The following is a 352305-nucleotide window of genomic DNA, read 5'->3' as shown; positions in this document are numbered from 1 at the left end:
GGCATGTCCATCGAGATGCGTGACACCGACGAGGACGTCTTCCGCGCCGCGGAAGAGCTCGGCATCGATCTGTCCCGGCGTGAGCCGAGCAGCGTGGAAGAAGTCTGAGGGGGAGATCGCACAAAATGCTAGACGTCAACTTCTTCGACGAGCTCAGGATCGGCCTCGCGACGGCCGACGACATCCGTCAGTGGTCGCACGGCGAGGTGAAGAAGCCAGAGACCATCAACTACCGCACCCTCAAGCCGGAAAAGGACGGGCTCTTCTGCGAGAAGATCTTCGGTCCGACCCGCGACTGGGAGTGCTACTGCGGCAAGTACAAGCGCGTCCGGTTCAAGGGCATCATCTGTGAGCGCTGTGGCGTCGAGGTGACTCGCGCCAAGGTGCGTCGTGAGCGGATGGGCCACATCGAGCTGGCCGCGCCCGTCACGCACATCTGGTACTTCAAGGGCGTCCCGTCGCGCCTTGGCTACCTGCTCGACCTCGCCCCGAAGGACCTGGAGAAGGTCATCTACTTCGCGGCGTACATGATCACGCATGTCGACACCGAGATGCGTGAGCGTGACCTGCCCTCGCTGGAGGCGAAGATCTCCGTCGAGCGGCAGCACATCGAGCAGCGCCGTGACGCCGACGTCGAGGCCAGGCAGAAGAAGCTCGAAGGCGACCTGGGCGAGCTTGAGGCCGCGGGCGCCAAGGGCGACCAGCGCCGCAAGGTTCGTGAGGGCGCCGAGCGCGAGATGCGTCAGCTTCGCGACCGGGCCCAGCGCGAGCTGGACCGGCTCGACGAGGTCTGGAGCCGCTTCAAGAACCTCAAGGTCCAGGACCTTGAGGGCGACGAGCTGCTCTACCGCGAGATGCGCGACCGCTTCGGCCGCTACTTCAAGGGCGGCATGGGCGCGCAGGCGATCCAGGACCGTCTGATCAGCTTCGACCTCGACGTCGAGTCTGAGAACCTGCGCGAGACGATCCGCAGCGGCAAGGGTCAGAAGAAGGCCCGCGCGCTCAAGCGGCTCAAGGTCGTGTCGGCGTTCCTCAACACCACCAACTCGCCGCGCGGCATGGTGCTCGACTGCATTCCGGTCATCCCGCCGGACCTGCGCCCGATGGTGCAGCTCGACGGTGGCCGGTTCGCGACCTCCGACCTGAACGACCTGTACCGCCGGGTCATCAACCGGAACAACCGCCTCAAGCGTCTGCTCGACCTCGGTGCCCCCGAGATCATCGTGAACAACGAGAAGCGGATGCTCCAGGAGGCCGTCGACGCGCTGTTCGACAACGGCCGTCGCGGTCGCCCGGTCACCGGTCCCGGTAACCGTCCGCTCAAGTCCCTCAGCGACATGCTGAAGGGCAAGCAGGGCCGCTTCCGCCAGAACCTGCTGGGCAAGCGAGTCGACTACTCCGGCCGTTCGGTCATCGTCGTCGGCCCGCAGCTCAAGCTGCACCAGTGCGGTCTGCCCAAGCAGATGGCGCTGGAGCTGTTCAAGCCGTTCGTGATGAAGAGGCTGGTCGATCTCAACCACGCCCAGAACATCAAGTCGGCCAAGCGGATGGTCGAGCGGGCGCGTCCGGTCGTGTGGGACGTGCTCGAAGAGGTCATCACCGAGCACCCCGTGCTGCTCAACCGCGCTCCGACGCTCCACCGCCTGGGCATCCAGGCGTTCGAGCCGCAGCTGGTCGAGGGCAAGGCCATCCAGATTCACCCGCTCGTCTGCACCGCGTTCAACGCGGACTTCGACGGCGACCAGATGGCCGTGCACCTGCCGCTGTCGGCTGAGGCCCAGGCCGAGGCACGCATCCTGATGCTCTCGACCAACAACATCCTCAAGCCGGCCGACGGCAAGCCCGTGACGATGCCCACCCAGGACATGGTCATCGGCCTCTACTGGCTGACCACCCACAAGGACGGCGCCAACGGTGAGGGCCGGGTCTTCGGCTCAATCGCCGAGGCCCAGATGGCCTTCGACCGCCACGAACTGGACATTCAGGCGAAGATCCAGATCAGGCTCAAGGACGTCCTGCCGCCCCGTGAGTGGGTCGCGCCGGAGGGCTGGGAGCAGGGTGACCCGATCCGCCTGGAGACGACGTTCGGCCGGTGCCTGTTCAACCAGACGCTCCCGGCGAGCTACCCGTTCGTCAACTTCCAGGTCGGCAAGAAGCAGCTGTCCACGATCGTGAACGAGCTGGCCGAGACCTACCCCAAGGTCGACGTGGCCAACTCGCTCGACGCGCTCAAGGACGCCGGCTTCCGCTGGGCGACCCGTTCCGGCGTCACGATCTCGATCGACGACGTCGTCGCGCCGCCGAACAAGGCCGACATCATGGAGAACTACGAGCGCCGGGCCGACAAGGTCCAGCGCGAGTACGAGCGCGGCCTGATCACCGACGAGGAGCGCCGTCAGGAGCTCATCGAGATCTGGACGCACGCCACGGCCGACGTCGAGACCGACATGGTCAACGCCTTCCCGGCGACCAACCCGGTCTGGATGATGGTCAACTCCGGTGCCCGAGGCAACAAGATGCAGGTGCGTCAGATCGCCGGCATCCGTGGCCTGGTGTCCAACACCAAGGGTGAGACGATCCCGCGTCCGATCAAGGCCTCGTTCCGCGAGGGCCTGTCGGTGCTGGAGTACTTCATCTCCACCCACGGACAGCGGAAGGGTCTGGCCGACACTGCCCTGCGTACCGCCGACTCGGGTTACCTGACCCGTCGTCTGGTGGACGTCGCGCAGGACGTCATCGTGCGTGAGATCGACTGCGGCACCGACCGCGCGGTCCCGCTGCACGTCGGCGAGCGGGACTCCTCGGGCAACCTGGTCAAGGCGGAGAACGCCGAGTCCAACGTGCACGGCCGCATCCTGGCCGAGGACGTCGAGGTCGACGGCAAGGTCATCGTGGCGGCGGGTGTCGACATCAACGACAACCACGTCACCGCGCTGGTCGAGGCCGGCATCGAGACCGTCCGCACGCGGAGCGCGCTCGTCTGCGAGGCCAAGATCGGTGTCTGCGCGACCTGCTACGGCCGCTCGCTGGCGACCGGCAAGCTCGTCGACGTCGGCGAGGCGGTCGGCATCATCGCCGCCCAGTCGATCGGTGAGCCGGGCACGCAGCTGACGATGCGTACCTTCCACACCGGTGGTGTGGCGGGCGCGGACATCACCCACGGTCTGCCCCGTGTCCAGGAGCTCTTCGAGGCGCGCATCCCCAAGGGTGTCGCCCCGATCTCCGAGGCCGAGGGCAGGGTCCGCATCGACGAGACCGACAAGTCCCGCAAGCTCGTCATCACTCCGGACGACGGCTCGGAGGAGATCGCCTACCCGGTCTCGATGCGTTCGCGCCTGCTCGTCTCCGACGGCGTGCGCGTGACGGTCGGCCAGCAGCTGGTCGCCGGTGCGGTCAACCCCAACGAGGTGCTGCGCATCCTCGGCCCGCGGGCCGTGCAGCTGCACCTGGTGGCGGAGGTCCAGCAGGTCTACCGCTCGCAGGGTGTGTCGATCCACGACAAGCACATCGAGATCATCGTGCGGCAGATGCTCAAGCGCGTGAACGTGCTGGAGTCCGGCGAGACCGACCTGCTGCCCGGCGAGCTCGTCGAGCGTCCGCGCTTCGAGCAGATGAACCGCGAGACGGTGGCGGAGGGCGGCTCTCCGGCCGCCGGTCGTCCGGTGCTCATGGGCATCACGAAGGCGTCGCTCGCCACCGAGTCGTGGCTGTCGGCGGCCTCCTTCCAGGAGACGACCAGGGTCCTGACGGACGCGGCGATCCACGCCAAGTCCGACTCGCTCCTGGGCCTGAAGGAGAACGTCATCATCGGTAAGCTCATCCCGGCCGGTACGGGCATGCCCCAGTACCGCAACATCCGGGTCGAGCCGACCGAAGAGGCCAAGGCGGCCATGTACACCGTTGGTGGATACGACGGTTCCGCGGCCGACTACACCTTCGGCACCGGTAGCGGCGAGGCCGTTCCGCTGGAGGAGTACGACTTCGGTCAGTACAACCGCTAGTCGCTCTTTGAAGCACCGCGCCCGGATCTCCGCGATCCGGGCGCGGTGCTTTTTGTCGGCAGGGTGGCTGTGCGCCGCTATATGCGCCCTCTGGGCCGTCCGGGTGGTCGGAGGGTGCGCGAGGGCCGCCACGCCGGTCCAGGCGCCCGGTGTGCCGGTGCAGCGCCGCGCGCGGCATCCTGGCGAAGCGCGACCAAATACTCCGCAGGCCGGATACAATAGGCGCGGAGCAGTAGCCGGGCATGCATCGAAGAGGCCCAGCGACCAGCAGTAGTGGCAGAAGCGAGTCCGCTTTGTCGCGCTGCTTTGACGTGTCGCGTGGGCCTGGGTAGTCTAGAGCATCGTGCCCGTCGTTAGCGGGCTCTCGGCTGTGCGCTCATATTTGGGAGCGCCGGACGGCTTCCTGGCTCGAAGTCCCCTCGGATGTGTCTGTGCGAAGTGCGCGACACGCCCGAGCGCGGGGGCGCCGAGACGGGGAAAACCAGCAGGTCATGACACCGGCAGAACCTGCGAATGAACAACAGACGTATTACCGGCCAAGGCACGAAACGGAGTGGCAGTGCCCACTATTCAGCAGTTGGTCCGCAAGGGCCGGCAGGACAAGGTCGCCAAGACCAAGACTCCTGCCCTAAGGGCGAATCCGCAGCGGCGAGGTGTTTGCCAGCGCGTTTACACCACGACCCCCAAGAAGCCCAACTCGGCACTGCGCAAGGTGGCCCGTGTGCGGCTCACCAACGGCATCGAGGTCACGGCGTACATCCCGGGTGTGGGCCACAACCTGCAGGAGCACTCCATCGTGCTCGTGCGCGGCGGTCGTGTGAAGGACCTGCCGGGTGTCCGCTACAAGATCATTCGCGGTTCGCTGGACACCCAGGGTGTCCGCAACCGTAAGCAGGCTCGCAGCAAGTACGGCGCGAAGAGGGAGAAGAGCTAACTATGCCTCGCAAGGGTTCTCCCGGCCGCCGTCAGCTCATGTCTGACCCGGTTTACAGCTCGCCCCTGGTCACCGCTCTGATCAACAAGGTGCTCCTGGACGGCAAGCGTTCCATCGCGCAGTCGATCGTGTACGGCGCCCTTGAGGGCTGCAGGGACAAGACGGGCAACGACCCGGTCGTCACCCTGAAGCGCGCGCTTGACAACGTCAAGCCGACCCTCGAGGTCCGCAGCCGTCGCGTTGGTGGCGCGACCTACCAGGTGCCGGTCGAGGTGCGCGCCGCGCGCAGCACGACCCTGGCCCTGCGCTGGCTGGTGCAGTACTCCCGCGCCCGCCGCGAGAAGACCATGACCGAGCGCCTCATGAACGAGCTCCTCGACGCCAGCAACGGCCTCGGGGCGAGCGTCAAGAAGCGCGAGGACACCCACAAGATGGCCGAGTCCAACAAGGCCTTCGCCCACTACCGCTGGTAACCCCGGCGGGTTCGACGAGACGACGAGGACGCGAGAGAAGTGGCCGCAACGACCGCCCTTGACCTGGCGAAGGTCCGAAACATCGGGATCATCGCCCATATTGACGCGGGTAAGACCACCACGACTGAGCGCATCCTGTTCTACACCGGCATCAACTACAAGATCGGTGAAGTCCACGACGGCGCAGCCACCATGGACTGGATGGAGCAGGAGCAGGAGCGTGGCATCACGATCACGTCTGCCGCGACGACCTGCGAGTGGGCCGGTCACACGATCAACCTGATCGACACCCCGGGCCACGTCGACTTCACCATCGAGGTCGAGCGCAACCTTCGTGTCCTCGACGGTGCGGTCACCGTGTTCGACGGTGTCGCGGGCGTCGAGCCGCAGTCAGAGACGGTGTGGCGTCAGGCCGACCGCTACAACGTCCCCCGCATCTGCTTCGTGAACAAGATGGACCGGGTCGGCGCGGAGTTCCACCGCTGCGTCGACATGATGGTCACCCGTCTTGCCGCGACTCCCGCGGTCATCCAGCTTCCCTGGGGCGTCGAGGCCGGCTTCCGCGGCGTCATCGACCTGGTGAAGATGAAGGGCCTGCTCTGGAGCGAGGACGCGGCCAAGGGCGAGATGTACGACGTCGTCGACATCCCGGCCGACCACGCCGAAGCAGCTCGCGAGTGGCGTGACAAGCTCGTCGAGACCGTCGCCGAGAACGACGACGAGATGATGGAGCTCTTCCTCGAGGCCATCGAGCCCACCGAGGAGCAGCTGGTCGCGGCCATCCGCCGCGCGACGCTGTCCAGCGCCATCAACCCGGTTCTCACCGGCACCGCGTTCAAGAACAAGGGCGTTCAGCCCCTGCTCGACGCGGTGGTCGCCTACCTCCCCGCGCCGACCGACATCCCGGCCTTCGAGGGCCACGCGGTCGGCAACGAGGAGAAGGTCGTCGTACGTCACGCGGACCCGGCCGAGCCGTTCTCCGCTCTCGCCTTCAAGATCGCGAGCGACCCGCACCTGGGCAAGATCACCTACATCCGCATCTACTCCGGCACGCTCGAGGCGGGTTCACAGGTCGTGAACTCGGTGAAGGGCAAGAAGGAGCGGATCGGCAAGATCTACCAGATGCACGCGAACAAGCGTGAAGAGCGCCCGGTTGCCTCCGCCGGTCAGATCGTCGCCGTCATGGGTCTCAAGGACACCACGACCGGCGACACCCTGTCCGACCCGGCCAACCAGGTCGTGCTCGAGTCGATGACGTTCCCGGCTCCGGTCATCAACGTCGCGATCGAGCCCAAGACCAAGGGCGACCAGGAGAAGCTGTCGACCGCGATCCAGCGGCTGGCCGAGGAGGACCCGTCCTTCCAGGTCCGTCGTGACGAGGAGACCGGCCAGACGGTCATCTGGGGCATGGGCGAGCTTCACCTGGAGATCCTCGTCGACCGTATGCGTCGCGAGTTCAAGGTCGAGGCCAACGTTGGCCGTCCGCAGGTGGCCTATCGCGAGACCATCCGCCGCACGGTGGACAAGGTCGACTACACCCACAAGAAGCAGACGGGTGGGTCCGGCCAGTTCGCGCGGGTCATCATCAAGCTCGAGCCGCTGGGCGAAGGCAACGACGGCTACGAGTTCGAGAACAAGGTCACCGGTGGCCGTGTCCCGAGGGAGTACATCCCCTCGGTCGACGCGGGTGCTCAGGAGGCCGCCGAGTTCGGCGTGCTGGCCGGCTATCCGATGGTGGGCGTGAAGGTGACGCTCATCGACGGTGCCGCGCACGACGTCGACTCCTCGGAAATGGCCTTCAAGATCGCCGGCTCGATGGCCTTCAAGGAGGCCGCTCGCAAGGCCGATGCTGTACTCCTCGAGCCGATGATGGCCGTCGAGGTCACCACGCCCGAGGACTACATGGGTGACGTCATCGGTGACCTCAACGGTCGCCGCGGACAGATCCAGGCGATGGACGAGCGGGCAGGCGCCCGTGTCGTCTCGGCGCTCGTACCGCTTTCTGAGATGTTCGGCTACGTGGGCGACCTGCGTAGCAAGACGCAGGGGCGCGCGAGCTACAGCATGCAGTTCGACTCCTACTCGGAGGTGCCCCCGGGCATCGCCAAGGAGATCGTCGCGAAGGCCCGGGGCGAATAGTCCCGGGACCCCCGGCTGGGCCTCGCCCAGCCGTCAAGGGGCTTCGGCCTCTGGTGGGGCGGTGCGAGCCGCCTCACCGCTTAGGGGTTCGGGATCACCCGGGCCCGAGTGTGTAGACGAAAGTCAGACAGATTCTCAAGGAGAGAACCAGTGGGCAAGGCCAAGTTCGAGCGGAACAAGCCGCACATGAACATCGGCACCATTGGGCACATCGACCACGGTAAGACCACGCTCACCGCGGCGATCACCAAGGTGCTTCACGACCGTTTCCCCGAGCTGAACAAGGCGACGCCGTTCGACAAGATCGACAAGGCGCCCGAGGAGAAGGCCCGCGGAATTACGATCTCCATCGCGCACGTCGAATACCAGACCGAGAAGCGCCACTACGCCCACGTGGACTGCCCCGGTCACGCCGACTACGTGAAGAACATGATCACCGGTGCCGCGCAGATGGACGGTGCGATCCTCGTGGTCGCCGCCACTGACGGCCCGATGCCGCAGACGAAGGAGCACGTCCTCCTGGCCCGCCAGGTCGGCGTCCCCTACATCGTCGTGGCGCTCAACAAGTCCGACATGGTCGACGACGAGGAGATCCTGGAGCTCGTCGAGCTCGAGGTCCGTGAGCTCCTGTCCGCTCAGGAGTTCCCCGGCGACGACCTGCCGGTCATCCGCGTCTCCGCGCTCAAGGCTCTTGAGGGCGACCAGAAGTGGGCCGACAGCATCATCGAGCTGATGGACGCGGTCGACGAGAACGTGCCCGAGCCGCCCCGTGAGACGGACAAGCCGTTCCTCATGCCGGTCGAGGACGTCTTCTCGATCACCGGTCGTGGCACGGTCGTCACCGGCCGTATCGAGCGCGGTGTCGTCAAGATCAACGAGCAGGTCGACATCATCGGCATCAAGACCGAGAAGACGACCACCACCGTCACCAGCATCGAGATGTTCAACAAGATGCTCGACGAGGGTCACGCGGGCGACAACGCCGCGCTGCTGCTCCGTGGTATCAAGCGCGACGACGTCGAGCGCGGCCAGTGCATCATCAAGCCGGGCACGACCACCCCGCACACCGAGTTCGACGGCCAGGTCTACATCCTGTCGAAGGACGAGGGCGGCCGCCACACGCCGTTCTTCAACAACTACCGCCCGCAGTTCTACTTCCGTACGACTGACGTGACCGGTGTCGTGCACCTCCCCGAGGGCACCGAGATGGTCATGCCGGGCGACAACACCGAAATGCGCGTTGAGCTGATCCAGCCCATCGCCATGGAGGACGGTCTGAAGTTCGCGATCCGTGAGGGTGGCCGCACCGTCGGCGCCGGCCGGGTCGTCAAGATCATCAAGTAGTACGATCGCGGGGCGGCGGTCGGCCCTCGGAAGAAGGCCGACCGCCGCGCCACGAGGGCAGGAGTCCCTACGGCTTCCGCCCTCAGGCTCCACGGGAAAGCCGTGATCTCGCAGTGGCTTCGGAGTGACCGAAGTAACTGCCGGATCACGGAAGAAAACGGCAGATCGACAACGTCTGTCACGTGGGGCCGTGCGGGTTCGACCCGCACGAACAGCGGCAACAGGCCGCACGATACTTTTTCAGACGACAGCGAAGGACACCGAGGCCACTATGGCGGGACAAAAGATCCGCATCCGGCTTAAGGCCTATGACCACGAGGTCATCGACAGCTCGGCCAAGAAGATCGTCGAGACGGTGACGCGGACTGGCGCGAAGGTCGCGGGCCCGGTGCCGCTGCCGACCGAGAAGAACGTGTACTGCGTCATCCGCTCGCCGCACAAGTACAAGGACAGCCGCGAGCACTTTGAGATGCGCACGCACAAGCGGCTGATTGACATCATCGACCCGACGCCCAAGACCGTCGACTCGCTCATGCGGCTCGACCTCCCCGCGGGCGTCGACATTTCGATCAAGCTCTGAGGGAACGCACTGACATGGCTAAGACGATCAAGGGCGTCCTGGGCAAGAAGCTCGGCATGACCCAGGTCTTCGACGCGGACAACCGGATGGTTCCGGTGACCGTGGTGGAGGCCGGTCCGTGCGTGGTGACCAGGGTCCGCACCGCCGACAAGGATGGCTATTCCGCCGTTCAGCTCGGCTTCGGACAGGTCGACCCGCGGAAGGTCAACAAGCCGCTCGGCGACTACCTGCGTAAGCACGACATCACCCCGCGCCGTTACTTCGCGGAGATCCGCACCGACGACGCGAGCGACTACACCCTGGGCCAGGAGCTGCTGGCCGACACCTTCGAGGCCGGCCAGTTCGTCGATGTGACGGGCAAGAGCAAGGGCAAGGGCTTCGCGGGCGTCATGAAGCGGCACGGCTTCAAGGGTCTGGGCGCGTCGCACGGTACGCAGCGCAAGCACCGCTCGCCGGGTTCCATCGGTGGCTGCGCCACCCCGGGCCGCGTATTCAAGGGTCTGCGCATGGCTGGCCGGATGGGTAACGTCCGCACCACCGTGCAGAGCCTCAAGGTTCACGCCATCGACGTCGAGAACGGTCTCATCCTGATCAAGGGTGCGATCCCCGGCGCCAACGGCAGCCTGGTCCTCGTCCGTACCGCTGCAAAGAAGGGGGCTGCCAAGTGACCAGCATTGACGTCCTCGACGCCAGCGGTAGCAAGGCCGGCACCGTCGACCTGCCCGAAGACATCTTCGGCGCCAAGGTCAACATTCCGCTGATCCACCAGGTGGTCGTGGCCCAGCTCGCCGCTCGCCGGCAGGGCACCCACAAGGCCAAGACCCGTGGTGAGGTCAGGGGCGGCGGCAAGAAGCCGTACCGCCAGAAGGGCACCGGTCGCGCCCGTCAGGGCTCGACCCGCGCGCCGCAGTTCACCGGTGGTGGCGTCGTCCACGGCCCAGTGCCGCGCGACTACTCGCAGCGGACGCCCAAGAAGATGAAGGTCGCCGCCCTGCGTGGCGCTCTGTCTGACCGGGCCGGCGGCGGTCGTGTGCACGTGGTGAGCGGCCTGGTCACCGGCGAGACGCCGAAGACCAAGGCGGCTCTCGAGGCCCTGCGTAAGATCACCCAGTCCAGGACCGTCCTCCTCGTCGTCGACGAGGCTGACGAGCTGACCTGGCTGAGCCTGCGCAACGCTCCCGAGGTCCACCTGCTGGACTCCGGGCAGCTCAACACCTACGACGTGCTCTGCCACGACGACGTGGTCTTCACCCAGGAGGCGTACGACCAGGTCGTGGCGCGTTTGTCGGCAGGGTCGGCCAATTCGAGTGAAGGGGCAGACGCCTGATGGAGAAGATCGCCGACCCGCGCGACGTCATCATCAAGCCGGTCGTCTCTGAGAAGAGCTACGGCCTGATCGATGAGAACAACAAGTACACGTTCCTGGTGAAGAAGACCGCGAACAAGACCCAGGTCAAGATCGCCGTTGAGCAGATCTTCGGGGTCAAGGTCACCAGCGTGAACACGATCAACCGGCAGGGCAAGCGCAAGCGCACCCGCACCGGTTTCGGCAAGCGTCCCGACACCAAGCGCGCGATTGTGAGCCTGGTCGAGGGCGATCGGATCGACATCTTCGGTCAGATCGGCTAGCAGCCATAGAAGTAGGCGGGCCGTACGGCTTGCCAGGGGTCGAGACCGTCGCACGCCCGTGCGGCGGGCTCACCCATGTAACCGACGAAGGATGAACGAAAAAGATGGGCATCCGTAAGTACAAGCCGACGACTCCGGGTCGCCGCGGCTCGAGTGTCTCGGACTTCTCCGAGATCACCCGCAGCACGCCCGAGAAGTCGTTGCTTGCGCCCCTTCATGGCAAGGGCGGCCGCAACGTACACGGCCGGGTCACCGCGCGCCACCAAGGCGGCGGTCACAAGCGCGCCTACCGGATCATTGACTTCCGTAGGCATGACAAGGACGGCATCCCGGCGAAGGTCGCTCACATCGAGTACGACCCCAACCGCACCGCCAACATCGCTCTGCTGCACTACGCCGACGGCGAGAAGCGCTACATCATCGCGCCGACCGGCCTCAAGCAGGGCGACCGCATCGAGAACGGCGCCGGGGCCGACATCAAGCCGGGCAACTGCCTGCCGCTGCGCAACATCCCGACGGGTACCTTCATCCACGCGGTGGAGCTCCGTCCGGGCGGCGGCGCCAAGCTCGGTCGCTCCGCGGGCGCTCAGATCCAGCTGCTCGCCAAGGAAGGCCAGTACGCCACGCTGCGTATGCCGTCCGGCGAAATGCGCATGGTCGACGTGCGCTGCCGGGCGTCGGTGGGTCAGGTCGGCAACGCCGAGCAGGCCAACATCAACTGGGGCAAGGCCGGCCGTATGCGGTGGAAGGGCAAGCGCCCGACCGTCCGTGGTGTCGCCATGAACCCCGTTGACCACCCGCATGGTGGTGGTGAGGGTAAGACCTCCGGTGGTCGCCACCCGGTGAACCCGAAGGGCAAGCCCGAGGGCCGCACCCGCCAGGCCAACAAGTCCAGCGACCGGCTGATCATCCGCCGCCGGAGCAAGAGGAAGAAGCGGTAGGAGCAGCCGATATGCCACGTAGCCTTAAGAAGGGTCCCTTCGTGGACGGCCACCTCGCCAAGAAGGTGGACGCCCAGAACGAGAAGGGCACCAAGACCGTTATCAAGACGTGGTCGCGGCGCTCCATGATCGTGCCTGACATGCTCGGGCACACGATCGCCGTACACGACGGCCGCAAGCACGTCCCGGTGTTCGTCACCGAGTCGATGATCGGCCACAAGCTGGGAGAGTTCGCCCCGACGCGCACCTTCCGCAGCCACGTCAAGGAAGATCGCCGCAGCCGGCGATAGACGCCTTCAGAAGCAGTTAAGAGGAGTAAGCGATGGAAGCCAGGGCTCAGGCGCGGTTCGTCCGCGTCACGCCCCTCAAGGCCCGCCGCGTGGTGGACCTTATTCGCGGGCTGCCCGCTTCGGAGGCGCAGGCCGTGCTGCAGTTCGCTCCCCAGTCGGCGAGCGAGCCGATCTACAAGGTGCTCTCGAGCGCCATGGCAAATGCAGAGCACAACTTCGATCTCGACCCCCAGACGCTCTTCGTGAGCCGGGCGTGGGTCGACGAGGGCCCGACGCTGAAGCGGTTCCGTCCGCGTGCCCAGGGTCGTGCCTATCGGATCAACAAGCGGACGAGCCACATCACCGTGATCGTGGAGTCCCGCGAGCCGAAGGGAAGGACCCGATAGTGGGCCAGAAGGTTAACCCGCACGGGTTCCGCCTCGGCATCACGACCGACTTCAAGAGCCGGTGGTACGCCGACAAGCTGTACAAGTCGTACGTCGCCGAGGACGTGTCGATCCGTCGCATGCTGCAGAAGGGCATGGAGCGGGCTGGCATCTCCAAGGTGGAGATCGAGCGCACGACCGACCGCGTCCAGGTCGACATCCACACCGCCCGGCCGGGCATCGTCATCGGCCGTCGCGGCGCGGAGGCCGACCGGATCCGTGGCGACCTGGAGAAGCTGACCAAGAAGCAGGTTCAGCTCAACATCCTTGAGGTGAAGAACCCCGAGATCGACGCCCAGCTCGTCGCGCAGGGTGTCGCCGAGCAGCTCTCCAGCCGTGTCTCGTTCCGCCGCGCCATGCGCAAGGCGATGCAGTCGGCCATGAAGAGCGGCGCCAAGGGCATCCGGGTGCAGTGCTCCGGTCGTCTTGGCGGCGCCGAGATGTCGAGGTCGGAGTTCTACCGCGAGGGCCGCGTGCCGCTGCACACGCTCCGCGCGGACATCGACTACGGCTTCTACGAGGCCCGCACCACCTTCGGCCGCATCGGCGTGAAGGTGTGGATCTACAAGGGCGAGGCGCCCACGAGCCGCGCCGAGCGCGAGGCGGCGGCTGCCGGCGCACGTGCCGGCCAGCGTCGCGAGCGTGACGACCGTCGCGGTGGCGGCGGTGGCGGCGGCGGCGACCGTCCGCGCCGTGGCGGCGCCGGTGGCGCCCGTCGCGGTGGCGGTCGTGGCGACCGTGCCCCCAGGACTGAGGCGGCCTCACAGGCTGCCCCCGAGACCGGCCCGGCTGCGCAGCCGGGTGCTGAAGGGAGCTGACCATGCTGATCCCGCGCAGGGTCAAGCACCGCAAGCAGCACCGGCCCGACCGCAGTGGCGCCGCCAAGGGTGGCACCAGGGTCGTGTTCGGCGAGTTCGGCATCCAGGCTGTTGAGCACTCCTACGTGACCAACCGCCAGATCGAGTCGGCTCGTATTGCGATGACCCGTCACATCAAGCGTGGTGGAAAGGTGTGGATCAACATCTACCCCGACCGCCCGCTGACCAAGAAGCCGGCTGAGACCCGCATGGGTTCCGGTAAGGGTTCGCCCGAGTGGTGGATCGCCAACGTCAAGCCGGGTCGCGTCATGTTCGAGCTTTCCGGTGTCGCCGAGTCGGTTGCCCGCGAGGCGCTCACTCGCGCGATCCACAAGCTGCCCATGAAGTGCAAGATCGTTAAGCGTGAAGTTGGTGAGGCGTGATGGCTAAGGGCCTGACCGCCGGCGAGCTGCGAGTCGAGGACGAGGACACCCTGGTCCAGAAGCTCAAGGAAGCCAAGGAGGAGCTGTTCAACCTCCGCTTCCAGGCAGCGACCGGACAGTTGGAGAGCCACGGGCGGCTGCGCGCCGTCCGCCGCGAGATCGCCCGTATCTACACCGTGATGCGCGAGCGCGAGCTTGGCATCATCACGGTCGAGAAGGAGACGAGCGATGGCTGAGACCGAGACCACAGAGACCACCGAGACGAACGACGACTCGCGGAACTTCCGCAAGGTCCGTGAGGGCCTGGTCGTCAGCGACAAGATGGACAAGACCGTCGTCGTCGCCGTCGAGGACCGGGTCAAGCACCGGCTGTACGGCAAGGTCATCCGCCGTACGACCAAGTACAAGGCGCACGACGAGGCCAACGCCTGTGGCGTCGGCGACCGCGTGCTGCTGATGGAGACCCGCCCCCTCTCCGCCACCAAGCGGTGGAGGGTCGTGGAGATCCTCGAGAAGGCCAAGTAATCTAACGGCTTCTCGGATATAACGCGCCTCGTGGGGGCCGCCAAGCCCCCATGACGGTGTCCAAGGACGCGAGGCTCCGGCCTCGCGTCGCCTGCGGTGCGGCTCCAGGGCCTCCGGGTTTTTCTTCGGGGGGTACTTGGGGGGCGGAGCCCCCCGAGGGGCTGTGGCCGGAGGAAAAAGACCATAGAAGTTCCGCCAGGCTCGGCAACGACGAGAACCGGCGCGACTAATCAGGAGAAAACAGTGATCCAGCAGGAGTCGCGGCTCAAGGTCGCCGACAACACGGGTGCCAAGGAGATTCTTTGCATCCGCGTTCTCGGTGGCTCGGGCCGACGCTACGCCGGTATCGGCGACGTCATCGTCGCCACCGTCAAGGATGCCCTGCCCGGTAGCACCGGCGTCAAGAAGGGCGACGTGGTCAAGGCCGTCATCGTCCGCACGGCCAAGGAGCGCCGCCGGCCGGACGGCTCCTACATCCGCTTCGACGAGAACGCCGCCGTCATCATCAAGGACAGCGGTGACCCTCGTGGCACCCGTATCTTCGGCCCGGTGGGCCGTGAGCTGCGCGACAAGAAGTTCATGCGCATCATCTCGCTCGCGCCGGAGGTGCTGTAATGCCGAAGCTGCATGTGAAGAAGGGTGACCTCGTCCAGGTCATCACCGGCAAGGACAAGGGTGCCAAGGGTCATGTCATCGCCACCCTCCCGCGGGAAGACCGCGTGGTGGTCGAGGGCGTCAACATGATCAAGAAGCACACCAAGGAGACCCACCAGGGCCCGCGTGGCGCCAAGACCGGCGGCGTGCAGACCATGGAGGCTCCCATCCACGTGAGCAACGTGAAGAAGCTCAAGGACGAGAAGCGCGAGGACAAGCCCGCCGACAAGAAGGCCGAGGACAAGGCCGACGAGACGGGTGAGGACAGCTGATGACTGCCACGACCACTGAGACCGAGCGTCCGACGCCGCGCCTCAAGACGAAGTACCGCGAGGAGATCGCGGCCAAGCTTCGCGAGGACTTCGGCATCGAGAACGTCATGCAGATCCCCGGCCTGGTGAAGATCAAGGTCAACATGGGTGTCGGCGAGGCGGCTCGCGACTCGAAGCTCATCGAGGGCGCTGTGCGCGACCTCACCGTGATCACCGGCCAGAAGCCGGCCGTCGTCCGGGCGCGCAAGTCCATCGCCCAGTTCAAGCTGCGCGAGGGCATGCCGATCGGCGCGCACGTCACGCTCCGCGGCGACCGGATGTGGGAGTTCCTCGACAGGCTGCTGTCGCTGGCGCTGCCCCGCATCAGGGACTTCCGTGGCCTGTCGCCCAAGCAGTTCGACGGCAACGGCAACTACACGTTCGGTCTGACCGAGCAGGTCATGTTCCACGAGGTCGACCAGGACAAGGTCGACCGGCCGCGGGGCATGGACATCACGGTCGTGACCACCGCGAAGACCGACGACCAGGGCCGGGCGCTGCTGAAGCTCCTCGGGTTCCCCTTCAAGGAGGCCTGATCATGGCGAAGAAGTCGCTGATCGCCAAGGCAGGGCGTAAGCAGAAGTTCGAAGTCCGGGCGTACACCCGTTGCACGCGTTGTGGCCGGCCCCGCGCCGTCTACCGCAAGTTCGGGCTCTGCCGTGTGTGCTTCCGTGAGATGGCGCACCGGGGCGAGCTGCCCGGCATCACCAAGTCCAGCTGGTAGTTACCCTAGGGGGCGGCCACGTGTCGCCCCCGTGGGGGCTGCTCGCCGTACATATGTAGAACCTGTCAAACCGGGTGCTCTCCTAGAGAGCGCCCATGACCGCGCCGAAGGTCCACCGGTAGAGCTCCGCTTCACCGACTGGAAACCGCGGCGAGGAAGGCCACTGGCCATGACGATGACCGACCCGATCGCAGACATGCTGACGCGTCTGCGTAATGCGAACTCGGCGTATCACGACAGCGTGACCATGCCGTATTCGAAGATCAAGGCGCACATCGCCGAGATCCTCCAGCAGGAGGGTTACATCCAGGCTTGGACCGTCGAAGACGCCAAGGTTGGCAAGAACCTCGTGGTGGAGCTCAAGTTCGGGCCTACCCGTGAGCGGTCGCTCGCGGGGCTGCGCCGGGTGTCGAAGCCCGGTCTGCGGGTGTATGCGAAGAAGGACAACCTGCCTCGCGTTCTGGGAGGGCTGGGTGTCGCGATCATCTCGACGTCCGCCGGTCTCATGACCGACAAGCAGGCCGGCAAGCGTGGCGTGGGCGGGGAAGTCCTCGCCTACGTCTGGTAGAGGGGAGGAACACAGCATGTCGAGAATCGGACGGCTGCCCATCCCTGTGCCGAGCGGCGTTGACATCGCGATCAGCGGCCAGGATGTCCAGGTCAAGGGCCCGAAGGGCACGCTTTCTCATACAGTCGCGGATCCCATCAAGGTGGGTCGCGATGACGACGGCGCTATCGCCGTCACCCGGCCCAACGACGAGAACAAGGTCCGTGCGCTGCACGGCCTGTCGCGGACGCTGATCGCCAACATGGTGCAGGGCGTCACGCAGGGCTACTCCAAGACCTTGGAGATCGTCGGCGTCGGTTACCGCGTTCAGGCCAAGGGCCCGGCGCAGCTGGAGTTCGCACTGGGCTTCAGTCACCCGGTCATCGTCGACGCCCCCGAGGGTGTCACCTTCCGCGTCGAGAAGCCGACCCTGTTCCACGTGGACGGCATCGACAAGCAGAAGGTCGGCGAGGTCGCGGCCAACATCCGCAAGTTGCGCAAGCCTGACCCGTACAAGGGCAAGGGCGTGCGTTACCAGGGCGAACAGATCCGCCGCAAGGTCGGAAAGGCTGGTAAGTAGGCATGGCTCCGAAGACTGCGTTCGGCAAGCACACGGCTGCCCGCACCGTCTCGCGGGCCCGCCGTCACCGCCGCGTCCGCAAGAACGTCGTCGGTACGGCCGCGCGTCCGCGCTTGGTCGTCAACCGTTCGACTCGTCACCTGTTCGTGCAGATCGTGGACGACTCCGTCGGCCACACGCTGGTGAGCGCGTCCACCATGGACTCCGCGCTGCGCACGCTCGAGGCTGACAAGACCGAGAAGGCCAAGAAGGTCGGCGAGCTCCTCGCTCAGCGGGCCAAGGAAGCCGGGATCACGGCGGTCGTGTTCGACCGCGGTGGCAACCGCTACGCCGGGCGCATCGCCGCTCTGGCGGACAGCGCCCGCGAAGGTGGGCTCGAGTTCTGATATGGCAACTGAGATGAGGAACCACTGATGGCTGCAGCTCCGCGTCGCGGTGGCGGCACCGGTGGCGAGCGGCGGGACCGTCGTGACGATCGCCGCGGTGGCGCCGCCGACAAGGGCGTCTCGTACATCGAGCGCGTAGTGAAGATCAACCGAGTGGCCAAGGTCGTGAAGGGTGGTCGTCGCTTCAGCTTCACCGCCCTCGTCGTCGTCGGTGACGGCAACGGCCTGGTCGGCGTCGGCTATGGCAAGGCCAAGGAAGTCCCCGCGGCCATCGCCAAGGGCGTCGAAGAGGCCAAGAAGCACTTCTTCAAGGTCCCGAGGATCCAGGGCACCATCCCGCACACCGTGCAGGGTGAGGAGGCGGCCGGTGTCGTCTTCCTGCGTCCGGCTTCCGCCGGTACCGGCGTCATCGCCGGTGGCCCGGTGCGCGCCGTTCTGGAGTGCGCCGGCATCCACGACGTCCTGTCCAAGTCGCTCGGCTCGGACAACCCCATCAACATCGTGCACGCCACGGTGGCGGCTCTGAAGGGTCTTTCCCGGCCTGAGGAGATCGCCGCCCGCCGCGGTCTGCCGATCGAGGACGTCGCTCCGGCCCGGATGCTGAAGGCTCAGCGCGAAGGCATCGCCGAAGCGGCGGCCGCCAAGGCGGTGAGCTAGTCATGGCACGCCTGAAGATCACTCAGGTTCGCTCGAAGATCGGTGGCAAGCAGAACCAGCGTGACTCGCTGCGTTCGCTTGGCCTGAAGCGAATCGGCGATGTCGTCGTCAAGGAGGACCGGCCCGAGATTCGCGGCATGGTCTCCGTGGTGACGCACCTCGTCGAGGTGGAAGAGGTCGACTAGTCATGACTGACAAGGCTCCGCTCAAGATTCACGACCTGCGTCCGGCCCCCGGCGCCAACAAGGCCAAGATCCGCAAGGGTCGCGGCGAGGCGTCCAAGGGTAAGACGGCCGGTCGCGGCACTAAGGGCAGCCACGCCCGTACGACGGTCCCCCTCGGTTTCGAGGGTGGCCAGGTGCCGCTGCAGAGGCGTCTGCCGAAGCTCAAGGGCTTCTCCAACGCGCTGTTCAAGACGACCTACCAGGTCGTCAACCTGGACAAGCTCGGCGAGCTGTTCCCCGAGGGTGGCGAGGTCACCGTCGAGACGCTGGTCGCCAAGGGCGCTGTCCGCAAGAACCAGCTGGTGAAGGTGCTCGGCACCGGCGAGATCTCGGTCGCGGTGAACGTGCGGGCGCATGCCTTCTCGTCCGCCGCGAAGGAGAAAATCGCCGCTGCTGGGGGTTCCGTTACCGAGCTGTAAGAGCTATTACGAGGCGTGGGGGCTCTGACCATGGGCCCCCACGCCCGTAGTGCGTTAGAGTTCGCGAGACGGCAGGATTCTGTCCGGCTCGTTTTGACATGAGACTTCTGATGGCAGATCCCCGCACCATCGCATACTCACACCGCCTTATAGGCGCGCAGGAGGGACCGTGCTGACCGCGTTTACCCGGGCGTTCCGGACGCCGGATCTGCGCAAGAAGTTGCTCTTCACTCTGGGCATCATCGCGCTGTTCCGACTCGGCTCGGTTCTTCCGACTCCGGGAGTTCACGTCCAGAACCTTGCGTCCTGTTTTGATCAGGTCCGCAACGGTGAAAACGGCAATATCTACGGGATGGTGCAGCTGTTCAGCGGCGGCGCGCTCCTGAAGCTGTCGGTGTTCGCTCTGGGCATCATGCCGTACATCACCGCCAGCATCATTCTCCAACTTCTCGTCGTCGTGATCCCACGCCTTGAAGCCCTCAAGAAGGAGGGGCAGGCCGGTCAGACGAAGATCACACAATATACGCGTTATCTGACGATCGGTCTGGGCATCCTGCAGTCGACGGCGTTCATCGCGCTGGCGCGCTCCGGGCAGCTCTTCCAGGGCTGTGACAAGGACGTCCTGCTCGACCCCGACAACATCTTCATGATCGTCACGATGGTCGTCATCATGACGGCCGGCACCTCGGTCATCATGTGGCTGGGCGAGCTCATCACCGACCGTGGTGTGGGCAACGGCATGTCGATCCTCATCTTCACGCAGGTCGTCGCGGTCTTCCCGTCCGAGCTGGCCAGCATCTTCCAGGCCAACAAGTTCACCTTCGCCGTCGTCATGGTGGTAGGCGTCTTCATGATCGCCGCCGTGGTATTCGTCGAGCAGGCGCAGCGCCGCATTCCGGTGCAGTACGCCAAGCGGATGGTCGGCCGCAGGATGTACGGCGGCACGTCCACCTACATCCCGCTGAAGGTCAACCAGGCCGGCATCATCCCGGTCATCTTCGCGTCCTCGCTGCTCTATCTGCCGCAGCTGCTGACCTCGCTGTTCGCCAACGCGGAGAACCCCAACGCGGTCGTGCAGTGGATCTCCGCGAACCTCACCAAGGGCGACACGCCCATCTACATGATCACGTTCTTCGTCCTGATCGTGTTCTTCACCTACTTCTACGTGTCCATCACCTTCAACCCCACTGAAGTGGCTGACAACATGAAGAAGTACGGTGGGTTCATTCCGGGCATCCGCCCGGGACGGCCGACGGCTGGTTACCTGAGTTTTGTGCTCACCCGTCTGACCGCCCCCGGCGCGCTCTATCTGGGTCTGATCGCCATGATCCCGATCGTCGCGCTCGCGGTGGCCGGAGCGAGCCAGAACTTCCCGTTCGGAGGGACGAGCATTCTGATCATGGTTGGCGTCGGCCTGGACACGGTCAAGCAGATCGAGAGCCAGTTGCAGCAGCGTAATTACGAAGGCTTCCTGCGGTAGTGCGTCTCGTTCTGGTCGGGCCCCCCGGAGCGGGTAAGGGGACACAGGCCCAGTACATCGCGTCGAACCTGTCCATCCCGAAGATCTCGACAGGTGACATCTTCCGTGCCAACGTCTCCGGGGGCACGGAACTCGGCAAGCTCGCCAAGACGTTCATGGATCGCGGCGACCTGGTGCCCGACAAGGTCACCATCGCCATGGTCCGCGACCGTCTCGCCGAGGACGACGCGCAGGACGGCTTCCTGCTCGACGGCTTCCCCAGGAACGTGGCTCAGGCCGAGATCCTGCGCGACATGCTGAAGGAGTGGGGCCAGGCGCTCGACCTGGTCCTGGAGCTGGTAGTTGACGACGACGAGGTGGTCAGGCGGCTGGCCGGCCGCCGCACCTGCAGCCAGTGCGGTCGCATCTGGCACGTCGAGTTCGATGACAAGAAGGACGACCGGTGCGACGCCTGCGGCGGCACGCTGTTCCAGCGTGACGACGACAAAGAGGAGACGGTCAGGCATCGCCTGGAGGTCTACCAGGAGCAGACGGCGCCGCTGGTGTCCTACTACGCGGACGAGGGCATCCTCGTGGGTGTCGACGCGACCGGTCCGGTCGAGGAGGTCACCCAGCGGGCCATGGAGGCCATCCGCCCTTTCATGGGGTAAGCCCGATGGCCGACTGCGGAGGTGGCACGGATTTCCGTGCCACCTCGCGGCTATTGTGAGGGAATTGGGCTCCCACATCTGCCCGTTGAGACCCCGGGGGGTGCCACACGTGTTCAAGAAGAACCGGCATGGAATCCAGATCAAGACGCCCGAGCAGCTCGACAAGATGCGGGCGGCCGGTCTGGTGGTCGGGCGAACGCTCGATCTGTTGAAGCGCTCCGTCGAGCCGGGGATGACACCCCTGGACCTTGACGCCATCGCCGAGAAGGCGATCAGGGATGAGGGCGCCATCCCGTCGTTCAAGGGCTATCAGGGGTTTCCCGCCACGATCTGCGCCTCGGTCAACGAGGAAGTGGTCCACGGCATCCCTACGAGCGCCCGCGCGCTGCGCGAAGGCGACGTCATCTCCATCGACTGCGGCGCCATCCTCGACGGCTGGCACGGCGACTCGGCGGTCACGGTGCCGGTGGGGGAGGTGGACCCGAAGCTCACCGAGCTCATGCGGATCACCGAGGAGTCGATGTGGCGCGGCATCGCCGCGCTGACCGTCGGCCGCCACCTGTCGGACATCGGGTACGAGGTGGAGCGCTACATCAAGTCGCAGGGCCGCTTCGGCATCCCTCCCGAGTACGGCGGCCACGGCATCGGCACCGAGATGCACATGGACCCGTGGATCGCCAACCACGGCCGCCCCGGCAGGGGACCCGTGCTGGAGGCCGGGATGTGCCTGGCCATCGAGCCCATGGTCAACCTGGGCACGGAGCGCACGCGCGTACTGGCCGACGATTGGACCGTCGTGACGATCGACGGGAAGCAGTCCGCACACTTCGAACACAGCGTCGCGGTGACACATAATGGTCCTTGGGTGCTAACCGCCCTCGATGGGGGCGAAGAGCGCTTGGCGCAGCCGTAGACGAGCCGGGAGTGGTGGGTATGGCGCAGAGCCCCGAGATGCGTGCCTCGGACGTCGACAGAGATCGGGTGGCCGGCGTGCTCCGGGAGCACACCGCGCAGGGCCGCATCACGATGGACGAGTTCAACGAGCGGCTCGAACAGCTCTACCAGAGCAAGACCTACGGCGAGCTGGCCCGGTTGACCGCGGACCTGCCGGACGTGGACCTGCGCAACCCGCCCGCCAAGCTGACCGAGCCCGCCCCGGCGCCCAAGAGCGGCATGCACTCGGGGATGCGCGCGGCCTGGAGCGCGTGGGCCGCGGCGAGCTCGATCAACTGGGTGATCTGGCTGATCGTGAGCGTCACCTCCGGGCACATGATCTACCCCTGGCCGCTGTGGGTGATGGGTCCCTGGGGTGCGATTCTGCTGATCAGCACCATCTTCGGGGGCGGTCAGAAGCGTCAGTGAGTGTGTAGTACTGCACTGTGTGTATTCGTCCGCAGAAGGCGGCGAATGTCATTCCTAACGTAAGCGGTGCCGGACAACAGAGGGGCTCACCCGAGCAGTCCCGGTCCGGTACGGGGAACCGTCTTACAGGAGGACACAGTGGGTATTCGTCACCTTCTCGCGGGCACCGCTCTCGCCGGCTCGATGGTCGCCGGTGCACTGGCCATCGCTCCCACGGCCCAGGCCGACGCCGCGACCGCCACCCAGGCGCAGAGCGCCCAGGCCGGCCCGAGGCACTTCTTCGGCCCGTACTTCTCCAACGGCTCCGAGAATGGCGGCCACGAGTCGTACTTCAAGGGCTACTGGCAGAAGCGCGGGGGCAACTACTACTTCTACGGCGACCTGTACGACCGTCACCACAACGACGGCGACTACAGCTACGTGTGGTTCAAGTACTACGACCGGCACGGCGACTTCCACCGCAACTGGTACCGGTCCGACGACCGCCGTCACTTCGACAGCATCCGCTTCAAGAGGGACTTCAAGATCCAGGTGTGTGAGGGCGGCTCGCGCAACAGCGGCTGCGGCAGCTGGCACGACGTCTTCTAAGCACATCAGCGTCTTCAAGGCACATCAGGGGGGAGTCGTCCCAGGGGGTGTGCTGACTCGCAAGGGCCCGCCGGTTCGCCGGTGGGCCTTTTGCTGTGCCGCCCGACTCGCTGTGCCGCCCGACTCGCTGTGCCGCTCGAATCGCTGTGCCGCTCGGCCCATACGGGTTCGCGGGTGGGGTAAGCTGACTCGTGGTTGTGTCAGGACACCTGACACGCGTTTCGCGTTTTTGTCTCAGGTGTCGTACACTCCTTACTCGGCTCACTATGACTATCACGCGTCGGCGCCCGTTGCCGGTCGCCGCTCTCTTCGAAGCGTGAGGTCGCGGCTGCTTAGTGAACCGGAGCCTCAGACGATCGATCAGTGAAACGCGAGGAATTTTGGCCAAAAAAGACGGCGCCATCGAGATCGAGGGCACTGTGGTCGAGTCGCTCCCGAACGCTATGTTCCGGGTGCAGCTTGACAACGGCCATAAGGTCCTGGCCCACATCAGCGGACGGATGCGGATGCACTACATCCGGATCCTGCCCGACGACCGGGTAGTCGTGGAACTGAGCCCCTACGACCTGAGTCGTGGGCGGATCGTCTACCGATACAAGTAAGACGTCTGAGGAACACGAAGGACAATGAAGGTAAAGCCGAGCGTCAAGAAGATCTGCGACAAGTGCAAGGTGATCCGCCGGCACGGTCGCGTCATGGTGATCTGCGACAACCTGCGCCACAAGCAGCGTCAGGGTTAGTCGCCGTAAGGCTTCTCCGAGTCCGCCCCAGTCAGGGAGCGGGCTCGACGTATGAGAAGCCTGAGACAGTAATCGCGCGTCACACCTGAGCAGGCGGCCTGATTTCTGGGCCGTACCACCCAGGAGACCCTCGGTCGGAGGCCGAGGCCCTCACCCCGGGCATGGGGAGGGGACGTGAGGCGCAAGACCTCCGCCACAACGAAGGAGAATGCCCGACCATGGCTCGCCTGGTTGGCGTCGACCTCCCCCGCGAAAAGCGGCTGGAGATCGCTCTCACCTACATTTACGGAATCGGCCGCACCCGTGCGCTGGAGGTCCTCGAGGCCACCGGTGTCAGCGGCGACACCCGCGTGCACCAGCTCACCGACGCTGAGCTCGTCCCGATGCGTGACTACATCGAGGCGAACTTCAAGATCGAGGGTGACCTGCGCCGTGAGGTTCAGGCCGACATTCGCCGCAAGATCGAGATTGGGTGCTACCAGGGCATTCGGCACCGCAAGGGCCTGCCTGTCCACGGTCAGCGCACGCAGACCAACGCGCGCACCCGCAAGGGCAAGAAGAAGACCGTGGCCGGCAAGAAGAAGCCCGGTAAGAAGTAGTCCACGCAGCCGCGGGACCGAACACCTCAGGAGTGAAGGCAAAGGATGCCTCCTAAGAGCCGTCAGGGTGCGCCCAAGAAGGTGCGCCGCAAGGAAAAGAAGAACGTCGCTCATGGGCACGCCCACATCAAGAGCACGTTCAACAACACGATCGTTTCGATCACCGACCCCAACGGGAACGTGATCTCCTGGGCCAGCGCCGGCCACGTGGGTTTCAAGGGCTCCCGTAAGTCCACCCCGTTCGCCGCTCAGATGGCCGCCGAGAACGCCGCCCGCCGCGCCATGGAGCACGGCATGCGCAAGGTTGACGTCTTCGTCAAGGGTCCCGGCTCCGGCCGTGAGACCGCGATCCGTTCCCTTCAGGCCACCGGCCTCGAAGTGGGTTCGATCCAGGACGTCACCCCGGTTCCGCACAACGGCTGCCGTCCGCCGAAGCGCCGCCGCGTCTGACACCCAGGAGAATCTGAGAAATGGCTCGTTACACGGGTGCGGACTGCAAGCTCTGCCGCCGCGAGAAGACCAAGCTCTTCCTCAAGGGCAGCAAGTGCGAGTCCGCGAAGTGCCCCATCGAGATCCGTCCTTACCCGCCGGGTGAGCACGGCCGCGGACGTCCCAAGGAGTCCGAGTACCAGCTTCAGCTTCGTGAGAAGCAGAAGACCCGCCGCATTTACGGCGTCCTCGAGAAGCAGTTCCACAACTACTACGAGGAAGCCACCCGCAAGAGCGGCAAGACCGGTGAGGCGCTGCTCCAGATCCTGGAGAGCCGTCTCGACAACGTGGTCTACCGCGCCGGGTTCGCCCAGTCGCGCGACGCCGCTCGCCAGCAGGTCCGTCACGGACACTTCCTGGTCAACGGCAAGAAGGTCGACATCCCCTCGTACCGCGTGCGTGAGCACGACATCATCGAGGTCCGTGAGACCAAGCGCAACCTGCTCCCGTACGAGGTGGCTCGCGCCACCGCCGGTGACCGCTCGGTCCCGGCGTGGCTCGGCGTCGTGCCGGACAAGATCCGCGTCCTGATCCATCAGCTGCCGGTCCGTCAGCAGATCGACACCCAGGTTCAGGAACAGCTGATCGTCGAGTACTACTCGAAGTAAGTAGTGGTTGAGGTGCGGTTCGCCGCACCTCAACTAGGCTTGTATCGGAGTGGCGTCATATAGCGGGCGCCACACGAAAAGGGGAGACCCAACATGCTGATCGCTCAGCGCCCGACTCTTCTCGAAGAGTCGATCGACGACACCCGATCCCGATTCGTCATCGAGCCGCTGGAGCCGGGTTTCGGCTACACCATCGGCAACTCGGTCCGCCGCACGCTGCTGTCGTCCATTCCGGGCGCGGCCGTGACGAGCATCCGGATCGAGGGCGTGCTGCACGAGTTCTCGACGGTTCCCGGGGTCAAGGAAGATGTCACCGACATCATCCTCAACCTCAAGGAGCTTGTCGTCTCCTCCGAGCACGACGAGCCGGTCGTGATGTACCTGCGCAAGCAGGGCCCGGGTGAGGTCACCGCCGCCGACATCGCGCCGCCGGCCGGTGTCGAGGTGCACAACCCCGAGCTGCGCATCGCCACGCTCAACGGCAAGGCGAAGCTGGAGATGGAGCTGACCGTCGAGCGCGGTCGCGGCTACGTCTCCGCCGCGCAGAACAAGCAGCCGGGTCAGGAGATCGGCCGCATTCCGATCGACTCGATCTACTCCCCGGTGCTCAAGGTCACCTACAAGGTCGAGGCGACCCGAGTCGAGCAGCGTACCGACTTCGACCGTCTGATCCTCGACGTCGAGACCAAGCCGGCCATGAAGCCCCGCGACGCGGTGGCCTCCGCCGGTAAGACCCTCGTCGAGCTCTTCGGCCTGGCCCGTGAGCTCAACGTCGAGGCCGAGGGCATCGACATCGGCCCGTCGCCGACCGACGCCGCCCTGGCCGCCGACCTGGCGCTGCCGATCGAGGAGCTGAACCTCACCGTTCGCTCCTACAACTGTCTCAAGCGCGAGGGCATCCACACCGTGGGTGAGCTCGTCGCCCGCAGCGAGCAGGACCTGCTCGACATAAGGAATTTCGGCGCCAAGTCGATCGAAGAGGTCAAGCAGAAGCTGCACGAGATGACGCTGGCGCTCAAGGACTCCCCGCCCGGGTTCGACCCGAGCGCGGTGGCCGGCGCCGGTTACGACGACGACGACAGCGCGTACGTCGAGACCGAGCAGTACTAAGCCATCGCGAGGGCTCTGCCTCGCGACTCCCCGCGCCGAACGGTTCCCGCTCGGCGCGGGCGACGGTAACGGCTCGCATCGCCCCTAGAGCGACTGCGACCGGCCCGACTCCGGTACCTGGTACGGCCGGGGCGGGTTAACTCACAAGGAGAACGCAATGCCCAAGCCCACCAAGGGTGCACGTCTTGGCGGCAGCCCGGCGCACGAGCGGCTGATCCTGGCGAACCTCGCCACGGATCTGTTCCGCCACGGCAAGATCCGCACCACGGTTGCCAAGGCCAAGCGCGTCCGTCCGCTGGCGGAGCGCCTGATCACCAAGGCGAAGAAGGGCGACATCCACAACCGTCGCCAGGTGCTCACGGTCGTCAAGGACAAGGGCGTCGTCCACCACCTGTTCACGGACATCGCGGTGACGTTCGCCGAGCGTCCCGGCGGTTACACCCGCATCACCAAGGTGGGCGCCCGTAAGGGTGACAACGCCCCCATGGCGGTGATCGAGCTGGTGACCGAGCCGCTGAACCCGGTTCGCGTGTCGCGCACGGAGGCTCCGGCCGCCGCTGCCGCTCCTGCTCCCGCCGCTGAGGCCGAGACCGAGGCGCCGGCTGCCGCGGAGACCGCCGCGTCGGACGAGGCCGCCACGGCTGAGGCCGCTGACTCGGGTTCGGCCGAGGCTGAGGCCGGCGAGGCGAAGAAGGACGAGGCCTGATCCGTCAGGCCAGCTGAATCGGGCCCAGACCCCCTTTATGCGGGGATTCCGGGCCCAGTTGAATCGGGCTCGAGCCCCTCTCGCGGGGGTTCGGGCCTGTTCGCGTTTTGGGGAGGGCGATGGTGGTACGGCTTCGGCTTGATCTCGGCTATGACGGGACCGACTTCTCCGGGTGGGCCAGGCAGCCGGGGCTGCGTACGGTCCAGGGGGAGATCGAGCAGGCGCTCGGTAGGATCCTGCGGCTGGCCGAACCACCGGCGTTGACCGTCGCCGGGCGTACGGATGCCGGGGTGCACGCGCGTGGGCAGGCGGCGCATGTCGATCTTCCCGTGGAGGCGTTCTCCGCCCTCGACCGCAACCACCGGAGATCCGCCGAGCATGAGCCTGCGGCCGTCTCCGCGGCGGGCTTTTCGGCTGTCGGCTCCATGGGGGGCGGCGCGGTGTTGCCGCTGGACGTGGATGAGCGGCTCGCTACACTCCTGCGGCGGCTGGCCGGGGTGCTGGAGTCAGATGTACGCGTTCATCGGGTCTCCGTGGCTTCTGAGGGCTTTGACGCGCGGTTCTCCGCTCTGTCACGGCGGTACGCGTACCGGGTCAGTGACGCGGCCGGTGGGGTGGATCCGTTGCGGCGCCGGGAGGTGGTCTGGCACAACCGGCCGCTGGACCTGGACGCGCTGAACGCGGCGGCCACGCACCTGCTCGGCGAGCACGACTTCGCCGCCTTCTGCAAGAAGCGCGAGGGAGCCACCACGATCCGGCGGCTGCAACGGCTCGACTGGGTGCGGGAGGGCGACCGGGTGCTGGTCGCCACCGTGGTCGCCGACGCGTTCTGCCACTCGATGGTGCGGTCGCTGGTCGGCTCCCTCCTGTCGGCCGCCGATGGGCGCCGGCCCGTCGAGTGGCCCGGGCAGGTGCTGGGGCGGGCCGTACGGGACTCCGGGGTGCATGTGGCGCCCGCGCACGGCCTGTGCCTGGAAGAGGTGACCTACCCGCCGGACGCGGAACTCGCCGCGCGCGCCCTCGCGACCCGGCGCGTCCGCACGCTGGGGGATGATCCGCCCGCCGTCGACGCGCAGTAACCCGGCCTGTCCGTACGTCGGGCGGTGATCCGCCTGCGGTCGACGCGCCGTAACCCGGCGCGTTCGTACAGTGGCCGGTGACCCACTTGCGGTCGGCGAGCCGTGTCCCGGCGCGTCGATCCGCCTGTTGCCAGCGAGCCGTAGCCCCGTGCCGAGCGGGTTTTCAGTCGTTGGTGAGGCGGCGTTCCAGGGCCTGGGAGGTCTGGTCGCGGAAGGCGCCGCTGACCTTGCCGAGTGTCTTCTCCTTGGTGCCGGGTGTGTGGCCGTCGGCGTACGTGGCGTAGCTGAAGACGATGTAGCGGCCCCAGACCAGCCCCGCGGCGTAGCCGCCCGCGATCTCCACGCGTTCGCCGCCCGTGCCCGACGCCGCGGGCAGGCCGCGGAACCAGACGTTGCGGCCGAGGTTCTTGGCCTTGTCGGCGCTCATGGCGGCCTCTTTGGTGGGCAGTACGGCGATGCCGGTCGTCACGGCGTAGCGGCGCTTGGTGTCCACGTACGTCGCTCGTACGATCCGGCTGCACTTCTGCTCGCGCAGCGCGTCGGCGAAGGGACCGGAGGCGGCCTTCTCGCAGCTCCCCGTCATGTCGGTCTTGACCTTGGAGAACACGGCTCCCTCCGCCTCGATCTTCTTCTTCGGGAACGCCTCGGAGAGCGACATCTTGCGCGGGTCGGTCTGCTCGGAGTTGAGGATCGAGGTGGCGGGGACGACCGGGGTCGTGGAGGCATCGGGGCTGACGATGGCCGGGGGTGCCGTCGTCGGCGGTTCCTTGGCGGCCGTCGTGGCGGCGGGTGGTGGCGGGGCGCTCACCGACTTGTAGGCGAAGAAGCCGCCCGTGGCGACGCCTGCCAGGGCGAGCACGCCCAGGGTGATGAAGAGGGTTTTCCGGCCCGCCGGCTTGCCGGGCTGGCCGGTGGCGGGCGGTGTCGCCTGGAACGGCGACTGCTTGAACGGCCCCTGCCCATAGGCCGCGGGCGGTGTGGAGCGGTCCTGCGAGGCCGGGACGGGCAGGGCGGCGGTGGGTTTCTGGCCCCATACCTCGAACGGGAGGTCGGGGACGTTGCCCTTCTGCTCGATGCCGCCAGGGGGGATCGGCGGCCAGACCGGGACGTCGCTCGGCTCGACCGGGTGTCCGGCGGCGTTCGGGTCGAAGGCGGGCGGCGGGGTGCCTGGGTCGAAGGCGGTTGGTGGGGTGCTGGCGTCGAACGCGTCCGGGCGGGCGTTGGGGTTGAAGGCGTGGGGGGCCGTCGCGTCGGACGCGGGCGTAGTGAGGTTCGCGTCGAAGGTGGGATCGGTGGCGTTCGGGTCGAAGGCCGGTGGGGCCACCTCATTGGCGGCGAAGGGGCGGGCGGACGCGCCCCTCGCGTCGAAGGGGGCGGTCAGGTTCGGGTCGGTCAGGTTCGGGTCGGTCTGGTAGTCCTCGGCGTCCTCTGAGGGGTCGGCCTCTTCGTGGTCGGCCGCGGGTTGCCCGAACGCGGGGCCCTTGGTCGTCGGCCCGCCGTACACGGAGCTCTTGGGCGCGGGGTCGCTGTCGTCGGACGCGGGGACTCCGGGCGGGATGATGCCCCCCGGGCGGGTGGGGGAGTCGTCCGGGGGCGAGCTGTCCGATGGGACGTTCCAGGGCGATGTCGGGCCGGACATGTCGTCGGACTCCGGCTCCACGGCGAGCTCGCCCGTGGCGGCGGGCCAGGGCGGCATGGCGGGCGGGTCAGCCACGGGGGCGGGCCATACCTGCATGCCCGCGGCCGCGGCGGTGAAGGCCGGGGGCGGCTCCCACGACGGCGCACCGGGCACTACGGGGTCGACCGCCCAGGTGGCGGGCTCCTCGGGGGCCCAGGTAGCGGGCTCCTCCGGGATGGGTGCGGGCCAGGCGCCGGACGCTGGAGACCATCCGGCGCCGGGCTGGCCGGGGGCCGGGGCGCCCGGCCCACCGGCGTGTGACGGAGGCTGAGTGCCTAGCGCCGGGCTGTGCGACGGAAGCTGGGCGCCCGGTCCCGGAGTGGTGGGCGGCCGTGGGGGTGCGGAGCCGGCGGGCGGAGGGCCCGCGGCGGGAGGTCGCGGAGACGGGGACGGGGTGCCGGGCTGGGCGCCGAGGTTGCGGGGCAGGCGGCCGCGCATGGGGCGGGGCGGGCCCTGGGGGTCGGCGAACCAGTCGTACGGCGCGGCGTCGTCGCCCGCCACCTCCCACGGCTGCGCGCCGGGAAAGGCCGGCAGCCCGGGAAGGTCGGACTGGTCCTCGGCCGACGCCGGGTCCGACGGCTGTGGTTCGAACGGTTGCCACTCGGACGGCGAGTCGAAGGCCGATGCCCCGGTCACCGTCTGCTCAGCATCCGATGGCGTGCCCGGGAAAGCGGGCAGCATGTCATGACCGGCATCGTCATTATCGGCACTCCCGTAACCGGCGCTGTCAGAGCCGGAGTCAGCGCCCGCGCCGGGCTCCGGTGGCGATGCTGGAGTAGCTCCGGGCGCCTCGTGAGACGCCCGTGACTCGGGATATTGAAGGGGCTGGCCGAAGCTCGGCGGAGGCGTCGCCGGTGCGGCCGAGCCGTCAGATTCCCTACGATCGTTGTCAGACCCAGGTTCCTGGCCACGCATAAGGGGGAGCCTAGCGAGAGTCGCGAGATCGTTATGCCGGTATGGGCGTTCCCGACTGGATCATCGATGCCGTTTGGGTACCTATGAAAAGGTTTGAGGCTTTCAGGTGCCCGGGTGGCCGGTCAGCGTGCGGGAGTCAAGGGCCTTGAAGACGGTGGCCTTGGTGATGTCGTCGACCGCCTGGAAGAGCTTCTTCTGCCCCTTCTTGTCGGGCTTGCTGCCGTCCTTGTTCTGGAACCAGATCATGACGGCGTAGTGGCCGTGCATCCACATCTGGGTGCCGCCGCTCCCGGTGCCGAGGCTCTTGGTGAGTGAGTCCTTGCCGGCCAGCGGCTTGACGTAGTCGGTCTTGCTGCCGACCGACTGCACCTTGGTCGCGGTCTTGCTGGACTTGAGGTTGGCCACGCCGACCGTGCCCATCAGCTTGCCGGCCTTGTCGCGGAAGCTCGCGCGGATGATCTGCGTACACTTGCCGGCCTTGAGGGCCTTCTGCAGCTTGTCGCCGACGGCTCCGTCGGAGCACTTCTTGACCTTGCTGGTGACGGTCATCGTGTACGAGCGGCCGGCGACGGCGATCTTCTTGGTCGCGAACAGCTCCTTGACCGTGAGCGGCTCGGGGTCGGTCTTGCGATCGGTCGCGTAGCTGTACTTGCCGGGAGGCGAGGACGGCAGCGGCGCGGAGGTGCGGCGGGCCGCCTGGGTCTCGGCCTGGTCGGAGCCGCCTGACTTGAACATCACCACGAGGCCCGCGACGAACAGGCCGAGCACCGCGACGCCGCCGAGCGTGAACCAGAGCGGCCCACGCGAGCGTTTGCCCTCGTCGTAGGGGCTCCACGTCGTGCTGCGGCGCGCCGGTTCGGCGACCGTCTCGGCCGCGGCCGGTTCCTTGGCCCTGCGACCGGTGGCAGCCCCGATCGGTTCGAAGGGGTTGCGGGAGCCGCCGGGTTCGGCCGTGTCACGGGCCCTGCGAGAACGGCGGGGGGTGCTCTCCGTGCTGGTGTCACGTTCGTCGGGAAAACCCATGCGGCGACATTACCGTGAAGGTGGTCATGAGTAACCGAAGTCCTGCGTCCACCACGGCCCGCCGGCCCCCGCCACCACGCCGACTCCGATGGACTCGATGCGGCAGTTGAGGATGTTCTGGCGGTGGTCCTTGCTGTCGAGCCAGCCGCGGACCGCCTCTTCGGGAGAGGTGTAGCCGCGGCCGATGTTCTCGGCGGCGCCCGCGCGGTATCCGGCGCGCTCCATCCGGTCCCACGGCGACGAGCCGTCGGGGGAGTCGTGGGTGAAGCGGCCGCTGCTCGCCATCTCAAGGGAGTGCGCGCGGGCCGAGCGGGTCAGCCTCGCGTCGGTCCGGAGGCGGCCGCAGCCGCGCTTGAGCCTGGCGGCGTTGGTGAGGTTGACGACCTTGGCCGCCATCGCCGGCGACATCTCGGCGGTCTGCTCGCCGAGCACCCGCGTGGGATCTTCGGCGGTGAAGCCGGGCACCGTGTTGCCGTCCGGGCTTTTGGTGGGCTTGGCCCTGACGTTGCCGCGCGGGACCCCGGCGGTGCTCTCCCTGGGGATGCGGCCTACGTACGGCTGCGCCTTCTTGGCCGTGGGCGTGACCGTGGGCTTGGCCTTGGCCGCGGCGGCGGGCGGGGCTGTCTCGTTGAGGTAGATGTGGCCGGTTTCTTCGACGTTGTCCGTCAACCGCCCGATCAGCACACCCGTGAACAGAACCGCCATAAGACAGGCGAGCACCCCCAGATGGTTCCGGCGCCGTGCGCTCCGCTGGGTGTGCCGGGTGAGAGAGGTGTGCCACATGCCACACCCAACGATAGAGATGTCTGGTCCTGGGAAAGAAGGGATCCCAGGGAACCGAAATCGAACCGTTCTGTGTCAGGTAGACTGATCGCAGGTTACCGGTCTTTTGACCAGCACCCTTAAATGCGGGTAGCCTAATCAATCGTTGTGTGCATAGGTCCAGCGCGACCGATGCGCGGCGCGTCCGGCGTCATCTCCCATCATCAGCCCATCGGGCCAGGGAGACGGAAGGTCCGGGCTGCCGTGTGCCCGCACCGACCGACCCTAGAGCTGTCGCTTCCCGACAGCGCCGAAGACGCGAGCATAAAGAAGGCTACGACCGTGCGCACGTACTCACCGAAGCCCGCCGACGTTCAGCGTCAGTGGTACGTCATCGACGCGACCGATGTCGTGCTGGGCCGGCTGGCCAGCCACGTCGCGATCCTGCTCCGCGGCAAGCACAAGCCGATCTTCGCCAACCACGTCGACACCGGCGACTTCGTCGTCATCATCAACGCGGACAAGATCGCGCTCACCGGCAACAAGCGTGAGCAGAAGAAGGCCTACCGCCACTCGGGTTACCCGGGCGGTCTGCGTTCCGTCAGTTATGGCGAGCTCATGGACAAGCGGCCGGACAAGGCCGTCGAAAAGGCCGTCAAGGGCATGCTGCCGAAGAACTCCCTCGGCCGGAAGATGGCCAAGAAGCTCAAGGTCTACGCGGGGTCCGAGCACCCGCACCAGGCCCAGCAGCCGGTGCCGTTCGAGATCACCCAGATCGCCCAGTAGTAGTCCGAAAGATTTAGAGGAGAACCGTGGCTGAGCCCACCGGTGTCGAGACGGCCGTCGAGGCCGAGGTGGAAGAATTCTCCGGCGAGGAGTTCCCTTCCGAGTACACCACCGAGTCCACCGCCAGCGCTGACGCTCCCGTGCGCAAGCCCGTCACCACGGGCAACTCGTACGGCACCGGTCGCCGTAAGGAGGCGATCGCCCGCGTGCGCATCGTCCCCGGCACCGGCAAGTGGACGATCAACGGTCGTTCGCTGGACGTCTACTTCCCCAACAAGGTCCACCAGCAGATCGTCAACGAGCCCTTCGTGGTGCTCGGCGCCGAGGAGGCGTTCGACGTCATCGCGCGTATCGACGGTGGCGGCGTGACCGGCCAGGCCGGCGCGCTGCGCATGGGCCTGTCCCGCGCGCTGGCGATCCTTGATGTCGAGACCAACCGAGCGCCTCTGAAGAAGGCCGGCTTCCTCACCCGTGACGCCCGCGCCACGGAGCGGAAGAAGTACGGCCTCAAGAAGGCCCGTAAGGCTCCGCAGTACAGCAAGCGCTAAATTGGCGCGTCTTTTCGGCACCGACGGGGTTCGTGGGGTCGCTGGTCGCGACCTCACGGCGGAGCTCGCCATGGACCTCTCGGTCGCGGCGGCTCACGTCCTCGGCGATGCGGGCGCGTTCACGGCCACAGGACGTCGTCCTGTGGCCGTCGTAGGCCGGGACCCGCGTGCCTCGGGGGAGTTCCTCGAGGCCGCAGTGGTCGCCGGCCTTGCGTCGTCCGGAGTGGATGTGCTGCGCCTCGGCGTGCTGCCCACCCCGGCCGTCGCCTACCTCACCGCCGCGCTCGGCGCCGACATCGGCGTCATGCTGTCGGCGTCGCACAACGCGGCACCGGACAACGGCATCAAGTTCCTGGCCCGGGGCGGCTTCAAGCTGTCCGACGCGGTCGAGGACGAGATCGAGCGGCGGCTCGGCGAGGACTGGACCTTTCCCGTCGGCTCCGCCGTGGGCCGGGTGCGTGACGCCTACGGTGAGGCCGACCGCTACATCTCCCATGTGCTGACCACGGTCAGTGGCCGGCTCGACGGTCTCGACATCGTCGTCGACTGCGCCCATGGCGCCGCCCACATGGTCGCCCCCGAGGCGCTGGTGCGATCTGGCGCCAGGGTGGAGGCCATTGGCGCGCGGCCCGACGGCCTCAACATCAACGCCGGCTACGGCTCTACCCACCTGCCCAAGCTGCAGCAGGTCGTCGTCTCGCGCGGCGCCGACCTCGGCATCGCCTACGACGGCGACGCCGACCGCTGCCTGGCGGTCGACCACACCGGCGCGATCATCGACGGCGATCAGATCATGGCGATCCTCGCCGCCGACATGCACGCCGAGGGCACGCTGGCCAAGGACACCGTGGTCGCGACCGTGATGTCCAACCTGGGCTTCAAGCTGGCCATGCGCGAGGCGGGCATCCACGTCGTGGAGACCGCGGTGGGCGACCGCTACGTGCTGGAGCGCATGAAGTCCGACGGCTACAACCTGGGTGGTGAGCAGTCGGGGCACGTCATCATGCTCGACCACGCCACCACCGGAGACGGCCTGCTCACCTCACTGCACCTGCTCTCGGTCGTGGCCAGGTCGGGCAAGTCGCTGCGCGAGCTGGCCGCGGTGATGACGCCGCTGCCGCAGATCCTGATCAACGTCAAGGACGTGGACCGGGGCAAGGCGTCGGTGCCCGAGCTCACCGAGGCCGTGGCGCTGGCGGAGAAGGAGCTGGGTGAGACGGGCCGGGTGCTGATCAGGCCCAGCGGCACCGAGCCGATGATCCGCGTGATGGTCGAGGCCTCGTCCGAGGAGCACGCCTCCGAGGTCGCCGGCCGGCTGGCCGACGTGGTCCGGGCCGCCTGCGTCTGAGGCTTTTCCAGTGAGGGGCACGGCGGCGCCGTGCCCCTCACGCGTATCCTGCGGCTGGTGAGCGTGACTGTGCTGATCACCGGTGGGCGGGCGCCCGTGGCGCTGGACCTGGCCAGGAAGTTCGCCAGGTCGGGTGCGCGGGTCGTGGTGGCCGAGAGCTCGCGGGCGCAGCTCTGCGCGCGGTCCTCGGCTGTGGCGGTCAGCTATCGGGTGCCGCCGCCCAACCGGGCGCCCGAGGCGTTCGCCGACGCGCTGGCCGACATCGTCAAGCTGGAGGGCGTGCGGCTGGTCGTGCCCACGTGCGAGGAGATCTTCTGGGTGGCCCGAGGGCGGAAGCGGCTGCCCTGTGAGGTGCTGGCCGAGCCGCTCGGGACGCTGCGGGCGTTGCACAGCAAGTGGGAGTTCGTCCAGCTGGCGAAGGGGTTCGGGCTGCCGGTGCCCGAGACGGCGCTGGTGACGTCGCAGGCTGACCTGGCCGGGATCCGGCGCCCGTTCATCCTGAAGCCTGTTTTTTCGCGTTTTGGTACGAAAGTGCGGGTTGTACGGGGAAATATCGCGTTAAGGGCGGGCGAGGGGCCCTGGGTGGCTCAGGAACTGCTCGGCGGGCAGCAGATCTGCACCTACTCCGTGGCGGTGAAGGGGCGATTGGTGGCTCATGCCGCCTATGCGGTGGAGTTCACGGCTTCTGGGGCTTGTGTCAGCTTCGAGCCGGTGGAGCATGCCGAGGTGGACGCCTGGGTTACGGAGTTCGTGGCGCGGGCTGGATTCAGCGGGCAGATCGCCTTCGACTTCATGGCCGGCGACCGGGTGTTGCCGATGGAGTGCAATCCACGGGCCACCAGCGGGGTGCATCTGCTGGGCGACGAGCTGGCCGGGGTGCTACTCGGTGACGTACCCGACCGGCCGCTGCGGCCCGCGCCGGGCACGCGGGCGATGATCGGGCTGGCGATGCTGGGCTTCGGCCTGGCGGGAGTACGCTCCTGGCCGGAGCTGCGCCGGTGGGCGAGTGTGGTGTCGGCCGCTGACGACGTGATCGCGGTGGAAGGGGACCGGGGGCCGTTCCTGGCGCAGTTCGGGGTGCTGTGGGAGAACTGGATCCGCTCGCTGTGGACGCGGCGGTCACTGATCGAGTGCTCGACGTACGACATCGAGTGGGATGGCCGGTGAAGGCCGAGCTGTTCATGAAGGACACCCTCGGCGAGCTGCCCTGGCCCGACACCGAGGACGGCTCCTACGCGCGTGACTACCTGGTGCCGCTGGTCGAGCACGGGACCGAGGCGTTCGTCGCCAATGTGGCCACGACCTACGGGGTGCTGCTCGTGGACGGGCGCATTGTCCTGCCGGTGTCGGTCAATGATGGTGAGCAGGGGAACGCGTGGGTGTGCTCGCCGTACACGCACTATGTGACCTATGCCGGTGAGGAGCTGCGCGTGCTCGGCAGCGGGGTGCTGCGCGCGGTGCTGGCGGCGGCGCTGGCCGCGCTGGGCGCGCTGTGCCGGTGGGCGGAGCTGGACCGGGTGGTGCTGGTCAACAACTGGCTGCTGTCCACGAACCTCTATCCGGCCATCGAGCCCGCCCATGAGCAGGCCGCCATCCGCTTCCTGCGGGAGCGGTTCCCCGGCCATGCAGTCGGGTTCTGCTCGGTGAACCGGCGGATCGACGGCTGCGTGATGGTGCCGGGGCGGCGGATCTACCTGGTTCGGCCGGGGGAGCAGGAGGCCCGGCATCGCAAGCGGTGGCGGCGCGATCTGCGGCTGGTCGGGCGCAGGGGGTATGAGGTGGTGCGGCCGGGCGAGGGTGACGCGGCTCGGGTGGTCGAGCTTTATGACCTGCTTTATCTGGATAAGTACTCACGGAACAATCCGCAGTTCACCGAGCGGTTCGTGCGCGAGACCATGCGGGCGGGGACGATCACCTACTGGGCGCTGGCCAGGGATGGGCGGATCGACGGGGTGCTCGGCTACTTCCACCGCGACGGGACGCTGACCACGCCGATCTTCGGCTACGACACCGCGCTGCCGCAGGGGATCGGGCTGTATCGGATGCTGAGCGCGCTGGTCTACCAGATCGCTGTGGACGAGGGGCTGTCGGTCAACGACAGTGCGGGTGCGGGGGAGTTCAAGCGGCTGCGTGGGGCGGTGCCGGAGATCGAGTACCGGGCTGTGTACGTCGGGCATCTGCCGTGGCGGCGGCGTACGGGGTGGGTGGCGCTGGCCTGGCTGCTCGACCGGGTCGCGGTGCCGGTCATGCGGCGTTACGAGCTTTGAGGGCCTTTGAGGGAGTGGGATGCGGAGTGATCTGCTGGCTCAGGTGTTCGCCGCGTGCGAGCGTACGCCCCGGGCGACGGCGATCGTGGGGGCGCGCGGGCGGGAGCTGACGTTCGGCGGGTTGCGCGAGCGGGCGCTGCGCATCCGCGACCGGCTGGTGGCGGAGGGGCTCGGGCGCGGCGATGGCGTCCTGTACGCCGTCGAGCCCTCGCCGGACGCGATCGCCGTGGCGCTGGGCGTGGTCGCCGCGGGCGGGGTGCTGGTGCTGGCCGATCCCGGCCTCGCGCCGGAGATCCTGCGGGCCCGGCTCCGGCTGGCCCGGCCGCGCTGGGTGGTGGCGGGGTCGCTGCTGTACGCGGTCACGTCGTTCGCGCCGCTGCGCGCGCTGGCCAGGCGGCGGGGCGTGCTCCTGCCCGGCCTTCGCGATCCGCTGCCGGAGCTGGAACTGCGCCACGCCTACACCGGCCGGTGGCTGCCCGGCGTGCCGAGAGCGGCGGTACGGTTACGCGGCCTGGACGGCCCGCCGCCCCACACCAGCCCCGGCCCCGGTCCGGGTCTGGGCGCGGATGCGGCCGACGCGACCGGTGCGAGTCGGGGTGAGGTGGATGATCCGGCAGCGGTGATCTTCACTTCCGGCACCACCGCTCACCCCAGGGCCGTCGTCCACACCCGCGCGTCCCTTGCCGCCGGGCTGGAGATCTTCAGGGACCGCTTCCCTGTCGAGCCCGGCGACGTCGTCCACACCGACGGCCTCATGCTCGGCCTGCCCGCGCTCATCGGCGGCGCCACCTGGTCGATGCCCGGCCCGGCCAAGCTGATCTTCGAGCGCCGGGTGACCCACCTGTACTGCGTGCCCGTGGAGCTGGCCGGGCTCGTCGCCCGGGTGGAACGGCTGCCGGACAGCCTGCGCCACCTGCTGCTCGGCTCGGCTCCCGCGCCCCCGGCCGTACTGCGGAAGGCGATCGCCGCCGCGCCCGGCGCGGAGGTGCTGAGCGTGTACGCGATGACGGAGGCGCTGCCGATCGCGCTGGCGAGCGCGGCCGAGAAGCTGGCCTGCGCCGAGGGAGACCTGCTCGGCGCGGCGCTGCCGGGAGTCGGCGTGCGGTTCACCGAGGACCAGGAGCTGGTCGTCAGCGGCCCGCACGTGGCGCGCGGCTACCTGGGTGAGCCGCCGCACGACGAGGTGGCCACCGGCGACCTGGTCCGCCTGGATGGACAGGGCCGTCTCGTCCTGCTCGGCCGGAAGAAGGACATGATCCTTCGCGATGGGTTCAACATCTACCCGAGCCTGTACGAACCGGCCATCGCCGCGCTGCCCGGCGTAGCCGACGCGGCCATCGTCGGCCTGGCCGATCCGGTCACCGGGGACGAGGAGGTCGTACTGGCGCTGGTGCCCGGCGACGGCTTCCAGGAGGCGGCGGTACGCGCCCGGCTGCCCGCGCTGGTCGACGCGGGCGCGCTGCCCGACCGGATCGCGGTGCTCCCGGACTTCCCGCGATCCAGCAGGCGCAAGCTCGACCGGGCGGCGCTGCGCGCGGCCCTTGGCCGCCCGTGAGCTGTTCGTCACCTGTAAGCGCCGCCCGTGAGCGAGGAGCTATTCGTCGCCCGTCAGCGTGAAGACCCGCAGCCGCTGTCCCGCCCAGAGCACCGCGCCCAGCGTTACGATGATCAGCGCTGGTACGGCGAAGCCGAGCGTCACGTTGGCCGTCAGGAACGGCGTGTCGGAGATCTGGTCGGCGATCGACTTGGCCCACTGCTGGATGGAGAACTTCTGCGCCCCCGGTACGAACGTGCCGACCAGCGTCTCCCACAGCAGCGCGTAGATGATCCCGATCGTGACCGCGTGCCGGGTGATGATGCCGAGCAGCAGGAACACCGCGGCGTAGGCGATGCCCGCGACCAGCGCGCCGAGCGCGAAGCCGGCCGCGAGACCGTCCTCGTTGCCCACCAGCAGCCAGGCCGAGATGTACGTCGGGACCGCCGAGAACACCGCCAGGAGCGAGGCCGCCACCAGGAACTTCGTCTGGGCGATGACGGGCCGCGAGATCGGCTTGGACATCAGGTGGATGATCGTGCCATCGTCGATCTCCGGGGCGATCACCCCGGTGCCCGCGATGAGGCCGAGCAGCGGGAGCATCGTGCCGATGGCGAACTTGTCCATCAGCAGCGCGGCCGAGCGCGGGTCGTTGCCGACGAACACCCGCAGCATGACCGCCAACCCGATCAGCGCCAGCGGCAGCAGGAGCAGAAGGAAGATCCTGCGCCTGCCCAGCAGAGCCCGGTAGGTAATACCTGCGACGACTGTATTCATTGCCTCACTCCGTTCGGCGCCTCAGTCGCCTGGATCAGGTGCTCCGGTTGATCAGGTAGGCGAAGACGCTCTCCAGGTCCTCGTCGGCGGGGGAGACCTCGTGCAGGCGGATCCCTTCGGTGCGGGCGACGCGCGGCAGCAGCCACGCGAAGCGCCGGAACTCGACCGCCTGGACCTCCAGCCCGCCCGCGCCGAGCGAGACGCCGCCCGCCGAGTTGTCGAGCATCAGGGCGGCGGCGAGCTTTCTGTCGTCGCTCGACCGGATTCTGAACAGGTGCGGCCGGTCGGTCATCAGCCGACGGATCTCTCGGAAGTTGCCCGAGGCGGCGTGCCGGCCCGCGACCAGTACTTCGATCTGCTGGGCGACCCGCTCGACCTCCTCCAGGATGTGCGAGCTGAACAGGATCGTCTTGCCCGCCGTGCCCATCGAGCGGATCAGGTCCATCAGGTGCAGCCGCTGGCGCGGGTCCATGCCGTTGAACGGCTCGTCGAGCAGCAGCACCGGCGGGTCGTGGACGAGCGCGGCGGCGACCTTCACCCGCTGGCGCATGCCCTTGGAGTAGGTCTCGACGCGGCGGTCCTTGGGCTCCTCCATCTCGACCGTGGCCAGCGCCTTGCGGGCGGCCTCGATCGGATCGGGAAGTCCGTGGAGCCGGGCGGCGGACAGGACGAACTGCCAGCCGGTGAGGAACCCGTAGACACCCTCCCGTTCAGGAACCAGGCCGATGTTCTTATAGATGTGGTGATTTTTCCAGATCTGGGTGCCGTCCATCGTCACCGTGCCGCCCGAGGGGGCCAGGAACCCGGCCATCAGGTGCAGCAGCGTCGACTTGCCCGCGCCGTTGGGGCCGAGCAGGCCGGTGACGCCGGGACCGATCGTCATCGTGACGTCGTTGACCGCAACCACGTTGCCGTACCAGCGAGAGACCTGTGCGAGCTCGATGTTCATCGGGCGGCCGCCTTCCGATAGCGCGCCGCGAGCGCCGCCAGGCCGATCCCGATGAGCACGACCACGAGGATCGCCGGGACGGGCCCCGGCGGGTAGGTGCCGTCCGGAACGTTGGCCGTGGTGCTGAACAGCCATACCTGTACGGCGTCGATCAGCCAGAACGGGTTGATCAGCCAGGCCCAGCCGGCCGCCGTATCGTTGCCCGACGAGTACAGCGTGGCGAAGATGACCGTGGCGGAGGCCGAGGTCAGCAGGTAGAGGGCGATGACGGAGGCGACGCCGAGCCCGCGCCTGGGCGTCAGCGCGGCGATGGCCAGGCCGAACGACGACAGCAGGAGCGCGAGCACCAGCGCCATGGCCAGGGCCCCGAGGTACTCCTTGGTCTGCGGCGGCCCGTCCATGTCGATGAGCAGCTCGCCCACGTAGATCAGCGTGAGTGGCACGGCGAGCAGCAGGAACAGCGCCGCGGTCATGGCGATGACCTTGGCGGCCACGTACTCGGCGATCGTGACCGGACGTGACAGGTACAGCGGCAGCACCCGGAAACGCAGGTCGGGCGCGACGACAGTCGGCGCCTGCGCGGCCAGGAAGATCGCCACGACCGTCTGCATGTAGACCGCGAAGCCGCTGTAGGCCATACCGCGCTGCTTCAACAGGGCCATCATCGCGATCGACACGACCGCGGGCAGCAGCATGATGACGCCCAGGGCGAACGGAATGATCTTGCTGCGCGCCGTACGCCCGAGGCCGAAGACGCCGCGCAGGCTGTGGACGGTGAGCGCGCGCGTCGAGTAGCCGCGGCCGAGTCGCGGACCGTCGTAATGGCGGTAACCGATGTCATAGATCTCAGACACCCGCGTCGACCTCCTCCCTGAAGACGTCCTCGATGCGGTGGCGGCCCTGTTCCAGCCGGATCAGGCAGAGGTCGAGATCGACGGCCGCGTCGCGGATCGCGTCGAACGTCTCCGGGCCCGCCACCTTGACCAGCAGCAGGCGGCCGTGCTGGACGGCGCTGTGGCCGAGCTCGGACAGCCGCTCGGCGAGCGGCTGCGTGCCCTCCTCGACCTCGACCGTGACGGTCTGCGTGGCCTGGGTGAACTCGGCGATCGCGGAGGAGCGCAGCAGCCGGCCCGCGTCGATGACGATCACGTGGTCGCAGATCCGCTCCAGCTCGCCGAGCAGGTGCGAGGTGACGAGCACGCTGATGCCGAAGTCGGTGCCGATGCGCCTGATCAGCGCCAGCATCTCGTCCCGGCCGCGCGGGTCGAGCCCATTGGTCGGCTCGTCGAGGAATACCAGCTTGGGGTCGTGCACGAGCGCCTGGGCCAGCTTGACCCGCTGCTTCATGCCGGTGGAGTAGCCGCCGATGGCGCGGTAGCGCTCCTCGGCCAGGCCGACGTGGCGCAGCACGTCGGCGGCGCGCTCGCGGGCGGCCGTACGCGGCAACCCGGACATCTGGGCAAGGTGGACGACCAGCTCGGTGGCGGACACGTCAGGGGGAAGACAGTCGTGCTCGGGCATGTAGCCCACGAACCTGCGGATCTCGGCGCCCTGCGTGGTCACGTCGAGGTCGAGAACCCGCGCGCCGCCCACGGTCGGGGGCAGCAGGCCCAGCAGGATCTTGATCAGCGTCGACTTGCCCGCGCCGTTCGCCCCGACCAGGCCGGTGACACCGGACCCGACGGTGACCGTCAGCTGGTCGAGTGCCGTGACGGTCGGGAAGCGTTTGGTCAGCCCCTCGGTAGCGAGGATGTGCATGGTCCGGACCCTACCGGCCGGGCATGGGGTGTGGCCTCGTTCACACGGATGAACGATGTCCTACTTGAGGCCAGAATTTCCGCTGGATGGCCAGGCTGACGGTGCCCGAGATGAGCATGCCGGCGATGTTCAGCGCGAGTTGCGCGACGGACCCGCTGACCTCGGCCCAATCGCTGAGCGCCAGCGCTACGGCCACGTAGCCGGCGGCGGGGACCGTGGTGACCGAGATGAAGACGCCGATGAGGGCCGACGACTTGCCCGCCGTGATCGACAGCACCCCGGCGGCACCCGCCAGCAGCGCCACGATGAACGACCAGCGGTCGGGCTTGACGATGAACTGGACCTCCTGGTTCACGCGCAGGTTGCTCAGGTCGATCCAGCCCATCCAGCGCGAGACCAGCGCGCAGGCGAACGTGATCGCGATCGCCACCGCGAACCCGACGACCAGGGTCTTGAGTGAGGTGATGATCAGCCGGCCCCGGCCACGGAGCAGGCCGAAGCAGATGGCCGCGATGGCGCCGAACTCGGGGCCGAGCACCATCGCGCCGACGATCAGGATGGGTGAGTTCTGCAGGACGCCGATGCCCGCGAGCTGCGTGGCGATCGCGAGGAACGCCAGGTACGCCCATGTGATGCGCGACTCGGCCTGCACCCTCTGGGCGAGCTCCGCCCAGATGACCGCGTCGTCGGGGTCGCCGGGAGCCTCCTCGACGGCGTCCGCGGCGGCCTTGGACAGGGCCAGATGCACCTGCTCGACGGCGATCGAACCCTCGTCCTGCACCCATTTGAGCCGGTCGATCACCTCGTTGGCCGCTTCGCGCGCGACGTCGCAGAGGATCAGATCGCCCTTCGGCTCGCGGGCCGCGCCGGGCAGCACGGCGACATTGGTGACGCCCGTGCACTCGTCGAGCACGGCCGTCACCTCCTCCGTACGGGTGGACGGAGTGATCAATCGCAGATGTAGCACTGGGTCATTCTTGTCCATTGGATGTTGATGGGGCGTTGACTACCGTACGCGAGGGTCTCTCACATGAGGCAGACGTTCAGGTGTCACGAGGACGGCGAGGACTGCTGGTTCGCCGACATAGACGATCAGGGGTGCTCGGGCAGGTTCGCGACCTACCTGTTCGAGGAGGTGTTCAGGTACGGCGAAGCCGTACCCGCCTGACAGAGTGGTCGGCGCCCTTCTGCATGACCAGGCCGGCGCGGCCACGGGTGGGGGCGATGTTCTCGATCAGGTTGCGCTCGTTGATGTCGCGCCAGACGTTGACCGCGAACTCCGTCGCCTCCTCGTAGGAGAGGTCGGCGATGTACTTGAAGTATGACTTGGGGTCCTCGAAGGCGGTGCGGCGGAGCTTGTGGAAGCGGTCGACGTACCAGGCCCGGATGTCTTCCACCTTGGCGTCGACGTAGATCGAGAAGTCGAAGTAGTCGTTGACCGCCAGGGACGTGGGCGGAGCGGGCTGCAGCACGTTCAACCCCTCAATGATCAAGATATCCGGATTTTTCACTACCTGTTTGGCGCCGGGGACGATGTCGTATTCGAGGTGGCTGTAGACCGGGGCCTGCACCTCCGGCAGCCCGGCCTTGACCTCGGCGACGAACCTGACCAGCGCCCTGCGGTCATAGCTCTCGGGGAAGCCCTTGCGATGCATGATCCCCTCGGACTCCAGCACCGCGTTGGGATAGAGGAAGCTGTCGGTGGTGAGCAGCTCCACGTGCGGATGCTCGGGCCAGCGGGCCAGCAGCGTGTGCAGCAGCCGTGCCGTCGTCGACTTCCCGACCGCGACACTGCCCGCGATGCCCAGGATGTACGGCACGTGCTGCCCGGGATGCCCGAGAAAAGCGCTCAGCACGCTACTGCGTTGTTTGGACCCGGTGTAGTGGAGGTTCAGCAGCCGGGTCAGGGGGAGGTAGATGTCGGTGACCTCGGCGAGGTCGATGGGGTCGTCGACGCCACGCAGCTCTTCCAGCTCTTCCTCGGTGAGAGTCAAGGGCGTGTTCTTGCGGAGTTCGCTCCACTGCTCCCTGCTCAGTTCAACGTAGCCGTTGTTCACCTTGGCAGCGTATCGACGGGCGACAAACGCGCTCTCGACCGGGTGGCACTCTCTATCCACAGCCTGTGGATAAATACATGGGATTACTTATGACCAGTTTGGGGTAAGGCGGTGGCCCGCGCCCGGGGATCTCACCAAACCGGGCATGCGGCGATTTGTCAGCGGCTACTGTTCGGAGACCTGACCTTCGGGAGGGCTTGTGGACCGTCGTCGCTTTCTGACCAGAGCAGGGCTGGCCGCCGCGGCCAGCATCACCGGGCCGTTCGCCGGGGTGGCCTGCGCGGGCGCCAGGGGCGGGGTCACGCGGGCGACCGGCTACGGGCCGCTGAAGGCGGTGCGCGACGCGCGTGACGGGAAGGTCAGGCTGCACCTGCCCGACGGGTTCAAATACCGCTCCTTCAGCCCGGCGGGCAGCAAATACTCCGACGGCTCCATCGTGCCGGGCAGGCACGACGGGATGGCCGCGTTCCGCGGGCCGCGCGACACCGCGATCCTGGTGCGCAACCACGAGGTCAGTGGAGCGGTCGGCGCCTTCGGCGACAAGGCCAAGGCCTACGACCCCGCGGCCGGCGGCGGTACCTCGACCCTCCACGTCACCCGCTACGGCGAGGTGCTCAAGAGCGCCCCGTCGCTCAACGGCACCATGATGAACTGCTCGGGCGGCCCGATGCCCTGGAACGCCTGGGTGAGCTGCGAGGAGACCGTCAACGGCCCCGACGTGGCCAACGACTTCTCCGGCGGCGACAACGGCAAGCTGACCCGCAAGCACGGCTACATCTTCGAGGTGCCGGTGTCGGGCACCTCCAACGCCAAGCCGATCAAGGCCGCCGGCCGGTTCGCGCACGAGTCGGCCGCGTTCGACCCGCAGGCGGGGGCGCTCTATCTGACCGAGGACTGCTTCTCCTTCGCCTCCGGCTTCTACCGCTACACGCCGCCGAAGCATCCGCTCAAGGCCGGGCGGCTGCTGGACGGCGGCCGGCTGCAGATGCTCGCGATCAAGGGCTCGCCGCGCAAGGACCTGTCCAAGGGGCAGCGGCCCGGCGCGACGTACAACACGGTCTGGGTGACCATCGACGACCCCGACCCCACCTTCACCGGCAAGCCGTCCAACGACGAGGCCGTCCAGGCCGTCGGCAAGCAGGGGCGGGCCGAGGGCGCGGCGATCTTCGCCAGGCTCGAAGGGGCCATCTACCACCAGGGCACCGTGTACTTCTGCTCCACCCAGGGCGGCGCCACCGCCGAGGGTGACACGCCGCCGTCCGGGTTCGGCCAGGGGCGCGGGCAGGTGTGGGCGTACGAGACGTGGACCGGGCGGCTCCGGCTGGTGTACGAGTCGCCGCGTTCGTCGGTGCTGGACCTGCCCGACAACGTGACGGCCAGCACCCGCGGCACGCTGGTGCTCTGCGAGGACGGCGACGGCGACAACTTCCTGCGCGGCCTCACCAAGCAGGGCCAGATCTTCGACTTCTGCCGCCTGGAGCCGGTGGCGGGCGACCCTGGCGCGGAGTTCGCGGGCTCCACCTTCGGCCCCGGCGGTCACACCCTGTACGTCAACGTCCAGTCCAAAGAGGGCACCTCGTTCGCCATCTGGGGGCCCTGGCAGCGGGGCTCGTTCTAGCCGGCCAGCTCCGCGACCGCGGCGGCCACCTGGTCCACCTCCTCGTCGGTGTTGTAGTAGTGCGGTGACAGGCGCAGGCACCAGTCGACGTTCTTGTCACCGAAGTCGAACTGGGCGAACTCCCGGAAGCTGAGCGCCGAGTTGATCCCCTTCGCGTCCATGGCCGCCTTGAACGGCTCCGGCCGCCACCCCTCGATGGTGAAGGTGACGATGGCGCCCAGCTCGTGGCCCTTTTCGAGTACACGTACCCCTGGAACGGCGTCGAGCAGGACGCGCAGCCGGGCGGCCAGCGCGGGCGAGCGGCGCGCGATGGCCTCGACGCCGACCTCGCGGGCGTAGCGGGCGGCTGCCGCGCAGCCCAGCACGGTCGCGTAGGGGAACTCCCACTCCTCGAACCGCGCGGCGGACTCGGCGGGCTGGTAGTGGCCCGGCCCGGTCCAGCGGGCGCCGTGCATGTCGATGAACAGCGGCTCGTACCCGGCCTTCAGCACCCCGTCCGACACATAGAGGAAGCCGGAGCCACGCGGGCCGCGCAGGAACTTCCGGCAGGTGGCGGTGAGCAGGTCGCAGCCGATCGCGGCCACGTCGATGGGGTACTGGCCGACCGACTGGCACGCGTCGACCATGTACAGCAGGTCCAGCTCGCGGCAGTGGCGGCCGATCTCGGCGACCGGCTGGACCAGCCCGGAGTTGGTGGGAATGTGGGTGGCGCTCACCAGCCGGGGCCGGTGCTCCCGCATGAGCGCGGCCATCGCCGCCACGTCCACGCCGCCCTCCGGCGCGTCCGGCGCGTGCACGACGCGCACGCCGAAGCGCTGGCGCAGGGACAGGAACGCGATCTGGTTGGAGATGAAGTCGTTGCGCGTGGTCAGGATGACGTCGCCGGTCTCGAACGGGATCGAGGACAGGGCGGTGGCGAAGGCGTGGGTGGCGCTACCGGCGAACGCGATGTTCCGGGGAGCGCAGTTGATCAGGGCGGCGAGCTCCGCGTAGAACTCGCGGACCTGGACGGCACGGGCCGCCGACGCCTCATAGCCACCGATCTGGGCTTCCAGTCGCAGATGGTCGAGCATCGTGGCCAGCACCGGAGCGGCCAGCAGCCCGCATCCGGCGTTGTTGAAGTGCACGACCTGCGCGCACCCGGGAGTGTCGGCCCGCAGGCTCTCGACGTCGAGTAGCGATCCCGAGTTGGGAGCGAAAGCGCTATTATCCAGTCTCATGTCGGATAGTAGCAGTTCGGCCGAACTGGCAGTGCGGCTGCGTGCCCTGCTGTCCGGGATGGCCCCGGGCGACCGTCTGCCCAGCAGCCGTGACCTGGTCCAGCGCTACCGGGTGGGTCCCGTCACCGTGTCGCAGGCCATCGCCGCGCTGGCCGCCGAGGGCGCGGTGATCACTCGCCCGGGCAGCGGCACGTTCGTGGCGCCGCGCGCCAGGGCGGGCGCCGAGGTCGCCGACACCGCCTGGCAGACGGTCGCGCTCACCGACCGGGCAGTGGACACCCGCTCGCTGACCGACGCGCTCGGCCCGCCGCCCGCCGGGACGATCATGCTGGATGGCGGCTACCTGCATCGATCGCTGCAGCCGACGCGGGCCCTGACCGCGGCGCTGGGCCGGGCGGCCCGCCGTCCCGACGCCTGGGACCGGGCGCCCGCGATCGGCCTGTCACCGCTGCGCGCCGTCTTCGCCACCATGGCCGGCGGCGGTGTCACACCGGAGGACGTACTGATCACCGCGGGCGGGCAGAGCTCGCTGTCGATGGCGTTCCGGGCCATCGCGGGACCCGGCAACCCGGTCCTGGTGGAGTCGCCCACCTATCCAGGCGCCATGGCCGCCGCCCGCGCGGCCGGGCTCAGCCCGGTGCCGGTGCCCATGGACGCCGACGGGTTGCGGCCGGACCTGCTGGCCGAGGCGTTCGAGCTGACCCGCGCGCGGGTGCTGTACTGCCAGCCGGTCCACCACAATCCGACCGGCGCGGTGCTGGCGCCCGAACGTCGCCGCCAGGTCGTCGAGGTCGCCAGGGCGGCGGGCGCGTTCGTGATCGAGGACGACTTCGCCCGGCACCTGGGCCACGGCGGGCCCATGCCGCCGCCGCTGGTGGCCGGCGACCGGGACGGCACCGTCGTCTACCTGACCTCGCTTACCAAGCCGGCCGCGCCGAGCCTGCGCATCGGGGCGCTGGTGGCGCGCGGTCCGGTGATGGCGCGGCTGCGGGCCGTCCGCCTGGTAGACGACTTCTTCGTCACCCGCCCGCTCCAGGAGGCCGCGTTGGAGCTGGTCAGCTCGCCGTCCTGGGAGCGGCACCTGCGTACGCTGGCCACGGCCCTGCGCGAGCGGCGCGCGGAACTGGCCGCCGCCCTCGCGCGCGAGCTGCCCGGCTGGAGCGTCGCGCGGCAGCCCGCCGGCGGCCTGCACCTGTGGGCGCGGCTCCCCGATGGGCTGAGCGACACGGCGGTGGCCGCCGCCGCCCGGCAACTCGGGGTAGCGGTCAGTGCGGGCAGCCGCTACTTCGCCACCGAGGTGCCCGCCACGTGGCTGCGCCTCGGATTCGCCGCCACGGCGGACACCGCCGAGCTGGTCGAGGGCGTACGGCGGCTGGCCCGCGTCTGAGACCGACCCTACGCAGGCTGAGACCGACCCCGCGTACGGCGGAGATCCGTTGGCTGAGACCCCCTGATTGAAGCTGGCCAGGAGGTTGTTGATACTCGAAGAGGACACTCGCGACAGGAGGGCTCCCCGTGCTGTACATCTTCGGCTTCGACCGGATCGGCGTAGCCGTGAGCGATCTCTACTTCGTCGACCCCAAACCGATGAAGGGCCAGGAGGGCGCCGAGCACGGCGTCCGCCTCGAAGTACGGATGCTCGAACCAGGGCAGCTGAAGGGTTCCATCTATTCGGCGCGGCCCATCAACCTCGACCGGCCCATCTGGCGCGTTGACCTCCTGGAATCGGTCGACGGCAGTCCAGGCAGCTTCGACCGCACCCACCACCATCCGGCCTTCACCGGATGGGACCCGGGCCCGCGCGTCTTCGACAGGGAGCTGTCGAGCGATCCCCTGCAGTGGCTGGCGGGCAAGCTGGCGGACCTGGACGCCGTGCTGGAAAGGGCGGGGGTGGAGCGCGACGAGTCGATCGCCGCGGACGTGGCCGAGCTGCGCCTGTGCGTCCCCGAGATCGTCGAGAGCGTCAGCCGCCTGCTCACCAGGGTGGCGAAGGGTGAGCTCGGCAGGGCGCCCGGTGACGGGCCGACCGACAGCGTGCGGGCCAGCTGGCTGTAGGAGCGCGCCCGGTTAACCTGAGGGGATGATCCTGGGCATCGGCGTGGACGTGGTCGACATCGCGCGGTTCGAGTCGGCGCTGGAACGCACGCCGGGGCTGCGCGAGCGGCTGTTCACCGAGGTCGAACGGCCGCTCGCCGTACACTCGCTGGCCGCCAGGTTCGCCGCCAAGGAGGCCGTCGCCAAGGCGCTCGGCGCGCCGAAGGGGCTCGGGCACCTGGAGGCCGAGGTGCGCTGCGACGAGAGCGGCAAGCCCGAGCTGCGCGTCACCGGCAAGGCCGCCGAGGTGGCTTACGGCCTGGGCGTCAAGCGCTGGCACATCTCGCTCAGCCATGACGCCGGTGTGGCGATGGCCTACGTGATCGCGGAGGGATAGCTTCAGATCATGCGTACCGCCTACACCGCCGACCAGATCAGGACCGCCGAGCGCGCGCTGATGGCGCGGCTGCCCGGCGGCACGCTCATGGACCGCGCCGCCGCCGGGCTCGCCGCCGTCTGCGTCGGCCTCCTCGGCAAGGTGTACGGCACGCGCGTGCTGCTGCTCATCGGCAGCGGCGACAACGGCGGCGACGCCCTGTACGCCGGGGCCCGCCTGGCCGGGCGTGGCGCCCGGGTTGAGGCCGTCCTGGCGGGCTCCAAGACCCATGAGGCAGGGCTGGAGGCGTTCCGCCGGGCGGGCGGCACGATCGTGGGGCCGGACGCCGTCGACCGGGCCGAGCTGATCGTCGACGGGCTGGTGGGGATCGGGGCGACCGGGGCGTTGCGGGAGCCGTACGCGGGGCTGGCCGAGGCGGCCAACGCCGCGCCCGGCCTGGTCGTCGCGGTGGACGTGCCCAGCGGCGTCGACGCGAGCACCGGTCAGGTGGACGGGGCGGCCATCGCGGCGCAGGTGACTGTGACCATGGGCGCGCCCAAGACCGGGCTGCTCGTCGATCCGGGCGCGGGCAACGTGGGCAAGATCGAGCTGATCGACATCGGGCTCGGCCCCTACCTGCCCGACCCCGACGTCGTGGCGTTCACCCACCGCGACGTCGACGGCCGGTTGAAGCAGCCGATGGGCGAGTCCGACAAATACCGCAGGGGCGTCCTGGGCGTCGCGGCGGGCAGCGACCGCTACACGGGCGCCGCCGTGCTCGCCGTGGGCGGCGCGCTGCGCGCGGGCGCGGGGATGGTGCGTTACGTGGGGCCGAGTGAGCCGGTGGCCCAGGTACGCACCCACTGGCCCGAGGCGGTCATCACCGAGCTGAGCGAGCCGTCGATCGACGAGGTCGGCCGGGTGCAGGCATGGGTGCTGGGGCCCGGTCTCGGCACCGGCGACTGGGCGCACGAGCTGGCCGCCAGAGTGCTCGCCAGTGACGTGCCCGTCCTGGTCGACGCCGACGCCCTGACTCTGGTCGCCCGTGACCGGGCGCTGCTCCGGCGTACCGCCCCGGTGCTGATCACGCCGCACGCGGGCGAGCTGTCGCGGCTGCTCGAGGTGGACCGCGAGGCGATCGAGGCGGGCCGGCTCCGGTACGCCCGCCAGGCGGCGGCGGAGCTGGGCGCGACCGTCCTGCTCAAGGGCTCGACCACGGTCGTGGCCGAGCGGGGCCGGCCGGTACGGGTCAACCCGACCGGCACGGCCTGGCTGGCCACGGGCGGCACGGGGGATGTGCTGTCCGGGGTGGCCGGCGCGCTGCTCGCCCAGGGGCTCGATTGCTTCGACGCGGGCTCGTGCGGGGCGTACCTGCACGGGCTGGCCGGCCGGATCGCGGCCGAGGACGCCCCCCTGACGGCCGCGGACGTGGCCTCGGCGGTTCCGGCGGCGATCCGGGCGCTGCGCGACTCTTCCAGGTAAAGCCGGAGTCCGCACGTCGCGCGGCTTTTCCCGCCGAGGGGGCGAATCCCGTTCGGTCGGCTGACCTCAACAGGGGCGATTCGCGCTCGACCACGTGGGCGAGCTGCCAGACTGGAGGGATGACATCCCCGATGGCGACGCCCGCGGAGGCGCGGGTCGATCTGGCCGCGATCAGGCACAACGTGGCGCTGCTCAAGGAGCGCGCGGGCGGCGCCGAAGTGCTGGGAGCCGTCAAGGCCGACGCCTACGGGCACGGGCTCGTACCGACCTCCGAGGCCGTGCTGGGGGGTGGCGCGAGCAGGCTCGGCACCGCCTTCATCCGTGAGGCGCTCGCGCTGCGCGCCGGTGGCATCACCGCGCCGCTGCTGGCGTGGATCATCACGCCCGGAGAGCCGCTGGACGAGGCGCTCGAAGCCGAGATCGAGCTGTCGGCGGCCGACGTGCCGGTGCTCGACGAGATCGCCGCCGCGGCGCGGCGCACCGGGCGTACCGCCAAGACGCACTTGGAGGCCGACACCGGCATGAGCAGGGGCGGCGCACCGCTCGCCGCCTGGCCGGAGCTGCTGACCAGGGCGCTCGCCCTCCAGTCCGAGGGCGCGATCGAGATCATCGGCCTGTGGTCCCACTTCGCCTGCGCGGACGTGCCGGGGCATGGCTCGATCGACCGGCAGATCGAGGCGTTCGAGGCGGCGCTCAAGCAGGCCGAGCAGGCCGGCGCCGCCGGGTCCCACGTCATCAGGCACCTGGCCAACTCCGCCGCGATCCTGACGCTGCCGCGCACCCACTACGACATGGTCCGGCCCGGCATCGCCATGTACGGGCTCAGCCCGGTCCCCGAGCTGGGCGACTTCGGGCTGCGACCGGCGATGACGCTCGTGGCGCGGATCGCTCTGGCCAAGCGGGTGCCGGAGGGCTCGGGAGTGTCCTATGGGCACCTTTATGTCACGAGTTCCGAGACCACGCTTGGCCTGGTGCCGCTCGGGTACGCCGACGGGATCCTCCGGCACGCGACGGGGCGGGCAGAGGTTCTGGCGGGTGGTCGCCGAAGGGCGATAGCCGGCCGGGTGTGCATGGACCAGTTCATGATCGACATGGGCGACGAGCCGCTCGCCGCAGGCGACGAGGTCATCCTGTTCGGGCCTGGTGGGAGGGGTGAGCCGACCGCTCAGGAGTGGGCGGATAACCTCGGCACGATAACGCATGAGATCGTGACCAGGATCGGTTCGCGGGTGCCGCGGGTGTATAGGGGATCAGGGACATGACGACGACAACACGGCGGAAGGTCGGGATCGCCGGCGCCATCGTCGGTGCCGCTTCGGCCGGTGTGGCGGCGGCGGCGCTGGCCAAGCGCTATGCGGTGGGCCGCATGAGGCTGCGCCCCGACGCCGAGGCGAGCGAGCCGTTCGGCGAGCTGCGCGGCAGGGACCTCACGCTGGTCACCTCCGACAACACGGCGCTGCACGTCGAGATCGACGGGCCCGAGGACGCGCCGCTGACCATCGTGTTCTGCCACGGCTACTGTCTCAGCCTGGAGTCGTGGCACTACCAGCGCCGCGACCTGCGCGACAATCACCGCATGGTGCTGTGGGACCAGCGCTCACACGGCCGCTCGCAGCGCGCCACCGCCGAGGACTGCACGATCGACCGGCTGGGCGACGACCTGGCCGAGGTGATCGAACGCTTCGTGCCCGGCCCGTGCGTGCTGGTCGGCCACTCCATGGGCGGCATGACGATCATGGCGCTGGCCGACCGCCATCCCGAGCTGTTCGGTGACAAGATCCGCGCGGTGTCCCTCATCGCCACCTCGGCGGGCAAGCTGGCCGAGCTCACGCTGGGCCTGCCGGCGCTGCTGTCCAAGGCCGTGCACAAGGTCGCCCCGTCGACGATCTCGCTGCTGGGCCGGCGGGGCTCGTTCGTCGACAAGACGCGCAGCGCGGGCAGCGACATCGCGTTCCTGATGACCCGCTACATGGGCTTCGGCGACTCCAAGAACGTCAGCCCCACCCTGGTCGACTTCGCTGAGACGATGATCAGGGCGACGCCGACCGAGGTGTTCGCCAACTTCTACCCCGCGCTGATGAACCACGACAAACTGGCCGCCCTGGACGTGCTCGACCCGGTCCCGACCGCGATCCTGGTCGGCGACAAGGACTGGCTCACCCCGCCCGAGCACAGCAAGGCGATCGCCGCCGCGCTGCCCAACGCCCAGCTCACCGAGGTGCCCGACACTTCGCACCTGATCCAGCTGGAGCGCCCGGGCGTGGTCAACGACGCGCTGCGCGACCTGATCAAGCGAGTGGAGCTGTAGTGGCCGAAAGGCTTCCGACCGCCGAGGACATGCGCGCCTACGGCGCCCGGCTGGCCGCCGGGCTGCGGGCGGGCGACCTGCTGATCCTGTCCGGCCCGCTCGGCGCGGGCAAGACCACGCTCGTACAGGGCATCGCCGAAGGGCTCAAGGTGCGCGGCCCGATCACCTCGCCCACGTTCGTGATCGCCAGAGTGCACCCGTCGCTGCGCCAGGGCCCTCCGCTCGTCCACGCCGATGCCTACCGGCTGGGCGGTGACCTGGAGGTCGACGACCTCGACCTCGACGCCTCGCTGGAGGAGTCGGTGACGGTCGTGGAGTGGGGCGAGGGACTGGTCGAGGGGTTGTCCGACGACCGCCTGGAGATCCACATCGACCGTGAGAGCGGGGACGACGCCCGCCTGGTGACGCTGCGCGGCGTCGGCGCGCGGTGGGCCGACACGCCGTCCGAACCTGCGGAAAAGTAAAATCCGCCCTGTCTTCCGGCAAAGCTGCCACCCTTGACGTACCTCACCATCGATAGAAAACATGATCATTGGTAAGGGATTCGCCCAGAAATTCTGGGTATCAGGAGGGGCGGCGTCCACTTTTTTGGTGGATGCTTGGTGCAGGACGGCGCGGAGTGGGGTGCGGCGGTGCTCAGGGTCAGGCGAGTCGCGTACGCGGGAGCAATCGTCATGATCGGTGCGGTCGGCTGCTCGGCCTCCGCGCAGACCTCATCTACTCCCACACCCTCGGCCTCGGCCACCGGCTCGGTCAGCGCCACGCCGACCGCCACCGTGACCAGGAAACCCATCCTGGTCGAGCTCAGCCCCGCCAAGGTCACCGCGGGTGAGACCTCGAAGGTGTGGATCTTAGCCAATTGCCCCGTCCCCAGCGGCGGCCCCGCGCACACCGGCACCGCCACGTCCAAGGCGTTCATCAACGGCGTGTCGCTGACCACCGCGCCGACGTCCTCGACGGCCACGCCCGCCCCGACCGGCACCGCGGCCGGCAACCCGTGGGTACGCGGCGAGGCGCAGGTGTCGGGCACGGTCAAGCGCGGCAACTACCCGGTCGAGGTCAAGTGCGACGGCACCAACGACACCGGCAAGGCCACCCTGCGCGTCGTCAGCGCGACCGCTGACACCTCCGACGACAGCTCCACCAAGGCGCCCACGAAGGCGCCCAGAGCGGGCGGCGGCGGCACCTTCGGCAAGGACGTGGACGAGGGTTCGGGGATGCCGGTCGGCGGCGTACTGGTCGGCGCGGCCGTGCTGGCGGCGGCCGGGCTGCTGATCAAGCGCCGCGTCCGGGGCTAGTCGATGGCCCGCCCTGGACGGGTGGTCATCGCGGGCGCCGTCACCGGCCTGGTGCTGGTCGCGTTCGGCAGGTCCTATCAGGCGACCACCAAGTCGGCCGGCTCCGTCGTGCCCGAGAGCATCGACATCCCGTCGATCGAGGTCGAGGCGCCGCTGATGAAGCTCGGCCTGAGCAAGGACGGCGAGGTCGAGCTGCCGCCGTACGAGAAGCCCAAGATGGCCGGCTGGTACACCGGCAGCGCGGTGCCCGGCGACAAGGGCGCCTCGGTCATCATCGGCCACGTCGACACCAAGACGGCCCCGGCGGTGTTCTTCAAGCTCAGGCAGGTACGCAAGGGCGAGATCGTCAAGGTCGAGCGGAGTGACGGCAAGGTCGTCAAGTACAAGGTCGACTCGGTCGAGCAGGTGTCGAAGGACCACTTCCCCGCCAAGCGGGTGTACATCGAGGACGGCCTCAAGCTGGTGACCTGCGGCGGCAAGTTCGACTACGCCAAGGGCGAATACGTCGACAACATCATCGTCTACGCTTCCAGAGCGTGAGCGAGGAGACCGATCCGCCCGCGTCGGGCACGCGCGTTCCCTGGCCGGAGGTGCATCCTGCGGCCCGCGCGGCCGTCGAGGAGTTCCTCGGCGCGCCCGTGACCGAGGCCGTGACGCAGACGGGCGGGTTCTCGCCCGCGGCGGCCGTACGACTGCGCGCCGCGAACGGCCGGCGCGTCTTCGTCAAGGCCGTCGGCCCAGAGCCGAACCCTGACAGCGTCCGCCTCTACCAGGCCGAACGCAGAATCGCCGCCGCCCTTCCCGCGACCGTGCCCGCGCCTCGGCTGCTGACCTCCTTCAAGATCGAGGGCTGGGTGGTGCTCGTCTTCGAGGACGTCGAGGGCCGCCACCCCGAGCTGCCCTGGCGCCGCGCCGAGCTCGACCGGGTGATGGCGGCCGTGCGGCGCATGTCGGCCGCGCTCACGCCCGCCCCGATCGAGGCGCCGCCGGTCGCGGAGGTGTTCGGCGAGGCGTTCCGGGGCTGGCGCAAGCTGCTCGGGGAGGACACCACCGGTCTCGATCCGTGGGCGCTGCGCCACCTCGGCGCGCTGGTCGAGCTGGAGTCCGGCTGGGCCGCGGCCGCCGCCGGCGACACGCTGCTCCACGCCGACCTGCGGGCCGACAACCTGCTGCTCACCGAGGAGCGCGTCTACGTGGTCGACTGGCCGTGGGCCTGCGTCGGCGCGGCCTGGTTCGACTCCCTGGCCATGCTGCCCTCGGTCGCCATGCAGGGCGGCCCGCCACCGCAGGAGCTCTTCCCCGACCCCGATCCCGCCGCCACGGCGGTGATCGCCGCGTTCACCGGCTACCTGGTACGGCAGGGCCGGCAGCCGCCGCCACCCGGCCTGCCCACGCTCAGGGCGTTCCAGCGGGCGCAGGGCGTCGTGTCGCTCGACTGGCTGAAACAGCGCACCGGCTGGGCGTGACCCGGCGGGCGGGTAGGCTAAACAGTCGTGCTGGTCCTGGCCTTTGATACCGCGACGCCCGCCGTCACGGCCGCGCTCCACGACGGGCGGCGTGTCCTCGCCGAGTCGACGACGATCGACGCCCGGCGACACGGTGAGCTGCTCATCCCCACCATCGAGACCGTGCTGCGCGAGGCGGGTGCCGCCCTGTCCGAGGTCACCGCCGTCGTGGCGGGCAGCGGACCGGGCCCCTACACCGGGCTGCGCGTCGGGCTGATGACCGCGCAGGGGCTCGCCACCACGCTGGCCGTCCCCGCGTACGGCATCTGCACCCTCGACGCCGTCGCCTACGGCAGCGGGCTCGCCGAGCCGTTCCTGGTCGCCACCGACGCGCGGCGCAAGGAGGTGTTCTGGGCCCGCTACTCCGACGCGCGCACCCGGCTCGACGGGCCGTTCGTCGACCGGCCCGCCGAGGTGCCGGTGGAGGGTCTGCCCGTGGTGGGTGCCGGTGCCGGGCTCTACCCCGACATCCTGGGGCAATCCGACGCGCCGCCGTACCCCTATGCCGGATTCCTGGCCGCCCTGGCGGCCGAGCGCATCGCGGCCGGGGAGCCGCTCGGCCCGCCGCGCCCGATCTACCTGCGGCGGCCCGACGCGGTGGTGCCCGGCGCCCCCAAGAGGGTGACGGCGTGAAACCCCGGCAGGTGGACGTGCGGCTCCGGCAGATGACCGAGGCCGACCTGCCGGCGGTCATGGCGATCGAGCGCGACACCTTTCCGCTCGACGCGTGGAGCGAGGCCATGCTCCGCGGCGAGCTGGCCGACCAGCCGCGGACCAGGCACTACGTGGTGGCCCTCGTCGGCCAGGAGATCGTCGGCTACGCGGGCCTGGCCGCCGCGGCCGACCAGGCCGACGTCCAGACCATCGCGGTCGTCCAACCGCACCAGGGCACCGGCATCGGCGGCGCGATGCTGGCGGAGCTGCTGGCCGAGGCCGGTCGGCGCGCGGTGCGGGAGATCTTCCTGGAAGTACGGGCCGACAACCCGCAGGCGCGGGGCGTCTACGAGCACTTCGAGTTCGAGGTGATCGGCCGGCGCCGCCGCTACTACGACGACGGCACCGACGCGATCATGATGAGAAGGAAGCTGGATGGCTGACGCACCGCTGGTTCTGGGCATTGAGACGTCCTGCGACGAGACCGGCATCGGCATCGTCAGGGGTCACACGCTGCTGGCCAACACCATCGCCTCCAGCATGGAAGAGCACGCGAGGTTCGGCGGCGTCGTGCCGGAGGTCGCCTCGCGCGCCCACCTGGAGGCGATGACGCCGACGGTGGAGGCCGCGCTGGCGCAGGCCGGACTGAAGTTCTCCGACATCGACGCGATAGCCGTCACCGCCGGTCCCGGGCTGGCCGGGGCGCTGCTCGTCGGCGTCGCCGCGGCCAAGTCCTACTCGCTCGGCCTCGGCGTGCCCCTCTACGGCGTCAACCACCTGGCCGCCCACGTCGCCGTCGACCAGCTCGAACACGGCCCGCTGCCCAAACCGTGCATCGCCCTGCTGGTCTCGGGCGGCCACTCGTCGCTGCTGCTCGTGCCCGATGTGGCCGAAGACGTGATCTCGCTCGGCTCCACCGTCGACGACGCGGCCGGGGAGGCGTTCGACAAGGTGGCGCGGGTGCTCGGCCTGCCGTTCCCCGGTGGCCCGCACATCGACAAGGCCGCCACCTCCGGGTCGGGCACGGCCGTCGCCTTCCCCCGGGGCAAGATCGACGACGGCACGCTCGACTTCTCCTTCTCCGGGCTGAAGACCGCCGTGGCGCGCTGGGTGGAGGCCCGCGAGTCGGCCGGTGAGTCCATTCACGTACCCGACGTGGCGGCCTCCTTCCAGGAGGCCGTGGTCGACGTGCTGACCCGCAAGGCACTCCAGGCCTGCCGCAAGTACGAGGTGCGTGACCTGCTGATCGGCGGGGGCGTCGCGGCCAACTCCCGGCTGCGCGCCCTGGCCCAGGAGCGGTGCGACGCGGCGGGCGTACGCCTGCGCGTGCCCCGGCCCGGACTGTGCACCGACAACGGCGCCATGGTCGCCGCCCTGGGCTCCGACCTGGTCGCAGCGGGCATCACCCCGTCGACGCTGGACATCCCCGCCGACTCGTCGATGCCGATCACGACCGTTCACGTTTGAGTCCCGCGCGATAGGTGGGGTAGGCGGGGGTCCAGCCGAGTTCCTGTTTCGCGCGGTCGCTGGAGAGCCGGATGCGTACGCCGGTCATGAAGGCGTGGATGTACGGCGTCGGCCGCAGCAGCCAGCCGGGCACCCGAAGCGGTGCGGGCGCGTTCGCCGCCTCGGCCAGCGCCCGGACATATGCGTCGAAGCTCACCGGCTCGTCGTCCGCGATGTTGTACGCCCGCCCGGCCCCGCCCCGGTCCAGCGCGGCGACGGCGGCCGAGGCGGCGTCATGGACGTGCACGAGCGAGATGACGCTGGCCGGGTGGACCTCCGGCAGCATTCGCCGCCGCGCCATGGCCATCATCTTCCGCGTCGTCACCTCGGGGCCGTAGAACAGGCCGTAGCGCAGGGAGACGCCGTCGATGCCCGGCGTGTTGAACACCTGCTCCTCGTTGGCCCGAATCGTCCTCATGTGCACGCCGAAAGGGCCCCTGGCGGGCTCGGCGAACGGCCGGTCCTCGGTCACCGGCTCCGGGCCGTGGTCGCGGTAGCCGTACCCGAGGAAGAACGACTGCGTGACGAAGCGGCGCGCGCCGACCTCCTTGGCGGCCGCGATCAGGTTGGCCGTGCCCCGGTCGCGCAGCGCGCCCGTCGGATACAGCTGGCGGTGGAACAGCGGCAGGCCGGTGATCGCCGTGGCCTGGTGCATCACCGCGTCGGCCTGGTGGCCCTTCACCGCGGCGAGCAGGGCGTCGCGGTCCATCATGTCCGCGACCAGGCCCGTCGAGCCCGCCTCCGCCAGTTTGGCGGCGCCCCGCTCGGAACGGGTGAGGCCGAGCACCTCATGGCCGGCGGCGAGCAACTGGGGGATCAGCTCGGTGCCGACGGTGCCGGTGGCTCCTGCCAGAAGTACCTTCATGCCTGCTCCCTTGTCGTGTGGTGGTGTCCTCGTGCAACGGATGCGTGGCGGGGTGCCGGATGTGACATGCCGAGCTGCCATGTGGCCCACCGGCCCTTACGCATGTGGCCCAGGTGCCCGTTGCGCGTCTGGTCCACGTGCCCGTTACGGTGGGCCGAAACCGTCCCTCGGAGATCGCCGGGGGACCTGGAGGGACCGTGGCCGATGCTGAGGCGGTGTTCGGGGAGCACCGGAGCCTGCTGTTCACGCTGGCCTACGACATGCTCGGCAGCGTGGCGGACGCCGAGGACGTCGTGCAGGACACCTGGCTGCGCTGGGCCGGTGTCGACCTGGCCCAGGTGGGCAATCCGCGGGCCTACCTGATCCGCATCGCCGTCCGGCTGTCCCTGGAGCGGCTGCGCGGCCTGCGCGCCGCCAGAGAGGACTACACCGGCCCGTGGCTGCCCGAGCCGCTGGTGACCGCCGACTACCCGGTGACGGCCGCTGAGAACGTCACCACGGGCCTGCTGGTCGTACTGGAGACGCTGTCGCCTCTGGAACGGGCGGCGTTCGTGCTGCGGGAGGCGTTCGGGTTCGAGCACGCCGAGATCGCCCGCATCCTCGACCGCACACCGGCGGCGGCGCGCCAGCTCGCCCGCCGGGCCCGCGAACACGTCCGCTCCCGCCGCCCGCGCTACCCTGCCGACCCCCGGGTGGCGCGCGAGGTGGCGGAGCGCTTCGTCGCGGCGATGGCGGGCGGCAGCCTCGCCGACCTGCTGGCGGTGCTGTCTCCGGACGTCACCATGTGGAACGACGGCGGTGGCCGCGTGCACGCGTCCCTACGCCCGATTCACGGCTCGGACCGGGTGTCCCGCGTACTCATGGGCATCGGGCCCAGGTACGTGGACCTGGACCTCCTCTGGACGGCTGGGCCGACGTTCCTGCTGCTGGCCGGGGGCCAGGTCCGGGTCGCGCTCACCGTGGAACCGGACGAGACGGGCACTCGGGTGGGCGGGCTGTATGCGCTGGTCAACCCGGACAAACTTGCACATGTGCGTCGACCTGCTCGCGTTGGGTCGCGCGCCATGGCTGTGTCGGACGGGTAGATCAGTCTTTTCGCGTAGGGCGAAGGAGGGCCTCGGCGAGGGCGAGCATGGTCTCCTCCAGAGCGCCCAGACGCCTGGTGAGGTCGGTGGTGGCGGGTTCGACGATGTCGGTCACCGTCTGGGTGAGCTCGGTGCGGTCGGGGCGCGCCGCGACCAGCTCCGTGAGCACCGCTGCGGCGGCGGCCAGGCGCTCGCCCTGGTGGGTGGTCTGGGAGTCGAGGAGTTCGCCCACCCGCTCGCCGATGCTGAGCGTCGCGGGCAGCTGACCGATGCGCTGGTTGACGGCCTCGATCCGGTCGTCGACGGCTTCGAGGTGCTCGCCGGCCTGCTCGGCGCGCTGGGCGAGGCCGGTCAGGTGGGTCTCCACACCGTTGAGCTGGGTGCCGAGACCATCGAAGCGGGTGGTCACCCGCTCCTCCACCTCGCCCAGGCGTTCGTCGAGCGTGTCCATGCCGTTGTCGAGCTGGTTGAAGCGGCCCTCGTTGCGGGTGGCGGAGTCGATGAGGTGGCGGTCGGCGGCGGCCAGGCGTTCGTCGAGCCGGATGAAGTGGCCGTCGACGCGGCCGTCGAGCGTGTCGAAGCGGTTGTCGTGGCGGGACAGGTGGCCGTTCACGGTGGTCAGATGGCCGCTGACCGTGGTCAGGTGCTCGTCGACGCCGCCGAGCCGGCTGTCGAGGGCGCTGTGGACGTCGAGGAGCTTGCCGTCGACGCCGTCTAGGCGCCCGGCCACGCGCTGCTCGCTCTCGTCGAGGCGGCCCGCCACGCGCTGCTCGCTCTCGTCGAGGCGGCCCGCCAGGCGCTGCTCGGTCTGGTCGAGGCGGCTTGCCGCGCTCTGCCGGGTGTCGTCCAGGTGTTCGGTCAGGGTCTGCCCTGTTTCGTGGAGCCGGGCGGTCAGCGCCTGCTCGGCCTCGTCGAGGCGGTCGGCCAGGCCCTGCTCGGACTCGCCCAGACGGGCGGTGAGCCCCTTTTCGGCCCGGTCGAGGTGCGTGGTCAGGCTCTGCTCGGTCCTGTCCAGGCGGCCGGTGAGCCGCTGGTCCAGGTCGGTCAGTAGGTCCTCGGTCTCGCCCAGGCGTACGGAGAGGCGCTGCTCGGTGCCGTCCACCTGGGCGACGAGCCGGTCCGTGGCCGCGGTGAGCTTGCCGCCGAGCTGGTGGGCGGCTGCGGTGAGCCTGCTGTCGAGCTGGTCGGTGGCCGCGTCGAGCTTGCCGTCCAGCTGTTCGGTCATCTGCTCGGCGGTGGCGGTGAGCTTGCCGTCGAGCTGCTCGGCGTTGGCGGCGAGCTTGCCGTCGAAGCTGTCGGGCAGCTCCAGCAGCGCGCCTTCGATGCGGTCCGTACGGGCGGTCAGCTCGGCGAGCGACTTGTCGATGCGGCTGAAGCGGCCGGCGGCGGCCTCCATGCCCGTGTTGAGGTGACCCAGCCTGACGCCCAGGTCGCTCATCCGCTTGGTGATGCCCTCCGTGAAGTCGAGGACCGCCTGCAGCTTCTTGAGCACCTCGTCCACGTTGTCACCGACGGTGCCGACCTCGGCCCAGAGCCCTGGCAACTCCGCCACCGGGGCGACCCGCTGGTGAACCGACTCCACATGCGCGTCAACGGTGCCCACCTGCTCGCCGACGGCGTCAACGTGGTCGCGTACCGCCTCGACATGCTGGGCCAGACCCTCCGCCCACATCGGCGGCTTGGCCGCGATGTCGTCAAGCCGTCCGCTCACCGTCTCGAGCGTGCCGCTCAGACCCCCCAGCTCCCGCTCGCGAACCTCCCGGAGCAGCCACTCCATACCCTCAAGGCGCTGGCGGATCTCGTCGAGGACGGCACCCTGGGTCCGCTGCTCGTAGACGTGGTCCTGGGACGCACGCGCGAGCAGGTCCCGCATCCTTTCGGAGATGGCGGAATCGCCGCCTGCCTGTAGAAGGGTGGTGTGGTTGGCGTGATCCACCGAAAGGCTCCTTCGCTCGCCGACGGTCTGCCGCGCAGCGGTGGGACAGGTCCGGTTTGCAGATGAAACGAGAACGCGGCTAACCGCCAAAGGGGGAGGACTCCCGCGTGCTCACCTTAGCCGCTCGATCAAGATCCGTCAGGAGCGAAGTAAAAGATCGGGGTTGGCCCGATAATGCCCTAGTTTGCCATTTGTGCAGGTGGAGATGGGTGGCAAATCAGGACGGAAGGCTTATCCATGATGCGGGTAAGTATGATTACCGCAGATTTGTCACCCGAAAGTCGCAGGTCATTTCTGAGCCGTTCGATGTCGACCGCCGAGGCTCGCTTCTTGATGACGACATTTCCGACTTGCCGCTCGCGAAGGGTGGCGCGGAGGCGCTTCAGAGAGAAAGGCAGCACTTCTTCCACCGTGTAACGCGCGGCCCATGGGGTGTCCAGCGGTTCGTCGCCGGTGATGTAGGCGATCATCGGGTCGGGGAGACGGCCGCCGACCATCTCGGCGACCTCCCCGACGAGGTGCGCGCGGATCGCGGCCCCGTCGGGTTCGTACACGAAGCGACCGACGGGGCCGGTCGGCGCCTCGGCCCCGCGGGCGACGAGCGTCTCGCCGCCGGGCAGCAACGTCGCCCGCCGCACCGGCCCCTCGCCTCGCACCGGCCCCTCGCCTCGCACCGGCCCCTCGCCTCGCACCGGCCCCTCGCCTCGCACCGGCCCCTCGCCTCGCACCGGCCCCTCGGCTCGCGTCGGCTCTTCGGCTTGCGCCGGCCTCTCGGTGGGGCCGGTCCAGAGGGCTGCCTCCTTCACCTCGCCCTTGTACGACACCCACTCGGCTTCGGCTTCGCCCGGGATGAACTCGTACGGGATGCCCGGAGCCACCTTCAAGCAGGCCCGCCGAGCCCTGGCGACCAGGTCGAGCACGACCGGCCACGGCGGCGAGTAGGCCATGGGGTCGAACGTCCTGCCCCGGCTCGTCCGGCGGGCGGGGTCGGCGAACAGCCAGTCGTAGTCCTCCGGCGAGACCGTCGCGGCGTCCGCCTGGCGTACGGTGACCCGATCCGCGAGCCCGAGCGCCTCCGCGTTGGCTCGGGCGACGGCGACGGTCAGCGGGTCGAGGTCCACGGCGTCCACGACGCAACCGGCGCGGGCCAGGGCGAGGAAGTCGCCGCCGATGCCGCAGCAGACGTCCACGACCCGCGTCCCGCCGGCGGGTCCGGCCAGGCGGTGAGCCCGGTGGGCGCCGACCTCGGCTCGGGTGGCCTGCTCCAGACCGTGCGGAGTGAAGTACATGTGGGCCGCGTCGGCGCCGAACTTCGCCTTGGCGCGCTCGCGCAGCGCCGCCTGGGTGAGGGCGGCCGAAGTGAGGTCGGCGTCGTACGACCTGCGGAGCCTCGTCGCCGCGATCACCGGATCGGCGCCCACCACCTCGACGGCCTCGTCGAGTGCGCGCTGCCCGCGCGGGGTGAGCAACTCGGTGAAGGCGTCGAGATCCACGTCACCCGACGTTAGCGTCTCCCCGCCGCACTCCAGCCTGCCGGTGTGCGCGTACGGTGGCAGGTGGACGGGCACGTCTGCCCTGCGCCAACAGTGCGTGTCACCCCAATTACCCTCAACCTTGGGCAAGCTCTTGGGCCTTATCGCTCTGAGCAGACGCGTTCGTGTTGACTGTCAAGCCCCTCTTGCATATGTTTCCTGTTGGCACTCTCCCCTTGAGAGTGCCAACGTGCGACGAGGCAGGTCTGACACCCGCGACGGCAGGCCCCGCTGGTCGCCTCTTCTAGATCATTCAAATCTGAAGGGGAGGTCCGATCGTGACGACCGCCACCAAGGTTCCCGTTAAGCCGCTCGGCGACCGCATCGTGGTTCAGCCGCTTGAGGCCGAGCAGACGACCGCTTCCGGCCTGGTCATTCCTGACACCGCCAAGGAGAAGCCGCAAGAGGGCAAGGTCCTCGCGGTGGGCCCGGGCAACTGGGATGAGGACGGCGACAAGCGTATTCCGCTCGACGTCGCTGAGGGCGACATCGTCCTCTACAGCAAGTACGGCGGCACTGAGGTCAAGTACGGCGGCGAGGAGTACCTCGTGCTCTCCGCCCGCGACGTTCTCGCGATCATCGAGAAGTAAGCCGGATGCGTCAGGCCCCGGGCGCGCGTCTCCTCTGAGCGCGTGCGGCCGGGGCTTTCGACGCTAGGAGAGGACTTTCAGCATGGCGAAGATCCTAGCGTTCGACGAGGACGCACGCCGCGCGCTTGAGCGTGGCGTCAACGCCCTCGCGGACGCCGTGAAGGTAACCCTCGGCCCCCGTGGCCGCAACGTCGTCATCGACAAGAAGTTCGGTGCTCCGACGATCACGAACGACGGCGTGACCATCGCTCGTGAGATCGAGCTGGAGGAGCGCTACGAGAACCTCGGCGCCCAGCTCGCCAAGGAAGTCGCCACCAAGACCAACGACGTCGCTGGTGACGGCACCACCACCGCGACCGTCCTGGCTCAGGCGATGGTCCGCGAGGGCCTGCGCAACGTGGCCGCCGGCGCCTCGCCGCTGTCGCTGAAGCGCGGCATCGACAAGGCCGCCAAGGCGATCAGCGACAAGCTGCTGGCCAGCGCGCGCCCGGTCGAGGACAAGAAGGAGATCGCGAACGTCGCGACCATCTCCGCTCAGGACGCCAAGATCGGCGACCTGATCGCCGAGGCGTTCGACAAGGTGGGCAAGGACGGTGTTCTCACCGTCGAAGAGTCCAACGCCATGGGCATGGAGCTCGAGTTCACCGAGGGCATGCAGTTCGACAAGGGCTACCTGTCGGCCTACATGGTGACCGACCCCGAGCGCATGGAGGCCGTCCTCGAAGACGCCTACATCCTGCTCACCCAGGGCAAGATCTCCTCGATCTCCGACTTCCTGCCGCTGCTCGAGCAGATCGCGCAGACCAAGAAGCCGCTGCTCGTGGTCGCCGAGGACGTCGAGGGCGAAGCCCTGGCCGTCCTGGTCACCAACAAGATCCGCGGCACGTTCACCTCGGTCGCCGTCAAGGCTCCGGGCTTCGGCGACCGCCGCAAGGCCATGCTGCAGGACATCGCCATCCTCACCGGTGGCCAGGTCGTGAGCGAGGAGGTCGGCCTCAAGCTCGAGAACGTCGGCCTTGAGGTGCTCGGCAACGCCCGCCGCATCGTCGTGACGAAGGACAACACGACCATCGTCGACGGCGGCGGCGACCAGCAGGCGATCGAGGACCGGGTCAAGGAGATCAAGATTGCCATCGAGCAGTCTGACTCCGACTGGGACCGCGAGAAGCTGCAGGAGCGCCTTGCGAAGCTGGCCGGCGGCGTGTGCGTGCTGCGCGTCGGCGCCGCCACCGAGGTGGAGCTCAAGGAGAAGAAGCACCGCCTCGAGGACGCGATCTCCGCTACGCGCGCCGCGATCGAGGAGGGCATCGTCTCCGGCGGTGGCTCCGCGCTGATCCACGTCGCCAAGGACCTCGACGACCTGGGCCTGACGGGCGACGAGGCGACCGGTGTCGCCATCGTCCGCCGCTCACTGGTCGAGCCGACGCGCTGGATCGCCGAGAACGCCGGTCTCGAGGGCTACGTGGTCACCCACAAGGTCTCGGAGCTGTCGGCGGGCAACGGCCTCAACGCCGCCACGGGCGAGTACGGCAACCTGCTGGACCAGGGCGTCATCGACCCGGTCAAGGTCACCCGTTCGGCCGTCCAGAACGCCGCGTCGATCGCCGGCATGCTCCTCACCACCGAGGCGCTCGTCGTCGAGAAGCCGGAGGAGGAGCCGGCCGCCGCCGGCCAGGGCCACGGTCACGGCCACGGCCACTGAGCCGTTCCGTCCTCACCCGACCCGCGCCTGATTCCAGGTGCGGGTCGTGTGCTTTCTCCGGTGTACCCCTGGCCTCGTACCCCCGCAAAGCCATGTATGGCATATGACATACGGGCAATCTAGGCGAAGCTCCTGAGAGAGTGAGCGAAGGGTGATGAACCGGGAAAGTGGTTTATTCGGGTAAACCGGATGTGTGGCTTAAGCGTCTAGGCGTCTGGCAATTTCTGCACATTTGGGGTTATGGGATGAAATATTCTTCCGCAATAAAGGCTTAGTGTTGCCGGTCGATTACTGCCCGTTATCGCCGCGTCAATGTGACCAATCCGTAGCCGTTCGCGATGACGACAGGCCCGATCAGTGCGGGCATCATGCCTAACGTGAGCGAGGGAAGCGTCGCCGACGCCAAAATTGGGGTAAGGCTCGCGTCGAGACTTCCGGCACGGACGGATGACTCCGACCTAAGGGAACTGACGAGCCTCGCCGTACAGGGAGATCGCAGTGCGATCGAATCCCTGCTCGGCGAGTTGCGTCCGATGGTGGTGCGCTATTGCCGCGCCAGGCTGGGCAGGGTTTCAGGGCAATATCACATTGCCGATGACGTAGCCCAGGAGGTGTGCATCGCGGTCCTGTCCGCGCTGCCGCGATACCGCGACATGGGACGGCCTTTCGCCTCCTTCGTCTTCGGTATCGCCTCGCACAAGGTGGCCGACGCGTTGCGGAGTTCGGTCCGCTCGGCCGTACCGACTCAGGATCTACCGGATGGGCCGGACGACGGACCGGGGCCCGAGGAGACGGTGGTCCGCTACATCGAGGTGGAGTACGCCCGCAGGCTGCTCGCCAGACTTCCCGACAACCAGCGCGAGTTGCTGTTGTTGCGGGTGGTGTCGGGACTGTCGGCGGAGGAGACCGGTAATGTACTCGGTATGTCACCAGGTGCGGTCCGTGTTGCCCAGCATCGAGCGCTGGCGAGGCTGCGGCAGATGGCCGAACTGGAGTCGGCTTGACGCCGGAGGAGCAGACTGACGCGCTCCTCGACGTGCTGGCCCGCGGCGAGTTGCCAGATTCACGCGATCCGGCCGCGCGGCTGCTCGCCGCGCTGCTGGACGACGTGGATCAGCGGCGCTCCTCGGTGTCGATGACACCGTCGACGTAGCCTCTGGCGTATTCCCAGGTCACGTAGTCGGCAGGGTCAGGATGAAAGGCCGGCTCGTGCATCTGGGGCTGGCCTTTGTCGATCATCTGGCGCAGATTGCCGCGCAGCAGCTCCCAGTCGAAGAAGTGCTGCTCGCCGCATTCCGGGCAGTCGAGCACCAGGCCCAGCACTCCCTGCTGCTCTAACAAGGAGCGGAAGACCTCGACGTCGGCCAGGTCGGTAATGGCCTCGTCGCGCTCGGAGGCGGTCAGCGGTTCGGCGTCGTCGAGCTCGCCCATCGCTGAGGAAGGGTCGTTCGGGTCGTCCGCGAACGGGTCGCGGGGGACGTCTTCCAGCACCTTCCCACCATATGACCGATGCGGCCACCGCGGTGGTGATTAGCTCAGCCATCCACGCCGGGCGGCCTCCACACCTGCGTGAAAGCGTGATTGCGCGCCAAGCTGAACCATGGCGTCGGCAAACCTGGCCCGTACCGTGCGCACGGAGACACCGAGCTGGCGGGCTATCGAGTCGTCGCACATGCCCTGCGCCGCGAGCCGCAGCACCTGCACCACGCCCTCGCCCCGGCGACCCCAGGGCAGGGGTACGGCCCGGCCCCACAGCTCCTCGAAGAGCGACCGGAGCATGCCCACGACGATCGGCGTCCGTACCAGGTAGAAGTTGTAGGCGTGGTCGGGCAGGTTGCCGCCCCACAGCGCGGGCAGGCCGGCGGCGTCGGGCCCGGCGGTCATGAACCAGCTCGGCACCCGGTCCAGCGTGCGTACGGTCCCTCCGGCCGCCAGCAGTCTGGTCAGCTGGTCGCGTACGCCGGGCAGGGTCAGTGTGGAGACCGGGATGACGGCCCGCACGTTCAGGAGTTTCCGCTGCTGTGCATCGATCCAAGGATCGGCAAATTTTCGGACGAAGTCCGCCATCGTCCGCTCGTCGGGAATGGCGGTGAGTAAGTGCATCGGCGGGGACTGGGACTGCACCGCCATGCCAACCACGCTCTCGTAGAGCACGTCGGCCCCGCTCACCATCTCAACCCGGAACGCGCCGTTCTGGTAGTCATGCCCCACGTCGTAGTCGCGGATCAGCCCTCGGATCGAGCCGAGGGCGGAGTCGATGCGCCTGCTCTCCTCGGCCAGCCGGTCGAGGCGCTCGGCGATCAGCCGGCCGAGCGCGGCGGCGGGGTGCCGGGCGAGGTATTCGCCCGATTGCTCGTCGATCACCCCGAGCCTGACGAGATCGTCGAGCTGTCTGCTCACCTTGTCGACGGAACCGTCCATGGCCTCGGCCAGTTCGGTACGCGTGGCCCTGTGCAGGCGTAGCACCGCCGTGTAAAGCGCGGTCTGGGCCGGGTCGAGGCCCAGCGTCGCGAGGGGAGCGTCCGCGAGAGGGTCGGACAGGGCGTGGGACTCGCTACGCATATAAGGGGCTCCGTAGGGGGGACACGGGCGTGTCGTGAGAATAACTCGGCGATACGTCCTTGTCCGCTCCTTGCGTGGACTCCTTGGCCACATGTGCAGCTTCGTGCAATTGCACGTTTTCACATTGCGGTGTGCCGATGAGTAACGCAGGCTTAACCCAGCGTCGGCATCCACTTGAGCTGGCAGCGCTTGCCATCAGGACGCGGAGGGGGGTTCGGTGGCGCTTTATGCGCTTCCGCCCGGATGTCGGTGGCCGGAGGATGGGGCGGATCACCGACCGCCCCATCCTCCGGCTCTTTGGGATGCCGGGGGTACGACGGGCCGTGGGGGTCATCGTGCTCCCGGCCTCGGGACGTTTTGCATCTAGGCCCTAGACTTGCCTCATCAGCATCGGCAGGAGGGGCCGCAGCATGTCCAAGTTCACCGAGACGGGTCTGACCTTCGACGACGTGTTGCTCGTCCCAAGCTATTCAGACCTGCAACCTGGTGACGCGGACACAGGTTCACGCCTGTCGCGCGGCATCAACCTGTCGATCCCGCTGGTCTCCGCCGCGATGGACACGGTCACCGAGGCTCGCATGGCAGTCGCCATGGCCCGCCAGGGCGGCATCGGCATCCTGCACCGCAACCTGTCGGTGGAGGAGCAGGCCCAGCAGGTCGACCTGGTCAAACGGTCCGAGGCCGGGATGGTCACCAACCCGGTCACCTGCACTCCCGACGACACCCTGGCCGACGTGGAGCGGCTGTGCGCGACATACCGGATCTCCGGGGTGCCCGTCACCGACCTGTCCGGCGTGCTCGTCGGCATCGTGACCAACCGCGACATGCGCTTCGAGACCGACCAGTCGCGGCCGGTGCGTGAGGTCATGACCCCGATGCCGCTGGTCACCGCCCCGGTGGGGGTGTCGCGTGACGGCGCGTTCGAGCTGCTGCGGCACAACAAGATCGAGAAGCTGCCCCTGGTCGATCCCGACGGCCGGCTGCGCGGTCTGATCACGGTTAAAGACTTCACCAAGAGCGAGCAATATCCGCTGGCCACTAAGGACGCGGACGGCCGCTTGGTCGTCGGCGCCGCCGTGGGCGTCGGCGGTGACGCGGAGCTGCGGGCCAAGGCGCTGATCGAGGCGGGCGTCGACGTGGTCGTGGTCGACGTCGCGCACGGCCACTCCAAGGGCCTGGCCGACATGGTCGCCAAGCTCAAGGCCAACAGCAAGGTCGACGTCATCGGCGGCAACATCGCGACCAGGGCGGGCGCCCAGATGCTCGTCGACGCGGGCGCCGACGCGGTCAAGGTCGGCGTGGGCCCCGGCTCCATCTGCACCACCCGCGTCGTGGCCGGCGTGGGCGCGCCGCAGGTCACCGCCATCTACCAGGCGTCGCTGGCGTGCGGGCCGGCCGGTGTGCCGGTCATCGGCGACGGCGGCCTGCAATACTCCGGCGACATCGTCAAGGCCATCGCCGCCGGCGCCGACACGGTCATGCTCGGCTCGCTGCTGGCCGGCTGCGAGGAGTCGCCCGGTGAGCTGATCTTCATCAACGGCAAGCAGTTCAAGTCGTACCGGGGGATGGGCTCGCTCGGCGCGGTCCGCAACCGCGAGCGCGGCGGCATGTCCTTCAGCAAGGACCGCTACGCGCAGGCCGACATCGGCGGCGAGGACAAATACATCCCCGAGGGCATCGAAGGCCAGGTCCCCTTCCGGGGACCGGTCGCGGCGGTCGCCCACCAGCTCGTCGGCGGCCTGCGCCAGGGCATGTGGTACGCCGGCTGCCGCACGATCACGCAGATGCACACCGACTGTGAGCTCATGCCGATCACGGCGGCGGGACTCACGGAGAGCCATCCCCACGACATTCAGATGACCGTGGAAGCCCCGAACTATCACAGAAGGTAAGACATGACTCAGCAGGTGGAGATCGGCCGGGGCAAGACCGGTCGCCGGGCCTACGCGCTCGACGAGATCGGCCTCGTACCCTCCCGGCGCACTCGTGACCCGGAGGAGGTCTCGATCGCCTGGCAGATTGACGCTTACCGGTTCGAACTACCCGTGGTCGTCGCCCCCATGGACAGCGTGGTCTCGCCCGCCACCGCGATCGAGATCGGCCGCCTCGGCGGCCTGGCGCCCCTCGACCTCGAAGGGCTCTGGACCCGCTACGACGACCCGTCGCCGCTGCTGGAGGAGTGCGCCTCGCTCGACGCCGAGGCCGCGACCAAGCGGCTGCAGGAGATCTACACGGCGCCGATCAAGGAAGAGCTGATCGGCCGCCGGATCGCGGAGATCCGGGAGTCCGGCGTGACCACGGCGGTCCGCCTGTCTCCGCAGCGTACGGTGCAGTATCACAAGGCCGTCATCGACGCGGGCGTGGACATCTTCGTCATCCGCGGCACCACGGTCTCGGCCGAGCACGTCTCGGGCCGGGCCGAGCCGCTGAACCTCAAGCAGTTCATCTACGAGCTCGACGTGCCGGTCATCGTGGGCGGCTGCGCCACCTATACGGCCGCCCTGCACCTCATGCGCACCGGCGCGGCGGGCGTCCTGGTCGGCTTCGGCGGCGGCGCCTCCCACACCACCCGCAACGTGCTGGGCGTGGCCGTACCGATGGCCACCGCGATCTCCGACGTCGCCGCCGCCCGCCGCGACTACATGGACGAATCAGGCGGCCGCTACGTCCACGTGATCGCCGACGGCGGCATGGGCACCTCGGGCGACATCGCCAAGGCCATCGCCTGCGGCGCCGACGCGGTCATGGTCGGCTCCCCGCTCGCCCGCGCGACGGAGGCCCCCGGCCATGGCTTCCACTGGGGCTCGGAGGCACACCACCCGGACCTGCCCCGGGGCCGGCGGGTGGCATTCGACACGGTGGGCAGCCTGGAGCAGATCCTGCACGGGCCGTCCAGCGTGGCCGACGGGTCCATGAACCTGATGGGGGCGTTGAAGCGGACGATGGCTTCGACGGGCTACTCGGACATCAAGGAGTTCCAGCGCGTCGAGGTAGTCGTCGCGCCTACCCAGCGCTGACCATTTAGCGCCCACCCGCTTATTAGCCTTTGCCCGGCCACTTCGGGCACAAAGGGCTTCGCGGGTGGGCGCTTCGCGCTTCGGGGGCAGACGTTGCTCCCAGTCGGGCCGAGGGCCCGACCCCTGAAGGGCCTCGCTCCGCTCGGACGCCCTTCTAGGGCACGGCTCCGCCGCACGCTTCGCCCACGGCATACCGATGGCCCCCAAGCTACCCATGATCGGACGGCCGGTAGCGTCTCGGTGATCGCTGTGGTGACCCGGTACAGTCGGCCGCCCCCATCTTCATCTATGGCGCGGCCCCGGAAGTGATGTATTGATCAGGCGGTAAGTCGGTAGCCACCTGGTGGTAGGGCTGCGGCCCCGGGGTTCGACACACCCGCAGCCTCCATCTGGGTCTCAGTTGTCAGCTACGTGATCAGATTCGTGGGAAGGACTTTCGGTTGGCGCCGCGGCGGGCGTCGGCAAGGGCGAGGCGATCCGGTTGGCGGCGGCTGACAGGATCGCGCATGCCACGGCTGCGGCGGCGGCCATGCCGAAGGCGGTGGTGCCGGTGTCGTGAGGGCCGGTGAGCTGGCCGGCGACGGCGGTGCCCAGGCCGTAGCCGGTCCAGGTGAAGGTGTTGAGCCAGGCGAAGACCTCGGTGCGGTAGTGGGTGGGGGCGTGGTCGGCGAGAAGGGCTGGTACGACGGCGTCGCGCGGCCCGGTCACGAGCCCGACCAAAGTGATCAGTATGGCGAGCGTCACGAAGCCGGGTGCCCAGCCCCCGCCGAGCAGGATGGCGGCCTCTGCGAGCGAGAGTGGGACGAGCAGGCGCCCGCCGGTGATGGGCCAGGCCCGCGCGCCGTACCCGAGGGTGCCGAGGAGGGCGCCGGCCGACAGCAGGCCCATCAGGACGCCGGCGGAGGAGGCCGAGGCGAAGGTGGTGGCCGAGGCGACCGTGGCGATGCGCAGGCACCCGAAGGTGAAGGTGCCGAAGGCGGCGATAGTCAGTAGCAGGAGGGTAGGCCGGTGGGTGAGCGGCCCGGCCAGGCTGAATCTGACCGGCGGGGTGGGGGCCGCCTGCCGTATCGCAGGGGAGGCCAGGAGCAGCGCGGTGCCGAGAAGGATGGCGGCGCCGGCGGCTGCCACCACGCCGTGGGCCGGAACGGCCAGGGTCAGGACCGGCACGAGCAGGGGGCCGACGATGAACGTCAGCTCGTTGACAGCGTTGTCGACCGCGTAGGCGGCGGGCAGCGAGGTGGCGGGGACGAGGCGTGGCCAGGCGCCTCTGACGACTGATCCGGCGGGCGGGGTGGTGGCGCCGAGCAGTACGGCGGCGCCGATCATCAGGGCAGGCGGGGCGAGCAGGAGGAGAGTGTAGGCCAGGGCGTGGGCGGCCAGATAGCCGGTCAGGGCCGTGCGCGGGCCATACCGGTCGGCGATGCGCCCGCCGAGCGGCGCGCACATGGCCAGGGCCAGCGCGTGGCCGGTGAGCACGAGCCCGGCGGTGGCGTAGGAGCCGAGCCGGTCGACGGCGGCCAGCAGCAGGGCGAGGCTCAGCACGGGCGTGCCCAGTTTGACGATGAGCCCGGCGACGAGCAGGTGGGGGACGCCTGGATGGGCGAGCAGGCGGCGGTAGTGCGCGAGCATGGCGACTCCGTTACCATCTAACCGAATTTTGCCTATGACACACGGAAAGGGAGTTACTGGTCAAGTGGAAATAGCCTGTAACGTAACCCGGCAGGCTCCGCTGATCGCCGAGCTGGTCAATCTGGCCACGGCGCGCTGGCGAGGCGGCGCCTCGGTGCAGCCACTGACAGGTGAGGACCTTGCGACGACGTTCGCCGCTCAGTTCGGTGACCGTACGGGCGTGGCCCTGCGCGCGGTGCCAGACTCGGGGCGGCACCTGGCCGAGCTGGCCATCGAGCTGCGGCAGGTACTGCTGGCTGAGCGTCCAGCGGACCAGGCCGCCGGCATCAACGCCATGATCCGCAGGTACGGCGCGCAGCCGTATCTGGTCGAGGATGTCGGTCAGCCGTTCCATCTGCACTTCCACGGTTCGGACGGCACCGAGGTGGAGGCCCTGGGCGGCGAGTTCGCCACGGCGCTGGCCCTCATCGTGGATGGCTACGGCCCTGACCGCTTCGGACAGTGCGCGGCACGCCAGTGCGATGCGGTCTACATCGACCTGACCCGCAACGCCTCGCGCCGTTTCTGCAGCGCGGCATGTACGGCTCGCGCCAAGACCGCCGCCTACCGCAGCCGCCGCCAAATCTGATCAAGCATTGTCGTACCGCGGATGAGACGGGTCGCTCACGCCAGTTGCCGGACCGGGTCGGCGGGCGCGCTGAGTGACCATCGCTACTTTTTGTGGTCACAAGGTGGTAGCTCAGTGTCGAGTAACGGCGCGCGGGCGTCGACCGCAACAACATCCATCTGGACAAAGCCAGTGGCGCTGTGCCCCGTCGGCCAAAGAAGACCCAGGGTAGGGCGTCGTCGGGACGGGGTCGGAGTTTTGTTTGTCGTGGTCGGCCTACCGGCCCCGGGGCTTGGGTGGCCGGGGTGATCTGGTCGGCGCAGGCCCGGTATGGGTGTCGGCCAGGTTGTCCGACCCGGCCCGCGGGAGGCCGGCCAGGTGGTCGGCCACCGGCATTGCGGGCTGGAGGACCATCGTGACGTCCGTCCGCTTAGCCGGGGTCGACACAGAGTTGGGAGGTCAAGGCGGTGCGGGCCCACTCTTCCCACGTGTCCGGTGACCAGTCGCGGTCGCGGACGAAGATCAGGTAGAGCTGTGGGCTGAGCAGGCCGAACAGCAGGTCCGCCGCCATCTCGATGGACAGGCCGGGACGGGTGTCGGGCTTGCGGGCCAGGGCTTCGGCCGCTGCGTACTGCACGATGTAACGCGGGTCGGGGCCGTCCGGCCACTGTGCGGCGATCTCAGGGTCGGTGGCCGCGGCAGCCGCGATCAGCGGCATGATCGGGGCGACCCGGCCCAGGATCTCGCGGGTGCCGTGGACGTGCGCGCGCAATTGCCCGGCTGCGGTGGGCTCGGCGCACGCGGCGCGAAACCACTCACGATCCATGGTGGCGACCGGCTCGGTATCCCCGGCGATGGATGTGTCGACGACGTCCTTGAACAGCGTGCGCTTGTTGCGGAAGACGAAATAGACCGTCTGGACGGCCACGCCCGCCTGGTCCGCGACTTCCTGCAGGCTCGTCGCCCCGTAACCCTGCGCGACGAACAGCTCGCGAGCCGCCTCGACGACCTTTTCCCGGGTGCGGCGTGAGCGCTCGGCTCGCTTGTCCGGCCGCTTGACTTTGTCCATATTGCGAGTATATCTCTAGAGTACATCACTAGAGTTCAACTCTATATTCTTGGAGGAGACGATGGACCAGCCCAACGCCATCCAGAAGCCGGAACCGGACCTGGCCTCAACGCAGCGAGACCCGGAGGAGGAGTCCGTACACCGCGCACTGGAGGGCTACTACCGCACCGGCAAGCCACCGTGGGACACCGGCGTGACGCCGCCCGAGCTGGTCGCCCTGGTAGAGGGGCACGGCGCGCTGCCGCCCGGCCGCGCCCTCGAACTCGGCTGCGGCACGGGGACCAACGCCACCTACCTCGCACGGCACGGCTGGGAGGTGGCGGCCGTCGACCTGATCGACCGCGCCGTCGACCAGGCCAGGGAGAAAGCCGCGGAGGCGGGAGTGGCGGTACGGCTGCTGCACGGAGACGCCACCCGCCTCGACGAGCTGGACGTGCCGGGCCCCTTCGACCTGTTCTTCGACCTGAGCTGCTACTGCGGGATCCCGCTGCACCGCCGCGACGCCTACGCCGCCGGGCTCACTCACCGCGCCGCTCCTGGAGCACGGTTGCTGATGTTCGGGTACGGCCCCGAGCCGCTCGGCAATCCGACCCCCGAGGTCACCTCGTGGGCGGCGGGCGTCACAGCCGACGAACTCCGCGCCAGGTTCCCCGGCTGGGAACTGCTCGACGTCACGCCGGGCACCAACTCGGTGCCGACCTTCTGGTTCACGCTGCGCCGCGACGCCTAGCGATCTCCGGTCGCGGGTTTCTGTCAGTGCTCGACCTGGCAGCGGCGGCTGGTATGTTATTGGTCGATTACTAACCTAGGAGTCGATATGACAGCCGAGCAAGACCACGCCAGCCGCCGCGCCGCTGCCCAGCACACCGTGGCCGAGCACCTGCGCCTTACCGCCGCAGGACGCACCGACGAATGGGTGGCGCTGTTCGCCCCGGACGGGGTGCTCGAGTTCCCGTTCGCGCCGGTCGGCGTGCCTCAACGGGTGACGGGGCGAGACGCACTGCTGGCGCACATGAGCAACTTTCCCGAGACCTTCGACGTAGAGTTCGTCGACCTGGTGTTCCACCCGACAGTCGATCCGAGCCTCGTGATCGCCGAATTCCGCTCGACGGGCACCGCACTGCCGACCGGCAAGCCGTACGAGCAGAGGTGCGTCTCCGTCGTCCGGACCGATGACGACGCGCGCATCACCCACTACCTGGACTACTGGAACCCGCTGGTGGCGATCGAGGCACTCACGCCCCACGATGTGCCGTCCGACCCTGAGCTCAGCGTGACGTTCGGAGGTTGAGGGTTCATGCCCGCCGCCGGCACCAGCACGAAGAGCGACGAACGACGTCGAGCCATCGTGGCCGCCGCGATGGATTGCTTCGCGCAGAAGGGTTTCTACGGTACGACGACGCACGAGTTGGCTGAGCGGGTCGGCATCTCTCAGCCGTATCTCTATCGCCTGTACCCGAACAAGGAAGCGCTGTTCGCGGCGGTGGTCGACCACGTGTCCGTCGTGATGACCGAAACCTTGGTCGCGCACTCGCCGGTGACGGGTGGGGCCGGGCCGGCGCCCGAGGCGGCTTTGGACGCGGCGCGCGGCGCCTACGCCGCGCTCACTGCGGACCGGACCATCCTGCGTTTCCTCATGCACGCGAACTGTGCCGCCGGCGAGCCGCTAGTTGGGGAGGCCGTGCGTCGGTGCTACGCCAAGCAGGTTGACACCGTTCGGCGGCTGCTGGGCGACGACGACGCCGTCCGGCGCTGGTTCGGCGCCGGAATGCTCGACAACGTGGTCGCCGTGCTGGGTCTGGCCGACATTGATGAGCCGTGGGCGCACGTACTCACCGCTCGATGACCCGACACCTGGGGATACGCCCGCCGATTGGCCCGGCGGTCCCGCCACACCCTCCTAGAGGGCCGTGAGAAGTCAGCCGGCCTTCTGGCTCGCGCGTATGACGCCGGAAACGAGTGTCGGTAAGGACGCCTACTATCCGGACTGACTGGTGATCAAGTGTGACCACCGTTTCCGGCTGAAGGGGCGCCCAGCATGACAAGTATCTTCACCGTGTCCGTCGAATCGGTCGAGGGCTCGACCCTCTGTGGGACGGTGCACATCATCAACCCCGACGTTCCGTCCGTGCCGGAGGAGACCGTCTTCCCTCTGTCTCTCCTGGTGGACGCCTGGTGGCACCTGGACCACGGGTTTCTGCACAACGAAGACGATGAGGAGTGCGGCGGAGACCGATACCCCTTCGCGGAGGAGGAGGGCAAGAACGTTGTGGCAGGCATGCGCTTGAGGGGCGAGTTCGCAAAACTTTACGAACGCACATCCGGGTCACCGAAGACGGATACCTGCTCGCGGACGACGGCAAGACCGTGCTCGAGCCTAGGCGCAAAGCGAAAGACGTGTACCAGCTGGACGGCGGTAGCGGATATGACGGAATCTCGCACAACGTCACGACGTCCGGCGACGCCGAGGAGTTCTCACAACGCGCCGCTGAAATCATCACCTTCTACGACATCAGCCCCTACCGGAACGTCCCGCTACTGAGTGAGGTCGCAGCGCTGAAGCACCCGAACGAGCCCCGGGAGCTGGAGGGGCCAGACGGCCCCGCCGATCTGGATGACTATGGCGTATGGGATCTGCTGAGGGACCACTCCTTCGCCAAGCTCCCTTGTGCAGAGATTGCGGTGACGGTCAGCGACGCGGGCTACCTGGAGCACATGGTCGCAGGTATGCGCTGGGCGACGACCATGACGGGGCATGTGTGCTGAGAACTCGCAATGCCCCCCGCTCGGGTCCGCGCGACTACGCTGGCCACGAGGTCTCCGGTATCGCACGTCACGTAGCCGAGGTGCGCAGACCACCGTTCAAGCGGGATTGAGACGGTTGAGTACGGTCCTGCCGCGCCCTAGCGCACCCCTGACTACCAGCGCGGCCATATTCATGCTCACCAAGGCGCTCCCCGCCATGATCCCCACGAACGACCACGACGCCTTCTCCAGCCCCATCACCAGCAAGACCGCGACACACAACCAGGCAACCACGTTGGTGACGGCCGCCCCCATGAGGATCATGCCGGTGCCGCGCACGTATGACCCGAGTGAGGGCACGTCCACCGCCATCATGGGCAGCGCCAGCACTATCGCCATGATGATCGGCACGAGGAAGCCGCCCACCATCGCCTCGCCGAGCGGCCCGACGGGATAACCCATCTCCAGGAAGGCCATGCCCACGAAGCCCAGGCCGGTCATCGCGACAGGAAGGGCGAGCAGCATGGCCGTCACGAAGACCCGCCCAGCCATGATCCGCGTGACCCTGTCCCCCGAGCGGCGCATCGCTGTGAGGCAGGTAAAGATCAGTGGCACCACCGAGAGCACGGCCGCGGTAGCCGCTGTGGCATAAAGGAGTCGAGCCAGGCCATGCATCTTCTCGGCGAGTGTGCCTTTGCCGGCAGCCTCGGCCCACACGCCGTGCAGGCTGGCCAGGTCAGCCGCGTCGCGCATACCCGGATTCCACATGAGCAGGAGGCCGGCTCCCGCGCAGGCCAGGATCGTAGCAAGAGGAACCGTCAAGGACCCGGCCCCCGGAACGCGTCGATGGTGGAGCCATGCGTCGGCCGCACCCACGACCAGGTTGAACACCGTGCGTACGTGTGCCGGCCGCGCTTCGATCAGATCGGCGACCTCCTCGCCGTAACGCTGCCGCCATGCCTTCGGGTAAAGGCTGATCATCGCGATGGCCACGGCCCGCATCATGCCAACCCCCAAGCGATTTCCGTACGCCTGGCGCCCGCCTGCTCGATGCGCCGCAGCGTGGCGAGCTGCTCGCTCAGTGCCGCCCGCCCGCCGTCGGTGATTCGGTACGGCTTGCGCCGCTCCGCCGACTCAATCGGCTCGATCCAACCACGCTCCTCCAGACGCATTAGCGCCCCGTAGAGCGTGCCCGGCTCCAGCGCGGTCCCTGAGAACTCCTCGATGTCGTTGATCATCCGGTATCCGTGCTTCTGCCCTTCGGCCAAGCTGATGAGCACCAGCAACGCCACGTCTGTGAAGCGGCCGAGCTCCTGCTTCTTCCTTGCCATGTATTCAGTAAAGCTTAGTAAGTCTTACTGAGCAAGTCGGATCGCCGAAGCCGGCTGAATGTGCGTGCCTTGCCTGCCGCATGTCGCCGTTCATCGGCGGCGCGATCGTCGGTTGTGGCCGTGGCACAACCATGACCCGGCGTGGACGGGGCGGGGACACGGTCGGCCGACAGTGGATCGGGTTGACGGCGGGCGAGTTACGGAGCGAGCTGTGAAACCCACCTCGGCGCCTACCCGACGCCGACTGGACGGTGGTGGTCCTCGGCGACTACGACACCTCCGTAGCGCCCGTCGGCGAGACGGCACGACAGATCATCACGTGACCCGTCCGCGCGCTTTCCTGGCCCTTTGCATCCTCGCGAAGGAGTTTGTCGTTTTGCAGCACATGTCCGTTGCGGCCGCGACCGCGGTAGCCCTCTGCTGCCGCCGTCGTGCGGCAGATCCTCACCGTTGACCCCCGTAGCAGCGGCAGGGCACGGGCGGGTGCGAAGCAGACCTGAGAATTCAGGGCGGCTCGGCGCCCGGCTACATCACACCGATCCTCTTCTCGACCGATGGCCGGCAGCAGTTCGAGATTTCTGTCTCCAGGAAGTTCGAGATCTCGTTCGCGACGACGTCGGGCATCTCGAGACCACACAGATGTCCAAGCTCGCTCAGCAGGACCGCACGGCTTCCAGGGATGCGTCGCACGTCGTCAAGTTGCTTGGCTTGATCTACGACGACGTCCTTTCCGCCGAGTATGTAGCAGGTCGGTATGCGTATCTCAGACAGCTCGTCGGCCTGGCTGGTCAGCGCACCGTCGGCCAGCCAGCCGTGCCACATCTGTTCGGTGACGGTCAGCATGCTGCTCGTCAGACTCGAGGTCTTCGACGGGTCCACGGAGATTGCCGCCACTGCTTGGGTGAGGGCCTCGACGTTGCCGTAGGCGGCATCGAAGCCGGCGATCACCTCGTCCCCGGCAGTCGTCCCTGCGGCGTTCCACGGAACAACACCGACCAGCGCACGCACCTCATCCGGGTAGTCGAGCGCGATACGCACCGCGATCGCACCGCCGAGGGAATAGCCGACCAGGCAGTAGGCGTCGACGCCCGCGTCGTTGATCGCGTCGTGCAGGGTCGCGGCCAGTGTGGACAGTCTCCCGTCCGCCGGCGCGCGTACGGACTGACCATGTCCGGGCAAGTCGAAGATCAAGACGCGGAACACGCTCAGGTGTCGCGCGATTCCGGTCATGAGATCAGCCGAGGCGCCGAATCCTGGCAGCATGACAAGGGTCAGAGGGCCCTGGCCGTGTTCCTCCCAGTAAATGCCTGAACTGGTGTGGGGCATCGCGATCTCCTTAGTCTCGGCGAACTTTGTTGGGCATACACGTACGGCCGAGCACATCGGCCAGATCCACCCGCACCGGGTCCCTCCATGGGGGCATCATCTCGTTCAGCGCGCCTGGGCGGTGTGGCTCGCGGTGAAGGCCAGAAGAAGCGCGGCGGTCCGCTGCGGATCCTCCATGATGGGCGAGTGCCCAACACCGGCCAGCAACTCGACTTTCGCGCCCGGAACGGCGCTGTATTCGGCGGCGGAGGAGGATCGCCATCTCCGATCTTCCTCACCGAAGATCACCAGCAGTGGCTTGCCGAGGGGAATCAGCCGATCGGGGAGTGCGCGCTGATTCACATAGTCATCGCCGGTCTGCGTTGTCGCGATGAGGGCGTGGTAGGTCATGCCGCGCGCGTCGTCCACGACCGCCTGCGGGACCTCGTAGCCGCGGCGGCTGAACGCGGTGCTCGCGGCGTTGCGGATCAGGCTGTCGGTCCGAAGCCGCCACAGCAGTTGGCCGATGACGGGGGTGTACAAGAGCCCGCCGACGCCGCCGGCTGAGACGGCGGCGGCCAAACGGGGCGCGGTGTCGATGAGAACGAGCGAGGTCACCAGGTCGGGACGTTGCTCGGCGAGAGCGGTGGCGACCGCGCCGCCGGTGGAATGGCCGACCACTGTGGCGTGCTTGACCCCGAGCCGGTCCATTGCCTCACCGACCCGGAGTCCCTGCTCCGGCATTCCGTAGCCACCGCCGGCCGGCTTGGCCGAGCGGCCATGCCCGAGCAGGTCGATCCGGATGACGCGATGGGACTTGGTCAGCAGCGGAACGAGCGCGTCCCACGAGCGGGTCGACGCGGCGAGCCCGTGGATCAGTACGAGTGCCGGGGCATCAGCGGGGCCGTCCTGACGCACGTAGACGTTCCCGCCGTTGAGGGGCAGGGTCGGATCCCCACTGGCCTCGGCGCTCTGCCGCGTCACCACCTCCGCGTTCAGGAAAAGCGATCCGACGACGACGAAGAGGACAGCCGAGGCGATCAAGAGGCGCCGCCGGCGCCGTGCCGCGCTGCTCACATCAGCCTGCCGGTGCGGAAACCGCAGGTCGGCGTCGGCGAAACAACGGGGTCATCGAGCCCCAGGGAAATAATCACGGGCCCACTGTCGTCCCTGGTGCGCGCCGGTAGCTTGTACAAATGTTCCGGTGAGAGCGTCGTTGACCGACTGTTGCTTTGAACTGGTTGCGCGAACCCGAATGGGCCCCGTTCAAGCAGGCAGGTGCCACGAGGGGCCGTCGGGATCGCCGAGCCACACCTTCTGCCCCTGCCCGGTGACCGTGAGGCCGTACCCCGCCCGCGACGGTTTCCCCGCCGCTTCCCAGGTCGAGACCGCCTCTTCGACGCCATCCCACAGCTTCAACGGCCCGTGCTGGCGTACCAGCCAACCTCCGTCCGGCGACGGCTCGGTGGTGGCCTGTGAGCCGGTTGCCACGTCCAGGAGGATGATCCGGTCGCCCGCCCCCATCTTCTCCGCCGACGGGGCGCCGAGCTGGGCCACGAACACGCCGGTCGGGTCGTTCAGAACGTGCGGATCGATCACGCTCTCGCGCTGCTCGCCGAGGCCGATCAGGTAGTGCGAGCGCGGCGGCCGGTCGTGGGGCCGGGCGAACATGAACGACAGCTCGTCGGCCAGGAAGGGTCCGGTCGCGGTGCCGTCGTCGGCCAGCGTGAGGTGCGCGAGAGCCGTGCCGCCCATCCAGCCGGACAAGGGCGCGGTGATAGTCCCGCCGTCGCGCACCTGCCACAGCCACGCAGCCGGAATGTATCGGACGGAGCAAGTCGCGATCAGTCGGTCGTATTCGGTGTTCTTGTCGTATCCGGCCAGACCATCACCTACGACCAGCGTTGGTGTGTAGCCGGCGGCGGCGAGGGCCGTTCTAGCGCGAGCCGCCACCTCGGGGTCGTACTCGATCGACGTCACCTTGCCATCTCCGAGGCGCTGGCACAGCAGGGCCGTGGAGTAGCCGGTGCCAGTGCCGATCTCCAGAATCTTGTCCCCGTCGCTGATTTCGGCCGCCTCCAGCATGCGTACGACCAGGCTGGGCAGGGTGGAGGAAGACGTGGGTGGTCCGGACAGGGAGCTTCTGGCGGTCTCGGCCATGATCCCCTCGACCTGCGTGACCCATGTCCGGTTCTCGTAGGCCATGCGCAGCCACCGTTCGTGGGACGTCCTCGCTCGCTGGACCGGCTCCCATTCCGTCCCGTTCGCGCCGTCGGCGGGCCGGAATAGGGCTTCTCCCAGGAGCAGCTCGCGTGGCACGGCCTTGACCGCCTCCGCCCAACGGGCGTCGGTGAGGGATCCCTTGGCGACCAGGAGTTCGGCCAGTTCCTGCCGGAGTTGGGCGGCTGTGACGCTCACGAAGGCCTCCTCGGATGGGTCAGATGGTCGGCTATCGCGCTGGCGATCCGCTGCGGGATGGGCTCATCGAACCAGGCCCACTGGCCGTTGGGGTTGCACTCCAGGAAAACCCATTGGCCGTCGTGGGTCAGGGAGAAGTCGAAGGCTCCGAAGCCGAGCCCGAAGGCGTTGAGGTAGGTGCGCATGCCCTTGATCACGGAGGTCGGCACCTCGACGACCTGGTAGGTCAGAGAGGGGTAGTCGTGGCGCCAGTCCAGGCCAGGAGCTCCGTCGATGCGGACAGGGAACACCTGGTCGCCCACCATGGTCACGCGTACGTCCGCGACCTTGTCCACCCGCTGCTGGAACAGGTGCGCCGCCGCGCAGACGCTCTCGTCCAGGGTGATGGGGTCGATGACATCCGCCCAAACGGTCCGGGCCTCTCCGTCAGCGTTCCGGTAGGGGGTTGACCATAGCGGTTTGTAGACCACACCATCCATCTGCGAAGCGAACGTACGGGCGCTGTCGAGCCGGTTAGTGATCAGAGTGGAAGGAATCGTCAGCCCGCATGCGGCGGCGGTGGCGAGTTGGACGGGCTTGTGCTCGGCGTCGCGATTGCGCCAGGGGTGGTTGAGGTAGAAGGCTCCAGGCAGCGCGGCCAAGACACCGCCCAGGCCGAAACGGGACTGGTCTGTTACCCAGGCTCCTGTGTACTTGTCGAGATCCTGCGGTCGCCGATAAGGCGTTGGCTGACGCCAGTAGACAGCGCGGATATCGGCCAGATCGAGGTGGCGTGTCTGGGTGCCGAGGGAGCCCTTCATGCCTGTGCCGTCGATGAAGGTCTCCAGTGTGGCGTGGCGTGGGAAGTCGGCGCCGGGATCGAACCGCACGACCGGCACGTCCCGGTTGTGCAGTTCGCCCAGCACCAGGTCGGTGGTGGGGTCATCCAGACAGGCGACCACCAAGACCGGGGCAGGGACTCGCATCAGTCCGATACCCAGTCCGTCGTGGAGTCCGGCTTGCCACCGCCGTCCGTACTGCCGTCGCCATCGGGAGTGGGTGGTGCGGTAGCTGTGGCCTGCTGCACGTTGGAGCCATGCTTGCCAGCGGCCTCGATCGGCTGGTTGGTCACCGGATCGAGGTACACGCCCTTCTGAGTGGCAGGGTCGATGCTGACGCGGTAGTGGGGCTCTTCGCCTCGGAATGGAAAAGGAGCCATCCGGCTCACACCCCAGGGAACGGAGCTCTGGTTCGCGGGAGCGTTGGGGGACTGGCGCATGAAGCCTCCGAACTAGCGCGGGTGCGTGTTTAGCGGTGAAATCCGCATTGGCAGCCCAGCGTCGGGGGTTCCAGAGGAGGAAACCTCGCGTCTGGGAGACGGACGCCTTCACCGTAGAGAGAGGCTGCGCCACTCGCAATCCGTTCGTTGAAAAAAGTTCCTTGGGAACGGTTCCAAGATTCTGACGTTTGGGGCAGAAGGCAAAAGTCCTCCCTCAAAAGGCAAGAAAGGGAGGGCCGGGCGCCATGCGAATGGCCCCCTAAACAGCCGACCTCATCCAGTCAGACAGCGATCAGGTCGGTGTACTCGCCGTCCTGCATGCCGAGTACAAGGGCAGCGAACTCGGCCTTGTCGAAATACAGCTTCGGGCCGTCGGGGTCCTTGCTGTCGCGAATGACGATCAGATGGCCGTGTTTGTGCAAGCCCGCGCTGACGGGCACGTGGACAAGTCCTGCCTCGAAGCAGTTTCCATCGGCGTTGCTTCGCTTCGGCCTGCGCCAACGCACCTCTGACAGGTCGATCTCCATGCCTGCTCCTTCGCTTGATGTGTGCGTCAGAGATCCTTTTCCGCCTGGATGAGCAGTCGCAGACTCTCGCCGGGGTCCAGCGCCTTAGCTCGAAGGTGGTTAAAAGCCACGTTATATCGGTCAACGACGTCTGCTTCCTCCAGATAACGGGCGTCTGTCTGGCTCTCCAGATAAATCACATCAGGAGACGTCCGCTCGGGGAACTCGATGATCACGAAGCTCCCGTCCATGGCGGGGTGGGAACCGGCGGAGAACGGCAGGATCTGCAGCGTGATGTTGGGACGTTCGGTGGCCGTGATCAAGTGCCTCAGCTGGGCCTTCATCGTGGCGCTGCCGCCCACCATGCGTCGGATGCACGCTTCATTGATGATCGACCACAGCCGAAGTCCGGCGGGATCGGCCAACTGCTCTTGGCGGGCGAGGCGGAAGGCCACCTTCTGCTCGATCTCTTCGGCCGTGAAGGTGACGGGCGTCGTACTGAGGTGGGCCCGGTAGTAGTCGGCCGTCTGTAGGAGGCCGGGGATCAGTTCGGAGTCGTACGGTCTCAACTCGATCGCTGCGGACTCCAGCCCGACGAAGGTCTCGAACCACGGCCGGATCGCCTTCTTGTGAGCCTGCCACCAGCCGCGCTGACGTGCCTCGCGGGCTAGCGTAATAAGGAATTCCTTGCGTTCCTCATCGACTCCGTAGAAGTCGATGAGCATAGCGACATCGGCGGGGCGCGCGGCAGAAGTCGCGTTTTCCACCTTTGTGATAGTGCTTGGCGCTACTCCGAGATGCTCCGCGGCCTGGTCGCGATTCAGGCCGGCGGCGATTCGCAGCGCCTTGAGTTCGGCGCCGAGTCGCCTCCGGCGAACCGTCGGAGAGGACAATCTGCTTGTCACGATCTCACCTCGTATGTCGACAAATGTCAGCTGCTTGGAACAACGTTCTTTGGAACTGTTCCGAGAGAACGCTTTACATGCGCCTTGTTGTGCGAGCACCATCAGCTCAAGGATTCCGCACCCGTACGGTCTGTGACGGCCGCAGCGGAGAACTCGTCGAAAGCTCCGTGTCGCGACCACCGGAGCCGAAGGGAAGCCGTCTAGCGCTCTCAACAACCCCAGGCAAAGGTGGCGCAGGGCTCAACAAGGGATTCGCGCTGGGTGTTGGCGGGCGGGTGTCTTTTGCGGTTGGACCGATCTGGAGAGGCGGGGCAATGAGCGGGTTGTTTCTGGGCGAGATCGTGTTGCCGGGAGTGAAGTCTTCGGTGCCGCTGGCTCGTCGATGCGTGGCGGACATTCTGACGGCCGCAGGCCATGAGGACGTGGCCGACGTGCGGCTGGTAACCAGTGAACTGATCACGAATGCCGTGGCGCACACCGCGTCCAGTCGACCGGGGGGCCTGGTCGCGGTGAAGGTCGCCGCTGTAGGTGCCGAAATGGCCTACATCGAGGTCCTCGACGAGGGGGCGGCCACCGTCCCTCGGGCACGTACGGCAGGCGCCGATGACTGTGGGGGGAGGGGCCTGCAGATAGTAGAGATGTTCGCGGTCGCATGGGGCGTGCGCGACGGTGGCCTGGGGCGGCGCGTGGTGTGGGCAGAGATGTCGACCAAAGCCGACGCTTCTGCCTGTGCGGGTGAGGGCGCGATGAGGGCGGTATGAACGGCCCAACCGACGGATGCCCAACGAGGCGCTCGACTGCGCCTCCACCCTCCACTCCATCCTTGCGCGCTGCCACGGCGTGAACTCGAAGGCTGCTTCGCGGCAATTACTGACGAGGATCCAGGCGATGGAGAGGTACGCATGAGCTCAAGCATGGCCGCGGCCGCCTTGGGTCGATCGGGGGCACGGCCCGGCAGACGCCCGTCGACGCGGCTTCGCTCGCGCCACCAGGGGTCCTCTCGCCGGAGATCAAAGCGCAGCAAAGATCATTCTGTTGGGGGCTCTCATGCGCGTGGTCTTGGGAATGGCCGCGAAGCGTCCGGGGGCGGATATCGGTCGGCCCCTCGCCTTGGCCCGGTCGCTGCTCGGTGACGTTCTCCTGGTGTCATCGGAAACCGTCGATGCCGCTGAGTGGGTCGGGCCGGGGAGCCGCCTTACTCGCCTGGTCCAATGAGCAAGCGGCTGATTCACTCCCACCGCTGATCGTGCGTGCTTACCGGCGCTTATCCCGGGAAGCCGCCCGCGATCACCGATCTGATTCGTATCGATATCCCGCAGGAGATCTGAGGGAAGGCACCGGAAGCCCGGAATCAAGATCCAGACTGTGTTAAGGTCACGAACCTGCAACGGGGGCTGCAGGGTGACGGCTGCCCCTTTTGGGTGTCCTTTCCATGAACCGGGCCGATTCTTCGCCGCGTTCGAAGTCCGCGTCACCAGCCCACACAGACCTGAACTCCCTCATCGGGAAACGTCTGCCAAGGAGGATTACAGATCGTGTCTATTTTCCGCACCAGAACGAGTCGTGCCGTGGTCGCACTGTCCACTGCCTCGGTGCTGTTAGCCGCGGTGACGCCGCCGGCCCAGGCCACCACCGATGGCGGCGGCGTCGCCGCCTTCCTGCGGGACACCATGAACGGTCTGCGCTTCGAGCAGGTCCTCGACCTGGCGCCGCCGGCATCCCCGCAGGCTCGGACGCTTTCCAACGGGGTCGACAAGGACGCGAAGACGGCCGCCGACTACGCCCGGTTGTTCGCCAATGCGGCCGACCCCAAACCCATCGTCCAGCAGCCGCAACTCGACGTGACCGTACTGGAACTGGACCGGCGAGGGCAGCTGGTCTCATCCGGCACGGTCCTGATGAGCCCGCAGTATCCGAACGGGATCGTCGTGCCGGTGGACCAGAACTTCCACACCGATCAGGTGCGCTGGCGGCAGTGGGACGACGCCGGATGGTACGCCAACCAGGGCAAAGGCACCATCGACATCGTGCCGGGCCGGGAGAACGCGCCCATCGACTTCATGCTCCCCTACCCGGCCTCCGTCCTGAAGCTGATGGTCAACTTCGGGGTGCTGCGCCTGGTGGACAAGGGCGTGATCAAGCTTGACGACACCTACGACTACCAGCCGACCACGGTCAGCTCACTGTGCGGTGGACCGTCGAGCAACACCATCAGCGCCTACATGGACGCCTCGATCACCTCCTCCTCCAACGCCGCGTCCTGTGCGCTGGTGAAGCTGCTGCACGACAAGGGCGCGGTGGACGAGCTCAACCAGACCTTCCAGGACCTGGGCCTGGAGACCATGCAGCTGAAGAACACCAACCCCGCCAACGGCGGCCGCTGGTCCAACCCGGTCACGATGAACTCGTTGGACACGGCCAAGCTGCTCGCGCTGGTCGATGGCGTACAGGGCACGGCGTGGACCGCCCCCAACGGTTCACCGGTCACCGGCGCGGTGCTGAGCCCCACCTCCCGCCAGGTCTTCAAGAAGCTGCTCGGCGAGCAGGGCTTCAACGACATGCTCTCCACCACCAACCGGTGCGGTAGCGCGTACCCGGCCGCGGGCATCCCGCAGCGGGTGGCTTCGCGGTGGGTGGCCGCCGACGGCACGGTGACGGTCGAGGGCAACAAGTTCGGCAAGGACGTCCGGCCCTGCAACAAGCAGGCGCAGGTCACCTTCGCGCACAAGACCGGCTGGGTCGGCAACTCGGGAGCTGACGCCGGCATCGTACGGTCCCTGCCGGGCAAGGCCGGCCGCCACTACGTCGTCGTGGCCTTCACCAACCTCGGCACCCAGTACGTGGACGCCAACCGGCCGGCGACCGAGCCCGGCATCTACCCGGTCGCCTTCACCGAGAAGCTGGCCCAACTGGGCTCGGCGATCGACCGGTACGAGGCCGCCTGGCTCGCCCGACGCACCAAGAGCTGATCAGCACCAAGAGCTGATCATCCGCAATAGCCCGCCGCGTTGACGGCGGGCCCATGATGCCGATGTTCCCGGCCCGCGAGACAGATGCGGGCCGGGAACATCGGCATCATCTGCCTAAACGAGGGAGGCGGGGCGGTAGCCGTCCGTGGCCGCGATGAGCTCGTGCAGCGTGCCGGGCTCGGCGCCCGCGTGGCCGGCGTCCTCGACGATTCGCAGCTCCGCCTCCGGCCAGGCCAGATGCAGGTCCAACGCCGCGTCCGGCGGCGTCTTCATGTCATAGCGGCCGTTCACGATCACGCACGGGATGTGCCGGATCGCGGCCACGTCGAGCAGTTCGCCCTCCCGCAGGAAGCACCCCTGGCTGAAGTAGTGCGCCTCGATGCGGGAGAAGCCCACCAGCTCCCGGTCGTCCAGAGGGGGCGGCGGGGCGGGGAGCAGGGTGTTCGCCGACAGCTCCCAGGCCGCCCAGGCCCGTGCGGCCGGTACGTGCACCTCCGGGTCCGGGTCGGACAACCGGCGATGGTAGGCGGCGACCAGGTCGTTCCGCTCCGCCTCCGGGATGAAGCCGCGGAAGGCCGCCCACTCCCGCGGGAACAGCCGGGCCGACCCGGTGCCGGTGAACGCCCACGCGTCATCGGCCTTGCTCGCCAGGTAGACGCCGCGCAGCACCAGCTCGCTCACCCGCTCCGGGTGCCGCCGCGCGTAGGCCAGCGCGAGCGTCGACCCCCACGAGCCGCCGAACACCTGCCAGCGCTCGATGCCGAGGTGCTGCCTGAGCCGCTCAATGTCCGCCACGAGGTGCCAGGTCGTGTTGGTCTCCAGCGACGCCCCGGGGTCGGCCGCGTGTGGTCGGCTGCGCCCGCAGTTGCGCTGGTCGAACAGGACGATGCGGTACGCCTCGGGATCGAAGAACCGCCGCTGCGGCGGTAACGACCCGCCACCGGGACCGCCATGGAGGAAGACGACAGGTTTGCCGTCGGGGTTGCCGCTGGCCTCCCAATAGATCTCGTTCCCGTCGCCCACATCGAGCATCCCGGTCTCGTACGGCTCAATAGGCGGATAAAACGTTCTTTGTCCCATGGCTATCAGACATACACGCCGACGCCGCCCGGCGCGCACGCCGCCTCAGCTCCCGACACCAAAGCTCCCAACACCAAAGCTCCCAACACCAAAGCTCCCGACACCAAGCCGCCCACCCCGGCACGCGGCCGGGATGGGCGGGCGTTCCTGGGAAATCCGGCGGCTACCAGACCTGTAGCAGGGCGCCGAATTCCAGGTCCACGTCCCAGACCCGGGAGAATATGATCACGGATCCGCCGTCCGCGGCGCCGCAGTACACCTTCTTGCTGACGGCCGAGGTGATGCCCTGTGCGGCGACCTCGTCGAACCAGTTGGTGTAGGAGTAGATCGGGCCCCCGCTGTCACCGTGCGCGACGGCGCAGCCGCCGACGACGCTTTTGGCGCGGACCATGTGCTTGACGTACTGACCGTTGGTGTAGGTGCCGCTCCAGCCGGTCTCGGTCACCTTGATCAGGCAGTTCTCGCCCAGGGTGGCCCCGGAGTTGCAGACGAAGTTGCCCACGTACGCCTTCCATAGCGCCACCACCTTGTTGCTGGTGGAGGCGGTGTTGCTGCCGTCGAAGACGTTGGCGGTCGCGTCGGCGAGCACGATCGCGGCGTCTCGCTTGGCGACACGCCAGGACAGCTGACCCATGTGGTTCGCCGGGCTGATGCCTCCGCCGTCGTAGAACTGGTCCCAGACATTGCCGCAGTGAGCGGCGGTGAGGAACCCCGGGGTGCCGTACTTGTCGACGACCGCGAAGCCGGAGCTGCAGCCCGCCCCCGACTGCTGGTTCCAGGTCCGGCCGCCCGCGTAGTAGCTCGGCACGTCGTCCTGCCTGCTGTAGGCCGGGCTGAACTCCTCTCCCTTCTCCAGTGTGATCGGCGCGCTCGTGCCGCTGGGCCGCTGCAACTGCTGCGGGTCGTCGTCCTCCCCGGTGACCGAGAGCCGGATGCCGCTGCCGTCCGGCTGCGGCGCCGCGCCGCTCGCCTGGCCGGCCTCGGCCCACTTCTCGGCCTCCTGAAGGAGCTGCGCGTTGGTGTAGGCAGCCGGCAGTACGGCCACCGGAGCCGTCTGCCGTCCCTGGTCGATCGTGGTCTGTACGGCCGGCGGCACCGTGCCCCGCCAGTACAGGCGTACCTCGTGGTTCTCCGGTGCGACGACGATCCCCGCGTAGCCCTCGGCGTTCTCGGCCGACTCGATGATGCGGTCGGCCACCCCGTTCAGCCGAGTCTGCTCCGAGAACAGTGCCTTCCAGTCGGCGAACCCGCCCGGCACCGCCCCCCGCGGCCCCGTCGCGTCCCTGTCCGGCGTCTTGCCGCCCGGGTCGTCGGTGGCCCGCGTGGTCACGGCCGGGTCGTCGGTGGCGGTCTGCGCCGTGGCTGCCCCCGCGCCCAGAAAGGGCAGCAGCGCACAGGCGGTGCTGAGGATGGTCAGGCGTAAGCGGACTTTCTTCTGCATCGTGAAACCCCCGTGGTTGTGACAAACGGGAGTCATCACAGCATGGGAATCACGGTATGTTCCGCGTCCAATTACGGGGGCGGTCTGCGCACCCCGCCCTTGTGCCTGGTCAAGGTCAGGCTCAGGGAGTGGGTTCCGTGGATAGGCTCGTACGAATGAATCGCGTCTGCCTGGTCACCGGGGCCAACCGGGGCATCGGATTGGAGGTCTCTCGCCAGCTCGCGCTGGCCGGGGACACCGTCATCCTGACCGCCAGGGATCTGGGGAAGGCGGAGAAGGCGGCGAGTGGGCTGCACGGGACCGTGGAGCCGCGGCAATTGGATGTCGGTGATCCGGTGTCGGTGCGCCGGTTCGTCGAGGAGCTGCCGTACGACAAGGTAGACGTCCTGATCAACAACGCCGCCATCCACTACGACACCTGGCAGCGAGCCGAGAACGCCGACCTCGACGTCGTGCGGGAGGCCCTGGAGACGAACCTGCTGGGGACCTGGCGGGTCACGTTGGCGCTGCTGCCGTTGCTGCGGGCCGGCGATCACGGGCGAGTGGTGAACGTCTCCAGCGAGGCCGGGTCGCTGGCCGTCATGGGCGGCGGCACCCCGGCCTACACCGTGTCGAAGACCGCGCTCAACGCGCTGACCAGGATGTTGGCCGCCGAGCTGCGCGAGGATCGGATCCTGGTGAACTCCGTCTGCCCTGGGTGGGTGGCCACCGACATGGGCGGGCCCGGCGGGCGCCCGGTCGCCGAGGGGGCGCGGAGCGTGCTGTGGGCGGTGAATCTGCCGGATGGCGGGCCTACCGGGGGATTCTTCCGTGATGGCGAGGCTCTGGCCTGGTAAGCCACCCGTCAGCCGGTGGTCCGGCGGCGGTGGGCCTTCTGCCTGCAGGCGCCGCCGCAGAAGCGGGGTGGGCGGCCGGTGCGGGACGTCTGGATGACGGTGCCGCACTCCTCACAGCGGGCGGCGTGCTCCGCAGGGGTTTCGTTACGGGCTTCCTGTTTCGTCACAGGTTTCGTTACGGAGGGCAGCGGGGAGCGTCCGGTGCGGAGGCCGTCCAGGACGAGGGCGGTGGCCCTGCCGGGGGTGGTGCTGTGGGTCTCCATCGTGATGCATCCCGCCATGAGGGCCATGACGTCCGTCAACTGCGCGTCCGGCCGTACGGCTCCTGCCTGGCGGGCCCGGTCGAGCAGGGCGGTGAGGGCGGTGCCGTAGCGTCGCCGGGCCTCCAGTGCCATCTCCGCCTTGAGGCCGGAGGCGAAGGATTCGCAGAGTGCCTTGTTGAGTCCGGCCTGCTCGACGGTCGAGGCGAAGGCGGTGAAGAACGCCGCTCCGGTCTCCGCTTCGCCGGTGGTCAGCAGGGCGGTGAGCTCGTCGGCCAGGCGTTCGATCCGGTCGTGGACCACCGCCTCGAACAGGGCCTCCTTGCTGGGGAAGTGCCGGTAGACCGTGCCCGCGCCGACGCCCGCGCGTCTGGCGATCACGTCGAGCGGCACTGACAGACCCTCCGCCGCGAACGCCTCCTGGGCGGCCGCCAGCACGCGGGCGCGGTTGTGCCGGGCGTCCGCGCGAGCGGCGATCGTCATGTGGCCTCCCATGCGCCGGTTTGGTGCCCGGATTGACAACCGGAACGCGCGTTCCGTAGCGTCTAAGCGGGTTGACCGTTCCGATTCTATGCACAACGAGGAGTTCGCGTGTCCGTACCGACATACCCGACCGCCCGAGAGGTCGTCGATCGCTTCCTGCGCGCGTCCGTGGACGGCGGGCTGGCCGACATGTACGCCCCCGACGTCGTGATCGAAATACCGTTCGCCCCGCCGGGCATCCCTCGGCGCTCGCAGGGGCGTGAGGAGCTGCGGGCCAGGTTCAAGGCCGCCGAAGGCGTGCTGCGCTGGGAGCGGACGGACAACGTGCTGATCCATGAGACCGCTGACCCCGAGGTGGTCATCGTGGAGTTCGACATCCACGGCTCTCTCGTCGCCTCGGGGCGGTCTGTCGTCTCGTCGTACATCATGGTCGTCCGGGTGCGGGACGGCTTGATCGTCCATTCCCGGGATTACGGGAACCCCATGGGCATGGAGGAGTACCGCGAGGAGCTGATGAGCGCGCTGAAGTCCTAGCGCGCGTACCTCATGAGCACCGTGCCGTTGCCGAACGTGCGCGTCGCGGTCAGGTTGAACAGGGTCGGGCGGAACTCGCCGTCGAAGGCGGGGATGCCCGACCCCGCGACCACCGGGTACGCCTTGACGACCAGCTCGTCGATCTCCGGCAGCAGCGTTCCAGCCAGCTTGCCGCCGCCGCAGAGCCAGATGCCGAGCCCGTCGTCCTCCTCCTTCAGGCGGCGGACCAGCGCGAGAGGGTCGCCGGAGACGAGCTCCACCGCCGGGTCGGCGATCTCCGGGGTCGTGGTGGAGACGACGTACTGCCGCAGGTGGGCGTAGGGGCTGGTCACGCCGACGTCGAGGACCGGCCCGTAGGTGCCCCGGCCCATGAGCACGGTGTCGAAGCGCTTGTTGGGGGCGTCGAAGCCGATCTGCTTCCGGATGTGGGTGGGGACGGTCTCGGGGAACTCCTCGTTGGCGTAGGCGGCCAGGTCGTCGGACAGTGGGTAGAAGTCGAACTCGCCGCTGGGGCCGGCGATGTAGCCGTCGATGGACGTCGCGACGTAGTAGGTGAGCTTTCGCAAACCGAGTCACTCCATGTGTAGTACTTAGATTGAAGTGATGCAACCGTAGTACTACATCCAGAGTGGTGTCAAGACTGCGACCATGGAGGACATGAGGCTCGCGAAAGAGACGGACAGGGGTGCGGTCGAGGAGCTCGTACAGGCGGCCTACCAGCCGTGGGTTGCCGTCATCGGCGCGCGGCCCCGCCCAATGGAGGCCGACTACGCCGCGCTCATCTCCGAGGGCCGGGTACACGTGACAGGCGACGACCTCGACGGGCTCATCGTGCTGATCCCCGAGAACGGGGTGCTCTACGTCGACAACGTCGCGGTACGCCCCGGCCTCCACGGCAAGGGCATCGGCCGGAGCCTGCTGGCCTTCGCCGAGCAGGAGGCGCGGCGGCTCGGCCTGCCCGCCCTGCGCCTCTACACCAACGTCAAAATGGCCAGGAACATCGCCCTGTACGAGTCGCTCGGCTATGTCGTGACCGGCCGCAAGGAACGCGAGGGCCGCACGGTCGTGGCCATGCGCAAACAGCTTCCGTGACGGCGGCTCAGCCTGTGAGGACACCCAGGAGGTGGGTCACCTCGCGGGCCACCGCGTCGCGGCCCGCCCGCAGGTACTTGCGCGAGTCGACCACCTTCTCGTCGCCGGCCAGGTAGTCGCGCACGGCACCGGTGAACGCCTTGTTCAGGTGCGTGGCGATGTTGATCTTCTTCATGCCGTGCCGTACGGCCGCGCGAAGGGTGTCGTCGGGCACCCCCGACGAGCCGTGCAGCACCAGCGGGACCGCCACGGCGGCGCGGAGCTCGGCGATGAGGTCCAGGTCGAGCACGGCGTCCTTGGTGGTCATCGCGTGCGAGGTGCCCACGGCGACGGCCAGCGCGTCGACGCTGGTGCGCGCCACGTAGTCCACCGCCTCGTGCGGCTTGGTCCGCGCGCCCGGCGCGTGCACGCCGTCCTTGCCGCCCACCTCGCCCAGCTCGGCCTCCACCCACACGCCGCGCTCGTGGCACCAGGCGGCCACGTCGGCGGTGGCGGTCACGTTCTCCTCGTCGGGCAGCGCCGACGCGTCGAACATCACCGAGCCGACACCCAGCTCCACCGCCTCTTCGACCAGGGCGCGATCGGTGGCGTGGTCGAGGTGCACCGCCACCGGCACCGCGGCCCCCCTGGCGACCGCGAGGCAGGCGAGCGCGATGGGTTCCAGGGCGCCGTGGTAGCGGACGCAGTTCTCGCTGATCTGCAGGACGACCGGCAGGCCCAGGGCCTCGGCGCCCGCGACGATGGCGGTGGCGTGCTCCAACTGGATCACGTTGAACGCGCCCACTCCCGCGGGTGATTCGCGGACGATGTCGCCGATTCGGGCGAGGGGCATGACGGCTCCTTTGACGGTTCCTCGGACGAGTTTTCGTACGAGGAGGCGGTTTCTCAGGCGATGACGATGCGGGGGTGGATGTCGGCGTAGACGTCGCGGTCGAAGTCGCCCGCCACAGGCGCCGCGACCGCCGCGGCGCCCAGCGCCGCCGCCCGGATGAGCCGCTCGGGCCACGGGGACCGCTCCACGAGCCCCAGCGCCAGCCCGGCGACCAGCGAGTCACCGGCGCCGGTCGGGTTGCCCTCCACTTTGTACGGCATGCGCGCCCGGAAGATCCCCTCAGGCGTGACGGCCAGCAGACCGTCGGCGCCCATCGACACGACCACCGACTCGGCCCCGCGACCGCGCAGCGCCTGCGCGCCCTCCTCGGGACCGCCTTCCGGAACGGCCCGCGCGAGCTCCTCGGCGTTCGGCTTGACGATCGAGGGGCGGCCGCCGGGCGCGTGCCGCAGCGGCTCGCCGTCGGCGTCCACGATGGCGGGCACGCCGTGCTCGGCGGCGACGGCGGCCAGCGTCGCGTACGCGTCGAGCGGCACGCCCCTGGGCAGGCTGCCCGAGATGACGACCGCCTCCGCCGTGGCCAGCAGATCGGTGAAACGGCCGACCATCCGCCCGAACTCGACCGCCGTGACCTCCGGCCCCGGCTCGTTGAACAGCGCGGTCTGGCCTCCGGAACCCCGCTCGCCACCTTTGGAACCCTGCTCGCCGCCCGCCACTGCCTGGCCGGAATCCGCGACCACCAGCGTCGTGCGCGAGTCGGCCGCGATCCCCACGAAGGCGTGCGGCAGTCCGGCCGCCTGGAGGTCGGCCTCGATGGCCTGGCCGGTCGGGCCGCCCGCGAGGCCGGTGACCAGCACGTCCTGGCCGAGCGCGGCCAGGACGCGGGCCACGTTGACGCCCTTGCCGCCAGCCCGCCGGTGTACGGCGGCGACGCGGTTGACCCCGTCCCAGTCGACGCGGGGCACCTGGTAGGTGACGTCGAGGGCGGCGTTGAGCGTCACAGTGAGGATCATCAGGGCTCCACGACCCAGGCTCCGCGCTTCATCACGCCCGCTACCTCCAGCTCGTCGGACAGGACCACCAGGTCGGCCGCCTTGCCCACGGCGATCGAGCCGGCGCGGTCGGCGACGCCCAGCACGCGGGCCGGCGTCAGTGAGGTGAGCTGGACCGCCTCGGACAGCGTCAGGCCCACCTCCTGGACGGCGCGGCGGAAGGCCACGTCCATGGTGAGCGTGCTGCCCGCGATCGAGTCGCCCTCGGCCAGCCTGGCGACGCCGTCGGTGACGATCACGTCCATGGAGCCCAGCACGTACGTACCGTCGCCCATGCCGGCGGCGGCCATCGCGTCGGTGATCAGCGCGGTCCTGGCGGGCCCGGCCACCTCGTAGGCCAGCCGCAGCATGGCCGGATGCACGTGCACGCCGTCGTTGATCAGCTCGATCGTGACCCGCTCGTCCTCCAGCAGCGCGGCGATGGGGCCGGGAGCGCGGTGGCCGAGCGGCGGCAGCGCGTTGTAGAGGTGCGTGGCCACGGTCGCGCCCGCCTCGATGCCGGCCAGCGTCTGCTCATAGGTGGCGTCGCTGTGGCCGAGCGCGGCGAGCACGCCCTCGGCGGCGGCCATGCGGATCGTCTCAAGGGCGCCGGGCAGCTCGGGGGCGATGGTCAGCATGCGTACGTGCCCGCGTCCGGCCTTCAGCAGCTCGCCGAACTCCCGAGGAGACGGCTCACGCAGCAGCCCGGGGTTGTGGGCGCCGCAGCGGGCCCGTGAGATGTACGGGCCTTCGAAGTGGATGCCGGCCAGCAGACCGTCGTCGCACAGCTCGGCCAAGGACGACGTGGCACGGGCCAGGTCGTCGAGCGCGCCGGTCACCAGGCTGGCCACCATCGTCGTGGTGCCGTGGCGCTCGTGCAGCGCCACGGCCTCACGCGCTCGGTCCTGCTCGCCGGTCGGGAACGAGCCGCCCGCTCCGCCGTGGTTGTGCAGGTCGACGAAGCCGGGCACCACGTGCCGCCCGCCCAGGCTGTGGCCCGCGCGAGGGGCGGCTCCGTGCCCGACGTGCGTGATGCGGCCGTCTTCGATGGTCAACCATCCGTCGTGGACTCCCTCGGGAGTCACGATGCGGGCGTCGGCAAGAGTAAGGCTCATGAAGAAAGGATCACAGATCGGGTGAGGTGCAGGGGCTCGTCCGGGTCGAGACCCCTGGCGAACGCCCTGGCGACCGCGACCCGCTGCGCCCTGATCAGCTCGGCCATCGGGTCGAGGCCGGTCTGGAAGAACGTGCCGCCGGTCTCCTCGACCTGCTCGCGCAGGCCCTCGGGGGCGGTGCCGAGCATCCAGGTGACGCGGCCGGGGCCGGCGATGCTGATGGGGCCGTGACGGTATTCCATCGCCGGGTACGCCTCGGTCCACGACCGTGACGCCTCGCGCATCTTCAGCGCGGCCTCCTGGGCCAGGCCGACCGACCAGCCGATGCCCAGGAAGCTGAACTGCTCCGCGTCGGTGAGCTCGGCGGGCAGCGGGGCCGCCACGGCCTGCTCGGCGTCGGCGATCGCCTGGGCGAGGTCCTCGCCCAGGCTGGCGCGGAGCATGGCCAGCTGCGTGGTGGCGAACCGGGTCTGCACGACCGACTGCTCATCGGCGTAGTCGAGCACGATGACGTCGTCCGCGGCCGTCATGACCGGTGTGTTCGGGTCGGCGGTGATGGCCGTGGTCCTGGCGTCGGTCCTGCGCAGGAGTTCGAGCACCTCGGTCGTGGTGCCGGAGCGCGTCAGAGCCAGCACGCGGTCGTACGAGCGGCCGGTGGGGGCCTCCGAGGCGGCGAACGCGTCGGTCTCGCCCAGCCCCGCGCGCTCGCGCAGGGTGGCGTAGGCCATCGCGATGAACCACGACGTCCCACAGCCGACGACGGCGACCCGCTCACCGGGGCGGGGCAGCGCGTCGACGGGTACGTCCGCGACGGCGCGACGCCAGCACTCGGGCTGGGAGTCGATCTCGGCCTCGGTGTGGGTGGTCACCACTTGCCTCCCCGTGATTGATTGTTTCTGCTGTTTTTATAGCATAAAGGAGCAGAAATTTGCACCGGTGGCTTGACCTCCCAGGTTGTGCCACGCTTGGCCCGACGGATCTCAAAGGGGAGGCATCGTGTCCCGCTACGATCGTTGGAACGCGATTCTCGAGCTGCTCGCGCAGGAAGGACGGCTCTCCGTCGAGGAGGCCGCCCAGGAGCTCGACGTCTCCACCGCCACGATCCGCCGCGACTTCGACCAGCTCGCGCAGCAACAGATGCTCATGCGCACGCGGGGCGGGGCCGTCGCGCAGAGCGTCAGCTACGACCTCCCGCTGCGCTACAAGACCGCCCGGCACGCCGACGAGAAGCACCTCATCGCCGCGGCGGCCGCCGAGCTCGTCTCGCCGGGCGCCGTGATCGGGCTCAACGGCGGCACCACGACCTCCGAGCTGGCCCGCACGCTGGCCACCAACCCAGCGCTCGAATCGGGCTTCACCATCGTCACCAACGCCCTGAACATCGCCTCGGAGCTCACGGTCCGCCAGCACGTCAAGATCGTGGTCACGGGCGGCGTGGCCAGGCCGCAGTCCTACGAGCTCATCGGCCCGCTGGCCTCGGGCGTGCTCGAACAGGTGACGCTCGACGTGGCCTTCCTCGGCGTGGACGCGCTCGACGTGGAGCTGGGCGCCTCGGCCCACCACGAGGGGGAGGCCAGCGTCAACCACCTGCTCATCAGTCGTGCCGCGCAGGTCGTGGTGGTGGCCGACTCCTCCAAGGTCGGTAAGCGGGCGTTCTCCCGCATCTGTCCCATCAACCAGATCGACACGCTCGTCACCGACGCCCAGCTCTCCGACTCCCTCGCCGGCGAACTGACCGACGCGGGGGTGAAGGTCATCCGCGCCTGACGCCCCCGCGTTCCCGCCTCCGCCTCCGCACGTTCCCTCAGCCCTCCGCCTCAGCGTGTTCCCCACGTCTCCGCCTCTGCACGCTCCCTGGGTCCTCCGCCTCAGCGTGCTCGGCCATGCCTCCGCCTCAGCGTGTTCCCCAACACTTCCGCGGGCCGTAACGGCGCTCGGCCACCATCCGGTCAGAGGCCGTCTCCTGGAGGCCCCCGGGCATGGTCGGCGGGTGGCGGGTAACCCATGCGTGCCGTACAAGAAAAGAGTGGAGTTTGTCGCAGAAGTGCCTGCGGCGGGTAAGAGGCCTGCGGCGGGTAAGAGGAGGGGCATGGCGGGAAGGGGAATCGCCCGGCTTGGGCCTGGAGAGCGGACCTCGGCGCTGGATTGGATGGGGGCACAGGAACTCGACGTGGTCGTGGTCGGCGGGGGAGTCGTCGGCGCGGGGATCGCGCTCGACGCCGTCACCCGAGGGCTCGACGTCGGCCTGGTGGAGGCGCGCGACTTCGCTTCCGGTACGTCGTCGCGATCCTCCAAGCTGATCCACGGCGGCCTGCGCTACCTGGAGCAGCTCAATTTCGAGCTGGTCAGAGAGGCGCTGCAGGAGCGGGCGCTGCTGTTGCAGCGGATCGCGCCGCATCTGGTCCGGCCGGTGCCGTTCCTGTTTCCGATGACCCACCTTGGGTGGGAGCGCCCGTACGTGGGGGCGGGGGTGGCCCTCTACGACACCCTGGGGTTCGCCACGGGGCTGGCTCGCGGGGTGCCGGGGCACCGGCACCTGTCCAGGAGCAGGGCGTTGCGCCTGGCGCCCGCGTTGAAGCGGACCGCGTTCACCGGCGCGGTGCAGTACTGGGACGCGCAGGTCGATGACGCGCGCTACGTGATGACGATGCTGCGTACGGCGGCCACCTACGGCGCGCACGTGGCGCCGCGGGCCCAGGTCGTGGGGTTCCTTCGCGAGGGGGAGCGGGTCACCGGGGTGCGGGTGCGCGACCTGGAGAGCGGCGCCGAGCTGGACGTACGCGCCCGGCAGGTGGTCAACGCGACCGGCGTGTGGAGCGACGACATCCAGGAGCTGGTGGGCGGCCGAGGACAGATCCATGTACGGGCGTCCAAGGGGGTCCACCTGCTGGTGCCGCGCGACCGGATCCACTCGCTCACCGGAATCATCCTTCGGACCGAAAAATCCGTACTTTTCGTGATTCCGTGGGGGCGGCACTGGATCATCGGGACCACCGACACCGAGTGGAAGCTGGACAAGGCGCATCCCGTGGCGTCGCGGGTCGACATCGACTACCTCCTCGACCACGTGAACGCTGTCCTGTCCGTGCCCCTGACGCGGGACGACGTCGAGGGCGTCTACGCCGGGCTGCGGCCGCTGCTGTCGGGTGAGTCGGAGGAGACGTCGAAGCTGTCGCGCGAGCACGTGGTGGCGCATCCGGTGCCCGGCCTGGTGATGATCGCCGGCGGGAAATATACGACTTATCGGGTTATGGCAAAGGACGCCGTCGACGCCGTCGCCCACGGCCTCGACCAGCGGGTGCCGAGGTCGTGCACGGACCGCATCCCGCTCGTGGGCGCCGAGGGCTACCAGGCGCGCTGGAACGCCAGGTACCGGCTCGCGCACACCTCGGGCCTGCACGTGGCCCGCATCGAGCACCTGCTCCAGCGGTACGGTTCGCTCGTCGATGAGGTCCTGGAGCTGATCGACCACGACAGGTCGCTGGCCCGGCCGCTCGGCGGGGCCGACGACTACCTGCGCGCGGAGATCGTCTACGCGGCCACCCACGAGGGCGCCAGGCATCTCAACGACGTACTGACCAGGCGGACGCACATCTCGATCGAGACCTTCCACCGCGGCCTGGCCAGCGCCCACGAGGCCGCCGAGCTCCTCGCCCAGCCGCTCGGCTGGGACGGGGAGCAGGTCAAGCGCGAGGTCGAGTACTTCACCAAGCGCGTCGAGGCCGAACGCCTGTCCCAGGAGCAGGACACCGACCAGGAGGCCGACGCGATCAGACTCGGCGCACCCGAGATCGTGCCGGTCGCCCTCCCGGAGCAGTGACGCTTCAGCGAAGAGGGATGTACGCCTGCTCGGCCAGCGTGGTCGCGTCGTTGACCTGGACGCCGTCCGTGGAGACGGTCCAGATCGAGTCGCCGATGACCATCGCGCGCTGGATGCTCGGCTGGTACGCCCCGTCCTTCGGCCGCTGGACCGGATGCTTGATCATGCCGAGCCTCGTCACCGCGGAGTCGTCGATCTTCAGGACCACGGCGCCGATCTCCTCCTTGTTCTCCGCGTAGGTGTTGAGCGGAATGACCGACAGGCCGGTCTTGGGCCAGTACAGGAACGCGTGCGGGTCCCACTCCGCCTCGGAGCCCGAGTTCTTCTGGAACATCTGCGACAGCCGCTTCGGGTTCGCCGGGTCGCTGACGTCGAAGAGCGAGATCTGGGTGCCGAGCGTCCTGCCCTTCTCGCTGGCCTCCTGCCCGATCCCGATCAGCCGGCCGTCGGCGCCGGGGTGGAGGTAGGCGGAGTAGCCGGTGATCTTCAGCTCGCCGGTCACCTTGGGCGCGGCCGGGTCGCGCAGGTCGAGCGTGTAGAGCGGGTCTACCTGCTTGAACGTGACGCAGTAGCCGACCGGGCCGATGAACCTGACCGAGTAGATGCGCTCGCCCTCACCCAGGCCGCCCACTTCGCCCACCTTGTCCAGGGTGTCGGCCTTGAGCACGGTGACGCTACTGACGCTGCTGTCGCTGGTCTTCTCGGGTTCGGAGGTGAGCGTGGTGGCGACGCGCAGGTTGCCCTCGTACTCCGACAGCGAGTACTGGTTCAGCAGCCGTCCCGGCACCTTGCCCGAGGCCACATAGGAGGGCGGACCCGGCTTGCTGATGTCGAACCGGTGGACCTCGGTCTCCTCGGGCGGGGCAGTCGGAGTGGGCTCGGGGCTGAGGGTGACCTTGGCAGAGGGGCTGGGTTCGGTCGGGTCGGGTTCGGTGGCGGGGGCCTGGGGTGTGTCCTCCACGGCCGCCATCGGCACCGGCCACCACCAGCGCGGGTTGCTGGTCACGTACAGGCTCTGGCCGGTGCCGTAGACCGTGTCGCCGTCGGCCGCCAGGCTGATCGGGTCGGTGCCCGCCTCCGTGAGGCCCTGGGCCAGGTCGATGGTGTGCACGGTCAGCAGCGAGGTGCCGGTGTAGTCGGCCGGATGGCTGACCCGCGCGCAGTCGACCGTCTTCTTGGTGACGGTCCCGGCCGCGTCCGTGATCTGGATCTTGGGCAGCCAGGCGTCGAGCGGCGCCCGGCGTACCGCGTCCGCGTTCGCCTTCTTCATCTCGGCCTCGGAGGCGTTCTGCTTCGGCTCCGGGAAGGTGATGTCGGGCTGGCTGCGGGTGACGAGCCTGACGGTCGAGCCGACCATCCTGGCGTCCACGTACGTGCCCTGCGGCTTGATCGTCCCGAGCACCTTGGGCTCACCGGACAGGTCCACCAGCAGGTATCTGGTCTCGCCGACGGGCGCGAACCCCTTGTACATGATGTCGCCCCCGCGATACATCACCAGCGCGCGGTCGCCCGAGACGAGCAGGTCGGCGGGGGCGTAGGCGGGCTCGTCGGCCTTGGTGAGCTTGACGGACCCGGTGATCTTCCTGGTGGCCGTGTCGATGATCCGCAGCGTGCCGCCCGCGACCGTGATGATCCGGTTGCCGTCGGTCTTGACCAGGTCGGGCTCGTCCACTCCCGCCTCGTGGGTGTTGGTCGTGGAGTGCTCCGGGGCGGCGTCGTTGGTCGCCTCCATGGACTTCTGGCGGGTCATGTACATGGGCACCGGGCCGCCGAAGCCCCACTGGCCGACGTTGCTCGCCGCGTGCTCGCGCAGCCCGGCGAGCATGTCGTCGCACCCGTTGTAGGAGACCAGGCGCACCTGCAGGCGCTGCTTCACGGGCGTGCTGCCCCCCGGCGCCGAGGTGCAGGCGGAGATGGCCGTCGCGAGGGCCGCCCCGGCCACGACCGTACGGATCAGCGTCTTCATGACCTCATTGACGGATCTCCGCGCCGAGCGGTTCACGATCATCCAGGGGGGTCGACCGTGAAGACCGGGCTGAAGTCAAGGTTCTCGGGGATGTCGAGCAGCTTGCGCACCAGTTTGCCCTGGAAGTCCACCACCTGGATCTCGTCCCTGGTGGAGTTGTCCTGCTCCCAGCAGTAGAGGTGGGTCTCGTCGTACCAGCCGAGGACCTTGTCGCAGTCGGAGGTGAACCGGCGGACCCGGTTGCCGATCTCCGTGTTCCAGACGCAGTGGTCGCCGTCTCCGCCCTTGGGGCAGTTCGTGATGAACACCTTGCCGGAGGGGGAGAAGATGTCCTGCGTGCCGGAGGCCAGTGAGCCGATGTTCGCCAGGGTGCGGGTGGCTTTGCCGCTCGTGTCGTAGAAGCGCAGGCCCCGCCCGGGGGACATGTTGACCACGCCCGCCTCCTCGCCGTCCCAGCCGAAGGCGGTCTTGCGGATCGAGGTGTCGGACACGGTGACCACCTTGGCGTCCTCCGCGGCCACGTCCACGATGACGAAGCCGAGGTAGAGCCAGTCCTTGCCCGATTCCTTCTCGATGTTGAGCAGGATCTTCGAGCCGTCCTTCGACCAGGCGCGGATGCTGCTGATCAGCGGCTTGCGCACGGTCTTGATCGAGGTCCTGTCGCCCGTCCGCCGGTCGGTGATGATCACCGAGTCGTAGTTGTCGGAGGTGTAGTTGCGGCCGCGGCCGACCATGGAGCGGCCGTCGGGCGAGACCAGCGTCTCCCAGTTGCCGGAGTATTTCGTGAACGTGCCGCGCAGCGAGTTGCGGGCGTAGTCGATCCAGTCGTCGGCCTTCTTGTTGTAGACCTCGTACGACGTCAGCGTGATCGGGTCGGCCGAATTCTCGTACAGCGAAATGGCGCCGCCGGGCACCGCCCGCTTCGTGCCCGTACGCGGCACGCCCGTCGATGCGGTGCTGGGCCTCTTGCCGGACGCTGCGACGGAGGCGCGGCTGTTGGCGGACGGTGTGGTGGCCGGGGGTTTGGTCTGGCTGATGACCACGCCGACGCCGGCCAGCACGAGCAGCGCGACGGCCACGGTAACGCCGATGACGATGGGCGCCCTGCTCTTCTTCTGCTGGGAGTGTCCGGGGGTGTACGGGCTCGGGTGCGTCGGCCGGTGGTCGCCCGTGTGCGGGTATCCGCCGCCCATGGACGGCGGTCCGTAGTGGTGGCCGGGCGCCGAAGGCGGCCCGCCGGGCAGGGAAGGCGGCCCCGTGTGAAGAGGTTGACCGGTCACGGGCGGTTGACCGTAGGGCGCCGCCTGCCAGGGCTCCGCCGGAGCGGCGGCCGCCGCGGCCTGGGCGAGCATGCCGGAGTTGGGCACCGGGTGCTGGAGCAGGCGCATGATCACCTGCTCCGCCGTCGGCCGCTGCGCCGGATCCTTGGCCAGGCAAGCGGCCACCACGTCGAGCAGCGGACCGTGCAGCCCGCTCATGTCCGGCTGGTGGTTCAGCACCCGGTTGATCACCGCGGGCATCGTGTCGCTGCCGAACGGCGAACGTCCCGAGGCGGCGAACACGATCGTGCTCCCCCACGAGAACAGGTCGGCCGCCGGCCCGACGGTGTGGCCCATCACCTGCTCGGGCGGCATGTACGAGGGCGTGCCCACGGGCATGCTGCTGATCGTCGAGGTGGCGTTGAGCGCCCTGGCGATGCCGAAGTCGATCACCCGCGGCCCGTCGGCGCCGATGATCACGTTGGCCGGTTTGAAGTCACGGTGCACGATCCCGGCCTGGTGGATCGCGGCCAGCGCGGTCGCCGTGCCGATGGCCAGGCGGTGCAGGGCCGTGCCGGTGCGCGGGCCCTCCTCCTGGACGACCCGCTGGAGGGAGGGGCCCTCGATGAACTCGCTGACGATGTACGGCCGGTCGTGCTCGATTCCCGTGCCGAGCACCGCGGCGGTACAGAACGGCGCCACCTGCTGGGCGACCTGGACCTCGCGCAGGAACCGGCCCACGCTCACCTCGTCGCCGGCCTGGTCGGGGCGCAGCCACTTGACCGCCACGTGCGTGCCCGCCGGGTCTCTGGCCAGGTAGACGACGCCTTGGCCGCCTTCGCCCAGCCGTCCTAGGAGAGGCAGACCGCCGAGCCTCTCGGGGTCTCCCGGTCTGAGTGGCGCGAAGGAAGGCATGAAGGGATTCTGTCCCCATGCCATGGATTGGCAAAAACTACCCGCCGGTAGCGATCCGGAATAGCCTGCTTCCATGCATGTGACGTCCAGCGGCAAGACGACCGAGATCACCGCGCCGTTCACCGGCGAACCCCTCGCCGACCTGCCGGTTTCCGGGGTGGATGACGTACATGAGGCATATGAGAAGGCGCAGACGGTCGCCTCGCAGGCCACTTGGCTGGGCTTCGAGCCGCCTTTCGGCATGACGTACGACAAATGGGCGGGCGCCCTGGTCACCACGCTCAAGACCATGAAGAGGCTGCGCCTCAAGTAGGTTTACGCTGTACACGTGAGAGATGGGGGAACGGCCGCCAGGATCGCCGAGGTCGCGCAGCGGATCCTCGTCGAGCAGGGCGCCGAGGCGGTGAGCATGCGCCGGGTCGGCGAGGCCGTCGGCGTCACCGCGATGGCCATCTACCGGCACTACCCGAACCGCGAGGCGCTGCTGCGAGCCGTCGCCACCGCCAGCGGCCGTGAGCTGGCCGAGCAATGGGAGCGGCTGCCGCCCGCCGGCCCGCTGGAGGAGCGGATCGACATCCTGCTCGACGGCTTCCTCGACTTCGCGCTCGGCCGGCCGCACCTGTACACGTTCCTGATGTCGGACGCCTGGGCGCAGGCCCGCCGTTTCCCGGAGGACTTCCGCGACGGGCAGGGGCCGCCCTTCACCGTGATCGTGGAGGCCGTCGAGGACGGGATGCGCACCGGCATGCTGCGCCGCGACGACCCGCTGGAGGTGGCGCTGACCGTCACGTCGAGCATGCAAGGGCTGATCCACCAATACCTGAGCGGGCGCATCGCGGTGGACGAGGCCGGTTTCCGCGCGCTCTGCCACCGGGCCATGTGGCGGATCATCGACGGCCTGCGCGCGTGAGCGGAATACCGCGTCGGCCGCGGGTGTCATGATCCTCATGGAGATTCGTTACGTCGGTGGCCCGACCGCGGTCCTGGAGATCGGCGGGGTGCGGCTGCTGACCGACCCCACGTTCGACCCGCCCGGCGACTACCCGATCGGGAACCGGGCACTGGTCAAGACGGCCGGCCCGGCGTTCGGGCCGGACGACGCCGGGACCGTGGACGCCGTCCTGCTCTCCCATGACCAGCATCCCGACAACCTCGACAAGGCCGGGCGTACCTACCTGTCCTCGGCGCCGGTGGTGCTGTCGACTGGCTCGGCGGCCGAGCGGATCGGCGAACCGGTGCGGGCGCTGCCGAACTGGACGCACACCGAGCTGGTACGCCCCGGCGGCGGCGCGCTGCGGATCACCGGCGTGCCCGCGCAGCACGGGCCCGACGGGAGCGAGCACCTGGTGGGCGAGGTGACCGGGTTCGTACTGAGCGGCGAGGCACTGCCGACCGTGTACGTGAGCGGCGACAACGCCTCCCTGGACGTGGTCAGGGACATCGCGGCGCGGGTCGGGCCGGTGGACGTGGCGGTGCTGTTCGCCGGAGGGGCGCGGACACCGCTGGTGGGTGAGGCGTACCTGACGCTGACCAGCGATGACGTGGCCGAGGCGGCCGAGATCCTGGGCGCCCGTCACGTGGTGCCGCTGCACTTCGAGCACTGGGGACACTTCACGCAGGGCCGCGACACGCTGGTCAAGTCTCTCGCGGGGCTCGGCGACCGCGTGCATTTGCTGGAGCCGGGCGAGCGGGTGACCCTCTCCTAGCCGTCTTCTTCCGCTCCCCCGGAAGGGGTATCCCTCCCAAGGACCCCAGCCACCACGGACCGTCACAGAGACCGGGGGGTCACGTCAGCTCAGCCGGTGGCTGACCCAGACGTTCGGCTCGATGTAGACGGCGTGATCCTGGGCGACGTCGCAGTACACCGGGCTGAGCGCGCCAGGGACCTCGACCGGCCCGGTCCGGTCGAACGGCAGGCCGGTCCACTCGCGCCACTCGGTGAGCGTGCCCGGTATCACCATCGAGCGCGGCGCGACCTTGACGATCTCCCCGCCGGCCCGTACGTGCACACGCAGCCAGGCGTCGTGCGGCAGGCCGTCCTCCCGGGACCTGAAGGCGTACTCCGTCATGGGCGTGTGCGGTTCGAGGTGCTTCTGGTTCGGCCGGACCGGCGCCACCAGCGCCCGGAACCCCAGCCGAGCCGCGTGGTCCCGCATCCCGGCCACCATCGTCGGCGACACCCCCGAGCCCAGCAGGTCTTTCCTGACGGTGATCTCAAGCGCGGAGACGGCGTCAAGGGGGCGGTCCAGCTTGCGGGCCAGCCAGCCTTGGCGGATCACCCCGTCCCAGCCGTCGTCGGGCAACGAGCCGCCGTCGCCGGCCGGGAACGGGATCATGCAGGCCCTGGCCACCATCCGGCCGGGCTCGGCGTCGTCATCGGCCACCAGCACATAGTCGGCGTAGTCCGTCGCCGCGACGGGATAGAACAGGTCGGCGATCGGGTCGTTGAACATGAAGATCCGCCACGAGTGATCCATCTCCCATAGCGCGGACGCGAACTCGGGACGTTCGGCGAGCGTGGTGATCCGGAGCGACATGCGGATCATTGTCACACCTGTCGCGATCTTCCTTCAGCCCATTTCGGCCGGCCGCTGGACGGGCTGGTGCTCGGTCTTGAAGATCAGGGTGGTGTGCAGGTGCACGATCTCCGCACGGATCAGGAACCGCTCCAGGGCCAGCCGGTGCAGGTGGTCGGCGTCGGCCACGGCCACGTGCACCAGGAAGTCCTCGGTGCCCGCGACGTGGAACAGTGTGATCGTCTCCGGCAGCCCCAGCACGAACGTACGCAGCGGGTCCACGATCCGGCTGGTGTGCGGCCGTACGCGCAGGGCGAGCAGCGCCTGGAGCGGGCGGCCGAGCCGGGCCGTGTCGACGGCGGCGCGGAAGGCGGTGATGACCCCACGGCGGCGCAGCGAACGTACGCGTTCCAGCGCGGTGGAGGGCGCGACGCCGAGCCGCTCGGCGAGATCCTTGTTGGGCAGCCGGGCGTCCTTCTGCAACTCGGCCAGGATTGCGAGGTCGATCGAATCCAGTTCGGCGTTATGCACGATTACCATCCCTCAATTCGGCAAGGCTAGTTGTACGCCATCCGATTGACGAGTATTTCGAGGTATGTGGAACATCGAGGAGTTCACCGCAGCCGCCGGGATCACGGTCGGTGAGCTGGCGGCCTACGTGGACCGCAGCCAGCGCGGTGACGAGCCCGTGATCAGCCGCCGCCCACCTCGTGAGCTGGCCGAACGGCTGAGGCTCGGCGAGCTGATCGCCAAGGGTGGCATGACGCCCGAGACCTTCCGGGACTTCCTGCGGACCTTCCTCGGCGAGGGGACGCGGCTGCACCACCCCGCCTACCTGGGCCACCAGAGCGCCTCGCCCGACTTCCCCGCCGCGCTGGCCGACTTCATCCATGGCGCCACGAACAACCCGATGGCGATCTATGAGATGGGCGCGGCGGCGGCCACGGTGGAGTTCGAGGTGCTGAGGTGGATGCTGGCCAAGGTGGGGTTCCCGGCGGGTGGTGGGGTGCTCACTCATGGTGGCTCGCTGGCCAACCTGACGGCGCTGCTGGCGGCGCGGGCGCGGGCCGTACCCGAGGCATGGGAGGACGGTGTGCCCGGCGACCTGGTGATCCTCGCGCCCGCGTCGGCGCACTACTCGGTGTCGCGGGCGGCCTCGATCCTCGGGCTGGGGCAGCGGGCCATGGTGCCGCTGGCGACGGACCACCTCGGCCGGATAGACATCACGAAATTACCGGATATTTCGGGACGTAGGGTGATGGCGCTGGTCGCGGCCGCCTGCGCCACAGGCACCGGCCTGTACGACGACCTGCGCGCCATCGGCGAGTGGTGCCGCGAGCGGGACGTCTGGTTCCACGTGGACGGCGCGCACGGCGCCTCCGCCCTGCTCGCAGAGGAGCACGCGCACCTGCTCGACGGCATCGAGCTGGCCGACTCGGTCATCTGGGACGCGCACAAGATGCTCCGTACCTCTTCCCTGGCCGCCGCCGTCCTCGTACGCAGGGAGAACGACCTCGACGCGGCCTTCAAGCAGGAGGCCAGCTACCTGTTCTACGGCGAGCGCGGCTTCGACCTCATCGGCCGCACGGTCGAGTGCACCAAGGCCGAGCTCGGACTCAAGATCTTCCTGAACCTGGCCTGGCGCGGCGAGCGCGGCCTGGGCGACTACGTCGCACGCCAGTACGCCACGGCCCACCGCTTCTGGGAGCTGGCCCGCCGGCGGCCGGGGTTCGCGCTGCCGTACGAGCCGGAGAGCAACATCGTCTGCTTCCGGTACGGCGACGCCGACCATGCGGACCTGCGCGAGCGCCTCATGGCGGACGGCGCCTTCTATCTCACCTCGGCCGAGCTCGACGGCGTCCGCCACCTACGCGTCACGGTCATGGCCCCGGCCACGGACGACACCACGCTCGAAGACCTGCTGGACGCGATCGAGGCCCTGCACGGCGGCTGATCGGCCGGATCCTTTTGGGCTCCTGTGCGCTAGCGTCGGCGACATGACGGAACTCGACCCCAGGCTCCGCGCCATCACGGATCTGAACGTCGCCGACGCGCGCGAATCGGGCGGCAGGCACGAGTACGACGGCAAGATCCAGGACCTGTCGCCGGAAGGCGTACGGGCCGGGCTGGCGCGGCTTGGAGAGGGCGCCGCACCCGCCGACCCGTACGACTCGGCGCATCTGCGGGTCTTCGAGGACGGCCTGCGTACCCAGTACGGCGAGCTGGAGTTGCACCGGAGCAATCCGCTGCCGCACCTGGCGAACCTCGACCTGGCCTGCTATGACCGTGACTACGCGCCGGAGGCCGAGCGCGAGGCCGCCAAGGCCGCGCACCTGGCGCGCTGGCCGGAGGCGGTGACATACGCGATCGCCGCGCTCGACCGGGTCAGCGCGCCCGTCGCGAGGTCGCTGGTCGCACCCGTACAGGGACTGGCCGCCGGTGTCACGGACGAGGCCGCGCTCGACGCGCACGGCCTGCTGGTCGCGCACATCGAGCGGGCGGCGGCGGTCGGCGACCCCGACGCGTCGCTCGGCGGCGACGCGCTGGCCCGGCTGATGGGCGACACCGAAGGGCTCTCCGTCGACCTGGGCAGGCTGGCCGAGCGCGCCGACGCCGAGCGCGACCGGCTCATGGCCCTGCTCACCGAGTCCTGCGCCAAGCTGGGGCGGCGGGACGAGGCGCCGCTGGAGGTCGTACGCGAGCTGGTCAAGCAGCACCCCGACGCCGACGGCGTCATCGAGGCGGCCAGGATCGGCACCGAGAAGGCCATCGCGTTCACTCGCGAGAAGGACCTGGTGCCTTACCACGACGGCGAGTGCCTGGTCGGCCTGGCGCCGCCGTCGCGCCGCTGGGGGATGGCGATGATGTCGTGGAACTCTCCCGGCGAACCGGAGGGCCCCTCCTGGTACCACATCACCCCGCCCGACCCCGCTTGGCCCGCGCAGGACGCCGAGGAGTGGCTGGAGGTGTTCAGCGACACCACGCTGCCCGCGATCAACGTGCACGAGGTCGCTCCCGGGCACTTCTCGCATGGCCGCGCCCTGCGCCGGGCCGGCTCGGACGTGCGGCGGCTGCTGCACTCGATGGCGTTCGCCGAGGGCTGGGCGCATTACGCCGAGGAGCTCTGCGTCGAGGAGGGGTTCGAGGCCCAGGATCCGCGCGTCGAGATCGGGGTCTGGATGGAGGCGTTGATCCGGGTCACCCGGCTGGCCTGCGCCATCGGCGTACACACCGGGCAGATGACGGTCGAGGACGGCGCCCGGCGTTTCGGGTCCGACACCCACCTGGCCGGACCGGCCGCGCTGTCGGAGGCGAGGCGGGCCACGTTCGACCCCACCTACGGCCGCTACACCTGGGGCAAGCTGCTCATCCTCGACCTGCGCGAGCAGGCGCGCAAGGAATGGGGCGCGGGCTTCACGCTGCGGCGCTTCCACAAGGCCCTGTTCGACCTGGGCTCACCGCCGCTGGGGCTGATCGGCGGCATCCTCTAGGATCAGCCCCGGGCTGGTCGGGAGCATTCTCTGGGGCCACCCCCCGATACACTTGGAGCACCGCATTCGCTTTGGGGGGTCCTCTCGGTGTCTGAGTTCGACACAGTGCTCGTCGTCGACTTCGGCGCGCAATACGCGCAGCTGATAGCCAGGCGGGTCCGTGAGTGCCACGTCTTCTCCGAGATCGTCCCCTCGACGATGCCGGTCGAGGAGATGCTGGCCAAGAAGCCGAAGGCGATCATCCTGTCCGGCGGGCCCTCCTCGGTCTACGCCGAGGGCGCGCCCGCCGTGCCCCAGGGGCTGTTCTCGACGGGGGTGCCGACGTTCGGCATCTGCTACGGCTTCCAGGCCATGGCCCAGGCGCTGGGCGGCGAGGTCGCCCAGACGGGCGTCGCCGAATACGGCGGCACCGACCTCGACGTGCTCAGCGAGGGCGTGATCTTCGCCGGGCTGCCCGCCGCGCAGAAGGTCTGGATGTCCCACGGCGACAGCGTGGCCACCGCCCCCGAGGGCTTCACGGTGACCGCCTCGACCCAGCAGACGCCGGTCGCCGCCTTCGAGGACACCGGGCGCGGTCTCTACGGCGTGCAGTTCCACCCCGAGGTGCTCCACTCCGAGCACGGCCAGGCGGTGCTCAAGCACTTCCTCGACGCGGCGGGCTGCCGCCCGACCTGGACCATGCTCAACATCGTCGAAGACGCCGTCGAGGCGGTCCGCCGGCAGGTGGGCGACGGCCGGGCGATCTGCGCGCTGTCCGGCGGCGTCGACTCGGCGGTGGCCGGCGCGATGGTCCAGCGAGCCATCGGCGACCGGCTGACCTGCGTGTTCGTCGACCACGGCCTGCTGCGCAAGGGCGAGGCCGAGCAGGTCGAGCGCGACTTCGTCCGTGCCACGGGCGTCAAGCTCCGCGTCGTCGACGCCGCCGACCGCTTCCTCAAGGCCCTCGAAGGCGTCAGCGACCCCGAGGAGAAGCGCAAGATCATCGGCCGCGAGTTCATCCGGGTCTTCGAGGACGAGCAGCGCGCCATCATGGCCGACGGCCCCGTCGACTTCCTGGTGCAGGGCACGCTCTACCCCGACGTGGTCGAATCCGGCGGCGGCACGGGCACCGCCAACATCAAGTCCCACCACAACGTCGGCGGCCTGCCGGAGGACCTGCAGTTCAAGCTCGTGGAGCCGCTGCGGACCCTGTTCAAGGACGAGGTGCGCCGGGCGGGCGAGGAGCTCGGCCTGCCGGCGGCGATGGTCTGGCGCCAGCCGTTCCCCGGCCCCGGCCTCGGCATCCGCATCGTCGGCGAGGTCACCCGGGAACGCCTCGACCTGCTGCGCGAGGCCGACGCGATCGCCCGCGAGGAGCTGTCGCGCGCCGGCCTCGACCGGGAGATCTGGCAGTGCCCGGTGGTGCTGTTGGCCGATGTCCGGTCGGTGGGCGTGCAGGGGGATGGGCGTACCTACGGGCATCCGGTGGTGCTGCGGCCGGTGACGTCGGAGGACGCGATGACGGCCGACTGGTCGCGGGTGCCTTATGACGTGCTGTCCCGGATCTCCACCCGGATCACGAACGAGGTCCGCGACGTGAACCGGGTGGTGCTCGATGTGACGAGCAAGCCGCCGGGCACCATCGAGTGGGAGTAACGCTGGACACCCGCTGACTGTCACCAGGTCTCGTGGTCGACCCCGGTCGTGACGATTCGCAGCGCGCTGAACGCGGCGTACGGCCGGTCATGCGAGCTGATCCCGCCGAATGACGGCATCGGTACCTTCGGGAGCAGGTCGAGCACCGCGCTGAGCCGCCGCTGCTCGGCCGCCCGCAGGAGCAGATCCACGGTCGGCCCCTGCCGCTGGGCCGGAGGGATCCGGGCGATCTCCGCGTATCTGCGGGCGAGGTCCTCGTCCGCCCGCTCCCTCGGTTCCACGACCGCGAGGCGGTTGCGCTCGGCCCATTCGCGCAGCAGCTCTGTCTGCCCGTACTGCCGGAGAAGGTGCACCACCGTCCACTCGCCGAACCAGTCCTCCGCGTCACGCAGGATTCGTTCGGCGAGGTCGGCCCTGCCCTTGCGCAACGCGTAACCGACGAACGGAACGCCGGCGCCGCCGCCGGGGTCGCCGGTGCCCTCGTCCAGCAGGGCTCGCGCCTCGTCCTCCCGCCCGCACTCCAGCAGCGCCCACACGACCGGCAGGCGATGGTCCCACGCGTCATGCTGCTCGCGCAGTGCCTCGCGCGCCCTCTCGAACCACCGGTCCGCGCGTTCCCGGTCGCCCTGCGCCGCGTACGCCCCGCCCACGGCGGCACCGGCACGCGCCTGGCTGCCCCACATCATCGCCAACCACACCGGCTCCCCCCAAAGGCCCTCGCAGGCCGCCTCGTAATCGGCGAAGAGCGAGCGCGCGTCGTCCGGTAGCCCCGCGGCCGTCAGGACCATGGCGGCCGCGGCCGCCACGAACGGGCGGCGACCCTCCGGGCACGCCTTGACCAGCGCGCGGACGCCGTCCGGCTCGCCGCGCCGGGCCCGGATGAGGGCCGCCTCGTGGAGAGCCTCGCCGGACCACGGGTGCTCGTCCACGCCGTACGCCGTGACCAGTTCGAGGAAGGCCCGGAACAGGTCGTCCACCGTGGCCGGGCCGGGTGGTGGCCACTCCTCGGGTTCCCGCACACGCGCGGTACGTTCGCGGAACGGCTCCAAGTCCTCGCGCAGTGGCTCGTGAACGCGTTCCGCCGCGGCGGACGCGTCGGGGAAGACGTCCAGCCGTCCCCAGTGAACCGGCCACGCGTAGCGGTGGTCCACCGCCCACGCGAGCACCGCGGCCAAGTCCTCTTCCCGTTCGGGAGGGGCGATCACGACACCCTCCGGGAAGGCGACCGCCCAGGTCTCCTCATCGAGCGCGAACGTGGGATTGGGCCCCCGCCGTACCCTTTCGCCGATGTCGCCGCCGTCAAGGAGCAGCGGGCGCGGCGCGACGGGCTGCCGCAGCAGCGTGAAGTCGCCGATGACCTCGCCGGTGTCCGCGCGCAGGAAGCGCAGCACGGTCGGCCCCACTGCCACCAGTACGTCGTCGGCGCCCCAGTGCAGCCCAGTGGCCCCCTTCGGAGCGTCGAACGCGCCCAGCCGCTCCGCGCGCTCATCGTCCAGTGACCAGACCTCGATTCGACCGTCGGCGGTGAGGCAGGCGGCGTGGTCGCCGTCGGGCGCCCAGGCCCAGGCCCCGACCTCCAGGTCGCCTCCCGGCGCCCGGACCGCCACGTCGAGGTCGTAACAGTGCCGACCGGTACGGTCCACGATCCCGACGCGCGGGCGTTCAACGTCGTGCCCCGCGGGAATGACGACGGCGAGCCGCGTCCCCCAGGACAGGTGAACGGTTTGGCAGAAATGCTCGGGGCCGGTGGCGATGTCGCGGCCGGTCGCCGCGTCCGCGATCACCAGCTCGCCGCCGCGGTGGTAGGCCAGCAGGGTCTCGTCCCGGCTCCATGCGGCGGACGGCCACCACCTGTTCTCGTCGCCCTGGACGATCCAGGCGACCTCCCCCGAGGCGACGTCGATTGAGCAGACTCTCCCGTCGTGCCGGCTCCCGTACAGCCGCTTCCCGTCCCGGGACCAGACGGGCCACCCCAGGACGAAGTTCTCCTCTTCCTCCTCTTCCTCGTCGTTGACCGCTGGTACCGTCGTGGTCTCCAGGCTGGAGAACTCCACGATTGAGCCATAGGTCTCGGAGTCCTCGTCCATGACGTACGCGCGCAGCCCGTCGGGGGAGAGCGCGAACGGGTCGGGACGGCCGTTGTAGGTGAGGCGGACGGTCGAGATCGGCTCGGTGTCGGCGTCGAAGGGGTCCCACACGCCGACGTTGCTGGCCCGGTACTCCACGGCCAGCCGGGTCTCGTCGGCCGACCACTCGATCGTCCCGCCGTACCCGGGCCAGCCGATCCCGCCCACGATCCCGTCGATGACGTTCACGCAGCGGCCGGTGGCGACCTCCCAGATCTGCAGAGTGGCCCCGGCCTCGTAGTTGTCGCCGCCAAAGTCGCCGACCGCGAGGTAACGGCCGGACGGGCTGAGCGCTTGCGAGGTGATCTCGACGCGGTGCACGTCGGGATGGCGCAGCAGAGCCCCGCGCTCGCGGATCCACTCGGTCGCGAGCCGGTGCGCCTCGGTGACGCCGTGGGCGCGTTCCAGCTCTTGCAGCGCGGCCCGTAACGGAGGCAGGTCGCGCGCGGGCACGAACTCGGTCTGGCCCAGCGCGTCCAAAACGGCGCGCTCCGTCGTGTCGATGATCTTCATGGCCGACGATGGTAGGGGACAGCACCGACGGCCGCCGCCCGCTCCCGCGCGAGACCGGCCTCAGGCCACAAGCTGGCACCCCAATCACGCACAAGCCACGCAAACCTGAGAGCGTGGGTTGGGCGCGACGGTGACCGGCCAAAACATGAAGGTTCCTCTGGTTGTGGCCGCTCGGCACCCGCCTTCTTGACACATCGTTGTCACGATCATGGTGACAGATGGTCAAGTTTCGCTCATTCCCTGTTATGGTCACTTCTTGCCCCGTTTTTGGGACAACCTTTACCTAAGGAGGACCATGAGGAACACTCCGAGAATCGTCGCTGTCACCACGGCTCTCGCGGCGGTCACGGCTCCCTTGCTGGCGCTCTCGTCTCCGGCGATGGCCGAGCAGCCCGCCAAGACCGTCCAGTCTGCCCAGAACCTGCCGCTGAACTGGCTCTCCCTCCAGGGACTCACCGAGAACGCGCACCTGCAGCGCATCAAGCAGTTGCTGGGTACGGGTTACGTTCCCTCGGCGTTGAGCGTGACCAACGCGGCCAACCCGGAGTACACCTCCGTATGGGTCAAGGACGCCACCCGCAAGGTGAACGTCCTGCAGGACCTGTCGGTCACCGACCTGCCGAAGCGCATCACCGAACAGCAGCAGCTGGGCTTCCAGCCCACCATGATCACCGGTACGGGCACGGGCACGGGCGCCATCTTCGCGGCGGTCTTCGAGAAGACCACGCGCAAGCTCCAGTCCAAGACCAACTTGACCAAGGAAGCCTTGGCGACCGTCAACACCCAGCTCGGCGCCGCCGGTTACCAGATTTCCTCGCTGGACGTGTACGGCACGGCCGAGAAGCCGCTCTACACGGCCGTTTGGGCTGCCGGAGCCGTCACGGGAACCCTCCAAGTGACCACCGGCCAGACCGTGGAGCAGCGCGGCAGGGAGCTCCTGGCGCGGGCGAAGCAGGGTCTGAGCCCGGTCGCCATGGCCATCGAGCCCGGCAAGCTCTACACCACCGTGTGGGGCAAGACCAACTCGACCGGCCTGAAGGAATACTTGCAGCTGTCCAGCGTGACCTACAAGCTCAAGTCCCTTGAGCTGAAGGGGCTGGGCTACCACCCCATCGTCACGAACGTCGAGGACAACGTCTACGCGACGATCTGGAGCAAGAACTAAGCGTTCGGTGGCCCGCCGCTGTCGGTGGTGGCGTCGAGTTCGCCCACCAGGCGGTCGCCGTACAGGATCGGCAGCGCGAAGTATCTCCACCGGCGTTTGTGCGTCTAAAGCCGGCCGTCGACCTCAAAGAGCTCGACGGCCGGCTTCGTCGGCCTATGGTGCCTCGCGGGGCATCAGGGCGACGATCGGCCGGCCGGGACGGCGTCTCCATTGGCGTGCGACTTTCCGGGATCTCCGGCATGGAGCGCTTCAAACGCGGGCGCTACTGCAGTTGGTCGCGGCGGCGGGTGAGGTAGGCGGTCTCGCCGGTGTTGCCGGCCAGCTCGATGGCCCGGTCGTAGGCCGCGCGTGACTGCTGACTTTGGCCCAGCCGGCGCAGCAGGTCGGCGCGGGTGGCGTGGTAGGCGTGATAGCCGGCCAACGCCTCGGCGAGGCGGTCAACGATGGCCAGCGCCACCTCCGGCCCGTCGAGCTCGGCCACGGCGATGGCCCGGTTGAGGGCGATGATCGGCGAGGGGTCGAGGCGGACGAGCTGGTCGTAGAGGGCGAGGACCTGCGACCAGTCGGTGTCGCGGATGTCGCGGGCGGAGGTGTGCACCGCGTTGATCGCCGCGAGAATCTGATAGCGGCCCGGGGCCACCCCGGCGGCGGCAGCGGCCAGGCGCTCGCGCACCAGCCGATGACCTTCGGCGATCAGTTCCGCGTCCCAGGCGCCGCGGTCCTGCTCGGCCAGGGGGACCAGTTCGCCGCCGGCCGAGACCCGGGCGGTGCGGCGGGCCTCGATGAGCAGCATCAGCGCCAGCAGCCCGGCCACTTCTCCGTCCTGCGGCAGGAGCGCGCGGATCAGGCGGGTGAGCCGGATCGCCTCGGTGGTCAGGTCGTGTCGTACGGGATCGGTGTCGGGGCCGCTGGCCAGGTAGCCCTCGTTGAAGACGAGGAACAGGACGGCCAGGACACCGGAGACACGAGCCGGCAGATCGTCGGCGGACGGCATCCGATAGGGGATGCGAGCCGCCTTGATCTTGGCCTTCGCGCGGGTGATCCGCTGCTCCAAGGTGGTCCCCTGCACCAGGAAGGCACGGGCGATCTCGGGCACGGTCAGACCGCCGACCATCCGCAGCGTCAACGCCACGCGCGCTTCCACCGCCAACGCCGGGTGACAGCAGGTGAAGATCAGCCGGAGTCGGTCGTCGTCGATGGCGCCCAGCGACTTGGGCGGGTCGTCGTCGTACACCATCTGGGCCTCCTTGTGCTTGTCGTCGCGTTTGTTCTCGCGCCGGATCCGGTCGATGGCCTTGCGATTGGCGGTGGTGGTCAGCCAGGCGCCGGGGTTGGGGGGCAGGCCGTCGGCCCGCCACCGCTCGACGGCGGTCGTGAACGCCTCGGCCGCCGCCTCCTCGGCGATGTCGAGGTCACCGAAACGCCTGGTCAGGGCGGCCACCACCCGAGCCCACTCGTCGTGGTGGGCCCGGGTGATCGCCTCTTCGACGTCGCTCACTGGAACGGCCGCACCTCGATCTTCCGATCGCAGATCTTCGACGCCTCGGCGGCGAGCTTGAGCGCCACATCCAGATCGGGGGCCTCCCACACCCAGACGCCGGCGAGGTACTCCTTCGACTCCACGAAAGGCCCGTCGCTGAACACCGCCTGCTCGCCCCGGTTGTCGATGACCGTGGCCGCGTCGGTGTCCGCGAGTCCGCCCGCGAAAACCCAGTAGCCCTCGGCGATCAGTCGTTCGTTGAACGCGCTGATGGCAGGCTGCCTGTCCGTGCTACCGGGATTGCTTTTGTCATCGATCACGGAAACCAGGTAACGCATCTGAAGATCATCCCCTGTGGTGTCAAGACAGCGTGGTTCGGTGGTTGGGACTTCGGGCCGTCGCATAGCGCGGGCGCCCGGCCGGCCGGTCATCTCGTCGACCAGGGCGTTCTCCAGCGGCCACTGGGTCATGATGCCACTGCCGTGCACCTGCGGCTCTCCTTTGCCTTGGCGCCGCCCCTTGCGGGCGGCCTCACCCCTGCTACGAACACCACCGCCCCGATCCGACACTTCCTCCCGGACTTTTTCGCAGAATTTTCCGGGAAGTCGGCCGCCGACGCCGGCCACGGTGCTAGCGCATCAGCCAGGCCTGGTCGGCGGAGTCCCGGCAGGTCCACTGGATGATCCATTTGCCCGGCTTGCGGTCGGCCTTGCCGACCGCCAGGCACATGTCGGTGGCTCGGTTGCGCAGTCTCTGGTGCTCGTCGTAGATCCACTCTTGCTCGGTTCCGCCGTCGGTGCAGGGCCACTGGATCGCGTACTTGCCCTTGACCTGGACGCCGCGTGCGATCGCCAGGCACATGCCGGTCTTGGCGTTGATGACCTTGCGCTTGCGGTAGATCCACTGCTGGTCCTTGTTGGTGGAGCAGGTCCACTGGATGACCTTCTTGCCGGCCCGTACTTCGCTCTTGCCTACGGCCAGGCAGAGTTCGGTGGCGGCGTTCATCAGACGCGACCTGCTCGCACTGCTCGCCGCCGAGGCGGGGGCGGCGGTCAGGGACAGCGCCATGACGGCTGTCGTGGCGATGGCGAAAAGCTTCTTGGGGGTGGCGTCCATGTCGACGACCTTCCTGAGAGGTGTTGATCGCTATGACGCGCACAATTCCCGTTTTGTTGGGAGATCCGGTAGCTCTCATAATGACTTCGCGGGTGGGCGCTTCACGCCCCGGCGGCTCGGCGTGCTCTCTGGGGTGGGCTCCGTAGCCCTCTCAGCACCGCCAGGAACAAGCCACTTCCCTCAGGATTGAGCGCAGGTCGCGGGGCAGAATTTGACCTCGGGGTAGCGCGAGGACGGTCTGTCCAGGAGGGGCTGTCGCCGCCCCTTCAGGTGCCGGTCGAGGAAGGCCGCCACGTACGTACGGGTGAGCTCGGCGGCACGGGTCGCGGGCAGGATGCCGGGGAGGGGCTTGATGCCGAGGGCGTCCGACAGCAGCGGGGTGTCGGTGAAGGACTGATGTTCGGTGCCCGTCAGCACGATCCAGCGCTTCCATCCGGTGAGCAGCTTCCAATCGCGGTCCCACGTGGGGGCGGGGCCTCCGGAGACGTGCTGCGCCGAACCCAGGAACATGAACGGCCGGGAGAACCCGCTCTTGGGGATCCGGGCGTACGCGGTGCCGTCCATGTCGACCCCGGCCCGCACTCGGGGGTCTTCGAGCATGGTCGCCATGGCGCTGGACCCGCCGATCGACTGACCGACCATCGCGATGCGAGAGCGGTCGATCCGGTCGGAACCGTCCCACTTCGCGGGCAGTTGGTCGAGCACGAACGAGACGTCGGCGGCCCGGCCCTGGACCAGTCCGGCGCCGAAGCCGGGGTCGGAGTTGCTGTCGCAGGCGAGGCATTCGGCGACCCGCCCGTCGGGGAAGGTGGTGGCGTAGCTTTCGTAGGTGTGGTCGATCCCGGCCACGACGTACCCGCGGCTGGCCAGGTCCTCGGCCAGGGAGGTGAGGGTGCTCATCGGCTTGGTGAAGCCGGGTGAGAGCACCACCAGCGGCAGCCTCTTTCCTGCGGGTTCGGCGTCCTCGATGGCGTTCGTCCGGGTCTTGCTCAGCGTGTCGTACGGCGCACTCGCGATCTTGGAGCCCATCAGGAGGAGTTCCGATTCCTTGGGTGTCATGTACGGCGCGCGCTGCCCGTCGTGCCGCGCGGTCGGATACCACAGGGTGACCTTGAGCTCTCTGGCTTTGGCGTCGAGGTTCCAGGGGTCGGGGCGGGAGCTGTCCTTCAGGTACAGGGCGCTGGTGCCGACCGGGTGGGAGCCGGTGGGGGCGGGCAGGGTGGCCGGGCCGGTCGGCGGGGCCGACGAGGCGGCGGATCGGGGCGGCGTGGGGGCGGAGCAGGCGGACGCGGCGAGGACGGCCAATCCCGCGGCGACGGCCAGGATCTGTCTCATGGAGGGTCCCTTCACTGGTGCAGCAGGGCCAGGGCCTTGGCCAGGGCGGGGTCACGCCCGGCGGCCGCGTTCTCGGGGCTCAGGGGCACGTAGTGGTCGGGCGGCACTCCGATCCGGTCGATGACCTCGCGGCTCGGCCCCAGGTGGTGTGTGGCGGGAAAGCTCAGCAGGGTGTTGTTGCGGAGGCGGTACGCCTGCGCCGGGCCGGAGATCACACCGGCGGTCCGCGTCCCGACCAACCGGCCGAGACGTAGATCCTTGACGGCGGAGCTGAAGTGCTCGCACGCCGAGGCGCAGCCGCGGTCGGTGAGCACCACCAGCGGCAGGTTGAGCAGCTCGACGGTGTCGTCGGTCCGCGATGCCGCGCACGTGCCGGCCACGGTGCAGTGGTAGGCGGTGACCTTGCCGTGGACGAACGCGCTCAGCAGCCGGGTCGTCTCCACGGGACTTCCGTCGCTGTTGCCGCGCAGGTCCAGCACGACGCCGGACAGCGTCCGGCCTTTTCGCAGACTGGAGATCGCCCGCAGGACCCGGTCCGCGGAGTCGGGTACGAATTCGGTTACGCGTACGTAGGCGATGTCGTCGTTCAGCAGCTTCGACCGCACCACTTGCAGAGCGGCCAGATCCCGCTGGTAGAGGCCGGGTTGGAGCGTCACGCTCCAGCGGCGGCCGGTGCTCTGCCGCAGGAGGCGCAGCCGGACGGGGCGCGCCTCCGGATACCGGGAGTAGAGGGCGGCTATCGCGGGGGTGGCCTTGCCATCGATGAAGGGCGTCGATTCGTTGATCGATTCGATGATGTCGCCCGGGCGCAGCCCGGCGGCCCGCGCCGCGCCACCGAGCACGGTGGTGATGAACAGCGGCGATACGGCGACGCCGAGGTCGCCGTCGGCCTGCGAAGCGTCGACGTTCGCCGCGAGACCCAGGCCGTAGCCGTCGCCGTCGTAGTAGTCCGGCGACTGCTTGACGTCGTGCGTCCAGCCGGCCTGGTCGTCGCCGAGGGCGGCCACGATGGCTTCGAGGGTGACGACGGCCAGCCGATCGCGCAGGTCGGGCACCCGATCGGTGATCTTCTGGTAGACGATCTTGAAAGCGGCCCAGTCGGCCTTCCTGTCGCCGGTCAGCGCCGGCATGGCAGCTCCGGGCAGGTCGCGCCCATCGCGGTTGAGCTCCCGGGTCAAGGCGGTGAATCCGGCGGTCAGCAACGCGCGGGCGTCCAGCGTGGCGCCGCTGTAGTAGTTGCCGAGGATGCAGAAGTACGCCTGCTCGATGACGTCGATCGTGGTGGGCGTCTCCGCCTCGGGCGCACCCTGGGGCGGCGCGCAGACCGTGCCCGCCGTCGTGCCCGCCGCGCCGCGCGGCGGAGCCGGCGCCGTGCAGGCCGCCGCCAGGAGGAGGGCGAGCCCGGCGGCCGCGATCCTGACGACCGTCATGACATGCCTCTCCGTACCCGCCGGAAGCCGAGCCAGGTGAGGCCGAGGGTGAGCAGGGCGTAGATCCCGGTCTCGATCCACTGGAAGGGCCAGAAGCGCTCCAAGGGCTGGTAGGTCGCCTGTTGCCGGTAGCCGAGCCGGTTGATCTCCGCTACGCACGCGTCCCTGCCCTGTGCTCCTGCTGGTGCGCAGGGGCCCGACGTCGTGGAGACCGGGATGGACCGCGCGATCGTTGAGGACGGCCCGGAAGCTCCATCGACGCCGACGACGGTACGTCCGGAGGGATCGAGGAGATCGCTGGACAGGACCCAGGCGCCCGCGTGGCCGGGCACGGCCGACGTACTCAGGAAGATCTGCATGCCGCCGCCTTCCTGCCCTTGCGGCACGAGGCCGTTGACGTTCGTCCGGCCGAGCTCGAAAGTCGACGTGACCGGGGGCATCAGGTCGGGCCGGACCAGCAGCGGCATGGCCAGCTGGATCGCCGCGAAAGCGACCAGGGTGAGGGCCATCGCGGGCAGCGTGCGGCGTACCAGCACGCCCACGGTCACACCGAGGACGAAGGCGAAGGCCGCGTACCCGATCGGGGCGATGCCGCGCGCGCTGAACACCAGGGGAGACATCTGGGCCATCTCCGGAACGGCGGACTTGTCCAGCGGGTCGGACCACCAGGTCACCGCGAGGCCGCACACGCCGGCGGCGACCATGGCCGCCAGGCCGATGAGCCCGAGCTTGACCGCCAGCCAACGGCCGCGGGTGACGCTCTGGTTCCACACCAACAGGTGCGTGCCCGCCTCCAGCTCGCGGGTGATCAGCGGTGCTCCCCAGAAGAGCCCGATCAGCGCCGGGAGGATCAGCACGACGAGGGTGAGGGCCAGGAAGGGGATCTGGTACTCGTCGAAGAAACGGTTGAAGAAGTCGTCGCAGGTGTCGTCCGGGGTGCAGCCCGCGATCCCGGCGGCGTAGCGGGAGGCCAGATCCGGGCCGGTCAGAGCCAGCACGGCGGTGAGGATGGCGAGGACGGCGGCCGTCATCGCGGCCGAGCCGCGCAGCTGCCGCCAGGTCAGCCAGATCATCGCGACACCTCCAGGGCGGCACCGGCGGTGCGCTTGTCCAGGTAGGCCAGGACGAGTTCCTCCAGGCCGAGCCGGCTGATCGGGTAAGCGGGATCGTGGATCGGCGCTTCGGCGCGGATCACGAATGTGCTCTGCCCGTCGGCGTGCCGGGCGGAGACCACGTGCCCGTCGGCGGGCAGCCGGTCGGGATCGCGGCGGGGGCCGGTGAACCGGTGATGGGTGGCCAGCAGATGATCGGTCTTCCCGGCGATCTGAACGTTGGAGTCGACGAGCACGATCAGGTAGTCGCAGACCCGTTCCAGGTCGGAGACCAGATGAGAGGAGAGCACCACGCTCAGCTTGTGCTCGACGGCGGCCTCCATCAGCCCCCGCATGAACTCGTGACGGGCCAGCGGGTCGAGCGCGGCCGCGGGCTCGTCCAGGATCAGCAGCTCGGGCCGTTTGGCCAGGCCCAGAGCGAGGGCGAGCTGAGCGCGCTGGCCGCCCGACAGCTTGCCCGCCTTCTGGGCGGGGTCGAGCCCGAGCCGCGCGAGGCGTTCCCGTGCCATGCCGTCGTCCCATCGGGGGTTGAGCCGCGCTCCTAACCGCAGGTGTTCGGCGACGGTCAGGCCCGCGTAGACGGGGGTCTCCTGGGCGACGAACCCGACCTTGGCCAGCTGCGCCGGCGTGCTGCCCGGCCGGCCGCCGAGCACGGTGATGCCGCCCGCGGTCGGTTCGAGCTGGCCGCAGGCCAGCTTCAGCAGGGTGGACTTGCCGGCTCCGTTGGGACCCACCAGCCCCACGATGTGGCCCGCCGGGATGTCGATGGTGCACTCGCGCAGTGCCCAGCGTTTGCCGTACTTCTTGCCCAACGCCTGGGCCCGCAGGACAGTCGTCACGCTATGTCCTCCTGTATAGAGGCAGCGCCTCGATCGTCGGGGCGCGGCTGTGCCGGGAACGAAACTAGGCACTGCTCATGCCGGCGCGCTTCGGCCGTGATACCGGGATCACCTCCCGCCTGAGAACGAGACGCCGCCGGGTCATCCCTGCGATCTAGTCCCGAAGACCGTGAAACCCATCACGACGGCCGATGCGGGATGAATGGGGCACGCGTGACAATGTGCCGGTGGAAATCGGTGAACGACGGCCGTGGTGGCGGCATGGGCTCGACCTGTACAACCGGCTGAACGAGGACTACTCGGATCGGGACACCACGCCGGTGCTCTCTCGCCGATCCCTCGCCGCCGACGTGGCGTTCGCTGTCGTCCTCACGGTCATCGCGGTGGCCGCATCGGCGAAACTTCCGGCGATCGGCCCTATCGCGAATCAGCCCGAAGCGATCGAGCACTTGCGGCTCCGACCTCTCCCTCCAGCCGAGCGCCCACTACCTTCCAGTGTCCTGTTCACCGGTCCGCTGTCGTCCCACGAGGCGCCCGCGTTCCTTGTGGCGCTGACGACGTTGCCGCTGGCGGCGCGGCGCCGATACCCGCTCATCACCTTCTGGATGGTGCTGGCCGCGGCGCGGGCCACACACGAGGACGCGACCTGGATCACCGTGCTGACCTGCGCCATCGCCGCGTACGGCGCCGCCGCCCACAGCCGTCACCGAATCCTGGCGATGGGTGGCCTCGTGTGCGCGGCCGGGCTCGCCGGTGCCGGGTTCGGGAACATCGCGCCCGTGCTGCCGGGCTGGATGGGGCCGTTCTTCGTCCTGCTGAGCGTCGGCGCCCTCGGGTGCTTCATCCGTTTCTGGCGGCGACAGCTGGGAGCCAGCCGCCACCGGCTCACCGCGCTGCGGCAGGAGCAGGCGGACGCCATGCGCAGGGCTGTCACCGAGGAGCGCTCCCGGATCGCCGCCGAGCTCCACGATGTGGTGACCCACAATGTCAACGTGATGGTGATCCAGGCCGGCGCGGCCCGCAGCGTGATGGACGTGGAGCCGGAGCAGTCGAAGCAGGCACTGCTCGCGATCGAGTCCGGCGGCCGGGCCGCCATGGCCGAGCTGCGCCATGTCATGGGCCTGCTCGCCGGCCCGGGCGGCGAACGCCTCGACGGGCCGTCCGACGGCCTCGAACCCCAACCCGGGCTCGAACAGCTCGACGGCCTGGTGGAACGAGTCCGCGCCGCCGGGGTGCGGGTGCGCATCGCGGTGTCGCCACCTGGGCCATTGCCTCCCGGGGTCGACCTCGCCGCCTACCGCGTCGTACAGGAAGCCCTCACCAACACGATCAAGCACGCGCCCGGGGCCGCCGCGTCCGTGACGATCGGGCATGACGGCGACTGGCTGGAGATCGAGGTGGGCGACACCGGCGGGACACGCGGAGCCGGGCCGCGGACCGGCGACGGCAGAGGGCTGATCGGGTTGCGCGAGCGGCTCGCCGTCTACGGCGGGACCCTGGACGCCGGACGGACGGCCGGGGGCGGATTCCGAATCAAGGCCCGCGTCCCGTGGAGGACCGCATGACCGAGCAGTTGCGCGCCGTCATCGCCGACGATCAGGCGCTGGTACGCACGGGATTCCGCATGATCCTCACCGCCAACGGCATCGAAGTGGCGGCCGAGGCCGCCAACGGGGACGAAGCCGTCGCCGTGGTCCGCCGTACCAGGCCCGACGTCGTGCTCATGGACATCCGGATGCCGCAGATGGACGGCCTCGAAGCCACCCGGCGGATCCTCGCGTCCGGTGTCGAGGACACCCGCGTGCTGATCCTCACCACCTATGACCTCGACCACTACGTGTACGCCGCGCTCGCCGCGGGGGCGAGCGGCTTCCTGCTCAAGGACGTCTCACCCGAACACCTGGTGGCTGCGGTACGTCTGGTGCGCTCCGGCGACGCCCTGCTCGCGCCCACCATCACCCGCCGCCTGGTCGAGCGTTTCGCCCGCCGCGACGAGGCGAAGGCTACCCTCCACCGCGATCTGGCCGACCTGACGCCTCGGGAACTGGACGTGCTGCGCCTGCTCGCCACCGGCCTGAGCAACGCCGAACTCGCCGACCGGCTGACCCTCAGCGTGGCCACGGTGAAGACTCACGTCGCGAGCGTCCTGTCCAAGCTCGACCTGCGCGACCGCGTCCAGGCCGTGGTGGTCGCCTACGAGACCGGCCTGGTCTCTCCCGGCGGCAGCGGCTGACCACGCAGATTCATCGTTTGACAGCGGGTCCGTACGCCAATCGGTGTACCGCATCGACCATCGAGAGGCGGATGCCGGAGCCGACCGTGCCTACAAGACTCCGGATATGCGGAGACGAACGGCATGGCTGATGTTCATCGTGGCGATCATCGTCAGCCTGGTTCTCATCTATCCGTACCTGGGCCTCGATATCGACAACAGCCGCCTCGATGTCCCCCTGCTACTGCTGGCCCAGATTCCCTTCGGCGGAGCCGAGGCGGGATCGATGGGAGAAGTCGCGACCTCGATGATTCCGGTCGGTCAGACCCTGGGCTGGATCGTCAATCTGATCGTGGTCGAAAGCATCATCAGGCGGCGCCGTTTGTCCCGCCTGCGGCAACGAGCCTGAACGCGGCGGGCGCCTTGAGCGCGATCGGGGATGATTTGCTCGCCCCGATGTTGCCGTTGGCCCGTCGCCCACCCGGATGGCGGGTTGGGCAGGAGCGTTGATGGCAAACCACCGCTATTCAATCGAATACGTCGTGTGCGTGAGAAACAGTACCTTTCTTCGGTCGGCCTTCCTGTGGGACACATCCTCTTCTCGGCTTCGGAAGCAGCTGGTCGCGGCATCGAGAGGGTTGACGGCCGCGATCTCCTGAAAATGGGATCCGGAGGGGACGGTGACGATGCCTACTACATTGATGCGAAACAGGAGAGATCATCTATGTCGGGCCCTGACGATCCGTCTACAGGTCTGGTAAATCATCGCCACAGAAACTCTTGAATGCTTGAACTTATTTGATCTTGAAATCGCTCGATCCGCAGGTGAGGACAGTGCGGTCGCGCTGGAGGAACTGGCCGAGATCGGCGTGCTGAGCAGGGCATGGGCGAGGAAGAACTCGATCTCGTCCGGGTCGGTCACCGGGCGAATAGTAGGAGCGCGGCGAGCACCAGCGTGACCGTGGCGTACAGTCGTCTTCGCAGTCTCAGCGACTCGAGCGCAGACCGTTGAGAGCGGTCTCGACGATGCTGTCGGCATAGTCGGAGGTGAGCGCTCCGCTGCGCTGGAGCCATCGGTTGAGCAGGTGCCCCCAAGGCATGTCGACGGCAACGTCGAGGCCGAGGTCCTCGGCCACCTGCCCGGCCCGCTGGGCGCCGCGCAGTCGTTGTTTCTTCAGCTCTCTCATCGGACCGTCCAGGCGTTCCGCGTAGAGAGCGGCGAGCGGCGGATCATGGGTGATCTCAGCGTTCAGGGCGCGCATCGGCTCGTCGTAGCGCGGATCGTTGAGCTTTTCGACTGTGACCCGGGGTACCGTCTTCAGATCTGCCTCCAGATCACCCGTGTTGGGCAGAGCGCTTCCTCCGTCGTCTCGTTGCTCGCTGAGCATGGGGAAGGGATCGAAGAGAACCGCCTCTCGGAGGGCCACCAGCGGTAGATCGTCTGCTTGCCGACACCGGCCCGGGTCGTGATGCCCTCGACGCTCTGCTTGGCGTATCCGACCTCCTGCACCAGCTCGAAGGCCGGGGTGAGGATGCCCGCCGGGAGGCCTCGTTCTGGTGGGCCGCGCCGGAGAGGAATCCGTCCAACCTGGCAAACAAACGAGACGAGACGGTCCGTCTTGACGCAGTAATGGGGAACCAATATAGTCACTGCTTGTCGAGACGAGACGGATCGTCTCGGTAAACTGTGCAACCGATCGGAGTTCTGCATATGCGCACCGCGGATACCGTCTCTTCCCGCACCTGGTTCATCACGGGAGCCAGCCGTGGCCTGGGTCGTGCGTTCGCTGTCGCCGCGCTGGAGCGTGGCGATCAAGTGGTCGCCGCCGCCCGTACCATCACCCGACAGGACTTCGACGACCGGCACGGAGACCGGCTGCTCACCCTTGTCCTGGACGTGACCGACCGCGACGCGGTGTTCGCCGCCGTGCACACCGCCGTCGAGCACTTCGGCCGGCTGGACATCGTGGTGAACAACGCAGGCACCATGTCCTCGGGCATGATCGAGGAGTTCACCGAGGCCGAGGCGCGCGCCCAGCTGGAGGTCAATCTTTTCGGGGCGATGTGGGTCTGCCAGGCTGTCCTGCCGCACCTGCGTGGCCAGGGATCCGGGCACATCGTGCAGATCTCCAGCATCGCCGCGCTGGGCGGCTTCCCGAGCACCGGGATGTACAGCGCGAGCAAGTTCGCGCTGGAGGGCATGAGCGAGGCGCTGGCAATGGAGGCCGCGCCGTTCGGTGTGAAGCTCACCCTGGTCCAGCCCGGCGGTTACTGGACCGACCTGTACACCAGCATGACGACGGCGTCGCCTCTGGAGGAGTACGGCCCGTTGCGCGCCGAGCTGGAGAAGCAGTGGGCCGAGGGCTCGATCGACAGTGAGCCACGTCTGGCCGCCGAGGCGCTGCTGAAGCTGGTGGACAGCGAAGACCCGCCGCATCGGTTGCTGCTCGGCAGCATGGTCTACGACCTGGCCTTCGACATCTCCCGCCGGCGGATGGCGACCTGGGCCGCCTGGGAGCAGGTCAGCCGCGCCGCCGAACACGCCGTACCCGCTCCCGGAACCGCCGATTGACCGCGGCCCTCGACGCCCGCCTGGCCGGCGCCCACCGCCGGGTATCGCGCCGTGATCCGACCCGCCCCCGCTGTGCTGGGCGGATCCGGCCTCCCTGCTTTTCTCCCATCGACACCGCTTAACGGGGGCACACATGTCAATCTCACAACGGCGAGGTTCCCTCGCCACCGTCGTACTCGCGACCGCACTCGCAGTCGCCGGGGCTCCAGCCGCATCCGCGACGGCGGAGCCGGCGGTCGAGATCTCCGGCGGGCTCACGCAGCCCGTCTTCTCCTACCAGGACGCCATCCGTGAGCACGTTCGGGTGCAGTCGCCGGTCGACAGCGACGGCGACGGCAAGAAGGACCTGGTCCGGGTGGACATCATCCGGCCGAAAGAGACCGGTTCCGGGCTCAAGGTCCCGGTGATCATGCACGAAAGCCCGTACTACGACGAACCGGGGGTCGGCTTCGAACTGGACCACAAGAAGTACGACGCGGACGGGAACCTGACGAAGTTTCCGCTGTTCTACGACAACTACTTCGTGCCGCGCGGGTACGCGTTCGTGTCCGTCGACATGATCGGCACCAGGTTGTCGGACGGCTGCCCCACCTCCTACGGCGCGTCCGACGTGCTCGGCGGCAAGGCGGTCATCGACTGGCTGAACGGCCGGGCGACCGCCTACGACGACAACGGCGATCCGGTGAAAGCCACCTGGACCACCGGGCGTACCGGGATGATCGGCCAGTCGTATGAGGGAGCCCTCGCCATGGGGGTCGCCGGCACCGGGGTGGCGGGGCTGGAGACGATCGTGCCGGTCGCGGGGTTCAGCAGCGGGTACGGGATGTGGCGCGCGAACGGCACCCTCACCTGGTTCAAAGGCGGGCCGGGGTGGCAGGCCGACCGGGTCGACCTCGATCCGGAGGAGAAATGCGCGGCGGTGCGCCGGCAGCTGGCCGCCGGCTCGGACGACGAGACGGGCAACTACAACGCCTTCTGGCGCGAGCGCGACTATCGGACTGGGCCGATATCGAAGGCACGCAACGTGCGTGCCAGCGTATTGACGGTAGTAGGAATGCAGGACCGGAACGTGCGAGCCGACCAGTTCTCCACCTGGTGGGCCGGATTGCCACGCAACGTGCAGCGCAAGGTGTGGGTGACGCAGTACGGGCACCTCGACCCGTTCTATGCCCGCCGCGACGTGTGGGTCGACACCCTGCACCAGTGGTTCGACCACGAGTTGATGGGCGTGCCGAACGACGTCATGCGCCGGCCGCGCGTTGACGTACAGCTCGGCCCGGACCGCTGGATCACTCAGGCCGACTGGCCGACGCCGACGCGGACGGTGACCCTGCGACCGGGGCAGGACGGCTCACTGGGCCGCAAGCCATCGACCGGAACCGGCAGCTACCTCGACACCGCCCAGACCGAGGTGGCGATGGCCGGCGATCCTGCCACCACCAACGCCAACCGGCTGGCCTACCTGACCCCGCCGCTGAAGAGCGCGATACGGCTGTCCGGAACGCCGTCGGTGAGCCTGCGCCTCAAGCTGGACAAGCCGACCGCCAACCTGGGCGTCCTGCTCGTCGACTACGGCCAGGACACCCGCATCCACGGCGTCGATCCCGCCGGCGGGCAAGGCCTCAAGTTCATCGGCGGCGAGGACTGCGTCGGCGAGAGCACGGCCGATGACGACGGCTGCTACTTCAGGGCCGCCGACAACACGGTGACCTCCGGCTTCCAGGTGGTCACCCGCGCAATCCTGGACGCCCAAAACCACAAGTCGCTCAACCGCCAGACACCTCTGACGCCGGGCAAGCCGTACCAGATCACCTGGAAGATGCTGCCGCAGGATTACGAGTTCAAGGCGGGGCACCGGCTGGGCCTGGTGCTGACCGGGACCAACGACGACATCACCGACGCCGAACCCGGCACCGGGACCAAGGTCACCGTCGACCTGGCCGGCACTTCGGTCTCGCTGCCGCTGGTCGCCGGCACGTCCAGCGCGGAATAGCTCGATCGATCTTCACGTACGGTCGCGGCCGGCGTGGTCGCGACCGTACGCATGACGTCCCGGACGTCCTTGCCCGTACCTGCCACCACGGCATGCCGCTGGACGGCGAAGAACACGATCGCGGTACATCGTTCACAGATGCGAAGGAGCACCCATGACGACCTCAAACCCAGCCAACGCGACCTGGTCCGGCATGGTGCCGGTCGACGACACGGCGCTGGCCGTGACCGACACCGGCGGTCCCGGTGTCCCGGTGGTCTACCTCAACGGCCAGTTCGGCATTCAGCCGCAATGGCGTAGGGTCATCGCCGAACTGGGGACGGGGTGGCGGCACATCACCTACGACATGCGGGCCCGCGGCAAATCGCAGCGTTCGGCGGACTATTCATTCGAGACGAACATCCGCGATGTCGATGCCGTTCTCGGGGCCAGGGGTGTGCACCGGCCGCTTCTGGTCGGCTGGTCCTACGGCGCGGCGGTCGCGGCGCACTGGGCCAGCCGGAATCCCGAGCGTAGCGTGGGCGCGGTCCTGGTTGACGGCGCGTACCCGCACGACTGGCTCGATGAGGCCATGGAACAGCGGATCCGCAAGCTGTTTCGACGGATGAGCTGGTTCTGGCCGCTGCTGCGCCCATTCGGTATGGCCCCGCGGATGACCGCCGATGAGCAGGCGAACAGCAACATCGAGCTCGGCGTGATCTCCCGAGAGCGCGCGCTCGGCCCCGTGCTGAACAACATCACCGTCCCGGCGCGGTATGTAGTCGCTTCGGGTACGTCCTTCGGAAGCCGCAGCGACGAGCAAGAACGGATGCGCGCCAGCCTTGACACGGTGACCGCCCGCAACCCGAGCATCCACATCAGCGCGAAGGTCGCCGGCAACCACGGTGCGATCCTGCGTAAGGACTTCCGCGCCATCGCCGAGGCCGTACGCGAGGTCGCCGCCCTTGACCGCGGAGGGCGCCTGAAGATATGACCAGCGCACTGACGATCCGCCAGGCCGCGGCCTTCGCCGGTGCCATGGTGCAGACCGTGCGACATCACCACCGGCTCGGCCTGGTCGACCAACCGGCCCGCGACGTCTCCGGCCGCCGACGGTACGCCTCGGCCGAGCTGCCACGGCCGGCCCAGGTCCGCACCGTGGCCGGGGCGGGTCCAACCTATGAGGAGTGAGACATGGCCCGAGTGACCGACTCGCAGACCGGCGGACTTCGCCGCACTGAGATCTTCGTGGATGTCGCGGACGGCTATCGGCTCTGGGCGGAGATGGCCGGCGATCCGGAGCGTCCCGCCCTGTTGCTGGTGATGGGAGCCAACACAAGCGGGCTGGGCTGGCCCGACGAGTTGGTCGAGCTGCTGTCCCGGAAGCACTTCGTCGTCCGCTACGACCACCGCGACACCGGACGCTCCACCCATGCCTTCCACGAGCGTCCCTACCCGATCCGTGCGCTGGCCGACGACGCGATCGCGATTCTCGACGCGCTGCGGATCGAACGCGCTCACGTGGTCGGGATGTCGCTGGGCGGCACCCTGGTCCAGTTGCTCCTCCTCGACCATGCGGACCGGCTGATGAGCGCCACGATCTTCGGCTCCGCGCTGCTCGGCGGAGCGGCCACCGACCCCGGTATCTCCGACGACGACCTGCCCGGGCCCGACCCCCGGCTGCTCGCTCTGTGGGCGGAGCTCGGCCAAGAGCGCGACCCGGAGACGGAGCTGCGGTGGCGCGTCGAGCACTGGAGGGTCCTCAACGGTGACGTCCTGCTCTTCGACGACGAGGAGTTCGCCGATCTTGAACGTAGGATCGCCGCCCACAGCGGCACCTGGCACAGCCCCGCCGCCCATGCCCTGGCCGACCAGTCGGGCATGGAGCGCGGAGCCGAACTCGCGAACGTCCTTGTGCCCACCTTGGTGATCGACGCGCCGGAGGATCCCATCACCCCGCCCCCGCACGCCACCCGGCTGGCGCACGCCATCCCCAACGCCACTCTGGTCACGGTACCCGGTCTCGGCCACGCACTGCCCCTCGCGATCGTGTCGCCCCTCGCAGCAACGATCATCGCCCACACCGGTCGACGACCCTGATTCGGGGAGAACCGTCCGAGGCGCCGGTGCCGAGCCTTCACACGGCCGGGCGGGGCCTGGAAGCTCGTGTCGAGACGCTGCTGCGCTCCTCGCTGGACCGGAGTGACCGCCGACCCAGCACCCTGCCCAAAGACCAAATCGAAGATCCACAAACTGCGTAACGTTGCGGTTGTTGGTTCACCCAGTGATTCCCACGGCATCTTGCAGGTGTCCAGAAGATCGCGCGACGGCAGCGGCCCTGAGGACGCGAGCCGATCGAGAATGTCCAGACGGCACGCGTCGTTGACGCACACCCAGTCGCGACGGTGCTCCTGCCAAGGGGACAGCTCCCGTTCCCGGGTCGCTCGGCCATCCTGGCGCGGTACAGCGCGAGATCTTCGCTGGCCGGATCATCGCTCGAAGCCCGATCAGCGTCCGGTCTCAAGCGCGGTGTCCAACTCGGTCGGCGCGTACGAGGACCCGAGGCGACTCCACGCGACGAGGTCGGAGCTCGGCGCGATTGCGGTGACCAGGCCGATTCGCAGCAGGGTCAGCTGGCGCGCCACATCAAGCAGCTCAGTCGGCCGCGAGCTGCCCAGGAGCTGGGCGCGCACGGCGATGCGGCGCGCGTCGGCGCGGGAGAGCTCGTGCACGGTCACGACACGAGGTTAGGCGGCCGATCTGACCAGGAGCGACTAACCCGAGGCTCGGTGTGCGGCCCGTCGGGGCAGGCGGCGACGTGTCGCGGCGATCGTCGCGGGCGGTCGCCTGGTTACTGACGAGCACGCGCCGATATGGCCGACGCCGAGGGCAACGAGAAGGGCGCGGCCACCTGGACGGGCCGCGACAGAGTGGCGAGACGTCATTCCGGTCAGGCCCTAGATCAGGTCGTCGAACTCGCCTGCCATGAGTCCGTGGCGGAATGCTGCGAACTCGCTACGAGTGAAGTACAGCTTGGGGCCGTCGGGGTCCTTGGAGTCGCGTAGTGCAATCAAAGGTCCCATGCCGGGTTTGTGTGCTGTCCCGAGCGTTTTATGGTCGGTGCCATCGACTAGTGCCACTTCGACGCAATCTCCACCCGTTCCATTGGAAAAACTAGACTTGCGCCACGTCGTACGGGAACGCTGCTCCAGATCTTCGTCTCGCCTACGGTTCACGAGATCCTCCTGCTGCCTGCTCGATGAGGCGTCGGCTCTGATCGGGCCCAAGTGCTCTTGCGCGAAGATGATCAAATAGTCGATTGTAGTCATCTACGTCATCTGGGGCTTCTAGGAAAATACTGCCTCTCCAGTACTCAAGGTACACGATGTCTGGATCCGATAGCTTTGGGAACTTCAGGATGCGGAATCCGCCGTTCATCGCTGGATGAGCTCCGCTGTCGAAAGCAAGTATCTGGATGTTGATGAAGTTCTGCGACGACAGCTCAAGAAGGCGCTGAAGTTGACGGCGCATGACGCCCTCGTCGCCCACGTCTCGTCGGATGACCGCCTCATTCAGCACCATCCACATCTCGGGCGGCTTCGCCGAAACTAGACGCTCTTGCCGTTTCATCCGGATTGAGAGATTGCTGGTCAGTTCCTCCTCGGGAGGCAGAGTCGGCTCTGCATTGATGACGGCGCGCGCGTACTCCTCCGTCTGGAACAGGCCGGGGACGTACTCGCTCTCATAGCCGGAGATCGAGGACGCGTCCTCTTCAAGGCCCACGTAGCTTTGGAAGTACTCGGGGATCGTGTCGGACATCTTGTCCCACCAGCCGCGTTTCCGCGCATCACGGGCCAGCTGAAGGAGTATCTCCTTCGTATGATCTGGTACTCCGTAGATCTCCAGCATCATGGCCACGTCGGTTATGCGGGCGCTGGTCTGGGCCGCTTCTATGCGAGTGATTGTCGGCGGCGAACATCCGAGCCGTTCCGCGACTACCTCGCGGGACATTCCCTTCTCTTTGCGCAAACTGCGCAAGATGGCGGCCAGGCGGCGCTGGCGAGCTGACGGGCTGCGCTGAGCGGTCATTCCACCTCCGTGAGTACGCCAAGTCTCCTAGGTCGATCTTGGTTCCACAACTTGTACTAAGTGCATTCTGCTATATCTATTGCACTGAGAGTTAGGGGCCATGCACACTCTGCATGGAAGAGGTTGGCATTACCCCCTGCGTGGCCTGGCCTTTTTGTTGCTGAGCGGATTGCTTTGTCGACCCTAAAGGCCGGTTTTATCAGGCTGAACTAGGTACACATTCGTTCTGATTGAGTCCGATACTCGAAGGGCAGGTCGAGCGATGCGACGTACGCGGAAGCAAGATGATGGGACGCGATCGAGCCCAACGCCGCCGAGCCAGGAGCAGCAACAGTTCCTCTACCTGGCTCGGCTGGCATGGGCGCTGAGAGTGCGAGGACTGGCCGTTTCGGTCCAGCTACCGCGACGCGCCGAACCGTGTATCTCTGTCCGGCGAGCGTCGGGGTCGTTGCTCGTACGGGCCGCGCTGCAGGGCGAGCGCTGGGTCTTCACATGGGGGCGAGGGCGTGATCGGTGGGTGGACGCGCTCGACGAAAGCGCGCCCGAACGAGTGCGGGAGGTTGCGCGGTGAGCGATCACGCCCTGGTGAAGATGACGCTTCCAGGCGTCGTACGTTCGGTGCCCCTGGCTCGTCGCTGGGTCACGGACGCGCTGACGGCGGCCGGGCATCGGGAGACGGACGGTGTGCGGCTCGTCACGAGCGAGTTGGTGGGGAACGCGGTGCTGCACACCAGGTCGGGACGGCCTGGCGGCGTGGTCATGGTGACGGTCTTCGAGGTCGGTGACGCGCTGGCCAGAATCGAGGTGCTCGACGAAGGGGCGTTGACCGTGCCAAAACCGCGGGAACCCGACGGTTGTGACTGCCACGGGCGTGGGCTGTGGCTGGTCCAGCAGACCTCGACTCGGTGGGGGACACGCACTGTGGCCCTGCGATGGAACTTGGTGTGGGCGGAGGTGGCCATGCTGGATGCCGGCGGCGCGTCGGGGTTGCTGGGTATGGGTGCGACAGGCACATGCCTCACTTGAGGGTGACGCGGTTGCGTAGAGACCTGAAAGCGACCCGGGCGGACCGGGTGCTCAGGAGGAATGCGGTGAGGCCCACGCAAGCCACTGCCACCGCAACGAACAGCCAAGGATTCTTGGTCTGCAGCACCTGCAATAGCGCCAGAGCGATGCCGGCAGGCACAGTGACGAGAGTGAACACGACTACCGCGCTGTTGACGTGCCTGTTCTCGTCGTCGCGGGCCAGTCGGTTGAAGTCGCTGATCTCGGTGAGAACCTGCTCGAAGCGTTCCCGCAGGGCATGCTCACGCTGGTAGGCGGTCAGAAGACGGTTCGGGATCCCGTGGGGGGTCAGGTGCTGGCCCCACAGCCGGTGTCGGAAAATGCTGACCTCCTGTTCGAGTTCGGCCATCGTTGCTGACACTGAGGAGTCGAGAGCGGCGGCCATGCGCTCCTCCAACTGCGTCAGGCCCTGCTTTTGCAGTACACCGAGCAGGACGGCGTCGAGATAGATCGAGCGCAGGTAGAGCTCGGCATAGCCGAAGAACGAGTCGTCTCGCCCCTGGTCCGGTCGCATGCCGATGACACCCATCCCGTCCCGCAGGACCACGGCATGCCAGTCGCTGGACAGCCGGATGACCTCACTGTCCACCGGTTCGAGGTTCTTGGGATCCGGGGGATAGTCGGTCAGGTCGGTCCGGGAGGCGAGGGCCCACAACCACTGCTGCGCAGGAGGCCAGCGCCAGTAGCGCGGCTGGCGGTAGAGACGAGGCAGACCCTGCTTGACCGGCGTAACGAAGGAGACAGTGAAGGGCCGCAATCCTTGCTGGATGGTGGCTTGGCCGTCGATGAGTTCCTGCGGGTCGAAGAGGGCGGGCAGAGCATCCCTCCGACCGGCTAGCGTACGAAGCAGTGCGATGGCGATGCCTCGCCTGGGCCGCAGGTGGATGGCCACGAGTCCACAGGCGTCCGGTTGATCGACGGTTCGCAGGGCTTCGATCCCGGTGATCTCGATGTCGCCGATGACGCGATGCGAAGGGTCGTGCCAGCGTTTAGGACAATCGGTGTCGCCGTACAGCACTCGGGCGGCCTTGACACTGAAGTACTCGCCGCGTGCCTCGGCAGTGGAGCGAACCTGGCGATGCTGGAGGATCAGGGGGCCCTTGGCCCAGGTAGGAGTGGTGGGGAAACGAGCCTCGTAGACGACGACGATGGCCTGCCGGGCGAGTCGGGTCACCGGTAGTAGTCCTCGACGTCCGGGAGATCCAGACGGATGACGTAGCAGGCCTGTTCCGGGTTGTCCGGATCGACCAGGAAGCGCACCCGCTCGCCGGTACGGATGGTGCGGAACCCTTCGGTGACGATGTCTGCATACATGAACGAGTGGTGCGTGTCAGTGTCGGCATCGCGGACTATGTAAGTGCCCTGACGTCCGCCGTGGCCGCTCCCGAGCGGCATGCGATCCACGATGTATCCGAAACGGTGACCGGTCGTCTCAGAGGTCTGCTCGGCAGCCATCACAACTCCTTAACGCACCGGAATCCGACCGCGTTGCTGCAACCCCGCCGCCGGAACAGCCCTTTGGATGACGTCTGCAGCGCTCGGTAGGGGTTGTCGTAGGAGCCTCCGCAGATGACGACCTCGTTCAGGTCCTCTAGCACGGTGCCGGTGATTTCCCAGACGTTCCCGGCCATCTCCTGGACCCCGAGCGGGGAGATGTTACGCGGATGCGCGTCTACCGGGCCGGGCATGGCCTGGCTCAAGCCTCCGCGATCCAGTTCCGCGCGCCACGCCTCGTACGTGATCAGCGGGCGGCCGCTCCAGGAGTCCGCACTGTTGACGATGCTCAGGTCGATGTCGTCACCCCAAGGGAACAACCGACCGTCGCTTCCTCGCGCAGCCGCCTCCCACTCCAAGGCCGTGGGCAGGCGTTTACCCTCGAACCGGGCGAAGGCGAAGGCGCTCCAGTAGTTGACGCAGACCGCTGGAAGATTCTCGTATGCCGGGTCGGTGAAGTAATCCGGGATCCGCAGCCGTTCCTGCCATGGTTCGTGAGAGGACTCGGGAGGTTTGGCCGGGTGATCCCACTCCTCGGAACCATGCTGGCGGACCGCCTCCAGGAAGCGGTTGTAACGGCCGACAGTGACGGGAAGGCGATCGAAGCGGACCGGCCGCTCGACGCGCCGAAGCATCAGATGGTGGCTTGGCCCGACCATGTAGACGCCGACTTGCAGGAGGCAGTCGTCGGCGGCCTCGGATCTCCCCCTGGATCGCCGGTAGAGGAACTCGCGGACCTGCTCGGTCAGGCGCGGGTTCGTGTTGAGAAAAGCCTCACGGACCGTCGGTTCGCGCAGGTGCTCGGCGGCCAGCAACTCCTGGTAGGCACTGTGTCTGAAGGCGACCGCGGACGGTCCGGCGTGCCGGAACAGCGGCCGGAAGCGGAAGGAATCGAAGGTCAGCCGACCGCCCTCGAACAGTTCGATACCCAGGTCGTTGACGAGATCGACGAAGGGGAACACCGTACGGCCGCGCAAGAAGGCAGCCCCGAAGTATGAGACGAGCGACGGCAGCAGGGTGGGATCCGCAGCGCTGGTGATGTGCTGCCAAGCCAGCTCGGACAGGTGGGGGAGATCACTATCGCGGCCCAGATCGAGGTCCTCTGCCAGGCGTATTTCCAGGGGTGTTGCCGCGTCGGTGACATCGTGCAGGCGCAGTGCGGAAAAGCATGGCACGAGCAGGGGATTGACGCCTTGGGCGTGGAGTTGCTGAACCAGCTTCTCCGAAACCAAGGCGGTGCCGTCCAGCAGACGCCGTACCTGCGGGGAGTCCTCCAGGAAGGACACACGGGAGGTGGTGACGACCGCCGATTCGGCCGACAGCACCTGCGCTATCTCGGAGAACAGCTCAAGGAACCCGGCCTGGGTGGTGGACGGCACCGCCTCGTCGATGCCGTCCAGCGCGCAGAGTACAGAGCCAGCGCGGGCGAAGTAGTTGAACACCTCAAAGACGTGTGTGCTCTCCACCTCCATGTATGGGGTCAGCGAGCGCGTGACGAAGTCTCGGAACTGTTCGTCCGGCCGTTTGAGGCTCATGTCGAAGTAGAAGCGATAGCGACGTCGGCTGGCTGCCACCGATCGTGCGACCAGCTGTTTGAGCAGCGTCGTCTTCCCACTCCCGGATCTACCGACGATCAAGAGATTGCCTCCTGAAGCCGCCACGTCATCCAGCAGTTGATCGGCCGCGCCAACCCGGGTCACTTGCTGTTCGCCTGTCCGCTCGTCGGTGGTGAGCAGATCGCCGGAGATCGTCAGCCGCTCAGCGTCCAGCAGTTCCGGATACGAGCCCACGACATCGGTCAGGTGCCGATCCAGGTTGACGAAGGCATCCATGAAACGGTCGTAGGTGAGAATCCGGTAATCGCCGCCCAGCGGGCTCGACGCCTGGCTGGTGCCGTTCTCCTCAAGGACGAGGAATCGGGTGAGTTTGGGCAGCTTAGTCTGGAGGAGCTCGCCGTCGGTGGCGTCCAGGACCTGGATCACATCGTCGACGCTCTTGCTCAGCAGCAGCTCAACGTACTCGCTGCGCAGGCCTTGCTCGCGGAAGAACAGCTGGTAGACGGTGTTACGAGAGAGCTCGAATCGCTTGACCGGCTGGAATCCGAGCGTCACGTAGAGCCCGGCCAGGAACTCGGCCTTGACGACCACCTCAGGGGTCAGCTTGGGCACGTCCCCGCTCAGGATGCCGCTGCCAGTGCTACTGAACCATGCCAGTACGTCCAGCAGGCGGCGGACTGCCGCGAGTCCATCCTCCTCGGCGATTTCGTATCCGTCGTGGGCGGATCGGTTCCGCAGCCGCTGGATGTCGCGGAGGGAGTCGAGAACGTTCGTGCTGCGGATGTACGGCTGCGCGCCCTTGATCAGCTCGCTCAGCGCCTTGCCGCCGGGGTCTCCGGGAACATTGTGGTGCCGCCACAGTTGCTTGAGGATCCGCTCGGTGATCTTGCCTACCAGGGCGATCGCGTTCTCCGGGTAACCGTCGCCGAGAGACTTGATCGGGCGCTCGAAGTCTAGGCCGAGATAGCGGGCGACCCGGGAGTGATCGTCCAACTCGTTTCTGAGCTGGAACAGGCGGTTGTCAAGCTCGATGCTCACGTTTTCACCCCGAGTACGAAGGCGAACCGGTCCGGAAACCGTACTTCAGGACCTGGATTTGTGCGGCGGATCTCGGAGATTCCCGCTTCTAGTTCGGAGTCATTGAAGCTGGCCAGCAGCGACATGTACCGATTCCGAACCATTTTTGTGTAGCGCTCTACGCTGAATACGAGCGGGAATTCGTCGTAAGTCAACTCCGTCTGCAGCCCGCAGCGGCGCATCGCAGCGGCGATGTCCGGTGGGGCGGGTTGCCGCTCCCGGAAGAGATCCAGCGCGGCGCCGAATAGCGGATAGTCGATGTCACTCGGCAGCATGACCACGAGGATCCGCCCACCCGGTCGTAAGACGCGAGACAGCCCAGCGAGTACCTGAGCCGGATCGTTCAGGTGGTGGATCACTTCTTTCATGAGGATGCCGTCGTAGTCATCGTGCGGGAGTTGTACGCGGCCTCCAGCGAGGTCCTCGGCTCCCGCCAGCAGCGGGATCAGACGTTCGTCGGCGGGTAGGCGCTGCAACATCGCGGGGGAGAGATCGGCACAGACCACAACGTTCGCATGGGCTGCCAGGTCGCGAGCATAGAGGCCCGTTCCGCACCCGACGTCCAGGAGACGAGACTTTTCGAGACTTGGGGTTAGACGACTAAGAAGGTTGCTGGTCATCCATAAGGTGAATTCCGGACTGTAGGCCCAGTTCTCGTCGTATTTGTCCGCGAGGCGTTCGTAGTGGCCCTGAGTAGCATCGCTCTGCACGAGACGTTCCCTTGGTGATGAGGCGCCAGGCAAGCCCAAGCATCTGATGATCGGTAATGGTCGTCAAGGAGCACCGGTCGTCTGGTATGAAGCGATAGAGGTTTTGGCGGACATTTGCAGGTAATGGTCCAGCTTTATCCTGTATGTCGGAGTGGGCTCGCGTGGCTACAGCAGGTCGCACTGCCTGGTGAGGTCGATGGCCACTGGAGCTGGTGGGGTGTTCAGGACACGTTCACCAAAAGGGTTCGGCCGTGGGCGGGGCCTTCCACGGCGTCCACATAGATGCGCGCGACATCAGCCACCGGAGTGCCGGCGGCGGGATCCATGCCCAGGGCGAGGAGGGTTTCGCGTACCCAGTCGGGGCTGACGGTGTTCAGGCGAACGCTTCTCGGCATCTCGATCGCGGCAGCGTGTACGAACGCCTCCAAGCCCGAGTTGACCAGATACCCGAGCGAACTCCCCGGGACAGGCTCCGCGAACCGTCCGCTGGTGAGCGTGACGGATCCGCCGTCCCGTACGTGAGTGAGCGCTCGCCGGACCAGGTTCACCTGTCCGATCAGCTTCCCTTCGAGCCCGCTGCCCCAGAAGTCCGCGTCCGAGCGCGTGTCCAGTGGTGTCAGGCCGCCGCTCGCCGCGCAGCACACCACCGCGTCCACCTGGCCGACCTGCGAGAAGAGGGTGTCGATCGACGCGGCATCGGTCATGTCCACGCGTACCGGGCCTCGGCGCGACGCGCGCACCACCTCGTGGTGGCGCGCCTCCAACGCCTCGGCGACCGCACTTCCGATGGTCCCTGTCGCACCGATCACAATGATCTTCACTATTTCTCCCGTTCCGTCTAAAGCGAACCGGAAACCAGACTGCGGCCGACGGTGAGCCTCATCCAGCCCTCCGCCGGGGGTACACCTGGCAGGTGCAGGCTCCACAGCCGCTGGTCCGTGACACTGGGAGATATGGACGTACATGGTGAACTGGGCGAATTCTTGCGGTCGAGGCGGGCGCGGCTGCGGCCCGAGGACGCCGGGCTTCCCACGTTCGGGGGCCGCCGCCGGGTGCCTGGCCTGCGGCGTGAGGAGCTGGCTCAGCTCGCCGGGGTGAGTGCCGGCTACTACACCCGTCTCGAACAGGGCCAGAGTCCCAACGCCTCCGACGCCGTGCTTGACGCCGTCGCCCGGGTCCTGCGTCTGGACGAGGCCGAACGCGCCCACCTCTACTCACTGGCCCGGCCGAAGGCGAGGACCCGGCGCCGGGCGGTCAAGCCTGAGCGGGTACGGCCGGGCGTACAAGTCATGATCGACTCGTTCAGGGACGCACCCGCGCTGGTCATGGGGCGCTTCCTCGACGTGCTCGCGTGGAACCCGATGGCGCACGCGCTGCTGGCCGGGCACCTCGACTTCGACGCGCCGAGCCGGCCCGCCGAACGCCCCAACATCGCCCGCATGCTGTTCCTCGACCCCCACATGCGCGAGCTGTACGGCGATTGGACGCGCAAGGCGCGCTCCACCGTCGCCGACCTGCGGCTGATCGCGGGCCGCTATCCCGGTGCCCCGGGCCTGACCGGCCTCGTAGGCGAGCTGACGGTCGGGAGCCCGGAGTTCGCGAAACTGTGGGCCGCGCATTCCGTCGGCGACTGCGGCACCGACACGCGGACCTACCATCACCCCATGGTGGGCACCATGGCGCTCATGGCCGAGTTCATGACCCTGCCGAACGACGAAGGGCAGCGTGTGGCCGTGTTCAACGCCGAACCGGGCTCAGCGTCCGAGGCCGCCCTGCGGCTGCTCCGGGCCGCGGACTGGTGAAGCTCGGACAACGGTTATGGCTTCTGCCCGGCCCGGTCGACGACGCCCACCACGGTGCGCGTGAACGCCAGCCAGACAGTTCCCTTCTCGACGCTCCACAGCACACGGGAGGGAACCGGAACGGACTTGCCGTCCTTGACGGTGAACACCTTCTCTCCCGGCCGCGGGTTTCGCTCCTCGTGATCCGCCACCGCGGTCTCGCGCCTGCCTCGGAAGGCGTACGTCGACGGGTCCAGCAGGACCTCGCGGTTGAGCCACCCGTCGGAGACGCGAGAGACCGACAGCGCCGCACGGCCCTCGTTGTCCACCGCAGACTCGTTCACCTTCACTCCGGGGAGCTTGGCCATCGCCTTGAAGATGGCGGCCTCCTGAGCCGGCGGGGGGACGTTCTGACCCAGGGTCACGGCGAACCGCAGGAAGATCCAGTCGTCCTGATCTCCGCCCCGCACAGAGTGGATCTTGCGGAATTCGGCCAGTAGTTTGTCAGGGTCAGTGGGCAGTGCGGCCACCATCGAGTAGGTGTTCTCCGGCGTCCGCTCCCCGGGGTTGGTGGTCATCAGCTTGCCACCCGTCATGTAACCGACCCGCTTGCCGTCGGCGCGTGTCCAGAACTCCTTGATCGTGCTCGTCAACGGCGTCCGCGGCGTGAGCCGCTTGTCCATGAGGCCCTTCTCGTGGCTCCGCGTGCGCATCTCGGTGTAGATCCACTGATCGTCGCGTGGCGGCGTGAAGTCCTTCTTCTGTACCGTCGCCGCGACCCTGGCGAGCACCACCTGCGCGTTGGCGGCGGGGAGCGTCGGCTGTCCGCCCCTTCCTCCCACAGACTGGAACACGGTCGCCCCCGTCGCGATCACCACCGCCGAGGCGGCCACCGCCAGCGCCCGCATCGCCCACCTGCGCTTGGGGCGGGGCCTGGCGGCTCGCGTCATGAGGGCGGCCCTGGCCGCTGACTGCGCGGCGGGCGAGGGGGGATCCGGGCGGTCCCAGGCCTCACGCAGCGTCTCCAAGTCGTTCATGATTCGTCCTCTCCCAGTACGGCCTGGATCTTCCTGCGGGCCCTGTGCAGTCGTGAGCGTGCCGTTCCTGCCGGAATGCCGAGTGCGCTGCCCGCCTCCTCGGAGGTGAGCTCGGCCCAGGCGATCAGGAGCAGCACATCCCTGTCGCCGTCGGCGATCTCGGCCAGGGCCTGGGCGAGCCGGGATTTGCGCGCGCCCGCGTCCACCACCCCGGCGACTCGGTCGGCGTGGTCCTCCATGGGGCTTTCCGTTCCGGCCTTGGCCAGCGCCCGGTATCGGCGTACTTCGGCGCGGCGGTGCCGGGCGATGAGGTTGGAGGTGATGCCGTACAACCAGGGCCGCGCGTCGGGGCGTGCGAGGTCGTAGCCGGTGCGTTTGTCGAAGGCGATGAGAAACGTCTCCGCGGCGATGTCGTCGGCTAAGGCGCTGTCCAGCCTGCGTGCGGCGTAGTCGTGGATCTCGGGGTAGTAGCGGTCGAAGATGGTGGAGAAGCGTTCGGGCTCCCCCCATGACTGTTCGATGATCACGGCGTCGCCGATCTGCGCGGGGAGCGCCCGTGACATCGCGGTCACCTCTCGGTCCTTGGGTTCACACCTCTCCTTCACCGATCGGGCGGGAAGTGTTCACGACTGTAGGAGCAGCCCATGCGCCATCAGGTCGGCAACGGCAGGGCAGTCAGGAAGCGGACTGGCCTTGCCGTGGTGCCGCCTGAGCGCGCTCGCAGCTATAACTTATTTTTAGTTTTATGTTTTAGATCTACGTCAAACTAAAAATCCCTGTTAGGTGCTAGCCTGGGGCTGTGGAGTCAGGTGAAGACACGCCTCGTGTGCGGCTCTGGCGGCGGGCCGCGCACCAGCATGGCTACTTCACCGCAGCGCAAGCCCTTGAGGACGGCTACTCCTACCAGTCGCAATACTTCCAGGCCAGTCGCGGTCACTGGACGCGCATCGATCGCGGCATCTATCGCTTCCGGGAGTTCGCCGATCTCCCATCGGGCGAACAGGATCACCTCGTCCCCTGGGCGTTGTGGAGTCAGGGACGCGCGGTCGTGTCCCATGCCACTGCTCTCGCGGTTCATGATCTGGGCATCGCCAATCCCGCTCGGATCCATCTGACGGTCCCGCCCGGCTTCCGTCGGCGAAGTTCCTTGGTAATCCTTCACCGAGCGGAGCTGGCGAGTGACGAGGTGGAAGAGCATGAAGGATTTCGGGTGACGAGACCCATGCGGGCCATCGCGGAGTCCGCTGCGGACGGAGTCGATCAGGACGTGATCGACTCCGCCGTCGCTGATCTGCTCGATCGCGGTGGCGCGACCAAGGGGCAACTTCTGAGGGCTGCGCAGCGAGTCGGCTTCCGGGCCGAGCTCTCGGTGGAGCGAGCCATTCGCGCGGAGCTCACATGAGCCGCTACGTGACCTCGGTGGATCTCCGACGCGCCTTGGAGGCTCGGCTCAAGCGCCAGGCCGACGAAACCGGAACCGACCTCGGTCGTCTGCGGAGGGTCGCAGTGTTCGATCGGATCTCCGTCAGGCTGTCGGTTGTCGAACATCGCTGGGTGCTCAAGGGTGGCACGTCCTTGGAATTTCGTCTCGGTGGCCGAGCGCGGGCCACGAAGGACCTCGATCTGGCGCTCAGAGACGGTCCATGCGATGGCGAGGCCCTACGCGAGGAACTGATCGAGACCCTGGCAACCGACGTCGACCTGGATGGTTTCGTATTCTTTGTCGGGCGGCCATCCTCGTTGGACGCGGATACGGCTGGACGGCCTGGGTGGCGGTTCTCTGTTGACAGTGCTCTCGCCGGTAAGAGCTTTGCCCAGATCCGGCTGGACATTGTGCTGCGCGACGAGGAGCTGGCAGCGACCGAGCGGATCTTGCTGCCAGGTGTTCTCGCGTTCGCTGATATTCCGCCACGCATGATCGACTCGGTTGATCGTCGCCAGCACTTCGCGGAGAAACTGCACGCTCTCACCCGGGACTACGACTCACGGCCCAACACCAGGGTGAAGGATCTGGTTGATCTGATCTTGTTGATCGAGGACGGTCTCCCCGCCGACGGTGACTTGCTCGAGGTGGTGCGCCACGTGTTCGCTGTACGAGCTACCCACTCGGTCCCGCTGCTTATCCCCGATCCACCTCCCGCCTGGAAGATCGACTATCCCAAGCTCGCCGAGAACCTCACGTGCGCAAGCCCGGACTGTGCCAGTGCGCTCGACTTGCTTCGCGCCTTCTGGGTGCGGGCGCAGAGCCGCAACAGCGAGCCCTAATTTCGCCGAAGCCTTCGGTTAAGTTGCCCGTCATCACGGACGAAGCCTCAAGACCATGTGGATCTGCTGGCGTGAAGCGGCTTTGACGAAGACTTGTAACAGTGGGTCATGGTGTGTGACCATCAGCGACATGCTTCACAAGAACACCGCTGTAACGCCGCGCGAGGTCCTCGACCGGATCGCCGGGAAGTACGCGATCCAGATCCTCGTGGCGGCGTCGGACGGGCCGGTCAGGTTCACCGACTTGGAGCGACTCATCGAGGGCATCAGCCGCCGGATGCTCACCCTGACCCTGCGCGCTCTCGAACGTGACGGCCTGCTCGAACGTACGGTCTACGCCACGGTCCCGCCCATGGTCGAGTACGCGGCCACGCCCATGGCGTTGGAGCTCCACGAGGCGATGCTGACCTTCACCAACTGGTCGATCAGGCACAGCGCGAGCGTGGCGGAGTCCCGCGAGCGCTACGACGCTCGCCACGCGGCCGCCGGCTGACGAGCTAAGCCGGCGTCTCCGCCTGCTCGGCCGAGGTCGAGGTCGAGGTCGACGCCGGTTCCCGAGGGGGCAGGCGTCGGACGAGCCGGCCGATGGAGGCGATGAGCAGCGGGACCAGCAGGACGCCGATGAGGATCGGTGAGGCCATGTACCGGAAGTCCTGGGCGGAGATGTTGGCCAGGATGGCGAGCTGCTGCCCAATCACCGGCGCCGCCACGGCGATCACATAGCGGTTGCGCTGCGCCAGCGCGCCCAGGGCCACGGCCAGATAGGACAGGTAGCACCAGAACGCGCCCCGCCACAGCAGCCAGTCATACTGCGGCTGCTCGGCGGTGGCCAGCCATGAGCTCGCCCTCTGGTAAAGCTCCTGCGACATCGGCCGGAGCGAGTAGACCCAGCGGCCCTGGAAATCGGGCACCTTGTTGGGTCCCACGTAGGTGTCGGCGTTGGGGCGCAGCGAGAACCGGTAGGTCCGCCCGCCTTCGACCGTGTCGTCGCCGAACAGCTTCCAGGCGATCGCGCCCCGGCACAGCCTGGCGTCGACCACCATCGCGGGCTGTTGGAGGAGCAGGCGTTTCCAGAGGTCGAGCAGCTCACCGGCGTGCGCGTCGGCCTGCGGCCAGCTGAAGTCACGCCGCCAGATCAGCGGGTTGATCGTGTAGCAGTTGCCGCCCTCGGTCCACCTGGTCAGGGGCGCGACGGCCGTCATGAGGGTCTTGTCCTGCTCGGTGAACAGCTCCGGATGGTCCCGGTACGCGACGGCGATGTCGCCGAAGGCCGTGTGGTAGACGTACGTCTTCGACGGGGCCGCGATGCCGAGCTGGGGGAAGAGCAGGTTGTTGAGCAGCAGTGGGATGGCCGCCGCCACCGTGCCGACCAGCGCCAGCCGTACGCGCATGGCCGAGACGATCACGAGCAGCACGACGATGGCGACGCCCACGATGAGGAAGCCGTTCGCCCGGAACAGCCCCAGGGCGGTCATCAGCAGGCCCAGCCCGAGCAGCCTGCGGTAGGTGACGGTACGGTCGGCGGCCATCGCGGCGCAGGCGGCCGCGATGGCGACCGCGCAGATCGTGAACGGCACGTCCTTCCAGAGCGTGACCGTGAACGCGCCGGCCGTGGGCACCAGCGGCAGGAGCACCGCCACCACCGTCGTCGACCTGCGCGGCGCGCCGAGGTTCTTGAGCGCTTCCGTCAGGTAGGTGAGCGCCGCCGCCATGGCCGTGGTCTGCAGGAACGTGACTGCGCCGAGGTCACCGGTGGTCCTGAAGCTGAGCCACAGCAGGGAGTCGTAGAGGACCGAGTGGTCGCCCACCCAGGGACCGACGAGGGTGTGGCTTAGGTAGAGGACCGAATCGCGGCTGAACAGCCCGGGATAGAACGCCGCCCACCAGCAGGCGAGAACGGCCTGAATAGCGACGAACGTCCCGAGTGGCACCCATCGCCGGCGCTTGGCGATTTCGATCTGCATAGCTCCCGATCCAGGCGGTTCAGGGGTAACTCACCCCGGCTTCCATCCCCTTGCCGCGCTCCAGCGTCGGCACGGTGACGAGGTGGTAGCCGCGCTTCTTTAGCTCCTTGATGATCGCCGACATGGCTTGTACGGTCTGCGGCACCACGTCATGCATGAGTATCACGCCGTCCCGCTTGGCTAACCGGAACACGGCCGCCTTGATTTTCGCTACGTTACGCAGCTTCCAGTCGAGCGTCGTACCGGTCCACAGCACCTGCGAGAGGTTCTGCGACCCCGCCAGGCCCAGCACCCGATCGTCGGTGGCCCCGTACGGCGGGCGGAACATCTTCGGCAGCGTCCCCGTCTGCTCCTTGATGAGTTCCTGGGTGTTCTGGATCTCGGCCAGGATCTCGTTGTCGAGCAGCGTGGGCAGCGACGGATGCGAATAGGTGTGGTTGCCGATGGCGTGGCCTTCGGCGGCTTCCCGTCTGACGATGCTCGGATATTTCTCCACCTGCGCGCCGACCAGGAAGAAGGTGGCTTTGACGCGTTCCTTTTTGAGCAGGTCGAGCAGCTTCGGCGTATGGACGCTCGGGCCGTCGTCGAAGGTCAGGGCCAGACATTTGACCCGGCTGCAATCGATCTCCGCGTGAGCGCTTGTCGCGGGGAGTGACGTCAGCGCTAATGACGCCGCAAGTATGCCGTGAATCACCACATGCGCTAGCTTATGGCCAAAGTCGCCGCCGGAAGACTCTTAGATCGTTCCCATATATGACGCGGTGCGCCGTACGGGACACCTCCAGAGCGAGCCGGTTCTCCGCCGCCCAGTCCTCGATCGTGCTGATCGGCACCGGGTGGATCCACTCGCGGGCGACGATCAGATCGTGGATCCGGCAGGCGGCGTTACGCCACAGGGGCCGCGCGCTCATGTCCGTGTAGACGAACAGGCCACCGGGCCGTACCGCGGCGCAGGCCCGGTCGAACACCGCCCGCTGCGCCGGAATCGGCACATGGTGGATGACGTCCTGCATGTGGACCACGTCATAGGAGCGGGCCGGCCACGGCGAGCGGGCGTCGCGGTGCTCGAAGCGCAGCGTCGAACCGCTGTCGCGCAGGCGGACGGCCATCCGCCCGGCCAGCCCGATCGCGACCGGGCACGGGTCGAAGCCATGTCCCTGGACGCGTTTCCCGCGCGCCGCCATGAGGCCGAGCATCAGCCCGGAGCCGCACCCGATGTCGAGCACGCTCGCGCCGTCCGGCACGTACCCGATCGTCTCCTCGAACGGGCAGACCAGCACCCGCAGCCGCTGCTTGAGCCGCAGGGCCCGGGGCGCGTCGGCGTACAGCCGCCCCGCGTCCTCAAGCAGCAGGCTCCGATCGAGCGACAAGCCGCTCTCCTAACTCTCGAGGCGGGCACGCAGGAACAGCGTCACGCCCCTGAGCGAACCGACCGGCAGACACCTCTCCAGCCTGACGACTGCGGACAGGCCGGCGTTGACCAGCGGGGGCACCGGTCGCAGGGCGCTGCCTGTGGACGAGTGCCGGTGCCGGGCGATCAGCGGGCGCAGGAGTACGTTCCAGCTCCACAGCCGCTCGACCCGCAGGCCCGCCTTCTCGACCACGCCGGTCAGCGAATCGCGGCAGTAGCGGCGTACGTGACCGACGGCGTAGTCATGGGCCGACCACAGCGACATGTCGCAGGGGACCGCAATCAGCGCCCGCCCGCCCGGCCGCAGCACCCTGGCGATCTGCTCGGTGGCCAGGTAGTCCTCCTCGATGTGCTCCAGCACGTCCAAGGCGGTCACGAGGTCCACGCTCCCGGATTCGACCGGCAGATCACGCGCGTCCGCCTGTACGGCCCGGAGCCCGCGGCCCCTGGCCACCTCCACCGCGAGCTCGGAGCAGTCGGTCGCGGTCGCCTCCCAGCCCTCCTCGACGAGGACCAGGGTGTTGCCGCCACCGGCCGCGCCGACGTCGAGCGCCCGGCCCGGTCGCAGGTGACGTACCTCGGCACGGAGGATGGCCCGGCGCTCCCGGTACCACCAGTGGTTGTCTTCGAGCGCGGCCATGCGGCGGATCTCTTGTGCTCGCATCTCGTTCATCTCTTTGGGCGGACCCAGCGGTCGAGTGCGGCGAAGCGCAGCAGGGTGAGCAGGCAGTACGTGCCGATGGCGGTGGTCGCCTCGATCACGCGACCGCCCGGTGGCGGCAGGCCGAGCACCGCCATGGTGGTGATGGCGTAGTCGGACAGGAAGGCCGGCACGGTCCGGACGCGTGGCGCCGTACGGTGACCGCCGAGCACGTTGACCGTCCAGCGGCGGGCCTCGGCGCCGGCGAAGCCGGTGAGCAGCAGCGCGACGAGGTTGGCCGCCGCGGCCGGCCAATGCTCACGCAGCGGGAGATAGAGCAGTGCGTAGAGGACCGTCGAGAACCCGCCGATCAGCGCGAACGACCCCAACCTGGCCAGCGTCACCGCGCGCGGCCGGGCGACGACCGCGTCCGGGTGCGTGGGCGTGAGCGCGGTCTCGTTCGCCACTTTCAACCCGGACATAGACCGCGCCACCCTGGCCAGCCCTCTGAGGTCCTCGAGCGCCGTCCTGATGATGCGGACGCGCGAGTCGAGGTCCTCGACCCAGTCCACCGGCACCTCGTGGACGCGCAGGCCGTTGTGCTCGGCCAGCAGGAGCAACTCGGTGTCGAAGAACCAGCCGTCGTCCTCGACGCGGTCCAGGAGCGGCCTGATCACGTCCGTTCTGGCGGCCTTGAAGCCGCACTGGGCGTCGCTGAAGCCGACGCCAAAACCGTACCGGAGCAGGGCGTTGTACCCCCGCGAGACCAGCTCTCGCCGCAGCGACCTGCGGGTACGGGCACCGCGCGCGAGCCGGGTGCCGATCGCGACCTCGGAATGGCCGCTGGCGAGCGCGGCCACCATCGGGAACAGCGCGCCGAGCCCGGTCGACAGATCGACGTCCATGTACGCGACGATGTCGGCCGGGCTGTCGCGCCAGGCGGCCTTCAACGCCGCACCACGGCCCCTGGTCTCCAGCCTGCGGGCATGCACCTGCGGGAACTCGCGCGTCAGCCCTCGGGCGACCCGCCAGGTGCCGTCAATGCTCCCGTTGTCGACGATCGTGATGCGCCACGGCAGCGGGAAGGAATCGCCGAGGAACGCGTTGAGCGTCCTGATGCAACCGGGCAGTGCCTTTTGCTCGTTGAGCACCGGAATGACGATGTCCACGGTCGCCAAGGTGACCGGTTCGCCGAGAACGGCCGGGCTCCTGTCCATGGCGGAACGCGTGTTCATCTGAATGGTGGCGCGGAGACCCGGTCCTTCAGGGGCTGGGAGGAAGCGCCACCCCTCCTCTCGAAACAGTATGGAAAGACTTGGTCACGTTCGGTAATGTGTGCGGTGGATGAGGGCGCTGTGACAGGAGGTGCGCGATGGCGATCCGCCGCTCTGCCACCAAACGCGACGGCCTGCCCACGATCGTGCAACTGCGGCTCACGACCAACCCGGTCCAGGCCGATGCGCTGGCGGCGGCGGTGCTGCTGTGTAATCAGGCGGCCACTGTCGTTTCTCGGCTGGCTTGGCAGCACCGCACGTTCGCCGTGGTGAAGCTGCATCGGCTGGCCTATTACGAGGTGCGCGGGCAGGTGACCGGGCTGGGCGCGCAAGCGGCCGTGCAGGCGATCGCCCGGGTCGCCGGCGCCTACGCCAACCGGCGTTCCAACAAGAAAAGGGCTCACATCTTCCGTCCGCAGGGTGCCGTCCCCTACGACGCCCGGTTGATGAGCTTCCATCGTGACGCCCGGACCGTGTCGCTGTGGACGCCCACCGGCCGCGTCACCGTCTCCTACACCGGCCGGCCGGAAGATCTCAAGGCCGTGGATACGCTGCCGGTGGGGGAGGCCGACATGGTCTGCCGACGCGGAGTGTGGCTGTTGCAGGTGGCGCTCACCCTGCCCAAACCAGTAGTACGCGAGCCGGTCGGCGGCTTTGTGGGGGTGGATCAGGGGGTGGCGAACCTGGCGGTCACCTCCGATGGTGCGGTGCTGCCCGGCCCGGCCCTGCCGGGGCCGGTCGGCGGTAACGGCCACGTCCGTACCCTGCGGGAGCGGCGCCATCGCCAACGTCGTCGGTTGCAGAAGAAGGGCACGTCGGCGGCGCGGCGGGTGCTGCGTCGTCTGTCGGGGCGGGAGCATCGGATGATGACCGACCTCAACCATCAAATGTCGAAGTTTGTGGTGCGTGAAGCCGAACGCACCGGTCGTGGTGTCGCCCTGGAGGATCTGCAGGGTATCCGCGGGCGGGTAAGGGCTCATCGGTTCCAGCGGCGCACCCTGCACGGCTGGGCGTTCGCCCAGCAGATCGCCTTCACCCGCTACAAGGCCGCGCGGGCCGGGGTCGCCTTCGTGCTGGTCGACCCCGCCTACACCTCGCAGGCGTGTCCGGAGTGCGGGTGTGTGTCCAGGGCGAATCGGCCGGCGCGGGGCCGGTTCGTCTGCACCGGGTGTGGCCTCGCTGGGCACGCCGACCACATTGCGGCCCGCAACATCGCCACACGCGGCATAGCGGGCTGGGCTGTTATCAATTAGCCACACGCTACCGGCCTCCCTTCACCCAGACGGGACCGCGAGAGCAAACCACCAGCTTCAAACGGGTGGTAGTTGATACGGGAATGCTGCTGTGGCCGTCCATTGATGCGCGGGCTGTTTCTCCGCACCATTCTTGGAGTAGGGCAGACTTTTACCCGGCGCCGAGTTCGTAGACCGAGCACTGGCCGCTGCGGAAACGCAGCGTCGCGAAGCCATCAAGGGCCGTGTCATTCTCGGTGAGCGCCCATTTAACGCCATATTCGCGGACGAGCCGCGCGACATTCTCCGCCGACGGCTGCCGGAACATCGCGTCGTTCGCCGCCAGCCGAGCCTGGTCCGCGAACGGCAGGGCCAGGTAGGAGACGCCGAACGGCTCACTCCGCGACATCGTGCTCTGGGCGTACGCCCACCCCTCCACCAGCACCCGGCGCTCGCTGTAGGCGGACACCCAGAAATGGCGACTGTCGCACACCTTCCAGCCGACGGGCCGGCAGTGCGCGTTGGTCGCCACCACATCGTCGGGCGAGGAGTGATCCCGCAGCCACCGCCCGGCCTCCAGCGCACCCTCCGGCACCATGCGCACGGGCGGCGGCGCCTCGTGGTGGCTCGACGGCCCGACCCCTTGGGTCAAGGTCGCGGGCACCGCGTAGCCGGTGAGCAGCGCGACCACCGCCAGCACTACGGGCCCGCGCCGTTCGTGCTGCGGCGCGAGCACCGTGGGCCCGCGCCATAGTGCGACGGCCGCGGCAACCGCGACAACTCCCACGAGCACGAGGTACGGCAGCGCGAGGGGGAACAGTCCGTGGACCGGCAGGTCCGGTCCGAGCAGCACCCGGACCCCCAGGGCCAGCCCGGCCCCCAATGCCACCCACCACTTGGCGGCGGCGAATCCGCGCTCCCGGCCGCACGCAGCCATCCCGGCCACGGACGCGATCGAGAGGTAGGGCCGAGCGCCCTCCAGGAAGTAGTACTGGCTGGCCGACGGATGCCCCAGCAGCACGACGGCACCGATGCCCCCCGCCCCGATCCCGAGCAACAGCAGCATGCCCGGATCTCGCAGGACCAGCCGCCTGGCCAGCACGCCCAGCACTCCCGCCCACACGCACGCCAGGCAGATCAGATGAATCCCCGTCAGCCCGGCGATCGGCCACACGGAGGCCCTGGCGACCTGCTTGGGTCCGAGGTCCATCACCAGTCCCCATACCGGCCGCATGCTCGCGAAGGGCGCGAGCACCAGCCCCTGCCGCTGACCCCCGAAGACCACGAACTGCGCGAACGCCAGACCGGCCAGCATGATCCCGACGCCCACAAGCGCGGGCCGCGACCACGGCTCGGTCGGTGTGTTCCTGACGTCCACGAGCGCGGGCCGCGACCACCGCCTGACGACCAGGACGAGCACCAGCCCACCCAGCAACAGCGGGAGGAACGTCGCCTTCGCCCCGGTCAGCGCCGCCGACAGCACCCCGACCAGCACCCACCCGCCCGCGCCGGTCCGCTCCCTGCGCAGGTACCCGACGAGCACCAGCACCACAGGGACGCAGAGCAACGCCCCGAGCGTCTGCGTCGGACTCGTCCACACCGTGAACATCGACCGCGACGTGAACAGATTGCTCGCTCCCCGGTACAGCTCCGGGCTGAAGGCGAAGTACGTCACGAAGACCGCCGCCACGCCCGCCCACCACCGCCCGGTCACCCGCCTGGCGAGCACCGCCACCAGCACGACCATGGCCACCATCATCGGCAGCATCGACAGCCGGTAGAGGAGCGTCTGTGGTTCGATCCCGGTGACCCAGCTGGTGGCGGCCATCTCGGCGTAGACGTACCAGTGGTAGGACAGCGGCTCACCCAGGACCGTCGGGACCGTCGGGGGCATGTGATGCTTGAGCTCGCCGAGCAGGGCGAGGTGGTAGGGCATGTCGACGTAGGGAGTCGCGTTGCCGGGCCAGGTCAGGCCGTGGCCCCCGTAGAACGACAGGGTGCTCCAGACGACGAGATAACAGACGACCGCGGCCAGGGCCCACGCGCACCACAGGGGCATCCACTCACGACCCGCCGTCCCCGGTCCCGGCCCCGACCGCCAGTGCCGTCGTAGCCGGGGTACGGCGACGAAGGCGGCGATCACCGTAACGGGCCAGAGGAGCACCAGCAGCGGTAGCCCGACTGCGCGCGCCGGGATGTAGGCCAGCACCTCGACCGCGTACCCCAGCGCCAGCCCCGCCGCCAGCTCCTCGGCGAGCGACCCGCGCCCCCGTGCCAACGCCCGCCACAACAGCGTCCCGGGAACCAGCACGCCGATACCGATATAGCCCCCGAAAGCCGCAATGTCCCGGACGGAAACCCCGCGCCAGACGAGCGCCGCCGCGGCCACCAAGCCGACCAGCCCCACCGGCACCCAGCCGGACCACCCCCGCCGTCCGGCCACCGGCGAGGCCACCACCCTCTTTGCCGCCGTGATCGTCATGCCATCGCCACGCTCTGCTCCGCCCCGATCGTCATGTGATGACAGTCACCAGGCGGGTGAACTCGGCGGTCAGGTCCACTCCATCCCAAACCCGGTGAAAGCTCAGCGCACTCCCCACCGGCACCATCCGATCGACCCCCCGCCCGCCCAGCGCCCCCGCCAGCAACTCCAGCTCGGCCGGGACGAACCCGAAGTGCGTCATGGTCTGATCCCGGCGCTCCACCAGCCGAGCCAGCTCGCCAAGACCATCGAGCCGGGCGTGCACGAACGTCCCGGCGCCCAGCCACCGTCGTGGCGCCGCCTCGGGACCGGCCAGGGTGACGCTGGCCACCGCGTTGCCGTGGAAGTCGATGGCATGGGCGTCGCCGTCGGCGGCCAGCCCGTACGTGGCGACCCGCTTCTCTACCGCCATCGCGGCGTCCACGGACCACCCCCGCTTGGCCACGGCCCGCGCGAGCCAGGCGGTGAACTCCTCGCGCGCAACGTCGCAGTCGGCGGCCGAGCCGACCCAGTAGACGGTGCGTGGAGACGAGCAGGCCGCCTGGTCGAACCAGTAGGCGTCGTTGGCGAACCCCTCGGCGACGGCCCCCCGCGTGGCGGCCGACGCCGACAGCCAGGCCGCCGCCCGGAGCACCGCGAACGACGTCCGGTCGGGAAAGGTCAGGTCACGCGCGTGCGGGGCGAGTGGATGGCGGCGGATCTCGCCGACCGCGGCGTCGCCGCCCCAGATGACCCGCAGGTCGCACGCCGCTGACAGGGCCGCTGTGATGGTGCCGGATCGGTCGTACGTGACGATGCGCTGCGTGGCGGCCACCACCGGATCGGCGTCGGCCAGCGACTCCCGCAGCGTCCGTGTGATCGTCTCGGCCACGGCGCCCGCGCGCGGCGACAGGCGTACCACGTTGCGGTTGCCCATCAGCGCCGACAGCGCCCAGGAGTAGACGAAGACGGTGTCGACGTTCGCGGGCGGGACGTGGAACACCAGGCCGCGCGGCGCCCGCAGGTGATGGCCCCGGGGCCCGTCGAGAATCCGCGTGAGCTCGCTGGGCCGCAGGAAGAAGCCCAGCGAGGCCAGCTCGGGATGACGTCGCGCCAGCTCCGGACTCAGCAGGCGCCTGCCGAATCCGGTGAGGAACCCACGAATCCGCTCATCACCCACCGCGAGCGGCTCGCCCCCGGACATCTGCCCGATCAGCGTCTCCACCGATATATCCCGGCAATCCGGAAACCTGACCCCCAGCTCGGACGAGACGTCGCTCATCATGCCGCCGACCGTGCCGAGGTGTCGCTGCAGCCGCGCGCCTCCGCCCTGGGCAGCCGCCCGAGCACCGAGAACCGCTTGCCCGGCCAAACCCCGTCGTCCACCCCGTGCACCACGCCGAGGTCCTCCGTCAGCAGCACATGCCCCGGATAGGACGTGGGCAGCGTACTGACCACCTCGATCAGCCCCGGCACGCCGGGCGGCGCCTCCTGCCACGTGTCCGGATCGCGGATCACGACATCGGCGAAATCGGGGCAATAGAGCCCGCCTCTGTCCGGCCCCTCAAGGAACACGGTGCCGATCTGCTCGACCATCCCGTAGAAGTCGTGGATGCGCCGCAGCCCGCACTCCTCGCCCAGCCGCCGGCGGAAGGTGGCGTTGTCGACGGCCTGCTCCGCCAGCCGTTTCCAGCCCCCGGAGTGGATCAGTACGCCATGCGAGAGGTCGAGCCCCAGCTCACGCAGATGCGACCACGCCATGAACGTGAACCCGAAGATCAGGTAGGGCGCACCACCGTGCCGCGCGAGAAAGCCCTTGACCGCCTCGGCATCCAACGAGCCGCCCTCGTCGAGCACGAAGGTGTGGTCCCTGCCGAAGTGCATCATGCCGAGCACGCCCGCCCCGCGAGCGCTCAGCGTGGCAGCGCGTATCGTCGACCGGCTGTCGACGATCAGCATCGGCAGTCGCCGCTCGCCCAGCACGGCGCGGAGCGTCGCCGCCAGCATGCGCGGCTGCGCGGCCGCCGCCTCGCGGTCGAGGTAGACACGGCTGGGCCGCTGCCCGGTCGTACCGCTGGAGGTGAGCACCCTGAACACCGCGCTCTCCGGCACACTGCGCAACTCGTGCGTCTTGAACAGCCGCACCGGCAGCCACGGCAGATCCGCCACCCGCTCGTAGGGCCCCACCGCCCCGATCGCGTCCAGAATCCGGCGGTACGGCAGGCACGCCCGCCGATGCCGCTCGGTCAGCGCGACCAGTTCGGGCAGCAGCGCGGCCTCCTTCGCGTCCTGGGACAAGGTGAAGACACTCACGTGCGGGCCTCCAGAGCGAGGTAGTCGATCTTCCCGGTGCCGAGCAGCGGCAGCCGGTCCACGCCGCGTACGTCGAACCCGCTCCAGTGGAGCCGCAGCTCGGACCCCAGCCGCCGGGCGAGCGTGGTGCATCCGTCGGCGTCGAGGCCCTCGGCCCAGACCGTGACGCGGTCGTCGCCGCTCGTGGCCGCGACAGGGCCGCGGTCGCGGAGCAGGCGTTCGATGTCGTCGAGGTTGACGCGGACGCCGAAGACCTTGGCGATGCGTTTCATCCGGCCGGTGATGTAGAGGAAACCCTCGTCGTCGAGGTGGCCGAGGTCGCCGGTGCGCAGCACGCCGCCCAGGTCGTCGCCTCTGGCCAGGTCGTCGGCCGTGTCGGCGTAGCCCATCATCACGTTGGGGCCGTGGTAGACGACCTGGCCGTCGTCAATGGTCAGGTGACCGCCGGGGACGGCCAGGCCCACGGAGCCGGGCTTGGCGGCCAGGCGGTCGTGGGGGAGTACGGCGATGCGGGCGGTCGCCTCCGTCTGGCCGTACATGACGAGGAAGCGCTGGGCCTTGGCGGCGAACTCGGTGACCAGGTCGGGCCGCAGCCGCCCGCCTGCCTGGGTCATGGTGGTGAGCGCGGGGTGCTCGACCGGGTCGAAGCGGAGCTTGCGCAGCATCTCGTACTGGTAGGGGACCGCGGCCAGCGAGGTGCACCGGTGTTCGTCGAGCATGGTCCAGAAGGACCGTTCGAGCAGGCCCGCGTCGGTCAGCACCACGGCGGCGCCCGCGGCGAGATGGCTGTTGAGCACCGACAGGCCGTAGCTGTAGTAGAGCGGGAGGCTGGTCGGCGCGATCTCGCCGGGCCCGATGGCCAGGGCGGTGGCGATGGCGTGGGCGTTGGCCGACACGGCCGACCGCGACAGCCGCACGAGCTTGGGGTTGCCGGTCGAACCCGAGGTGGCGAGCAGGACGGCCAGGTCCGGATGGGGCTCGGGGGTGCCGCCGCGGGCACGCCGTAGGCCGTCGGCGGCCCGCGTGAAGCCGAGCAGGGCGGCGGGTTTGAACCTGGCGGCCAGCTCGGCCAGCGCGCCGGGCGGCAGGTCGGGGTCAAGCAGCGCGATGGGCCTGCCCGCCTGGAACGCCGCGAGGTAGCGCAGCACGGACGGCAGGTCATTACGCATGCCGCAGAACACCGGGCCGGGCGGCAGCGCGGCCAGCGCCTGCGTGGTGCTCGCGATTCGAGCCGCCAGGTCGTCACCGGTGAGCACTCCAGGCTCTCCGGCGACGACTATCCGCGCGTCCGGATGCGGAAGGCACTGCGGAAGGCACAGCGGTGTCTGCGCGTCCGGGGGTGGAAGGTGCTCCGGTGTCCGTGCGTCCGGGTGCGGAAGGCCCTCCCGAGGAGTCAGGTCCTCGCCGACCTGCGGTGAGGAACCGTCGGCTGGGTGGGGTGCGCCGGGGTGTCCGGAGTGTAGGGAAGCGTTCATGAAAGACCGCCCGTCCATCGTGTCGGAGACTTACAGCACCAGCCCGCCGTCCACCCCGATGACCTGGCCGGTGATGAAGCAGGCGTCGGCGGAGAGCAGGAAGGCGGCCGCGGCGGCCACGTCGCCGGCGGTGCCCAGGCGGCCGAGCGGGGTCGCGGCGACGGTGTCGGCGCGGGCCCGGTCGTCGAGCGTGGAGAGCATGTCGGTCTGGATGTAGCCGGGTGCCACCGCGTTGACCCGGATGCCCTGGGGCCCGAGCTCCTTGGCGGCGGCCAGGGTGAGGCCGAGCACGGCGGCCTTGGTGGCGGAGTAGACGGCCTGGCCCGGTGCCCCTTTGCGGCCCATGACCGAGGAGACCAGGACCACGGCCGGGTCGGTGCCCCTGCGCAGCAGCTTGACCGCGGCCTGCAGGGTGTGGGTGGCGCCCAGCGCGTTGACGTGGAAGAGCCGGCTCACCACGTCGCTGTGCATCATGCCGAGCAGGCTCGCCGCGTGCCCGCCCGCGTTGATCACCAGGGCGTCGAGCCGCCCGTGCCGCCGGTGGATCTCCCGCATCATGGCGGACACCGCGGCGGGGTCGGCCACGTCGCCGTGGACCGTGTCGGTGCGGCCCCCGGTCTCGGCGGCCACCTCGGCCGCCGCCTTGGCCGACCGCTCCTGGTCGCGCCCGTGGAGGACGACCTCGTGACCGGTCCGGGCCAGCCGCGCGGCGACGGCCCGGCCGATGCCCAGCGTGGAGCCGGTGACGAGCGCGACCCGGAGGTCAGGTGACGGCGTCGGCACCGTGCTTCTCCAGCAGCTCGGCGGCCTTGGCGAACGAGCTCATGTCGATCATCTCGTCCGTGTCGATCATGATGCCGAACTCGTCCTCCATCGCGGCGACGAGGGCCATGTGGGCCAGTGAGTCCCACTGCGGGATCGCCCGGTATTCGAGCCCGTCGACGTCCTGGTCGGCCGGCAGGCTCAGCGAGGCGCGGAAGACGCCGCGCAGGCGGTCGAGCTGGCTCATCTCTGCTCACTTTCTGTCTTCGGACAACCACGTAGTGTAGCCGTGATCGTCCGTCAACAGAAACCAAGCACCCGTCGTGAGTAATAGAACCGTATAACGGCGAGTGCCCGCTGTGCCGGGCTGAGAATGTCGCCTGGGGCGCGTCAACCGCTACAGGGGGAATGATGGACGAATCCAATCACTGGTACGGGCACTCCCGCATGCTCGGCCGATACTGTGAACTGGCGGAAGACACTCCCCGGCGAATACAGGGTTTCCTGCAGCACGGCTGGAACTATCTCCACGGTTTCCCGCCCAACGACCACTGGTGCAGCCCCGGCTACCCCCGTTTCGTCTGGTCCGACGTGCTCAGGCGGCGTGGCTGGTCGATGGGCCGCCGTGGCCACTATGTCATCGGCGCGCCGTGGATCTACCTTCTTGATATGGAGCCTGGAAAGGCGGCGGCCCCCGAAAGGAAGGGTACGATCTGGTATCCCTTCCACGGCTGGGAAAAGCATTCGGTCACCGGCGACCATGCCCGGCTGGCCGCCGAAATATCCGAAGTGGAGACGGGGCCGGTGACAATCTGTCTTTACTGGTTGGAATTCGCTAATCCGGACATTCGGCGGGCTTATCGGTCGGCGGGTTTCCGGGTCATCTGCCATGGTGAGCGCGGCTCGCGGTGGGATGGCAGGGGGCGCGACTTCCTGTCCGGCCAGCTGGCCGAGCTGCGGCGGCATCGCCGGGTGGCGTCCAACCGGCTCGGCAGCGCGCTGTTCTACGGCGCCTCTGTGGGCTGCGACGTCGCCGTCTACGGAGACCCGATGCAGCTGGAGGACGAGCGGCCCGAGTACGGCGGCACCGCCCGCCGCATGCGGCTCTGGCCCGAGCTGCACGGCGCGCGCGTCGACCCCGAGGCGGCCAGGGAGGCGGCCCGGCAAGAGCTGGGATTCGAGTATCAGGCGACACCCGAGGAGCTACGGCGAATGTTCGGCTGGAAGCGGGCGCGATGCGCATGAACGAGGCACCCGAGAACGTCCGGCTGATCGGCGGCGAGATGCTGCTGTGGTCGGACTCATCCCATACGTCCGGTGTCACGGACTGGCGGGGCGTGGCCCTGGAACTGGTCAGACGCCTGCTCCCCATCGAAGCGGAGGAGGACGGAAAGGCCAGGGTGCTGCTGGTCGGGCCGCACCCGCGCGGCTTGGTGGACGAGGTGGTGGCGCGGGCCGCGTCGGTGGCCGTGCTGCTGCGTTCCTACCCCGACGCCTGCGCCCTCGCCGAGCGCCACCCCGATCTGGCCGTGCACTGCGGCCGTCTGTCGGCGCTGCCCGAGGGCGAGCCGTACGACCTGGTCCTGGCGCTCGACGGGCTGCGGCGTACGCACTCGGCCGAGGAGGTCGCGCCGCCCTGGCGCGAGTCGCTGGGTGCGCTCGCCGCCCTCGTCGCGCCGGGCGGGCGGTTCGTCCTGAGCGTGAGCAACGACCTGGGCATCGACCGGTTCGTCGAGGCCAGGCCCGCCGACCGGGACGGCGGCGACGAGCACTGGGAGCCGCACGGGTTCGACCAGGGCTACCCCGACGGGCCCGGCGCCCTCGACGAGGAGTTGGCGGCGGCCGGACTGACCCCCGAGAGGTGTTACGCCGCCTATCCGGGCCGCGCGGCGCCCCGCGCGCTGCTCGCCCGCGAACTGCTCGGGTGCGACCTGCCCGACGCGCTCACGGTGCCGTTGAGCGCCCGTGGCGGCGACAGGATGCTGGTGGCCGATCCGCTGCGGCTGACCCGGCTGGTGTTCAGCCACGGTCTCGGCGAGCAGCTCGCCCCGGTATGGGTGGCCACGGCGACCAGACCCTCGGACTCGCCCAACCTGTCACGCGGCCAGTTCGAGGACTCGCCCACGACGCGGGCGGGCCTGCCGTTCGGCCAGTTCGAGGGCACACCCACGGACCTGCCGCTCGGCCTGTTCGAGGAGGGTCACGCCGTACACGAGGTCACCTGGGGTGCCACCCGCAGGCTGCCCGACGGCGTGGAGCGGGCCATCCCGGCGGGCCGCGTCGTGGAGGAGGTCCTGATCGAGGCGTGCGCCCGCGAGGACGTACGGGCCGTCCGCGACCTGCTCACCGTGCTGGGCGACTGGGTCGAGATGGGCGGCGACGCCGCGGCCGACAACCTGGTCTGGGACGGCGAGCGGTTCGCCGCCATCCACGCTCTGCCTCCGCAGCCCGACCGGCCCGCCGATCGCGTGGTGTTGTGCCGGGTGTTGTGGCGGTTCGCGGTACGCCTGCTGGCCGCCGGTCACCACCACCCGTGGCCGTGGCCGCGGCAGGCCGAGCAACTGGCACTGACGCTCTGCGGCATGGCGAACCGGCCGTGCGACCAGGCGGATCTCGATCTGGCCCGCAAGCTCGACGCCGAGCTGGGGCAGCCGGCCGAGCTGAGCGACGCCGCCCCGACATACCGGGACCTGCTGGGCGCGCGGGACCGGCTGGCGGATCAGCTGACCGCCGCGCTGGCCAGGGTGTCCCGCCTGGAGACCAAGCTCACCTACCGCGAGCGCGAGCTGCTGCGGGCCAGGGGTCGGCTGAGAAAGAGCCAGCGGAAGTCGGCCGCCTACCGCAGGACGCTCGGCTACCGGCTCTCGCGCCGCCTGGCCCGCCCGCGCAGGGTCGCCCGCCGGGTCCTGCGCCTGCTGTCCGGCTGACGAAGAGGAGTTCCCGTGCCGGTTCTTTCGGTGATCGTCCCGTTCTACAACGTTGAGAAGTACATCGGTCCCTGCCTGGATTCGCTGGCCGCGCAGAAGTTCCAGGACCTTGAGATGATCTGCGTGGACGACGGCAGCACCGACGGCGGCGCCGCCGTGGTCGAGGCCCGGATGGCGGCCGACCCGCGGATCAGCCTCATCCGGCAGGCCAACCAGGGGGTCGGGCGGGCCCGCAACATCGGCGTACGCCGGGCCACGGGCCGCTACCTGGCCTTCGTCGACGGTGACGACAAGGTGCCGCCCCGCGCGTTCCAGCGGCTGGTGGCCTCCCTGGAGGCCACCGGTTCCGATCTGGCCTGCGGCAACGTCATGCGGCTGCACCGCAACCTGCTCGTACCCTCGTGGGCGCACAAGCAGGCGTTCGCCGAGTCGCGCAAGCGCACGCACATCACCCGCCACCCGCTGCTGATCCGCGACCGCATGCTGTGGAACAAGGTCTATCGGCTCGACTTCTGGAACGCCCTCGGCCTGGCCTTCCCCGAGCGCATGTACGAGGACCAGCCGGTCGCCATGGCCGCGCACGTGGGCGCCTCGTCGGTCGACGTGATCAAGGGCATCGTCTATCACTGGCGGCAGCGTGACGAGGAGTGCTCCTCGATCACCCAGCGCCGCCTGGAGCCGGCCAACCTGCGGGACCGCCTGCTGTCGGTGCTGGAGACGGCCGCGCTGCTCACCACCGGCGCGCCCGCGCTCAAGCCGGACTTCGACCGCGACACGCTCGAGATCGACATGAGCGTCGCGGTGGAGGCGATGGCCATGATGGGCGCCGCGGCCGATCCCGGCCTCGTCGACCTGGTCGTCCGCTATCTCGACGGCGTCGCGCCGGAGGCGTGGCAGAGCATCCCGTTCGCGCAGCGGCTCCAGGTGCACCTGCTCCACGGGCGTCGCCTGGACGAGCTGGCGCGCGTCTTCGAGCAGGACCGCGCGGGCCGCCTGCTTCCGCGTGTCAGTCCCCCGGGCCTGCTGCGCAAGCGCTGGTACGGCAGGCACCCGGCCATGCCCAGGCAGCTGTCGGAGGTGTCGGCCGAGCTCAAGCTGTCGGCCCGGCTGGTCGAGCTGGAGTGGCGCGATGGCCGGCTCGGCGGCACGGGCCGGGTGAGCATCGGCCGGTTCGACGTGTCGGACCTGCGTCGTACGAGTGTGCAGGTGTGGCTGCAGGAGCGCAGGACCGGCGAGATCGTCACGCTGTCCGACCAGCGCGTCTCGCCGTCCTGGGTGAGCGTCGAGCAGGAAGAGGGCGGTGCGGTGGCCGAGCACGGGTTCTCCTTCGCGTTCGCGTTCGACCCTGCGACGTTGACCCGCGCGCAGCTCGTCCGGCTCGGGCACTGGGATCTGCGCGTGCGGTTGCGCGGCCCCCGGCTGAAGCTGGAAGCGAAGGTCGTCGGATCGCGCTGGCTGCCGCCGCTGGTGCCCGCGCCGAAGCGCAGGGCGGGCGTGTGGCTGGTGCCGGTACGCGGCGGCGGCGGGGCCTGGGGGCTGCGGCTGCGCCGGGCCGAGGCGCTGATCGGCGAGTGCCGGGTGGACGGCGACGACCTGGTCTTCTCCGGCGAGCTCAGCGACCCGGGCGACGGCGATCCGGTGCTGCGGCTGGTGCGCAGGAGCGATGGCGAGGAGATGTACTTCCCCGTCACGCTGGCCGGGCAGAACTTCCGGGCCCGGGTGTCGCTGGTGGACATCGACGAGGTCGTCGGTCGTGAGGCGCGCTGGGACTTCGTCATCGACCAGGGCAGGGAGATCCGGCCGCTGGTACGTACTCGGGCGCGGCCGATCGTGACGGTCGCCGAGCGGCGCTTCCTGGTGGACCGGGGCGACGACGGCTGCCTCATGCTCGCCGAACGATGAGACAGCCGTCAGCCCAGGATGGCCCGCAGCCGGTCGACGACCTCGTCCTGCTGCTGGTCGGTGAGGTCGGGGAAGAGCGGCAGCGAGAGCTGCTCGGCGTAGTAGGACTCGGCTTCGGGGCAGATCCCGCGCCGGTAGCCGAGGTCCTCGAAGACCGGGTGCCAGTAGGCCGGGATGTAGTTGACCTGCACCCCGATGCCCTCGGCCCGCATGCGCTCGTAGACCTCCCGCCGCCGACCGTCGCGGACCCTGACCGGGTAGAGGTGCCAGCACGGCGTGGTGTACGGGCGCCGCGCGGGCAGCGTCAGGCCCGGCAGGTCGCCGAGCAGCGCGTTGTAGCGGGCGACCAGCTCGATCCGCCGCGCGCGGAAGCGTTCGAGCCGCCGCAGCTGGCTGAGGCCGAGCGCGCAGAGCACGTCCGGCAGCCGGTAGTTGAGGCCGAAGTCGTGGACCTCCTGGTGCCAGCCGCCGTGGCCGGGGTCGCGCTGCTCGGCCGGGTCCCGGACCAGGCCGTGGTTACGGAAACGGGCGGCGCGGACGTAGCGGTCATGGTCGCGTACGGCGACGGCGCCGCCCTCGGCGGTGGTCACGGTCTTGGTCGGGAAGAACGAGAACGTGGTGAGGTCGGCCTGCTCTCCGACCGGCCGGTCCTTGTAGCGCGAGCCGAGGGAGTGGGCGGCGTCGCCGATCAGCACGGCTCCGGTCCGGTCGGCGATCGCGCGGAGTTCGTCGTAGTCGGCGGGGTGGCCCGCGTAGTCGACCGCGGTGATCGCCTTGGTGTTGTCGCCCGCCAGTGACTCGACCGAGGCGGGATCGAGGTTGCCCGTGTCGGGCTGTACGTCGGCGAAGACCACCCGGCCGCCGCGCATGGCGGCGGTGGCGGCCGTCGCCACGAACGTCAGCGGCGACGTGATCACCTCGTCTCCCGGCCCGACCCCGGCCGCCGCGTACGCGACGTGCAGGGCCGCCGTGCCCGACGTGACCGCCAGGCACGGCACGCCGCCCGTCCAGCGGGCCAGTTCGGCCTCGAACGAGCCGACCATGGGCCCGGTCGTCAGCCACTCGCCGAGCAGCACCTTGGTCACGGCCTGGACGTCGGTGTCGGTGATCGACTGCCGTCCGTAGGGGAGCATCAGACGCCCACCGTCACCATGGCGCGCAGGTCCTCGACCGAGAGCCAGCGGTCGTTGGTGTCGGAGCGGTAGGCGAAGCCGTCCGGCAGCAGTTCGCCGCCCTGCGGGGGCACGTAGCCCCAGCTGGCGATCGTCGGCTGCACGACGTAGCGGTCGCTCAGGCGCAGGGTCCTGCGGCCGTCGTCGGGGCCGATCATCTCCTCGTGCAGCTTCTCGCCGGGCCGGATGCCGATCTCGTAGACCGGGCTGCGGGGCGCCAGTGCCTGGGCCAGGTCGGGCAGGCGCATGCTGGGGATGCGCGGCACGTACAGCTCGCCGCCCTGCATCAGGTCGAAGGAGTCGACCACGAACCGGACGGCCTGGTCGAGCGTGATCCAGAATCGGGTCATCCGCTTGTCGGTGATCGGCACGCTGCCGCCCTCCTGGGCCAGCCGCAGGAAGAACGGCACCACCGAGCCCCTGCTGCCCACCACGTTGCCGTAGCGGACCACGGCGAAGCGGGTGACGTGGCTGGCGGCGTAGTGGTTGGCCGAGACGAACAGCTTGTCGGCGACCAGCTTCGAGGCGCCGTACAGGTTGATCGGGCTGGACGCCTTGTCGGTGGAGAGCGCGACGACCTTGCGCACGCCGCAGTCGATGGCGGCCTCCACCACGTTCTGGGAGCCGGAGACGTTGGTCCTGACGTATTCGAACGGGTTGTACTCGGCCGTGTCGACCTGCTTCAGCGCCGCCGCGTGCACGACGTAGTCGATGCCGTGCATGGCCCTGGTCAGGCGATCCCTGTCGCGTACGTCGCCGATGAACCAGCGCAGCCGCTGGTCGTCGTCGAACAGGTGACGTGCCTCGTACTGCTTGAGCTCGTCGCGCGAGAAGACCACCATGCGGCGCACGTCGAGGTGGTCCAGCGCGTGCCGGACGAACGCCTTGCCGAAGGACCCCGTGCCTCCGGTGATCAGAATTGACGATCCACTGAGAATGCTCACGCGGCCCCCCGCCGTAGTCATCCGAGCTGCCCGGTAGCATAGCGCGATCGTTCGATGACACACGGTCACAGAGGGGAATGGGGCTTCGGTGCGGATTGTCGGAATCATCCAGGCGCGCATGGGCTCGACGCGCCTGCCGGGCAAGGTCTTGCGCGATCTCGGGGGCCGCTCCGTGCTGGGCTGGGTGGTCCGTGCGGTACGCCAGGCGGACGCGGTCGACGACCTGGTGGTGGCGACCACCACGGAGGCGGCAGACGACGCGGTGGTGGCGGAGTGCGACAGGCTCGGCGTGTCCTGGCACCGGGGACCGGTCGACGACGTGCTCACCCGGTTCACGCAGGCGCTGGAGAATCACCCGGGCGAGGCCGTCATGCGGTTCACGGCGGACTGCCCGCTGCTCGATCCGGTGGTGATCCGCGAGGCCGCGCTGGTCTTCCGCGCGGTGCCCGGCCTCGACTACCTGAGCACGGGCCTGGCCCGCACGCTGCCGCGTGGCCTCGACGTGGAGATCGCGGGGCTGGCCGCCCTGGAGCGGGCCGACCTGGAGGCCACCGCGCATCACCGTACGCACGTCACGTCCTTCCTCTACACGCATCCGGGGGAGTCGCGGCTGCTCGGCCTCGCCTACGCGCCGTCGGCGGCCGACCTGCGGGTCACGCTCGACACCGAGGACGATTGGCGGCTCATCTCACGGGTCGTCGAGGAGCTGGGCGATCGGTGCGTGCCGGTACGGTCGCTGGTCGGCTGGCTGCGGGAGCGGCCCGAGGTGTGCGAGCTCAACGCGCACGTGGCGCAGAAGGCGTTGCAGGAGGCGTGACGCACCGGGTGGGGTTCCGCTGCGACGCGGGCGTGGCGAGCGGGGTCGGTCATCTGGTGCGCTGCGTGGCGCTGGCCGAGGAGCTGTGCGGGCGGGGGGCCGAGGTGCTGTTCCTCGGGGACGTGGCGGGGTCGGTGTGGGCGGAGTCGCAGTTGCGGCAGCGCGCGTTCCCGCTGTGCCCGGCGCCTTCGGAGCCGCGGGCGCTGGCCGAGCTGGTGCGGGTGCTCGGGCTGGACGCGGTGGTGCTGGACTCGTACGTGCTGGCTCCCGGTACGGGCGCGGCGCTGCGGGCGGCGGGCACGGCCGTGCTGGCGATCGTCGACGGCGACCCGCTGGGCCAGGAGGCGGACCTCTACCTCGACCAGAACCTCGGCGCCGAGCTGCGCCCCTTCCGACGCCCGTCCTCGCGCCCGGGGGAGCCCGCGGACGGGCCGGGGGATGGGTCGTGGGGTGCGCCCGAAGGCGGGCCCTGGGATGGGCCCTGGGGTGGGCGGCTGGCGGGGGCTCGTTATGTGCTGCTGCGGGACAGCGTCCTGCTGATGCGGGGGACCGCCCGCCGCCGCCCGGCCCGGCCGGAGGGGCCGCTGGTGCTGTGCTTCTTCGGCGGCACCGACAGCGCCGGTGTGGCTCCGGCCTGGGCCGGGGCGCTGCGTGCCACCGGGCTGCCATTCCGGGCGACCGTGGTCAGCCCGGTGCCGTTCGAGGTGGACGGGCCCGTCACGGTCATCCCGCCGACGGACCGGCTGCCCGGGCTGATGGCCGAGGCCAACCTGGTGATCACCGCGGCGGGCTCGGCCGTCTGGGAGCTGCTGCACCTGGGCGTGCCCACCGCGCTGAGCTGGGTGGCCGACAACCAGCTGATCGGCTACGAGGCGCTGGTCGGCGGCGGACTCGCGGCCGGGCTGGGACCGGCCCCGGACGCGGCGGCCGTCGGCGTCCTGGCCCGCCTGCTCGCCGACCCGGCGGCCCGCGAGGAGTACGGCAGGCGTGGCGCCGGGTTGATCGACGGCCGCGGCAGGGAACGCGTCGCCGACGCGCTCCTCGCCCTCCTCTGAACGAGCCCCCCGCTAAACGAACCCTCCTCTGAGCCGGGCGCTCGTCAGACCAGGTCCCAGGTCAGCGGGGTGCCGAGCGTGGCGTCCCTGGCGAAGCGGCGGCCCATCACCTGCGCCGCCGCCGCCGGCGGCAGCCCCCCGGCCGGCCGGATGGAGCGGACGTTCTGCTCCGTCACCGGCTCGCCCGCCCGCACATCCCGTACGACATACAGCGACCGCCGGAACCGCAGCCCCTCGCGCTCTGAGGCCCGCGGCCCGATGACCGCGCTGCCCAGCGACTGCCAGGCCCGCTCGCTCTCCACCACGAGCGCCGCGAGCTCGGCGGGCTCCAGTGAGAACGCCGAGTCCACACCCCCGTCGCCCCGGTCCACCGTGATGTGCTTCTCGATCAGGCACGCCCCGAGCGCGACCGCCGCGAGCGCGGCGCCGATGCCGGGCGTGTGGTCGGAGATGCCGACGACCGCGCCGGTGAGCCCCGCGAGCAGCGGAAGTGAGCGCAGGTTGCTCTCGGCGGGCGCGGCGGGGTAGGAGGCGGTGCAGGCCAGCATGGCGAGCTGCGTGCAGCCCGCCTCGCGGGCGGCCTCCGCGGCGGCGTGGATCTCGCCGATCGACGCCATGCCGGTGGAGATGATCAGCGGCTTGCCCGTGGCGGCGGCGAGCCTGATCAGGGGGAGGTCCACGATCTCCGAAGAGGCGATCTTGTAGGCCGGGGCGCCGAGATTCTCCAGCAGATCGATGGCCGTGGGGTCGAAGGGCGAGGAGAACGGGATGAGCCCCCGCCCGCGAGCCCTGGCGAAGATCGGCTCGTGCCACTCCCACGGCGTGTGCGCCCGCTCGAAGAGCCGGTAGAGCCGCTCGCCGCCCCACAGCTCATGGTCGTCACCCAGGCGGAAGGCGGGGCCGTCGGCGTCGACGGTGATCGTGTCGGGGCGGTAGGTCTGCAGCTTCAGGGCGTGCGCGCCGCTGTCGGCAACCGCGTCGACGATGGCCAGAGCCTGTTCGAGGCGCCCGTTGTGGTTGCCCGACATCTCGGCGATGACGAAGGGGGGCTGTCCCGCCCCGATCGCCCGCCCGGCGATGGAGATCATGTGTGGTCGTCCTTCCTCATGAGTTGCACAGTCACGACGTCGCGGCGGACGCCGTCGATGTCGCGCCGGTGGACGGCGACCTCGGCGAACCCGAAGCGCCGGTGCAGCCCCCTGGCCGCCTCGTTGCGGGCGAGCACCTCGCCGCGCAGCGTGGTCAGCCCCAGCGGCCCGAACGCGTGGTCGATGGCGGCCCGCTCCAGCCCGATCCAGGCCGGCAGCAGCGCGCCCGACGGCTCCAGCCCGGCCAGATCGAGGTAGAACCCCCATTCGCCGCTCCGTTCGGCGGGGTCGAGCTCGGAGAACGTCACCACCCCCGCGGCGGTCCCGTCGTGAACGTAGATCAGCACCCGTCTGGCCGGATCGTCCTTTACCCCGGCCCACCACCGGGCGTGCTCACCCTCGGCGATGACGTGGGTCGTGAAGCTCGCCGCCCGCACCCTCGGGTGGTTGCGCCATCGGCGGATGGCGGGCAGCTCATGGTCGTGTACGGGTCTCAGCACGGCTTCCCCCTACTTAGCGCGCTCGATCCATTGCACAACGTAGCGGATCCATCCGGCAAAGAGCTGATCAGAGTGCGGCATCGAACGTCGTGCCGGAGTGATGGCCAGGGCATGCTGCCCTCGACCCCAACTACCCCGACCCCAAGGGAGCTTCTCGGTATGACGCCCATGCTCAGCGTCGTCGTCCCGATCTACAACGTGGAGCCGTATATCGGCGAATGTCTGGAATCTCTGGCGGCTCAGACGCTGGAGGACATCGAGGTCATCCTCGTGGACGACGGCTCACTGGACGGAAGCGCGCGGGTGGCCCGCGAGTTCGTGGCCCGTGACCCCCGCTTCGTCCTGATCGACCAGCCGAACCAGGGCCCCGGTCCGGCGCGCAACGCGGGGATCCGGCGGGCCCGCGGCACCTATCTGGCCTTCGCGGACAGCGACGACGTCGTGCCGCCCAAGGCGTACGAGCTGCTGGTCGAGTCGTTGCGGGAGAGCGGCTCGGACTTCGCGTGCGGCGGGGTGCTGCGCCTGAGGGAGGGCGAGCTGGCCGTGTCGTCCATGCACGAGAAGGCGTTCAGGCGCCCCGCGCGGGGCGCGCACATCCGGGAGCGCCGGTCCCTGATCAGGGACCGCACGGTCTGGAACAAGGTCTACCGGCAGGACTTCTGGCGTGAACACGAGCTGGAGTTCCCGGCGGGGATCTATGAGGATGTGCCGCTCAGCATGCGGGCGCACGTGCTGGCGAAGGGCGTCGACGTGCTCCCCGACATCGTCTACCACTGGCGTAAGCGCGAGGAGGGGGAGAGCTCGATCACCCAGCGGCGGATGGAGCTGCCGAACCTGGCCGAACGGCTGGCCGCCATCCGCGCGGTCCGGGCCTTCCTCAGTGAGCAGGAGCCCGAGCTGGCCGACGCCTTCGACGGCGTGGTGCTGGAGAAGGACCTCCTGTTCCTCTTCCAGGCGCTGGAGTACGCGGAGGACGACGAGGTCGGGCCGCTGCTCGAACTCTCGCAGGAGTGGCTGGCCGGGCTGAGCCCCGTCGCTCTCGGCGAGGTGGCGTCGCTGCGCCGGCTCGAACTCCACCTGCTGAGCCGCGGCCTGGTCGAGGAGCTGCGGGTGGTGCGCAGGTTCCGGCGCGACTCGGTCGACGGCACCCCCATCGTGCCGCACGAGATCGGCTGGTACGGCGACTACCCCTACTTCAGGGACCGGACCCTCCAGATCCCCGACGCGGTCTTCGAGGCGAGCGACGAGGTCAAGCTGCTGGCCACGGTCCATGAGTGCGGCTGGACGGGGAGCCGCTTCGAGGTGCGCGGCGAGGTGGCCCTCCACCGGGTGGCGCGGGAGCCGAACCGGCTCGGCATGTGGCTGACCGACGGCGAGCGCCGGGTCCCGCTGGAGGTACAGCGCACGGGCGGGCAGGGCGTCTCGGTGGAGATCGACCCGGCACGGCTCGAAGAGGGCGGCCCGAGCTGGCGGCTGCACGCCCGCGTGGAACTGTGCGGCCTGGTGCTCAAGGCGTGCTTTCGCGATGCCGAGGCGCAGAAGGTCTGGCGGCTGTCGGTGCCAGGATGGTCAAGAACCAGCATGGACATCGCCCAGTAGTTCCAGAGAGTAATTGGATCACGGCGGTGCGTCGCCATGCTTGGAAGCCATGAGGACCTATTCGCTCGATGACGTCTACGCGACACGCAAGCGGAGAGACTCCTGGTGGACCGTGTACTTCGTGGACCCGGTCGCCTGCCGGGCAGCTCTGCTGGTGGCCAACCACACGCGGTTGACGCCCAACCAGCTCACGGTGGTCTCGCTGGTCCTCGGCATGGTGTCCGCCGTATGTCTCGCGATGGACCTGCTGGCCGCGGGGGCGGCCATGTTCTATCTGAGCTTCATGGTGGACTGCCTTGACGGCAAGATAGCGCGGCTCAAGGGCTCGGGGACGCCCTTCGGCCTGTGGCTCGACTACGTCGGCGACCGGATCAGGGTGGTGTGCTGCGCCACCGGTCTCGCTTACGGCCAGTACGCGATCACCGGCGACGTTCGCTACATCGTCATGGGCGCGGCGGTGGCGGTGGTCGACCTGTTCAGGTACGTCAACGCGCCGCAGATGAAGCGGGTCCGCGAGACGGTCAAGGCGGAGCGGGAGGCCGACGGGGAGGCCCGGGCGGAGGAAGAGGACGAGCCCGAGGTGCGGATCCCGCGCCAGAGGCCGCCGATGAGCCGGTCACGTCGCCTCATGCGGCGGATCAACAAGGCGATGGTCCGCCGCCGTATCCGTGCCCACCTGATCAGCGGCATCGAGTTCCACGCCGCGGTGTTCGTGGTCGCGCCGCTCGTGGGCACCGTGGCGCTGATCCCGGTTTCCGCGGTCGCCAGCGTCTCGTTGCTGGTCAACGAGGTTTGGCTCGTCCACCGGATGTGGCTCTTCACGCGCAAGCACAGCGTGCCCTCCACGAGGAGCCGAGAGCACGTTCTCGTCTAAGTTTTCGGGGGTTTTCATGTCAGACCGGCCCATCTTCGTCGTCGGCTGTCCGCGCTCCGGCACCACGATGCTGCAGCTCATGCTCCACTCGCACCCGCGGATCGCGGTGCCGCCGGAGACCAGGTTCCTGGTGCCCGTCTACCACCGGCGTCGCTCGTTCGGCGACCTGCGTGTCGAGGAGCGCCGCCGCGCGCTCGCGGAGTGGATCGCGGGCGACCGCAGCACCAAGTTCCGCGAGCTCAAGATCGACAGGGAGGACTTCGTCCAGCAGGTCGTGGACGGGCCAGGGACGCTCGGCTCGGTGCTCGGCACCACCTTCCGCATGTACGCCGACCGCTTCGACAAGGCCCGCTGGGGAGACAAGCGGCCGAGCTACGTCAAGCAGGTCGACATCCTGCTCAGGCTCTTCCCCGACGCCCAGTTCATCCACCTGATCAGGGACGGCCGCGACTGCGTCTCGTCGCTGAAGGAGATGCCCTGGTACACGCTGGACTCCTTCCACGCGATCTCCACCTGGGCCGAGGCCATCGACGCGGGCAACAGGCTGCGGCGGATGCTGCCCGAGGACACCTACTACGAGCTGCGGTACGAGGACCTGACCGACGACCCGGCGACCGAGATGAAGAAGCTCTGCCACTTCCTCGACGAGGACTTCGACCCGAGTACGGTCTCTCCGCGCGAGGCGGCCACCGTGGCGGTCCCCGCGCACAAGGTCTGGCACAGCAACACGCACGGCGAGGTCACCCGCGCCAGGGTGGGCAGCTGGGCCAAGCGGCTGGAGGACTGGGAGATCTCCCTGTGCGAGCAGGTGCTCGGCGATCGGCTGGAGGCCAACGGCTACGAGCTGTCCGGCGCGCCGGCGGCGTCCAAGGAGCATCTGGTCACCTGCCACAAGACGATGCAGAAGCGCCGCGCCAACCGGATGCGCAAGATGGTGCGAGACCGCATCAACCGGCTGCGCGAGCCGAGCCCGGTCGCCGCGCTGCTCACCTCGAAGCAGCAGTTGCTCGCCGGGATTCCGCAGCCGCGTAACGAGTCGCCCGAGCTGGCCCAGCGCGCGCGGTAACAACAGCGCGCGGTGATAAACCTGGCCGTCACCTGGTCAGGTGGACGAACAGGGATTCCCAGCGGTCCAGCACGTGGTCGAGCCGGAAGGCGGCGGCCCGTGTGCGAGCGGCGGCGCCCAGGCGCCGCCGCTCCCACGCCGAGCCCATCAGCCGGGCCAGCGCCGCGCCGAACGCGCCGACGTCCCCGGCCGGGACGAGCACCGGCGCCGCCGATCGCACCCCGCCCGACACGTCGAACGCCACCGGGGGCACCCCATGCGCCGCCGACTCCAGCAGCACGATGGGCAGCCCCTCGTGCTCGCTGGTCAGCCCCACGATCGCCGCCTCCAGGTATTCGCCCGTCATCCGGGCGGCGGGGACGCGGCCCCTGAACACCACCCGCTCCCCGACCCCCTCGCGCACGGCGTGCGCGCGCAGCCGCTCCAGCTCCGAGCCATCGCCGATCAGGTGCAGCTCCCACGGCGCCGGCGCGCCGGCCCTGGCGAACGCGCTGATGAGCCGGTCGAACCGCTTGACCCCCTCCATCCGCCCCACTCCCAGCACCCGGGGCGTCTCCAGCCCGGACACCTCCTCCGGCCAGCGCGCCAGCGGGTTGGGCAGGGCCCAGGTGTTGGGCAGCAGCGCGTCCTCGGAGAAGCGCCAGGCGTCGTCCTCGCTGAGGAAGACCGCCTGGTCCAGCTTGGGGTAGTGCTGTCTGATCGAGCCGAGGTGCCAGCAGCCGCGGGCGTGCTCGTACGAGCCGTGATACTGCCCGACCCGATGCAGCGAGCCGGGCAGGACGGACGTCAGCCGCGTCACCACCCCCGGCGAGGTCAGCACCGCGAAACCCGTCCGCATCGGGTCGAACAGGGCGGCCAGTCGCTCGTCGGCCCGCCTGCGTGCCCGCGGGCTCTGCGGTCCCAGGGGTTCCGGGCTGATCACGTGGCGCCTGTAGTTGGGCTCCTCGACGTAGCGGAACGGCGCCGCCGCCTGGTGCAGGCCGACCACGTGCACGTCGTAGCCGCGTTCGGCCAGCCCCTGCGCCAGGGTGTGCGTCACCTGCTGGATGCCCCCCAGCGTGTCGGCGTCCATGCAGGCGAACACCACGGTCACGACGCCGCCCGGTGCCCGAAGAAGGCGTCCACGACGCGCGCGGCGGCGTCCCCGCGCTCGTCCGCGCACCACAGCTCGCGGAAGGCCGCGTACCGCTCGGCATGGGCCGCGTGTACGGCCGGCAGCTCCCGCAGCGCCTCGACCACCTCCTCGGTCGTCGTGACGCACGGCCCGGGGGCGATCGCCGGCAGGTCGTGGTAGACGCCCCGCTCGGTCAGCCGGTACTCGTCCCAGTCGTCGATCAGGAACACCATGGGCTTGCCGGTCAGCGCGTAGTCGCACATCACCGACGAGTAGTCCGTGAGCAGCGCGTGCGAGGCCAGCATCAGGTCGTTGATCTCCGGGTACGACCCGGCCGGCCGGACGAAGTGCCTGATGTGCTGCGGGGTGCTGAAGCGTTCCACCGGGTGCGTACGCAGGATCAGCACCCACTCGCCGGCCAGCTCCTCGGCCATCAGCTCCAGGTCCGCCCGGACCGACCGGCCGCTGTTCTTGGCCCGGTCGCGATAGGTGGGCGCGTACAGCAGGATCTTCCTGCCGGGCGGTATCTCCAGCCGTTGCAGGACGTCGTGTCTGCTCTCCTGGCGCACCAGCGCGTCGCAGCGCGGCGTGCCGTACCTGAGGACCTGGCCCGTGTAGTCGTTGGAGGGCAGGAAGACCCGCGAGAACTCGGCGCTCGGCGAGACGAGCGCGTCCCAGCGGGCGACGGCGGCGCGCCACTCGGCGCGCGGGCGGTCGAAGTCGGCGCGCAGGTCGGGCGCGTCGAAGCCGACCGACTTGATGCCTTGGCCATGCCAGGTCTGGAGATAGCGGGTACCGGGCGGTTTCGGGTAGTTGAGCGGGAAGCCGTGGCTGTCGACCCAGATGCCCGCGCGGGCCAGCAGCCATACGTACCGCCAGCCGCCGCGGCGGACGAGCCGGGCGTCGGCGGGGAAGTTCGCCCGGCACCTGGCCACCGACCAGAAGACGCGGATCGGCAGGCCGCGCCGCCGCAGCTCCTCGTAGATGGCGCGCGGGCTGCCGGTGTAGCCCTTGCCGACGTCGGCCTCGAACAGGGCCAGGTCAGGGCGGGGTGGAAGGAGGCGGATCACCGTCTTGTAGAAGCGCAGCTTCATCGCCGGTGTGCTGAACCGTCGCAGCAACCGGCGCTTGATCCGGTGGAGCCGTGACCTGACCGACGGGACACGTACGCGCAGGTACGCGGCGTTGCCCTCGGCCGTGACCGTGCGCGCCAGTTGCAGCGCGATCGGCTCCATGTCGGGCGGGGCCATCAGCCGGTCCGTCGTGGTGCGGCCGTCGCAGTTCCTGGTGAACCCGATGCGTGGCTCGCACGAGACCGTGGGCGTGAAGGTGATCTCACTGACGTAGCCGCCGTCACCGGACGGGACCGGCTCGATGGGGACGCGTTGGCCGCCGAGCTGGAGGAAGGCCGTCCAGTCGACCGGCAGCACGCCAAAAGGGTCGTAGGTGTGCACGCTCATCCGGATCCGCTCGCCATCCCCGGCGATCTCGGTCACCTCGTGCCGCAGCCGGGTCGCGGTGTAGGGCAGCTCGGCCATCCGAAGCCGGGTGATGTCCATGCCGGGCGCGACCGTCGTGCCCCAGTACGTCCGCCCCTCATGGCGTACGGCGGCCCGTGGGGCGGCACAGGGGTCAGGCAGCGACCGGGCGGCCACCAGCAGGTCGTCGACCCGGTCGCCGAGGATGAGATGGCAGCAGACCCGGGCCATCGGCTCGATCCGCTCGAACACCTCAAGCGGGATCTCCTCCAGGTACGGCCGCACGACGGCGGCGAACTCCTTCGCCCACACCCGGCCGCGCCTGGGCAGTGGGTTGAGGTAGACGCGCAGGTCCTGCCTGAGGAAGCGGTACTGCCGGTCGGGCACCAGGTCTGCGGCGTCGTGGGCACGCAGCAAGTCGTCGCTCATCCGGGCCGCCGTCACGCGATGCCGTACGTTGTCCATCTCCTTGATGTTGAGCGAGATGGAGCGGTCGTCGGGCGCGCGGTGCCAGTGGTAGACCACCCAGGGCACGACCGCGAACCGGCGCGACACGGCGTACAGACCGGCCGCGAAGACGTGGTCCTCGTAGTGGAGGTCCTCCGGGAAGCGCAGCCCGTTCTCGCGTAGAAAGCGCACGTCGTAGAGCTTGTTGGTGCTGAAGCAGTCGAGGAACAGCTCGGGCTCCGCGCCGATACCCGCCACGACCCGCCTCTTGGCGAACAGTGACGGGTAGTAGGGCGCCAGCCGGCCGCTCCGCTCGTGCAGCCGGGAGATCTGCCCGGCCACGAAGTCGGCGCCGGTCCGCTCGATCTCGCCGAGCAGGCTCTTGCAGGCGTGCCTGGGCAGCTCGTCGTCGCTGTCGAGGAACATCACGTACGGCGCGGTCGTCGCGTCGAGACCGTCGTTGCGCGGCGCGCCGCAGCCGCCGCTGTTGACCTGCCGGCGCAGGTAGCGGACGCGGGGATCGGACCGCGCCAGCTCGCTCGCCACCCGGGGGGTGTCGTCGGTGCTCGCGTCGTCGGCGATGATCACTTCGAGGTCGCGTAGCGACTGGCCGAGTACCGAGCGCACGGCCCTGGGCAGGCGGGCCGCGTCGTTGTAGGTGATCACGACAACAGTGCAGTCCGGCATGCTCATCTCCCCCGAATGTCCCCCGAAATAAGACATGTAGGGATGAACTTCCCCGACATTGGGCGAAGTGTCCGGACTTGATGGTGTCTTTGCTGATATCAGCGTGACTGATCAGCCAGCCGATATCAGCGCATGAGACGTCCGATCAGCCGGCCGATGTCAGCGCATGAGACGCCTGATCAGCCAGCCGATGAGCAGCAGCCCCGCGATCGCCCCGGCGACGGGTGCCAGGCGCTTCAGCAGCGGCGTCCCGGCGATCTCCAGGAGGTCGAGCGCCTCCTCGTCGGGCGTGCGCGACGTACGCAGCGTCCCGGCGGGCCGGACGTCCTCCTCGGGACCGGGCACCACGCTCAGCCGCGGCTCGCCCTCCAGGGGCTCCGCGGGTACGGCTGCAGGCACGGCGGGCGCCTCGTGAGCCGGCTCGGTCAGCAGCTGCGCGAGGTTGGCGGCGAACTTGTCGATGAGTTTCGCGCCGACCTCGGCCATGACCCCGCGCCCGAACTGGGCGGGCCGGCCGGTCACGTTGAACGACGTCTCCACCCGGACCGTGGTGGACCCGTCGTCCGGCGTCAGCGTGGCCTTGACGGTCGCCGAGGCCGTCCCCGCGCCGCGCGCCTCCTTGCCCGACGCCTCGATGGTGAGCGTATGGGCGTCCTTATCCACATTCTCGAACCGGGCCACGCCACGGTAGGTGACAGTGATCGGGCCGACCTTGACCTTCATCCGGCCGGTGAACTCGTCGCCCTCGAAGAGGTCGAGCGAGGCCCCCGGCAGGCACGGCGCGACCCGTTCGACGTCGAGCAGTACGGCCCACGCCTGCTCGACCGGCACCGGAACGCTGAACTCATGCTCGAACCGCATCGCCATGGATCCGCTCCTCTCCGCTGATTGCGACATTACGACTGAGAAGGGGCGCCCCGAAAGGGGCGCCCCCTCGAACCGGTCAGGGAGACCCGGCGGCGTGGAGAATCGCGCGATGGGTCAGCACCCTGGCCAGGTGCCGGCGATAGTCGGGCTGGGCGTGCAGGTCGGAGGGCGGAGAGGTGCCGGCCGCCGCCTCCTCGCACGCCTGCCGTAGGTCATCGCTCAGCTGCCTGCCCCGCAGGGCGGTCTCGACCGCGTGGGCCCGTACGGGCGTCGGGCCCATGTTGGTCAGGCCGATCCGCGCCTCCTCGATCGCTCCGTTGGAACGCTTGACCGCCGCGGCCACCCCGACGATGGCCCACGACTGCGCGGTCCGGTGGAACTTCTCGTAGTGATAGCCCCAGCCGGCGCCGAGCTTCGGCAGCCGCACCCCGACCAGGACCTCTCCCGGCCGCAGCGCCGACTCCAGGTAGTCGACGAAGAACTCGGCGGCGGGGATCTCCCGCTCGCCCTCACCCGACCTGGCCACGAAGACGCCCTCCAGCGCCAGGACCACCGCGGGCAGGTCGCCCGCCGGGTCGCAGTGCGCCAGGGAGCCGCCGAACGTGCCGCGGTGGCGTACGGCGGGATCGGCGACCGTCGCGGTGGCCTGCGCCACGAGCGGGCAGTCGGCGTTGACCACGCCGGAGCGCATCACCTCGTCGTGCGTGGCCATCGCGCCGATGAAGACGTGGTCGCCACGGTCGTGCACGCCCGTCAGCTCGGGCAGGCGGCCCACGTCGACCAGCTTCGACGGGTAGGCCAGCCGGAGCCGGAGCAGCGGGAGGAGCGACTGGCCACCGGCCAGGACCTTGGCGTCCTCGTCGGCGGAGAGCTCCTGGACGGCCTCGCCGAGCGAGCCGGCGCGGACGTAGTCGAACTGGGCCGGGATCATCGCAGCGCCCTCCAGATCCGCTCGGGTGTACATGGCATCTGGATGTCGTGGATGCCGCGTGGTCGCAGCGCGTCGACGATGGCGTTGACGACCGCCGGGGTCGAGGCGATCGTGCCGGCCTCGCCGACGCCCTTGGCGCCCAGCGGATTGCTGGTGGCGGGGGTCTCGGTCCGGTCGGTGACGAAGTCCGGCAAATCCATGGCCGTCGGCAGCAGGTAGTCGGCCATCGTGGTGGTGAGCAGGTTGCCCTCCGAGTCGTAGACGGCCTCCTCGTACAGCGCCTGCGCGACGCCCTGCGCGATGCCGCCGTGGATCTGGCCCTCGACGATCAGCGGGTTGACCACCTTGCCCACGTCGTCGACCGCCACGTACGAACGGATCTTCGCCATGCCGGTCTCGGTGTCCACATCCACCGCGCACAGGTGGGTGCCGTGCGGGAAGGAGTAGTTCTCCGGGTCGAAGGTGGCGTCGGAGTCGAGCCGGGCCTCGACGCCCTCGGGCAGGTCGTGGGCGGTGAAGGCGGCGTAGGCCAGCTCCTGGATGGTCTTCTGGGAGTCGGTGCCCTTCACCTTGAACACGCCCTCGGCGAACTCCAGGTCGTCGGGCGCGCATTCGAGCAGGTGCGAGGCGAGCTTCCTGGCCTTGTCCTTGACCTTGTCACACGCCTTGAGCACGGCGATGCCGCCGACGGTCAGCGAGCGCGAGCCGTAGGTGTCCATGCCCCGGGGCGCGATCGCCGTGTCGCCGTGGAGCACCGTGATGTCCTCGAACGGCACGCCGAGCGCGTCGGCCGTGATCTGGCTCCACGCCGTCACGTGTCCCTGGCCGTGCGGGGAGCTGCCCGTGACGACCTCGACCTTGCCGGTCGGCAGCATGCGCACCGAGCCGTGCTCCCAGCCGCCCGCGCCGTAGTTGGCCGCGCCGAGCATCCGGGACGGGGCCAGCCCGCACATCTCGGTGAACGTGCTCACGCCGATCCCGAGCTGGACCGGGTCGCCCCGGTCCCGCCGGTCGGCCTGTTCGGCGCGCAGCTTGTCGTAGCCGAACAGCGCCATCGCCTTGTCCGTCGCCGCCTCGTAGTTGCCCGAGTCGTAGGTCAGCCCGGAGATGGTGGTGTACGGGAACTCCTCGTGCTTGATCCAGTTGCGCCGTCGTACCTCCAGCGGGTCCAGGCGCAGCTCGGCGGCCAGCTCGTCCATGATCCGCTCGATGCCGTACGTCGCCTCGGGCCGGCCCGCGCCCCGATAGGCGTCGGTCGGCATCTTCGTGGTGAAGACGCCCGTACAGCCGAACTCGTAGGCGTCCATCTTGTAAATGGCGTTGAACATCGACGCGCCGAGCAGCGGCACGCCGGGCGTGACCAGCATCAGGTAGGCGCCCATGTCGGCCAGCAACTCCACCTGCAGCCCGCGGATCCGCCCGTCGGCCTCGGCGGCCAGCCTGAGGTGCTGGATCTGGTCGCGGCCGTGGTGCACGGTCAGGTTGCCCTCGGAGCGGGACTCCGTCCACTTGACCGGCTTGCCCAGCCGCTTGGTGAGCAGCAGGCACAGCACCTCTTCGGCGGTGACCTGGAGCTTGGAGCCAAAGCCGCCGCCCACGTCGGGCGCGATCACCCGGATCTTGTGCTCCGGGATGCCGGTCACCACGGCCAGCATGACGCGCAGGACGTGCGGGATCTGCGTGGCCGACCAGAGCGTGAAGGAGTCGCTGTCGGTGGTCGCGAGCACCGCCCGCGGCTCCATCGCGCTCGGGATCAGCCGCTGCTGAATGTAGGTCCGGTCGATGACCACCGGCGCGTCCCGGAAGGCCGCCTCGACGTCGCCCGAGGTGATCTTCACGGTGAACGCCTGGTTGCCCGCCTCGTGCACCTTGGGGCTGTCAGGGGTGAGCGCCTCGTTCATGTCGAGTACGGGCGGCAGCGGCTCGTAGTCGACCTCGATCGCCTCCAGCGCGTCCGCGGCCCGGTAGCGGTCGGTGGCGACCACGCAGGCCACGGCCTCGCCCACGTAACGCACCTCCGACACGGCCATCGGCGGGTGATCGGGGATCACGATGTCCTCGCTCACCGGCCACGCGCACGGCAGGCTGCCCTGCTCGGCGGCGAAGTCCTGGCCGCTGAACGCCGCCACGACACCCGGCAGTTCGCGTGCCGCCGAGACGTCGACCCCGGTGATCCGCGCGTGCGCCATCGGGCTGCGCAGGAACGTGACGTGCAGCATCCCCGGCTGCCGCAGGTTGTCGGTCCACTGGGTGCGCCCGGTCAGCAGCCGCGCGTCCTCCTTGCGCTTCCTCGCCTTGCCGACCTCGGTCATGGTGTCTTCACCGCCTGGCCCATCTCCTGCGCGCCCCGGCGTACCGCGCGGACGATGTTGCAGTAGCCGGTGCACCGGCAGAGGTTGCCTTCCAGGCCCTCCCTGATGGCGTCCTCCGACGGGTCCGGATTGTCCCTGAGCAGGTCGATCGCAGCCATGATCATGCCGGGGGTGCAGTAGCCGCACTGCAGGGCGTGTTCCTCGTGGAAGGCCTGCTGCATCGGGTGCATCGACCCGTTGGCGCCCAGGCCCTCGATGGTGACGACGTCGCAGCCGTCGGCCTGCACGGCGAGCACCGAGCAGCTCTTCACACTCTTGCCGTCGAGCATGACGGTGCAGGCGCCGCAGTTGCTGGTGTCGCAGCCGACCGGGGTGCCGGTCTTGCCCAGACGATCTCGTAGCAGGTGGACGAGAAGGAGCCGCGGCTCGACTTCCTCCTCGTACTTGACTCCGTCGACGGTGATGGCTGTCCGAGGCATACGTCCTCCCAGAGGAGCGCGGGAAAGGCGGACAAGGCCAACGTACGCCGGTGTTTTTCCCGGTCAAGGGTTACTTGCCGCGGATCACCCGCGCGATTACGGCGACGAACCCCGCGAAGCCCAGCCCGATGATGACCAAAGACACCAGGACCAGGGGGTCCGTGATCTCACGGGTCAGGATCAGGATGCCCAGCACCACGAAAAGCATGCCACTCAGCAGTGCCATCCAGTCCGTCCGGTGCACGCGGCGCGGCTTGTCGACCTCACGCGCCACGCCGCACCTCCATGTCGCCGATGCCGCCCCGCAGGTTCAGCACAATCGTCGGGATGGCGCCCTTCGGGCGCGTGTCGGGCTCCAGCACCTTGTCGAACTTGACGTCTACGCCGCCTCTGAGCGACTGGTCCACCTTGATGTCGCCGACCTTGTTGGTGGCGTGCACCTCGACCCGCGCCGTCGGTGGCACGATCACCATCAGCTCGCCGATCGAGACCTTGGCGTTGACCGTCAGGCTCGCGCCCGGCGTGAGCTTGATCTCGGACAGGTCGAGCCGGCCGTCCCCGACGCCCACGTCGTAGATCCGGCTCGCCTCCGCCATGGTGGTCGGCCGCCAGACGAAGTCGCCGACATTCCGCGGCAGGTCGCCGACCATCAGGCCGAGACCGATCAGCAGGGCGACCATCGTGCCGGCCGCGACCAGGCCCGCGCCGCGACCCCACCAGGCGGCGATCAGCAGCCCGGCGCCGATGGTGACGAGTACGGCGCCGCCGACCAGGGTGGGACTGACCCCCGAGGCGGACCTGGCTTGGACCGCCACGACGATCCCTCCAATGATGATTGCCAGCAACATGGTCATGGCGCCGATGAACGATCTGGGCCGCTTCTGCTTCTGGCGGGGCGGGGGCGTCGGCCTGCCGTACAGGGCTGGGTCGTACGGCGAGTAGCCGCCGGCTCGTTTGCGCGGGTCGAGCGGCTGGAAGGGTCCGTTCGGCGCGAACGGCTCGCCGTAGCTGAGGGCGGTCATCGGGTCGGCACGGAAGCGCGGCGGTGTGGGCGGCGCGGGCGGCTGGGGCGGCTGAGGTGGCGTCTCGGGGGCGGGGACGGGGTTGACGCGCGTCGGGGCGGTCGGCGGCTCCGATACGGCGGGAGAGGCGGTCACCGTCTCCGTCGGCGTCTCCGCCGCCCTGTCCGTCTCCATCACCGGTTCGCGTATGTACGGCGCGGCGGCCGGGCGGGGCCGCGCGTAGCCCGTCGTGGGCGCGGTTTTGCCGGGGATGGGCGCATACGTGAAGTCGTTCAAGTACGGCTCGGGCTCGCCCGGCTGGGCGCGGTGGGTGAGCCGCTCGGGCATCGACCGGACCAGGCCGAGCAGGTCCACGCCGTTGGTGTGCGCCGCGAGCAGCCCGATGGCCAGCATCATGCCGACCACCAGCGTGCCCGAGTCGAGCCAGACCGTGGCCAGGTTGAGGCCGAGCCCGGCGGCGAGCACCGCTGTCAGCAGCGCCATCACGGTGGCGGCGTCGAAGTCGCGCCCGGTCCACTGCTCGATGTATCCGGGCCGTCCGTTGGGCTCCTTCATCAGCAGGAACGCCGCGATGTACAGGAACAGCCCCATCCCGGAGCCGAAGAGCAGCACCGCGAAGGCCACGCGGAACACCACCGGGTCGATCCCCGTGTAGCGTCCGAGCCCGGCGCAGACTCCCATGAGGAAGCGCCCCTCGCTGCTACGTCGCAGCGCGGTCGGCGGAGCGGCCGGTTCCTTCGGTGGTGCTTCTGTCATGCCACTATCGTGGCCCCACCGGCCCGCCGTCTGCATCCGGGAGACCCCTGACCCGACCCGGGGGTTGTTCCCTGATGTCCCTAACGCGGCCTTCATGTGACGATGGCGATGTTATGGCTGACCAGAAGACTCTTGCCCAAGCCGGTGGCGACGCGCCCTACCGCCGGATGATGCGCCCCATGGAGGGCCGGCTGCTCGGTGGCGTGGCACAAGGGCTCGCGGCTCAGCTGAAGCTCGATCCCGTGGTGATCAGGCTGATGTTCGTGCTGCTCAGCGTGGTCGGCGGGGTCGGCGGGGTGGCGTACGCGGTGCTCTGGATGATCACGCCCCGCGTGCCGTACGAAGGGCAGCCGCCGCAGCGCGACTGGAGCCAGCTCGCGGCGTTCGGCGCGATCAGCATGGCGCTGGTCGCGTTCGGCTGGCTGACCGGCGCCTCCAAGGGGGGCATCGCCATCCTGCCGTTCGCCGTGGGTGGCATCGGCGCGCTCATCCTGTGGCAGCAGGCCGATCCCGAACGCCGCCGCAACTGGGTGAGCGGGGCGACGAAGAGCATCAGGACGAACCGGGTCCGCACGCTGCTCGGCATCGCGCTCGTCGTCATCGGCGCGGCGGGCTTCCTGGCCGCTCAGGGGGAGCTGTCCAAGGCCAAGCCCGGCCTGCTGTTCACCGTGGTGGTGGTCGGCGGGCTGGCGGTCATCGCCGCGCCCTGGCTCGCGGGCCTGTGGAAGGAGCTCCAGCTGGAGCGGCGCGAGCGCATCAGGTCGGAGGAGCGGGCCGAGGTCGCGGCGATGGTGCACGATTCGGTCCTGCACACGCTCACGCTGATCCAGCGCGTCGCGCACGACCCGCGCGAGGTCACCAGGCTGGCCCGCGCGCAGGAGCGCGACCTGCGCAACTGGCTCTACCAGCCCGCCCAGGACGCCGACGCGACGCTCGCCGCGGCCGTACGCAGGATCGCCGCGGAAGAGGAGGACGCGCACGGCGTACCGATCGAGGTGGTCTGCGTGGGCGACATCGAGCTCGACTCGGCCGGCAAGCTCGGCGCCATGCTGAAGGCGTCGAGGCAGTCGATGGTCAACGCCGCCAAGTACTCCGGCAGTCCGTCCATTTCCGTCTATGCCGAGGTAGAGGGCGAAGAAGTCACGATTTTCGTGAAGGATCGTGGCAAGGGATTCGACCTCAACGCGGTGCCTCTCGACAGAATGGGGATCAGGGAGTCCATCATCGGGAGAATGGAGCGTCACGGCGGCACCGCCAGGGTGCGCACCGAGCCCGGTGAGGGCACGGAAGTGATGTTGACGATGAAGGTGGAGAGGCAATGACCAGGGTGCTGATCGTCGACGATCACCGGCTGTTCCGTTCCGGCGTACGGGCCGAGCTGGGCGACTCGATCCAGGTCGTCGGAGAGGCCGAGGACGTCGAGACGGCGGTCAAGGCGATCGCCGAGCTCGCTCCCGACGTGGTCCTGCTCGACGTGCACATGCCCGGCGGCGGGGGGCAGGAGGTCCTGCGCAGGGTGCTCGGCGCCGGGTCGCAGGTACGCTTCCTGGCGCTGTCGGTGTCCGACGCGGCCGAGGACGTGATCGGCGTGATCCGCGGCGGCGCCCGCGGCTACGTGACCAAGAACATCAGCGGCACCGAGCTGACCGACGCCATCCGCCGGGTGGCCGACGGCGACGCGGTCTTCTCGCCGCGGCTGGCCGGGTTCGTGCTCGACGCGTTCGCCTCGTCGGAGGCGCCGTCGATCGACCCCGAGCTCGACTCGCTGACGCAGCGCGAGCGCGAGGTGCTGCGGCTGATCGCCCGCGGCTATGCCTACAAGGAGATCGCCAAGGAGCTGTTCATCTCGGTCAAGACGGTCGAGACGCATGTGTCGTCGGTGCTGCGCAAGCTCCAGCTGTCGAACCGGCACGAACTGTCCCGCTGGGCCACGGCCCGACGTCTGGTCTAGCTTTTGGGCCAGTATCTGGTCTAGCGGCTTTCTGGGTCAAAAGCGGCGTGTGTCGGTTTTGGCGGGCCGACATGCTGGCTTAGTTGGCTCTGGCATGCGACATTTCCAGAATGGGCAGGGACGTGCCGGTCGTCGTGTTCAGTCGGGACGATCGTCGGAAATATCGGGAAAAAGTGCGGCGATGCCTGGACGTCTTCGCCCAGATGCTCCGCGAGGCTCGCTTCGAGGTCGACCGGCCCCTCGCCGGGCTGGAGATCGAGCTCAACATCGTGGACGCCGCGGGCGAGGCGGCCATGCGCAACGCCGAGGTGCTCGCCGCGATCGCGCAGCCCGACTGGGCCACCGAGCTGGGCCAGTTCAACATCGAGATCAACATCGAGCCCCAGGAACTGGGCGGCGACGGGTTGCTCAGGCTGGAGAACGACGTCAGGGCCCGGCTCAACCACGCCGAGGAGCGCGCCCAGTCCGAGGGCGGCCACCTGGTCCTGATCGGCATCCTGCCCACGCTGCGCGAGCAGGACATCGGCGAGGGCACGCTGTCGGCCAACCCCCGCTACCGGCTGCTCAACGAGCAGATCTTCGCCGCCCGCGGTGAGGACCTGCACCTGTCGATCGAGGCCATAGAACGCCTCGACACCCACGCCGACAGCGTCGCGCCCGAGGCCGCCTGCACCAGCGTGCAGCTCCACCTGCAGGTCAGCCCGGAGCAGTTCGCCGCGCATTGGAACGCCGCCCAGGCCATAGCCGGGGCGCAGGTGGCCGTCGCCGCCAACTCGCCGTACCTGTTCGGCAAGGAGTTGCACCGCGAGACCAGAATCACGCTGTTCGAGCAGGCCACGGACACCCGTCCCGCCGAGCTGAAGGCTCAGGGCGTACGGCCGCGCGTCTGGTTCGGCGAGCGGTGGATCACCAGCGTGTTCGACCTGTTCGAGGAGAACGTCTCGTACTACCCGGCCCTGCTGCCGCTCTGCGAGGAGGAGGACCCGCGAGCCGTGCTGGAGCAGGGCCGCATCCCGGAACTGCACGAGATGACCCTGCACAACGGCACGATCTACCGGTGGAACCGGCCGGTGTACGCGGTCGCCGGTGGCGCCCCGCACCTACGGGTGGAGAACCGGGTGCTGCCCGCCGGGCCGTCCGTGGTCGACATCGTGGCCAACGCGGCCTTCTACTACGGGCTGATGGCCGTACTCCCGCATGCCGAGCGGCCGATCTGGAGCCAGATGTCGTTCGCCGCCGCCGAGGACAACCTGAACAGCGCGGCCAGGCACGGCCTGGACGCGCGTCTCTACTGGCCGGGGCTGGGAGAGGTGCCAGCCGGCGAGCTGATCCTGCGCCGCCTGCTCCCGCTGGCCCACGAGGGGCTCGACAAGTGGGGCGTGGACCGGCGCATGGCCGACCGGCTGCTCGGGGTCATCGAGGGCCGGTGTCTGTCGGGTCGTACCGGAGCGACCTGGCAGGTCGAACGGGTACAGGCGCACGGTGGCGACCGGCACGAGGCGCTGCGGGCGATGACGCTTGAGTACATAGAGCGGATGCACGGCAACGAGCCGGTGCACACTTGGGACGTGTGACGCCTTTGAGAAGAGCCCTGGCCCTCGTCCTGGTGTTACTCCTGGCCGCGTGCGGGCTGTCCAGGCCCGCTTCCATGGACGCGTCAGGGGCCGACACGTTCGAGGGTGACGTACGGACGGCGCGGGAGCTGACGGAGGCGTTCTGGAAGCAGCAGTTCAGCGCCCTCGGCCGGACTTACCGCCCTATTACCGACTTCGTACCCTATTCCGGGAAATCGGGGCCCAACTGTGGCGGCCAGCCTGCCGTCCCGAACAATGCCTTCTACTGCCCTGACGGACATTTCATTGCCTATGACCAGGACTGGATGGAGTCGCTCTGGAGCGAGATGGGGGACGGCTCGGTCTACCTGATCATCCCTCACGAGTTCGGGCATTCGGTGCAGGCCCAGCTGCGGTCCGGCTTCGACCTGAACGTACAGGCGGAGCTGCAGGCCGACTGCTACGCGGGCGGCACGCTGTCGTCGCTCGTCAGCTCGGGCGCGCTGCGGGCGGAGCCGGGGGACGAGAACGAGCTGTTCCTGAACCTGGAGGCGGCGGGCGACCCCACGGACGACTGGCTCAACCCCAGCGCCCACGGCACGGCCCAGCAACGCCAGCAGTCCTTCGCCAACGGCCTCAACGGCGGGGTAGGCGCCTGCTGATCTTTTGTCGGGTTCGCGGCAGATGGGCGAGGACCTGCTGGGGATGTACTCGCGTGTCAACCCAAAGGATGATGCGGCCGATCATGACGTCGGCATACCGTTGCCCCATGCCATTGGGAGAGATCGGCTGGCTGCGCGGGGGCGCCTGCAGATCCAGTGATCCTGAGCTGTTCTTCCCGCTCGCGCCCTCCGCCACCCAGGAGGCACGCGCCAAGGCGGTCTGCGCCACCTGCCAGGTCCTGACCGAGTGCCGCTCCTACGCGCTGACGGCAGGGGAATCGGACGGCATCTGGGGCGGCCTGACCCCGGAGGAGCGCCGACGCTCCCGCTTCCCCTCCGGCTGGCGCAGCCCAGCCGCCAGTTAGCGCCGAGCGGTCACGCCGGGTCTGTGGCCACGTGCGGGCTGCGGCCGGCCCGGCCCGTGACGGACGAGGGCGACGTAGCCTGCAGGAGTGCTGCTTCGCTCGATCGCCGTGCTCGCCGTGGCCAACGTCCTCAACAACCGGGTGGCGCCCCGCCTCGCCCCCCTGACCTCCGTCGCCGCGACGGCCGCCCTGGTGGCGATGGCGCGACGGTCCGGGGTGTCATGGCAGGAGCTCGGGTTCGAGCACGCGCCAAGGGGCGCGGCGATCGGCGGCGCCCTGGCGGCGAGTGTCGCCGCCGTTTACACGGTCGGGGTCGCGATGCCACGCACCCGGCCGCTGTTCCAGGACGACCGCGCCCTGTCGCTGTCGCGCGCCCGCGTCCTGGAGGAGGCGCTGGTGCAGGTCCCTCTGGGCACGGTTCTGCTGGAGGAGATGGGTTTCCGCGGCGCCCTGTACGGCACGCTTCGCCGTACCCACGGGACCGTCGCGGCGACGGCGGCGTCATCGGCCCTGTTCGGGCTGTGGCACATCCTCCCGGCCATCGACATGTCCCGCGCCAACCCGGCACTCGGCGCCCTGGCGGCCGGTGAGACCCCTGGCCACCTGGACACGGCCCGCGTGGTGGCGGGCAGTGTGGTGTCGACGGCCGCCGCGGGCGTCCTGTTCTGCGAACTACGCCGCCAAGGCGGCTTGACGGCCCCGACCATGCTGCACCTGGCGACCAACTCCCTCGGCTACCTCTTCGCCCGAATCGCCGGAAAGCCCCGTCATCCGGCGGCCACCCCCGCCGGCAGGACCGCCAAGACCGGCGGGGCTCGCTAGGGCCGCCAAGACCGGCGGGACCCGTCTCAGGGGACGGTCCAGGTGTGGGTCAGGCCGTTGTGACGGTTTGGAAGCCCTCCGCGTAGTGGCCTTCGCCGAAGCCGGCCTGCTCGGCCCATGCGGCGAAGCGGCTCTTCACGAAGTCGGCGAAGCCCTCGACGTGTCCCACCTGGCTGACGTGCGACTGCAGGGCCGCCAGCTTACGGTCGATCGCCTCTGTGATGTCCATCCAATGGTTGGGGGTGGAGCCGCCCATGAGCCAGACCTCGCGGACCGTCCAGGCGTCCAGGCCCTCGTCCTTGACCAACTCGGGGAAGGCGTACGGGTTGCGGGCGTCGGGATAGACGGCGTCGAGGGTGGAGCCGCCCACCGCGCGGTGGTCGGGGTGGCTCGGGGCGATGAACTGGTAGTTGCGGTCGGGGTGGTGGGTGATCACCAGGTCGGGACGTACCTGGCGGATGACCCGGGCGATGTCCTTGCGCAGCGCCAGCGACGGCACCACCGTGCCGTCCGCGTGGCCGAGGAAGCGGAGGTCCGTGACGCCCACCGCCTTGGCGGCGGCCGTCTGTTCGGCTCTGCGCAGTTCGGCCATGCCGGTGTTGTCGAGCGTACGTTCGTTGCCGCCCGCGTCGCCGTCCGTGACCAGCAGGTAGGTGACCTCGACCCCCCGATCACCGAAGAGGGCGACCGTGCCCGCGGCACCGAAGTCGGCGTCGTCGGGGTGCGCGGTCACGACGAGTACCCGGTTGATCTCGTTGTCGGCGAGCATTTTCTCCCTTTCGGATCGTTCTTTGACGACAACCAGTGGTTCACGGCCGACATTCCAGGCTGCCGGATCCGTCGCCACGGGTTCAGGGCTGGAGTTCCAGGCGGCCGGTGGGAAGGGGGTTTCGGGGGTCGGGGGCTGATGGGTGGGTTCGTGGTTCCAGGGGTTCGGAGGGGATTGTCGGTTTTGGGGGGTGGGATTCCAGGCGTCGAGGCGCCGTTTGTCGGTGGAGAGTCTTAACCTGGGTGCGTGCCGACCCAAGTCTCTGTTGACCACCCCTTGCTCGATGGCCTCAACCCGCAACAGCGGGAGGCCGTGATCCATCACGGCGGTCCGCTGCTGATCGTGGCGGGGGCGGGGTCGGGAAAGACGCGGGTGCTCACCCATCGCATCGCCTACCTGCTCGGTGAGCGGCAGGTGCATCCGGGCGAGATCCTGGCCATCACCTTCACCAACAAGGCCGCGCGCGAGATGAAGGAGCGCATCGACCGGCTCGTCGGGCCCAGGTCGAAGGCGATGTGGGTGATGACGTTCCACAGCGCCTGCATGCGCATCCTGCGCCGCGAGGCCAAGCGGCTCGGGTTCCCCTCCAGTTTCTCCATCTACGACCAGGCCGACTCGCAGCGGCTGATGGCGATGGTGTGCAGGGAGATGGACCTCGACCCCAAGCGCTACCCGCCGCGGTCGTTCTCGGCCCAGGTGAGCAACTTCAAGAACGAGCTGGTCGACTACGAGACCGCGCTCGACAAGGCGGGCTCCCACCTGGAGAAGGTGCTCGCCGAGGCCTACAAGAGCTACCAGCGCAAGCTCACCGAGGCCGGCGCGATGGACTTCGACGACATCATCATGAACACGGTGACGCTGTTCCAGCTCTTCCCGGAGGTGGCCGAGCACTACCGGATGCGGTTCAGGCACGTGCTCGTCGACGAATACCAGGACACCAACCACGCCCAATACATCCTGATCAGGGAGCTGGTGGGCCGCCCGGACCTGCGTACTGCAGACGGCGAGCTGGTCCGATCTGGTGCCGACCAGTCGGAGCTGTGCGTGGTCGGCGACGCCGACCAGTCGATCTACGCCTTCCGCGGCGCGACGATCCGCAACATCCTGGAGTTCGAGCGCGACTACCCCGACGCGCGCACGATCCTGCTGGAGCAGAACTACCGCTCCACCCAGAACATCCTGGCCGCCGCCAACGCCGTCATCGCCCGCAACGAGTCCCGCAAGCCCAAGAACCTCTGGTCCGACCAGGGCGACGGCCCCAAGATCGTCGGTTACGTGGCCGACAACGAGCACGACGAGGCCATGTTCGTGGCCCAGGAGGTCGATCGGCTCAGCGACGAGGAGGGCGTCAAGGCCGGCGACGTCGCGGTGTTCTACCGCACCAACGCGGCCTCCCGGGTGTTCGAGGAGATCTTCATCCGCACCGGCCTGCCCTACAAGGTGGTCGGGGGCGTGCGCTTCTACGAGCGCAAGGAGGTCAAGGACCTGCTGGCCTACCTGCGTGTGCTGGCCAACCCCGCCGACGTGGTGTCCATGCGGCGCATCCTCAATGTGCCCAAGCGCGGCATCGGCGACCGGGCCGAGGCGATGCTCGAAGCGCTCTCCTCGCGCGAGCGCATCTCCTTCTGGGACGCGCTGCGCAGGGCCGACGAGGCGTACGGCATGGCGACGCGCTCGCTCAACGCGGTGCGCGAGTTCGTCGCGATGATCGAGGGGATGATCGGCAAGGCCGAGGGCATGCCGCCGTCGGCGCTCGCGGAGGAGATCCTGGTCGCCACCGGTTACCGCGCCGAGCTGGAGGCTTCGGAGGATCCGCAGGACGAGTCCCGGCTGGAAAACCTCAACGAGCTCATCTCGGTGGCCTCGGAGTTCGAGGAGGCCAATCCCGAGGGCACGCTGGTGGAGTTCCTGGAGCAGGTGTCGCTGGTGGCCGACGCCGACCAGATCCCCGAAGCCGACGGCGGGCAGGGCGTGGTCACGCTGATGACCCTGCACACCGCCAAGGGGCTGGAGTTCCCGGTCGTCTTCCTGACCGCGATGGAAGACGGCGTCTTCCCGCACATCCGCTCGCTGGGCGAGCCGAAGGAGCTGGAGGAGGAGCGCCGGCTGGCCTACGTGGGGATCACCAGGGCCCAGAAGCGCCTCTACATCACGCGGGCCGCCGTACGCAGCTCGTGGGGCTCGCCGTCGTTCAACCCGGCCTCGCGGTTCGTCAACGAGGTGCCGGTGCAGCTGCTCGACTGGCGTACCCCGCCGGAGAAGTCGGCCTGGAGCGCGGCGACCCGGCGCGAGCCCGCGCAGGCGGCGGCGCCGAAGAAGGGCGCCCGCACGGTGCCCACGCTGGCACCGGGCGATCGGGTGACGCACGACGCGTTCGGGCTGGGCACCGTCGTGTCCGTGGACGGGGTGGCGGAGAAGACCAAGGTCAAGATCGACTTCGGGAGCGGAGGCGAGAAGACGCTGCTCCTCGCCTACGCTCCGCTGGAAAAGCTCTGACCGTCTGGAAAAGCTCTGCCCGATAAGGGGCTGACCGGCCGCTCCCACCTGCTGGAAGGCTCCGGCCCGGGGGGTGCTCAGCTCTTCTGCTGGGCTCCCTTCGGGAGGGCGCTGCCCTTCTTCCACTCGGTCCAGTTGAGCTGCCAGTAGCTCCAGCCGTTGCGCCAGTCGAGCTTGCGCTTGGTGCCAGTGATCTTGACGACGTCACCGCGCTGGGCGATGCCATAGAACCATTTGGCGCCGGCCGGGGTGGCGCGGACGCAGCCGTGACTCTGGTTAGAACGGCCTAGAAACTGGTAGTAGCCAGCGCTCTGGTGCACATACTCGCCGCTGTCGGAAATGCGTACCGCCCACGGGATCTCCTCCTTGTAGTACTGAGGGTCCTTGGGGTCGGTGACGCCCATCCACGCCGAGGTCATGGTCTCCAGCGGCTTCTTGTTCATCGTGAGATGGGTGCCGCTGGTGGTCAGGTAGACGTCCACGCCGTTCTTGACCATGCCGCCGCGGCCCGCGCTGATCGGGATCGACTTGACCAGCTTGCCGTCGCGCCTGACCTTCATCACGTGGCTACGGGTGTTCACCACCGAGATGTTGGAGTAGCCGACGGCGAAGCGGCGGCTGACATCCTTGGCGGCCTCGTTGCCGGGAATCTGGCTCAGGCGGGCGTTGAGCTGAACCTTCTGGTGCGGCCGCCAGTACGTCTTGGTGCGGTAGACGACCTTGCGGTCGGTCACCCAGCGCCAGGCGCCGTCGACCGGCCGGTCCGCCTGCACCTGCAGGACGGTCTCGGCCGCCGCCCTGTCGGTCACCTTGCGGTCGAACGTCACGATGATGGGGAAGCCGACGCCGACCTTCTCTTTGGCTTCACCTTCGGGAGTGATGTCGGCGATCTCCAGCTTGGCCTTCTTCGCCGCGACCTTCTGTACCGGGCTCTTCGGTACGGCCTTCCGTGGCACGGCGGCACCGGCCGCGTGCACCGGGGTGGCGGCGGCGACCTGAGCCACCGGGGCAGGCGTTCCTTCCGTGCTACAGGCCGCCACCGTGGTGATCAGGGCGGCCAGAGCCAGCATCCGGGGGAGGGGATTCAAGGGTTTACTCCAGGACTATGTCTACGCATCAGGCGTCTCATAAGTGAGACAACCAAAAGACGTCATACGTGGGCGCTTGGTGATAACGATCACGTAACGCCTCTCGGGGTCCTGGTTTACGGCCCCGGCGCGCCTGACTCAGTCGTTGAGCTTGGTGGTGATCTTGCTCGCGGGCGGCGACTTGATCGAGACCTTGGTGCCCCAGCCGGTGTAGCGGGTCTCGGTCGTGACCGCCTTGTCCTCCCACCAGGAGATGTCCAGGAAGTCCGTGGCCTGCCATGTGGTGGTCAACTGATTGGGGAGCCCCTTGGCGTCGACCTTGAGGGCGTACGTGACGGTGGCCTCGGTGTTGGAGCGCATCGGGATCGAGCTGCTGAACCAGGGGGAGATCTTGAAGAGCTTGCTGAAGGTGATCTGGCCGCGGTAGGTGGATCCGCTGAGCTTGCCGTTCTTCACCAGGGCGGCGAGCGTCGCGGGCTCGGCCGGACTCACTACCTGGCCGAACCAGCTGCTCATGGTGCTGAGATTCATCTTGCTAAAAGTCTTGAACCAGGTCTTGCCCTTCGGTATGTCCTCGCTCAGAGTGCCGCCCGACACCCACGCGACGTCACCGATCGCGATGGTCCGCTCGGGCGTGGTGTTGTGCCCGTCGTACAACGGACTGGAGAACTTCCCGGTGATGTCCCAGCCGGTGATCCCCTTCTTGCCGAACTGGACGCTGCCGGTGCGCCGGACCAGCGGATCCTTGTTGACGGCGCCGACGAACGCGCTGGTGTCGGTGAAGCGGACCCCGTGCCCGGCCACGAGCTGCGCTTTTAACGCCGCGACGGGGTTCTTCGGCGCCGCTTGAGCGGGGGCGGACGAGACGAGTACGGCGATGCCCGCCGTGAGTGCGGTGATCATGAGTTTCATGGGGCGCCATCCTGCCGACAAATGATCACGAGCGCACCTCATTAGCCTCGCGGGAAGCCATGATCGAGGCGGGATGCCCGAGTCGGCGCGAATGACACCGGGCTCGGCGGGCGACCCAATAGGGTGCCGGGATGCGGGTACTGATTTCGGGTGGGGCGGGGTTCATCGGGAGCACGATCGCGTCGGCGTGCCTGGACGCGGGGATCACGCCGGTGATTCTCGACAACCTGGTCACGGGGCGGCGGGAGTTCGCCGAGGGCCGGACTTTCTACGAGGGCGATATCGCCGACGGGGCGCTGGTCGACAAGATATTCGCCGAGCAGCCCGACATCGAGGCGATCATTCATTGCGCCGCGCTGATCGTGGTGCCGGATTCGGTGGCCGATCCGGTCGGCTACTACCGGGCGAATGTCACCAAGAGCCTGGAGTTCGTGGATCACCTGCTGCGCAACGGGTGCGAGCGGATGATTTTCAGCTCCTCGGCGTCGATTTACCGGACAGGGGACGATCATACGGTCGACGAGCGGTCGCCGCTCGACCCGCAGAGCCCCTACGCGCGGACCAAGGCGGTCTGCGAGGCGATGTTCGCCGATATCGCGGCGACCCGGCCGATCAACGTGCTGTCCCTGCGCTATTTCAATCCGATCGGGGCGGATCCCGCGATGCGCACCGGGTTGCAGCTGCGGCGGCCGAGCCATGCGCTGGGCAAGATGATCGGCGCGTACGAGGAAGGCGTGCCGTTCGAGATCACCGGCACCGACTACTCCACCCGCGACGGCTCCGGGATCCGCGACTACGTCCACGTCTGGGATCTGGCGGCGGCGCACGTGGCCGCGTTGCAGCGCTTCGACGAGCTGTCCGAGGCGGTCATCAACCTGGGCACCGGCTCGGGGACGACCGTGCGGGAGTTGGTCGACGCGTTCAACCGGGTGGTGGAGCGGCCGGTCGAGGTGGTCGAGACCGAGCGACGGCCCGGCGACGTGGCGGGTGCCTACACGCGCAGCGACCTTGCGCACCGGCTGCTGGGGTGGCGGCCGCGCTACTCGATCGAGGAAGGGATCAGGCACTCGCTCGAATGGGCCGCCGTACGGGACTCGCGCCTGGCCGAATGAGCGGAGCGATCATGAGTTGCGAGAGTCGCGGTACGCCGACCTGGCGTGCCCATCCGAGGCGCCTGATGCCCGCGCGGCGGCGAAGGAGCTGGGAGGGTCGGCGTTCGAGGTGTTCACCGGATGGACGGTGGAGATCGCCGATCCGTGGGGGAACGTCATCGGCCTGACCGACTACGTCAAGCAACCCCGCCTCTCCCGCCGGGCGACGGGAGAGGCATGAGCCGCGCTGTCTCACGGTCGAGTCGAGCGCGCGCCGGGTTGTTTACGGACATCGGCTAATGCACGATCCGGCTGAGCGGAATCTCCAACGAAGGAATCTCGTCCTCGCCGTTCTTGAATTCCTCCGTCACCTGGTCGATCGGCGGCGCCGCGATCTCCACCGTGCTGCCCCAGCCGCTGTACAGGGTCTCGACGCTGACGGCGCGGTGCTTGCTCGCCTCTGAGTACAGCGCGGTCAGCGGGTACGTCGTGACCAGCCGTGCGGGCAGGCCCTCGGCATCGACGGTGAGCTTCCAAGAGATGGCGACCTTCGCCGACTTCTTGTTGGGCATATCCCCCAGGAAGCTGCCGCGGAAGTACGGGGAGACCTTGAGCAGGTCACCGACGGTGATCTTGCCTGCGTAGCCGCCCTCGGCCGCCTTGGCGCCCTTGATCAGGGTCTTGAGCGTGGCCGCCTCGGTGAGGTTGAGCGGCTGGCCGTAGATGCTGGTCAGACCGGAGACCGGTCCCTTCCGCACCAAGAACCAGGTCTTGCCCGTGGGCAACAGCGCTTCCCAGAGCCCGCCGGACAGGTACGTCCACTTGCCGATCGTGATCGTCCGCTCCGGCGTGATCAGGGCCTTTTCAATCCTGTCCAGCTTGGCGGGCTTGTCATCACCGGATGCGAGCGCCTTGATGGTGAAATTGCCGGTGGTCTCCGACGCGGCGACGCCCGCATTGCTGAACTGGTAGGTCCCAGACTGGCGGATGATGATGTTGCGCCTGTTGCCCTCGATGGCGGTGGTGCGCTCGCTGAACTTCACACCTTTGCCGGCCACGAACTGCTTCGTCACCGCGGTAACCGGGTCCTTGGCAGCCGGTTCCGCCTGTGCCGGCCCGGCTGCCAGTAGCGTGGCGGCCGACGCTAAAGCCAGCCCCGTGATGATGCGCTTCATATCAAATGCCCTCGTCTCTTGATTTACGGAAGCGGGAGGATCCTGCCAAACGAAGATCACGACGATATCTCAACCGATTGTCCGCAGCGAGGAAAATATGTGGATTTTTCGTGCCGAAGGGCCCCGACATCGTCGGGGCCCTTTGTGGAAATTTCTGACTATGGGGTGTTTCCATCGTCGTCAGGCGGAACGCTGACGTAGTTCCTGTCGATGGCGGCCGGTGGCTCGGGGGCCTTCTTCGTCAGGTCCTTGACGTCCGCGACCTGGTCGGATGGAGGCGCGGTCACGTTCACCGCGGTGCCCCAATCGGTGTATCGGCTTTCGGTCGTGGCGTGGAGGGTGGCCTTCTTGGTGGCCTTCATGGACCACGAGATGGCCAGCCGCTTCACCAGTTTCTGCGCGTCGAGCGTCAGGCGCCAGGAGATCATGGTTTTGGCGGGTTTGCCGGTGGGCTTCATCGCGATCTGCTCGCGGAACGTCGGCGACAGCTTGTACAGCTCGGCGAAAGTGATCGAGCCCCGATACTGGGCGCCCCTTACCGTCTTCGTCTTGGCCAGCAGGTATTTGAGCGTCGCCGGTTCGAAGACGTTGATGAGCTGGTCGCCATAAGCGGCCGAGGACGGGCTGCCGTTCATCCCGACCCAGCTCTTGTTCTCGGGTACGAGGGTGCTGTACAGGCCGCCGTTGACGTACATGCGCCGGCCCACGCTGACGAGGTAGATCCGCTCGGTGAGCAGGTCGACGGCGTCGGCGATGGAGGCGTCCTTCGCCGCCATCTTCTTCAGCCGCGCCCGTTCCTGCGGCGTGAGGATGGGCGTACGGGTGTTCTCGGCGCCCGCGATGCCCTTGGCGTCGAACCCGATCACGCCCTGCCTGTCGGCCTGGGTGTAGGACTCACCGCCGATCTTGATGCTGGTCCGCTCGGCGAACTTGACTCCCTGCCCCGCGACGAACTGCTTCTTCAGCGCCGCCACCGGGTCCGCCGGTTTGGCCTGCGCGTACGCGGGAGCGGCCACGGCCAGCGCGGAAACTGCCACCGCGCCGACGATCCATCGCCTCATAGATGTGGGTGCCCTTCTTCAGATGTCCCGAAATATCGTGCTGAAGTGAGATCACTGTCACATAACGGGATAACCGAGACCCGATGACCTGGTCAGGTCAAGCTTGGGGCTAGGCTTCACTGGCGGAAACGCCCGGCACGCACGCACGGGGTGGCCCGGGCCGTCGAACATTTCAGTCGGACAAGCGTCGAACATCAGTCGGATAAGCAAGGACGGACCCTCGTGGACCTGTTCGAACATCAGGCGAAGGAGCTCTTCGCTGACTACGGCATCCCGGTGCCACGCGGCATTGTCGCTCACACCGTGGAGGAGGTACGGGCGGCGGCTGAGCAGCTGACCGGCCGCGTCGTCGTCAAGGCCCAGGTGAAGACCGGAGGCCGCGGCAAGGCCGGTGGCGTGAAGGTGGCCGATGACGCCGCCGACGCCGTTGACAAGGCCAACGCCATCCTGGGCATGGACATCAAGGGCCACACGGTCCACAAGGTGCTCGTGGAGGAGGCCAGCGCGATCGCGGAGGAGTACTACTTCTCCTTCCTGCTCGACCGCGCGAACCGTACCTTCCTCGCGATCTGCTCCGCCGCGGGCGGCATGGAGATCGAAGAGGTCGCGCACACCTCCCCCGACAAGGTGGCCAAGATCCCGGTCTCCGCGCTGGACGGCATCGACCGCGCCAGGGCGCGGGAGATCGCGGCCGCGGGCGGGCTGCCCGAGAAGGCGCTCGACGGCGCCGCCGAGCTCATCGAGAAGCTCTGGTGCGCGTTCGTCGACGAGGACGCCACGCTGGTCGAGGTCAACCCGATGATCCTGTCGGCTGACGGCCAGGTGAAGGCGCTCGACGGCAAGGTCACGCTCGACGACAACGCCGCGTTCCGCCAGCCGGAGCACGAGGCGTACGCCGACAAGAACGCCGAGGACCCCCTTGAGGCCAAGGCCAAGGAGAAGGACCTCAACTACGTCAAGCTCGACGGTGACGTGGGCATCATCGGCAACGGCGCGGGCCTGGTCATGTCGACCCTCGACGTGGTCGCCTACGCCGGCGAGGCGTTCCCCGGCAAGCCGTCGCCCGCCAACTTCCTCGACATCGGCGGCGGCGCCTCTGCCGAGGTCATGGCCGCGGGCCTGGAGATCATCCTCTCCGACCCGGCGGTGAAGTCGATCTTCGTGAACGTCTTCGGCGGCATCACCTCCTGCGACGCCGTGGCCAATGGCATCGTCTCGGCCTTCAAGCTGCTGGAGAGCCGCGGCGAAGCGGTGACCCACCCGCTGGTGGTCCGCCTTGACGGCAACAACGCCCTGCTGGGGCGGCAGATCCTGGCCGACGCCGCGCTCCCGCGCGTCGAGCTGGTCGACACGATGGACGACGCGGCCAAGCGGGCCGCCGAGCTCGCTGCGGTAGGTGCGTGACACATGGCTATCTGGCTGACCGAGAACAGCAAGATCATCGTTCAGGGCATGACCGGCGGTGAGGGCACCAAGCACACCCGCCGCATGCTCGCCTCCGGCGCCCGCGTGGTCGGTGGCGTCAACGCCCGCAAGGCGGGCACGACGCACGAGGGCCTGCCGGTGTTCGGCACGGTGAAGGAGGCCATGGAGCAGACGGGCGCCGACGTGTCGGTCGCCTTCGTGCCCCCGGCCTTCACCAAGGACGCCGTCAAGGAGGCCATCGACGCGGAGATCCCGCTCTGCGTGGTGATCACCGAGGGCGTGCCGGTCCACGACTCGACCGAGTTCTGGGCGTACGCGATCGCCAAGGGCAACAAGACCCGCATCATCGGCCCCAACTGCCCCGGCATCGCCTCGCCCGGCGCCTCCAACGCCGGCATCATCCCCGCCGACATCACCACGGCCGGTCGCATCGGCCTGGTGTCCAAGTCGGGCACGCTGACGTACCAGCTCATGTACGAGCTGCGCGACTTCGGCTTCTCGACCGCGGTGGGCATCGGCGGTGACCCGGTCATCGGCACGACGCACATCGACGCGCTCCAGGCATTCCAGGACGACCCGGGCACCGACGCGATCGTGATGATCGGTGAGATCGGCGGCGACGCCGAGGAGCGGGCCGCGGCCTACATCGAGCAGCACGTCACCAAGCCCGTGGTGGCCTACGTCGCGGGCTTCACCGCCCCGGAGGGCAAGACGATGGGCCACGCCGGTGCCATCGTCTCCGGCTCCGCCGGCACCGCGCAGGCGAAGAAGGAGGCCCTCGAAAAGGTGGGCGTCCGCGTCGGCAAGACTCCGTCCGAGACCGCGCGCCTCATGCGTGAGATCATGCAGTCGCGCTGATTCCGGCTGAAGACCGCCCCGCCCGTTTCGTGGCGGGGCGTCTTTTTTGTGCCGAGCCGGTGGGTGGCGTCCCCTGTGAAACCGCGGAGACCCCCCAAAGAGGGCGAAAAATGGGAGAGGGAAAGCCCCGCGCGCGGCGCGTCAACCAAGCGTTGGTTGGTAAAGCTTGAGAAAATAACTACTTGTGACGGCGCTTCTCGAATCGGTACTAGGTCGGCTGCCCGGCGTCTCAAGTGATGACGACGAGACGCGCCGGCCGCTGCCCGTGTCCGGGATGCTCGCCGCCGCCATCACGCTGGGCGTCGGCCTGGCCGTACTCACCACGTTGACCCTGGTCGGGTGGATCGCCGCGCCGCGCGGCGCGCTGGGCGCGGGGCTGCCGGGCGTGTTCCGTACGGCGGCGCAGGTGTGGCTGGCCGCCCACCACGCCGGGTTCGCGATCCCCGGTGGCAAGGTGGGGCTGCTCCCGCTCGGCCTGACGATCCTGCCCGCCGTGCTGCTCTACCGCGCCGGGCGGTGGATGGCGCGCGACGCCGACCTGCGGCTGCGGCTGCCCGCGCGGCTGCCCAAGAACAGCCCGCGCGAGCAGGCCAGCGCGCGCCGCCGGGCTCAGCTCGTACTGGTCGCGCAGGCCGGGGTCTCCCTGGCCGCCCCCTACGCCCTGCTCGCCGGGCTCATCGCGCTCGTCGCCCGTAACGACATCACCCAGCCGTTCATCGGCGAGGCGCTGGTCAGCCACTTCGTGCTGGCATTCTTCGCGGGGGCGCTGGCCACGGCGCGGACGATCGGCCCGTGGCGGGCGATGCTGCGCCTGCTGCCCGAGCGGGTGCGGGCCCTGACCGTCGGCACGGCCGTCGCCACGGCGGTGCTGCTCGTCGCCGGGCTCGCCCTCGTGCTGACGGCCCTGATCGTGAACTTCGGCCAGGTACGCGAGCTGTCCAACGTGCTCTCACCCGGGTTCGTGGGCGGCGTGCTGCTCCTGCTGGTCCAGGCCCTCTACCTGCTCAACACCGTCATCTGGGCGGCCTCCTACATCGCCGGTCCGGGCTTCGCCGTCGGCGCCGACACGCTGGTCGCGCCCACGGGCGTGCAGCTGGGCACGGTGCCGAGCCTGCCGCTGCTCGGCGCGCTGCCCGAGAGCGGTCCCGTGCCCGGCTGGACGATGGCGGTGATCGCGCTGCCGTTCGCCGCCGGGACCGTGGCCGGGATCGTGGTGGCCAGGATGGCGCCGTCGCCGTCGTACGAGGCCGCACCGCTGTGGGGGTTCTTCACCGGGATCACCACCGGGCTGGTCGCCGCGCTGCTCGCCGCGCTGTCCGGCGGCCCCATCGGCGGCGGGCGGCTGGCCACGGTCGGGCCGTCGCCGTGGGAGGTGGCGCTGTCGGTGGGCCTGGAGGTGGGCGTCGCCGCCGGCATCTCCGCGGGCGTGGCCAACGTACTCCTGCTCAACCGGCGGGCCCGCGCCCCGCTCGACAAGGCCGCCGTACCAGTACGCAAGGCGGGCGCCGCGATCGCCCGGGCGGCGAGCAAGGTCGGCCTGGCCGCGGCCGACGCCCGGCCCCTGCCCGGCCACTGGATGGACGCCACCGAGGCCGACACCCAGGCCATTCCGGTGATCCGGGACGACTGGCAGGACGAGCACGCCTCGGCCGCGGCGGAGACGCTGGCCCAGGCCCTGCCGCTCCTGCCGGAGCGGGACCGCCCACCGCGTACGGACATCGTCGATGAGTCGGACGATCGTGGCGGCCATGTCATCTACGTCGATCCCTACGCCTGGGATCGCGACTAAAGGGCCTGTTCTGTACTGGTGTCCGCCGGCCGACGGAGCCGCAGGGCCGCGACTATCAGCAGGGCCACTGCGCCTGCGGTGAGGATGGCGTTGCTGGCCAGGTCTTCCGCCAGGCTGGTCGGTTGGGTGAGCGGCACCGTCGGGGTGATGTTCCGCTGGGGGAAGGAGTGCCAGGCGTAGGTCAGCATGGCGCCGCCGGCGAGCGCCAGCCGGTGGGCCTGCGACCAGCCGGCGCGGTGTGACCAGCGGACCACCACGGTGGCAACGGTGACGAACAGGGTCAGATAGCTGACCACGCTGAGCCACGCCGGGAGGGGGATCGCCTCCGCCAGCCAGGGCGTGAAGCCGGTGGGGTCGACCGCGTACAGCAGCACGAAGACCGCTCCGGCGACCATGGCGAGAGCACCGGCGACCCACGGGCTGGGGGCGCGACCGGGCAGCAGGGTGACATCGGTGGTGCGCCTGGGGAGGCGGATGCCGACGACGATGATCGCGGCGATGACGACTCCGGCGCCGATGAGCTGGACCGCGGAGGCATGGCGGCCGAAGACGGCCTGGGCGACGCCGCTGCCCAGGGCGACGACCGCATACAGCACGCCTGCGACGGTGAGGCCGATCTTGCCCAGCCATGGCGTGGTGCGCCGCGAGCCGGCGAGGGTCTCCGCGACCGCGATCGGGGCGCTGATGCTGAAGACCGTGTGCACGCCGACCATGAACAGCGTCCATGGTCCGGCCAGGCCGAGCTCGGGGATGAAGCCGTATTCGAGGGTGTGTGCGCCGACCACCCAGTTCGAGTCCCACAGCGTCTGGGTGACGAAGGCCTCCTCGAGCATGCCGTAGGCCAGCGCGAGGGTCATCATCGTGGGCCAGCCGCGTCCGGTACGGCGGGCGAACTCACGGATGAGGAGGGCGCCGCCGCCGTACAGGGGGCCCAGGCCGAGCAGGTTTTGGACGTGGGTGATCGGTGCGTTGCCCATCAGGTACTCGGCGCTCAGTGGCGCCAGGAAGAACAGCCCGATGGCGGGCGCCAGGCGAGGAGGTAACGCTCTTTGGCTCATGGCTCCTGAATATCACCACTCAGCGCAAAAATACAAGCGTGTAAATTTCTTCTAGTGTAAGATTGCAGCTATGGAGGAGACGCTGCGCGAACGCAAGAAGCGACAGACCAGGCACCTGCTCATCCGTACGGCGATTCGGCTGTTCACCGAGCAGGGCTACGAACAGACCACCGGCGCACAGATCGCCGCCGCGGCGGACGTGGCCACCAAGACGTTCTTCAACTACTTCCCGAGCAAGGAGCACGTGCTGTTCGCCGACGTCGAGCGGTTCTACGGGCTGGCGCTGGAGGTGATCGCCGACCGCGCCCCGGACGACACGCTGCAGCAAGTGCTGCGCAGGACCTACGACCAAGCCATCGCCCACTACCTCACCCAGGGGCCGTGGACCGGGGACCCGGAGCTGAAGGATCTCTACCAGAGGCTGCTCGCGACGGTGCCCGCCGTACAGGCGAAGGCCCTTCACATGATGTTCGACGCGCAGCGCCGGATCGCCGCCGCGTTGTTGACCGCATTCCCCGACAGGCTGGACCCCATCAGTGCCGCGGCGGCGACCGGCGCGTTCATGGGTGCGGTGCAGGCGGCCGGGATGGCCAGCCTGGAGATGTACGGCGAGGCGGAGCAGGAGTATCTGGCGTCAACCGGACGGGCCGTGAACATCGCGATGCGCGGCCTGGAATCGCTGTGATGGGGTCGGGGTCCCCGGGGAGGGATATCCTCTCCGGCTAGGGCTGCACCGCGCCCAGGAGTTCGAGTACGTCCGGCGGGAGCTTCTTCTGGGCCGCGTCCCTGAACTGGGTGAAGCACTCGCCCTGCGACGAGACGGTGCCCGCGCCCTTCATGCAGTTTTGGTAGGCGGAGTATTCGTCCATCAGATAGAGCTGCATCGCCGTGGCCAAGGCCGACAGCGTGAGGGCGACCGAGGAGACGGCGATGCCGCCCACGGCCATGCCCGGCGGCTTGCCCGCGCTCTTCAGTTGGGGCAGCGCGCGAATGCCCGCCATCAGCGCGAACACCGCCATGACCAGCCCCGCCAGCGGCAGCATGAACGTCATGGCCAGTGCCGCGATGGCCAACCAGATGGCTCGGCGGCCCGCGGAATCTGCGGGCTGCTGACCCGCCGGTGCCTGCACAGGTGTCGACACCTGACCTCCTCTGCGTCGCCGGACGAAGAGCGGATACGCTTGCAACCCCACCCCGGTTTTCTCATTGGAGTGCGCGTGTCAAAGGCTGGGCGGCTCGTCGTCCTCGTCTCCGGCTCTGGAACAAACCTACAGGCCCTGCTGGACGCTTCGGCCGACCCGTCCTACGGCGCCCGCGTGGTGGCTGTCGGTGCGGACAGAGACGGCATCGAGGGACTGGCTCGGGCGTCGCGGGCTGACGTCCCTACTTTCGTCGAAAAACTGGGTGATTACGAGAAGCGGTCGGAGTGGAATATCGCGCTCGCCGACCGGATCGCTTCCTACGAGCCCGATCTGGTGGTGTCGGCGGGCTTCATGAAGATCATCGGCGCCCCGACGCTCGACGCGTTCCCGGTGCTCAATACCCATCCCGCGCTGCTGCCCTCCTTCCCGGGTGCGCACGGGGTGCGTGACGCGCTCGCTCACGGGGTCAAGGTGACGGGCTGCACGGTCATGCTGGCCGATTCCGGCGTCGACAGCGGGCCGATCGTCGCCCAGGAGGCCGTGAGCGTACTGCCGGGTGACGACGAGGCGGTCCTGCACGAGCGCATCAAGACCGTCGAGCGCCGCCTGCTCGTCGAGATCGTCGGCCGGATGGTCCGTGAGGGCTGGACGGTCAGTGGACGGACTGTCCGCATCGGTAACCAACCAGGACGGACCGTCCGCATCGGTAACCAATCAGAAGGGGAATCGAAGTGACTCGCATCGCCATCCGGCGCGCGCTGATCGCGGTGTACGACAAGTCCGGGCTGGAGGAGCTGGCCAGGGCTCTGGACGGTGCGGGGGTGGAGATCGTGTCAACGGGCGGCACCGCGGCCGCCATCGCCTCCTACGGCATCCCCGTCACTAAGGTCGAGCAGCTGACCGGGTTCCCCGAGTGCCTCGACGGCCGGGTCAAGACGCTCCACCCGCGCGTACACGCCGGGCTGCTGGCCGACCTCACCAAGCCGCACCACGTGGCCCAGCTCGACGAGCTGGAGATCGACCCGTTCCAGCTGGTGGTGGTCAACCTCTACCCGTTCGAGCAGACGGTCGCCTCCGGCGCGTCCGACGAGGAGTGCGTCGAGCAGATCGACATCGGCGGGCCCGCGATGATCCGCGGCGCCGCCAAGAACCACAGCACCTGCGCTGTCGTGGTCGACCCGCGCTTCTACGGCGACGTGGTGGCCGCGCTCGGCGAGGGCGGCTTCACGCTGACCGAACGCCGGCGGCTGGCGGGCATCGCCTACGCCCACACGGCCTCCTATGACGTGGCCGTGGCGTCCTGGTTCGCCGGCGCCTACCGGGTCGACGACGACTGGCCCTCGTTCATGGGCGCCACCTGGAAGCGCAAGTCGACCCTGCGCTACGGCGAGAACCCGCACCAGTCCGCCGCCCTCTACAGCGGCGGCCTCGACGGCCTGGCCAACGCCGAGCAGGTGCACGGCAAGGAGATGTCCTACAACAACTACCTCGACGCCGACGCGGCCTGGCGGGCGGCCTGGGACTTCGTCGAGCCCTGCGTCGCGATCATCAAGCACCAGAACCCGTGTGGCATCGCCATCGGCTCCGACGTCGCCGACGCGCACCGCAAGGCGCACGCCTGTGACCCGGTCTCGGCGTACGGGGGCGTCATCGCGGTCAACGGGGCCGTCACGGCCGAGCTGGCCCGGCAGATCGCCGAGGTGTTCACCGAGGTCGTCGTGGCGCCGTCCTACGAGCCCGAGGCGCTGGCCGTACTGACGCAGAAGAAGAACGTCCGCCTGCTGATCTGTCCCTCGGGCCCGGCCAACCCCGCCGAGTTCCGCCGGATCGACGGCGGCCTGCTCGTTCAGCAGACCGACCGGGTCGACGCGCCCGGCGACGCGCCGGAGCACTGGCAGCTCAAGGCGGGCGAGCCGGTCTCCGAGGAGATGCTGGCCGATCTGGCGTTCGCGTGGCGGGCCTGCCGCTCGGTCAAGTCCAACGCCATCCTGCTGGCGTCCGGCGGGGCGACCGTGGGCGTCGGGATGGGGCAGGTCAACCGGGTCGACTCGTGCCGCCTGGCGGTGACCCGCGCCGACACGCGGGCCAAGGGGTCGGTGGCGGCCTCGGACGCGTTCTTCCCGTTCCCCGACGGGCTGGAGGTGCTGATCGAGGCGGGCGTCAAGGCCGTCGTGGAGCCCGGCGGATCCGTCCGCGACCAGCTGGTCATCGAGGCGGCCGAGAAGGCGGGCGTGGCGCTCTACTTCACGGGGACGCGCCACTTCTTCCACTGACGGTCCGACGCACTATTTCCACTCGTTGTCCTGGGCAAAAGGGCGGTATGAACCCGCCCTTTTGCGCACAAGCATAAGTAATGTCCGGTTACGCTGTGGGCCTTGCCGCTCGTCCGTTCTCCGGGAGTACTCCTTATGGCGCCGCTCGACTCGGTTCTGTATGCCTTCGTGACCATGAACGGGATCGCCACCAGCCCGGTCATGTTGGTGGTGCTCGCCTTCCTCGGCGCCTACCTCGGGGCGCGCGTCGTGGAGGTCATCCCGTTCACCCGCCGCATCATCGAGCGGCGCGCGGCCCAGACCGCCGAGCACGAGTAGCCCCGCCCGGCCGCCTGAGCGTCTCAGGCGGCCGTACCTGAACATCTCAGGCGGCTGTACGGGACTGGCTCCAGGCGAGTTTCGCGGCTCCGGCGAGTCCGGCCCGTACCCCCAGCGTGGTCGGCTCCACCTTCACCGCCCTGACGAACGCCAGCCCGGCCACGTCGTCCAGCGCCCGCGCCAACGGGTCGAACAGGACCGGTCCCGCCGCTGAGACGCCGCCGCCGATGACCACCTTGGTGAGCTCGACCGCTGCCGCGGTCGAGGCGATCATGCCGGCGAGTGCCCTGGCACCCCGTTCGAACGCCGCCACCGCCACCGGATCCCCACCCGCCGCGTCCCGCGCCAGCGCCCGCGCGTCGGCCGCGCCGTTCTGCCCACTGGCCGTGCTGTTCTGCGCGCCGGCCGTGCCGTCCAGCGCGTGGGCCGGGTCGTCCAGCCCGTCAGGGCGGCCCGGGGTCCAGCCGTTGGCCAGTGCCCAGCGGGCCAGGTTCGGGCCGCTGGAGTAGTGCTCGACACAGCCGCGCCCGCCGCATTCGCAGCGCTCGCCGTACGGGTCGATGGTCATGTGACCGACATGTCCGGCGTTTCCGTTGGGGCCCAGAAGCGGGACGCCGTCGATCACCAGGCCGCCGCCGATCCCGGTCGACACCACGATCCCGAGCAGCGAAGAACTCCCGCGCCCCGCCCCCAGCCAGTGCTCCCCGAGCGCCATGCACTGCGCGTCACCGGCCAGCATGGTCGGCAGGCCGGTCAGCGCGCGGACCTCGTCACGCAGCGGGAAGCCGCGCCAACTCGGCATGTTGACGGGGCTGACGGTCCCGGCGGCCAGGTCCAGCGGCCCGGCGCAGCCGATCCCGACCGCCTCCGGCGCCGGACCGTCCCCGGTCACCTCCTCGATCAGCGCCGCCAGAGCGACCATGACGTCCGTACGCGGCGTGGGCCGGGTCGCGGAACGCAGCATGGAACCCGTCTCGTCCACCAGCGCGGCGGCGAGCTTGGTTCCCCCGATGTCGATGGCGAGTACGCGGGCCATCAGTGTTTGTGGTGGTTGTCGGGCTGGCGGGGATCGCCAGGATGTTCCAGTCCGGGCACGAGTTCGACCTTGGCGGCCCGCGACTCGTCGAGCCACCGCGCGAACATCCGCCGCCGTGCGGCCTCCCGCTGTGAGACCGCACCGGGGGAGGGGGCTGGGGTGGGCGCCGGTTGGGCCACCGCCACGTGCCAGCCCAGGGCGTCCTCGACCGGACCGACGACCATCCCATACGGCCGGCTCGGGATGGCGTCGGCGATCGCCGCAGGCAGGGAGCCCAGCGTCACCGGTCCCAGCGGTTCCAGATCGTCGGCCGTGGCGGCGGCCGCTTCGGCATGGTCGGCGAACACCCGATGGCGTACGACATGCCAGGCCACCTCCTGTGCCGTCTCCGGTGCCGTCCCGTCCGCCGTCGCCTGTGGCGCGCCCTGCGCCGTCGTCGGCGACCGCCACTCCGGTGGCACCTCGACCGTGGCCGTCAGGTGCTCGAACAGCGCGCGGACCCACGGGCTCCCGTTGTACGCGGAGGCGTTGATCGACCCCAGCTCCACGGCGGCCAGCGGGTCGAGCCGCCCGACCTCCACCGGCGACAGCCCGCGGGCCGTGGCCTCGTCCTCGCACAGCGCCTCGGTGAGGATCACCTGCGTCAGCCACCTGGCCAACTGCCGGTCCTCGGAGCTGCCCGGCAGCGGCAGCGCCGCGCTGAGCGGGCTGTCGCGCAGCTCGCGGACCCGCCGGTCCAGCGGCTCACGGGAGATCGGCCGCCCGCCGACCCAGCCGATCACCGCGCCCACGCCAGGCGCGGTGGCCGCCCCGGTCGCGGCGGGCCGCTCCCGTACAGGAACGCCTGCCCCGGTCGCGGCGGGCCGTTCCAGCATGGGACCGCCTGCCCCGGTCGCGGGGGGCCGTTCCAGTACGGGACCGCCCGCCGTATCGGTGAGAGCGTGGTTCATCGGGAGACCTCCAAGCGGACGGCGGGGGCGTACTGGCAGCGGCCGTACCACATGACCTTGGCCAGTGCCCAGAAGTGCCCGGCCGCCATGTCGTACGGCACCTCCACGGGGAACGACACGTCGACAGTCTCGCCCGGCGCCACGGTGAAGCCCTGGATGACCGTGGGCAGGAGCTCCCACGAGCCCCAGGGGGCCGCGAGCTGGGACTCGCCGCGGATCTCGTCGGAGGTGGTGTTCGCCAGCCGTACAACCAGAGACGTGCGGTCGCCGGGGCGGAGGGAGAGCGACTCCGTGACGGCGGTGACGGACAGGCCGGTCGCGCGGCCCTCGGTGGCCTGGGTCCCGTTGAACGCGTCGCGCATGTTCGGGACGGCGCCCTCGACGGGCAGCTCGGGCACCTCGCCCAGCGCGATGGTGGCGACGTCCTCCACCAGCTGGTCGCCTACCGAGGTGCGGGCGGAGACGAAGTACAGGCCCTGGCCGGGGGCGGGTGTGACGGTGACGGGGAAGCGGAGGTGGCCGCCGGCTTCGAGGCGGAAGGCGCGCTGGGCGGGCGTGGCGCTCCAGCCGTCCGGGACACGGATGTCCACCACGCCCTCGTGCGGCGCGTCGACGAGATGAGACGACACCACGACCGTCACCTCGACGGCCCCCTGTGAGGCCGCGACGGGTGTGACGAGACCGGGCGTGACGGCGATCGACACCGGGAGGTAGCCGAGTGGCGCGGGCCCCTTGTTGTGCAGCCAGTAGCGGCTGTAGACGGGCTGGGCCTGCTCGGCGGTGGCGCCCAGGTCGGGGCGCGCGGGCCGCGGCGGGGCGGGGGCGAGGTAGGTGGCGACCTCGGCCCCGGCCAGGTCGAGCGTGGTCACCGGGTCGCCGGGCCGCTCCAGCAGGTCGGCGTGGATGAGGCCACCGAGGTCCAGTACCGGCGACTCGATCGCGGCCCGCGAACCGAGCCCGGTCGACTCCACGAGCCGGATGGTGACGCCGTCGGTGGGCGCCAGGGCGCTGGTGGAGGACAGGCCGTCAGTGGGGGACAAGCCGTGGGCGTGCGGGTTGCCGGTGGCCTTGATGGTGCCGAGCAGGACGTCCCTGGCGGGCTCCACCCGCAGGAGGGAGTGCACCTGGGGCAACGTGCCGTCAGCGGCCGGTGCGACCTCCCGCGCCAGCATCGGCGTGATGAACTCCTGTCCCGCCGCCGGCAGCCGCAACGCCCGCCAGTCGCCGTCCCCGCCGGCCAGCGCGTACGAGAACTCGTGCGTCCAGTGCTGCACCTGGAACCCCGCCCCATCAGGCCCGGTACGCCGAGGCGGATCCAGCCAGACCCCCGACGGCCACCCGGTACAGGACCGCATGAGCGACAGATGCAACGCCCCAGCGGAATCCACCGCGAACCCCGGCAACCCGTACGTGAGCAGCGCAACCGTACGAGACTCCAGCACCTCCTCGCCCACCGGGCAAACGGCGGAGATCACGGCATCCGCCAGATCCGCGACCAGCGCCTCCACCGGCCCGGCGACGATGAGCGCGGGCAGCGCGCGTACGTCACGCAGGTCGGCGCTGGGCTGCCACACCTCGGCCAGCGGCCGTTCGGCGGGTACCCAGACCAGCGGCGCCCCGGACTTGAGCGCGTCGAGGAAGGCCGGGTCGCTGCGGTCGAGTAGTTCGGCGGCCAGCGGGTTGGTGTCCGGGCCGCCCAGGATGATGCGTACGTCCGGCAGGTTCGAGTCGACGTCCAGCCAGCCGTACCGGGAGCCGGAGGCGGACGAGGTCGTGGCGGTCACACCCGCGCGGGCCAGGGCCACCACCAGCGAACGGGCCCCGGGCGCGTCCTCCAGAGTGGGCACCACCACCTCGGCGACCCCCAGCGCCCGCGCGCCCGCCTCGCCCAGGTCCACCCTGGCCGTGGCGGACAGCCCGAACCAGGTGTTGGCCGGGTTGTCGAGCGTCCACGGGTGCTCGGCGGTGTCGACCTCGGGCTGCGCGAACCCGCGCCCCACCACGGCGCCCGCCACGTCGGATACCGGCAGCGCGCCCGCCACCTGAGCCGGGAAGCGGACCCGGAGCAGCCGGTCGGCGCCGGTGTAGTCGAGCACGCGGGTGGTGAACTCGACCCGGTCCGAACCGGTCCACAGCGTGATGATCTGCTCATAGGACACCTCGCCCACCTGGCCGGTGATGGTCAGGCGCTGTCCGAGGGGACTCTGCGAGGCGTGTACGGCCACTGCGGCGGTCTCGCCGGAGCCGGTGGCGTGACCGGTCGGCAGCAGGTGCCACGGCCCTTCGCCCATGTCCGGGTGTGTCGGATATTCGTCGTACAGCCGCAGCTCGTTCCCGAGCCCCGACAGCAGCTCGCGGCCCGAGGCGCGGTCGAACACCGACTCCAGACCGCCGCCGCGCGCCGGATCGGCGACGACGCGCCACCGGTCATTCGAGATGGCGGTCCCGGGCAGCGGCTGCCAGGTGTCGGCCGGCCCCTCGACGATCCGGTACGTCCGCCAGCCCATCGACGGCACGTCCTTGGCCAGGAAGACCAGCGTGCCGTCCTCCTCGATAGCCGGGACATCAATCGCCGAAAGCTCGCCTTCCACCCGCTCACCCGGCGCGAGACGTACCCGCACCAGGCCGTCACGCGCGAACGGCAGCGTGTTGGTGACCACGACGCTGCGGCCGTCGAGCGAGATCTGGCCGAGCAGCGCGTCCAGCGCGCGGTCACGGGCGTCGGCGGCCAGATCGTGCGCCTCGCGCCAGCCCGTCAGCAGGTCGATGTAGACCTGGTCCGACTCGGAGCCGGTGATCCCGTCGTGATGCGCGCCGTACGCCAGCTGCCGCCACACCTTGTCCAGCGCGGTGTGCGGGTAGCCGCCCAGCCCCAGCAGCGACGCGAACGCCGACAGCCGCTCGGCGTCGAGCGCCGCCACCTCGGCCGCGCGCTGGGCCTGCTTGGTGTCGATGTACGAGACGTCTTTGCCGGTATAGATGGGGTTCATATCCCGTGTCTGCGGGCTAAAAGCCGATATTTCCCCGCGCACCGCGTCGAGGAAGTCCCGTGGCGTGCCGCAGACGAACCGGGGCCAGACGTACCGGGCCGCCCAGGTCCGGTGGATGTCGGTCACCCACTTGTTCGGCGGGGTGTAGTCGGTGCCGACGGGCAGCAGGATGTTCCGGGTCGCGGCCACCGGCTTCAGCGAGCGGTAGAGCTCGTACGTCGCCCGCGTCGCCTCCTCCAGCGACGGCGAGGAGTCCATCCACCAGCCCGCCGAGTAGTGGGCGGGCATGTAGTGCGTCAGCACGCCCTGTCCCGACGGCGAGATCCACTCGAACTCGCTCGGAAACTGCATCAGGGAGGCGTCGTTCTTGGCCTCCCTGAAGTTCTTGCTGATCGGCCCCCACTGGTGGAACGGCCCCCGGGCCCACGCGCTGCCGGTCAGCCCGGCCGCCGCCAGGTAGCCGGGGAACTGCGGGTCGTGCCCGAACACGTCGAGCTGCCAGGCCGTACGCGGGTCGCCGCCGAGGATGTCGCGCTGGTAGCCGATGCCGTACACGATGTTGCGGATGGTGCTCTCGGCGCCGGTCAGGTTCGTGTTCGGCTCGTTGTACGTCCCGCCGAGAAGCTCCACCCGGCCCTCGTCGAGCAGCGCGCGCAGGTCGGCCCGGCGCTCGGGGTGGGTGTCGAAGAACGGCTTGAGATAGTCGACCTCGGCCAGCACGAACCGGTAGTCGGGATCGCGCAACGCCAGCTCGATATGCGCCTCGACCAGCGCGAACGCGTTGTGCTCCCACAGCGGCCGGGTCGTGGAGTCGACCGAGAGCAGCTCCCAGGGGCTGGTGTAGGCGGCCTGCGTGTTCCACCAGACGGGGTCGTAGTGGAAGTGCGACACCATGTACATCGTCCAGCCCGGCTCCTCGGCCGTGACCTCGACGTCGAGCGCCGCGTCGCCGAAGGTGACGGTGCAGGGCACCACGCTCCCGTACGGCACGCTGACCTCCAGCGGCACCTCGACGGTGACCGGGCCCACTCCCGGCGGCACGCTCACGGGCGCCGCGCAGGACACCCCGGGTCCGCGAACGTCGAGCGGCGTCTCCTGCCCATCCGGCTCCAGCGTGACCTTGAGCACCTGGTACGGACGCTCCGCCGTGCCGACGAACAGGTCGGTCGACTCTGCGGACAGCAAGTGAGCAGGCAAGACGACTCCTTAGTGGGCACATAGGCGGTGACGTCACCATATGCCCTTCCAAGATCCATGACAACGATGTCATCACCGCTCCCAGCGAACTCGTGGAAGGATTGCGAGACATGAGCGCAGTGAAACTCGACGGCAAGGCGACCGCGGCCAGGATCAAGGCCGACCTCACGACGCGGGTGACCGCGCTCAGGGAGCGTGGCATCACCCCCGGTCTCGGCACCGTGCTGGTCGGCGACGACCCCGGCAGCCAGATCTATGTGGCGGGCAAGCACCGCGACTGTGCCGAGGTAGGCATCGCCTCCATCCGCGTGGACCTCCCGGCCGACGCCACCCAGGCCGAGGTCGAGGCGGCCATCGACGAGCTCAACGCCTCGCCGGAGTGCACCGGCTACATCGTCCAGCTCCCGCTGCCCCGCCACCTCGACACGATGGCGCTGCTGGAGCGCATGGACCCGGCCAAGGACGCCGACGGCCTGCACCCGGTCAACCTGGGCCGCCTGGTCCACATGGTCGACGCGCCGCTGCCCTGCACGCCGCACGGCATCGTGCTGCTCCTCCAGGAGTACGGCGTGCCGATCAAGGGCGCCGAGGTGGCCGTGGTCGGACGCGGCATCACGGTGGGTCGCTCGCTCGGCCTGCTGCTGACCCGGCGCAGCGAGAACGCCACGGTCACCCTCTGCCACACCGGCACCCGCGACCTGGCCGCGCACGTCCGCCACGCCGACATCGTGGTGGCCGCCGCCGGGGTGCCCGGCCTCATCACCCCGGCCATGGTCAAGCCGGGCGCGGCCGTGCTCGACGTGGGCGTCTCGCGAGTGGACGGCAAGATCGCCGGCGACGTGGCGGCCGAGGTGGCGGAGGTGGCGGGCTTCCTGACCCCCAATCCCGGCGGTGTCGGCCCGATGACCCGCGCCCTCCTGCTCTCCAACGTGGTCGAGGCAGCCGAACGCGCCTGACCTCGTCGGCAGGCCGGGCGTACTTCTTACGGCTGGAAGCTTCTTATGGCTGGAAGTCGGGGTCCACGGCGACGGTCACCTCAAGCAGCAGGGGCTCCTCGCGGTCTACGAGCGTGGGCATCACCTCATCGAGCACCGCGGCGAGCTCCTCCGCCGTGTCCACCCGCTTGGCCGCGCAGCCCAGAGACCGGGCCATCCCGCCCATGCTGACCTCGGTGAACGCGGGCCACGGTGCCTTGCCGCCCGCCTTGTCGGCCAGCCGGTCCATGATCGCGTACCGACCGTTGGCGAGGACCACGAACAGCGCGCCCACCCGGTAGTGGGTCGCGCTCCACAGCGCGTGCACCCCGTACAGCGCCGACCCGTCGCCCACCACCGCGACCACCGGCCGGTCGGGCAGCGACATCCGCAGGCCGACCGCCGCGGGCACGCCGAACCCCAGCCCGCCCATGGCGGCCGACACGAAGCCGAGCGGGTTACGGGCCGGGACCAGCCGGTGCAGGTCCGGACGTGACGACGGCGTCTCCTCGACGAGCACCGCATCGGCGGGCAGTCGCCTGGCGAGCTGGTGCAGGACGTGCGCGGCTCGCAGAATCTCCCCTTCCGAGGGCAACTCGGGCCCATCGGGCGCGGGCCGCAGCGGAGCGGGCCTGGCGGGCACGAGTACGGCCAGCCGCTCACAGACGGCAGCCGGGGCGGCGAGATAGGCCAGGTCGGCCGGACTGCGGTGCGCCTCGGCCGGGTCATCGGTGACGAGCGCGACAGTGGTACCTGGCTCGACCAGCGGACCGGTGTCGAACGGGTACTGACGGAAGACCGGGGCACCCACGGCGAGCACCACGTCGTGCGCCGCCAGCGCCGCGCGCAGGCGGCCGCGATCGGCGGGCAGCACCCCGGCGTACTGCGGATGGTCCTGCGGAAAGCCCGCCATGGCGCCGAACGACTCCTGCCAGACCGGACACCCCAACCGCTCGGCAAGCGCCACCACCGCCGCCCACCCCGCCCCCCGAACACCTGAGCCCGCAAGGGCGAGGCTCTCGTCGGACCGCCCCGAGGCGACCGCGCCCGCGTCCCCACCGGAGGGCCCCGAGGCGACCGCGCCCTCACCAGACGGCCCCGAAGCGACCCCACCCATGTTCACGCCCACGCCGGCGCCCGCGACGATCGCCGGGGAGCGGGCGTCGGACAGCAGCGCGGCCAGGGGTACGAGCGATTCGTCCGACACGGCGGCCGGCCGCAGCAGCCGCGTCGGCGCCGCGATCGTCTCGTCCTTGAACGGCGCCGCCCAGTCGTCCAAGGGCACCACCACCAGCGCGGGCCCCCGGAACGTGACCGCCTCGTGGAAGGCCCGCGCCACGGCCCCTGGCACGTCCTGTGCCCGCACCGGTTGGTCGACCCACACCGGATAGTCCCCGGCCAGCCCCGCCAGCCGTCCGGCCAGGAACGGCTCCAAGGCCAGATGGCGACGATCCTGCTGCCCGACCAGGATCACCAGCGGCACCCGATTGGCTCGCGCGGTGGCGATCGCGCCGACCGCGTTGCCCAAACCCGCCGCGGTGTGCAGCACGGCCAGCGCCGGCGCCCCGTGCCCGATCGCCCACCCGGTGGCCATGCCGACCACCGACCCCTCATGCAGGGCCAGCACGAACCGCAGGTCGTCGGGCAGCCCGGTCAGCAGCGCGACCTCGGTCGAGCCCGGATTGCAGAAGATCGTGGTCAGCCCGAACCGCCGCAGCACCTCGAACGTGGCCTCTCGAACTGTGCTCACCGCGCTCACCGTGCCCGCCTGGGTCCGCTCACCGTGTGTCTCACAGCGTCCGGCCGAGCCTGCTTCCCGGCCCATGATCACCGTGAGTGACGACGATAGCACGATCACCCGTTATCCCAGGTAGACCGTCGTTCTCGTCTCCCCGGAGGGGGCGTCCCTGCCTGGGGACCCCAGCCACGACAGACCCGTCTTCCTCTCCCCCGAAAGGGGTATCCCTCTCCGAGGACCCCAACCACCACGGACCGTCACAAGGATCGAGACGGTCGTGTGACGGACCCCGGGGGATCATTACCGGCGCCGGTAGCGGTCCGTGGCCTCCTTCGTGGCGCGGATCGCGGCGTCGGCCGTGTCGTACGTCCGCTGCGCCAGCCCGACGAAGATGCAGTCGACGATCAGGAGCTGGCTGATCCGGCTGGCCAGCGCCCCAGGCCGGAACGCGGTCTCCCGACCCGCCGACACCAGCGTGTAGTCGGCCAGCCCGGCCAGCGACGACCGCGGATTGTTGGTGATCGCGACCACCAGCGCCCCCGCCTCCGCGGCCGTGCGGGCCGGGTCCAGTACGTCCGGCGTCTCGCCGCCGCAGCTGATCGCCACCACCACGTCGCCCGCCCGCAGCAGGGCCGCACTGGTCAGCGCCAGGTGGGCGTCGCTGAAGGGGTGGCTGGACAGGCCGATCCGCAGCAGCTTCTGGGACATGTCGGCCGCCACGAGCCCGGAGGCCGCCACGCCGTACACGTCCACCCGCCGGGCCCTCGCGATGGCCGTGACGACTTCCCCGAGCGGCTCGGGGTCGAGTTGGGCCGCCGTGTCGGCCAGCGCTTCCGACTCGGCCCTCGCCACCTTGGCGATGACGTCGGTGAGCGGGTCGTCGGGGCCGAGGTCGCCGGGCACCAGCCGCTCGGGCTCCTTTGCCACGGCGGCGGCCAGGGCGAAGCGCATCTGCGAGTAGCCGGCGAAACCGAGCGCCCTGGCAGTGCGTACGATCGTCGCCTCGCTCGTCCCGGACACCCCGCTGAACTCGGTGATCGTGCTCCGAACGACCACGCCGGGGTCGGCGAGGATGATGCGCGCGATAGCCTGGGCGGCCGGCGTCAGAGACGGCAGCACCGCACGGACGGCGGCCACGGGGTTGGCCGGCTCGTTCATCCGCCCGCCCAGCCCGTTGATAGCCAGCCCGCCCACGCCGTCAACAGCCAGGCCGTCAATGACCAGGCCGCCAATGGCCAGCCCGTCGATAGACGGAGACGCCCGGTCACCGGGTCAGCCATTCGGCCGCCGCCTGCGCCGAGACGCGCGAGATGCCGTGCGTGACCAGATGCGCGGCCCCGTCGGGCGTGCCAGGAATGCCGGTGTCCACGACGATCACCTCCGGCCGCACCTGTACGGCCCGCGCCACCGTCTCCCGTACCCACGGATAACGGGCGGCGTCGTGCACCACGAGGACGACCGGCCGGTCGTCGAACGGCGGCAGCTCACCCTCCGGCTCCATCTGGATCCGCGTGGTCCCCGGCAACAGCGTGCTGAGCGCCGCCGTGATGCCGGTCGGCGTCGAGGGGTCCACCGCCTTGTTGAAGCGCGTGTTGACCTCCACGACCAGCGGCGGCCGGGTCAAGGTGGCCGTCCCCGTCACGGTCAGCGCGGCCCTGGCGGCCTCCAGGCCCGCGCCCTCGTCGACGTCGGCGCGGGCCTTGTCGCGCAGCGCCGACTGCCGGGCGTACCAGTCGGACAGCGCGAGGACCCGGGCGGCGGCCTCAGCCAGGCGCTCCTCCGGGAGCACGCCCGCATGAACGGCGGCCACGATCGCGTCGCGGATGTCGAGCAGGCTCCGCTCGGTCGACAGGCCCACGCAGATGGCGTCGACGCCCGCGCCGAGCGCGCGGACCGCGATCTCCCCTGGGTCGAACATCGCGGCCACCGCCCGCATCTCGATCGCGTCGGTGACCAGCATCCCGTCGAAGCCGAGCTCGCCCCTGAGGAGCTCGGTCATGACGGTATGGCTGAGCGTCGCGGGCATCGCCGAGTCCAGGGCGGGGACGAGCAGATGGCCCGACATGACCGAGCGCACCCCGGCCGCGATCGCGGCTCTGAACGGCGGCAGGTCGCGCTCGTCGATCAGCTCGCGCGAGGCGTGTACGGTCGGCAGCGCCAGGTGCGAGTCCGTGACCGTGTCACCGTGGCCGGGGAAGTGCTTGGCGCAGGCGGCGACCCCGGCGCCTTGCACCCCGTTGACGTAGGCCACGGTGTGGCGGGAGACCAGGTCGGCGGTCGGACCGAACGAGCGGACACCGATCACCGGGTTGGCGGGGTTGGCGTTGACGTCGGCGGACGGCGCGTAGTTGAGCGTGATGTCGGCTTCGGCGAGCATCCGGCCGATCTGGCGGCCCACGCGCTCCGTCAGGGCCACGTCGTCCACCACGCCGAGCGCCCGGTTGCCCGGGAAGGAACTGCCGGAGGTGACCTCCAGACGGGTGACCGCCCCGCCCTCCTCGTCGATCGCGACGACGGCGCCCGGGTTCTCGGCGCGAAACCGCTGGACGAGCTGCTGCCCGGGGTTGTTGCGGGCGAACAGCACCAGGCCGCCGAGTCCTTCGCCGAGCGCCCTGAGCAACCAGTCGGGAGCCGACGTGCCTTCATAGCCTGGCTGGAGCACTGTCATCGCTAGTCGGTACAGGTCAGGGGACATGCGGCATTTTCCTTCACGATTGTTGAATTGAAGGTAATTTTCTGTCATCGTCGCCCTCGACACAACCACTTCCGAGAGGCCAAACCCCCCATGCCCAGCCGAAGGACGTTACTGAAGGGCCTCGCCCTCGCCGCTGCCGCCTCCGTCGTACCGCTTCCCGCCTTCGCCGCAGACTACGTCCCGCCGTTGCGTCAGATGCGCGGCATGTGGATCGCCTCCGTGGTCAACATCAACTGGCCGTCCAAGACCGGGCTGACCGTCGAGCAGCAGAAGGCCGAATACCTCGCCTGGCTGGACCTGGCCGTACAGCGCAAGCTGAACTCCGTCTTCGTGCAGATCAGGCCGACCGCCGACGCGTTCTGGCCGTCGCCGTTCGAACCGTGGTCGCAATGGCTGACCGGCACCCAGGGGCAGGACCCCGGCTACGACCCGCTGGGCTTCATCGTCGAGGAGACGCACAAGCGCGGGCTGGCCTTCCACGCCTGGTTCAACCCGTACCGGGTCTCGATGCAGGCCGACCCGGCCAAGCTGGACCCCGACCACCCGGGACGCAAGCACCCCGACTGGATCCTGCCGTTCGGCGGCAAGCTCTACTACAACCCCGGCATGCCCGAGGTGCGGAAGTTCTGCCAGGACGCGATCATGGACGCGGTCACCCGGTACGACATCGACGGCCTGCACTTCGACGACTACTTCTACCCGACGAACACCACGGCCTTCGACGACAGCGCCGCCTTCGCCCAGCACGGAGCCGGCTTCCCGGACCTGGCCACCTGGCGACGCAACAACGTCGACCTCATGGTCTCGGAGATGCAGCAGCGCGTGCGCGCGGTCAAGCCGGAGATCGCCTGGGGCATCAGCCCGTCGGGCATCTGGCGCAACAAGGCCAGCGACCCGCTCGGCTCCGACACCAGCGGCGGTCAGTCGTACGACAGCCTGCACGCCGACACCAGGGGCTGGGTGAAGAAGGGCTGGCTCGACTACATCGCACCCCAGCTCTACTGGTACATCGGGCAGCCCCCGGCCGACTACGCCAAGCTCGTCCCGTGGTGGTCCGACGTGGCGAACGGCACCGGCACGCTGCTCTGGATCGGCCAGGCCGCCTACAAGGCGGGCGACCCCGCCCAGACCGCGCCCGAATGGCAGAACCCGGCCGAGCTGTCCAAGCACCTGACCCTCAACCGGGACAATCCCCCGGTCAGCGGTGACATCTGGTACAACGCCAACGACCTGCGGGCCGACCGGATCGGCTCGATCAGCACGGCCGTGAACGACCACTACACCCGGCCCGCCCTGGCCCCGGTGCTGACCAGGCTGGCGGGTGGCGAGGCGCCGCACCGGCCGGTGCTGGCGTACGCGCTGCGGAAGCACGGCGGGGTGGAGGTACGCGCGGTCGCGACGGATCGGCACGAGCCCTTCCAGTTCGCCATCTTCCGGTTCCCCGGCAAGGCCGCGTCCGGTGCGTTCGCCGACGCCCGCAACCTGGTCGCGGTGCTGCCGGGCGACCGGCAGGTGCACTGGGTGGACCCGGAGGGCAAGCGTGGGGATCACTACTACGTGGTCGCCGTCGACCGGGCCAACCGGACCAGCAAGCCGAGCAACGGGTTCCGGGTCCTCTAGCCAGAAGGAGTGCGATGCGGGTTCTCGGTCTTATCTCGGGCACGTCCCACGATGGGATAGACAGTGCGGTCGTGGACTGGTCGCTGGACGGCGGTGTGCTGACCGGCACGCTGGTCCACACCGGCGAGCGGCCGTACGAGCCGGGCCTGAGAGCCCGTATCGTGGCCGCGCTGCCGCCCAACAAGATCGACCTGGGCGAGGTGTGCGCCCTGGACACGCTCATCGGCCAGGCGTTCGCCGAGGCGGCGGCCGAGGGGCCGGCGGCCGACCTGATCTGCTCCCACGGGCAGACGCTCTTCCACTGGGTGGAGGGCGGCCGGGTGCTCGGCACCCTGCAGCTGGGCCAGCCGGCCTGGATCGCCGAGCGCACCGGGCTGCCCGTGGTGTCGGACGTGCGGGTGCGCGACGTGGCCGCCGGCGGGCAGGGGGCGCCGCTCGTCTCCTACCTCGACCTGCTGCTCATGGCCGGGCTGCCGGGGCGTACCGGGGCGCTGAATCTGGGCGGGATCGCCAACCTGACCGTGCGGGAGCCGGCCATCGCCTACGACACCGGGCCCGCGTGCGCGCTCGTCGACGCCGCCGCGCCCCCGTACGACAAGGACGGGGTGCTCGGTGCGGCCGGGACGGTCGACGCGGCGCTGCTGGCGGAGCTGCTCGCCGAGCCGTACTACGCGAAGGAGCCGCCGAAATCCACCGGTAAAGAGCTCTTTACGCCCGGGTACGTCAAGGCGGACCTCCCGCAGGCCGACCTCGTCGCCACGCTGACGGCGCTCACCGCGGAGACCGTGGCGGCCGAGATCCGGCGGCATGGGCTCGACACCGTGATCGTCTCCGGCGGCGGTGTGCGCAATCCCACACTCATGGGCATGCTGCGCGCACGCGTGCCGGACACGCGGCTCGTGACCAGCGACGAGCTCGGCGTGCCCACCGACGCGAAGGAGGCGATCGCCTTCTCGTTGTTCGGCTGGCTCACCGCGCACGGTCTGCCGTCGACCGTGCCCAGTTGCACGGGCGCCTCAGGGGCGCGCGTTCTGGGCACGGTGACGCCGGGCTCCGGTCCGCTCGCGCTGCCGGAACCCCTCGCCGTGGCGCCGGTCGCGATCCGTTTCCTCTAGTGGGCCGCGCTCAGCGGCCCACCACAGGTAGCGGGGTCTGCACCTATGAAGCCCTGCGTCCGGCCGCCGTCGGTTGCTGTTGCTCGGCCGACGTCCCCGACCGCTGCGGTGGCACCACAGGAGTCGGGCGCACCAGGCCCAGCGCGACGACCTCGTTGGCCAGCCGTGTGCGCCGGTTGGTGCCCTCGGGAATCCGGAACTTCTGGTACAGCCGCAGCAGGTGTTGCTTGACCGCGGCTTCGGTCACGACCAGGTCGTCGGCGATCTCACGTGCGGTCGCCGGGGCGACGAACGCCTCATCCGACAGCGCCGGCCTGCAGAGCGAGGTCAGCACATCGACCTCGCGCCTGGTCAGCTCGGGCGCAGCGGCCCTGCGCAGTTCGACCTCGGGGGTGAAGTCCTCACGGGGGACTCCGCCGATGCGACCGCGCGCCGCGCCGAAGGAGACGACGTCGCCGTCGTCCAGCACCCTCCGGGCGATCGGCCTGCCGTTCACCCGTGTGCCGTTGCGGGACAGGCCCAGATCAACGACGTACAGGTAGGGTCCTCGCCTGACGAACTCGGCATGGAGTCGAGACACACTCGGGTCGGTCAGCCGGATGTCCGCGCCCCGGCCCCTCCCCACCGTCGTGATCTCGGGGCGCAACGGGACCACCTCGCCGGTGTCCTCGATGCGTATGAACGGCCCCTCCACGGCAGTTCCTCCCCAGGTAGCCCGCCGTAACTATTACTACAGCTCCGGCTTACCCAAACGAGGGGATGCGGAATCGCCTTTGCCATAAGGAGAATCCAGCGTGAAATTGGTCTGGACCTTCGCGGACGGTTTTGCCTGCTCACGGGTAGACTTCGGGCGGAGATATGCGGAGGAAACACTCATGGCGGACAAGCCCACGAAAGGCCTGGCCGATGTCGTAGCCGCGTCCACAGCGCTCAGCGACATTGACGGGAAGGCCGGTCGTCTCTTCTATCGCGGATACGACATCCACGATCTGGCCGGCCGCGCGACGTTCGAAGAGACCGCTCACCTGCTGCAGTGCGGCAAGCTTCCCAACCGGGACGAGTTGGACAGGTACGGCGATGAGCTGGTGCGGGGCCGCGAGCTCGGCGCGCTCGTCTCCGCGAACATCCCGGAGATCGCCGAGAAGCAGAAACCGATGGAGGCCCTGCGCTCCCTGGTCTCCCTCTCCGCGGCGGACGATCCGGACAAGGACTCCATCGCCCCCGAAGCGAACCTGCGCAAGGCCGCGCGCCTGACCGCGCAGCAGCCCCTGCTGGTCGCCCGCTACCACGCAGCCCGCAACGGCGCCGAGGTCCCGGAGCCCGACCCGGCGATGAGCATCGCGGCGAACTTCCTCCTGCAGGTCACCGGACGCGTTCCGGCCCAGCGCGAGGTCGAGCTCTTCGACACCTGTCTGGTGCTGCACGCCGACCACACCATGAACGCCTCGACGTTCGCCGCCCGCGTCTGCGCCGCGACCCTGTCGGACATGCACTCGGCCATCGTCGCCGCCATCGGGACGCTCAAGGGCCCCCTGCACGGCGGCGCGAACGAGCAGGTCATGAAGACCCTCGAATCGATCTCGCCCACCGGGGTGGCGCAGGCCGTACGCGAGAAGCTGGCCGCCGGCGAGAAGATCATGGGATTCGGCCACCGCGTCTACAAGACCGAGGACCCGCGGGCCACGCACCTGCGCAGGATGTCGCAGGAACTCGCCGAATCCACCGGCGACGACACCTATTATCGGATGTCCAAGGAGATGGAGGAGGTCGTCTTCGAGATGAAGGGCCTCTATCCCAATGTCGACTTCTACGCGGCATCGGTCTATCACTATCTCGGCATTCCGACGGACCTGTTCACACCGGTCTTCTCGATCAGCCGCATGGCCGGTTGGACGGCGCACGTGATCGAGCAGCATGCCGACAACAGACTGATCCGCCCCGACAGTGAGTACATCGGTGAACGTGACCAGAAGTGGAAGCCGATAGAGGAGCGATGAGCTTGGGCCGGAGAGAGCGAGTCGCGATGCCGACGGAGGCCCGCAGCGCATGCGGCCGTAAGCAGGCACGTTGAGCCGTTCTGGAGAGAATTGGGGGCCGTACCCGCTGGTTCTGGCGGGTGCGGTCGTCGGCGTTGCGCTGATTTTCCTCGTGGACCCGCGGTGGGGCGGGTTCGCGTTGGGCGCCGCCGTCATGGTGGCCGCCGCGCTCCGTTTCGCCGGGTACGGCGGGCTCGCCGTGCGCAGCAAGAGGACGGACGTCATCACGCTCGGGGTGTTCGGATTCGTGCTCGTCCTTACCTCGCTGATCTTGGCGAACGACGAGCTCAAGGGAATGATCATGTCCCTTCTGGCCCGGTGACCCCACCTCCACCGAGCCGGTCGACGCAGGGCCGCCTTCGGGCGGTCCTTTCCGTGTCTCTAGAACATCTCTTGGCCCTCACAGAGCGTGACGGAGTTGATCAGATGGGTAAGAGTCCCTGGTAAGAGTCATAGGTGGCCCAGGGGGTTCGGATGCGATTGCGTCTTTTGAGTGGGGTGGGGCTGATCGCGGTCACGGCGGTCGTGTGCGGCTGTGGCTCGGAGCCGGTAGCCAAGCCGGTGAACAACGCGGCCAACACGGCGGCCAAGCTGAAGCAGGCCAAGGCCGCGCAGCTGGCGCTGGCCGCCAAGGTGAAGGCCAACGAGCTGGGGCAGATCCCGGTGCTGATGTTCCACCGGGTGATCAAGAACCCGGCGACCACCGACGACCGGACTCCCGAGCAGTTCAGGGGAGACCTCGAGCGGCTGGTCAAGGACGGGTACGTGCCGATCACCGCCGCCGAGTACGTCACCGGCAAGATCGACATCCCGGCGGGCAAGCACGCCGTCGTCCTGACCTTCGACGACTCCTCGCCCTCACAGCTCACGCTGGACGAGATGGGCAACCTGGCGCCGGACACCGCCATCGGCATCCTGAAGGACGTGGCGGCGAAGAACCCCGGCTTCCGGCCGGTGGCCACGATGTACATCACGCGCGACATGTTCGGCAAGACCGTGCGCGACGAGCAGGCTCAGATGCTGCTCTGGCTCAAGGACAACGGGTTCGACCTCGGCAACCACACCCGCGACCACATCAACCTGCGGGGCCGGTCGCAGAAGGAGGTCGAGGAGCAGATCGCGACCGTCCAGACGATGATCAGCTCCCTGGCCTTCGTCAAGCCGGTGACCATCGCCCTGCCGTACGGCAACCAGCCGCACAACAAGAAGTGGGCCATGCACGGCAAGCTCGGCGACGTCACCTATGACCACAAGGGAGTCTTCCTGGCCGGTTACACGCCCGCGCCCGCGCCGTTCAGCAAGTCCTTCGACCCGCTGGGCATCCCGCGCATCAGGGCGATGGACAAGAAGGGTGACTGCAAGCAGTTCTGCTCGGTGGCCTGGCTCGACTGGCTGAAGAACAACCCGGACATGCGTTACACCTCGGACGGCGACCCGTTGACCGTGGCCTTCCCCAAGTTCAAGAACCCGTTCCTGCGGACGTCCTTCACCTCACGGGCTCTCGCGTACTGAAGGTGATGCCGGCCCGGCGCAGGCGCTCGATCAGCGGGCGGCCCATCGCGGAGGCGGTGGTGACCTGGCCCGCGATCTCGGGCACGTCGTCGAAGGCCAGGCAGAGCGCCGCCTCGCCGAGCATCTTGGCCGTCTCGTCGTAACCGGGGTCGCTGCCCGCGACCTCGGTGACGACCCGCCGCCCGCCGCCCTCGCCGAGGATGGTGACCTTGAACCAGTTGCGGGCCCGCTGCTCGGGGGTGGGCCCGTCGCCGGGCTTGACGCGGCTCGCCATCCAGTCGCGTACCGGGGGTATCTGCGCTAGCGCCGCCATCGTGCCCGCTCCCGCCGCCACCGCGAGGGCGGCGGGCAGGGTCTTGACGGCGTAGTACTGGCGGTAGGTGAAGTCGGGGCCGTAGCGGTCGAGCAGGCGGGCCGAGCGGCCGACGATCAGCGGGTCCAGGCTCGGCATCGGCAGTGCCCAACCGCCGACATAGCGCAGGCCGCCGGGCAGTGAGCTGACCCGGCGGCCGGGCGGCAGCGGCTCGGCCGCGCGTCGCCGGGCTGCCGCCTCCAGGAGTTGCAGCGGGCGGGAGACGATCGTCATCCCGGAGGCCAACGTGCCGCCCGACGCCCGCATCTCGCTCCTGAGGAACCCGCTGACCTTGAGCGGCACGTGCTCCGGAAGCCGGTCGACCGTGAAGAGCACGCCCAGGTCATAGGGGATGGAGTCGAAGCCGCAGGCGTGCACCAGCTTGGCGCCCGTCGTGGTGGCCCGCCGGTGATGGCGGACGTACATCCGGTCCACGAATTCGGCCTCGCCGGTCAGGTCCAGATAGTGAGTGCCCGCCTCGGCGCAGGCGGCCACGAGCGGCTCGCCGTACCGGAGGTAGGGGCCGACGGTCGTGACGAGGACGCGGGTCGAGCGGGCGATCGCGGCCAGCGAGGCGGGGTCGGTGGCGTCGGCGATCAGGATCGGGACGTCGAGGCCGAGTCGCTCCAGCTTGGCCCGGTCGCGCCCGGCCAGTGCCCAGCGCACCTCGGGGCCGGCCGCCTTGGCGAGGTAGGCCGCGGTGAGCGCGCCGGTGAAGCCGCTCGCGCCGAACAGCACGATGTCGTACGCACGGGCCATAATCCCGAGCCTCCTCGGTGCTTCTCGTAGTTTCGCCCTATTCTGGGGTAATTCGGCGTTTCTCCTCACCCTGGTGATGGCGGGTGGCCATACTGCTCCTGGCGACAAACCGTGACGTCACGAACGGTTAACGGTTCCCTGAGAGCTTACTGAGCGTCGTAAAGTTTGCGTCGTTGGGCTTTGTTTGAACGTGGGGAAGATGAATGCCGCAGATCTCGCCGCTGGTCGCCGGCGACCCCGGCCAGCTGGGGTCGTTCCGGCTGGTCGGCCGGGTTGGGGAAGGCGGCCAGGGCATCGTCTACCTGGGCGTCACCGATGAGGGTGAGCAGGCTGCGATCAAGCTGCTGCATGTCAAGTTCAGTGGGGACACGATCGCCAGGTCGCGGTTCGCCAGGGAGCTGAAGGCCGCGCAGCGCGTGGCGTCGTTCTGCACGGCCCGGGTGATCGAGGCCGATCTCGACGGCGACACGCCGTACATCGCCAGCGAGTACATCGACGGGCGCGCCCTCAGGGACATCGTCGAAGACGACGGCCCGCTGCGAGGGACGGCGCTCGACCGGCTGGCGATCGGGACGGCGACCGCGCTGACCGCGATCCACCACGCCTCGATCGTGCACCGCGACTTCAAGCCCGACAACGTGCTGATCGCCGCCGACGGGCCGCGCGTGGTCGACTTCGGCATCGCCAGGATCATCGACTCGAGCGGCACCATCACCAGCCGGGCCATCGGTACGCCCGCCTACATGGCCCCCGAGCAGATCGCCGGGGACGATGTCGGGCCTTATACCGACGTGTTCGCTTGGGGGGCGACGATCGCGTTCGCGGCGACCGGGGAGACCGTGTTCGAGGGCAACTCGATCGCGGTGGTGCTCAACCGGATCCTCAACCACGAGGTCGACGTGTCCATGCTGCCCGAGCCGCTGCGCGGCGTGGTGCGGTCGGCGCTGTCGAAGTCGCCCGACGAGCGGCCCTCGGCCGACCAGATCCTGCTGCGGCTGCTCGGCCAGCCCGAGACGGTCGGGGCCTCCACGGCCATGCTGACCCGGGGCGTACAGGTGGCCAGCGACGACACCACCCCGTTCATCAGGGTGTCGTCCGGGACGATCGGCACGGGCTCGCCGTCCAAGGCGCAGCTCATGCATCCGCCGGAGCAGTCCTCCGTGACCGGCGGCGAGCCGATCCCTTGGGCGACCGGCTCCACGCCGCCACCGCCCCGAATCCTGGACGAGCGGCCGACCGTGGCCACCCCGGAATCCGGCCACCCCGCGCCACGCGGCCGGCGCCGCGCGGGGTGGGTCGCGCTGACCGTGGCGATCCTGCTGATCGCCGCCGCCTCGATCGTGGCCGTGCAGAACAACTGGCTCCAGCTCGCGCTCGGCGAGGAGCAGCCCTCGCCCCATCCCGCCCCGCCGGACACCTTCACCTCCGTGGCCGACAAGGTGGCGCAGACGAAGAAGATCGTGATCGGTGTGAAGGGCGACCTGCCCGGCGTCTCCCTGGAACGTGGCGGCGGCTTCGAGGGCTTCGACATCGAGCTGGCCAAGCTCGTCGCGGAGCAGCTCGGCGCCAAGCAGACCCAGTTCGTCAAGATTCCCAAGTTCGAGAGGGAGAAGGCGCTGGAGGGCGGCACCGTGGACCTGGTGATCGCCACCTACTCCATCGACAAGAGCGGCGTCGAGTTCGCCGGCCCGTACTATGTGGCCCACCACGATCTCCTGGTCCGCGACGGCGACTCGATCGACTCGATCGACGACCTCAAGGGCAAGAAGATCTGCGCCCCCGACAGTCCGTCCGTCGGCAATGTCCAGGCCCGCGTGAAGGTGGAGCTCGTCACGGTGGGCAACTACGCGCAGTGCATGGACCTGCTCAGGAGCGGCGACGTCGCCGCGGTGCCGGGCGAGGACCTCATCCTGGCCGGCTTCGCCAGCCGCGAGAACCAGCGCTTCAAGATCCTCGGCGCCAAGCTCAACGACGAGCGCTACGCCATCGGGATCAAGCACGGAGACGCGAAGACCTGCAAGGCGGCCAACGGGATCATCGCCTCGCTCTACCGCAAGGGCGTCGTCAAGAGCCTGCTGGCTCGGCATTTCGCCAACGTGGACTTCACTCCCGAGCAGGAAACACCCTCGATGGTCTCCTGCGGATGACGAACGGGTAGCATCCGAAAGTCAATGATTCATCCTGCGAGTTAGGGGAAGGCCATGGCCACGCCCGTCAAGGTGACCGTCACCGGAGCCGCCGGTCAGATCGGCTACGCACTGCTGTTCCGCATCGCGTCGGGGCAGCTGCTCGGCCCGAACGTCCCGGTCAAGCTCAGTCTGCTGGAGATCCCGCAGGCGGTGAAGGCAGCCGAGGGCACCGCCATGGAGCTCGACGACTGCGCGTTCCCGCTGCTGTCCGGCATCGAGATCACCGACGACCCGAACGTCGCGTTCGCGGGCGCCAACGTCGCACTGCTCGTCGGCGCCATGCCGCGCAAGGCCGGGATGGAGCGTGGCGACCTGCTCGGCGCTAACGGCGGCATCTTCGGCCCGCAGGGCAAGGCGATCAACGAGCACGCGGCCGACGACATCAAGGTCCTGGTCGTCGGCAACCCGGCCAACACCAACGCGCTCATCGCCCAGCAGAACGCGCCCGACGTACCGGCCGACCGCTTCACCGCGATGACCCGCCTCGACCACAACCGCGCGCTGTCCCAGCTCGCCGCGAAGCTGCAGGTCCCGGTCACCGAGATCAAGAACATGACCATCTGGGGCAACCACTCCGCCACCCAGTACCCGGACCTCTACCACGCCGAGGTCGGCGGCAAGATCGCGGCCGAGCAGGTGGAGTCGGAGTGGCTGCGCGACACCTTCATCCCGACGGTGGCCAAGCGCGGCGCCGCCATCATCGAGGCCCGTGGCGCCTCGTCCGCCGCCTCCGCAGCCAACGCCGCGATCGACCACGTCTACGACTGGGTCAACGGCACCGACTGGACCTCGGCCGCCGTCGTCTCTGACGGGTCCTACGGGGTGCCCGAGGGCCTCATCTCGTCGTTCCCGGTGCGGGCGGCGGGGGGCCGGTTCGAGATCATCCAGGGTCTGGAGATCGACGCCTTCTCCCGCGAGCGCATCGACGCCAGCGTCCGCGAGCTCACCGAGGAGCGCGACGCGGTGGCCTCGCTCGGCCTGATCTGATTCGTCCCTGACAAGGCGCGCGTCCGTTTCCGGGCGCGCGTCTTTTGGTTATATGTACGATTTGCGGCCTATTTCCCTTTTGTTCGTCTACGGGCACATAGTGATTTCCGCGGGGGGATTCGGCGGGGAGGTGGCGAACAGCACCCCCGCCGCCGCCGCGAGGCTACCCAGCACAACGAGGACGCCGAAGACTATCTTCGTGACCCTTGGTGAAAAGCTCCTCACATTTCGATATCACAGCACATATCGGGACTTCCTATACCTATTTCCCGGAAAGCGCTCCCCAAGCGTCAGAGACGATGTCCCGCAGGGAGGGGCGCTCGGCCTTCCAGCCCAGCTCGCGCCGGATCTTCTCGGACGAGGCGACGAGCACGGCCGGGTCACCCGCCCGGCGCGGCCCGAGAACGGCGGGGATGTCGTGGCCGGTGACCTCGCGACAGACCGAGATCACCTCCTGGACGGAGAAGCCGGCGCCGCTGCCCAGGTTGAAGATCTTGTGCTCCCCGGGGGTGAGCGCCTCCAGCGCCAGCAGGTGGGCGACCGCCAGATCGGCCACGTGGACGTAGTCGCGCACGCACGTGCCGTCGGCGGTCGGGTAGTCGGTGCCGAAGACGCTGACCGACTCACGCTCGCCGGTAGCCACCTTGAGGACGTTCGGGATGAGATGGGTCTCAATGGTGTGCCGCTCGCGGAAGCGGCCGTACGCGCCGGCCACGTTGAAGTAGCGCAGGCTCACCGCCCCGAGCCCGTGCAGGCCCGCGTAGGCGGTCAGGGCGGTGTCGACGGCCAGCTTCGAGGCGCCGTACGGATTGGTGGGCCGTGTCGGGTCGCTCTCCAGGATGGGGGACCGCTCGGGCTCGCCGTACGTGGCCGCGGTCGAGGAGAACACGATCCCGCGCACGCCCCGCACCCGCATCGCGTCGAGCAGCGCCAGCGTGCCACCGAGGTTGTGCGACCAGTAGAGGCCGGGCTTCTCCACCGACTCGCCGACCAGTGACTTGGCCGCGAAGTGCAGCACCGCCTCCACGCCCGCCAGCGCGTCGTGGGCCTCGGTGATGGACCCGTGGACGAACCGCGCCCCCTCGGGCACGGCGTCCTCATGGCCGGTCGACAGGTCGTCGAGCACGGTCACCTCGTGCCCCGCCTCGACGAGCTGCGCGGCGACGACGCTGCCCACGTATCCGGCGCCTCCGGTGACCAGCAATCTCATGTTTACTCCTGTGGCTATATGTTTAATTTTGTCGGGCTGGGTGTTCAGCATACGCGGGAAACGTGCCGAGTACGCTGCCAACCACCATGTTTGACACCCTCGCGGCCAATATCGCGCTGGTCCTTCTGTTCATCCTCGTCGGCGGCTTCTTCGCCGCCGCCGAGATGGCGATGGTCTCCCTGCGGGAGAGCCAGGTGCGCAAGCTCGCTCAGAAGGGGCGCCGCGGCGAGCGGGTCGCCAAGCTCGCCCAGGACCCCAACCGCTTCCTGTCCGCCGTGCAGATCGGGGTGACCGTCGCCACCATGCTGTCGGCCGCGTTCGGCGCCGACCGGCTCGGCATGCAGTTCGTGCCCGTGCTCGAACGCTGGAATGTGCCCCACGCCGTCGCTCCCGTACTCGCGCTGGTGCTGGTGACGCTGGCCATCTCGTACGTCTCTCTCGTGCTCGGCGAGCTGGCGCCCAAACGCCTGGCCCTGCAGCGGGCCGAGGGGCTCTCGCTGGTCGTGGCGCCCTTCCTCGACCGCGTCGCCATGCTGTCGCGCCCGATCATCTGGGCGCTGTCGAAGTCGACCGACGGCGTGGTCAAGCTGCTCGGCGGCAACCCGCAGGCCGACCGGGAGGAGGTAACCACCGAGGAGCTGCGCGACATGGTCGTCGGGCACACCGACCTGACCGCCGACGAGCGCAAGCTGATCGCGGAGGTGTTCGCCGCCGGCAAGCGACAGCTCCGCGAGGTCATGTTGCCCCGCACCGAGGTGGAGTTCATGGAGGCCGACACCACACTGGCGGAGGCGGCGGTGCTGGCCTCGGGGCTGCCGCACTCGCGCTTCCCCGTCTACCGCGAGTCGTACGACGAGGTCATCGGGTTCGTGCACGTCAGGGACCTGCTCGACCCGGTCCTCACCGGCCGGATCGAGCCGATCAGCGAGCTGGTGCCGATCCGGCCGGTCAAGTTCGTACCGGCCTCCAAGCGCCTGCTCACCACGCTGTCGGAGATGCGCGACGAGGGTCACCACCTGGCCATCGTGGTCGACGAGTACGGCGGGACGGCCGGCATCGTCACCCTGGAGGACCTGGTCGAAGAGCTCATCGGCGACATCAGGGACGAGTACGACGTCGAAGGCGACACCGTGGTCCTCCCGGCGGGCGAGATGGAGATCGACGGCCTGACGAACCTCAACGACTTCGCCGCCCAGACCGGCATCCGGCTGGCCGACGGGCCGTACGAGACGCTGGGCGGGTTCGTGATGTCCATGCTCGGCCACGTGGCCGCCGTCGGGGAGATGGTGGAGGTGCCCGGGTTCGAGCTGACCGTCATCGAGCTCGACGGACGCCGTATCGCCAGGGTGAGGGTGCAGCGCCGTCCGGCGGTCGAGTCGCCGCCCGAGCTGGATTCCTGACACAATTGGCTGCTATGGCCAGACCTCGTGTCCTCTCCGGCATCCAGCCCACCGCAGACTCCTTCCACCTGGGCAACTACCTGGGTGCGGTCCGCCAATGGGTGACGCTGCAGGAGACTCATGACGCCTTCTACTGCGTCGTCGACCTCCACGCGATCACGGTGCCGACCGAGCCCGCCGCCCTGCGCCGCCGCACCCGCGTGGCCGCCGCGCAGCTGTTCGCCGCCGGGCTCGATCCCGAGCGCTCGACCGTGTTCGTCCAGTCGCACGTGCGCGAGCACAGCGAGCTGGCCTGGATCCTCATCTGCCTGACGGGCATGGGCGAGGCGGCCAGGATGACGCAGTTCAAGGACAAGTCCGCCAAGCTCGGGGAGAACGCGGCCAGCGTCGGACTCTTCACCTACCCGGTGCTCCAAGCCGCCGACATCCTGCTTTATCAGGCCAACAGCGTGCCCGTCGGCGCCGACCAGAAGCAGCACCTGGAGCTCACCCGCGACCTCGGCCAGCGCTTCAACCACCGCTTCGGCGACACCTTCACCCTCCCCGAGCCGTACATCCTCAAGGAGGTCGAGAAGATCACCGACCTCCAGGACCCGACGGCCAAGATGTCCAAGTCCTCCTCCAGCCCGGCCGGCATCCTCGACGTCCTGGAGCAGCCGGGGCCGCTGCGCAAGAAGGTCATGCGCGCGGTCACGGACACCGGCTCGGAGGTCCTGTTCGACGAGGACGGCAAGCCCGGCATCTCCAACCTGCTGCGCATCCTGTCCGCGCTCACGGCCACGCCGATCCCCGACCTGGTCGCGCGTTACGAGGGGCAGGGGTACGGGACGTTCAAGAAGGACGTGGCGGAGGCCGTCGTGGAGACGTTCACGCCCATCCGGGAGCGCACGGAGAAGCTGCTGGCCGACGAGGCGGAGCTGGACCGGCTGCTGGCCATCGGCGCCGAACGAGCCGGCGCGGTGGCCCGCCGGACCATGGCCGAGGTCCGCGACCGGGTCGGCTTCCTGCCCCGCCTCTGACAGGCCCCAGAGGCAGGGTGTGGCCTTCGGCAGATCTAAAGGGGAAGAGTCGGCAGATCTAAAGGCAGAGCTTCGGCAGATTTAAAGGCAAGGCTTCGGCAGATCTAAAGGCTGGGCTACAGTGCACACATGAGGGAGGCGGTCGACTACCTGCCCCGACGTGCGGCTTCTCTGATGTATGACGCGCTCGAGGACACCCGTGTCGTCGTCGTCAATGGTGCTCGCCAGGTCGGCAAGAGCACCCTTGCCGAGCGGGTGCTGCGCCATGTCCCCGGCGGCGTCGCCCGCTTCCTTGACGATCCCGTCACCCGTCTGGCGGCGAACGAGGATCCGGTCCGTTTCGTACGCCATGACGGGTTGATGCTCATCGATGAGGTGCAGCGGGTTCCTGATCTCTGGCTCGCCATCAAGCACGTGGTGGATCGTGACCCGCGCCCTGGGCGATTCCTGCTCACCGGATCCGCTCGGCTCCTCGCGCTGAGCAGTCTCCCGGACTCGCTGCCCGGCAGGTCGGAGACCATCGAGCTCTGGCCGCTCTCGCAGGGGGAGATCGACGGCCACGACGACGGCTTCATCGACGCGGCATTCGCGATGGGGGGAGATCTGCGCGCCGAATCGATCGGTCTACGCCGGAAGGACTATCTCGCTCTGGCCGCTCGCGGTGGTTACCCAGAGGCGATCAAGCGGACGACTCCTCGCCGTCGTGAACGGTTCTTCGACGGCTATCTCGCGGACCTGATCGCCAGGGACGTGAAACAGGTCGCCGAGATCGAGCGTGCGTCTGACATGCGGCGGTTGGTCGCCTTGCTGGCTGCTCAGACCGGGGGGCTGCTCAATATGAGCCGACTCGCGAGCGAGCTGGGTCTGTCGAGCCCGACCGTTCGCAGCTATGTGGAGATTCTGGAGACCGTCTTCGTGGTCCGCCTCGTGCCGGGCTGGTCGTCGAACGCGACCACGAGAGCCGTTGCCACGCCCAAGGTGATCTTCGTCGACTCCGGCATGGCCGGATACCTCACCAGCGGAAGCGTGGCCGACGCCACCCATGGGGGGCTCCTCGAGAACTTCGTGCTCAGCGAGATGTCCAAGCAACTGACCTGGGCCGACACATCGGCTCGCCTCTATCACTATCGAGACCGGGACCAGTACGAGGTGGACGGGGTCCTCGAGAACAACGCGGGCGAGATCGTCGCCATCGAGGTCAAGGCGGCGGAGACCATTCGCGGCGACGACTTTCGCGGACTGCGGCTCCTCAAGCGTCGCTTGGGCGACCGCATGCTGGCGGGGTTCGTTCTTTACTGCGGGCCTGAGTCGTTGAGCTTCGGCGACGGGCTCTCCTGCCTGCCGGTCTCCGCTCTTTGGACGACGCGTTCTCCAGCGCAGGCGCCGCTTTCCGGGGATCAGTAGTCAAGACAGGGATCACCAGAGGACGACGCCGCCCTCTTCGCTGAGGAAGACGCCGGTGGTGGCCTGGCTGGCGATGTAGGTTCGCCCGGCAGGCGGCTGCGGTGACTAGCGGAAGCGGCGGCGGCCCACGGCCAGGAGGACCTCCCGGAGGGCGTCCGCCGCCTTGCGTACCGTTTCCTCCGGGACGCCCGCCATCACCTCTTCGTGGGCCTTCCCTGAGACCTCCAGGGCGGTGTTGGCCAGGCGCAGGCCCTCGGGGGTGAGCTGGACCCAGCGGCTGCGCGCGTCGCCCTCGTTCGCCGCCCGCTCCACGTAGCCCGATGCCGTGAGGCGCTGCAGGACGTTGCTCGTGCCGCCCGAGGTGAGGTAGAGGCCCTTGGACAGCTCGCTGGGCTTGAGCCGGTGCGGGGGGCCGGTGCGGGCCAGGGCGGCGAGGACGTCGAACTCGGCGTACGTCAGGCCCAGGTCCGCCAGTTCGGCCTTGATCGCCGTCTCGAAGAGCATGTTGAGGCGGGACATGCGCTTGCTCAGTTCGAGGTCGGCGATGAGCGATGACGACAGGCCGGAGTTCTGCCAGCGGGGGACCATCGCGTCGACGTCATCGTGCTTCATGGATCGAGGATACTTGGCGGTATATTGCTTTCTGAAAAGCTTCTTATTAAGCTTTTCGACATGGCAATCTCTTTGATCAAGAACGGGATCGTCGTCGACACCGAGCCGGAGCCTGTCGTGCTCGGGCGGGTGGACGTGCGGGTCGAGGGCGGCCGGATCGCCGAGGTGGGGCCGGACCTGCCCGAGGTGCCGGGGGCGGAGGTCGTGGACGCGACCGGGATGATCGTGCTGCCGGGGTTCGTCGACAGCCACCGGCACACCTGGCAGGCCGGGATCAGGGCGATCGCGCCGGACATCACGTTCGGCGGATATCTGCAGCGCATCCTGGGCGAGCTGGCTCCCGGCTACCGGCCCGAGGACGTCTATGCGGGCAACCTGGCCGGCGCGCTGGAGTGCCTGGACGCCGGGATCACCACGCTGCTCGACTGGTCGCACGTGCAGTTCACACCCGAGCACACCGACTCGGCCGTACGGGCGCTGCGCGAGTCGGGCATCAGGGCGATCTTCGGCTACTGCCACGGCGGGCCGCGGGAGAACCTGCACAAAGAGGGGCACCGGGTCCATGACGAGCACTTCGGCACGACCGGCCTGGTGACCATGGCGATCGCCGCTCTCGGGCCGGAGATCGTCAGTGAGGACGACGCGCTGGCCGAGTGGCGGCTGGCCCGCGAGCTCGACCTGCCCGTCACCGCGCATCTCGGCGGCCACAGCAGGGAGAGCTCCACCAAGGGGCTCGCGTTCCTGAAGGCCAACGGGCTGCTGGCGCCGCGCACGACGTACGTGCACGCCAACCACTACAGCGACGACCAGCTCAAGCTCATCGCCGACAGCGGTGGCGGCGTGTCCGTCTCGCCGATCGACGAGATGGCTCTCGGCATCGGTTACCCGATCAGCGGGCGGGCGCGGGCGGCCGGGATTCCGACCTCGCTCAGCATCGACACCGTGACGTGCGCGCCCGGTGACATGTTCAGCCTGATGCGGACCGCGTTCGCGCTGGAGCGGGGCCGCCCGGACGGGCAGGGGCTGGGGTTCCGCGCCCGTGACGCGCTGCGGATGGCCACCATCGAAGGCGCCGAGGTGGTGGGGCTCGGTGACACCGTCGGCTCGCTGCGGGTCGGCAAGCAGGCCGACCTCGTGCTGCTGCGTACCGGCACGCTGGGCATGGCGGCCGCGCACGACCCGATCGGCGCGGTAGTGCTCAACGCCGACACCAGCGCCGTCGACACCGTCCTGGTCGGCGGGCGGGTGGTCAAGCGGGGCGGCAGGCTGCTGCACCACGACGTCAAGGAGGTACTCGCCAGGCTCGCGGAGTCCGCCCGCGCCGTCGTCACAAGCGCGTAACTCCTGAGTGCCGGGCTCCGTGGTAGAAGAGCGATAGCCAGGGCAGGTGCATGGCGACGGCGGGGCACCTCGGAAGGCGGGCGCGCGGCGGTGTTGGCGAAGATGATGGCACGCGTCGAGTCGACCAAGGCCCGGAGTGGCCGCGTCATCGAGTCCTGGCGGGTGCGCCGCCTCTGGATCGACCACCTGATGAGGACCGTGCAGCGCTACCAGCTGCGGTTCGGCGACCGGCTGGCCGGGGCGGTGACCTACTTCGCGTTCCTGTCGTTCTTCCCGCTGGTCGCGCTCGCGTACGCGCTGTTCGGCTACGTCCTGTCGTACGACCAGAATGCCATCAGCACGCTCGAGTCGGCGATCAAGGACCAGCTGCCCGGACTCGCCGACCAGATCGACCTCCAGGCCATCGCCCAGGCCAGGGCGACCGCCGGGATCATCGGCCTGGCCGGTCTGCTCTACGCGGGGCTGGGCGCCGTGGACGCGCTGCGCGGGGCGCTGTGGGAGATGTCGATGACCACGGCCCCGCCGCCGAACTTCTTCGTCGCCAAGCTGCGTGACCTGATCTCCCTGCTCCTGCTCGGCGTGACCATGATCGTGTCGGTGCTGGTCGGCGGAGCCGCCACGCAGGCCACGACCGGGGTCGCGGTGACTCTCGGGCTGGGCAGCGCGCCGGTGACGACCGGCACGCTCTGGCTGGTGGGACTGCTGGCCAGCGTGGCCGCCGACTGGGTGCTGTTCCTGATCCTGCTGGGCTGGGTGGGCCGCGCCACCCAGCCCTTCCGGGTGCTGGCCAGGGGGGCGCTGCTCGGCGCCATCGGGTTCGGGCTGCTCAAGCAGGTCGCGTCGCTGCTGCTGGGGCAGACGCTGAGCAACCCGATCTACGGCGCGTTCGCCGTCATGGTGGGGCTGCTGGTCTGGATCAACTTCTCCGCCAGGTTCGTCCTGTACGTCGCCGCCTGGACCGCCACAGCCGGGCTCTGCCCACCGCCCGCACCCTCGCCCATCCCGTCGAACACGCCCATGCCGTCGACCTCGCCCATCCCCTCGAACGAGGCCACCTGACCTCAGCGTCGTGAGCTGCGCCGGCGGCGGATGCCGTAGCCCAGCCAGGTCAGGCCGAACAGCAGCCCGCCCCCGATCACGATCGAGCCCACCGTACGGCTGGTGTCCGTCTGCTTCGACGCGGCCGAGTCGAGCAGCGGCGCCGTGGCCGGCGGACCGGTGACGACCGGTGAGGTGGTCACCTGCTGCGCGGGCAGCTCGACCGGCAGTGGATCGACGAGCTTGCCGACCGCCGTGACCTTGCCCCGGGCGGCGAAGCCCCAGTCGAGCAGGCTCGCCACCTCCTCCCAGAAGTACCCCTCGTGCCGCATGATGGTCACGATGATCGTGTGGCCGCCACGTGTCGCGGCGCCGACGAAGCTGGCCTGGGCCTTGGACGTCCAGCCGTTCTTGACGCCGATCATGCCCTGGTAGCGCCACAGCAGTTTGTTGTGGTTGCTGATCTCGTAGTAGTTCTTGGGCGCCGGAAACTTGGCAACCTTTGTACTGATATATCGCCGGAAGTCGGGGTTGCCGAGGCCGGCCCGTGCGATGAGCGCCAGGTCGTACGCCGAGCTGCTCTGCCCCGGTTTGTCCAGCCCGCTGGGCGTCTTGGCCACCGTGTCGTTCGCCTGCAGGCGCTTGGCCTCGGCGTTCATGTCGCGCATGGTCTTGGACAGGCTGCCGTTCGTCTCGGCCAGGGCCATCGCCGCGTCGTTGCCCGATGACATCAGCAACGCCTTGAACAGGTCGTCGACCTTGTAGAGCGGCTTGGTCGTCAGGCCGACGGCGGTGCCCTCCTGGTCGACCGCGTTCCGGCTGGGCTTGACCTTGAGGTTCTTGTCCAGCTTGGGGATGAGCGTGAGCGCGGTGAGCGTCTTGAGCGTGCTGGCCGGCAAGTAGCGCCCGTGCGGGTCCTTGGCCGCGAGCACCTCGCCGGTCTCCAGGTCGGCGATGACGTACGAGGTGGCCTTGGACTTCGGCGGTGCCTTGATGCCGGCGGGCCTCACCAAACCGTGACTGCCCAGCAGATCCCCGCCGACGGGCTTCGGCGTCGGGGTGGTCGGGGTAGGAGTCGGTGTGGCATGGGCGGTCCCCGTGAGCGCGACCGTCGCGAGGAGTGCCGTGAGGAGTGCCGAGACGGGCACCGGTTTCATCAGCATGGCGGTCTCAGCGTAGCTTCGTGTCATTGCACATGTGCCGACACATCCCCTGATGATCGGCACCTGATACTAGAGAAGTGGTCATGTCGCGAAAGATCGCCGGATTCCTCATCGTGCTCGGCGTGTTCATGGTGTTCGAGTGGATCAACCTCGGGTTTAACCTGGCAGACGGCCATCCCACGAGCTTCTACGTGGTGCACGGCATCCTGATCGCGGTCAACCTCATACTCGCGATCGTATTGGCCGTCATCGGCTGGAAGGGGCTCCGCAAAGCGCGCGGCGAGTGAGCCGGTGCAGCTCGTCGGCCTCCTCGCGGGAGTCGCCGATCGTGGTGAAGCCGAGCTTGCCGTGTTCGGGGAGCGCCCCGAGCAGGTGGAAGACGTTTCCCGTACGACGGGTGTGATCGAAGCCGAGACCGAGCGCCTCGACCATCCGCACGACCTGGCCGGGGGAGCGGCCGCGCAGGCAGCCGGCCGCGCAGTTGTCGGTCGCGGTGTAGTACTTGGGCTGGTCACCGGCCATGAGCAGCCCGGTCCCCGGATCGTAGGAGGCGCCGGTGGTCAGCACCGCGGCGCCGAAGGGATGTGTGGTGCCGCCGATCCGCAGGTTGACCTCGCACAGCAGCGCCGCGTAACCGGCGTCGGTCTCCAGCGCGAAGAAGTCCATGCCGAACAGTCCCACCACGCCCCGCTCCGCCATCACGCGGGCGATCCGCTCGGCCGACGCGCCCACCTCGGCCCGGTACTCCGGCGCCGCGGGGAACGTACAGCCCTGGTAGACGTCCTGGTTGGCGCCGCCGAGCACCTGGTCGTGGGTGGCCACGACGCTGTACCGGCCGCCGGGCGTGATGCGGGCCAGCGCGCTGGGATAGTGCAGCGGGCGGTGTTCGATGAACTCCTCCACGACCGCGCCGCGTTCGCGGATCTTCGCGGTGAAGCTCTTCCAGGTCTCGCCGTACGCGGAGAAGCTCGTCCCCGGCAGATCGCCCTTGGGCACGATGGCGTTGCCGAGACCCGAGTAGCCGTCGTTCAGCTTGACCATCACCCGCTGGCCCGGCAGCGCCTCGATCGCGTCCTCGATCTCGGCCAGGGAGTGCAGATCTCCGAACCCGCGGGCCATTGGCACGCCGGCCTCCTGGCCGATCTCGCGGGAGCCGCTCTTGGAGCCGTAATAGGCGAGCGACGTAGCCGGCCCGTACACGGGAATGCCCAGCAGCGCGGCGAACTCCTCCTCCAGTTCGCTCAGCACGAACGGCACCATCCACGCGTCGCCGTCGATCGCCGCACGTACCTGCTCGACCATCTCGGGCCGCGAGAGCAGGGTCCTGGTCAGCGGCTGCGAGTGCGGGTCGTCGAGAGTGATCAGCCGCAGCCGTTTGGCGGCGTCATCCGGATCAGGCAGGAAGCCGAAATAGTAGGCGATGATGTCCGGATCGATGGGCGCGGAGGAGAGGTAGATCACTTTGACGCCGGGCTCGCGGAGCGTGAGGAGGAGGAAGAGCAGGCGCTCCTCGTAACATCTCGCACCGGTGATGCGGCGCAGCTCGTCCTGCGGAAGAGAGAGCGAGGGTACGACCACCAGGGTCCCCTCGCTCGGCTCGAAGATGCTCAACCCGGCATACTTCTCCCCGAACGGGATTTTAGTGATCATATTGCGAGTGAAACACGCATTCTACGCGAAAGCATCCATCGTCGGAGTGTCATGACCATGACGGGAGGTGACAGGATTGGAAAGCGCAGACCACGTTTGGAAGTCGTGTCCACGGGTCACCATCTAATGATCCCTTGTGACTATTTTCCGGGTCATCTGCGCGCTCACTCAGGGTAACGACCTGCGGTTACGGGCATGCAGCCGCCCGGCTTTCGGGGTTTCTGTCGGCGCGAAGCCACACGCAAGAGATAAAGTTGGAACATCGCCTTCGGGTTCATGGCCGACCGCCGTGTTTCCGCAGTGGGTTGTCCTCAGGAGGGGATCACAACCCCGTGCTGACGATCTCTGGCACCGAAACCTGTGGGTGCGGCATTTTCGCCGGACGGCTGCTCTGACCGGACAGTCGGCCGCAGCGAGGCCAAAGGACGATTTACGGCGCTATAAGCCGTGTGACTTCGGGCAGTTGACGATCACATGGCAATTGGACGGGACGGTGACTCATGCGGGGACGTGAGCTTCGGGGGGAACTCGACGCGTTCCTGACGGAGACCGATCAGGAGTTGGTGGCATTCCGCCGCGACTTGCACATGCATCCTGAGCTGGCCTTCGCTGAATATCGCACGACTCAGCGCATCGCCGAGCGGCTCACCGCCGCCGGTCTGGTGCCGTCGGTGCTGCCACGCGGCACCGGCCTGATCTGCGACGTGGGCAGCGGAGACGGCCCCACGGTCGCGCTGCGCGCCGACATCGACGCGCTGCCGCTGCACGACGAGAAAGACGTGCCCTACCGCTCGACCGTCCCGGGCGCCTGCCACGCGTGCGGCCACGACGTGCACACCACGATCCTGCTCGGCACCTCGATCTTCCTCGCCCAGCAGGCCGCCGCGGGCCTGCTGCCCGGCCGGGTCCGCCTGATCTTCCAGCCCGCCGAGGAGCTGCCCGGCGGCGCGCTCGAGGTCATGGCGCACGGCGGCATCAGCGGCGTGGAGCGCATCTTCGGCCTCCACTGCGACCCGCGCGTCGACCTCGGCCATGTCGGGCTCAAGCCCGGCCCGATCACCTCCGCCTGCGACAAGCTGGCCATCAAGGTGTCGGGCCCCGGCGGCCACACGGCCCGCCCGCACCTCACCGCCGACCTGGTCTTCGCCCTCGCCAAGATCCTCACCGAACTGCCCGCCGCGCTCTCGCGCCGGGTGGACCCGCGCTCCTCGCTCAGCCTGGTCTGGGGCAAGGTCCAGGCCGGTTCCGCGGCCAACGCGATCCCCGATGACGGCGTGGCCGAGGGGACCGTGCGCTGCCTCGACGAGAACGCCTGGCACGCGGCCCCCGACCTGATCAAGTCGCTGCTGGAGTCGGTCGCCGGCGCTTACGGGATCGACGCGACGATGGAATACACGCGCGGGGTGCCGCCCGTGGTCAACGACGAGATGAGCGTCGACATGCTGGCCGAGGCGGTCGAGCGGGCGCTGGGGCCGGGCGCGGTGGTGCCCACGCAGCAGTCGCTCGGCGGCGAGGACTTCGCCTGGTACCTGGAGTCGATCCCAGGGGCGCTGGCCCGGCTCGGCACGCGCTCGCCGGGCGGCGTGACGTACGACATCCACCAGGGGACCTTCGACATCGACGAGGCGGCGATCGGCATGGGCGTCCGCCTCATGGCCGCGACTGCCCTGACCGCGCTATGGGAACCCGTCGTCGATTCCGTGCTCGCCTGAGTTTTACGGTCGGCAAGGGCCCGCCCCACCGTACGTGCTTGATTTTCCTTTACGGCAAGCATGGGCCAGCCCCACCCTTCTGGGCGGGGCTGGCGTCTGTCCAGGGGAACGCTCCTCCGGTTTACGGGGCCGGGCGCCGTGACGTGCGCATCCTTGACCCCGGCCGTCCTAAGGTCTGACCACCGGCAGGATCAAGGATGACTTGGCCGGGTTGACGGTGAACTTCGAGCCCTCCGGGTACCGGAGCGTGTAGTCGCGGTCCGTTGACGTGATGATCAGGCCGATCTTGTGGCCCTGGTCGAACCGGTAGTCCTTTGGCTGGAAGTCCCAGGTGAAGGTGTACTCCTGGGCGGGTTTGACGGTCTCTGTTCGTGCCGGGTCGTGGCGGTTTCTGATGTCCAGCCAGCCTCTTGAGACGATCTTGTAGGGCGTTGTGGCTGTGCCCAGCCTGCGCAATGCCGTGCAGCCCGTGTCGCCCGGGACGCCTTCCCCGTAGCAGAGGGTTTCGCCTGTTGGGACCAGGGTTCCGTCCGCTCTGGTGCCCGTGCCGTAGTCGACCAGCAGGGCCGTCAAATACGGCGACGAGCCGCCATCGCGGGCCGCTCGCAGCGAGATCGTCGGGGTGCCGGAGATTCGGACGGCGGCCGGCAACTCCGGCGTCAGATAGGCCAGGCGGTTGGGATCCGCGGCCGGGGCCGCCTCCACCAACTGTTCGGCGGTGCGGGTCTTCTGATCGACGAAAGACTCGCGGGCCGCGTACTGCGGGAAGACATTCAGCTTCGAGCCGGAGCCGAGGTGCAGGGCCACTGGCTTGGTGGCCGGAAGTGGCCACGATGCGTGAGTGCCCCACTCGCCTGGGGCGATTTCGACGTCCGCCTGCGGCTCGCGCATGATGCCGCTTTCGATGCCGTACAGCCAGTAGTCGAACCAGCCGTGCAGTTGCCGCAGCCATTCGACGGTGCGCAGGTTGAAGGGGTTCATGTGGGTGCCCTGGTGCAGCCAGATCTTGCGCGGCACATGGCGCTTGGACAGGGCGTACCACCACTGGGCGAACTGCTTGGTCTTGACGTTCCAGTCGTTGAGGCCGTGCACGACGAAGACACTGGCCTTCACCTTGTCGACGTCGTTGAGGTAGTTGCGGGCGTTCCAGAAGCGGCTGTAGTCGCCGCTCACCCGGTCCTGCGTCGCCGTCAGGTAGTCCATGACGGGCCCGCAGACCTTCTGCCCGTCGGCGCGGGTGAGCACGTACTTGGCCAGCACGTCCGCGTCCTCGCCCTGGAAGCCGCCCGCCGCCAGCACGCCGCCGTTGGCCCGGTAGTAGTCGTACCAGGAGGAGATCGCGGCGATGGGCACGATCGTCTTCAGCCCCTTGACGCCCGTCGAGGCGACCGCGTTGGGCAGCGTGCCGTTGTAGGAGACGCCGATCATGCCCACGTTCCCGGTCGACCAGGTGGCCGAGACGGGCGCGCCCTCCGGGGTGAACCCCTTCGCGCGGCCGTTCAGCCAGTCGATCGCGGCCTTCGGGCCGGCCGTCTCGTTGCGGTCGCCGGTGGTGGGGCAGCCGGTGGCGCGGCCGCTGCCCAGGTTCTCCACCAGCGCGATCGCGTAGCCGCGGGGCAGGAAGTAGTTGTCGTAGTAGCCGTCGAACGGCTCGGCCGCCAGCTTGTTCGCGAACGAGCGCAGGGTCGGCAGCGGGTTGCCGTTCTCGTCCACGTCCACCACGTGGTTCGGCACGTCGTTGCCGCCCGCGTAGTAGGGGCTGGCCTCCATGATGACCGGGACCTTCAGGCCCTCGTCGGTCTCCTTCGGGCGCAGGATGTCCACGGCGACGCGGTCCGGCAGGCCGTCGCTGTCGCTGTCGGTCCCCGCGACCTCGACGTACACCGTCTGCTTGACGGCGTCGGCGCGGGAGAAGACGGACTGGGTGGCGTTGTTCTCGATCTTGATCGCCGGGACCTCAGCCGGGGCGGTCGGTGTATCCGCTGTGGCGGGCGCCGCGCCCATGGCCGCGATGAGGATCGCGGCCATAGGAATGATCATGGCCTTCCAAGGATGCATGTGGGCTCCAGGATGAAAATCCACCGTTGATCAGGAATCTCTGCCATGATCGACCTGACGGCAAGGGCCCCCCGGTGTCCAAAGTTGGGTAAAGCTTCCCGAGCCGGTCCTCGGACCGCATCCGCAGATTCAGGTCACGGACACGAGTGATGTCGATAACGGAGCGGTTGCGACCCTGTGTGCCGGTTTTGTCCGCCCTGGTCAACCAACTATCTTCCGTGCAGGGTTGCCGTACATTTCTTCGCGCCTGCGACGAAGTTTGACGGCGGGGAAATGGAAAGGAGTCGCCTTGCTCAGCAAGCGATTCGGCAGGATGGCGGCCGGTTCGATAGCGGGTGCCATGCTGATGGCGGCCGCGGCCTGTGGCGGCAGCGGCGGCACGGGAAGCGACGCCACGTCCAGCGCGGCGCCGACCTCCGGGGCCAGCAGCGAGGCGCCGAAGTCCGGCGCCCTCAAGGTCGGCCTCGCTTTCGACGTCGGCGGCCGTGGCGACAAGTCCTTCAATGACGCCGCCTACGCGGGCCTGGAGAAGGCCAAGACGGAGCTCAAGGCCGACATCAAGGAGCTGAGCCCCGCGGCCGACGGTTCCAACCGCGGCGAGCTCCTCCGCCAGCTGGCCGACGCGGGCTACAACCCGATCATCGGCGTCGGCTTCGCCTACGGCGACGACATCAAGAAGACGGCCGAGGAATACCCGGAGATCCAGTTCGCGGTCGTCGACTCCGCCTCGAACGCGGCCAACGTCACCGGCCTGCTGTTCGCCGAGGAGCAGGGCTCCTACCTGGCGGGCGTCGCCGCGGCGACCAAGGCCAAGAGCGGCCACGTCGGCTTCGTCGGCGGTGTCGAGAACGACCTGATCAAGAAGTTCCAGGCGGGCTTCGAGGCCGGTGTGAAGTCGGTCAAGAAGGACGCCAAGATCGACATCAAGTACCTGAGCCCCGACGGTGACTTCAGCGGCTTCAAGGCCCCCGACAAGGGCAAGGTCGCGGCCGAGAAGATGTACCAGGACGGCGCGGAGATCGTCTACCACGCCGCCGGCGACTCGGGCCTGGGCGTGTTCCAGGCGGCGGCCGCGGCCAAGAAGAAGGCCATCGGCGTCGACTCCGACCAGCGCCAGACGGTCAAGGAGACCGACCTGCAGTCGGTCATCATGACCTCGATGCTCAAGCGCGTGGACGTCGGCGTCTTCGAGTTCGTCAAGGCGTTCCAGGGTGGCGCCAAGGGTGGCAGCAACACCATCTACGACCTCAAGGTCGACGGCGTGGGCCTGGCCACCACCGGTGGCGAGATCGACGACATCAAGGACAAGCTGGACGCTGCCAAGCAGGACATCATCGACGGCAAAATCACGGTTCCGTCCAAGCCGTAATTGAGGTAGGAACGTTGACCGAGGGCCCGGAGTCCAGACCGACCCCGGGCCTTCGGCCTATCCGCTCTTGGAGACACCAGTGAGCGGAGCGATTGAGGAGCGGTGAGCGATCTGTGAACGCCGACACCCTCGCCGCGGTGCAACCCGCCGTCGAGCTGGAGGGCATCACCAAACGCTTCCCCGGCGTCGTCGCCAACCATGACATTCGCATCACCGTCGAACCCGGCACGGTGCACGCGATCGTGGGGGAGAACGGCGCGGGCAAGTCCACCCTGATGAAGATCCTGTACGGCATGCAGAAGCCGGACGAGGGCACGATCAAGGTGAACGGTGTGGAAGTGGCCTTCCGCACGCCGAGCGACGCCATCAACGCGGGCATCGGCATGGTCCACCAGCACTTCATGCTGGCCGACAACTTCACCGTGCTGGAGAACATCGTCCTCGGCGCCGAGCCGAAGAAGGGCGGCCGGCTCGACTCCGCCGGGGCCCGCGCGCGCATCAGCGAGCTGGCCGCCGGTCATGGCCTGCGGGTGGACCCCGACCGGCTGGTGGAAGACCTCGGCGTCGGTGACCGGCAGCGAGTGGAGATCCTCAAGGTCCTCTACCGTGGCGCGCGCATCCTGATCCTCGACGAGCCGACCGCGGTGCTCGTACCCCAGGAGGTCGACGAGCTCTTCGACAACCTGCGCGAGCTCAAGGCCGAGGGGCTGACGGTCATCTTCATCTCCCACAAGCTCGACGAGGTGCTCAGCATCGCCGACGCGATCACCGTGATCCGGCGCGGCACCACGGTCGCCAGCGTCGACCCCGGCGAGGTCACCGCGCGGCAGCTGGCCGAGCTCATGGTCGGCAGCGAGCTGCCCACGCCCGAGACGCGCGAGTCCACGGTGACCGACGAGATAGCGCTGAAGGTGTCCGGCCTGACCATGGAGGCCGACGGCTTCCGCCCGGTGCCCAAGGGCACCTCGATCCCCCTGTACGTGGCGAAACTCCGCGAGGAGGGCCGCCGACTGCTCCTCGACGACGTGTCGTTCGAGATCCACAAGGGCGAGATCCTGGGCATCGCCGGGGTCGAGGGCAACGGCCAGTCCGAGCTGATCGAGGCCATCATGGGCATGCGGCCCGTGCACGGCGACATCTCGCTCGACGGCGCCGACATCAGCACCTGGTCCACCCTCAAACGCCGCGAGTCGGGCATCGGCTACATCCCTGAGGACCGCCACCGCCAGGGTCTGCTGCTGGAGGCCTCGCTCTGGGAGAACCGGGTGCTCGGCCACCAGACCAGACCGCCCGCGCGCAAGGGCATCTGGGTCAACCGGCGCTCGTCCAGAGCCGACACCGAACGCATCGTCAAGGACTACGACGTCCGCACACCGAGCGTCGACACGCTGGCGCTGGCCCTGTCGGGCGGCAACCAGCAGAAGCTGATCGTCGGGCGTGAGATGAGCGGCGAGCCGAAGTTCCTCATCGCCGCCCACCCCACCCGTGGCGTCGACGTGGGCGCGCAGGCCGCGATCTGGGACCACCTGCGTAACGCCAGGGCCGCGGGCCTGGCCGTACTCCTGATCTCGGCCGACCTCGACGAGCTCATCGGCCTGTCCGACACGCTGCGGGTGATCTACGGCGGGCGGCTCGTCGCCCGCCTCGACCCGTCCGACGTCACCCCCGAGCGGTTGGGCGGCTACATGACCGGCGCCATCACCAGTACTGAGGAGACGTGATGCCCGCCGGGCTCTACCGGGCGCTACTGACCGTCGCCGGCGCCGTCGCCGCCATCATCCTGGCGATCCTGATCTCCAGCGTCGCGATCATCGCGGCGGGGGCCAGCCCCGAGGCCGCGTTCGCCGCCTTCTTCGACTTCGGCGAGACCGAGCGGGCGGTGGTCAACGGCATCACGACCATGCTCAACCGGGCCGTGCCGCTGTACATCGCGGGCCTGGCCGTGGCCGTCGGCTTCCGCATGAACCTCTTCAACATCGGCGTCGAGGGCCAATATCGCATCGCGGCCATCTGCGCTGCGTACGTCGGATCCACATTCGTGGCGCCCGCCTGGATCCAGATCCCGGTGATCATCGTGGTGGCGATGGTCGTGGGCGGCTTCTACGCGCTGATCCCCGCCGTGATGAAGGTGACGAGGGGGGTGAACGAGGTCATCTCCACGATCATGCTGAACTACATCGCGATCAACCTGGCCGCCTTCCTCGTCCGCGGTCCCTTCACGGGGGAGCGCGCCAAGGGCGTGCTCACCACCACGACGCCCGCGCTGCCCGAGTCGGCCTGGTTCCCCAACCTCAACGTCCTGTTCGAGATGTTCGGGCTGCCCGCGCCCCGCGGTGGCGGTCTGTGGGGCTTCCTCCTGGTGGCCGTCCTGCTGGGCATCGGGCTCTGGGTGCTGCTGGAGCGGACCCGGTTCGGCTTCGAGGTCAAGGCCAGCGGCCTCAACGCCTCGGCCGCGCTGGCCTCCGGCGTCAGCCCGAAGAAGATGGTCATCTCCGCGATGGTGCTCTCCGGCGCGATCGCCGGGCTGATCGGCATGCCGGAGATCCTCGGCGACAAGCATTCCTTCGGCTCCAACTTCACCCCGGGCCTGGGCTTCCTGGGCATCGCCGTGGCGCTGCTCGGCCGGAACCAACCCGGTGGCATCGCGATCGCGGCGCTGCTGTTCGGCTTCCTGGACCATGCGCAGGGCCCGCTGCAGTTCGCGAATGTACCGCCGTCGGTCATCATGATCATGCAGGGCACGATCGTGCTGCTGGTGGTCATCGCCAACGAGATCACCAGCAGGATCGCGCTGCGGCGCGAGGAACGGCGGGCCGCTCAGCAGCTCGGCAGGAACACTCCCGTTGAGGTGACAGCATGACAAAGGTCAGCCGATACCACTTGGCGCTCATCGGCGTGGCCGTGCTCATCCTGGTCATGTCGGTGGTCCGCGTCATCTCCGGGCAGGACGACATCACCTCGTCCGGCACGTTCAACGCCGCCCTGATGCTGTCGGTGCCGATCGGCCTGGCCGGGCTCGGCGGCCTGTGGGCCGAGCGGGCGGGCGTGGTCAACATCGGCCTCGAAGGCATGATGGTGCTCGGCACCTGGTTCGCCGGCTGGGCCGGATACCAGTGGGGCTTCATGGCCGCGCTGGTCGCCGGCCTGATCGCCGGCGCGCTCGGCGGGCTGATCCACGCGGTCGCGACCGTGACGTTCGGCGTCGACCACATCATCAGCGGCGTCGCCATCAACCTGCTCGGCCCCGGCATCACCCGCTTCCTGTCCGAGGTCCTCTACGGCGAGGGCACCCGCGCGGCCGCGGCGGGCGCGGGCATCACCACCTCGCCGGCCATGTCGTCGGAGGCGCCCGAGCCCAGCCTGCCGCTGTTCTCGTCGGGCCCCGACTGGCTCGGCAGCCTGGAGCGCACCCACTGGTTCCTGATCTCCGACGTCGCGGGCATCCTGCGCGGTCTCACCCACGAGGTGAACGTACTGGTCATCCTGGCCGTGCTGCTGCTCCCGCTGACGTTCTTCGTGCTCTGGCGTACGGCGTTCGGCGTGCGGCTGCGCTCGGCGGGCGAGAACCCGTGGGCGGCCGAGTCGCTGGGCGTGAACGTCTACCTGATCAAGTATGTGGCCGTCGTCATCTCCGGCGCGTTCGCCGGGCTCGGCGGCGTGTTCCTGGTCTTCATCTCCACCAAGTACGTCGAGGGCCAGACAGCCGGCCGCGGGTTCATCGGCCTGGCCGCCATGATCTTCGGCAACTGGCGGCCCGGCGGGCTGGCCGCGGGCGCCTCGCTGTTCGGCTACGCCAGCGGCCTGCAGCTGCGCAGCTCCGGGGCCGTGACGGCGTTCTTCCTGTTCGGCGCCATCCTGCTGCTCATCTACATCGGCACCAAGGTGCGCGCGCTGCTGTCGTCCGACCAGCCGGCGGAGATGGTCACCAGGGGCGCCAGGGAGTACAACCTGATCGCGGGGGCCGCCGCGGGCACGATCGTACTGATCTGGCTGTGGCTGACCGTCGACAAGTTGCCGAACGAATTCGTCTTCATCACACCACACGTGCTCACGCTGCTCGTGCTCCTGGTGGCTTCGCAGCGACTGCGGATGCCCAAGGCCGACGGCATGCGCTATCGCCGGGGGGAACAGCATTGAACGTCGACTGGGACGGCCTGCGCACGGAGGCCATCGAGGCCATGCACAACGCGTACGCGCCCTACTCCAAGTTTCCCGTCGGCGCGGCGGCGCTCGTTGACGACGGCCGCGTCATCACCGGCTGCAACGTCGAGAACGCCTCCTACGGCCTGGGCCTGTGCGCCGAGTGCGGCCTGGTCTCGGCGCTGCACTCCTCGGGCGGCGGCCGGCTGGTGGCCTTCACCTGCGTGGACGGCCACGGGGAGCTGCTGATGCCGTGCGGGCGCTGCCGGCAGCTGCTCTTCGAGTTCGGCGGCGAGGAGTTGCTGGTCGAGACCGTGGACGGGCCGAAGCGGATGGCCGAGATCCTGCCCTACGCCTTCGGCCCCGACGACCTGTCGAGGTCGGCCTGATGGCCATGGACGTCATCGAAGTCATCGTCGCAAAACGGGACGGTGGCGAGCTGACGGCCGCCCAGATCGACTGGGTGATCGACGCCTACACCCGCGGCGAGGTGGCCGACGAGCAGATGTCCGCGCTGGCCATGGCCATCCTGCTGAACGGCATGAACCGGCGCGAGATCGCCGGCTGGACACAGGCGATGATCCGCTCGGGCGAGCGGATGGACTGGTCCGCGCTGGACCGGCCCACCGCCGACAAGCACTCCACCGGCGGCGTCGGCGACAAGATCACGCTGCCGCTCGCCCCGCTGGTGGCCGCGTGCGGCGCCTATGTCCCGCAGCTCTCGGGCCGCGGCCTCGGCCACACGGGCGGCACGCTGGACAAACTGGAGTCGATCCCCGGCTGGCGGGCCTCGCTGTCCAACGACGAGATGCTCTCGGTGCTGCGCTCGGCGGGCGCGGTCGTCTGCGCCGCCGGCTCGGGCCTCGCCCCCGCCGACAAGAAGCTGTACGCCCTGCGCGACGTCACCGGCACGGTCGAGTCGATCCCGCTCATCGCTTCGTCGATCATGTCGAAGAAGATCGCGGAGGGCACCGGGTCGCTGGTGCTCGACGTCAAGGTGGGCTCGGGCGCGTTCATGAAGACGCCGGAGCGGGCCCGCGAGCTGGCCGAGACGATGGTCGCGCTGGGCACCGACGCGGGCGTGCGCACGGTCGCCCTGCTCACCGCCATGGACCGCCCCCTGGGCCGCGCTGTGGGCAACGCCTTGGAGGTCGAGGAGTCGGTCGAGGTCCTGGCGGGTGGCGGGCCGCCGGACGTCGTGGAGCTGACCGTACGGCTGGCGCGGGAGATGCTGGAGGCGGCCGGGGTCTCCGGTCCTGACCCGGCGCGGGCGCTGGCGGACGGCTCGGCCATGGACGCCTGGCGCCGGATGATCACCGCCCAGGGCGGCGACCCGGACGCGATCCTGCCCAGGGCGGCGGAGACCATGGTGGTCGAGGCGCCTGCCTCGGGGGTCCTGTCACGCCTGGACGCCTATGCCGTCGGGCTTGCGGCCTGGCGGTTGGGGGCGGGGCGGGCTCGTAAGGAGGATCCGGTGTCATTCGGGGCGGGCATCGTGCTGCATGCCAAGCCGGGTGACCTCGTGCGCGAGGGGCAGCCGCTGATGACGCTGCACGCGGACGAGACGGGTCGTTTTGAGCGGGCCTTGGCGGCGCTGCAGGGCGGCTACGAGGTCGGGACAGGGAGCGCCGAGGTGCTGCCTCTGGTGCTCGACCGGATCACGGCCTAGTAGACGGGCGCCGACCACTTCGGGCGTCGGCGCTTTGTGCCGCCGCTTCAGCGTACGAGGACGGGCGCGTCGGCGAAGATGTCGGCGAGGACGGCGCGCTGCGTCGGCAGGGCCTCCTTGTGGCGCGCTCTCCCCGCCTCGGTGATGCAGACGAAGACGCCACGGCGGTCCTGGTCGCACACCCCGCGCGAGACCAGCTGAGCCTTCTCCAGCCGCGCCACGACCCTGGACAGCGCGCTCTGGCTCAGGTGAACCTCGTCACAGAGCTCCTGGATCCGGAGCTTCTTGTCGTGATGGACGATCCGGTCCAGCACCTCGAACTCGCTCGGCCCCAGGCCGTGCTTGTCACCCAGCTCGCGTTCCAGCGAGCACATCGCCTTGGCGTGCTTCGCCAGGACGTAGTGCCAGGTCCCGACCACGAACTCCTCGTCCATGTCGCGGAGGTTACCACTTCGCTAAAACTGATGCAACGGAATTAAATGCGTTTGCATTAGATGCGGATGCATGTAGTGTACTGACTCATGTCCTCTCACTCATCCCGTTGGGGCGCGCTCGCCGTGCTCTGTGCAGTGATCTTCCTTGACGCCCTTGACGTGTCGATGGTCGGCGTGGCGCTGCCCGCCATCCAGCACGACCTGGGCCTTTCTACCTCTTCTCTGCAGTGGGTTGTCAGCGGCTACGTGCTCGGTTATGGCGGTCTTCTGTTGCTGGGCGGCAGGACCGCCGACTTGCTCGGGCGACGCAGGGTGTTCCTGGTCGCGCTGGGTGTCTTCGCCGTGGCGTCGTTGCTCGGTGGTCTGGTGGACGACGGCGCTCTGCTGATCGCGGCCAGGTTCATCAAGGGGGTGGGCGCCGCCTTCACCGCGCCGGCCGCCCTTTCGATCATCACCACCACGTTTCCCGAGGGGCCTGAGCGCAACAAGGCGCTCAGCATCTTCACCGCGTGTGGCGCCAGCGGTTACTCGCTCGGGCTGGTGCTGTCCGGCCTGCTGACCGAGATCGGCTGGCGGTGGACGCTGCTGATGCCGGTGCCGGTCGCGATCATCGCGCTGGTCGCCGCGCTCAGGGTGCTGCCGCGTGGCGAGGAGGAGCGGGCCGAAGGCGGCCATGACCTGATCGGCGCCGTGCTGATCACCGCCTCGATGCTGCTGCTCGTCTTCACCGTCGTCCAGGCGCCCGAGGCCGGCTGGACCTCGCTGCGCACGATCGGCTCGCTGGTCGCCGTCGCCGCGCTGCTCGGCCTGTTCGTCTTCGCCGAACTGCGGATGAAGCACCCGCTGGTCCGGCTGGGCATCCTGCGCTCCGGCTCGCTCGTCCGGGCGAACCTGGGGCTGCTCATCCTGATGGGCTCCTACGTGGCCTTCCAGTTCGTTGCCATGCAGTACTTCCAGAACCTGCTGGGCTGGTCGGCCCTCGGCACCGCGCTGGCGTTCCTGCCCGCCGGAGTGCTCGTCGCGATCACCTCGACCAAGATGGGCGACTTCGCCGACAGGTTCGGCACCACCAAGCTGACCATCATCGGCGCGGCCGCGCTGGCCGGTGGCTACGCGATGTTCCTGGGCATCGACGAGCACCCCAGCCTGGGCGGTCTGGTCATTCCCGGCATGCTGCTGCTGGGCATCGCGTTCGCGCTGTCCTTCGCGCCGCTGAACATCCAGGCCACGAACGGCGTGCACGACGACGAGCAGGGGCTGGCCTCCGGGCTGCTCAACACCTCCGGGCAGGTGGGCGGCGCGATCGTGCTCGCCGTGGTCTCGGCGGTGCTGACCTCGAACGGCACCACCCTGTCGATCGAATCGCTCCGCTCGGCGATCGTGGTGTCGCTGGTGCTGGCGCTGGTCGGGGTGGCGATCTCGGCCACCGGGCTGCGGGTACGCAAGCCGGTGGCGGCCCCGCAGGAAGAGGCGAAGGTGTACGAGACGGTCTGACGACCTAGACGTCCGATTCGTTGAGAAGGCCCCGCGTACCGCGCGGGGCCTTCTCGCTCTTTGTGCTCCCCACGTGTCGGCTATGGGTAGCCCATGTTCGTGCCACTCGCGCGCCGCGCCGCTTGTGATCCTCTGAACTGGGGAATCAATCTGCTATGCGCCCGCCACCCGCACTCGGGCATCCGTCGCGACGCCGCCCGGCCCACACCGCCGCTCTCGCTTGTCTGCTCGTACTGACCGCGTGCGGTACGGCCTCGCCAGGCGGCGCCGGGAGCGGCGCGACCACGAGCGCGTCGGCCGAGCCCACCGCCCCACCCAGGGTCGCTACGCCATCGACGTCACGCGGTCGGACCTCCACGTCCACGTCCACCTCCTCGTCCTCCTCCTCCATCTCTGTCGACACGGGCACGCGGGAGGCGGCGCCGACGAGCACGGTCGAGGTGGACGTACAGCACAACATCGGCGACCCGGCGGTCGTGCAGGGCGTCCGCTACGCCGCCCACGACACCTACGACCGCGTGGTGATCGACCTCAAGGGCTCCATGCCCGGCTACAACGTCAAATGGGTAGACAAACTGCTGCAGGACGGCTCGGGCGAGGACTTCGACCTGCCCGGCGGCGCGTACCTCCAGCTGATCCTCGCGCCAGCCGACGCCCACGACGCCAAGGGCAGGCCCACCTGGAAGGGCGGTCCCATCTTCCCGGCCAACCTCGGCAACGTGACGCATGTGGTCAAGACCGGCGACTTCGAAGGCCGCGTCGGAGTCGGCCTCGTGCTCAACCACCAGGCGGCGTTCGAGCTGAAGGAGCAGTCCGATCCCGACCGGCTCGTCATCGACGTGGCACACTGACCTGGTGGTTAGAAAGATCGAAGCGGCTACCCGCATCCCGGTGCCCGGCGGCAAGCTCATCGACGAGCACATAGGCCGCGTCAACAGCGGCGACGAGGCGATCTCCATCGCCCACATGGTCGCCCCGCCCGGCTGGGACGAGCCCGCACAAACGCCCTCGTTCACCGAATACACCGTCGTCCTGCGCGGCACGCTCCTGGTGGAACACGCCAACGGCACGACCGAGATCACGGCGGGCCAGTCCATCGTCACGGACCCGGGCGAGAAGATCCGCTACAGCACCGGCCCGGACGGCGCCGAGTACATCGCCGTCTGCCTGCCCGCCTTCTCCCCGGACGGGGCCAACCGCGCCGAGGATTGACCGATCAGCGCGGATTACTCTCGGTTGATTGTCATCTCCAATCGCCGCAGCCTGACTCAGGCCGATGTTCACCGTGTTCTCCCAGCTCACCTGATGCGACGTGCTTTCGGATCGAGCGAGGGCGCCCCTGGGCGTTCACCTTGCGTATACGGAGCGCTGATGCACTGAGCGCTGTCCGGCGGGCGTCCGCCAAAGGGGAGCGAAAGGTGCGCAGCGGTGAGCCGTATTCGAGTGCAGGGACTGATCCGCCGGTTCGGTCCCGTCGCCGCTGTGGACGACGTGTGGCTGGATGTGGCGGACGGGGAGTTTCTCGTGCTGCTCGGCCCGAGCGGCTGCGGCAAGTCGACGGAACGCCCGGCGTCCTGCCCAGGAAGTGATGTGCGAGCGGCAAGTGTTGATCAAGAGGGCTGTAACCCGATGCCTCTATTAATGGATTGAAAGCACGTGATGTGGGAGCACACCGGACGCCGGGGCGCCCAAAGGGATCTGGAGGCTCCGCCATGACACGTCCGACCGCCGTTCCCGCGTACGTGCTCGGCTTAGCCATCGCCGCTGTGCTGCTCGCCGGATGTAGACCCCAGGCGGAAACGGCCAGAAGCGGCGGAACCAAGACGGCGGGCGGCTGCTCGCTCACCGTGGAAGAGCTCTCCAAGGCCACGGGGCTGAGCTGGGAGCTGAAGGAGAAGAGGGACGACCACCCGCTGGAGACCCTCGAATCGGTCAAGGCGAGCGTGTGTCTCTACACGGCGGCGGACGCTCCGCAGGCGGGGTCGGATCCGCTGGTACTGAGGACCGACACCGTCGGCGGGAAGGACGTCGCCGCCGTTCGCCAGGAATTCACCGAGTCGTGCACCGGGTACGACGGCAAGGTGCGCGAATCGGCGGCCGCTGCCGGCGCGGTCGTGTGCGACCGTGACGGCGCCGTGGTGGAGGGGCTGGTGGAGAGCGTTGACCGGCTGGTGAACGTCTATTTCGTGAACGCCGACAAGACCACCGCCATCAAGCTCACCAAGAAGTTCGACGCGATCCTCACCGCCGTGGAGTGACCGGCGACACGGGCCGATGTCGGCCCAGTTGGAGCCGGGAGTTCGTCGGCGGAAGGCGCATATCATGGGCGGATGAGGCCCACGCTTGACGAGATCCGACGGGCGCCCAAGGTGCTGCTGCATGACCACCTCGACGGCGGCCTGCGGGCCGAGACCATCGTCGGGCTGGCGCGCGACTCCGGCTACGGCGAACTGCCCACGACCGACGCCGACAACCTCCGCGAGTGGTTCGAGGAGGCGGCCGACTCGGGCTCGCTCGAACGCTACCTGGAGACCTTCCAGCACACCGTCGGCGTCATGCAGACGCGCGAGGCACTGACCCGCGTCGCCGCCGAGTGCGCCGAGGATCTGGCGGCCGACGGGGTCGTCTACGCCGAGGTGCGTTTCGCGCCCGAGCAGCACACCACCACGGGGCTCAGCCTCGATCAGGTGGTCGAGGCGGTGCTGGACGGGTTCAGGCAGGGCTCCGAGGGGCGCGGGATCAAGGTCGGCACGCTGCTGACCGCGATGCGGCATCAGGCGCGGTCGATGGAGATCGCCGAGCTGGCCGTGCGTTATCGGGATGGCGGGGTGGTGGGCTTCGACATCGCCGGGGCCGAGGCGGGCTACCCGCCCACCAGGCACCTCGACGCGTTCGAATACCTGCAGCGGGAGAACGCGCACTTCACCATCCACGCGGGCGAGGGCTTCGGGCTGCCGTCGATCTGGCAGGCCATCCAATGGTGCGGCGCCGATCGGCTCGGGCACGGGGTGCGGATCATCGACGACATCTCCGTGTCGGACGACGGCTCCGCCAAGCTGGGCCGCCTGGCCGCGTACGTCCGCGACAAGCGCATCCCCCTGGAGATGTGCCCCACCTCCAACCTGCAGACCGGAGCCGCCGACTCCATCGCCGACCACCCGATCGGGCTGCTGCGCCGCCTGCATTTCAGGGTGACGGTCAACACCGACAACCGGCTGATGAGCCGCACCAACGTGTCGCTGGAGTTCGACAAGCTGGTGGAGGCGTTCGGCTATGGCTGGGATGATCTGCAGTGGTTCACGGTCAATGCGATGAAGTCGGCGTTCATCCCGTTCGATGAGCGGCTGGCGCTGATCAACGGTGTGATCAAGCCCGGATTCGCGCGGATGAAGTGGCAGCCGTGAAAGAGACCTACCGTTCCAAGACCGCCTTCGTGCTCGGCTGGGTGTGGCTGGCGTTCGTCGCCTTCAACATCTGGGATCTGACCGCCCGCTACAACGGCAAGCCCTCGCTGGTGGCGGGCGCCGTGCTGGGCGCGCTGACCGCCGTGGTCTACCTGGTCGCGCTCCGCCCCGCGACCGTGGTGACCGAGGAGGGGCTGGTGGGGCGCAACCCGCTCCGCTCGACGTTCGTGCCATGGGCCTCGGTGAACGACGTGGTGGTCTCCCACACCATCAACGTCCGCTACGGCGCCGAGCAGGTGTTGCGGCTGTGGACGCCGATGAGCACGGCGCGCGAGCGGGCCAGGGCGCAGCGCCGGGCCACGCCCAGGCAGGAACGCGGTCGCTTCAAGACCGAGCCCACGCTGAGCAAGGCGGAGCAGGCGGCCGCGGAGGCGTTCGCCGGGAAGACGCACGCCGACTGGGTGGGGCAGCAGATCACCGAACGGGCGGAGTCGGCCAAGCGCCGCGACGTGGAAGCCCCGCCCGCCCGCGCCAGCTGGGCGATCGACTCGTTCGCGGTGCTGGCCGCGGCGATCGCGCTCGTGGTGATGGCGGTCGTGATCGGCTGACTCGGTCGAGCCACGGTCGTGATGGGCTGACCGGCCGATGGTGTTGACCCTGACACCGTGTCAGGCCCTACACCTGGAGGGGTCATGTTCAGTATCGGAGACTTCGCCAGGCTCGGGCTCGTGTCCGTGCGCATGCTGCGCCACTACGACGCGATCGGGCTGCTGCGCCCCGCGCACGTGGACCCGGCCACCGGCTACCGCTCATACCAGGCGGCGCAGCTGTCCAGGCTCAACCGCATCGTCGCGATCAAGGACCTCGGCTTCACGCTGGAGCAGGTCAGGGCGATCCTCGACGACAAGGTCAGTACGGAAGAACTGCACGGCATGGTACGCCTGCGCCGCGCCCAGCTGGAGGCGCGGATCAGCGCCGACCTGGGCAGGCTGCGCGGCGTCGAGGCGAGGCTCCGGACCATCGAGACGGAGGGGCACATGCAGACGGATGAGGTCGTGCTCAAGGAGATCGCCGCGACCAGGGTCGCCGAACTCAGCGCGCGGGCCGCCAGCTATGAGGGCGAGGACATCGGGCCGGTCATCAAGCCGCTGTTCGTCGAGCTCTGCGGGCGGCTGGAGGCGGCGCGGGTGACCATAGCCGGTCCCGGCATCGCGTACTACATCCCCGAGGACGACGGCGCGGTGATGGTGCACGTCGCGTTCCCCTTCACGGCGGAAGAGAAGGACGAGTACGACGTCCAGTTCGTCACTTTGCCGCGCATCGAGACGGCGGCGACGATCATCCATCATGGCCCGATGGAGGAGGTGGGCCCGACGTTCCAGGCGCTGGCGCACTGGATCGAGGCGAACGGCTACCGGTCGAGCGGCCTGGCCAGGGAGATCTCCCTGCACTGCCCGGACGACCTGGCCGAATGGGTGACGGAGCTCCAGATCGAGGTGACCCCGGTCTAGTGGAGGAGCTGGAGCGGCACCGTGCCGAACTGACCGGTTACTGCTACCGGATGCTGGGCTCCGGGTTCGAGGCCGAGGACGCGGTGCAGGAGACCCTGGTCAAGGCATGGCGCGGCCTCGACCGCTACGACCCTGACCGGGCGCCGCTCCGCTCCTGGCTGTTCCACATCGCCACCAACGTCTGCCTCGACATGCTGCGGGGCGCACAGCGGCGGGCGCGGGCCATGGACCTCGGCCCCGCCGGGTCGCCGGGCCCCGACCTCGGCCCGCCGCTGCCCGGCCACGCCTGGATCATGCCGATCCCCGACAGCCGGGTGCTCCCCGCCGATCCGGCCGAGCTCGCCGTCGAGAGGGAGACGGTACGCCTGGCGTTCGTGGCCGCGCTGCAGCACCTCCCACCACGGCAGCGGGCGGTGCTGATCCTGCGTGACGTGCTGCGCTGGAGCGCGGCCGAGGTGGCGGAACTGCTGGCGGGCAGTGTCGCCTCGGTCAACAGCGCCCTGCAGCGGGCCAGGGCGACGCTTTCTGAGATGCCTGCCCACGGTGGCCCTTCTGAGGTGCCTGCCCGCGGTGGCCCTTCTGAGGTGCCTGCCCGCGGTGGCCTTTCCGAGGTGCCTGCCCGCGGTGGCGAGGTGGACCGGCGGTTGCTGGAGCGGTATGTGGACGCGTTCGAGCGGTATGACGTGTCGGGGCTGGTCGCGCTGCTGCACGAGGACGCGACGATGTCGATGCCGCCGTTCGCGTGGTGGCTGCGGGGCAGAGAGGACATCCGCGAGGCCATGCTCGCAGCGGACGCGCCCTGCGGCGGCTCACGCCTGGTTGCGGCGGGCACGGCCAACGGCTCCCCGGCGTTCGGGCAGTACCTGGGGGGCGAGCCGTTCGCGCTCCTGGTCGTCGAGGTCTCGGGGGAGCGGGTCAGCGCGACGACCACATACCTGGATCCGCGGCTGTTCCCGCTCTTCGGCCTGCCGATGAGTTTCGCGGGCCCGCCTCGTATAGGTGGGTGAAGGAGGGCAGAACAATGCCGAACATCATTGACCATCCCGACCGCCCCTACGTGGGGGTCCGCGGGACCATCAGTATGACCACCTTCGGCCTGGTGGCCGACCGCATCGGCGAGCTGATCGGCTGGCTGGCCGAGCGTGGCGTGGCACCCGCCGGGGCGCCGTTCCTCAGGTACCTCGCCATCGACATGCCGGCCGACCGGCTGGAGGTCGAGGCGGGCGTGCCGGTCGCGGCCCCGGTGGCGGGTGAGGGGGACATCTTCGCCGCTCACCTCCCGGCCGGGCGCTACGCGACGGTACGCCACCACGGCCACCCCGACCAGCTCAGAGGCGTCATCGAGAACCTCCTGACCTGGGGCACCGAGCAGGGCCTCAAGTGGGACATGACGCGGGACGGAGACACCGAGCTGTGGGGCTGCCGCCTGGAGCTCTACCAGACGGATCCCCGCGTCGAGCCCGACCTCAACAACTGGGACACCGACCTGGAGTTCCGCCTGGCCTGACCGTTCCGGGGGCGGTGCCTAGAGGCCGAGTGCGGCGCCGACGTCCGCTTTCAGGGCGTCGAGCTCTCGTACGGCCAGCGCTCGGGCATCCCCTACCGGGCCGGTCACCGGAACGACCACCTCCAGGTAGCACTTGAGCTTGGGCTCGGTCCCCGAAGGCCGGACCACCACCCGGGCGTCACCGGACAGCACGTACCGCAGCCCGTCGGTGGGCGGCAGCCCGCCGTCACCCAGGCTCAGGTCGTCGGCCCGTTCGACCGCCCGGCCGCCCAGCGCGGCCGGGGGGGCGGCGCGCAGCCGGGCCATGGCCCCGGCGATGAGCGACAGGTCCTCGACCCGGACGGACAGCTGCGCGGTGGCGTGCAGCCCGTAGCGCCGGGCCTGGTCGTCGAGCAGGTCGAGCAGGGTACGCCCGGCGCGCTTGGCCGCCGCGGCGATGCCGGCCACGGTCAGGGCGGCGCCGATGCCGTCCTTGTCGTGTACTGGCAGCCCGGCGTCAGAGCCGACGCTGTAGCCGATCGCCTCCTCATAGCCGAAGACCAGCCCGGGGCCCGCTTTGATGATCCACTTGAAGCCGGTCAGCGTCTCGCCGTAGCGGACGCCGTGGGCGGCGGCGATCTTGCTCAGCAGCGTCGAGGAGACGATCGTGGTGGCCACCAGGCGATCGCCGGACGTGTGCGTGATCACGTGCTCGGCCAGCAGGCCGCCCACCTCGTCGCCGGTCAGCATGCGCCAGGAGCCGTCGCCCAGCGGCACGGCCACGGCGCATCGGTCGGCGTCGGGGTCGTTCGCCAGGACTAGATCGGCGTTGATCTTCCTGGCCAGCGCCACGGCCAGGTCGATCGCGCCGGGTTCCTCCGGGTTGGGGAACGCCACCGTCGGGAAGTCGGGGTCGGGGTTGCGCTGCTCCTCGACGGCCATCGGGGTCTCGAACCCGGCGGCCAGGAACGCCCCGGTCAGCGTGCCCGACCCGACGCCGTGCAGCGGCGTGTAGGCGATCCGCAGCTCGCGGGCGTCGCCGAGCGGCAGCGCGGTCACCGCGTCGATGTAGTCGTCGATGATGCTCTCGCCCAGCTCGGTCAGCGTGCCGGGCGCGTCGAGCGGCAACCGGTCGACGCGGCCCACCGCCTCGATGGCGGCGGAGATCTCGGCGTCGATCGGCGGCACGATCTGGGAGCCGTCGCCCCAGTAGACCTTGTAGCCGTTGTCGCGGGGCGGGTTGTGGCTGGCGGTGACCATCACACCGGCGTCGGCGCCGAGGTGGCGGACGGCGAAGGCGAGGATGGGCGTCGGCAGCGGGCAGGGCAGCAGCGAGGCGTGCAGCCCGGCGCCGGTCAGCACGGCCGCGGTGTCGCGGGCGAACACGTCGGACTTGTGGCGGGCGTCGTAGCCGATGACGACGTGCCTGCCGGGGCCGAGCGCCTGGCCCAGACCGGCCGCGGCCCGCATGACGGTCACCCGGTTCATCCGGTTGGGGCCCGCACCCAGCTCACCGCGCAGACCGGCCGTACCGAACTCGAGCCCGGCGCCGAAGCGGTCACGCAGCGCCTCGACGTCGCCGGAGTCGAGCAGCGCGGACAGCTCGGCCCGGGTCTCGGGATCCGGATCCTGCGCCAGCCAGAGACGGGCCACCTGGACCAGCTCGGTGGCTGTGCGAGCGTCGGTGGTCACAGACGGTCCACGATCTTGGCCAGGAGGGTGCCCATGCGGGCGGCCGTCGCGCGGCCGACCTGGAGGACCTCTTCGTGGTCGAGCGGCGCGTCCGCCAGCCCCGCCCCCGGGTTGGTGACCAGGGAGACGCCCAGCACCTCGAGACCGGCCTCGCGGGCCGCGATGGCCTCCAGGACGGTGGACATGCCGATCATGTCGCCGCCCAGCGTGCGCAGCATGCGGATCTCGGCGGGCGTCTCGTAGGTGGGGCCGCGGAAGGCCACGTAAACGCCCTCGGCGATGGTCGGGTCCACCTCCTGTACGAGCGCGCGCAGCCGCCGCGAGTAGACCTCGGTGAGGTCGATGAACGTGGTGCCGGTGATCGGGTTGGCCCCGGTCATGTTGATGTGGTCGCTGATCAGCACCGGGTCGCCGACGTGCTGCGTCTCGGGGCGCAGCCCGCCGGCCGCGTTGGTCAGCACGATGGTGCCGACCCCCGCGGCGGCCGCGGTGCGTACGCCGTGAACGACGGAGTCGACGCCACGCCCCTCATAGAGGTGGCTCCGACCGAGGAAGACGAGCGCGTGCCGCCCACCGGGGGTGCGCAGGACGCGGATCTTGCCGCCGTGCCCGGCCACGGCCGGAGCGGAGAAGCCGGGCAGGTCGGTGAAGGGGATCTCCGTGACCGTCTCGCCGATCGCGTCCGCGGCCGGCACCCAGCCGGACCCCATGACGAGGGCGACGTCGAAGGTGTCGAGGCCGCAAGCGCTCTTCAGCGCCTCGGCGGCGGCTCTGGCCAGGGAGTAGGGGTCGTTGCTCACGTCAGTAGTTTAGGAGGAGCCTGTCGAGCACCCGTACCCCGAACTGGAGCGCGTCCACCGGCACCCGCTCGTCCACGCCGTGGAACATCGACGCGAAGTCCATGTCCCCGGGCAGTCGCAGCGGCACGAACCCGAACCCGCGTACTCCCAGGTCGGCGAAGAAAGTCTTGTTGTCGGTGCCGCCGGACATGCAGTACGGCACGGCCCGCGCCGTGGGGTCCTCGGCCTTCAGCGCCGCGATCATCGACTCGACCAGGGCGCCGTCGAACGTGGTCTCCAGCGCGATGTCGTGGTGCACGAACTCGCGGCGGACGTTCGACCCGATCAGCGAGTCGATCGTCTTGAAGAACTCGTCCTCGTGGCCGGGCAGGAAGCGGCCGTCGATCACGGCGGTGGCCTGGCCGGGGATGACGTTCGACTTGTAGCCGGCGTTGAGCTGGGTCGGGTTGGCGGTGTGGCTCAGCGTCGCGCCGACGAAGCGGACCAGCGGCCCGATCTTGTCCAAAATGGGCGCCGGGTCGTCCTCGTCGAAGGGCAGGCCGAACGCGTCCGCGACCTCGGTGAGGAACTGGCGGACAGTCGGGGTGAGGGTGATCGGCCACTCGTGGGCGCCGACCCTGGCCACGGCCTTGGCCACCTCGGTGACCGCGTTGTCGGTGTTGAGCATCGAGCCGTGCCCGGCGGTGCCGTCGGCGATGAGTTTCATCCAGCCGAGACCCTTCTGCGCGGTCTCGATCAGGTAGAGCCGCAGGGACGGGTCCACCTCCAGGGAGTAGCCGCCCACCTCGCTGATCGCCTCGGTGACGCCCTCGAACAGCTCCGGGTGGTGCGCGGTGAGGTGCTTGGCGCCGTAGTTGCCGCCGGCCTCCTCGTCGGCGACCCAGGCGAAGACGAGGTCGCGGCGCGGCTTGCGGCCCTCGCGGGTGAGCTGGCGGAGTACGGCCAGCATCATCGCGTCCATGTCCTTCATGTCCACCGCGCCCCGGCCCCAGATGTAGCCGTCGCGTACCTCGCCGCCGAACGGGTCGACGGACCAGTCGGCCGCGTTGGCGGGCACCACGTCGAGGTGGCCGTGGACCAGGAGCGCGGGCAGCGACGGGTCGGTGCCTTCGACGCGGGTGATGACGTTGCCCCGGCCCGGCTCGCTCTCGATGTAGGTGGCCTCGATACCGACCTCGTCCAGCCTGGCCATGACGGCCTCGGCGGCGGCCCGCTCGCCGGGGCCGGTGCCGTCCCCGTAGTTGCTGCTGTCGACGCGGATGAGTTCGGCGCAGAGTTCGGCGACTTCGTTCTCGGCGGGCGTCATGGTGTCCTCTCCAGGGTGAGCAGGCCGGACTTGTGGAGGTGACCGCGTTTGTAGGCGCGGGTGATGAGGGTGACGTCCAGGTCGGTGACCTCGTCGAGCGGGCCGACGACGCCCGTCAGGAAACGGTAGAGGCCGGCCTCATGGGCCACCGCCACCTGGACGATCAGGGAATGGGTGCCCGAGGTGGCCGCGCAGTAACGCACGCTGGGGTGCGCCGCGAGTTGCTGGCCGACCAGGTCGAGCCCGTGCGGCCGGACCTTGAGCCAGAGTTTGCCCTCCACCTCCAGGCCGAGCAGCGCGGGCTCGACCTCGGCCCGCAGCAGCAGGAGCCGCCGTTCGAGCAGCGAGGACACTCGCCTGCGGGCGGTCGGCACCGAGATGTCGAGCCGCTCGGCGATCGCGGTGAACGCGATCCTGCCGTCGCCGGCCAGCAACTCGGCGATCTCCTGCTCCAGAGGCGAAAGACCGTCCTCATCGGGAAGGACTTCGAGGACCGGGGGAGGACGCAACTGGGCCGCCTCCTGCTCGCTGAGGTAGGGCGCGTGCCACTCGGCGACCGTCCTGAAGGTGTGCAGGACGACCTGGGTCTGCGTCTGCAGCACTCCGTCGATCTCGCTGATCTCCGCGGTGAGGATGTCGTGCAGCTCCTCCCGTGACCGGGCGACCAGCTCACAGGCGAGGTCGGCCGCCCCGGTCAGCGAGTAGACCGAGCGCGTGTCGGGCCGGTCGGCCAGCGCCTTGGCGACCTGCGCCGCCGTACCGGGGCGGACCTGGACATGCAGGTGCACGGGCCGGCCGTGGCCCGAACGCAAGTCGTCATAGATCGCGGTGACGCGCACCATCCCGTCGGCGATCAGGCGCTGTAACCGGCGCGCGACCGTGCGCTCGTGCTCGCCGACGGCCCTGCCGATCTCGCCCCACGACGCGCGGGGGCTGATCTGGAGGGCGGCGACCAGGCGCCGGTCGAGAACATCCACGGGGAGCCGTCTCTATGTCGGGTTTGTAAATATGTTGCCAGGCATTTGACTGTTTCGGTCGCCCGAATGCACAGTAGGCCATCATCGCAGTTGTCAGCAAAGGAGCCCCCCGTGGCGACCTCCCCCGTGGCGCCATCGCCACTCGGCATCCCCAAAAGCCGTGTCCGACAGCTCATGGCGGCCAGCATCGGCAACGTCGTCGAGTGGTTCGACTGGTACACCTACAGCTTCCTGACCGTCTACTTCGCCGACCAGATCTTCCCCAAGTCCGGCACGAACAGTCTGGTCCCGGTGCTGAGCGCCTTCGCGGTGTTCGCGGTCGGCTTCTTCATGCGCCCGCTGGGCGGCCTGCTGGTGGGCGCGTTCGCCGACCGGTTCGGCCGCAAGTCTGCGATGACCTTCACGATCATCCTGATGGGTGGCGGCTCGCTGCTGCTGGCGATCACGCCGACGTACGAGGCGGCGGGTGTGCTCGCGCCGATCATCCTGACGCTGGCGCGGCTGATCCAGGGACTCTCGGTCGGCGGTGAGTTCGCCGCGGCGACCACGTTCCTGGTCGAGTCGGCCCCTCCCGGGCGTCGCGGGTTGTTCTCGAGCTTCCAGTACGTCAGCACCACCATCGGCCAGCTCTTCGCCTCCGGCCTGGCCGCGCTGCTGGCCGCCAACCTCGCCGAAGCCGACATGAGCTCCTACGGCTGGCGCATCCCGTTCGTGGTGGGCGCGGTGATCAGCCTCGTGGGCCTGTGGATCCGCAAGGGCGCCGAGGAGACCAGCGCGGTCGTCAGTGAGATCCAGGAGGGCAAGACCGAGCGTCCGGGCATGTTCGAGTTCCTGGTCCGCTACCCGACCAAGGCCGCCATGATCGTCGGCATCACCGTGGCGGGCACGGTCGCCTACTACACCTGGACGACCTTCCTGCCGACCTACGCCCAGCAGAACGTGGGCTTCGACAAGGGTCAGTCGCTCACGGTCAGCACGATCTCGCTGGTCTTCTTCATGATCCTGCAGCCGCTGCTCGGCATGCTGTCGGACCGGATCGGGCGCCGGCCCATGCTGATCACCTTCGGCCTGGCGTTCACGATCCTGCCGGTGCCGCTGCTCGGCATGCTGACGAACTCCTTCTCCAGCCTGCTGTTCATCCAGTGCCTCGGCATGATCTTCCTCGGCTGCTTCACCTCGGTCTCGGCCGCGGTCAACTCCGAGTTGTTCCCGACCCGGGTGCGGGCGGCAGGGGCGGGCTTCCCGTACTCGCTGACCGTCGCCATCTTCGGCGGCACCGCGCCGCTCATCGGCACGGCGCTGAAGGACGCGGGTAACTCGGGGCTCTTCCCGTGGTACATGTCGGCGCTCGCCCTGGTCTCCACACTGGTGTACGTCTTCGCGTTGAAGGAGACCAAGGACCAGCCGCTCAGCTAGTCGCCGATCGATTTGCAGGGGCGTCCCCGCAGCTCCTTGACGTAGTCGTCGGGGGCGCCCGCCCGCTCGGCGGCGTCGGCCAGGATGCCCAGGTAGCGGGCGGAGGGCAGGCCGCCCTCATAGCCGTCGAGCACGTAGAACCAGGCCACCTGCTCGCCGTCGAGCGTCTGCACCCGCAGCCGCACCTTGTGGTAGAGGCCGCGGACCGCGCCCTCCCACTGGTCGAGGGAGTTGGCGTCCAACTCGGGCACGTCGTAGAGGACCACGAAGACGTGCTCGTCGGGGTCTTCGACGATGGTGGAGAGCGCGCCCTCCCAGCCGAAGTAGTCGCCGCCGAACGTCAGGCGCCAACCCTGCAGCCAGCCCACGCCCCGGATCGGGGAATGAGGGGCACGCATGGCCATCTGCTCGGGGTCCATGTTGCTGCCGTAGGCCGCGTATACAGGCACAGCTGACAAGAGTAGCGCGCGACCGGCCGCCCCGTTCGTCGTCAGCACGCGCCATGCGGGACAATAGGCACGTGACGAGGATCGTGATCATCGGTGGCGGACCAGGCGGCTACGAGGCGGCTCTGGTGGCGGCGCAGCTAGGCGCGCAGGTCACCATGGTCGAACAGGACGGGCCTGGCGGCGCGTGCGTGCTGACCGACTGCGTGCCGTCCAAGACGCTCATCGCCACCTCCGTGCGTAAACAGGCCCTCCTCGACGCGCCCTCGCTGGGCGTCGGATTCACCGGCGGGCTCGATGGCGACGTCGGCGTGGCGAGCGTCGATCTGCCGCTGGTCAACAAGCGGGTCAAGGAGCTGGCGCAGGCCCAGTCGGCCGACATCGAGACCCGGGTCGCCGCCGAGGGCGTCGAGATCATCAAGGCCCGCGGGCGGCTGGTCGACCCGCAGCTGGTCAAGGCGGGCGACCGCGCGATCAAGGCCGACGTGGTCATCGTGGCGACCGGCGCGACGCCGCGCATCCTGCCGGGGGCCGAGCCTGACGGCGAGCGGGTCCTGACCTGGCGCCAGCTTTATGACCTCGACGCGCTGCCCGAGCACCTGATCGTGGTCGGCTCCGGGGTGACGGGCGCCGAGTTCGCGGGCGCCTACCGCTCCCTGGGCGCCGAGGTAACGCTGGTCTCCAGCCGCGACCGGATGATGCCCAACGAGGACGCCGACGGCGCCGAGGTGCTCGAAGAGGTCTACCGGCGCCGCGGCATGAACGTCATGGGCCGCTCCCGCGCCGCCTCCGTCAAGCGGACCGCCGACGGCGTCGTGGTCACGCTCGAAGACGGCCGCACGGCCGAGGGCTCCCACGCGCTGATGACGGTCGGCATGGTGCCCAACACGAGCGGCATCGGCCTGGAGGAGGCCGGGGTCCAGCTCGACAGGAACGGCTTCATCAAGGTCGACAAGGTCTCGCGCACCTCCGCGCCGGGCGTCTACGCGGCGGGTGACTGCACCGGCGTGCTCATGCTCGCCTCGGTCGCCGCCATGCAGGGCCGCATCGGGGTCTGGCACGCGCTGGGCGAGGCGGTCCAGCCGCTCCGGCTGGCCACGGTGGCCTCCAACATCTTCACCGATCCGGAGATCGCCGCGGTCGGCGTGGCACAGCGCTCGATCGAGGCCGGGGAGATCGAGGCCAACGTGGTCAAGCTGCCGCTGGCCACCAACGCCCGCGCCAAGATGCAGGGGTTCAACGACGGCTTCGTCAAGCTGTTCTGCCGTCCGCACACCGGCATCGTGTTGGGCGGGGTCGTGGTGGCGCCGCGGGCCTCCGAGCTGATCCTGGCGCTCTCGGTGGCGGTGCAACAGCGGCTCACGGTGGATCAGCTGGCCCACACTTTCGCGGTTTATCCGTCTTTGTCGGGATCCATCACCGAGGCAGCCCGGCGGTTGATGCAGCCTGAGGCGCAGATCGGGATCTGACCGGGCTTCGACGGCTTCCATGAAAACGGGCGCGCCCCGAAAGGGGTCACGCCCGGTCAGAAAACGGGTGTCCCGAGAGGGACACGCCCGGTAAGACCCGAGAGGGACACGCTCGGTAAGAAACGGGCGCGCCCCCCGAAGGGAACGCGCCCGGTCATTCGCTGGTCGCTTTACCAGTCGCCGCCGCCGAAGTCGCCACCACCGAAGTCGCCGCCGCCGCCGAAGTCGCCCCAGCCGCCGCCACCTCCGCCGCCGAAGTCGCCGCCACCACTGAAGTCGCCACCGCCACCGCCGTCGGAGAAGCCCTCGGCGTAACCGGCGCCGTAGCCGCCGAAACCGCCGCCGAGCATGCTGCCCATCATGGTGCCGATGAACATACCGGTCATGATGTCGCCGAAGCCGCCGTAGTAGCCGTAGGCGTAAGGCTGGTAGGCCGGGCCCGCGTCGTAGTAAGGACGCCGCTGACCGTCGACCATGACCTCCCGCATCTGCGGGTCGAAGCCGCGCTCCACGGCCTCGGCGTCGCTCGCGCAGGCGGGTACGTCGCGCACCGCGCCACCGGGCGGCGCCCAGCGCACGTCACGTACGGACGGGCCGTGCTGCGGGTTGAAGAAGCAGGGTGCCCGCCGCTCGGGGACCGGCTGGTTGCTGACCTTGGCCTTCACCACGGCCAGCGCGTAGCGGCCGTCCTCCAGCGTCTGGGTCACCTCGCGGACCTGGTCGGCCCGCTGCACCGCCGCGAGCTGCGTCTTGGCCTTCTCGTAGGAGTCGAGCGCCTGCTGCCACTCGGTGATGTGCTGCCCGCTCTGGCCGGAGAGCGCCACATCGGTGTCCAGCGCGGTGATCTCCTCGCCGAGCTTGGTGACGTCCTCCTCCACGGTCTGCTTGACCGCGGCCAGGTCCTTGGCGTCCTGGATGGCCTGCTTCTTCTTCTTGTTCTTGGAGTAGACGAAGTAGCCACCGCCGCCGACCACGACGAGCGCGCCCAGGGCGATCAGCGCGCCGCTGCCACCGCCACTGCCGCCCACCGGGCCGGAGTCGAGCGCGGCCTTCTTGCCCTGGGAGGCGAGGTTGATGCGCTCGACAAAGTCATTCATGCCGGACACGACGTCGTCGTGGTTACGCACCGCGAGCTGAGACAGCTTGTTGGTGAGACCGGGCTTGCCGAAGTTGGACTCCGCGAACAGGGAGTTGCCGTCGAGCACCGCCACGGTGACCTGGCCCCCACCCTTCGCGGCCGCGGTGGCCTCGCCAAGGGAGGTGACGTACTGCTTGGCGTTGGCCGCCGTCAACGTGCCGTCGGGCAGAGCCGCGACGTAGATGTCACTCTTGGAACCCTTCAACGTGTCGCGGATCTCGGACTGCTGGTCCGAGGTCAGCGGCGATCCCGACTGCACGAATAGCGGATCCTTCTTGTCCTTCCAATAGGACACAACGCTCGATGCGTCAGGGGGTGCGGCCGCCGCGTTGGCGGCAGGGGACAGCGCAAGGACGACGAAAAGACCGGCGATCAGAGCCGCGATCGCGGCCCCTGCTCGGCGCAGCGAATGGGTCATTGGCAGCAAGCCTCCTTCGCCCAGGATGACGAACGGGCACTCGACAAAGTTCCTCTACAGCGCACGTTACCCGTATGGAGTCGGTCGAGCGCGGGGCGTGGTCAAGGATCTTCGAGGCTCCGGCACGATCAAGCGAGCTCAAGAGTCCTTGATCTCGCAGATCGTGGCGCCCGACGTGACGGTCTGCCCGACCGCGGCGCTCAGCCCCGTGACGGTGCCCGCCTTGTGCGCGGTCAATGGCTGCTCCATCTTCATGGCCTCCAGCACCACGATCGCGTCGCCCTCGGCCACCGTGTCGCCGTCGGCCGCGACGATCTTGGCGATGGTGCCCTGCATCGGGCTGACCAGCGCGTCGCCGCCCGCCGCGGGCTTGTTCGCGCCGCCGCGTCTGGGCTTCCTGGCCGCGGGCGGCGCGGAGCCTCTGGCGGTCGTACCGAGGCCGGAGGGGAGGACCACTTCGAGGCGCTTGCCGCCGACCTCGACCGTCACCGACTCTCGGGCGGCGGGTTCGTCGGCGGAGCCGTCGCCCGAGTAGGGCGGGATCGTGTTGTCGAACTCGGTCTCGATCCACCGGGTGTGGACGGCGAACGGTTCGGCGGTGAAGGCCGGGTCCGACACGACCGCGCGGTGGAAGGGCAGCACGGTCGGCATGCCGTCGATCTCGAACTCGGCCAGTGCCCGGCGCGAGCGCTCCAGCGCCTCCGTACGCGTACGGCCGGTCACGATCAGCTTGGCCACCAGCGAGTCGAACGTCTGCGGCACGGTCATCCCGGCCTCGAACCCCGAGTCGAGCCGCACCCCGGGCCCCGACGGCGGTCGCATGACGGTGAGGGTGCCCGGAGCGGGCAGGAAGTTACGGCCGGCGTCCTCGGCGTTGACCCGGAACTCGATCGAGTGGCCGCGCGGCGGCGGGTCGGCGTAGCCGAGTGTCCCGCCGTCGGCGATGCGGAACATCTCACGGACCAGGTCGAGGCCTGAGACCTCCTCGCTGACCGGATGCTCGACCTGCAGACGGGTGTTGACCTCCAGGAAGGAGATCGTGCCGTCCTGGCCGACGAGGAACTCGCAGGTGCCCGCGCCGACATAGCCGGCCTCGCGCAGGATCGCCTTGGAGCTGGTGTAGAGGATCTCGACCTGCGACTCGGACAGGAACGGCGCGGGCGCCTCCTCCACCAGCTTCTGGTGGCGGCGCTGGAGCGAGCAGTCGCGGGTGCCGACCACGACCACGTTGCCGTCGCGGTCGGCCAGGCACTGGGTCTCGACATGCCGCGGGCGGTCGAGGTAGCGCTCCACGAAGCACTCGCCGCGGCCGAACGCGGCGGTCGCCTCGCGTACGGCCGAGTCGTAGAGTTCGGCGACCTCCTCCAGCCGGTGGGCGACCTTGATGCCCCGGCCGCCGCCGCCATAGGCGGCCTTGATCGCGATGGGCAGCCCGTGCTCCTCGGCGAAGGCGACCACCTCCGCCGTCCCCGACACGGGGTCCTTGGTGCCTGCGACCAGCGGCGCGCCGACCTTCTGCGCGATGTGCCTGGCCTGGACCTTGTCGCCGAGCGCGGCGATGGCGGCGGGCGGCGGCCCGATCCAGATCAGGCCCGCGTCGATGACGGCCTGGGCGAAGCCGGCGTTCTCGGCCAGGAAGCCGTAACCGGGGTGCACGGCGTCGGCGCCGGAGCGCCGGGCGATCTCCAGCAGCTTGCCGATGTCGAGGTAGGTCTCGGCGGGGGACCGGCCGCCCAGCGCGTACGCCTCGTCGGCGATCTTCGCGTGCAGGGAGTCGAGGTCCTGGTCCGCGTAGACGGCCACACTGCCGATCCCGGCGTCCTTGCATGCCCGTGCGATCCGGACGGCGATCTCACCCCGATTGGCGATCAGAACCTTCTGCACCGACCTAAGTCCTTCCGACGCCCTTTCGACGGCAAGGCCCGTCCCCAACAAGCACTGAACGGAGTGTAAGTGCTCGTTGTCGGCCGACCCTCAGCGGCCCAAGTACGCCCCGCCGTTCACATGGAGCACCTGCCCCGTCAGGTGCCGCGCACCCGGAGTGGCGAGGAACAGAACAGTGTCGGCCACGTCAGATGGGGTGCCGGGGCGGCCGTTGCGGGTGTTCTCGACGCGGGCCCTGATGCCCTCCTCGGTCAGGCGGCCGCGGAAGAATTCAGTTTCGACCACCAGGCCGGGGGAGACCACGTTGGCGGTGACGCCTCGGGGGCCGAGCTGGGCGGCCAGGTCGGCGGTCCACGCCTCGACGGCCGCCTTGGCCGCGCCGTACGAGCCGGAGCCCGTACCGCGGGCGGCGATCGAGCCGATCGTGATGATCCGCCCGCCCTTGGCGAAGCGCGGCAGCAGCGCGGTCGTGACGAGCACGGCGGACAGCAGGTTGGCGTTGAGGTTGGCCAGCCATCCCTCGGCCACGTCCAGCAGGTCGTCGGACTGCCGCCGGTCGAGGTTGGTGTTGCCGCCCGCGTTGTTGACCAGGACGTCGACCCGCTCGGGCAGGCGGCTGGCCGCCTCCCTCACGGCGGCGGGGTTCGCGGCGTCGAAGGGCAGGAAGTCGGCGCCGAGCCGGGACGCGGCCTCCTTCAGCACATGCTCGCGACGCCCGGTGATCGTGACCCGGTCGCCCGCGGAGACGAACGCCGCCGCGACCGCGTAGCCGATCCCGGTGCCACCGCCGGTGACCACAACCTCGCGCATGGCCGGATGCTCCTTAGATCCGAATATTCCTCTGGAAGACCATAGCCGCTCGGCATAACAGGAGCGAGGTGTGAGTGACGCGTCTATGTTGAGGGCGGTTTCAGTCGATCCAGGAGGTATGCATGAGCCAGAGCCTGCTCGGTGGCGACCCCGCGGAAATGCAGCAGATGGCCACCCAATTCACCCAGCAGTCCGAGGCGGTGCGCACCACGATGACCGCGCTGGACCGCGAGGCCGCCAAGGTCGGCACCGCTTGGACGGGCCCGGGAGCCGAGCGCTTCCAAGGGGCCTGGCAGAACTACCGGACGGCCTTCCAGCGCATGACGGAAGAGCTCCAGGAGGCCTCCCGGGTGATCAACACCTACCGGGGCAACATCGAGTCCGCGACCCGCTGAGTCTCGCGGAGGAGCCCCGGCCTCACCGCCGGGGCTTTCTTTCGATTAGGACACCAAAGCTGCTTTCGTTCAGGTGGGCAGGCTACGCTCTTCCGCCATGATCGGACGGACTCTCGCGGCGGGTGTGCTCGCCCTGCAGCTCACCTCGGCCCCCGCCCTCGCCTCGGTGCAGGCGGAGCGGGGAGCGCCCGTCGAGTGCAATCCGCGCAAGGGGACGACGCAGCTGCCCGGCACCGAGCCGTGGGCCCAGCGAAGGCTCGACATCAAGAGCGCGTGGCGCCTCACCCGGGGCGCGGGCGTGAAGGTCGCCGTCGTCGACAGCGGCGTCGACTACCAGCACCCGCAGATCCAGATCTCCAAGTTCATCGACATCACCCACACCGGCTACCGCGACTGCGTGGGGCACGGCACCGCCGTCGCGGGCATCATCGCCGGCCGCTACCTCGCCGGGGTCCCCTTCCACGGCGTCGCCCCCGAAGCCCAGCTCATCTCGGTGAAGCAGAGCAACAACGAGGTGGGCGAGGTCGCCGACCTGGCCAAGGGGATCAAGGAGGCGGTGGACCGCAAGGCGGACGTGATCAACGTCTCGGTGAAGGCCGCCGACCATCCCGACCTGAGGGCGGTCATCCAGTACGCGCTGTCCAAGGACGTCGTGGTCGTGGCCGCCGCCGGCAACATCACCAAGGAAGACGGGCCGCCCGAGCCCGCCTATCCCGCGGCCTACCAGGGCGTGCTCGCCGTCGGCTCCGCCAACAGCAACGGCCAGCGCGCCGACTCCTCCAACACGGCCACGCCGGTCGGCGTGCTCGGGCCGGGCGTGGACATCACCGCCCCGTGGACGGGCAAGAGCTACATGCGCGGCCTGGAGGGCACCAGTTTCGCCGCGCCGTACGTGGCCGGGGTCGCCGCGCTCGTCCGCGCCCGCTTCCCCAAGCTCGACCAGCAGCAGGTACGCCAGCGCATCACCGCCACGGCCGACGGCTCGGTGGGCACGGGCACCGGAGCCGGGATGGTCAACCCGCTGCTCGCCGTCACCGCGACGCTCGCCTTCGACCCGGCCGGCGCCCCGTTGGTCGCCGCGCCTCCGGCCGCGCCGCTGCCCGCCGACGCGGTGGCCAAGGTCCCGGCGCCCGACGAGCATGCGACGAACGTCTCTCTCCTGGTGACGGTCGGCGCGCTGGCCATCGCCGCCGTGGGGGCGGCCTGCGCGCTGCTCGTCCCGCTGGGTCGACGGCGCGGATGGCGTCCCGGTCGTCCGGCGGCCTGATGTCCTGACGGTTAAATGTCAGATTGCGTCCGAAACTACTGATGCAAAAGTGACAGGTTTGGTTGAATGTACTGCAGATCGCGTTTTGAGGTGAAGGGAAAGAGATGCACCCTCTGCAGCCGGGTGATCCAGAGCGTTTAGGAGCTCACACCCTCTTTGGACGGCTGGACGAGGGCCCGCGCGGAGTCGCGTACCTCGGCAAGGAGTCCGAGGACGGACCCACCCGAGTGATCAAGCTGCTCCCGGCTGTTCCGGACGCGGGGCCGCAGGATGCCGAGCGGTACAAGGGCGTCCAGCGCATTTCGAGTGTGTACGTCGCCAGGACCCTGGACGCCGGCATGCACGGCGAGCAGCCGTACATCGTGCGCGAGCACATCGAGGGCCGCAGCCTGGCCGAAACGGTGGCGGCCGAAGGCCCGCTCGACGGCGACACCCTGGAGCGGGTGGCCGTGGGCGTGCTGACCGCTCTGACCGCCGTCCACCTCGCCGGGGTCACGCACCGCGGGCTCACCCCGCACAACGTACTTCTCGCCGCGGACGGCCCGCGTGTGACGGACATCGACCTCGGCGAGGCCGCCGGCGAGCTGGGTTACCGCTCGCCCGAGCAGCTCAGCGGCCTGGGTTACGGTCCTTACGCCGACGTGTTCGCCTGGGCCGCGACGATCGTCTTCGCCGCGACCGGGCAGCCGCCCTTCGGGCACGACGCCCAGGCGGTGCTCAACGAGGAGCCCGAAGTCGGCGCGCTCACCGAGCCGCTGCGCCGGGTGGTCCTCTCCGCGCTGTCCAAGGACGTCACCCAGCGGCCGACCACGTACACGGCGCTGCTGCAGCTCCTGGGGGACAAGAGTGGCGGGGCCGCCGCGCCGCGGGTAGGCGTCGTCGCCACCGTCCCGCCGCCCGCGCCACAGGACGAGCTCTTCCCGCCGCAGACCATCCAGCTCCCGCCGCTGCAGGTGCCGGTCGAGCACCAGCAGCCGCTCGAAGGGGTGCCGGTCCCGCAGCAGACGTGGGGTCCGCCGCCCGTGCCGCAGCAGGGAGCCACGTGGGAAGGGGCGCCCGGCGGGCAGCCGCCTGCCCAGGTGTGGCAGGTACCGGCCCAGGGTGGCGCCGCAGCTCCCCGGCGCAAGTCGTTCCCCATCGGGCTCGCCGCGGCCGTCACAGCCGTCATGCTGCTGTCCGGTGTGGGGCTGTGGGGCGCCGGCCACTACGCCAAGCTGGAGCCCGTCTCCAACTCCGCGTCGGAGGCCACGAAGAGCGGTGGCACCCTCGCGATCGGCGGTGGCGGCGGTGACTCCTCCACGCAGCAACAGCAGCAGCAGCCCGGCCAGCCCGATCCGCAGCAGTCGCAGCCGGACGTGACGGTGCCCTGGGCATCGGCCAGCCCCGACCCGACCGACGTGGTCCCGCTGGTGCTGCCGACCGACTATCCCTCGCAGGCGCCCACGGCTCCGGAGTTCAGCACGGTCCCGACGCCGCAGCCGATCCTCACGCAGCCGGTGACCCAGCCGACGGTGACGCAGCCCGCCGCCCAGCCGACGGCGACGCAGCCGACCGCGAGCGCCGAGACCGAGCGCAAGGGCAGGAAGCGCCACACGCCGACGCCGACCCCGACCGAGTCGAAGCAGGAGCCGACGCCGGAGCCCGCCCCGACGAAGACCAAGGAGCCGGAGCCGACGCCGGAGCCGAGCAAGACCAAGGAGCCGGAGCCGGAGCCGACGAAGACGACTGAGGCGCCGAAGCCGACGCCGACGAAGACCACGGCTAAGCCGACGCCGAAGCCGACCACTCAGTCGCCCAAGCCGACGCCCACCAAGACCACCGCCAAGCCGACGCCGACGAAGACCACGGCCAAGCCGACGCCGACGCCGCCCAAGACGAACCCCTACACGCCGACGCAGGTGTGCGGATCCGGGTTCAGCGTGCAGCGCAGCAATTCGTTCGCGGGCGGGGTGACCTACCAGCTCTACAACAGCGGCAGCGGTGAGAACTGCGTGGTCACCATGAAGACCACGAACGTGGGTGTGAAGAGCCAGGTCAGCGCCACCCTCGACGTGCAGGGCGGGGGGAGCAGGACCGACTCCGGCAGCTACGACTACTACGCGGGCCCGGTCAAGCTTCCCGCCAAGGGCAAGTGCGTGAAGTTCTCGGGCAGCACCGCCTCGGGCAGCACCAGCGCCCCGTACGGCAACTGCGGCTGAGACAGCGTGAAAAGCGGGGCCGGTGAGGATCACTCCTCACCGGCCCCGCTGCTGTCCGGGGGGTCAGTCCTCCCAGGCGCGCTGGGTGCGGCGCATCCCTTCGAGCCGTTCGCCGGTCTCACGGGCGTAGGCGTCCTGCAGCTCGTCCAGGTCGCGCTTGAACGTGCCCAGCAGATCCTGCTCGCCGGGCACCGTCCCGAGCCCGAGCAGGTCGCGGGCCTGCCGCTCGTGGTCCTCCTGAGCCGCGCGTACGGCCTCGACCACGTCACGGCCCAGCTCCTCCGGATCCAGCCGCATGGCCCGGTGGGTGATCTGCACGTCGACCAGCCTGCTGTCGGCGTCCACGCGCGCGGAGACCGTTCCGCCACGGCTCTCGCCCGAGCCGCTCAGCTGACGTAGCTCCCGCGTGGCCTGTTCGAGCTCGCGCATCGTCCGTTCGCTGGCCTGTACGAGCCGGTCGAGCTCCACGAGGCGGGGGTCACTGGAATCCATGCGCCCCACGCCACCGGCAGCAGGTTAACGAACGCCAATCGGGAGCCGTCCAGTCGTCTAACTGATCATTAAGAGTGCCATGAGAGCGGGGAGACGGGACCCGACATCGGGAAGAATTCGTACATATGACGATGAAAGCGGCTGCGCCGGGGCAGGAGATCTATGTCACCTCCACGGCCATCGGTCACCTGCGCGATCGGGTGGACGACGAGCTGAAGGTGGCTATGTCCTTCGTCAGGAGCCTGGTCGGCACGGTCGGGGTCGAGTCCCCGGGCTTCGGCGTACTCGGGGAGATGGTGCTGGGCGGCACCTATGACGGCATGTGCCAGTGGGCCGACAAGACGCTGGGCGAGGCGGAGAAAACGATCGACAGCTGGTCGGGGGCGCTCGCGCAGGGCGAGCGCAACTGGCGCGCCGCCGAGAAGGCCAGCGCCGTGAGGTACCGCAAATGAGCGAATACGGGAACCTGCGGCACCCCGCCTACAACCCGCCCTCCACCGCGAACTCCGGTTACTCGCCCTACAGGTATCCCGGCTACAACGCGCCCAACACGCCGGGCTACAACGCCTACAAGCCGCCCACGTTCGGGCCGCCTCCGACGATGGAGCCGGTGCCGCCTCCGGAGCCGATCGGGCCCAAGGTGCTGGAGTCGATCAAGAAGCTGGGCCGGATGTCGGCTTGGCTGGTCCCCGCCGTGATCGTCGCGGGTACGGCCATCGCCAACGAGCCGGGCATGGCACAGGCGGCCGCGAACTGGAAGAACGGCATCTCCAACCGGCTCGACGACGGGGTCAAGCAACTGCTGCCCCAGCTCGTCGCCACGTCGCGGAGCGGCTGGATCGCCCTCGACCAGCAGGAGTTCGAGCGGGTCGTGTGGATCTTCCACCGGGAGATCGGCGCGCTGCGCGGTGTGCTCGGCGACGTCGGCGGCATGGTCGACGAGGTGGCCGCGGGGTACCGGAGCTACTGGGTCAAGCTGGCCACGCTGGGCGTGACGACGGCCACTCTGCTTCTGTTCGCCAAGCAGCTGCAGGCATTTCCCCACACCAAGCTTTATGGCGGGCTGCTGGAGAAGTTCATCGCCTCAGGCACCAACGGCGCGGTGGCCGTGCTGACCTTGACACTGGTGTCGGGCCTGCGCGGGGCGGGCGACATCATGTCCACCGTGATCAAGAAGGAGCACCAGTTCGGCTACATCAAGCCGGGCGGCGCCGCCGCGATCGACTTCGAGCAGGCGACCATCAACGCCGCGAAGTTCCCGCCGTTCCAGGCTCCGGCGAAGCCCGGTCAGCTGCCTCCGGGCGCCGACAAGTTCGACTGGGTGGAGCCCAACCAGGAGACCACTTAGTAGGCGAGGTACCCGCCGCCCCTCGCCATTGAGGCGAGGCCCCGGTGCTGGGCGAGCGATCCGTACTCCTTGTACGTGTACAGGACCCCGGCGATGATGTTGTCCACCGGCTCCAGGATCTGCTTGTGTCCCGGCAGGCTGTTGGCGTTGAATACGGGCGGGATGGTCTGCATCAGTCCCTGCGACGGTATGCCGTTCTTGGCGTTGATGTCCCAGTTGTTGATGGCGCTCGGGTTGCCGCTGGACTCGTGGTAGATGATGGTCCAGATCTGCTGGATGTCGTTGGGGTCGTCTGGGTCGAGTTCCTGGATCTTCTCCAGCAGCCCTCTGGCCCGCAGCGTGTCGGCCATCTCCGGTGACTTGATGATCCGGAGGGCCTCCTTGATCCACCCCACCACTTCGGCCTTGGGCGCCGGCGCGTTGCCGGCCGAGGAGACGCCGCCGCTGTAGGCGTAGCCGGCGCCGCCGCTCGCGCCGCCGCCGTCGCTGCCACCGGCGGCGGCCGCCGACTCCAGCGAGGTGCGCTTGTCCTCGAACGGCGTCCTGACCCACTCGACCTTGTGGTCGCCCGGCTCGAAGTCGGCCCCGTCCGGCTGGGGGACCTTGGTGAAGAAGCCGAACTCGCCGTCCTCGCCGAGCTCCTTGGTCAGCGCCTTCTTGGCGTCCTCCAGGTCGCCTTCGGCCTTCTCGACCAGCTTCTCGGCCTTCGTGACGTTGCCGCTGACGATCGTCGTCTTGGCCAGAGCGTCCTCGGCGTCCTGGGCGGTGGCCTTCGGGTTCAGCTTCGCGTACTGGGTCTTGTACTCCGCCGCGCGTTCGACCGCGTCCTGGCAGAGGGCGTTCACCTTGCCGTGGGCGTCCTCCAGCGAGGTGGCCGCCTTGTCGAGAGCGTCGGCGCAGGCCGACAGCGCGTCATTGAGACCGGTGCTCGCCCGCGGGTAGGCGGCCATGTGCTTGGTGAAGGCGTCGGCCGAGCCGCCCTGCCAGGCCTTGTCCACCTCGCCGACGGACTTGGTCAGAGAGTTGGTCGACCTGGCGACGTGACCGGCGGCCGTCCGCCACGCGTTCGCGGTGCTCCTGATCGCCTGCGGATTGCCGGTCACCTTGGCGAGGAGCGCGGCCAGCCGGCCACCACCGGGCAGGTCGCCGACGCCGCTCATCCGCCGGAGGCCTTCGATGCCTTGCGCAGATTGGTCTCCACCTGGTCGATGGCCTTCTCGACGTTGTTCAGGCGGCTCTTGCCCGCCTGCAGTTCGTCCTTGAGCGCCCGCCAGACCTTGTCGACGTCCGTGGCCAGGCCACCGGAGTCCTTGAGGTCGCCGAAGGTCTTCGACGAGGTCCCCTCGGTCGGCGCGGTGGACTTGGTGCCCTCGAACGCGTCGTCCAGGTCGAACATGTTCGCCACTTTGCGGGCCCGTCTCCCACATTCTTCGAGCGCCTGGTAGTGCACATCGACCCAGCCGCTCATGGGACCCCCAGACGTATTGCTGCGAAGCGCACGAAACATGAGCATAGTGGACAGTTATCGGGGATGTCCCTGAGGAAGGAGAAACTATTGGGGCAGCAAGACGGCTACTCCGCGCAGTGGCCAAAAATCCGGCGCGGGGCCGAAAGGGCGCGGGAGGAGGCCGAGCACGTGCGCGAGGTGCGGGAAGAGCTGCGCCAGGTGTTCGCCGCCGAGGGCCGGCCCATGGGTGACGACCAGTACGGCGCGGAGTTCGAGAAGAGCTTCCCCAACCGGACGAAGGCCATCTTCAAGGGCTTCGACAACTACATCGACGAGCTCGAAGGTACCCGGGACGGAATGCACGTCACCGCCAACACGTACGAGGCAGCCGAAAACGACACTCGAGGCTGACGTTCGTGCTGCTCGATGGGATACCCGTGCCCGCTTGGGTCCGTCCGTGGGCGGGCTGGGTGCTGGGGACGGACTGGCCCAAAGGCGATGAGGGTGGTCTGTTCCGGCTCGCCGACGCGCTGGTGAAGGCGGCCCGGGGGGTGGCCGCCGGGGCCGACGGGGACGGCATCCGGCTGTACGCCGACGGGTGGGACGGGCCCGCGCTGCGGGCGTTCAACCGAAAGGTGTCCCAGGAGGTGGGCGGTCGGCAGGCGGCTCTGGTGCAGTCCCTGGTGGACCTGGCGTTCGCGTGCAACGAGCTGGGCGTGCAGCTCCAGTTCACCAAGCGGATGATGCGGCTGGCCGTACTGCTGCTGGTGGTGCAGCTGGCGTGGCTGACGTGGGCGCTGGTGTCGCCCGCGGGCGGCCTGGCGCTGCGGCTGATCGGCGTACGCGCGCAGGCGGCGCGGTGGACGGTACGCCAGTTCGCCCGCCGGCTGATGATCAACATCGCGCTGTTCGGCGGGCTGCTCGGCGGGATGGACCTCCTGGTCCAGCTGACGCAGTCGCGCCGCGAGGGGGTGGACTGGCGGCAGGTGGGCTCGTCGGCGGCCACCGGAGCGCTGACCGGCGGGTTACTGACCGGGCTGGCGTGGGCGTTCCCGACGCGCTCACTGTGGATGCTGATGGGCCAGTCAGGGGTGGCGAACGCGGGCGCCGTGCTGGGTACGGAGCTGTGGAGCGGTGACGGGTCGGTCGATTGGACCCTGGTGCTGAAGGGCCTGTCGTCGGGCGTGGCGGGCGGCGCCGACGCGCATTGGGCGAGCTGGAGCCCAGGCGGCGGCCACCCCGGGCCCAGGGGGCTGGACGAGCACGCGCGCTTCGACGATCCGGGCGACCACGGCCCACGGAACGGCACGGGGCCGGACGACGCGGACGGGAACGGGCGGACGAGGCTGGCCGACGCCGGCGATACCCGTGCCCTGGCCGATGGTGAGCACGCCCGGCCGCACCCGTACGAGGAGCGGAACATCTTCCGGCGCAGCATCGACCAGCTGATCAACTGGGCGCGCCCGGCCGAGACCGGACCCGTCCGGCTCAGGGACCACGCGACGTTCGCCGAGAGCGCCCGTCGCGGGGTGGTCGCGCGCGAACCGCTGGCCGGCGCCGGCGGCGAGACGGTGAAGGTGGAGAAGGTCAGGCTGGCCGACGGCAGCCACGCCGTCGACAAGGAGTTCTCCGGGACGGATCGGCGGGACCGCGACCATCTCAGCTCACGGCTCGGCCGCGCGGTCGGCGCCGACGTCGCCGCGACCCACATCGTCGGCGAGCGACGACTGCTGATCGACTGGGTGGACGGCAAGCAGGTGCCGGTCCAGCACGGGCCCGACGGCAAGTGGCATCTGTCGCGGCTGCACAACACCCGCGAGGGGATCCTTCTCGGCCTGCTCGACGCGCTGACCGGCAACCACGACCGCTTCTCCCCGAAACGCGCCCACCAGGACTTCCTGGAGGGCGTCGACGGCAGGGTCAAGGGCTACGACGGGGACAAGGCCTTCTCCGGGCTGTTACCCGACACGAACAGCCCCTTCAGCCGCCACTTCTTCCGGGACAAGGGCGAATCGGCCGACTGGGCGCCCAACCCGCTCAGCAAGGCCGACATTGAGGCGCTCCGGCCACGCGTGGAGGCGCTGCGGCAGGAGTTCCGGGCGCTCGGGCACACGGACTGGTACAGCAGCGTCGAGTTCGCCTTCGAGAAGATCGCAAAGAACGCCAGCGGCACGGTCTCGGTGCTGGACGCGCCCCCCGGGTCCGTGATCGTGGAGCCGCGGGCGGCCTGCCCGACGTTCGGGGAGCGGCCTCGGACGTTCGAGGGAGCCGCCCCGCCGCGTGCCGTGGAGCCCTTGCCGCAGAACGCTTCCGGCGAGATGAGGGCGCACCCGGCACGCAGCCAGGAGCTCGACCCGGATTATCGGACGCCGCTCCTGCCGATCCACGGCGACAGCGTCACCAGCGGAGTGATGGCCAATGCCATCGACCCGAGGCAGGCGGTCAGGGCGAGCGAGTGGGCCCACCTCAGGAGCAGAGCGACTGCCCACCTGATCGAGAACCGCGTGGGGTACCCGGATCTCGACGCCAGTGCCCGCGTGGAAGCACGCCGCTTCGCGATCCGGGGTGACGGTGGCCAGGTTCGGCGGGTCACCGAGTTCACGGTCACGATTCGGTACGTCGCCAAGGAAGGCATGACGGCCGAGCAGGTGACGCGGCTCAAGTCCAACGCCCTCGACGGCATGGACCTGTACTACAACCACCAGCACCGGCTTTCCGACGGCAGCCAGTTGCATGTCCGGCTCAAATTCGAGGAGGTGCGCACCGCACGGCCCGGCGACCCCGGCGTGGTGACCTTCCGCGCCGGCGGCCATCCCGACATAGTGAACTGGTGCGCCAACACCGACGCGCACCTCCACGCCCACGAGCTCGGACACCATCTCGGGCTGCCGGACGAGTATCGCGACCACCGGACTCAAGGTCGCAGGACGCTCACCGACCAGGGCCTCGAACCAGGCGCCAACCTGATGGGTGACGCGTCCCGCGTGCGCTCGGCCGCCGAAAGCGTCCTGATAGATCACGCGGGCCACGAGGTCCCGCCACGGGCAACGCTGCTCGACCACCACCTGGCTCACTTCTCTGACCTGCTGCCCCGCTCCGACCGCTTCGCCGAGGGCGACGCGGGGTTCCGGCAGCCGGCCGACGAATGGACCCGGCCGGTCCACACCCCCGAGACGCTGCGCCTTCCCCGGTACCTGCGCGACCTGCTCGTCCAGTTCCCCCATCGAGGCGGTGACCTGCTCGACCACGTGCAGGTGCTGGATCGTGCCCACTCCCTGTTCGGCGATCGGGTCACCCAGCGCCACATCGCCTACACCGGCGCGCTCTTCGACGCCGCCCACTCGCTCTACGGCGCCGTCATGGACGCCCCGACCGTACGAGACCTGCGCCGCCTGCACGGCCTGGTCAAGTTCCTCGGCAGGGGGCCGGACTCGGGGTTGCCCGACGCGGCGTGGCTCAAGGCGGAGACCGAGGCGGTCCTGGGCCACAACCAGGTCGCTCCGAGGACCGTCGAGGGCCTGTCGAGGCTCGCGGAATGGTTCGCCTACACCGGCGGACAGCCGCATCCCGGCGAGGCAGGAGCACCGGCCCTGCGCAGGGCGGCCGGAGAGTTCCTCGGCGAGCCCCCGAGCGAGGCCGCCGTCCGCCGCGCCTCGGCCGTGTTCAGCTACGCGGCGGAGCACTCGCCCGTACTGGCCACGGGATCCGTGGACTTCGTCCGCGTCACCACCGAACTGCGGACCCTGCAGGCGGGGGAATGGCACGGCCTCGCGTTCGACGGTGCGGACTTCGCCCGGCTCGTGGAACGGCTGCACGACGACCCAGGACCCGGGCAGCCCGCCGGGCCGCCCAAGGCTCTTGGGGAGTTCCCGCATACGGGCTCGCACATGAAGGGGGAGACACGGGACGCGCGAAGGGTGGGCGAGGCGGTCACCGACTGGGGGGCCACGCCGCACGGGGGGAAGCCGCACACCTTCCGTCCGGCCGATCTGGTGGCCGCGCGCAAGCGGGCCCTGCCGGTGAACATGGGGGCACGTGACCCGGGGGTCGCGGCCATCGAGCGTCGCGACATGACTGTCAAGGCACGTGACGGAGTGATGCGGCCCGTCACGGAGTACACCGTCAGGTTCGCCTACCGTTCCGATATGTCGCGGGCGGACTTGGGCTACTTCGGCAGGCGCGTGCGGGCGGCTCTCAGCCGGTTCGTCGACGGCGGGTACGTGCTGCCGGACGGCTCGGTGCTGCTCGTCCGGGCGGAGTTCGTGCCTTCAGAACACCGGGGTGTGACGATCGGACACCGCGACGAGGCACCTGGCAGTAGGCCGTTCGACTTCCCCTACGAGGCGTCACACGTCGAGCTGGCGCTCAAGGTCCTCGATCAGCTGGGCGTGGACGACGTGCTCGGCCCACCGCGGACGGCCGAGGCCGCCTCGACCGAACCGGTTCCCCAGCCGGACGCCGTAGCCGCGCGCGAGCGGGCGGCATGGGACGCGCGAAGGGTGGGCGAGGCGGTCACCGACTGGGGGGCCACGCCGCACGGGGGGAAGCCGCACACCTTCCGTCCGGCCGATCTGGTGGCCGCGCGCAGGCAGGTCCAGCCGGTGAACATGGGGGCACGTGACCCGGGGGTCGCGGCCATCGAGCGTCGCGACATGACTGTCAAGGCACGTGACGGAGTGATGCGGCCCGTCACGGAGTACACCGTCAGGTTCGCCTACCGTTCCGATATGTCGCCGCTGGGCCACCTTGGCACGCGCGTGCGGGCAGGTCTCGACCGGTTCGTCAACGGCAGACACGTGCTGCCGGACGGCTCGGCGCTGCTCGTCCGGGCGGAGTTCGTGCCTTCAGAACACCGGGGTGTGACGATCGGACACCGCGACGAGGCACCTGGCAGTAGGCCGTTCGACTTCCCCTACGAGGCGTCACACGTCGAGCTGGCGCTCAAGGTCCTCGATCAGCTGGGCGTGGACGACGTGCTCGGCCCACCGTAGACGGCCGAGGCTGCCTCGACCGAACCGGGCGTGGGACGGTTCGGCCCGTTCTGGGTCACTGCGATTCTGGGGGCGTTAGGCGGCTCAGCCCGTTATGGGTGACCGCGTACAGATCGCTGGACAGGGCGAGCGGGACGTCCCCCAGCCGGGTCCCGCCGACCTGCTCGCCGTCCGGCAGGCGCCACAGCCGTACGGTGCCGTCGTCGCAGCCCACGGCCAGCACATCGGGTCCGTCGGGTCCGTCGGGACTGAGGAAGCGCAGGCACCGGACCGTGCCCGGGTTGCCGCCGAGCACGACGACGTCCTCGCCCGTCTCGGCGTCGCGCACCGGCACCAGCCCGTCATAGCTGCCGGCGGCGAGTACGGCCCGGCCGCCGACCGTGCCGAACGCCAGCGCGTACACCGGCAGCGGGTGCCCGTGCACCTCCGACAGCGGCCGGCCCGTCGCCGCGTCCCAGGTCCTGACCACCCGGTCGTATCCGCTCGACGCGATCACGATCCGGCCGCCGACCCGGCCCATGGCCAGGCACGTGACGCCCGCCGTATGGCCGGTCAGGCGGCGCAGCGGCCGGCCCGAGAGCGCGTCCCAGGTCCTGACCGTGCCGTCCATGCCGCCCGAGACCAGCAGGTCGCCGTCGAGGGCGAGCGCGAGCACTTGACCAGTGTGCGGGGTCGGCACCGCGACCACGCCGTCCACCGGATGATGCACGCGGACGGTGCCACTGTCGGTGCCGCAGACCAGGTTGCCGCCGTCGAACGCCAGACCCGTGACCCCGCCGTCCCCGGAGGCGGCCGCGGCCGCCTCGGGTAGGAGGCCGCCGTCCCCGGAGGCGGCGGCCGTCTCGGGCAGGAAGCCGCCGTCGGCCAGCCGCCAGAACCACGGCGTGCCGCCAGGGGACCCGGCGGCCACGAGCGCCCCGTCGCTGGCGACCGAGGTTGCGACGGCGCCGGTGAGCTCCCGCGACAGGGTGCCATCGGCCGTCCAGACACGCACCCCATCACCCGCGGTAACCAGCCACTCCGACACGGCACCGGTCGCGGTGGTGGCCCGCCCTTCGGGGGTGGTGGTGATGGCGGTGGCCCATTGGCCTGAGTGCCAGGTGGCCAAGAGTGTTCCGGTACGCGGGTCGTGGACGGCGACCTGGCCGTCCAGCGCGCAGGACGCCAGCGCCGAGCGCCCCGCCACGCTGAGGAAGGTCAACCCGGTCACGCTCGCCTCGTGCCCCTCCAGTGCGCGGAGCTCCTGACCGGTGCCCGCGTCCCAGATCCGGATCAACCGGTCGGAGCCGGCCGACGCGACGAGCCCGTCAGCGGCGGCGACCGCGTTCACCCAGCCCGGGTGGCCGGGCAGCGAGTGCAGGGTGCGGCCGTCCGACAGGTCGGTGAGCCGCACGGCCCCGTCGTCGGAGCCGGTGACCAGCAGCGTGCCATCGACGCACACCGCGTTGATCGCGCCCTCGTGCCGCTCCGCCAGCTCGCCCAGCGACCCCGCCGCGTCCCAGACGCGCAGCACGCCGTCGGCGCCGCCGGTGTAGATCAGCCCACCGGACGCGGCCAGCGCCAGGACCGGGCCGTCGTGGCCGGCCGTGGCGTGGAGCTGCTGCCCGGTGCCGGTGTCCCAGGCCCTGATGACCAGGTCGTCGCCGCCGGTGGCGACGATCTCCCGGCCACCGGCCGTGCCGAGCGCGACCGCCCGGGTGGGCGCGTTGGTGACGGTGGCGGTGCCCAGGTCCTCGCCGTACGGCAGGCCGTACAGGCTGAAAGTGCGTCCGGGACGGGACAGCGCGTACGCCGGCCGCCCGCCCACGGTCCCGAAGGCGGCGGCGGCCGGTTCGCCGGGGTCCGGCGGCGGCAGCGCGCGGTCCAGGGTGGAGCGGTGGGCCAGCCTCGGCAATTCGTTCGCCGTCTCCCGGACGGCACCGTCGCCGACCTGGTACACCAGCGCGTCGAGTATCCGCAGGACCGGCTCCAGCCCCAGCTCGCCACCATCACGCCACCCGAACAGCAACGACCCGCCCGGCCCACCGTCCGGACCTCCCGCGCCGTCCTCCACGCCTCCGGCGGACCCCGCGACCTCGGCGTTGACCCCAGTGGCGACCACCGTCAGTTCGCGCAGCGTGGAGCCCGGTAGCGGCGTAGGCGCCGCCACGTGCGGGAAGCGCGCCGAGCGCAGGCCGTCCACGAGCCACGGCCACACGGCCCGGTCCAGTTCGGCGGTCCAGGCCCGGACCCCGCCCGCGCGCGCGTGCTCCAGCCGGGCCCGCCCATCAGCCCAGACCGTCAGTTCCACGGTGCCGGGGAAGGACGTGCCGGTCAGCCGGTAGCGCACATGTGACACGGGTGACAACCTACGGCGTGTCCAGGAAGGCCGTCTGGATCAGGCGCGCGCCCGACCTCCGGTCCACGTAGAAGCCGCGCCCCTGCGGAAGCGGCTGCGGACGCACATTGCCGAACAGCGCGCCCTCGTCCTTGTTGCCCGACATGATCAGCGCCGGGCTGGCCATCTCCTTGAGCCGCTGGACGGCCGGGTCGAACATGGACCGGCTCGCGCCGCCCATCTGGCGGGAGATGATCAGGTGCAGACCGATGTCGCGAGCCTGCGGCAGCAGCTCGGCCAGGGGCGCCAGCGGGTTGTTCGAGGTGGCGACGAGGTCGTAGTCGTCCACGATGATGTACAGGTCGGAGCCCTGCCACCAGCTGCGCTCCCTGAGCTGCTCCGGCGTGAGGTCCGCCGGGGGCAGCCGCTTGAGCAGCGCGGTACGCGCGTCCTGGATCAGCTCGGCCGCCGCGGTGCTGGAGGCCGCGTACCCGATGCGGTGGTCGGTGACCGCGGTGTCGAGCAGGGCGCGCCGATAGTCGAGCACGATCATCATGCATTCCTTGGGCGTCTTCCTGGCGACCAGGCCCTCCATGATGAGCTTGAGCACGTTCGACTTGCCGCACTCGGTGTCACCGAACACGATGAAGTGCGGGTCCACGTCGAAGTCGATCGCGACCGGCGCCAGGGCGGCCTCGTCGATGCCGATGGCGATCCGGTTCGGCCCGGTGAGGGCGGGGTCGGGCAGCGACGTGACGGGCAGCAGCGACGGCAGCAGCCGCACGGGGCGGGCGGCGGGACCCTGCCAGGAGGCCCGTACGACCTCCACCAGCGACCGCACGCCGGCGGACAGGTCGTCGGCGCCGCGCACCCCGTCGATGCGCGGCAGCGCGGACAGGAAGTGCATGCCCTCCTTGGTCAGCCCGCGTCCGGGCACGCCTTCCGGTACGGCCAGCGCCGCCTTGCGGCTGACCTCCGACTCGTAGGCGTCACCGAGCTTGAACTCCAGCCGGGTGCCGAACAGGTCCCTGATCCCCGCGCGGAACTCCGACCACTTGTTGGTGGAGGCGATGATGTGGATGCCGTAGCCGAGCCCTCGGGCCGCGAGGTCGGTGATGACCCCTTCCAGCGCCTCGAACTCCTGGCGGATGGTCAGCCAGCCGTCGATCAGCAGGAAGATGTCCCCCCAGCCGTCGCCCTCGTACTCTCCGGCGGCCACGAGACGGCGGTAGGTGGCGATCGAGTCGATGCCGCTCGCGGCGAAGTCGCGCTCGCGCTGCTGGAGGACGGCGGCGATCTCGGCGACGGTCCGGCGTACCCGGTCGGCGTCCATGCGGGTGGCCACGCCGCCGACGTGCGGCAGGCCGTCCAGGGCGGCCAGCGCGCCACCGCCGAAGTCCAGGCAGTAGAACTGCACCTCGCGCGGCGTGTGCGTGAGCGCCATGCTGGTCACCAGCGTGCGCAGCACGTTGCTCTTGCCGCTCTGGGTACCACCCGCGACGCCGACGTGGCCGGCCGCGCCCGACAGGTCCAGCCAGTACGGGTCGCGCCGCTGCTCGAACGGCTTGTCGATGATGCCCACGACCCCGGCGAGGCGGCCCCTGCCGTCCCAGCCGGGCGTGGACAGGCCCAGCTCCGGAGTCACCGACAGCGGAGGCAGCAGGTGCGCGAGGGTCGGCGGCTCGCCGAGCGGCGGCAGCCAGATCCGGTGCGCGGCGGGGCCCTGACCGGCCAGACGCTGTACGACGATGTCCAGCAGGCTGCTCCGCGGCCCCCGCTCGTCGTCCGGCTTGGCGACCTCCTTTGCCGGCTCCTCCACGATCGGGAGCGGCGCGTAGGCCGGGCCGTACTCGACGACCTGGCGGATCGTCTTGTCATCGCCTTCGGCTGCCGCGCTGCGGGGGTCGCTCTGGTAGGGACCGGAGACGTACGCGGCCTTGAACCTGGTCATCCCGGTGGTGTCGAACTTGAGGAAGCCGTTGCCCGGCGCGGACGGCAGCTCGTAGGCGTCGGCCACACCGAGCACGACACGGCTCTCCATGGCCGAGAACGTCCGCAGGCCGATCCGGTAGGACAGGTGGGTGTCCAGGCCGCGCAGCCGGCCCTCCTCCAGCCGCTGGGAGGCCAGCAGCAGGTGCACACCGAGCGAGCGGCCGAGCCGGCCGATCATCACGAACAGCTCGATGAACTCCGGCTTGGCCGACAGCAGTTCGCTGAACTCGTCCAGCACCACGAAGAGCGTCGGCATCGGCGCCAGCGCGGCGCCCTGTTCGCGGGCCCGCTCGTAGTCCCGCAGCGAGGCGTAGTTGCCGGCCGAGCGCAGCAGCTCCTGGCGGCGCACCATCTCGCCGTGCAGCGCGTCATACATGCGGTCGACCAGCGGGAGCTCGTCCTCCAGGTTGGTGATGACCGCCGAGACGTGGGTGAGCGTGTCGAGCCCGAGGAAGGTGGCGCCGCCCTTGAAGTCGACCAGGACGAAGTTAAGAATCTCCGACGAATGGGTGACGGCCAGGCCGAGCACCAGCGTACGCAGCAGCTCGCTCTTGCCGGAGCCGGTCGCGCCGATGACCAGGCCGTGCGGCCCCATGCCGCCCTGCGCCGACTCCTTGATGTCCAGCTCGACCATCCGGCCGTCGGCGCCCAGGCCGATCGGCACCCGCAGCCGGTTGCGGCCCGCTCGTGGCCGCCAGGTCAGCGCCGGGTCCAGCCGCATGGGGTCGCCGATGCCGAGCAGGTCGGTCAGCGTGGTGTTGACCGCCAGCACGTCCTCGACCTCGCCGCCGCTGGTGGCCGAGGCGCGCAGCGGCGCGAGCTGTCGGGCCAGCCCCTCCACCCGCAGGTAGTCGAGCTTGTCGGGGTTGCCGAGCCGGGTCTTGTTCTCCTTGCCGGCGTGGTCCAGCTTGATCATGTGGAAGCCGTCCGGCTGGATCTCCAGCCGCAGCATGGCCTTCTCCTCCACCGGCCCCGTGGCACCGGACAGGTCGATCACCGTGACGCCCTGGATGGCGTCCGTGCCGAGCTGCGAGTCGTGGGGCACGTGCCCGCCGTCGACGATGAGCACGTGGTACGGCAGGGCGTCCGCGGGCGAGCCGGGCCGGAACCTGGCTCGCTCCTTGAGCTCGGCGCCCACCAGGCGGTCCAGCTCGCTCATGTTCTCGGCCATCAGCCGCACCGGTCCGGCGGCGTCGACCTCGTCGGGGTGCAGCGCGTGGGGCAGCCACTTGACCCAGTCCCAGTGGCCCATCCACTCCTGGCCGGCGCACACCATGATGCGCAGGTCGTCCGGCGAGTGGAACACCGCCATCTGGGCGATCATGGCCCGTACCAGCTCCCGCATGGCCGCCGGGTCGCCGCTGAGCTTGATGCGCGCGAACGAGCCCAGCGCCACGGCCACGGGCAGCTCCGACACCGTCGCGTGCGCCCTGACGAACCTGCGCAGCGCGCCGGCCGACAGCGCGTCCAGGTCCTCCACCGGCTTGGAGTCCGGGGGGATGAGCTGGATGGCCAGCTTCTGTACGCCGGTGCCGAGCCGTACCGTGCTGAAGTCGTCGTCGCGCGGCCGGCGTTCCCACAGGCGGGGGCCCATCGCGATCCACCAGAGCGCGTCGGGCTCGGGGCCGCTCCACTCCAGCGCCTCGCGCTGCTGCTTGGCCGCCCGCCTGACCTTCTTGCGCACCTGCGACAGGTAGCGGAAGTAGTCGCGGCGGGCGCCGTTGAGCTTGTGCTTGCGCTCGCCCGACTGGCGGCCCATCTGTCCCAGCGTCATGCCGAGCATGGACACCGCGAACATGCCGCTCGCCACGTACATGATCGGGTTGGAGTTGCCGCCTGCGGTGAACATCAGGGCCATCGCCGCGGCGCCCGCCACCATGGGCAGGTACGTGAGCACCAGCATGAAGCCCTGCCCTTGGACCTCGGGGATCTCAGGGGGCGATTCGAGCAGGATCTCCCCGCGTGGCGGCTTGGGGCTGGGACGGCGTTCGGGTCGCCGGACAACGACAATGCTCACCGTGGGATGGTCCTCCGTATCGGTTGCTGACCTTCTTACCAGAAGCGACCCGATATGTTCTCTCTTGTCCATGATGCTCGTGGGACGGAGTCCAGCCATGGGATCGATGGTCCACGGACCGGCCGTTCAGGGGCCGTATCCGCAGGGTCCCCCGCGCCTGCCAGGCCCGCCGCACCTGCAGGGTGCCCCGCATTCGCAGGGACCCATGCAGGTGAGCTCGCTCGCCCAGGTGCACGTGCCGCTGCCCGCGCTGTGCCACGTGACGATCGTGGGACCGCGGCGCAAGGCCGACCTGGCGCTGCCCGCCGACATCCCGCTGCCGCACGTTCTGCCCGGCCTGCTGCGCGCCCTGGACGAGCTGGGCGGCGAGTCCGCCGCCGCGCCCGGCTGGACGCTGCAGCGGCTCGGCGGCTCCCCGCTCGACCTGGGCCAGAGCCTCGGCGCGCTGGGCATACTCGACGGCGAGGTGCTCTACCTGAGGCCGCGCGAGGCGATCCTGCCGCCCGCGCTGTACGACGACGTGGCCGACGTGGTCGCGACCGGAGTCAAGAATTCATCGGGCACCTGGGAGACCAGGCACACCCGGCTGATGGGCGCGAGCGGCGCGCTCGGGCTGCTGGTCCTGGGCGCGATCGCCCTGGCGCTGTCCGGAGCTCCCGCGCTGGTCGTCACGGTGGTGGCCGGGCTGATGGCGCTCGTAGTCGTGGCCACCGGCGCGGCCCTGTCGAGAGCGGTGGGCGACTCCTTGGCGGGCGCCCTGATCGGGCACGGGGCGCTGCCGTACGGCTTCATCGCGGGCCTGTTCGCGCCGGCCAGCGGCGGCACCCTGGCCGGTGTCGGCGCTCCCCACCTGCTGGCCGCGCTCGCCTGCACCGCGCTGGTGGCCACCATCGCGGGTGCGCTGATCTCCGACGGCGTGCCGGGATTCCTCGGTACGGCCATCGCCACGACGTTCGGGGCGATAGGCGCGGCCGTGGTCATGGTGTGGGGACCGCCACCCGCCGGAGTGGCCGCGGTGACGGTGTCGATCCTGCTGGCGTTGAGCCCGCTGGTCCCCACGCTGTCGTTCCGGCTGGCCAAGGTGCCGCTCCCGGCCATGCCCACCACCGCGGAGGAACTGCGGGCCGACAACCAGCGCCTGAACAGCGCGGCCATCCAGGAGCGGACGGTCATCGCCCAGCGCTACGCCACCGGGATGATCATCGCGGTCGGTCTGGTGGCGCTGGTCTCCGAGGTCCTGCTGGCCACGTACGGCGGCTGGATCGCCTCCCTCATGACCGGGACGCTCGGATTGACGCTGATGATGCGGGCCCGGGTCTTCCGCGGGGTACGCCAGCGGCTGTGGCTGATCACCGTCGGTCTGACCGCGTTCGGCCTGCTCGCGCTGACCCTCGGCCCGAAGTCCGGCGTCATCGGCGCCGTGGCCGTGGCGATCGGCATGCTGTGGCTGGCATTGACCGCCGTCGGCATCGGCCTCTGGCTGCCCACGGGCAAGCCGTCGCCGTTCTGGGGCCGCGCGGCGGACATCGTGGACGTCATCCTGATCGTCGAGCTCTTCCCGCTCGCGCTGGGCGTTCTCGAGGTCTATTCCTGGGTGCGCGGTTTGTCCGGGTGATAGGTTGCTGCGCGATTTAACAGTGTTGTGAGAGTGGAGTGAAGATGCAGGAGTTTGGGGACTTCGCGAACATCGACATCGAGAAGCTTCTCAAGGGCGCGGACGAGCAGTTCGCGCGCATCGAAGAGCTCCAGAAGAACATGACCGACCTCGTCGGGCGGGCCCAGGACGACGACGGCCTGGTCACGATCGAGTACGGCAGCGAGGGGCTGCGCGAGCTCCAGCTGCATCCCAAGGCGATGCGCCTGAGCTCGGGCGAGCTCGCCGAGATCATCAAGGAGCAGCTCCAGGCCGCGACCGCGGACCTGCAGCACCAGGTCACCGAGGCCATGGGCCAGGCGTTCGGTGACGAGGACAACCCGATGAAGTACGTCGAGGACCCCGACGCCGCCCTGAACAAGATCAAAGAGGCCGAGTCCGCCTACAACCGGACGTTCGAGGACGTCATGGGCGAGCTCGACCGCATCCGCCGCCGCCTGGACCTCTGACCTTTAGGCGTCCTTCTTCATGCCGAGGGCCTTGCCGTCCTTGCCGAACATCGGCAGGTTGGGGATAACGACCTGCTCGAACGCGGGCATCGACTTGGGGTCCGTGGGCGTGACGGCCTTGCCCATCTTCGTCGAGGAGTTCTGGACCATCTGCATGACTACCGCGACGAGGCCGGCGATAGCGGCGGCTTTCGCGAAGACGGCCATGCTGCTGGTCGCGACCGTCCTCAGCGTTCCGAGTGCCGCGCTGCCCGAAGCCGCGGTGGCGAGGTCCGCCGCCGCTCCGAAGCCGGGGATGAACTTGCTCACGACGCTGGCATGGGACAGGGTGACCAGGATCGTGGCTACGGAGAGACTGGCCACGGACATCTGGAAGGAATTCCGGGCGAGCTGGTCGAGCGCTCCCGCGAGCTCTTCGTAGACCTGCGAGCTGTTCTTGGCCTCGGAGGTGAACTTCTTCACTGCGGCGTCGACATCCGGACGCGCCATCTTCTCCCAGTCGTCGGAGTCGATGGTGTTCAGGGCGGTGTCGATGGACGTTGCCGCGTCGTGGATCGTCGTCTTCATGTCGCGGGTGTTTCTGGCCGCCTCGCGGATGTCGGAGGGGCTGGAGTACATCGTGCCGACGAGAGTCCCGGCGAACTTGGAGACCGTCCTTAGTACGGGATTGGACGGCACAAACGAGGCATAGAGGCAACCTGCCAACGCTAGGGAGTAGTAGAGTGAGCCGTTTGAGTAAGCGTCCATGTCGTCTCCGGGGTCATTACTTCGCGGTGCTCTTGTCGTTGGCCTGACGGACGATGTCGGCTCCGGTTCGGAGCTGTTCGTCCCAGACACCCAGTTGGTTCTTGGCGCTCTTGAGATAGTCGGCGGCCGACGAGCGGGCCGAGTGGTACGCGGGGGTGAACGCCATCGCGCCCAACAGGCCGAACCCCGGGAAGCCGATGTCGATGTTCCGTGCGGTGTTCTCCGCGGCGCCCATGTGGTCGCCCGGGGTGTTGCCGTCGCCGCCTTTGCTGGGGCCGATCTTCTTGCCGAGCTTCTCCAAGACCTCGGGGCGGGCCTTGCGCCAGCCGCCGCTGAGCCCGCTTCCGGCGAGTTTGTCGTCCTTCGCGGTGCCGCCGGTGTCCTTGCCACCCTTGCCGTCCTTGCCGTCCTTGCCGTCCTTGCCGTCTGACTTGCCGTCGCCCTGGCCGCCTCCGCCACCGCCGCCTCCGGAGGAGTCGGGAGAGGGGACGGACGGCGTGTCGGCGCCTCCGGTGCCGGGGGTCTCAGCGCTGGGCGTTTCCGGAGTCGGGGTGTCCGTAGCCGGCGTTTCGGTGTTCGGCGTCTCGGGAGTGGGGGTTTCCGGCGTTTCCGGGAGGCTGGAGCTGGGGTCTTCGGCGCCGCCGTCGGCCGGTGGGTCCGTCGAGGGAGTCTCGGGGACGGTCGTGTCGTCCTGGCCGCCGGGCTGGCTGGGGTCGGTCTGGCCGGGATCGGTCTGGCCGTTCGGATCGGTCTGCGGGTTCGCGGGGTCTTGCTGGGCGTTCGGGTCCGTCTGGCCTTGGGGGTCGGTCTCGGAGCCGGAGGGGTCCTGCTGGCCGTCGGAACTGCCGGGGTCGCTCTGCTGCGGGTCCGAGGTGTCGCCCTGGTCGCCGGTGTCCGTGCCGTCCTGGTCGCTTGGGTTGTCCGGGTTCCCGGTGTCGTCCTGGTTCTGCGGGGCGTCCGGGTCCTCGGTCGCGTCGTCCGAGCCGTCAGGGTTGTCCGGGTCGCCGCTCTCGTCGGCGTCCGAGGGCTCCCACGCCGGGTCACCTTCGGCGGCCTGCGGATCGACCGAGCCGGGCTCGCCGTCGGTCACGTCGTCCACCGTCTCGGGCCCGAAGCTCAGCTGGTCGGACTGGATCTCGGCCACCGTCGGATCCCCCTGACCGTCGGCCGGCCCCACCTGATCCGGCGGGATCTGGTCGTTGGCCGGCCCTACCTGGTCAGGCGGGATTTGGTCGTTGGCGGGGCCCACCTGGTCGGGCGGGATCGACGGATCGTCGACGGGACCCGCCTGATCCGGCCGTGGAGAGTCACCGCCGCCTGCGACAAGGACGGTCGTATTGCCGTCGACCGAGCCCGGGGGCGCGGTGCCCACCTGAACCTCACCCGGCCCGTCCTGCGGCGGGGGAGTGCTCCAGTTGAGCAGACTGTCGATGCTCGGACGCCCCATACTCCCGAATTCGGCCACCCTGTCGCCCTCCCCAGCAATCAACACAGAAGCGACAAAAGCGTAGCCGTGAGGCTGCTGAGCCGTACAGGTTGTGAGGTTTACGACCGGCCGCGACCGCAGGCCGGTAGCCGAGGTCAGAAATCGCCGAGCCGTCTACCTGCGCGTTTACCTAAAAGACGCCTAACAGTGATCTAGCCGTTATGTTAAGTATCTGTTATTTCTGGGGCAGATGGGGGCTAGCATGCCGTTTGATGTTGTTTGCGGGGGTACCCGGGTTGACCGGACCTACGGCGCCGCCGTACAGAACCAGACTAAGTTGACCTGGAGGTCCAATGGCGGACGGAACACTTGTAGGTACCGCTCCCTCAAAGCTCATCAAGGCCGCTGGCCAGTGCGAGTCTGCAGCTCAGTACATCGAGGGCATGCGCCAGAGGGTGCAGACCATCAAGGGTGAACTGATGGCCACCGGATGGAAGGGGAACGCCGGCGTGAAGTTCGGCCAAGCCCTTGACGCCTGGGATGTTGACTTCCACAAGGTGATCAAGCTCCTTGAGGACATCTACGACAAGATGAACATCAACGCCAAGGTGTATGCCGACGCCGCGCAGCACAACATGGACCTCTCCAGCGGGCTCAACAGCGCTGGCAGCGGCGGCCGTATCGACTCGCTCATCAACGCGTCGAACCGCTAAGCCCCCCCAACGCCTAGGACGGAGATACTCATGGCCGATCAGTCCACCCCAGACGATTACACCTTCGCCCACTTCCCCAACATGGAAGCGGCGTACGAGCAGCTGAAGTCGGTCGTCACCGAGCTGGACCGGGTGACGGACGATCTCTACGCGGACGTCAAGTCCACCCTCGGCGCGGACTGGGAGGGTGAGGCGCAGGCTCTCTTCGACGACAAGAAGCGCCAGTGGGACCTCCTCGAGGTGGAGATGGGCAAGCAGCTGTTCGACGCGGCCGCGGCTGTCAACATCGCTAAGGGCAACTACCAGAACGCTGAGCGGCGCAACATCAGCATCTGGACCAACTAGAAGTCCGTTGCGGCGATCGTGCCTCCCTCGGCCGGTGCCTCGAAGCGCCGGCCGGGTTCCTTTTTCTATGGGGGATGGGGATGACCCAGAAGGACGCAATGGAGGGCCAAGACCCTCTGTACATCGATCCTGATCTGTTCGACTCGGGAGCGGGGCGGGAGCATTCCCCCACCCAGATGCGGGCGATCGCCAAAGAGCTCAAGTCGTACCTCGGTGGTATGACGGGACCCGGCTCGGCGGAGGGCTACACCAACGGCTCCGTGAACGGCATCCTGGACCACTGCCAGCTGTCCGAGGCGCAGATCGGTACGTGGCACGACGCCAGTGCCTTCAGCCAGACCGTCGGCGCCAACAGCGGCGGCAAGAAGTTCGCGCAGGTTTATAAGGAATTCGTCGACGCCTACAAGGACGTGATCGCCGCCGTCGAGGCGTGCGCCGCCAACCACAGCGCCGGTGACAAGGCCAACGAGGGCAAGGGCTGATGGCCGAGGGCAAGGGCGGCAGGCATGTCGTCGTCATCCTGTCGTTCGACAAGATGCCGGAGGGCGGGACGGTAAACGCGTCCAGGGACGAGATCCTGACGATGCTGAAAAGTACCGAGCCCACCCAGATCGAGGACGCCGGGTTCGCCTACGAGAAGGCGTCGAGCGCGATCGAGTCGGCCGTCAACGCGCTGGAAGAGCACGCGGGCAAGATCCTCACTGTGTGGAAGGGCCCCGACGCCAGCAAGGCGCGCCACGCGCTGCAGATGCTGCACGCCTCCGGCGGCGAGCTGTCCACCAAGCTGGAGATGATGGGCTCCGCCCTGCGCCAGTACGCGGGCTACCTCCCTGAGACGATCTCGAAGGTCGAGGGCATCTCGACGAACACCGAGTCTAAGAACGACGTCCCCAGCTCTGAAATCATGGTGGACGAGGCCGCCAACGCGAAGGCCGCGAAGGCCGCCGCGGACCGCGAGGCCCAGAAGGCGATGCAGGAGCTCAACAAGAAGATCGTTGATCTCTACACGCTGCAGGTCCCGCACGACGTGTCGTACGAGCTGCCCGCCGTCTCGATTCCGGGTGGTACGGGCTCCTACCGCGACCCCGGATACCCGACCGGCGCGGGCGTCAACGCCGGCGGGAACGGGAACGGCTCCGGCGGGGCGGACGGCGGTTCTTCCGGAGGTACGGGCTCCACGGGCAGCGGTACAGGCTCTGACAGCTCGCGCGGCGGCAGCACGGGCGGCTCCAGCACCGGCGACCAGAACGGTTCCGACTCGGGCGGCAAGCCTGGCTCGGACACCGGCAACGGTCAGAACGGCAACAGCCAGAACGGCAGTGACCAGAACGGTGGCGACCAGAGCGGTAACGGCACCGGAGACCAGAGCGGCACCACGCCGGGCGACGGCACCGGCAGCCAGGACCCCTCGCAGACCGGCGATTCCGGCAAGCAGGACCAGACGGTCCCGCCGGTGCTCGGCCAGGACGACAAGACCAGCAGCGACAACCCCAAGGGCGGCCTGGACCCGAACGGGACGGAAGTGTCGTCCTACTCGCCGACCACGCCGGTCATCACCCCGACCGTGACCGGCAACCCGGTGAGCACCATCGCCCCCAACCCGGTGGGCGTCCTGTCGCCCACCGGCACGCCCAGCGTCCCCTCGGTGCTCGGCTCGCCGAACGGCGCCATGGGCGCCCCGGGCCAAGGGCTCGCGGCGGGCCTGCGGACCTCGGCGAACGGTATGAACGGCATGCCGTTCATGCCGATGTCCGGTGCTGGCGCGGGCCAGGACCAAGGGGACTTCGAACGGATGACCTGGCTCCCCGCGGACAAGGACGACTGGAACTCAGCGCACGACGTGACCGACCCGGTCATCTGCTGACCGCGCTACAGGGAGTGGGATGGGCGACTCGGGGCAAAACTCCAGCCAGGCGGCTCAGCTTGCGCAGTTGCAGAACGGCGGGCAACTGCCGACGATGTCGCCTGGCGTCTCGTTCAAGGCCAGTGCACTCGACACCAATAGCAAGTCCATAGACGATCACACTTGGGTCATCACCACGCTCGAGGGCAAGACGGAGAACCTGCGCGTTCAGTGGCCGCACTTCGGCGTGATCGGCATGGGCGTCAGCAGCGTCCACGACAAGGCGATCGAACGGCAGGCGGACGCGCTGGCCAAGGGACGCAAGGCGCTGCAGAGCTGGAAGACCGCGCTCAAGCAGGCCGCCAACAACTACCAGGCGGCCGAGGATGCCAACGGAGACGGGGTCAAGAACATCAACTTCGACCCGAACAGCCTTGGCGGCGGGCCCAATGGCCTCGGCAATCTCGGGAACCTCGGCAACCCCCGCCTGCCGGACGGCGGCGCCGGAGTGCCTGACCTGTCCGGCATAGGCAAACCGCCGGGGACAGACACCGATCTGCCCAAGCCGGACCTTCCCTCGACGGATCTGCCGAAGACCGATCTGCCGAAGACCGATCTGCCGTCGAGCGACCTCCCTTCGACGAACCTGCCCAACACGGACCTGCCATCGTCTCCTGGGGGGAACCAGGCCGACATGAAGGTGCCGAGTATCGACTCGGCGCTCAACGGCCAGCCGAAAATGCCCGACCAGACGATGCCCGACGTCGACAGCAAGCTTCCCGACGGTACGCAGCTGTCTCAGTTCGACCCCAATTCGCTGAACACCTCGCAGGTCAAGAACCCGGACCTCAGCACCCTGTCGCCGGACCTGAACGGTGCCACCACCAGGACCGGCCCCGGCTCGGGCATCGGCAGTGGCGGCGGCACCGGTACCGGGTTCGGCACGGGCATCGGGGGAGGAGCGGGTGCGGGTGCGGGTGCCGTACCGGCTGGGCTGCGAGGCCTGAACGGTACGAACGGCATGCCCATGATGCCGATGATGCCGATGAGCGGCGCCGGGACCGGTGGCGACAAGGAAAACGAGCGCCAGAACGCGCTTCTCGGCGAGGACGAGGGTGTCTGGGGCGGCGACGATGAGATCGCGCCTGAAGTAATCGGGCGGGATTCCAGGTGAGTTATGAGTCAGACGCGTCGTCCTACCAGGCGGCGGCGACCATGGCGACCATCGCGGCTGGCTGGATGCTACAGCCCTGGGCCTTCTACGTCGCCGCCGGCATCGGTGTGCTGGTGTCGAACCCCGGCGCGATGTCGGACGCCGCCAAAGCCTGGCAGAGCATCGACCACGCCGGCCTGATGTCCGAGCTGGACGAACTGGCCGACGGGCTGGACCACCTCAAGAAGCAGCTGAAGACCTCGGGCAAGTGGGATGGCGCGGCCTTCGACACCTTCGAGGGCATCCACACGGCCTTCAGGAATGGCGTCAAGTCCCTCAAGGACACCCGTAACGACACCGGTGACGCCGTCAACTCGGTGGCCAAGGCTTACCACTACGGCGCTCTCGTGGCCCTGGCGGTGGCCACCAGCATGTACCTCATGGCCATATGGAAGCTGGCCATGGGCGCCACCCCTTGGACCAAGATGACGGCCGAGGGGCTCGCGGCCGCGCGGGGCTCCATCACGCTGAAGGCGGTCAGGGGTCTGCTCGTCAAGCATGGTCTGATCGTCGGAGGTCTCGGCACCGTTCTCTACATGTGCGCCCAGCAGACCGAGATGACCGGAAAGCTCTTCCCCATGCTGGAGGCTTCCATCCCCACCGAGATGACCGCCATGAAGTCAGGTGGCATGCCGCCGTTCTCCGACGCCGGCATGACGTACGACGAGAAGATGGGCGGCCTCTCCGTGAAGATGGACGACTCCCTGGCCGGGAAACTGCCCGGCGGCAGCACGACTCCAGAAAGGGAGACCTCCGAAAGGACGGCCGAGGCCTGACCCTCACCCAGGAGGAAGCTTCACTCGTCCAGCGGGATCCGCAGCACCTGGCCGGGTACCAGTTTGCGCGGGTCGTCACCGATGATGTCCCGGTTGGCGTTGTAGATCTCCTGCCACCGGTTCGGGTCCCCGTACACCTTCTGGGCGATGTCGTACAGCGAGCCGTTGTCGACCGGCCAATAGCCGACCCTCGCCGTGCCGACCCGTGCGGGCGGAGTCGCATGGCCATTGGCGACGGGCACATTCGACTGGGGCAGCTCGCCGAAGTCGGGGTTGGTCTGCAGGGGCCGCCACACCCGGAAGAGGGACGTCGGGATGCCACTCCAGAACTGCTTGTGAATGTTGCCCGGCTTCCCGGCGACCCTGGCTCCGGGCAGCTTGAGCTTGATCTGCTCGTAGGCCCAGTTACGCATCCCGACGAAGCCGCCGAAGGCCATGCCGGACTCGCCGACGGCGGCGCCTGTCTTGGTCAGGGTCGCCGCCCAGCTCGCCGCGGCACCGCCCTGGAGGATCCCCTTGCCGAAGAATCCGCCTATGGGGGTGAAGGTGCCCACCAGCGTGGCGCCCGTGGTGATGCGGGCCGCCTGGGTGAAGGTCAGGGGGGCGAGGTTGAAGAGGCTGTGGCCGCTGATGCCCTGGGCCACCATCTGCGTGCCGATGACGCCCGCGTACACGCTGCCGGAGGTCTTGGCGTACGCCTTGAAGTTCGCCGCGCCGAACTTCTCGGCGTAGGCCGAGTACTTCTTGAACTTCGCGACCTTCAGCTCCGCCTTCGTCATGGCCGTCGCGGTGCGCGTCGCGGAGCCGAGCTTGGCCACCCACTTCAGTCGGCCGACCACGGGCAGGACCTTGAGGGCGCCGGCACAGATCCTGAGGACGGACGCGAACCTGGTGAGGACCTGGGCCGCCAGCAGCACGATCTTCGTCGTCCGCATGTAGGCGGCCCCCGCGGCCAGCCAGCCGCCCCACATGCCGGCCGCCCACCGAAGGGCGTAGAAGGCGACGTACCAGATGATCGCCGTCTCGAGCAGCTCGATGATGGCCTTCCTGGTGTGGGCGGCCGAGTCGGCGACCATCCTGAGGATGTTGGCGATCTCCGTGCAGCTCTTCATGAGCGCGACGCGGTTGTCGTGCCTCAGTACGAGGCCCCAGACCTTCCTGAAGTCGTCGGCGGCCTTCCCCTTCCACTCCTTCACGATCTTGTCGACGTAGCCGTCGTGCTGGCCATGGGCGCGCGAGTCGAGGACCTCGAAGACCTTGTTCAGGCTGCTGGCGAGGTTGTCGTGCGCCGCGGCGGCGGCCTTGAGTCGTCCTTCGGTCTCATCGCCGCCGATGAGCGTGGGGAGCGCGCGCCACATGGACCTGATCGTGTCGAGCAGTGGGGCGGGATTGAGCAGTGAGCCCCAGTTGATCTCGAAGTGCCAGGCCGTCCAGTCCCATTCGAGCGGGTTGATGCTGCCGTGCTGGCTCATCTGGGGCCTCCGACGTCGCTGGCCTGGTGGGCCGCCTTGTAGTTGTACGCCGAGACCTCAAGGGCCGTGCTGATGAACTCCAGGGCATCGGCCAGGTCGCCGAGGTAGCCGTAGACCGACTCGTACCGCTTGTCCTTGTGCTCGTTCTCCGCGGTGCCGTCGACGTACGCGGCGCCCAGCTCGTCGGCGCCGGGCGCGAGGCCGAAGTCGCTCTTGTGCAGCTTCGCGGGCGCGAAGGAGATCATGGCGTTGCGGACGATCGGGGCCTGATGGGCACAGGTCTCCATGGCCTTCTTCAGGTCCGGCGGTATGACCTCATATCCCTCGGTCTTGTCCCCCATGAGCCCCCCAGGTATCACAAAGTACTAACTGCACCTTTGATACTAATGTTTACAAGTATTTGCGTCCAGGAAACCTCCTGTTTAGGAGCCGGTTGGGCTCCTGTTCAGGAGCCCGTCGGGCGGATGGCCGGGGTGTCCGAGACCGGCGTCCTGGCGGCCGCCGGGTCGAGCGTCGGCCCCTCGGGGATCAGGCGCAGGAGGTGGGCGGGTATCGGGGCCACGTTCGAGGCGTCGTAGCCCAGCTTGGTCAGTACGTCGGGCGTGGCCAGCCGGTATTTCTTCCCCTGGTCGGTGACCAGGTAGAACTGCTGCACGTTGGAGAGCTGGTTCTCGCCGGGCAGCAGCCCCGCCAGGGCCGCCGCGCCCGGTGGCAGCAGCACCTGGTCGAACCGCTCCGGGTTGCCGCTCGACCCCGGCGTCGGGATGCCGATCCGGCTCCCGACCGTGAGCGTGCCCTTCACGGACCCCTTCACGGTGTTGGCGTAGACCATGCACAGCGGTGCCGAGCCGGCGGGCACCTGGAAGCGCGGCATCGTCGCCGGCATGCCGCCGCCGGTGATCCGCTGGGCCGAGACTTTCGCCGCGTTGGCGTTCGCCGCGTCGATCGGGATCTCCCGTACGTGCTGCTTGCCGTACGCCGTCTGGCTGGCCGGATCCTGGATCAGCAGCGTGGCCTGCGTCTGGGTGATCGGCGCGAGGCCGTCGGCGAGCATGACGTACCAGCGCGCGGGGGCGCCCGCGACCGCCGCGACCTTGAAGACCTGCCCGACCTTGAACGTCGCGCCGCCGGGGCCGTGGATGTTGCGGCCGCGCTGGGGGATCGGCGGCGCGGCGAAGTCCGACCCCTCGGCGATGGCGTTGATCCACGAGATCGGCACCCGCCGGGGCGTCTGGTCGGTGAGCCGGTCCACGTTCCGCACGGCCATGCGCTGGTTGCCCCAGAGCGCCCAGTTCTGCCGCCCGTCGCTGACGACCAGCGCGTCGTTTCCGGCGGGTCTGCCGCCGACGTCGGTCCCGCCCACCAGCGTCACGTACGACTTGCGCCCCCCGGAGGGGTCGGTGGCCTCCACCACGCAGGCGGACCAGGGTGACTTGATGAGCCGCTCGGGCTTGGGCAGCGAGTCGGGAGCACCCGCGATGCCCACCTGCCCGCCGCGCGCGAACCCGGCCAGCGACTCCGCGGACACCGTCTTGACCTTGATGGCGTCGCTGTCCAGCAGGAGTCGGGCGGAGACATAGTTGGCCACGGGCAGCAGTCGGCCGGTCTGCTGGCTGTAGACGTAGGCGGCGCCGGTCTCCTCCTCGACGATGAGCTGACCGGCGTCCCTCAGGTTGGTCGCCCCGCCCGGCTTGAGCATGCCCCAGATGCCGAACCCCGCGATGATGAGAACGCCGACCATGATCCCGGCGAACGTCGCCACGTTGTGCCGCCGCATCGGCGACTCGGGCAGGTCTGGCTCGCCCTGCAACAGGGCCATACCCAGGCGCTGGGTCATGAGCCGATGTGCCTGGTAGAGATCCTTGCGGGTCTGCATCCCACTCCGTTCCGATCCGGCCTGAGGACAGCATAGAAGTGTTGCCTATGGGGGTAGTGGGGGTTATGTCGCAAATGAGGCCATGAGATCGTGATATATGAGTAAACTTCGTTACCAGTAGTGTTCGGGGAGGGTGCTGTGTCAGATCCCGATAAGTTGAGTCCGCCGCCGGCCCAGGGCTGGCGTCTGGAGTCGGATTGGGCCGGGCTCGATCCCGACCGCGAGGGCGTCACGTACAGCGCCAGCAAGCTCAAAAAGCTCGCCGAGCAGCTCACGGATGAGTTCGCCAAGTTCGTCGGGGACAAGCCCGGGTCGGTCAACGACCTGGACATGAAGGCCAACCTCCTCGGCTTGAAGATGGCCGTCGAGCAGATCAAGCGATGGGAAGGCGGCCAGACCTTCGTCGCCACGGTCCAGAACGGCCACAAAGAGTTCACCGAGGCTTACCGCGAGATCGCCGAGAAGACGCGGATCGCCATCGAACTGATCAACGCGGGCGCCGGCAACTACGAGCGCGTGGACATCGCCAACGTCGGCACGAAGGACGTGTAGGAGCCCTCATGGCCGAGGACAAGAAGCTCAAGATCCAGAAGAAGACGCACATGATCAAGACGTCATGCCCGCCTCTTGAGGTGGACGACGACGGCAGAAGCGTCGCCGAGATCAAGAACTTCATCCAGTCGCTGGACCCGTCGGCCGTCAAGAAGGCGGGCAACGCCTATCTCGACGCCTGCTCGACCCTGGCCGGCGCCCAGAAGGTCATCGAGCAGATCAACGTCGAGATGGCCAAGTGCTGGGGAGGCAAGGCGTCGGTCGAGGCGCAGGAGGCCCTCCGGGTGCTGCACGCGACGGTCCGCGAGGTGTCGGACAAGCTCAACTGGATGGGCCGCCCGCTGCAGTCCCTCGGTGACAGGCTGGTCGAGCACCAGGAGTTCATGAACCAGAAGGGCCTGGCCTGGAGCGACAACACGTTCACCTTCGACGACTCCAGCCCCGGCGTGTATCGCACCATGGACAAGGGCAAGGAATGGGGCTCCCAGGACGAACTCGCCGGCCAGCACCTGCGCCTGCTGAACGACGACCTCACCCAGACCTACCAGCAACTGCCGGACTCCTTCCACAAAGAGATCCCGGACATCAAAGACCCCACCGCGGTACCCCCTCCGGTCACGCCCCTGAACACGGACTTCTCCAACCCCGGAGGCACCCGCGGATTGGGAGACGGCTACAACGGCACGGGCGGCTACAACGGCACGGGTGACAACGGCAGCCACGGCGGCATCGACTCTGGCGGCTCGAACTGGAACGGCGTCGACACCCCCACCACGCCCAAGCCCTCGACCGACACGCAGACCCCCGACCCGACCGGCAACGGCACCACAGACCCGACCAAGGGCACCACGGACCCAGGGGCGACGGATCCGACGAAGGGTGCGAGTGTCCCCACGGGCAGCGTCACGGACCCCACCAAGGGCATGACGGACCCGACGAAGGGCATGACGGACCCCACGTCCGGCCTGACCGACCCCACCAAGGGCCTGTCCACCCCCACCTCCACCAAGCTGGAGGACTTCCAGCGCCCCTCGGACTGGAACCAGACCAACACCCCCACCCCCAACTCCCACGCCAACCCCACGAGCACCAGCCCGAACGTCAACTCCCCAAGTTCCCCTTACTCCTCCTCTCCTTCATCCGGCCCCGTCACGAGCGCCCGAGGCGACAGCGGCATGGTCTCGGGCCTGTCGAACACCGCGGGCATGCCCAAGGCAGGCACCGGCGGGAACGGGATGGGCGGCATGCCGTTCATGCCCATGGGCGGCGCCGGCGCCGGTGCCCAGGAGAGCACCAATGAGGGCAGCACCTGGTTGACCGAGGACGACGACGTGTGGGGCGGCGAAACCGACGGCGTAGTCACCGACCGCATCGGCTGACCCCCACAAAGGGCTCGCCATCGGCGCGTCGCGCTCCTGGAAGCTCGGCGCCGCAGAGCCGTGGCGAGACTGCGGGGAGGGAGCGTCGTCGTCAGCGACCGGATCGGCTGACAGCTTCGGGGGCGGCGAGGGCACTCGTACGCATCAGCCTCTTGTCCAGTACAGCGGACAACCCCACGGTCCCGAGCGCGGCGACCCCAAGCCCGGCCCCGATCCAGGCCACCACCGGATACCCGAACCCCGCCCCGATCGCCAGGCCGCCCACCCACGGCCCCACGGTGATCCCGACGTTGAACGCCGAGAAGTTGGTGGCGGCGGCCAGCGTCGGAGCATTCTTGCCCACGGTGAACACCCGCGTGTTCAGGGCCGGATTCGTGGAAAACCCGAACGCCCCCAGCAGGAAGATCAGCCCGATGGCCACCCCCGGCATCCCGGCGAACACTCCCAAACCTGCCGAGATAACAACAACTCCCGCTACACCCACGTACAACGTCGTAAAGGGCCGCGCGTCAGCATGACGCCCACCCAGGCCGATGCCGATCAGCGACCCCACCCCGTACAACGCCAGCACCGCAGGAACCCACCCCGCCGCCAGTCCGGTGGTGTCGATGAGCATCGCGCCGAGATAGCTGAACGTGACCAGCACCGCGCCGGTCGCCAGCGCCGTCGTCCCGTATGAGAGCCAGAGCCGCGAGTTGAGCATGTTCCGCAGCTCCTGCCCCAGTTGCGGCACGCTCCCCGGCTCGGGCCGCCCGCCGGGAATGGTGGCCATCACTCCGATCGCCGCCAGGCCCGACAGCACCGTGACCGCCCAGAACGCCGCCCGCCATCCGAACTGCTGCCCGATGACCGTCCCCGCGGGCAGCCCCACGATGGTGGCCACGGTAAGTCCGCCCGCCACGATGCTCATGGCCTTGCCCCGCGCCCCTTCCGGAACGAGCCCCACGGCTGTCACCGCGGCCACCGCCCAGAAACCCGCGTACACGAACGCTCCCACCACCCGCGTGCCGAACAGCACTCCATAGCTCGGGGTCACCGCCCCTACGACATGCGTAAGGGCAAAGATCGCCAGAAACGTCAGCAACGCCGTACGACGCGGCCAGCGCAAGGTCACCACGGCCAGCACCGGCGACCCCACCAGCATCCCGAGCGCGAACCCGGAGATCAGCAACCCCGCCTGGGGGACGGACACCCCCAGGTCAGCCGCCATTTCGGGCAACAGCCCGGCGAGCAAGAGCTCGGAAGTGCCCTGGGCGAATATCGACAACCCAAGGATGTACACGGCCAACGGCATGGGAACTCCTCCTAGTTTTGGATAGAACAGTGCAAAATCAAGAGACGCGAAAGGACGCGTGCTCGTCTGGAGCGGTGGACCCCTGTCCGGCCTGCTCACGCGCAGCCGCGCCAGCCCGCCCGCGTGGCGCCGCATCGGGCCGTTCGCGTTGGGCCTCCCGCGTGAGGCCGCGCCAGGCTGCCCGCGCTGCTCGCGCGCGTGAGGCCACGTCGGGCTGCTCACGCGCGGCTGCTCCAGGCGCTTGCATGGTGCGTGTCCGGGGCGTCAACTGCTCGCGTGGTGCGTGTCTGGGGTGCCGGAGAAGCGTGTGATCGTGTGTGGGGCGTCAGGGAAGCGTGTGGTGCGTGTCTGGGGCGTCAGCTGCTCACGTGGTGCTGTGCCCGGGAAGTCAGAGAAGCAGCGCATCGAGCGTGGTCTTCGCGACCGACTCCAGCGCCCCCCGATCCGAACCCCCGCGCGCCATCACCCGCATGCCACTGATCGCCGCGACCACGAAATGCGCCAGCGCGACCGGATCCTTACCGGCTTGCAACTCGCCCCGGCTCTGCCCGAGCTCAAACGCCGCCCGAAGCGCCGCCAGCCGCCGCTCGCCGTCCCGCCGAAGCTGCTCGGCCACCTCCGGATCTCGCGGCGCCAACTCCACCAGCGAGTTGACCACCAGACACCCGACCGGATCGCCAGTCTCAACATCGACGGCCTGCCACAACAGAGTCCGCACCTTCTCCCGAACCGGAAGATCGCCTTCGAGCAGTTCCATCAGCCAGGCGGTCTTGCTGTCCATGTAGTGCCGCAGGGCCTTGTCGAACAGATCATGCTTGCTCTTGAACGTGTTGTAGATGCTGCTCCGCCCCAGCCCGGTGGCCTCACACAGGTCCTGGGTCGAGGTTCCTTCGTAGCCCGCGCTCCAGAATGCCCGCATGGCCGCCTCGATCGCCCGCTCCTCCTCAAACTCCCTCGGTCGCGCCATACCGCGACGGTAGCACGTTTTGGACAGATCAGTGCAATATGGCCTGCGCGCCGGTCGTCGCGGCCGGACGCAATGTAGCTCTGCGGGCCCTCCTGGACTTCACGTGAGCGGGGGTGGTGTTCGTTGGGGATGGCGGGAGCGGCGGCGCCGGAGAGGATCGGCTTCGGCGGAGATGCGGGCGGAGGTCTCCTGGTCGTTTCGAGCTGGACTGGGGTACGGCCGCTCCCTGGCCGGGCACGCCGGATGGACCGGGCCCACTTGTTCTTCGTGGACCGGGGCTGAAGCGGATTGGAGCGAGCGGGTTTCCGAAGGTGGTCAGCACGTCGAACTGCCACTCCGGTGGTATCCGAGACTTCTCTCCAACCGCACAGTAGATCTCGCGGACGATGGACAGGCCGATGCGCGCCTCGTCCGGGTAGCGATCGGTCTCGTGCTGAAGTTCTCGATCTCGCAGCCGGCGAGCCAGAAAATGGTCCGCTGGGCGCAGCCGACCTCACGCATCGCCGAGCGGGCCGAGGTGGGTGGTCGCACCAGTGAAGTGACGCGGCAGGACCTCGGTGGAGGCGATGCCCTGCCGGACCGCCGAGGTCCGGTCCGTCTGGTTCTATGGCGGGTCGAGGTCCGGTCCGCCTGGCTCTACGGCGGGCCGGTGTCCGAGATGGCCGCTTGGATGGGGGTTGTGTTGCCCATGGTGATCAGCAGGCCGCGTCCCGGTGGGCCTCCGACGGCGCCGCGCGGTAGGCGGACCGTGAACAGGTCGCCGTCGGCCGGGCTCTGCACCGACAGGAGTACGCCGGTGCGCGACTTGCGGGTCTCGGCGACGAAGCCGCGGTAGGCCGTCGCCAGGTCGCCTGTCGCGCCCGCGATGATGAGGCCGTGGTCTCCGTCTCGGCCTGATCGGAGGACTTCTTCCAGGACCGTCCCTAGGGGGGAGTCCGGGTTGATCAGCTCGGCGTCGTCCACGATCACCACGTAGCGGTCGCGGTCGGCGAGTAGTTCCTGCAGGCCCGCTCCGTCGCCGCCGAGGATGGCGAGGGCGCCCTCCAGCGTACGTAGCGGGCTACGCCGGGGAGCGATGGCGATGACCGGCGTGCCGTACGAGATGAGCGATCTGGCGGCCGTGACCAGCACCGAGGAGCGACCGGAGCGGGCCGGTCCGGCGACGACGGCGCCGGGGCCGTGGGCGAGGAGGTCCAGGCCCATCGGAGCCAGGGCGTCGCCGCCTGCGCCGATCAGGGCCCACAGTGGCGATGGATGGGTGAAGTTCGGTTCCAGGTCCATGGCCTGGCCGGCGGTGATACGCATGGGAAGCGCGTCGACCCGAAGCGGCGGCTCTCCCTCCCAGAGCCACGCGCCGCGTCCCAGCCGAGTCGACCGACCCCTTCCGCCCGCCCCCTCTGGCAGATCGCCCCGGAAGCCGCCACCCGACGTTCTGCCTGAGGCGCCGCTTGCCATGCCACCCGGAATGTTGTCGCCCGAAGTGTCACCTGGCGTGCCACCTGAGGTGCCGCCCGAGGTGCCGCTTGGCGCGTCACCTGAGGCGCCGCCCGCGACGTTGCCAGCTGACGCGCCCGCGTTGCCCGTTGCACCGCCTGACAAGCTGCTCGGGACGCCGTCCGGGAGATCGCCGTGTGGGGAGCTCGCGCTGCCCGACATCCCCCTCGACGCGCCGTCTGGGGCGCCCACCAGGGCTTCGTGGAGGTTTGTCGCAGATGTCGTAGAGGCGGTCGCGCTGGGCTGGGGGGTGGCTCTCCCGGGTGAAGCCGTGGACGCGTACGTCGGGACGCTGCGGAGCGGGGCCGCGGCGCGGGCGAGGGACTGGAGGGCGGCTACCTGGGCTGGGCCCGACGGGTCGTGGGTCAGGAGGGCGATCTGGCTTTCGATGATGCCGTGTTCGCCGATCGAGAGGGCGCGGCCGGCGGGCATCGACGCGGGCAGACCCTTCATCGGCAGCCCGGCCAGCCCGTAGTCGGCCGGGTCCGCCAGACGGAGGAGGAGGCGGTCGTCGAAGACCGTGGAGACCTGGCCGAGCAGGCACGAACGGTCACCCGTCACCACCGCCCGCAGCCCCACCGCCGGACCCTCCCTGAGGAGTTGCAGGAGCGCCTCCGTAAGGCGGCCATAGTCGTAGCCCTCGAAGGCCGCCACGTAGCCCTCCCAGCGGTCGACCATGAGCACCAGCCAGGGGAGGCGGTGGCCCGCCTGGCGGTATTCGGCCAGTGAGGCGTGTCCGGCCTCGGCGAGCAGTTGCTGGCGGCGGCCCACCTCGGCGCGGAGGCGGGACAGCAGACGTTCGACGCGGTCGAGTTGGTCGCGGGTGACGACCGCGCCACAGTGCGGCATGGCCATCAGCGGGAGCAGTGCGCCCGATCCGCAGTCGATGGCGTGCAGGTGGACATCGGCAGGGGAGGCTTGTGCGGCGATGGCGCCCGCGATCGTCCGTAGCGCGGTGGATCTGCCGCTGCGGGCCGCTCCCGCGATGAGCAGGTGGCCGCCCTGGGCCAGGTCCAGCGCGAGCGGGCGCCGATCCTGCGCCCAGGGCCGATCGATCACCCCGAAGGCCAGCGGACCGACTTCGGCGAATGTCCCCGATCCGGTGGACTTTTTCAGCGGCCCAGTCGTCAAGGAAGCGGTGACCTCGTCGAGGGTCACGGCCGGGGGCAGCGGCTCCAGCCAAGGGCTTGGTTGCTCCGGTACGCCGGTCAGGCGCGCGGCCTCGATGAGCGCGTCGGCGAGGACGGTGAGGTCGGTGATCGTCGACCCCTCCGGCGGCTCCGGGAGCGGCGGCAGCGCCCTGCCCAAGGACCGCCAGTCCACGTCGACCACCCGCAGTTGACCGCCCGCGCCCGCCAAGCCGCCTGCCGGGCCGCCCGCGCCCGCCAAGCTACCGCCGCCCGTCAGACCGCCGCCCGCGCCCGCCACGCGGCCCGGACCGAGGGTCGAACCCGGGCCGAGCATCGCGCCTGGGCCGAGTGTCGCGCCCGCGCCCGTCGGGTCGGCTCTGAGCGAGGCGCTTGCCACTGGGCTGCGCCCGCCCACCCGGGCCGTCTGTACGGCCGCCGCCGCCCCCACCCCTGACTTCACGTAGCACCGGCCAGGCGTCGACTTGGAGATGTGCGCCGCGTCCGGTAGGTCGATGACGTCGGAGGATTCGGCGGGCTCGGTGACCCGCAGCGCGATCCGCAGCGAGGTGTTGGCCTGGATGTCGGCCGTGACCACGCCCGCCGGCCGCTGGGTGGCCAGGATCAGGTGGATGCCGAGCGAACGGCCCCTGCGGGCGATGTCGACCAGGCCGTTGACGAAGTCGGGCAGTTCGGCCACCAGGGCGGCGAACTCGTCGATGATCAGCACGAGCCTGGGCAGCGGCTCGCCGGTGTAGTCGTCGATGTCCTTGGCGCCCGCGGCCAGCAGCAGGCGTTCGCGGCGCCGGATCTCGGCGGCCAGGGAGTCGAGAGCCCGCTGCGTCAGGTGCCCGTCGAGGTCGCTGACCATGCCGACCGTGTGCGGCAGCCGTACGCACTCCTTGAACGCGGCCCCGCCCTTGTAGTCGACCAGCACGAACGTCAGCTGGTCCGGCCGGTTGGCCACCGCCAGCGAGCAGATGAGCGTCTGCAGCAGCTCCGACTTGCCCGCGCCCGTGGTGCCGGCGATCAGGCCGTGCGGACCGTCCACCCGCAGGTCGACCGAGAACGGGCCGTCGGGGCCGATGCCGATGACCGCCTTCGTGGAGCCGTGGCCGTGCCAGCGGGTGGCGAGGTCGTGGCCGGAAGGGGCGGGCAGGCGCAGGAGGTCGAGGAGGCGGACCGCCTCGGGGAGGTGGCCGGCCGGGTCGTCCCTGCTCACGTCGCGGATCGGGCCGAGCGCCCTGGCCACGCGGTCGCACCACGACGGTGAGACCAGGTCGGCCAGAACCGGGCCGATGACCTCCAGGCCGCCGCCGAGGAGGCGCACCTGACCGTCGGCGGCGCACGCGGCGACGGTGGCGCACTCCTCGGGGAGCAGGCGCTGGTCGTCGTCGATGGCGAGGGTGAAGACGCCCGAGCGGGGGCCCTGGCGCAGGATCTGCGGCATGCCGGGCAGGCCACGCAGGACCTGGGCGCCGTCGAGCACGACCAGGACGTCGTAGGGGCGTACGTCATAGGAGGTCAGAGCCGGGGTCTCCGGGCCGCCCAGGTCGTCCCAGCCGGTGGGGATCTTGCCGAGTTCGGGGATGGCGGTGTTCTGGCGTTCGTCGATGAGGGCGGCCAGTTCGGCGACACGGTGGGCGGCGGACTCCGGGTCGGTGCCGACCAGGGCCACGCAGTCCTCGCCGCCGCGCGGGGCACAGTGCGGCAGCCAGCGGACCCAGCCCCAGCGGCGCTCGCCGTCGGCGTGCGCGGACAGGACCACGATGGCCAGGTCACGGGGGCTGTGCAGGGTCGCCGACTGGCCGATCAGCCAGCCGGCCAGGCCGGTCGCGGTGTCGCGCGGGCCGGTGACGCCCGCCACGCCGAGCCTGCGCATGGCCAGGGCCACCGGCACGGACCGGCAGACCGGCGGGGAGATCGCGCCGCCCTTCTCCTCGGACAGCTCCAGGTTGGCCGGCAGGTCGGCCAGCCCGACCCTGAGTCGCAGCGCGTCGGGATCGTGGATGCGGCGCTCCCACAGCCGCCGGCGCGGGCCGGTGGCGGTGAGCAGCACCTGCGCCGGGTCGGGCGCGTCGGATCGGCGGATCAGCTCGTCCTCGGCCCTGGCCTGCTCGACCGCCAGTTCGTACGCCTCCAGGCGCTCTTTGTATTTCTTGGCGGCCTTCCGGTGCTGCTTCTTGCCGTGGCGGCGGTCGCTCCACCACTGCCCGATCATGATGAGGGGGGTCATCAGGGCGATGAGCAGGTAGTAGGGCTGGCGCATGACGTAGGCCAGCGTGACGCCCATCACCGCGGGCAGGAGCGCGGCCAGCAACTGCAGGCGCATCCCCTCTGCACGGCTGGGCTCCAGGGGGCGTTCGAAGGTGCGCTCGGGCTCTGGCCTGCGCAGCCGCGGCGGCCGGTTGTAGGCGACGCCGCCCTCGGGGAGAGGCGCCAGGTGCGCGTCCTGCGGCTCGATCGCGGTCAGCGTGAACACCGAAGAACCGCAGGTCAGCAGCGTGTGCTCGGCCCAGTCGGTAGCTTCGGTGAGAGTCTGGGCGGCCAGCTCGGGCGGCTCGTAGTGGACGGGCTCCGCCTCCGCCGCCTCGCGCTCGGCGACCCGGGCGGTGAGCTCGGCGACCTCGTCGGCCCACCGGCCCTTGAGCTTGAGTCGCTGCGCCTGCTGGGGCGCGCGGTGCCGGGCCGGCTCGACCGTGATCGCGTCGGGGGTTACGCGCAGGATGGCGGCTTCGGGGGCGAGGGACGGGTCGGCGACGGTTATCGCGCACATCGGGTCGGATCCGATGACGTGCACACCCAGGCCCAGGCGGTGTACGGCGCCCGCGGCCGGACCGCCCACCACTCGCACCTCGGCCACACCGCCGGGCTCCTCGATGATCGTGGCGCGGGCGAGATGGGCGTCGAGGGTGACCTTGTCGCCGTCGCGCAGCACCGCTCCGGCCAGGGCGCGCGGGTCGAGCGGCCGCCCGTTGCGCCAGAGCACGGCGCCCGCCCGGCCGAACCCATCGCCTGCCCGGCCGAACCCGTCGCCTGCCCGGCCGAACCCGTCGCCCGACCTGCCAAGCCCGTCGCCCCGATCCCGGATGGACGCGCCGCCGACCTCACGCCGATCAGGATCGCGGGCGCCCGGAATGTCAGGTGAGTGGGGGGCGTCGAACCGGCTGGACTCGGACGATCCGTCGGACCGGGTGTGCCGCGCCGAGGGGCGGGCGCCGGGCTCGGTCGCCGACATGCCGTAGGGGGCTCGCGCCCTGGGCAGGCGGACGACCTCGGCCAGCGGCGCCTGACCGCTGAGGGCTTCACTCACCCTCGCCACCGTGGCGCCGTTGTCACCCTCGATCACAACGTCACGATCGCCTTGCTCGCCGAGCACGGTGAGCATGATCCGCATGTGCCGTCTCCTCGATCGGGCCTGGGCGCAAAGGTAACGCCAGAACAAAGGGTAGGTCCCGAGGTTGTCGGCAATGGCATGGATGGGCTGACCTGTGGATAACCGCGGACGGTAATTACGGCCTGTGGAAAGCAGCTGATTCGGCTGCCCATTTAGGGTCCAGCCGCCATCGCGTGTTAAGGGAGGGAATGGTGTGAGAAAAGGGACGCAAGGTATCGCTCCACGTCAGCAACCTTCGGTTCGCCAAAAAACCCTGCTCTGTCCCGCCATCGCCGCGCTTATCCCGAAAAACCACCCAGGTCAACTCACTGTAAACAATAGGCATTGATTATTTCTTGTTGACACCACGCCACCTGCGAAACGAGCATGGTTCCTCGCATTCCAGCCCCGCCCCCACCGGCGGGTGCACATAATGGCGTGAATTCGACAATTCACAATGGGAGCCCCCCACCCATGAGGACCAGTGAAAAGCCTGCCGTCAACACGGCGGGGTTGTCCGGCCCTGCCTCGCGCAAGCTCCCCGTGCCACCCCGCGAACGCAAACCCGCCCTGGCCGCTCTCGCCGTGCTCCTGATCCTCGGCGGCGCGCTCGCCACGACGCTGCTCGTGCTGCGCAGCGGCGACCGCGTCTCGGCGATCAGGGTCACCCAGCAGATCGGCGCCGGCCAGCAGTTCACCCCGGCCGCGCTCGAAGAGGTGCAGATCGCCAACACCGGCCTCGACTACGTCTCCTGGTCACAGAGGTTCGAGGTGGTCAAGAGCTTCGCGGCCGTCACGATCGTGCCCGGCACCCTGCTGACCCACAACATGGGCGTCAGAGCCAGCAGCGAGCTGGTGCCCGGCAAGGCCAAGGTGGGCCTCTCCCTGAAACCGGGACAGTTCCCAGCGGGCCTGGACAGAAGCCATCGGGTCCAGGTCGTATACGTCCCCGGCCGCACCGACCAGGCGGAAAGCCGCGTACTCGCACAGAGCGCCCTCGTCGAGAGCGTCAGCGACGGCGGCAGAGCCGGCGGATCCATCCTGATCACCGTGATCGTCGACGCCCCGGCGGCGAAGACCATCGTCCAATACGCCTCCAGCGGTGAGATCGCCGTGGCCGACCTGCCCGGAGTAAGTTGACGTGGCGCTGATCGTACTGGCCGCCGACAAGGGCGCGCCTGGTGTGACCACTGCCGCGACGGCCCTCGCGGCGGTGTGGCCGCGTCCCGTACTCCTCGCCGAATGCGACCCCGCGGGCGGCGATCTCGCCTACCGGCTGCCCGCGGCCGACGGCGGCGTGCTCAACCCGGGCAAGGGCCTGCTCACGCTGGCCGCGACCGCCCGGCGCGGCCTGGAGCCCGCGCAGATCCACCAGCACACCCAGAAGATCGTCGGTGGCCTCGACGTGCTGGCCGGGCTCACCCACGGCGAGCAGGCGGCCGGGCTCACCTGGCTGTGGGGTCCGCTGGGCAGGGCGCTGGCCGCCATCCCCAACGCCGACGTGATCGCCGACTGCGGCCGTCTCGGCGGCCATCCGCAGCTCGGCGACCTGATGGCGCAGGCCGAGCAGGTTGTGCTGCTCACCAGGGCCACTCTCGACCACGTCGCCCACCTGCGCGAACGCCTGTCCATCACCAAGGCCCACGGCGTGGCCGTGATCGCCGACCCGCGCAACTACCGTTCCTCGATCGACGACGTACGCAGGATCGTCGGTCCGAGCGTCAAGTTCGTCCACGGTCTCGCGCACGACCCCAAGGGCGCTGAGCTGCTGCGCGGCCAGTGGGGCGGGCGCCTCGACCGCTGTCTGCTCATCCGCACGGCGCGCGATCTCGCGGGACGGCTGGTGAGCAACCTATGAATTTCGGCATGGCATTCAACCTCGCGAGAGGTCCGCTACGTACAACCGGGAGTACGACACGCGTCCTCGCGAAAGTGAGCAGCCCGTGATCGATCACTCCCTGGTCAAGCGCTTCCGCCAAGAAGTCGGCGACCGCCTGGCCCACCAGCGCCGCCTCGACCAGGTCAACGGCCTGGTCTCGATGACCGGAGAAGACGAGCGCCAGTTCGCCAGGGCGCTGATCTCCCAGGTCCTGGAGGAGCACGCGCGCAGCGAGATCGGCCTGGGCCGCACTCCTCCCACGGTCGAGGAGGAGGAGGCGCTGGCGGCCGGGATCCACGCCGCGCTGTTCGGGGTGGGCCGCCTGCAGCCGCTGCTCGACGACACCGAGGTCGAGAACATCGACATCAACGGCTGCGACCGCGTCTTCGTCAGCTACGCCGACGGCCAGGAGCTCATGCGGGAGCCGGTCGCCGAGTCCGACGACGAGCTCATCGAGCTGATCCAGATCCTGGCGGCCTACTCAGGGCTGTCGAGCAGGCCGTTCGACACCGCCAACCCGCAGCTCGACCTGCGCCTGCCCGACGGCTCGCGGCTGAGCGCCGTCATGGACGTCACGCTCAGGCCGGCCGTCTCGATCCGCCGCGCCCGTCTGGGCAAGGTGTTCATGTCGGACCTCGTGGGCAACGGCACGTTGAGCCCGGAGGTGGGCAGGTTCCTCAGCGCGGTGGTCGGCGCCCGCAAGAACATCATGATCGCCGGCTCCACGAACGCCGGTAAGACGACCCTGCTCAGGGCCCTGGCCAACGAGATCCAGCCGCACGAGCGCCTGATCACCGTCGAACGCGCCCTGGAGCTCGGCCTCGACCAGTTCCCCGAGCTCCACCCCAACGTCGTCGCCTTCGAGCAGCGCCTGCCCAACTCCGAGGGCCAGGGCGAGATCAGCATGGCCGAGCTGGTCAGGAGATCGCTCCGGATGAACCCCAGCCGGGTGATCGTCGGCGAGGTGCTCGGCGACGAGATCGTCACGATGCTCAACGCGATGACCCAGGGCAACGACGGCTCCCTGTCCACCATCCACGCCAACTCCAGCATGGAGGTGTTCAACCGCATCTCCACCTACGCCCTGCAGGCCCGCGAGCGGCTGCCGATCGACGCCACTCACATGCTCATCGCGGGCGCGATCGACTTCGTGGTCTTCGTCGAGAAGCGCAACGACTACAGCCGCGGCGGCACGTTGCGGCGCTACGTCTCCAGCATCCGCGAGGTCAACGGCTGCGACGGCCGCGTCCTGTCGAGCGAGGTGTTCATCCCGGGCCCAGACGGCGCCGCCCTGCCCCACGCCCCCGTCTCCTGCCTGGAGGAGCTCGCCGCCCACGGATACAACCCCGGAGGCTGGCTGTGATCGACCTCGATCCCCTCGCCCTGCTCGCCGGCGCGCTCGTCGGCGGCGGACTGTTCCTGTTCTTCCTCTCCCTGTACGGCATGCGCGTCCGGCCCGCCCGCCCCAAGCGCGAACTGCTCAAGACGCTCACCACCCGCACCGCGATCGCCGCGGTGGCCGCCACCCTGGTGCTGGTCGTGACCGGCTGGGCGGTCGCGGCGGTGGGCACGGTGCTGCTGGTGTTCGCCTGGCGCGGCCTGTCGGGCGGCGCCGCCGAGGAACGAGCCGCGATGCGCCGCCTCGAAGGGCTGGCCGCCTGGACGGAGTCGCTGCGTGACACGATCGCCGGCGCGGCCGGGCTCGAACAGGCCATCCCGTCGTCGATCAGGGCGGCCGCGCCCACGCTCAAACCGCACCTGCGCGCCCTGGTCGACCGCCTGCACACCCGCATGGCGCTGCCGGAGGCGCTCGCGCTCTTCGCCGACGAGCTCGACGACCCCTCGGCCGACCTGGTGGTGGCCGCGCTGATACTCAACTCCAAGCTGCGCGGCCCCGGCCTGCGCGACGTGCTCGGGGCGCTGGCCGTGTCCGCCCGCGAGGAGCTCGACATGCGCCGCCGCGTCGAGGCCGAACGCCGGGCCACCAGGCGCAGCGTCCAGATCGTGGTGATCACCGCGCTGGTCTTCGCCGGGCTGCTCGTCGTCTTCAACCCCTCCTACGTCAGCGAATACCGCGGCCTCCTCGGCCAGGCCGTGCTGGCGGTAGTGGCGGGGCTGTTCGGCGCCGGATTCGCCTGGATGCGGCGGCTGGCCCGGTTCGACAAGCCCACCCGCCTGCTCGTAGGAGGCGGCAATGGATAGAAGGGGCCGACATGGTTGAGGGTGTGCTGGCGGGCTGCGTTCTGGGCCTCGGCCTGTTCCTGCTGCTCCGGGCGCTGTTCCCGGCCCGCCCCGGCCTCGTGTCGCGGCTGCTGGCGATCGAGGCCGTCCGCGAGGACGCCGACGCGCCGCGCATCCAGCTCGCCCTGCCCGACGAGGAGGTCTCCGCCTTCCGCCGCGGCCTGGGCGTCCGGCTGGCCCGCCTCTATCACGCGCGGGGGTGGGAGGTCCGGTCGGTCAAGGCCGACCTGGCGCTGGTCGGGCGGTCGTTCGAGGGCTACCTGGCCACGAAGGCGCTGCTCGCGTCGGCCGGGCTGCTGGCTTTCCCGGTGCTGCTCGGCTGGCTGGTGCTGATGGAGTGGGGCACATCCCTGACCATCCCGTTCTGGTCGGCCGTGCTCGTGTCGCTGGTCTTCTTCTTCCTGCCCGACGTTCAGGTACGGCGCGACGCGGCGGCCAAGCGGCGCGACTTCCGGCACGTCGTCGGCGCCTTCCTCGACCTGGTCTCGATGAACCTCGCGGGCGGCCGCGGCGTGCCCGAGGCGCTGATGATGGCGGTCTCGGTCAGCGGTGACCAGCCCAACTGGGCGATGTCGCGCATCCGCGAGGCGCTGGCCGGCGCCAGGATCGTCGGCATCACCCCCTGGCAGGCGCTCGGCCAGCTCGGCGAGGAGATCAACGTCGACGAGCTGCGCGACCTGTCCGCCGCGCTCGGCCTGGTCGCCGACGACGGCGCCAAGGTACGTGCTTCCCTGACCGCGAGGGCCGCCACGCTGCGCCGCCGCGAGCTGGCCGAGATCGAGGGCCGCGCCGGTGAGCGCTCCCAGTCGATGCTCGTCGCTCAGCTGCTGCTCTGCGCGGGCTTCGTGATCTTTCTCAGTTATCCCGCCGCTATGAAGATGTTGGGGTCCTAATGAACCATCCCTGGATCAGCTACCTGCAGGCATACCTCGGCGTGCGTATCCAGCGCGCCCGCACCGCCCCCAGCCGGGGCGCCTCGGCGGTCGAGTGGGTGATCATCTCCGCGATCATCGCGGGCGTCGCCCTCGGCCTGGCCACGCTGATCAAGCAGCTGGTCGAGGGGAAGCAGAACGACCTCCAAACCAGCTTCGGCCAGACCGGCGGGCGCACGTGACAGGTGCCCGGCGCCCGCGCGGGCAACCTCGGCGACCAAGCCGGCCTCCGGGGCGGCGCCGCCGAGCTCGACGCGACCGCGGCGCCTCCGTGATCGAGCTCGCGCTGCTGATGCCGGTCATCCTGGCGGTCGTGCTGCTCATCGTGCAGGTGGCGCTCTGGTTCCACGGCCGTCAGGTGGCCGAGGCGGCCGCCAAGGAAGGCGCCAGGGTGGCCAGGTCGGCCCCCTTCGACTCGGGCGACTGGGAGGGCGCGGCCTCGACGAAGGCCACCGACATCGTCCGGGCCATCGGGCCCCGCCTGCTCTCGAACGCCGCGGTCACGACCGCGGAGAAGGATCCCGACGAGCGCTTCGTCACCGTGACCGGCAGCGCCGTACAGGTCATCCCGCTCCTGCCGGAGCTCACGTTCACGATCACGGCCACCTCGGGCGGTCCCGTCGAGTGCTTCCGCCCGGACGACGGGGGTGACGACTGCGGATGAACCAGACCCGGCTGCGGACGAGCCAAAACCGGCTGTGGACGAGCCAGAACCGGCGGCGGATGAGCCAGAACCGGTGGCGTGAGCGCGGTTCGATGGCCGTGGAGACGGTCATGCTGGCGCCCATCTTCCTGCTGTTCCTGATGTTCCTGGCCGGGGCGGGCCGGCTGGTCGAGGCGCAGGGCGAGGTCAACGGCGCGGCACGCGACGCGGCGCGGGCCGCCTCGGTGCGGCGGTCGTTCGGCGACGCGGGCGACGCGGCCGACAGGAGCGTCAAGGCCGCGCTCGACGGGCGGTGCCAGAGCCCGGCGGTGTCCCTCGGCGGCTCCAAGTGGGAGGAAGGCGGCCAGGTGCAGGCCGAGGTCACCTGCGAGCTGGACCTGAGCTTCCTGGGGTTCTCCGGCACCAAACGGATGACCGGCACCTCGGTGGTACCCCTGGAACAGTTCAGGAGGACCGAATGAGCCGCGGTGTTTCTGGAGCGATGCAAGAGGGCCGAATGAGCCGCCGCGACCGCGGGACGATGTCGGTCTTCACCGTGCTGTTCTCCGTGGCGGTGTTCCTGCTGGCGGGGCTGCTCGTCGACGGCGGCGGGGCGATCAACGCGCGGCTGCGGGCCGCCGACGTCGCCGAGCAGGCCGCGCGGGCGGGCGCCGACCAGATCGACGCCGACCACCTCCACGAGACGGGCGAGATCCGGCTGCTCGGCGACGGCCAGGTGTGCGACCGGGCCGACGAGGTGATCGCGGCGGCGGGCAGCGCCGACGTGACCAGGGGCACGTGCACCGTCGCGCAGGGACAGGACGGCGTGACCGTCTCCGTGAAGGTGCGGTGGACGGCCTTCTTCCTGCAGGCCATCGGCTTCCCCGGCACCGAGATGGAGGGCGAGGCCACGGCTGGGCCGCAGGCCAGGTGAGCCAGACCGATTCCGCTCACTCGATGGATCAGAACACCACCACGCAGGACCCTGAACACGGAGAAGGGAGAGGCGATGCCGACGCGAGACCCAGCGCGTCCAGCGGGCCGGCCGCACGGGCCCGGGCAGGCGCCCGTGCGCATCCCGGCCAGGCGGAGCGTGGGCGACGTGCTGGCCGGCCTCGGCGCGCTCGCGGTGCTCGTGGCGATCGTCGGTGGTGTGCCGTACGCGCTGCTCACGTTCGTCGGGCCGCCGATCTCTCCCGAACTGCTCGATCTCGACGTGCTCAACAGCCGTGTGGGGCCGAGCACGATCATGGCCGTACTGGTGCTGTTCGTGTGGCTGGCCTGGCTGCAGTTCTTCTCGTGCGTGATCGTCGAGGTCTACGCGGGCGTACGCAGGGTGGGCATGCCCGCCAGGGTGCCGCTCTCCGGCGGGTCCCAGGCGCTGGCCAACAAGCTCGTCTCGGCCGTACTTGTGCTGTTCACCGCCGGGGCCATGGTCGTGCCCATCATCAAGCTGGCGGCGCCGCCGCCCACCGCGCCGCCCATGACGACGGTCGCCTACTCCGCGCCGATCGTGGAGCAGCCGGTGCAGGCGCAGGCCACCAAGAAGGTGTACGTGGTCCAGCCGCCCCACGGCCGGCACCACGAGAGCCTGTGGGAGATCGCCGAGAAGTGCCTGGGTGACGGGCGCCGATATCCGGAGATCTACCGGCTCAACCAGCACAAAGAGCAGCCCGACGGCACCCGCCTGCGCATGGCCGACCTGATCAGGCCGGGCTGGGTGCTCGACATGCCCGACGACGCGCGCCACGCGCACGTCGTACCCGTGAACCAGGCGCGGGCCCAGACGCTGAAGCAGCACCCTGCGGGGTCGCACGGCGAACACCGGCGAGTCGCCGACGAGGCGCGCCAGACCTCCAGCGTCAAGCAGGGCCCGGCGCACGCGCGACACGAGACCGGAGCCGAGCAGCCCGTGGTGCAGAGCCCAGGAGTCGACCTGACCGACTACCTGGCCGCCGCGTCGCTGGCCGCGGCCGGTCTGCTGGTGGTGCTGGCCAGGCGGCGGCGCGAGCAGTTGTGGCGGCGCGCGTTCGGCCGCCGCATCGTCCGGCCGCGCGACGACGCGGCCCAGGCCGAGGTCGCGCTGAGGCTGGGCGCCGACGCGCCGGGCACGCGCATCCTCGACATCGGGCTCAGGCTGCTCGGCGCCGAGCTGGCCACGCAGGGCCGCACGCCGCCGACCGTCTACGCCGCCCACCTGTCGCCACGCAACCTCGACCTGTGGATCCACCCGCCTGACGGCGACGCGCCCGCGCCGTGGATCGCCCAGGACGGCGGCCAGGTGTGGCGGCTGGCCGCGCACGAGGGCCGCCTGCTGGAGGAGCAGCCCGGCGGCGCCCCGTACCCCGGACTGGTCTCGCTCGGCGCCGACGAGAGCGGCCGGGTGCTGATCGACCTGGAGGCGGCGCAGGGCCTGATCAACATCCGCGGCCCGCAGACCACCGCGGCGCTCGCGGCGCTGGCCGTGGAGCTGGCGACCAACCGCTGGTCCGACCGGATGCGCATCACGCTCGTCGGCTTCGGCGACGAGCTGACGGCGATCGCGCCCGACCGGATCAGGGCCGTGGGCAGCCTGGCCGAGGTGCTGCCCGAGCTGGAGGCGACCGCCGCCCCGCGCCAGGAGGTGCTCACCGGGCGAGTCACCGGCAGCCCGCGCGACGCCCACTACCTGCTGTCCGCCGTGGCCCCCACCCATGAGGAGGCGCGCCGCCTGGCGCTGCTCGCCCGCAAGGACACCGCCGGATATGTGGTGACGGGCGACGTGCCGCACGCCACCTGGACCCTGGAGATCACCGAGGACGGCAAGGCGAAGATCGCGGAGCTGGGCTTCGAGGTGACCGCGCAACTGCTGCCGCGCCGCCACTACCAGGCGCTGATCGACCTCTTCCGTACGGCGGAGCAGCTCGACGGCGAGGCGGTGCCCGAGGCGGAGCCGCTGGAGGAACTGGCTCCGCCCGCGGTGGAGGTCAGGATGCTCGGCCCCATCGAGATCGTCGGCCGCGACCCGCTCGAAGAGGGGCGGATGGCGCTGGCCACCGAGCTGCTGGTCTACCTGGCCACGCATCCCGGCGGTGTGCACCCGGTCGTGCTGGGCGGCGTCCTGTGGCCGCGTGGCGTGCAGCCCATGGTCAGGGACGCCACGATCGCCAGGGTCGTCGACTGGCTGGGCCGCGAGCACCTGCACGTCGACGAGGCGGGCAGGCTGCGGCTGGGGCCCGCGGTACGCACCGACTGGGCGCTCTTCCGCGAGCTGGTCCGCCGCTCGCACGGCGATCCCACGGCGCGGACCCTACTCCTGGAGAAGGCGCTCGGTCTGGTCAGAGGCCCGCTGCTGAGCGGGCGGCCGCTCGGGAGATACGCGTGGCTGGCGGGCGACGACCTTGAGTACGACGTCGCGGCCGGGGTCGCCGACGCCGCCCACCGGCTGTGCGAGCTGCGGCTGGCGCACGGCGAGCCGGACGCCGCGGTCGCGGCCGTACGCGCGGCCCTGCTGCTGGCCACCGACGACGAGGGGCTCTGGCGCGACCTGCTGCGGGCCACGCACGCCACCGGGGACGTCCTGCGGCTCCGGACGGTCGTCGAGGGGCTGACCAGGCGCTCGTCCTCCCACCCCTATGGCGGCGGGATGGCGCCCGAGACCGAGGCGCTGATCGACGAGCTGCTGCCGTCGTGGCGCATCCACATAGTGAGGGAGTCGACGGCATGAGGCGGATGGCGGTAATGCTGGCGCTCCTGCTCGCGGCGGGCTGCGGCCCGCCCGACCGGCCGTACACCCCCGGCGACGTGGCGACCCCCGTCACCGGCGAGACCACCGCGGCGCCCGCTCCCACGCCCGCCCAGGGCAAGACGGTCGATGTCGGCGACGAGCTGAAGGTCAAGGTGGAGAAGGGACCGTCGGCCGGCGCGCTGCAGCGGCTCTTCGCCGACTACTACGTGGAGCGGTGGAAGGCGGTCGTCACCGGTGACACCGGCTACCTGCGTCATGTCGAGCCGTCCGTGATTCCGCAGGCCGGCGAATGGGTGCGCGGGTTCGCCGACCGGCAGGAGTCGGCGCGCGGCGTCGCGCGTCTCTCCAGACTGCGGATCACGTCGGTCATGGGCAAGGGTGCCCAGGTCGACACCTGCGTGGACGAGCGGGGCGTACGCCTCGTCTCCACGCCCACCGGTAAGGCGGTCGCGCCCCAGCCCGACTGGGTGCGCGCTCCTTACCTCCAAACCGTGCTCGCGCATCGCGGCGACGACGGTGTGTGGCGGATCAGGGAATTCCGCCAGGACAAAGAAGGGTGCAGCTGATGAATCCCCTGATCCCGGTGCTCATGGCAGGGTCGCTCCTGCTGGCCACGCCCACGCCCGCCCCCCAATCCACGACGGAGGTCAGGACCGGCCAGCAGGGCAGAACGGCGTCCGTCAAGCTCACGCACTCCGGCATCGTGGTCACCGGCGACGTGGGCAAGGGTGGCAAGAGCGACGGCTACCGGATCAAACGGCCCTGCTGGTATGAGCCGGGGCTCAGCGCCGACGAGATGCTCAAGTTCCAGACGGACTCGAAGACCCAGTTCGCCAGGGTGAAGGCCGACGAGGACAGTTTCAATAAGTTCGTCCAGCAGTTCAAGGACAAGAAGGGGCAACCGGGGAACTGGTGGACGCCCGCCTACGACGCGTCCGACCCCAACGGCGCCACCTGCTGGGCCGGGCTGGACCTGTTCGTCTTCGTCCCGCCGAACGACACGCCGCCCTCCGGCATCACCATCGAGCAGCTGGCCGAGATCGCGCGGGCGGCGATCACCGTGCCCCAGCCGACGGTCAAGCTGAGCCCGGACGCCAAGAGCTTCGTCAACCTGCCGACGTTCGTGTGGCTCGAAGGGATCGGTCAGCCTCGGCGTACGGCGACCGCGACGCTGCCTGGCGTCATGAGCGCGACCGTGGTCGCCACGCTCCAGGACATCAAGATCGACGCGGGTACCGGCAAGGACCGGGCCGAGGTGCGCGAGCAGTGCGGGGCCACCGGCAAGCCGTACGCCAAGGGGGCCGCGTTCACCTGCGGCGTGCAGTATCTGCGCTCGTCGATCGACCAGCCGCGCCAGGTCTACCAGCTGACCGTGACGACCGTGTGGCCGGTGACGGTGGCGGGCCAGGCGGTGCCGGTCCAGTTCGCGCCGGTCGAGGTGGGGGTGACCCGCGATGTGCCGGTGGGTGAGGTACAGAGCAACGTCAAACCGTAGCCGGTGCCTCAGGCGATGACGGCGGCGAGCGGCGCGAGCTCCGGCAGCTCCGCCGCCTCCGCCAGCACCTCCTTGAGCACGGTGTCGTGCGTGGGGCTCGCCTGGGCGAGCAGCTCGCGGCCGGCCGGGGTGACCTCGGTGTAGATGCCCCTGCGGTCGTCATCGCACAGGTAGCGGGACAGCAGCCCACGGTTCTCCAGCCGCGTCACCAGCCGTGTCGTGGCGCTCTGGCTCAGCACGACCGCGCGGGCGAGCTGCTGCATGCGCATGTGCCAGCCGTCCTGGCGGCCCAGCACGTCGAGCACGGTGTACTCGCTCACACTCAGCTCGTGCTCCTTCTGCAGGGCCCGCTCCAGCCGGTCCTCGATCCTTGCGTGCAGCGCGGCGAGCGTGCGCCAGCCCTGGGCGCGCGCCTCGACGGCGTCATCGGCTAGCGGCATGTGACACCTTCCTGGACAAGGTTGTATGGTCAGTTAGTCGGCGTGTGCAAATAATGTCTACGCTGACTAACGTCGTCTGAGGAGTATTCTATGCCACTCGCCCTGTTCGCCCTCGCGATCAGCGCCTTCGGCATCGGCACCACCGAGTTCATCATCAACGGGCTGCTGCCGGAGCTGGCCGCGGACTTCGCCGTCACGATCCCCGCCGCCGGCCTGCTCGTGTCCGGCTACGCCCTGGGCGTGGCCATCGGCGGGCCGCCACTGACCATGCTCGGCGGCCGGTTGTCCCGCAAGACCATGCTGCTGTCGCTGATGGTGCTGTTCATCGTGGGCAACCTGCTCTCCGCGCTCGCCCCCTCGTACGGCGTGCTCATGGTCGGCCGGTTCCTGTCGGCGTTCGCGCACGGCGCCTACTTCGGCGTCGGATCCGTGGTGGCCGCCGACCTGGTCGCTCCGCAGAAGCGGGCCAGCGCCATCGCGCTCATGTTCACCGGTTTGACCCTGGCGAACGTGCTCGGGGTGCCGCTCGGCACCTGGATCGGGCAGGCGTTCGGCTGGCGGGCGACGTTCTGGGTCGTGGTGGCCATCGGCGTCGCCGGGCTGATCGGCGTGCTCGCCCTGGTGCCCGCCCAGCCGCGGCCCGAGGGCGGCGGGATGCTGCGCGAGCTGGCGACCTTCCGCAAGGGCGGCGTATGGCTGGCGCTGGCCATGACCGTGTTCGGGTTCGCGCCGGTGTTCGCGGTGATCACCTTCATCTCGCCGATCATGACGGACGTCGGCGGGTTCTCTCCCGGTGCCGTGCCGGTCGTCATGGCCCTGTTCGGGGTGGGGCTCGTCGTCGGCAACCTGATCGGCGGCCGGCTCGCCGACCGCGCCGTCATGCCGAGCATCTACGGCTCGGTGGCCCTGCTCACGCTGCTGGGTGTGGTCCTCGCGCTGGTGGCGGGGAACCAGGTCGCGTTCATCGTGACGATCACCCTGTTCGGGGTGGCCGCCTTCGCGACCGTGCCGCCGCTGCAGACCCGGGTCCTGGACGCCGCCGCGGGTGCGCCGACGCTGGCCTCCGCGGCCAACATCGGCGCCTTCAACCTGGGTAACGCGATCGGGTCGTTCGTGGCGGGGCTGACCATCGACGCGGGCTTCGGCTACACGGCTCCGGCCTGGACCGCCGCGCTGCTCGGGCTGACCGGGCTGGCGGTGGCGGGACTCGCCGGCGTGCAGGCCCGCCGCCAACTCGTCCCGGCCACCTGACGACAACGCCAGAGGACCGCTGAAAGCGGCGGCTCAGCTGAACAGCTCGTCCACGCTCAGCGCGGTCACGGCCCTGACAGTCCAGCGGTCGAGGAGGCTCTGATCCGTGCATGTGCGGATGCGGGCCCGAGCCTCCTCGGGCACCGAGATGTCACGTGCGTCCAGAAATCCCAGGATCAACTGAGCCGGTGTCCGCTCCGGCTCGCCCCTGTATTCGTGTGCTCCGGCCATCCACCCAATCGTACAGAGCGCTGCCGCGCCATGACGGGGAGTTGCTAGAGCCGGCCGGACTCGTGGGCGAGCAGCCACTCCTTGACCGGTACGCCGTAGTAGTAGCCGCCATAGCCGCCCGAGCCGGGCAGCACCCGGTGGCAGGGGACGAAGGGGGCGATGAGGTTCTGGGAGCAGGCCGACCCGGCCGCGCGGGCCGCCGTCCTGGGCATGCCGGCGCGTTCGGCCAGCTCGGCGTACGTCACCGTGGTGCCCGGCTTGACCTCGCGAAGCGCCTGGTGGAGACGCTTGCGGGTGGCCGTGCCCGGCTGCTCGACCGGGATGGCGTCCAGGGCCAGGAGGTCGCCGTCCAGATAGTCGCGTACGGCCTGCGCGGCGGGGCCGAGATCGTCGACCACGTCCAGGCCCTCGGCCTGCAGCGCGGGCGACAGCCGGACGAACATGTCCGAGGGGTCAGCGGTGAAGCCGGCCGCGACCAGGACGCCGTCGCGGCACAGCAGGGCCAGCGGGCCGATCGGGGTCGGCATGACTTGGGCGTCGATCATGAGGAGCTCCAGAGATGCAGGGCGGCGTAGGCCCGCCAGGGCCGCCACCGTTCGATGTGGTCGTCGGGAATGCCCAGGCAGGCCATGCGCTTCTTGAGCACCAGGTCGCCGATGGGCCAGGCGTCGGGGTCGCGCAGCGCGCGCAGCGCGACATAGCTGGCGGTCCAGGGGCCGATGCCGGGAACGTCGAGCAGCTCGGCCACGGCCTCACCCGGATCCTGGCCGCCGTCGAGGTCGATCCGGCCTTCGGAGACGGCGATGGCCAGCTCCTTGAGCGTCGCGACACGGCGGTTGGTGAGCCCCAGCCCCGTGAGGTCCGCTTCGAGCAGCTCCGCGGCGCTGGGGAACAGGTGGGTCAGGCCGGGGCGCTCGGTGAGCCGCCCGGCCCGCTCGACGATCCGGCCGAGCAGGGTGCGGGCGCCCGCGACGGAGATCTGCTGGCCCACGACGGCGCGTACGGCCAGCTCGAAGCCGTCGAACGTGCCCGGCACCCGCAGGCCGGGCCGGGACTCGATGAGCGGGCGCAGGGAGGTCTCGCCCAGCGCGGCCGCGATGGCGTCGGGGTCGGCGTCGAGGTCGAGCAGGCGGCGGCAGCGGGCCACGATGCGGGCCAGCTGCCGGGTGTCGTCCACGGCGACGTCGAGCGCGATGTAACCGGGCTCGGGGGTGAGCGTGATCGTCCCGCCGGGGACGGCCCGGCTGTAGGACGTCGGGCTCGCCACCTCCAGGCCGGGGATCGCGCGCGAGGTCAGGAAGGAGAGCACGCCCGCGATGTCGTACGGCTCCCGCCGGTGCAGGCGCAACCGGAGCGTCGCGGGTCCGGCCACGACCTCGACCGCCGGCGGCGCGGAAACAGCGGAAACGGCGGGGCCTGAAGGGCCGCCCGCGGTCGCGCGGAGCTCGCTCGGCGTGAACCCGTACGTCTCCCGCATCGTGGCGTTGAACTGCCGCACACTCCCGAACCCGGCCGCGAATGCCACCTCGGTGACCGGCAGCCGCGTCTCGGTCAGCAACTGCTTGGCCAGCAGCAGCCGCTTGGTCCTGGCCACCGCCAGCGGCCCCACCCCGATCTCGGCCACGAACAGCCGGTGCAGGTGCCGCTCGGTGATGTGCAGCCGTGTGGCCAGCCCCGCCACGCCACGCTCGTCGGCGGCCCCGTCGTCGATCAGCCGCAGCGCCCGTCCGATGAGGTCACCGCGCAGGTCCCACCCCGGATCGCCGGGGGAGAGCTCCGGGCGGCAGCGCTTGCACGGGCGGAAGCCCGCAGCCTCCGCCGACGCGGCGTGCCGGTAGAACCGGACGTTGCGCGAGGCCGGCGTGCGAGCCGGGCAGATCGGACGGCAGTAGATCCGCGTCGAGGTCACCGCCGTGTAGAAGCGCCCGTCGAATCGGGCGTCCCGGGCGGCTACCGCCCGGTAGCAGGAGTCGAAGTCGAGCTCAAGTGGTGACATGACACCGAGCGTATGCGTTCGCCCGGCCTGTCGACTGGCGGGAATCGGACCTGATCGTTAAATCGCTGGTCAGCAGGTCAAACCCGCCGACCAGCGGAAATCAGACGTTACCTAAGCGAGTCGCCCACGGTCACTTCGACGAGACGCCCACACCCAGGTCGAACTCCCGGTAGACACGCGCCCAGAACCCGTCGCGCAGCCACACCCGCGCCTCGGGGAACGGCCGCAACGAGTGGCCGAGCTCCTTCTCCGCCTCGATGAGCAGTTCGGTGTCGATGACCGTCGGCAGGATCGGCCCCGGCAGCAGGTCGCGGATGTTGTCGCGGCCACGCGTGAGGATCCACTTCTGCGCCACGTGCTCGCCCACGTCCTCGACACGTGGCCGGCTGGGCCCGAGCTTGGCCACCTGGCCGGGCTTGACGTGCGGTTTGACGGGCGCGCGCCCGGCGAACACCTGCGCGGGCGACGGAGCGGCCACCGGCGGGGCGACCGGAACGGGTTGCGGAGCACGACTGAAAAAGGGCCTCAGGAATTCAGCAGTGATCACTTCCACGGTGTCCGACTCCCAAACCAGCCGTTCGGCCTGGTTGGTGCCGTACGGCGGCTCGACGCCCCACAAGTGGATGCGCACCCCGTACGCCTGCGCCGCCTCCACCGCGGGAACCATGTCCTCGTCGCCGGCGAGCAAGATCGTGTCAGTCACCGCATGATGCCGGGCCAGGGCCTCCAGATCGCTCCTGATCTGCGCGTCCACGCCCTTCTGCTGGCCACGGGCGTTCAGGTTGCCAAGCCGTACCTTGACCCAGGGCAACTGGGCGATGACCCGCTGATCGACGGTCGGCACACGGTCGCGAGCGGCGTCATACCAATAGATCCGCAGCAGTTCGCCAGATATACGTTCCAGCGCATGTTTCTGTAGACTCTGGATCAGCTCATCGGCGGCAACTCGATATTCTTTGCGCTCCTTGGCGCCCAGCAGCACTTCGCCTGCGGCAGCATAGAGATAACCGACGTCCACCAGGACGGCGTACTTCGCTGCCACAGCATGCGGCATGAGGTCTGGGATGGCCATGTGTCCTCCAGGCCGCGGTTAGTTGATCGGCTGACTATATACGCCTACTTTCTCTAGATAGTCCCAACTCCTCGAGAACTTGACACCCGATTCCCGGGATCTATCTAGGGCAGGGCGCTCATCCGCCAACCCGACTTCCCCGGTGCGGCTGCCTTACGCATCGCTCTCGCCGGGTTTCGCCATGTTTGACTTCGCCGTATGACCGCCGGCTCCGGCGCGGCCTGCCGCGTCGCGAGAACGGTCACGAGGGCGGCGATCTCCTCCGGCGTGGCGTCCCCACGAACAATCCGCAGATAGGCGTTCATAGCGGGATGTTCCCATGCTTCTTCGGCGGCAGCGAGGCCCGCTTGTTCCGTAGCGCCCGTAGCGCCCTGACGACCTGAGCCCGGGTCTCGGCGGGTCGGATCACCGCGTCGACGTAGCCGCGCTCGGCCGCGATGTACGGGTTGGCCAGCGTGTCCTCATATTCGGTCACCAGCCTGGCCCGCTCGGCGTCGGCATCGTCGCCCGCCGCGGTGAGCTCGCGCCGGTAGAGGATGTTGACGGCGCCCTGCGCGCCCATGACCGCGATCTGCGCCGTGGGCCACGCCAGGTTGACGTCGGCGCCCAGGTGTTTGGACCCCATGACGTCGTACGCCCCACCGTACGCCTTGCGGGTGATGACCGTCACCAGTGGCACGGTCGCCTCGGCGTAGGCGTAGAGGAGCTTGGCGCCGCGGCGGATGATTCCGTTCCATTCCTGATCGGTCCCTGGGAGGAATCCCGGGACATCTACAAAAGTCAGGATTGGGATATTAAAAGCGTCACATGTTCGAATAAAACGGGCTGCCTTCTCGGAGGCGTTGATATCCAGGCACCCGGCGAAATGCATGGGCTGGTTGGCCACCACGCCCACCGCCTGCCCGTCGACCCGGCCGTACCCGACCACCACGTTGGGCGCGAACAGTGCGTGGACCTCCAGGAACTCACCGTCGTCGAGCACGTGCTCGATCACCCGGTGCATGTCGTAGGGCTGGTTCGCCGAGTCAGGAATCAGCAGGTCGAGCTCGGGATCCGGCTCCAGATCGCCGGCGCCTTCGAACACCGGCGCCTCGTCCAGGTTGTTGGAGGGCAGGTAGGACAGCAGCGCCTTGACGTAGTCGAGCGCGTCGCTCTCGTCGGTGGCCTGGTAGTGGGCCACACCCGACTTGGTGTTGTGCGTGTGCGCGCCGCCGAGCTCCTCGAACGTGACCTCCTCGCCGGTCACGGTCTTGATCACGTCAGGCCCGGTGATGAACATCTGCGACGTCTGGTCGACCATCACCACGAAGTCGGTCAGTGCGGGGGAGTAGACGTGCCCGCCGGCCGCGGCGCCCATGATGAGCGAGATCTGCGGGATCACGCCCGAGGCGTGCACGTTGCGCTTGAAGATCTCGGCGTAGAGGCCGAGCGCGACCACGCCCTCCTGGATGCGGGCGCCGCCGCCCTCGTTGATGCCGATGATCGGGCAGCCGGTCTTCAGCGCCAGGTCGAGCACCTTGACGATCTTCTCGCCGTAGACCTCGCCGAGCGAGCCGCCGAACACGGTCACGTCCTGCGAGAACACGCATACCTGACGCCCGTCGATCGTGCCGTGGCCGGTGATCACGCCGTCGCCGTACGGTCGCCTGCTCTCCAGCCCGAACATCGTGGACCGGTGCCGGGCGAACTCGTCGAACTCCACGAACGAGTCCTCGTCGAGCAGCGCCAGCACCCGCTCCCGCGCGGTCATCTTGCCCTTGGCGCGCTGCTTGTCCACGGCCGCCGCCGACCCGGCGTGGACCGCCTCGTCGAGCCGGCGCTCGAGGTCGGCGATTTTCCCGGCGGTGGTGTGAATGTCCGGCGGGTCCGGTACGGCCTCGGCAGCAGTCATGCGCGCAACATTAACCCGGCTCCTACAGTGGATCCATGACGGAGGCGGTTCACACGCACGGCCTGTTCAAGCGATACGGCCCGCAGATCGCGGTGGCCGGCATCGACCTCGTGGTCCCGGCGGGCAGCTTCGCCGGGCTCGTCGGCCCCAACGGCGCCGGCAAGACGACTTCCCTGAGCATGATCACCGGGCTGCTCCGCCCTGACGGCGGCCAGGCCGAGATCGACGGCTTCAACGTGTGGCGCGATCCCGTCGAGGTCAAGGCCCGCATCGGCGTGCTGCCCGAGGGGTTGCGGCTGTTCGAACGCCTGTCGGGCCGCGAGTTACTCCTCTACAACGGCAGGCTGCGCGGCATCGCCAAGGCCGACGTCGAGCAGCGCGCCGAGGAACTGCTGCTGGTGATGGACCTGGCCGACGCCGCTGACAAGCTCGTCGTCGACTACTCCACCGGCATGCGCAAGAAGATCGGCCTGGCGGCGGCGCTGCTGCACAACCCCTCCGTGCTCTTCCTCGACGAGCCGTTCGAGGGCGTCGATCCGGTCAGCGCCAACACGCTCACCGAGGTGCTCCGGCGCTTCACCGCCTCGGGCTCGACCGTCATCTTCTCCAGCCACGTGATGGACCTCGTCGAGCGGCTCTGCGACTGGGTGTCGGTGATGAGCGCCGGGCACATCGTGGCCCAGGGCCCGCTGGAGAAGGTACGCGCCGGACGCAGCCTCAACCAGGCGTTCCTGGAGCTGGTCGGCGGTCCGCGTGACAACGGCGACTCGGGTCTGACCTGGCTCGGCCGGGGCAAGCAGGAGCCGGCGTGAGTACCGTCGCGCTCTTCGCCCAGCTCAAGCTCCGGCTGTTGGTCGGCAACCTCCGCGGTGACATCCAGCGCAAGCTCGGCTTCATGTTCACCCTCATCATGTCCGTGTTCGTGAGCGTCATCGGCTTCTTGCTCATGAGCCTGCTCCGGCTGGCGCCGCACGACGTCGCGGCGTCGATCGTCGTTGTGGTGTTCTCGGCCATGCTCATCGGCTGGACGGTCGTGCCGCTGCTGGCGTTCGGCCTGGACGACACGCTCGACCCGGCGCGCCTGTCGCTGTTCCCGCTGCCCACCCACCGGCTCGCGGTCGGCATGTTCACCGCCTCCGCCACCGGCGTCTGGCCGCTGGCCACCCTGATCATCACGGCGGGCGCCCTGGCCGGGCTCGCCACCGGCGTCGGCGGCGTCCTGCTCGGGATCGTCGCGGTGCTCCTGCAGTTCGCGCTCTGCCTGGTCGCCTCCCGGCTGGTCACCACGGCGCTGTCCAGCGCCATGCGCACCAGGCGCGGTCGGGACGTGCTGGCCGTGGCCGCGATCTTCGTCGTGCTGCTCGCGCAGCTGCCGAACCTGCTGCTCAACAGCAACATCGGCGACCCGGCGGGGATGCTGCGCCAAGTCGCGGCCCTGCTCAGGTGGACGCCCTCGGGCATGGCCGCGCACGCGATGGCCGACGGTGGCCTGACCGGGCTGGCCGAGCTCGTCGTGGTGGCGCTCGTGGTCGTGGTGGTCGGCTGGCTGTGGATCAAGGCGCTGAGCCGGGCCCTGGTCACACCCGACTCCTCCACCCGCGCGGCCTCCGTACGCAGGGGGAGCGGCCTGGTCGACCGGTTCGTGCCGAGTGGGCCGCTGGCCGCCGTGGTCACCAAGGAGCTCAAGTACATCATGCGCGAGCCCCGCTACCGGGTCGGCTGGTTCTCCTCCGTCCTGGTGGCAGTCGTGCTGGGCTTCTCGGTCACCCGTTCCGGAGACGCCGGGGCGTCGACGCCGATCCTGCTCACCGCGTCGGCCGGGATGATGATCGCCCTGCAGGCGGCCAACTCGTTCGGCATCGACGGCCGCTCGCTCTGGATGAATGCCGTGACCATCGGCTCGGAGCGCGGTCTCAGCACCGATCTGGCCGGGCGCCACCTGGCCGGCGCGCTGGTCGCGGCGCCGCTGCTCACGCTGATCGCCGTCGCCGCCGGGCTGTTCGCCGGCCACCCGGAAGGGATCGTCCCGGCGGTGCTCATCGGCCTGGGCGCGCTCGGGACCGGGTTCGGCGTCGGCTCCGTGACCAGCGTCGTCATCCCCTACACCATGCCCGAGCGGATGAACGCCTTCAGCGGGGCCGCACCCGGTCAGGGTGGCCAGGCGTTCGTCTCCGGCCTGGGCGCGCTGCTGGGCATCTCCCTCCTGTCGTTGCCGTTCGTGGTGCCGCTGCTCTTCGGGCTGCTCTGGGTGTCCGTGCTCGCGCCGTTCTACGGGCTGCTGGCCGAGGTGCTGGGCCGGCGGCTCGGCGCGAAGATCGGCTTCCCCCGCCTTCCTGAGCTGCTCTCCGCCGTGTCCCGGCCCACCTGAGCATTGGTCTAGTCCAATACGTGAGACCGCCTTACGGACATTCCACGCTTGTGGATACCTTTGAAGCATGATTGACCAGGGGATTGAGCGTCGCAGTGCCGCGGTCACCGAGATGCCCGATGAGCTGCGCAAGGACGTGCGATTGCTCGGCAAGCTGCTCGGGCAGGTGATCGCCGAGCAGGGCGGCGAGGATCTGCTGGCCGACGTCGAACGCCTGCGCAAGGCCGTGATCGCCGCCCGCAGGGGCGAGGTCACCGGCGACGAGATCACGGCCATGGTCGCGCAGTGGGAGATCGACCGGGCCGTGCAGATCGCCCGCGCGTTCACCTGTTACTTCCATCTGGCCAACCTGGCCGAGGAGCACTACCGCATCCGCATCCTGCGCGAACGTGACACCGAGGGCCGGGTGGAGCGGGAGTCGCTGGCGCAGGCCGTACACGAGCTGGGCCACGAGCGCGTCGCCGAGCTGGTCGAGGGGCTGGAGCTGCACCCGGTCCTGACCGCGCATCCGACGGAGGCGCGCCGGCGCGCGGTCGTCACCGCGATCCAGCGGGTCAGCGGCCAGCTCAGCGAGTACAACGCCGCCGAGCGCGGCGCCTCCGAGCGCGCCGAGAGCCGCCGGCGGCTGCTGGAGGAGATCGACCTGCTGTGGCGTACGGCCCAGCTGCGCTCCACCAAGCTCGACCCGCTCGACGAGGTACGCACCGCCATGGCCGCCTTCGACGAGACGCTGTTCCGCATGGTGCCGCAGGTCTACCGCTCGCTCGACGCGGCGCTCGGCGAGGGCACCGGCACCCGCCCGCCGCTGGCCAGGCCCTTCATCCGCTACGGCAGCTGGATCGGCGGCGACCGCGACGGCAACCCCAACGTGACCGCCAAGGTCACCCGCGAGACCGTCCAGATCCAGTCCGACCACGTGCTGACCGCCCTGGAGACGGCGTGCACGCGCATCGCCCGCACGCTCACCTCGGCCGAGCAGTTCGCGCCGCCGTCGCCGGAGCTCAGGGCGGCGCTGGCCGCGGCCGTCGACGCCCATCCCGAGGTGGTCTCGGAGATGGCCACCCGCTCACCGAGCGAGCCGCACCGGCAGTGGCTGATGTTCGTGGCCGCCCGCATCGCCGCCACCCTCCGCCGCGACCTCGACCTCGCCTACCGCGCCCCGGCCGAGCTGCTCGCCGACCTGCGCCTGGCCCAGGACTCGCTCTCCGGCCACGCCGCGCGTCAGGCGTACGGGGAGCTGCAGCAGCTCATCTGGCAGGTCGAGACATTCGGCTTCCACCTGGCCGAGCTGGAGGTACGCCAGCACTCCGCGGTGCACGCGGCCGCGCTGGAGGAGATCAGGGCGGGCGGCGAGCTGTCGGAGCGCACCGAGGAGGTACTGGCCACGATCCGGGTGATCGCCTGGATCCAGGAGCGGTTCGGCGTCACGGCCTGCTCCCGCTACGTCGTCTCCTTCACCCGCTCCGCCGACGACATCGCCGCCGTCTACGAGCTGGCCGAGCACGCGCTCGGCACGCGCGCGCCCGTGCTCGACGTGGTGCCGCTGTTCGAGTCGGGCCAGGACCTGGCCAATTCCCCGGACGTGCTGTCAGGCATGCTGGAGCTGCCGCCGATGCGCGAGCGGCTGGCCGCCAACGGCCGGCGCATGGAGATCATGCTCGGCTACTCCGACTCGGCCAAGGAGCTCGGCCCGGCCGCCGCGACACTGCGCCTGTACGAGGCGCAGGAGCAGCTGACCGCATGGGCGCTGGAGCACGAGGTGAAGCTGCGCATGTTCCACGGCCGCGGCGGCGCGCTCGGCCGTGGCGGCGGCCCCGCCAACCGCGCGGTGCTCGCCCAGGCGCCCGGCTCGGTCGCCGGTCGCTTCAAGGTCACCGAGCAGGGCGAGGTCATCTTCGCCCGCTACGGCCACATCGCCATCGCCCGCCGCCATCTGGAGCAGGTCACCAACGCGGTGCTGATGGCCTCCTCACCCACGGTCGGCTCCCGCACTGCCGCCGCGGCCGACCGCTTCCGCTCGCTCGCCGAGCAGGTGGCCACGGCCTCGGAGCAGGCCTACCGCTCGCTCACCGAAGCCCCCGGCTTCCCGGAGTGGTTCGCCCTGGTCAGCCCGCTAGAGGAGATCGGCTCCCTGCGCCTCGGCTCCCGCCCCGCCCGCCGCGGCCTCGGCGCGCCCCGCTCACTCGACGACCTGCGCGCCATCCCCTGGGTCTTCGCCTGGGCCCAGACCCGGGTCAACCTGCCCGGCTGGTACGGCCTGGGCACCGGCCTGGCCGCGGTCGCCTCACTCGACGAGCTGAAGGCGGCCTACGCCGAGTGGCCGCTGTTCAACGCGCTGCTCGACAACGCGGAGATGTCGCTGGCCAAGACCGACAGATCGATCGCCGAACGCTACCTGGCACTCGGCGGCCGCGACGACTTCGCCCGCCAGGTCATGGAGGAGTATGACCGGACCCGCAGCCTGGTGCTGCAGGTCACCGGCCACACCCGCCTCCTGGAGAACCGCAAGGTCCTCTCCCGCGCCGTCCAGCTCCGCGACCCGTATGTGGACGCGCTGTCCCACCTGCAGCTACGCGCGCTGACGGCCATGCGCACCGGCACTTTGTCGGACCACGAACGCGAACGCCTGTCGACGCTGCTCCTGCTGTCGGTAAACGGGGTGGCGGCGGGCCTGCAGAACACCGGCTGAGACGCCTCCCGGATGAGAAGATGACCAGCATGGCGGAGCAGCGGCTTTCCGAACTACGGGTGGAGAACTTTCGCAGTCTGCGACAGATCACCATGCCCCTCGGGCCCGTCAACGTGCTGGTCGGGCCGAATGGCGCGGGTAAGACGAATGTGCTGAAGGTCTTCGAGTTCCTCGCCGACATCGTCAGGACCGACCTGGAGCCTGTTCTGGCCGCCCGTGGTGGCTTCGAAGAGCTGGTGTTCAGGGGCGGCGCCGATCGGCCTGACCATCTTCTCATCGGGATCAAAGGAGCGTGGTCTTCCTCCTTGGCCGGGGCTCCCGACGAATACGTATTGAAGATCACAAATGCTCCTCTCGCCAGGGAGGAGGTTTTCAGGTCCGCCGACGTGCAGCATCGGTTGCGGACCATCACCGTGGAAGGGACGAGGGCGAAGGCTCAGCTACGGACCCTCGGCCAAGGCGGCTTCGAGAGTCGCTCCGAATGGCCGCCGCTCGGAGTCGGCACCGCCGACCGGAAATCGGACGAGGTTGGCATCCAGCCCCTGAGTAGTGGACTTTCCACACTCCCCCGACTGGCGGAAAAGAAGTTCAGCATGGCGCCCACCCTCGTGGCGGACATGCTGCGGGCCTTCAGGGTCTTCGACGTTGACGTCTCCAAAGCGAGCATGCCATCGCGGGTGCATCGTGGCGGGCAAGAACCGATCGCCGACAACGCCGCCAATCTCGCGGCCTTCCTCCTCGCCCTCCGAAACTCGGATGAGGATGCGTGGAGTCGGCTCCAGGCCGACGCCGTGGAGGCGCTTCCCCAAGTCGAATCTCTCGATTTCGACTATCCGTCCGGGGGAGCCCACTCGGTCGTGGTCGTACTCAGGGAGCGTGGCCTGCGCGAACCCACCTCCCTGCTTGATGCCTCCTACGGAACCATCCGCCTGCTTGGCCTCCTGGCCATGCTGTACGACCCCGCTCCACCCGCACTGACCTGCGTTGAGGAGATCGACCACGGTCTTCACCCACAGGCGCTCGAACTGCTGGTGGAACGGGTCCGGGAGGCGAGTGAGAAGACCCAGTTCATCATCGCCACCCACTCTCCCGCTCTCGCCGACCGGCTCAAGCCCGAGGAGATCGTGATCTGCGAGCGTGGTGACGACGGTTCCTCCTTGATCCCGGCCATCTCCACGGTCAAGGTCGAGGAGATCGTCCGGGCCAGCGAAGGACTCCCGCTTGGCGAGCTGTGGTTTTCCGGAGTGCTGGGTGGCGATCTGTGAGCCGGCGGGGAGGCACCCGTGTCCGGCCCACGAAGAAGCCTGTCGTGGTCGTAGCGGGAGAGGACAGGAACGACCGCCTCGCCCTGCGTGTGCTCTTGGAGGAGTTTTGCCCGCAGATGGCGGGCCGGATTGTGGAGATAAACGACAAGGTGCGGTTGCACCAGGCCAGTGACGCGAACCTCGCCGCCCGCGCGGAGACCCTGGCGAGCAAGGTGCGGGCGCGAGCTGTACGGGATGACACCAGCGTGGCATGCGTGTTCGTCCACGAGGACCTCGACAACACCGATAGCGATGCCTATCCGATCATCCGCGAACGCGTCCAGAAGGCACTGGAATCCGCCCTCGGCAACGTCCACTACGCCCTCGCGGTGTCGGAGATCGAAGCCTGGCTGCTGCTCTTCCCCGATGCGCTGTCGGCCATCGCCGCGTCCTGGTCTCTCCCCGCCAAGCACAAGGGCAAGGACACAGGGCGGCTCCCAGACCCCAAGAAGATCTTGATGAACGAGGTCAGTGGAGCCGGCCGCCGCTACCGCGAGTCCGATGCTCCCGAGATCCTCGATCGGGCGGCGAAGCTTGGTGTGCTGGACAGGCCGGTGGGCCGCAACCGATCGTTCGACCAGATACGTGTGGATGTGGCGCGATGCTGCACGGAACATATACGTAAGTGAGGGGCCCGGTCACAGGAGTGTGATCGGGCCGCTTCTTGCTTGCCGAACGCTCAGCGGAGGCCGTCGAAGAAGGCGCTGATGTCGGCGGTGATGGCCTCTGTGGCGGTGTGGGCCGTGTAGTGGCCGTGGGCCGGGGCTTCCAGAGTCTTCCAGGAGACGATGCCGGTGTGGTCGCGCTCGGCGAACGCGCGGATGGACTTGAAGTCGCCCTCCGCCATGGCCAGCGCCGTCGGCGCCGTGGTGGGTTCCTTCGGCGTCTCGGCGCGGGCGTTCTCCCAGTACAGGCGCAGGGCCGAGCCGGCGGTGCCGGTGAACCAGTGGATCGCCGCGTTGGTCAGCACGAAGTCGTCGTCCAGGTCCTCGTCGAAGAGCTGGGCGAGCCAGCCGAGCAGCCCGGCGGGCGAGTCGGTGATGGCGTGGGCGAGCGTCTGCGGCTGCTGCGACTGCAGGACGTTGAAAGCGCCCTTCTCCTTCCAGAACCAGTCGAGTACGGCCAGCCCGGCCTGGTCCTCCTCGCTCAGGTTCGCGAACTCGGCCGGGTCGCCGGAGGGGAAGGAGAACAGCTGGGTCACATGGACGCCGACGACGTGCTCGGGAGCGAGCCTGCCGAGCTCAGGGGAGATCATCGAGCCCGCGTCGTTGCCCACCGCGCCATAGCGGTCGTAGCCCAGGCGGGACATCAGCTCGGCCCAGGCCCGGGCGATGCGCTGGTTGTTCCAGCCCAGCTCGGTGGTCGGGCCGGAGAAGCCGTAGCCGGGGAGCGAGGGCACGACGAGGTGGAAGTGCCGCGACAGCGGTTCGATGGCATCGAGGTATTCGACGATCGAGCCCGGCCAGCCGTGGGTCAAAATCAGGGGAAGAGCGTCAGCCGAAGACGAGCGGACGTGGATGAAGTGGATGTTCTGCCCGTCGATCTCCGTGGTGAACTGCGGGTAGGCGTTGAGCCTGGCCTCCTGGGCCCGCCAGTCGAAGCCGTCGAGCCAGTGGCCGACCAGGCGGCGTACCCGCGCCACGCCCACACCCTGGCCGGCGTCCGCGATCTCGTCGGTGAAGCGGGTCATGGCGAGCCGGGTCCGCAGGTCGTCGAGGTCGGCCTGCGGGATCTCGACGCGGAAGGGGTGAACGCTCATCGCTGGCTCCTTGTCGGAACGGGTTGTTCTGTTCCAACAATAGCAGAACGGAATGCTTCATTCCACTAATACTCGCTCCTGACCCGCGTACACGTTGCACCGCTGCCCGCGCAGGAACCCGACGAGCGTCATGTCGAACTCCCTGGCCAGGTCCACGGCCAGCGACGAGGGGGCCGAGACCGCGCACACCGCCGGTATGCCCGCGGCCAGCGCCTTCTGCATGATCTCGTAGCTGGCCCGGCCGCTGACCATCAGCACGTGCTCGGTCAGGGGGAGCCGCTGGCCGAGTGATGCCCAGCCGACCAGTTTGTCCACCGCGTTGTGCCGGCCCACGTCCTCCCTGAGCGCCACCAGCGTCCCGTCGGGCCGGAACAGCCCGGCTGCGTGCAGGCCCCCCGTCTTGCCGAACACGCCCTGGCCCGCCCGCAGCGCGTCCGGCAGGCCGTACAGGATCTCGGGGGTGAGGACGAGATCGCCGCGGGGAAGCGGCGAGCAGCGGTCGTGCAGGTCGTCGAGGCTGGCCGAGCCGCACACGCCGCAGGCGCTGGAGGTGAGGAAATGGCGGTCCAGCGTGGGCAGGTCGGGGATGGGGCCGTGCAGGCGTACGGTGACCGTGTTGTAGCGCGCCTCCGGCGGGAGGTCCTCGTCGGTGCAGTACGCAATGGCCGCGATGCCGCCGGGCTTGACCAGGCCCTCGCCGTGCAGGAACCCGGCGGCCAGCTCGAAGTCGTGGCCGGGGGTGCGCATGGTGATGGCGACGGTCTTGCGCGTCCCGTCCAGCGCGGTGAGGCGGATCTCCAGCGGCTCCTCGGTGGCCAGGTCGTCGCGCCGGTCGCGGACCGTGGACCCGGACAGCTCGCGGACGCGGATGCGGGTGGTGGGACCCACGCGGGTCAGCCGGTCGGTCATAGCCGCCGCACAGTGACGAGCGCGTTGTAGTCGGGGATCCTGGCCTGGGGTGAGCGTCTGGTCTCGTCGAGGAGTACGTTGCCCTCCGGCCAGTGGATCTGCAGGTTGCCCGGCATCAGGGGCGCGCGGAGGATTTTGCCCCCGTACGTACGCTCGCCCGAACGCAGCTCGACCGGAGTGCCGTCCGGCAGGCCGAGGCGATCGGCGTCATAGGGGCTCATCAGCACGGCCTCCCGCATCGCGCCGTTGAAGCCGTCGAGGCGCTCGTGGACCATGCTGTTGAACTGCTTGCCGCGCCGCGTGGCCACCATGAACGTGCCGTCGGGGCGCTCCAGCGCGGGCGGCTCGACGGCGGAGAACACGCCGCGCCCGTCAGGGGTGTTGAAGCGGCCGTCGGCGAACAGGTGGCGCCCGCCGTACTGAACGTTGTCCCCGAAAGCCTTGAGGTCGGAAATGCCCTGGTAGAACGGCACCGCCTGCTCGATCTCCGCACGGATCCGCGAGGTCCCGGTGAAGCGGACTTTTGCCGAAATTTCGGGGTTTGTGTGGGCGGCCAGTTCGCCGAAGATCTTCCACTCCGGCCACGCCTCGCCGATCCGGGGCCCCTCGATCTCGGGCGAGAAGATGATCCGGCGCTCGGTGGACGTCTCGGTCACCCCGCCGGTCATCTCGTAGCGGGTCTGGGCGGGCAGCAGCAGCACGTCGCCCTCGGACGGCACCAGCATCTGCGAGGACAGCACGATGTCGATGTGCACCCGGAGCTTGAGCCGGGACAGCGCCTCCCGGCAGTAACTGGGGTCGGGCAGCACCTCCAGGAAGTTGCCGCCCGAGGAGATGAGCGCGTCGAGGTCGCCCGAGTGGGCCGCGTCGATCATGTCGGTCGCGGTCAGACCCGGCGCCGTCGGCACCTCAAATCCCCAAATATCGGTAAATCTTGCGGCGTTTTCTGGGGTGATCGGCAGGCCACCCGGCAGGCCGGTGGCGTACGCGCCCATCTCGGCCCCGCCCTGCACCCCGCTGTGCCCGCGGATCGGCATCAGCCCGCAGTTGTCGCGCCCCAGGAACCCGCGCGCCAGGGCCAGGTTCACGATCGACCGGACGTTGTCCTCGCCGAAGGCGTGCTGCGTGATGCCCATCGACCAGACCAGCACCGCCGACTTCGCCTCGCCGAGCAGCCGGGCCAGCCGGAGCATCTCGTCACGGGTCGCCCCGGACAGCGCCTCCAGGGCCTCCCACGACTGCTCCGCCAGCGCCTGGCGTACCTCCTCGAAACCGGAGGTCCGCTGGTCGACGAACGCCTTGTCCACCCAGTCGTTCTCGATCAGGTGCTTGAGCACGCCGTTGAGGAAACCGATGTCGCCGCCCACGTTCACGCCGAAGAACTCATCGGTGATCTTCGTCCCGAACACCGCCGACTCGGCGTTCGACGGCACCCAGTAGCGGTCCATGCCGGGCTCGCGGTAGGCGTTGACCATGGCCACGCGGGTGCCGGCCTTCTTGGCGTGATAGAGGTACTTCATCGCCACGGGCTGGTTGTTGGACGGGTTCGACCCGATGAAGACGATCAGGTCGGAGCCGATCCAGTCGGTGTAGGAGCAGGTGGTGGCCGCCGCGCCGATCGTCTGCTTGAGCGCGACGGTCGAGGGGGAGTGGCAGATGCGCGCCGCGTTGTCCACGCTGTTGGTGCCCAGCGCGCGGACCGCCTTCTGCGCCACGTAGTAGTTCTCGTTCGGCATGCCGCGGCTGGTCAGGTAGGCGCCGAAGCGCGCGTCCCGCAGCCCGCCGGCGGCCACCCCCAGCGCCTCGTCCCACGAGATCCGCCGGAAGCCCGGCTCTCCCGCCCGCCGGAGCATGGGGTACGGAAGCCGCCCCAGCTCCCGAAGCTCGGCGCTCTTCTTACCGGCCAGCCCGGAGACGTCGCCCAGCAGCGAGACGTCGAGCGCCGGCATCGTGTTCAGCGGCAGCAGTCGCAGCCGGATGTTGCACAGGTGGATCTCGTCCATCGTCCAGTCGCGCATGCCTCGCGTGCCCAACGCGCACCCGTCGCACGTGCCCTGCTGGAGAATCCGCCAGGCGTAACGCCTGTTGCCCTTGACCGATCGAAACGCCTTCAGCAGTTCCAGATAGTTGTTCGGCTTGCGCAACCCGAGGCCGAACGGTCGCCACGAGGCCCAGTTACGTGGATCCAGACGTCTGCTCATCTCCCCATCTTCACCCGCGTGGGGCGCCAGAGGACAGCCGAGCTTGGGCGAAGATGGAGGAATGCCGGACTCGCGCTACTCCGACCTCGACCGCCCGCCCCTGTCCGAGGCGGCGCTCAACCGCGCCCTCGTACACCCCGGCAGCCTGTGGACCGGCGTGAGCGTCGTCGAGAGCACCGGCTCGACCAACGCCGACCTCGCCGAGGCCGCGAGACAGGGCGCCGAGGAGGGCCGGGTCCTGGTCGCCGAGTCGCAGGTGGCCGGTCGGGGCAGGCTGGGCCGCACCTGGACCGCGCCGCCGCGCTCCGGCCTGACCGTCTCCGCTCTGCTGCGCCCACAGGTGCCCATCGCCGCGCAGGGGTGGCTGGCGCTGCTGTACGGCGTGGCGGCGGCCTCGGCCGTGCGCCGGCTGGCCGAGGTGGACGTACGGCTCAAGTGGCCGAACGACCTGCTGATCGGCGAGCGCAAGCTGGCCGGGATCCTGGCCGAGCGGGCAGAGGATGCCGTGATCATCGGGATGGGCCTGAACGTCTCGCTCAAGCCCGAGGAGCTCCCCGTGGAGACGGCAACCTCGCTGGCCATCGAGCAGGCCGCGTGCGTGGACCGGGATCCGCTGCTCAGGGCCGTGCTCAGGGAGGTCGAGCGGCACTACCGCGACTGGTCCGAGGCGGGCGGCGACGCCGACGCGTGCGGCCTGCGCGCCGCCTACCAGGCGTCTAGCGCCACCATCGGGCGGCAGGTCCGGATCGAGCTGCCCGGCGACCAGGTGCTGAGCGGCCAGGCGACCGGCATCGACCAGGCCGGACATCTCCAGGTGACCGCCAACGGCCAGCGGCACACATTGAGCGCGGGCGACGTCGTCCACGTTCGCGCGTCCTCGTAGCCGCGAGGGCGCGGAGGTGGCACCATTTGCCCATGACCCTCCCCGACCACCACTTGACGCAGGGTGAGCGACGCATCAGGTCGTTCCACCCGCACTGGAAGCGGCTCGTGGTGCCTTTCATCGCGCTCGTGCTGATCGTCGCCGCCTCGGGCGTGGCGCTCTTCCTCATCCCCGGCAGCTTCGAGTACGCCAACTACGCCAGGATCGCCGTCGGCGTCGTCGCCGTGCTCCTGCTGACGGTCTGGTCGTTCGTGCCGTACCTGCAGTGGAAGAACACCGGCTACGTGCTCACCACCCACCGCTTCACGATCAGCACGGGCGTGCTCAACAAGTCGACGGACGAGATCCCGATGGCCAAGGTCAACACGGTCAGCTCCGACCAGACCTTCTTCGAGCGCATCCTCGGCTGCGGCACGCTCACCGTCGAGTCGGCGGGCGACCGGGGGCAGATCGCCCTGCGCGACATCCCCCACATCCAGGACGTCAGGACCGACCTGTTCCGCCTCCTGGAGGACGCCTCCGACGGAGATATCGACGGCCATTGAACAGGCCCACCGCTGAGGAGATCGACCGGCTGCTGGTCGGCATGCCCGCCCGTCACACCAAGGCGGAGGTGTCGGCCGAGGCCGGCGTGTCGCCGGCGCTGGCCGAGCGCATCTGGCGGGCGCTGGGCTTCGCCTCGCTCGCCGACGACGCGGTGGCGTTCTCCGACGGTGACGTAGACGCGCTGCGGCGGGTGAGCAGGATGCTCGGCAACGGCCTGCTCGACGAGCCGACCGTCATCCGGATGGCCCGCGCGCTCGGCCAGACCACGGCCAGGCTGGCCCAGTGGCAGGCCGAGATCATGATCGGCGCGATGCTGCCGCCCGGCGAGCGGCCGTCCGACGACGACCTCGGCCGGGTGCTCGACACGGCCCGGCTACTGCTGCCCGACTTCGAGCAGGTGCTGATCCACGTCTGGCGGGCCCAGCTGGCCGCCGCGGGCACCCGGCTGCTGTCCGTCGCCGACCTCGACGAGGAGAACATCCCCGCCCGCGTGTCGATCGCCGTGGGCTTCGCCGACCTCGTCTCCTTCACCCGGCGCGCCCGCGAACTCGACGAGCGGGAGCTGGCCGCGCTGGTCGAGGGGTTCGAGGCGCGGGCCTCCGACGTGGTGGCCGCGCACGGCGGCCGGCTGGTCAAGACGCTCGGCGACGAGGTCCTGTTCACCGCCCAGACCCCGGCCGACGCGGCGGCGATCGCGCTCGACCTGGTCGAGCCGGGCGACCTGCGCATCGGCCTGGCCTACGGGCCGGTGCTGCCCATGATGGGCGACGTCTTCGGCACGACGGTAAATCTTGCCGCCCGGCTCACCGCCATCGCCCGGCCCGGCACCATCGTCGTGGACGCCGAACTGGCCGAGGGTCTCGACGGCGACACGAGCTTCGAGCTCCGCAGGATCCGGCGCAGGCCGGCGCGGGGGATCGGGATGGTGCAGCCCTACGCCTTGCGGAGATCATCCCCTTGACACAAGATGGCTGCCATGCCGTACGAAGTGCAGGGAGTCATCGCCCGAGGTAAGGGCCAGGAAGTATCGGTCGAGACGGTGCTCGTGCCCGACCCCGGACCAGGGGAGGCGGTGGTGACCGTCAAGGCCTGTGGGGTCTGCCATACCGACCTGCACTACCGGGAGGGCGGCATCAACGACGACTTCCCGTTCCTGCTCGGGCACGAGGCCGCGGGCGTGGTCGAGGCGGTGGGCGAGGGTGTCACCGGGGTCGCGCCCGGCGACTTCGTGATCCTCAACTGGCGGGCCGTGTGCGGCCAGTGCCGGGCCTGCCTGCGCGGGCGCCCTTGGTACTGCTTCAACACCCACAACGCCGCCCAGAAGATGACGCTGGCCGACGGCACCGAGCTCTCGCCCGCGCTGGGCATCGGCGCGTTCCTGGGCAAGACGCTGGTCGCCGCGGGGCAGTGCACCAAGGTCTCCGCCGACGCGCCCGCCGAGGTGGCCGGGCTGCTCGGCTGCGGCGTCATGGCCGGGCTGGGGGCCGCGCTCAACACGGGCAACGTCTCCAGGGGCGACACGGTCGCCGTCATCGGCTGCGGCGGCGTGGGCGACGCCGCGGTCCTGGGCGCGTCGCTCGCCGGCGCCGCGAAGATCATCGCGGTCGACGTGGACGACAACAAGCTCGAATGGGCCCGTGGCTTCGGCGCCACCGACACGGTCAACTCGCGGGCGAACGACCCGGTCGAGGCGATTCGCGACCTCACCGGCGGCTTCGGCGCCGACGTGGTCATCGAGGCCGTAGGCCGCCCCGAGACGTACAAGCAGGCGTTCTACGCCCGCGACCTGGCCGGCACCGTCGTGCTCGTCGGCGTGCCGACGCCCGAGATGGCGCTGGAGCTGCCGCTGCTGGATGTGTTCGGGCGCGGCGGCTCGCTCAAGTCCTCGTGGTACGGCGACTGCCTGCCCTCGCGCGACTTCCCCATGCTGATCGACCTGTTCCTGCAGGGGCGGCTCCCGCTCGACAAGTTCGTGACGGAGACCATCGCGCTGGACGAGGTCGAGGAGGCCTTCGCCAAGATGCACCGCGGCGAGGTCCTGCGCTCGGTGGTGGTCCTCTAGATGATCGACAGGGTCATCACCTCGGGGACGTTCTCGCTCGACGGCGGCACGTGGGACGTCGACAACAACGTCTGGCTGGTCGGCGACGCCCGCGAGGTGGTCGTCATCGACGCGGCGCACGACGCGCGCGCCATCGCCGACCGCGTCGGCGAGCGTACGGTCAAGGCCGTCGTCTGCACGCACGCGCACAACGACCACATCAACGCCGCGAAGGAGCTCGCCGAGCTGACCGGGGCGCCGATCCGGCTGCACCCGGCCGACCAGGTCCTCTGGGACCAGGTGTACGGCCAGGATGTGCCGTACGAGCCCCTGGCCGACGGCGAGAAGGTCGAGGTCGGCGGGATCGCGCTGGAGGTGCTCCACACCCCCGGCCACGCGCCGGGCGCGGTCTGCCTGTACGCCCCCGACCTCGGCGTCCTGTTCAGCGGCGACACGCTGTTCAAGGGCGGGCCCGGCGCGACCGGCCGGTCCTACTCGTCGTTCGACACCATCGTCGACTCGATCGCCCGGCGGCTGCTGGGGCTGCCCGGCGAGACGGTCGTGCACACCGGTCACGGCGACTCGACGTCGATCGGGGCCGAGGCGCCGCACCTGGAGGAGTGGATCGCCCGGGGTCACTGATCTGTGTCGTACCTAACATAGGCAAGCCTTACCGAAGTGGGTTACCTTAGGTGTGCCTAACCTTTGGTGTCCCGTCGTCGTGAGAGGCTTTCCCCGCATGTACGTCTGTGTCTGTCGTGCCGTGACCGAGAACGAGGTCCACGACTGCATTGCCGCGGGCGCGAGGAGTGCCAAGCAGATCCGCGACACCACGGGCGCCGGGGGCGACTGTGCGACTTGTGTCAGGAAGATATGTGCGATCCTGAAGCGGTCTGAGGAACTCACAACCGCATAGCACGAGGAGCCCGTTCATGCAGGGCGACATCCAGATCATCGAGCTGCTCAACGAGCAGCTCACCGCGGAGCTGACCGCGATCAACCAGTACTTCCTGCACGCCAAAATGCAGGAGAACTGGGGCTACACCAAGCTCGCCGAGCACACCCGAGCCGAATCCATCGATGAGATGCGCCACGCCGAGCGCCTCACCGATCGCATCCTTTTCCTTGAGGGACTGCCCAACTACCAGCGCCTCGGCACGCTGCACATCGGCCAGACGGTCGAGGAGCAGCTGCGGGCCGACCTGGAGGTGGAGCTGTCGGTCGTGGCCCGGCTGCGGCCGGGCATCCAGCTCATGCGGGAGAAGGGCGACGCGACCTCCGCGCGGATCTTCGAGGACATCCTCGCGGACGAGGAGCTCCACATCGACTACCTGGAGACCGAGCTGTCCCTGATCAGGGCGCTGGGCGAGCAGCTCTACCTCGCCCGCTACGCCGAGCCGCCCGCCAGCGACGACTGAATCTCCATCGAGCCCGTCCCACGCGCCCGCCGGTACTCCCGGCGGGCGCGCGCGTTTTCGCGACACGCCGGGCGGCACAGAAGGTTTTGCGATTCTGCAAGATCGGAAATCGCCGTTGTCTCCGACGAGTGCGGTAATTTAAGCGGGACTAACTGACATTTATCTGTGTTTGCCCAGGTCAATGGATAGGTCAACGACGAGTCAAACCGCGCGCTGTGACCGGGAAACGATCGCCTAAGGTCCTACGATCGCTTTATGACCTGCGTACTTCTCGCCGAGGATGACACCTCGATTTCCGAGCCGCTCGCGCGTGCGCTGCGCCGCGAGGGCTATCAGGTTGAGGTGAGCCCCGACGGCCCGCAGGCCCTGGAAAGGGCTCTGTCGGGTGGCATCGACCTCATCGTTCTAGACCTCGGCCTGCCAGAGATGGACGGGCTGGAGGTTGCGCGCCGGATCCGCGCCGAAGGGCACGGCACCCCGGTCCTGATACTCACCGCCCGCGTTGACGAGGTCGACACCGTCGTCGGCCTCGACGCCGGCGCCGACGACTACGTCACCAAGCCGTTCCGGCTCGCCGAGCTGCTCGCCAGGGTGCGTGCGCTGCTGCGCCGGGGCACCTCGGAGACGCCGGTGGTGCAGGGCGTCCGCATCGACGCCGACTCCCGCCGAGCCTGGATGGGAGAGAAGGAGCTGCATCTTACGACCAAGGAATTCGACCTGCTGCGCGTGCTCGTCCGCGACGCGGGCAAGGTCGTCACCCGTGAGCAGATCATGCGGGAGGTGTGGGACACCAACTGGTGGGGCTCCACCAAGACCCTGGACATGCACATTTCCTGGCTGCGCCGCAAGCTGGGCGACGACGCGGCCAAGCCTCGCTACATCACCACCGTCCGAGGAGTCGGCTTCCGCTTCGAACGCGAGTAGGAGATGCGCCGACGCCTGCTCACATCCACCCTGCTCGTCGCGGTCATCGCGGTCCTGCTGCTGGGGGTCCCCCTGGGCATCGTGGTCAGCCGTCTGATCGTCGACGAGGCGGCCCAGGAGCTCAGGGCGGAGGCGACGCGCCTGGTGGGGGAGGTCGAATACGCCCGCATCCAGGACACACCTCTCGATCCTCAGCAACTCAAACAGAAGTACCCCGACCGCTACATCCAGATCTACGAGCGCGCCACCCAGCCCAAGGCGACCATCGTCGGCCCCCCACCGCCGCCCGGCCACGAGATGACCGCGGACGCCCAGTCCGAGAACGGGATCTATGTCCGGGTGAGCCGCGACCGGGACCAGGTGGAGCAGGATGTTCGAGCACGCCTGCTCCTGATCGTGGCCCTGGCCGTCGCGGCTCTGGCGGTGGCGGTGGGCCTGGCCATCGTGCAGTCACGTCGCTTGACGCTGCCCTTGCAGGACCTGGCGAAGATCGCCGACCGGCTCGGGTCCGGGGACGCCCGGCCCAGCAAACATCGCTACGGCATACCCGAGCTCGACCGGGTGGCTCAGGTGCTCGACCGCAGCGCCACCCGCATCTCCGACCTGCTCACCAGAGAACGCGAGTTCGCCACCGACGCCTCCCACCAGCTCCGCACCCCGCTGACCGGCCTCACCATGCGCCTGGAGGAGATCGTCGCCGCCTGCGAGGAGCCGGAGGTGGTCCGTGAGGAGGGTGAGGCGGCCATCGTGCAGGCCGAGCGGCTCACCGCCGTGATCGACGAACTGCTGGCGGCCGCCCGCCGCCAGCGGCACGCCCAGGCCAAGCCCGTCGGCATCGACGAGGTCCTGGTCCAGCAGGTCACCGAGTGGGAGCCGGTCTTCCGCGGCGAGGGCCGCTCGCTGCTGCTCGAAGGCTCGCGCGGGCTCAGGGCGCTGGCCACCACCGGCGGGTTCGGCCAGGTCATCGCCTCACTGCTGGAGAACTCCCTGCGCCACGGCGGCGGCACCGTCACCGTCACCACGACCAGCGGCGACAACTACGTGGTGACCGAGGTCTCCGACGAGGGCCCCGGCATCGCCGACGACATCGCCCCCAAAGTCTTCGAACGCAACGTCAGCGGGGCTGGGGGCACCGGCCTGGGGCTGACCCTGGCCCGCGCGCTGGCCGCCGCCGACGGCGGCCGTCTGGAGCTCGTACGGCGCCGACCGGCGACGTTCGCCATCTTCCTGCGCCACGCCGAGGAGAACGACAGGACCCGCGTGGTCAGCGGTCCTGCTTGACCCCGGGCAGCTCCGTGGGGATGGGCTCGGTGGCCTCCAGGAACACCCACTTCTTGTACGACCAGTAGCGGAACAGCGTGCCGAGGCCGACGCCGACGAAGTTGGCGATGTTGAGGCTGAGCAGGTCGTGCAGGTGCAGGGTGTACTTGGTGAACCCGATGGTCAGCAGCCCGAACAGCAGGGCGATGCCGTTGAGCAGGAAGAACAGGAAGTATTCGCGGCCCAGGCCGCTCTGCTCGCGATGCCGGAAGGTCCAGAAGCGGTTGCCCAGGTAGGCGAACGTCGCCGAGATGACCGTGGCCGCCACCTTGGAGGTCAGCGGACCCATGCCGAGCGCCAGGAACACGTTGTACAGGCCGGTGTCGACCACGAACGCGATGGCACCGATGGTCCCGAACTTCGTCAGCTCATGCAGGAGAGACGAGAACCGCTGGTAGAGCCCCTTGGCGAAGTTCACGTCTGCTACTCGGCCCTTCCCGGTCGTGGCGCAAATCAGGTCATGACCACTTCAGCGTACCGGCCGTCAGGCTGGTGGTGGGCCACTGCGGATGACATCCCACCCCTATCAACACGCTTACAAATATCGCCTTATGCCCGACAATTACGAATCTGGAGCGTTACGCTGCGGTGGCAGATCGCCGGTACGTACCGGCGATGGGCTCAGACGGACCGCCGTCGCAGACGGCCACGACCCTCGGGGTTCACCTGTGCCGTTTCGACTGCTCGTCCTGCTCGTCGGCCTGACCGTCATGGCGGCCGGTTGCGGCACCACAGGCGTCGCCACGGTGGCGCCCCCCGAGGATCCGACCTCCGCTCCGGCGGCCGCCCACAGCGTCGACACGGCGACGGCCGAACAGGCGTTCCAGCTGCTCGGCCAGCTCGACCAGGCATGGAAGCGGCGGGACTGCGCCGCCGTCGCCGACCTGACCACGTGGGTGGAGAGGACGCTGGGCGGTCGTGCCTGTGAGGCGACCCGGAACGGCCGCCCGGCTCTCTACAGCGAGCCCAGCTTCTTCCTGCCCGGCGAGGGCGACTGGTTCGCCGCCCTGGCGAGCAAGCCGTCACCGGCGTACTTCGTGTTCCTGCGCGAAGGCGGACGCTGGCGGCTCGGCGCGGGACCCATCCCCGCACGTGGGGCGGCTCCGGAGACGCCGACCACCATCACCCCCGACGCGGGGCTGATCAGCCAGGCCCGCGTGGTGGCGCAGCGTCACCTCACCTACCTCACCGACCCGGCCGGGGTGGCGGGCGTGCGCTTCCCGGCAGGGGATCCCGTACGCGGCCTGCGGGACGAGCTGGCCGCGCTTCCCGGGCGGGTACGGCCGGACCGGCTCGACATCGACGTCGAGCTGCCCGAACAGCCCACGATGGCGCTCCCCCTGTCGGCCGACACCATGCTCGCCTTCGACGCGCTGCGCGTCGTCTACCGGCAGCGCCCGAAGGCGGGCGCGTCGGCCCTGGCCCACCCGCTGAAGAAGGAGGCCGAGATCATCGTCCTGGCCGGCGTCATCAAGGCGGCGGAGGGCCTGACCACGGTCGGCGTGCGGCGCGGCCCCGCCTGAGCGGGTTGGGTAAGCTCAGCTGGCGTGAGTGCAAACAGTCCTATCGGGCCGGTCGTCGGCATGGTCGGCGCCGGCCAGCTGGCCAGGATGACGCAGCAGTCCGCCATCGCGCTGGGCGTCGAGTTGCGGGTGCTGGCCAACACCTCTGACGAGAGCGCCGCCAGGGTCATCGTCGACACGCGACTCGGCGACTACCGCGAGCTGGCCGACCTGCGCGAGTTCGCCACGGGCTGTCACGCGATCACGTTCGACCACGAGCACGTGCCGACCGAGCACATCAGGGCGCTGGCCGCCGAGGGCTACGCGGTGCGGCCCGGGGCCGACGCGCTGGTGCACGCCCAGGACAAGGCTGTGATGCGCGAGCGGCTGACCTCGTTCGGTGCGCCCTGTCCGGCCTGGGCCCGCGTGTCGGGCGGCGCTTCGGCGTCCGCCGCCGAGGGCGTTGAGGACGTCTCCGCCTTCGCCGCCGAGCACGGGTGGCCGGTCGTGCTGAAGGCGATCAGGGGCGGCTACGACGGGCGCGGAGTGTGGGTCTGCCGGACTCCCGCCGAGGTCGCGGAGGCCCTGAGTAGTGGTGTGCCGATGATGGTCGAGGCGTTCGTGCCGTTCGAGCGGGAACTGGCTGTACTCGTCGCCCGCTCGCCCCACGGACAGGGCGTCAGCTACCCGGTCGTGGAGACCGTGCAGCAGGACGGGATCTGCGTCGAGGTGCTCGCGCCCGCCCCCGGCCTCGACCCGGAGGAGGCCGCCGAGGCCCAGCGGATCGCGTTGCAGATCGCGCACGAGCTGGGCGTGACCGGGCTGCTGGCCGTGGAGATGTTCCAGACGGCCGACGGGCTGCTGGTCAACGAGCTGGCCATGCGGCCGCACAACAGCGGCCACTGGACGATCGACGGCTCTCGCACTTCGCAGTTCGAGCAGCACCTGCGGGCCGTGCTCGACCTGCCGCTCGGCTCGCCGTCGATGAGCGCGCCCGTCGTCGTCATGGCCAACCTGCTCGGTGGCGACGACCCCGACCTGTTCAAGCGGTACGAGCACGTGATGGCTCACGACCCCGGCATCAAACTGCACTTCTACGGCAAAGAGGTCCGGCCCGGCCGCAAGATCGGCCACGTGACCGCTGTGGGCGACGACCTCGAGACCGTACGCGCCCGTGCCAGGCACGCCGCCGTCTATCTGACCACTGGGGAGTACACGTGAGATCTCTGTGGGCATGGGGGGCATCGCGATGATCGGCATTGTGATGGGCAGTGACTCCGACTGGCCGGTGATGAAGGCCGCGGCTGAGGCGGTGGCGGAGTTCGGCGTGCCGTTCGAGGCCGACGTGGTCTCCGCGCACCGGATGCCGACCGAGATGATCGAGTACGGCCGTCAGGCCGCGGCGCGCGGCGTCAAGGTCATCATCGCCGGCGCGGGGGGCGCGGCCCACCTGCCAGGGATGCTGGCCTCGGTGACGCCGCTGCCGGTGATCGGGGTGCCGGTGCCCCTGAAGTACCTGGACGGGATGGACTCGCTGCTGTCGATCGTCCAGATGCCGGCCGGGGTGCCGGTGGCCACTGTGGCGGTGGGTGGTGCGCGTAACGCGGGGCTGCTGGCCGTACGCATCTTGGGGGTGTCTGACCCTGAGCTGCGGGAACGCATGGAGAAGTTCCAGGGCGAGCTGAAGGAACAGGCCCACGCCAAGGGCGAACGCCTGCGCGCCGAAGCGGCTCGGCTGGGCGGTTAGTACCTCGCTGGCCGGCCGTTGGGCAGCTGCCTTTCGGCCGGCGAGCGTGGTCTTGATGCTTTGTGGTGCTTTACGGTGCTTTAGGGGCGGCCCAGGGCGCGGTAGTGCCAGCCGGCCGAGCGCCAGGTTTCGGTGTTCAGGGCGTTGCGGCCGTCGACGATGCGGCGGGCCGCGACCACCTGGCCGAGCTCCTCCGGGTCCAGGTCGACGAATTCCGGCCACTCCGTGAGCAGCAGCACCACATGTGCCCCTCGGACGGCCTCCAGAGCCGATTCGCCGTAGTGCAGCTCGGGGTGCGCCTTTCGGGCGTTGTCCAGGGCGATCGGGTCGTACACGGTCACCTGGCCGCCCTGCTGGCCGATCGTGACGGCCACGTCGAGCGCGGGGGAGTCGCGGATGTCGTCGGAGTTCGGCTTGAAGGCGGCGCCGAGCACGCCGACCGTACATCCGTGGAAGGAACCGCCCGCCAGCTCGCGGGCCAGGTCGACCATGCGGGCGCGGCGGCGCAGGTTGATCGCGTCGACCTCGCGCAGGAACGTCAGCGCCTGATCCGCGCCCAGCTCGCCCGCCCGCGCCATGAACGCGCGGATGTCCTTGGGCAGGCAGCCGCCG

At 69.2% G+C, this 352305-nt stretch carries 340 protein-coding genes (1 of these 340 cut by a window edge); 204 read left to right on the top strand and 136 right to left on the bottom strand.

Annotated features, from left to right (window positions below; all coding sequences use genetic code 11):
* Positions 1 to 125: 125 nt before the first annotated feature.
* The 39 genes from AB0L53_RS13805 (at position 126) to truA (ending at position 28434) form a co-directional block, all read left to right on the top strand.
* On the top strand, positions 126 to 4001 hold the full coding sequence (locus tag AB0L53_RS13805) for a DNA-directed RNA polymerase subunit beta' (protein WP_363993198.1): 3876 nt from the start codon (positions 126 to 128) through the stop codon (positions 3999 to 4001).
* 559 nt (positions 4002 to 4560) lie between these two features.
* On the top strand, positions 4561 to 4935 hold the full coding sequence (rpsL, locus tag AB0L53_RS13800; protein WP_214633169.1) for a 30S ribosomal protein S12: 375 nt from the start codon (positions 4561 to 4563) through the stop codon (positions 4933 to 4935).
* 2 nt (positions 4936 to 4937) lie between these two features.
* Positions 4938 to 5408: a 30S ribosomal protein S7 gene (rpsG, locus tag AB0L53_RS13795; protein WP_138670613.1), complete on the top strand. Its 471-nt coding sequence runs from the start codon at positions 4938 to 4940 to the stop codon at positions 5406 to 5408.
* A 39-nt stretch (positions 5409 to 5447) separates the two neighbouring features.
* Positions 5448 to 7547, top strand: a complete 2100-nt coding sequence (fusA, locus tag AB0L53_RS13790; RefSeq protein WP_363993197.1) for an elongation factor G — start codon at positions 5448 to 5450, stop codon at positions 7545 to 7547.
* A 150-nt stretch (positions 7548 to 7697) separates the two neighbouring features.
* A complete protein-coding gene (gene tuf / locus AB0L53_RS13785; protein ID WP_358553086.1) occupies positions 7698 to 8891 on the top strand; it encodes an elongation factor Tu in 1194 nt (397 codons plus the stop codon).
* Between the two features lie 271 nt (positions 8892 to 9162).
* Positions 9163 to 9471 carry a 30S ribosomal protein S10 gene (gene rpsJ / locus AB0L53_RS13780; protein WP_012887830.1) on the top strand — a complete coding sequence of 103 codons (309 nt, stop codon included), beginning with the start codon at positions 9163 to 9165 and terminating at the stop codon, positions 9469 to 9471.
* Positions 9472 to 9485: 14 nt separating this feature from the next.
* Positions 9486 to 10139, top strand: coding sequence for a 50S ribosomal protein L3 (rplC, locus tag AB0L53_RS13775; protein WP_225293952.1), 654 nt, complete (start codon positions 9486 to 9488; stop codon positions 10137 to 10139).
* Complete coding sequence (gene rplD, locus AB0L53_RS13770) at positions 10136 to 10798, top strand: 50S ribosomal protein L4 (protein ID WP_357948166.1); 663 nt, start codon at positions 10136 to 10138, stop codon at positions 10796 to 10798. The genes rplC and rplD overlap by 4 nt, the downstream gene beginning before the upstream one ends.
* Entirely contained in the window at positions 10798 to 11100 is a 303-nt protein-coding gene (gene rplW / locus AB0L53_RS13765) for a 50S ribosomal protein L23 (protein WP_221519391.1), read from the top strand. Before rplD ends, rplW begins: the two co-directional genes overlap by 1 nt.
* A gap of 104 nt (positions 11101 to 11204) precedes the next feature.
* Entirely contained in the window at positions 11205 to 12041 is an 837-nt protein-coding gene (gene rplB / locus AB0L53_RS13760; protein ID WP_225293948.1) for a 50S ribosomal protein L2, read from the top strand.
* A gap of 11 nt (positions 12042 to 12052) precedes the next feature.
* Positions 12053 to 12331, top strand: coding sequence for a 30S ribosomal protein S19 (gene rpsS, locus AB0L53_RS13755; protein ID WP_225293946.1), 279 nt, complete (start codon positions 12053 to 12055; stop codon positions 12329 to 12331).
* A gap of 32 nt (positions 12332 to 12363) precedes the next feature.
* Entirely contained in the window at positions 12364 to 12717 is a 354-nt protein-coding gene (rplV, locus tag AB0L53_RS13750) for a 50S ribosomal protein L22 (protein WP_219539598.1), read from the top strand.
* Positions 12717 to 13574, top strand: coding sequence for a 30S ribosomal protein S3 (gene rpsC / locus AB0L53_RS13745; protein ID WP_363993196.1), 858 nt, complete (start codon positions 12717 to 12719; stop codon positions 13572 to 13574). The genes rplV and rpsC overlap by 1 nt, the downstream gene beginning before the upstream one ends.
* Before the next feature lie 2 nt (positions 13575 to 13576).
* Complete coding sequence (gene rplP, locus AB0L53_RS13740) at positions 13577 to 13996, top strand: 50S ribosomal protein L16 (protein ID WP_219539596.1); 420 nt, start codon at positions 13577 to 13579, stop codon at positions 13994 to 13996.
* Positions 13996 to 14232: a 50S ribosomal protein L29 gene (rpmC, locus tag AB0L53_RS13735; RefSeq protein ID WP_214633180.1), complete on the top strand. Its 237-nt coding sequence runs from the start codon at positions 13996 to 13998 to the stop codon at positions 14230 to 14232. The genes rplP and rpmC overlap by 1 nt, the downstream gene beginning before the upstream one ends.
* On the top strand, positions 14225 to 14521 hold the full coding sequence (rpsQ, locus tag AB0L53_RS13730; RefSeq protein WP_214633181.1) for a 30S ribosomal protein S17: 297 nt from the start codon (positions 14225 to 14227) through the stop codon (positions 14519 to 14521). Before rpmC ends, rpsQ begins: the two co-directional genes overlap by 8 nt.
* Positions 14522 to 14764: 243 nt before the next feature.
* Positions 14765 to 15136, top strand: coding sequence for a 50S ribosomal protein L14 (gene rplN, locus AB0L53_RS13725; RefSeq protein WP_225293942.1), 372 nt, complete (start codon positions 14765 to 14767; stop codon positions 15134 to 15136).
* Between the two features lie 8 nt (positions 15137 to 15144).
* Positions 15145 to 15447, top strand: a complete 303-nt coding sequence (gene rplX / locus AB0L53_RS13720) for a 50S ribosomal protein L24 (protein ID WP_225293984.1) — start codon at positions 15145 to 15147, stop codon at positions 15445 to 15447.
* Positions 15447 to 16022, top strand: a complete 576-nt coding sequence (gene rplE, locus AB0L53_RS13715) for a 50S ribosomal protein L5 (protein ID WP_225293940.1) — start codon at positions 15447 to 15449, stop codon at positions 16020 to 16022. Before rplX ends, rplE begins: the two co-directional genes overlap by 1 nt.
* Before the next feature lie 2 nt (positions 16023 to 16024).
* Entirely contained in the window at positions 16025 to 16210 is a 186-nt protein-coding gene (locus AB0L53_RS13710) for a type Z 30S ribosomal protein S14 (RefSeq protein WP_090769707.1), read from the top strand.
* Positions 16211 to 16379: 169 nt separating this feature from the next.
* Positions 16380 to 16778 carry a 30S ribosomal protein S8 gene (gene rpsH, locus AB0L53_RS13705; protein WP_192789898.1) on the top strand — a complete coding sequence of 133 codons (399 nt, stop codon included), beginning with the start codon at positions 16380 to 16382 and terminating at the stop codon, positions 16776 to 16778.
* A 16-nt stretch (positions 16779 to 16794) separates the two neighbouring features.
* Complete coding sequence (gene rplF, locus AB0L53_RS13700) at positions 16795 to 17337, top strand: 50S ribosomal protein L6 (protein WP_358553084.1); 543 nt, start codon at positions 16795 to 16797, stop codon at positions 17335 to 17337.
* A gap of 2 nt (positions 17338 to 17339) precedes the next feature.
* Positions 17340 to 17723 carry a 50S ribosomal protein L18 gene (rplR, locus tag AB0L53_RS13695; RefSeq protein ID WP_225293936.1) on the top strand — a complete coding sequence of 128 codons (384 nt, stop codon included), beginning with the start codon at positions 17340 to 17342 and terminating at the stop codon, positions 17721 to 17723.
* 27 nt (positions 17724 to 17750) lie between these two features.
* Positions 17751 to 18380 carry a 30S ribosomal protein S5 gene (gene rpsE, locus AB0L53_RS13690; RefSeq protein WP_049572667.1) on the top strand — a complete coding sequence of 210 codons (630 nt, stop codon included), beginning with the start codon at positions 17751 to 17753 and terminating at the stop codon, positions 18378 to 18380.
* A gap of 2 nt (positions 18381 to 18382) precedes the next feature.
* Positions 18383 to 18565: a 50S ribosomal protein L30 gene (gene rpmD / locus AB0L53_RS13685; protein ID WP_080043226.1), complete on the top strand. Its 183-nt coding sequence runs from the start codon at positions 18383 to 18385 to the stop codon at positions 18563 to 18565.
* 2 nt (positions 18566 to 18567) lie between these two features.
* A complete protein-coding gene (rplO, locus tag AB0L53_RS13680; RefSeq protein WP_363993195.1) occupies positions 18568 to 19023 on the top strand; it encodes a 50S ribosomal protein L15 in 456 nt (151 codons plus the stop codon).
* Between the two features lie 169 nt (positions 19024 to 19192).
* Positions 19193 to 20503 carry a preprotein translocase subunit SecY gene (gene secY / locus AB0L53_RS13675; protein ID WP_225293931.1) on the top strand — a complete coding sequence of 437 codons (1311 nt, stop codon included), beginning with the start codon at positions 19193 to 19195 and terminating at the stop codon, positions 20501 to 20503.
* Positions 20503 to 21153 carry an adenylate kinase gene (locus tag AB0L53_RS13670; protein WP_225293929.1) on the top strand — a complete coding sequence of 217 codons (651 nt, stop codon included), beginning with the start codon at positions 20503 to 20505 and terminating at the stop codon, positions 21151 to 21153. The genes secY and AB0L53_RS13670 overlap by 1 nt, the downstream gene beginning before the upstream one ends.
* Before the next feature lie 109 nt (positions 21154 to 21262).
* Positions 21263 to 22066, top strand: coding sequence for a type I methionyl aminopeptidase (gene map, locus AB0L53_RS13665; protein WP_357948177.1), 804 nt, complete (start codon positions 21263 to 21265; stop codon positions 22064 to 22066).
* A gap of 20 nt (positions 22067 to 22086) precedes the next feature.
* Positions 22087 to 22515 (top strand): DUF1707 domain-containing protein, encoded by a 429-nt coding sequence (locus tag AB0L53_RS13660; protein WP_363993194.1) that lies wholly within the window; start codon positions 22087 to 22089, stop codon positions 22513 to 22515.
* Between the two features lie 138 nt (positions 22516 to 22653).
* On the top strand, positions 22654 to 23103 hold the full coding sequence (locus AB0L53_RS13655; protein ID WP_363993193.1) for a hypothetical protein: 450 nt from the start codon (positions 22654 to 22656) through the stop codon (positions 23101 to 23103).
* A 380-nt stretch (positions 23104 to 23483) separates the two neighbouring features.
* Entirely contained in the window at positions 23484 to 23705 is a 222-nt protein-coding gene (infA, locus tag AB0L53_RS13650) for a translation initiation factor IF-1 (RefSeq protein ID WP_012887858.1), read from the top strand.
* Between the two features lie 24 nt (positions 23706 to 23729).
* Positions 23730 to 23843 carry a 50S ribosomal protein L36 gene (gene rpmJ / locus AB0L53_RS13645; protein ID WP_003956441.1) on the top strand — a complete coding sequence of 38 codons (114 nt, stop codon included), beginning with the start codon at positions 23730 to 23732 and terminating at the stop codon, positions 23841 to 23843.
* Positions 23844 to 24061: 218 nt separating this feature from the next.
* Positions 24062 to 24442 (top strand): 30S ribosomal protein S13, encoded by a 381-nt coding sequence (rpsM, locus tag AB0L53_RS13640; protein ID WP_214633192.1) that lies wholly within the window; start codon positions 24062 to 24064, stop codon positions 24440 to 24442.
* 45 nt (positions 24443 to 24487) lie between these two features.
* Positions 24488 to 24892, top strand: a complete 405-nt coding sequence (gene rpsK / locus AB0L53_RS13635) for a 30S ribosomal protein S11 (RefSeq protein WP_020542285.1) — start codon at positions 24488 to 24490, stop codon at positions 24890 to 24892.
* A gap of 20 nt (positions 24893 to 24912) precedes the next feature.
* Entirely contained in the window at positions 24913 to 25539 is a 627-nt protein-coding gene (gene rpsD / locus AB0L53_RS13630; protein ID WP_225293921.1) for a 30S ribosomal protein S4, read from the top strand.
* A gap of 93 nt (positions 25540 to 25632) precedes the next feature.
* Complete coding sequence (locus AB0L53_RS13625) at positions 25633 to 26649, top strand: DNA-directed RNA polymerase subunit alpha (protein WP_214633194.1); 1017 nt, start codon at positions 25633 to 25635, stop codon at positions 26647 to 26649.
* Between the two features lie 157 nt (positions 26650 to 26806).
* On the top strand, positions 26807 to 27355 hold the full coding sequence (gene rplQ / locus AB0L53_RS13620) for a 50S ribosomal protein L17 (protein WP_357948189.1): 549 nt from the start codon (positions 26807 to 26809) through the stop codon (positions 27353 to 27355).
* A gap of 119 nt (positions 27356 to 27474) precedes the next feature.
* Entirely contained in the window at positions 27475 to 28434 is a 960-nt protein-coding gene (gene truA, locus AB0L53_RS13615; protein ID WP_363993192.1) for a tRNA pseudouridine(38-40) synthase TruA, read from the top strand.
* A 163-nt stretch (positions 28435 to 28597) separates the two neighbouring features.
* Here truA and AB0L53_RS13610 read toward each other — a convergent pair whose 3' ends face one another.
* From AB0L53_RS13610 to AB0L53_RS13600, 3 genes are all read right to left on the bottom strand, one after another.
* Positions 28598 to 30748, bottom strand: coding sequence for a hypothetical protein (locus AB0L53_RS13610; protein ID WP_363993191.1), 2151 nt, complete (start codon positions 30746 to 30748; stop codon positions 28598 to 28600).
* A 381-nt stretch (positions 30749 to 31129) separates the two neighbouring features.
* Entirely contained in the window at positions 31130 to 32050 is a 921-nt protein-coding gene (locus tag AB0L53_RS13605) for a hypothetical protein (RefSeq protein ID WP_363993190.1), read from the bottom strand.
* Positions 32051 to 32074: 24 nt separating this feature from the next.
* Positions 32075 to 32833, bottom strand: a complete 759-nt coding sequence (locus AB0L53_RS13600) for a CAP domain-containing protein (protein ID WP_363993189.1) — start codon at positions 32831 to 32833, stop codon at positions 32075 to 32077.
* Between the two features lie 321 nt (positions 32834 to 33154).
* Between AB0L53_RS13600 and rplM the strand changes: the two genes are divergently transcribed.
* The 6 genes from rplM to AB0L53_RS13570 are packed head-to-tail and all read left to right on the top strand — an operon-like array spanning position 33155 to position 39316.
* Complete coding sequence (rplM, locus tag AB0L53_RS13595) at positions 33155 to 33598, top strand: 50S ribosomal protein L13 (RefSeq protein WP_225293910.1); 444 nt, start codon at positions 33155 to 33157, stop codon at positions 33596 to 33598.
* 26 nt (positions 33599 to 33624) lie between these two features.
* Positions 33625 to 34146, top strand: a complete 522-nt coding sequence (rpsI, locus tag AB0L53_RS13590; RefSeq protein WP_357948202.1) for a 30S ribosomal protein S9 — start codon at positions 33625 to 33627, stop codon at positions 34144 to 34146.
* Between the two features lies 1 nt (position 34147).
* Positions 34148 to 35494, top strand: a complete 1347-nt coding sequence (gene glmM, locus AB0L53_RS13585; protein ID WP_363993188.1) for a phosphoglucosamine mutase — start codon at positions 34148 to 34150, stop codon at positions 35492 to 35494.
* Positions 35495 to 35551: 57 nt separating this feature from the next.
* The gene (locus AB0L53_RS13580; RefSeq protein ID WP_363993187.1) at positions 35552 to 36661 is read left to right on the top strand and encodes an ATP-grasp domain-containing protein; all 1110 of its coding nucleotides are present in this window, start codon (positions 35552 to 35554) and stop codon (positions 36659 to 36661) included.
* On the top strand, positions 36658 to 37761 hold the full coding sequence (locus tag AB0L53_RS13575; protein WP_363993186.1) for a GNAT family N-acetyltransferase: 1104 nt from the start codon (positions 36658 to 36660) through the stop codon (positions 37759 to 37761). The genes AB0L53_RS13580 and AB0L53_RS13575 overlap by 4 nt, the downstream gene beginning before the upstream one ends.
* Before the next feature lie 19 nt (positions 37762 to 37780).
* Complete coding sequence (locus AB0L53_RS13570; protein WP_363993185.1) at positions 37781 to 39316, top strand: class I adenylate-forming enzyme family protein; 1536 nt, start codon at positions 37781 to 37783, stop codon at positions 39314 to 39316.
* Between the two features lie 39 nt (positions 39317 to 39355).
* On the opposite strand, the gene AB0L53_RS13565 is transcribed toward AB0L53_RS13570, so the two are convergent.
* Genes AB0L53_RS13565 through AB0L53_RS13545 form a run of 5 tightly spaced genes read right to left on the bottom strand, consistent with a single transcriptional unit; the run spans position 39356 to position 43746 of the window.
* On the bottom strand, positions 39356 to 40072 hold the full coding sequence (locus AB0L53_RS13565) for an ABC transporter permease subunit (protein ID WP_363993184.1): 717 nt from the start codon (positions 40070 to 40072) through the stop codon (positions 39356 to 39358).
* A 34-nt stretch (positions 40073 to 40106) separates the two neighbouring features.
* Complete coding sequence (locus tag AB0L53_RS13560) at positions 40107 to 41021, bottom strand: ABC transporter ATP-binding protein (protein WP_363993183.1); 915 nt, start codon at positions 41019 to 41021, stop codon at positions 40107 to 40109.
* Positions 41018 to 41875 (bottom strand): ABC transporter permease, encoded by an 858-nt coding sequence (locus tag AB0L53_RS13555; RefSeq protein ID WP_363993182.1) that lies wholly within the window; start codon positions 41873 to 41875, stop codon positions 41018 to 41020. The genes AB0L53_RS13560 and AB0L53_RS13555 overlap by 4 nt, the downstream gene beginning before the upstream one ends.
* Positions 41868 to 42779 carry an ABC transporter ATP-binding protein gene (locus AB0L53_RS13550; RefSeq protein ID WP_363993181.1) on the bottom strand — a complete coding sequence of 304 codons (912 nt, stop codon included), beginning with the start codon at positions 42777 to 42779 and terminating at the stop codon, positions 41868 to 41870. Before AB0L53_RS13550 ends, AB0L53_RS13555 begins: the two co-directional genes overlap by 8 nt.
* 40 nt (positions 42780 to 42819) lie before the next feature.
* The gene (locus AB0L53_RS13545) at positions 42820 to 43746 is read right to left on the bottom strand and encodes a DUF389 domain-containing protein (protein ID WP_363993180.1); all 927 of its coding nucleotides are present in this window, start codon (positions 43744 to 43746) and stop codon (positions 42820 to 42822) included.
* Positions 43747 to 43809: 63 nt separating this feature from the next.
* Here AB0L53_RS13545 and AB0L53_RS13540 point away from each other — a divergent pair, with 63 nt between their 5' ends.
* Positions 43810 to 43947, top strand: a complete 138-nt coding sequence (locus AB0L53_RS13540) for a hypothetical protein (RefSeq protein ID WP_358553050.1) — start codon at positions 43810 to 43812, stop codon at positions 43945 to 43947.
* Here AB0L53_RS13540 and coaA read toward each other — a convergent pair.
* Positions 43919 to 44836, bottom strand: coding sequence for a type I pantothenate kinase (gene coaA / locus AB0L53_RS13535; RefSeq protein ID WP_363993179.1), 918 nt, complete (start codon positions 44834 to 44836; stop codon positions 43919 to 43921). The two genes, AB0L53_RS13540 and coaA, sit on opposite strands and share 29 nt — an antisense overlap.
* A gap of 199 nt (positions 44837 to 45035) precedes the next feature.
* Here coaA and AB0L53_RS13530 point away from each other — a divergent pair, with 199 nt between their 5' ends.
* Entirely contained in the window at positions 45036 to 46454 is a 1419-nt protein-coding gene (locus AB0L53_RS13530) for an alkaline phosphatase PhoX (RefSeq protein ID WP_363993178.1), read from the top strand.
* On the opposite strand, the gene AB0L53_RS13525 is transcribed toward AB0L53_RS13530, so the two are convergent.
* Positions 46451 to 47674, bottom strand: a complete 1224-nt coding sequence (locus AB0L53_RS13525; RefSeq protein WP_363993177.1) for an aminotransferase class V-fold PLP-dependent enzyme — start codon at positions 47672 to 47674, stop codon at positions 46451 to 46453. The two genes, AB0L53_RS13530 and AB0L53_RS13525, sit on opposite strands and share 4 nt — an antisense overlap.
* On the opposite strand from AB0L53_RS13525, the gene AB0L53_RS13520 reads away from it, so the two are divergent.
* The 13 genes from AB0L53_RS13520 (at position 47673) to tsaD (ending at position 58798) form a co-directional block, all read left to right on the top strand.
* On the top strand, positions 47673 to 49061 hold the full coding sequence (locus AB0L53_RS13520) for a PLP-dependent aminotransferase family protein (protein ID WP_363993176.1): 1389 nt from the start codon (positions 47673 to 47675) through the stop codon (positions 49059 to 49061). The genes AB0L53_RS13525 and AB0L53_RS13520 overlap by 2 nt on opposite strands.
* A gap of 128 nt (positions 49062 to 49189) precedes the next feature.
* The gene (locus tag AB0L53_RS13515; protein ID WP_363993175.1) at positions 49190 to 49729 is read left to right on the top strand and encodes a hypothetical protein; all 540 of its coding nucleotides are present in this window, start codon (positions 49190 to 49192) and stop codon (positions 49727 to 49729) included.
* 25 nt (positions 49730 to 49754) lie between these two features.
* Positions 49755 to 50105, top strand: coding sequence for a holo-ACP synthase (locus AB0L53_RS13510; protein WP_225293879.1), 351 nt, complete (start codon positions 49755 to 49757; stop codon positions 50103 to 50105).
* A 9-nt stretch (positions 50106 to 50114) separates the two neighbouring features.
* Entirely contained in the window at positions 50115 to 51566 is a 1452-nt protein-coding gene (locus AB0L53_RS13505; RefSeq protein WP_363993174.1) for an NAD(P)H-hydrate dehydratase, read from the top strand.
* Between the two features lie 131 nt (positions 51567 to 51697).
* The gene (alr, locus tag AB0L53_RS13500; protein ID WP_363993210.1) at positions 51698 to 52828 is read left to right on the top strand and encodes an alanine racemase; all 1131 of its coding nucleotides are present in this window, start codon (positions 51698 to 51700) and stop codon (positions 52826 to 52828) included.
* Positions 52825 to 53874, top strand: a complete 1050-nt coding sequence (locus AB0L53_RS13495) for an alpha/beta hydrolase (protein ID WP_357948245.1) — start codon at positions 52825 to 52827, stop codon at positions 53872 to 53874. The genes alr and AB0L53_RS13495 overlap by 4 nt, the downstream gene beginning before the upstream one ends.
* On the top strand, positions 53874 to 54338 hold the full coding sequence (gene tsaE / locus AB0L53_RS13490; protein ID WP_357948248.1) for a tRNA (adenosine(37)-N6)-threonylcarbamoyltransferase complex ATPase subunit type 1 TsaE: 465 nt from the start codon (positions 53874 to 53876) through the stop codon (positions 54336 to 54338). Before AB0L53_RS13495 ends, tsaE begins: the two co-directional genes overlap by 1 nt.
* Before the next feature lie 138 nt (positions 54339 to 54476).
* The gene (locus tag AB0L53_RS13485; protein ID WP_363993173.1) at positions 54477 to 55172 is read left to right on the top strand and encodes a hypothetical protein; all 696 of its coding nucleotides are present in this window, start codon (positions 54477 to 54479) and stop codon (positions 55170 to 55172) included.
* A 3-nt stretch (positions 55173 to 55175) separates the two neighbouring features.
* Positions 55176 to 55712 (top strand): class F sortase, encoded by a 537-nt coding sequence (locus tag AB0L53_RS13480; protein WP_225293872.1) that lies wholly within the window; start codon positions 55176 to 55178, stop codon positions 55710 to 55712.
* Complete coding sequence (locus AB0L53_RS13475; RefSeq protein WP_363993172.1) at positions 55709 to 56638, top strand: aminoglycoside phosphotransferase family protein; 930 nt, start codon at positions 55709 to 55711, stop codon at positions 56636 to 56638. Before AB0L53_RS13480 ends, AB0L53_RS13475 begins: the two co-directional genes overlap by 4 nt.
* A 27-nt stretch (positions 56639 to 56665) precedes the next feature.
* Positions 56666 to 57310, top strand: coding sequence for a tRNA (adenosine(37)-N6)-threonylcarbamoyltransferase complex dimerization subunit type 1 TsaB (gene tsaB / locus AB0L53_RS13470; RefSeq protein WP_358553028.1), 645 nt, complete (start codon positions 56666 to 56668; stop codon positions 57308 to 57310).
* A gap of 32 nt (positions 57311 to 57342) precedes the next feature.
* Complete coding sequence (gene rimI / locus AB0L53_RS13465) at positions 57343 to 57774, top strand: ribosomal protein S18-alanine N-acetyltransferase (RefSeq protein ID WP_363993209.1); 432 nt, start codon at positions 57343 to 57345, stop codon at positions 57772 to 57774.
* Entirely contained in the window at positions 57767 to 58798 is a 1032-nt protein-coding gene (gene tsaD / locus AB0L53_RS13460) for a tRNA (adenosine(37)-N6)-threonylcarbamoyltransferase complex transferase subunit TsaD (RefSeq protein WP_363993171.1), read from the top strand. The genes rimI and tsaD overlap by 8 nt, the downstream gene beginning before the upstream one ends.
* Here tsaD and AB0L53_RS13455 read toward each other — a convergent pair.
* Positions 58779 to 59702 (bottom strand): NAD(P)-dependent oxidoreductase, encoded by a 924-nt coding sequence (locus AB0L53_RS13455; RefSeq protein ID WP_363993170.1) that lies wholly within the window; start codon positions 59700 to 59702, stop codon positions 58779 to 58781. The two genes, tsaD and AB0L53_RS13455, sit on opposite strands and share 20 nt — an antisense overlap.
* A 197-nt stretch (positions 59703 to 59899) precedes the next feature.
* Between AB0L53_RS13455 and sigJ the strand changes: the two genes are divergently transcribed.
* A complete protein-coding gene (sigJ, locus tag AB0L53_RS13450; RefSeq protein ID WP_363993169.1) occupies positions 59900 to 60787 on the top strand; it encodes an RNA polymerase sigma factor SigJ in 888 nt (295 codons plus the stop codon).
* A 1-nt stretch (position 60788) separates the two neighbouring features.
* On the opposite strand, the gene AB0L53_RS13445 is transcribed toward sigJ, so the two are convergent.
* The gene (locus tag AB0L53_RS13445; RefSeq protein ID WP_363993168.1) at positions 60789 to 62723 is read right to left on the bottom strand and encodes a hypothetical protein; all 1935 of its coding nucleotides are present in this window, start codon (positions 62721 to 62723) and stop codon (positions 60789 to 60791) included.
* Positions 62724 to 62902: 179 nt separating this feature from the next.
* A complete protein-coding gene (locus AB0L53_RS13440; RefSeq protein WP_363993167.1) occupies positions 62903 to 64216 on the bottom strand; it encodes a class I SAM-dependent methyltransferase in 1314 nt (437 codons plus the stop codon).
* A 314-nt stretch (positions 64217 to 64530) separates the two neighbouring features.
* Between AB0L53_RS13440 and groES the strand changes: the two genes are divergently transcribed.
* The 4 genes from groES (at position 64531) to AB0L53_RS13420 (ending at position 67700) form a co-directional block, all read left to right on the top strand.
* Entirely contained in the window at positions 64531 to 64845 is a 315-nt protein-coding gene (groES, locus tag AB0L53_RS13435; protein ID WP_214633886.1) for a co-chaperone GroES, read from the top strand.
* An 82-nt stretch (positions 64846 to 64927) separates the two neighbouring features.
* A complete protein-coding gene (groL, locus tag AB0L53_RS13430) occupies positions 64928 to 66547 on the top strand; it encodes a chaperonin GroEL (RefSeq protein WP_363993166.1) in 1620 nt (539 codons plus the stop codon).
* A gap of 368 nt (positions 66548 to 66915) precedes the next feature.
* Positions 66916 to 67551, top strand: coding sequence for a sigma-70 family RNA polymerase sigma factor (locus AB0L53_RS13425; protein ID WP_363993208.1), 636 nt, complete (start codon positions 66916 to 66918; stop codon positions 67549 to 67551).
* Entirely contained in the window at positions 67548 to 67700 is a 153-nt protein-coding gene (locus tag AB0L53_RS13420) for a hypothetical protein (protein WP_357650738.1), read from the top strand. Before AB0L53_RS13425 ends, AB0L53_RS13420 begins: the two co-directional genes overlap by 4 nt.
* On the opposite strand, the gene AB0L53_RS13415 is transcribed toward AB0L53_RS13420, so the two are convergent.
* Together AB0L53_RS13415 and AB0L53_RS13410 are read right to left on the bottom strand one after the other, a co-directional pair.
* On the bottom strand, positions 67661 to 68038 hold the full coding sequence (locus AB0L53_RS13415) for a DUF5319 domain-containing protein (RefSeq protein ID WP_225293853.1): 378 nt from the start codon (positions 68036 to 68038) through the stop codon (positions 67661 to 67663). The two genes, AB0L53_RS13420 and AB0L53_RS13415, sit on opposite strands and share 40 nt — an antisense overlap.
* A 39-nt stretch (positions 68039 to 68077) precedes the next feature.
* Positions 68078 to 69109 carry a LuxR C-terminal-related transcriptional regulator gene (locus AB0L53_RS13410; protein WP_363993165.1) on the bottom strand — a complete coding sequence of 344 codons (1032 nt, stop codon included), beginning with the start codon at positions 69107 to 69109 and terminating at the stop codon, positions 68078 to 68080.
* A gap of 410 nt (positions 69110 to 69519) precedes the next feature.
* Between AB0L53_RS13410 and guaB the strand changes: the two genes are divergently transcribed.
* Together guaB and AB0L53_RS13400 are read left to right on the top strand one after the other, a co-directional pair.
* Complete coding sequence (guaB, locus tag AB0L53_RS13405) at positions 69520 to 71001, top strand: IMP dehydrogenase (RefSeq protein ID WP_357948280.1); 1482 nt, start codon at positions 69520 to 69522, stop codon at positions 70999 to 71001.
* 3 nt (positions 71002 to 71004) lie between these two features.
* Positions 71005 to 72126, top strand: coding sequence for a GuaB3 family IMP dehydrogenase-related protein (locus AB0L53_RS13400; protein ID WP_357948283.1), 1122 nt, complete (start codon positions 71005 to 71007; stop codon positions 72124 to 72126).
* 396 nt (positions 72127 to 72522) lie between these two features.
* On the opposite strand, the gene AB0L53_RS13395 is transcribed toward AB0L53_RS13400, so the two are convergent.
* Complete coding sequence (locus tag AB0L53_RS13395; protein ID WP_363993164.1) at positions 72523 to 73755, bottom strand: MFS transporter; 1233 nt, start codon at positions 73753 to 73755, stop codon at positions 72523 to 72525.
* Positions 73756 to 73819: 64 nt separating this feature from the next.
* Between AB0L53_RS13395 and AB0L53_RS13390 the strand changes: the two genes are divergently transcribed.
* Complete coding sequence (locus AB0L53_RS13390) at positions 73820 to 74383, top strand: CGNR zinc finger domain-containing protein (RefSeq protein ID WP_363993163.1); 564 nt, start codon at positions 73820 to 73822, stop codon at positions 74381 to 74383.
* A gap of 409 nt (positions 74384 to 74792) precedes the next feature.
* On the opposite strand, the gene AB0L53_RS13385 is transcribed toward AB0L53_RS13390, so the two are convergent.
* Positions 74793 to 75431, bottom strand: coding sequence for a helix-turn-helix domain-containing protein (locus AB0L53_RS13385; RefSeq protein ID WP_363993162.1), 639 nt, complete (start codon positions 75429 to 75431; stop codon positions 74793 to 74795).
* A gap of 61 nt (positions 75432 to 75492) precedes the next feature.
* Between AB0L53_RS13385 and AB0L53_RS13380 the strand changes: the two genes are divergently transcribed.
* The 4 genes from AB0L53_RS13380 (at position 75493) to AB0L53_RS13365 (ending at position 78197) form a co-directional block, all read left to right on the top strand.
* On the top strand, positions 75493 to 76161 hold the full coding sequence (locus tag AB0L53_RS13380) for a class I SAM-dependent methyltransferase (RefSeq protein WP_363993161.1): 669 nt from the start codon (positions 75493 to 75495) through the stop codon (positions 76159 to 76161).
* Positions 76162 to 76248: 87 nt separating this feature from the next.
* The gene (locus AB0L53_RS13375) at positions 76249 to 76722 is read left to right on the top strand and encodes a nuclear transport factor 2 family protein (protein ID WP_363993160.1); all 474 of its coding nucleotides are present in this window, start codon (positions 76249 to 76251) and stop codon (positions 76720 to 76722) included.
* 6 nt (positions 76723 to 76728) lie between these two features.
* On the top strand, positions 76729 to 77277 hold the full coding sequence (locus tag AB0L53_RS13370) for a TetR/AcrR family transcriptional regulator (protein WP_363993159.1): 549 nt from the start codon (positions 76729 to 76731) through the stop codon (positions 77275 to 77277).
* A gap of 551 nt (positions 77278 to 77828) precedes the next feature.
* The gene (locus AB0L53_RS13365) at positions 77829 to 78197 is read left to right on the top strand and encodes a hypothetical protein (RefSeq protein ID WP_363993158.1); all 369 of its coding nucleotides are present in this window, start codon (positions 77829 to 77831) and stop codon (positions 78195 to 78197) included.
* A 96-nt stretch (positions 78198 to 78293) separates the two neighbouring features.
* Here AB0L53_RS13365 and AB0L53_RS13360 read toward each other — a convergent pair whose 3' ends face one another.
* From AB0L53_RS13360 to AB0L53_RS13320, 9 genes are all read right to left on the bottom strand, one after another.
* Positions 78294 to 79169, bottom strand: coding sequence for a hypothetical protein (locus AB0L53_RS13360; RefSeq protein ID WP_363993157.1), 876 nt, complete (start codon positions 79167 to 79169; stop codon positions 78294 to 78296).
* An 8-nt stretch (positions 79170 to 79177) separates the two neighbouring features.
* Complete coding sequence (locus AB0L53_RS13355) at positions 79178 to 79507, bottom strand: helix-turn-helix transcriptional regulator (RefSeq protein WP_363993156.1); 330 nt, start codon at positions 79505 to 79507, stop codon at positions 79178 to 79180.
* A gap of 525 nt (positions 79508 to 80032) precedes the next feature.
* Complete coding sequence (locus tag AB0L53_RS13350; protein WP_363993155.1) at positions 80033 to 80833, bottom strand: alpha/beta hydrolase; 801 nt, start codon at positions 80831 to 80833, stop codon at positions 80033 to 80035.
* 105 nt (positions 80834 to 80938) lie between these two features.
* Positions 80939 to 81889, bottom strand: coding sequence for an alpha/beta fold hydrolase (locus AB0L53_RS13345; protein ID WP_363993154.1), 951 nt, complete (start codon positions 81887 to 81889; stop codon positions 80939 to 80941).
* A gap of 189 nt (positions 81890 to 82078) precedes the next feature.
* Positions 82079 to 83230, bottom strand: coding sequence for an ATP-grasp peptide maturase system methyltransferase (tgmC, locus tag AB0L53_RS13340; RefSeq protein ID WP_363993153.1), 1152 nt, complete (start codon positions 83228 to 83230; stop codon positions 82079 to 82081).
* On the bottom strand, positions 83227 to 84195 hold the full coding sequence (tgmB, locus tag AB0L53_RS13335) for an ATP-grasp ribosomal peptide maturase (protein WP_363993152.1): 969 nt from the start codon (positions 84193 to 84195) through the stop codon (positions 83227 to 83229). The genes tgmC and tgmB overlap by 4 nt, the downstream gene beginning before the upstream one ends.
* Positions 84195 to 84488 carry a putative ATP-grasp-modified RiPP gene (gene tgmA / locus AB0L53_RS13330; RefSeq protein ID WP_363993151.1) on the bottom strand — a complete coding sequence of 98 codons (294 nt, stop codon included), beginning with the start codon at positions 84486 to 84488 and terminating at the stop codon, positions 84195 to 84197. The genes tgmB and tgmA overlap by 1 nt, the downstream gene beginning before the upstream one ends.
* A gap of 281 nt (positions 84489 to 84769) precedes the next feature.
* Positions 84770 to 85015, bottom strand: a complete 246-nt coding sequence (locus AB0L53_RS13325; RefSeq protein ID WP_363993150.1) for a DUF397 domain-containing protein — start codon at positions 85013 to 85015, stop codon at positions 84770 to 84772.
* Between the two features lie 26 nt (positions 85016 to 85041).
* Entirely contained in the window at positions 85042 to 85899 is an 858-nt protein-coding gene (locus AB0L53_RS13320; protein ID WP_363993149.1) for a helix-turn-helix transcriptional regulator, read from the bottom strand.
* Positions 85900 to 86213: 314 nt separating this feature from the next.
* On the opposite strand from AB0L53_RS13320, the gene AB0L53_RS13315 reads away from it, so the two are divergent.
* Positions 86214 to 86660 carry an ATP-binding protein gene (locus AB0L53_RS13315; RefSeq protein ID WP_363993148.1) on the top strand — a complete coding sequence of 149 codons (447 nt, stop codon included), beginning with the start codon at positions 86214 to 86216 and terminating at the stop codon, positions 86658 to 86660.
* 774 nt (positions 86661 to 87434) lie between these two features.
* A complete protein-coding gene (locus AB0L53_RS13310; RefSeq protein WP_363993147.1) occupies positions 87435 to 88868 on the top strand; it encodes a serine hydrolase in 1434 nt (477 codons plus the stop codon).
* A gap of 114 nt (positions 88869 to 88982) precedes the next feature.
* Here AB0L53_RS13310 and pip read toward each other — a convergent pair whose 3' ends face one another.
* The gene (gene pip, locus AB0L53_RS13305) at positions 88983 to 89948 is read right to left on the bottom strand and encodes a prolyl aminopeptidase (RefSeq protein ID WP_363993146.1); all 966 of its coding nucleotides are present in this window, start codon (positions 89946 to 89948) and stop codon (positions 88983 to 88985) included.
* 163 nt (positions 89949 to 90111) lie between these two features.
* On the bottom strand, positions 90112 to 91389 hold the full coding sequence (locus tag AB0L53_RS13300) for a S1 family peptidase (RefSeq protein WP_363993145.1): 1278 nt from the start codon (positions 91387 to 91389) through the stop codon (positions 90112 to 90114).
* Between the two features lie 155 nt (positions 91390 to 91544).
* Between AB0L53_RS13300 and AB0L53_RS13295 the strand changes: the two genes are divergently transcribed.
* On the top strand, positions 91545 to 92225 hold the full coding sequence (locus AB0L53_RS13295) for an SDR family oxidoreductase (RefSeq protein WP_363993144.1): 681 nt from the start codon (positions 91545 to 91547) through the stop codon (positions 92223 to 92225).
* 8 nt (positions 92226 to 92233) lie between these two features.
* On the opposite strand, the gene AB0L53_RS13290 is transcribed toward AB0L53_RS13295, so the two are convergent.
* Positions 92234 to 92968: a TetR/AcrR family transcriptional regulator gene (locus tag AB0L53_RS13290; protein ID WP_363993143.1), complete on the bottom strand. Its 735-nt coding sequence runs from the start codon at positions 92966 to 92968 to the stop codon at positions 92234 to 92236.
* A gap of 108 nt (positions 92969 to 93076) precedes the next feature.
* Here AB0L53_RS13290 and AB0L53_RS13285 point away from each other — a divergent pair, with 108 nt between their 5' ends.
* On the top strand, positions 93077 to 93502 hold the full coding sequence (locus tag AB0L53_RS13285; RefSeq protein WP_363993142.1) for a nuclear transport factor 2 family protein: 426 nt from the start codon (positions 93077 to 93079) through the stop codon (positions 93500 to 93502).
* Here AB0L53_RS13285 and AB0L53_RS13280 read toward each other — a convergent pair.
* Positions 93499 to 94068, bottom strand: coding sequence for a dihydrofolate reductase family protein (locus AB0L53_RS13280; protein ID WP_363993141.1), 570 nt, complete (start codon positions 94066 to 94068; stop codon positions 93499 to 93501). The two genes, AB0L53_RS13285 and AB0L53_RS13280, sit on opposite strands and share 4 nt — an antisense overlap.
* 91 nt (positions 94069 to 94159) lie before the next feature.
* On the opposite strand from AB0L53_RS13280, the gene AB0L53_RS13275 reads away from it, so the two are divergent.
* Positions 94160 to 94594, top strand: coding sequence for a GNAT family N-acetyltransferase (locus tag AB0L53_RS13275; protein ID WP_363993140.1), 435 nt, complete (start codon positions 94160 to 94162; stop codon positions 94592 to 94594).
* 7 nt (positions 94595 to 94601) lie between these two features.
* Here the strand turns inward: AB0L53_RS13275 and AB0L53_RS13270 are convergent, their stop codons facing one another.
* Genes AB0L53_RS13270 through AB0L53_RS13255 form a run of 4 tightly spaced genes read right to left on the bottom strand, consistent with a single transcriptional unit; the run spans position 94602 to position 98441 of the window.
* Positions 94602 to 95426 carry a class II fructose-bisphosphate aldolase gene (locus AB0L53_RS13270; protein ID WP_363993139.1) on the bottom strand — a complete coding sequence of 275 codons (825 nt, stop codon included), beginning with the start codon at positions 95424 to 95426 and terminating at the stop codon, positions 94602 to 94604.
* 53 nt (positions 95427 to 95479) lie between these two features.
* Positions 95480 to 96439, bottom strand: coding sequence for a 1-phosphofructokinase family hexose kinase (locus AB0L53_RS13265; protein ID WP_363993138.1), 960 nt, complete (start codon positions 96437 to 96439; stop codon positions 95480 to 95482).
* A complete protein-coding gene (nagA, locus tag AB0L53_RS13260; protein ID WP_363993137.1) occupies positions 96439 to 97572 on the bottom strand; it encodes an N-acetylglucosamine-6-phosphate deacetylase in 1134 nt (377 codons plus the stop codon). Before nagA ends, AB0L53_RS13265 begins: the two co-directional genes overlap by 1 nt.
* Positions 97569 to 98441, bottom strand: a complete 873-nt coding sequence (locus AB0L53_RS13255; RefSeq protein ID WP_363993136.1) for a sugar isomerase — start codon at positions 98439 to 98441, stop codon at positions 97569 to 97571. Before AB0L53_RS13255 ends, nagA begins: the two co-directional genes overlap by 4 nt.
* Before the next feature lie 127 nt (positions 98442 to 98568).
* On the opposite strand from AB0L53_RS13255, the gene AB0L53_RS13250 reads away from it, so the two are divergent.
* Together AB0L53_RS13250 and AB0L53_RS13245 are read left to right on the top strand one after the other, a co-directional pair.
* Positions 98569 to 99339 carry a DeoR/GlpR family DNA-binding transcription regulator gene (locus AB0L53_RS13250; protein WP_363993135.1) on the top strand — a complete coding sequence of 257 codons (771 nt, stop codon included), beginning with the start codon at positions 98569 to 98571 and terminating at the stop codon, positions 99337 to 99339.
* 322 nt (positions 99340 to 99661) lie between these two features.
* A complete protein-coding gene (locus AB0L53_RS13245) occupies positions 99662 to 101392 on the top strand; it encodes a glycerol-3-phosphate dehydrogenase/oxidase (RefSeq protein WP_363993134.1) in 1731 nt (576 codons plus the stop codon).
* A gap of 4 nt (positions 101393 to 101396) precedes the next feature.
* On the opposite strand, the gene AB0L53_RS13240 is transcribed toward AB0L53_RS13245, so the two are convergent.
* Complete coding sequence (locus AB0L53_RS13240; protein WP_363993133.1) at positions 101397 to 103358, bottom strand: beta-propeller domain-containing protein; 1962 nt, start codon at positions 103356 to 103358, stop codon at positions 101397 to 101399.
* Between the two features lie 38 nt (positions 103359 to 103396).
* The gene (locus AB0L53_RS13235) at positions 103397 to 105532 is read right to left on the bottom strand and encodes a serine/threonine-protein kinase (RefSeq protein ID WP_363993132.1); all 2136 of its coding nucleotides are present in this window, start codon (positions 105530 to 105532) and stop codon (positions 103397 to 103399) included.
* 73 nt (positions 105533 to 105605) lie between these two features.
* On the opposite strand from AB0L53_RS13235, the gene AB0L53_RS13230 reads away from it, so the two are divergent.
* Genes AB0L53_RS13230 through AB0L53_RS13220 form a run of 3 tightly spaced genes read left to right on the top strand, consistent with a single transcriptional unit; the run spans position 105606 to position 107238 of the window.
* Positions 105606 to 105845, top strand: coding sequence for a hypothetical protein (locus AB0L53_RS13230; RefSeq protein WP_358552960.1), 240 nt, complete (start codon positions 105606 to 105608; stop codon positions 105843 to 105845).
* Positions 105846 to 105860: 15 nt separating this feature from the next.
* The gene (locus AB0L53_RS13225; RefSeq protein WP_363993131.1) at positions 105861 to 106442 is read left to right on the top strand and encodes a TetR/AcrR family transcriptional regulator; all 582 of its coding nucleotides are present in this window, start codon (positions 105861 to 105863) and stop codon (positions 106440 to 106442) included.
* Positions 106443 to 106479: 37 nt separating this feature from the next.
* A complete protein-coding gene (locus tag AB0L53_RS13220) occupies positions 106480 to 107238 on the top strand; it encodes an MBL fold metallo-hydrolase (RefSeq protein ID WP_363993130.1) in 759 nt (252 codons plus the stop codon).
* 84 nt (positions 107239 to 107322) lie between these two features.
* Here the strand turns inward: AB0L53_RS13220 and AB0L53_RS13215 are convergent, their stop codons facing one another.
* Positions 107323 to 108069: an N-acetyltransferase gene (locus tag AB0L53_RS13215; protein WP_363993129.1), complete on the bottom strand. Its 747-nt coding sequence runs from the start codon at positions 108067 to 108069 to the stop codon at positions 107323 to 107325.
* Between the two features lie 33 nt (positions 108070 to 108102).
* Positions 108103 to 108579, bottom strand: coding sequence for an Lrp/AsnC family transcriptional regulator (locus AB0L53_RS13210; protein WP_363993128.1), 477 nt, complete (start codon positions 108577 to 108579; stop codon positions 108103 to 108105).
* Between the two features lie 64 nt (positions 108580 to 108643).
* Between AB0L53_RS13210 and AB0L53_RS13205 the strand changes: the two genes are divergently transcribed.
* The 3 genes from AB0L53_RS13205 to guaA all read left to right on the top strand — a co-directional run bounded on the left by AB0L53_RS13205 (position 108644) and on the right by guaA (position 113174).
* Positions 108644 to 110002, top strand: a complete 1359-nt coding sequence (locus AB0L53_RS13205) for a pyridoxal-dependent decarboxylase (RefSeq protein WP_363993127.1) — start codon at positions 108644 to 108646, stop codon at positions 110000 to 110002.
* Between the two features lie 43 nt (positions 110003 to 110045).
* Positions 110046 to 111539 (top strand): DUF885 family protein, encoded by a 1494-nt coding sequence (locus AB0L53_RS13200; RefSeq protein ID WP_363993126.1) that lies wholly within the window; start codon positions 110046 to 110048, stop codon positions 111537 to 111539.
* 87 nt (positions 111540 to 111626) lie between these two features.
* A complete protein-coding gene (gene guaA / locus AB0L53_RS13195; RefSeq protein WP_363993125.1) occupies positions 111627 to 113174 on the top strand; it encodes a glutamine-hydrolyzing GMP synthase in 1548 nt (515 codons plus the stop codon).
* A gap of 20 nt (positions 113175 to 113194) precedes the next feature.
* On the opposite strand, the gene AB0L53_RS13190 is transcribed toward guaA, so the two are convergent.
* Entirely contained in the window at positions 113195 to 115813 is a 2619-nt protein-coding gene (locus AB0L53_RS13190) for a WD40 repeat domain-containing protein (protein ID WP_363993124.1), read from the bottom strand.
* 295 nt (positions 115814 to 116108) lie between these two features.
* On the opposite strand from AB0L53_RS13190, the gene AB0L53_RS13185 reads away from it, so the two are divergent.
* A complete protein-coding gene (locus AB0L53_RS13185) occupies positions 116109 to 116978 on the top strand; it encodes a hypothetical protein (RefSeq protein WP_363993123.1) in 870 nt (289 codons plus the stop codon).
* A gap of 262 nt (positions 116979 to 117240) precedes the next feature.
* On the opposite strand, the gene AB0L53_RS13180 is transcribed toward AB0L53_RS13185, so the two are convergent.
* The 7 genes from AB0L53_RS13180 to AB0L53_RS13150 form a co-directional block, all read right to left on the bottom strand.
* Entirely contained in the window at positions 117241 to 118476 is a 1236-nt protein-coding gene (locus tag AB0L53_RS13180; RefSeq protein ID WP_363993122.1) for a DUF6596 domain-containing protein, read from the bottom strand.
* On the bottom strand, positions 118473 to 119084 hold the full coding sequence (locus tag AB0L53_RS13175; protein WP_363993121.1) for a YciI family protein: 612 nt from the start codon (positions 119082 to 119084) through the stop codon (positions 118473 to 118475). The genes AB0L53_RS13180 and AB0L53_RS13175 overlap by 4 nt, the downstream gene beginning before the upstream one ends.
* A 4-nt stretch (positions 119085 to 119088) precedes the next feature.
* Entirely contained in the window at positions 119089 to 119574 is a 486-nt protein-coding gene (locus tag AB0L53_RS13170; protein ID WP_363993120.1) for an RICIN domain-containing protein, read from the bottom strand.
* Between the two features lie 180 nt (positions 119575 to 119754).
* Entirely contained in the window at positions 119755 to 120909 is a 1155-nt protein-coding gene (locus AB0L53_RS13165; RefSeq protein WP_363993119.1) for an alpha/beta hydrolase, read from the bottom strand.
* An 11-nt stretch (positions 120910 to 120920) separates the two neighbouring features.
* A complete protein-coding gene (locus AB0L53_RS13160) occupies positions 120921 to 122339 on the bottom strand; it encodes a S41 family peptidase (RefSeq protein ID WP_363993118.1) in 1419 nt (472 codons plus the stop codon).
* On the bottom strand, positions 122336 to 123412 hold the full coding sequence (locus AB0L53_RS13155) for an ABC transporter permease (protein WP_363993117.1): 1077 nt from the start codon (positions 123410 to 123412) through the stop codon (positions 122336 to 122338). The genes AB0L53_RS13160 and AB0L53_RS13155 overlap by 4 nt, the downstream gene beginning before the upstream one ends.
* Positions 123409 to 124290: an ABC transporter ATP-binding protein gene (locus tag AB0L53_RS13150; protein ID WP_363993116.1), complete on the bottom strand. Its 882-nt coding sequence runs from the start codon at positions 124288 to 124290 to the stop codon at positions 123409 to 123411. Before AB0L53_RS13150 ends, AB0L53_RS13155 begins: the two co-directional genes overlap by 4 nt.
* Positions 124291 to 124517: 227 nt before the next feature.
* Here AB0L53_RS13150 and AB0L53_RS13145 point away from each other — a divergent pair, with 227 nt between their 5' ends.
* The 3 genes from AB0L53_RS13145 to AB0L53_RS13135 are packed head-to-tail and all read left to right on the top strand — an operon-like array spanning position 124518 to position 126911.
* On the top strand, positions 124518 to 125855 hold the full coding sequence (locus AB0L53_RS13145; RefSeq protein WP_363993115.1) for a histidine kinase: 1338 nt from the start codon (positions 124518 to 124520) through the stop codon (positions 125853 to 125855).
* Complete coding sequence (locus AB0L53_RS13140) at positions 125852 to 126523, top strand: response regulator transcription factor (protein ID WP_363993114.1); 672 nt, start codon at positions 125852 to 125854, stop codon at positions 126521 to 126523. Before AB0L53_RS13145 ends, AB0L53_RS13140 begins: the two co-directional genes overlap by 4 nt.
* 43 nt (positions 126524 to 126566) lie before the next feature.
* Positions 126567 to 126911: a hypothetical protein gene (locus AB0L53_RS13135; RefSeq protein ID WP_363993113.1), complete on the top strand. Its 345-nt coding sequence runs from the start codon at positions 126567 to 126569 to the stop codon at positions 126909 to 126911.
* A gap of 309 nt (positions 126912 to 127220) precedes the next feature.
* Here the strand turns inward: AB0L53_RS13135 and AB0L53_RS13130 are convergent, their stop codons facing one another.
* The 3 genes from AB0L53_RS13130 to AB0L53_RS13120 form a co-directional block, all read right to left on the bottom strand.
* Entirely contained in the window at positions 127221 to 127424 is a 204-nt protein-coding gene (locus AB0L53_RS13130; RefSeq protein ID WP_363993112.1) for a hypothetical protein, read from the bottom strand.
* A 64-nt stretch (positions 127425 to 127488) separates the two neighbouring features.
* A complete protein-coding gene (locus AB0L53_RS13125) occupies positions 127489 to 127929 on the bottom strand; it encodes a TetR-like C-terminal domain-containing protein (RefSeq protein ID WP_363993111.1) in 441 nt (146 codons plus the stop codon).
* The gene (locus AB0L53_RS13120; protein WP_363993110.1) at positions 127821 to 128213 is read right to left on the bottom strand and encodes a helix-turn-helix domain-containing protein; all 393 of its coding nucleotides are present in this window, start codon (positions 128211 to 128213) and stop codon (positions 127821 to 127823) included. The genes AB0L53_RS13125 and AB0L53_RS13120 overlap by 109 nt, the downstream gene beginning before the upstream one ends.
* On the opposite strand from AB0L53_RS13120, the gene AB0L53_RS13115 reads away from it, so the two are divergent.
* The 5 genes from AB0L53_RS13115 to AB0L53_RS13095 all read left to right on the top strand — a co-directional run bounded on the left by AB0L53_RS13115 (position 128214) and on the right by AB0L53_RS13095 (position 133146).
* Entirely contained in the window at positions 128214 to 129074 is an 861-nt protein-coding gene (locus AB0L53_RS13115) for an SDR family oxidoreductase (protein ID WP_363993109.1), read from the top strand. It abuts the gene before it with no gap.
* Positions 129075 to 129207: 133 nt separating this feature from the next.
* A complete protein-coding gene (locus AB0L53_RS13110; protein WP_363993108.1) occupies positions 129208 to 131067 on the top strand; it encodes a CocE/NonD family hydrolase in 1860 nt (619 codons plus the stop codon).
* A 193-nt stretch (positions 131068 to 131260) separates the two neighbouring features.
* Positions 131261 to 132040, top strand: coding sequence for an alpha/beta hydrolase (locus AB0L53_RS13105; RefSeq protein ID WP_363993107.1), 780 nt, complete (start codon positions 131261 to 131263; stop codon positions 132038 to 132040).
* On the top strand, positions 132037 to 132237 hold the full coding sequence (locus AB0L53_RS13100) for a MerR family DNA-binding transcriptional regulator (RefSeq protein ID WP_363993106.1): 201 nt from the start codon (positions 132037 to 132039) through the stop codon (positions 132235 to 132237). The genes AB0L53_RS13105 and AB0L53_RS13100 overlap by 4 nt, the downstream gene beginning before the upstream one ends.
* A gap of 3 nt (positions 132238 to 132240) precedes the next feature.
* The gene (locus tag AB0L53_RS13095) at positions 132241 to 133146 is read left to right on the top strand and encodes an alpha/beta fold hydrolase (RefSeq protein ID WP_363993105.1); all 906 of its coding nucleotides are present in this window, start codon (positions 132241 to 132243) and stop codon (positions 133144 to 133146) included.
* A gap of 407 nt (positions 133147 to 133553) precedes the next feature.
* On the opposite strand, the gene AB0L53_RS13090 is transcribed toward AB0L53_RS13095, so the two are convergent.
* From AB0L53_RS13090 to AB0L53_RS13080, 3 genes are all read right to left on the bottom strand, one after another.
* Positions 133554 to 133784: a hypothetical protein gene (locus tag AB0L53_RS13090; RefSeq protein ID WP_363993104.1), complete on the bottom strand. Its 231-nt coding sequence runs from the start codon at positions 133782 to 133784 to the stop codon at positions 133554 to 133556.
* 219 nt (positions 133785 to 134003) lie between these two features.
* Entirely contained in the window at positions 134004 to 134375 is a 372-nt protein-coding gene (locus tag AB0L53_RS13085) for a DUF397 domain-containing protein (RefSeq protein WP_363993103.1), read from the bottom strand.
* On the bottom strand, positions 134272 to 135135 hold the full coding sequence (locus AB0L53_RS13080) for a helix-turn-helix transcriptional regulator (RefSeq protein ID WP_363993102.1): 864 nt from the start codon (positions 135133 to 135135) through the stop codon (positions 134272 to 134274). The genes AB0L53_RS13085 and AB0L53_RS13080 overlap by 104 nt, the downstream gene beginning before the upstream one ends.
* Before the next feature lie 567 nt (positions 135136 to 135702).
* Here AB0L53_RS13080 and AB0L53_RS13075 point away from each other — a divergent pair.
* Positions 135703 to 136161, top strand: coding sequence for an ATP-binding protein (locus AB0L53_RS13075; protein WP_363993101.1), 459 nt, complete (start codon positions 135703 to 135705; stop codon positions 136159 to 136161).
* Here AB0L53_RS13075 and AB0L53_RS13070 read toward each other — a convergent pair.
* From AB0L53_RS13070 to AB0L53_RS13050, 5 genes are all read right to left on the bottom strand, one after another.
* Positions 136154 to 137374, bottom strand: coding sequence for a hypothetical protein (locus AB0L53_RS13070; protein WP_363993100.1), 1221 nt, complete (start codon positions 137372 to 137374; stop codon positions 136154 to 136156). The two genes, AB0L53_RS13075 and AB0L53_RS13070, sit on opposite strands and share 8 nt — an antisense overlap.
* Positions 137371 to 137655 carry a hypothetical protein gene (locus AB0L53_RS13065; protein ID WP_363993099.1) on the bottom strand — a complete coding sequence of 95 codons (285 nt, stop codon included), beginning with the start codon at positions 137653 to 137655 and terminating at the stop codon, positions 137371 to 137373. Before AB0L53_RS13065 ends, AB0L53_RS13070 begins: the two co-directional genes overlap by 4 nt.
* Entirely contained in the window at positions 137655 to 140288 is a 2634-nt protein-coding gene (locus AB0L53_RS13060) for an SUMF1/EgtB/PvdO family nonheme iron enzyme (RefSeq protein ID WP_363993098.1), read from the bottom strand. Before AB0L53_RS13060 ends, AB0L53_RS13065 begins: the two co-directional genes overlap by 1 nt.
* On the bottom strand, positions 140285 to 141037 hold the full coding sequence (locus AB0L53_RS13055; protein ID WP_363993097.1) for a class I SAM-dependent methyltransferase: 753 nt from the start codon (positions 141035 to 141037) through the stop codon (positions 140285 to 140287). The genes AB0L53_RS13060 and AB0L53_RS13055 overlap by 4 nt, the downstream gene beginning before the upstream one ends.
* A gap of 221 nt (positions 141038 to 141258) precedes the next feature.
* On the bottom strand, positions 141259 to 141858 hold the full coding sequence (locus AB0L53_RS13050) for a short chain dehydrogenase (protein ID WP_363993096.1): 600 nt from the start codon (positions 141856 to 141858) through the stop codon (positions 141259 to 141261).
* A 132-nt stretch (positions 141859 to 141990) separates the two neighbouring features.
* Here AB0L53_RS13050 and AB0L53_RS13045 point away from each other — a divergent pair, with 132 nt between their 5' ends.
* Entirely contained in the window at positions 141991 to 142839 is an 849-nt protein-coding gene (locus tag AB0L53_RS13045; RefSeq protein WP_363993095.1) for a helix-turn-helix transcriptional regulator, read from the top strand.
* A gap of 14 nt (positions 142840 to 142853) precedes the next feature.
* Here the strand turns inward: AB0L53_RS13045 and AB0L53_RS13040 are convergent, their stop codons facing one another.
* Both AB0L53_RS13040 and AB0L53_RS13035 read right to left on the bottom strand, forming a co-directional pair.
* A complete protein-coding gene (locus tag AB0L53_RS13040) occupies positions 142854 to 143855 on the bottom strand; it encodes a CU044_5270 family protein (RefSeq protein WP_363993094.1) in 1002 nt (333 codons plus the stop codon).
* Positions 143852 to 144418 carry an RNA polymerase sigma factor gene (locus AB0L53_RS13035; protein WP_363993093.1) on the bottom strand — a complete coding sequence of 189 codons (567 nt, stop codon included), beginning with the start codon at positions 144416 to 144418 and terminating at the stop codon, positions 143852 to 143854. Before AB0L53_RS13035 ends, AB0L53_RS13040 begins: the two co-directional genes overlap by 4 nt.
* Before the next feature lie 236 nt (positions 144419 to 144654).
* Between AB0L53_RS13035 and AB0L53_RS13030 the strand changes: the two genes are divergently transcribed.
* The 3 genes from AB0L53_RS13030 (at position 144655) to AB0L53_RS13020 (ending at position 146613) form a co-directional block, all read left to right on the top strand.
* A complete protein-coding gene (locus AB0L53_RS13030; protein WP_363993092.1) occupies positions 144655 to 145257 on the top strand; it encodes a hypothetical protein in 603 nt (200 codons plus the stop codon).
* Positions 145254 to 146120: a nucleotidyl transferase AbiEii/AbiGii toxin family protein gene (locus AB0L53_RS13025; protein ID WP_363993091.1), complete on the top strand. Its 867-nt coding sequence runs from the start codon at positions 145254 to 145256 to the stop codon at positions 146118 to 146120. Before AB0L53_RS13030 ends, AB0L53_RS13025 begins: the two co-directional genes overlap by 4 nt.
* A gap of 130 nt (positions 146121 to 146250) precedes the next feature.
* The gene (locus AB0L53_RS13020) at positions 146251 to 146613 is read left to right on the top strand and encodes a helix-turn-helix domain-containing protein (RefSeq protein ID WP_363993090.1); all 363 of its coding nucleotides are present in this window, start codon (positions 146251 to 146253) and stop codon (positions 146611 to 146613) included.
* A 4-nt stretch (positions 146614 to 146617) separates the two neighbouring features.
* Here AB0L53_RS13020 and AB0L53_RS13015 read toward each other — a convergent pair whose 3' ends face one another.
* Genes AB0L53_RS13015 through AB0L53_RS12995 form a run of 5 tightly spaced genes read right to left on the bottom strand, consistent with a single transcriptional unit; the run spans position 146618 to position 151370 of the window.
* Positions 146618 to 148084, bottom strand: a complete 1467-nt coding sequence (locus tag AB0L53_RS13015) for a hypothetical protein (RefSeq protein WP_363993089.1) — start codon at positions 148082 to 148084, stop codon at positions 146618 to 146620.
* A 19-nt stretch (positions 148085 to 148103) separates the two neighbouring features.
* Complete coding sequence (locus tag AB0L53_RS13010; protein ID WP_363993088.1) at positions 148104 to 148781, bottom strand: polysaccharide deacetylase family protein; 678 nt, start codon at positions 148779 to 148781, stop codon at positions 148104 to 148106.
* A 10-nt stretch (positions 148782 to 148791) separates the two neighbouring features.
* Positions 148792 to 149454: a class I SAM-dependent methyltransferase gene (locus AB0L53_RS13005; RefSeq protein WP_363993087.1), complete on the bottom strand. Its 663-nt coding sequence runs from the start codon at positions 149452 to 149454 to the stop codon at positions 148792 to 148794.
* Positions 149455 to 149463: 9 nt separating this feature from the next.
* Positions 149464 to 150159, bottom strand: coding sequence for a class I SAM-dependent methyltransferase (locus AB0L53_RS13000; RefSeq protein WP_363993086.1), 696 nt, complete (start codon positions 150157 to 150159; stop codon positions 149464 to 149466).
* 5 nt (positions 150160 to 150164) lie between these two features.
* Positions 150165 to 151370 carry a glycosyltransferase gene (locus AB0L53_RS12995; protein ID WP_363993085.1) on the bottom strand — a complete coding sequence of 402 codons (1206 nt, stop codon included), beginning with the start codon at positions 151368 to 151370 and terminating at the stop codon, positions 150165 to 150167.
* 137 nt (positions 151371 to 151507) lie between these two features.
* On the opposite strand from AB0L53_RS12995, the gene AB0L53_RS12990 reads away from it, so the two are divergent.
* The gene (locus tag AB0L53_RS12990) at positions 151508 to 152662 is read left to right on the top strand and encodes a transposase (RefSeq protein ID WP_363993084.1); all 1155 of its coding nucleotides are present in this window, start codon (positions 151508 to 151510) and stop codon (positions 152660 to 152662) included.
* A gap of 151 nt (positions 152663 to 152813) precedes the next feature.
* On the opposite strand, the gene AB0L53_RS12985 is transcribed toward AB0L53_RS12990, so the two are convergent.
* From AB0L53_RS12985 to AB0L53_RS12960, 6 genes are read right to left on the bottom strand one after another with little or no spacing between them, the layout of a single operon-like run.
* Positions 152814 to 155123 carry a hypothetical protein gene (locus AB0L53_RS12985; RefSeq protein WP_363993083.1) on the bottom strand — a complete coding sequence of 770 codons (2310 nt, stop codon included), beginning with the start codon at positions 155121 to 155123 and terminating at the stop codon, positions 152814 to 152816.
* Positions 155124 to 155154: 31 nt separating this feature from the next.
* Positions 155155 to 156387 (bottom strand): acyl-CoA reductase, encoded by a 1233-nt coding sequence (locus AB0L53_RS12980; protein ID WP_363993082.1) that lies wholly within the window; start codon positions 156385 to 156387, stop codon positions 155155 to 155157.
* Positions 156384 to 157415, bottom strand: coding sequence for an acyl-protein synthetase (locus AB0L53_RS12975; RefSeq protein WP_363993081.1), 1032 nt, complete (start codon positions 157413 to 157415; stop codon positions 156384 to 156386). Before AB0L53_RS12975 ends, AB0L53_RS12980 begins: the two co-directional genes overlap by 4 nt.
* Positions 157412 to 158890 carry an AMP-binding protein gene (locus AB0L53_RS12970; protein ID WP_363993080.1) on the bottom strand — a complete coding sequence of 493 codons (1479 nt, stop codon included), beginning with the start codon at positions 158888 to 158890 and terminating at the stop codon, positions 157412 to 157414. The genes AB0L53_RS12975 and AB0L53_RS12970 overlap by 4 nt, the downstream gene beginning before the upstream one ends.
* A gap of 30 nt (positions 158891 to 158920) precedes the next feature.
* The gene (locus AB0L53_RS12965; RefSeq protein ID WP_363993079.1) at positions 158921 to 159673 is read right to left on the bottom strand and encodes an SDR family oxidoreductase; all 753 of its coding nucleotides are present in this window, start codon (positions 159671 to 159673) and stop codon (positions 158921 to 158923) included.
* Positions 159654 to 159899, bottom strand: a complete 246-nt coding sequence (locus AB0L53_RS12960) for an acyl carrier protein (RefSeq protein ID WP_363993078.1) — start codon at positions 159897 to 159899, stop codon at positions 159654 to 159656. The genes AB0L53_RS12965 and AB0L53_RS12960 overlap by 20 nt, the downstream gene beginning before the upstream one ends.
* A 161-nt stretch (positions 159900 to 160060) precedes the next feature.
* On the opposite strand from AB0L53_RS12960, the gene AB0L53_RS12955 reads away from it, so the two are divergent.
* Genes AB0L53_RS12955 through AB0L53_RS12945 form a run of 3 tightly spaced genes read left to right on the top strand, consistent with a single transcriptional unit; the run spans position 160061 to position 164481 of the window.
* Positions 160061 to 160897: a hypothetical protein gene (locus AB0L53_RS12955; protein WP_363993077.1), complete on the top strand. Its 837-nt coding sequence runs from the start codon at positions 160061 to 160063 to the stop codon at positions 160895 to 160897.
* Complete coding sequence (locus AB0L53_RS12950; RefSeq protein WP_363993076.1) at positions 160894 to 162579, top strand: hypothetical protein; 1686 nt, start codon at positions 160894 to 160896, stop codon at positions 162577 to 162579. Before AB0L53_RS12955 ends, AB0L53_RS12950 begins: the two co-directional genes overlap by 4 nt.
* A 15-nt stretch (positions 162580 to 162594) precedes the next feature.
* Complete coding sequence (locus AB0L53_RS12945; protein ID WP_363993075.1) at positions 162595 to 164481, top strand: glycosyltransferase family 2 protein; 1887 nt, start codon at positions 162595 to 162597, stop codon at positions 164479 to 164481.
* Between the two features lie 8 nt (positions 164482 to 164489).
* Here AB0L53_RS12945 and AB0L53_RS12940 read toward each other — a convergent pair whose 3' ends face one another.
* Positions 164490 to 165614: an aminotransferase class I/II-fold pyridoxal phosphate-dependent enzyme gene (locus AB0L53_RS12940; RefSeq protein WP_363993074.1), complete on the bottom strand. Its 1125-nt coding sequence runs from the start codon at positions 165612 to 165614 to the stop codon at positions 164490 to 164492.
* Positions 165614 to 166597, bottom strand: coding sequence for a UDP-N-acetylglucosamine 4,6-dehydratase (inverting) (gene pseB, locus AB0L53_RS12935; protein WP_363993073.1), 984 nt, complete (start codon positions 166595 to 166597; stop codon positions 165614 to 165616). Before pseB ends, AB0L53_RS12940 begins: the two co-directional genes overlap by 1 nt.
* 88 nt (positions 166598 to 166685) lie before the next feature.
* Between pseB and AB0L53_RS12930 the strand changes: the two genes are divergently transcribed.
* Both AB0L53_RS12930 and AB0L53_RS12925 read left to right on the top strand, forming a co-directional pair.
* Positions 166686 to 167414, top strand: a complete 729-nt coding sequence (locus tag AB0L53_RS12930) for a glycosyltransferase family protein (RefSeq protein WP_363993072.1) — start codon at positions 166686 to 166688, stop codon at positions 167412 to 167414.
* Positions 167411 to 168469, top strand: a complete 1059-nt coding sequence (locus AB0L53_RS12925) for a hypothetical protein (protein WP_363993071.1) — start codon at positions 167411 to 167413, stop codon at positions 168467 to 168469. Before AB0L53_RS12930 ends, AB0L53_RS12925 begins: the two co-directional genes overlap by 4 nt.
* 44 nt (positions 168470 to 168513) lie before the next feature.
* On the opposite strand, the gene pseI is transcribed toward AB0L53_RS12925, so the two are convergent.
* Positions 168514 to 169557, bottom strand: a complete 1044-nt coding sequence (gene pseI / locus AB0L53_RS12920; protein ID WP_363993070.1) for a pseudaminic acid synthase — start codon at positions 169555 to 169557, stop codon at positions 168514 to 168516.
* Positions 169554 to 170057 (bottom strand): UDP-4-amino-4,6-dideoxy-N-acetyl-beta-L-altrosamine N-acetyltransferase, encoded by a 504-nt coding sequence (gene pseH / locus AB0L53_RS12915; RefSeq protein ID WP_363993069.1) that lies wholly within the window; start codon positions 170055 to 170057, stop codon positions 169554 to 169556. Before pseH ends, pseI begins: the two co-directional genes overlap by 4 nt.
* Positions 170058 to 170216: 159 nt before the next feature.
* Between pseH and AB0L53_RS12910 the strand changes: the two genes are divergently transcribed.
* The 3 genes from AB0L53_RS12910 to AB0L53_RS12900 are packed head-to-tail and all read left to right on the top strand — an operon-like array spanning position 170217 to position 173596.
* Entirely contained in the window at positions 170217 to 171656 is a 1440-nt protein-coding gene (locus AB0L53_RS12910; protein WP_363993068.1) for a glycosyltransferase family 2 protein, read from the top strand.
* A gap of 49 nt (positions 171657 to 171705) precedes the next feature.
* Positions 171706 to 172530, top strand: a complete 825-nt coding sequence (locus tag AB0L53_RS12905; RefSeq protein WP_363993067.1) for a CDP-alcohol phosphatidyltransferase family protein — start codon at positions 171706 to 171708, stop codon at positions 172528 to 172530.
* A gap of 16 nt (positions 172531 to 172546) precedes the next feature.
* Positions 172547 to 173596 carry a sulfotransferase gene (locus tag AB0L53_RS12900; RefSeq protein WP_357948475.1) on the top strand — a complete coding sequence of 350 codons (1050 nt, stop codon included), beginning with the start codon at positions 172547 to 172549 and terminating at the stop codon, positions 173594 to 173596.
* 28 nt (positions 173597 to 173624) lie between these two features.
* Here AB0L53_RS12900 and AB0L53_RS12895 read toward each other — a convergent pair whose 3' ends face one another.
* From AB0L53_RS12895 to AB0L53_RS12860, 8 genes are all read right to left on the bottom strand, one after another.
* Positions 173625 to 174689 (bottom strand): glycosyltransferase, encoded by a 1065-nt coding sequence (locus AB0L53_RS12895; protein WP_363993066.1) that lies wholly within the window; start codon positions 174687 to 174689, stop codon positions 173625 to 173627.
* Positions 174686 to 177322: a CDP-glycerol glycerophosphotransferase family protein gene (locus tag AB0L53_RS12890; protein ID WP_363993065.1), complete on the bottom strand. Its 2637-nt coding sequence runs from the start codon at positions 177320 to 177322 to the stop codon at positions 174686 to 174688. The genes AB0L53_RS12895 and AB0L53_RS12890 overlap by 4 nt, the downstream gene beginning before the upstream one ends.
* Before the next feature lie 159 nt (positions 177323 to 177481).
* Positions 177482 to 178189 carry an SRPBCC family protein gene (locus AB0L53_RS12885; protein WP_358548797.1) on the bottom strand — a complete coding sequence of 236 codons (708 nt, stop codon included), beginning with the start codon at positions 178187 to 178189 and terminating at the stop codon, positions 177482 to 177484.
* 76 nt (positions 178190 to 178265) lie between these two features.
* On the bottom strand, positions 178266 to 179120 hold the full coding sequence (locus AB0L53_RS12880) for a xanthine dehydrogenase family protein subunit M (protein ID WP_363993207.1): 855 nt from the start codon (positions 179118 to 179120) through the stop codon (positions 178266 to 178268).
* The gene (locus AB0L53_RS12875) at positions 179117 to 181432 is read right to left on the bottom strand and encodes a xanthine dehydrogenase family protein molybdopterin-binding subunit (protein WP_363993064.1); all 2316 of its coding nucleotides are present in this window, start codon (positions 181430 to 181432) and stop codon (positions 179117 to 179119) included. Before AB0L53_RS12875 ends, AB0L53_RS12880 begins: the two co-directional genes overlap by 4 nt.
* Positions 181429 to 181911, bottom strand: coding sequence for a (2Fe-2S)-binding protein (locus AB0L53_RS12870; protein ID WP_357948488.1), 483 nt, complete (start codon positions 181909 to 181911; stop codon positions 181429 to 181431). Before AB0L53_RS12870 ends, AB0L53_RS12875 begins: the two co-directional genes overlap by 4 nt.
* A 70-nt stretch (positions 181912 to 181981) precedes the next feature.
* Positions 181982 to 182185, bottom strand: coding sequence for a hypothetical protein (locus AB0L53_RS12865; protein ID WP_363993063.1), 204 nt, complete (start codon positions 182183 to 182185; stop codon positions 181982 to 181984).
* Positions 182175 to 183689: a PspC domain-containing protein gene (locus tag AB0L53_RS12860; RefSeq protein ID WP_363993062.1), complete on the bottom strand. Its 1515-nt coding sequence runs from the start codon at positions 183687 to 183689 to the stop codon at positions 182175 to 182177. Before AB0L53_RS12860 ends, AB0L53_RS12865 begins: the two co-directional genes overlap by 11 nt.
* Before the next feature lie 113 nt (positions 183690 to 183802).
* On the opposite strand from AB0L53_RS12860, the gene AB0L53_RS12855 reads away from it, so the two are divergent.
* The 6 genes from AB0L53_RS12855 to AB0L53_RS12830 all read left to right on the top strand — a co-directional run bounded on the left by AB0L53_RS12855 (position 183803) and on the right by AB0L53_RS12830 (position 189042).
* On the top strand, positions 183803 to 185011 hold the full coding sequence (locus AB0L53_RS12855; RefSeq protein WP_363993061.1) for a PspC domain-containing protein: 1209 nt from the start codon (positions 183803 to 183805) through the stop codon (positions 185009 to 185011).
* Positions 185008 to 185640, top strand: coding sequence for a response regulator transcription factor (locus AB0L53_RS12850; RefSeq protein WP_225293703.1), 633 nt, complete (start codon positions 185008 to 185010; stop codon positions 185638 to 185640). Before AB0L53_RS12855 ends, AB0L53_RS12850 begins: the two co-directional genes overlap by 4 nt.
* A 110-nt stretch (positions 185641 to 185750) precedes the next feature.
* The gene (locus AB0L53_RS12845) at positions 185751 to 187214 is read left to right on the top strand and encodes a glutamate--cysteine ligase (RefSeq protein ID WP_363993060.1); all 1464 of its coding nucleotides are present in this window, start codon (positions 185751 to 185753) and stop codon (positions 187212 to 187214) included.
* Positions 187211 to 187855 (top strand): neutral zinc metallopeptidase, encoded by a 645-nt coding sequence (locus AB0L53_RS12840; protein ID WP_363993059.1) that lies wholly within the window; start codon positions 187211 to 187213, stop codon positions 187853 to 187855. The genes AB0L53_RS12845 and AB0L53_RS12840 overlap by 4 nt, the downstream gene beginning before the upstream one ends.
* A 107-nt stretch (positions 187856 to 187962) precedes the next feature.
* A complete protein-coding gene (locus tag AB0L53_RS12835) occupies positions 187963 to 188220 on the top strand; it encodes a WhiB family transcriptional regulator (protein WP_357948505.1) in 258 nt (85 codons plus the stop codon).
* 87 nt (positions 188221 to 188307) lie between these two features.
* A complete protein-coding gene (locus AB0L53_RS12830; protein ID WP_363993058.1) occupies positions 188308 to 189042 on the top strand; it encodes a CPBP family intramembrane glutamic endopeptidase in 735 nt (244 codons plus the stop codon).
* A 49-nt stretch (positions 189043 to 189091) separates the two neighbouring features.
* Here AB0L53_RS12830 and AB0L53_RS12825 read toward each other — a convergent pair whose 3' ends face one another.
* Positions 189092 to 189811, bottom strand: a complete 720-nt coding sequence (locus AB0L53_RS12825; RefSeq protein ID WP_363993057.1) for a PIG-L deacetylase family protein — start codon at positions 189809 to 189811, stop codon at positions 189092 to 189094.
* Between the two features lie 276 nt (positions 189812 to 190087).
* Here AB0L53_RS12825 and pcrA point away from each other — a divergent pair, with 276 nt between their 5' ends.
* Positions 190088 to 192307, top strand: a complete 2220-nt coding sequence (pcrA, locus tag AB0L53_RS12820; protein WP_363993206.1) for a DNA helicase PcrA — start codon at positions 190088 to 190090, stop codon at positions 192305 to 192307.
* 77 nt (positions 192308 to 192384) lie between these two features.
* Here pcrA and AB0L53_RS12815 read toward each other — a convergent pair whose 3' ends face one another.
* Positions 192385 to 193395: a L,D-transpeptidase gene (locus AB0L53_RS12815; RefSeq protein WP_363993056.1), complete on the bottom strand. Its 1011-nt coding sequence runs from the start codon at positions 193393 to 193395 to the stop codon at positions 192385 to 192387.
* A gap of 138 nt (positions 193396 to 193533) precedes the next feature.
* Entirely contained in the window at positions 193534 to 194307 is a 774-nt protein-coding gene (locus tag AB0L53_RS12810) for a hypothetical protein (protein ID WP_363993055.1), read from the bottom strand.
* A gap of 131 nt (positions 194308 to 194438) precedes the next feature.
* On the opposite strand from AB0L53_RS12810, the gene galE (AB0L53_RS12805) reads away from it, so the two are divergent.
* Both galE (AB0L53_RS12805) and AB0L53_RS12800 read left to right on the top strand, forming a co-directional pair.
* Positions 194439 to 195419: a UDP-glucose 4-epimerase GalE gene (gene galE, locus AB0L53_RS12805; RefSeq protein WP_363993054.1), complete on the top strand. Its 981-nt coding sequence runs from the start codon at positions 194439 to 194441 to the stop codon at positions 195417 to 195419.
* 16 nt (positions 195420 to 195435) lie between these two features.
* Positions 195436 to 195639 carry a hypothetical protein gene (locus tag AB0L53_RS12800; RefSeq protein WP_363993053.1) on the top strand — a complete coding sequence of 68 codons (204 nt, stop codon included), beginning with the start codon at positions 195436 to 195438 and terminating at the stop codon, positions 195637 to 195639.
* A gap of 55 nt (positions 195640 to 195694) precedes the next feature.
* On the opposite strand, the gene AB0L53_RS12795 is transcribed toward AB0L53_RS12800, so the two are convergent.
* The gene (locus tag AB0L53_RS12795; protein ID WP_363993052.1) at positions 195695 to 196573 is read right to left on the bottom strand and encodes a hypothetical protein; all 879 of its coding nucleotides are present in this window, start codon (positions 196571 to 196573) and stop codon (positions 195695 to 195697) included.
* 158 nt (positions 196574 to 196731) lie between these two features.
* Complete coding sequence (locus AB0L53_RS12790; protein ID WP_363993051.1) at positions 196732 to 197634, bottom strand: hypothetical protein; 903 nt, start codon at positions 197632 to 197634, stop codon at positions 196732 to 196734.
* 222 nt (positions 197635 to 197856) lie between these two features.
* Here AB0L53_RS12790 and sucC point away from each other — a divergent pair, with 222 nt between their 5' ends.
* The 3 genes from sucC (at position 197857) to AB0L53_RS12775 (ending at position 201706) form a co-directional block, all read left to right on the top strand.
* Positions 197857 to 199038 carry an ADP-forming succinate--CoA ligase subunit beta gene (gene sucC, locus AB0L53_RS12785; RefSeq protein WP_363993050.1) on the top strand — a complete coding sequence of 394 codons (1182 nt, stop codon included), beginning with the start codon at positions 197857 to 197859 and terminating at the stop codon, positions 199036 to 199038.
* Between the two features lie 3 nt (positions 199039 to 199041).
* Positions 199042 to 199917, top strand: a complete 876-nt coding sequence (gene sucD, locus AB0L53_RS12780) for a succinate--CoA ligase subunit alpha (protein ID WP_219531323.1) — start codon at positions 199042 to 199044, stop codon at positions 199915 to 199917.
* Positions 199918 to 200101: 184 nt separating this feature from the next.
* Complete coding sequence (locus AB0L53_RS12775; protein ID WP_363993049.1) at positions 200102 to 201706, top strand: DUF6350 family protein; 1605 nt, start codon at positions 200102 to 200104, stop codon at positions 201704 to 201706.
* Here AB0L53_RS12775 and AB0L53_RS12770 read toward each other — a convergent pair.
* Complete coding sequence (locus tag AB0L53_RS12770) at positions 201703 to 202764, bottom strand: hypothetical protein (protein WP_363993048.1); 1062 nt, start codon at positions 202762 to 202764, stop codon at positions 201703 to 201705. The two genes, AB0L53_RS12775 and AB0L53_RS12770, sit on opposite strands and share 4 nt — an antisense overlap.
* Before the next feature lie 70 nt (positions 202765 to 202834).
* On the opposite strand from AB0L53_RS12770, the gene AB0L53_RS12765 reads away from it, so the two are divergent.
* Positions 202835 to 203449 (top strand): TetR family transcriptional regulator, encoded by a 615-nt coding sequence (locus AB0L53_RS12765; RefSeq protein ID WP_363993047.1) that lies wholly within the window; start codon positions 202835 to 202837, stop codon positions 203447 to 203449.
* 37 nt (positions 203450 to 203486) lie between these two features.
* Here AB0L53_RS12765 and AB0L53_RS12760 read toward each other — a convergent pair whose 3' ends face one another.
* A complete protein-coding gene (locus tag AB0L53_RS12760; RefSeq protein ID WP_363993046.1) occupies positions 203487 to 203906 on the bottom strand; it encodes a hypothetical protein in 420 nt (139 codons plus the stop codon).
* A gap of 39 nt (positions 203907 to 203945) precedes the next feature.
* Here AB0L53_RS12760 and purN point away from each other — a divergent pair, with 39 nt between their 5' ends.
* From purN to AB0L53_RS12745, 3 genes are all read left to right on the top strand, one after another.
* Positions 203946 to 204641, top strand: coding sequence for a phosphoribosylglycinamide formyltransferase (purN, locus tag AB0L53_RS12755; protein ID WP_363993045.1), 696 nt, complete (start codon positions 203946 to 203948; stop codon positions 204639 to 204641).
* Positions 204638 to 206179, top strand: a complete 1542-nt coding sequence (gene purH, locus AB0L53_RS12750) for a bifunctional phosphoribosylaminoimidazolecarboxamide formyltransferase/IMP cyclohydrolase (RefSeq protein WP_363993044.1) — start codon at positions 204638 to 204640, stop codon at positions 206177 to 206179. The genes purN and purH overlap by 4 nt, the downstream gene beginning before the upstream one ends.
* A 135-nt stretch (positions 206180 to 206314) precedes the next feature.
* On the top strand, positions 206315 to 206497 hold the full coding sequence (locus AB0L53_RS12745; RefSeq protein WP_363993043.1) for a hypothetical protein: 183 nt from the start codon (positions 206315 to 206317) through the stop codon (positions 206495 to 206497).
* Positions 206498 to 206543: 46 nt separating this feature from the next.
* Here AB0L53_RS12745 and AB0L53_RS12740 read toward each other — a convergent pair whose 3' ends face one another.
* Genes AB0L53_RS12740 through AB0L53_RS12730 form a run of 3 tightly spaced genes read right to left on the bottom strand, consistent with a single transcriptional unit; the run spans position 206544 to position 212670 of the window.
* Positions 206544 to 207533, bottom strand: coding sequence for an ROK family protein (locus tag AB0L53_RS12740; RefSeq protein ID WP_363993042.1), 990 nt, complete (start codon positions 207531 to 207533; stop codon positions 206544 to 206546).
* A complete protein-coding gene (locus tag AB0L53_RS12735) occupies positions 207533 to 208483 on the bottom strand; it encodes a hypothetical protein (protein WP_363993041.1) in 951 nt (316 codons plus the stop codon). Before AB0L53_RS12735 ends, AB0L53_RS12740 begins: the two co-directional genes overlap by 1 nt.
* Positions 208480 to 212670 (bottom strand): glycoside hydrolase family 38 C-terminal domain-containing protein, encoded by a 4191-nt coding sequence (locus AB0L53_RS12730; RefSeq protein WP_363993040.1) that lies wholly within the window; start codon positions 212668 to 212670, stop codon positions 208480 to 208482. The genes AB0L53_RS12735 and AB0L53_RS12730 overlap by 4 nt, the downstream gene beginning before the upstream one ends.
* Positions 212671 to 212780: 110 nt before the next feature.
* Between AB0L53_RS12730 and AB0L53_RS12725 the strand changes: the two genes are divergently transcribed.
* Positions 212781 to 213626: a bifunctional methylenetetrahydrofolate dehydrogenase/methenyltetrahydrofolate cyclohydrolase gene (locus AB0L53_RS12725; protein WP_357948558.1), complete on the top strand. Its 846-nt coding sequence runs from the start codon at positions 212781 to 212783 to the stop codon at positions 213624 to 213626.
* Positions 213627 to 213669: 43 nt separating this feature from the next.
* Here the strand turns inward: AB0L53_RS12725 and AB0L53_RS12720 are convergent, their stop codons facing one another.
* From AB0L53_RS12720 to AB0L53_RS12710, 3 genes are all read right to left on the bottom strand, one after another.
* The gene (locus tag AB0L53_RS12720; protein WP_363993205.1) at positions 213670 to 215403 is read right to left on the bottom strand and encodes a thiamine pyrophosphate-dependent enzyme; all 1734 of its coding nucleotides are present in this window, start codon (positions 215401 to 215403) and stop codon (positions 213670 to 213672) included.
* Between the two features lie 279 nt (positions 215404 to 215682).
* Complete coding sequence (locus AB0L53_RS12715; RefSeq protein WP_363993039.1) at positions 215683 to 216576, bottom strand: MurR/RpiR family transcriptional regulator; 894 nt, start codon at positions 216574 to 216576, stop codon at positions 215683 to 215685.
* A 70-nt stretch (positions 216577 to 216646) separates the two neighbouring features.
* Positions 216647 to 218050 carry a glycoside hydrolase family 3 N-terminal domain-containing protein gene (locus AB0L53_RS12710; RefSeq protein WP_363993038.1) on the bottom strand — a complete coding sequence of 468 codons (1404 nt, stop codon included), beginning with the start codon at positions 218048 to 218050 and terminating at the stop codon, positions 216647 to 216649.
* 117 nt (positions 218051 to 218167) lie between these two features.
* Between AB0L53_RS12710 and AB0L53_RS12705 the strand changes: the two genes are divergently transcribed.
* Positions 218168 to 219697, top strand: coding sequence for a family 10 glycosylhydrolase (locus AB0L53_RS12705; RefSeq protein WP_363993037.1), 1530 nt, complete (start codon positions 218168 to 218170; stop codon positions 219695 to 219697).
* A 14-nt stretch (positions 219698 to 219711) separates the two neighbouring features.
* Positions 219712 to 220812 (top strand): anhydro-N-acetylmuramic acid kinase, encoded by a 1101-nt coding sequence (locus AB0L53_RS12700; protein WP_363993036.1) that lies wholly within the window; start codon positions 219712 to 219714, stop codon positions 220810 to 220812.
* A gap of 43 nt (positions 220813 to 220855) precedes the next feature.
* Here AB0L53_RS12700 and AB0L53_RS12695 read toward each other — a convergent pair whose 3' ends face one another.
* Positions 220856 to 221506, bottom strand: coding sequence for an FHA domain-containing protein (locus tag AB0L53_RS12695; protein ID WP_219531308.1), 651 nt, complete (start codon positions 221504 to 221506; stop codon positions 220856 to 220858).
* Between the two features lie 181 nt (positions 221507 to 221687).
* On the opposite strand from AB0L53_RS12695, the gene AB0L53_RS12690 reads away from it, so the two are divergent.
* The 3 genes from AB0L53_RS12690 to AB0L53_RS12680 all read left to right on the top strand — a co-directional run bounded on the left by AB0L53_RS12690 (position 221688) and on the right by AB0L53_RS12680 (position 224360).
* Positions 221688 to 222809 carry a citrate/2-methylcitrate synthase gene (locus tag AB0L53_RS12690; RefSeq protein WP_357948575.1) on the top strand — a complete coding sequence of 374 codons (1122 nt, stop codon included), beginning with the start codon at positions 221688 to 221690 and terminating at the stop codon, positions 222807 to 222809.
* A 70-nt stretch (positions 222810 to 222879) separates the two neighbouring features.
* A complete protein-coding gene (locus AB0L53_RS12685; protein ID WP_363993035.1) occupies positions 222880 to 223170 on the top strand; it encodes a DUF3017 domain-containing protein in 291 nt (96 codons plus the stop codon).
* Positions 223171 to 223322: 152 nt separating this feature from the next.
* Positions 223323 to 224360, top strand: coding sequence for a polysaccharide deacetylase family protein (locus tag AB0L53_RS12680; RefSeq protein WP_363993034.1), 1038 nt, complete (start codon positions 223323 to 223325; stop codon positions 224358 to 224360).
* On the opposite strand, the gene AB0L53_RS12675 is transcribed toward AB0L53_RS12680, so the two are convergent.
* The gene (locus tag AB0L53_RS12675) at positions 224335 to 225471 is read right to left on the bottom strand and encodes a saccharopine dehydrogenase NADP-binding domain-containing protein (protein WP_363993033.1); all 1137 of its coding nucleotides are present in this window, start codon (positions 225469 to 225471) and stop codon (positions 224335 to 224337) included. The two genes, AB0L53_RS12680 and AB0L53_RS12675, sit on opposite strands and share 26 nt — an antisense overlap.
* A gap of 203 nt (positions 225472 to 225674) precedes the next feature.
* Here AB0L53_RS12675 and AB0L53_RS12670 point away from each other — a divergent pair, with 203 nt between their 5' ends.
* Both AB0L53_RS12670 and AB0L53_RS12665 read left to right on the top strand, forming a co-directional pair.
* Positions 225675 to 227618 (top strand): transporter substrate-binding domain-containing protein, encoded by a 1944-nt coding sequence (locus tag AB0L53_RS12670; protein ID WP_363993032.1) that lies wholly within the window; start codon positions 225675 to 225677, stop codon positions 227616 to 227618.
* Between the two features lie 54 nt (positions 227619 to 227672).
* Positions 227673 to 228647, top strand: coding sequence for a malate dehydrogenase (locus AB0L53_RS12665; protein ID WP_358548705.1), 975 nt, complete (start codon positions 227673 to 227675; stop codon positions 228645 to 228647).
* A 262-nt stretch (positions 228648 to 228909) separates the two neighbouring features.
* On the opposite strand, the gene galE (AB0L53_RS12660) is transcribed toward AB0L53_RS12665, so the two are convergent.
* On the bottom strand, positions 228910 to 229857 hold the full coding sequence (gene galE, locus AB0L53_RS12660) for a UDP-glucose 4-epimerase GalE (RefSeq protein WP_363993031.1): 948 nt from the start codon (positions 229855 to 229857) through the stop codon (positions 228910 to 228912).
* 86 nt (positions 229858 to 229943) lie between these two features.
* Here galE (AB0L53_RS12660) and AB0L53_RS12655 point away from each other — a divergent pair, with 86 nt between their 5' ends.
* The 3 genes from AB0L53_RS12655 to AB0L53_RS12645 all read left to right on the top strand — a co-directional run bounded on the left by AB0L53_RS12655 (position 229944) and on the right by AB0L53_RS12645 (position 233680).
* Positions 229944 to 231257 (top strand): hemolysin family protein, encoded by a 1314-nt coding sequence (locus AB0L53_RS12655; protein ID WP_363993030.1) that lies wholly within the window; start codon positions 229944 to 229946, stop codon positions 231255 to 231257.
* A gap of 14 nt (positions 231258 to 231271) precedes the next feature.
* Positions 231272 to 232276 carry a tryptophan--tRNA ligase gene (trpS, locus tag AB0L53_RS12650; RefSeq protein WP_363993029.1) on the top strand — a complete coding sequence of 335 codons (1005 nt, stop codon included), beginning with the start codon at positions 231272 to 231274 and terminating at the stop codon, positions 232274 to 232276.
* 129 nt (positions 232277 to 232405) lie between these two features.
* On the top strand, positions 232406 to 233680 hold the full coding sequence (locus tag AB0L53_RS12645) for an ATP-binding protein (protein WP_363993028.1): 1275 nt from the start codon (positions 232406 to 232408) through the stop codon (positions 233678 to 233680).
* A 105-nt stretch (positions 233681 to 233785) separates the two neighbouring features.
* Here the strand turns inward: AB0L53_RS12645 and AB0L53_RS12640 are convergent, their stop codons facing one another.
* Positions 233786 to 234292 carry a MarR family transcriptional regulator gene (locus AB0L53_RS12640; RefSeq protein WP_358548688.1) on the bottom strand — a complete coding sequence of 169 codons (507 nt, stop codon included), beginning with the start codon at positions 234290 to 234292 and terminating at the stop codon, positions 233786 to 233788.
* Positions 234293 to 234352: 60 nt separating this feature from the next.
* Between AB0L53_RS12640 and AB0L53_RS12635 the strand changes: the two genes are divergently transcribed.
* Both AB0L53_RS12635 and AB0L53_RS12630 read left to right on the top strand, forming a co-directional pair.
* A complete protein-coding gene (locus AB0L53_RS12635) occupies positions 234353 to 235633 on the top strand; it encodes an amidohydrolase family protein (RefSeq protein ID WP_363993027.1) in 1281 nt (426 codons plus the stop codon).
* 90 nt (positions 235634 to 235723) lie between these two features.
* Positions 235724 to 236692, top strand: a complete 969-nt coding sequence (locus AB0L53_RS12630) for a YihY/virulence factor BrkB family protein (RefSeq protein ID WP_363993026.1) — start codon at positions 235724 to 235726, stop codon at positions 236690 to 236692.
* Between the two features lie 2 nt (positions 236693 to 236694).
* Here the strand turns inward: AB0L53_RS12630 and AB0L53_RS12625 are convergent, their stop codons facing one another.
* On the bottom strand, positions 236695 to 237834 hold the full coding sequence (locus AB0L53_RS12625; RefSeq protein ID WP_363993025.1) for a D-alanyl-D-alanine carboxypeptidase: 1140 nt from the start codon (positions 237832 to 237834) through the stop codon (positions 236695 to 236697).
* Positions 237835 to 237917: 83 nt separating this feature from the next.
* Here AB0L53_RS12625 and AB0L53_RS12620 point away from each other — a divergent pair, with 83 nt between their 5' ends.
* Positions 237918 to 238121, top strand: coding sequence for a hypothetical protein (locus AB0L53_RS12620; protein WP_357948621.1), 204 nt, complete (start codon positions 237918 to 237920; stop codon positions 238119 to 238121).
* On the opposite strand, the gene AB0L53_RS12615 is transcribed toward AB0L53_RS12620, so the two are convergent.
* Positions 238081 to 239484 (bottom strand): peptide ligase PGM1-related protein, encoded by a 1404-nt coding sequence (locus AB0L53_RS12615; RefSeq protein ID WP_357948624.1) that lies wholly within the window; start codon positions 239482 to 239484, stop codon positions 238081 to 238083. The two genes, AB0L53_RS12620 and AB0L53_RS12615, sit on opposite strands and share 41 nt — an antisense overlap.
* Positions 239485 to 239984: 500 nt before the next feature.
* Between AB0L53_RS12615 and AB0L53_RS12610 the strand changes: the two genes are divergently transcribed.
* Positions 239985 to 241196 (top strand): M20 family metallopeptidase, encoded by a 1212-nt coding sequence (locus AB0L53_RS12610; RefSeq protein WP_358179648.1) that lies wholly within the window; start codon positions 239985 to 239987, stop codon positions 241194 to 241196.
* 168 nt (positions 241197 to 241364) lie between these two features.
* Here AB0L53_RS12610 and AB0L53_RS12605 read toward each other — a convergent pair whose 3' ends face one another.
* On the bottom strand, positions 241365 to 243224 hold the full coding sequence (locus AB0L53_RS12605; RefSeq protein WP_363993024.1) for a Xaa-Pro dipeptidyl-peptidase: 1860 nt from the start codon (positions 243222 to 243224) through the stop codon (positions 241365 to 241367).
* Positions 243225 to 243543: 319 nt separating this feature from the next.
* On the opposite strand from AB0L53_RS12605, the gene AB0L53_RS12600 reads away from it, so the two are divergent.
* From AB0L53_RS12600 to AB0L53_RS12575, 6 genes are all read left to right on the top strand, one after another.
* On the top strand, positions 243544 to 244623 hold the full coding sequence (locus AB0L53_RS12600) for a BMP family ABC transporter substrate-binding protein (RefSeq protein ID WP_358548669.1): 1080 nt from the start codon (positions 243544 to 243546) through the stop codon (positions 244621 to 244623).
* Between the two features lie 113 nt (positions 244624 to 244736).
* Positions 244737 to 246344, top strand: a complete 1608-nt coding sequence (locus tag AB0L53_RS12595; RefSeq protein WP_363993023.1) for an ABC transporter ATP-binding protein — start codon at positions 244737 to 244739, stop codon at positions 246342 to 246344.
* Complete coding sequence (locus tag AB0L53_RS12590) at positions 246344 to 247483, top strand: ABC transporter permease (RefSeq protein WP_357948638.1); 1140 nt, start codon at positions 246344 to 246346, stop codon at positions 247481 to 247483. Before AB0L53_RS12595 ends, AB0L53_RS12590 begins: the two co-directional genes overlap by 1 nt.
* Complete coding sequence (locus AB0L53_RS12585; protein WP_363993022.1) at positions 247480 to 248760, top strand: ABC transporter permease; 1281 nt, start codon at positions 247480 to 247482, stop codon at positions 248758 to 248760. The genes AB0L53_RS12590 and AB0L53_RS12585 overlap by 4 nt, the downstream gene beginning before the upstream one ends.
* Entirely contained in the window at positions 248757 to 249152 is a 396-nt protein-coding gene (locus AB0L53_RS12580; RefSeq protein WP_357650981.1) for a cytidine deaminase, read from the top strand. Before AB0L53_RS12585 ends, AB0L53_RS12580 begins: the two co-directional genes overlap by 4 nt.
* Before the next feature lie 5 nt (positions 249153 to 249157).
* On the top strand, positions 249158 to 250432 hold the full coding sequence (locus AB0L53_RS12575; RefSeq protein ID WP_363993021.1) for a thymidine phosphorylase: 1275 nt from the start codon (positions 249158 to 249160) through the stop codon (positions 250430 to 250432).
* 47 nt (positions 250433 to 250479) lie between these two features.
* Here the strand turns inward: AB0L53_RS12575 and AB0L53_RS12570 are convergent, their stop codons facing one another.
* Positions 250480 to 250866 carry a MarR family transcriptional regulator gene (locus tag AB0L53_RS12570; RefSeq protein WP_357650985.1) on the bottom strand — a complete coding sequence of 129 codons (387 nt, stop codon included), beginning with the start codon at positions 250864 to 250866 and terminating at the stop codon, positions 250480 to 250482.
* A 135-nt stretch (positions 250867 to 251001) separates the two neighbouring features.
* Between AB0L53_RS12570 and AB0L53_RS12565 the strand changes: the two genes are divergently transcribed.
* The 10 genes from AB0L53_RS12565 (at position 251002) to AB0L53_RS12520 (ending at position 258782) form a co-directional block, all read left to right on the top strand.
* Complete coding sequence (locus tag AB0L53_RS12565) at positions 251002 to 252360, top strand: MFS transporter (protein ID WP_358548657.1); 1359 nt, start codon at positions 251002 to 251004, stop codon at positions 252358 to 252360.
* A 155-nt stretch (positions 252361 to 252515) separates the two neighbouring features.
* Entirely contained in the window at positions 252516 to 253211 is a 696-nt protein-coding gene (locus AB0L53_RS12560; RefSeq protein WP_363993020.1) for a hypothetical protein, read from the top strand.
* Positions 253212 to 253215: 4 nt separating this feature from the next.
* Positions 253216 to 253572, top strand: a complete 357-nt coding sequence (locus tag AB0L53_RS12555) for a cupin (protein WP_363993019.1) — start codon at positions 253216 to 253218, stop codon at positions 253570 to 253572.
* A 216-nt stretch (positions 253573 to 253788) separates the two neighbouring features.
* Entirely contained in the window at positions 253789 to 254010 is a 222-nt protein-coding gene (locus AB0L53_RS12550) for a hypothetical protein (RefSeq protein ID WP_363993018.1), read from the top strand.
* 62 nt (positions 254011 to 254072) lie between these two features.
* A complete protein-coding gene (locus AB0L53_RS12545; RefSeq protein WP_363993017.1) occupies positions 254073 to 254618 on the top strand; it encodes a hypothetical protein in 546 nt (181 codons plus the stop codon).
* Between the two features lie 72 nt (positions 254619 to 254690).
* Positions 254691 to 255764 carry an adenosine deaminase gene (locus AB0L53_RS12540; protein WP_363993016.1) on the top strand — a complete coding sequence of 358 codons (1074 nt, stop codon included), beginning with the start codon at positions 254691 to 254693 and terminating at the stop codon, positions 255762 to 255764.
* Positions 255761 to 256372 (top strand): PH domain-containing protein, encoded by a 612-nt coding sequence (locus AB0L53_RS12535; RefSeq protein WP_357948662.1) that lies wholly within the window; start codon positions 255761 to 255763, stop codon positions 256370 to 256372. The genes AB0L53_RS12540 and AB0L53_RS12535 overlap by 4 nt, the downstream gene beginning before the upstream one ends.
* A gap of 84 nt (positions 256373 to 256456) precedes the next feature.
* Complete coding sequence (locus AB0L53_RS12530) at positions 256457 to 257275, top strand: MerR family transcriptional regulator (protein ID WP_363993015.1); 819 nt, start codon at positions 256457 to 256459, stop codon at positions 257273 to 257275.
* Positions 257275 to 258282, top strand: coding sequence for a sigma-70 family RNA polymerase sigma factor (locus AB0L53_RS12525; RefSeq protein ID WP_363993014.1), 1008 nt, complete (start codon positions 257275 to 257277; stop codon positions 258280 to 258282). The genes AB0L53_RS12530 and AB0L53_RS12525 overlap by 1 nt, the downstream gene beginning before the upstream one ends.
* A 14-nt stretch (positions 258283 to 258296) precedes the next feature.
* On the top strand, positions 258297 to 258782 hold the full coding sequence (locus AB0L53_RS12520; RefSeq protein ID WP_363993013.1) for a GyrI-like domain-containing protein: 486 nt from the start codon (positions 258297 to 258299) through the stop codon (positions 258780 to 258782).
* 18 nt (positions 258783 to 258800) lie between these two features.
* On the opposite strand, the gene AB0L53_RS12515 is transcribed toward AB0L53_RS12520, so the two are convergent.
* Genes AB0L53_RS12515 through AB0L53_RS12500 form a run of 4 tightly spaced genes read right to left on the bottom strand, consistent with a single transcriptional unit; the run spans position 258801 to position 263536 of the window.
* The gene (locus AB0L53_RS12515) at positions 258801 to 260453 is read right to left on the bottom strand and encodes a phospho-sugar mutase (RefSeq protein ID WP_363993012.1); all 1653 of its coding nucleotides are present in this window, start codon (positions 260451 to 260453) and stop codon (positions 258801 to 258803) included.
* Entirely contained in the window at positions 260450 to 261253 is an 804-nt protein-coding gene (locus tag AB0L53_RS12510) for a purine-nucleoside phosphorylase (RefSeq protein WP_363993011.1), read from the bottom strand. Before AB0L53_RS12510 ends, AB0L53_RS12515 begins: the two co-directional genes overlap by 4 nt.
* A 1-nt stretch (position 261254) precedes the next feature.
* Entirely contained in the window at positions 261255 to 262559 is a 1305-nt protein-coding gene (locus tag AB0L53_RS12505) for a M20/M25/M40 family metallo-hydrolase (RefSeq protein WP_357948674.1), read from the bottom strand.
* Positions 262556 to 263536, bottom strand: coding sequence for an Lrp/AsnC family transcriptional regulator (locus AB0L53_RS12500; RefSeq protein ID WP_363993010.1), 981 nt, complete (start codon positions 263534 to 263536; stop codon positions 262556 to 262558). The genes AB0L53_RS12505 and AB0L53_RS12500 overlap by 4 nt, the downstream gene beginning before the upstream one ends.
* Before the next feature lie 111 nt (positions 263537 to 263647).
* On the opposite strand from AB0L53_RS12500, the gene AB0L53_RS12495 reads away from it, so the two are divergent.
* Positions 263648 to 264952, top strand: coding sequence for an MFS transporter (locus AB0L53_RS12495; protein ID WP_363993009.1), 1305 nt, complete (start codon positions 263648 to 263650; stop codon positions 264950 to 264952).
* Here AB0L53_RS12495 and AB0L53_RS12490 read toward each other — a convergent pair.
* Entirely contained in the window at positions 264949 to 265401 is a 453-nt protein-coding gene (locus AB0L53_RS12490) for a gamma-glutamylcyclotransferase (protein ID WP_358431660.1), read from the bottom strand. The two genes, AB0L53_RS12495 and AB0L53_RS12490, sit on opposite strands and share 4 nt — an antisense overlap.
* A 71-nt stretch (positions 265402 to 265472) precedes the next feature.
* On the opposite strand from AB0L53_RS12490, the gene AB0L53_RS12485 reads away from it, so the two are divergent.
* Entirely contained in the window at positions 265473 to 266867 is a 1395-nt protein-coding gene (locus AB0L53_RS12485; RefSeq protein WP_358179661.1) for an NAD(P)H-quinone dehydrogenase, read from the top strand.
* Between the two features lie 170 nt (positions 266868 to 267037).
* Here the strand turns inward: AB0L53_RS12485 and AB0L53_RS12480 are convergent, their stop codons facing one another.
* From AB0L53_RS12480 to AB0L53_RS12470, 3 genes are all read right to left on the bottom strand, one after another.
* A complete protein-coding gene (locus AB0L53_RS12480) occupies positions 267038 to 268423 on the bottom strand; it encodes a hypothetical protein (RefSeq protein ID WP_363993008.1) in 1386 nt (461 codons plus the stop codon).
* Positions 268424 to 268561: 138 nt separating this feature from the next.
* Positions 268562 to 270307, bottom strand: a complete 1746-nt coding sequence (locus AB0L53_RS12475; RefSeq protein ID WP_363993007.1) for a biotin carboxylase N-terminal domain-containing protein — start codon at positions 270305 to 270307, stop codon at positions 268562 to 268564.
* Between the two features lie 90 nt (positions 270308 to 270397).
* Positions 270398 to 271117: an SDR family oxidoreductase gene (locus AB0L53_RS12470; protein WP_363993006.1), complete on the bottom strand. Its 720-nt coding sequence runs from the start codon at positions 271115 to 271117 to the stop codon at positions 270398 to 270400.
* A 122-nt stretch (positions 271118 to 271239) separates the two neighbouring features.
* Between AB0L53_RS12470 and AB0L53_RS12465 the strand changes: the two genes are divergently transcribed.
* From AB0L53_RS12465 to AB0L53_RS12455, 3 genes are all read left to right on the top strand, one after another.
* Complete coding sequence (locus AB0L53_RS12465) at positions 271240 to 271512, top strand: WXG100 family type VII secretion target (RefSeq protein ID WP_214633406.1); 273 nt, start codon at positions 271240 to 271242, stop codon at positions 271510 to 271512.
* A 97-nt stretch (positions 271513 to 271609) separates the two neighbouring features.
* Complete coding sequence (locus AB0L53_RS12460; protein ID WP_363993005.1) at positions 271610 to 272779, top strand: S8 family serine peptidase; 1170 nt, start codon at positions 271610 to 271612, stop codon at positions 272777 to 272779.
* 104 nt (positions 272780 to 272883) lie between these two features.
* Complete coding sequence (locus AB0L53_RS12455) at positions 272884 to 274977, top strand: serine/threonine protein kinase (protein WP_363993004.1); 2094 nt, start codon at positions 272884 to 272886, stop codon at positions 274975 to 274977.
* A 63-nt stretch (positions 274978 to 275040) separates the two neighbouring features.
* Here AB0L53_RS12455 and AB0L53_RS12450 read toward each other — a convergent pair whose 3' ends face one another.
* Positions 275041 to 275469, bottom strand: coding sequence for a YbaB/EbfC family nucleoid-associated protein (locus AB0L53_RS12450; protein ID WP_357948698.1), 429 nt, complete (start codon positions 275467 to 275469; stop codon positions 275041 to 275043).
* 125 nt (positions 275470 to 275594) lie between these two features.
* On the opposite strand from AB0L53_RS12450, the gene AB0L53_RS12445 reads away from it, so the two are divergent.
* Complete coding sequence (locus tag AB0L53_RS12445; RefSeq protein WP_363993003.1) at positions 275595 to 275921, top strand: hypothetical protein; 327 nt, start codon at positions 275595 to 275597, stop codon at positions 275919 to 275921.
* Positions 275918 to 276817 carry a hypothetical protein gene (locus AB0L53_RS12440; protein WP_363993002.1) on the top strand — a complete coding sequence of 300 codons (900 nt, stop codon included), beginning with the start codon at positions 275918 to 275920 and terminating at the stop codon, positions 276815 to 276817. The genes AB0L53_RS12445 and AB0L53_RS12440 overlap by 4 nt, the downstream gene beginning before the upstream one ends.
* On the opposite strand, the gene AB0L53_RS12435 is transcribed toward AB0L53_RS12440, so the two are convergent.
* Together AB0L53_RS12435 and AB0L53_RS12430 are read right to left on the bottom strand one after the other, a co-directional pair.
* Positions 276814 to 277977: a WXG100 family type VII secretion target gene (locus AB0L53_RS12435; RefSeq protein ID WP_363993001.1), complete on the bottom strand. Its 1164-nt coding sequence runs from the start codon at positions 277975 to 277977 to the stop codon at positions 276814 to 276816. The genes AB0L53_RS12440 and AB0L53_RS12435 overlap by 4 nt on opposite strands.
* Positions 277974 to 278285 (bottom strand): hypothetical protein, encoded by a 312-nt coding sequence (locus tag AB0L53_RS12430; RefSeq protein ID WP_363993000.1) that lies wholly within the window; start codon positions 278283 to 278285, stop codon positions 277974 to 277976. Before AB0L53_RS12430 ends, AB0L53_RS12435 begins: the two co-directional genes overlap by 4 nt.
* Positions 278286 to 278372: 87 nt before the next feature.
* On the opposite strand from AB0L53_RS12430, the gene AB0L53_RS12425 reads away from it, so the two are divergent.
* Positions 278373 to 278675 (top strand): hypothetical protein, encoded by a 303-nt coding sequence (locus AB0L53_RS12425; RefSeq protein ID WP_363992999.1) that lies wholly within the window; start codon positions 278373 to 278375, stop codon positions 278673 to 278675.
* A 5-nt stretch (positions 278676 to 278680) separates the two neighbouring features.
* A complete protein-coding gene (locus tag AB0L53_RS12420) occupies positions 278681 to 283255 on the top strand; it encodes a hypothetical protein (RefSeq protein WP_363992998.1) in 4575 nt (1524 codons plus the stop codon).
* A gap of 55 nt (positions 283256 to 283310) precedes the next feature.
* Here AB0L53_RS12420 and AB0L53_RS12415 read toward each other — a convergent pair whose 3' ends face one another.
* Positions 283311 to 285593 (bottom strand): WD40 repeat domain-containing protein, encoded by a 2283-nt coding sequence (locus AB0L53_RS12415; RefSeq protein WP_363992997.1) that lies wholly within the window; start codon positions 285591 to 285593, stop codon positions 283311 to 283313.
* A gap of 10 nt (positions 285594 to 285603) precedes the next feature.
* A complete protein-coding gene (gene eccCa / locus AB0L53_RS12410; protein WP_363992996.1) occupies positions 285604 to 289581 on the bottom strand; it encodes a type VII secretion protein EccCa in 3978 nt (1325 codons plus the stop codon).
* A gap of 205 nt (positions 289582 to 289786) precedes the next feature.
* Here eccCa and eccD point away from each other — a divergent pair, with 205 nt between their 5' ends.
* Positions 289787 to 291196: a type VII secretion integral membrane protein EccD gene (gene eccD / locus AB0L53_RS12405; RefSeq protein WP_363993204.1), complete on the top strand. Its 1410-nt coding sequence runs from the start codon at positions 289787 to 289789 to the stop codon at positions 291194 to 291196.
* A gap of 44 nt (positions 291197 to 291240) precedes the next feature.
* Positions 291241 to 291684 carry a YbaB/EbfC family nucleoid-associated protein gene (locus tag AB0L53_RS12400; RefSeq protein ID WP_363992995.1) on the top strand — a complete coding sequence of 148 codons (444 nt, stop codon included), beginning with the start codon at positions 291241 to 291243 and terminating at the stop codon, positions 291682 to 291684.
* 3 nt (positions 291685 to 291687) lie between these two features.
* Here the strand turns inward: AB0L53_RS12400 and AB0L53_RS12395 are convergent, their stop codons facing one another.
* Together AB0L53_RS12395 and AB0L53_RS12390 are read right to left on the bottom strand one after the other, a co-directional pair.
* Positions 291688 to 292362: a WXG100 family type VII secretion target gene (locus AB0L53_RS12395; protein WP_363992994.1), complete on the bottom strand. Its 675-nt coding sequence runs from the start codon at positions 292360 to 292362 to the stop codon at positions 291688 to 291690.
* A gap of 85 nt (positions 292363 to 292447) precedes the next feature.
* On the bottom strand, positions 292448 to 293878 hold the full coding sequence (locus AB0L53_RS12390) for a hypothetical protein (protein WP_363992993.1): 1431 nt from the start codon (positions 293876 to 293878) through the stop codon (positions 292448 to 292450).
* A 332-nt stretch (positions 293879 to 294210) separates the two neighbouring features.
* Here AB0L53_RS12390 and AB0L53_RS12385 point away from each other — a divergent pair, with 332 nt between their 5' ends.
* The 6 genes from AB0L53_RS12385 (at position 294211) to AB0L53_RS12360 (ending at position 298747) form a co-directional block, all read left to right on the top strand.
* A complete protein-coding gene (locus AB0L53_RS12385) occupies positions 294211 to 294570 on the top strand; it encodes a WXG100 family type VII secretion target (RefSeq protein WP_363992992.1) in 360 nt (119 codons plus the stop codon).
* A gap of 30 nt (positions 294571 to 294600) precedes the next feature.
* Positions 294601 to 294915, top strand: a complete 315-nt coding sequence (locus tag AB0L53_RS12380; protein ID WP_363992991.1) for a hypothetical protein — start codon at positions 294601 to 294603, stop codon at positions 294913 to 294915.
* 80 nt (positions 294916 to 294995) lie between these two features.
* The gene (locus AB0L53_RS12375) at positions 294996 to 295397 is read left to right on the top strand and encodes a hypothetical protein (RefSeq protein WP_363992990.1); all 402 of its coding nucleotides are present in this window, start codon (positions 294996 to 294998) and stop codon (positions 295395 to 295397) included.
* Positions 295397 to 296779 (top strand): WXG100 family type VII secretion target, encoded by a 1383-nt coding sequence (locus tag AB0L53_RS12370; RefSeq protein ID WP_363992989.1) that lies wholly within the window; start codon positions 295397 to 295399, stop codon positions 296777 to 296779. The genes AB0L53_RS12375 and AB0L53_RS12370 overlap by 1 nt, the downstream gene beginning before the upstream one ends.
* Before the next feature lie 19 nt (positions 296780 to 296798).
* Complete coding sequence (locus AB0L53_RS12365; protein ID WP_363992988.1) at positions 296799 to 297932, top strand: hypothetical protein; 1134 nt, start codon at positions 296799 to 296801, stop codon at positions 297930 to 297932.
* Positions 297929 to 298747, top strand: coding sequence for a WXG100 family type VII secretion target (locus tag AB0L53_RS12360; protein WP_363992987.1), 819 nt, complete (start codon positions 297929 to 297931; stop codon positions 298745 to 298747). The genes AB0L53_RS12365 and AB0L53_RS12360 overlap by 4 nt, the downstream gene beginning before the upstream one ends.
* A 20-nt stretch (positions 298748 to 298767) precedes the next feature.
* On the opposite strand, the gene AB0L53_RS12355 is transcribed toward AB0L53_RS12360, so the two are convergent.
* From AB0L53_RS12355 to eccB, 3 genes are all read right to left on the bottom strand, one after another.
* Positions 298768 to 300219, bottom strand: a complete 1452-nt coding sequence (locus tag AB0L53_RS12355) for a hypothetical protein (protein WP_363992986.1) — start codon at positions 300217 to 300219, stop codon at positions 298768 to 298770.
* Positions 300216 to 300560: a hypothetical protein gene (locus AB0L53_RS12350; protein ID WP_363992985.1), complete on the bottom strand. Its 345-nt coding sequence runs from the start codon at positions 300558 to 300560 to the stop codon at positions 300216 to 300218. The genes AB0L53_RS12355 and AB0L53_RS12350 overlap by 4 nt, the downstream gene beginning before the upstream one ends.
* A gap of 104 nt (positions 300561 to 300664) precedes the next feature.
* Entirely contained in the window at positions 300665 to 302095 is a 1431-nt protein-coding gene (gene eccB, locus AB0L53_RS12345; RefSeq protein WP_363992984.1) for a type VII secretion protein EccB, read from the bottom strand.
* 138 nt (positions 302096 to 302233) lie between these two features.
* Between eccB and AB0L53_RS12340 the strand changes: the two genes are divergently transcribed.
* Complete coding sequence (locus AB0L53_RS12340) at positions 302234 to 302647, top strand: hypothetical protein (protein WP_363992983.1); 414 nt, start codon at positions 302234 to 302236, stop codon at positions 302645 to 302647.
* 8 nt (positions 302648 to 302655) lie between these two features.
* A complete protein-coding gene (locus AB0L53_RS12335; RefSeq protein ID WP_363992982.1) occupies positions 302656 to 304026 on the top strand; it encodes a hypothetical protein in 1371 nt (456 codons plus the stop codon).
* 91 nt (positions 304027 to 304117) lie between these two features.
* Here AB0L53_RS12335 and AB0L53_RS12330 read toward each other — a convergent pair whose 3' ends face one another.
* From AB0L53_RS12330 to AB0L53_RS12320, 3 genes are all read right to left on the bottom strand, one after another.
* Positions 304118 to 305320 (bottom strand): Cmx/CmrA family chloramphenicol efflux MFS transporter, encoded by a 1203-nt coding sequence (locus AB0L53_RS12330; protein WP_363992981.1) that lies wholly within the window; start codon positions 305318 to 305320, stop codon positions 304118 to 304120.
* A 388-nt stretch (positions 305321 to 305708) separates the two neighbouring features.
* Positions 305709 to 306287 (bottom strand): TetR/AcrR family transcriptional regulator, encoded by a 579-nt coding sequence (locus AB0L53_RS12325; protein WP_363992980.1) that lies wholly within the window; start codon positions 306285 to 306287, stop codon positions 305709 to 305711.
* Positions 306288 to 306923: 636 nt separating this feature from the next.
* Complete coding sequence (locus tag AB0L53_RS12320) at positions 306924 to 312305, bottom strand: FtsK/SpoIIIE domain-containing protein (RefSeq protein ID WP_363992979.1); 5382 nt, start codon at positions 312303 to 312305, stop codon at positions 306924 to 306926.
* A gap of 453 nt (positions 312306 to 312758) precedes the next feature.
* Here AB0L53_RS12320 and AB0L53_RS12315 point away from each other — a divergent pair, with 453 nt between their 5' ends.
* From AB0L53_RS12315 to AB0L53_RS12260, 12 genes are all read left to right on the top strand, one after another.
* Positions 312759 to 313424 carry a hypothetical protein gene (locus tag AB0L53_RS12315; RefSeq protein WP_363992978.1) on the top strand — a complete coding sequence of 222 codons (666 nt, stop codon included), beginning with the start codon at positions 312759 to 312761 and terminating at the stop codon, positions 313422 to 313424.
* Between the two features lies 1 nt (position 313425).
* Positions 313426 to 314142, top strand: coding sequence for a hypothetical protein (locus tag AB0L53_RS12310; protein ID WP_357948777.1), 717 nt, complete (start codon positions 313426 to 313428; stop codon positions 314140 to 314142).
* An 85-nt stretch (positions 314143 to 314227) separates the two neighbouring features.
* On the top strand, positions 314228 to 315526 hold the full coding sequence (locus tag AB0L53_RS12305) for an ATPase, T2SS/T4P/T4SS family (RefSeq protein WP_363992977.1): 1299 nt from the start codon (positions 314228 to 314230) through the stop codon (positions 315524 to 315526).
* Entirely contained in the window at positions 315523 to 316365 is an 843-nt protein-coding gene (locus AB0L53_RS12300) for a type II secretion system F family protein (protein WP_358548541.1), read from the top strand. Before AB0L53_RS12305 ends, AB0L53_RS12300 begins: the two co-directional genes overlap by 4 nt.
* An 11-nt stretch (positions 316366 to 316376) precedes the next feature.
* Positions 316377 to 317297 carry a type II secretion system F family protein gene (locus AB0L53_RS12295; RefSeq protein WP_358548539.1) on the top strand — a complete coding sequence of 307 codons (921 nt, stop codon included), beginning with the start codon at positions 316377 to 316379 and terminating at the stop codon, positions 317295 to 317297.
* Positions 317297 to 317518 carry a hypothetical protein gene (locus AB0L53_RS12290; protein WP_363992976.1) on the top strand — a complete coding sequence of 74 codons (222 nt, stop codon included), beginning with the start codon at positions 317297 to 317299 and terminating at the stop codon, positions 317516 to 317518. The genes AB0L53_RS12295 and AB0L53_RS12290 overlap by 1 nt, the downstream gene beginning before the upstream one ends.
* Before the next feature lie 89 nt (positions 317519 to 317607).
* Positions 317608 to 318000: a TadE/TadG family type IV pilus assembly protein gene (locus tag AB0L53_RS12285; RefSeq protein ID WP_357651091.1), complete on the top strand. Its 393-nt coding sequence runs from the start codon at positions 317608 to 317610 to the stop codon at positions 317998 to 318000.
* Complete coding sequence (locus tag AB0L53_RS12280) at positions 317997 to 318461, top strand: TadE family protein (protein ID WP_363992975.1); 465 nt, start codon at positions 317997 to 317999, stop codon at positions 318459 to 318461. Before AB0L53_RS12285 ends, AB0L53_RS12280 begins: the two co-directional genes overlap by 4 nt.
* Positions 318462 to 318496: 35 nt before the next feature.
* Positions 318497 to 318913, top strand: a complete 417-nt coding sequence (locus tag AB0L53_RS12275) for a flp pilus-assembly TadE/G-like family protein (protein ID WP_363992974.1) — start codon at positions 318497 to 318499, stop codon at positions 318911 to 318913.
* A gap of 75 nt (positions 318914 to 318988) precedes the next feature.
* Entirely contained in the window at positions 318989 to 321685 is a 2697-nt protein-coding gene (locus tag AB0L53_RS12270) for a BTAD domain-containing putative transcriptional regulator (RefSeq protein WP_363992973.1), read from the top strand.
* The gene (locus AB0L53_RS12265; RefSeq protein ID WP_363992972.1) at positions 321682 to 322272 is read left to right on the top strand and encodes a hypothetical protein; all 591 of its coding nucleotides are present in this window, start codon (positions 321682 to 321684) and stop codon (positions 322270 to 322272) included. The genes AB0L53_RS12270 and AB0L53_RS12265 overlap by 4 nt, the downstream gene beginning before the upstream one ends.
* Complete coding sequence (locus tag AB0L53_RS12260; RefSeq protein WP_363992971.1) at positions 322272 to 323201, top strand: hypothetical protein; 930 nt, start codon at positions 322272 to 322274, stop codon at positions 323199 to 323201. The genes AB0L53_RS12265 and AB0L53_RS12260 overlap by 1 nt, the downstream gene beginning before the upstream one ends.
* Before the next feature lie 8 nt (positions 323202 to 323209).
* On the opposite strand, the gene AB0L53_RS12255 is transcribed toward AB0L53_RS12260, so the two are convergent.
* The gene (locus AB0L53_RS12255; RefSeq protein ID WP_357948803.1) at positions 323210 to 323641 is read right to left on the bottom strand and encodes a MarR family transcriptional regulator; all 432 of its coding nucleotides are present in this window, start codon (positions 323639 to 323641) and stop codon (positions 323210 to 323212) included.
* A gap of 90 nt (positions 323642 to 323731) precedes the next feature.
* Between AB0L53_RS12255 and AB0L53_RS12250 the strand changes: the two genes are divergently transcribed.
* Positions 323732 to 324892: an MFS transporter gene (locus AB0L53_RS12250; protein WP_363992970.1), complete on the top strand. Its 1161-nt coding sequence runs from the start codon at positions 323732 to 323734 to the stop codon at positions 324890 to 324892.
* 33 nt (positions 324893 to 324925) lie between these two features.
* On the opposite strand, the gene AB0L53_RS12245 is transcribed toward AB0L53_RS12250, so the two are convergent.
* The 6 genes from AB0L53_RS12245 to AB0L53_RS12220 all read right to left on the bottom strand — a co-directional run bounded on the left by AB0L53_RS12245 (position 324926) and on the right by AB0L53_RS12220 (position 330082).
* Positions 324926 to 325123 carry a hypothetical protein gene (locus AB0L53_RS12245; protein WP_357948808.1) on the bottom strand — a complete coding sequence of 66 codons (198 nt, stop codon included), beginning with the start codon at positions 325121 to 325123 and terminating at the stop codon, positions 324926 to 324928.
* A gap of 44 nt (positions 325124 to 325167) precedes the next feature.
* A complete protein-coding gene (locus AB0L53_RS12240) occupies positions 325168 to 325668 on the bottom strand; it encodes a methylated-DNA--[protein]-cysteine S-methyltransferase (protein ID WP_363992969.1) in 501 nt (166 codons plus the stop codon).
* Positions 325665 to 327119 carry an Ada metal-binding domain-containing protein gene (locus AB0L53_RS12235; protein WP_363992968.1) on the bottom strand — a complete coding sequence of 485 codons (1455 nt, stop codon included), beginning with the start codon at positions 327117 to 327119 and terminating at the stop codon, positions 325665 to 325667. The genes AB0L53_RS12240 and AB0L53_RS12235 overlap by 4 nt, the downstream gene beginning before the upstream one ends.
* A 130-nt stretch (positions 327120 to 327249) precedes the next feature.
* On the bottom strand, positions 327250 to 328191 hold the full coding sequence (locus tag AB0L53_RS12230) for an NYN domain-containing protein (protein WP_358548511.1): 942 nt from the start codon (positions 328189 to 328191) through the stop codon (positions 327250 to 327252).
* A 104-nt stretch (positions 328192 to 328295) separates the two neighbouring features.
* On the bottom strand, positions 328296 to 328496 hold the full coding sequence (locus tag AB0L53_RS12225; protein ID WP_363992967.1) for an acyl-CoA carboxylase subunit epsilon: 201 nt from the start codon (positions 328494 to 328496) through the stop codon (positions 328296 to 328298).
* Positions 328493 to 330082, bottom strand: coding sequence for an acyl-CoA carboxylase subunit beta (locus tag AB0L53_RS12220; protein WP_363992966.1), 1590 nt, complete (start codon positions 330080 to 330082; stop codon positions 328493 to 328495). The genes AB0L53_RS12225 and AB0L53_RS12220 overlap by 4 nt, the downstream gene beginning before the upstream one ends.
* A gap of 35 nt (positions 330083 to 330117) precedes the next feature.
* On the opposite strand from AB0L53_RS12220, the gene AB0L53_RS12215 reads away from it, so the two are divergent.
* The 5 genes from AB0L53_RS12215 to AB0L53_RS12195 all read left to right on the top strand — a co-directional run bounded on the left by AB0L53_RS12215 (position 330118) and on the right by AB0L53_RS12195 (position 337072).
* Positions 330118 to 330894, top strand: coding sequence for an ABC transporter ATP-binding protein (locus AB0L53_RS12215; protein WP_363992965.1), 777 nt, complete (start codon positions 330118 to 330120; stop codon positions 330892 to 330894).
* Positions 330891 to 332450, top strand: coding sequence for a hypothetical protein (locus AB0L53_RS12210; protein WP_363992964.1), 1560 nt, complete (start codon positions 330891 to 330893; stop codon positions 332448 to 332450). The genes AB0L53_RS12215 and AB0L53_RS12210 overlap by 4 nt, the downstream gene beginning before the upstream one ends.
* A gap of 67 nt (positions 332451 to 332517) precedes the next feature.
* Positions 332518 to 335139 carry a phosphoenolpyruvate carboxylase gene (locus AB0L53_RS12205; protein ID WP_363992963.1) on the top strand — a complete coding sequence of 874 codons (2622 nt, stop codon included), beginning with the start codon at positions 332518 to 332520 and terminating at the stop codon, positions 335137 to 335139.
* A gap of 29 nt (positions 335140 to 335168) precedes the next feature.
* Positions 335169 to 336404: an AAA family ATPase gene (locus AB0L53_RS12200; protein WP_363992962.1), complete on the top strand. Its 1236-nt coding sequence runs from the start codon at positions 335169 to 335171 to the stop codon at positions 336402 to 336404.
* 89 nt (positions 336405 to 336493) lie between these two features.
* The gene (locus AB0L53_RS12195; RefSeq protein ID WP_363992961.1) at positions 336494 to 337072 is read left to right on the top strand and encodes a hypothetical protein; all 579 of its coding nucleotides are present in this window, start codon (positions 336494 to 336496) and stop codon (positions 337070 to 337072) included.
* A 50-nt stretch (positions 337073 to 337122) separates the two neighbouring features.
* Here the strand turns inward: AB0L53_RS12195 and AB0L53_RS12190 are convergent, their stop codons facing one another.
* From AB0L53_RS12190 to AB0L53_RS12180, 3 genes are read right to left on the bottom strand one after another with little or no spacing between them, the layout of a single operon-like run.
* Positions 337123 to 338202 (bottom strand): epoxide hydrolase family protein, encoded by a 1080-nt coding sequence (locus AB0L53_RS12190; RefSeq protein WP_363992960.1) that lies wholly within the window; start codon positions 338200 to 338202, stop codon positions 337123 to 337125.
* A 57-nt stretch (positions 338203 to 338259) separates the two neighbouring features.
* On the bottom strand, positions 338260 to 339111 hold the full coding sequence (gene fdhD / locus AB0L53_RS12185) for a formate dehydrogenase accessory sulfurtransferase FdhD (protein ID WP_363992959.1): 852 nt from the start codon (positions 339109 to 339111) through the stop codon (positions 338260 to 338262).
* The gene (locus AB0L53_RS12180; protein ID WP_363992958.1) at positions 339108 to 341312 is read right to left on the bottom strand and encodes an FdhF/YdeP family oxidoreductase; all 2205 of its coding nucleotides are present in this window, start codon (positions 341310 to 341312) and stop codon (positions 339108 to 339110) included. Before AB0L53_RS12180 ends, fdhD begins: the two co-directional genes overlap by 4 nt.
* A gap of 61 nt (positions 341313 to 341373) precedes the next feature.
* Here AB0L53_RS12180 and AB0L53_RS12175 point away from each other — a divergent pair, with 61 nt between their 5' ends.
* The 9 genes from AB0L53_RS12175 (at position 341374) to AB0L53_RS12135 (ending at position 348405) form a co-directional block, all read left to right on the top strand.
* Positions 341374 to 342195, top strand: a complete 822-nt coding sequence (locus AB0L53_RS12175) for a biotin--[acetyl-CoA-carboxylase] ligase (RefSeq protein ID WP_363992957.1) — start codon at positions 341374 to 341376, stop codon at positions 342193 to 342195.
* A 32-nt stretch (positions 342196 to 342227) separates the two neighbouring features.
* Positions 342228 to 342740 (top strand): PH domain-containing protein, encoded by a 513-nt coding sequence (locus AB0L53_RS12170; RefSeq protein WP_358431741.1) that lies wholly within the window; start codon positions 342228 to 342230, stop codon positions 342738 to 342740.
* Positions 342737 to 343702 (top strand): adenylate/guanylate cyclase domain-containing protein, encoded by a 966-nt coding sequence (locus tag AB0L53_RS12165; protein ID WP_363992956.1) that lies wholly within the window; start codon positions 342737 to 342739, stop codon positions 343700 to 343702. The genes AB0L53_RS12170 and AB0L53_RS12165 overlap by 4 nt, the downstream gene beginning before the upstream one ends.
* A gap of 15 nt (positions 343703 to 343717) precedes the next feature.
* Positions 343718 to 344803: an S-(hydroxymethyl)mycothiol dehydrogenase gene (locus AB0L53_RS12160; RefSeq protein ID WP_363992955.1), complete on the top strand. Its 1086-nt coding sequence runs from the start codon at positions 343718 to 343720 to the stop codon at positions 344801 to 344803.
* Positions 344804 to 345424, top strand: coding sequence for an MBL fold metallo-hydrolase (locus AB0L53_RS12155; RefSeq protein ID WP_363992954.1), 621 nt, complete (start codon positions 344804 to 344806; stop codon positions 345422 to 345424).
* Positions 345425 to 345521: 97 nt separating this feature from the next.
* On the top strand, positions 345522 to 345698 hold the full coding sequence (locus AB0L53_RS12150; RefSeq protein WP_214633455.1) for a (2Fe-2S)-binding protein: 177 nt from the start codon (positions 345522 to 345524) through the stop codon (positions 345696 to 345698).
* A gap of 16 nt (positions 345699 to 345714) precedes the next feature.
* Positions 345715 to 346200 (top strand): bacterioferritin, encoded by a 486-nt coding sequence (gene bfr / locus AB0L53_RS12145; protein WP_363992953.1) that lies wholly within the window; start codon positions 345715 to 345717, stop codon positions 346198 to 346200.
* 255 nt (positions 346201 to 346455) lie between these two features.
* Complete coding sequence (locus AB0L53_RS12140; RefSeq protein ID WP_043620820.1) at positions 346456 to 347124, top strand: response regulator transcription factor; 669 nt, start codon at positions 346456 to 346458, stop codon at positions 347122 to 347124.
* 3 nt (positions 347125 to 347127) lie between these two features.
* Positions 347128 to 348405: an ATP-binding protein gene (locus AB0L53_RS12135; RefSeq protein WP_363992952.1), complete on the top strand. Its 1278-nt coding sequence runs from the start codon at positions 347128 to 347130 to the stop codon at positions 348403 to 348405.
* Here AB0L53_RS12135 and AB0L53_RS12130 read toward each other — a convergent pair.
* The gene (locus AB0L53_RS12130) at positions 348389 to 348862 is read right to left on the bottom strand and encodes a GtrA family protein (protein ID WP_357948851.1); all 474 of its coding nucleotides are present in this window, start codon (positions 348860 to 348862) and stop codon (positions 348389 to 348391) included. The genes AB0L53_RS12135 and AB0L53_RS12130 overlap by 17 nt on opposite strands.
* Positions 348863 to 349112: 250 nt before the next feature.
* Between AB0L53_RS12130 and AB0L53_RS12125 the strand changes: the two genes are divergently transcribed.
* The 3 genes from AB0L53_RS12125 to purE are packed head-to-tail and all read left to right on the top strand — an operon-like array spanning position 349113 to position 351693.
* Positions 349113 to 349967 carry a hypothetical protein gene (locus tag AB0L53_RS12125; protein ID WP_363992951.1) on the top strand — a complete coding sequence of 285 codons (855 nt, stop codon included), beginning with the start codon at positions 349113 to 349115 and terminating at the stop codon, positions 349965 to 349967.
* Positions 349968 to 349991: 24 nt separating this feature from the next.
* Complete coding sequence (locus AB0L53_RS12120; protein WP_363992950.1) at positions 349992 to 351167, top strand: 5-(carboxyamino)imidazole ribonucleotide synthase; 1176 nt, start codon at positions 349992 to 349994, stop codon at positions 351165 to 351167.
* A 28-nt stretch (positions 351168 to 351195) separates the two neighbouring features.
* Complete coding sequence (gene purE / locus AB0L53_RS12115) at positions 351196 to 351693, top strand: 5-(carboxyamino)imidazole ribonucleotide mutase (RefSeq protein ID WP_363992949.1); 498 nt, start codon at positions 351196 to 351198, stop codon at positions 351691 to 351693.
* Positions 351694 to 351773: 80 nt separating this feature from the next.
* Here purE and AB0L53_RS12110 read toward each other — a convergent pair whose 3' ends face one another.
* On the bottom strand, positions 351774 to 352305 hold the end of the coding sequence (locus AB0L53_RS12110) for a UDP-glucose/GDP-mannose dehydrogenase family protein (RefSeq protein ID WP_363992948.1). The gene runs 782 nt beyond the window's last position; only the last 532 of its 1314 coding nucleotides appear in the window; its start codon lies beyond the right edge, outside the window; its stop codon occupies positions 351774 to 351776.

The organism is Nonomuraea sp. NPDC052129 (assembly GCF_040680095.1).
Lineage (GTDB): Bacteria > Actinomycetota > Actinomycetes > Streptosporangiales > Streptosporangiaceae > Nonomuraea.
This window is presented reverse-complemented; position numbering and strand designations above follow the sequence as displayed.

What these genes read in the sequence shown, in the direction of transcription:
- AB0L53_RS13805 (WP_363993198.1), top strand. Translation starts at nt 126, where the DNA reads ATGCTAGACGTCAACTTCTTCGACGAGCTCAGGATCGGCCTCGCGACG.
- rpsG (WP_138670613.1), top strand. Translation starts at nt 4,938, where the DNA reads ATGCCTCGCAAGGGTTCTCCCGGCCGCCGTCAGCTCATGTCTGACCCG.
- rpsJ (WP_012887830.1), top strand. Translation starts at nt 9,163, where the DNA reads ATGGCGGGACAAAAGATCCGCATCCGGCTTAAGGCCTATGACCACGAG.
- rplC (WP_225293952.1), top strand. Translation starts at nt 9,486, where the DNA reads ATGGCTAAGACGATCAAGGGCGTCCTGGGCAAGAAGCTCGGCATGACC.
- rplW (WP_221519391.1), top strand. Translation starts at nt 10,798, where the DNA reads ATGGAGAAGATCGCCGACCCGCGCGACGTCATCATCAAGCCGGTCGTC.
- rplB (WP_225293948.1), top strand. Translation starts at nt 11,205, where the DNA reads ATGGGCATCCGTAAGTACAAGCCGACGACTCCGGGTCGCCGCGGCTCG.
- rpsS (WP_225293946.1), top strand. Translation starts at nt 12,053, where the DNA reads ATGCCACGTAGCCTTAAGAAGGGTCCCTTCGTGGACGGCCACCTCGCC.
- rplV (WP_219539598.1), top strand. Translation starts at nt 12,364, where the DNA reads ATGGAAGCCAGGGCTCAGGCGCGGTTCGTCCGCGTCACGCCCCTCAAG.
- rplP (WP_219539596.1), top strand. Translation starts at nt 13,577, where the DNA reads ATGCTGATCCCGCGCAGGGTCAAGCACCGCAAGCAGCACCGGCCCGAC.
- rpmC (WP_214633180.1), top strand. Translation starts at nt 13,996, where the DNA reads ATGGCTAAGGGCCTGACCGCCGGCGAGCTGCGAGTCGAGGACGAGGAC.
- rpsQ (WP_214633181.1), top strand. Translation starts at nt 14,225, where the DNA reads ATGGCTGAGACCGAGACCACAGAGACCACCGAGACGAACGACGACTCG.
- rplE (WP_225293940.1), top strand. Translation starts at nt 15,447, where the DNA reads ATGACTGCCACGACCACTGAGACCGAGCGTCCGACGCCGCGCCTCAAG.
- AB0L53_RS13710 (WP_090769707.1), top strand. Translation starts at nt 16,025, where the DNA reads ATGGCGAAGAAGTCGCTGATCGCCAAGGCAGGGCGTAAGCAGAAGTTC.
- rpsH (WP_192789898.1), top strand. Translation starts at nt 16,380, where the DNA reads ATGACGATGACCGACCCGATCGCAGACATGCTGACGCGTCTGCGTAAT.
- rplF (WP_358553084.1), top strand. Translation starts at nt 16,795, where the DNA reads ATGTCGAGAATCGGACGGCTGCCCATCCCTGTGCCGAGCGGCGTTGAC.
- rplR (WP_225293936.1), top strand. Translation starts at nt 17,340, where the DNA reads ATGGCTCCGAAGACTGCGTTCGGCAAGCACACGGCTGCCCGCACCGTC.
- rpsE (WP_049572667.1), top strand. Translation starts at nt 17,751, where the DNA reads ATGGCTGCAGCTCCGCGTCGCGGTGGCGGCACCGGTGGCGAGCGGCGG.
- rpmD (WP_080043226.1), top strand. Translation starts at nt 18,383, where the DNA reads ATGGCACGCCTGAAGATCACTCAGGTTCGCTCGAAGATCGGTGGCAAG.
- rplO (WP_363993195.1), top strand. Translation starts at nt 18,568, where the DNA reads ATGACTGACAAGGCTCCGCTCAAGATTCACGACCTGCGTCCGGCCCCC.
- AB0L53_RS13660 (WP_363993194.1), top strand. Translation starts at nt 22,087, where the DNA reads ATGGCGCAGAGCCCCGAGATGCGTGCCTCGGACGTCGACAGAGATCGG.
- rpmJ (WP_003956441.1), top strand. Translation starts at nt 23,730, where the DNA reads ATGAAGGTAAAGCCGAGCGTCAAGAAGATCTGCGACAAGTGCAAGGTG.
- rpsM (WP_214633192.1), top strand. Translation starts at nt 24,062, where the DNA reads ATGGCTCGCCTGGTTGGCGTCGACCTCCCCCGCGAAAAGCGGCTGGAG.
- rpsK (WP_020542285.1), top strand. Translation starts at nt 24,488, where the DNA reads ATGCCTCCTAAGAGCCGTCAGGGTGCGCCCAAGAAGGTGCGCCGCAAG.
- rpsD (WP_225293921.1), top strand. Translation starts at nt 24,913, where the DNA reads ATGGCTCGTTACACGGGTGCGGACTGCAAGCTCTGCCGCCGCGAGAAG.
- AB0L53_RS13625 (WP_214633194.1), top strand. Translation starts at nt 25,633, where the DNA reads ATGCTGATCGCTCAGCGCCCGACTCTTCTCGAAGAGTCGATCGACGAC.
- rplQ (WP_357948189.1), top strand. Translation starts at nt 26,807, where the DNA reads ATGCCCAAGCCCACCAAGGGTGCACGTCTTGGCGGCAGCCCGGCGCAC.
- truA (WP_363993192.1), top strand. Translation starts at nt 27,475, where the DNA reads ATGGTGGTACGGCTTCGGCTTGATCTCGGCTATGACGGGACCGACTTC.
- AB0L53_RS13605 (WP_363993190.1), bottom strand. Translation starts at nt 32,050, where the DNA reads ATGGGTTTTCCCGACGAACGTGACACCAGCACGGAGAGCACCCCCCGC.
- AB0L53_RS13600 (WP_363993189.1), bottom strand. Translation starts at nt 32,833, where the DNA reads ATGTGGCACACCTCTCTCACCCGGCACACCCAGCGGAGCGCACGGCGC.
- AB0L53_RS13570 (WP_363993185.1), top strand. Translation starts at nt 37,781, where the DNA reads ATGCGGAGTGATCTGCTGGCTCAGGTGTTCGCCGCGTGCGAGCGTACG.
- AB0L53_RS13565 (WP_363993184.1), bottom strand. Translation starts at nt 40,072, where the DNA reads ATGAATACAGTCGTCGCAGGTATTACCTACCGGGCTCTGCTGGGCAGG.
- AB0L53_RS13560 (WP_363993183.1), bottom strand. Translation starts at nt 41,021, where the DNA reads ATGAACATCGAGCTCGCACAGGTCTCTCGCTGGTACGGCAACGTGGTT.
- AB0L53_RS13550 (WP_363993181.1), bottom strand. Translation starts at nt 42,779, where the DNA reads ATGCACATCCTCGCTACCGAGGGGCTGACCAAACGCTTCCCGACCGTC.
- AB0L53_RS13540 (WP_358553050.1), top strand. Translation starts at nt 43,810, where the DNA reads ATGAGGCAGACGTTCAGGTGTCACGAGGACGGCGAGGACTGCTGGTTC.
- AB0L53_RS13520 (WP_363993176.1), top strand. Translation starts at nt 47,673, where the DNA reads ATGTCGGATAGTAGCAGTTCGGCCGAACTGGCAGTGCGGCTGCGTGCC.
- AB0L53_RS13525 (WP_363993177.1), bottom strand. Translation starts at nt 47,674, where the DNA reads ATGAGACTGGATAATAGCGCTTTCGCTCCCAACTCGGGATCGCTACTC.
- AB0L53_RS13510 (WP_225293879.1), top strand. Translation starts at nt 49,755, where the DNA reads ATGATCCTGGGCATCGGCGTGGACGTGGTCGACATCGCGCGGTTCGAG.
- AB0L53_RS13505 (WP_363993174.1), top strand. Translation starts at nt 50,115, where the DNA reads ATGCGTACCGCCTACACCGCCGACCAGATCAGGACCGCCGAGCGCGCG.
- alr (WP_363993210.1), top strand. Translation starts at nt 51,698, where the DNA reads ATGGCGACGCCCGCGGAGGCGCGGGTCGATCTGGCCGCGATCAGGCAC.
- AB0L53_RS13495 (WP_357948245.1), top strand. Translation starts at nt 52,825, where the DNA reads ATGACGACGACAACACGGCGGAAGGTCGGGATCGCCGGCGCCATCGTC.
- AB0L53_RS13480 (WP_225293872.1), top strand. Translation starts at nt 55,176, where the DNA reads ATGGCCCGCCCTGGACGGGTGGTCATCGCGGGCGCCGTCACCGGCCTG.
- rimI (WP_363993209.1), top strand. Translation starts at nt 57,343, where the DNA reads ATGACCGAGGCCGACCTGCCGGCGGTCATGGCGATCGAGCGCGACACC.
- tsaD (WP_363993171.1), top strand. Translation starts at nt 57,767, where the DNA reads ATGGCTGACGCACCGCTGGTTCTGGGCATTGAGACGTCCTGCGACGAG.
- AB0L53_RS13455 (WP_363993170.1), bottom strand. Translation starts at nt 59,702, where the DNA reads ATGAAGGTACTTCTGGCAGGAGCCACCGGCACCGTCGGCACCGAGCTG.
- groL (WP_363993166.1), top strand. Translation starts at nt 64,928, where the DNA reads ATGGCGAAGATCCTAGCGTTCGACGAGGACGCACGCCGCGCGCTTGAG.
- AB0L53_RS13425 (WP_363993208.1), top strand. Translation starts at nt 66,916, where the DNA reads ATGCCTAACGTGAGCGAGGGAAGCGTCGCCGACGCCAAAATTGGGGTA.
- AB0L53_RS13410 (WP_363993165.1), bottom strand. Translation starts at nt 69,109, where the DNA reads ATGCGTAGCGAGTCCCACGCCCTGTCCGACCCTCTCGCGGACGCTCCC.
- guaB (WP_357948280.1), top strand. Translation starts at nt 69,520, where the DNA reads ATGTCCAAGTTCACCGAGACGGGTCTGACCTTCGACGACGTGTTGCTC.
- AB0L53_RS13400 (WP_357948283.1), top strand. Translation starts at nt 71,005, where the DNA reads ATGACTCAGCAGGTGGAGATCGGCCGGGGCAAGACCGGTCGCCGGGCC.
- AB0L53_RS13395 (WP_363993164.1), bottom strand. Translation starts at nt 73,755, where the DNA reads ATGCTCGCGCACTACCGCCGCCTGCTCGCCCATCCAGGCGTCCCCCAC.
- AB0L53_RS13385 (WP_363993162.1), bottom strand. Translation starts at nt 75,431, where the DNA reads ATGGACAAAGTCAAGCGGCCGGACAAGCGAGCCGAGCGCTCACGCCGC.
- AB0L53_RS13380 (WP_363993161.1), top strand. Translation starts at nt 75,493, where the DNA reads ATGGACCAGCCCAACGCCATCCAGAAGCCGGAACCGGACCTGGCCTCA.
- AB0L53_RS13375 (WP_363993160.1), top strand. Translation starts at nt 76,249, where the DNA reads ATGACAGCCGAGCAAGACCACGCCAGCCGCCGCGCCGCTGCCCAGCAC.
- AB0L53_RS13370 (WP_363993159.1), top strand. Translation starts at nt 76,729, where the DNA reads ATGCCCGCCGCCGGCACCAGCACGAAGAGCGACGAACGACGTCGAGCC.
- AB0L53_RS13355 (WP_363993156.1), bottom strand. Translation starts at nt 79,507, where the DNA reads ATGGCAAGGAAGAAGCAGGAGCTCGGCCGCTTCACAGACGTGGCGTTG.
- AB0L53_RS13350 (WP_363993155.1), bottom strand. Translation starts at nt 80,833, where the DNA reads ATGCCCCACACCAGTTCAGGCATTTACTGGGAGGAACACGGCCAGGGC.
- tgmB (WP_363993152.1), bottom strand. Translation starts at nt 84,195, where the DNA reads ATGCGAGTCCCTGCCCCGGTCTTGGTGGTCGCCTGTCTGGATGACCCC.
- tgmA (WP_363993151.1), bottom strand. Translation starts at nt 84,488, where the DNA reads ATGCGCCAGTCCCCCAACGCTCCCGCGAACCAGAGCTCCGTTCCCTGG.
- AB0L53_RS13325 (WP_363993150.1), bottom strand. Translation starts at nt 85,015, where the DNA reads ATGGAGATCGACCTGTCAGAGGTGCGTTGGCGCAGGCCGAAGCGAAGC.
- AB0L53_RS13315 (WP_363993148.1), top strand. Translation starts at nt 86,214, where the DNA reads ATGAGCGGGTTGTTTCTGGGCGAGATCGTGTTGCCGGGAGTGAAGTCT.
- pip (WP_363993146.1), bottom strand. Translation starts at nt 89,948, where the DNA reads ATGGGACAAAGAACGTTTTATCCGCCTATTGAGCCGTACGAGACCGGG.
- AB0L53_RS13300 (WP_363993145.1), bottom strand. Translation starts at nt 91,389, where the DNA reads ATGCAGAAGAAAGTCCGCTTACGCCTGACCATCCTCAGCACCGCCTGT.
- AB0L53_RS13295 (WP_363993144.1), top strand. Translation starts at nt 91,545, where the DNA reads ATGAATCGCGTCTGCCTGGTCACCGGGGCCAACCGGGGCATCGGATTG.
- AB0L53_RS13290 (WP_363993143.1), bottom strand. Translation starts at nt 92,968, where the DNA reads ATGACGATCGCCGCTCGCGCGGACGCCCGGCACAACCGCGCCCGCGTG.
- AB0L53_RS13275 (WP_363993140.1), top strand. Translation starts at nt 94,160, where the DNA reads ATGAGGCTCGCGAAAGAGACGGACAGGGGTGCGGTCGAGGAGCTCGTA.
- AB0L53_RS13270 (WP_363993139.1), bottom strand. Translation starts at nt 95,426, where the DNA reads ATGCCCCTCGCCCGAATCGGCGACATCGTCCGCGAATCACCCGCGGGA.
- AB0L53_RS13265 (WP_363993138.1), bottom strand. Translation starts at nt 96,439, where the DNA reads ATGATCCTCACTGTGACGCTCAACGCCGCCCTCGACGTCACCTACCAG.
- nagA (WP_363993137.1), bottom strand. Translation starts at nt 97,572, where the DNA reads ATGAGCCTTACTCTTGCCGACGCCCGCATCGTGACTCCCGAGGGAGTC.
- AB0L53_RS13245 (WP_363993134.1), top strand. Translation starts at nt 99,662, where the DNA reads ATGGCGGGAAGGGGAATCGCCCGGCTTGGGCCTGGAGAGCGGACCTCG.
- AB0L53_RS13240 (WP_363993133.1), bottom strand. Translation starts at nt 103,358, where the DNA reads ATGAAGACGCTGATCCGTACGGTCGTGGCCGGGGCGGCCCTCGCGACG.
- AB0L53_RS13235 (WP_363993132.1), bottom strand. Translation starts at nt 105,532, where the DNA reads ATGCCTTCCTTCGCGCCACTCAGACCGGGAGACCCCGAGAGGCTCGGC.
- AB0L53_RS13230 (WP_358552960.1), top strand. Translation starts at nt 105,606, where the DNA reads ATGCATGTGACGTCCAGCGGCAAGACGACCGAGATCACCGCGCCGTTC.
- AB0L53_RS13220 (WP_363993130.1), top strand. Translation starts at nt 106,480, where the DNA reads ATGGAGATTCGTTACGTCGGTGGCCCGACCGCGGTCCTGGAGATCGGC.
- AB0L53_RS13215 (WP_363993129.1), bottom strand. Translation starts at nt 108,069, where the DNA reads ATGTCGCTCCGGATCACCACGCTCGCCGAACGTCCCGAGTTCGCGTCC.
- AB0L53_RS13205 (WP_363993127.1), top strand. Translation starts at nt 108,644, where the DNA reads ATGTGGAACATCGAGGAGTTCACCGCAGCCGCCGGGATCACGGTCGGT.
- AB0L53_RS13200 (WP_363993126.1), top strand. Translation starts at nt 110,046, where the DNA reads ATGACGGAACTCGACCCCAGGCTCCGCGCCATCACGGATCTGAACGTC.
- AB0L53_RS13190 (WP_363993124.1), bottom strand. Translation starts at nt 115,813, where the DNA reads ATGAAGATCATCGACACGACGGAGCGCGCCGTTTTGGACGCGCTGGGC.
- AB0L53_RS13185 (WP_363993123.1), top strand. Translation starts at nt 116,109, where the DNA reads ATGAGGAACACTCCGAGAATCGTCGCTGTCACCACGGCTCTCGCGGCG.
- AB0L53_RS13170 (WP_363993120.1), bottom strand. Translation starts at nt 119,574, where the DNA reads ATGGACGCCACCCCCAAGAAGCTTTTCGCCATCGCCACGACAGCCGTC.
- AB0L53_RS13165 (WP_363993119.1), bottom strand. Translation starts at nt 120,909, where the DNA reads ATGAGACAGATCCTGGCCGTCGCCGCGGGATTGGCCGTCCTCGCCGCG.
- AB0L53_RS13160 (WP_363993118.1), bottom strand. Translation starts at nt 122,339, where the DNA reads ATGACGGTCGTCAGGATCGCGGCCGCCGGGCTCGCCCTCCTCCTGGCG.
- AB0L53_RS13155 (WP_363993117.1), bottom strand. Translation starts at nt 123,412, where the DNA reads ATGATCTGGCTGACCTGGCGGCAGCTGCGCGGCTCGGCCGCGATGACG.
- AB0L53_RS13140 (WP_363993114.1), top strand. Translation starts at nt 125,852, where the DNA reads ATGACCGAGCAGTTGCGCGCCGTCATCGCCGACGATCAGGCGCTGGTA.
- AB0L53_RS13120 (WP_363993110.1), bottom strand. Translation starts at nt 128,213, where the DNA reads ATGCAGAACTCCGATCGGTTGCACAGTTTACCGAGACGATCCGTCTCG.
- AB0L53_RS13115 (WP_363993109.1), top strand. Translation starts at nt 128,214, where the DNA reads ATGCGCACCGCGGATACCGTCTCTTCCCGCACCTGGTTCATCACGGGA.
- AB0L53_RS13110 (WP_363993108.1), top strand. Translation starts at nt 129,208, where the DNA reads ATGTCAATCTCACAACGGCGAGGTTCCCTCGCCACCGTCGTACTCGCG.
- AB0L53_RS13105 (WP_363993107.1), top strand. Translation starts at nt 131,261, where the DNA reads ATGGTGCCGGTCGACGACACGGCGCTGGCCGTGACCGACACCGGCGGT.
- AB0L53_RS13100 (WP_363993106.1), top strand. Translation starts at nt 132,037, where the DNA reads ATGACCAGCGCACTGACGATCCGCCAGGCCGCGGCCTTCGCCGGTGCC.
- AB0L53_RS13095 (WP_363993105.1), top strand. Translation starts at nt 132,241, where the DNA reads ATGGCCCGAGTGACCGACTCGCAGACCGGCGGACTTCGCCGCACTGAG.
- AB0L53_RS13085 (WP_363993103.1), bottom strand. Translation starts at nt 134,375, where the DNA reads ATGACTACAATCGACTATTTGATCATCTTCGCGCAAGAGCACTTGGGC.
- AB0L53_RS13080 (WP_363993102.1), bottom strand. Translation starts at nt 135,135, where the DNA reads ATGACCGCTCAGCGCAGCCCGTCAGCTCGCCAGCGCCGCCTGGCCGCC.
- AB0L53_RS13065 (WP_363993099.1), bottom strand. Translation starts at nt 137,655, where the DNA reads ATGGCTGCCGAGCAGACCTCTGAGACGACCGGTCACCGTTTCGGATAC.
- AB0L53_RS13045 (WP_363993095.1), top strand. Translation starts at nt 141,991, where the DNA reads ATGGACGTACATGGTGAACTGGGCGAATTCTTGCGGTCGAGGCGGGCG.
- AB0L53_RS13040 (WP_363993094.1), bottom strand. Translation starts at nt 143,855, where the DNA reads ATGAACGACTTGGAGACGCTGCGTGAGGCCTGGGACCGCCCGGATCCC.
- AB0L53_RS13035 (WP_363993093.1), bottom strand. Translation starts at nt 144,418, where the DNA reads ATGTCACGGGCGCTCCCCGCGCAGATCGGCGACGCCGTGATCATCGAA.
- AB0L53_RS13025 (WP_363993091.1), top strand. Translation starts at nt 145,254, where the DNA reads ATGAGCCGCTACGTGACCTCGGTGGATCTCCGACGCGCCTTGGAGGCT.
- AB0L53_RS13020 (WP_363993090.1), top strand. Translation starts at nt 146,251, where the DNA reads ATGCTTCACAAGAACACCGCTGTAACGCCGCGCGAGGTCCTCGACCGG.
- AB0L53_RS13015 (WP_363993089.1), bottom strand. Translation starts at nt 148,084, where the DNA reads ATGCAGATCGAAATCGCCAAGCGCCGGCGATGGGTGCCACTCGGGACG.
- AB0L53_RS13000 (WP_363993086.1), bottom strand. Translation starts at nt 150,159, where the DNA reads ATGCGAGCACAAGAGATCCGCCGCATGGCCGCGCTCGAAGACAACCAC.
- AB0L53_RS12995 (WP_363993085.1), bottom strand. Translation starts at nt 151,370, where the DNA reads ATGAACACGCGTTCCGCCATGGACAGGAGCCCGGCCGTTCTCGGCGAA.
- AB0L53_RS12990 (WP_363993084.1), top strand. Translation starts at nt 151,508, where the DNA reads ATGGCGATCCGCCGCTCTGCCACCAAACGCGACGGCCTGCCCACGATC.
- AB0L53_RS12985 (WP_363993083.1), bottom strand. Translation starts at nt 155,123, where the DNA reads ATGACGATCACGGCGGCAAAGAGGGTGGTGGCCTCGCCGGTGGCCGGA.
- AB0L53_RS12980 (WP_363993082.1), bottom strand. Translation starts at nt 156,387, where the DNA reads ATGATGAGCGACGTCTCGTCCGAGCTGGGGGTCAGGTTTCCGGATTGC.
- AB0L53_RS12970 (WP_363993080.1), bottom strand. Translation starts at nt 158,890, where the DNA reads ATGAACGCTTCCCTACACTCCGGACACCCCGGCGCACCCCACCCAGCC.
- AB0L53_RS12960 (WP_363993078.1), bottom strand. Translation starts at nt 159,899, where the DNA reads ATGAGCCAGCTCGACCGCCTGCGCGGCGTCTTCCGCGCCTCGCTGAGC.
- AB0L53_RS12955 (WP_363993077.1), top strand. Translation starts at nt 160,061, where the DNA reads ATGATGGACGAATCCAATCACTGGTACGGGCACTCCCGCATGCTCGGC.
- AB0L53_RS12950 (WP_363993076.1), top strand. Translation starts at nt 160,894, where the DNA reads ATGAACGAGGCACCCGAGAACGTCCGGCTGATCGGCGGCGAGATGCTG.
- AB0L53_RS12940 (WP_363993074.1), bottom strand. Translation starts at nt 165,614, where the DNA reads ATGCTCCCCTACGGACGGCAGTCGATCACCGACACCGACGTCCAGGCC.
- pseI (WP_363993070.1), bottom strand. Translation starts at nt 169,557, where the DNA reads ATGATCTCCATCGCCGGGCGGGCGATCGGGGCGGGACAGCCCCCCTTC.
- AB0L53_RS12910 (WP_363993068.1), top strand. Translation starts at nt 170,217, where the DNA reads ATGACGCCCATGCTCAGCGTCGTCGTCCCGATCTACAACGTGGAGCCG.
- AB0L53_RS12905 (WP_363993067.1), top strand. Translation starts at nt 171,706, where the DNA reads ATGAGGACCTATTCGCTCGATGACGTCTACGCGACACGCAAGCGGAGA.
- AB0L53_RS12900 (WP_357948475.1), top strand. Translation starts at nt 172,547, where the DNA reads ATGTCAGACCGGCCCATCTTCGTCGTCGGCTGTCCGCGCTCCGGCACC.
- AB0L53_RS12890 (WP_363993065.1), bottom strand. Translation starts at nt 177,322, where the DNA reads ATGCCGGACTGCACTGTTGTCGTGATCACCTACAACGACGCGGCCCGC.
- AB0L53_RS12885 (WP_358548797.1), bottom strand. Translation starts at nt 178,189, where the DNA reads ATGGCGATGCGGTTCGAGCATGAGTTCAGCGTTCCGGTGCCGGTCGAG.
- AB0L53_RS12880 (WP_363993207.1), bottom strand. Translation starts at nt 179,120, where the DNA reads ATGATCCCGGCCCAGTTCGACTACGTCCGCGCCGGCTCGCTCGGCGAG.
- AB0L53_RS12875 (WP_363993064.1), bottom strand. Translation starts at nt 181,432, where the DNA reads ATGACCGAGGTCGGCAAGGCGAGGAAGCGCAAGGAGGACGCGCGGCTG.
- AB0L53_RS12870 (WP_357948488.1), bottom strand. Translation starts at nt 181,911, where the DNA reads ATGCCTCGGACAGCCATCACCGTCGACGGAGTCAAGTACGAGGAGGAA.
- AB0L53_RS12860 (WP_363993062.1), bottom strand. Translation starts at nt 183,689, where the DNA reads ATGACAGAAGCACCACCGAAGGAACCGGCCGCTCCGCCGACCGCGCTG.
- AB0L53_RS12855 (WP_363993061.1), top strand. Translation starts at nt 183,803, where the DNA reads ATGGCTGACCAGAAGACTCTTGCCCAAGCCGGTGGCGACGCGCCCTAC.
- AB0L53_RS12850 (WP_225293703.1), top strand. Translation starts at nt 185,008, where the DNA reads ATGACCAGGGTGCTGATCGTCGACGATCACCGGCTGTTCCGTTCCGGC.
- AB0L53_RS12845 (WP_363993060.1), top strand. Translation starts at nt 185,751, where the DNA reads ATGGGCAGGGACGTGCCGGTCGTCGTGTTCAGTCGGGACGATCGTCGG.
- AB0L53_RS12835 (WP_357948505.1), top strand. Translation starts at nt 187,963, where the DNA reads ATGCCATTGGGAGAGATCGGCTGGCTGCGCGGGGGCGCCTGCAGATCC.
- AB0L53_RS12825 (WP_363993057.1), bottom strand. Translation starts at nt 189,811, where the DNA reads ATGCTCGCCGACAACGAGATCAACCGGGTACTCGTCGTGACCGCGCAC.
- AB0L53_RS12810 (WP_363993055.1), bottom strand. Translation starts at nt 194,307, where the DNA reads ATGAAACTCATGATCACCGCACTCACGGCGGGCATCGCCGTACTCGTC.
- galE (WP_363993054.1), top strand. Translation starts at nt 194,439, where the DNA reads ATGCGGGTACTGATTTCGGGTGGGGCGGGGTTCATCGGGAGCACGATC.
- AB0L53_RS12795 (WP_363993052.1), bottom strand. Translation starts at nt 196,573, where the DNA reads ATGAAGCGCATCATCACGGGGCTGGCTTTAGCGTCGGCCGCCACGCTA.
- AB0L53_RS12790 (WP_363993051.1), bottom strand. Translation starts at nt 197,634, where the DNA reads ATGAGGCGATGGATCGTCGGCGCGGTGGCAGTTTCCGCGCTGGCCGTG.
- sucD (WP_219531323.1), top strand. Translation starts at nt 199,042, where the DNA reads ATGGCTATCTGGCTGACCGAGAACAGCAAGATCATCGTTCAGGGCATG.
- AB0L53_RS12770 (WP_363993048.1), bottom strand. Translation starts at nt 202,764, where the DNA reads ATGAGCCAAAGAGCGTTACCTCCTCGCCTGGCGCCCGCCATCGGGCTG.
- AB0L53_RS12765 (WP_363993047.1), top strand. Translation starts at nt 202,835, where the DNA reads ATGGAGGAGACGCTGCGCGAACGCAAGAAGCGACAGACCAGGCACCTG.
- AB0L53_RS12745 (WP_363993043.1), top strand. Translation starts at nt 206,315, where the DNA reads ATGGCGCCGCTCGACTCGGTTCTGTATGCCTTCGTGACCATGAACGGG.
- AB0L53_RS12740 (WP_363993042.1), bottom strand. Translation starts at nt 207,533, where the DNA reads ATGGCCCGCGTACTCGCCATCGACATCGGGGGAACCAAGCTCGCCGCC.
- AB0L53_RS12735 (WP_363993041.1), bottom strand. Translation starts at nt 208,483, where the DNA reads ATGAACCACGCTCTCACCGATACGGCGGGCGGTCCCGTACTGGAACGG.
- AB0L53_RS12725 (WP_357948558.1), top strand. Translation starts at nt 212,781, where the DNA reads ATGAGCGCAGTGAAACTCGACGGCAAGGCGACCGCGGCCAGGATCAAG.
- AB0L53_RS12710 (WP_363993038.1), bottom strand. Translation starts at nt 218,050, where the DNA reads ATGACAGTGCTCCAGCCAGGCTATGAAGGCACGTCGGCTCCCGACTGG.
- AB0L53_RS12705 (WP_363993037.1), top strand. Translation starts at nt 218,168, where the DNA reads ATGCCCAGCCGAAGGACGTTACTGAAGGGCCTCGCCCTCGCCGCTGCC.
- AB0L53_RS12700 (WP_363993036.1), top strand. Translation starts at nt 219,712, where the DNA reads ATGCGGGTTCTCGGTCTTATCTCGGGCACGTCCCACGATGGGATAGAC.
- AB0L53_RS12690 (WP_357948575.1), top strand. Translation starts at nt 221,688, where the DNA reads ATGGCGGACAAGCCCACGAAAGGCCTGGCCGATGTCGTAGCCGCGTCC.
- AB0L53_RS12680 (WP_363993034.1), top strand. Translation starts at nt 223,323, where the DNA reads ATGCGATTGCGTCTTTTGAGTGGGGTGGGGCTGATCGCGGTCACGGCG.
- AB0L53_RS12675 (WP_363993033.1), bottom strand. Translation starts at nt 225,471, where the DNA reads ATGGCCCGTGCGTACGACATCGTGCTGTTCGGCGCGAGCGGCTTCACC.
- AB0L53_RS12670 (WP_363993032.1), top strand. Translation starts at nt 225,675, where the DNA reads ATGCCGCAGATCTCGCCGCTGGTCGCCGGCGACCCCGGCCAGCTGGGG.
- AB0L53_RS12665 (WP_358548705.1), top strand. Translation starts at nt 227,673, where the DNA reads ATGGCCACGCCCGTCAAGGTGACCGTCACCGGAGCCGCCGGTCAGATC.
- galE (WP_363993031.1), bottom strand. Translation starts at nt 229,857, where the DNA reads ATGAGATTGCTGGTCACCGGAGGCGCCGGATACGTGGGCAGCGTCGTC.
- AB0L53_RS12655 (WP_363993030.1), top strand. Translation starts at nt 229,944, where the DNA reads ATGTTTGACACCCTCGCGGCCAATATCGCGCTGGTCCTTCTGTTCATC.
- trpS (WP_363993029.1), top strand. Translation starts at nt 231,272, where the DNA reads ATGGCCAGACCTCGTGTCCTCTCCGGCATCCAGCCCACCGCAGACTCC.
- AB0L53_RS12645 (WP_363993028.1), top strand. Translation starts at nt 232,406, where the DNA reads ATGAGGGAGGCGGTCGACTACCTGCCCCGACGTGCGGCTTCTCTGATG.
- AB0L53_RS12640 (WP_358548688.1), bottom strand. Translation starts at nt 234,292, where the DNA reads ATGAAGCACGATGACGTCGACGCGATGGTCCCCCGCTGGCAGAACTCC.
- AB0L53_RS12635 (WP_363993027.1), top strand. Translation starts at nt 234,353, where the DNA reads ATGGCAATCTCTTTGATCAAGAACGGGATCGTCGTCGACACCGAGCCG.
- AB0L53_RS12625 (WP_363993025.1), bottom strand. Translation starts at nt 237,834, where the DNA reads ATGCTGATGAAACCGGTGCCCGTCTCGGCACTCCTCACGGCACTCCTC.
- AB0L53_RS12620 (WP_357948621.1), top strand. Translation starts at nt 237,918, where the DNA reads ATGTCGCGAAAGATCGCCGGATTCCTCATCGTGCTCGGCGTGTTCATG.
- AB0L53_RS12615 (WP_357948624.1), bottom strand. Translation starts at nt 239,484, where the DNA reads ATGATCACTAAAATCCCGTTCGGGGAGAAGTATGCCGGGTTGAGCATC.
- AB0L53_RS12610 (WP_358179648.1), top strand. Translation starts at nt 239,985, where the DNA reads ATGCGGGGACGTGAGCTTCGGGGGGAACTCGACGCGTTCCTGACGGAG.
- AB0L53_RS12605 (WP_363993024.1), bottom strand. Translation starts at nt 243,224, where the DNA reads ATGGCCGCGATCCTCATCGCGGCCATGGGCGCGGCGCCCGCCACAGCG.
- AB0L53_RS12590 (WP_357948638.1), top strand. Translation starts at nt 246,344, where the DNA reads ATGCCCGCCGGGCTCTACCGGGCGCTACTGACCGTCGCCGGCGCCGTC.
- AB0L53_RS12585 (WP_363993022.1), top strand. Translation starts at nt 247,480, where the DNA reads ATGACAAAGGTCAGCCGATACCACTTGGCGCTCATCGGCGTGGCCGTG.
- AB0L53_RS12575 (WP_363993021.1), top strand. Translation starts at nt 249,158, where the DNA reads ATGGACGTCATCGAAGTCATCGTCGCAAAACGGGACGGTGGCGAGCTG.
- AB0L53_RS12570 (WP_357650985.1), bottom strand. Translation starts at nt 250,866, where the DNA reads ATGGACGAGGAGTTCGTGGTCGGGACCTGGCACTACGTCCTGGCGAAG.
- AB0L53_RS12560 (WP_363993020.1), top strand. Translation starts at nt 252,516, where the DNA reads ATGCGCCCGCCACCCGCACTCGGGCATCCGTCGCGACGCCGCCCGGCC.
- AB0L53_RS12545 (WP_363993017.1), top strand. Translation starts at nt 254,073, where the DNA reads ATGACACGTCCGACCGCCGTTCCCGCGTACGTGCTCGGCTTAGCCATC.
- AB0L53_RS12540 (WP_363993016.1), top strand. Translation starts at nt 254,691, where the DNA reads ATGAGGCCCACGCTTGACGAGATCCGACGGGCGCCCAAGGTGCTGCTG.
- AB0L53_RS12530 (WP_363993015.1), top strand. Translation starts at nt 256,457, where the DNA reads ATGTTCAGTATCGGAGACTTCGCCAGGCTCGGGCTCGTGTCCGTGCGC.
- AB0L53_RS12520 (WP_363993013.1), top strand. Translation starts at nt 258,297, where the DNA reads ATGCCGAACATCATTGACCATCCCGACCGCCCCTACGTGGGGGTCCGC.
- AB0L53_RS12505 (WP_357948674.1), bottom strand. Translation starts at nt 262,559, where the DNA reads ATGACGCCCGCCGAGAACGAAGTCGCCGAACTCTGCGCCGAACTCATC.
- AB0L53_RS12480 (WP_363993008.1), bottom strand. Translation starts at nt 268,423, where the DNA reads ATGACCCATTCGCTGCGCCGAGCAGGGGCCGCGATCGCGGCTCTGATC.
- AB0L53_RS12470 (WP_363993006.1), bottom strand. Translation starts at nt 271,117, where the DNA reads ATGCGCGAGGTTGTGGTCACCGGCGGTGGCACCGGGATCGGCTACGCG.
- AB0L53_RS12465 (WP_214633406.1), top strand. Translation starts at nt 271,240, where the DNA reads ATGAGCCAGAGCCTGCTCGGTGGCGACCCCGCGGAAATGCAGCAGATG.
- AB0L53_RS12460 (WP_363993005.1), top strand. Translation starts at nt 271,610, where the DNA reads ATGATCGGACGGACTCTCGCGGCGGGTGTGCTCGCCCTGCAGCTCACC.
- AB0L53_RS12455 (WP_363993004.1), top strand. Translation starts at nt 272,884, where the DNA reads ATGCACCCTCTGCAGCCGGGTGATCCAGAGCGTTTAGGAGCTCACACC.
- AB0L53_RS12450 (WP_357948698.1), bottom strand. Translation starts at nt 275,469, where the DNA reads ATGGATTCCAGTGACCCCCGCCTCGTGGAGCTCGACCGGCTCGTACAG.
- AB0L53_RS12445 (WP_363993003.1), top strand. Translation starts at nt 275,595, where the DNA reads ATGACGATGAAAGCGGCTGCGCCGGGGCAGGAGATCTATGTCACCTCC.
- AB0L53_RS12440 (WP_363993002.1), top strand. Translation starts at nt 275,918, where the DNA reads ATGAGCGAATACGGGAACCTGCGGCACCCCGCCTACAACCCGCCCTCC.
- AB0L53_RS12435 (WP_363993001.1), bottom strand. Translation starts at nt 277,977, where the DNA reads ATGAGCGGCGTCGGCGACCTGCCCGGTGGTGGCCGGCTGGCCGCGCTC.
- AB0L53_RS12430 (WP_363993000.1), bottom strand. Translation starts at nt 278,285, where the DNA reads ATGAGCGGCTGGGTCGATGTGCACTACCAGGCGCTCGAAGAATGTGGG.
- eccD (WP_363993204.1), top strand. Translation starts at nt 289,787, where the DNA reads ATGCAGGTGAGCTCGCTCGCCCAGGTGCACGTGCCGCTGCCCGCGCTG.
- AB0L53_RS12400 (WP_363992995.1), top strand. Translation starts at nt 291,241, where the DNA reads ATGCAGGAGTTTGGGGACTTCGCGAACATCGACATCGAGAAGCTTCTC.
- AB0L53_RS12390 (WP_363992993.1), bottom strand. Translation starts at nt 293,878, where the DNA reads ATGGGGCGTCCGAGCATCGACAGTCTGCTCAACTGGAGCACTCCCCCG.
- AB0L53_RS12385 (WP_363992992.1), top strand. Translation starts at nt 294,211, where the DNA reads ATGGCGGACGGAACACTTGTAGGTACCGCTCCCTCAAAGCTCATCAAG.
- AB0L53_RS12380 (WP_363992991.1), top strand. Translation starts at nt 294,601, where the DNA reads ATGGCCGATCAGTCCACCCCAGACGATTACACCTTCGCCCACTTCCCC.
- AB0L53_RS12375 (WP_363992990.1), top strand. Translation starts at nt 294,996, where the DNA reads ATGACCCAGAAGGACGCAATGGAGGGCCAAGACCCTCTGTACATCGAT.
- AB0L53_RS12370 (WP_363992989.1), top strand. Translation starts at nt 295,397, where the DNA reads ATGGCCGAGGGCAAGGGCGGCAGGCATGTCGTCGTCATCCTGTCGTTC.
- AB0L53_RS12365 (WP_363992988.1), top strand. Translation starts at nt 296,799, where the DNA reads ATGGGCGACTCGGGGCAAAACTCCAGCCAGGCGGCTCAGCTTGCGCAG.
- AB0L53_RS12355 (WP_363992986.1), bottom strand. Translation starts at nt 300,219, where the DNA reads ATGAGCCAGCACGGCAGCATCAACCCGCTCGAATGGGACTGGACGGCC.
- AB0L53_RS12350 (WP_363992985.1), bottom strand. Translation starts at nt 300,560, where the DNA reads ATGGGGGACAAGACCGAGGGATATGAGGTCATACCGCCGGACCTGAAG.
- eccB (WP_363992984.1), bottom strand. Translation starts at nt 302,095, where the DNA reads ATGCAGACCCGCAAGGATCTCTACCAGGCACATCGGCTCATGACCCAG.
- AB0L53_RS12335 (WP_363992982.1), top strand. Translation starts at nt 302,656, where the DNA reads ATGGCCGAGGACAAGAAGCTCAAGATCCAGAAGAAGACGCACATGATC.
- AB0L53_RS12330 (WP_363992981.1), bottom strand. Translation starts at nt 305,320, where the DNA reads ATGCCGTTGGCCGTGTACATCCTTGGGTTGTCGATATTCGCCCAGGGC.
- AB0L53_RS12325 (WP_363992980.1), bottom strand. Translation starts at nt 306,287, where the DNA reads ATGGCGCGACCGAGGGAGTTTGAGGAGGAGCGGGCGATCGAGGCGGCC.
- AB0L53_RS12320 (WP_363992979.1), bottom strand. Translation starts at nt 312,305, where the DNA reads ATGCGGATCATGCTCACCGTGCTCGGCGAGCAAGGCGATCGTGACGTT.
- AB0L53_RS12315 (WP_363992978.1), top strand. Translation starts at nt 312,759, where the DNA reads ATGAGGACCAGTGAAAAGCCTGCCGTCAACACGGCGGGGTTGTCCGGC.
- AB0L53_RS12295 (WP_358548539.1), top strand. Translation starts at nt 316,377, where the DNA reads ATGGTTGAGGGTGTGCTGGCGGGCTGCGTTCTGGGCCTCGGCCTGTTC.
- AB0L53_RS12290 (WP_363992976.1), top strand. Translation starts at nt 317,297, where the DNA reads ATGAACCATCCCTGGATCAGCTACCTGCAGGCATACCTCGGCGTGCGT.
- AB0L53_RS12280 (WP_363992975.1), top strand. Translation starts at nt 317,997, where the DNA reads ATGAACCAGACCCGGCTGCGGACGAGCCAAAACCGGCTGTGGACGAGC.
- AB0L53_RS12275 (WP_363992974.1), top strand. Translation starts at nt 318,497, where the DNA reads ATGAGCCGCCGCGACCGCGGGACGATGTCGGTCTTCACCGTGCTGTTC.
- AB0L53_RS12270 (WP_363992973.1), top strand. Translation starts at nt 318,989, where the DNA reads ATGCCGACGCGAGACCCAGCGCGTCCAGCGGGCCGGCCGCACGGGCCC.
- AB0L53_RS12265 (WP_363992972.1), top strand. Translation starts at nt 321,682, where the DNA reads ATGAGGCGGATGGCGGTAATGCTGGCGCTCCTGCTCGCGGCGGGCTGC.
- AB0L53_RS12260 (WP_363992971.1), top strand. Translation starts at nt 322,272, where the DNA reads ATGAATCCCCTGATCCCGGTGCTCATGGCAGGGTCGCTCCTGCTGGCC.
- AB0L53_RS12255 (WP_357948803.1), bottom strand. Translation starts at nt 323,641, where the DNA reads ATGCCGCTAGCCGATGACGCCGTCGAGGCGCGCGCCCAGGGCTGGCGC.
- AB0L53_RS12250 (WP_363992970.1), top strand. Translation starts at nt 323,732, where the DNA reads ATGCCACTCGCCCTGTTCGCCCTCGCGATCAGCGCCTTCGGCATCGGC.
- AB0L53_RS12245 (WP_357948808.1), bottom strand. Translation starts at nt 325,123, where the DNA reads ATGGCCGGAGCACACGAATACAGGGGCGAGCCGGAGCGGACACCGGCT.
- AB0L53_RS12240 (WP_363992969.1), bottom strand. Translation starts at nt 325,668, where the DNA reads ATGATCGACGCCCAAGTCATGCCGACCCCGATCGGCCCGCTGGCCCTG.
- AB0L53_RS12235 (WP_363992968.1), bottom strand. Translation starts at nt 327,119, where the DNA reads ATGTCACCACTTGAGCTCGACTTCGACTCCTGCTACCGGGCGGTAGCC.
- AB0L53_RS12230 (WP_358548511.1), bottom strand. Translation starts at nt 328,191, where the DNA reads ATGGCCATCCCAGACCTCATGCCGCATGCTGTGGCAGCGAAGTACGCC.
- AB0L53_RS12225 (WP_363992967.1), bottom strand. Translation starts at nt 328,496, where the DNA reads ATGAACGCCTATCTGCGGATTGTTCGTGGGGACGCCACGCCGGAGGAG.
- AB0L53_RS12220 (WP_363992966.1), bottom strand. Translation starts at nt 330,082, where the DNA reads ATGACTGCTGCCGAGGCCGTACCGGACCCGCCGGACATTCACACCACC.
- AB0L53_RS12215 (WP_363992965.1), top strand. Translation starts at nt 330,118, where the DNA reads ATGACGGAGGCGGTTCACACGCACGGCCTGTTCAAGCGATACGGCCCG.
- AB0L53_RS12205 (WP_363992963.1), top strand. Translation starts at nt 332,518, where the DNA reads ATGATTGACCAGGGGATTGAGCGTCGCAGTGCCGCGGTCACCGAGATG.
- AB0L53_RS12200 (WP_363992962.1), top strand. Translation starts at nt 335,169, where the DNA reads ATGGCGGAGCAGCGGCTTTCCGAACTACGGGTGGAGAACTTTCGCAGT.
- AB0L53_RS12190 (WP_363992960.1), bottom strand. Translation starts at nt 338,202, where the DNA reads ATGAGCGTTCACCCCTTCCGCGTCGAGATCCCGCAGGCCGACCTCGAC.
- fdhD (WP_363992959.1), bottom strand. Translation starts at nt 339,111, where the DNA reads ATGACCGACCGGCTGACCCGCGTGGGTCCCACCACCCGCATCCGCGTC.
- AB0L53_RS12180 (WP_363992958.1), bottom strand. Translation starts at nt 341,312, where the DNA reads ATGAGCAGACGTCTGGATCCACGTAACTGGGCCTCGTGGCGACCGTTC.
- AB0L53_RS12175 (WP_363992957.1), top strand. Translation starts at nt 341,374, where the DNA reads ATGCCGGACTCGCGCTACTCCGACCTCGACCGCCCGCCCCTGTCCGAG.
- AB0L53_RS12170 (WP_358431741.1), top strand. Translation starts at nt 342,228, where the DNA reads ATGACCCTCCCCGACCACCACTTGACGCAGGGTGAGCGACGCATCAGG.
- AB0L53_RS12160 (WP_363992955.1), top strand. Translation starts at nt 343,718, where the DNA reads ATGCCGTACGAAGTGCAGGGAGTCATCGCCCGAGGTAAGGGCCAGGAA.
- AB0L53_RS12155 (WP_363992954.1), top strand. Translation starts at nt 344,804, where the DNA reads ATGATCGACAGGGTCATCACCTCGGGGACGTTCTCGCTCGACGGCGGC.
- AB0L53_RS12150 (WP_214633455.1), top strand. Translation starts at nt 345,522, where the DNA reads ATGTACGTCTGTGTCTGTCGTGCCGTGACCGAGAACGAGGTCCACGAC.
- bfr (WP_363992953.1), top strand. Translation starts at nt 345,715, where the DNA reads ATGCAGGGCGACATCCAGATCATCGAGCTGCTCAACGAGCAGCTCACC.
- AB0L53_RS12140 (WP_043620820.1), top strand. Translation starts at nt 346,456, where the DNA reads ATGACCTGCGTACTTCTCGCCGAGGATGACACCTCGATTTCCGAGCCG.
- AB0L53_RS12135 (WP_363992952.1), top strand. Translation starts at nt 347,128, where the DNA reads ATGCGCCGACGCCTGCTCACATCCACCCTGCTCGTCGCGGTCATCGCG.
- purE (WP_363992949.1), top strand. Translation starts at nt 351,196, where the DNA reads ATGATCGGCATTGTGATGGGCAGTGACTCCGACTGGCCGGTGATGAAG.